Raw genomic sequence first — 450,284 nt, 5'->3', positions numbered from 1 at the left:
GCCCGTGGTCGGCGTGTTGTGGTCGGCCGTGGCCACCACCGAGCTGATGCGCCACAGCTTGCGGCCGGCCTCGCGCAGGCCTTCGAAGGCTTGCGGGCTGGTCACTTCGTGCACCAGGTGGCGATCGATGTAGAGGATCGCGGTGCCGTCTTCCTCGGTGTGGACGACGTGTTCGTCCCAGAGTTTGTCGTAGAGCGTGCGTGCCATGGGTCTCTTTCGTGGGGAGGTGATTGTCTTATGCGGCCAGCTGCGCGGGCGTCGCGGCAGCGGGCGTGTGCAGGTGCTTGACCAGCATGCGGGCGGCGACCGGCAAGGTCGAGAAGTCGCGGGCGATGAGCCTGATCTGGCGTGCCGCCCAGGCGTCCTGCAGCGCCACGGAGGTCAGGCCGCGGCCGATGCCGCCCTGCATCAGTTCGAAGGCGCGTCGCGGCATGACGCCGACGCCGAGCCCGTTCTCGATCATGCGGCACATCGCGTCGAGGCCGGTCACGTGGATGCGCAGCCGGATGCTGCGGTTCGCGGCCAGCGCGGCCTGGTGCATCGCGACGTAGATCGAGCTGTTGGTGTGCAGGCCGACGTGGTCGCAGTCGAGCGTGTCGACGAAATCGATGGCGCGCACGCCGGCCAGGGCATGGCCTGCCGGGACGATCAGCGCCAGCGCGTCGTCGCGGTAGGGAAGGCTCTGCAGCTCGGTGCTGCCCTCGGCCAGATGACAGACGCCGAGGTCGGCCGCCCCTTCATGGACGGCCCGCACCACCTCGCTGCTCAGGTGTTCCTCGAGGTCGATCTTGATTGCGTCGTGCTCGCGCGTGAAGGCGCCGAGATCCTCGGGCAGGAACTGGACGATGGCGGAAATGTTGGCGTGCACCCGAACATGGCCGCGCACGCCATCGGCGTATTCGCTGAGTTCGCCCTGCATCTTCTCGAGGCTGTAGAGCACCGAGCGGGCGTGGTGCAGCAGGCTTTCGCCGGCCGGCGTCAGGTCGACGCCGCGCGCATGGCGGTAGAGCAGGGGCGTGCCGAGCGTGGCCTCGAGGTCTGACAGGCGCTTGCTGATGGCCGACGCCGCGATGAACTCGCGCTCCGCCGCGCGGCCGATGCTGCCGAGTTCGCAGACGGCCACGAACAACTGCAGCGACGTCAGGTCGATGCGGCGGGCGAAACTGCGTTCAGAGGAGGTCATCGGGGCTTGGCATCTCGTTCAGAGATGGAAACCCGCATTTTCCCTCAGTTTCAGCCGGGAAGCCATCGCGATAGGAGATGGCTTCGGTGCCGCGGCGCGATGAGCGCCGCGGCCCTCGATCACTGCTTCTTCTGCGCGGCGTCTTCCATCTTCTGGCCGCCCTTCTGGATGTCCTGGCCGGCGCCCTTCATGGTGTTGCAGCCGGCCAGCGGCACGGACACGGCGAAGATCACGGTGAGCAATGCGGCAAGCTTCTTCATGGTGGAACTCCTTCGTTTGGATGAGGACTCCAAGCTATTCGGTCCACCGGCGTGCCCGTGTCAGCCAAAACGCAAAAAAGCTGCCCGTGGGCAGCTTTCCTGGTTGAGGGCCTGACGGCTATCAGCGTTGGGCGATCGGCTTGACGTCGCGCTTGGCCGAGCCTTCGAAGAGCTGGCGCGGGCGGCCGATCTTGTAGTCGGGGTCGCCGATCATCTCGTTCAGCTGGGCGATCCAGCCCACCGTGCGCGCCAGCGCGAAGATGGCGGTGAACAGCGGCACCGGGATGCCGATCGCGCGCTGCACGATGCCCGAGTAGAAGTCGACGTTCGGGTAGAGCTTGCGCGAGACGAAGTATTCGTCTTCCAGGGCGATCTTCTCGAGCGCCATCGCGAGCTTGAACAGCGGATCGTTCTCGAGGCCGAGCTCGCCCAGCACTTCCTTGCAGGTTTCCTGCATCAGCTTGGCGCGCGGGTCGTAGTTCTTGTAGACGCGGTGCCCGAAGCCCATCAGCTTGACGTTGGAATTCTTGTCCTTGACCTGCTTGATGAACTCGCCGATCTTCTCGACGCCGCCAGCCTTCTGGATGTCGTAGAGCATGTTGAGCGCCGCCTCGTTGGCGCCGCCGTGGGCCGGGCCCCAGAGGCAGGCCACGCCGGCCGCGATCGCCGCGAAGGGGTTGGTGCCCGACGAGCCGCACAGGCGCACGGTCGAGGTCGATGCGTTCTGCTCGTGGTCGGCGTGCAGGATGAAGATGCGGTCGAGCGCGCGCTCGAGCACCGGGCTCACCTTGTACTCCTCGCACGGCGTCGCGAACATCATGTGCAGGAAGTTGCCCGCATAGCTGAGTTCGTTCTTCGGGTACATGTAGGGCTGGCCCACGGTGTACTTGTAGGCCATGGCGACCAGCGTCGGCATCTTGGCGATCAGGCGGATCGCGGCGATCTCGCGGTGCTTCGGATTGTTGATGTCCGTGCTGTCGTGATAGAAGGCCGACAGCGCGCCGACCAGGCCGGTCATGATGGCCATCGGATGCGCGTCGCGGCGGAAGCCGCGCAGGAAGAACTGCATCTGCTCGTTGACCATCGTGTGGTTGGTCACGAGCTTGGTGAAGTTGGTCTTCTTGGCTTCGTCGGGCAGTTCACCGTACAGCAGCAGGTGGCAGGTCTCGAGGAAGTCGCAGTTGGTCGCGAGCTGCTCGATCGGGTAGCCGCGGTACAGCAGTTCGCCCTTGTCGCCATCGATGTAGGTGATGGCCGATTCGCACGAGGCCGTCGACATGAAGCCCGGGTCGTAGGTGAACATGCCCGTCTGGGCGTAGAGCTTGCGGATGTCGATCACGTCGGGGCCGAGGGTCCCCTTGTAGATCGGCAGCTCAACGTTCTGTCCGCCGTTGCTGAACGACAGAGTGGCCTTGTTCTCGGATGCTTTCATTTCGAGTGTCTTTCAAAGAATGGATCAGGAAGTTAGGGATTGCGCACCGTCGCTGCGCATCAGGCGCAGCAGTTCGACCACCTCGGCCCCGGCCCATCCGGGCTCAGGCTCCTTTCGCGCAAGCAGGAGGTCGAGCAGGTCGTTGTCCGACAGGTCCATCAATGTCTCCAGTGCCTGTGCCTGCCCGCGGGTCAGGCTTGCCTCGTGCCGTTCGAAAAAGCGGGCAATGAACAGGTCGTTCTCAAGCAAGCCGCGCCGGCAGCGCCACTTGAGCTTGCTCAGCGCGCGCTCGCTGATCGGCTCGGAGGGGTTGTCGGTGGCATGCATCGTGGGTCTCGCAAGGTCTAGATGGCGCGGCGCACCATCAGTTCCTTGATCTTGCCGATCGCCCGGGTCGGATTGAGGTTCTTCGGGCAGACGTCGACGCAGTTCATGATCGAGTGGCAGCGGAACAGGCGGTACGGGTCCTCGAGGTTGTCCAGGCGCTCGGCGGTCGCTTCGTCGCGGCTGTCGGCGATGAAGCGGTAGGCCTGCAGCAGGCCGGCCGGACCGACGAACTTGTCGGGGTTCCACCAGAAGCTGGGGCAGCTGGTCGAGCAGCTCGCGCACAGGATGCACTCGTACAGGCCGTTGAGCTCGTCGCGCTCCTCGGGCGACTGCAGGCGCTCCTTCTCGGGCGGCACGGTGTCGTTCTGCAGGTACGGCTTGATCGAGTTGTACTGCTTGAAGAACTGCGTCATGTCGACGATCAGGTCGCGGATCACCGGCAGGCCGGGCAGCGGCTTGAGCACGATCGTGCCCTTGAGCGTCAGCATGTTGGTCAGGCAGGCCAGGCCGTTCTTGCCGTTGATGTTCATCGCGTCGGAGCCGCAGACGCCTTCGCGGCAGGAGCGGCGGAACGACAAGGTCGGGTCCTGCGCCTTGAGCTTCATGAGGGCGTCGAGCAGCATGCGCTCGTGGCCGTCGAGTTCGATCTCGACGGTCTGCATGTAGGGCTTGGCGTCCTTGTCCGGGTCGTAGCGGTAGATTTGAAAAGTGCGCTTCATCGTGGGATACCTTTAGTCGGTTGGGGACAGGGCTTGCGGCGCTTCGCGCCACTGCGGTCTGTCCCGCAAGGTTTTCAGAACGTCCGGACCTTCGGCGGCACGGAGGCGACCGTCAGCGGCTGCAGCTTGACCGGCTTGTACGAGAGGCGGTTGTCCTGGCTGTACCAGAGCGTGTGCTTCATCCAGTTGGCGTCGTCGCGGCCCAGCGGCGCGACCGGATCGTCGGCCGGACGCTCGTAGTCTTCCACCGTGTGGGCGCCGCGGCATTCGCGGCGGGCGGCGGCAGACACCATCGTGGCCTGTGCGACTTCGATCAGGTTGTCGACTTCGAGGGCTTCGATGCGGGCGGTGTTGAAGACGCGCGACTTGTCCTTGAGCGTGACGGCGGAGACGCGCTTGCGCACCTCGGCGATCTTCTTGACGCCTTCGTCCATCGAGGCCTGCTTGCGGAACACGGCCGCGTGCTGCTGCATGACCGAGCGGATCTCGTTGGCCACGTCCTGCGCGTATTCGCCCGAGGTCGATGCCTCGAGCTGGTTCAGGCGCTCCAGCGTGCGGTCGGCGGCATCGGCCGGGAGGTCCTTGTGTTCCTTCAGCTTGTCGTTGAACTCGACGATGTGATTGCCGGCCGCGCGGCCGAACACCAGCAGGTCGAGCAGCGAGTTGGTGCCCAGGCGGTTGGCGCCGTGCACGCTGACGCAAGAGCATTCGCCGACTGCGTAGAGGCCGTTGACCACGGCGCTGTTCTCTTCGCCCTTCTGGATCACGACCTGGCCGTTGATGTTGGTCGGGATGCCGCCCATCTGGTAGTGGATGGTCGGCACCACCGGGATCGGCTCCTTGGTGATGTCGACGTTGGCGAAGTTGACGCCGATCTCGTACACCGAGGGCAGGCGCTTGTGGATGGTCTCGGCGCCCAGGTGGTCCAGCTTGAGCAGGACGTAGTCCTTGTTGGGACCGCAGCCGCGGCCTTCCTTGATTTCCTGGTCCATCGAGCGCGAGACGAAGTCGCGCGGCGCGAGGTCCTTCAGGGTCGGCGCGTAGCGTTCCATGAAGCGCTCGCCGTTGCTGTTGAGCAGGATCGCGCCTTCGCCGCGGCAGCCTTCGGTCAGCAGCACGCCGGCGCCGGCGACGCCGGTCGGGTGGAACTGCCAGAACTCCATGTCCTGCAGGGGAATGCCCGAGCGGGCCGCCATGCCGAGGCCGTCGCCGGTGTTGATGAAGGCATTGGTCGAGGCCGCGAAGATGCGGCCAGCGCCGCCGGTGGCCAGCAGCACGGTCTTGGCCTGCAGGATGTGCAGGTCGCCGGTTTCCATCTCGAGCGCGGTGACGCCGACCACGTCGCCTTCGGCGTCGCGGATCAGGTCGAGGGCCATCCACTCGACGAAGAACTGGGTGCGGGCCTCGACGTTCTTCTGGTAGAGCGTGTGCAGCATCGCGTGGCCGGTACGGTCGGCCGCGGCGCAGGCGCGCTGCACCGGCTTCTCGCCGTAGTTGGCGGTGTGGCCGCCGAAGGGACGCTGGTAGATCGTGCCGTCCGGATTGCGGTCGAAGGGCATGCCGAAGTGTTCGAGTTCGTACACGACCTTCGGCGCTTCGCGGCACATGAACTCGATCGCATCCTGGTCGCCGAGCCAGTCGGAGCCCTTGATGGTGTCGTAGAAGTGATAGTGCCAGTTGTCCTCGCTCATGTTGCCGAGCGAGGCGCCGACGCCGCCCTGGGCTGCGACGGTGTGCGAGCGGGTCGGGAACACCTTGGAGAGCACGGCCACGTTGAGGCCGGCACGTGCCAGTTGCAGCGAGGCGCGCATGCCGGAGCCGCCGGCGCCGACGATGACGACGTCGAACTTGCGCTTGGTGATTTGTTCTTTTGTGTATGACATGGGGTTACAGCCTCCAGAGCACTTGAATGGCCCAACCCGCGCAACCCACAAGCCAGACGATGGTGAAAACTTGACAGACCAGGCGGATGCCGACCGGCTGGACGTAGTCCATCCAGACGTCGCGCATGCCGACCCACACGTGATAGAGCAGCGAGGCGATGACGACGAAGGTGAGCACCTTCATCCACTGGGCGGAGAAGATCCCGGCCCACAGGTCGTAGCCGATCGGGCCGCGCGTGAAGATCAACTGCGCCAGCACGATCAGGGTGAACAGCGCCATCAAGGCGCCGGTGATGCGCTGGCTGAGCCAGTCGCGCAATCCGTAGTGCGCACCGACGACGATGCGCTTGGAGCCGTAATTCACAGACATTTCAGTTTCCTCGCGCAATCAGTAGAGACCGAACAGCTTGGCGCCAAGGACGACGGTCAGCAGGATGCTCAGGAAGAGGGTGGCGAGGGCGGTGCTGTTGCCCGTCTTCTTGTCGACGGCGTGATGGTTCACGTCCATGTAGAGGTGGCGCAGGCCGGCGATGAAGTGATGCAGGTAGGCCCAGATCAGTGCCAGCGCCACGAGCTTGATGAACCAGCCCGGAACGAAACCAAGGCCGCTGTTGAATGCGGCCTTGAAGCGGGCGAAGGAAATCTCGGAGGACACCGAGGTGTCGAACATCCAGATGATGAAGGGCAGCAGAAGGAACATCAGCGCACCGCTGATGCGGTGCAGGATCGACACGATGCCGGCCGGCGGCAACCGGTAGGTGGTCAGGTCGGAGAGGGGGTTGATATTGCGAAACTCCCGACGCGGTTGTCGGGGTGGGGTGGCCAGCTCTGTCATGGGGGCTTTCGGGTTTTACGAGGGGCTACTTGTTCTTTGGCGAAAAGCAAACAACTCAAAATTCTATTGCAATGCACCATCCCGCGGCTTTCGCTGCCCGCTCATCGCACCGCGATGGTCGGATGCTGCGCGGCCGCGGCGCACTCAGCCGAGGTCGTTTCGATAGTGGTGCGTGTCGGTGCGATAGAGCCCGCGGCGCAGTTCCATCGGCGTGTCGTGGTAGGTGTAGGCGACCCGCTCCACGCTCAGCAGCGGCGTCGAGGTGGCGACTGCCAGCAGCGCCGCCTGCGAGGCGTCGGGCAGCACGGCGCGGATCTTTTCTTCGGCGCGCACCATGCGCACGCCGAATTCGGTCTCGAAGAGCGCGTACATGGGCCCGTGCCAGGCGGTGAGGCGCTCGGCGGTCAGGCCCTTGAACGGGGCTCCGGGCAGCCAGAGCTCCTCGAGGATGGTCGGCGTGCCGCGGTAGGCCAGCACCCGCCGGACCTGCAGCACGGCGTCGCCGGTGCGCAGGGACAGCGCGCGGGCGACGTCGGCCGAGGCGCGCTGGCGCTTGCAGTCGACGATCTCGCGTTCGGCCGGGCCTTCGGCGTCGACGTCGCCGCTGTCGGGCACCAGTTTCAGGAAGCGGTACTGCACATGCTGTTCGGCATGGGTGGCGACGAAGGTGCCCTTGCCCTGGCGGCGCACCACGAGGTTTTCGGCCGACAGTTCGTCGATCGCCTTGCGCACCGTGCCCTGGCTGACGCGGAAACGGGCGGCCAGGTCGATTTCGCTCGGGATCGGTTCGCCGGGCTTCCATTCGCCGGCATGCAGGCTCTGCAGGATCAGCGATTTGATCTGCTGGTAGAGCGGACTGAACGACGGCGTGGAGGGCTCGGCGACAGTGAGGGGAGAGGTGGTCATGGGGTTTGGCGGACGCACCGCGAAGGTGCTTCGGGCCGACATCTTATATAAGACATAAGACAGGCGCCACCGAAAGCTCAAATCGGCATAAAATCGAAGACGGCCAAAAGGCCGGGCCTCGGGTCCCGGCCCGACCTCGTGGCCGCACTCCGCGGCCGTGCCCCGTTTTCATCTTTTCCTGGAGTTTTCCCATGAGCAAAAAGCCTGTTCGCGTTGCCGTCACCGGTGCCGCTGGCCAAATCGGTTACGCCCTGCTGTTCCGCATCGCCTCCGGCGAAATGCTGGGCAAGGACCAGCCGGTCATCCTGCAACTGCTCGAGATCCCCGACGAGAAGGCCCAGAAGGCGCTCAAGGGCGTGATGATGGAGCTCGACGACTGCGCCTTCCCGCTGCTGGCCGGCATGGAAGCCCACGGCGACCCGATGACCGCCTTCAAGGACGCCGACTACGCGCTGCTGGTCGGTTCGCGTCCGCGCGGCCCGGGCATGGAACGTGCCGAACTGCTGGCCGTCAACGGCGCCATCTTCACCGCCCAGGGCAAGGCCCTCAACGCCGTGGCGAGCCGCAACGTCAAGGTGCTGGTGGTCGGCAACCCGGCCAACACCAACGCCTACATCGCGATGAAGAGCGCACCGGACCTGCCGCGCAAGAACTTCACCGCCATGCTGCGCCTGGATCACAACCGCGCTGCCAGCCAACTGGCCGCCAAGACCGGCAAGGCCGTGGCCGACATCGAGAAGCTCACCGTCTGGGGCAACCACTCGCCCACGATGTACGCCGACTACCGCTTCGCCACCATCAACGGCGAAAGCGTCGCCAAGATGATCAACGACCAGGAATGGAACGCCAACACCTTCCTGCCGACCGTCGGCAAGCGCGGCGCCGCCATCATCGAGGCCCGCGGCCTGTCGTCGGCCGCTTCGGCCGCCAACGCCGCGATCGACCACATGCGTGACTGGGCCCTGGGCACCAACGGCAAGTGGGTCACGATGGGCATCCCGTCGGACGGCCAGTACGGCATTCCGAAGGACGTGATGTTCGGCTTCCCGGTCACCTGCGAAAACGGCGAGTACAAGGTCGTCGACGGCCTCGCCATCGACGCCTTCAGCCAGGAACGCATTGACAAGACGCTCAAGGAACTGACCGACGAGCAAGCCGGCGTCGCCCACCTGCTGTAAGCCACGGCCCGGCATGCTCGACTGGAACCCCGCGCTCTACAGCCGCTACGAGGACGAGCGCACCCGTCCCGCCCGGGATCTGCTGGCACGGGTGCCGCTGGCCCAAGCGGCGCGCGTGTTCGACCTCGGCTGCGGGCCGGGCAATTCCACCGAGCTGCTGGTGCAGCGCTTTCCCGGTGCCGCGGTGGTCGGCACCGACAACTCCGAGCCGATGCTCGCCAGCGCCAGGCAGCGCCTGCCGCAGGCCCGCTTCGAGCTCGGCGACATCGCCACCTGGGCGCCCGAGACGGCGCCCGACCTCATCTATGCCAATGCCGCCCTGCAATGGGTGCCCGACCACGAAGCCCTGATCCCCAGGCTCTTCGCGGTGCTGGCGCCCGGGGGCGTGCTGGCGATCCAGATGCCCGACAACCGCCAGGAACCCACGCATCGGCTGATGCGCGAGGTGGCGGCCGAGGCACCCTGGGCGCAGGCCATCGGGAACCCCGACCGGCTGCGCACCGAACTGCTGGGACTCGACGGCTACTACGACCTGCTGGCCGGCGAGGCTGCCGCGGTCGATGTCTGGCGCACCGCCTACCAGCACCCGATGGCTTCCGCGGCGGCCATCGTCGAGTGGGTCAGCGGCACCGGGCTGAAGCCCTTCGTAGATCCCTTGCCCAGCGAGCTGAAAAGCAGCTACTTGGCCGAATACGAGCGCCGCATCGCGCGCGCCTACCCGGCGCGCAGCGACGCAAAGCTGCTGCTGGCTTTCCCGCGCCTGTTCATCGTGGCGCAGAAAAAGGCATGACCGAACGCATCCCCACCCCTCACCCGCGCGAGGTGCTGCTCGGCGCCCAGGCCGGCGCCGTGGCGCTGCCGGTCTGCGACCACTACAGCGGCGTCGAGGCGCGCATGCGCAAGAGCCTGGCGCTGCAGGCCGAGATGGCCGAGGAGTTCGGCGCCTGCGTCTTCGACGTCACGCTCGACTGCGAGGACGGCGCGCCGGTCGGCGGCGAGTCCGAGCATGCGGCGCTGGTGACCGAACTCGCGCTGTCGGCGGCCCCGGGCATGCGCGTCGGCGCCCGGGTCCATCCGGTCGACCATGCGGCCTTCCCGGCCGACGTGATGACCATCGCCGGGCGCGCCGGCCATCGCCTGAGCCACCTGATGGTGCCCAAGGTGGAGTCGGTCGACGACGTCCGCGAAGCCGTGCTGGCGCTCGATGCCGTCGGCGCCGAGGCGCTGCCGCTGCACGTGCTGATCGAATCGCCGCTCGCGGTGCACCACGCCTTCGAGATTGCGGCCCATCCCCGGGTGCAGTCGCTGAGCTTCGGGCTGATGGATTTCGTCTCGTCGCACGGCGGCGCGATCCCGGCCGACGGCATGGGCGCCGCCGGGCAGTTCACGCACCCGCTGGTGGTGCGGGCCAAGCTCGAGATCGCCTCCGCCGCGCACGCGCACGGCAAGGTGCCGTCGCATTGCGTCGTCACCGAGTTCAAGGACATCGACGCGATGCGCGCCTCGGCCCGCCGCGCCGCGACCGAATTCGGCTACACGCGGATGTGGAGCATCCATCCGAACCAGATCCGCCCGATCCTCGAGGCCTTCGCGCCCGATGAACGGCAGATTCAAATCGCTACAAAAATCATTGCCGCCGCCGCCCTTGCCGCATGGGCGCCGGTCAGCATCGATGGCACATTGCATGATCGTGCCAGTTACCGCCATTTCTGGCAGGTGCTCGAACGGGCGCACGCCACCGGCCGCAGCCTGCCTTCCGAGGCGCAGGAGTGGTTTGCTCCCGCCAACTCCTGAAACTTACCCCCCGAAAGAAGCCACACCATGAAGACGCTTGCCCTGATCGCCGCCACCGCCCTCGCATTGCCGCTCGCGGCCATGGCCCAGACCAACGCTGCCAGCAGCACGCCGAAGCAGCCGGCAGCCAACACGACCGGCAAGAAGGTCGTGCAGAAGGTGGTGCCCAAGCGCGTCATCAAGAAGGTCGAAGAGGCCAAGCCCATCAGCGAAGAAACCGACATCACGCTGTCGGAGCAGGATCTGAAGGTGGCCGAGACCATCCTGACCGGCACCATCAAGTGCGAACTCGGCGCCAGCGTGAACATCGAGGCCGACCCCAAGAAGCCCGGCTTCTTCATCCTGACGCATGCCAACGTAAAGTACCGCCTGCACCCGGTCACCAGCCGCACCGGCGCGGTCCGGCTCGAGGACCCGGTGCGCGAGGCCATGTGGCTGCAGCTGGGCAACAAGTCGATGCTCATGAGCCAGAAGCAGGGCCTGCGGCTGGCCGACGAATGCCAGGCGGCCAAGCAGGTCGAGGTGGCCGAGGACATGAAGAAGAACCCGCCCAAGAGCCTGTTCGAGAGCGGCGACGCGGCACCGACCGCCAAGACGCAGTAATCCCCCAAGGCGCGGCTCTTGCTTCCGAGCGGGAGCCGCCCGCCCTTTTGTGTTTCCGGAGAAAAGAAGATGTTGCAAGCCTACGTTGACCATGTCGCCGAGCGCGCCGCGCTCGGCATTCCGCCGCTGCCGCTCACTGCCAAGCAGACCGCCGAGCTGATCGAGCTCATGAAGTCGCCGGCCGTCGCCGACGCCGAGTTCCTGCTCAACCTGCTGACGCACCGCGTGCCCGCGGGCGTGGACGATGCGGCCAAGGTCAAGGCGAGCTACCTCGCGGCCGTCGCGCATGGCACCGAAAAGAGCCTGCTGCTGACGCGCGCCCGGGCGACCGAGCTGCTCGGCACCATGCTCGGCGGCTACAACATCGGCCCGCTGGTCGACCTGCTCGACGATGCCGAAGTCGGCGGCGTCGCGGCCGAAGGCCTCAAGAAGACCCTGCTGATGTTCGACCAGTTCCACGACGTCAAGGAAAAGGCCGACAAGGGCAATGCCAACGCGAAGGCCGTGCTGCAGAGCTGGGCCGATGCCGAGTGGTTCACCAGCCGTCCCGAAGTGCCGCAAAGCATCACGGTCAGCATCTTCAAGGTGGCCGGCGAAATCAACACCGACGACCTGTCGCCCGCACCCGATGCGACCACCCGTCCGGACATCCCGATGCACGCGCTCGCGATGCACAAGAATGCGCGCCCCGGCATCGTGCCCGAGGAAGACGGCAAGCGCGGCCCGGTGAAATTCATCGAGGACCTGCGCGCCCGCGGCCACCTGGTGGCCTACGCCGGCGACGTGGTCGGCACGGGCTCGTCGCGCAAGAGCGCGACCAACTCGGTGCTGTGGTTCACCGGCGAAGACATCCCGTTCGTCCCGAACAAGCGCTTCGGCGGCGTCTGCCTGGGTGGCAAGATCGCGCCGATCTTCTATAACACGATGGAAGACTCCGGCGCGCTGCCGATCGAGCTCGACGTCAGCCAGATGAACATGGGCGACGTGGTCGAACTGCGTCCCTACGACGGCAAGGCGCTGAAGGACGGCCAGGTGATCGCCGAGTTCGCAGTCAAGAGCGACGTGCTGTTCGACGAAGTGCGCGCCGGCGGCCGCATTCCGCTGATCATCGGCCGCGGCCTCACGGCCAAGGCACGCGAAGCGCTGGGCCTGCCGGCCTCGACGCTGTTCCGCCTGCCGGTCAGCCCGGTCGACACCAAGAAGGGCTTCTCGCTGGCGCAGAAGATGGTTGGGCGCGCCTGCGGCCTGCCCGAAGGCCAGGGCGTGCGCCCTGGTACCTACTGCGAGCCGAAGATGACCTCGGTCGGCAGCCAGGACACCACCGGCCCGATGACCCGCGACGAACTCAAGGACCTGGCCTGCCTGGGCTTCAGTGCCGACCTGGTCATGCAGTCCTTCTGCCACACGGCGGCCTACCCCAAGAAGGTGGACGTCAAGATGCACCACGAGCTGCCCGACTTCATGGCCACGCGCGGCGGTGTCTCGCTGCGCCCGGGCGACGGCGTGATCCACAGCTGGCTCAACCGCCTGCTGACGCCCGACACGGTCGGCACCGGCGGCGACAGCCACACCCGCTTCCCGATCGGCATCAGCTTCCCGGCCGGCTCCGGCCTGGTGGCCTTCGCGGCCGCCACCGGCGTGATGCCGCTGGACATGCCCGAATCGGTGCTGGTGCGCTTCAAGGGCAAGATGCAGCCCGGCGTGACCCTGCGCGACCTGGTCAACGCGATTCCGCTCTACGCCATCAAGTCGGGCCTGCTGACGGTCGAGAAGAAGGGCAAGAAGAACATCTTCTCGGGCCGCATCCTCGAGATCGAAGGCCTGCCTGATCTGAAGGTCGAGCAAGCCTTCGAACTGAGCGATGCCTCGGCCGAGCGCTCGGCCGCCGGCTGCACGGTGCACCTGAACAAGGAACCGATCATCGAGTACATCAACAGCAACATCACGCTGATGCGCTGGATGATCGCCGAGCGCTATGCCGACGGCCGTACGCTGGCGCGCCGCATCGCGGCCCAGGAAGCCTGGCTCAAGGACCCGCAGCTGCTCAAGGGCGACGATGACGCCGACTACGCCGCCGTCATCGAGATCGACCTGGCCGACATCCATGAGCCGATCGTGGCCTGCCCGAACGACCCCGACGACGTGAAGACGCTGTCGGACGTGGCTGGCGCCACCATCGACGAAGTGTTCATCGGTTCGTGCATGACCAACATCGGCCACTTCCGTGCGGCGTCGAAGCTGCTCGAAGGCAAGCGCGACATCCCGGTCAAGCTGTGGATCGCGCCGCCGACCAAGATGGACGCGCAGCAGCTCACCGAGGAAGGCCACTACGGCGTCTTCGGCAACGCCGGGGCGCGGACCGAGATGCCGGGCTGTTCGCTGTGCATGGGCAACCAGGCACAGGTGCGCGAAGGCGCGACCGTGATGTCGACCAGCACGCGCAACTTCCCGAACCGCCTGGGCAAGAACACCAACGTGTACCTCGGCAGCGCCGAACTGGCCGCGATCTGCTCGCGCCTGGGCCGCATCCCGACCAAGGAGGAGTACATGACCAACGTCGGCGTGATCGACGCCTCCAGCGAACAGATCTACCAGTACCTCAACTTCGACAAGATCGAGGAATACAAGGAGATCGCCGACAAGGTCGCTGCCTGAGCCCCTTGTCGCGTCCGACCCCGAAGCCCCGCTCCCGCGGGGCTTTTTTCATGGGGCGGGCGCAGGCTCAGGCGACGTCGAGCTTCCGGTGCTCGCCGAGGTCGGCCGGCGGCTTGCCGGTGATCGCCGCCTTGGCCATCTTGAACAGCTGCACCATCTTGCTGTCGTCGACGTCCCAGTATTCGGCGTCGACGATGCGCACCGCCAGCAGGCCCAGGTTCGGATCGCCGGCGCCCTTGGGGAACCAGGACTTGGCCATGGTGTTGAAGAGCTCCTCCTTCTTCGCCGGGTCATCGAGCAGTGCCGCCTGGCCGGAGACCGAGACGTAGCTGTCGGCGTCGGTGTCGGCGTAGGCGACGTTGACGCTCGGGTCGCTGGCGACGTGGCGCGCGATCTCGCCATCCTTCGGAATGAAGAAGTACAGGGTCGCGCCCTCGTCGAGCTTCTTGTTCTGCGTGGTCAGCGGATGGCTGTGAAGCTGGCCGTCGCCGTGGCGGTGGGTCAGCATGCCGAAGCGGGTGTGCTTGATCAGCTCCCACAGCTTGGCTTGTTCGTCGGTGTGGCTCATTCGCGGGTCTCCGGTGGGTCGGTGGATGGAAGCCCCGACCCTAGGCCTCTCCGCACCCCCGGCATGCGCTGACCGGGCGCATTCGCTTGTCGTCCATGACCGACGCGCGACGATCGCGGCGCACCCTGTTCTTCAGCGACCGGAGAGCGCGCTCAGTGCGTTCGCGGTCTGCGCATCGGCCGGAAAGAACGACTCCACCGCGAGTTCCTGCAAGGTGACATCCACCGGCGTGCCGAAGATCGTCGTCGTGCTGATGAAGCTCAGCACGCCCTGCGGCGTCACGAGCTGGAACGGCACGACCACGTTGGACAGTTCGCCGGCGGCGGCCGGCGCGTCGTGGCTGACCTGGGGTTGCGGGTAGGCGGCCAGCTCGTCGTGCAGCGCCGCGAGTCCGGCGTCGCCGGTGGCGGCGATTTGCTGCTGCAGCCGCTCGAGCAGGTGGGCCCGCCATTGGCCCAGGTTGGCAATCCGCGGCGCCAGCCCTTCGGGATGCAGGCTGAGCCGGAGCACGTTGACCGGCCGCTCGAGCAGGTGCGGGGCCGCGCCGGCCATCAGCATCGGCACCATCGCGTTGTGCGCCACCAGGTTCCAGTGACGGTCGACCGCCAGCGCGGGGAAGGGCTCGTGGCCCTTGAGCACCAGGTCGACCGCGCGCCGCGCCGCGGCCATGGCCGGATCGTCGAGCGAGCGTTCGCGGTACATCGGCGCGTAGCCGGCCGCCACCAGCAGCGCGTTGCGCTCGCGCAGCGGCACTTCAAGCCGCTCGGCCAGGCGCAGCACCATCTCGCGGCTGGGTTCGGCGCGGCCGGTCTCCACGTAGCTCAGGTGGCGCGTGGACACCTGCGCCTCGTGGGCCAGGTCGAGCTGGCTCAGGCGCCGGTGCTGGCGCCAATGGCGGAGGTGGGCGCCGAAGGGATCGGCCGCGGTCGGGGGGGCGCTGCTCAAGGTGTTCATGGCGCCATCCTAGTGAAGCGGCGCAGGACGGCCATGACCTCCGAGGTCATCGACCCGATGCCGCGGCGCGGGAATCATCGACTCCAACGCAGCGGGAAGGGCCCGCCGCGCAACACCCAAGGAGTTCGCCATGTCCCTCTTCGCCTCCCCTCGCTTCCTGTCCCGCGTGATGGCGGCCGACGCCGTCTCCTGCGCCGCCACCGGGGCGCTGCAGCTGGTTTTCGGCTCGGTCCTGGCCCGCTGGACCGGCCTGCCGGCGCCGCTGCTGCTGGCGACCGGGGTCTTCCTGCTGGCCTACGCGGGCGCCGCGGCCTGGATGGCCAGCCGCGCGCTGCCGCCGCGCCGGCTGATCGGGCTGGTGGTGGCCGGCAACTTCGCCTGGGCGATCGCCTGCATCGGCCTGCTGGCGGTCGCGGGCAGCTCGATCGCCGCGCCGGGCTGGCCCTGGGTGCTGGCCCAGGCGCTGGTCGTGCTGGTGCTCGCCGAGCTGCAATGGATGGGCTTGCGGCATAGCCGGGCGACCGGACCGCGTCCGCTGGCCGCCTGAGCCCCCGGCCTGCAGCCGAGGTCATCGAACCCTGCTATCTTTGAGGCGCTTCCACGAATACACAGGAGTTTCTTCATGGCCAAAGCCCCGGCGCACGCCTTCGCCCCCACGCTCAAGACCTTCAAGACCGCATCGGGCAAGGCCGGCAAGTACTGGTCGCTCAAGGAACTCGCGAAGCAATATCCCAATGTCGACAAGCTGCCGGTCTCGATCCGCATCGTGCTCGAGTCGGTACTGCGCAACTGCGACGGCCAGAAGGTGACGGCCGAGCATGTCGAGCAGCTGGCCAACTGGGCGCCCAATGCCGAGCGCACCGACGAGGTGCCCTTCGTCGTCACCCGCGTGGTGCTGCAGGACTTCACCGGCGTGCCGCTGCTGGCCGACCTGGCCGCGATGCGCAGCGTCGCGCAGTCGCTCGGCAAGTCGCCCAAGACCATCGAGCCGCTGGTGCCGGTCGACCTGGTGGTCGACCATTCGGTGATGGTCGACTACTACGGCACGCCGAAGGCGCTCGACCTCAACATGAAGCTCGAGTTCCAGCGCAACAACGAGCGCTACCAGTTCATGAAGTGGGGCATGCAGGCCTTCGACACCTTCGGCGTCGTGCCGCCGGGCTTCGGCATCGTGCACCAGGTCAACCTCGAGTACTTCGCGCGCGGGGTCTACAAGAGCCCCAACGACAAGGGCGAGACGCCGGTGTACTACCCCGACTCGCTGGTCGGCACCGACAGCCACACGACCATGATCAACGGCATCGGCGTGGTCGGCTGGGGCGTGGGCGGCATCGAGGCCGAGGCCGCGATGCTGGGCCAGCCGGTCTACATGCTGACGCCCGACGTGGTCGGCTTCGAGCTCACCGGCAAGCTGCGCGAAGGCGTCACCGCCACCGACCTGGTGCTCTACGTCACGGCGATCCTGCGCGGCGAGAAGGTGGTCGGCAAGTTCGTCGAGTTCTTCGGCCCCGGCGCCGCCTCGATCGCGGTGCCCGACCGGGCCACCATCGGCAACATGGCGCCCGAGTACGGCGCCACGATGGGCTTCTTCCCGGTCGACGAGATGACCGTGGCCTACTTCAAGGGCACCGGCCGCACCGATGCCGAGGTCGAGCGCTTCGAGGCCTATTACAAGGCCCAGGGGCTGTTCGGCATGCCGGCGCCGGGCGAGCTGGAATACACCAAGGTCGTCAAGCTCGACCTCGGCACCGTGTCGCCGAGCCTGGCCGGCCCGAAGCGGCCGCAGGACCGCATCGACCTGGGCCACCTGGCGACGAAGTTCTCCGAGCTGTACAGCAAGCCGAACGAGGCCAACGGCTTCAACCAGCCGGCCGACACGCTGAAAGTGCGCTACCCGCTGCCCGCGCCCCAGCAACAAGTCACGATCGGCAACGGCGACGTGCTGATCGCCGCCATCACCTCCTGCACCAACACCTCGAATCCGAGCGTGATGCTGGCGGCCGGCTTGCTGGCCAAGAAGGCGGTGGAGGCGGGCCTCACGGTCAAGCCGCACGTGAAGACCTCGCTGGCGCCGGGCTCGCGCATCGTGACCGAGTACCTCGAGAAGGCGGGCCTCTTGCCCTACCTCGAGAAGCTGGGCTTCTACCTGGCCGGCTACGGCTGCACCACCTGCATCGGCAATGCCGGCGACCTGACGCCCGAGATCAACGAGGCCATCACCCAGAACAACCTGATCGGCGCCGCGGTGCTGTCGGGCAACCGCAATTTCGAAGCCCGCATCCATCCGAACCTGAAGGCCAACTTCCTGGCCTCGCCGCCGCTGGTGGTGGCCTTCGCGATCGCCGGCAACGTGATGGTCGACCTCATGACCCAGCCCGTGGGCAAGGGCAAGAAGGGCCAGGATGTCTACCTGGGCGACATCTGGCCGACGCCGAAGGAGATCGACGACAACCTGCGCTTCGCGATGAACGCCAAGACCTTCCGCCAGAACTACGAGCAGATCAAGGCCAACCCGGGCAAGCTCTGGAGCAGCATCAAGGGCACCCAGGGCCAGGTCTACGACTGGCCCAAGTCGACCTACATCGCCGAGCCGCCGTTCTTCGAGGGCTTCAAGATGAAGCCGCATGCGAGCGACGCCGGCTTCACGGGCGCGCGCATCATGGCGCTGTTCGGCGACTCGATCACCACCGACCACATCTCGCCGGCCGGTTCGATCAAGGAAAGCTCGCCGGCGGGCATCTGGCTCAAGGCGCACGGTGTCTCGAAGGCCGACTTCAACAGCTATGGCTCGCGCCGTGGCAACCACGACGTGATGATGCGCGGCACCTTCGCCAACGTGCGCATCAAGAACCTCATGATCCCGGCCGATGCCGAGGGTTCGCGCGAGGAGGGCGGCCTGACGCTGTTCCAGCCCGGCAACGAGAAGATGTTCATCTACGACGCCGCGATGAAGTACATCGAGCAGGGCGTGCCGACCGTGATCTTCGGCGGCGAGGAATACGGCACCGGCTCCTCGCGCGACTGGGCCGCCAAGGGCACCCAGCTGCTGGGCATCAAGGCCGTGGTGGCGCGCAGCTTCGAGCGCATCCACCGCGCCAACCTGGTCGGCATGGGCGTGCTGCCGCTGCAGTTCCGCGGCGCCGATTCCTGGGAGAGCCTGGGCCTGACCGGCGACGAGAAGATCGACGTCGTGATCGGCGGCGAGCTCAAGCCCCAGATGGACGTCAAGATCGTGGTCCACCGCCCCGACGGCACCCACCAGGAGGTCACGGTGCGGCTTCGCATCGACACGCCGATCGAGGTCGACTATTACAAGCACGGCGGCATCCTGCCGTTCGTGCTGCGGCAGTTGCTGGCCGCCTGACCGGCGGCTGACCCGGGGGCGTTGCCGCGTTTGCACCGCCCCTTCCTGGGGGATTCTTGCGCCAGATCGCCCCAATGCCCAGGTTTTCGAGAATAATTCTCATTTTGTATTCTCTGGATTCCGCGGGTGACAACAACGAACGGCGCGGCCTCGGCCGCCATCAGCCTCGATCAGCTTCCCAACCACCAATGGGCCACGGTGCTCGATGTGCTCCGGCCCGAAGAGGTCGAGGGCAGGGAGCTGGTGCTGCGCCTGACCGAGATCGGCTTCGTCCCGGGCGAGGCCGTGCGCATCGTCGCCACCGGCGTGCCGGGCCGGGAGCCGCTCGCGGTCCGGCTGGGCCACACCACCTTCGCGCTGCGCCGGCACGAGGCGTCGCTGATCCGCGTGACCCCAGGGGCGGTCGGCCGTGGTTGAAGCGACCCTGAACTTCCAGCCCGGCGCGGCCGTCTCGAACAGTCCGCCTGAACGCATCGCGCTGCTCGGCAATCCGAACTGCGGCAAGACCGCGCTGTTCAACCTGCTCACCGGCAGCCGCCAGAAGGTCGCCAACTACGCCGGCGTGACGGTCGAGCGCAAGGAAGGAACACTGCGCACCGCCGCCGGCCGGCGCGTCTTCGTGCTCGACCTGCCGGGCGCCTACAGCCTCAACGCGCTGTCGGCCGACGAAGCCGTGACGCGCGACGTGGTCACCGGCAAGAGCCGCGAGGCGCTGCCCGACCTGCTGGTGTGCGTGACCGATGCCACCAACCTGCGCCTCAACCTGCGGCTGGTGCTCGAGGCCAAGCGCCTGGGACTGCCGATGGTGGTGGCGCTCAACATGACCGACATGGCGAAGAAGCAGGGCATCGTGGTCGACACGGCCGTGCTGTCGCGCGAACTCGGCGTGCCGGTGATCGAGACCGTCGGCGTGCACAGCGGCGGCGCCGAAGGCCTGCTGCAAGCCCTCGACACGCCGGTCGCCGCCGCCGTGCCGCAGCCCTGGCAGCCGCCCGGCCTCGACGAAGTGCTCGACACCCAGCGCGAGGTGCGCCGCATCCTGGGCCTCGCGGTGCGCGAACCGACCGGCAGCCTGGCCACCAGCGATCGCATCGACCGCGTGGTGATGCATCCGGTGTGGGGCATGGTGGTGCTGGCGGTCACGATGTTCCTGATGTTCCAGGCCGTGTTCAGCTGGGCCGAGGTGCCGATGGACGCGATCAAGGACGCCACCGCCGCCCTCGGCGAACTGATCAAGAAGATCGTGCCCGAGGGCATGCTGCAGAGCCTGCTGGTCGACGGCATCATCGCCGGCGTGGGCGGCGTCATCGTGTTCCTGCCGCAGATCCTGATCCTGTTCCTGTTCATCCTGGCGCTGGAAGATTCCGGCTACCTGCCGCGCGCCGCCTTCCTGCTCGACCGGGTGATGGGCACCGTCGGGCTCTCGGGCCGCTCGTTCATCCCGCTGCTGTCGAGCTTCGCCTGCGCGATTCCGGGCGTGATGGCAACGCGCACCATCAGCAACTGGCGCGACCGCATCACGACCATCATGATCGCGCCGCTGATGACCTGTTCGGCGCGGCTGCCGGTCTATGCGCTGCTGATCGCGGCCTTCATCCCGGCCCGCACCGTGGGCGGCGTGTTCAACCTGCAGGGCGTGGTGCTGTTCGCGCTGTATGTCTTCGGCATCGTCTCGGCCATGGCCGTGGCCTGGGTCATGAAGCGCTTCCGCGACAGCCAGCTGCGGTCGCCGCTCCTGATGGAGCTGCCGGCCTACCGCTGGCCGAACCTGCGCAACCTGGCGCTGGGCCTCTACGAGCGGGCCTGGATCTTCATCCAGCGCGTCGGCACGATCATCCTCACGCTGACCATCCTGCTGTGGTTCCTGTCGACCTTCCCGTCGCCGCCCGAGGGCGCCACCGGCCCGGCGATCCAGTACAGCCTGGCCGGCATGATCGGGCGCGGCCTCGAGCACATCTTCGCGCCGATCGGCTTCAACTGGCAGATCTCGATCGCGCTGGTGCCCGGCATGGCGGCGCGCGAGGTGGCGGTGGGCGCGCTCGGCACGGTGTATGCGCTGTCGGCCACCGGCGACGACGTCGCCGGCCAGCTCGAACCGCTGATCGCCGGCAGCTGGTCGCTCGCCACGGCGCTGTCGCTGCTGGTCTGGTATGTTTTTGCGCCCCAATGCATCTCGACCCTGGCGGCCGTCAAGCGCGAAACCGGCGCCTGGCGTTATGTTTGGATCATGGCTGGCTATTTGTTCGCGCTCGCCTACATTGCGTGCTGGATCACCTACCGGGTGGCCCTGGCACTCACAGGAGGATGAGATGACCCAACAGATCTTGGTTGCACTGATCGTCGCCCTCGCGGCGGTCTACGCCGTCTGGCGCTGGATGCCCGGCAGCTGGCGCCGCGCGGCGGCCGGCCGGCTGGCCGCCGGCACGCAGCGCGCCGGCCTGGTCGATGCCGAAAGAGCGCAGCAGCTCGCGGCCTCGCTGGGCAAGGCGTCGGGCTGCGGTTCGTGCGACAGCTGCGGCAGCTGCGGCACCGGCGCCAAGGCCGCCGCCGACGACAAGAGCCCTGCAACGCGCGCACGCTGAGTCCGCTCGATGGCGGCTCATGTCCTGATCGCGGGCGGCGGAATCGCGGGCCTCGCGAGTGCGCTGGCGCTGGCCCGCAGACGCCACCGCGTCGACCTGCTCGAGCAGGCGGTGGCTTTCAGCGAAGTCGGCGCCGGCATCCAGCTGGGGCCCAATGTCACGCGCCGGCTGCAGTCGCTCGGCGTCTGGGAGGCGCTGGGCCGGATCGCCGCGCGGCCCGACGCGCTGGTGGTGCGCAGCGCCATCCATGATCGCGAGATCGCCCGCCTGCCGCTCGGCAACGCGATGCTGCACAGCTACGCGGCGCCTTACTTCTGCGTCCATCGCGCCGACCTGCACGGCGTGCTGCTGGCGGCGGTGCGCGGCACGGGTGCCGTCACGCTGACGACCGCCGCCCGTGTCACCGGCGTGGTCGCGCGCGACCATGCGGTCTGCGTGTCGAGCACCGAGAGCCGCGCCTGGGAGGGCGACGCGCTGGTCGGCGCCGACGGCCTCTGGAGCACGGTGCGGCCGTACCTGGTCCAGGATTCGCCGCCGCGTGCCACTGGCCACACCGCCTGGCGCGCTCTGGTCGAGCAGGCGGCGCTGCCGGCGTCGCTGCGCAGCACGCAGGTCACGGTCTGGCTCGGCCCGCGGCTGCATGCGGTGGCCTATCCGGTGCGCCGCGGCGAAGCGCTCAACGTGGTGGTGCTGGCCGAGTCGGCGCCGGCCGGCGATGCGCGCGACTGGGACCAGGGCTCCAGCCTGGCGGCCCTGCAGGCCGCCACCGGCCGCACCGGCACCGGCCTGCAGGCGCTGCTCGAGGCGGTGCCGGGCTGGCGCGCCTGGACCCTCAACGATCGGCCGCCGCTCACCGGTGCATCGCAGATGGCGGGCGAGCGCATCGCGCTGGCCGGCGACGCCGCGCATCCGATGCTGCCCTATCTGGCGCAAGGGGCGGGCATGGCGATCGAGGACGCAGTGGCGCTGGCGGAAGCCCTGGATGGCGGCGATGCGGCGTCAGTGCCGGCAGCCTTCGCGCGCTATGCCGAGGCACGCTGGCAGCGCAATGCCCTGGTCCAGCAACGTGCCCGGCGCAACGGCGAGATCTTCCATGCTACCGGACTGCTGCGTATGGGCCGGGATACGGCCCTGCGCCTGCTGGGCGCGCGGCTGCTCGACGTGCCCTGGCTCTACGCGGGTTAGATCGGCGCGGGCTAGAGCTCGAAGCTCTGCAGGTGATCGATGCGCTTGGTGAGCCCCGCCGGACCCAGGTAGTGCGTGAGGCGGCCGGCATGCACCTCGACCAGCGCGGCCTCGAGTTCGGCCAGCATGCCGTCCCGGGCCGCCGCATAGGCGCCGGGCAGGTCGTCGCGGGACTGTGCGTAGGCGCCGGCGATCAGCCTCGCGGCGGCCGGCGCACCGCAGGCCACGCATTCGGCGACGGCGGTGGCGCTGGGCTCGGCGCCGCGCTCCAGCAGCAGGCCGACCAGTTCGGGGGAGACCGCGCTGTCGATGTAGTCGAGCGCGTCGTGCGCCACCGGCGCGCCGGCCCGCACCAGGGCTTCGGCGGCGTGGTGGGCGCCATGGCTCAGGGCCAGGTCGGTGGCGATCGCGCTGCCCAGCAGCGGTCCGTCGAGCGCGATCCCGGCGGCCGCGAGCCGGGCGACCTGTTCGGCGTCGTCGGTCGCGATCGCGTGGCGCAGCGCGACCCGCGCAAGCGGAGCGTCCTGGCCCAGCGTGCCGGCGGCCAGCGGGGAGCGCCAGTCGACCATGGCGCCGCGGTAGAAGGCGATCAGCCGGTCCATCAGCTCGAGCGAGAGGCCGTGCTCCTGGTGCCGCTGGTCGAGGTATTCGAGCAGCGCCTGGCCGGTGAAGTAGTCGCCCGCCGGCGCCAGCGGGTCTTCGTCGAGTTGCAGCGCCTCGAAGGCCGCGCACAGGTCGTGGGCGACGGTGGTCATGCCGTCTTCGTGCATCTCGTGCGGCCACGGCGGCGGCAGGCCCTGCTTCCAGGCCAGCACATGGCCGTAGTCGGGGCCGGGCTCGACCACGGCGTAGATGCGGTCGCTGTCCTCGAAGCCGCCGAAGGGCAGCAGCGTGAGCTTGCCGTCCCAGGGCTCCCCGCTCTGCGCGGCCGCTTCCTGGGCGGCTTCGCGCTCGTGGTCGACCCAGCCCTGCAGGTCCTGGGGACCTTCGCTGCCGCTCCAGAAAAGGTCGCTCCAGACCACCGACTCCTCGTTGCCGTTCATGTGCAGGTGGAGGTCGTAGTCGATGCGGCCTCCGGCACTCTGGCGCCAGAGCGCCAGCAGCTCCGGCGGCAGCGGTCCGGCGCACAGCGCCTGCAGCGCCGCGATCTGCGACTCAGCCATCGGCGGCTGGGCCTCGAAGATCACGCGCCGTGCGAACAGCACGATGCCGTGCGAGCGCAGCTGCGCGAGTTCCTCATCGCCGAAGTAGTCGTTGTGCATCCTCGTCTCCTCATTGTTGTGACGCGAAGCGGATCGGTGCGGGCGGCCTAGAGATCGGTCCGAAGCTTCCAGATTTCAGGGAACAGCACCACGTCGAGCATCTTGCGCAGATAGCTTACGCCGCCGGTGCCTCCGGTGCCACGCTTGAAGCCGATCACGCGCTCGACCGTGGTCACGTGGCGGAAGCGCCAGAGGCGGAAGGCGTCCTCGAGGTCGGTGAGTTCCTCGCCGAGCTGGTAGAGCTCCCAGTATTTCTTCGGTTCGCGGTAGGCCACCAGCCAGGCCTGCTCGACGCCGTCACTCGCCTCGTAGGGCTTGGACCAGTCGCGCTCGAGGTGGTCGGCGGGAACCGCCAGGCCGCGTCGCGCCAGCAGCCGCAGCGCTTCGTCGTAGAGCGAGGGCGCCCGCCATGCCGCGTCGACCTCGGCCAGCAGGTCGGGGCGATGCGAATGGGGCTTGAGCATCGCGGCGTTCTTGTTGCCCAGCGCGAATTCGATGCAGCGGTACTGCCAGCTCTGGAAGCCGCTGGATGCGCCCAGGTAGGGCCGCATGGCGCTGTACTCGGGCGGCGTCATGGTGGCCAGCACGTCCCAGGCATGCACCAGCTGCTCCATGATGCGCGACACCCGCGCCAGCATCTTGAAGGCGATGGACAGGTCGTCGTCGGCGATGGCGCGGATCGCGGCGCGCAGCTCGTGCAGCATCAGCTTCATCCAGAGCTCGCTGGTCTGGTGCTGGACGATGAAGAGCAGCTCGTCGTGCGCCGGCGAGCGCGGATGCTGCGCGGTCAGGATCTGGTCGAGGCTCAGGTAGTCGGTGTAGCTCATCGAGGCGCTGAAATCGAGCTGCGCCTTTTCCTCGTGAACGATGTTTTCTGTACTCATGAAGGTCTTTCTCAGGTGACTGCGAGCTTCTGGTTGAACTCGGGCCGTTTCCATTCCTCGCGGTCGCGCACCTGCCCCAGGTGCTCGACCGCGTTCCATACATCCTCGAAGCCGAGGTAGAGCGGCGTGAAGCCGAAGCGCAGGATGTCCGGCACCTGCGCGTCGCCGGCGCGGAAGTCGCCGATCACGCCGCGGGCGATCAGCGCCTGCACGATCGCGTAGGCACCCGCACCGCCGTCGCGCAGCGCCAGGCACACCTGCGAGCCGCGCTGGGCGTGGGCGCGCGGCGTCACCAGCGTGAAGCGGCCGGCGCAGCGCTGCTCGACCAGCACGATGAAGGCATCGGTCAGGGCCAGCGACTTGCTGCGCAGGGCGGCCATCTGTCCTTGTCCGCCGTCGAAGGCTTCGGCGGCCAGCACGGTGTCGATCCCGCACTCGAGGCCGGCCAGCGCGATGATCGGCTGCGTGCCGCACAGATAGCGCGCCACCCCCGGCGCCGGGCGGTAGTGCGGCGTGAATTCGAACGGTGCCGCATGGCCCCACCAGCCCGAGAGCGGCTGTGCGAACTGGCCGGCGTGGCGCGTGTGGACCCACACGAAGGCCGGTGCGCCGGGGCCGCCGTTGAGGTACTTGTAGCCGCAGCCGATCGCGAAGTCGGCCTCGCTCTCGTTGAGGGCCACCGGCACCGCGCCGGCGCTGTGGGCGAGGTCCCAGACCGTGAGCGCGCCCACCGCATGGGCGGCGGCGGTGACGGCCTTCATGTCGTGCATCGCGCCGGTGCGGTAGTTGACGTGGGTCAGCATCAGCACGGCCACTTGCTCGTCGAGGGCCGCCGGCAGCTCGTCGGCGTCGATCAGCTTCAGCGTGAAGCCGCGCTCCCGGCAGATCGATTCGGCGATGTAGAGGTCGGTCGGGAAGTTGCTGCGCTCGCTGAGCACGACACGGCGCTTGGGGCCGGCGTCCGGCGTCGCCGGCAGCACCTGCAGCACCTGGCTCAGGGCCGCGAACAGCACCTTGTAGAGATTGATCGAGGTGCTGTCGGTGCAGACGACTTCGCCGGGCGCGGCGCCGATCAGGCGTGCGACCTTGTCGCCGAGCCGCTGCGGCAGGTCGAACCAGCCGGCGCTGTTCCAGGAGCGGATCAGGCCCTCGCCCCATTCCTTGGCGACCACCTCGGCGATGCGCGCCGGCGCGGTCTTGGGCAGCACGCCGAGCGAATTGCCGTCCAGGTAGATCACGCCCTCGGGCAGCAGGAACTGGTCGCGCAGGGCGGCCAGCGGATCTTGCGCGTCGAGGCGCTTGCAGTCGTCGAGGGTCATGGTGTTCCTGGGGGAAGCTCGCGCAGCACGGCGCGCACGGGGGAGGCATCGGCGCTCACCAGCTTGAGCGGCAGCGCGATGAGTTCGTAGTCGCCCTCGGGCACCTCGTCGAGCACGAGGTTCTCGAGCACGCGCAGGTCGAGCCGGCGGATCACCTGATGGCTGTCCAGCGTCTTGCTGTCGGCCGGGTCGATGCTGGCGGTGTCGATGCCGACCAGCTTGACGCCGAGGGCGGCGAGGCGCTCGATGGTGGCGGGCGCGTAAGCCGCGAGGGCGCCGTCCCAGCGCTCGACCGGCGCCCGCTGGTAGGTGCGCACCAGCACCCGCGGCGGCAGGTCGGCCACCGCGTGCGCAATGTGCTCCCATTCGACCAGCGGGCCGCGCGCGATCGCGTGGATGACGCGGCAACGGCCGAGGAAGGGCGTCAGATCGACGTCGCCGATGGTGGCGCCGGCAGGGTCGTAGTGCAGCGGCGCATCGGCATGCGCGCCGACGTGCGGCGACAGGCTGATCTCGCTGACGTTGACCGGGCAGCCCGGCGATATCGTCGCGGCCCAGCGCTGCCGGTAGGGCGTGTCGCCGGGGAAGACCGGCGCGCCCTCATGGATGGGGGGAGAGATGTCCCAGAGGCGTGAAGTCATGGCGCAAAGTTAGCGCCATGCGAGGACCCGTGGTGTCGGTTATTTCCAACAGGCCCGGAAACAAGGATCCGTGCCGCTCAGGCCGGGCGCCCCAGCAGCAGGAATTCCATCAGCGCCTTCTGCACGTGCATCCGGTTCTCGGCCTCGTCCCAGACCACCGATTGCGGGCCGTCGATGACCTCGGCCTCGACCTCCTCGCCGCGGTGCGCCGGCAGGCAGTGCATGAAGAGGGCGTCGGGGTGGGCCGCGCGCATCATCTCGGTGTCGACGCACCAGTCGGCGAAGGCGGCGCGGCGGGTTTCGTTCTCGGCCTCGTAGCCCATGCTGGTCCAGACGTCGGTGGTCACCAGGTCGGCGCCGCGGCAGGCTTCCATCGGATCCTTGAAGACCTGGTAGCTGGCATTGGAGCGCAGGCCGGCGACCGACTGGTCGACCTCGTAGCCGCTCGGCGTGCTGACATGCACCTTGAAGCCGAGGATCTCGCTGGCCTGCAGCCAGGTGTTGGCCATGTTGTTGCCGTCGCCGACCCAGGCCACGGTCTTGCCCGCGATCGAGCCGCGGTGCTCGATGAAGGTGAAGATGTCGGCCAGGATCTGGCAGGGGTGGAATTCGTTGGTGAGGCCGTTGATGACCGGCACCCGCGAATGGGCCGCGAAGGCCTCGATCTTGGTCTGCTCGTAGGTGCGGATCATGACCAGGTCGACCATCCGGCTGATCACCTTGGCGCTGTCCTCGATCGGCTCGGCGCGGCCCAGCTGGCTGTCGCCGGTGGTCAGGTGCACCACGCTGCCGCCGAGCTGGTACATGCCGGCCTCGAAGCTCACGCGGGTGCGCGTGGAGGCCTTCTCGAAGATCATCGCCAGCGTGCGGTCGACCAGCGGCTGGTGCCGCTCGTAGGCCTTGAACTTCTTCTTGATCAGCGCCGCGCGGGCGAACAGGTGCGCGTAGTCGTCGGCCGTGAAGTCGGAGAACTGAAGGTAGTGCCGGATGGCTGAGGTCATTTCCGAGGCTCCTCGAGGAAGGCCTTCACGATCGGCGCCAGGATGGCGACGATCTCGTCGGCTTCGGCGATGCTGAGGATCAGCGGCGGCACCAGGCGGATCACGCTGTCGGCCGTGACGCTGAGCAGCAGGCCGGCCTCGCAGGCGCGGTTCAGGATCACGCCGCAGGGACGATCGAGCTCGATGCCCAGCATCAGGCCTTGGCCGCGGATCTCCGTCACGCCGGCCAGGCCGCCGAGCTCGCGCTCCAGCGCCGCCTTGAGATGGGCGCCGACATTGGCGGCGTTCTCGAGCAGCTTGTGCTCCTCCATGATCCGGATGGTCTCGATGCCGGCGCGCATCGCCAGCGGGTTGCCGCCGAAGGTGGTGCCATGGTTGCCCGGGCCGAAGATGTTGGCGGCGCGCGGGCCGGCGACCACCGCGCCGATCGGCACGCCCGAACCCAGGCCCTTGGCCAGCGGCATCACGTCCGGCTTGATGCCCGCCCACTGGTGGGCGAACCACTTGCCGGTGCGGCCCATGCCGCATTGCACCTCGTCGATCATCATGAGCCAGTCGCGCTGGTCGCAGAGCTCGCGCACCTGGCGCAGGTATTCCCAGCGCATCGGATGGATGCCACCCTCGCCCTGGATGGTCTCGAAGAACACCGCGACCACGTTCGGATTGCCTTCGGTGGCCTTCTTGAGCGCGTCGATGTCGTTCAGCGGCACGCGGATGAAGCCCTCGACCAGCGGGCCGAAGCCCTGCTGCACCTTGGGATTGCCGGTGGCCGACAGCGTGGCGATGCTGCGGCCGTGGAAAGCGGCCTCGTAGACCACGATCTCGGGCCGCTCGATGCCCTTGTCGTGGCCGAACTTGCGCGCCAGCTTGAGCGCGGCCTCGTTGGCCTCCAGGCCGGTGCAGCAGAAGAAGGCGTTGGTCAGGCCCGACAGCTCGGTCAGCTTGGTCGCCAGCTGCTCCTGGCCCGGCACGTGGTAGTAGTTGGAGCTGTGGATCAGCTTGGCGATCTGGTCCTGCAGCGCCGGCACCAGTTCGGGATGGTTGTGGCCCAGCGTATTGACCGCGATGCCGCCAAGCCCGTCCAGGTAGGCGCGGCCCTCGGTGTCCCAGACTCGGCAACCCTGGCCGTGCGACAGCGCGATCGGCAGGCGACCGTAGGTGTTCATGACGTGGGGCGACGAGGGGGCTGCAGTGGCGCTCATGCGGATCTCCGGAAAAGGGAACGCGGATTCTAGGCGTCCGCTACGCGGCGATCGGTGAGGATTGCGCATCACACCAATGTCCCCAGGCCTGTCGCCCGAGGGACCGCCGGATAGAATCTTGTGCGGCGCAGCATCTGCTCGCGCTTTTCTCTCGCCAACCGATGGTCTCTCCAAACGCCAAAGAAATCTTCATCCAGGGAATCACCCAGGATGGCCGCACTTTTCGTCCCAGCGACTGGGCCGAGCGTCTGGCGGGCGTGATGTGCTCGTTCCGCCCCGGCGGCCCGCAGCCCGGCAGCCACCTGAACTATTCGCCCTGGTGCGTGCCGACCGTGATCAACGGCATCAAGTGCGTGGTGGTGAACCGCGAACTGCGCGACGCCGAGCCGATGGCCTGGGATTTCTGCGTCAATTTCGCCAGGGACAACGGCCTGCAGGTGGCCGAGGCCTGCCTGGTCCCTGACGCGCCGACCTTGCCCAAGACCTCCACCTGATTCGAACGCCCATGAAAAAACCGCCCGAAGGCGGTTTTTCACTTTGCTGCAGCGCACCCCGATCAAACGGCGGATCGGCGAACCGATCCGGGCTGTTTGCCTGAAAACGTCAGGCGGCGACGGCCTTTTCAGGGGCGAGGGCCAGGGCCTTGACCTTGGCCGACAGGCGGCTCTTGTCGCGGGCGGCCTTGTTCTTGTGGAAGATGCCCTTGTCGGCGACCGTGTCGACGATGCTCTGGGCCTTCGCGAAGGCTTCCGTCGCCTTGGTCTTGTCGCCGGCCAGCACGGCCTTCTCGACATTCTTGACGGCGGTGCGGTACTTGGAGCGCAGCGAGGTGTTCGCGGCGTTGAGCTTGACGTCCTGGCGGACGCGTTTACGGCCCGACGCGAGGCGCGGGTTCTTCTTCTTGGGCTTGGCGGATGCCATATTCAGTGTTCCTTGTGTGTCTGGGGATGATGCAGCAAAGCCCTCCATTATAGGCGAGAAGTGGCGGGCGCCCCAAACTGCCGGGGAGAGCACCCGCGGGCGCCTACACTTCTGCCCCGTGTCCCTGTTCAAATCCGCCTCCACCGTCTCGCTGCTGACGCTCGCCTCCAGGGTGACCGGCCTCGTCCGCGACGTCCTCATGACCTCGGTGTTCGGCGTCAGCGCGATGACCGACGCCTTCTACGTCGCCTTCCGCATCCCGAACCTGTTCCGGCGCGTGTTCGGCGAAGGCGCCTTCAGCCAGGCCTTCGTGCCGGTGCTGGCCGCCACCCGGACCGAGGACGGCGACGCCGGCGCCAAGGCGCTGGTCGACCACGTGGCGACGCTCCTGACCTGGACCCTGGTCGTGGTTTGCGCGCTCGGGGTGATCGGGGCGCCGCTGATGGTCTGGGCCATGGCCAGCGGCCTCCAGCAGAACCCCCACGGCTTCGACGCCGCGGTGGTGATGACGCGCTGGATGTTCCCCTATATCGGCTTCATGTCGCTGGTGGCGCTGGCTGGCGGCATCCTCAACACCTGGCGCAAGTTCGCGGTGCCGGCGGCCTCGCCGGTGCTGCTCAACCTGGCGCTGATCGCGGCGATCGTGTTCGGGGCGCCGCTCTTCAGGCGCTTGGGCATCGAGCCGATCTATGCCCAGTGCGTGGGCGTGATGCTGGGCGGCCTGCTGCAACTGGCGATCCAGGTCCCGGCGCTGCGCGGGCTGGGCATGATGCCGCGCATCGGCGCCAGTTTCGGTGCGCTGCGGGCCGCCTGGACCGATCCGGCCACGCGCCGCGTGATGCGCTTGATGCTGCCGGCGCTGATCGGGGTCAGCGTGGCGCAGATCTCTCTGCTCATCAACACCCAGATCGCCTCCCACCTGGCGACCGGCAGCGTCAGCTGGATCACCAATGCCGACCGCCTGATGGAGTTTCCGACCGCCATGCTGGGCGTTGCGCTCGGCGTGGTCCTGATGCCGCAGCTGGCCGGCGCCCGCGCCGCCAAGGACGACGCGCGCTATTCGGCGATGCTCGACTGGGGCCTGCGCCTGGTGGTGCTGCTGGCGGTGCCCTGCGCGCTGGCGCTGCTGGTCTTCGCGCGGCCGCTGGTCGCGGTGCTGTTCCACAACGGGGAGTTCAGCGCGCTGCACGTACAGCGCACCAGCCAGGCCTTGATGGGCTACGGCGTCGGCCTGGTCGGCCTGGTGGCGATCAAGGTGCTGGCGCCCGGCTACTACGCCAAGCAGGACACCCGCACGCCGATGCTGATCGCGGTCGGCGTGCTGGTGCTGACCCAGATCCTCAACGTCTTCCTGGTGCCGCTGCTGCAGCACGCGGCGCTGACGCTCACGATCAGCATCGGGGCCCTGGTCAACGCGCTGTGGCTGCTGGTCGGCCTGATCCGGCGCGGCAGCTACCAACCGCTGCCGGGCTGGGGCCGGTTCGTGCTCCAGGTGCTGCTGGCCACCGCGGTGCTCGGCGCGCTGCTGTACTGGGGCGATCGCCATTTCGACTGGATCGGCCTGCAGGCCCGGCGCCTGCAGCGCATCGGCTTGCTGGCCGCGCTGGTCGCCGGCGGCGCGATGCTCTATTTCGCGGTCTTGGCGATGACCGGCCTCAAGCTTCGCAGCTTCATGCGCCGCTGACCCTGCGCCCCGCCTTGACGGTCCCCGTCCGCTCCTCTACAAAGCCACATGACGTTCAGCTTCACGACGCCCACTGCTCTCGAATACTTCGAATCCCTCGTGAAGAGCGACGAGCAGTTTCCCTTGCTCGAGGCAGCCGCCAGCCTGGCCCAGGACGAATACCCCGAACTCGACGTCCAGCAGGTGCTGGGCGATGTCGACCAGCTGCTGGCGCGGCTCAAGCGGCGGCTGCCGGCCGACGCGGCGCCGCTGCACCGCCTGCGCTCCCTGAACCAGTTCTTCTTTCACGACCTGAGCTTCGGCGGCAACGTCAACGACTACTACGACCCCGACAACAGCTACCTCAACGCGGTGCTGCGCACCCGGCGCGGCATCCCGATCTCGCTGGCGGTCCTGTGGATGGAGCTGGCCCAGGGGCTGGGCCTGCAGGCGCGCGGCGTCGGCTTCCCGGGGCACTTCATGCTCAAGGTCACGCTGCCGAAGGGGCAGGTGGTGATCGACCCCTTCACCGGCAAGTCGCTCTCGCGCGAGGAGCTCAGCGAGCGGCTGGAGCCCTACAAGCGCAGCAACGGCCTGGTCGGCGACTTCGATGTGCCGCTGGGCCTCTATCTGCAGCCGGCGACGCCGCGCGAGATCATCGGCCGGATGCTGCGCAACCTGAAGGAGATCCACCAGGCCCAGGAAGACTGGCAGCGCGCCATCGCGGTGCAGGACCGGCTGATCGCGCTGCTGCCCGAGGCCTGGGGCGAGCACCGCGACCGCGGACTGGCGCATGCCGAACAGGGCAATGCGGTGCTCGCGGTGCGCGATCTCGAGACCTACCTCGCGCACGCCGAGGACGCGCTCGACATCGATGCGATCGCCGAGCGCGTCGCCGCGCTGCGCCGGGCGGAATTCTGATGGAGCCGGTCAAGGCGCCGCTGGCCGACCTCGGGACGCTGCACCAGTTCCACGGCGTCCAGCCGGTGCTGCCGGTGGCCGATGCGGCGCGGGCCGCGCGCTACTTCTGCGACGTGCTGGGCTTCGAGCTCGATTTCATCGCCGGCGAGCCGCCAAGCTACGCGCGGGTCAGGAAGGGCGACCGCAGCTACGGCGATCCGGTCTACCTGCGGCTTTGGCAGTGCGGGCAGCGCGAGGCCAATCCGTGGCGCGGCGAGATCGTGATCCATGTCGGCCGGGACATCGACGGCCTGCATGCGGCCTACGTGAAGCGCGGCGTCCACGTGGTCGAGCCGCCGGTTTCCCAGCCCTGGGGCCTGCGCGAATTCGCGATCAAGGAACCCGACGGCCACGTCCTGCGCTTCTGCGGGTATCTCTAGCCCGTCCTCGTCGTCGATGCCGACGGCGAACCGGGCAGGCCGAACTGGTGCCAGGCGCGGCGCAGCTGGGTGTCCGAACCGAAGCCCGACATTTCTGCCGCGCGCGTCACGTTGGCGCCCGACTGCAGCGCCACCTGCGCCGTGGCCAGGCGCAGCCGGCGCAGGTAGGCCAGCGGCGCGACGCCGGCGTGCTCGTCGAACAGGCGCGTCAGGTGGCGCGGCGAGGTGCGGGCGACCTCGGCCATGCGCGGCACGGTCCAGTCGGCCTGGGGCTTCTCGCTGACCGCGTCCTGCACCCGGTGCAGCGCCGCGTGCAGATGGTTGCGGTAGGCCAGGAAGGGCGACAGTTCGGGGTCCTGCGGGCCGCGCCGCATCGCCACCACCATCGTCTGTGCCACCCGCGCCGCCAGGGTTTCGCCGCAGGCCTCGCCGATGCGGTGCAGCATCAGGTCGATGCCGGTGGTCACGCCGGCGCTGCTGTAGAGCGGCGCGTCGAGCACGAAGACCCGGTTGGCGACCACGTCGCAGCCCGGTTCGATCTGCTGCAGTTCCTCCAGGTGCTCGTGGTGCGTGGTGGCGCGCCGGCCCGCGAGCAGGCCGGCGTGGGCCGCGAGCAGCGTGCCGGCGCACACCGTGACCAGTTCGAGCCGTCCGGCTTCGAGCTGCAGGCCGCGCAGCCAGTGCAGCAGGGCCCGCGCCGGCGCGTTGTCGACCGCGATCGTGGCGCCTGGCAGGCCGACCAGCACCACCCAGGCCGGGGCCGTCCAGTCCGACGGCAGGGGCGCCAGCCCCGCCAGCCGGACGCCGACCGAGCTGGTCGAGTCCGGCTCCGGGCTTGCGAACACCAGTTCGAAGCGCGGCGGCAGGCCGGCGGAAATCCGCAGCTGGTTGGCGATGCGAAGCGCCTCGGCCGGCCCGGCCCAGTCGAGCACCAGGCTGTGCGGCAGCAGCGCGAAGACGACCCGGATGGGATCGCCCGCGGCGGTCGCTAGACCCTCGTCCATGCGAAGTCCATTTGCCGCGCGGTGCGCAGCGCCAGCGGCTCGCCGGCCAGCCGTGCCACCAGGTGCAGGCTCATGTCGATGCCGGCCGTGATGCCGGCCGAGCTGACGATGCGCCCCTGGTCGACCCAGCGCACGCCTTCGCGGACCTGCAGGGCCGGAAAGCGGCTGCGCAGGTCGTCGATGTCTTCCCAATGGGTGGTCACGGAGGCCCCGGCCGGCAGCACGCCGCCGGCCGCCAGCAGGAAGGCGCCGGTGCAGACCGAGGCCGTGATGCGGGCCTCGCGGCTGGTGCGGGCGATCCAGTCCAGCGTGGCGCTGCAGGCCATCGCGGCGTCGACCACGCCGCCCGGAACGATCAGCAGGTCGACCGCGCAGGCGTCGTCGAAACTGCGCTCCGGCAGCACCTGGAGGCCGGCCCGCATGCGCACCGGTTCCCGGCTGCGGGCGACGCAATGCACCTCGAAAGGCGGCGGCGCGCCGGCGGCGTCGCGCTGGTGCATGCGCGACGCGGTCGTGAAGACCTCGTAGGGGCCTGCGAGGTCGAGCGCCTCGACCTCGTCGAAGGCGAGGATCGCGACCTGCAGCGTTCCGACCATGGCGCTCACCGGCGCGATTCCGCGAGCCGCTCGAGCGCCTGGCTGGCGCTGCACACCTTGGCGAAGCGGCCGTCGAGCACCGTCGCGGTGCGCGCCTGGATATCGGCCGCCGACAGCGGCCGGCCGTCGGGCTGCACCATGTCGAAGGTCAGCGTGGCCTCGGTCACGTAGTCGACCTGCCAGCCCAGGTCGGAGGCATGGCGGGTGGTGGTTTCGCAGCATTGCTCGGTGCGGATGCCGCTGACCACCAGGCGGTCGATGTGGTTCTCGGTCAGCCAGACGTCCAGGCCGGTGCCGACCAGCGCGCTGTGGCGGCGCTTGGTGAAGGTGGCGGCCGCTTCGAAGGGGGCCAGGCCTTCGAGCGGCCGCACATGGCCGGACTCCAGCGCGAAGGAATTGCTCGCGACGGCGGGCCCGTCGCTGTGGAAGACCCGGACGATCGGCGCGCCGGCGGCAGCGAAGCCCTCGATCAGCGCGTTCTGCGCCGCCAGGTAGGCCGGCAGGCCGCGTTCGTCGAAGTAGGGGCGGTGGCGGAACGACTCCTGCACGTCGATCACTATCAGACAGCTGGCCATGCGCGGCATCTCCGGGGTGGAAGTGGATGATGCGCCCTATTTTTCAGGATTCCTGCCTGCTCGTCCGCGCCGCAGCGGACTGGATTCGATCACTTTCGGACATCGACCAGGGTGAACGCGCCCTAGACCAGGGCCGCCGCCTTCAGTTCCTTCTTGAGGTAGGCATAGAACAGCGGCGCCGCCACCAGTCCGGCCGGCCCGAACACCGCCTCGGCGATGAACATCACGGCCAGCAGCTCCCACACCGCCATCTGCGTGCGGCTGCCGACCACCTTGGCGTTGATCAGGTACTCGGCCTTGTGGATCAGGATCAGGAAGGCCAGGCAGGCCAGCGCGGTGAGCGGCGACACCGACAGCCCGACCAGCGTGATGACCGTGTTGCAGATCAGGTTGCCGACGATCGGCACCAGCCCGGCGACGAAGGTGAGCGTGATGAGGGCCGGCGTGTAGGGCAGCTCCATCTGCCACATCGGCAGCAGGAACAACAGGAAGAGCGCGGTCAGGAAGGTGTTGAAGGCGGCGATCCAGAACTGCGCCGCCACGATCTGGCCGAAGGCCTCGCCGAACAGCACGATGCGGGCGCGCAGCTCGCGCGCCAGCGGCAGCCGCGAGGGCGTGTGGACCGCCACCGCCGCCAGCGAGCCGACGATCAGGCCCACATACGCGAACAGCAACCCGCCGAGCCAGGCGCGGCCGGTGAGCGCCAGCGAACCGGCCTGCCCGCGCAGGTAGTTGGCGATCATGCGCTGCACCTCGCCCGAGCCCTCCGGCAGGTAGGCGCCGATGTCCGGCGGCAGCTTGAGCCGCAGTTCGAGCACGGTGCGGGCGATGTAGTCGAGCAGTTCCTTGTACTGCTCGGGCGCATTGAGCACGAACTCGCGCGCCTCGGAGAAGCCCAGGATCAGCAGGCCGATCGGCGCCAGCATCACCAGCGTCGCCGCCGCCACCCGGGACAGCGCGGGCGCCGCGCTCCAGGCCGGATCGTTGGCGCTGATCTTGCGGCGCCGGCGCATGCCGACATCGAAGGCGCGCACCAGCCAGCGGGTGCCGAGGAAGCCGATGCAGACGCACAGCAGGCCCGGCAGCAGGCCCTGCCACATGATCAGCAGCAAGCCTGCGGCGATGAGCAGGTAGCTCGCCGTGACCACGGAACGCGAGGAGGCTGCGGTGGTGTCGCTCACTCGGCGGGGGCGCTTCAGGCGACGACCACTGCGGCGCCGGTGCCGCGCTCGGCGATCACGCCGATCCGGTGCACGGTCTCGCCGGCCGCCTGCAGCGTGGCCGCGCAGGCCGCGGCTTCGGCGGCCTCGATGACGACCACCATGCCGATGCCGTTGTTGAAGGTCCGGTTCATCTCGATGTCGTCGATGCCGGCCACCTTCTGCAGCCAGGCGAAGAGTTCGGTCTGCGGCCAGCTGCCCTTCTGGAGGTGGGCGGCCGTGCCTTCGGGCAGCACGCGCGGGATGTTCTCGAGCAGGCCGCCGCCGGTGATGTGGGCCAGCGCCTTGATCGGGTGCTTGCCCAGCGCCTCGAGCACCGGCTTCACGTAGAGGTGGGTGGGCTCCATCACGGCCTCGCGGAAGGACTTGCCGTCGAGCGTGGCGGGCAGGTCGGCGCCGGCGCGCTCGATCACCTTGCGCACCAGGCTGAAGCCGTTGGAATGCACCCCGGCCGAGGCCAGGCCGAGCACCACGTCGCCGGGCTTGACGTCCTTGCCGGTGAGGATCAGCGACTTCTCGACCGCGCCGACCGCGAAGCCGGCCAGGTCGTATTCGCCGGCCGGGTACATGCCGGGCATTTCGGCGGTCTCGCCGCCGATCAGGGCGCAGCCGCTGAGCTCGCAGCCGCGGGCGATGCCGCCGACCACCGCCGCGGCGGTGTCGACGTCGAGCTTGCCGCAGGCGAAATAGTCGAGGAAGAACAGCGGCTCGGCGCCCTGCACCAGCACGTCGTTGACGCTCATGGCCACCAGATCGATGCCGACCGTGTCGTGCATGTTCCATTCGAAGGCCAGCTTGAGCTTGGTGCCGACGCCGTCGGTGCCGCTCACCAGCACCGGCTCCTTGTAGCGCTTGGGCACCTCGAACAGGGCTCCGAAGCCGCCGATGCCGGCCAGCACGCCCTCGCGCATCGTCTTTTTCGCCAGCGGCTTGATGCGGTCGACCAGCGCGTCGCCGGCATCGATGTCGACGCCGGCGTCCTTGTAGCTGAGCGGGGTGGGGGTGTTGGAGTTCATGGGCGGGCCGGGCTGAAGAGGGGGAGGGCGGAAGGAGGAGGACAATGAGGCCGGCAACCAATCTGGGCGGGCCGATAGAATTCGCCACGATTTTAAGGGCGCTGATCGACCCTGCCCCCGCTTGCCACTTCGTGTCCTGCGCCATTTCTCCATGAATCCATCCTTCGCGTCGTCCGCGCCATTCCTGCCGCCCCCTGCGGCCAAGGCATGAAACAGCTCGCGCTCGACATCGGCATCGCCAGCGGCCCGACCCTGGCGGGCTTCTTCGCCGGGCCGAACGAGCCCGCGCTGCGCCACCTGCAGCTGTGGGTCGGCGACGCGCGCACGCCGACCTTGCATTCGCCCGTGCCGACCTACCTCTGGGGCGAGGGCGCCAGCGGCAAGACACACCTGCTGGAGGCGGTGCGCGGCGCGCTGCGCGAGCAGGGCGCCAGCGTCGGCTGGCTCGACCCGGCGGCCGTCAACCCGCCCGAGTTCGACGAGCGCTGGGGCGCGGTGCTGCTCGACGACGTCCATCTCTACAACGCGGTGCAGCAGCACGCGGCCTTCAACTGGTTCGTCAACGCCCAGAGCCTGCAGCGCGGCGTGGTCGCGGCCGGCGCCCTGCCGCCGGCCGACCTGCCGCTGCGCGAGGACCTGCGCACCCGGCTGGGCTGGGGCCATGTGTTCCACTTGCAGGTGTTGAGCGAGGCCGAACGGCGCGCGGTGCTGCGCCAGGCGGCCGACGACCGCGGCGTGATGCTGTCTGACGATGTCCTCGACTACATGCTGCACCGCTTCAGCCGCGACCTCGGCAGCCTGATGGAGTTGCTCGCCCAGCTCGACGGCTATGCCTTGCAGACCCAGCGCGCGATCACCATCCCGCTGATCCGGTCCATGCTCGAAAACGAATAGGGCTCAAGCCCACTTTCCAATGATCAAGAAATTCATCGACAAACTCCTCGGCAAGTCCGGCGCTGCCGGCCCCGGCGGCAAGGCCCGCTTCGGCAAGCGGCAGGAGGTCGACGCCTCCGTCCACGGCATCGACCCGGCGCTGGTCGACGAGCGCGCCCGCAACGTGGTGACCACCTTGCAGCAGGCCGGCTACGAGGCCTACGTGGTGGGCGGCGCGGTGCGCGACCTGCTGCTGGGGCTGCGCCCCAAGGATTTCGACGTCGCCACCAATGCGACGCCGGAGCAGGTCAAGGGCCTGTTCCGCCGCGCCTTCATCATCGGCCGGCGCTTTCGCATCGTGCACGTGGTGTACGGCCGCGGACGCGAGCACGAGGTGATCGAGGTCTCGACCTTCCGCGCCTACATGGACAACGCCGGCGCCGAGCAGGTGGCCGGCAACGAGCGCACCAGCAAGGGCGAGCTGGCCGGCATGAAGCACGCGGTGGATGCCAGCGGCCGGGTGCTGCGAGACAACGTCTGGGGCCCTCAGGAGGAAGACGCCGCGCGCCGCGACTTCACGGTCAACGCGATGTACTACGACCCGGCCAGCCAGATCGTGGTCGACTATCACAACGGCATCAAGGACGCCAAGAAGCTCACGCTGCGCATGATCGGCGACCCGATCACGCGCTACCGCGAGGACCCGGTGCGCATCATCCGCGCCATCCGCTTCTCGGCCAAGCTGGCGGCGCTCGGCTTCAAGCTCGAGCCCAAGACCGCGGCACCGCTGATCGAGTCGAGCCGCCTCTTGGCCGACGTGCCGCAGAGCCGGCTGTTCGACGAGATGCTCAAGCTGCTGCAGACCGGCCACGCGGTGGCGACTGTCGCGCAGCTGCGCAAGCTCGGGCTCGCGACCGGCATCTATCCGCTGCTCGACGTCGTGGTCGAGCGCGCCGACACGCCTTTCGTCCAGGCCGCGCTGCAGGACACCGACCGCCGCGTCGGCGAGGGCAAGCCGGTGGCGCCGAGCTTCCTGCTGGCCTGCGTGCTGTGGGCCGACGTGCGCGACGGCTGGGCCCAGCGGGTCGAGGGCCGGCACGGCCAGCGGCCGCAGCCGCCGTTCCCGGCGCTGCAGGATGCGATCGACGATGTCTTCAATGCCCGCATCGGCGATGTCTCGGGCCGCGGCAAGCTGGCGGCCGACATGCGCGAGATCTGGATGATGCAGCCGCGCTTCGACAAGCGCAGCGGCTCGACGCCCCACAGCCTGGTCGAGCAGGCGCGTTTCCGTGCCGCCTTCGATTTCATGCGCCTGCGCGCCGATGTCGGCGAGGTCGGCGAGGCGATCGCCGAGTGGTGGCAGGAGTTCAGCACCGCCGACGACCTGCGCCGCCAGGATCTGATGGACCAGGTGCGCGACGAGCAGCACAAGAAGACCCGCCAGCGCGTGCCGGCGCGGCCGCCGGCCCCGGCGTCCTCCGAGCGCCGCGCAGGCGGCCCGTCCGAGGAGGCCGAGGCCGCACTGCCGCCCGATGCCGAGGTCTCGGACGCGCCGCGCAAGCGCCGCCGCCGCCGCAAGCCGCGCAGCGGCGGTGCCGGCGATGCCGGCGGCGTTGCGGCGGAATGAATGCGCTCTAGAGCCTTCGTCGCGATCGGCGCCAATCTCGGCGACGCGCGCGAAACGGTGCGCCAGGCCATGGACGATCTGGATCGCGTGCCGCAGACCCGGGTCAGCGCCCGCTCGTCGCTCTACCGCAGCGCGCCGGTGGATGCGGGCGGCCCCGACTTCGTCAACGCGGTGGTGGAGCTTGAGACCGGGCTCGACCCGCAGGCCCTGCTGGCCGAGCTGCAGCGCCTCGAAGCCGGTGCCGGCCGCGAGCGCCCGTACCGCAACGCCCCGCGCACCCTCGATCTCGACCTGCTGCGCCACGGCGATGTGGTGCTCGACACCCCGCGCCTGCGCCTGCCGCATCCGCGGATGGCCGAGCGCGCCTTCGTCCTGCTGCCATTGGCGGAAATCGCACCGGAGCAGGTCACATCCCTTCAACTGGCGCAGGTGGCGGACCAGCGGATCGAGCGGCTCTGAGAGTCGTTCCGAGCCCGCCCATTACACTTGCGCGGTTTTTCACGATGGCGTCACGGGCATGTGCTTGGGGCGGCCAGGAACCCAGGAGAGCGCCATGTTCGGCAAGCTGCTGCCCCGCGAGGGGAATTTTTTCGAGATGTTCAATCAGCATGCCGACCGCATCGTCGAAGCGGCGCGCGCGTTCGAGCAGCTCGTGGCCAATTACAACGACCTGCACCTGCGTGAGCAGTACAACCGCGATGTCGACAACGCCGAGCGGGCGGCAGATCGCGTCACGCATGACGTCAACCGGCTGATCCACAAGACCTTCATCACGCCGATCGACCGCGAGCAGATCCACAAGCTGATCAACACCATGGACGACGTCGCCGACCTGATCCAGGATTCGGCCGAGACCATGGCGCTGTACGACGTGCGCCACATGACCGAGGAGATCACCCGCCTCACCACGCTCAGCGTGAAGTGCTGCGAGCGGGTCAAGGACGCGGTCAAGTTCCTCTCGAAGATCGCCGATCCGGCCACGGCCGAGGCGACGCTGAAGACCTGCGAGGAGATCGACCGGCTCGAGTCGGATGCCGACCGCGTGATGCGCAGCGCCATGAGCAAGCTGTTCCGCGAGGAGCCCGATGTGCGTGAGGTGATCAAGCTCAAGGCGATCTACGAGCTGCTCGAGACCATCACCGACAAGTGCGAGGACGTCGCCAACGTCATCGAGGGCATCGTCCTCGAGAACTCCTGACCTGACTCGGATTTTCGAATGGCAACGGTTCAGGTCGCCCTCTGGGTGGTGGTGGGATTGGTCGTACTGGCCATCGCCTTCGATTTCATGAATGGCTTCCACGACGCGGCGAACTCGATCGCCACGGTCGTGTCGACCGGCGTGCTGAAGCCCGGCCAGGCCGTGGTGTTCGCGGCCTTCTTCAACCTGATCGCGATCTTCGTCTTCCACCTGAGCGTGGCGGCGACCATCGGCAAGGGCATCGTGCAGCCGGGCATCGTCGACGTGCACGTGGTGTTCGGGGCGCTGATCGGTGCGATCAGCTGGAATCTCGTCACCTGGTACTACGGCATCCCGAGCAGTTCGTCGCATGCGCTGATCGGCGGCATCGTCGGCGCCGTGATCGCCAAGGCCGGCTCGGGCGCGCTGGTCGCCGCCGGCATCTGGAAGACGGTGGCCTTCATCTTCGTCTCGCCGCTGCTCGGCTTCCTGCTCGGCTCGTTCATGATGATCCTGGTGGCCTGGGTGTTCCGGCGCGCGACGCCGTCGCGCGTGGACCGGTGGTTCCGAACGCTGCAGCTGGTCTCGGCCGGCGCCTACAGCCTGGGCCATGGCGGCAACGACGCGCAGAAGACCATCGGCATCATCTGGATGCTGCTGATCGCGACCGGCTATGCGGCGGCCGATGCCTCGTCGCCGCCGACCTGGACCATCGTGAGCTGCTATGCGGCGATCGCGCTCGGCACCATGTTCGGCGGCTGGCGCATCGTCAAGACCATGGGCCAGAAGATCACCAAGCTGAAGCCCGTGGGCGGCTTCTGCGCCGAGACCGGCGGCGCGCTGACGCTGTTCCTGGCGACTGCGCTCGGCATCCCGGTGTCGACCACCCATACCATCACCGGCGCGATCGTGGGCGTCGGATCGGTGCAGCGCGCCAGCGCGGTGCGCTGGGGCGTGGCCGGCAACATCGTCTGGGCCTGGGTGCTGACGATCCCGGCCTCGGCCTTCGTGGCGGCGCTGGCCTATTGGATCGGGCTGCAGATCTTCTGAGCTACTGGGAGATCTTCCGGCCGGCTTCGATCTCGTGTTCGAAGAAGCGCTGGAAGCTGAAGGCGATGCTGGCCATCAGGATCGTGCTGCCGAAGAACAGCGCCAGCACCACCGCGCCGATCGTGAGCCAGCCGGTGTTGCCGGCCGCGCTGTCGCCCGGACGGCCGGCGTTGTAGCGCGCGTTCCACTTCTCCGGCGTCATCAGCCCGTAGACGATCGCGGTGAGGGCGCAGCCCGCGATGGTGAAGCCCAGCATCGGGATCAGCACCCAGCTCAGGCCGTCGTCGCCGCCGTACATCCGCACCCGTTCGATGCCGTAGAGGCCGAGCGCGGTCGGGATCGGCAGCAGCCAGCCGAGCAGGCTTCCGATGCCGCGCAGGTAGAAGCAATGCAGCCCCAGCGGGCCGCCCAGGAAGGCCAGCCACGCGGCCAGGGTCTTGTTCTTCATTCGGGACGGGTGGTGCTGCCTTCGCCGAGCACTTTCTCCATGAGCACGACGTCGCGCCATTCGCCGAACTTCCAGCCGCAGTCCTTCAGCACGCCGACATGGCTGAAGCCCTGGGTGCGATGCACGCCGATCGAGCCGGCGTTGGCCGAGTCGCCGATGACGGCGATCAGCTTGCGCACGCCCACCGCTTCGGCGGCCTGCGACAACGCCGCCAGCAGCTGGGCGCCCAGGCCCTGGCCGCGGGCGCTGTCGGCCAGGTAGATCGAATCCTCGGCCGAGAAGCGGTAGGCGGGGCGGGGCTTGAACCAGTTGCAATAGGCGAAGCCGAGCAGTTCGCCGTCGCGCTCGGCCACCAGGTAGGGCAGGTTCTTGGCGAGGACGTCGGCCCGTCGGGCGGCCATGTCGGCAGCGGTCGGCGCCTCGGTCTCGAAGGTGCCGGTGCCGTGCAGCACGTGGTGGGCGTAGATGGCGGTGATGGCGTCGATATCTTCGTCGCGGCTGGGGCGAATCTGGGTCATTCGGGGTGCTCGGCAAAGGCCGGAATTGGAGAAACGGGAGAGCGGGCTATAATCGTGGGCTTTTCAGCGTGCGCTGGCCGGGTGGCCATGTCGCGTGTCTCGACGCTGGAAGAACACTGTGGGCAGGCCTTCTGGGGTTTGCTGCACCACCCCAAGGATAAATCATGGTCGTCATTCGACTCTCCCGCGGCGGTTCCAAAGGCCGTCCGTTCTTCAACATCGTCGTGTCGGACAAGCGCGTTCGCCGCGATGGCCGTTTCATCGAGCGCCTGGGTTTCTACAACCCGACCGCCAAGGAAAACGAGGAAAGCATCCGCATCGCCCAGGACCGCCTGACCTACTGGAAGAGCGTCGGCGCCCAAGCCTCGCCCACGGTCACCCGCCTGATCAAGCAAGCGGCTGCCGCCGCTCCCAAGGCTGCGGCCTAAGCTGTAGCCGAGGCGATGCTGCCCTCACTCGAAGCCGCCGAATTGCCGGCGGATGCGATCGAAGTCGGGCGCATCGCCGATGCCTGGGGCATCAAGGGCTGGTTCAAGGTCCTGCCCCACAGCGCCGAGCCCGAGGCGCTTTTTTCTTCCAAGCGTTGGCTGCTCCAGCCCCCGGGCTCAGCGGGCGGCCGTGCGTTCCGGCTCGCGATCCGCGAGGCCAAGGAACATTCCGACTGCATCGTCGCCTCGTCCGAGGACGTGCCCGACCGCAACGCGGCCGAGGCGCTGCGCGGTGCGCGCGTGTTCGTGCCGCGCTCGAGCTTTCCGACCGCCGGCGATGACGAGTACTACTGGGTCGACCTGATCGGCCTCGCGGTGGTCAACCGCGAAGGCGTGGCGCTCGGCAATGTGCGCGAGCTGCTGGCCTCGGGCCCGCAGACCACGCTGGTGCTCGATGCGATCGAAGACGGCAAGCCGGTCGAGCGCATGGTGCCCTTCGTCGCGGTCTTCGTCGACAAGGTCGATCTGGCCGGCCGGCTGATCACGGTCGACTGGCAGCCCGACTACTGAGCGGACGGCTTCCGCCCGCAGCCCGATCGGCGCCCATGCGCTTCGACGTCATCACCCTGTTTCCCGAACTGTTCGCGCCCTTCCTCGCAAGCGGCGTGACGCGCCGCGCCTACGAGTCGAAGCAGGTCGAGGTGGTGCTGTGGAATCCGCGCGACTACGCCGAGGGCAACTACAGGCGCGTGGACGACCGGCCTTTCGGCGGCGGCCCCGGCATGGTCATGATGGCCGAGCCGCTGTCGGCCTGTCTCGATGCGGCGCTGGCGGCCCGGGGTGCGCCGGCGCCGGTGCTGCTGTTTTCGCCGATCGGGGAGCCGCTGCGCCACGAGGCGGTCGAGCAGTGGGCGGCCGGTGAGGGCGCCGTGCTGGTCTGCGGCCGCTACGAGGGCATCGACCAGCGCTTCATCGAGGCCCGCGTCACGCACCAGTTGAGCCTGGGCGACTTCGTGCTCTCGGGCGGCGAGATTCCGGCGATGGCGCTGCTGGACGCGGTGGCGCGCCTGCAGCCCGGCGTGCTCGGCGACGAAGCCAGCCATATCCAGGACAGCTTCAATCCGGCCCTCGACGGCCTGCTCGACTGCCCGCACTACACGCGGCCCGAGCAGTGGCGCGGCGAGGGCGTGCCGGCGCCTCTGATGTCCGGCCACCATCTGCAGATCGAACGCTGGCGCCGCGACCAGCGGCTCGCGATCACCCGCGACAGGCGGCCCGATCTGATCGACGCGGCCAGGCTTGCCGGCCGGCTCAGCGCGATCGACGAGAAGTCGCTCAAAAAAAAGCTATAATCTTTGGCTCCCCGATCCTCTGGCCGGCCGCGCCGGGTTGAACAAGCAGTGACCTAGGGGGTCACTAAGCAGTGACCCAAGGGTCACCAAGCTACGACCCAACGGCGCCTTTTGTGTAGCGCGGACAAGATCGAATCCAGGAAAAAATGAACCTCATCCAGACTCTCGAGCAGGAAGAAATCGCCCGGCTCAACAAGCAGATTCCCGATTTCATGCCCGGTGACACGGTCATCGTCAGCGTGAACGTCGTCGAAGGCACGCGCAAGCGTCTGCAAGCCTACGAAGGCGTCGTGATCGCCAAGCGCAACCGCGGCCTCAACAGCGGCTTCATCGTGCGCAAGATCTCCAGCGGCGAAGGCGTGGAACGTACCTTCCAGACCTACAGCCCGCTGATCGCCAAGATCGAAGTCAAGCGCCGCGGCGACGTCCGCCGCGCCAAGCTGTACTACCTGCGCGAGCGCAGCGGCCGTTCGGCACGCATCAAGGAAAAGCTGCCGGGCAAGGCCCCGTCCGCAGCGGCTGCACAATAAGCAGCGCGCCCTTGCCGTGCAGAAAGCCGCCACTTCAGGCGGCTTTTTGCATTGGTGCCGCACGACGGCGCCATGTTCGTGAATTTGTTGGATGTCCCGCGCCGCGCGCCCGGGCTTTTTGCGTTTTACTCGTCGAGTTACTTCATTGACCACTCCACCGCCGGCCATGCGCGCCTCTCCCGTCGAAGTCATCAATGCCGTGCTGCCGCCGGCCTTGCAGTCCTTCGACCCGCGGAAGGTGCCCGTGGTCGCCGTCGACAGCGGCCTGCCGCCGGTCGACCCGGCGCGCCTGCGCATCGACGCGCTGCGCGAGCGTTTCTCGGCGCCGCCGGCCTGGACGCCCGAACTGCGGCGTGAGCCGCGCATGACCGACCGGGCGCCGGCGCAGGCGGCGGTGCTGGTGCCGATCGTGATGCGCGACGAGCCGACGGTGCTGCTGACCGAGCGCAGTTCGCACCTCAAGAACCATTCGGGGCAGGTGGCCTTCCCAGGCGGGCGGGTCGACCCCGAGGACGCCAACATCGCCGCCGCCGCGCTGCGCGAGGCCTGGGAAGAAGTCGGCCTGTCGGCGGAGTACATCGAGATCCTCGGCAGCCTGCCGACCTACACCACGGTCACCTCCTTCATCGTGACGCCGGTGGTGGCGCTGGTGCGGCCGGGCTTCGCGCTGAGCCTCAATCCCTACGAGGTCGAAGAGGCCTTCGAGGTGCCTTTCTCCTTCCTCATGAACCCCGCCAACCACCGCCGCCATGCGCTGGTCGGCGACGACGAGCAGGCGCGCCAGTGGCTCTCGATGCCCTACCAGGATGGGCCGAACGAACGCTACGTGTGGGGCGCGACGGCGGGCATGCTCAGAAATCTCTATCGTTTCCTGAGTGCCTGAGATCGGGCCGGTCACGGCGCCGGCCGGCCGGATCGGCGTTCCGAGTCGACCCGGACCAGTCGCTATCATCGAGAAATGAGCTTCTTTGCGATCCTCTGCGCGCTGCTGATCGAGCAGGTGCGTCCGCTGGCGTACCACAACCCCGTCTACGGCGGCGTGCTGGCGTGGACGCGCTGGACCAGCCGCAACTTCGACGCCGGCAAGCCGCACCACGGCTGGGTCGCGTGGAGCCTCGCGGTGGGCGTGCCCACGCTGCTGGCCCTGGCGGTGCATTGGGCGCTGATCCTCACGCTGGGCCTGCCTTTCGCGGTGCTCTGGAGCATCGCGCTGCTCTACGTCACGCTGGGCTTTCGCCAGTTCAGCCACCACTTCACGGGCATCCGCGATGCGCTCGACGAAGGCGACGAGCCGCTCGCGCGCTCGCTGCTCGCGCACTGGCAGCAGGTCGACGCCGCCGACCTGCCGCGCAGCGAGATCGTGCGCCACGTGATCGAGCATTCGGTGATCGCGGCTCATCGGCACGTGTTCGGCGTGCTGGCCTGGTTCTCGATCCTCGCGGCCATCGGCCTCGGGCCGGCCGGGGCGGTGTTCTATCGCATGAGCGAGTTCGTGTCGCGCTACTGGGCCCACAAGAACGGCGCCTCGATGCAGCCGTCCAGCATCTGGGTGCAGCAGGCCGCGGCGAAGGCCTGGGGGCTGATCGACTGGCTGCCGGCGCGCATCACGGCGCTGGGCTTCGCGGTGGTCGGCAGCTTCGAGGAAGCGATCGATTGCTGGCGCAACGACGCCCGCCGCTTTCCCAACGTCAACGACGGCGTGATCCTCGCGGCCACTTCCGGCGCGGTCAACGTCAGCCTCGGCGGCGGCACCTTGAGTGCGGTGCCGGTCAACGATCCGCTGTCGCGGGCCCAGGCCGGCGATTCGTTCGCCGGCGGCCCCGCGCCCGACGGCGGCAGCACCCCGGGCCGCGAGCCCGAGCCCGGCCACCTGCGCAGCGTGGTCGGCCTGGTCTGGCGCTCGGTCGTGATGTGGATGGTGCTGCTGGCGCTGCTGACACTGGCCCGGCTGCTCGGATGACGCCGGCCTTCTGGAGCCCCCGCATCGCCGCGCTCGAGCCCTATGTGCCGGGCGAGCAGCCGCGCATCGCGAATCTGGTCAAGCTCAACACCAACGAGAACCCGTATCCACCATCGCCGCGGGCGATCGATGCGATCCAGGGCGCGGCCGAGGACGGGCTCGAGCGCTACCCGGACCCCGAGTCGACCGTGCTGCGCGCGGCGATCGCGGCGCGCCATGGGCTCGACAGCCGCCAGGTGTTCGCCGGCAATGGCTCCGACGAAGTGCTGGCCCATGCCTTCTTCGCTTTCTTCCAGCAGGACGCGCCGCTGCTGCTGCCCGACATCACCTACAGCTTCTACCGCGTCTATGCGCAGCTCTACGGCATCGCCTGCGAGCTGCAGCCGGTCGACGACGCGCTGCGCATCGATGCCGGTGCCCTCGCGCGGCGGGCCGCGGCCGGCTGCGGCGGCATCGTGATCGCCAATCCGAACGCGCCGACCGGCATCGGCCTCCCGCTGGCGCAGATCGAGCAACTGCTCGTGGCCTGCCCGGAGCGGGTCGTGCTGGTCGACGAGGCCTATGTCGACTTCGGCGGCCAGAGCGCCATGCCGCTGATTGCCCGCCATCCGAACCTGCTGGTGGTGCAGACGCTGTCGAAGTCGCGCTCGCTGGCCGGCTTGCGGGTCGGCTTCGCCTGCGGCCAGGCGCCGCTGATCGACGGCCTGCAGCGGGTCAAGAACAGCTTCAACTCCTATCCGCTCGATCGGCTCGCGAGTGCCGGCGCCGTCGCCGCGCTCGAGGACCAGGCCTGGTTCGAGAAGACCCGGGATGCGGTCGTCGACACCCGCGAAGGGCTTGCGCTGCAGCTCGAGGACCTGGGCTTCGAGGTGCTGCCTTCGCAGGCCAACTTCCTGTTCGTGCGCCATCCGGGCCACGATGCGGCCGCGCTGGCGGCGGCGCTGCGCTCGCGGGCCGTGCTGGTGCGCCACTTCGCGCAGCCGCGCATCGCGCAGTACCTGCGCATCAGCGTCGGCACGCGCGAGCAGTGCGGGGCGCTGGTCGAGGCGCTCGGAGAGATCCTGGACGCACACTGAGCCGGGCGCAGCAGTGAGGCCGGCGCCGGGCCGCCCCAAGGCGGCCTGCGGCCCCCTCGGGGGGCAGCGACCCACACGCAGTGGGGGAGCGTGGGGGTCAGTACCTGCTTTGGCTGAGCTCGGCGAACAGTTCGCCGTAGATGCGGTAGCGCGAGGCGCTGATCGCGCCTTCGTGCGTGGGCGACTCGACCTGCGCGATGACGCCGCAGCCCGGCTCGTGCAGGTGCGTGCAGTTGTAGAACTTGCAGTCGGTCGCCTGCGCTGCGACATCCGGCATCAGGTGCGCGAGCTGCATCGGCTCGATATGGTGCAGTCCGAATTCCTGGAAGCCCGGCGAGTCGATCAGCGCGGTCGTGCGTGCCGGGTCGACCCAGTACCAGGTGGTGCTGGTGGTGGTGTGCTTGCCCGAATTCAGGGCCTGCGAGATCTCGCCGGTGAGGGCGCGGGCGCCGGGCACCAGCAGGTTGATCAGCGTGCTCTTGCCGGCGCCTGAAGGGCCCAGCACCAGCGTGACCTTGCCGGCGAGCAGCTCGGTCAGTTCGGCCGGGCCGCTGCCGCCGTCGGCCTTGAGCGACATCGGCAGCACGCGATAGCCCATGCGGCGGTAGGGCGCGAGCCGCTTCCAGGCGCGCTCGAAGGGCACGGCCAGGTCGCTCTTGTTGAGCGCGATCACCGGCGTGATGCGCTCGGCCCCGGCGGCGATCAGCGCGCGCGTCAGCTGGGTCTCGGAGAACTCGGGCTCGGCCGCGATCAGGATCAGCACCTGGTCGAGATTGGCCGCGAAGGACTTGGTGCGGATCTCGTCCCGGCGATAGAACAGGTTCTTGCGCGGCAGCACGCGCTCGATCGTGCCCTCGTCCTCGCTGGCCTGCCATTGCACGCGGTCGCCGACCAGGGCCTGGCTCTTCTTGCCGCGCGGATGGCAGATCAGGCGTTCGCCTTCGGGTGTCTCGACCAGGCAGTGGCGGCCATGGCTGGCGACCACCAGCCCCTCGCGCAGGGCAGCGCCGGCACTGCCGCCGCGCTGTTGCTTAGCCAAGGCGGCAGTCCATCGGGCGGCTCAGGAGAGCAGCGCGTCGGCCTGCGCCGCGCACTCGAAATCGGTGGCCGAGATGCCGCCGACGTCGTGCGTGTTGAAACGCACCACGCAGCGGTTGTAGTGCACCGAGAGATCGGGATGGTGGTCCTGCCGATGCGCCACCAGCGCCAGCGCGTTGACGAAGGCGATGGTCTCGAAGTAGTTGGCGAAGCCGAAGCTCTTCTCGATCGCGACGTCCTTGCCGTCGCCCGTGAGCTTCCAGCCCTCGAGGCGGGCCAGCCCGGCCACGATCTCGGTGGCGCTGCACGCCCGGCGGGCCTCGTTCTTCCAGTCCTTGATTTTCAGCATGCTGCTCATGGTCGGCTTTCTTTCAGGTCAGGCCGCGGCCATGCGGGCGAGGCGCTCGGAGGCCGGCGGGTGCGAATAGTAGAACTTCACGAAGAGCGGATCGGGCGTCAAGGTCGAGGCATTGTCCTGGTAGAGCTTGAGCAAGGCGGCCGAGAGGTCGGCGCCGCTGGTCTGCGCGACCGCATAGGCATCGGCCTCGAACTCGTGCTTGCGCGAGACCCGCACCGGCAGCGGCGCGACGAAGAAGCCGAACACCGGCAGCGCCAGCATGAAGAGCAGGATCGCCAGCGCGTCGTTGGGTGCCGCGAGGTTGGGCTGCACGCCCAGGCCGGTGTAGAACCAGGTGCGCGCCGACAGCCAGCCCAGCAGCGCGAAGCCGGCCAGGCTCAGCGCGAACATCGCGACCATGCGCTTCATCACGTGCTTGTGGCGGAAGTGGCCCAGTTCGTGCGCGAGCACGGCCTCGACCTCGCCGGCGGTCAGCTGGCGCAGCAGCGTGTCGTAGAAGACCACGCGCTTGCTGGCGCCGAAACCCGTGAAGTAGGCGTTGGCATGCGCGCTGCGGGTGCTGCCGTCCATCACGAACAGGCCCTTGGCGGCGAAGCCGCAGCGCTGCATCAGCGCATTGACGCGCTCCTTGAGCGCGAGGTCGTCGAGCGGCTTGAACTTGTTGAAGATCGGCGCGATGAAGGTCGGATAGACCAGCATCAGCAGCAGGTTGAAGCCCATCCAGGCACCCCAGGCCCAGAGCCACCAGAGCTCGCCGGCGGCCCCCATGAGCCAGAGGATCAGCGCCGCGATCGGCAGGCCGATCAGGGCGCCGAGCAGCAGGCCCTTGACGGCGTCGGCCAGCCACAGCCGCCAGGTCATCTTGTTGAAACCGAAGCGCTCCTCGAGCCTGAAGGTCTGCCACAGCGTGAAGGGCAGCTCGGCCAGGCCGCCGATCAGGGCGAAGGCGGCCAGCAGCGCGAGCTGCTGCCACATGCCGCCGCCCAGGGCGTCGAGCAGCAGGCGGTTGAGCAGGTCGAGCCCGCCGAACAGGGTCCAGGCCAGCAGCACGGCGGTGCCCCAGGCCAGCTCGAGCAGGCCGAAACGGGTCTTGGCGACGGTGTAGTCGGCGGCTTTCTGGTGCGCGCTCAAGGTGATGGCGCCGCGGAACGGCGCCGGCACGGCCCCGCGGTGCCGCGCCACGTGGCGCACCTGGCGGCTGGCGAGCCAGAACTTGATGAGCAGGCCCGCGACCAGCGCCAGCGCGAAGGCCATCGTGAGGAGGAGGGAGGCGGTCAGGGGGCTGGACATGGCGGCAGAGTTTAGCCCCCGCCTTCGCGGAGCCTGGCGCCCGCCGTCCGGTCGGCCTGCTGTCATCAGGGGCGTCCGGCGCCGGAGCCGGGTGCGAGCCATCGACGACAATCGCCCGATGCCCGAAACCACAGCACCGACCGCGCCCGCCACGCTCAAGAAGAGCGATCAGAACCTCGTCTGGCTCGACTGCGAGATGAGCGGCCTGGACCCCGAGAAAGAGCGCCTGCTGGAAATCGCGGTGGTCGTCACCGGACCCGACCTGACGCCCCGCATCGAGGGGCCGGTGCTGGTCATCCACCAGAGCGACGAGGTGCTCGACGCCATGGATGCCTGGAACAAGGGCACCCACGGCCGCAGCGGGCTGATCGACAAGGTCAAGGCCTCGACCATCGACGAGGCGGCCGCCGAGAAGGAGCTGATGCACTTCATCTCGCGCTACATCCCCAAGAGCGGCTCGCCGATGTGCGGCAACACGATCGGCCAGGACCGCCGCTTCCTGGTCAAGTACATGCCCAAGCTGGAAGCCTATTTCCACTACCGGAACCTGGACGTGAGCACGCTCAAGGAGCTCGCCAAGCGCTGGAAGCCGGCCGCCTACAACGGCTTCAAGAAGCAGCAGGCCCATACGGCGCTGGCCGATGTCCACGAGTCGATCGAGGAACTCGCACACTACCGCGACACCTTCCTTAAACTTCAGGATTGAAGATTAGGTAAAAACCCGGATTCATGCGATAATTCGAGGCTTCGCTGAACAGCCTTCAGCGTTTTCTTGCATCTCCCTATCTTGCACATCGCGCCCGAGTCACGTTGAGTGACTGAATCACGGGCCGCAGCCCCGACGAGAGTCGACGGCTGAACGTCGTTGGATGGTTGATGTTTTTCACCACCCGACGGGGCGCCGCCTACGGCAGCGCTCGCGTTTGAGATTGAATAAATGACCGACGCTTTTGAAGCGCAGGGCGAGTTCGCGCCTGTGCAATCCGATGATTTCGCTGTTTCCCCCGTGGTCAGCGAGTCGCTTTCCGTTGCCGCCGAAGTGCCCGAGCTCGAGGCGCTCGACGCGGTCGAGACCGTTGCCGAGCCGAAGCTGCCGAACGGCTTCATCAAGCTGGGCCTGGCGCCCGAGCTGATCGCCGCGGTCGAGGACCTGGGCTTCACCCAGCCGACCACCGTGCAGGAGCAGGTGATCCCGCGCGCCATGACCGCCAGCGGCGGTGCCGACGGCGCGACCCGCTTCGTCGACCTGATGGTGTCCAGCCAGACCGGCAGCGGCAAGACCGCGGCCTTCCTGCTGCCCGTGCTGCACACCCTGCTGCAGCGCCAGGCCGAAGCCGAAGCCGCCAGCAAGGCCGAGTTCCAGCGCCTGGCCGCCGAAGCCGCTGCCCGCGGCGAAGCGCCGCCCAAGAAGCCCAAGCGCAAGGACCCGACCAACTCGCGCCATTTCAAGGCCGCCACGCCCGGCGCCCTGATCCTGTGCCCGACGCGCGAGCTCGCCCAGCAGGTGGCGCACGACGCCATCGACCTGGTCAAGCATTGCCGCGGCCTGCGCATCGCCAACGTGGTGGGCGGCATGCCCTACCAGCTGCAGATCGCCAAGCTGCAGAACGCCGACCTCGTGGTCGCCACGCCGGGCCGCCTGCTCGACCTGCAGCGCTCGATGCAGATCAAGCTCGACCAGGTCAAGTTCCTGGTGGTCGACGAAGCCGACCGCATGCTCGACCTCGGCTTCTCGGACGACCTGGCCGAAGTCAACCAGCTGACGATCGAACGCCAGCAGACCATGATGTTCAGCGCCACCTTCGCGCCGCGCATCCAGCAGCTGGCCCAGCGCGTGATGCGCGAGCCGCAGCGCGTCACCATCGACAGCCCGCAGGAGAAGCACGCCAACATCAAGCAGAGCCTGTTCTGGGCCGACAACATGCAGCACAAGCGCAAGCTGCTCGACCACTGGCTGCGCGACACGACCATCAACCAGGCGATCGTGTTTGCCAGCACGCAAGTCGAATGCGACGGCCTGGCCAACGACCTGCAGCAGGACGGCTTCAGCGCCGTGGCGCTGCACGGTGCCCTGAGCCAGGGTCTGCGCAACCGCCGCCTGATGGCGCTGCGTCAGGGCCAGGTGCAGATCCTGGTGGCGACCGACGTGGCCGCGCGCGGCATCGACGTGCCGACCATCACGCACGTCTTCAACTACGGCCTGCCGATGAAGGCCGAGGACTACACCCACCGCATCGGCCGCACCGGCCGTGCCGGCCGCGACGGTCTGGCGATCACCTTCGCCGAGCAGCGCGACCGCCGCCGGATCTTCGACATCGAGGGCTACACCCGCCAGCAGTTCAAGTCCGAGGTCATCCCCGGCCTCGAGCCGCAGCAGCGTGCGCCGCAATCGCGCCCGCAAGGCGACTTCGGCGGCCGTGGCCGCGACAGCCGTGACAACCATTCGCGCGATCGCAAGTTCGGTGGCGGCGGTGGCCATCGCGGCGGCAACGCCGGTGGTTTCGGCGGCGGCAGCAACTACGCTGGTGCCAGCGGTTTCAACGACCGCAATGCACGCGGCCCGGGCGCCGGTGCGCCGCGCGGCTTCCAGAACGCGGGCAACGCCGGCTTCGGCGGCGGCCGCGATGAAGGCGGCGGCGGCTATGGCCGCAAGCCGGGCTGGGGCGACAGCGCGCCGCGCGGCGGTTTCGACAATGCCCCGCGCGGCGGCGGCTTCGGCGGCGGTGCCGGTCGTGGCGACGGCTTCGCCCCGCGCGGCCATGCCGGCGGTGGCGGCGGCAAGGTCTTCGTGCCGCGCGACGCCCAGAAGCCGCGTGGCTTCAAGCCGACGCGCTGAGGACTGAGGAGCGGCTCCCGCAGCCGCTCGCTCTGCCGGACAAGGCCCGCATTCGTGCGGGCTTTGTCGTTTGTGCGGAGAGGCCCGGCGCGCGATTTGCAGCCGCCCTTGCTGGATCGTTGAAGATGTTTGCACGATCCTCCGGCGGCAAGGAGAGAGCCGAGACAAAGGGCGTCGGGATGCATAAGCTTCGGTCCATGCAGACATCCATCCCCCACGCACTGCGCAGCGAGCGTCCCGTCGACCAGTTGCAGACCACCGTGATGAGGGCCGAGCTCGCCGCGATCATCGACCGCGTCACCGGCAGCGACGGCGCTCACGAGACCGCGATACCGCGCCTCACGCTGGCCCGGGTGTCGCAGATGCAGCATCCGGTGCACGCGATGCACGAACCGGCCTTCTGCGTGCTGGCCCAGGGCAGCAAGCGGGTGCTGCTGGCCGAAGAGGTGTACATCTACGACAGCAGCCAGTACCTCGTGGTGGCGCAGAACCTTCCGGTGGCGGGCCAGGTGGTCGACGCATCGCCCGAGGCGCCGTACCTCGGGCTCAGGCTCGGCTTCGACGTCAAGGACATCGCTGCGCTGGCCCTGGATCTTCGGCTCGGCGAGAGCTTCCCGACGCGAGCTTCGCAACGCGGCATCTTCACCGGCGAGCTGTCCCCCACGCTGCTGGATCCGGTCCTGCGCATGCTCAAGCTGCTGGATTCGCCCGACGACGTGGCGGCGCTGGCGCCGCTGATCACCCGCGAGATCCTGTACCGCCTGCTGAGGTCGCCCGACGGCTGGCGGCTGGCGCAGATGGCGGTGGTCGACAGCCACAGCCAGCGCATCTCGCAGGCCATCAGCGTGCTCTCGCAGCGTTTCCAGCAGCCGCTCCGGGTCGAGGAACTGGCCGATGAAGTCCACATGAGCGTGTCGTCCCTGCACCAGCACTTCAAGGCCGTCACGGCCATGAGCCCGCTGCAGTTCCAGAAGCAGCTGCGCCTGCAGGAGTCGCGGCGAATCATGATCAGCGAACACGTGGATGCCGCGACCGCGGGGCACCGCGTGGGCTACGAGAGCCAGTCGCAGTTCAATCGCGAGTACAGCCGCTTCTTCGGCTTGCCGCCGGCACGCGACGTCAAGCGCCTGCGTGAACTTCAACTGGGCCGCAGGAGCGCCTGAGCCGGCGAGCGCAGCGCTGCCGCCGGCAGCGGCCCGAATTTCAATCAATCCCATCGCCCGATCGGCGATGCCGCCGGTCGGCATCGCGTGGAGGCGCTCGCCCTGTCGATCGGCCCGCGCGAAAGGTCAATCATGAAGATCCATCTGAAACTCGACGGCAAGGTCATTCCGGCCACTCTGGCCGACAACCCGACGGCACGGGAGTTCGCCGCCATGCTGCCGCTCGCGATCACGATGCACGATCTCTTCAACAGGGAGAAGTTCGGTCCGCTGCCGCGCGCCATCTCGCGTCGGCGCACGCGGACCCGGAGCCGGGCCTGCGAGGCCGGCGACATGATCTGCTGGGCGCCGGGGCCCGACCTCGCGATCTTTCATCGCCACGACGGGCAGAAGATCAGAGGGGGGTTTCATGTGCTTGGCAGGCTCGATGAGGGGGCGGAGGCGTTTGGGGTGGCTGGGGCGGTGGAGGTGAGGATCGAGGTGGCTGGGGGAGACTTCTGATCAGTTGAGGACAGAGCAAAAACTGCTGCGCAGTTTCTTGGTCTGTCCCGCAAGGTCTCAGGATTTGTCCCGCAAGGCCTCACGTGACCGGTGCCGGGTTGAACAACACCAGTGCGTTGTGCAGCTTCCACTGCTCGGCCCAGGTCTTGCGGCGGCCGCTGGCGACTTCGAGCATCAGTCGGAACATCTCCCAGCCGATGTCCTCGATGGTGGCGTCGCCGTCGGCGATGCGCCCGGCGTTGACGTCCATCAGGTCGTGCCAGCGGCGCGCCAGGTCGCTGCGGGTGGCGACCTTGATCACCGGCACCTCGGCCAGGCCGTAGGGCGTGCCGCGGCCGGTGGTGAAGACGTGCAGGTTCATGCCCGCGGCCAGTTGCAAGGTGCCGCAGATGAAGTCGCTCGCCGGCGTGGCGGCGTACAGCAGCCCCTTCTGGCGGGCCTTCTCGCCCGGCGCGACCACGCCCGAGATCGGCGCGCTGCCGCTCTTGACGATCGAGCCCATCGCCTTCTCCACGATGTTGGAGAGCCCGCCCTTCTTGTTGCCGGGCGTGGTGTTGGCGCTGCGGTCCACGCGCCCGCGGTCCAGGTAGGCGTCGTACCAGGCCATCTCGCGGATCATCGCCTCGGCCACCTCGGGCGTGCTGGCGCGCGAGGTCAGCTGGTCGATGCCGTCGCGCACCTCGGTCACCTCGGAGAACATCACGGTGGCACCGGCGCGCACCAGCAAGTCGGTGCAGAAACCCACCGCCGGGTTGGCCGTCACGCCCGAGAAGGCGTCGCTGCCGCCGCACTGCACGCCCACCACCAGCTCGCTGGCGGGCACGGTCTCGCGCCGGCGGGCGTTCAGTCGTTCGAGATGCTCCTCGGCCTGGCGCAGGATCGAGTCGACCATCGACATGAAGCCCACGTGGGCCTCGTCCTGCAGGCAGACGACGTCGAGCTTGGCGTCGGCGCTGTCGCCGACGTCGGCCACGTTGCGCTCGTCCACCAGCGCGATGCTGCCCGGGGGCAGCAGGCGCTCGGGCTGCAGCTTCTCGCAGCCCAGGCTGACCACCATCACCTCGCCGCCGAAGTTCGGATTGAGGCTGATGTTGCGCAGCGTGCGGATCGGGATGACGGCGTCGGGGGCGTCGATCGCCACGCCGCAGCCGTAGCCGTGGGCGAGGGCGACGACGTCGTCGACGTTGGGGAACCGGGGCAGCAGCTCGGCCTTGATGCGCTGGACCGCGAAATCGGTGACACCGGCCACGCACTGCACGGTCTGGGTGATGGCCAGGATGTTGCGGGTGCCGACGGAGCCGTCGGGATTGCGAAAGCCCTCGAAGGTGTAGCCCTCGAGCGCCGCCGCCGCGGGCGGCCTGACGGTGGCGATGGGCAGGCCCTGGAGCTCGCGCGCGGCGGGCATCTTCAGGAGCCGCTCGTGCACCCAGCTGCCGGCCGGGATGTCCTTGAGCGCGTAGCCGATCGGCACGTCGTAGCGGCGCACCACGCCGCCCTCGGGGATGTCGACCAGCGCCACCTTGTGCGCCTGGGGCACCTTCTCGCGCAGCACCAGGCCCGAGGGGAACACCGTGCCGCCCGCCAGGCCGCCGTCGTTGGCCACGATCGCGACGTTGTCGTTCGCGTGCATGCGGATGGTGAGCGGCGGCTTGTGTGTGAGGGATTCGCTCATGGGAGTTCTTCGATGTTCGATGTTCGGCGCCGCGCGTGCTCAGGCTCTGCGGCCCGTTTCGGCTTCCTCGCGCGTCCAGCCCTTGACCTGTTCGCTCAGGCTCAGGCCGAGGCCGGGGCGGGTCGGCACCAGCATGCGGCCGTTGCGGATCTCGAGGCGTTCGTTGAACAGGGGCTCGAGCCAGTCGAAATGCTCGACCCAGGGCTCGGTCGCGTAGACCGCGCCCAGATGAACGTGCAGTTCCATCGCAAAGTGCGGGCCCAGGCTGAGGCCGGCCTGCTCCGCCAGGCCGGCGACCTTCAGGAAGGGCGTGATCCCGCCCACGCGGGGCGCGTCGGGCATCAGGTAGTCGGCGGCGCGGTGACGGATCAGTTCTCCGTGCTCGGCCGCGCTGGTCAGCATCTCGCCGGTGGCGATCGGGGTGTCGAACTGGGCCGCCAGCGCCGCGTGGCCCTCGAAGTCGTAGGCATCGAGCGGCTCTTCGATCCACACCAGGTTGAACTGCTCGAAGATGCGGCACATGCGCTGAGCCGTCGGCCGGTCCCACTGCTGGTTGGCATCGACCATCAGCGGCATGTCGTCGCCCAGGTGCTTGCGCACCGCCTCCACACGGCGGATGTCCAGAGCCCGGTCGGGCTGGCCGACCTTGAGCTTGATGCCGCCGATGCCGCGCTCACGCGAGGCCGCCGCGTTCACCAGCAACTGGTCGAGCGGCGTATGGAGGAAGCCGCCCGAGGTGTTGTAGCACTGCACCGAATCGCGCTGCGAGCCGAGCAGCTTCGACAGCGAGAGGCCGGCGCGCCTGGCCTTCAGGTCGTAGAGCGCGACGTCGAAGGCGCCGATCGCCTGCACCGCCATGCCGCTGCGGCCGACCGAGGCCCCGGCCCAGCACAGCTTGGTCCAGAGCCTGGAGATGTCGCTCGGGTCTTCTCCAATCAGTGCCGGTGCGATCTCCTTCGCATGCGCGAACTGGCCCGGGCCGCCGGCGCGCTTCGAGTAGCTGAAGCCGAGGCCGCGATGGCCGTCCTTCGTCTCGATCTCGGCGAACAGCATCGCGATCTCGGTCATCGGCTTCTGGCGGCCGGTCAGGACCTTGGCGTCGCTGATCGGGTTGGCGAGCGGCAGGTAGCACGACGAGACGCGAACCCAGGTGATGCTGTCGCTGGAGGAGGAGGAAGGGGAGGTGGTCATGGCGGAATTGCTTTCAGGAGGTCCGGTTCTGCCGCTGCGCTTCGCGGCAGCGCTTGCTCAGTCGATCGTGATCTTTCCGGTCTCGATCACGTTCTTCCAGCGCGCGTATTCCTTCTGCTGGAACTCGGCGAACTGAGCCGGGGTGTTGGCGACCATCTCGAAGCCGATGGAGGTGAACTGCTCCTTGACCTTCGGGTCGTTGAGCGCCTCGACGAAGGCTGCGTGGGCCTTGTCGCGCACCGCCGGCGACAGCCCCTTCGGCGCGACGATGGCCTGCCACGAAGCCACCTCGACGTTCTTGACGCCGGCCTCGGCCAGGGTCGGCACGTCGGGCAGCACGGGGGAGCGCTTCGCGCTGGTGACGGCCAGCGCGCGCATCTTGCCGCCCTTGATGTACTGCGCGACCGAGTTGATGTTCTGGAACGAAGCATCGACCTGGCCGCCCATGAGGTCGGTGTGGGCCGGTGCGCCACCCTTGTAGGGGACATGGATGCCCGTGGTGCCGGTCTGCTGCCAGAACAGCTCGGCGGTCAGATGGTCGCTGGAGCCGTTGCCGGCCGATGCGAAGGTCATCTTGCCGGGATTCGCCTTCTCGAAGGCGATCACGTCCGCCACGTTCTTGTGCGGCGAATTCGCAGGCACCACCAGCACGTTCGGCGATGCGACCGCCACCGTGATGAGGTCGAAGTCCTTGAGGGCGTCGTACTGCAGACCCTTGACCAGGTGCGGCACGATGACCAGCGGACCGAGCGAGGTCACGAGGAAGGTGGTGCCATCGGGCGCCGCGCGCTTGACGAAGGTGGCGCCGATGGTGCCCGTGGCGCCGGCCTTGTTGTCGACCAGGAAAGATTGCTTGAACTTGTCGGTGAGCCGCGGAGCGATGGCGCGCGCCACCTGGTCGGTCGAGCCGCCCGGCGGGAAGGGCACGACCAGCGTGACGGTCTTTTCCGGCCAGACCTGCGCGCTGGCAGCCATGGCCGCCAGGCCCAGTGCGATCGCGACTAGATGCTTCTTCATGAATCGTCTCCTGAATGATAACGTTGTCATTCGAATGATATCGTTGTCATTTTGGCCGGTCAATGGCAGCCGGTCGGGGTTTTCCCGGGGCATCGCGGTTGGCGTTCCCCCTCACTGTTAACGATGTCAGCGGAAGGTCGGCCAGTTTTGGTAGGGTGCTGCCTTCAGCTCCAACCGTCCAGACGCAAACGCCGAATGAATGCCGTTTCTCCCTTCAAGCCGGCCACCCTGCATGACGTGGCCAGGGCCGCCGGCGTGTCGCTGATCACCGCCTCGCGCGCGCTCGGCAATCCGGGCGTGGTGTCGGCGAAGACGATCGAGAAGGTGCAGGCCGCGGTCGAGTCGACCGGCTACATACCGAACCTGCTCGCGGGCGGCCTCAAGTCCAAGCGCAGCCTCATGGTGGGCGGCATCGTGCCGGCCCTGTCGGTGTCGCAGTTCCTGCCGACGGTGCAGGCGCTCACGACCGAGCTGGCGGCGGCCGGCTATCAGCTGATCCTCGGCCAGACCGCCTACGACGCCGAGCGCGAAGAGTCCGTGCTCAACACCATGATCGGCCGCCAGCCCGACGGCATCGTGATCACCGGCCTCGTGCAGTCGCAGCGGGCGCGGGACCGGCTGCGCCGCTCCGGCATCCCGGTGGTCGAGACCTGGGACCTCAGCGACCGGCCGATCGACATGGTGGTGGGCTTCTCGCATCTGAAAGTCGGCAGCGCGGTCGGCGGCTATTTCCTCGGCAAGGGCTGGCAGCGGATCGGCATCGCCAGCGGCGACGACCATCGTGCGCGGATGCGGCGCGACGGCTTCCAGACCACGATCGGGCGCGAACTGCCGACCGCCTTCGTGCCGGCGCCCAGCAGCCTCGAACTGGGCCGCCGCGCCCTCGGGGAGTTGCTGGCGAAGGACCCGCGACTGGAGGCGATCTGCTGCAGCTCGGACCAACTGGCGCATGGCGTGATCGTGGAGGCGCTCGCACGGGGCTTGCGCGTGCCGCAGGACCTGGCGATCTGCGGCTTCGGCAACGCCGATTTCGGTGCCTACACGGTCCCCTCGATCTCCACCGTGCATGTGGACGGCGCCGAGATCGGCCGGCTGGCGGCGCGGCTGATCGTCGACCGCTGCCGCGGCGAGACGATCGCGAACCCCATCGTCGACCTGGGCTTCCGCATGATCGAGCGGCAGTCGACCTGAGAACAGGTTCTTGACGCCCTAGCGGGGCCGCGGCTGCCTTGGCAACTCGGAAGCGCGCCGCCGCTCGCGGCCGTTCACCAGGTGGGTTCGCATCGCGGCGCGTGCGGCGTCGACGTCCTGCTGCGCGATCGCGTCGACGATGCTGCGATGCTCCAGCAGCACCCGGTCGATCGAGGCGATGCTCGGTTCCTCGCCGCCCGCAGCCTCCAGGAACGCGGTCGGCACGCAGGTCGGGCCCAGCGCCTCGAGGACCGCGGCGAAATGCGGGCTGTGGGCGGCGCGCGAGATCTCGAGGTGCAGCTGGAAGTCTGGCACCGCCGTGTCCATGCCTTGCGCCATGGCCGTCCTGAAGGCGTTCAGCGCTGCCGCGATGGCCTCCAGATCCGCGCTGTCGCGACGCTGCGCCGCCAGGGCGGCAGCTTCGGATTCGAGGCCGATGCGCAGCTCGATCAGGGCCAGTGCCTGCACGAGGCTGTCGTCGGGGCTGCTCTCGACCTGGAAGGGCTTGGCGCTCGACGCCCCGACCACGAAGGTGCCGACGCCGCGCCGGGACTGCACCATGCCCGCGGCCTGCAGCCGTGACAGCGCTTCCCGGACCACGGTCCGGCTGACGCCGAACTCGTTCATGATTTCGGCCTCGGTGGGCAGCTTGTCGCCGGCGCGCAGGGGCCCGATCCGGATCCGGTGGCTCAAGGCGTCGACGACGCCCATGCTCAGGTTTCGCGACGATCGGTTGATGCTCTGCATGGGGTGGCTCCGCGGCCTTGTCGTGGCTCGGCCGTCATCATAGGTTACGGGCCGATGCCAATGAAAACGTTGTCATTCATGCGGCCCGAAGCTTCCGCGCAGGCTCTCCGGGCGGGGCCACGCGAGAGACCCGGGGAAACGCGAACCTGGCCCGTTTTTAGTTGACACATGAAACGTTGAAAAGTAATGTATTGACGCCCCATCCACTTCAACCTCGACTGCAACCCCATGAAAATCGCAATCCTCGGTGGCGGCCACGGCGCCTATGCGGCCGCTGCCGACCTGTCCGAAGCCGGCCATGAAGTGCGCCTCTGGCGCCGCGATGCAGCGGCGCTGGCGCCCGTGGTCCAGGCCGGCTCGATCACGCTGAAGGATGCCGACGGCAGCCGCGACGTCAAGCTCGCGCTGGCCACCGCCGACATCGGCGCCGCCTTGCGCGAGGCCGAGCTGATCGTGATCCCGACCCCCGCGATCGCCCAGGAGGACATCGCCCGCGCGATGGCACCCCACCTGGTCGACGGCCAGGTCGTGTTCCTGCCGCCCGGCACCTTCGGCAGCTACGTGATGGCGCGCCGGGTGGCCGAAGCCGGCAGCCGAGCCGATGTGGCCTGGGCCGAGACCGGCACGCTGCCCTACCTGGCGCGCAAGCACGGCGAGCGCGAGGTGAACGTCACGATCCGCGCGATCCGCCTGCCCACCGGCGTTTATCCGGCGCGCAAGGAGGCGCAGGCGATCGAGGTGATCCGCCGCGCCTATCCCGCGGTGCATGGCTGCGGCGATGCGCTCTCGGGTGCGCTGATGAACGCCGGCCCGGTGATCCATCCGCCGCTGATGGTGATGAACGCCGCGCCGCTGCAGCACTTCGAGCGCTGGGACATCCACAACGAGGGCACCCAGCGCGCGGTGCGCGACGTCACCGACCGGCTCGACCAGGAGCGCATCGCGGTGCGCGAGGCGCTCGGGCAGGGCGCGCCGCACTATCCGCTGGCCGACCACTACAACAACGACCAGTGGATGTACGGCGATGCTCACAAGCAACTCGTGAAGTCGGGCGACTGGCGCGAGAACATCGACCTGCACACGCACCGCTACATCACGGAGGACACCGAGCTCGGGCTCGCCTTCCTGGCCTCGACCGCGCGCTTCGTCGGCGTCGATGCGCCGATCGCGCATGGGCTGTTGGCGATCGTCGGCGGCTTCCTCGGGCGCGACCTGCGCCAGGGTCCGCGCACGCTGGAGACGCTCGGCCTCGCGGGCCTGAGCGCGGCGCAACTCAAGAAGAGACTGCACGATGGCGAATGACCGGCCTCGCTTCGCAGCAGTGGGTGCCGGCCGCATGGGCCGCGGCATCGCGATCGCCTTCGCCTATGCCGGCCATCGCATCTCGCTGGTCGACCTGCGCCAGCGCAGCGACGAGGCCTGGCAGAAGCTGCGCGGCGAAGCGCGGGCCGAGATCGAAGGCAGCCTGGCCGGCCTGGCCCGGCTCGGCGTGATCGATGCCGCGCAGGTGGCGGCGATCGCGGCGCGGGTCGAGTTCGTCGGCGCAGCGGACGCACCGTCGGCGCTGGCCGCTGCGGAGCTGCTGTTCGAAGGCGTGCCCGAGACGCTCGAGGCCAAGCGCGAGGCCTTCGATTGGCTCAACCGGCACTGCCGCGACGACGCGATCATCACCTCTACCACCAGCAGCATCCTCGTGACGCAGCTGGCGGCGCTGGTGCACAAGCCCGAGCGCTTCCTCAACATGCACTGGCTCAATCCGGCCTACGTGATCCCGGTGGTCGAGCTGAGCTGCCATGCGGGCACCGACCCGGCCGTGCTGGCGCGCACCAAGGCGATCATGGAGGGCATCGGCAAGCTGCCGGTGGTCTGCGGCGCGACGCCCGGCTACATCGTGCCGCGGCTACAGGCGCTGGTCATGAACGAGGCGGCCCGCATGATCGAGGAGGGCGCCGCCACCGCCGAGGAGATCGACAAGGCCACGCGCTACGGCCTGGGGCTGCGCTTCGCGGCGCTCGGCGTGGTCGAGTTCATCGACTTCGGCGGCTGCGACATCCTGCACCATGCGAGCCGCGAGATGTCGGCCTCGATCGACCGCGCCCGCTACACGGCGCCTGCGATCGTCGACCGCATGGTCGACGAAGGCCGGCTCGGCCTCAAGAGCGGCAGCGGCTTCTACGACTACGAAGGGCGCGACGTGGCCGCCTACCGCGGCGACGTGCTGTCGCGCACGCTGGGCATGCTCAAGCATGCCGGGCTGTGGCAGCCGCCGGCCTCCGACACGCTGCCATGAAGATCCGGCGCGCCTTCGCCGACCTGTCGGTGGGCCAGGTGCACTATGCCGAGTGCGGTGCCGCCGAGGCGCCGCCGGTGCTTCTGCTGCACCAGTCGCCGCGCAGCTGGACCGAGTACCGCGAGGTGCTGCCCCTGCTCGGCGCCCACTGCCGCGCGATCGCGATGGACACCGCGGGCTTCGGCGACTCGGCGGCGATCGACGGCCCGGCGAGCATCGAAGCCTGGGCCCGGGTCGCGCTCGAACTGCTCGATGCGCTGCAGATCGCGCGCGCGGACCTCGTCGGCCACCACACGGGCGGCGTCATCGCGGTCGAGCTCGCGGCCGCTTTCCCCGATCGGGTGCGCGGCCTGGTGCTGTCGTCCACGCCCCTCACCGACGAAGGCTTCCGGCGTGCACGCGCCGCGCGGCCGCCGATCGACGAGGTCGCGCCCAGCGAAGACGGCAGCCACCTCGCCGCGCTGTGGCAGCGCCGCCAGGGCTTCTATCCGGCCGGGCGCCCCGAACTGCTGGAGGCCTTCGTGCGCGATGCGCTCAAGGCCGGCGGCGGCCCCGAGGACGGGCATCGCGCGGTCGCCGCCTACCGCATGGAAGACAGCATCCATCGGGTGCGGCAGCCGGTGCTGATCCTGCGCGCGACCGACGACCCTTTCGCCTCGCCGCATGCGGCCGAACTGCAGCACGCGCTGCCGCAGGCGCGCATCGTCGACCTCCCGGGCGGCATGGTGCCGCTGCCCGACCAGATGCCCGAGGCCTTCGCGGCCGCGGTGCTGGACTTCCTGGAGACGCTTGCATGAAGGCCGTGCGCGTGCATGCCTTCGGCGCGCCGCCCCTGCTGGAGCAGGCGGCCGAGCCGCAGCGGCGCGCGGGCCGCACCATCGTGCGCATGGAGGCCGCCACCGTCGGCCACATCGACCGCACGGTCTGGCGCGGCAGCTTCCTGAAGCATCCGCCGTTCCCCTACACGCCGGGCGTCGAGGCGGCGGGCGTGGTCGTCGCCAGCGGCAGCCTTCCCGAAGGCCAGCGGGTGTGGCTGCGCGGCAGCGGACTGGGCACCCTGTTCGACGGCACCTGGTGCGAGCTGATCGATGCGCCCGACGAGGCGCTGGGCCTGTTGCCCGACGCCGTGCCCGCCACCCTCGGCTCGGCCTTCTTCTCGCCATGCACCTCGGCCTGGGTGGCGCTGCACGAGGTCGCCCGGCTGCGCGCCGGCGAGCGCGTGCTGGTGACCGGCGCGACCGGTGCGGTGGGCTCGCTGCTCGTGCAGCTGGCGCTCGATGCCGGTGCCGAGGTCGTGGCCCTGGTGAGCGATCCGGCGCAGGCGAAGTCCATCCCTTCCGCGGCGAAGGTGCGGGTGCTCGGGGACGACCCGGCGGCGGCGCTGGCATCGGTGGCGGCGGACCTGCTGGTCGACACGGTCGGCGGCGCCGTGCTGGCCGCCGCCCTGCCGCGGGTGGAGGCCGGTGGCCGCGCGGTGCTGGTCGGCTACACGGCGGGCAATGCGCTGGCGCTGGACCTTGCGCACTTCCTGCAGCGCGACGTCGCGCTGCTGCCGCTCAACATGTTTCGCCGCGAGGCGGCCGGGCGGGCGGCGGCGCCGCAATTGCTGGCCCGGCTGGCCGACGGCAGGCTGCGCCTGGACGTCCAGCCCTTCGCGCTCGAGGACGCCGCCGCGGCGCTGGACTGGATCGCCCAGCGCGGCCATCGGGGCCGGGCGGTGCTGGTGGCCCGGCCCTGAGGCCGGCCTTCACTCGTCTTCTTCGACCGCCTCGCCCGCTGCGTCCGCGTGCAGCGCAATGATGTGGCGCAGCGTGCGCTTGAGTTCCTCGGCGCGCTCCAGGCCGAAGGGCTCGAGCACCCGCAGCTCATGCTCGCGTGCCAGTTCCATCAGGTGCTCCACCGCCTGCGCGCCTTGGGGCGTGATGCGCACCAGGGTGACGCGCCGATCACTGTCATGGGGCAGGCGCTCGATCTGGCCGCGCGCTTCCATGCGGTCGAGCAGCCGCGTCACGGTCGGCTGCTTGGTCACCGTGACCTGCGCCAGCGCGCCGATGCTGATCGCCTGCCCGCCGGCCAGCGAGGCCATTACCCGCCACTCGGAGACCGAGAAGCCGTGCTGGCGCGCCACCCGGTGGAATTCCGACGAGATCAGCTGGCTCGCCTGCGCCAGCAGCGCGGGCAGGTAGTCGTCGACGAAACGGTGGCTCGGCGCCGCCGCCTCTTCCCTGAACGGCCCCGGACTCGTGGTGGGCACGCTACTTGCTCGTCTAGGGTTATCCATGATTTTGAATACATTCAGTTGTCAATATTATAAAGACCGCGGTGCCGCTAGAGACCCGCAGTCCCACGAATGAAGGAACAAGATGGCAGAGCGCTCGTTCGTCGAAGAGGTAAAGAAGCTGCGGCTTTCCGGTGGGGATGTATTCCGCGGTGAAGGCATTCTGGCAGTCACCAAGGCCTTGCTGGAGTCCGGCGTGTCCTACGTCGCCGGCTACCAGGGCGCACCGATCTCGCACCTGATGGATGTGCTGGCCGACGCGCAGGACATCCTGAGCGAGCACGGGATCCGTTTCGAGAACAGCGCCAGCGAGGCCACGGCCGCGGCGACGCTGGCGGCCTCGGTCAACTATCCGCTGCGCGGCGCCGTGACCTTCAAGGCGACGGTCGGCACCAACGTGGCCTCCGACGCGCTGGCCAACCTGGCCTCCGGCGGCGTCACCGGCGGCGCGCTGATCATCGTCGGCGAGGACTACGGCGAAGGCTCCTCGATCATGCAGGAGCGCAGCCACGCCTTCGCGATGAAGTCGCAGATCTGGCTGCTCGATCCCCGGCCCAACCTGCCGTCGATCGTCGAGGCCGTGAAGCAGGGCTTCGATCTGTCCGAGGCCAGCAGCACGCCGGTGATGCTGCAGCTGCGCATCCGCGCCTGCCACGTGCACGGGCATTTCATCGCGGGCGACAACAAGCGCGCCAAGTTCACGCTGCAGGATGCGCTCGAGAATCCGCAGCGCGACGTCGGCCGCATCGTGCTGCCGCCCGCGAGCTTCGTGCACGAGCAGGAGAAGGTGCGCGAGCGCTGGCCCGCGGCCGTGAAATTCATCGAGGAGCGCGGGCTCAACGAGTTCTTTTCCGAGGGCGCCGACGACATCGGCATCATCGTGCAGGGCGGCAGCTACAACACCCTGGTGCGCGCGCTCGAGCGGCTCGACCTGGCCGATGTCTACGGTGACTCGAAGGTGCCGCTGTACGTCATGAACGTGGCCTACCCGGTGATCGAGAGCGAGGTGCTGCGCTTTTGCGAAGGCAAGCGCGCGGTGCTGATCGTCGAGGAAGGGCAGCCCAACTTCGTCGAGCAGAACCTGGCGACCATCCTGCGCCAGGCCGGCTCCACCACCGCGCTGCACGGCAAGGACATGCTGCCGGTGGCCGGCGAATACACGGCCGCCGAACTGCTCAAGGGCGCGCGCAGCTTCTGCGAGCGCTACGGGCGGCTGCAGCCGCTGCCGGTTCCCGTGCCGGTGCGCAAGGTGATCCCGCTGACCGCGGTCGCGGCGATCGGGGTCGACGCGGCGCCAGAGCCTTCGCTGCCGCTCGGCGACAGCGTGCATGCGCGGCCGCCGGGCTTTTGCACCGGCTGCCCCGAGCGGCCGATCTTCAGCGCGATGAAGCTGGTCGAGCGCGAGCTGGGCGCGCACCACGTGAGCGCCGACATCGGCTGCCACCTGTTCTCGATCCTGCCGCCCTTCAATATCGGCAACACCACGATGGGCTACGGGCTCGGCGGCGCCGGCGCCTCGGCGCTCAACGCGCCGGCGGGCAAGCGCGCGATCTCGGTGATGGGCGACGGCGGCTTCTGGCACAACGGCCTCACCAGCGGCGTCGCCAACGCGGTCTTCAACCGCAGCGACAACCTGACCATCGTGGTCGACAACAACTACACCTCGGCCACCGGCGGGCAGGACATCCTGTCGTCGAGCGCGAACAATGCGACTCGCAGCACCGGCCACGCGATCGAGCGCGCGGTGCGCGGCGTCGGAGTCCAGTGGGTGAGGACCCTGCGCCGCACCTACGACGTCGCCGGCATGCGCGATGCGCTGAAGGACGCGCTGACGACCAAGGAGAAGGGGCCGAAGGTGCTGATCGCGCAGTCGGAGTGCATGCTGAACCGGCAGCGGCGCGAGAAGCCGCTGGTGCGAAAGGCGATCGCCGACGGCAAGCGCATGGTGCGCGAGAAGTTCGGCGTCGACTCCGACACCTGCACCGGCGACCACTCGTGCATCCGGCTGTCGGGCTGCCCCTCGCTGTCGATCAAGCCGAACCCCGATCCGCTGCGCACCGACCCGGTCGCGACCGTGCTCGACAGCTGCGTCGGCTGCGGCGTCTGCGGCGAGGTCTCGCATGCCGCGGTGCTCTGCCCCTCGTTCTACAAGGCGCAGATCGTGAGCAACCCGAGCCGCTGGGACCTGCTGCGCGAGAGCCTGCGCGCGAAGGTCATCGGCTGGCTGCAAAAGGGCGAGGCCAAGCGCCGCGCGGCCTATGCCTTCTGAAGTGAAAACGATGCGGACTCAACCTATAAAGATTGCGATTCTCGCCATGGGCGGCGAGGGCGGCGGCGTGCTGGCCGACTGGATCGTCGACATGGGCGAGGCCAACGGCTACCTGGCGCAGACCACCTCGGTGCCCGGCGTGGCCCAGCGTACCGGCGCCACCATCTACTACGTCGAGCTCTACCCCGAGGCGCAGGCCGAGGCCGATGGCGCGCGTCCGGTGCTGGCGCTGATGCCGCTGCCCGGCGACGTCGACGTGGTGCTGGCGTCCGAACTCATGGAGGCCGGCCGCGCGGTGCAGCGCGGGCTGGTCACGCGCGACCGCACCACGCTGGTCGCGTCGACCCACCGCGTCTACTCGATCGCCGAGAAGAGCGCGCTGGGGGACGGCCGGGTCGACAGCAGCGAACTCCAGAAGCACGCCGAGCGCGCCGCCAAGCGCTTCATCCGCTTCGACATGGCGCAGGCCGCCGAGGCCTCGGGCAGCGTGATCAGCGCGGTGCTGTTCGGCGCGCTCGCGGGCGCCGGCGTGCTGCCCTTCAGCCGGGCCCAGTTCGAGGCCACGATCGAGCGCGGCGGGGTCGGCGTCAAGCCCAGCCTCAAGGCCTTCGGCAGCGCCTACCTGCGCGCGCAGGGCGAGGGCGAGGGCGAGCCCGAGACCGCGGCGGCCGAAGCGCCGGCGCCCGCGCCCGCGCCGCGCCATCCGGCGGTGCGGGCGCTGGTCGACCGTGTGCAACAGAAATTCCCCTCGTCGGCGCAGCAGTTCCTGCTCGAGGGCGTGCGCCGACTCATCGACTACCAGGACCTGGACTACGCCGGCCTGTACCTCGATCGCATGGCCGCCATCGCCGCGCTGGCCGGCGACGACGATGGCCGCCTGCTGCGCGAGACCGCGCGCCACCTGGCGCTCTGGATGTCCTACGAGGACACGGCCCGCGTCGCCGACCTGAAGACCCGCTCCACGCGCTTCGACCGCGTGCGCGGCGAGGCCCGCGTGCAGGACGGCCAGGTGCTCGCGATCAACGAATACATGCACCCGCGGCTGCAGGAGATCTGCGAGACGCTGCCGGCCGGCATCGGCCGCTGGCTCATGGACTCGCCCCTGCCGCGCCGCCTGGTCGAGCATTTCACGCAGAAGGGCCGCGTGGTCCAGACCAGTTCGCTGCGCGGCTACCTGATGCTGCGCACGGTGGCGGCCTGCAAGCGCTGGCGCCGCTCGACCTTGCGCTATGCCGAGGAAAACCGGCGCATCGAGGAATGGCTGGCACGCATCGCGGGCATCGCGCCGCGCCATCCCGAACTCGCGATCGAGATCGCCCAGTGCCAGCGGCTGGTCAAGGGCTACAGCGACACCCACGAGCGCGGCCTGCGCAACTACGACACCGTGATGGCGGCCGTCCAGCGAGCCGGCGCCGCGATCGCGCCCGCCACCTTGCGCGAGCTGCGCGATGCCGCGCTGGCCGACGAGCACGGCAGCAAGCTGCAAGCCGCCTTGGCCCGCCACGCGCTCGCCTGAACCACGGAAGACCCGCCATGTCCGCCCAGCCCCTGACCCTGCAACTGCGCGTCGCCGAGGCGCGCGAACTGAATCCGCTGATCAAGACCTTCACGCTGCGTCGGGAAGACGGAGGCGTGCTGCCCGGCTTCGCCGCCGGCGCCCATATCCGCGTGCGCGTCGAACTGCCCGACGGTTCGGCCGACTGGCGCCACTACTCGCTGATCAATTTTTCCGCCGATGCGAAGGCGACCGACGCACCGATCGCGTACGCGATCGCGGTGCGCAAGGAGGCCGAGGGCCGCGGCGGCTCGCGCTTCATGCACGAGCGCCTGCGCGAGGGCGATGCGATCACCATCGAGGCGCCCAAGAACGACTTTCCGCTGCACACCGGGCCGGGCGGCACGGTGCTGCTGGCCGGCGGCATCGGCGTGACGCCGCTCGCCAGCATGGCGACGCGCCGCCGGGCCGAGGGCCTGCCGGTGCGCATGCACTATGCCGGCCGCAGCCGTGACCTGATGGCCTTCGTGCCGGAACTCGAAGCGCTGCTCGGCGACGACCTGCGCCTGCATGCCGATGCCGAGCAGGGCGGCCCCTTCGACATCGGCGCCATGCTGGACGCGATGCCGGCCGGCGACCGGCTCTATGTCTGCGGTCCCAAGCTGATGCTCGACGCCGTGCTGGCCCAGACCCAGGCCCGAGGCTGGACCCACGACCGCGTGCACTTCGAGCTCTTCACCACGCCGGTGGTCGAGGAGGGCGACCACGCCTTCGAGGTCGAGCTCGCGCAGTCGGGCCAGCGCTTCACTGTGCCGGCCGACCAGAGCATCCTCGACTGCCTGATCGAGCACGGCTGCGATCCGATGTTCGACTGCAAGCGCGGCGAATGCGGCGTCTGCGCCACGCCGGTCATGGAAGGCGAGATCGACCATCGCGACTACGTGCTGACCGCGCGGGAGAAAGCGGAAGGCAACGTCATGCAGATCTGCATCTCGCGCGCCAAGGGGCAGCGGCTGGTGCTGGATATCTGAGACCTTGCGGGACCGTTTGGAAACCTTGCGGGACAGATCAAGAAACTGCGCAGCAGTTTTTGCTCTGTCCTCAACTGATTAGATGGAGCCACACACATGACTTCCTACCGAGGCAACCCCGAAGCAGTGCGCGCACTGGTGCAGCCCGACCGCGTGCATCGCGACCTCTACACCAGCGCCGAGCTGTTCGAACTGGAGCAGGAGCACTTCTTCGCCAACACCTGGAACTACATCGGCCACGAGAGCCAGCTGCCCAAGGCCGGCGACTATCTCAACACCGAGATCGCCGGTCGCCCGCTGATCGTCGTGCGCCACAGCGACGGCACGGTGCGCGCGATGATGAACAGGTGTGCGCACAAGGGCTCGCGCCTGGTGAGCGCGCCCTGCGGCAACACCGGCAAGTTCTTCCGCTGCCCGTACCACGCATGGACCTTCAAGACCGACGGCTCGCTGCTGTCGATCCCGCTCAAGAACGGCTACGAAGGCACGCAGCTGCACGAATGCGAATCGGCCAAGGGCCTGACGACGGTGAAGAACGTGCGCAGCCATCGCGGCTTCATCTTCGTCAAGATCAACGACGTGGGCCCCGACTTCGAGGAGTTCTTCGGCGACTCGCTGAGCTCGATCGACAACATGGCCGACCGTTCGCCCGAGGGCGAGCTCGAGATCGCCGGCGGCTGCCTGCGCTTCATGCACCAGTGCAACTGGAAGATGTTCGTCGAGAACCTCAACGACACCATGCACCCGATGGTGGCGCACGAGTCGTCGGCCGGCACCGCCAAGAGCATGTGGGCCGGCAAGCCCGAGGACGAGCCGAAACCGATGGCGATCGAGCAGTTCGTGCCCTTCATGTCGGACTACAAGTTCTTCGAGGACATGGGCGTTCGCACCTACGACAACGGCCACAGCTTCACGGGGGTGAACTTCAGCATCCACAGCAAGTACAAGGCGATCCCCGCCTACGACGATGCGATGAAGGCGAAGTACGGCGAGGAGCGCACCGCGCAGATCCTTGGCATGGCGCGGCACAACACGGTGTACTACCCGAACCTCACGATCAAGGGCGCGATCCAGGCGATCCGGGTGGTGCGGCCGATCGCGGTCGACAAGACCCTGGTCGAGAGCTGGACCTTCCGCCTCAAGGGCGCGCCGCCCGAGCTGCTGCAGCGCACGACCATGTACAACCGCCTGATCAACTCGCCCTTCTCGGTGGTCGGCCACGACGACCTGCAGGCCTATCGCGGCATGCAGGCCGGCCTGCATGCGAGCGGCAACGAATGGGTCAGCCTGCATCGCAACTTCGATCCGTCGGAGACCGCGGGCGGCGAAATCACCACGGTCGGCACCAGCGAGCTGCCGATGCGGAACCAATACCGCACCTGGGCGAAATTCATGACGGAGACGATGTGATGCCGGCCGAACCGACCCGCCAGGACCTGATCGACTTCGTGGTCCACGAAGCGCGCCTGCTCGATGCCAGGCGCTACGAGGAGTGGAACGCGCTTTTCACCGACGACGCCTTCTACTGGGTCCCGCTGGTGCCCGACCAGGAGGACGGCCTCAACCACACCTCGCACCTCTACGAGGACAAGCTGCTGCGCGAGCTGCGCATCGAGCGACTCAAGAGCCCGCGCGCCTTCTCGCAGCAGCCGCGCAGCCGCTGCCATCACCTGCTGCAGACGCCGACGGTCGAGGTCTTCGATGCCGAGGCCAGGCACTTCGTGGTGCGCAGCGAGTTCCACTACACCGAGTCGCAGGGCGACGAGCTGCAGTTCTACGTCGGCACCTTCTTCCATCACCTGACGGTGGTCGATGGTGCGCTGCGCATGACGCTCAAGCGGGTCAACCTGCTCAACTGCGACGCCGCGCTGCCGGCGGTGCAACTGTTCATCTGAAGACGCCATGCACGCCACCGTCCACGCTGTCTTCGCCGCCACGGCCCGCCGCACCCCGGAGGCCGAGTTCCTGTTCACCGAGTCGGTGACCGCAGCGGCCTACGGCATCCCGGCCGGCGCGATCCGCTGGGGCGAGGCCTCGGCAGCGGTCGAGCGCTTGCGCATTGCCTACGCCGCCGCGGGCTACGGCCACGGCCACCGCGTCGGGCTGCTGCTCGAAAACCGGCCTGCCTTCCTGCTTCACTGGTTGGCCCTCAATGCGCTGGGGGCCAGCGTGGTGCCGATCAATGCCGAGATGCGTTCGGCCGAACTGATCTACCTGATCGGCCACAGCGAGATCAGCCTCGCGGTCACGCTGCCCGAGCGGGCCGCCGACCTGCGCGCGGCAGCGGCCGAGGCGGGCATTGCCTTCGACACCATGGACGCCGAAGCGGTCGATGCGATCCCGCCGGCGCGAAGCGCGGCCCCGCATGCCGGCCGGCCGATCGGCGCCGACACCGAATGCGCTCTGCTCTACACCTCGGGCACCACAGGCCGGCCCAAGGGCTGCATCCTGTCCAACGCCTACTTCCTGTGCGCGGGCGACTGGTATGCGGCGCTCGACGGCGTCTGCGGCATCCGCCGCGATGCCGAGCGCGTGATCACGCCGCTGCCGCTCAACCACATGAATGCGATGGCGTTCTCGACCATGGTGGTGCTGGTCGCGGGCGGCTGCCTGGTGCAGCTCGATCGCTTCCATCCGAAGAGCTGGCTGCAGAGCGCGCGCGAGTCGGGGGCAACCATTGCGCACTACCTGGGCGTGATGCCCGCGATGCTCCTCTCCGCGCCGCCGTCGCCGTCCGATCGCGACCACGCGATCCGCTGGGGCTTCGGCGCCGGCGTCGACCGCAAGAACCATGGGCCTTTCGAGCAGCGCTTCGGTTTTCCGCTGGTCGAGGCCTGGGCCATGACCGAGACCGGCGCCGCCGCCTGCGTGATGGCGAACCGCGAGCCGCGCCTGGTCGGCACCAGCTGCTTCGGGCGGCAGACGAACTTCATGGAAGTGCGGCTGGTCGACGACGAAGGCCGCGACGTCGCAGCCGATGCGCCGGGCGAACTGTTGGTGCGTTCGGCCGGCGCGGATCCGCGGGCCCGCTTCTTCTCGGGCTACCTGAAGGACGAGCAAGCCACCGCCGAGGCCTGGACCGATGGCTGGTTCCACACCGGCGACCTGGTGCGCCGCGACGTCGAGGGCAATTTCTTCTTCGTCGACCGCAAGAAGAACGTCATCCGGCGCAGCGGCGAGAACATCTCCGCCGTCGAAGTCGAGAGCGTGCTGAACCAGCACCCGGCCGTGAAGACCTCCGCCGTGGCCGCCACGCCCGATGCGGTGCGGGGCGACGAAGTGCTGGCCTGCATCGTGCTGCGCGAGGACGCCGCTTCCGGGTCCGAACAACTGGCCGCCAGCATCGTCGACCATGCACTGGCCCAGCTGGCCTACTACAAGGCGCCGGGCTACGTCGCCTTCGTCGATGCGCTGCCGCTCACGGCCTCGCAAAAGATCCAGCGCGGGCAGCTGCGTGTACTGGCGCAGGCCCTGCCGGGGCAAGCGCATTGCATCGACACCCGGGCGATGAAAAAGAGGCAGTCATGACAAGGCGGATGTCCTACGACGGCGTGGCGGTCGCGGTGCCCGTCACCGTGCCCTACCAGCGCTACTCGACCCTCGGCGCTCACTGGTTCCTCGGCCAGGCCATGGAAGCGCTGGTCAAGGCCAGCGGCCTGAAGAAAGAGCAGATCGACGGCCTCTGCGTCAGCAGCTTCTCTTTGGCGCCCGACACCGCGGTCGGCGTGACCCAGCACTTGGGCCTGTCGCCGCGCTGGCTCGACCACATGCCGACCGGCGGCGCCTCGGGCGTGATGTGCCTGCGGCGTGCGGCGCGCGCGGTGCAGGCCGGCGACGCCGACGTGGTGGCCTGCGTCGCAGCCGACACGAACCATGTCGATTCCTTCCGCCAGACGCTGGGCAGCTTCAGCAACTTCGCGCGCGATGCCACCTATCCGTATGGCTCGGGCGGCCCGAACTCGATCTTCGCGATGATCACGTCGCACTACATGCGCACCTTCGGCGCCACGCGCGAGGACTTCGGCCGCATCTGCGTCGACCAGCGCAGCAATGCGCTCAAGAATCCGGACGCGATGTTCAAGAAGCCGCTGACGCTCGACGAATACATCGCGGCGCGGCCGATCTCCGATCCGATCCATTTGTTCGATTGCGTGATGCCCTGCGCCGGCGCCGAGGCCTTCCTGGTGATGAGCGAGGAGCGGGCGCGCGACCTGGGCCTGGCGCATGCGGTGATCCGCGGGGCGATCGAGCGCCACAACGCCTACTCGGAAGATCCGGTGATGGTGCGCGGCGGCTGGCGCCGCGACCGCGACGACCTCTATGCCCAGGCCGGCGTGCAGCCGGCCGACATCGACTTCATCCAGACCTACGACGACTACCCGGTGATCGTGATGATGCAGTTCGAGGACCTCGGCTTCTGCGAGAAGGGCGAGGGCTCGGCCTTCGTGCAGTCGCACACGATGACGCATGACGGCAGCTTTCCGAACAACACCAGCGGCGGGCAGTTGTCGGCGGGGCAGGCCGGTGCGGCGGGTGGCTTCCTTGGCATGACCGAATCGATCCGCCAACTGACCGACACGGCGGGGCCGCGCAGCGTGGCCGACGCGCAGTTGGGCCTCGTCGCCGGCTTCGGCATGGTGACCTACGACCGCTGCCTGTGCACCGGCGCGGTGATTCTGGGGAGACCTGCATGACCATGCCCTTGATGCGTCCCAAGCGCAAGAATCCGGTGCTGCGCACCCGGCAGATGAACCTGCCGCCGTGGGCCCGTGGCCGCGTGGCGCTGGGCATCACCGCGGCCGCGGCCGAGGGTCGCTTCGAGCTCCAGACCTGCGAGGACTGCGGCACCGTGCAGTACCCGCCGCGCGAGGCCTGCCACAAGTGCCTGTCGCCGCGCCTGCACTGGCAGGCGCAGGACGGCGAGGGCGCCTTGCTCAGCAGCACCACGCTGCACCACAGCAACGACCTGTTCTTTCGCGAGCGGCTGCCCTGGCGGCTGGGCCTGGTGCAGCTCGACGCCGGGCCGACCTTGATGGTCCACCTGCATGGCGAGGTCGGCGAGGCGCCGGCGCGCGTGCGCGTGGGCGCCCGGCTCGACCGCGCCGGACAGGCGGTATTGATTGGATTTCCGAACGAAGGGAGCGCCCACATGGCCGACGACAAGATGCTGAGGGAAATGACCAGCGATCCGAAGTTCCGCAAGGTGCTGGTCACCGACGGCAAGACCGAGGTCGGCCAGGCGATCGTGCGCGCCCTGGTCAAGGCCGGTGCCGACATCGTCTGGGTCGGCCACGCCGAGCCCTGGAAGAAGATGGGCGGCCTCGAGGACATCACGGCGCTGCCGCAGGTGACGCTGGTGCCGCTCGACCTCACCAACGGCCGCTCGGTGACCGAACTCGCGGGCGAGATCGGCGGCAAGGTCGACATCGTGATCAACAACGCCGAGGTTCACCGCAGCTTCGGCATCGGGTCGCGGCGCGGCACCGATGTCGCCAAGGCCGAGATGGACATCAACTACTTCGGCCTGCTGCGCCTGGCGCAGGAGTTCGGCCCGGCGCTCAAGGGCCGCTCGGCCGACGGCGCCACCGGCGCCACCGCCTGGGTCAACCTGCTGTCGATCTATGCGCTCAGCAACTTTCCGCCGCACGGCACCTTCAGCGCCTCGAAGGCGGCGGCCCATTCGCTGGCCCAGTGCCTGCGCGCCGAGATGCGTCCGGCCGGCATCCGCGTGATCAACGTGTTCCCGGGACCGATCGACGACGAGTGGAACCAGCACACCCCGCCTCCCAAGCTGGCCGGCAGCGCGCTGGCGAACGCCATCGTGAAGGCGTTGCGCGACGGTGTCGAGGACGTGTACCCCGGCGACGTGGCGCAGGAGTGGCTGGAGCGCTGGCGCGACAACCCGAAGATCCTGGAACGCGAACTCGCGGCCGGTGGCTAGAAGCAGGAGCAACACACGATGACGACGACAACCCAACTGATGTCCGCCGCCGAGATCCTCGGCGGGCTGGTGAGCGCGATGGCCAGCGGCCGCATCCGCGTGGTCGACCTTACGCAGACCCTGACACCCGAGTTCCCGCAGATCGCGCTGCCGCCCGAGATGGGCCAGTGCTGGCCCTTCCGCATCGAGGAGGTCTCGAAGTACGACGAGCGCGGGCCGGGCTGGTACTGGAACAACTTCTCGTGCGGCGAGCACACGGGCACCCACTTCGATGCGCCGATCCACTGGATCTCGGGCCGCGACCTGCCGAACAATTCGGTCGACACCATTCCGGTGCAGCACTTCGTCGCGCCGGCCTGCGTGATCGACTGCTCCGAACAGGTCAAGGGCGACGACGACTACCTGCTGAGCATCGCCGACATCGAGCGCTACGAGAGCCTGCACGGCCGCATTCCGAAGGGGGCATGGGCGCTGATGCGCACCGACTGGTCGAAGCGCCAGGACCCCGAGGCCTACCAGAACTTCGACGAGACCGGCCAGCACACGCCAGGCCCGAGCACCGAGGCGGTGCGCTTCCTGGTCGAGGAGCGCGACGTGATCGGCTTCGGCTCCGAAGCGATCGGCACCGATGCCGGCCAGGGCTACCACCTGCGCCCGCCGTACCCGTGCCACTACTACATGCACGGGGCCGGTCGCTATGGCCTGCAGTGCTTGAGCAACCTCGACCTGCTGCCGCCCGCCGGCGCGGTGCTGATCTGCCCGCCGCTCAAGATCGAGAAGGGCAGCGGCAGCCCGCTGCGCGTGCTGGCGCTGGTCGGAGCCTCGGCATGACGGCCCGGGTCGCGGCCGTCACGGGCGGCAGTGCCGGCATCGGCAAGGCGATCTGCGAAGACCTGCTGGCGCAGGGCTACGAGGTCGTGTCGCTGGCACGCCGCCGCGCCGAGATCGATCACCCGAAGCTGCACAGCATCGAGGTCGACCTGGCCGATCGCGCGGCCACCGCGCAGGCGGCGGCCGAACTGGTGCGAGGCTTCGAGGTGACGACCGTGGTGCACAACGCCGGCGTGATCCGGCCGGCGCTGATCTCCGACGTCAAGCTCGAGGACCTCGACGCGCTGGTCGACCTGCACCTGGGCTGCGCGATCCAGCTGGTGCAGGCGGCGCTGCCGGCAATGCGGGCGCAGCGCTTCGGCCGCGTGGTGCTGCTGTCGTCGCGCGCGGCGCTGGGCCTGCAGACCCGCACCAGCTATTCGGCCACCAAGGCCGGCATGCTGGGCATGGCGCGCACCTGGGCGCTCGAGCTCGCGCCCGAGGGCATCACGGTCAACGTGGTCGCGCCGGGACCGATCCGCACCGACATGTTCTACGACGTGGTCGAGGCAGGCAGCGCGAAGGAGCAGGCGCTCGCAGCATCGGTTCCCGTGCGGCGCCTCGGCGAATCCGCAGACGTGGCACGCGCCGTGCGTTTCTTTGCCGATCCCGCGAGCAGCTTCGTCACGGGGCAGGTGCTGTACGTGTGCGGCGGCACCAGCGTCGGCAGCCTCGCGCTCTGACGCAGTACACCCGAAACGCATGGTTCCTTCTCTTGTCATCGCGCCATCGCTTCATTAGGATTCTTGACACTTCAATATTTCATAAATCATGTTCTTGTTTGAAGTCCCCGGTTCCACGTCCGTCTCCAACCTGAGGAGGTTTGCATGAAAGTCTTGACCCGAATCTGCGCACTGGCGGGCCTTGCCGCCAGCTTCGGCGCCTTCCACGCCACGGCGCTCGCCGCCGATCTCAAGGTGGGGTTCATCACCTCGCTGTCGGGGCCGGTGTCCTCGCTGGGCATTCCCTACGACAAGGGCATGAAGGCCGCGCTGGCCTACAAGTCAGAGCTCAACGGCCGCAAGATCCAGTTCGTGCAGCTCGACGATGCGTCCGACCCGTCGACCGCCGCACGCAATGCGCGCAAGATGATCGACGAGGACAAGGTCGACGTCATCATCGGCACCGCCGGCTCGCCCGGCGCGCTGGCGATCGCCGCCGTGGCGCGCGAGACCAAGACGCCGCTGATCTCGATCGCCAACGCCAACCTGCCGGGCGAAGACGGTGCCTGGATGGTCACGCTGCCGCAGCCGGCGCCGCTGATGGTCAGCGCAGTGGTCGAGCGCATGAAGAAGTCGGGCGTCAAGACGGTCGGCTACATCGGCTTCTCCGATGCCTGGGGCGACCTGGTCTACGACGCGCTCAAGAAGAGCGCCGAGCCGGCCGGCCTGCAGGTGGTGTCGAACGAGCGCTATGCGCGCGCCGATTCATCGGTCACCGGCCAGGTGCTGAAGATCGTCGCGCTGAAGCCCGACGCCGTCATCACCGGCACCTCGGGCACGCCCGGCGCGCTGCCCTACCTGGCACTGGCCGAGCGCGGCTACAAGGGCCAGATCTACGGCATGCACGCCTTGATCAATCCCGACTTCGTGCGCGTGGGCGGCCCGTCGGTCGAAGGCCTGCTGGCACCGACCGGCCCGGTCATCGTGGCCGAGCAGCTGCCCGATTCGAACCCGATCCGCAAGGCTTCGATGGACTTCCGCGCGGCTTACCAGAAGGCCAACGGCGCGCCGCCGACCGATGCCTTCTCGGCCTACTCCTTCGACGCCTGGCTGCTGTTCCTCGACGCCGCCGCGCGCACCAAGGGCGAGCCCGGCACGCCCGCCTACCGTGCGGCGCTGCGCAATTCGATCGTCAGCACCAAGGAGCTGGTGGGCACGCACAGCGTCTACAACTTCAAGCCCGACGACCGCTACGGTTCGGACGAGCGCTCCCGCGTGATCGTGAAACTGGAAAAAGGCCAATGGAAGCTGGTTCCTTAGCTCGCCCCCAGGTTGGCTCACTTCGTGTAGCCGCCCACCCCCGACCGGGGGCAATACCAGCGGCCCGGCATAGCCGGTTCCGCGGTATTCCTGGAATGTCCCTTGCATCGGCTGCGTACTTCTTGATCGCATCACCCTTTCGGAATCCATTGAATATGCGCACTTTCATTCGGACCCTCGCTCTTGGAGCCGTAACCCTGGCGGCTTTGCAAGCCACGGCCGCGGACCTCAAGGTCGGCTTCATCAGTTCGCTCTCGGGCCCGGTCTCGGCGCTCGGCATTCCCTACGAGAAGGGCATCCGCGCCGCGATCGCCGAACACCCGGTGCTGGCGGGCCACAAGGTCGAGCTGATCGTGCTCGACGACGCCTCCGACCCGACCACCGCCGGGCGCAATGCGCGCAAGCTGGTGGTCGAGGACAAGGTCGACGTGCTGATCGGCACCTCGGGCGTGCCCGGCGCAATGGCGATCGCGGCGGTGGCGCGCGAGCTCAACACGCCGTTGATCTCGCCCACGCCGGTCACCATCCCCGGCGCCGAAGGCGCCTGGACCGTGACGGTGTCGCAGCCCTTCCCGCTGATGGTCGCGGCGGTGGTCGATCGCATGAAGAAGTCGGGCGTCAAGACCGTGGCCTTCATCGGCTTCTCGGATGCGCTGGGCGATCTCGCCTACGACTCGCTCATGAAGAGCGCCGACGCCGCCGGCATCAAGGTGGTCGCCAACGAGCGCTATGCACGCAGCGACTCGTCGGTGGCGGGCCAGGTGCTCAAGATCCTCTCGGCCAAACCCGATGCAGTGTTCGCCGGCAACTCGGGCACGCCGGGTGCATTGCCGTACCTGGCGCTGGCCGATCGCGGCTACAAGGGCCAGATCTACGGCACGCACGGCCTGATCAACGCCGACTTCGTGCGCGTCGGCGGCGCCTCGATCGAAGGCCTGCAGGTGCCCAGCGGCCCGGTGCTGGTGGCCGACCAGCTGCCCGACACCAATCCGATCAAGAAGGTCTCGATGGCCTTCCGCAACGCCTACCAGAAGGCCAACGGCGCGGCGCCGAACGACGCTTTCTCGTCCTACACCTACGACGCCTACCTGCTGCTGGCCGACGCGGCGTCGCGCACCAAGGGCGAGCCCGGCACGCCGGCCTACCGCAGCGCGCTGCGCGACGCGATCGTCAGCACCAAGGAGCTGACCGGCACCCACGGCATCTACAACTTCAAACCCGACAACCGCTACGGCTCCGACCAGCGCGCGGTGGTGATCGTGCGCAGCGAAAAGGGCCAGTGGAAGCTGGTTCCGTAGATGACCTACCGCGACCGGCCCGAAGCGATCGCCGCGCTCGTCCAGGACGATCGCGTGCACCGCGACCTGTACCTGAGCGATGAGCTTTTCGCGCTCGAGCAAGAGCGGTTCTTTGCCCGCACCTGGCTCTACGCGGGCCATGCGAGCCAGGTGCCGAACAGCGGCGACTTCTGGTCGCTGGAGCTGGCCGGCCGGCCGGTGATGATGGTGCGGCAGGCCGACGGCGCGGTGCGCGTGTTCTACAACCGCTGCGCCCACAAGGGCAGCCGGCTGGTCACCGACGAATGCGGCAACACCGGCAAGTTCTTCCGCTGCCCCTACCACGCCTGGACCTACAAGCTCGATGGCGCACCGCTCGCGATTCCGCTCAAGGCCGGCTATGAAGGCACGCGGCTGAGGGAATGCGAGTCGGGCCAGGGCCTGACCGAGTTGAAGCACACGGCCGTGTACCGCGACTTCGTGTTCGTGCGGCTGTCCGACGAGGGGCCGGGCTTCGAGGAATTCTTCGGCGAGGTTCTGCAAGCCATCGACAACATGGTCGACCGCTCGCCCGAGGGCCGGCTCACCGTCGGCGGCGGCGTGCTGCGCAACATCATCCATTGCAACTGGAAGATGTACCTCGAGAACATCAACGACACGGTGCATCCGATGTCGACCCATGAATCAGCCACGCAGGCGGCCGATGCCCTGTGGCAGGGCCGCGCGGCCGATGCACCCAAGCCGATGGCGATGGAGCAGATCCTGCCATTCGGCTCCGGCTACGACTTCTTCGACCGGATGGGCGGCCGCGTGTTCGCCAACGGCCACAGCGTGCTGGGCGTCAATTTCAGCATCCACTCGAACTACGCGCAGCTGCCGGACTACGAGGAAGCGATGCGCCATGCGCACGGCGAGGAGCGGGCCATCGAGATCCTGCAGCGCTCGCCGCAGAACTCGGTGTTCTTCCCCAGCCTGTCGGTCAAGGGCTCGCCGCAGGCGATCCGCGTGATCCGGCCGCTGGCGGCCAACCTGACGATGATCGAAGCCTGGAGCTTCCGCGCCGCCGGCGCGCCCGACCTGCTGTTCGAGCGCGCGATGAGCTACAACCGGCTGGTCTTCTCGCCGATGTCGGTGGTGGCGCACGACGACGTCCACCTGTTCGAGAGCATGCAGCAGGGCCTGCGCGCCGAGGGCAACGAGTGGATCAGCCTGCACCGCAACTTCGATCCCGCCGAACTGCAGCAATCGACGATCACCACCAACGGCACCAACGAGCTGTTGATGCGCAACCAGTTCCGCGCCTGGGCGAAGTACATGGCGCCCGCCATGGAGGCGCAGGCGTGATGGCGCCCGAAGACTTCGTCGCCGCCGAAGCCGCCTTGCTCGATGCCGGCCGCTTCGACGACTGGCTGGCGCTGTTCGCCGAGGACGGCCACTACTGGGTGCCGCTGCAGGGCGCGGCCCAGGCCGACCCCGTCTCCCACAACTCGATCGCCTACGAAGACCGGCTGCTGCTGCAGCTGCGCATCGAGCGCCTCAAGAACCCGCGTGCGCACTCGCAGCATCCGGCGAGCCATTCGCAGCATGTGCTGCAGCGCTCGCGCATCGAGCGCGAGGACGACGGCAGCGGCGAGGTCCTGCTGCACACCCCTTTCCTCTATGTCGAGTCGCGCGGCGAACAGCAGCTGCTGCTGGCCGGCAGCTATCGCCATCGGCTGGTGCGCACGGAGGCCGGCTGGGCGATCCAGCAGAAGCGCGTCGATCTTCTCAATGCCGGGCGTGCGCTGCCGGCGATCCAGTTGTTCATCTGAGCGATCCGCTCGTCCATTTCACCCACCAGGAGCCCACGACATGAAGAGCTTGATGCAGACCTTGACCCGCAGCGCACTGGCAGCCGCGCTGGGCGTCGGCCTCACGGCAGCGGCGTTCGCGGCCGACCTCAAGGTCGGCCTCAGCGTTTCGCTCTCCGGCCCCAACTCCTCGCTCGGCGTTCCCTACGCCAAGGGCATGCAGGCCGCACTGGCCTACAAGCCAGAGGTCAACGGCCGCAAGATCCAGCTGATCGTGCTCGACGACGGCTCCGACCCGACCACCGCCGGGCGCAATGCGCGCAAGCTGGTCGAGGAAGACAAGGTCGACGTGCTGATGGGCACCTCGGGCGTGCCGGCCGCGATCGCGATGGCGCAGGTGGGGCGCGATGCGAAGGTGCCGATGATCGGCCTGACGCCGATCCAGCTCGATGCGGCCGAGAACCCCTGGGTCTTCACGGTCGCGCAGCCGACCCAGCTGATGATCGACGCGGTGGTCCAGCGCATGAAGAAGGACGGCGTCAAGTCGGTCGGCTACATCGGCTTCTCCGACGCCTGGGGCGACCTGGTCTACAACGCGCTCATGAAGTCGGCCCCCGAGGCCGGCATCAAGGTGCTGGGCAACGAGCGCTATGCGCGCGCCGACGCCTCGGTCACGGGGCAGGTGCTGAAGCTGGTCGCGATGAAGCCCGATGCGGTCATGACCGGCGGCGCCGGCACGCCGGGCGCGCTGCCCTTCCTGGCGCTGGCCGAGCGCGGCTTCAAGGGACCCGTGTACGGCCAGCACGGCCTGATCAACCCCGACTTCGTGCGGGTCGTCGGCGCCTCCGGACAGAACGCGCTGATGCCCACCGGCCCGGTGATCGTCGCCGAGCAGCTGCCCGAGGGCTACCCGACCAAGAAGATCGCCATGGACTTCCGCGCCGCCTTCCAGAAGGTCAACAACGCGCCGACCAGCGATGCCTTCTCGGCCTACTCCTTCGACGGCTGGCTGGTCTTCACCGATGCCGCGGCGCGCGCGAAGGGCGAGCCCGGCACGCCCGAGTTCCGCCTGTCGCTGCGCGACGCGATCGCCAGCACCAAGGAAGTGGTGGGCACGCATGGCGTCTACAACTTCAAGCCGGGGAACCTGTATGGCGTCGACGAGCGCGCGCGCGTGATCGTCAAGCTCGACAACGGACAGTGGAAATTGGCGCCATGAGAAAGGCTGAGAGTGGTGCGGACATAGGCCGGCGCCGGGCCGCCCCAAGGCGGCCTGCGGCCCCCTCGGGGGGCAGCGACCCACACGCAGTGGGGGAGCGTGGGGGCAACATTTTTCGAAGGGCATTTCAATGACATGGGACGTGGCGCTCATCCTGGGCATCGACGGGCTCGCCAATGGCGCGGTCTATCTGCTCGCCGGGCTTGGGCTGGTGCTGATCTTTTCGGTCACGCGGGTGGTCTTCGTGCCCTTCGGCGACATCGCGGCCTTTGCGGCGCTGACGCTGGCGGCCTTCGAGACCGGCCGCCTGCCGCCGACGATCGGACTGGTGATGGTGCTGGCCGCGCTGGCGACGCTGACCGAGGTCGGCAGCCTGCTGCGGCGCGGCGAGGGCCGCAAGATCCCCAAGGCGATCCTCGCCTGGGGCGTGCTGCCGCTCCTGCCCTGCCTGCTGGCCTGGGCGACCTCGCGGCCCGGCATTCCGTCGGCCGTGCAGATCGCGGTCACGGTGCTGCTGGTGGTGCCGATCGCACCGCTGCTGGCGCGCGTGGTGTTCCAGCCGATCGCCGACGCCTCGGTGCTGGTGCTGCTGATCGTCTCGCTGGCGCTGCACTTCCTGCTGTCGGGCCTGGGCCTGCTGTTCTTCGGACCTGAAGGCTCGCGCACGCAGCCGCTCGCCAGCGGCAGCATCGCGCTCGGCGACGGCTTCTCGGTCAGCGGCCAGGTGGTGCTGATGGTCGGCGCGGCGATCGTGCTGAGCGGCCTGTTCTTCCTGGTGTTCGAGCGCACCGTGGCGGGCAAGGCCTTGCGCGCCACCGCGGTCAACCGCGTCGGCGCGCGCCTGGTCGGTATCCGGCCGGCGCGCACCGCCTTGCTGGCCTACGGCAGCGCATCGCTGCTGGCCGGCCTGATCGGGGTGCTGATCGCACCCGTCACCACCATGTACTACGACTCCGGCTTCATCATCGGCCTCAAGGCCTTCGTGGCCGCGATCATCGGCGGCCTCGTGAGCTACCCGATGACCGCGATCGGTGCGCTCGCGGTCGGCGTGGTCGAGAGCTTCGCCTCGTTCTGGAGCGGTGCGCTCAAGGACGTGATCGTGTTCAGCCTGCTGATCCCGGTGCTCATGCTGAGGTCCTTCCTCAGCGTGCATTCGGAAGAGGAAGAAGACGAGGTGGACCAATGAGCCTCCTTCGCACCCGCAACTTCTGGATCGGCCTGGTGATCCTCGCATTGGCGATCGCGCCGATGCTGGCCGGCAACTTCACGGTCTCGCTGCTCAACGACATCGGCATCGGCGCGCTGGTCGCGCTGGGCCTGGTGCTGCTGACCGGCATCGGCGGCGCCACCTCCTTCGGGCAGGCGGCCTTCGTCGGCATCGCGGCCTACGCGACCGCCTGGCTCACCACCACGCAGGGCATGTCGCCGTGGATCGGCCTCTTGTTCGCGCTGCTTCTGACCGGTATTTCCGCGCTGGCCATCGGCATGCTGACCCTGCGCCTGGGCGGGCACTTCCTGCCGCTCAGCACGATCGCCTGGGGGCTGTCGATCGCGATGCTGTTCGGCAACGTCGATGCGCTCGGACGCCACACCGGTTTGTCGAACATTCCGCCGCTGCGCATCGGCGGCTGGTCGCTGGCCGATCCACGCGCGATCTACTACCTGATCTGGGCGCTGGTCGGGCTGGCCTTCCTGTTCAGCCACAACCTGCTGCAGTCGCGGCCGGGGCGAGCGATCCGCAGCCTGCGCGGCGGTGCCACGCTGCTGGCCAGCGTCGGCGCCGACGCCTACCGCGTGCGGCTCACGCTGTTCGTCACGGCGGCGCTGTTCGCGGGCCTGGCGGGCTGGCTCTATGCGCACATGAACCGCTTCGTGAGCCCTTCGCCTTTCGACGTCCGCGCCAGCATCGAGTACCTGCTGATGGCGGTGGCCGGCGGGCTCGGGCAGCTGGCCGGCGCGCTGGTCGGCGCGGCCCTGGTGCTGGTGCTCAAGAACGGCCTGCAGGACGTGCTGCCGATGCTGACGCAGCGCGCCGGCCAGCTCGAGGCGGTGGCCTTCGCGACCCTGTTCATCCTGCTGCTGCACTTCGCGCGCGGCGGCCTGATGGGCTTCGTGCGGCGCTGGACCGGCGGCCGCTTCGCCGCGGCGCCATCGCGCGAGCCCGCGGCGCCGGTCGAGCCGCTGGCGCATCGCAGCCTGCCCGACCGCGGCTCGCCGATCCTCTCGGTGACCGGCGCGGTCAAGCGCTTCGGCGGGCTGGTGGCGGTGAACGACGTCAGCTTCGATGTCAAGGCGGGCGAGATCGTCGGCCTGATCGGCCCCAACGGCGCCGGCAAGTCGACCATGTTCAACCTGCTGACCTGCACGTTGCCGATGACCGCGGGCCAGGTGCGCTTCCTGGGCCAGGACATCGCCGGACTGCCGCAGCGCAAGGTGGCACAGCTCGGGCTGGCGCGCACCTTCCAGCACGTGAAGCTGCGCCCGCACATGAGCCTGCTGGACAACGTCGCGCTCGGCGCCCATTCGCGCACCCGCTCGGGCGTGCTGAAGGCCGGCCTGCGGCTCGACCGCACCGAGGAGCGGCAGATCCTGCAGGAGGCGCAGCGCCAGCTCGAGCGCATCGGCCTCGGCGACCGGGCGCACGAGCTCGCCGGCAGCCTGCCGCTGGGCACCCAGCGCATCCTCGAGATCGCGCGAGCGCTGGCCGCCGACCCGGTGCTGCTGGTGCTCGACGAGCCCGCGGCCGGCCTGCGCCGCAAGGAGAAGATGGCGCTCGGTGAACTGCTGCGCAAGCTGCGCGACGATGGCGTGACGATCCTGATCGTCGAACATGACATGGACTTCGTGATGAAACTGGTGGACCGGCTGGTGGTGATGAACTTCGGCTCCAAGCTGGTCGAGGGCGTGCCCTCGGCGGTGCGCGCCGATGAGCGGGTGCAGGCTGCGTACCTCGGGAGCGTGGCATGAGCGGAACGGCGATGCTCGAAATCGGCGACCTGCACGTGTCCTACGGCCAGGTCGACGCGGTGCGCGGCGTCTCGCTGAGTCTGGAACACGGCCAGATCATCTCGGTGATCGGCCCCAACGGCGCCGGCAAGACCACGCTGCTGGCGGCGGCCATGGGCCTGCTGCCGAGCAAGGGCCTTCTGAAGTTCGAGGGCGAGGACCTGCACGGTCTCGACGTCGAGGCGCGCGTCGAACGCGGCCTGTGCCTGGTGCCCGAAAAGCGCGAGCTGTTCGGCGAGCTCACCGTGCTCGACAACCTGCAGCTCGGCGCCTTCTCCAAGCGGCTCGGGAGCGCCGCGCTCAAGCGCCAGCTGCAGCAGGTCTACGAGCGCTTTCCCCGGCTGGCCGAACGGCGAGCCCAGCGTGCCGACACGCTCTCGGGCGGCGAGCGCCAGATGCTCGCGGTCGGCCGGGCGCTGATGTCGGCGCCGCGCCTGCTGATGCTCGACGAGCCCAGCCTGGGCCTGGCGCCGCTGATCGTGCGCGACATCCTGCTGATCGTGCGCAAGCTGCGCGAGGACGGCGTCTCGATCCTGCTGGTGGAGCAGAACGCGCGCGCCGCGCTCGAGAGCTCCGACCACGGCTATGTGCTGGAGACCGGCGAGATCGCGCTGTCGGGTCCGTCGGAACAGCTCGAGAGCGACCCGCGCGTCCAGGCCACCTACCTCGGCGGAGGCACGCACGATGACGAATGAGCCGCGCCGGCTGCCCGCCGCGCAACGCACCCTGCCGGCGATGCTGCAGCGGCAGTCGGCGCAGTTCGCGCAGCGTCCGCTGCTGAAGGTCGCGGGCCGGAGCTGGTCGCATGCCGATGCCGCCGAAGCCGCGGCGCGGCAAGCCTCGGCGCTGGCGCAATCCGGCGTGGCGCGCGGCGACCGCGTCGCGCTCATGAGCGGCAACTGCATCGAGTTCCTCGAAGTGTTCCTCGGCGCCGGCTGGCTCGGCGCCGTCACGGTGCCGGTCAACACGGCCTCGATGGGCCCCCAGGTCGAGTACTTCCTTTCCAACAGCGAGGCGAAGCTGCTGGTGATCGAGGCCGAACTGCTGGAGCGCCTGCGGACCGCGGACCTGGCGCGCACCGCCTTGCGGGAGATCTGGGTCATCGGTGAAGCGAAGAGCCCGTGGCAGCCGCCCGCCGGCATCCGGCTTGTGCCGTACCGCCAAGGCACCGGGCCGATCGCGCCGGCCGCGGTGCAGCCCGGCGATCCGCTGGCGATCCTCTACACCTCGGGCACCACCGGCCCGGCCAAGGGCGTGGTCTGCCCGCATGCCCAGTATTTCTGGTGGGGCGTGAACAGCGCCGAGGTGCTCGGCGTCGGCGCCGACGACGTGCTGTGCACCACCTTGCCGCTGTTCCACATCAACGCCCTCAACACCTTCTCGCAGGCCGCGCTCACGGGCGCCGAGGTGGTGTTCGAGTCGCGCTTCTCGGCCTCGGGCTTCTGGCCTTCGATGCGGGCCAGCGGCGCCACCGTGGTCTACCTGCTCGGCGCCATGGTGCCGATCCTGCTGGCCCAGCCCGAAGGGCCGGGCGAGCGCGAGCACCGCGTGCGCACCGGGCTCGGGCCCGGCGTGCCGGCGGCGGCCGGGCAGGCCTTCCTCGCGCGCACTGGTGTGCGGCTGCTCGAAGGCTATGGCTCGACCGAGACCAATTTCGCGATCGCCACCGCCCCCGATTCACCGCGCGGAGGGGTCATGGGCTGGCTGCGGCCGGGCTTCCAGGCCCGGGTCGCCGATGCCGACGATGCCGAGCTGCCAGCGGGCGAGGCCGGCGAGCTGCTGCTGCGCGCCGAGGAGCCCTACGCCTTCGCGAGCGGCTACTTCAACATGCCGGAGAAGACGGTCGAGGCCTGGCGCAACCTGTGGTTCCATACCGGCGACCGCGTGCTGCGCGAGCCAGACGGCGCCTTCCGCTTCGTCGATCGCATCAAGGATGCGATCCGCCGCCGCGGCGAGAACATCTCCTCCTTCGAGGTCGAGCAGGTGCTGCTGAGCCATCCGGCGGTCGCCGCCTGCGCGGTCTATCCGGTGGGCTCCGAACTGGCCGAGGACGAGGTGATGGCCGCTCTGGTGGCGCGAGACGGCCGCGTGATCGAGCCGGCCGAGCTCATGCGCTTCTGCGAGTCGCGCCTGCCGTACTTCGCGGTGCCGCGCTATGTCGACCTGCTCGACGACCTGCCGCGCACCGAGAACGGCAAGGTGCAGAAGTACAAGCTGCGCGAGCGCGGCGTGTCGGCCGCCACCTGGGACCGCGGGCCGGGCGCCCCACGCGCCAAGGGCTGAAGCGATGCTCTCCCTCGATGGGCAAGCGGCGTTCGTCACGGGTGCGGGGCAGGGCCTGGGCGCCGCGATCGCGCAAGGGCTGGCGCAGGCGGGCGCCGGCGTGATGCTGACCGATGTCGACGCTGCGGCCGCCGAGGCGGTGGCGGCGGGCCTTCGCGACGCCGGCCACCGCTGCATCGCGATGGCGCTTGATGTCCGCGACGAGTCCGCGTTCGAACGCAGCTTCGAGGCCGCCGTGCAGCACTTCGGCGCCGTCGACCTGATGGTCAACAACGCCGCGCTGACGCCCTCGACCTCGCTCTGGGACATCACGGCCGGCGAATGGGACGAGGTGATGGCAGTGAACCTGCGCGGCAGCTTCTTCGGCTGCCGCATCGCCGGACGTCACATGCGCGAGCGCGGTGCGGGCCGCATCGTCAACCTGGCCTCGATCGCGGGCCAGCAGGCCAGCGCGGCGACCGGCGCCCACTACGCGGCCTCGAAGGCCGGGCTGATCGCACTGACCCGCTCGTTCGCGCAGGCCCTGGCGGCCGATGGCGTCACGGTCAATGCGCTGGCGCCGGCGGCGATCCGCAGCCCCCTGCTCGACGCCATGGCGCCGGAGCGGCAACAGGCGCTGCTGCGCGGCATCCCGCTCGGCCGCTTCGGCGAGGCGCAGGAAGTGGCGGCCGCCGTGGTCTACCTGGCCTCGGCGGCCGGGGCCTTCGTCACGGGCACGACGCTCGATCTCAATGGCGGCCGCTTGATGCGCTGAGCCCCCAGAAAAAGCACCCGTGGTTAAAATGTTTAGTTGTCAACGGTTTTGCTAGCCATGAAAAATTCACTGAATGGGCGCCACGCGGTCGTGACCGGCGCGGCCCGTGGAATCGGCGCCGAGATCGCGCGCACCCTGGCGGCCGAGGGCGCCCGGGTCACCTTGCTCGGCCGCGACAGCGCTGCGCTGGAGCGCGTGCGCAGCGAACTCGCAGGCAGCGGCCACGGCGTGGCCGCGGTCGATGTCGCCGACGCCGACTCGGTGCGCGCGGCCTTCGAAGCCTTGCGCGCGGCGTCGGGTCCGGTCGAGATCCTGGTCAACAACGCCGGCCAGGCCGAGAGCGCGCCTTTCCTGAAGACCTCGGTCGAGCTGTGGCAGCGCATGCTCGGCGTCAACCTCACGGGGAGCTTCCTCTGCGCGCAGGCGGCGCTGCCCGACATGCTCGATGCCGGCTGGGGCCGCATCGTCAACATCGCCAGCACCGCGGGCCAGAAGGGCTATGCCTACGTCGCGGCCTACACCGCGGCCAAGCATGGCGTGATCGGGCTCACGCGCTCGCTGGCGCTCGAGGTGGCGCGCAAGGGCATCACGGTCAACGCGGTCTGCCCGGGCTACACCGACACCGACATCCTGCGCAACAGCGTCGCCAACGTGGTCGGCAAGACCGGCCGCAGCGAAGCCGATGCGCTGGCCGAGTTCGCGGTCGTCAATCCGCAGCGCCGCATCGTGCAGCCGGCCGAGGTGGCCGATGCGGTGCGCTGGCTCTGCGGCGAGGCAGCGGCCTCGGTCACCGGCCAGTCGATCTCGGTGTCGGGGGGAGAAGTCACATGATCGACAGCACCAACGACCCGTCGCACGCGGCGCTCAGCGACGCCGAGGAACTGGGCCACGAGGCCCGCGCCGGCAACGACGACCACGCCGTGCTCAAACTCTGGCTGCGCATGCTGGCCAGCACGACGCAGATCGAGGCCGAGATCCGCAAGCGGCTGCGCGAGCGCTTCGACATCACGCTGGCGCGCTTCGACTACATGGCGCAGCTCTACCGCTACAAGGACGGGCTCAAGATGCGCGTGCTGTCGCGCTACCTGATGGTCACCGGCGGCAACGTGACCGGGCTCACCGACGAGCTCGAGCGCGAGGGCGTGGTCTCGCGCACCGCCAGCCCCGACGACCGCCGGGCCTGGATCGTGAGCCTCACGCCCAAGGGCCGGCGCAGCTTCGAGGCCATGGCCAGCGAGCACGAGCAATGGATCCTCGAGATGTTCTCGGGCCTCGACATGAAGACCGTGAAGCAGCTGCACAGCCAGCTGGGCCAGCTGCGCGTGCACGTGATGCGCAACGAGGCCGGCGGCGAGGAGCCGGCGTGAGCGATGCCGGCGCCGCCGCGTTCCGCCGTGAACGGCTGATCCGCTTCTCCGACTGCGACCCGGCGGGCATCGTCTTCTATCCGCAGTACTTCGTGATGTTCAACGGCCTGGTCGAAGACTGGGTCAACGCGATGGGCGTGGGCTACCAGCGGCTGATCGTCGAGCAGCGCATCGGCCTGCCGACCGTGCGGGTCGAGGCCGATTTCCGCGCCGTGAGCCGCTTCGGCGACAGCGTAACGCTGGAGCTCGTGGTCGAGCGCCTCGGCACGCGCTCGCTGACCCTGGCGCTGCAATGCGTGGGCGCCGACCGCGAACTGCGCATGCAGATGCGCCAGGTGCTGGTGACGACCTCGCTCGAGACGCATCGCGCGCTCGAGATCCCCGCGGCGCTGCGCGATGCGATCCTGCGCGGCGTGCCCGACCGGGGCTGATGGCTCTCGCTCAGGCCGCCAGGCCGTTCATGAGCCCGGTGCGCGGGTGGCAGTTGATGTACTCGTAGCTCTGCTCGTCCGCCTTCAGCACCGAGACCTCGTGGTACACGCGCAGCTGCAGCTCGAAGTTGAGCTCCTGCACATAGCGCATGAAGCTGCCGAAGATCGCCACGTGCGTGGGATGCGACTCGGCCCAGCGTTCCATGTCGGCCAGCGAGCGCCAGAAGCTCAGGCCGAAGGACTTCTGCAGCGGCGCGCCCCTGGCGTCGAGGTGGTGCATGTAGCGGTTGCTGTAGCAGCCGATCGCGAGGCCCTGGTCGCGCAGGAAGTCCATGCCCTCGCGCAAGGTCGGCTCCATGTCCTCGAGGTAGAGGGTGCGCTCCTTCCCGGTGGTGTCGGTCCATTCCTGGCCCGAGCGGATCATCGCCACGTTGGGGTGGCCGGCGATGCGCACGCGCTGGCCCGGCACGGGCGTGGCCGGGATGGCACTGCGGCTTCCCGATGCCACCATCGCATCGGTCTGCGACAACGGGATCCGGTCGCGCATCGAACCCCAGTAGCCATGCTCCCGGATCTCGCCGCTGACCCCGCCGCCCATCACGACACCCACCCCTTCGAAGCGGTCGGGCGTGCTGAACATGGTCTCGTAGTGCTCGGCCCGCGGCGAGGCGATTTCGCGGAAGTAGCCCAGCCCGTCGTCGAGCCGCGCCGGCGAGCGCCACCAGTCGTCGATCTCGGGCGTCGCGCACCAGCGTGCGAAGGCGGCCGGGTCGTTCCAGTAGGCGATCGCGATCATGTTGTCGCAGCCCTCGGCGTCGACGAAATGCGCCAGGTCGTGGTGACCCGGCCCGTCGGCGAGGCCGAAGCCGCGCGCGATCTTCATCAGGGCGGCGCAGGCGCGGCCCTGCAGTTCGGGCCCGCGCGACTGCACGCCGAAGTAGCCCATCACCACCTGGCCGACGCCGGCGGCTGCGCGGGCCGACCAGACGGGGTAGGGCGGCGTGTAGTCGTCCTCCACCCGGCGGTGCCGGGTGCGCGGACATTTCAGGTGTTCGGCAATGGCGGATTCCATGGCGCTTCCCCTGTGAGGCGGCGGCTCAGGCCACGACCGGCTGGCGGGCGGCGGCCGCAGCCGCTTCGACCGGCGTGGACACCGGCTCGGCGACCGCCTTCTCGGGCTCGGCCGGGCCCTGCAGTACCACCGGCTCGCGCCGCTTCCTGTTGAACAGCAGCTGCGTCACGTCGGGCCGCGAATAGTGGCCGGCCGGGTCGCCCGCGGCCTTGGCCAGCGAGATCATCCCGAGGTCGATGTCGGCCACCACCAGCCCTTCCTCGTCTTCGGCCAGGTTCTTGCCGAGCGGCGATCCGTCGGGACCGTAGATGCGCGCGAAGCCGCCGCCGACCAGCAGCATCTGCTGCTTACCGGGGTCGGTGCACAGCAGTTCGTGCATCGCCTTCGAGACCGTGGCGCAGGGCGCGACCACGAAGCACTGGCCCTCGGCTGCGTACACCTGGCTGGCGGCGTTGTTGACTTCGGCGCCGAGCGCGTAGGCGCCGCCGCGGTAGAGCGAGAAGCTGGGCCAGGCGCCGCAGTGGATCTGCTCGTTCTGCGAGTACATGGCGTACTTGCTGAGCGGCTGCAGGTGCTCCCAGCAGGACAGCGAGCCGATGTTGCCGATAGCCGTCTCGACCACGGCGAGGTCCGAGCCGTCGCCTTCGCCGAAGACGGTGCGCTCGACGTGCGTCGGCTTCAGCTTGCGGCGGGTCTGCAGCGTGTTGCCCTGGTCGTCGATCAGGGCCTGCGCGATGTAGAGGCTGCCGGCGGCCTTCTCGCTGTAGCCGAGCGAGACCCAGATGCGGTGCTTGCGCGCGGCCTCGCGGATGCGGTCGAACTCGGGCGAGCCGACGACCAGGGCGTTGTCGTGGTAGCGCTGCACGAACTGCATGCCCCAGGCCGGCGAATCGAGCCAGATCCACCACGGGTAGCCGGGCACCCAGGTCTCGGGAAAGGCGATCAGCTGCACGCCCTGGCTGGCTGCCTTCGCCATCAGGTCGATGGTCTTGTCGATGGTGCCGTCGAGGTCGAGGAAGACGGGCGCGGCCTGCACCGCGGCGACGCGCAGGCGGGGATGGGTGGTGCTGGACATGGCGTTTCTCCAAAGGGGTGGAAGGGGCCCGCGGCATCCGGGTTAGCGCGGTGGCACACGGGTTGCTTGAAGCGTAAGTTCGCCGCCTGGAAGCGCCTTGTCCGGAATTCGCGGCGTTCTTGATCCAGCGTTGCAAGCGGCCCGTTGGCGCACCTCCCCGGAAGGATCCCCATGACCCAACTGCTCAGCACTGCCGTCGTTCCGCGCGAGCAGCGGCTCGCCTACTGGACCGACATGATCTGCAACGTCTACGTGCAGCTCGGCTGCGATCCGGTGCCGGGCGATCGCCCCCGGGGCGAATTCGACGGCAGCATCCGCCAGCACACGCTGCCCAGCCTCGACGTCTCGGTGGTCACGTCGGGGCCGCAGAAGGTGATGCGCACGGCCGGCCACATCGCGCGCTCGTCGGACGACTATTTCCTGGTCAGCATCCAGGCCCGCGGCCGCGGCGTGGTTCGGCAGGACGGCCGCGACGCCGTGCTGTCGGTGGGCGATTTCGCGCTCTACGACAGCACGCGGCCCTACCAGCTGCAGTTCGACGACGCCTTCGAGCAGATCGTGCTCAAGCTGCCGGGCGAGCGCCTGCGCAGCGAACTGCGCCAGACCGAGGCCCTGACCGCCACCACGGTGTCGGGCCGCGAGGGCGCCGGCCATCTGCTCTTGGGCATGATCCGCACCCTGCACGAGGACATCGACGCGCTGCAGCCGGCGTCGGCGCTGGCGGTCGCCAATGGCGTGCTCAACATCCTGGTGGCCGGGCTGCAGACGCTGCCGGCGGCGCGCGCGCCGGCGCTGAGCAACCTGACCGCCTTCCACCTGGCGCGCATCAAGCGCCGCATCGACGAGCAGCTCGACGATCCGGCGCTGTCGGTCGGCACGCTGGCGGCCGCGCTCGGCCTGTCGGTGAGCCAGATCCACCGCGTCTTCAAGAGCGAGCCGGTGACGCCGGCGCAGTACATCTGGGAGCGCAGGCTCGAGGCCTGCAGCCGCGACCTGCTCGATCCGCGCGCGGGCGGCCGCACGGTCGGCGAGATCGCCTATGGCCGCGGCTTCAACGACGCCGCGCATTTCAGCCGGGCGTTTCGCGAGCGCTTCGGCTGCTCGCCGCGCGAGTGGCGCCAGCGCGTCGCGCATTGAACAGGCGGTGCGCCCGCAGGGCGTGGCTTCCGGCATGATGTGCTGAAAAATCACACCGGAGCAACGAATGGCGCGTGCCGAGCGAGACGAACCCGATCACGAGCAAAACAGCCGGGCGCAGGCGCTGGCCAGCGAATTCACCGCGCCGCGGCCAAGCGTCGAGGAGCGCATGGCGGCCGGCAAGGCCTTGCGCGAGCGCATTCCCCGGGCCAGCCACGCCGCCTTCGAGCGGCTGCCGCAGGTCGACCCGCTGGCCATCCTCGAGGCGCAGGCGGCCACCCGCCTGCCGCAGCTGGTGCCGGTGCGGCACGCCCGCATGCTGCAGTCGCCCTTCGCCTTCCTGCGCGGCTCGGCCGCGGTGATGGCGGCCGACCTGGCGCCCAGCCCGATCACCGGCATTCGCGTGCAGGCCTGCGGCGACATGCACGTGGCGAACTTCGGCGTCTTCGCATCGGCCGAGCGGCAGCTGGTCTTCGCGATCAACGACTTCGACGAAACCCAGCCCGGCCCCTGGGAGTGGGATGTCAAGCGGCTGGCGGCCAGTGCCTTCGTCGCTTCTCACCACCTGGGCGGCGACAGGTCCGAGCGCGAGGCGGCCGCACGGGCCGCGGTCCAGAGCTACCGCGAGCGCATCCGCCGCTACGCCGGCATGGGGCTGCTGGAGACCTGGTACGACACCATCCACAGCGACCGGCTGATCGAATCGCTGCCGCCGGGCTGGCGCACGAGTGCGCACGCGGTGCTCGAGAAGGCGCGCAAGCGCACCCACATGCAGGTGCTCGACAAGCTGACCGACCTGGTGGACGACCAGCACCGGATCATCGAGCAGCATCCCTTCATCGTGCGCTCGCCCCTGACCTCGATGGGGCGGCCGGTGGACGAGGCGATCGGCCACTGCATGGCGCACTACCTCGAATCGCTGGCGCCCGAACGCCGCCTGCTGCTGTCGCGCTACCGGATCGTCGATGCGGCGCAGAAGGTGGTCGGCGTGGGCAGCGTCGGCACCCGCTGCTGGATCGTGCTGATGCAGGGGCGCGACGAGGACGACCCCTTGTTCCTGCAGCTCAAGGAGGCGCAGCCTTCGGTGCTGGCCCCGTTCGCGGGCGACGTCGACCCGGCCCACGCCCCGGCCAACCAGGGCGAGCGAGTGGTGCGCGGGCAGCGCCTGATCCAGGGTTCGCCCGACATCTTTCTCGGCTGGGGCGTGATCGACGGCGTGCACTTCTACATCCGGCAGCTGCGCGACATGAAGGGCGGCATCGACCTGGCGCCGGACGTGACCAGCCCGGGCGGCCTGATCGAATACTGCAAGCTGTGCGGCTGGGCACTGGCCCTTGCGCATGCCAAGTCGGGCGATGCCGCGATGATCGGCGGCTACCTGGGCAAGTCGGACGCCTTCGACGACGCGCTGGTCGAGTTCGCCGCCGCCTATGCGGCGCAGACGCGGGCCGACCACGAGCGCTTCGCCGAGGCGGCGAAGGAGGGGCTGGTGGAGGTGGCGACGGGCGTGTAGCCCGGCCTCAGATCACCCCGCGCTCGCGCAGCCCCCGCAGCCGCTCCGGCCCGATCTCCAGCTCATCGGCCAGCACTTGCGCGCTGTGCTCGCCCAGCATCGGCGAGGCCCGGTGCGTCACCGGCGTAGCGGAAAAGCGCAGCGGGCTGCGCAGGCTCGGCACCTCCACACCGCGGGCGTGCGGCAGGCTCAATGCGAGTTCGCGATGCCGCGTCTGCGGGTCCTCGAACACGCCCTGCATGTCGTTGATCGGCCCGCACGGGACGCCCGCGGCCTCGAAGGACGCGAGCAGTTCGCCCCTCTGGCGATCGGCCAATGCCGGGGCCAGAAGCTCGCGCAGCGCCGCCCGGTTCGCGACCCGCAGCGCATTGCTCGCGAAGCGCGGATCATCGACCCAGGCGAGGCAGCCCAGCACCCGGCACAGCGCATTGAACTGCCCGTTGTTGCCGGCCGCCACGATCAGGTGGCCGTCGGCGCAGGCGAACACCTCCGAGGGCGAGGCGATCGGGTTGGTGTTGCCCACCCGCGGCGGCACCCGGCCGGTCATCAGGTAGCCGAGCGCGAGATGGCCGTTGAGCGCCACCGAGGCGTCCAGCATCGCCGCGTCGACATGCTGGCCTTCGCCGGTCTCGCGTCGATGGTGGAGCGCGCCCAGCACGCCGATCGCGGCATAGAGGCCGGTCACGACGTCGGCGATCGGTATGGCCGTGCGCATCGGCTCGCCGCCCGGCGCGCCGTCGGGATGGCCGCAGGTGCTCATCGCGCCGGCCAGCCCCTGCAGGATGAAGTCGTAGGCCGGCCGGGCTGCATAGGGCCCGCTCTGGCCGAAGCCGGTGACCGAGCAATAGACGATGTCGGGGCGGCGCTTGCGGATGCTGGCCTCGTCGAGCCCGTAGCGGGCCAGGGTGCCGACCTTGTAGTTCTCGACCACCACGTCGCAGCGCGCCGCCAGGTCCTGCGCCAGCGCCGCGCCCTCGGGCGTGGCGATGTCCAGCGTGATCGAGTGCTTGCCGCGGTTGTAGGCCAGGTACAGCGCCGAGTCGTTGCTGTCGGCGCCTTGGGCATCGGGCAGGAACGGCCCCATGCGCCGCGTGTCGTCGCCTTCGCCGGGTTTCTCGATCTTGTAGACCGTGGCGCCCATGTCGGCCAGGATCTGCGTGCACAGCGGCCCGGCGATGACGCGCGTCAGGTCGAGCACCTTGAGGCCTTCGAAGATGGCAGCCATGGCATTCACTCCAGTCGGATGTCGGCCTTCTTGACCACCGCCGCCCAGCGCCTGGCCTCGCTCTGGATGAAGGCGTCGAACTGCTCCGGCGTGCCACCCACGGGATCGATGCCGTAGTCGATCAGCTTGGCGTGCACCTCGGGCGTCTGCAGCACATTCTGCATCTCGGCCGACAGCTTGCTGACGATCTCGTCGGGCGTCTTCGAAGGCGCGAGCAGGCCGATCCAGCTGCCGCCGGTCATGCCCGGAAAGCCGGCTTCGGCCATGGTCGGAACCTCGGGCGCCGCCGGCCAGCGCTTGGCGCTGGTCATCGCGAGGCCGCGCAGCTTGCCGGACTTGATGTGCGGCATCATGGTCTGCACCGAGTCGAAGATGATCGAGACCTGCCCCGCGAACAGGTCCGGCAGCGCCGGCGCGATGCCCTTGTAGGGAACGTGGGTCATCGCGACGCCGGCGGTCTGCGCGAACTGCTCGGCCACCAGGTGGGCGCCCGAGCCGGTGCCGCTGGAGGCGAAGGTCGCGCTTTGCGGGTTGGCCCTGGCCCAGGCGACGAAGCTCTTGAGATCGACGGGCGGCAGCGCCGCGCTCGACACCATCAGCAGCGGAATCGCACCGATCTCGCTGACGCCGCGCAGGTCCTGCAGCGGCGAGTAGCTCATCCTCGGATAGAGGCTCGGGTTGATCGCGTGGGCGGCCACCACCACCAGCAGCGTGTAGCCGTCGGGCGCCGCACGCGCCACCGCGGCCGAACCGATCTGGCCGTTGGCGCCGGACTGGTTGTCGACCACGATCGGCGTCTTCAGGCGCTCGGCGAGCCTCTGCATCACCAGCCGCGTGACCGCATCCGAGACGCCGCCCGGCGTGTAGGGCACCACCACGCGGATCGGCTTGGCCGGGTACGCCTCCTGCGCCGCGGCCGGCGCGGCGGCACCGGCCAGCGCGAAAGCGGCGAGGCCGGCGGCGAGCAGCTTGCGGCGGAATGTCGATGTCTTCATGTCGTCTCCTGGTATTTGTGATGGGGTGCAAGTCAGGAACGGTCGGCCGCCACCAGGCCGTCCTCGATCCACTGGCGGGGAATGCGGATCGGGTGGTCCAGCAGCATCTGCGCGAAGGACTTGCCCAGCGGGTCGGAGCGCAGGCTGGCGACGCCGCCGCCATCGAGCGCGCGGTGCAGCACGAAGTTCATCGCCTGCAGGCCGGGCACATCGAAGCGCTCGACCTCGCCGGCCACCAGGTGCGCGAAGTACGCGCGCACCTGCGCGGCGTCGAGTTGCGCCCGCAGCAGCGGCAGGAACTCGCGGCGGCGGGCGATCACGCCGATGTTCTCGTCGTCGCCCTTGTCGCCGCTGCGGGCCCAGGCGAGCGCGACCAGCGGCACCTCGATCGCATCGCCGCCGGGCAGCGTCGCGCCGGCAGGCGTCGGCAGCGCTTCGGGCGCCGCCGCGGGCCCCGTGGCCGGCGCGGCGACCGTCTCGACCACGCCGCCGAACTCGATCTGCATGGCCACGCGCTCCTTGGCCACGAGGAACGAGAAGACCTTGATCACCGGCTGGACGTCGGCCCGGCCCGCGAACGACGAGCGCGTGCCCGGCCCCATCGAGGTGCCGGCCGAGGCGCACTCGCGCTGCAGGAAGGCCAGCGCCTTCGGATCGGGATGCCGCGCGGCGATCCGCAGCACCACTTCGCGCGGCGCAAGAGGGCGTGCGTTCGGGCCATAGAGCGATTCGCAGCCCAGCAGCTCGACGCAGGTCTGGGTGTAGTCGGCCATGCCGCGCTGGCGCAGCTGCGCGCGCGTTCGCGACAGCAGCGCATCCGCGGTCTTGCGCGCCTTCGCGGGTGCCTCGATGCCGCGGATCGCCATCATGATCTGCAGCTGGTAGCCGTCGCGCCAGGTGCCGTTGGCCTTGTAGCTGCCGGTGGGCGCGCGGCCGCGCGCGCCGCTCACGCGCACCACCTCGGGCCCCATGGCCTGCACCTGCACCTGGCGGAAATCGCAGCTCACGTCGGGCATCAGGTAGTGGGCCGGGTCGCCGACTTCGTAGAGGATCTGCTCGGCCACCGCGCCCGGATGGATCAGCCCGCCACTGCCTTCGGGCTTGGTCAGCTTGAAGGTTCCGTCGGCCTCGCAATCGATCACCGGATAGCCCATGTCGGCCCAGCCGGGCACCTGCTGCCAGTCGGTGAAGAGCCCGCCGGTGGCCTGCGCGCCGCACTCGATCACATGGCCGGCGAGCGTGCCGGCGGCGATGCGGTCCCAGTCGTCCCAGCGCCAGCCGAACTCGTGCGCCAGCACGCCGACGACCACCGCGCTGTCGACGCAGCGCCCGGTGATCACGATGTCGGCGCCGCGTTCGAGCGCCTGCGCGATGCCGCGCGCGCCGACGTAGGCATTGGCCGACCAGAGCTCGGCGGGCGGCGCTTCGCCCGTGTGCAGGTCGCGCACGCCCTGGGCGCGCAGCGCTTCGAACTGCGGCATCAGGTCGTCGCCGGTCACGACGGCGATGCGCGGCGAGAGCCCCTGCTTCAGCGCCACCTCGGCCAGCGCATCGCGACAGGCCTGCGGATTCAGGCCGCCCGCGTTGGCGATCACGCGCACCCCCTTGGCGCAGATCGCCGCGAGGTTCGGCGCCATCGCGGCATGCACGAAGTCGGTGGCATAGCCCAGCGCCGGATCCTTGGCGCGTGCGCGCGCGAGGATCGACATCGTGGTCTCGGCCAGGTAGTCGTAGACCAGGTATCGAAGGCCCGGCACGGTGAGCAACTGCGGCGTGGCGATCGCCGAGTCGCCCCAGAAGCCGCTCGCGCCGCCGATGCGGATGGTCTTGCTCATGCCTTGGCCTCTTCGATGCGAAGCAGCAGTGCGCCCTTGGAGGATTGGCCTTCGGCCTGCACGCAGACCTCCGCCACCACACCGGCGATCGGCGCGGTCAGCGTGTGTTCCATCTTCATGGCTTCGAGGACCACGAGACGCTGGCCGGCCTGCACCGTCTCGCCTTCGCGCACCGCGACATCGACGATGCGGCCGGTCAGCGGCGCGGTCACCGCACCGCCGCCGCCTGCGGCGACGCGGCTCTTGCGTTCGCTCACGCGTTCGAAGCTCCAGGCGCGGCCGGCGTGGAAGAGCTGCACCGCATCGGCCTGCAGCGCGAGCACGGCGCTTTCGACCATGCCATCGCATTCCGCGCTGAAGGCCGTGCGCTCGGCGTCGTTCCAGCGTGCGTCGCGCAGTGCGAGCGTGTGCGCGGCTGCATCAGCAGGCGCATCGATGCGGCGCACGGTCGCCTGCCATTGCGCGCCCTGCGCCTGCAGGCGGACTTCCCATCGGGCGCTGCCTTGTGCCAGCGTCACCCGTGCTGCCCGTTGCCCGAGTGCCGAAGCCACGATGGGTTGGCGCACATCCTGCGCGGGCATCTTGCTCGCCAGCGCGCCAAAGGCGGCCAGCGCAATGGTGCGGATGCCGGGCACTGCGCGCTCGCTCAACTGAGTGCCGAACCGCTCCTGCACGAAGCCCGTGTGCACCGCCGTGCCTTCGGCGAACACGGCGTCCGCGAGGCAATCGGCGAGAAAGCCCTGGTTGCTCGGCAGGCCCAGCAGCACGCAATGCTCGATCGCGCGCAGCAGCTTGCGGCGCGCCTCGTCGCGCGTAGCACCATGGGCGACGAGCTTGGCGATCATCGAGTCGTAGTGCGGCGAGACCTCACCGCCTTCGACGAGGCCGTGGTCGACGCGCACATCGTGGCCATCCACCGGCGGCCGCCAGCGCAGCACCGGCCCGGTCTGCGGCAGGAAGCCCGCGGGAACGTCTTCGGCCGTGAGCCGCACCTCGATCGCGTGGCCGTCGAGCCGCAGCTCGGACTGCTGGAGGGTCAGCGGCTCGCCGGCCGCGACACGCAACTGCCATTCGACGAGATCGAGTCCGGTGATCGCCTCGGTCACCGCATGCTCGACCTGCAGCCGCGTGTTCATCTCCATGAAGTAGAACTGTGGCCCCCGCGCTCCGCCGCTTCGCGGGTCGCTGCCCCCCGAGGTGGTTGTGCCGCCTTGGGGCGGCCCGGCGTCGGCACGGCCTTCGCCGTCGAGCAGGAACTCCATCGTGCCCGCGCCGATGTAGCCGATGGCCCTGGCGCTCTTCACGGCAGCGTCGCCCATGCGCGCGCGCAGTTCGGCGTCGACGGCGGGGGAGGGCGCTTCCTCGATCACCTTCTGGTGGCGCCGCTGCACCGAGCAGTCGCGTTCGCCCAGGTGGATCACATGCCCGTGGCTGTCGGCCAGCAGCTGGATCTCGACATGGCGCGGAGCGACCACGGCGCGTTCCAGGATCAGCTCGCCGGAGCCGAATGCCACTTCGGCCTCCGAGCGGGCCGAAGCCAGCGCCTGCGTCAGCGCGGCGGCTTCATGCACCAGCCGCATGCCGCGCCCGCCGCCGCCCGCCGCGGCCTTGACCATCACCGGAAAGCCGATGTCGGCCGCCGCATGCACGAAGGCTTCGTCGCTCTGGTCTTCGCCCTGGTAGCCGGGAATGCAGGGCATCCCGGCGGACATCACGAGCCGCTTGGCCTGGGCCTTGTTGCCCATCGCGCGGATCGCCTCGCCGGAGGGGCCGATGAACACCAGTCCGGCGGCATCGACCGCATCGGCGAAGTCCGCGTTCTCGGCCAGGAAGCCGTAGCCCGGATGCACCGCGTCGGCACCGGCGCGGCGCGCCGCCTCGATGAGGGCGGCGATGTCGAGGTATGAATCGCGCGGCGCCGCGCCGCCGATCAGCACGGCGCGGTCGGCCGCGCGCACATGCGGGCTGTCGCGGTCGGCTTCGGAGTACACGGCGACCGTGCCGTACCCCATGCGGCGGACGGTGCGAAGGATGCGGATCGCGATCTCGCCGCGGTTGGCGACGAGCACGGTGTGGAAGGGGCGGATCTGTTTGCGGGTGGTCATGAGAGTGTTCCTCGAGCCGCGGGGGCGGCGGGGACGGCCTGGGCTGCGCGCACCTCGTCGGCGCTGATTTCGCGGCGCCATGCGGAGGCACGCTTTTCGCGGAAGGCGGCGATGCCTTCGGCGCCTTCGTCGCGCATGCAGGCCGCGAACCGGCGCGCTGCGTCGTCGAGCAGCGCAGCGTCGTCTTCGTGGCCGCATCGGTGCAGCAAGGGCTTGAGCACGCGGTTGGCATGCGGCGCGCAGGCGCCGATGCGGCTGAGCCATTGCGCCAGCAGTTCGTCGAGCGCCGCGCTGTCGGCGGCCAGTTCGTCGACCATGCCCAGGCGCAGTGCGGTCTGGCCGTTGATGCGTTCGCCGCTGAGCCCCAGGCGGCGCGCGACCCGATGCCCGAGGCGGGCCACCACGAAGGGTGCGATCTGCGCCGGGATGATGCCGAGCGAGGTCTCGCTCAAGGCGAAGCGCGCGTCCGGGGTCGCGAGCACGATGTCGGCGCCGCACGCGAGTCCCATGCCGCCGCCCATCGCCGCGCCTTCGACCGCCGCGATGACCGGCAGCGGCAATGCCGCGAGGCGCTGCATGAAGCGGCCGAACTCGCGGTTGCGAGCCGCCACCGGGTCGTCGCCCTGCGTCGGGTCCGCGTCCAGCCGGGCCTTGAAGCTGCCGACGTTGCCGCCGGCGCAGAAGAAGCCCGAGCTGCCGCGCAGCACGAGGGCGCGGATCGCGTCGTCGGCTTCGGCGAGGTCGAGCACACGCGCGAGTTCCGCCACCACTTCGGGTGCCAGCGCGTTGCGCGTCTCGGGCCGGTTCAGCGTGGCGAACAGCACGTCCTGGCGGCGACGCAGCACGATGTGCCTGAAGTCGTTGGGGCAAGAGGGGCCTGACATGGCTCTGCTCCTCAGCCGTTCATGTTCATCAGCCCCATGTGGCGGGCGATGACCATGAGCATGACTTCGTCCGCGCCGCCGCCGATCGACCCCAGCCGATAGTCGCGATACGCGCGCGACACCGGGTTGTCCCAGGTGTAGCCCATCCCGCCCTGGAACTGCATGCACCAGTCGGCGATCTCACGCGAGAGCCGGCCGGCCTTGAGCTTCGCCATCGAGGCCAGCTCGACCACGTCGCCGCCCTCGATGTAGGTCTTGGTCGCCACATACACCAGCGCGCGCAGTGCCTCGAGTTCGGTCTTCAGCTCGGCCAGCTTGTACTGGATGAACTGGTTGTCCAGCAGCGGCCGGCCGAAAGCTTGGCGCTGGCGCAGGTAGTCGGCCGTCTCCTGGATCCAGGCGATGGCCGACAGCCGCCGCGCGGCGCCGTCGAGACGCTCTTCCTGGAACTGCTTCATCTGGTAGATGAAGCCCATGCCTTCCTCGCCGATGCGATGGCGCACCGGCACGCGCACCTCGTCGAAGAAGATCTGTGCAGTGTCGGAACTCCACATGCCGAACTTCTTGATCTTCTGCACCTCGATGCCGCGCGCGCGCTTGCCGTCTTCCTTGAGCGGCACGACGATCAGCGACTTGTTCTTGTGCGCCGAGCCGCCTTCGGAGGTGTTGCACAGGAGGCAGATCCAGTCGGCCTGGGTGCCGTTGGTGATCCACATCTTCGAGCCGCTGATCACGTAGTCGTCGCCGTCGCGGCGCGCCCGGGTCTTGAGCGATGCCACGTCGGAGCCGGCGCCCTGTTCCGAGACGCCGATGGAGGCAACCATCTCCCCGGCGATCGCGGGCGCCAGGAATTCACGCTTGAGCGCGTCGGAGCCGAAGGCCGCGAGCGCGGGCGTCGCCATGTTCGACTGCACGCCGACGCCCATCGCCACGCCCTGCGCGCGGGCATAGCCCATCGCTTCGGCCGCTGCCACGCCGTAGGAGAAATCGAGGCCCAGCCCGCCGTAGGCCTCGGGCTTGGTGATGCCGAGGAAGCCGAGCTTGCCCATCTTCCTGAAGAGCTCGTGCGCCGGGAAGATCTCGGCGGCTTCCCATTCGTCGACGAAGGGATCGATCTCGGCGCTGATGAAGCGGCGGATGCTGTCCATCATCTCGCGGTGTTCGGGGGTGTAGATCATGCTTGTCTCCTGATGTCCGGATGGCGGGCGCGCGTCAGAAACGCGCAACGCCGAATTGCAGGGGGTTCGTCTTGCGCTGCGCGGCTTCACGCGCGGTGGCGAGCACGAAGGCGAGCACCGCGCGCGTGTCGCGCGGGTCGATGACGCCATCGTCGAGCAGATGGCCGCTGGTGTGGAAGGCGCTGGCCTGGCGCTCGAAGTTGGCGACGATCTCCTGCTTCTGCGCCGCGAGCTTCGCGTCGTCGACGGCGGCGCCCTTTCGTGCGGCCTGCTGGCGCGCCACGATCTCCAGGGTGGTCGCGGCCTGCTCGCCGCCCATCACGGCGGTGCGCGCGTTGGGCCACGAAAAGCAGAAGCGCGGATGGAAGGCGCGCCCGCACATGCCGTAGTTGCCGGCGCCGAACGAGGCCCCGCAATGGATCGTGACCTGCGCCACCTGCGAGTTCGCGAGCGCCTGGATCATCTTGCTGCCGTGCTTGATCATCCCGGCCTCTTCGGAGTGCCGGCCGACGATGAAGCCGGTGGTGTTCTGCAGGAAGACGATCGGCGTGCCCGACTGGTTGCACAGCTGGATGAACTGCGCCGCCTTGGTCGCGCCGGCCGGATCGATCGGGCCGTTGTTGCTGACGAAGCCCACCGGATGGCCTTCGATGCGGCCATGGCCGCAGACGGTGGCCGCGCCGTAGTCGGGCTTGAAGTCCATCCAGCACGAATCGTCGACCACCCGCGCGATCACCTCGCGCATGTCGATCGGCTTGCGGTGTTCCAGCACCATCACGCCCGCGAGCTGCTCGGGGTCGAGGCGCGGCGGCTGGAAGGGCGCTGCATCGTCCGCGCGCTGCCAGCCCAGGTTGGCCATGATGTCGCGCGCGACCGCGATGGCGTGGGCGTCGTCTTCGGCGACGTATTCCGCGAGGCCGCTGACGCTCGCATGCATGTCGGTGCCGCCGAGCTCCTCGTCGGTGGCGATTTCGCCGGTCGCGGCCTTGAGCAGCGGCGGGCCCGCGAGAAAGGCCTTGGCACGGCCGCGCACCATCACGACGTAGTCCGACAGGCCCGGCATGTAGGCGCCGCCGGCGGTCGACGAGCCATGCACCACGGTCACCACCGGCAGGCCGGCCGCCGACAGGCGGGCGAGGTTGTAGAACATTCCGCCGCCGCGGATGAACTTCTCGACCCGGTACTTGCGCAGGTTGGAGCCGGCCGATTCGACCAGGTGGACGAAGGGCAGCTTGTTCTCGAGCGCGAGTTCCTGGCAGCGCATGAGCTTCTGGTTGCCCGATTCGGTCAGCGCGCCGGCATCGATGCCGGAATCTGTCACGACCACCATGCAGCGCACGCCGCTCACGAAGCCGATGCCGGCGATCTGCGAGCCGCCGGGAACGCAGGCGGCGGGGTCGGGATCGTCCATGCCGTAGCCGGCGAGGTTGGCGATCGGCAGGAAGGCTGCGCCCGGATCGAGCAGCCGGCCGAGGCGCTCGCGCGGCAGCAGCGCGCCACGGCGTTCGAAGCTCGCGGCGGCGCGGGCCGACGCATCGGCGGCGCGCTGCTCGAGCGTGCGCAGTTCGTCGATCAGCGAGAGCATGCCGGCGCGCTGCGCCTGGAAGGCTTCCGACGCGGGATGAAGACGGGATTGGAACGGAGTCATCGGTGGACTTTCGCAATGAGGATGCGTTGGCTGAAGCGCATTGCAGACGAGCCTCCCTCCGTCCGCAACGACAAAGTGCCAGCGTGTGCACAATGTGCACAACCGAACTCCGCGCTACGGGATTACCCTCGATGACCGCCTTGAAACCCGCCTCCCGCGCGACGCCCCCGGTGCGTGGCGCGCAGAGCATCGACCGGGCGATGCTGCTGCTGCAGACCATTGCCGCGCAGCATGCGCGGGGCGTCGCGCTGCCCGAGCTGGTGGAAGCCGCGCAGCTCGACCGGACCACCACCTACCGCATCGTGTCGTCGCTGGTGCGGGCCGGGCTGGTCAGCCGCGATGCCGACACAGGCGCGTACCGGCTGGGCATCGAAGCCATGGCGCTGGGCCTGACCGCGATGCAGCGCGCGCCGCTGATCGAACGCTGCCTGCCGGCCATGAAGGCGCTGGCGCGCAGGTCGCAGGAGCATGTGTTCCTGGTCGTTCGTTCGGGCGACTACAGCCATTGCCTGCACATGGAGCAGGGCGTGCATCCGATCCGCAGTTTCTTCGAGACGGTGGGCAGCATGCGGCTGCTGGGCCTGGGCATCCCGAGCTTCTCGCTGTTGGCGAGGATGTCCGACGACGAGATCGCCGCGCACCATGCGCGGCATCTGGCCGAGTACCAGACCCACAACCTGAGCGCGGCCAAGCTGCAGCGCTGGATCCGCCAGACGCGCGAACTGGGCCATGCGCAGATCGTGGCCAAGGGCATCGCGGGCGTCGGCATGCGTTTCGCGATGGGTTCATGCGGCGATGCGGCGCTCGGCATCGTGGTGCCGGCGTCGCGCATGCCGCGCTCGCGGGGGGCGGTGCTCGCCACGATGCTGCGCGGGGAGATCGGGCGGCTGGGTTGAGCTTCGGTGCCATCTCGACCCGCAGCGATCGTCGGAATCCTGTATCTACATGCAACGGCGCTTGGGACTGAAGATGCGGGTGAGCAAAATGATCTGCGTCCCGACGACCTAGGAGTCTTCCATGAAGACGATGAAAGCCGCGGTGGTCCATGAGTTCGGCAAGCCCCTCGAAATCGAGGATGTCCCGGTGCCCGAGGTCACGCCCGGCCAGGTACTGGTGAAGGTCGCCGCCTCCGGCGTGTGTCACACCGACCTTCACGCGGCCGAGGGCGACTGGCCGGTCAAGCCCACGCCCCCTTTCATCCCCGGTCATGAAGGCGTGGGGCACGTGGCGGCGGTGGGCGCTGGCGTCAAGCACGTGAAGGAAGGCGACCGTGTCGGCGTGCCCTGGCTGCACACCTCCTGCGGGCACTGCGAACACTGCATCACAGGCTGGGAGACGCTGTGCGACTCGCAGCAGATGACCGGCTACACAGTGAACGGCGGCTATGCGGAATACGTCCTGGCCGATCCTGGCTACGTAGGCCTCCTGCCCGCCAACATCGGCTTTTCCGCCATCGCGCCGGTCCTCTGTGCAGGCGTCACTGTCTACAAAGGACTGAAGGTCCTCGACTGCCGACCGGGCGATTGGGTGGCGATCTCCGGTGTGGGCGGTCTGGGACACCTGGCGGTTCAATATGCCAAGGCGATGGGCTTTCACGTGGCGGCGGTGGATGTGGATGACGCCAAGCTCAAGCTGGCGCGTGAAGTGGGCGCCGACATGGTGGTGAACGCCGCCACCGGCGATCCGGTGAAGACGCTGCAGAGCGAACTCAAGGGCGCGCATGGCGTGCTTGTCACCGCGGCTGCGCGCAGCGCATTCGCCCAGGGCCTGGGCATGCTCCACAAGCGCGGCACCATGTCGATGGTGGGCCTGCCGCCGGGCGACTTCGGGCTGCCGATCTTCGATGTTGTGCTCAACGCCAAGACCGTGCGCGGCTCCATCGTCGGCACCCGCAAGGACCTCCAGGAGGCACTTGCCTTTGCGGGCGAAGGCAAGGTGCACACCGTATACAGCGAAGACCGAATCGAGAACATTAATGCGATCTTCGACCGCATGCGCAAGGGCGAGATCGAAGGCCGTGTGGTGCTGCGCCTGACTGACGAAGCCTAGTTCCGAGCCGCCCGGCGAGGCGCGTACACCAGAGAAGCACGAGGCCTCGCGACACGTCGAAAGGAGAATGCAATGAACCGTCGAAAGATTCTCATCCTCAGTGCCGCACTGACTTCGGTGCTTGCCGGCGGCGCAATTGCGCAGGACAAGGCGGCTCAGCAGGCCGAGGTGAAGGCGAAGGCCCAGCAGGCCCTCCAGGACTTCTACAACGCCGATGCCAAGATCAAGGACGCCGTAGGCAAGGCACCTGGCTACGCTGTGTTTACCACCTACGGATTGAGCTTCGGCCTTGGCGGGGCTGGGGGGAAGGGCATTGCGCACGACAGCAAGTCCAGGAAGGATATCTACATGGACATCGCGCAGGCGAGCGCTGGCCTGCAGATCGGGGCCTCCGACACGCGCTATCTCTTCGTTTTCAAGGATGCCAAATCGCTGGCCGACTTCATCGACAAGGGCTGGGATGCCTCTGTAGGTGCTGGCGCAGGCGCAGGCACCGGAAAGGACGATGCGAATGTCAAGGCGGGTGCCATCGCCTTTACCGGCGGCACTGCGTATGTGCTGACAAAAACCGGTCTTCAGGCCGGAGTCTCCCTCGGAGGTTCGAAGGTCTGGAAGGACAAGGATCTGAACTAGGCCGGCGTGAATGCGCCGACGTTCGGTGGGCTTGCGCGCCGCTCGATGTTCCGCTGACTTCGCCGCCCGAGGTTCGTGTTCTGGCGAGTTGCATGCGAGGTGAAGAGAGGGTGCCTTGAGCTACATCAAGGCAGCATCCAGGATGCTTGCGTAGCATTCCACCTCACAACAGGAGACTTCCATGCACACGACTTCCGGGCCCTTGAAGTGCGATACGAACTCTGCCGACTCCTTGGCGCTTGAAGTGCCACTCGTCCAGCCTGACTTGATTCAGTTGCTGGCGCTCGCACCATGGCCCGCCGCCATGTGGGTGTTCTGGCAGGGCCAGCTTTCGCGCTATTCAACGTTTCTCGCTGGCGGAGCCCCTATTGGTGCCTGAGTTCACCTTGGCACGGATGTGACGAAACCCGTCGGTTGGCCGACGAGATCCGCACGGGAAACACCGCCCGCAGCCGGATCGACGTCGCAGCCCCAACGCGGCGTGGTTTCATCGACGATGAAGCGGGCCGAAGTTGCTGCGCCATCGTTCACCGATCGTTCGCAAGGCCGACGCTGTCGAGGATGTTCGAAGTAGGCCGGGATTCTCAATATTCAGGGGGATGACGCCGCGACGCTTCCACTGCCGCTTTGCCTGCCGATGCTGGCGGCGGCGGACTCTCCCGGACGATGCAGGGTCGAGATGCCGAAGGGGCTGTACATCTTCGGTGGAACCGGCTTTCAGCGGTCGCCTGGCAGCCCGCCTGGCACGCCCTGGGTGCCGAAGGCAATCATTTCGACGAGGCGTGATGAACAAGATCTTCGTCGACGCAACCCGTGGAGACAACGTCTGGATAATCCAGATCAATCCCAACAACGTGTTTTCGGGCAAGGCTGAGCGCATCGGACGCTAGGCGACCATCGCATGTTCGAGTCGCGCCCGGGGCTGATGCATCAGATCAGCCGCTTGGCGATCAGGTCCTTCATGACCTCCTCGGCGCCGCCGCCGATCATCATGACCTTGACCTCGCGGTAGAGCCGTTCGACGCGCGTGCCGCGCATGAAGCCCATGCCGCCGAGGATCTGCACCGCCTGGTCGGCGCAGAACTGGAAGGTCTGGGTCGCGAAGTTCTTGACCATTGCGATCTGCGCGACCGGCGACTCGCCATCGTCGAGCCGCGCGGCGAGGTCGTCGAGCAGCGAGCGCGTGGCCTCGATGCGCGTGGCCATGTCCACCAGCTTGTGGCGGATCACCGGATGCTCCGACAGCGCCTGGCCGAAGCTGCGTCGCTGCCGCGCCCATTCGAGCGCGTCGTGCAGGCACACGCGCGCATAGCCGCAGGCGGCTGCCGCGAGCGCCAGTCGCTCGTGGTTGAAGTTGCGCATCAGCACCGCGAAGCCGCGGCCTTCCTCGCCGATCAGGTGGGTTGCCGGTACCCGGCAGTCGGCAATGAAGAGCTCGGCCGTGTCCGATGCCCACCAGCCCATCTTCTTGAGCGGCGTGCGCGTGAGGCCCGGCGTGTCGCCTTCGATCAGCAGCAGCGAGACGCCGCTGGCACCGGGCCCGCCGGTGCGCACGGCGACCGTGAAGTAGTCCGCGCGCATGCCCGAGGTGATGTACAGCTTGCCGCCGTTGACCACATAGACGTCGCCGTCGCGCCGCGCCGTGGTGCCGAGCTGCGCCACGTCGGAACCGCCCGAAGGCTCGGTGATCGCGAGCGCGGCGATCTTGTCGCCGGAGAGGATGCCCGGCAGCACGCGGGCCTTGAGAGCCTCACTGCCGGCGGCCGCGATCGGTGGCGCACCGATGGTGTGCGAGAACAGTCCCGAAGCGACGCCGCCCGAGCCGCCCCAGGCGCGTTCCTCGCACAGGATCATGCGGAAGAACGCATCGCAGGGCACGCCGCCATAGGCTTCCGGAAAGCCCAGTTGCAGCAAGCCGGCGTCCGCCGCCTTGCGATAGAGCTCGCGCGGAAAGCTCTCGGCCTCGTCCCAGTCGTTCACGTGGGGTGCCACCTCGGTGTCGAAGAAGCGGCGCACCGTGGCGCGGAAGGCCTCGTGGTCGGCGCTGTAGTAGCGGGGGTTGGGCGCTTGCAGCATGGCTTCCTCAGGCTTCGGGCATGGGGTTGTCGACCTTCGCCTTCATTGCGCCGGCGCCGCGCCCATGCGTTCGACCTGCTTGCGCGAGATCTCGAAGCGTTCGCGCGCGAAGGCGGCGTAGGCCTCGCTGTCGAGGTAGGCGCTCTCCTGGTTCAGACGCTCCAGCAGCTTCTGCGTGCCGGGGTCTTCGAGCGCCTTGCGGAAGGCGTCGTGCAAGGTCTTCACGACCGCTGCCGGCATCCCCTTGGGCCCGGCGATGCCGAAAGGCGAGTTGGCGACCATGTCGAGACCCGCTTCGCGCAGCGTCGGCACATCGGGCCAGCGCGCTGCGCGCTTCTCGGTCCACAGCACGAGCACACGCGCCTTTCCGGTCTCGACCATCGGCGCGATCGAGCCGGCCGTGACGGCGAGGTCGATGTGGCCGCCCATCAGCGCCTGGATGATCTCGGATTCGCCCTTGTACGGCACGTGGTTGAGCTTGATGCCCGCGCGTTGCGCCATCTCCTCGACCGTCACGTGCATGGTGCCGTTGACACCCGTGGTGCCGTAGCTGATCTGGCCCGGTCGCTTCTTCGCGTCGGCCACCACCGAGGCCCAGTCGCGCCACGGCGCGCCCGAAAGCGTGGCGATGCCGAGCGCATAGCCCGAGAGATGGATCACGTAGCTGAAGTCGCGCAGCGGATCGAACTGCGTCTTCTGCAGGTGGGGCAGGCGGAACACCGATTCGGGCAGGATCGACAGCGTGTAGCCGTCGGGCGCGGAACGCACCAGCTGGTTGGCGCCGAGCACGCCCGCGGCGCCGGGCTTGTTGTCGACGATCACCGGCTGGCCCAGTTCGCGGCCGGCCAGGTCGGCCACCGCGCGCACGAAGGAATCCGTCGCGCCGCCGGCCGGGAAGGGGACGATCAGCGTCACGGGCCGGGTCGGGAAGTCGGCGGCAAAGGCGGCGCCCCATCCCGCGAGCGCGGCGGACGCGAAAGGCAGCGAAAGCAGGAGGCGGCGGCGAAGCAGGGAACGCATGGGGGTTGTCTCCGTTTGTCGGTCTGTCTGTGCACAGGCAGCTGCATTGCAGTCGAGCTCCTGCGCACTCGCAACGACAAAGTGCCCGGGTGTGCACAATGTGCACAGCTGGACTCCGCGCTACGGGATTACCCCTGGATGACCGGCGCGCGTCCGGGCGCTGGAATGGCGGCCAGGGCCGCATCTCGAAGTGTCCAAAGACCAGCGGGTCGGACATGGCGTCTTTTGTCGGGGTGCTCCACAATTTGACCGTGACTCCAAAAGGCGTCAGGAGACTTCAAATGATCGAGTGCTTCATCGCAGGCGCGACGCGCGACGAGTTCTGGCAGACGACGTGAGCGACGCCCCGGCTTCGGACCCGCCGCTGGACCTGCTGATCGTCGGGGCCGGCTTCAGTGGTCTGTACATGCTGCACAAGGCGCGGGCGATGGGCCTGTCGGCGCTGATCCTCGAGGCCGCGCCCAGCGTCGGCGGCACCTGGTATGCCAACCGCTACCCGGGCGCTCGCGTGGACATCCAGAGCCTGGAGTATTCGTTCTCGTTCTGCGATGCGTTGCAGCAGGAGTGGCAGTGGACCGAACGCTATGCCGGGCAGCCCGAACTGCTGCGCTATGCCAACCACGTGGCCGACCGCTTCGACCTGCGCCGCGAGATCCACCTGAACACGCGCATGACCTCGGCCCGTTTCGACGACCTCGCGCAGGGCTGGCGGGTCGGCAGCATCCGCGCCGACGGCGCTTCGCAGGCCTGGCAGGCGCGTTTGGTCGTGCTGGCCAGCGGACCGCTGTCGACCCCGTTCACGCCGGACTTTCCAGGCGTGCAGACCTTCGCGGGTCCGGTGCTGCACACGGCGGCGTGGCCGCATGTGCCGGTCGATTTCAGCGGCCGCCATGTCGGCGTCGTCGGCACCGGGTCTTCGGCGGTCCAGGTGATTCCGCGCGTGGCTCAGCAAGCGGCATCGGTGACGGTGTTCCAGCGTACCGCCGCCTACGTGGTACCGGCACACAACGGCCCGCTGGACCCGGCGCACGAGGCGCGTGTGAAGGCCGACTACCCGGGCTTTCGTGCCCGCAACCGGCAGATGCGCACCGGCTTCGGCTGCGAGCTGCCGCCCGACCCGGCCTCGGCGCTGGCCGCCAGCCCGGAGGCCCGGGCTGCCGCGTTCGAGGCCCGCTGGAGAGTCGGCGGCTTCGGCTTTCTCGGAACGTATGGCGACCTGATGACCGACCTGCAGGCCAATGCGCTGGCAGCCGAGTTCGTGCGCGGCAAGATCCGCGAAACGGTCCACGACCCGGCGACCGCGGCGCTGCTTTGCCCGCACCAGCCGATCGGCTGCAAGCGGCTGTGCGTGGCCGATGGCTACTACGAAACCTTCAACCGGTCGAACGTGCAGCTGGTGGACCTGAGCGATCGTCCGATCGAGGCCATCACGCCGGGCGGGCTGCGGGCCGGTGGTCGCGAACACGCCTTCGACACCCTGGTGCTGGCCACCGGCTTCGACGCCGTGACCGGCCCGCTGATGCGGCTGGACCTGCGTGGCCGGAGCGGCCTGCGCATCCAGGACAAATGGCGCGACGGGCCGCTGAACTACCTGGGCTTGACGGTGGCCGGCTTCCCGAACCTGTTCAATATCGCCGGCGCCGGCAGCACTTCGGCTTTCACCAGCGTGATCGTCTCGATCGAGCACCATGTGGACTGGATCGCCGAGTGCATCGCCTGGATGGACGCGCAGGGGCACGCGACGATCGAGGCCACCGACGACGCCGAGCGCGCCTGGGTCGCTCATGTCAACGCGATCGCCGCGCGCACCGTGTTCCTGAGCTGCAACTCCTGGTACCTGGGCGCCAACATCCCGGGCAAGGCGCGGATGTTCATGCCGCTGGCCGGCGGCTTTCCCGCCTATGCGGAACGCTGCGCGGCGGTGGCTGACCAAGGCTATGCGGGATTCGCACTCGGGTAGCAGCGGCGTCGCCCGGTGCTAGAGCAGGTAGGGGACGAAGCGTCGTGTTCGGCGCATGTAGTCGCGGTAGGCATCGCCGAAATGCGCGATGCACTCTTCCTCCTCGCGCTGGGCGGTGACGAAGATCAGCCCGGTCGAGGCCACAACCAGCAGCAGGCCCAGCCAGGTGAAGCGCTGCAGAAAGACCCCCCAGGCAAGGCAGATCAGCGCCGTGTACATCGGGTGGCGGATGTACTTGAAGGCGCCCGTGGTCACCAGCCGAGTGGTCTTCTCGAACCCGATCAGCGTCTGGTCCTTGCGGGCGCTGCTCGGCTGGCCCAGCCGTCTCAAGCGGCGTGCCGCATGCAGCGGCAGCCAGGCCGACGTGACGAGGAACAGCTGCGCCAGGAACTGGCTCGGTGACAGCAGGGGGTCGTCTCCCCATACCGGCAGGTTGATCCAGATCAGGCCGAAGATGCACTCCACCGCGAAGAAGCGATAGAAGCCGTGCGAGCGCGGCCGCATGATCGATCCCCGCGAGATGTACAGCACGACCGAACTGACGATGACGAAAGTCGCGGGGTAGGCCTGCAGGGGCAGAAGCATCGCGGCAATTTACATGCAGTGCGCCGTGCAGAAAAGGCCGGGCGACGGCGGCCGTCGAAGCGAAGCGTCAGAGATCGGCTGCGGCCTCGGGCGCGCCTTGCCGCGCCTTCCAGGAGCCGAGCAGCAGCACGCCGCCGGAATTCCCCACCGACAGTTGCGCATCCGGAGCAACCCATTCCCGGCGGGCTCCTTGGTCGACGGCGGGGCGTCCGTACTGCTGCGTGAGGGCGCTCTGGACATGCACCCAGTCACCGGGGTTCTTCATGTCGATCCAGACGCTCAGGAGCTTGCCGCTCTCGATCCGGAGAAAGGTCGCCTGGATCGGCCGGGAGGCCAGCTTGCCGCCATGCCGGATGCACGAGAAGCCGCCGTCGTTGCGGAACTTCTGCCATTGCACGGGGCAATCGACCATGGCCTGGCCGGGCGCGAACCCTGTCAGCGAGTACGGCCCTGCGGGCGCGGAGATATCCACCTGGGAGGAGGCGAAGGCGAGGGCCGCGCCCAGCAGGCCTGCGCCGAGCACGCCCCACCTGCAGCGAAGCAGTCCGGCGGACAACCAGGTGCGGAGACGGGATTTCATGGGCCGGATGGTAGGGTGGCAACAGGGCACCGGCAACAGGAAATCGGGGAATTGGTAATAGTACCGGCCGGCTCCTGGACGCACAGCAGCGACTAGACTTCGCTCTTGCCGAGGGGATGCCACCTCCCATGAATGAACCACTTGACACGACCCAGGCCGGCAGCTTGGCTGGCCTGGCCTATCTGCCGGTCAGCCTGTTCGGCTCGGTCATGGGCCTGTGCGGCCTGGCCACGGCGTGGGAGCTCGCGGCGATCGAATTCGGCCTGCCCGGATGGGTGGGCGACGCGATTGGCTGTGCGGCGGTTGTCGTCTTCGTCGTACTGGTCGTGGCCTACGGCATCAAGTGCTTCAGATCGCCCGCTGCAGTGCGCGCCGAATTCGCGCATCCCGTTGCGGCGAACTTCTTTGCAACGCCGATCATCTCGCTGTTGCTCCTGCCCGCAATCGTTGCGCCTCATGCCCCCGTGCTGGCGAATGTCCTCTGGATCGCCGGAACCGTGGCCATGATTGGCTTCGCCTGGTTGATCGTGAGCCGATGGATGAGCGTTCGGCAGCAAATCGCTCATGCCACGCCGGCCTGGATCGTTCCGGTCGTCGGCACGCTCAACATCTCGACCGCAGGCGTTCCCCTGGCTCTGCCCGGCGCTCAGCCTGTGTGTGTTTTCGCGCTGGCGGTGGGGCTTTTTTTCGCGGTGCCGCTCTTCACGCTGATCCTCTCCAGGCTGATCTTCGAAGTGCCGATGCCCCATTCGCTGCAGCCTTCCCTGATGATCCTGGTCGCCCCCTTCGCCGTCGGCTTCTCGGCCTATCTCGGCGTTGCGGGGCGGCTCGATCTTTTTGCCGAGCTGCTCTTCTACCTCGCAGTGTTCATGCTCGCGGTCCTGCTGCCCAAGCTCGTGCGTCTGCGCAATTGCTCGCCCTTCCACACCTCGTGGTGGGCCGTGAGTTTTCCGCTGTCGGCAATGACACTCGCTGCGCTGAAGTTCTGCATCGAAAAGCCGGGATGGCTGGCACAGGCATTCGCGCTTTCAATGCTCGCCTTCACGACCCTCGTGATCCTGTCGCTGGGCTTGCGGACGGGCAAGGGCATCGTCGAGGGCGAGCTGCGCGCGTTGACGCTCTGACGGCCTCTGCGCCGCGCCGAGCACTCGCCCATGCATGTCGTATTCCACGCGGAGGCAGCGCGCTTGGCGCCACAAGGCCTGCTCCGGGAGCGTCACCCCGGCAGCCGCGAACTGCGCGTCGGGCGGCAGCGGCGGAACCTCCCGTTCGCTGTCGGGCTGCTGCCGCAGGCGACGCCCCTGGTACAGGCCCGCCAGACCCAGCCAGGCCATGAGGCCCGCCGCCATCCAGAGATAGGGACGCAAGTCGACGGCCATCGGGACTTCGATCACCTGTTCGAGATAGGTCCCCGCGGTCGGGCTCAGCCATGCAATGCCGGCGATGACCGGTTCTCTCAGGAACCAGAGATAGATGATCCAGGCCAGCAAGGTCAGGGCCAGGTCGCGCAGGCGCATCCACCACTGCGTGCGCGCGCGCAGGATTCGCGGCGGCCAATCGGACGGCGGGGCCAGTTCCGGGGCGGTCGCGGCGTCTGCCGGTTCTGGCGCAGCAAGAGTCTTTTGCTTCATCGAATGCTCCCGCGTCAGCGCAGCCCGCGGTCGGGACTCACCCAGGTTCCGCGCATGCTGCCGATGTGAAGGATGGCACGCGGCAGGCCCACGATCGATGTCGCCGCCTGTGCGGCCCAGAACACCAGCGGATACCAGACGACCCAGAACAGCGAGCGGAACATGCCGCGTTCGAAGCGCTCGTCGATCCAGGCACTCGTCAAGGCCTGCGCCAGGTAGGTCAGCGCCAGCACCTGGCCCCAGCCGCGAGGCAAGGGGCCGAGGGCGGGCCAGAAATGCGGCAGGTCGACGTCCCAGAGGGTCAGCAGGGGTCCCAGGCCCCAGGCCAGCAAGCCCAGCGCGATGGCGTAGGCCCAGACGATCGCCACGATGTAGTTGAGCCACACCGGAAGCATGCGCGGCTGCGCCAGCAGCCGCGGGAGGACCTTCAGCATCACCGTTGCGCCCCCTTCGGCCCAGCGCAGGCGCTGGCGCCAGAGTCCGCGGAAGGTCTCCGGCATCAGGATCCAGCACAGTGCCTTGGGCTCGAAGGCCAGCCGCCAGCCCGCGAGCTGGAGACGCCAACTCACATCCACATCGTCGGTCAGGGCTTCGCGCGACCACCAGCCCGCGTCCTGCAAGGCCCGCTTCCGGAAGGCGCAGATGACCCCGGAAACCGTGAACAGCGTTCCGTACACGGTCTGAGCGCGCTTGATGAGTCCGACGATGGACGAAAACTCGCCGACCTGCAGCCGCCCGAGCAGCGTCGCATGGTTGCGCACGCGCGGATTGCCGGTCAGCCCGCCGATGCCTTCATCGGTCTGGAAGCGGCGCACCAGCCAGGTCAGCGCGTGCCGGTCGAGCAAGGCATCGGCGTCGATGCACACCAGCAACTCGTGCCGGGCGGCCAGCGCGCCGGCATTGAGCGCCGTGGACTTGCCCTGGTTGCTGGCCAGCTGCACGACGCGCAGCGCCGGCAACCGGGCGGTCAACGCCTCGAGCCAGGCCCCGGTCCGGTCGGTGGAACCGTCGTCGATCGCGATGATCTCGAAGTTCGGGTAGTCGACGCACGACAGGGCACCCAAGGTCTCGGCCAGTTGGCGCTCCTCGTTGTGGCAGGGCACCAGCACCGACACGCCGGGATAGGACGCGAGCGGCGGCGGATGCTCCGGCCGCGGCTCGTGGCGCCCGCGCAAGCCGACGTACAGCAGGCCGCCGCTGATCCAGAACAAGGCCATCACGAAGGGATAGCCGAAACAGAAGGCGGCGATGAGTTCGTTGAAGTTCATGGAGGTCTTCTTCGCTCTTCAACGCCGCAGCGGAAAGGTCGACGCCGAAACGCCCGGTGCAAGCGTTTCCGCCTGCGGGCGGTCCGCGACGGGGTCGTCGGGGCACCAGCCCAGCGAAACGCCGCCGCGGCGCTGGAAATCGACGGCGCTGCGCGCGAGCCGGCCTGCCTCGGGCGGCGCGGAGGCCGTGAACCATCTCAGGAGCCTCGGGTCGACCGCTGCCGTGCGGTCGTCGGCGACCGGGTCGTCCAGGGCGGTGGTCACCAGGCTGATCTCTGCCAGCGGGTGCGGCGCTGCGGCCGCGCGCGGCGGCGCGAGCCACAGCAGATCCAGTCCGGGTCGGGCCGCGTCCAGGGTCGCGAACGCTCTCCATCCCAGCGCTTCGGGTGTGTCGCCGCGTCCCAGCGTTTCGAGCATCGGCTGGCGCCGTTCGCGCACCACCCACGCAGACCAGCTCAACGGAATGTCCGCGCGGTGCGCGAAGAGCGGCGAGGGCGCGTCGAAGCGCATCGACGCCGCCGGTGCCTCGGTGTCCTCGAGCAGCCAGCCGTCCAGCGGCACCCGGGCACCCAGGTCCTGATAGAGACGCTGCACGCGCGCGTCGTCGCCCAGCGCGGCGAGCGCCCGCCGGTGAGGCAGGCGAGCGTAGACCTTGACGCCGGCACGCGTGTTCATCTGCCAGGCCACGCGCGAGAGCCAATCGCCCGCCAAGGGAAGTTCGGAGGTGGGAAACCAGGCGGCGGTGATCCGCCCCTGTGCATCCCGGCGTACCGCGTCGACCACCAGGCCGGTCACGCCCAGCGCCCGCACGCGCTCGATCGCTCGCCCCAGGCGTTCATTGCTGCTGGCCTCGTCGCCGGCCCAGAGGGCGGCCGGGTCGAGGCAGACCAGGCGATCCAATCGCCTCTCGTTCGGATCGGGCTCCAGGCCTTGCGCCAGGTCCGCAAGCGGCGGGTCGTAGGTCGGCAGGAAGCGGGCCAGTCTGAAAGGCCTGTCCGATCGAGAAGGTCCCTGGTCGAGCACCAATGCAAAGTCGAAGCCCAGGTCGCGGGCCGCCTGCGTGCCGATGGCGTTGTAGCGCCCGTAGGGCCACACCAGCGCGCGCGGTGGGCCGCCCAGTTCGCGTTGCAGCGTGGCGCGCCCGCGCGCGAGGTCGGCGCGAACGGCCGCCGCGAAGTCGGCTTCGCTCTGGTAGCCCGTGCCGGGCGTGTAGCGGCGCGTCACTGCCGCCGGCATGGTGTTGCCCTGCGGGTTGCCGACGACCTCGGCGTGCAGCGCCTGGCTGTGCAGCGCGAATTCGATCAGTCCCGAGCGCTGCATCTCGCGCGCCTGCTCCCAGGTGATGAAGCGCTCGCGCGGCACCGATTGCGCGCCATAGCGCACCATCGATCCTGCGGGGGGCTCCATCCAGCTGCCCACCAGTGCGGCGACGATCGGGTAGCCGTAGGCCAGGGCCAGCGGGTAGACGCGGGTGTACAGGCTGCGGTAGCCATCGTCGAAGGTGATCAGCACGGCCTTCGCGGGCAGCGCCTTCTCGCCGCGGCCCGCGCGTGCGATGTCGTCGAGGGAGACCGGGCTCCAGCCACTGCCGCGCAACCAGTCGAAGAAGCTCACCAGGCGATCCGCGGTGACCGCGTCATCGTCCAGATCGCCCGGGGCGTCCACCACGTCATGAAGACCGACCGTTGCGAAGGTCGTCGTCGCTGCGGACGCGGGCGGTGCGGCGATGCAGAGAATCGCCAACGACAACGCCAACGCAAGCGCTCGTGCCCGCGCGCGGATGGCTTGGCGTGAGGGATCGATCGCGTTCATCTTCCAAACCTGTGCTCGAGCTTCAGGTAGCCGTTCAGCGTGCGTTCGCGCTGGCCGTTGTACACGTTGCTGGCCCATTCGATGCCCCAGGTCAGCTCGGTCCAGGGGTCGTGGCGCCAGGTCTGTTCGTAGGCGGCGGCGCCCACCGCGTAGCCGCCGAAGGCGCGTTGGTCGAACATGCCCACGGTCAGTCGCAGCCGCTGCAGCAGCACGCGCTCGTAGACACGCCACATCACATGCTGCACCTGGGTCTCGATGGAAGGCAGCCATGACTCCTTCGGATTGAAATAAGGCGTGACCGGCAGGCTGTTGCGCTGCCATTCGACGCGCGGCTTCAGCAGGATGTCGAGGTGCGGGCGGTCGAGCAGCGAGAGGGCGCCGTCGATCGTCACCTGCTCGCGCCTGTTGCCGTCGCTGAAATCCATGAACTGCGCTTTCAGGCCCGCCTCGGTCGATCCGTTCCAGGCGTAGCGCAGCCCGCCGCGCACCGCGTCGGCGGTGATGCCATGGAAGTCCGCGCGCAAGGGGGCGTCCGGCGAGTGCTTCGCGGCATCCGCCAGGAAGGTCCAGTGATCGGTGGGCTGCCACTGGGCGGCGAGCGAGCCGCCCGAGGTGTTCAGGGAGCCCGTCTGGGACCATGCCAGGGCGTCGAGTCTCCAGTCGGGCCACAGTGCCTGTATGCCGCCGCCGAAACGATGGCGCTTGGCGCGGCCTTCCTCGAGGGAATCGGCGCTGCTGTCGGCCAGGCCGATCAGCCGCCAGGCGCCCGCGAAGGTCGAGGACTCGACCTGGAGGCTGGCCTCGCCGCCATTGCCCGGACCTTGGAGCGCCTGGTTGTCCGTATGCCTGCCGCCCAGTGCGAAGCGCACGCTGGGGCCGATGGCGGCATCGAGTTCCCGCCGCACCTGCTGCACGCGGGGCAGGTCCGCGCCTTGCTCCAGCAGCGGCGCCAGGCGCTCGTCGGCGCGCAGCAGACGATGCCGGCGCGTGTCCGAATCCACCTGCTGCACGCGAATGCCGAAATCCTCCGGCGCCAGGGCCGCGGCGCTGTCGATGCCATCTTCGGCCCGGCGCGGCCAACCCTGCTGGGCCGCAATGTCGGACGCTTGCGCGCGCAGCCAGGGGAGGGCGGGCGCCCCGCGCTCCAGCGGCTCGATGCGCGCCCATGCCGCGGCCGGCATGTCGGCATAGCTGTGCATCGCGGCGTCGAAGGCCTTGGCTTCCAGCCAGGCGTCGTTCTTGCGCGGCGTCTGCAGTTCGCCCGCGCTACGCCACGGCGGCCCCGCAGCGGCCAGCAGGGCGTCGACCGTGCCGAAGGCGGCGTCGAAATCCTCGCTCTCCGACTCCGCATAGGCGCGGCCCATCATGATCGACCGCCATGCCTCGTCGTCGTCCGTGCGCTGCGACGGCGGCAGGCGCCGCAGGGCTTCCTGGTAGACCTCGCGTGCCTGCGCAGGGCGGCGCAACGCGAGCAGCGCGTCCGCCTCGGCTTGCAGGACGTAAGCAGGGAGGGAATCTCCCGCCGCGCGCAGCGCGCTCGCCTGGTCCACGGCCTCCTGCCAGCGCTCGCGGTGACGCAGGGCCACAGCCCGGTCGCGCTGCAACCGGACGACGAGCCCCGGGTCCGGCGGAGGCGCTGCGCGGGCCTCCAACAGCAACTCGTCCAGGCGGGCGAGCGCCGGATCCACCTGGTCGAAGCGCTGCCGCGGATCCGGTGACCGCACCGGAAGGTCGATCGCCCAGCGCAGGCGCTGGCCGGCCACGCGGCTGCGCACGCCCGCATCGGCGCGGTCGCCCAGGGCGTGGGCTGCGGCGCTGGGGGCACCCAGTTCCATCAGCACGTCGGCCAGGGCCTGGGCGACCTCGGCGTTGCCGGGTTGCAGGCGCCGGGCCTGCGCGATGGCGCCGAGGGCCGCGTAGCGATCGCCGGCGCGCAGGAAGGCGCGGCCGCGTTCGAGCAGCACCATCGCTTCCACCGCTGCGTCGGGCGGCTTGGCAGCCGCCGACAAGGTCTGACCCGCTGCGATGCCGCACGCCACCATCCCGGCCAGGCCGATGGACCGCCAGCGCCGCCAGCCGGTGGTCAGACCGGTTGCGGGCGGACGGGGCCAAGGGCAAGGCATCGCTGCAAGCGCCAGGAACGTCTAGGGGCGCATCCAGGCGCTGCCGAACTGGACGTAGTACACCGGGCCGGTCGGACCGTAGGCCACGTCCAGGCCCATGTGAAGCCCGTACTTGCGGGCGATCTCGTAGCGCAGGCCGAAGCCGCCTGTCGTCACGTTCTGGGAGGCGCGGTTGCGGGAGCCTTCGTTTCGGGTGCCGCCGGCGCCGGCGAATCCGACGAGGCTGAATCGTTCCCACAGTTGCCAGCGAAGCTCGGTCTCGACCTGGGCCGCAAAGTCGCCCTGGTAGCGCATGACCGGGACCCCGCGCAGATTGATGAAGGGCCGCAGGTAGAACGGCACGTCGCCGAAGCTCAGCACCGAGCTGCCCATGACGCCGAGCGTCAGATCGCGAGCCAGGGGGCGGTAGTGGATGGCCGTCAGGTTCACGCGCTGGAAGTCGCTGTCGCTGCCCAGTGCCTGGCTGAAGAGACCGGCAGACAGTTCCAGATAGCTTCCTTTGGTCGGCGTGAACATGTTGTCGCGGGAATCGAAGCTCATGGTCGGCAACAGGCCGCCGACCTTGGACTCGCTCTGGAACGCCGGTCGGACCTGCGGTTCCTCCAGCCCGTTGAAGCTGACGGAGGTCGAGGCCAGCGCATAGCCGAGGCCGACCCAGGCCTGGGAGTCGCCGATGCGGTAGCGACCCTGAAGCACCAGGGCCGTGGTCTTGAGGTTGTAGGACTTGGGATGCTCCTGCAGCACCGGGTCGCGGCCGATGCCGTAGAAGTCCAGGTTCACCGATGCGCGCATCACGCCGGCCAGCGTCTTCACCCGGTCGTCGAGCCATTGGCGCATGTCGCCGGCGAACGCGCCCTTGGTGCCGTTGTCGGTCCCGAGTGCGCCGACCACCGTGACGTTGGGCCGGCCGAACCCGGCCGCGGCGTCATCCTTCTGCTTGTCGATGAACGCCATGGCGCCGACCGCTCCCAGGCCGATCGCCGGCTCCGTGATGGGGATGGCGACCGGCACGAAGCCGTAGGATTGATCGAGAAAAGCGCTGATGTCCAGCCAGCCGTCGTCCGCCGAGCGGATTCGCGACGGCTGCTCGGCTTCGACCGCGGCTCGGGGCGGCGCATCGCCGGCCACCGCCCGGGTGCCAAGCAGGACCAGGCACAGCAGGAGCCAACGCGCATGCGGCGTCCGTGCCGCCAGGCCTTCCGTTCGCGGCGACCTTGTTTCCAGCATGCAGGCAGCATAGGAAGTTGCGCGCGCTTCGGCCATCGCACCAAAGTTGGATGGCGCGGCACGCCGGAGGAACGCGATCCGATCTACCATCGGTGCCCGCTGCAGCAGCAGTCGTGCAAGGGCTGGAGGCTCTCATGAAGATCTGGACCGTTCCGCGGGCCGCGGTGCTCGCCGCCGCCCTGGCCTTGTACGGCTGCGTCTACTACCCGCCGCCCGGCTATCCCGTGATGGCCCCAGCGAGTTTCGATCGGTCCTTCGATGCCGCGGCGAGCGCGATGCGCGACCAGGGGCTCGCCGTCAATGTGGAGGACCGCGCCAGCGGCACGATCGTCGGCACGCAGGGCGCAGGCACCGTGTCGGCAAGCGTGCGCCGGCAGGCCGACGGCAGTGTGCGGGTGCAGTTCGATGCCACCGGCCCGCGCGACCCGGCGCTGATCGATCGGGTCTCGCGCAGCTACGACGCGCGGATGGGACGCTGAGCTCAGCCCATGATGTTGACGCCGCCATCCACGTAGAGCGTCTGGCCGGTCAGCCTGCGCGCGTAGGGCGTTGCGAGGTAGGCGCAGGCAAAGCCGACATCGTCGATGTCGACCAGTTCGCCCACCGGCGCCCGGTTCGCGGCCTCGGTAAGCAGCAGGTCGAAATCCTTCAGTCCCGAGGCGGCGCGCGTCTTGAGCGGGCCGGGCGATACCGGGTGCACGCGGATGCCCTTGGGCCCGAGCTCGTAGGCGAGATAGCGGCAGGTGGCTTCCAGCGCCGCCTTCACCGGCCCCATCACGTTGTAGTTGGGCACGACCTTCTGCGCGCCGAGGTAGCTCATGGCGATCAGGGTACCGCCCTCGGTCATCAGCGGCGTCGCGAGCCGCGCCATGCGGACGAAGGAATGGCATGACACGTCCATCGCGCGCCCGAAGCCCTCCGCCGAGCAGTCCAGCAGGCCGCCCTGCAGGTCGGCCTTGGGCGCGAACGCGATGGAGTGCACGAGGATGTCCAGCCGCCCCCACTGGTCTTCGATGGCCTTGAACACGGCCTCGAGCTGCCCCGGCTGCTCGACATCGAGCGGCAGCACGATGGGCGCCTCCAGGGCCTTCGCCAGCGGCTCGACATGCGGCCGCGCCTTCTCGTTGAGGTAGGTGATGGCCAGTTCGGCACCGAGGCTGCGGAAGGCGTTCGCGCAGCCATGGGCGATCGAATGCTCGTTGGCGATGCCCACCACCAGGGCCTTCTTGCCGGCGAGGACGGGGTTGTGCGGGGTCTGCATGGCGTTCATCCTCGTGCGAGCAGGTCCCGCGTATGGCGGGCGATCATCAGTTCTTCGTTGGTGGGGATGACCCAGGCAGCGACGCGGCTGCCGGGCGTGCTGATGCGGGGCCCCTGGCTCGCGTTGGCATCGGGGTCGAGCTCGACGCCCAGCCATGCGGCCCGCTGGCAGATCCGCTCGCGCACCACGGCCGCGCGCTCGCCGATGCCCGCAGTGAAGACGATGGCATCGAGACCGCCCAGCGCCGCCGCGAGCGATCCGAGTTCGCGGCCGATGCGGTAGACGAAGAGGTCGACCGCGACCTTGGCCTGCGGGTCGTCGGATTCGAGCAGTTCGCGCATGTCGCTCGAGACGCCGGAGACGCCCAGCAGCCCCGACTGTCTGTAAATCAGTTTCTCGACGGCGCGCGTGTCCATGCCGCGCTCGTCCATGAGGTAGAGGATCACGCCCGGGTCCAGCGCGCCGCAGCGCGTGCCCATCGGGAGGCCGTCGACCGCGGTGAAGCCCATGGTGCTGGCGATGCTGCGGCCGGCCTGCAGGGCGCACATGCTCGCGCCGTTGCCCAGATGCAGCGCCACGGTCCTGCCGTTCGCGGCACGGGCATCGAACTCCGGCAGCACCGAAGCGATGTATTCGTAGGAGAGGCCATGAAAGCCGTAGCGCCTGACGCCCGCGTCGGAGAGTTCCCTGGGCAGCGCGAACATCTGCGCCAGCGGAGGATTCGAGCGATGCGCGGCAGTGTCGAAGCAAGCGACCTGCGGCAGGTCCGGCGCCCGCTGCAGCAGGGCGCGGATCGGCTCCAGGTTGTGCGGCTGGTGCAGCGGCGCGAGGGGAATCAGCTTCTCGAGCCGGGTCACGACGTCGGTGTCGAGCCGCACCGGCGCCGCGAAGTCCATGCCCCCGTGAACCACCCGGTGACCGACGGCGGCCAGCCGGTGCTCGTGGCCGTGCGTGGTGCGAAGCCACTCGACGATGTGCACGATGGCGCCGTGGTGGTCCAGCTTCGCATCGGCATCCCAGCGCTTCTCGGCGACCTGCTCGCCGGCGGAATTCTTGCCCACGAAGCGCGGTGCCCCGGTGTACAGGCCCGAGACCTGCCCGCCGGCGACGAAGGGCAGGTCGTCCTGGCCCGCGAACAGGGAGAACTTGAGACTCGACGAGCCCGCATTCAGCACAACGATGGCATCGCTCATGCGATCACCTTGGCCGCGCTCTCGCGCCGCGCGTGCGCCACCATTACCGCGACCGCACACGAGGCCAGGCGGGCGGTCACCGAATCGGCGCGGCTGGTGAGAATGATCGGCACCTTCGCGCCCAGCACGATGCCGGCCGAGTCGGCATTCGCGAGGAAGCTCAGGCTCTTGGCCAGCATGTTGCCGGCTTCGAGATCGGGCACGATGAGCACGTTGGCCCGCCCGGCGACCGGCGAGACGATCTTCTTGATGCCTGCGGCTTCCAGGTTGATCGCGTTGTCTAGCGCCAGCGGACCGTCGAGGATGCCGCCGGTGATCTGGCCGCGATCGGCCATCTTGCAAAGCGCCGCGGCCTCGACCGTCGACGGCACCTTCGGGTTGACGGTCTCCATGGCCGACAGGATGGCCACGCGCACCTCGGGCTGGCGCAGCGCCCGCGCCAGGTCGATCGCGTTCTGGACGATGTCCACCTTTTCCTCGAGCGTGGGCGCGATGTTCACGGCCGCATCGGAAATGATCAGCGCGTCCGCGTGCGAAGGCACGTCCATCACGAAGCAGTGGCTGATGCGGCGCGCGGTGCGCAGCCCGGTGCCCTTGCGCACCACCGCGGCCATGAGCTCGTCGGTGTGCAGGCTGCCCTTCATGAGGGCCTCGGCCTTGCCGGCCTGCACCAGCGCGACCGCGGCCTCGGCAGCCGCATGGCTGTGCGGCGCGTCCACCAGCTCGAAGCCCGAGATGTCCAGCCCGTTCTCCCTCGCCACGGCCTCGATCTTCGCCTTCGGGCCGACCAGGATCGGCCGGATCAGGCCCAGCCGTGCGGCATCCAGCGCCGCGGACAGCGAACTGGCGTCGCAGGGGTGGGCGACCGCCGTGGCCACGGTCTCGAGGGACTTCGCGACCTCGATGAGGCGGTCGTATTTGTCGTGACTCATGGGCGTACCTCCGTGCCTTTCGTTGCAGTCAATGCTTGCCGTCGTGCGGCGTCGTTCATGCCGCCCTGCGCGGCCGTACCGGCGCATCGAGCGACAGGATGGCCGCCACGCGGCGGAACCGCTCCTCCTGGTGCGGCGTGGGCTTGCCGCGCGCACTCGCCACCTTGCGCGCCGCCTCGAAGCCCTTGCGGCGCTGATGCATCTCGGGCACCAGCCGCGGCAGTGCGGCGATAGCGCGCTCCTCGTCGAGCGCCACCACGAAGGCCTGCCGCTTCATGGCCGACTTGATCGCGGCCAGCGTGGGGCGGTGCTCGGGCTCGATCTCGTCGATCATTCGGCGCATCAGGTTGAAGGGGCGTTCGTCGACCACGTTTTCTTCCCGGCGCACGTAGAGCAACAGTCGTGCCCAGGCGTCCACCGGCGTGCCGGTCTCGAACTGCGATTCGATCTCCTGCCGCTTGAGCCGCTTGAGTTCGTCCTGTTCCCAGGTGGCCGATTTCGGCCCGCGCCGGCCCAGCGCGTCGGTGCCGAGGCCGACCGCGGCGGCCAGCCAGGGCGCCTCGTAGATGGCCTTGAACATGCGCTCGGACATCTCGTCGCGGGCGTCGCGCACGCGGTCCAGCGATTGCTCGATGCGGCCGGAGACTTGGCGCTCAGCTTGGGTGAAGGGATTGTCCGGCGCGGCAGGCCGGCGGTTGGCGCGCACGTTCTCGGCCAGCGCCTGGACCCAGAACATCCATGGATTGAGATTCGACAGACCCCAGCGCTCCATGCGCGCCGGGTTCGTGGCCCGTGTCGCCTCGGCGCTGGCCTCGCTCGTCATGGCCTTCACCAGCGGCGAGCCGAAGGTGTCGTAGAGACCCTGGTTGATCTGGGCCACGCGATCGACCACCTCGAAGGCCTGCTCATCCTTGCGTCCGTCATCGAAGGCGAGGATGTCATCGAGGGTCCGCGGCACGAACTGGATGAGGTAGCGGCCTTCGAGGTAGGCGAGACCGGGCATGTCGGGTTGGGTGTCCTGGATCACCGCTTCGTAGAGGCCGGGCGGCAGCGTCTCGATGAGGTCGAGCGCACTGGCCAGCTCGGAGGTTTCGCGCTTGGCGACGCCGGCGGAGACGAAGATGCCCAGGTGGCCGATCTTCTCGTGCAGGCAGTAGACGATGGTCTGCTCGTTGAGCCGGATCTCGTCGACGCTGGCATAGACGTCGGGAATCCAGTTCAGGGCCTGCTGCGGCGGCGTGATGTTGTCTCCCCATGACGCGAACACCACGATCGGTGTGCGGATGTTGCGGATGTCCACGCGGTGCTTGCCGTCGAAGGATTCGACCTCGCCGGCCGAGAGCTTGTTGCCGACGAAGAGGTTCTTCGTGATCCACTCCATCTCTTCCTTGTTCATGAGGAAGAGGCCGCCCCACCACTTCTCGAATTCGAGGAAGCGTTCCCGCTCGGTGTCGACCTGCGAATACAGGTTGTAAAGTTTGGACCAATAGGTGTTCGAGGGATTCAGGCCCTCGAAATTGCTGACCAGGTGGGCGCCGTCGAACTTGCCGTGTCCCAGGTCGCCGGCCAGCGAGGCCAGCCAGGTGCCGCCCATCAGCCCGCCCGAATATCGCATCGGATTCTTGCCCTCGACGCCGGCCCAGTACGAGACCGGCGAGCCGGCCAGCAGGATCGGGCCGACCTCCTGGGGTGCCAGCGCGGCGAGCATGATCAATGCCCAGCCGCCCTGGCAATTGCCGATCACGAAGGGCTTGCCGTCGGCCTCGGCATGGAGCTCGTTCACCTTTCGCATGAAGGCGATCTCGGCGGCGCAGACCGATTCGATGGTCTGCCCCGGCATCGGGATCGGGAAGAACATCACGAAGTAGCAGGGGTGGCCGTGCTGCAGGGCGATGCCGATCTCGCTGTCCATCTTGAAGCCGCCGATGCCGGGTCCATGGCCGGCGCGCGGATCGATCACCACGAAGGGTCGCTTGTTCGGATCGGTCCTGGCGTGGCTCGCATCGGGCCTGATGCGCACCAGCGCGTAGTTGGCCGGCTTCTGGAACTCGCGCGCGTCGAGCACCATGTCGTAGTCGAAGACCAGCACCGGCGGCTTGCCGGACTTGGTGTGTTCCAGGTACTGGTTGCCGCGTTCGCGCAGCACGTCCATGGTGAGGACGGTGCGCTGCCAGGCGTCGATGCCGTACTCGGCGGCGGACTGCGCGGCCTGCATCGGCCACAGGCCGGACAGGGCGGAGAGACCGGAGGGGGGAGGGGCCTTGTCTGCCATCAATGCGCTCCTGGAGTCGAAGGGCCAATCGTCCATGCCCGATGTTTCAGAACTGTGGCGGCCAGCCAGATGCTGCTGGCCTTGAATGTTGCCAGCATCGACGCGTTGTCGGCAAGCGGCCCGGCCTGCCGGGGTCTTCGGGATGCCGAGCTTGCGCCCGCGCCTGGCCGACTGGAATCCAACCAAAGTAGGAATTGCGCCCCCGCCGGTCCGGGACTAAGGTGGCGGCGTTCCCTTTCGCGGAACCAGGCGAAGTCCGGCGCGCCGGATGCCTGGTTGACGACCATTGAAGAGGAAGGCACATGCAACAGATTCACATCGTCATTGGCAACCTCCCGGACGACGTCACCGAGGAGGGCATCCGGGAGGCGCTCAGCAGCTTCGCGCAGGCCGACAAGATCCGCCTGGCCAACGAGAGCGGCACGCCCACGGCCCTCATCGACGTCGGGATGTCGCGCGCGCAGGCCGAATCGCTCGCGCAGCGCATCAACGGCCGGTCCTACCAGGGCCGCGTGCTGCGGGCATGGGTGCCCAAGATGGATTGGTAGCGAGAGCCACCGACCGACGCGAGCCCCCGGATGCCCCCTTCTGCACTGCTCGATCGAATCGTCTCGGCGTTGTTCGGGCGAGAGAGCGCGCAGGCCGGCGACGCCGAGGAGCGCAAGCTGGTGGCCGACATGACCGAGCTCGTGGTCGAGACGGTGGATTCACGGATCCGCCTGCAGACGCGCTATGCGGACAAGCTCGAGGGCGGCGTGAAGAAGACGATCGCCCACCTGCGCGCGATCGGCCGGGAGCCGCTGGAGCCCTTGCTGCTCGCGCGTGCGGCCTGGAGCGACGATCCGCGGCTGAATGCCTTCTTCGCCGCGGCCGACGACATACCCGCCTTCCTCGGCCGCAGCAAGGACCTGCGCGAGTTCTTCCGCCTGCCATCGAACCGCGAAGCCGGCGAGGCCTTCGCGCTGTTGGCCATGAAGCGCGAGGAGCGCACCGTGCTGGGGGTCCAGCAGCACGGGGACGGGGTGCAGCACGATGTGCCGCAGTCCACCGTGAGTTTCTCCGGCCATCGTCTGTTCGCGCCTTCGCCCACGGTCGAGGCGACCCGGCTGGAGGTGGGCCGGCGAATCATCCAGCGTCTGGCGCAACTCGCGCTCAAGCGCATCGTCGACCTGGACATGAAGGCGGCCGAACTGGGCGAGCGCAAGGCCTGGCTCGCTGCTCGGCTGCGGCTGGTGAAGCTCGCGGTGGATGGCGCGGCGGGATTGCTCGAGGACACGACCGAGACGCGGTCGCAGATCGCGGCGATCGAGCGCGAGCTGAAGGAGACGGTGCACGACTACATCGAGACCAAGGCCGGCATCGCAACGATGGATGCCTACATCAAGCACATCGATGCCGTGTTCTCGCACCCCGAGCGGCAGGTGAGCCTGCAGCGCACGCCGCTGCGCCTGAGCCGGATGGGGGTGCGGGTGAATGCCGACCATCCCGGACCGCTCAATGAATTCGTCATGACGGAACTGGCCATCGGGGAGGGCGTCAGCGTGGTGATCGCCGTCGTGCGCTGTCCGCTCGCCGAGCTGCCGCCCGAGGAAGATCCGCTCTCGCACGCCGAGCGCTACATCTAGAAGCGGCCACTGTGAGCAGGAGCGACGCGAAATGTCTAGCCCGGGCCCCTCGAGAATCGTCTACGTCATCGACGGCGATGCGGCGGTGCGCGAAGCCCTTGCGCGCCTGCTGGACGCCGCCGGCCTGGAACCGAGGCCCTGCGTGTCGGTGGAAGAGTTTCTGGCCGAGGTGAAAGCCGATCCGATGGGCTGCGTCCTGCTGGACGTGCCTGGCGCATGGGGCGGCGACGCCGCCACGCGCACGTCGTGGCAGGCGATCGCGGGGAAGCTCCCGGTGATTGCCCTGTCGTCGAGCGACGGTCCCGTGGTCCGCCGCCGGGCGCGTGAAATGGGCGCACGGCACTTCTTTCGCAAGCCGGTGGATGCGGCGGCATTGCTGGATTCGATCGATTGGGTCGCGCACGGCGACGCACGGGATGCTCCTCTCTGAAGGGGAGGAAACCGTGGCGCTTTCTCTTCGCTCCTTGACACCGGTCGCGGCCCGGACCCATGATTTGCGGGTTTGCCGGCCCCCGGCCGAGCAGCCGCGCGACGCGCCGCGCGGACTCAGCGAGGAGGACATGTCGAGTCGGAAATCGGTCGGAATCTCACCGGACGCCGAAGCCCTCCTGCTGGAGCGGCTCGACTTCGAACGTCTGCTCGCCGACCTGTCGGAATGCTTTGCCGACGCCTCGGGCGGCGACTTGCTCGGCAGGACCGAGCGAGCGCTGTCGCAGCTGGTCGTGTTCCTCGGCTATGACCGCTGCACCTTCGCCGAGCTGGTGGCCGGGGACTATCTCAACGTGCTTTGCTCGGCCGCCGCCGCGGGCGTCGATCCGCTGCCGCGAGGTCGCTTCCCGTACACGCTGCCCTGGTTTCTTGGCGAACTGCGGGCCGGCCGCGTCGTATCGATGGCCAGGCTGCCGGACGATCTGCCCCGCGAGGCGAGCGCCGAGGCCGACCACGCGCGGCAAACCGGCTTGCGCTCGCATCTGTCCATCCCGCTGCGCATCGGCGGGCGCGTGACCAGCGTGCTCTCGTTCGCGGCCATGCGCACCGCTCGCCGCTGGCCGCCCGACATGATCGCCAGACTCAAGATCGCCGGAGAGCTGATCGGCGGCGCGATCGTCCTGGCCCGCACGGAAGAGGAAGCCAGGCAGCTGCGCCGGCGCGTCTGGCATGCCGACCGCGTCGCGCGCGTCAGCGCGCTCACCGCGGCCATCGCGCACGACCTGAACCAGCCGCTGACCGCGATCCTGAGCAATGCGCAGGCGGGTCTCAAGTACCTCGCGCGCGACCATGTGGACCTGGGTCTGGTCCACGGTGTCCTCGAAGCCGTGGTGCGGGAGGACAAGCGCGCGGCGGACACGATCCGCGCCATGCGCGCCTTGCTGCGCCACGACGACAGCCCGCGCGAGCGCATCGACCTGGCGGTGGCGCTGCGCGAGGTCTTGCGGCTGATGGAAAGCGAGTTGCTGCGGCAGGATGTCCAGGTCGAAACGCAGTTCGACGAGGGATGCTGGGTCATGGCGGACAGGGCGCAGGTCGAGCAGGTCGCGCTCAACCTCGTGCTCAATGCAGTCTCGGCCCTGCAAGCGCTCGGGCCGGCCCGGCGCATCATCCGGCTGGCGGTCTGCAGGCGCGAGGGCAGGCGCATCGAGTTCGCGGTGCGCGACACGGGCAAGGGCATCGCGCCCGACGCGCTGGAATCGATCTTCGAGCCGTTCTGGACCTCGGGGCAGGAGGGGCTGGGCCTGGGCCTGGCGATCTGCCGCTCCATCGTCGAATCGCACAACGGGCGCATCTGGGCCGAGTCGAACATCGATGGGGGCGCCAGCTTCCGGGTCGAGTTGCTGGCGGCGCCCGAGGGGCGGGAAGCTGCCGCCGCGGCGCCCGAGGCGGTCGAACGGCCTGCGACGACCGGATCCTCCGAAGCCTTCGATCCGGTCCAGGGCGCAGCGCCGATCGTGTGCGTCATCGACGACGACCCGGCGGTCAGGGAGGGCATCGGTCGGCTGCTCGAGGAGGCAGGCTGGACGGTCGCGACCTACGGGTCGGCCGACGAGTTCATCGACCGGCCGCCGTCGGCGGAGGTGGTTTGCGTCCTGCTCGACATCCGCATGCCGGGCCTCTCCGGCCCGGCGCTTCAGGCGCGCCTGCTCGAGAAGGGAAGTGCGCCGCCCATCATCTTCATCACCGGGCATGGCGAGGTGGCGGCCGGCATCGGTGCCATGAAGCTGGGCGCCTCCGACTATCTCGAGAAGCCGGTGGATGCCGACGTGCTGGTGGCGGCGGTGCGCCGTGCGGCCGAGCGGCATGCGGCCGGGCGAAGCCAGGCACTGGCGCAGGTTGCGGCGAAGAACCTGATCGCTCGCCTGTCGCCGCGCGAACGCGAGATCATGCTGCACGTGGTCAGGGGGCGCCTGAACAAGCAGATCGCAGCGGACCTCCGGATCGCGGAGCAGACGGTCAAGCAGCACCGCGGCCGGGTCATGGAAAAGATCGGCGTGCGTTCGGTGGCCGAACTCGTGCAGGCCTGCGAAGCCGCCGGGCTTCTTTCGAACCAGCCGACGCCGCCGGTGGTGCCCGAAGAGGTCTTCCCGCCGGCGAAACGGGCTGCAGCGCCGCTTTGAGGCGTCCGGCGTTGGCGATGAAAGAAGTGGAAATCGCCGCCGAAGCCGACCGCGAGCCGCTGCTCAGCGCGGTCGATCGAATCTCGGAAATGCTCTTCGGCCTGCTCATGGCGCTCAGCTTCGTCGGTGCCGTATCGGTGACCGAGGCCGGGCGCGAGGAGATCCGCGTGATGTTCGTCGCCGCCCTGGGCTGCAACCTTGCCTGGGGCCTGGTCGACGCGGTCATGTACCTGGTTCGCACCGTCGCGAATCGCGGCCGATGGCTCACGCTCGTTCGCTCCGTGCGGGCCGCCCCGGACGAACAGGCAGGCCGCGCGGTTCTCGCACGCTCGTTGTCGCGCGACGTGGCCGGGCTCTTCTCCGCGGTGGAGGTCGAAGCCATCCGGGTCAGGATCCTTGCACAGCCCGCCCTGCCGGCGCGGCCCACGCTGGGCTGGGGCGACTTGCGTGCAGCGGCGGCGGTGTTCGGCTTCGTGGTGGTGGCCACCTTCCCCGTGGTCCTGCCCTTCGCCCTGATGCAGGACGTCGCGTCGGCAAAGAACGTGTCGCGCGCCATCGCCTTGGCCATGCTGTTCCTCGGCGGGCTCGGACTGGGGCGCTATGCAGGCTACGGCAGCTGGAAGCTCGGCTTCCTGATGGCGGGGCTGGGTACGCTCCTCGTGGGTGCCATCAAGGCGCTCGGCGGATGACGGCCGCATCGCGGGCAATCGGTGCGCTCGGGGCCTTCATGGCCGCGGCCGCGCTCGCGGGGGACCGCGAAGGCTGCTGCGACGCCGCACCGGCCGCGCCGGCAGCGCCGTCGTGGGAGTTCACCGCCACCGCCTACCCCACCGTCGTTCGCGGCGGCGGCGACTACACCTCGGCGGTGGTGGTGGCCCAGCGCGCGGCCCTGCATCTGGAGGCCAGGGTCAACTACGAATCGGTCGGGGCCCGTTCGGCCTTCGTCGGCTGGACCTTCGGCGGAGGTGAAGAAATCACCTGGGAACTGACGCCCCTGCTCGGCGGCGCCTGGGGCACGACCAAGGCCTTCGTTCCCGGTCTGGAAGCGAGCGTGGGCTGGCGGAAGTTCGACCTCTACGTCGAGGCCGAGTATGTGCGCCCACGCGAAGAAAGCAGCCGCTACCTCTATGCCTGGAGCGAACTCGGCTACCGGCCTGTCGAATGGCTTCGCTTCGGGCTTGCCGCCCAGCGGACCCACGCCTATGGCGCAGAGCGCGACATCCTGCGCGGACCCTTCGCACAGCTGAGTTGGCGCCGCATCACCCTCGGCGGCTTCTGGTTCAACCCGGGGTCCAAGGAGCAGGTCTTCGTGGCGTCGATCGGTGCGGCGTTCTGATCACAGGGGCCCTGCTGCCCGGCGGTCGCTTCATCAAGGCGCATCCACCCGGGTCCAGCTCGCATCCGGGTTGAAGCTCGTCATTCGGCGTGCGATCGCGGCGCCGTCCGGCCCGAGATCCTTCTGATAGAGCAGGCCTGCGTGGCTGATCATGAAGCTGGTGATGCCGGTCTCTCCGTACTGGATCGGCCAAGCGACCAGTGCGAAGCCGGCGCGCATGCGATTGCCGATGACGTAGTCGTAGGCGCCGCCCGGAGCGTCCTTTCCCTGCGCGCTCAGGATCTTGTAGTGGTAGCCGTGGTAGCCCTCGCCCGGCTTGACGCCACCGAAACGCGGCCCCAACGGGCTTTCCCCCTGGGCGTCCGTGGGCCAGTACAGGCCGTCGCGCTGGCCCGGGCTGCTGGCGAACCTGCGCGCGTACGACAGCACGCCATCACCGTCGCGGTCACGCTGGGCATATTCCTTCTGTGCGTCGAAATAGGCCAGCACCGCCTGCATGGCGGCCAGTTCATTGCGGCCGATCCGCCGGGTGCGCATCTCGTCGAACCCGGAGCGGGCATCGAAGCGCCAGCTGCTGCCCGCCGCCACCAGCGGGATCGGCAAGGTCCAGTCGGCGTCGCCAACGGCCAGCGCGGCCTTGCCCGGGCCGGTCGCGACGATCTTGTGCGCCTTGTCCCAGGCAGCGAGGAAGGCCTGCAGATCGGCCTGGCCGATGTCATTGGCCGGCACGAAGCGCTTCCAGTCGGCGCCAAGCACCTGATGCAGGGCCGCGGAATCATTGCGGGCGACCGCGTCGTGGAACGCCTGGGCGGCCGCTTCGGCGCTCGGATAGCGCTGTTGCGCCTGCGCGAGGCCCGGCGCGGCCAGGGTGGCGGCCAGCAGCAGCGCGCAGGGGATACGGAAGATCGCCAATCGCATGATGTGCTCCTCGTTCAGCGGCGCCCGCCGCCGCCACGGCCGCCGCCTCCGCGTCCACCCCCCCGTGCGCCACCGCCGTAGCTGCCGCCGCTGTAGCCGCCACCGCTGTAGCCGCCACGCCCGCCGCCGCTGTAGCCGCCGCCGCCGTGCTGCATCTGCCGGCTGGCATTGCCGCGGTCGACTTGCTGGCGTGCCTGGCCGGCATTGCCGGCGCCGCGGAAGGCGTTGTCACCGCCGGCGCCGCCCCGTGCGTCGACGCGCGACAGGCCGTCGCTGCCGCCGAATCCTCCCTGGCCTCGCGCGGCTGCGTCGGCGCGCTGGCGCGCGGCCGGATCATTGCGCAACTGGTCGCGGCCAGCGCCCGGGTCCATGCCGCGCTGCTGAAGCGTCGACTGCGCCTGTTGGCGCTGCGCGTCGCGGCCCCGGAAATCGGCGCGATTCTCCGCACCCGGAAGGCTGTTGCCGAACTGCTGCTGGCTGCGGCTGTCGCGGTACGGGACGCCACGCCGGTTCTGCGCGTTGTGCTGGAAGCGGTTCTGGTTGGCGTTGATCTGCCGGTTGGTGTTGATGCTGTTGTAGCGGTTGGTGTTGATGTTGATGTCGCCGCCGCCCCAGTTGCAATTGCCCCAGAGCGCGCCCACGGCCGCCACCCCGACCCCGAAGGCGATGCCGGTGGCCAATGCCGCACCGGGGTAGTAGCCGGGGTAGTACATCGCCGGCGGGTACCAGTAGTAGGGCGGGTAGGCCGGATAGGGCCAGGTCCCGTACACGACCATCGGGTCGTAGGCGGGCACGTAGACCGTCTGCGGATTGGCCGGCTCGATGGTGATCGCCTGTTGCTGAACGGTGACCGTCTGCTGCTCGGTGGTCTTGAGGCTGCCGCTGGCCTGGGCCCGGGAGCGCAGCCGCTGGGCCGAGTCCAGCACGTCCTTCGACGATGCAAGAAAGGCGTCGCCCAGGCTCTGGACCCAGTCCGGCTTGTCGCCCATGGTCTGCAGCACCTGCGGGAAGGCCACCAGCGATTTCACGCTCGGGTCCCAGGGCTGGTTCTCGACGGCGCGCACGGCGGCATCGCCGGACTGTTGTGGATTCGCCTTCGACCATTTCGCGGCGTCGGCCACGTCGGCCGGATAGGTCGACGCCATCAGGACCTGCGACAGCAGCGAGTCGGGATAGAGGGCGATGGGCGCCATCATCTGGTCGAGCTGCGCCTGGCTGAACGTGCCGTCGGCGGCCGGCGCCGTGAACGCCGGCGTTGCGCTGCCCGCCGGCCTCGGGGTGGTGGTCGTGGTGGTGGTCGTCGTGACGGTCGCCGGCTGCTGCACCGCGACCGGCACGGGATAGGCGCATCCAGTCAGGAGCGCCGCCAGCGCCAGAGCGGAGGGCAGCGCCGGCGCAGGAGCGCGCATCGTCACGACCGGAAGTCGTCGCGGGGTCGGCCGGCCTGGCTTCACTGCGACTCCTGCTTTCGACCCTTCATGTTGCCGGCGACGCCGCCGGCGATGCCCCCGATGGCCGCGCCGGTCCAGCCGCTGCCGCCCGCGATGGCTGCGATGCCCGCGCCTGCGGCTGCGCCGATGGCCGCGCCACTGGCCGTCCCCTGCTGTTGCGGTGTCATGTTGGTGCATCCGAGCAGGCCGGTTGCGGCCGCGAGCGCCAGCGTCGCCGTGAGTTGCTTCATGGTCTTCTCCTTACTTGGCGTTCTGCAGCCCTGGCAGGACGATCTGGTACCAGATCGTCTCGATGACCGGGCGCTTCAGTTGATCGGGGTGGGCCGCATACCAGCCATCGAGCGTTCCGCGCACGCTGTCGAGCGTCTGGCCCTTCAGTCCCTTGGCGAATCGGGGAACGACGGTCTGCGACTCGAAGGTGGGGGCTTCTCCCTGGTAGGCCGCCTCGACCTGGTACGCATTCGCGATGCCGACGAGGTAGACCCTCTTCAGCTGCTCCGTCGACTTGGTCCAGTGTTCGCCCGTCACCAGCGGGATTTCCTGGGCGCGCGCCATGCTGCCCGCCATCGCCAGAGCCAGCGCCAAGAAGGCGGTGCCGACAGGCCGGCGGATCTTCGGTTGAGTTGCCATCGCGTTCTCCTTGAAGAGAGTTCAACATGCGGCGTCGACCAGGCGAATGCGGACCTCCGCATCGAGCATGCTATTTCAGCGAGGCATCGCGACAATCCTACTTTGGTCGGATGAAGGCAATCGCCGCACGCCCCGTGGCAGGATCGGAGACCGTTTCAATTCCAGGGATCTCCATGAGCGACCTTTACACCCACGAACGAATTGCGAAGAGCTTTGCCGCCCAGGGGCTGATGGCGACCATCGGCGCACGCCTCGTGCGCGTCGAGGAGGGCGAGGTCCACATCGAGCTGCCTTTCTCGTTGACCTTGTCGCAGCAGCGCGGCTACCTCCATGCCGGCGCGACCACCAGCATCGTCGACACCGCATGCGGATACGCCGCCTTGACCCAGGCGCCGCCGGGCTTCGACGTGGTCACGGCGGAGTTCAAGCTGAACCTGTTGCGGCCCGCGCTCGGGCAGCGCTTTCTTGCCGTGGGGCGGGTGGTCAATGCGGGAAGGCTGCTGACTGTCTGCACCGGCGAAGTGCGGGCGTTTGCGGAGGCGGGCGAGGGCTACAAGGTGGTGGCGCTGATGCAGGCGACCATCGTCAATGTTGCGGAGTGAACGGCGCGCCGGTGCCGCCTCCGACCGACCGCAAGACCCCGGCGTCTTCCCCCTGGCGGCGGATCGCGGTCGGGGTCGTGCCGAACCAGCGCCGGCATGACCTCGCCAGCACCGACTGCTCGGAAAACCCCAGCAGGTCGGCGACCCTTCCGAGCGGGATCTCGGTCTGGCGGAGGTAGTGAAGCGCAGCTTCCTGGCGTGTTTCCTCCCGCAGGGTCTCGAAGTTCGCACCCTCGGCGGCCAGGTGCCGCTGCAGCGTCCGGGGATGGATCGCGAGCAGTTGGGCGACATCTGCCTTGCTGCCCAGCGTTCGTCGCAACGCCAGCCGGACGCGGGCGGAGACGCTTTGGTCGGGCGAACGGAAATGCCGTTCGAAATAGTCTTCGGCGATCTGCCGCAGGGCCGGGTTGGCGCCGCGCAGATCCGTTGCCAGGGTCTCCGGGCTCAGGTGCAGTGCAGCGCGCGGCTGGTCGCAGTGGACTGCCGCGTTGAAGAAACGCTTGTAGACAGCCAGGGGCGCGACGGGGGTGTGGGGCAGCGAAACCGCATGCAGCTCGTAGCTGCGGCCGGCCATCAGCTGGGTGATGTGGTGCAGGTCGCCCAGGCAGAGATCGATCGTCTGGCGCTGCTCCGGCAGGCGCGGCAGGCGCAGGTCGAGGGATATCTCGACGGCGCCCGCGATGAGCGAGCTTCGGTCGTGCACCGTCACCACCAGGCCTGGCGTCTGGACAAAAATGTGCCGGGCCACGTAGTCCCAGGCTTTTCGCACCGTCGTGGCGTTCTGCAGGACGATGGCCAGGGGACCGAGCACGCTGATGTCCTGGAGCTTCGACAGGCGGAGCCCGAAGTCCGGGCAGCCCGTCTCGATCGCGCTGGCTTCCATCAGTCGCATGCCGCTGCGCAGCGAGATCAGTGCGTCCTCGTCGGCCAAGGTAGCCGACGCGATGCGATGGCGGCTCAACAACCCGGCCGGCTTGCACCCGAGGCTTTGCATGAGCGCGAGATAGCCCTGCAGCGAACCCGCTCGAACCATGGCTGTCATGTCTCGAAATGTCAAAGATCTGTCTCGAATTGTCAAGGAATCAAGCAGAACTGCATGAATACTCGTGGCCGCAGTTCAATCAAAAAAACCGACGAGGTGGAAATAAATGAATAGCAGGTCTTGCAAGGTCTGGACGATGGCTGCCGCCGTCGTCGTCGTGACGGGTTCGATGTTTCTGGCGGGGTGCGCGAGCAAGAGCGATCCGATTTCGCAGGCCGCGAAGTCGGATGCGGCCAAGGGTCTGCCCGCGCCGGGTCTCGAGCAGACCCGGGCGATCGCCGAGGAAGGCTTCATCTACGGCTTGCCGCTGGTCATGAATTACGCCGTCATGAACGAGTTCGCGGTCGACACCAGGTCCACCCAGTTCAAGGCGCCCTTCAACCAGCTGCGCAACGAGCACCGGGTCGCGACGCCCGCCGACACGGCCGTCATCACGCCCAACAGCGACACGCCCTATTCGACGCTCTGGGCCGACCTGCGCGCCGAGCCGCTCGTGGTGACGGTGCCGGCGGTCTCCGCGAAGCGCTATTTCTCGGTTCAGCTGATCGACGGCAACACCTACAACTTCGGCTACATCGGGAGCCGGGCCACTGGAAACGCGCCCGGGAACTATCTGGTTGCGGGCCCCGGCTGGAAGGGCGAGACGCCGCCGGGCATCAAGAAGGTCTTCAACTCCACGACCCCCTTCGCGCTGGCCTTGATCCGCACCCAGCTGTTCGATCCGGCCGACATGCCGAACGTCGAGAAGGTGCAGGCAGGCTACAAGATCCAGCCGCTTTCCGCGTTCCTCCATCGCGCCCCGCCGCCGGCTGCGCCGAAGATCGATTTCGTGCCGGCCACGACGGCGGGCATCAAGGCCAACTTCTTCGAGTACCTGTCGGCCGCGCTGCAGTACGTGCCGCCTTCGGCGGCCGACCAGGAGATCCGGGCCAAGCTGGCCAGCATCGGGGTGGGCCCGGGCCGGACTTTCGAGTTCAAGGATCTTTCGATCGAGCACAAGGGCGCGGTCCTGCTCGGCATGAAGGCCGGCGACGAAAAGGTCGACAAATTCCTCTCGGGCGGGATGAAGAAGATCAACGGCTGGAGCGTCGGCGCCTTCTTCGGCGACCAGGCGTTCTACAACGGCGACTGGCTGATGCGTGCCGGCGCCGCGAAGGGCGGCCTCTACGGCAACGACGCCGTCGAGGCGATGTACCCCTACACGCGCACCGACGGCAGCGGCCAGACGCTGGACACGAGCAAGCACGGCTACACGCTCACCTTCCCGGCCGGCAAGCTGCCGCCGGTCAACGCCTTCTGGTCGGTGACCATGTACGACGGCAAGAGCCAGCTGCTGATCCAGAACCCGATCAACCGCTACCTGATCAATTCGCCGATGCTGTCGGCGATGAAGAAGAATGCGGATGGCTCGCTGACGCTCTACATCCAGAAGGACTCGCCGGGCAGGGCCAAGGAGGCCAACTGGTTGCCGGCGCCTGACGACACGGTCTATCTGGTGATGCGCCTCTACTGGCCGAAGTCCACGCCGCCTTCGATTCTTCCCGCCGGCGCCGGCAGCTGGCAGCCGCCGCCCCTGGTCGCGGCGAAATGAGTTTCACGGCGAGTCGACGTCCTCCAGCGACGAGAAGAGCACCTGGAAGATCTCCCTCGTCGTGACCGAGCCTTGCGCGTCCTTCCTGAGCTGGATGAGCTGCTGTGCATCGGGCAAGCCGGCCGGGATCACCATCGTGCCGCCAGGCTTCAGCTGATAGATGAGCGCCGGCGGGATCAGCTCGGGGGCGGCGGTCACCATGATCTTGTCGAAGGGCGCGTGCTCGGGCCAGCCCTGGCAGCCGTTTCCGATCCTGATCTGGACATTGGCATGCCCCTGGTCGGCCAGCCGGCGCGCCGCCTGCTCGGCCAGTTCCTCGATGATCTCGACGGTGAAGACCCGGTGCGCGAGCGCTGCCAGGATGGCCGACTGGTAGCCCAGACCGGTACCGATCTCGAGCACCGTGTCGGTGGGCCGGACCCCGAGCAGGTCGGTCATCACGGCGACGATGAAGGGCTGCGAGATCGTCTTCTGGTAGCCGATCGGCAAGGGCGAATCGACATAGGCGTAGGACCGCAGCTCGAAGGGCACGGACGCATGGCGCGGCACCGTGGCCATGGCGTCCATGACCCTCGGATCCAGTGCCGCCTTGTCCAGGTACGTGGTCGAGAAAACCGTCTTGGCGGCGATCTCGGCCAGCATGCGCTGGCGCAGCATCGTGAAGTCCGGCTCGCTCATGGTGCCTTCCGTCTGTTTCCGCATTTGAGCAAAGCGCCCCGGCAACTTCAACCGGGAGACCCTGATGGACGAGGAGGCAATCAGGAGCCCGCCACCAGCGCCCGCTTGAGGATCTTGCCGGTCGACGTGGTCGGCAGCGCAGCCAGCACCTCGATGCGCGACGGGCGCTTGTAGGGCGACAGATGCTCGCGCAGATGCGCCTGCAGCGCTTCGCGGTCGAGCACGGCGCCGGGTTCGAGTTCGATGAAGGCCGCGATGGTCTCGTTGCCATCGGCCTCGGGCAGGCCGAGCACCGCGCTCAGGTGCACGCCGGCGAAGCGGTTGAGCACGGCCTCGACCTCGGCCGGGTAGACGTTGAATCCCGATCGGATGATCATTTCCTTCAGCCGTCCGACGACCGACAGCGCGCCGTCGGGCGCGAGCCGGCCGAGGTCGCCCGAGGCGTACCAGCCGCCCGGCCGCTTGACCTGCGCCGTGGCCTCGGCATCGCGGAAGTAGCCCTGCATCAGGCCCGCGCCGCGCAGCCAGATCTCGCCGACATCGCCTGCTGCCGCGTCGCGGCCCCCTGGCGTGACGATGCGGGCTTCGGCACCGTCGACGAGATAGCCGGCCGCGGTGTCCTCGCGCGGCTCGCCGCGCCGCGTGAGGAACACGGAACCGGCGTATTCCGAGAGGCCGTAGCCGTAGTGCATCGGCTGGCCGAACAGTGCTTCGACGCGGCGCTTGAGCGTGAGGTCGAGCGGCGCGGAGCCGGTGTAGAGGTAGCGAAGATGCGGGAACGAAGGCCTGATCTGCTGCGCATCCACATGCGCCAGCAGCCGGGCATACATGGTGGGCGGGCCGAGCAGGTTCGAGACGCGCTGCTGCGCGAGTGCGGCGAGCAGGTCGTCGGGCGAGAAGCCCGCGCGCAGCACCAGGGATGCGCCGCTGCTCAGGCTCGCCATCAGCACGGTGCCGAGGCCGAAGATGTGGGTCATCGGCAGGAAGGCGTAGACGCGGTCGTCGGGCGTGAGCGCCCGGGACTGCGCCGAGACGCGGCCGAAGTGCAGCAGTCCGCGATGCGAGACCATCACGCCCTTGGGCGTGCCCGAGGTGCCTGAGGTGAAGATGATCGCGGCGGTGTCGGCCAGCGCCTCGGCGGCTTCGGTCGTTGCGCCGGCGCGCGGGGCGCAGCGCATGACGCCCGGCAGCGCCGATGCGACCGCCTGTGCGCGCCGCGCATGCTGGTGCGCGGCGTCGGAGGCCGCGCTGGTGTAGTAGCACAGGCGTGCATCCGCGCGTTCGACGATGGCGGCGATCTCGCCGGCCGACATGCGCGCGTTCACGCCGCAGGACCACGCGCCGACGCGGCTGCAGGCCATGATGAGCGCGATGTGCTCGGCGCAGTTCTCCGCCACCAGCAGCACGCGATCGGTGGGACGCACGCCCGCATCGAGCAGGTCCTGGGTGGCGGTGTCGGCCAGCGATTGCAGCGCGGCGAAGGTGGTGGCGCGCTGCGGCGCGTGCAGGAAGATGGCGTCGGGCGTCTGCGCCGCGCGCAGCGCCAGAAGCTCGTGGATGCGCGTGGCTGCCATGGCTATTCGGCCTCGATGCCCTTGGACGCCGTGGCCCACAGCTTGCGGTCGGCCACACCCTTGTGGGCCAGCACCTCGGGCGCACCCGGCCAGAGGTCGTAGCCCTGGTCGTTCAGGCGCGCCGCGAGTTCTTCGCGCGCCAGCATCCGGCGCGCGGCGGCGTTGATGCGTGCCACCAGCGCCGGGTCCATGCGCGCGGGGCCGTAGAGCCCGAACCAGCCGCCGACATCGAAGCCCGGCACGCCGGACTCGATCATCGTCGGCACCTCCGGCAGCATGCGGTTGCGCTGCGGCGAGGTCACCGCGAGCGCGTGCACCTTGCCGGAGCCGATGTAGGGCCGGGAGGTCGCGATGATGTCGAACATCATCGTGAGCGTGCCGCCCATCACGTCGGCGAGTGCGGGAGCGCTGCCCTTGTAGGCGACGTGCGACATCGGCGCACCGGTCATCTTCTCGAGCAGAGCGCCGCTCAGGTGGTTGGACGAGCCGACGCCGGCCGAACCGTAGAAGACCTTGCCGGGATGGGCCCTGGCGTAGGCAAGAAGCTCGCCGACGGTACGGACCGGCAGGTCCTTGTTGACGACCAGCACGTTGGTGTAGGCCACCAGCGGCGCGATCGGCGTGAGGTCCTTCATCGGGTCGAAGGGCATCTTGCGCTGGACGTTGGGATTGATCGTGATGGTCGGGCTCGCGCCGAGGAAGAGCGTGGCCCCGTCGGGGGCGGCCTTGGCCACCAGGTCGCCGCCCATCGAGCCGCCCGCGCCGGGCTTGTTCTCGACGATGACCTGGGTGCCCAGCTCCTGTGCCAGCGCGGGGGCCAGCAGGCGCGCCGCGCCGTCGACCGGACCGCCGGCGGTGTAGCCGACCACCAGCTTGATGAGCGGGGGCAGGGGTGCCTGCTGGGCCATGGCAGGCAGTGGCAGCAACAGCGGGCCGAGGGCCGCTGCGGCCATCAGGGCGAGCGCCTTGCGGCGTCGTGCGCCCGGGTGGGAATGGATCTTCGGCTGCACCATGTCGTCTCCTGGAGTGAATTCTTCTTGTGCGTGGCGTGGCCTCAGCCCGGCAGTTCGAGCACCTGCCGCGCAAGGATGTTCCGCTGGATCTCGTTGGTGCCGCCGTAGATCATCGCGGAGGTCGACCCGATCAGCGGCGACAGTGCGTTGAAGGGCTGGCCGTCGACGTCGACATCGCCCGCGGTCGCACCCTGCTCCTCGCTGGCCTCGACCAGCAGCGCGCCGATGCGGTGGTAGGTCTCGCTGGCCCAGATCTTGAGCAGCGACACCGACGGCGGCAGCGGCCTGCCGGCCTTCACGATGTTGGCGAAGCCCGTGTAGGCGGCCGAGAGGTCGGCGACGTCGAGCCGCAGGGCCGTGTAGCGCTGCGCGAAGACCGGGTCCGCGAACAGCCGCCGCGACCGGGCCAGCCGCTCCAGCTGGCCCAGCGCGTACTGCGACTGCTTGGGGCTGCCGAGGAAGATGCGCTCGAAGCCGAGCAGCGCCTTGGCGATGGTCCAGCCGCCGTGCAGCTTGCCCACCAGGTTCTCGGCCGGCACCCGTACGTTGTCGAAGAACACCTCGCAGAACTCGGGCTCGCCGGCCAGCGTGTGGATCGGCCGGATCGTGATGCCGGGCGTTTGCAGGTCGCACAGCAGGAAGCTGATGCCCTCCTGCTTCTTGGCGTCGCGGTCGGTGCGCACCAGCATGAAGATGTGGTTGGCATCCTGCGCCAGCGTGGTCCAGATCTTCTGGCCGTTGACGACGAAGTGGTCGCCGTCGGCATCGCGCGCCTGCAGCGCCTCGGTGCGCAGGCCCGCCAGGTCGGAACCGGCGTTCGGCTCGGAGTAGCCCTGGCACCAGACGTGGTCGCCCGCCAGGATGCGCGGCAGGAAGCGCTGCTGCTGCTCGGGCGTGCCATGCTGGATCAGCAGCGGCCCGATCATCACGATGCCCTGGTCGGGCGCGCGGGCCACGCCGTATTGCTCCAGTTCCTCGATCCAGGCGATCATCTTGTCGGCCGGCAGGCCCATGCCGCCGTGCGCCTGCGGCCAGGCCGGCGCGATCCAGCCCTGCGCCGACAGCGTCAGGTACCAGTCGCGCATCTCGCTCCAGCGCGCGCGGTGTGAGAGATAGCGCAGCCGGTCCGGATAGCGCTGCTGCAGGAAGGCGCGCACCATGCGGCGGAACTCGGACTCCGGCATCTCGCGCCAGTCGGCCGTGCGCGGGAATTCGCCCTGCCATGCTGCCGTTTCGCTGCCGCGCGCCGTGCCTTCCGACAGCGCGGCATGGCGCCGCTGGTGCGCCGTGACATTGCCGAGCCAGGCCGACAGCCGCAGCGTGCGCTTGTAGAAGAGGCTCAGGTCGCATTCCTGCGTGTAGCCGATCGCGCCGTGCAGCTGCACGGCCGAGCGCGAGGCCTGCAGCGCCGCGGCCGTGCAGCGCGCATTGACCCGGCTGGCCTCGGCTTCCAGCCGCTCGATCGCGAGGCCGGCCCGATCGCTCGCAAGCGCCAGGACCTCGTCGAGCGTCGCCCGCGCGACCTCGAGGTGGATGAACATGTCGACCGCGCGATGCTGCAGCGCCTGGAAGGAGCCGATCGGCTTGCCGAACTGGCTGCGCGTGCGCAGGTAGGCCAGCGTCTGCTGGAGCATCGCCTGGCCGGTGCCGAGCAGTTCGGCGGCCTGCAGGATCTGGCCTGCGGCGAGCGCATGCCGCAGGGCATGTCGAGCCGACGGGCCCTGCGCGAGCACGGCACTGGCGGGCAGGGCCACGCGGTCGAAGCGCAGCGTGGCAGCCTGCTCGCCATCCACCAGCGGCACCGGCGTCTCGGTCACGCCACCGGTGCCGCGCGGCACCCACAGCAGGACCGTGTCGTCGTCGCCGCGGGCCGACACCAGCCAGCCGCTGGCGGCGCTGCCGGGAATCACCATGAGCTTCTCGCCCTGCAGCAGCACGCCGCCCGCGGGTCCGGGCTCGCAGCCGCAGTCGAGCGGCACGTCGCTGAGGTCGCCGGCGCTCTCCTGCCAGGCCAGCGCCGGCAGGCTGCGGCCCGCCACCAGGTCTTCGAGCAGCGCCGCGGCCGGGGCGCTGTCGAGCCGCGTCAGCAGCAGGGCGGCCAGGCCCGCGACCGCCAGCAGCGGCTCGGGCGCCACGTGCTCGCCGGCGGCGCGCAGGATCTCGGCCGCGCCCGCCAGGTCGAGGGCCAGTCCGCCCGCGGACTCGGGGGCCAGCATGCCGGGCCAGCCCAGCGCGGCCAGTTCGGACCAGCCGGCGGCGCGCGCATCGTGGTCGGGTTGCTCGACGAGTGCGCGGCAGCGGCGGATGCTGCCGCTGCGCGTGAAATAGTCCAGCGCGGCTTCGCGGATCGCTGAGAGGGAATCGGAGTCCATGGGGTGTCTTCGGGGAGGCAGTGAGATCGGGGGCAAGCGTGCCAGAAGGGCCCCGCGAGCGGCATTCGCCATTGCTGAAGGCAGGTTTCGGCAATCACTGACTCAGGGTCGCCGACAAGGAATAGATTCGCAGCCATGACAAAGATCAAGAAATCCCTGCACACGGAACTCGGCCACAGCACGCCCGACAGGATCACCGTGCGCGGGCGCGACCTGCCGTCCGAGATCCTCGGCCATCTCAACCTCGGCGACATGGCCTTCCTCGAGCTCACCGGCCGCATGCCAACGCCGCAGGAGTCGGTGACCTTCAACGCCATCGTCGTGACCCTGGTCGAGCACGGCATCACGCCCAGCGCGCTGGTCGCCCGCCTGACCTATGCCGGCGCGCCCGAGGCGCTGCAGGCCGCCGTGGGCGCCGGCCTCTGCGGGCTCGGTTCGGTGTTCGTGGGCAGCACCGAGGGCGCGGCCCGCATGCTGTCCGAAGCCATTCCGGCCGGCACCGCACCGAGCCGGCCGCTGGCCGACATGGCGCGCGACATCGTGGCCGGCTACCGCGAGCGCAAGCAGATCGTCCCGGGCCTGGGCCACCCGCTGCACAAGCCCATCGATCCGCGCACGCCGCGCCTGTTCCAGATCGCGGCCGAGAACGGCTTTTGCGGGCACTACGTGGCGCTGATCCAGGCGGTTCAGCTCGAGGCCGAGCGGGTGTCGGGCAAGTCGCTGCCGGTCAACGCAACCGGCGCGATCGGTGCCATCGCCACCGAACTCGGCCTGCCATGGCGCATCGTGCGCGGGCTCGGCGTAATGGCGCGCGCCATCGGCCTGGTCGGCCACATCCTCGAGGAGACCGAGGACCCGATGGGCATCGAGATCTGGCAGCGGGTCGAGCACGAGGCCGGCGGCCCGCGCGTCGACTGAACCTGGAAAATCGCATGACCGACGCCCTCGACATCGACCACCTGCAGAGCTGGATCGGCCGCACCGAGACGCACGACGACCTGATGTCGCCGTGGACCGCGAGCGCGCTGGCCGCCACCCTTCGCAACGACGACCAGCCCTGGCAGGCCGGGCAGGCGCTGCCGCCGCTGTGGCACTGGTGCTACTTCCTGCCGACCGCGCCGCAGCTGCAGCTCGGCCCGGACGGCCATCCGGCGCGCGGCGGCTTCCTCCCGCCGGTGCCGCTGCCGCGCCGCATGTGGGCCGGCAGCCAGCTCGAGTTCTTCGCGCCGCTGCCGCTGGGCGCGCCGGCCCGCAAGACCTCGCGCGTGGCCGACGTCACGCTGAAGCAGGGCAAGGCCGGCGCGCTGGTCTTCGTCAAGGTCGCGCACGAAGTTCACACCGGCAGCACGCTGGTGCTGCGCGATCTGCATGACATCGTCTACCGCGAGGCCGCCAAGCCGGGCGAATCGGCGCCGCCGCAGGCACCGCCGGCCGATGCCGCCTGGTCGGTCGAGCACCGGCCCGACGCCACCCTGCTGTTCCGCTACTCGGCGCTGACCTTCAACAGCCACCGCATCCACTACGACCATCCCTACGTCACGCAGGTCGAGGGCTACGACGACCTGGTGGTGCACGGGCCGCTGATCGCCACGCTGCTGCTCGAGGCGGCGCAATTGCACAACCCGGGCCGACGCGTGGGCGCCTACCGCTTCAAGGCCGTACGCCCGCTGACCTGCGGGCGCCTGCTGCGGGTCTGCGGCCACGCGGCCGACGCCGAGGGCAAGGTCGCGCTCTGGGCCGAAGACGGGCAGGGCGCGCTGCTGATGCAGGCCAGCGCCGAATTCACTTCCTCCTGATCGCCATGACCGATTCCAATCCCCGCTTTCCCGACATCCGCGACGCCGTGCGCGACCTCTGCGCCCAGTTCCCCAACGAGTATTTCCGCAAGGTCGACGAGGCCCGCGCCTACCCGGCCGAATTCGTCGACGCCCTGACCAAGGCCGGCTGGATGGCCGCGCTGATACCGCAGGAATACGGCGGCTCGGGCCTGGGGCTCACCGAGGCCTCGGTGATCATGGAGGAGATCAACCGCGCGGGCGGCAACTCGGGCGCCTGCCATGGCCAGATGTACAACATGGGCACCTTGCTGCGCCACGGCTCCGAGGCGCAGAAGCGCCTGTACCTGCCGAAGATCGCCAGCGGCGACCTGCGGCTGCAGTCGATGGGCGTGACCGAGCCGTCGACCGGCACCGACACCACCAAGATCAAGACCACCGCGGTGAAGAAGGGCGACCGCTACGTCATCAACGGCCAGAAGGTCTGGATCTCGCGCATCCAGCACTCCGACCTGATGATCCTGCTGGCGCGCACCACGCCGCTGGCCGATGTCAAGAAGAAGTCCGAAGGCATGTCGATCTTCATCGTCGACCTGCGCGAGGCCATCGGCAACGGGCTCACGGTGCGGCCGATCCTCAACATGGTCAACCACGAGACCAACGAGCTGTTTTTCGAGAACCTCGAGATCCCGGCCGAGAACCTGATCGGCGAGGAAGGGCAGGGCTTCAAGTACATCCTCGACGGCCTCAACGCCGAGCGCACGCTGATCGCGGCCGAGTGCATCGGCGACGGCTACTGGTTCATCGACAAGGTCACGGCCTATACCAAGGAGCGCGTGGTCTTCGGCCGCCCGATCGGCCAGAACCAGGGCGTGCAGTTCCCGATCGCCGAGGCCTTCATCGAGGTCGAGGCGGCCGACCTGATGCGCTACGAGGCCTGCCGCCGCTTCGACGCCCGCGAGCCCTGCGGCGCCCAGGCCAACATGGCGAAGTACCTCGCGGCCAAGGCCTCGTGGGAGGCCGCCAACGCCTGCCTGCAGTTCCACGGCGGCTTCGGCTTCGCCTGCGAATACGACATCGAGCGCAAGTTCCGCGAGACCCGGCTCTATCAGGTGGCGCCGATCTCGACCAACCTGATCCTGAGCTACGTGGCCGAGCACATGCTGGGCCTGCCGAGGAGCTTCTGATGCGGCCGCTCGAAGGCATCACGGTGCTGACGCTCGAACACGCGATCGCGGCGCCGTTCTGCACCCGGCAACTGGCCGACCTGGGCGCCCGCGTCATCAAGGTCGAGCGGCCCGGCAGCGGCGACTTCGCGCGCGCCTACGACCAGCGCGTGCACGGGCTGGCCTCGCACTTCGTCTGGACCAACCGCTCCAAGGAGAGCCTGACGCTCGACGTCAAGCACCCGCAGGGGCAGGAGATCCTCCAGCGCCTGGTCGCCGAAGCCGACGTGCTGGTGCAGAACCTCGCGCCGGGCGCGGCCGCGCGGCTGGGCCTGTCGTTCGAGGCCTTGGCGCCGAAGCATCCGGGCCTGATCGTGTGCGACATCTCGGGCTACGGCGACGATGCGCAGAAGCCCGGGCCCTACCGCGACAGCAAGGCCTACGACCTCTTGATCCAGAGCGAGTCCGGTTTCCTGTCGGTCACCGGCACGCCGCAGGACATGGCCAAGGCCGGCTGCTCGATCGCCGACATCTCGGCGGGCATGTACGCCTACAGCAACATCCTCGCGGCGCTGCTGCAGCGCGGCAAGACGGGCAAGGGCTGCCGCATCGACGTCTCGATGCTCGAGAGCATGGTCGAGTGGATGAGCTTCCCGATGTACTACGCCTTCGACGGTGCCGAGCCGCCGCCGCGCGCGGGCGCCGCGCACGCGACGATCTATCCCTACGGTCCGTTCCAGGCCGGTGACGGCAAGCTGGTCATGCTGGGCCTGCAGAACGAGCGTGAATGGCAGGTGTTCTGCGCCCAGGTGCTGGAGCAGCCGGCCCTGGCAACCGATGCGCGCTTTGCCTCCAACACCCAGCGCACCGCGTCGCGCGATGCGCTGCGCGAGATCATCGTGCGGGCTTTCGCGCCCTTCACCGCGGCGCAGATCATGCAGCGCCTCGACGCCGCGCAGATCGCGACCGCGCAGGTCAACACGATGCACGACGTCTGGCGCCACCCGCAGCTCGAGGCGCGCGGACGCTGGACCGAAGTGGGCACCGGCGCCGGCCCGATTCCGGCGCTGCTGCCGCCGGGCGTGCCGCACGAATGGGATGCGCGCATGGATGCGGTGCCCACGCTGGGCCAGCATACCGATGCGATCCTGGCGCAGTGCGGCTACGACGCGGACGCCATCGCGGCACTGCGTTCGGACGGCGCCGTGTGAGCAACGAAACCTTTTCGACCGAGACCCTTGCCATGAGCACCAACGACCACCCGAGCCAGGCGCTCGCCACCTTCGCCGCCGAACTGTCGTTCGAGCGCATTCCCGATCACGTGCTGCGCCGCGCCGAAGACCTGATGCTCGACTGGCTGGGCTCGGTGCTCGCCGCCCGGTCGGCGCGTCCGGTGCAGGCCATCCAGCGCTTCGCCGAGCTGATGGGCCCGGCCGAGGGTCCGAGCGAGCTGCTGATCTCGCGCCGCACCACCTCGCCGGTCTTCGCGGCGCTGGTGAATGCCGCGGCCTCGCACTACGTCGAGCAGGACGATGTCCACAACGGCTCGGTGTTCCACCCGGCGGCCGTGGTGTTCGCGCCGGCGCTGGCGACCGCGCAGGCGCTCGGCGCGAGCGGCGCGCAGTTGCTTACGGCGGTGGTGGCCGGCTACGAAGTCGGCATCCGGGTCGGCGAGTTCCTCGGCCGCTCGCACTACCGCACCTTCCACACCACGGCCACGGCCGGCACGCTGGCGGCTGCGGCGGCCGTGGGCCGGCTGCTCGAACTCACGCCGGCCCAGATGCTGCACGCCTTCGGCTCGGCCGGCACGCAGTCGGCCGGCGTCTGGGAGTTCCTGCGCGATGCTGCCGATTCGAAGCAGCTTCACTGCGCGCATGCGGCCGCGAGCGGGTTGATGTCGGCCTACCTCGCGAAGGACGGCTTCACGGGCGCGCAGCATGTGCTCGAAGGCGCGCAGGGCCTGGGCGTGGGCATGTCGACCGATGCCGATCCCGCGCGCCTCGTCGATGGGCTGGGCACGCGCTGGACGCTGGCCGAGACTTCGTTCAAGTACCACGCCTCCTGCCGCCACACGCACCCGGCCGCCGATGCGCTGCTGCAGGTCATGAGGCGAGAGCAGCTGCAGCAGGGCGACATCGCGCGCGTCGTGACCCATGTGCATCAGGGCGCGATCGACGTGCTGGGCCGCGTGGTCGTGCCGACCACCGTGCACCAGGGCAAGTTCTCGATGGGCACGGTCCTCGGGCTGATCGCGGTCCATGGCCGAGCCGGCCTGACCGAATTCGACAGGGACTTCCTGGCGCCCGAGGTGGCTGCCTTCCGCGACAAGGTCATGATGGAGCTCGACCGCGAGGTCGACACTGCCTACCCGGCGCGCTGGATCGGCAAGGTCAGCGTCACGACCACCGACGGCCGCACCTTCTCGGGCCGGGTCGACGAGCCCAAGGGAGACCCCGGCAACACGCTGAGCCGGGCCGAGATCGAGGACAAGATGAAGCGGCTCGCCGCGTATGGCGATGCTGCCACGCCGCAGGAGGCGCAGACCCTGTGCGATGGCATCTGGTCGCTGGCGGCGGCGGCGCGCGTCGGACGCCTCTTGGCCTAGGTGGGGGCGGGCTCACGCCGACGGTGTGCTCTGCTCCGCGAATGTCCCCCGGCCTGCGGCCTCCTCCTTTATTTCGCTGCGCAGAGCACACCATCGGCGTGAGCCGTCAAGTCGGTGGCTGATCCTCGGCCAGCACGACACGACGCTACGCGTGACGAGGGCGCCGGGTGGCCCCCGCAGCGAAGTAAAGGAGGAGCCGAAGGCGGGGGACATGAGCGGAGGGGGCCACCCGGCGCCCTCGTCACACGCCCCGGACAACCTGGTGCCCTCGGCACGCATCACTGGAGACCCGACATGACGCAACCCGCCCGAAGCCTGCTCTTCGTACCAGGCCATCAACCCGCGCGCTTCGACAAGGCCTGCCAGAGCGGCGCCGACGCGGTCGTGCTCGATCTCGAGGACGCGGTGCCGCTCGACCGCAAGGACGAAGCGCGCATGCAGGTCGCCCACTGGCTCGCGGCGCGCGATGTCGATGGCGGCGGTCCGGTCGTCGGCGTGCGCATCAACGCCGCCGACACCCCGTGGCACGCCGCCGACATCGAGATGTGCGCGCAGGCCGCCGTCGCCGCCCTGATGCTGCCCAAGGCCGAAGACGCGGCCGTGCTGCGGGCCATCGCCGCGGCGCTGCCTTCGTCCGTTCTGTGGCCGCTGATCGAGACCGCGCGCGGCATCGACCAGATTGGCGCGATCGCGGCGTCGCCCCGGGTCCAGCGGCTCGTCTTCGGGTCGATCGACTTCCAGGCCGACCTGGGCATCGAAGGCGAGGGCGTCGAGCTGCTGCTGTTCCGCTCGCGGATCGTGCTGGCGTCGCGCCTGGCCGGACTGCAGCCGCCGATCGACGGCGTCAGCACCTCGATCGACGATCCGGCCAGTGTCGAGGCCGATGCGAGGCAGGCGCGGCGTCTGGGTTTCGGCGGCAAGCTCTGCATCCATCCGAAGCAGGTCGAGACCGTCAACCGCGGTTTCTCGCCGACGCCGGCACAGCTCGAATGGGCACGGCGCGTGATCGAAGCCGATGCGGCCAGCCGCGGCGCGCCGGTCGCGGTCGACGGCAAGATGGTCGACCGCCCCGTGGTGCTCAAGGCGCAGGCGCTGCTCGCCGCGGCCGACCGCGGCTGAGCCGCCTGCGCGTTCAGGCGAACAGGCGCCCGTGGCCCGGCGAGCGCGCGTCGAGCCCGGCGCTTCGCACCAGGTCCCAGAAGCCCGCGGGCGAACTCGACACCACCGGCACGCCGTAGCGGGCCTCGACCTCGCGCACCGCGTCGAGCGTCACCAGGCCGCCGCACGAGATCAGGATGCCGTCCGCGCCCGGACTCGCTTCGAAGACGGTCGCGCAGAGGTCGACCAGCACGGCGGTCGGCACTTCGCCGACCGCCTCCACGTCGGAGATCGACAGCCCCTGCAGCGCCAGCGGCTCGAAGTCGCTGTCCTCGAGATAGCGGCGCAGATGCACGTTGACTTCGTCGATGTAGGCGGTGGCCACCGCGACCCGCCGCACGCCGAGGCTGCGCAGGCCGCCGACGATGGCGTTGCTCATCGTGCTGCAGGGCAGCCCGGTGGCGCGGGCCATCTCCTGCTGCAGCTCGCGGTTGAACGCGGCGCCGCGAAAGAAGCTCAGCGAGGTGCCCATCAGCGAGACCGCGGCCACGCCTTCGGCCTTGAGTTCGAGCGCCTTCTCGACCACCGAGTCGATCACCTCGGTGTAGCCGCGGGTGGAGATCTCGCCGAGGCCGAGCCCGCGGGCGCTGAAGCGGATGCGCTCGCCGTACAGCAGCGGGCCATCGATCGGCACTGCGCCGGCGGCCGGGGGAACGATCAGGCCCAGGTGCGCTTGCGTCATCGTCAGCTCCCTTCGGCCACGATGCGCTGGTCGGTGATGATGCGTTTCCAGCGTGCCGTCTCGTCGGCCAGGTCCTTGCGCAGCTGCGCGGGCGGCGCGTAGGCGCGCAAGGTGCCTTGGGCGGCCGCCGCGGTGGCCGCCTCGGGGGTGTCGAGCACCGTCTTCACGGCCGCCGAGATCTTGTCGACGATGTCGTCGGGCGTGCCCGCCGGCGCCAGCAGGAAGAGCCGCGGCGCGACGTCGAAGCCCGGCAGCGCATCGGCCAGCGGCGCCACGCCGTCGGCGCCGTCGAGCTTCGCCTTGTTCATGAGGGCCACCGCGCGCAGCTTGCCGGCCTTGGCCTGCGCCATGCCCGCCGTGGCGCTGACGACGCCGATGGGAACCTGCCCGCCGACCACGTCGGGCACGATCTGCGCGGCTCCGCGGTAGGGCACGTGGACCACGAAGCTGCCGGTGGTCTGCTTGAGCATCTCGAAGCCCAGGTGCTGCACCGTGCCGACGCCCGAGGTGGCGAAGGAATAGCGGCCCGGATGGGTCTTGAGTTCGGTCACCAGTTCGGCCGGCGTGCGGGCCGGGAAGTCGTTGCCGGTGACGATCATCAGCGGCGAGACGAAGGCGCCGGCCACCGGCTTGAAGCTGGTCAGGGGGTCGATCGCGATCTTCGGCTGCAGCAGCTTGGTGATCAGCATGCCGCTGTCGCCCATCATCAGCGTGTAGCCGTCGGGCGCCGCCTTGGCGACCAGGTCGGCCGCGATCATGCCGGTGGCGCCGGCGCGGTTCTCGACCACCACCTGCTGGCCCAGCACCGCCGGCAGGCGGGCGCTCAGGATGCGTGCCGCGGCGTCGACGCCGCCGCCGGCGGAATAGCCCACCACCAGGCGGATCGGCCGGTCGGGGTACTTCTGGGCCCAGGCGCTGCCCGCCATGCCGAGGGCCATGCCCAGTGTTCCCAGCGTTGCCAGGGTCGCCAGGCGCAGGGCCCGCCGGCGTGGGGATCGAGTCGCTTGCTGTCTCTTGTTCATCGTGTCTCCGTTGTCCTTGTTCGTGGCCTGCCTCAGGCCTTGCCCTTGCCGTGGGAGGTCGGCAGTTTCGCCAACTCCCGCACCCGCTCCGCGTTGGGCGCGAAGCCGAGTCCCGGCGTCTCGGGCAGCGTGAGCCAGCCCTGGTCGGGCACCGGCAGGCCGTCGAAGATCTTCTTCAGCATCTCGACCGCGACGTAGTGGTATTCGACCATGCCGCCGTTGGCGACCCCCGCATGCAGGTGCATGTTGTGGAAGGGCCAGGCGCCGCCATTGTCGATCGGCACGTTGAAGGCCTGGGCCATGCCGGCGATCTTCAGGCACTGCGAGTAGCCGCCCGAGATCGTCACGTTGGGCTGCAGCACGTCGGCCGCCTGGTTGACCAGCAGGTCGCGGAAGCGGAAGGCCAGGCCTTCGTTCTGCCCGCAGGCCAGAGGGATCGTGGTGCGGCTGCGCAGCTGCGCCATCTGCCGCACGTCGTTCTGCGTCAGCGGCTCCTCGAAGAAGCTGATGCCGTAGGGCTCGATGCGGCGCGCCAGCTGGGTCGCGTGGAACAGGTCGAGGCCGCAGTTGGCGTCGACATAGAGCTTGACGTCGGGCCCGACGGCCTCGCGCACCGCGGCCACGCGGCGCACGTCCTCGTCGATCACCTCGTCGATCGGACGGGGCTCGTCGCGGCGCGCCAGCGCATGGCCGCCGACCGTCATCTTGAGCCGCTGGAAGCCCTGCGACACCCAGAGCTTGGCCGCTTCGGCGAGCTGGTCGCGCTCGAAGAAGCCGAAGCCGAAGGTGGCATAGACCGGGACCCGCGAGCGCGCGCCGCCCAGCAGGCGCCACAGCGGCTGGCCCAGTGCCTTGGCCTTGAGGTCCCACAGCGCGATGTCGAGCGCGGCGATCGCGTGGCTCGCGTAGCCGGTCTGGCCGCGCGGCGAGAGCAGCCAGTAGAGCTTTTCCCAGAGGCGCTCGGTGGCCATCGGGTCTTCGCCGATCAGCGCCGGGCCGGCCACCTCTCGCACCGCGGCGGCGATGATCTCTTCTTCGGTGATGGCGGTCATGCCGTGGCCCACCAGGCCGGTGTCGGTCTCGATCTCGGTCAGGCAGAGCGACAGCGAGGTCTGCTTGGCCAGGCCCAGCACGTCGATGGTGACCGGGATGTTCAGCGGCGTGGCGCTGACGCGGATGATCTTCAAGAATGTCTCCTTCGCTTGGGGTTGCGCGATTCTTGACGCGCACGAGCGGGAGAACAATTCGTTTGTGGCGGGCGCGAGGCTTCGCGGGACGCGAAGGCTCGGGCTGCTACGACCAGCGCTGGACCGCCTCGGCGGTGTCGCTCGGCCGGGTGTTGAAGCAGATGCGGGCGCCGGGGGCAGCCCGGTGCACCACGTTGATCAGCTGCTCGAAGAGAAGAAAGTAGGCCGGGAGGGTCCGGATGCCGGCACCGATGACCACGCAATCGAAGGCTTTTTCGGACAGCTTCCGGGCCACCACATCGGCAGCCGTCTCGCCGAGGTCGGTCAGGCACAGCTCGGCCTCGTACCCCAGAGCGGCGAGCTTCGCCTGGTCCGCCTCGAGGCCTGCACGGACCTTGGCGGCGTTCATGTCTGGCATCGCGCTGAAGTCGACCAGCGTGGGCTCCAATCCGATCACCAGCACTTGCGTCTTCGTCATGGGTCTCTCCTTCGAAAGGGGCCGGTCAGGCCGGATCGGGCATCCGCAGATGCTCCAGCACCGAACGCGCCGCCGCGGTCAGGTCCTGCTCGCGCCGCACGCACAGCAGGTGGCGGCGCATGGCCCAGGGCGCGTCGAGGCGCAGGCAGCGCAGCCGCAGGATCTGCAGTTGCGGCAGGATGGCGGCGAAGGGCAGCACGCCGATGCCGATGCCCTGCTCGACCATGCGGCAGACCATGTCGAAGCTGCCGACCTGCATGCGCACCTTGAGCGGCACCTGGGCCTCGAGCGCCGCGGCGAGCAGCACGCGGTGCAGTGCCGTGCCTTCGCGAACCACGATATGGTCGTGCCGCAGCACCTCCTCGACGCCGACCCGCTTGCGGCGTGCCAGCGGATGGTCGCGCGCCACCACGACGGCGAGCTCGTCGCTGCGGTAGGCCAGGCATTCGAGCCCGTCGGCCGGCGTGTGGCCCTCGATCACGCCGATGTCGGCCAGGCCGCCGACCACGGCCTTGACCACCTCGGTGCTGGCGCGCTCCTGGAGGTCGATCTTGAGCACCGGATGCAGCCGCAGGAAGGAGCCGATCTGCGCCGGCAGGAACTGGGCGATGGCCGATGCATTGGCCGTGATGCTGACCACGCCGGCCACGCCGTTCTGGAAGTCGTCGAGCTCGGCGCCGAGCCGGTCCATGGCCGACAGCACGGCGCGGGCATGCAGCAGCAGGCCGTGGCCGGCCGAAGTGAGCGTGACGCCGCGCGCATGGCGCACCAGCAACGGCAGCTTGGCCCGCGCCTCGAGGTCGGAGATGCGCTTGCTGGCGGCGGCCAGCGCGATGTGGCAGCGCTTGGCGCCCTCGCTGATGCTGCCGTGGTCGGCCACGGCCACGAACAGGCGCAGCGATTTCAGGTCGGCCGACATCGGGCTCAGTCCGGCTTCGAGGGCTGGGCCAGGTAGTCGAAGAGTTCGCGTGCGGACGCCGGCAGCTGCTCGCGGCTGCGCGCGATGATCTTGAGCTCGCGCTCGGCCCAGGCGTCGGTCAGCGGCACGGTCGTGATGCGCAGCGCGCGCGACAGGCGCCGCGCCGACGAGGCCGGCAGCACGCCGACGCCGACGCCGGCCTCGATCATCAGGCAGATGGCCTCGAAGCTGCCGACCTGGATGCGGGGTGCGTAGCCGCGGCCCGCGAGCTCGGCCTTGCGCAGCAGGAAACGGTGGATCGCGCTGGCATGGTGCAGGCCGACATGCTGCTCCTCGAGCGTGTCGACGAAGGCCATCGCGCTGGCATCGGCGAAGCGGTGGGCCGTGGGCACCACCAGCACCAGATGGTTGCGGCCGAAGGGGCGGGCGTCGAAGTCGCCGGTGTGGGCGTCGCCCGCGAGGATGCCGATGTCGGCGCCGCCGTCGGCCACCGAGCGCACGATCTCCTCGCTGAGGAATTCGCGCAGGTCGACCTGCACCGCCGGATGCTGGGTCAGGAAGCCGGCCAGCTTCTCGGGCAGGTACTCGGTGATCGACGTGGTGTTTGCGAACACCCGCACGTGGCCCTTGATGCCCTTGCCGAAATCCTGCATGTCGATGCGCAGGTGCTCCATCTGCTGCATCACGCGCTTGGCGTGATAGAGCAGGGCCTCGCCGGCAGCCGTGAGGTTCACGCCCTGGGCGGTGCGGTGCAGCAGCTTGCCGCCGATGGCCTCCTCCATCTGCTTGATGCGGGTCGAGGCCGCCGCGAGCGAGATGCAGGCCTTGTCGGCGCCGCGCGTCAGGCTGCGGGCCTCGGCGACGAAGGCGAAAAGCTTGAGATCGAAAAGGTCGAAGTGCAGGTTCACGGGCGGATTGTCCCGCAAGATTGTTGCTCGCCCCCAGGTTGCCCCGCACTTCGTGTCGGGGCGCCCACCCCCTGCCGGGGGCAACACCGGCGGCCCGGCGAAGCCGGTTCCGCGGTGTTCCACCGATGGGCCTGGCTGCGCCGGCCGGGGGATGCGGTCGTTGACGGTTCCAGTCCGGGAGGCTCTACACCGGGTCCCAGCTGAAGACGTCGGCGGAGCGGTCGAGCGGATAGAAGCTGGCCCGCATCGCCGGCATCGCATGCTCGGCGATGGTCTGCGGCGTCCAGCCTTCGGAGCGATGCACCGAGCGCACCGGCCGCGGCTGGCTGATCAGCGAAATCTCGTTGTTGCGCACCGAGAAGATCTGGCCGTTGACCTCGTGCGCGGCATCGCTCGCCAGGTAGACCGCCAGCGGGGCGATCTTCGACGGCGTCATCTGCTGGATCTTGGCCACGCGCGCCTTCTGCTCGTCGGTGTCGGTCGGGATGGCGCCGATCATGCGGCTCCAGGCGAAGGGCGCGATGCAGTTGGAACGCACGTTGAACTTCAGCATGTCGAGCGCGATCGACTTCGACAGCGCCGCGATGCCGAGCTTGGCGGCCGAGTAGTTGGCCTGGCCGAAGTTGCCGATCAGGCCCGAGGTCGAGGTCATGTGCACCATCGCGCCCGAGTTCTGCTCCTTGAAGAAGGTCGCGGCGGCGCGGCTCACGAAGTAGGTGCCGTACAGGTGGACCTTGATCACCGAATCCCACTCGTCGACCGACATCTTGTGGAAGAAGCGGTCGCGCAGGATGCCGGCGTTGTTGACCACCGCGTCGATGCGGCCGAAGTTGTCGACCGCGCATTGCACCATGCGCGCCGCGCTGGCGGCATCGGCCACGCTGTCGGTGTTGGGCACCGCCTCGCCGCCGATCGCGTGGATCTCGTCGACCACCTGCTGCGCCGGACCGGCGCTGTGGCCGGCGCCGTCGACCGCGGCGCCGATGTCGTTGACCACCACGCGGGCGCCGTGCCGCGCCATGGCCAGCGCGATGTCGCGGCCGATGCCGCCCCCTGCGCCGGTGACCAGAACCACTTTGCCTTCGACCATCGGATCTCTCCAGAAACTTGCCTGCGGAATCGCCTGCGCAGGATGCCACGGGCGGCGCCGCCCGTGCTTCGGGATTGCGAAAGAGGGGTTTCAGTCCGCCCTAGTTCCGTTCGCGCACCACCAGCGTCTGGACCGCCGTGCCGATCGGACCCCGCTCGTCATAGAGCCGCGACAGCGTCAGGCCGGCGCCGCTGGCGTCGACCTGGGTTTCCGACGACAGGCCGATCCATTCGCCCGCCGGCGGGCGGTGCAGGTGCAGGTTCAGGTCGGCATTGGAGAACAGGAAGCGGTCGGGCGGCAGCACCCAGCTGAGCCCGTTGCCGAAATCGGCCGCGGCGGCGGCGCGCATCGCGGGCGAATTGGGCACACCGTGCACCAGCGGCACCGCCAGCCGGAACCATGCGGCGCCCGGGCCGGGCCGGGAGACGTCGCCCTGGGCCGCCAGGGTGTCGACCGCGGTGGCGTAGAACGAGATGCCCTCGGGCAGCCCCGGGATGCGCAGCGGCTGGCTGCAATCCTGCGGCGCCGGCAGCAGGCGCGCAGGCGACGCAAGCGGCAGGCCGTCGGGCAGGGCCAGCGCCTGGCCGCGCAGCATCAGCGCATGGCCGCGCGCCACCAGCGTGTCGCCGGCCAGCAGCTCGATGGTGAGGCGCGTGGTCGAGCGCGCGGACTGCATGCTGAATCGGGTGGCGAGCGGTGCGACCGGCACCGGCTTGACCAGCTCGACGGTCAGGCGCGCCAGCTGCCAGCCGGGTTCGTCGATGGCGCTTTCGGCCACGTGCGCGAGCAGGGCGCTGGGAGCGCCGCCGTGCTGCGCGCGAGGGTCCCAGGGGCCGCGCGACAGCGCGCTGGGCAGCCAGGCCTCGCCCGCGCGGGTGAAGACGGCGGCAGGGCGTTCGGATTCGATCGGGGGATGGGTCATCGCCGTATTCTTACCGCAGCTGGTGCTTGAGCAGCTTGCCGGTCGCGGTGCGCGGCAGCGCCTCGCGCACTTCCCAGGCGCGCGGGATCTTGTAGCGCGCCAGCTGCGGTTCGAGGTACTTGCGCAGCGCGTCGCCGTCGAGCACCCGGGCCGGGCGTGCCACCATCACCGCGGTCACGGTCTCGCCCCATTCGGGGTGCGGCCGGCCGATGACGGCCACGTCCTGCACGTCGGGATGCATCGCCAGCACGTCTTCGACTTCCTTCGAGTAGACGTTCTCGCCGCCGGTGACGATCATGTCGCGCAGCCGGTCGACGATGAAGAGGAAGCCGTCCTCGTCGATCCGCGCCAGGTCGCCGCTGCGGTACCAGCCCTCGTCGTCGAAGGCGACGGCCGAGGCCTCGGGGTTGTCGAGGTAGCCCTTCATGATCGCCGGCGAGCGCAGGTGGATCTCGCCCACTTCGCCGGCCGAGCAGCGCTTGCCGTCGGCGCGGCGCAGTTCGACCGCGACCCCCGGCACGCCGGCGCGTCCGATCGAGCCGGCCTTGGCGATCGCCTCTTCGGGATAGAGCACCGTGCCCAGCGGGCCCGATTCGGTCATGCCGTAGACCTGGACGAAGCGGTCGCTGCGGTAGCTGTCGGCCAGCTTGCGTGCCATGTCGGCGCCCAGCGGCCCGCCGCCGTAGGCCCACATCCGCATCGCGCTGAAATCGTAGGACTGCAGGTCGGGCACCACCTGCAGCGGTGCCAGGAAGGCGATCGGCGCGCCGAAGGTGAAGCTGATGCGCTCCTGCGCCAGCGTGTCGAGGAAGGCCTTGGGCGCGTACTCGCGCAGCAGCACCACGCTGCCGCCCATCAGCAGGGTGCCGAGCAGCCAGTTGTTGAGCGGCGACGAATGCCAGGCCGGCATCGCGATCAGGGTGCGCTCGTGGCGCGTGATCGAGGTGCTGGCGGCCGCGCACACCGCCGCGAGGAACACGTTGGCATGGGTGTGCAGGCAGCCCTTGGGCTTGCCCGTGGTGCCCGAGGTGTAGAGGATCTCGGCCAGCGCGTCGGTGGCCGGCGGCGTGCCGCGCTCCAGGGGCGCGGCCTGCGCGAGCAGTTCGTCGAAGCTGGCCATGCCGGCGCCGGCGCTGTCGGTCGAGAGCCACGCCGGTGCATGCTCGACCTTCTGCGCGAGCGCTGCCAGCGCGCCGTCGACCACGCACAGCTTGCTGCCCGAATGGCGCAGCACGTAGTCGACCTCGGGCGCCTGCAGCTTGTGGTTGACCGGCACCACCGCGGCCCCGAGCCGCCAGGCGCCGAACAGCGCGAGCACGAAGCCCGGCGTGTTGAAGCACAGCAGCGCCACGCGGTCGCCGGCGACGATGCCCTGGCCGCGCAGCACGGTGGCGGCGCGGCGGCTCAGCTCGGCGAACTCGGCGTAGCTGTACGAGCGGCCCGCGGCCCGCAGGAACTCCTTGCCCGGCTGCACCCGGGCGTGCTGGTCGAGGATCGAAACGAAATCCGTCATCTTGCGTGTCGCCTCACTGCCAGGCGGCGCGCAGCAGCGCGGCCGGGTCGCTGGTGCCCGAGGTGATGCCGGTCACCGGCCCCCAGTCGGGGTCGAAGCGGCTGCCGATGAAGGCGGCCGAAGCCTCGGCGCTCGCGTGCTGCAGCATCAGGCAGGCCTGGGCCGTGAGCACCAGCCGCTGCGTGAAGCGGCGGGCCTGGCGCTCGAGTTCGGCCGGCGGCAGCGCGACCGCTTCGCGCAGCGCCTGGGCCTGGGCCCGCAGGCGGCTGTCCTGCGACGCCACTTGCTGCAGATGGTCGAGCACGAGGTGCGCATCGTCCGGATTGCGCGAGACCGCGCGCAGCACGTCCAGGCTCATCACGTTGCCCGAGCCTTCCCAGATCGAGTTGACCGGCGCTTCGCGGAACAGGCGGCCCATCGGGCCGTCTTCCACATAGCCGTTGCCGCCGAAGACCTCCATCGCCTCGCCGGTCAGCGCCACCGCGCGCTTGCAGTTCCAGAACTTGGCGGCCGGCGTCACGAGCCGGCGCCAGGCGACGTCGAAGGGATCGGTCGAGCCGAAGTGCGAGGCCAGGTCCATCGCCAGCAAGGTGGCGGCCTCGGACTCGAGCGCCATGTCGGCGAGCAGCTCGGTCATCACGGGCTGCTCGATCAGCGCCTTGCCGAAGGCGTGGCGGTTGCGCGTGTAGTGCAGCGCCTGCGCCAGCGCCTGGCGGATGAACCCGGCGCTGGCGAGCGCGCAGTCCAGGCGGGTGTAGGTCGCCATCTCGATGATGGTCGGGATGCCGCGGCCCTCGTCGCCGACCAGCACGCCCCAGGCCTCCTTGAACTCGACCTCGCTGCTCGAGTTGGAGCGGTTGCCCACCTTGTCCTTGAGGCGCTGGATCTGGATCGGGTTCTTGCTGCCGTCGGGCCGCCAGCGCGGCACGAAGAAGCAGGACGAGCCGCGCTCCTCGGTCTTGGCGAGCACCAGGTGGCCGTCGCACATCGGCGCCGAGAAGAACCACTTGTGGCCGGTGATGAGGAACTCCTCGCCCAAGGCGCCGCGGCCCGCCGGCACCGCGCGCGAGGTGTTGGTGCGCACGTCGCTGCCGCCCTGCTTCTCGGTCATGCCCATGCCGACAGTCATGGAGTCCTTCTGCGCGAAGGGCAGGTCGCGCGGATCGTGCACCGTCGCGTTCAGTTTGGGCTGTGCGCTTGCGAACAGCGCCGGATTGAGCCGCATCACCGGGATGCAGGCCTTGGTCATGGTGGTCGGGCAGGTCGAGCCCGACTCGATCTGGCTGTGCATGTAGAGCGAGGCGCCGTAGGCGGTCCAGGCCGAGGGGCGCTGGTCGACGAAGGGCAGGTTGGCGATGCCGTTGCGGCGCGCGATGCCCATCATCGTGTGCCAGGCAGGATGGAACTTGACGAGGTCGATGCGCTCGCCGGTGCGCGAGTGGGTGTGCAATTCGGGCTCGTGGCGGTTGGCATCCTCGGCGGCGCGGATCGTCGCTTCGCAGCCGTACTCCGCGCCCTGGCGCAGCAGATCGTCGTCGCGCCAGCCGGCGCCGCCACGCGCCACCGCGCGGCGCAGCGCCGGGTCACTGGCGTAGAGGTTGTAGTCCTTGAGTTCGGGGACCTGGTTGTCGGGATGGATGCCTGTCATGGTGTGTCTTTCGGGGGTGAAGGGGCGCGGGCTCAGCCGCCCGCCGGGCGCTTCATCTGGCAGCTGGTGGCCAGCTCGGCCGCCTTGGCGTCGACCATCGCCACGGGCTTCCAGCCCAGGCCGGTGTTCTCCTGGTCGTGCACCACGGTCTTGCCGTCGACTTTCTCCCAGCTCAGCACGTAGATTGGCTGCTGGGCCTGGTGGTCGGACTTGCGCATCTCGACCGGGCCGTTGAGGCCCTCGAAGCGCATGCCTTCCATCTTCGCGGCCACGGTGGCGGGGTCGGTCGACTTCGTCTCGCGGATCGCCTGCGCCAGCATCAGGATCGCGTTGTGGCCCAGGCCGTTGATGAAGTCCTCGCCGACCTGGCGCTTGAAGCCGCCGAGCAGCGGCCTGGACGCCAGCCGCGGGTCGTTCGGGCTGAAGGCCGAGACCAGCTTGACCCGGCCTTCGCCCGCCGCGCCCATGGCGCCCGGCACGCCGAAGTTGTTGGCGTTCAGCGTGTAGAAGTCGACGCCCAGGCCCGAGTCGCGCGCGGCCCGCACGATCAGCGACAGGTCGGCACCGAAGTCGGCCGTGATCACGGTGTCGGCGCCGGCGCGCTTGATCTTCGCCATGTAGGGCGAGTAGTCCTTGACCTGGCCCAGCGGGTGGAAGTCGTCGCCGACGATCTCGATGTCGGGCCGCTTCTTCGCGAGCAGTTCGCGCGCCGCCTTCGAGACCTCCTGGCCATAGGCGTAGTTCGGGTTCAGCAGGAAGACCTTCCTGATGCCGGGCTGCTTGGCGATGTGGGTGGTCATCGCCTCGATCTTCATGTCGGAGTTCGCATCGGTGCGGAAGTGCCAGAAGCTGCACTGCGCGTTGGTCATCGCCGGGGCCTGCGCGGCGTAGTTGAGGTAGACGATCTCCTTGCCCGGATTGCGGCTGTTGTGCTTCTCGATCGCGCCCAGCAGCGCCACGCCGACCGCCGAAGAACTCGCGCCCTGCACCACGTAGCGGATGTCCTGCGCCACGATCGAGTTGAGCAGGCTCAGCGCCTCCTGCGCCGACAGCTTGTTGTCGAAGGCCACGATCTCGAACTTCGTCGGGCCGGCCCAGCCTTCGTCGTTGGCCATCTTCACCGAGTACTGGAAGCTCTTGAGCACGTTGAGGCCGAGGCCGGCCATCGGGCCGGACATGGCGTCCAGCGAGGCGATCTTCAGGGTCGAGGCGGGTTGGGCCGAAGCCGTGGCGGCGGCCAGCGCGAGCGCGGCCGAGGCCGCCCGGAGGAAGGTTGTCATGCGTTGCGTGTCTCTCGTTCTTGTGGGTTCCGCGCCGGGTTTCGGCGCTGACTTGCAGCGCTGCAGAATGCAGGTTGTCAGCTCTAAAAATTCTAGGAACAACCGACGCTTCGGGTGTTCGGGTTCCGGTGCAAGGAGGCCAGGATCAAACGCTCACCGACTTCTCCCCCGAGGAGAAAGCCGCGACAGTCGCGCGCACTTCACACTTCTCAAGCCCTGCAGGACGCCTTTGTTCGGCTTTTGGTCGAGCGTGGCTACGCAGGCATCACGATTCGCGAGATCGTCCTGGTGGCCGGCACCGGACTCGGCAGCTTCTATGAATACTTCGCGAGCAAGGAAGACCTCGCGCGGGTCTGCCTGCATCTGCGTTCCAAGGCGCTGCTGATGGCGCTGCGCGAGGTGGCCGAACGCCACGCGGGCCGGCCGATGCGCGAGGTGGTTGACTCGGCGATCGAATCGCAGATCGAGGCGCACCGCGAGCACCCGCTCGAATGGGGCGCCCACTACCTGCTCGAACGGCAGCTCTCCGGACCCGACGCCTACCGCAAGATGTACGACCGCTTCGTCGACGAGTGGGGCCACGCGCTCGCGGCCGCGAGCGACGCCCTGCCGCCCGGCCCGAGGGCGGAGGCGGCACGGGTCTGCCTGACCTTGATCTACGGCCTGATGGCGCAAGCGCACATCGGCGTGCGCAGCGCGCCGGACATGCCGGCGATCTCGCGCCAAGCGCGCGGCGCGCTCCACGCTTACCTGGACAGCCTGCGGCCCGCCTGACTCAATGCCCCAGCGGCACGCTGGCTTCCTTCAGCACCCGCAGCACGAAGCTCGACTTGCTGTGGCGGATGCCGGGGATCTTGTAGAGCTTCTCGCGCAAGAGGCGCTCGTAGTCGCGCGTGTCGCGCACCGCGATGCGGATGTAGTAGTCGTAGTCGCCCGACACCAGGTAGGCCTCCTGGATCTCGGGAATGGTCGCCAGCACGCGGCCGAATTCGTAGAGCGTCTCGTCGGTGTGGCTCTCGAGCGTGAGCTGCACGATCACGAAGTCGTTGTAGCCGAGCTTGGCCGGGTCGAGGTCGACCGTGTAGCGCTTGATCACGCCCTGCGATTCGAGCTTCTTGATGCGGGTCCAGCAACTGGTGGCCGAGAGCCCGACCGCGGCGCCGATCTCCTGCAGGGTCTTGCGCGAGTCCTCCCGCAGCTCCCGCAGGATGGCAAGATCGATCTTCTCCGATGAATCTTCGATTGAATCGTCTTTTGTCCGATTGATCTTCATGGATTGGCGCCAAAGAGGCGGAAAAATGAAGCCTATTCTGCGCCAAGGCCGGAAGAATCATGGCATGCAATCCTCCCTGGCCTTTTCCCCTTCGCCCGCCACGCCGGCGCCCTTCGAAGCAGCGCGCCTGCGCAATGGCGCCGTCGCGCTGCTCGAGACGCTGATCGACTGCGGCGTCGACACCCTCTTCGGCTACCCGGGCGGCGCCGCGCTGCCGCTGTACGACGCCCTGCACGGCGAGCCGCGCCTGCGCCACGTGCTGGTGCGGCACGAACAGGCGGCGGTCCATGCCGCCGAGGGCTATGCCCGCAGCACCGGCCGCGTCGGCGTGGTGCTGGTCACCTCGGGGCCCGGCGTCGGCAACACCATCACCGGCCTGCTGGATGCCATGAGCGATTCGGTGCCGGTGCTGTGCATCAGCGGCCAGGTCGCCTGTTCGGTGATCGGCACCCAGGCCTTCCAGGAAAGCGATGCGCTCGGCATGTCGCGGCCGGTCACCAAGTGGAACCACCAGCCGCGCTGCGCGGACGACATTCCGTCGGTGATCCGCCGGGCACTGGAGATCGCGGCCTCGGGCCGGCCGGGGCCGGTGCTGGTCGATGTGCCGAAGGACGTGCAGCTGGCCTCGCTGCAGCGGCCCGCGCCAACGCAGCCGGCCGCGCCCATCGCGCGCAAGGCGCGTGCGGCGGTCCTGCCGCCGCCCGATGCCTTGCAGCGTGCGGCCGACCTGATCTCCACCGCGCGCCGGCCCGTGCTGTACGGCGGCGGCGGGCTCGTGAACTCGGGCCCGCTGGCCTGCGCCGCCTTCACGCGCCTGGTGCGCCGCCTCGACGCGCCCTGCACGCTGACGCTGATGGGCCTGGGCGCCTTCCCGGGTTCCGATCCGCGCTTCCTCGGCATGCTGGGCATGCATGGCGCGCTGGAGGCCAATCTCGCGATGCACGAGGCCGACCTCGTGGTCTGCGTGGGCGCGCGCTTCGACGACCGCGTGACCGGCAAGCTCGACGAGTTCTGTCCCCTGGCGCGAAAGATCCACATCGACATCGATCCGGGCAGCATCGACAAGGTGGTCAAGGTCGACGTGCCCCTGCCGGGCGATTGCGGCGCGGTGCTCGATGCCTTGCTGGCCCAGCCGGCACTCGACGGCCTCGCACCCGGGCGGCTCGCGCCCTGGTGGCAGCGCATCGCGCGCTGGCGGGCCGAGCGCTGCTTCGACTTCGTGCCGCGCGCCGGCGCGATCCTGCCGCAGCAGCTGATGGCGTCGCTGCAGGGCCAATTGGCCGGCCGCGACGCGATCGTCTCGACCGACGTCGGCCAGCACCAGATGTGGGCCGCGCAGTACCTGCGCTTCGAGCGGCCCGGCCGCTGGCTCACCTCGGGCGGCGCCGGCACCATGGGCTACGGCCTGCCGGCAGCCATCGGGGCGCAGATCGCGCATCCCGAGGCGCTGGTGGTGTGCGTGAGCGGCGATGCCTCGGTGCTCATGAACATCCAGGAACTGTCGACCGCGGCGCAGCATCGCACGCCGGTCAAGCTGGTGCTGTCGAACAACGGCTACATGGGCATGGTGCGGCAGTGGCAGGAGCTCAACCACGGCAACCGATTGAGCCACAGCTGGAACGAGGCGCTGCCCGACTTCGTGGCGCTGGCAAAGGCCTTCGGCTGGCGGGCCCGACGGGTGTCGGCGCCTGAAGAGCTGGAGGATGCGCTGGCCGAATGCCTCGCGAGCGATGGCCCGTTCTTTCTCGACGTGCAGGTGGCGGCCGAGGAGAACTGCTTTCCGATGATGCCGTCGGGCTGCGGGCACCACCGGGTGATGCTGGGCAAGGGGCGGTGGTACGAGGAGGGGTGACGCTCCGGGTCAGTCGGCCGGGTCGCCGCCGCCTTGGCGATCGTCCACCACCTGCATGTTGTCGAGGATCTTGAGCAGGTAGTGCAGGGTGTGGGTGATGTCGTTCACCGAGAAGCCCTCGAGCACCTGCCCGTAGTAGCCGTGAATCTTCGGCAAGGCCTCGTCCTGCCATACGTGCCGCCCCGCACTCGTCATGGACACCAGGCGCGAGCGGCGGTCGCGCTCGTCGGCCGCGGTCTGGATGCGCCCATCTCTTTCCATGCGGCTCAGCAGGCCCGAGAGATTCTGCCTGCTCACCTTCAGGTAGCGCGCCAGGTCGCCCACGCTCATGCCGGCGCTCGCGGCGGGCCTGGACAGCGCGCCGAGCACCGCCCACTGCTGCGTCGTCAGCCCTTCGGACTCCACGGCCTTGGTCCCTGTTTTATGCAACATATTGGCGCATTGGTACAAGCGGAAGAACACCCGGTTGGCCAGTTCGTTGCGTGCTGAATCTTCAATTTTCGTAGGGTAAACCATGGGAATTATCTCGCTTCGAATGTCTTGCGTCCGCGATTCAGTCTCCGCATAATACGACAACACATTGACGTATATGGGGCAGACATTCAAACCGCAACGCGTCGACGATAGCAAGCTTCAAACCTGATGGAGAACCCGATGCAAAGATTCGAAAGCAAGACAGTGGTGGTCACCGGCGGCGGCGGCGGTATCGGCGGAGCGACCTGCCGGCGCTTTGCACGCGAGGGCGCCAAGGTCGCCGTATATGACATGAACCTGGAGGCCGCCGAGAAGGTCGCCGCCGCGATCCGGGCAGACGGGGGGCAGGCGCAGGCGTTCCGCTGCGACATCACCGACCGCGCAAGCGTCGACCAGGCGGTGGAGGCCACGCAGCAAAACCTGGGTCCGATCGACGTGCTCGTCAACAACGCCGGCTGGGACGTGTTCAAGCCGTTCACCAAGACCGAGCCATCGCAGTGGGACAAGCTGGTCGCGATCAACCTGACCGGTGCGCTGCACATGCATCACGCGGTGCTGCCCGGCATGGCGGCGCGCAAGGCCGGGCGCATCGTCAACATCGCCTCCGACGCCGCCCGTGTCGGCTCCTCCGGCGAAGCGGTGTACGCGGCGTGCAAGGGCGGCCTGGTGGCGTTCTCGAAGACGATCGCCCGCGAACATGCGCGCCACGGCGTCACGGTCAACGTGGTGTGCCCCGGGCCGACCGACACCGCCCTGTTCGCCGACTACAAGGAAGGCGCGGGCAATCCCGAGAAGCTGATGGAGGCGTTCACGCGCTCCATTCCGCTGGGCCGCATCGGCCAGCCTGACGACCTGCCCGGCGCCATCCTCTTCTTCGCCAGCGACGACGCCAGCTTCGTCACCGGCCAGGTGCTGAGCGTCTCCGGCGGCCTGACGATGAACGGCTGACCGCGCGGCGGTCCTGCACACACCCCCAAGGAGAACACCATGGAATTCGAAGACATCCTTTACGAAGTACGCAACGGCGTGGCCTGGATCACGATCAACCGGCCCGACAAGATGAACTCGTTCCGCGGCCAGACCTGCGACGAGATCATCAAGGCCATGAACCGTGCCGGCTATGACCGCGGCGTCGGCGCCATCGTGCTGGCCGGCGCCGGAGACCGGGCCTTCTGCACCGGCGGCGACCAGTCCGCGCACAACGGCAACTACGACGGCCGCGGCACCATCGGCCTGCCGATGGAAGAGCTGCACGACACGATCCGCAACGTGCCCAAGCCGGTGATCGCCCGCGTGCAGGGCTTCGCGATCGGCGGCGGCAACGTGCTGTGCACCCTCTGCGACCTGACCATCGCCTCCGACAAGGCCATCTTCGGCCAGGTCGGCCCGAAGATGGGATCGGTCGATCCGGGCTATGGCACCGCCTTCCTGGCACGCGTCGTCGGCGAGAAGAAGGCGCGCGAGATCTGGTACCTGAACCGCCGCTACAGCGGCGCCGAGGCGGTGGCCATGGGCCTGGCCAACGCCGTGGTTCCGCACGACCAGCTCGACGCCGAGGTGCAGAAGTGGGCCGAGGAGATCTGCGAGCGCAGCCCCACGGCGCTGGCCATCGCCAAGCGCAGCTTCAACGCCGACACCGCGCACCAGGCCGGCATCGCGGGCCTCGGCATGTACGCGCTCAAGCTCTATTACGACACCGAGGAATCGCGCGAAGGCGTCAACGCCTTGAAGGAAAAGCGCAAGCCCGACTTCCGCCAGTACGCCCGGTAGAGACCCGGCCAAGCCCTCGAACCCCCGCATGCGCGGCGCAACGGATGTTGCGCCGGGGCGCAGCGCACCCTGGAGACATGTCATGAATCCGTACCTCGATGAAGACCTGACAGCGCTTGGCGAGCATGCGCGCCGCTTCGCGACCGAGCGCGTCGCCCCCGGTTTCCTCGAACGCGACCAGACCCGCGTGCTCGAGCGCAGGCTGATGCGCGAAATGGGCGAGATGGGTTTCATTGCGCCCGAACTGCCCGAGGCCCATGGCGGGCAGGGCATGGGCTGCCTGGCCGCCGGCGTGATCCACGAGGAGATCGCGCGCGCCGACCTGAGCATGTCCTACGTCAACCTGCTCGCTTCGCTCAACGGCCAGATCCTCTCGCAGCACGGCAGGCCCGAAGTCGTGCGGCCATGGCTGCTCAAGCTGACGCGGGGCGAGGCGCTGTTCGCCATCGCGCTGACCGAGCCGCGCGGCGGCTCCGACGCGGCCAACCTGCGGCTGCGCATGGAGCGCGTCGGCGACGAGTACGTGATCAACGGCGAGAAGACCTCGATCTCCGCCGCCGACCAGGCCGATGCGGCGGTCGTGTTCGGCCGCACCGGCCCGGTCGAATCGGCGGCCCACGGCGTGACCGCGCTGCTGGTTCCCATGGACCTGCCGGGCGTGACCCGCAACCGCTTCGATTGCCACGGCCAGCGCGCGATCGGTCGCGGCTCGCTGTTCTTCGAGAACGTGCGGGTGCCCGTGAGCCACCAGCTCGGGGCCGAGAACAAGGGCTTCGTCCAGGTGATGCAGGGCTTCGATTTCTCGCGGGCGCTGATCGGTCTGCAGGTGCTGGCAGTGGCCCGTGCCGCACTCGAGGAGACCTGGGAGTACGTGGCACAGCGCGAAGCCTTTGGCAAGCCGCTGTCGGCGTTCCAGGGCGTGTCGCATCCGCTGGCCGATTTCGATACCCAGGTGACTGCCGCGCGCCTGCTGTGCCTGCAGACCTTGTGGCTCAAGGACAAGGGCGCGCCCCACACCGCCGAAGCCGCGATGTGCAAATGGTGGGCGCCCAAGCTGGCCTACGACACCCTTCATCAATGCCTGCTGATGTTCGGCCACGGCGGCTACGACCGCGGCGTGATGGAGCAGCGCCTGCGCGACCTGCTCGGCTTCCAGATCGGCGACGGCACCGCCCAGATCATGAAAACCATCGTGGCCCGCACGCGCGCCGGGCGCGACGCCGTGCCGGCCTGAGCCCTTCGTCCGCAACCAAGAACAGGAGACAAGACATGGAATTCGATGCCGTATTGCTGCCGCCGCGCCGTGCCCGCATGGTGGCGGAGGGCCTGTGGCATGAGCGCACCATCAACGACGACCTGGACGCCTGCGTCGCGGCCTCCCCCGACAAGCTGGCGCTGACCGCCTTGCAGGTGGAGCAGGGCGTCACCACCCGGTTCACCTACCGCGAGCTGGCGCGCATGGCCGATCGCATTGCGGTGGGACTGTCGCGCCTGGGCGTGGGCCGCAACGACGTGGTGGCCTGCCAGCTGCCCAACTGGTGGCAGTTCACGCTGGTCTACCTGGCTTGTTCGCGCATCGGCGCCGTGATGAATCCGCTGATGCACATCTTTCGCGAGCGCGAGCTGTCGTTCATGCTCAAGCACGGCGAAGCCAGCATCGTGATCGTGCCGAAGACCTTTCGCGGCTTCGACTTCGAGTGCATGGTGGGCGAGCTGCAACCGGCCTTGCCCGACCTGAAGCACATCGTGGTGGTCGGCGGCGAGGGCGCCAACAGCTTCGAGGCCTTGCTCAGCGGCCCGGCCTGGGAGAACGAACCCGACGCGCAGCACATCCTCACGCGCAGCCGGCCCGGCCCCGATGACGTGACGCAGATGATCTACACCTCCGGCACCACCGGCGAGCCCAAGGGCGTGATGCACTCGGCCAACACCACGATGGCCAACATCATTCCCTATGCGCAGCGCCTGGGCCTGGGCGCCGACGACGTGGTGCTGATGGCCTCTCCCATGGCGCACCAGACCGGCTTCATGTACGGGCTCATGATGCCGATCATGCTCGGGGCCAGCGCGGTGCTGCAGGACATCTGGGAGCCGAGGCAGGCGATCGAACTGATCCGGGCCGAGGGCGCCAGCTTCACGATGGCCTCGACTCCCTTCCTGACCGACCTCGCGGCTGCCGTCGCCGAAACCGGCCGCGAAGTGCCGAGCCTGCGGACCTTCCTCTGCGCGGGCGCGCCGATCCCGGGCCCGCTGGTGGAGCAGGCGCGCCAGGTGCTGGGCACCAAGATCGTCTCGGCCTGGGGCATGACCGAGAACGGCGCCGTCACGCTGATCCGGCTCGACGACGACGACGCGCGCGCCGTCACGACCGACGGCCTGGCGCTGCCCGGCGTCGAACTCAAGGTGGTCGACGAACTCGACCAGGCTGTGCCGGCCGATCGGCCGGGTCGGCTGCTGGTGCGCTCGTGCTCGAACTTCGGCGGCTACCTGCGGCGTTCGCATCTGAACGGCACCGACGCCGACGACTGGTTCGATACCGGCGATCTGGCGCGCATCGACGCCCAGGGCTATATCCGCATCACCGGCCGCAGCAAGGACGTGATCATTCGCGGCGGCGAGAACATCCCGGTGGTCGAGATCGAGTCGCTGCTGTACCGCCACCCGGACATCGCGATGGCCGCCATCGTGGCCTACCCCGACGAGCGCCTGGGCGAGCGGGCCTGCGCGGTGGTGGTGCCCAGGCCGGGCCGCGGCATCGACCTGCCCTCGATCGTCACCTTCCTGAAGGCGCAGAAGGTGGCGATCCAGTACATCCCGGAACGGCTGATCGTGTGCGACGCGATGCCCACCACGCCCTCCGGAAAGATCCAGAAGTTCAAGTTGCGCGACCTGCTGCGCGAGAGCGCGGCCTGAACGGCAACGCCCCGCGTCTTCCCTCACCTCCAAGGAAAAAATCATGCTCGTTCGTACCGCAACGGCCGCGCGCCGGGGCCTGGCACTGGCCGCTTTCGCAATGCTCGCTCTCGCCAGTTCCGTCGAGGCACAGACGGCCGCCAACTGGCCCACCAAGCCCATCCGGGTGGTCGTCGGCTTCGCGCCGGGCGGCAGCACCGACGTGATGGCACGCATCCTGTCGCAGTCCCTTTCGGAATCATTGGGCCAAGCGGTCGTGATCGACAACAAGCCCGGTGCGAGCGGCAATATCGCGGCCGCCGAAGTGGTGCGCGCCGCGCCGGACGGCCACACCTTCCTGATCGCACCCACCTCCGTCGAAACGGCCAATCCCTCGCTGTTCAAGTCGAGCGTCCTGCCTTCGCGCGACCTGACGCCGGTGGCCAGCGTGGGGCGCACCCAGATGTACCTGGTCGCGAAGCCGCAGATGGCGGCCAAGGACGTCAAGGACCTCGTGGCCCTGGCCAGGGCCAAGCCGGGAAGCTTGTCCTACGCTTCGGCCGGCGCGGGCACGCCGCCGCACCTGGCCTGCGAACTGTTCAAGCAGGCCACCGGAACCTCGATCACCCACATCCCGTACCGCGGGGCGGCGCCTGCGCTGCAGGACGTGCTGTCGGGCCAGGCGGACTTCGTCTGCGACCCGGGCATCGCCTTCCCGCACATTCGCACCGGCAAGGTCAAGCTGCTGGGCATCGTGAGCACCGCTCGCTCCCCGTTCTTTCCCGAGGTCCCGACGGTGGGCGAGCAGGGCTTTCCGGGGGCCAACCTTGACATCTGGTTCGGCATGTGGGCACCCAACGGGACCTCGCCCGACATCGTGGCCCGCATGAGCCGCGAACTCGGCAAGGCGCTGGCGCAGGCGGCCGTGAAGTCACGCTACGGCGATCTCGGTGCCGAAGCGATCGCGCTGGACACGGCGGATTTCCGCAAGCTGCTGGCCAACGAGGCGGCGCAGCTGTCGGCCCTGATCAGGGACCAGAAGATCACTGTGGATTGAATGGCGCCTGTCATGCAGGAACAACCGATCCTGGTGGCGACGCACGGCCGTGTCGCCGTCATCACCTTGAACAGGCCCGCGCAGTTGAACGCGCTCGACGATGCGCTGATGGATGCCCTGGGCGCCGCGCTGCTCGCCTTCGATGCCGATCCGGACATCGGCGCCATCGTCGTCACGGGCAACGACAAGGCCTTCGCGGCCGGCGCCGACATCGCGGCGATGGCGGACTGGAGCTACATGGACGTCTACCAGGGCGACTTCATCACGCGCAACTGGGAGACCATCCGGCGCGTGCGCAAGCCGGTGATCGCGGCGGTGGCGGGCTTCGCGATGGGCGGAGGCTGCGAACTGGCGATGGCCTGCGACATGATCGTGGCTGCCGAATCCGCGCGCTTCGCCTTGCCCGAGATCAAGCTCGCCATGCTGCCCGGCGCCGGCGGCACCCAACGTCTGCCGCGCGCCATCGGCAAGGCCAAGGCCATGGACATGTGCCTGTCGGGCCGCATGCTGGACGCCGCGGAAGCCGACCGCTACGGACTGGTTTCGCGGGTGGTGGCGGACGGGCGGCTGCTGGCCGAGACCCTCGCGCTGGCGGCCCGCATCGCGGCCTTCTCGCTGCCGGCCTTGATGACGATCAAGGAGTCCGTGAACCGCGCCTGGGAAACCCCGCTCTCGGAGGGCATCGGCTTCGAGCGGCGCCAGCTTCATGCGCGCTTCGCCAGCGAGGATGCCCACGAAGGCATGCAGGCCTTTCTGGCGAAGCGCAAGCCCCTGTTCAGGCATCGGTAGCGGGCTCGCCGGCCCGCCGACCCGCCTCGGCGAGGGCCGTTGTTTCAGCAGGTAATTGAACGTGAATTCGCCCCGTCGCAGGCGAAGAATGCCGGGCAGCGGCGGAGCACCGCATCCGCCGCCGTCGGGGATGGCCAACCCGTCCCCATGACACGAAAGCCCACAAGGAGACAAACCATGGCGACGTTCAACGGCAACGCTGAGGCTGACTTTTTCTTTGGCACGGAAGACCCCGACATCATGATCGGATTGGGAGGCAACGACTTCCTGATCGGCGCGGGTGGCGACGACCTGCTCGAAGGCGGCGACGACGACGACACGCTGCAAGGCGATTGGTTCGGGTTCTTCGTCGGCAAGGGCGCGGATGCGCTGGCCGGCGGCGCGGGCGCCGACGCCTTCGAGTTCGCGGCCTTCGATGGCGACTCGACCGCGCTGGCGCTGGACGTGGTGAGCGATTTCGAAGGAGCCGGAGTCGCCGGCGGCGACGCCCTGGTGCTGAGGTCGTCGATCTTCGTGCCCGGCGTCCGCCTGAGCTTCGGCGGCTCGAGCACCGCGCCGGCAATCGGCAGCACGCTCGGCGTGGCCGCCGACGGCATGGCGGCGATCGTGTTCGCGGTCGACGGCGGCAACACCCTCGTCTTTGGCGACACCAACGACGACGGCGTCTACGACGGGTCCGACTTCACGGTCCGGCTCAGCGGCACGCACAGCCTGGTCGCCTCCGATTTCGGCGCCACCGACTTCGTGATCGTCGGCACCGAGGGCGACGACACGATCGACGGCACCGAGGGCGACGACAACATCTTCGCCGGCGGCGGCAACGACACGGTCAACGCCCTTGCCGGCGCCGACCGTGTGGACGGCGGCAGCGGCGACGACACGATCCATGGCGGCGATGGCGACGACCAGGGCGACTTTTCGGGCGACATCGCGCTGCTCGGCGGCGACGGCAATGACCAGGTCAATGGCAATGGCGGCAACGACGCCGCCGACGGCGGCAACGGCAACGATGGGGTCGACGGCGGCGACGGCGACGACACGCTCTTCGGCGGCGCCGGCGAGGATCAGGTGACGGGAGGCCTGGGGGACGATTTCCTCCATGGCGGGGATGGGAACGACACCCTCGCCGGCGGCGACGGGGGCGACACCCTGAACGGCGCCGGCGGCAACGACGTGCTGGCCGGTGGCGCCGGCGACGACTTCCTGCTGGGCGACGACAGCTTCAACGGCCCGATCGGGGCCGACACCCTCAGCGGCGGCAGCGGCAACGACCAGTTCAGCTATTCGGTCGGCACCAACCAGGAGTCGACGACCCAGGTCCAGGACCGGATCCTCGATTTCGAGGGGGCGGGCGTGGCGGGCGGCGATGTCCTGTTCCTGGCCTCGCCCGACAGCCGCAGGCTGGTGTTCGACGGCCAGCTCGCGGCGCTGCCGGCGCCGAACGGCGTGGTGGCGGGCGGCGGCAACGGCCTGACCGACGTGTTCTTCGCGTTCGCGGGCACCGACACGGTCGTGTTCGCCGATTCCGACGATGACGGCCGCTTCGATGCCGACGATTTCGCGCTGCGCCTGACCGGCAACCGCAATCTGGTTCGCTCGGATTTCGGCAGCACCGACTTCGTGATCGCCGGCACCCAGCGGGATGACACGATCAACGGCACCGACGGCGCCGACACCATCTTCGCGCTGGGCGGCAGCGACCTGGTCAACGGCAGGGGTGGCAACGACCGCATCGAGGGCGGCGATGGCAGCGACATCCTCAACGGCGGCGCCGGCGACGACACGCTCACGGGCGGCCGGGGCGCCGACCAGCTGAGCGGAGGTGCCGGCAACGATGTGCTCAACGGCAACGAGGGCGCGGACGAGCTCAACGGCGGCGATGGCACCGACCGCATCACGGGCGGCGACGGCGACGATGTCATCGATGGCGGCGCCGGACGCGACACGGTGCTGGCCGGCGGCCGCGGCGACGACATCGTGCGCGGCGGTGATGGCAACGACACGCTCGACGGCGACGAAGGCAACGACACGCTGCGCGGCGGCAACGACAACGACGTGCTTTTCGGCCTGGACGGCAACGACCTGATGTTCGGCGATGCCGGAAGCGACGAACTCTTCGGCGGCCTCGGGGCCGACCAGCTCAACGGTGGGGCGGGCGCCGACGAGATCGAGGGCGAGGAAGGCGCCGACCGGCTGACCGGCGGCGGCGCCAGCGACCAGTTCAACTTCAATGCCGGTTCCTTCCAGCCGGATTCGGTGTTCTCGAACCGCGACCTGGTGACCGATTTCGAGGGCGCCGGCGTGGCAGGCGGCGACGTCATTCGCCTGAGCGGCGGCGTGGGCTTCGCCTTCGTCGGCAATCTCGCGATCAATCCCCGCAACGGCGCGATCCTGCCCGGGGCGGGCGACGGCATCACGCAGCTCGGCTATGCGCACTCGAACCAGGGCACGGTGCTGATCGCCGACAGCGACGACGACGGCGTGCTCGACGGCAGCGACTTCGCCGTCACGTTCGCGGGGCGCCACAACTTCACGGTCGACGACTTCGACAACACCGACTTCGTCATCGCCGGCACCAACGGGAACGACGTCATCGTCGGCACCGAGGACGGCGACCGGATCTTCGCGGCCGGCGGCGACGACCAGGTGAGCGCGCGAGGCGGCGACGATGAAGTCTTCGGCGGCGCGGGCAACGACAGCATCGACGGCGGACCCGGCGGCTTCGACAATCTCTCGGGCGAGGAGGGCGACGACCTGCTCACCTTGGCCACCAGCGATGGCGGCAATGCCTCGGGCGGTGACGGCAACGACACGCTGATCGGCAGCGACCTTTCATCCTTCACTTTCCTGCAAGGCGATGCAGGCAACGACATCCTGCTCGCCGGGACGGCGGGCGCTGCGCTGGCCGACGACGGCGGCGGGGAAGACCGGCTGGTCGGCAACGTCGGCTTCGACCAGTACTCCGGGGGCGCCGGCGCCGACCTGTTCGTGTGGGGGGCGCAGTGGAACGACGGCGGCTTCGGGGAGTTCGTGCAGGACTTCGAGGATGGCGTCGACCTGATCGACCTGCGCGGGACGAACCTCGTCTTCTCGGACCTGTCGATCGACGACCAGGGCTCCACTGCCATCGTCACCTCGGCCGCGGGGCGTGTGGAGGTGGGCTTCGCAGACGTCGACCCGGCGACGGGCCGGTTGACCGAAGCGGACTTCATCTTTGCCTGAAGCGATCCGGCGCTGCGGGACCACGCGACCCGCGGCGCCGAAGCTCTACTCGAAGCGCAACGCTCCCAGATCGATCGGCTTGGCATTCCAGCTGGTACTGCAGCCCGAGGTGGCGTATTCGAAGTCGAAGACGACTCGCCGGCTCTCGTCCAGAGCGACCAGACGCGCATGGGTGCGCTGGTCAGCCACTGCGTACGACACCAGTATGGAGGTATCCGCGCCGGCCTCGTAGGCGCTGGAGCAGATGTCCGACAGGATGGTTTGGCCGTAGTCGAAACGCCAGACTTCGCTCGCGCTCTGGCTGGCAGCATCGATGGTGTACGCCAACACCGCGCTGTAGCTGCGGTTGTCCCCGACCGGCACGCCCACCGGCTGGTTGAGCGAGGCCAGCCCGTTGTTGAACAGAAGCAGATCCCCCCCGTGGGTGATCGACACCGCATGCTGGCCAATCGGGTAAAGGGCCCCGGCGGCCAGCGTCAGGCTGCTGGCCGCCAGCGAAGGAAAGCCATGCCAGTACTTGCTCGGATCGCCGAGGATCCAGCGCAGGTCGCCGCTGGCGTAGTCGATCTTGACGACGAAGTTCTCGCGGCTGGAAACGATCAGCGAGTCGTCGCGCGGATCATAGGTGGCGGCATTCATGTGGAACCAATCGGTGCCCGGCCGCACGAAGGCAGTCGAGTCCTCTCCCGCGTTCTGCATATGGCGCGAGAAGGTGTCGGCCAGGTCCCACTGCTTGAAGACCGTGCCCGAATCCGGATCGACGTCGGCCAGGATGCTTTCAATGATCGCCACCCCATTGATATTGGCATCCAGTTCGACCAGCACGCCTTGCTTTCCGGTATCGATCGTGTGGTGGAAATTGGTGGTGTCGGGCAGCGGCAGCGCGAATTCGCGCACCGTTCCGTCGAACTCCAACCGACGCATCGTCGGCGCGGCCGAGTCGCCGATGACGAAGCCGTTGCCGTGGAAGAACGAACTGCTTGAGCTCTTCGTCCCCGGCACGGCCCAGCGCATCTGGCCATCGCTGTCGACCACCACCGGATAGCCCAGCGCGGAGCGCATGTAGAAAAAGTCGAAGCCCAACGCTTCCCCGGCCGCGCGCGGCTTCAGGATCCGCGGGCGGTCGTATATGCCGCTCGGGTCGACGTAAGCGGCGGTGACGACCTGGGTGCGCAGGGCACGCACAGTGTGATCGTTGCGCTCCACTTCCACGGCGACGTCGTTGGCGTGATTGGCATACAGGCCGAAGACCGGAATCGTCAGCCGCCCGTCAACGCTGGCGCTGTAACCGCGGCGTTCCAGATAGGCCTTCGTGTAGCGCACGTCCACGGGCTTGGTGGCACTTCCCGGCTTGGGCTCGATGCGCCATCGCACCGCTGCAAGCGCCTCGATGTTGGACAGCTTCAAGTCGACAAAAGCGATGAAGGGCGACACGCCGGCTCGCACCGCTGCAACGTCGATCGCGTCGACCTCGACGGGGGCAGGGGCAGGGGCGGTGGGCGCTGGCGCGGCCACGCTGGCTTCGGGCGCCGCGGTGGCAAAAAAAGCGCTGCTGCCGCCGCCGCCACCTCCGCCGCAACCGGCAAGGAGCAGTGCCACGGTCACTGCCATCAACGCGCCTCTCAGGGAACACAGACAGAAGGACATGACACACCACCCTTCTTCTTGCTTATGGTCGGTGAACCGCGATGATGTTCCCACTCGGGCGGCATCCAAAGTCCTCTGTCCCGACATGGGCACCGACCGAGCGTACGAGGACGCCCCTGGAGATGAGACCGGTCGCATATCCAGTCTCATTCGAGGCCAGAAACAAAAAAGCCTGCTATCGATGAGATAGCAGGCTTTCGTACGCCGAGGCGTGTGTTGGTGGTGGGCCCTGAGTGACTCGAACACTCGACCTACGGATTAAGAGTCCGCTGCTCTACCAACTGAGCTAAGAGCCCCTGAGGAACAACTGGTTAGTCGTTTCAGGCAATCCCACGATTATAGCCACAACTTTCGGGTCCTTCGGAAGTTTCCTCAGATCCGCTCAAAAATGCAGGCGATGCCCTGGCCGCCGCCGATGCACATGGTGACCAGCGCGTAGCGGCCCTGGATGCGTTCCAGCTCGTACAGGGCCTTGACCGTGATCAGTGCCCCGGTGGCGCCGACCGGGTGGCCGAGCGAGATGCCCGAGCCGTTCGGGTTGACCTTGGCCGGGTCCAGGCCCAGGTCCTGGGTCACGGCGCAGGCCTGGGCGGCGAAGGCCTCGTTGGCCTCGACCACGTCCATGTCGGAGGCCTTCAGGCCCGCCTTCTCGAGCGCCTTGCGAGAGGCCGGCACCGGGCCGATGCCCATGTACGCCGGGTCCACGCCCGCGAAGGCATAGGCCACGACGCGCGCCATCGGCTTCAGGCCGCGGCGCGCGGCTTCTTCCTTCTCCATCAGGACCACGGCGGCGGCGGCGTCGTTGACGCCCGAGGCATTGCCCGCGGTCACGGTGCCGTTCTCCTTGAGGAAGGCCGGCTTGAGCTTGGCCATGTCTTCGATCCTGGCGTCGTTGCGCACGTGCTCGTCGGTGTCGAACCAGGTGGTGCCCTTGCGGCTCTCGAGCGGCACCGGAACGATCTGCGTCTTGAAGTAGCCGCTTTCGATCGCCTTCTGGGCCCGCTGGTGGCTGGCGAGGGCGGTCTGGTCCTGCTGCTCGCGGCTGATGTCCCACTTCTTGGCGATGTTCTCGGCCGTGATGCCCATGTGGATGGTCTGGAACGGGTCGTGCAGCGCGCCGAGCATCATGTCGACCATCTTGCTGTCGCCCATGCGCGCGCCCCAGCGGGCGGTGAGCGAGGCGAAGGGCGCCCGGCTCATGCTCTCGGCGCCGCCGCCGACCGCCACCTTGGCGTCGCCCAGCTGGATGCTCTGGGCGGCGCTCACGATCGCCTGCAGGCCCGAGCCGCAGAGACGGTTGACTGTGAGCGCCGGCGTCTCCTGGGCGCAGCCGCCCTCGATCGCGGCCACGCGGGCCATGTACATGTCGCGCGGCTCGGTGTTGATGACGTGGCCGAAGACCACGTTCTCGACGTCCTTGCCGTCGACCTTGGCGCGGGCCAGCGCCTCCTTGGTGACCAGCGCCGCAAGCTTGGTGGGCGGCACGTCCTTGAGGCTTCCGCCGAAGGTCCCGATGGCGGTGCGAACGCCGCTGACGACAACCACTTCCTTCATGACTTTCTCCTTGGCAAACGAAGCGCCGATGATGCCAGCCCGGCCACCGCCCCGCCCGGGTGGCGCCGGCGTTACCATGCGTTCCCCCCTACCAGGAGCCTTCCATGGCCGACGCCAGCCTTCCCCGTCATGTGGTGATCACCGGCGCCGCCGGCGCGCTGGGGCGTGCGGTGGTGCAGCAGTTCCTCGAACAGGGCGCCCGGGTGGCGCTGATCGATCATCGGCTGGACCACCTGGCCGGCGCCTTCCCGGGGCTGGACCACTCGCAGCACCTGCTGCTCGAGGCCGACGTCACCTCGACCGAGTCGATGGCGGCGGCCGGCCAGCGGGCGCTGGACGCCTTCGGCGGACGGGTCGACGCCGTGGTGCACATCGCCGGCGGCTTCGAGATGGGCGATGCGGTGCATGCGCTCGGCCGCGCGGCCTGGGACCGCATGATGAACCTCAACGCCTGGTCCTTCGTGGCGGTGACGCAGGCGCTGGTACCCTCGATGATCGAGCGCAAGGCCGGCCGGGTGGTCGCCGTGAGCGCGAAGACCGCCGCCCGCGGCGCCGCCGGCATGGCCGCCTACATCGCGTCCAAGAGCGCATTGCAGCGCTTGGTCGAGGCGTCGGCCGCGGAGCTCGCGCCGCACGGCATCACGGTCAACAGCATCGCGCCCAGCGTGCTCGACACTCCCGCCAACCGGCAGGCGATGCCGCAGGCCGATCCCGGCCAGTGGGTGTCGACCTCGGTCGCGGCCCGCACCGTGGCCTTCCTGGCCTCGCCGGCAGCCGCCGCGCTGCACGGCCAGCACCTGACGCTCGACGCCTGAGCGTCTGCACGCTCCGCCCGTGGGCGGACTTGCACCAAGGGGCAACCGGCCCTTCACCTTAGGACAAGTGCGCTTTGCCTCCGGCATGCGCATGCTGTCGGCACGTCCCGGCGCCGCGGCTTGGCCAGCCGCGCCTGCGTCCCACGAGCCACCACAGGAGTCCGCCATGGCATCCAAGAAGCCCGCTGCAAGCCCATCCGCAGCCACCAAGCAGCCCAACATCCTCGTGATCTGGGGCGACGACATCGGCATCGCCAATCTCAGCTGCTACACGCACGGCCTGATGGGCTACCAGACGCCGAACATCGACCGCCTGGCGAAGGAGGGGATGAAGTTCACCGACTCGTACGGCGAGCAGTCGTGCACCGCCGGCCGCTCGTCGTTCATCACGGGCCAAAGCGTCTACCGCACCGGGCTGTCGAAGGTCGGCATCCCGGCGGCGCCTGTCGGCATGAGCACCAAGCTCGTGACGATCGCGGCGCTGCTCAAGAACAGGGGCTACGCCACCGGCCAGTTCGGCAAGAACCACCTGGGCGACCGCAACGAGCACCTGCCGACCAACCACGGCTTCGACGAATTCTTCGGCAACCTGTATCACCTGAATGCCGAAGAAGAGCCGGAAATGTACGACTACTACCCGGAGAAGGACTTCCCCAACTTTAGGAAGAACAATGGCCCGCGCGGCGTGATCCGCTCATGGGCCACCGACAAGGACGACGCGACCGAAGAGCCGCGCTGGGGCCGCGTCGGCAAGCAGAAGATCGAGGACACCGGGCCGCTGACCACCAAGCGGATGGAGACCTGCGACGACGAGTTCGCGGCCGCGGCCAAGGACTTCATCGGGCGCCAGCACGAGGCCGGCCAGCCCTTCTTCGTCTGGCTCAACTTCACGCACATGCACTTCATCACGCACACCAAGCCGGAGAGCAAGGGCCAGGCCGGGCGCTGGCAATCGCCCTACCACGACACGATGATCGACCACGACAAGAATGTGGGCGAGGTGCTCGACTACCTCGACGAACTCGGCATCAGCGAAGACACCTTCGTCATGTACTCGACCGACAACGGCCCGCACATGAATTCCTGGCCCGACGGCGCGATGACGCCGTTCCGCAGCGAGAAGAACACCAACTGGGAAGGCGCCTTCCGCATTCCGATGGTGGTGCGCTGGCCCGGCCATGTTCCGGCCGGCACCGTGTCCAACGGTATCGTGCAGCACCACGACTGGCTGCCGACCTTCCTCGAGATGGCGGGCGAGCCCGACATCGTCGAGAAGTGCAAGAAGGGGGTGCAGGCGATCGGGCGAACGTACAAGAACCATATCGACGGCATCAGCCTGCTCGGGCACATCACGGGCAAGGAGAAAGAGAGCCCGCGCAAGCTCTTCGTCTACATCAGTGACGATGGCGACGTGCTCGGCATCCGCTACGACAACTGGAAGGTGGTGTTCATGGAGCAGCGCCTGGCCGGCACCATGGGGGTGTGGGGAGAGCCTTTCGTACGGCTGCGGCTGCCGAAGCTCTTCAACCTGCGGACCGACCCGTTCGAGCGCGCCGACTTCACTTCGAACTCCTACTACGAGTGGTTCATCTACCACGCCTACATCCTCTACGGTGCCTACGCGATCGCCGACAAGTTCGCCGCCACCTTCAAGGACTTCCCGCCGGTGCAGAAGCCGAACTCTTTCACCATCGACGATGCGCTGTCGAAGATGGCGGAAGCGACGGCGGGCGGATCGACCTGAACCGGCGCGCTCGCATCGGGGCCACCGCGATGAGCCGGGCCAACCCGCGTCGGCACCTCGGGAGCCGGGCCATCCCCCGCTTCCAGCGCGGCCGGATCGAGTGCTTTCCGCTGCAGGAGATGAGCATGGCGCAGGCAGTTCCAGGGCCCGACAGCGCAAGCCGGCTCAGCGACGACTACGTGCGCCTGGTGGCGCGCGACGCCTTCTTCTGGGCCTGGCCGATCGTCAACGTGTACAACCGCCGCGTCGCCTTCGGCCGCCTGCCGCATCCGATGCTGTTGGGGGGCGTGCTGCCGGTCGGGCCGAACAACAGCTTGTCGATGCTGACCGACTACATCGATCCCGCCGAGCGTGCGGTGGCCTGCCCCAACCAGGACGTGGTGTACGGCAACGCCATCGTCGCGCTGGACCGCTCGCCAGTGGTGCTGCAGGTGCCGGACTTCGGCCAGCGCTTCTGGGTCTTGCAGGTGGTGGATTCGCGCACCGACAGCATCGCCGAGCTGGGCAGCATGTATGGCACGGCACCGGGCTTCTACCTGCTGGTCGGGCCGAACTGGGTCGGCACGGTGCCGCCGGGGATCCGCCGGGTGTTCGTCTCGCAGACCGGCACCGGCGTGGTCATTCCGCGGGTGTTCCGCGACGACACGGAGCAGGACCTGATCGCGGTCCAGCCGGTCATCAACCGGATCGGCGTGTACCCGGTGGCGGAGTTCGATGGCCGGATGAAGATCACCGACTGGCGCCGGCTGCCGGTGGTGCCGGATGCGGCCGATGGCGGCGACGGGGAAACCCGCTGGGTGCGGCCGGAGAGCTTCCTGCAGGACCTGCCCGCCGCGCTGGCCGATGCCAAGCCCCTGCCCGGCGAGTCGGCACGCTATGCGCAGGTGCTGGCGGTGACCGAGGCGGCTTCGAAGGATGCGCGCCTGCAGCAGGTCTTCGAGCAGGCGGTGGTGCAGGCCGAGCGCGAACTGGTCGAGCCGCTGTTCGAGTTTCGCCACTACGGCCGGGCGCTGCCGCACCATTGGTCGACGATCTCCAACGGGGCCTGCTTCGGCGCCGACTACTTCACGCGCACCGCGGTCGCGAAGTCGAACATCTTCGTCAACAAGCCCAACGAGACGCAGTACTACTACCAGGACCTGGACCAGGAGGGCCGGCGCCTGAGTGGCGCCGGGCGATACACGGTGACTTTTGCGCCAGGGGCGCTGCCGCCGGTCAAGGGTTTCTGGTCGCTGACGCTCTACAACCGCCGCCATTTCTTCGCGCCCAACGCGCTGGGCCGCTATTCGCTGGGGACCAAGAACCGGTCGCTGCAATTCGCCGCCGACGGCTCGCTGACGATCCATGTGCAGGCGGAATCGCCGGGCGCCGCGAACGAAAGCAACTGGCTGCCGGCACCGGGCGGGGAGGGCAGCGATTTCTCGCTCTACATCCGCGCCTACTGGCCCGAGCCGGCGGCGATCGAGGGACGCTGGACGCCACCGCCGGTGCTTCGCTGCAGAGGATGAAATCGCAAGGAGAACGAATGAGGGGATTCACAGGCAGCTGCGGCTTCGTGCTGGCCGCCCTGCTGGGAGCGCAGCCGCTGGCCGCCACGGCACAGCCGGCGGGCACCGGCACGGCGAGCTCCGCGAGCGCGGCCAGCGCGGCCAGCGCGGCCAGCGCGGGCGAACTGCCCTGGCCCCGAACGGTCGAGGCCGGCGATGCGAAGCTGCTCGTGTACGAGCCGCAGCTCGACCGCTGGGACGGCGCCAGCCTGTCCGGGCGCTCGGCGGTGCAGGTCGAGATCGGCAGCAATCCGCCGCAGACGCGCTATGGCGTCGTGAGCTTCGACGCCCGCACCTTGACCGACAAGAGCCGGCGCCTGGTGACCATCGACAGCCTGCGTTTCGCCAAGGTCGATTTCCCTTCGTCCACGCCGGCACAGAGCCAGGCCTGGAGCGCCGCGATCGCGAGCGAGCTCGCCGGCCGCTCGCGCACCATCGCGCTCGACCGCCTCGAGGCCGCGCTGGCGATCGTCCAGACGCGGCAGACCGAGCAGCGAGCCCCCCTGCGCAACGAGCCCCCGCGCATCGTGTTCTCGAGCGTGCCGTCGATCCTGGTCACGGTCGACGGCGAGCCGCGCTACGGCCGGCTGCCGGGAACGCCGTTCGAGCGCGTCCTCAACACCCGGCCGCTGCTGATGCGCGACGGGTCGGGCACCTACTACCTGAAGGTGTTCGACGGCTGGATGACCTCGACGGCCCTGAACGGGCCGTGGCGGGTGCTGAACGCGCCGTCGAACGAACTGGCGCGGGCCTTCAAGGTCGCGATGGATGCGCACCAGGTGGACCCGCTCACCGGCCAGAGCACGGCCGACCGCCCCGCGCCCAGCCTGCAGGGCCATGCGCCGATGGTCTTCGTCGCCACCGCGCCGACCGAGCTGATCGTGACCGACGGCAGTTCGCGGCCGGTGCCGGTCGACGGGGCGCCGCTGCTCTACGTCGAGAACACCACCGGCAACGTCTTCATGGACATGCAGGACAACCTGACCTACGTCCTGATCGCCGGCCGCTGGTTCCGCTCGACCTCGACCGCCGGACCCTGGCAGTTCGTGCCGGCCAATGCCCTGCCGCCCGAATTCGCGCGGATCCCCGACGACAGTCCGAAGGAGAACGTCAAGGCCTCGGTCGCCGGCACCTTGCAGGCACGCGAGGCCGCGATCGCGGCCACCGTGCCGCAGACCGCCGCGGTCAAGGTCTCGGGCACCCAGCTGACGCCGCCGCGCTTCGACGGCGAGCCGGTGTTCAAGCCGATCGCGGGCACCTCGCTGTCCTACGTGGAGAACTCGCCGACAGCGATCATCCGGGTTGGCGAGGCTGCCTACTACGCGGTCGAGAACGGGGTCTGGTTCAGCGCCGCGTCGGTGCGCGGGCCCTGGACGGTCGCGCGTTCGGTGCCGGCGGCGATCTACGCGATCCCGCCCAGTTCGCCGCTGCACTACGTGACCTTCGTGCGCATCTACGACACCACGCCCGACACGGTCCTTGTCGGCTACTCGCCCGGCTACATGGGCTCGATCGTCGATCCGGCGACCGGGGTGGTGGTGTACGGCACGGGCTATGCCTACAGTCCATGGATCGGCACCGTCTGGTACGGCCCGCCGGTCACCTACGGCTACGGCGCCGCGGTCGCGTACACGCCGTGGACCGGCTGGGCGGTGGCCTTCGGGCTCGGCTGGGCCTGGGGCGCGGCGACCGTGGCCACCGGCTGGGGCTGGGGTCCGTATCCGTACTGGGGGCCCTGGGCCGGCCCGGTGTGGGGCGGGGCGGCTTTAGGTCCGCGCGGCGGCGCGGTGGCCTGGGGGCCGGGCGGATGGGCCGGCTATACCGGCAACGTCTACAGCCAGTGGGGCAATCGCGCGACCGTGTCGCGGGCCGCCGGCGGCTACAACGCCTGGACCGGCAACGCCTGGGCCGGCCAGGTCGGCTCCTCGTACAACTCGCGCACCGGCGTCGCCTCGGCCGGACAGCGCGGTGCGATCGGCAACGCCTACACCGGCAACTATGCGGCGGGCTCGCGCGGCGCCGCGGTCGGGCCGGGCGGCAGCGCCGCGGTCGGCGCCCGCGGCAGCGTGGGCAATGCCTACACCGGCAACGAGGTGTCGGGCGGGCGGGGTGCGGTCTACAACGACCGCACGGGCCAGGTGACCACCTACGGCCGGGCCACGGGGGAGGGCGGCGGCACGGTGGCGCATGTGGGCAACGACGTCTACGCGGGCAAGGACGGCAACGTCTACCGCAACACCGGCGACGGCTGGCAGAAGGCCACGCCAGATGGCTGGGAGGGCCGGGCCGCCGGCAGCGACGCGCACGCGCAGCAACTCGACAGCGAACGCGGCGCGCGCGACTTCGGCGCCCAGCGCAGCACCGAGCTGCGCGAATCGTCGATGAACATGGACCGCTCTTTCGGTGGCGGCGAATTCCGCGGCGGTGGGTTCGGCGGCGGCGGCGCCTTCCGCGGCGGCGGTGGCGGCTTCCGCCGCCGGTGAGCCGGAGACCCGAGATCCATTGGAGCCCCAGATGATGTCATCGACCCCTTGCCTTCTTCAGCGCGCGCTGCGCCGCCTGCTGTGCGCGGCCTGTCTGCTCGCCGCGGCCGCTCTGGCGCAGGCACAGGGGCTGCCGTCGTGGAACGACGGCGCCGCCAAGCAGGCGATCCTGCGCTTCGTGGCCGATGTCACGACGCCCGGTTCGGCGACCTTCGTGCCGCCGGCCGAACGCATCGCGGTGTTCGACAACGACGGCACCCTGTGGGTCGAGCAGCCGATCTACGCGCAGTTCGCCTTCGCGCTCGATCGCGTCAAGGCGCTGGCCCCGCGGCACCCGGAGTGGAAGACCACGCCGCCCTTCGATGCCATTCTGAAGGGGGACACGAAGGCCTTCGCGGCCGCGGGCGAGAAGGGCCTGATGCAGGTGCTGGCCGCGACCCATGCCGGCATGACGACCGAGCAGTTCTCGGCCAGCGTGGCCGAATGGCTCGCCAAGGCCCGGCATCCGCGCTTCGGGCAGCCCTATGAGAAGCTGGTCTACCAGCCGATGCTGGAACTGCTCGCCTACCTGCGCGAGAACGGTTTCAAGACCTTCATCGTCTCGGGCGGCGGCGTCGAGTTCATGCGCGTCTTCACCGAGAAGGTCTACGGCATTCCGCCCGAGCAGGTGGTGGGCTCGACCGGGCAGCTGGCCTTCAAGATGGGTGCCGACGGCAAGCCCGTGCTGCTGAAGCTCCCCAAGATCGACCTGGTCGACGACAACGTGGGCAAGCCGGTCGGCATTCAGCGCTTCATCGGCCGGCGCCCGATCCTCGCCTTCGGCAATTCGGACGGCGACCAGCAGATGCTCGAATGGACCGCAGCGGGCGCGGGCCCGCGTTTCATGGGCCTGGTGCACCACACCGACGCCGAGCGCGAGTACGCCTACGACCGCAGCTCCCGCGTCGGCAAGCTCGACAAGGCGCTGGACGAGGCCCGGGCCCGGGGCTGGACCGTGGTCGACATGAAGCAGGACTGGAACCGGGTGTTCCCCGCCGACAGATAGACACCGGAGTCGATGGCCATGCTCGAGACCAATTCGCTGCTGGGACTGTCGGGCATCTTCACGCTGATGTTCGTCATGCTCGGGCCGCTCAAGATCGTCGGGCCCTTCGCCAGGCTCACCCACGAGGTCGACGAGAAGACGCTGCGCGGGATCGCGCTGCGCACCTTCTGCATCGCCACCATCGCGGCGATCCTGGGCACCCTCATCGGGCATCTCCTGCTGCGCAACTGGGAGATCCCGGTCCCCGCGCTGCTGCTGACCGGCGGGCTGATCTTCTTCGTGGTCGGCATGCGCATGGTGCTGGAGCAGTACCAGCCGAGCCACGCACCGCCGGCGGAGCTGCCGCAGTCGCCGATGGCGGCGGCCATGCGCGTCACCTTCCCGACCGTGGTCACGCCCTACGGCATCGCGGCGCTGATCGTGCTGGTGGCCAACAGCCACGACACCCGGCGCACCCTGGTCATCCTCGCGATGCTGCTGGGCGTGATGCTGCTGAATCTGCTCGCCATGCTCTATGCGCGCCGCCTGCTCGGCGGGGCCATGGCCATGGTGCTGGAAGTCCTGGGAGCGGTGCTGGGGGTGCTGCAGGTAGCCCTGGCGGTGAGCATCATCTTTGTCGCCTTGCGCGAAATGGGAGCCTTGCATGCCAGATGAAAAATTGTGGGTCGACCCCGGGGCGGAACTCGACCGCGCCTCTGTCGAATTGTCTTCGCGCCGCACCGGCATGTCCTTCCAGCGCACGCGCATGAGCGCGGAGCGCACGCTGATGTCGGTCATCCGGACCTCGTTGTCGCTGATCGGCTTCGGCTTCACCATCTTCCAGGTGTTCCAGAAGCTGCACGACGCGCAGGTCCTCAAGAGCGGGATGGCGCCGCGCCGCTTCGGCGAGGCGCTGGTCGTGATCGGGATCGCCATGCTGATCTCGGGCATCGCCTACCACTGCAGCTTCATGATCGGATTGCGTGCCGAACGCAAGAGCCTGAAGAGCCAGGGGCTGATCCATGCGGAGAGCCAGTTCCCGCCCTCGCTGACGCTGGCGGTGGCGCTGCTGCTGCTGCTGGTCGGCTTTCTCGCGATCACCAGCATGGTGTTCGACATCGGCCCCTTCTGACGGACATCCCATGATCGATCCCCGCGCCCGCACCATGCTCACCCTGGCCGTTCCGGCGGTCGTCGTCGGCATGGCGGCGGCCCTGATCCTGCTGGTGGTGGTGCTCGCCGCCAACCTGCTGCAGCGCTTCCTGTGGCAGACGCTGCCGCCGCTGGTCGGTGCCTCCGGCACGGCCTGGTGGTGGATCCTCGGCGTGCTGACCCTCACCGGGCTGGCGGTCGGGCTGGTGGTGCGCTACGTGCCCGGCCACGCCGGCCCCGACCCGGCCACGGTCTCGCTGTTCGGTCCGCCGACGCCGGTCGGCGTGCTGCCGGGGCTCGCGCTGGCGCTGATCCTGGCGCTGGCCGGCGGCGTCAGCCTGGGGCCCGAGAACCCGATCATCGCGATCATCGTCGGCCTGACCGTGGCCGCCGGTGCACGGCTGATGCCGAAGGTGCCGGCCAAGGGCTGGGTCATGCTCGCGGCGGCCGGCACCATCGGCGCCATGTTCGGCACGCCGGTGGCGGCCGCGCTGCTCTTCTCCGAGATGGTCGGAGGCGACAAGGACAAGCCGATCTGGGACCAGCTCTTCGCTCCGCTGGTGGCGGCCGGCGCCGGGGCGCTGACGATGTCGCAGTTCGAGGAGCTGGACTTCTCGCTGCCGATCGAGCCCTACCTGCACCCGACGATCCCCGACATCGGGCTCGGCATGGCGGTCGCGCTGGCCGCGGTCGGCATCGGCATGCTGGGCGTCTGGCTGTTCCCGCTGTTCCACCGGGCCTTCCGTTCGCTCGGCGAGCATCCGGTGCTGGCGCTGACGCTGGGCGGCTTCCTGCTGGGCCTGCTCGGCATCCTCGGCGGTCCGATCACGATGTTCAAGGGCCTGGCCGAAATGAAGACGCTCGCGGGCTCGGCGGCCGGCTACAGCGCCTCGGCACTGGCGCTGATCGTCGTCATCAAGCTGGTGGCGGTGCTGGTCTCCGCCTCCTGCGGCTTTCGCGGCGGGCGCATCTTCCCGCTGGTCTTCGTCGGCGTGGCCTTCGGCCTGCTGGTGCACCAGCTGTTCCCGGTCGTGCCGATGGCGCTGGCGATCGCCTGCTCGGTGCTGGGCTTCACGCTGGTGGCGACGCGCGACGGCTGGCTGAGCCTCTTCATGGGCGCGGTGATGATTCCCGGCATCGAGTTGCTGCCGCTGCTGTGTGTGGTTATCCTGCCCGCGTGGCTGGTTCTCGCCGGGCGCGCGGAGATGCTGATCAAGGCCCCTGCGAGGACGGCTGAAAAGACCTGAGGAGGTTCCATGCACCGAACACTGGCCGGTTCGCGGTTCGGGCCCGCAGCGCTCCTCGCCATCGCGCTGCTGGGCTGTTCGAGCAAGGAAGCCGAGAAGCCGCCGGCGCAGCCCGGCGAGGTCGATGTGCAGGTCGTCAAGACCCAGACGGTGCCCGTGACCTTCGAGTTCGTCGGCCAGACCGAGAGTTCCCAGCAGGTCGAGATCCGGGCCCGCGTCGACGGCTTCCTCGAGCGGCGGGTCTATACCGAAGGCGCCTTCGTCAAGGCCGGCGAGGTGATGTTCCTCATGGAGGCCAAGCCCTTCGAGGCTCGGCTGAAGGCGGCCCGGGCCGAACTGGCCCAGCAGCAGGCCCGCCTGAGCACCGCACGCGCCAACCTGGCGCGCGTGAAGCCGCTGGTGGCCGACGACGCGCTGGCCGCCAAAGACCTCGACGATGCCACCGGCCAGGAGCAGGCTGCCGCCGCGGCGGTCGAGGCCGCCATGGCCAAGGTCACCGACGCGCAGCTCAACCTCGGCTACGTCACGATCACCGCGCCGGTCGCCGGCATTTCCTCCTTCGCCAAGGTGCAGGACGGCGCGTACGTGAACTCGCAGAACAGCCTGTTGACCTATGTCGCGAAGCTCGACCCGATGCGGGTCAATTTCAGCCTGTCGGAGAACGAATCCCTGCGCGTGCAGGAAGAGATCGCCCAGGGCAAGCTGCTGCGGGCGCCGGGCGACGACTACGCGGTCGAGTTGCTGCTGGCCGACGGCTCGACCTTCCCGGCTCCCGGCCGCATCACCTTCGCCGACGCCGCCTTCAGCCAGGAGACCGGCACCTTCCTGCTGCGCGCCGAGCTGCCCAATCCCAAGGGCCAGCTGCGTCCCGGGCAGTTCGTGCGGGTCAAGGTGGAGGGCTTCACGCGGCCGAACTCCATCGTGGTGCCGCAGCGCGCGGTGCAGCAGGGTCCGCGTGGCGCCTTCGTCTGGGCGGTCGACGGCGAGGGCAAGGCGGTGCCGCGGCCGGTGCAGGCCGGCGACTGGCTGGGAGACCAATGGCTGGTCACCAGCGGCCTCAAGGACGGCGAGCGCGTGGTGGTCGATGGCTTCATTCGGCTGGCTCCCGGCGTCATGGTGCGCGCGAAGGAAGTGCCCGCGGCGCCGCTGCCCCAGTACAAGCCGCAGGTGGCGGTCTCGGGGCCGCTGCCGTCGGTGCGTCCGCCTTCAGCCGGCGCCGCATCCCAGCCGGCCGCGGCCTCCCAGCCGGCCGCCGCAGCGGCGTCCTCCGACAAGGACAGGGATGCCGTCTACTTCGAGCGCGGCCGCTCGGTGCTCGACGCCACCGGCCGCGCGCGGCTGATCGGCGTCGCCGCGACGCTGAAGTCCCGTCCCGATCTGCGCGCGGTGCTGCAGGGCCATGTCGATGCCAGCGGTGACGCCGCGCTCAACAAGGCGCTGGCCAGGGACCGCGCCCAGACGGTGCGCGACGCGCTGATCGCCGCCGGCGTGCCGCCGGAGCGCATCGCGCTGCATGCGCCCGCGGACCTGGTGGGTTCGGATTCGCCTGCGCTGGCACGCCGGGTCGACGTCGTGCTGGCGGAGGCGCGGTGAAGTTCGCGCATTTCTTCATCGACCGCCCGATCTTCGCCTCGGTCATCTCGATCATCATCGTGCTGGCCGGCGCGGTGGCGATGCTGAACCTGCCGATCGCGCAGTTTCCCGACATCACGCCGCCACAGGTGTCGGTCAGCGCCACCTACCCGGGCGCCAGCTCGGAGGTGGTGTCGCAGAACGTGGCGGCGCCGATCGAGCAGCAGGTCAACGGCGCCGACCGCATGATGTACATGAACTCGACCTCGAGCTCGACCGGCAACATGACGCTGTCGGTGTTCTTCGAGATCGGCACCGACCCCTCGCTGGCGCAGGTGGACGTGCAGAACCGGGTCAATCTCGCGCTGCCCACGCTGCCTTCGGCGGTCAGCAGCCAGGGGGTGTCGGTGGCCAAGAAGTCGCAGGCCTTCATGATGATCGTGGCGATCTACTCGCCCGACGACAGCCTCGATGCCACCACCATCGCGAACTACGCCAGCATCAACGTGCTGGACGCGATCAAGCGCGTGCCGGGCGCCAACCAGAGCTCGATCTTCGGCTCGCCCGACTACGCGATGCGCCTGTGGCTCAAGCCCGACCGCATGGCCGGGCTCGGCATCACGGCCAGCGACGTGCAGCAGGCGGTGGCGGCCCAGAACCAGCAGTACGCGGCCGGCCGGCTCGGCGCCTCGCCCACCGCGACGCCGGTGCAGCAGACCATCCCGGTCACCACCTCGGGCCGCATGACCGAGCCCTCGCAGTTCGACAACATCATCCTGCGGGCCCAGCAGGGCACCGGCGCCATCGTCCGGGTCAAGGACATCGGCCGCGCCGAACTGGGCGCCAAGGACTATTCGATCCGCTCCAAGTACAACGGCAAGACCGCCACGCTGATCGCGATCTACCAGCAGCCGGGCGCCAACGCGCTGCAGGTCGCGACCGACGTCAAGAAGCTGCTTGGCGAACTCAAGCCCGCCTTTCCCGACGGCCTGGACTACCAGGTCGCGCTCGACACCACCGACTTCGTGCGCGAATCGATCAACGAGGTGGTCCACACCTTCATCGAGGCGGTGGTGCTGGTGGTGCTGGTGGTCTTCCTGTTCCTCCAGAGCCTGCGGGCGACGCTGGTCCCGATCCTGGCGGTGCCGGTATCGATTCTCGGCGCCTTCATCGGCATGACCGCGATGGGCTTCTCGATCAACATGCTGACCCTGTTCGGCATGGTGCTGGCGATCGGCATCGTGGTCGACGACGCGATCGTGGTGGTCGAGAACGTCGAGCGCAACATGGCCGAGTTCGGGCTCGGTCCGAAGGAGGCCGCGAAGAAGGCGATGGACGAGGTCAGCGGCCCCGTGGTCGCCATCGTGCTGGTGCTGTGCGCGGTGTTCATCCCGGTGGCCTTCCTGTCGGGCATCACGGGACAGCTCTACAAGCAGTTCGCGATCACGATCGCGGTGTCGGTCGTGTTCTCGGGCCTGGTGGCCCTGACCTTGTCGCCGGCGCTGGCCGCCATCCTGCTGAAGCCGCCCAAGCCCGGCGGGCACGAGAAGAAGGGCTTCTTCGGCTGGTTCAACCGGCGCTTCGAGCGCCTCACCGAGGGCTACACCTCGACCACCCGGCTGGCGATCCGGCGCGCGGGCTTCTCGCTGCTGCTGATCGCCGGCATGGTCGCGATCATGCTGGGGCTGTTCAAGCGGGTGCCGTCGACCTTCCTGCCGGTCGAGGACCAGGGCTACATCTTCACCGCGGCGATCATGCCCGATGCCGCCAGCCTGGACCGCACCGAGGCCGCCACCGACCGCGCCCAGCAGTGGTTCAGCAAGCAGCCCTCGGTGCGGGGGGTGGCCTCGGTGCCGGGCTTCAGCCTGATCGACTCGCAGCTCAAGTCGAACGCGGGCGTGCTTTTCGTCTCGCTCAAGGGCTTCGCCGAGCGGCAGGCGCCGGGCGACCGCGCCGATGCGCTGATCCGCGACGCCACGGCCGAGTTCGCGACCTTCAAGGACAGTGTGATGGTGCCGGTCAACCCGCCGTCGATCCCGGGCCTGGGCACCACCGGCGGCTTCGAGTTCTGGGTCCAGAGCGAGGGCGATGCGAGCCTGCAGCAGGTCGAGGAGGTCACGCGCGAGTTCATCGCCAAGGCGCGCCAGAGGCCCGAACTGCGCGGCGTCAACAGCACCATCAATACGCGTTCGCGGCAGTTGATGGTCGACGTCGACCGCGATCGGGCCGAGAGCCTGGGCGTGCCGGTGCAGGAGGTGTATGCGACCCTGCAGACGCTGTTCGGATCGCTCTACGTGAGCCAGTTCCCGAAGAACAGCCGGCTCTTCCAGGTGATCCTGCAGGCCGAGCCCGACTACCGCACCAAGCCCGAAGACCTGCAGAACATGTTCGTGCGCAATCAGGTCGGCAAGATGGTTCCGCTGAAGGCGGTGGCCTCCACGCGCTACGTGACCGGCGCCGACATCGTGACCCGCTTCAACAACTTCACGGCCGCCAAGATCACCGGCGATGCCGCCCACGGCTACAGCTCCGGCCAGGCGCTCGACGCCATGGAGGCGGTGGCCAGGGAGGTGCTGCCCCAGGGCTTCTCCTTTGCCTGGTCGGGCCAGGCGTACGAGGAGCGCAAGGCCGGCTCGACCGCCGGCCTGGTGTTCGCGTTCGCGCTGGTGATGGTGTTCCTGATCCTGGCGGCGCAGTACGAGAAGTGGACGCTGCCGATCGGCGTGCTGCTGGCGGTCCCGTTCGCGCTGTTCGGCGCCATCGCCGCGATCTGGGTGCGCGGCATCCAGAACGACGTCTACTTCCAGATCGGGCTCACGGTGCTGATCGCGCTGGCGGCCAAGAACGCGATCCTGATCTTCGAGTTCGCGGTCGAGCTGCGCCACAAGGAGGGCCTGTCGGCCTATGATGCCGCGGTCGGCGCGGCCAGGCTGAGGCTGCGGCCGATCATCATGACCTCGCTGGCCTTCATCCTCGGCTGCATCCCGCTCGCCATCGCCAGCGGCGCCTCGGCCGCCAGCCGGCAGTCGCTGGGCACCGGTGTCATCGGCGGCATGCTCGGCGCGACCGTGATCGCGATCTTCTTCATTCCGATGTTCTTCTGGGGCTTCGAGAGGTTGAGCGAGCGCTCGGCGGCCGGCAAGAACCCAGCTTCGCAACCGGCCCCCGGGGGCGAGCCGGGAGGAGCGGTCGATGCGCCGCGTTGAGGCGGCCGGCATCCGCGGCGCCGCTGCCGGCGGGCTCGCGCTGCTGCTGGCCGGCTGCATGCTGGGGCCCGACTACAAGCGCCCGGAGATGCAGATCCCGGCGCAGTTCCGCGGCGCGGCCCCACCCACGGCGGCCGAGCTCGCGTTGCCCGACACCGCCTGGTGGCGCCAGTTCGGCGATGCGGAACTCGATGCGCTGATCGTCGAGGGCCTGCGCAACAACCTCGACCTGGTCGTGGCCGCGGCCCGCGTCGAGCAGTTCTACGGGGCGCTGGGCACCACGCGCGCGCAGCTCTTCCCGCAGGTCGGTGCCGAGGCCGCCGGCAGCCGCACGCGGGCCAGCGAGCAGACCATCAGCCCGGCGCCGTCGATCAATCCCTACAACGCGGCCCAGGCCACCCTGCTGGCAAGCTGGGAGATCGACCTCTTCGGACGCACGCGCCGGCTCACCGAGGCCGCGACCGCCGAGCTGCAGGCGAGCGAGTCGTTTCGCCGCGGCATCGTGCTGTCGGTGGTGGCGGCGGTCACCACCGGCTACGTGCGGCTGCGCGAGCTGGATCGCGAACTCGAGGTGGCCCGCAGCACCCTGGCCCTGCGCCAGGATTCGCTCAACCTCTTCGAGCGGCGCTTCAAGGGCGGGGTGGTGTCGCAGGTCGAGGTCAGCCAGGCCCGTTCGGAATATGCCACCGCGCTGCGCGCCATCCCGTTGCTGGTGCAGTCCATCGCCCAGCAGGAGAACGCGCTGTCGGTCCTGATCGGTCGCGATCCGGGGCCGATCGCGCGCGGCCGCAGCATCGATGCGCTGGCGATGCCGACGGTGCCCGCGGGCCTGCCCTCCGAGCTGCTCGACCGGCGCCCCGACATCCTGCAGGCGGAGCAGACGCTGGTGGCGGCCAATGCGCGCATCGGCGCCGCCAAGGCCGCCTATTTCCCGACCATTTCGCTCACCGGGGCCTTCGGCCAGGCGAGCCGGTCGCTGTCCGACCTGTGGAGCGGCCCGGCGCGGATCTGGAGCTACGGCGCCGACGTCAGCCTGCCGATCTTCACTGCGGGCGCGATCGCCGGACAGGTGGAGCGGGCCGAGGCCGAGCAGCGCGCGGCCGTGGCCCAGTACCGCAAGACCGTGCAGGCGGCTTTCGGCGAGACCGCCGACGCGCTGGCCGGCATCGTGAACTCGCGCGAAGGGCTGGACGCGCAGCAGATGCAGGTCGGCGCGCTGGTCAACTACGCGCGGCTGTCGCGCAAGCGATTCGAAGGCGGCTACACCAGTTACCTCGAGGTGATGGACGCCGACCGCAGCCTGTTCAACGCCCAGGTGCAGCTGGCGCGGTCGCAGGGCGACGTGCTGCTGCAGGCGGCGGCGCTCTACAAGTCTTTGGGGGGTGGCTGGGTGGAGCTGGCGAACCAGGATGCGCCGCAGCCTGCGGTGCGGCTGGGCCAGCGGCCGCCGCTGTGGCCGTAGCGGAAGGAAAAAGAGTTGGTGGAGAGGATGTCCGCCTGCATCGAACTCCGGGGGCATTCGTTGGGGTTCTACAACGTTCAGCGATTCAATGAATCTCCCAATGAAAGCAGCGTTTTGAAAGTTCGAGAGCGTTCGTTGACATCCGACACAATCGGTTAGACGATGTGGGGTAAGACGTTGGAGAAGACGAGATGCCCCGGAAAGCGAAAGAACTATCAGCATTGGAGGTCGGTCGGATCAAGCGGCCCGGCCTGAACGCCGTCGGCGGCGTGGCCGGCCTGCACCTGCAAGTTGCTCCGTCGGGGGGGCGCACTTGGGTGCTGCGTGTCGTCGTTGCTGGAAAACGCCGCGACATGGGCTTGGGCGGATTCCCGGACGTGTCGCTCGCCGGGGCAAGGGAAAAGGCGCGAGCCGCGCGCCTACAAGTCGAGCAGGGTGTCGATCCGATTGAGCAACGACGTGAAGCCCGGAATGTGTTGATGGCTACTCGCGCGAGCGCCAAGACGTTCGAAGAATGCGTGACTGGATTGCTCGCTGCCCGCGAGGGTGAATGGCGCAATGCCAAGCACCGTTGGCAATGGGAAAACACATTGACCACGCATGCCGGGCCGGTAATGGGGAAACTGAAGGTGGCAGACATCAAGCTCGCTCACGTCCTCGATGTACTCCAGCCGATCTGGTCTTCCAAGACCGAAACCGCATCTCGTCTGCGCGGCCGCATCGAAGCCGTTCTCGATTGGGCGACGGCGCGCAGCTATCGCTCTGGTGAGAATCCGGCGCGCTGGAAAGGCCACCTCGACCAGTTGCTTGCCCGCCCATCGAAGATCGCCAGGGCGAAGCACTACGCCGCCCTTCCGATTGATGAAATGCCAGCATTTCTCGTTCGCCTGCGGGCAGCAGAGGGTACTGGCGCTCGTGCGCTGGAATTCTCAGTTTTGACTGCGGCCCGATCTGGCGAGGTTCGTGGCGCGTTGTGGGGCGAAATCGATCTGGAAGCGGCCGTGTGGACTGTGCCCGCCGAGCGGATGAAGATGCACAGAGAGCATCGGGTGCCGTTGTCGCCGCAGGCCGTGAAGTTGTTGCGCGCTTTGCCTCGTGCCAAGGATCAGCAATTGGTCTTCCCAGCGCCGCGTGGTGGCGTCCTGTCTGACATGGCCTTGGTGGCCGTGGTGCGCCGTATGGGCGTCGATGCCGTTCCGCACGGCTTTCGCTCCACGTTTCGGGACTGGGCGGCGGAGCGCACTCACTTCCCGCACGAACTGGCTGAAATGGCCCTTGCTCACGCGATCGACAGCAAGACCGAGGCGGCATACCGACGCGGTGACATGCTGGCAAAGCGTGCCGCAATGATGGGCGCGTGGGCCACGTTTTGTGCGACCCCAACGCCGAAAAAGTCGGCGACGGTCATGCCCATCGGAAAGAAAGTTGCCTGACTTTTCAGGCCGGCGATGTTCCCGGGCCGCGATCGGGGCGAAATCAAACTGGAGTTTCTGTGGATATCGAAAATCTTGCCGCCGCAACCGTTGAAGACTTCGGCGACCGCCGCGTGATCTTTCATCTCGATGACTCGGGCATGCTCGACACTTTCTTCGGCGGCCTCTACTACGGCCAAAGCCCAAGCGGGCCGACGACGGCAAGTATCACTCGGAATGTGAGTGACGCTGCACTCGCCACGTTCGCTGGCCGTCATCGTTTCGCGCTCGATGCACTCCGAAACTTTCGCGATCAATCACGGGTCGGAGCTTCCATGCTCGTCTCGCCGGCCGTAGCGCTTTCGGCGTGATCTACGAATCCGATGCCCGCTTTTTGCGGGCGATGATCGTCGGGCGTATCGACTCGCTCGCCGATGGCGCTATGGCCCGACTGGCGGTACTGCGTGCGAAATACTCGGCAGCGCTCGATGGCGGGATGCTCGACCTGATTGCGCGCGCCAGGGAAACGCACGCCGAAGCGGTCGCGCGCGCCGAGGTTGCCGCCGATCGCGCATTCCTCGAAGGCCTGATCGACGGCACGGAAGACCTTCTGAGCGAAGACACGTTCCCGAAGCTCGAACCGATGTTCACGCGCTATGCCGAGGGCAGCGAAATGTTCGCGCTGCTCGAAAAGGCCGCGACCATCTTCGGCGACGCGGCGCAGGAACTCGCGTCCTGGGTGATCGCGGGCGAGGTGATTCATGCTGCCCGGTGCGGCTGGGGCGACGATGAGTAGTTCCAAGAGTCGATCGGTTCCGATCATAAGAATGGAAGTCGATGAACTGCTGCATCACGCTGAGAGGACGGACGGCGCGAACGACAACCCTTTGATCAGGGCGCTATGTGAACAGTTGGAAGAGTATCGTCAGCGCGAAGCAGATGGAGAGCTTGACCAGTCTGCTTGGAGGACGCGCGAGAAAGCCTTGAAGGATGACCTCGCGGTTGCGCGCGAAGAGCGCGATCGGATGTGCCTATGGGCGTTTGGTGCGGCCATCGACCGCCTGAACGAAGGCCTGGAGGTCTTGGCGTCGCCAACAGGTCCTAAAAATGCGAGGGAGTTCGACCACAACTGGTGCTGGCTCGACTTTGCAACTCAAGAGATGACAGCTCTGCGCACGAAGTTTCTTGAGAATTTTGGGCGTCTTGAGTCGGAAGCCAAACACGCGATCGCGACCACCATGCCGAATCAAGCTTCGCTCTTCGAGCGCGAAGAAGGCGGAGAGCATCGTCGGCAGGCCTTCGCCGCGTTTGAAGAAGCCCAGGCTTCCGAATGGCAGCAGTCTGAACCAGAACAAAGTTCCTCCCCGAAAGACCGCCGCTTGAGCAAGTCGATGCGCATCGCTCTCAGGCTCTTGCTACACGCGCAAGACAACGGCCGTCCGATGCGCGCGGACGAGCTAAGACTTGCGCTGGAAAGCACGGTACATCGCACGACCGCCAAGACTACGCCCGGCAAGCTTATCGATGATGGCTACGTCACTAAAGACCCGGACGGTACGCTCCGCGTGAAACGCACTTGGCAGCACTTGGCTAAATAAGCGCCTCGCTATTTCGACGCGCCGAATGCCCGGCCGTTGCTGGTGATGACGCTATCAAGTTCATAGCATAAGCCAATTTTGGAAAACGGCGCCTCGTCGCTCGGCCTTCTGTTTTGAGAATCCTTTTACGTCCTGCGGGATGCGAAAGGAATCTCAAATGAAAGTGGCAATCAAGATGCTCGATGCCAGGACGGCACGGGCGAAATTTGCAGATAAGAGCAACACGTCGTGGTATGCGGACATCGCTAACGGCGTGGTTCCGGCCGGCGTGCCCGTGGGCCTGCGCGGCAAAGGCTGGAACGAGTCCGAGTTGGACGCGGTGCTCGCCGCCCGTGCGGCCGGCTGGAACGATGATCAGGTGCGCCAACTGGTGCGTGGCCTCATCGAAGAGCGCCATGTCCGTGCCGCCGAACTGAGCCGTTTCCTCCAACCCGCCAACCCGGCGATGGCGTAAGGGGCAATCGTGCGCCACATGTCCATCAGCCGTAACGTTCAATGCACTTCCGCTGGCGTGCCCGCCAGTCCCGATTCGCGCGCCACCATGTATGCGCTTGCCTTTGCCAATGCCATGGAGAAGGGCGACATGAAACTCGCGCAGGCCTGGGCACGTGGGCTGCGTCGCGTGGGCAATAACCCCGCGCGATTCTCCACTGCGCTCCCGGCGGACCAGCTCTAATGGCCCGAATCCGCACTGTGAAACCCGAGTTCTACACGAGCGAGCAGGTCATGAACATGCGCATCGAGGCCCGCTTCGGCTTCCTGGGCATGCTGAATTTCTGTGACGACGGCGGCAACCATCCGGCCAGTTCCCGCACCCTCAAGGCAGAGGTCTTTCCTAGCGATGATCTTTCCACCGCAGATGTGCAAATGCTGGTGGACGAGATGCTCGCGCAGGGCCTTGTGGTCGAGTACGCGGCGAGCGGGAAGACGTACTGGCACGTCACTGGCTGGCACCACCAGCGCATCGACCGTCCGACGTTCAAGCACCCGCCGTTCCCCGGCAATTCGACTGGTGCTCGCAACCTGCTCGACGAGGCCTCGCCGACGATTCGGCGGGCGCTCGTCGAGTCCTCGTCGAGCGAGGGACGAGTCCTCGACCCCGTAAGGGAAGGGAAGGGAGAGGAAGGGAGGGGAGTCGAAGAAGTAGAAGGCGCGAACTCTGCTGCCGCAGAGCCGTCGGCACCGGCAGATTCGTGCCCGCACCAGCAGATCATCGAACTGTTCCACGAGGTGCTGCCGGCGGCGCGTCGTGTTCGCGAATGGACGCCGGCACGTCAGCAAGCCCTGCGTGCACGCTGGCGCGAGAAGGCCGAGCGCCAGAATCTCGACTGGTGGCGCAAGTTCTTCGGCTACGTGTCGGCGTCGGACTTCCTTTGCGGCCGCACCAAGCCGACGCCGGGCCGCAAACCGTTCGATCTGAGCCTGGATTGGCTTTGCAAGTCCGAGAACCTCGTGAAGGTCGTCGAGGGCGCGTATGAAAATTGAACGCGCCTCGACCCTCGGCACGATGCCGTACAGCCTCGAAGCCGAGGCTGCCGTGATCGGCGCAGTCCTTCTCGACAACGAAGCACTGGCGCGCGTGAGCGATCTTGCCCCGACGATGTTCTACGCGGCGTTCCACGCCGACGCGTTCGGCACGATCTTGTCGATGGCCGCCGTCGGCCAGCCCTTCGACGTGATCGCCGTCTTCGACGCGATGCGCGCCGCCGGCAAGGCTGAGCAAGATGGTCTTTCACGCCTCAACGAGATGGCCCAGTTCGTGCCGTCGGCGTCCACCATCCGCCGCCACGCCGCCCTTGTTGTCGAGCGTCACCGCCAACGTGAACTCGTGCGCGCCGGCCTGGAGATCGCCGAACTCGGCGCGTCCGCAGAATCGGCCGCAGAGCAGATCGACAAGGCGCAGATGATGCTCGCCAAGCTGGCGACCGCAAAGTCGAAGCGCGAGCCGCAGCACATCAACGAATCGTTGGTTGACTACCTCGCTCTGCTCAACGACTTGAGCGAAGGAAAAAACCCGGCCATTCCGACCGGCATCGACGGGCTCGATCGCCTGCTCAACGGCGGACTGCGTCGCGGCGAGATGATGGTGATCGGCGCGCGCCCGAAGAACGGGAAGACCGCGCTGGCCCTGGCTCTGGCCCGCAACATGGCGCGCACCTACAGCACGCTGTTCATGTCGCAGGAGATGCCTGTGAATCAATTGATGCACCGGCATACCGCCGCCGCCGGCTCGCATGATCTCGGCCGCATCATGCGCGCTGATCCTCAGGATCACGACATGTGGACCGCCGTCTCGGAAGCGGCCCGGCGCCTCGGTGAACTGCGCCTTGTCCATGACGACCAATCGAGCCTCAGCCTGCTCGACATCCGCCGCAAGGCATTGAGCGTCAAGCGCAAGCATGGCCTCGACGTGCTGTTCGTCGATTTTCTTCAACTCATGGCCGGTGCAGGCGAAGAAAACCGTAACCGCGAACTCGACGTGATCGTGAACGGCATCAAGGCGCTGGCGCTTGATCTGCAAATCGGCGTTGTGGTGTTGTCGCAAATGTCCCGCAAAGCCGACGAGCACTATGGGCGGCCCACGATGAGCCACCTCCGCGACTCCGGTGCGATCGAGGCGGCGGCGGATCAAATCGCCCTGTTGTTCACCGACTGGGCGCACCCTCTGAGCAAGCGAGAGGCCGCCTTCGAGGGCTACTCCGAACTGGAGATCGTCGCCCATCGCAACGGCCCGCAGGGGCTCGTGCCGCTGCACTTCAACGGGAAGTACCAGCAGATCACGGACTGGGAAGGCGCGCCGCCAAGCCGGCCGGCAAGCGTCAAGTCTGCCAGCCGAGGGATGCCGGCATGACCGACATCGAAAAGCACTCTCGGCACGCCGCGCACGCCCGCCGTCTCATCGCTGCCGTGCAGGCCGCATCCGCTACGAAACGCACCGATGCGGACGCGATGTCGATCATCGACGGTCTGCGCGCCCTGTTGTGGCTCGACGGCGGCATTCGCCGCGCTGCCTCGACGACGTTGATCGACGCCCTCATTGCGGAGCACGGCGTTGCCGTAGTCCTGCATGCCGCGATCGAGGCTTGCGCCTCACGTCCTGCTGGTCTCGCTGCCTGGATGCGACATGCCTGCCGGCAGCACTCTTCCCAAATCAACCAACCCATCATTAACGGAGAAATGCAATGACCACCAATATTGGACTGGCCGCCCGCCTGCGCCAGCGTGCCGATGAGCTGGATTCTGCCGAGCGCCAGGAACGCGCGAAGGCCGCCGCTCTGAGCAGCGTCATGTCGATGGCCTACGCCAACTTCCTCGCTGGCCGCCACCGCGCGAGCTGCGAGCTTGGCTTTCGCGCTGCCGTGCAACACCACAAGGACTCGATCGGCTTCAAAGGCCGCTTCGCGAAGGGCAGCGACGAGTGGAACGCGATGCTGGCCGCGACCGATCCGGTGTACCGCCGCCTGGAAATCGCGCGCCACCTGGAGAAGCACACCAAGGGCCTGTTGACGAAGGCGTGGCGCGATGCCGACTTGAATGCCGACGAGTCGGACTTCTGGGGCATGTCTGCTCGCATGCAGGTCGATGCCTCGGAGTTCCTGCGCGCCTACCGCGAAAAGAACGACCTCATCGCCGCTGATGCTCGCGACGTGGGCCTCGCAGACGAAGAAGTGCTGAGCATGCGCCGCGCCGAGGCCAATGCGCAGGCCGCATCCGAACTGATGGCCGACATCGGGATCACCTCGTGAGCACCTCCAATCTCCGCCGCGCGGCAAATGTCCCGCCGCACCGCCCCAATCAAGTGAGGATCGCCATGACCATCGCCGCCATCACGAATACCGCACGTCCTGCACACGACCAAGGGGTCAATTCGATCAACACCAGTGTGTCGGCAGCGAACGATGGCGGCGCTGGCGCTCGCGTCCGGAGCGACGCGGAATCGACTCGCGACAAAGAAAACGATCGTCTGCGCCGCATCATCGGTCCGCGCCTTGTCCTGGCGCGGGAGCAATCCGGGCTGCATCAAGGGGAGGCCGCGCGTCTGCTCGGCCTCGGCAACCCCACGCAGCTTGCCTTGTGGGAGAACTCGCGCCGCCTCGTGCCGATGGTCGAACTGATCCGCGTCGCCGACCTCTACAGCGTCTCGGTGGGGTATCTGCTCGGCACCACCAATGAGGTCGAGCGTGATCCGGCCCGTGCGCTGCGTGCCGCGACCGTACGCGGGCTGCGCGGAATGCTGGATGGCCTCGCGGTCGGGTTGGTCGATGCGATTGGTGCACACGCCGCTGCCGTCGGGCCGGATGTTGTGTCTGCACGCGCGATCGTCGCGGCCGGCCAAGCGCTGATCGACGCGCTCGGCGTGGCGATGCGCGCACCCGAGTTCGACGACATCCGTGGTGGCGCATCCGTGATTCGTGCCGTGTTGGAGTTCGAGTCCCGTCTGGACGAAGTGCGAAGCGCGATCAAGAAGTTCGATCTTCTGGACCTCGATCTGCGCGAGCGCATCGCTGATGCCGTCGCGGCCAATGACGGGGGATGAATCGGGAAAAACGGCCGTTCTCGCGCAGCCTTCCGCAGTGACCATCGATCACATATTCACTTCCGCAGCCTAAAAATGGACCAATCCATCGAACCCCTGCTTGACGACGAACAAGTCGCCAGCACGTTGAAGGTCTCTGTCGAGACGCTGGCGGCATGGCGCCACACCGGCCGCGTCCAACTGCCCTACGTCCGCATCGGCGGGCGCATCGTCCGCTACAAAAAGTCGGATGTGCTGGCCCTCATTGATGCCGGGCACCAGTCCGCAGCAGAGGGCGTTTGAAATGCAGCTTGCCGTCACCGCCCTGATCGACGCCGCGCGCAGCCGCTTCGCCCCGGAGGCACCCGCCGGCCCCGTGGCGCCCGCCGCCGGTCCCGTCCAACCCCAACCATTCGCATCCCTGGAGAGCCCCTTGACGACGTACGCACTCTTTGTCCGCAGCCCGCTGTCGGTCGCAACGAACCCGGTCCTCGCCGATCTGATCGATGTGATCTTCCGTGATGCGTCGGTGCAGCGCGCGGCCGGTGCCTGCGCCGCCAAGCGTCTGCGCCTGATCGAACTCGCCGGCTTTAAGTCGGAAATCTCGGCGGCTATCCGTTGTGTTGTCGCGAATGCCGAAGACCTCAACATGGGCAGCATCTCGCCGGCCGCTGTTGTCGAAGTGCTGCGCCAGCGCGCGGAAGATATCGACGACGCCATTGAAGACTGTCGCGAAGATCACGCGGCGCACCAGGCCGCGAGCCGCGCGCTCATGGCCCGTCACGGACCGCTGCGGGCGGCCGTCGGCAAGCATCTCACGCAGTTGACCGCCGAGCGTGATCACCTTTCGCGCGAGAACGATGCGGCCGCTATCGCGGCGTCGATCGGAGTGCCCGGCGCGTCGCGCTACGCCGTCCTGCGCAGCGCGGGTCTCTCCGATGAGCAGATTGCGGCGACGGAACCTACCGCCGTGAATCCCGAGATCATGGCGGACCGCCGCCGCGCCCGCATCGCCGCGATCGCTCCGCAGATCGAGAAGCTCAAGGCTTTCGGGGAGGCACCGAACTTCGATGCCGCTCCGATCATCGGCATCGATCCCGCCCTGGACGACCTGATCGCCGCACGCGCCAGCCAGAAGGCCGCAGCGTGAAGAAGTCTGCCGCGAAAACGTCGGCCGAGATCGGCCAGGGTGAGCCTGCAAAAGCCGATCAATCCGCTGCTTCCACGTGTGAGGACCGGGCCGCGCGTTTCCGAGATCACTGGGGCGATGAATTCTTCCGCGCCTACTTCGGGCGGGGCGCCAAGGTCTACGACCGAAAGACCCGCCGACTGGTGCCGCTCGACACCTACATCCCCACCGACGAGCCTAGCGAGGTTCGCATCGACGGGTTGATCACGGAAAAAAAGTGCCGTTGCTGCGGCAGCAGGTTGTCGCTGGATTGCTTTTCTCCGAGCCGCACCGGACGCGGTGGCGTGAAGGCGCGCTGCCGCGAATGCTGCGCCGAGGCCGCACAGGAATATGCGAGGACTCCGAAGGGCAAGGCTGCGCGTGCCGCCGCCGTGCAAAAGTACGAAGCGCAGGAACGCGCCCGTCAAGAAACCATCGCGGCGCGTGCGCGCCTCGACCAAATCCTGTTCGGCCGCAAGCTGGCCGAAATGTTCGCCGCCGGCCCGGCGGAGGATGTTAAGAATGACTAAGTTTCTGTCGATTCCTCGCGCCACCGGCTATCAGGCACGCGCGCAGTGCAAGTTCCTCAACGACTTCGGGGTGACGAAGTGAAGGCCCCGCGTATCGGAAACGCGCAGTCGGCACTGAATCGCATTCGGCAGGTTGAACTCGACAGTCGGCGGCAGGCAAGCACGATCCTGCAACCCGGCGAGGTTGCGGGCGGATTGAGCCCGGCGCGCATGCTGACGACCACGCTCGGCGGTGCGGGCGTGCGGGCCATCACGCCCGCTGACCTTGCCCAGTTCAAGAAGGCCGTCGCCGCCCTGGGAGACAAGGCGCAGCAGGGCCTGACTGCGAAGGAAGCCCTGGGCCTGTCGCGGACCATCGACATCGAGCGCGCGAAGACTGAAATTCGCTACTCGATGCCTGCCCGCCTCCAAGCCGGTAAGGTGCATCTCGTCACCGACAGCGGCCCGCGCTCGAAGGTGACTCGTCACCACGTGAATATCGAGTTCTCGGCGTATTCGGCGGCGCTCGCGCGGCCCGGGACGCCGGCTGATTCGGCGAAGTGGCTGTGCAAGGAAAGCACCCTGCGGTTCGAGTGCGATTGCCAGCACTTCCGATACTTCCTGCGCTTCGTCGCGACGGCGGGGGGCTGGGTGACTGGCCGGTCTGAGCACGGCATGCCGAAATTGACGAATCCCACGTTGGACGGCGCCTGCTGCAAGCACTTGGCGCGCGTCATGACGGACGTTCAATCGAGTGTCGGCTTCCGGCAGCACGTCGCCAAGATGATCGAAGCGGATCGCGCCCGCATCGATCGTCCGGGCAGGGCCAAGCCTCGGGCCTTCATCGTGCGGCAGTCGGACGCGGAGGCCATGCTGCCGAAGAACGCACGTCGCATCGTGGTGCCGGCGACGGCGCGCGGCGCATCGTTGCCTAAGCCTGCGTCCGCCTCTGACATCCGGCGTGCCGTGGCCGCATATGCCGGTCGAAGCGATCCCAACTCGGTGGCGATCGCTCGCGCTCTTCAGGCTCTTCTCGCCGCGCAGCAAGGGGGTGCCCGTGCTTGACCTTCTTCTGCAGGCCGCCCGGCTGCGCACGCTGGTCGCCATCGGCCGCGCTCGGTCCAAGGCGCGTGTCGCCATCACTTCCAACCTTCACTTCAATCTGGAGACTCCTTCCATGTCCTATGTCGAACCCGAACCCGACGGCCAAGCTCGCACCCTTGCCGCCGAACTGCTGGAGCGCGTCGCGCTCGATGCCCACGGCGCTTTGTTCAACGACGACGATCCGGCAACGTGGGCAGATGCGGATGCTGCCGTTCCCGAAATCGTCTCGCTCGGCCCGGTGCGCTTCCGCATCGTCGATTCGGACGCTGTTGACCTGGCCGTTGCTGCCGGCGCGATCGAGCCCGGCGACAAGACGCTGTGCCTGCGCGTCCAGTTCGACGCGTCCAACGACGCGCCTGCACCCGCTCTTGGTCAAGTCGTCACTGTGACGACCGACGAGCCCGGCGTCACGCTCGCGTTCGGCATCTGGCTGACGCATGCCGATCTGCATGCCGCCGAAGCACCGGATTTTGGCTCCGATGCCATGCGCGACTCCACGTTCGATGTGCTGGAACCCAACCAAGCGCTGCTCGTGCATGTCCTCGATAACACGGAGGTGCAATGACCATCGCCAACCGCATTGCCGCCGCGCAGGCGCTGCTCGCGCGCTCGCGCAAATCCCTTGAACACCACCATGCCGGTCGCCGCACGGTCCAGCTTGACTCGCCCGGCATCGCGCCTTTGAAGCCCGCGCCCGCTCGCATCGGCTCGGCGTCCGCCCAAACCGCACGGAGGTCTTAAATGGCACTGAAACACGACATGAGCGGCTTTCTGGTCGGCGAGATCATCAAGACGAACGATCAGCTCCTGACCGTCCAGCAAGATGGCGTGCGGCTGCTGTCGAACATCCGCACGGAGGTGTCCTCCATCGCGCGGGCGATCAGTGTGCAGATGAAGATGCAGGAGCGCTCCACGGTCAGCGGACAGGGCGGCCATCGCGTGCATCGCATCACGCCCGCCGTGTCGCCGGCCGGCCGCGCCGGATCGCGCATGGTCGGCAGCAATCAGACTGTCGGCCCGGCGTCGCGCGGGGGAGCGCCGGGCGCGCGGCGCGTATCGGCATCGGTTGCCGTACCGACCGGGCGCGACGATCGCGGGCGCTTCGTTGCCGGCCAGAGCAAGGGCGCGGCTGGCGGCGCTGCTCTCGGGTCGGTGGGCGGCGGACTCGCGCGCCTGTCCGAAGGTATCGGCAAACTGTCGGCGTCGCTCGCCGCGACCAACAACCTCGACCCGACCACCAACGCTTTGAAGGAGGTGACCGACGTGGTGACGCCGCTCGGTCGCGGAATGTCCTCGATGTTCGGCCGCAGCGCCGAGCGCAAGAAAGAGCGCTGGAACATGCGCTTCTGGACGGCGCTCAAGGCAAAGCCGAGGGTTGAAGTCGTCGGCGGCGGCCGTACCGGCGTCGGGATCGTTGGCGGGATCGGCCAGGGTCTCGGTGCTGGCCTCGGCGGCATGCTCGGCGCTGGTGCTGGCGCGGCTGCCGGCGGGGTTGCTGGCCTGCTCGGCAAGGGAGGGCGGCTGCTCATGCGTGTTCCTATGCTGGGCGCACTGCTGGCCGGCGGCAGCGCGCTCGCATCGGTCTTTGGCGACGGCGATCGTGCGTCGAAGTTTCGCGGCGTCGGCGAGGCCGGCGGCATGCTGGCCGGTGGGTTGGCTGGCGCCAAGGGCGGTGCTCTGGTCGGTTCGCTGCTCGGCCCGATCGGCACGGCCGTCGGCATCGTCATTGGCGGCGTCGGCGGTGCGATCTTCGGCGAGAAGTTCGGCGCTAAGGTCGGCGAGTGGACCCAATCGCTGATCGACTCCGACATCGGCGGCAAGGCGGTCGCGGCATGGGATGTCACTACGGCCGGCATCGGCGCCGCATGGGACTCGCTTGTCGCAGACGCGAAGACGACGTGGGGCGAACTTTCGACGACGGTGGGCGAGTGGTGGGGGGCCGCCAAGTCTGCCGCGCAGACGGTCGGCGACAAGTTGGGGTCGATCGTTGACGGCGCTGACGAGTGGCTCAAGTCCAAGGGCATCAACGTCGGTGAGATCGCCGGCAACGCATGGAAAGATGCGAAGGCGATGGCGGGCGAGGCGGCAAGTCGCGCCTACGACGTGCTGGTCCCGAACACGGTCAAGCGCGCGATCAACGCGGGAAGCGCAGCGGCGACGCAGGCGAAGGCGGGCTACGACGAAGCGCGCGGCTCCGAAACGATGGCGCCGGCCCCGTCGAACTCGCTAGAGCATGGTGCGCGCGCGGCGGGCGGCGGCCTGGGCAATATGATCGCCAAACACGAAGGCGGCTACGGCTCGTTCAATCGTGGCAATGCGGGCGACTCGGGTGGCGCGACCATGGATTTCTCGTCGATGACCGTCTCGCAGATCATGGCCGCGCAGTCGCTGAAAAAGGGCGACGCGAATCGCCTGTTCGCCGTCGGCAAATACCAAGTCATTCCCTCGACGATGCAGGGCGCCGCAAAGGCGATGGGCCTGACAGGCGATGAGAAGTTCACGCCCGAGTTGCAGGAGCGCATCTTCGCCGAGTACCTCACGGCTAAGAAGCGCCCGCAAATTGCGGGTTATATCAAGGGCGAGCACGACAATCTTGCAAGCGCGCAGTTGGCTGGCGCGCAGGAATGGGCATCCATCGCGGACCCGAAGTCGGGGAAGAGCTACTACGCCGGAAGTGGCAACAACCGCGCAGGCATGTCGGCAGATACGTTCGGGTCGGGCCTGACCGATGCGAGGGGCCGCTATAAGACCCTGATTGCGCAGGGCGTGGCGCCGGACACGGCGTATGCGAGCGCACTGCGCGGTGGCGTGGCCGTCGCGGGCCTGCCGACGATGAAGTCCATTGATATTCCGCCGTCGGTTCCGGCTCAACTGCCCGAGCAGGCCAAGAACGAAGTGCCTGAGAAGCTCAACTCGGGGGCGGCGGCCAGCGGCAAGGTTCAAGTCTCGCTGAAAGACAGGACTTCGCAGAACATTGGCGATCGGGGAATCGCGCACATCGTCAGCGGCGGAATCGGCGGCGCTTGACAGGGGGCGCGCGGCGTCAGACCACTCTCGCGCGCAACGTGATGCCCATGCTCGCCGGACCGAGTCAAGGCCCATCAGCGCAGCGGCGGTCGCGACGAAAAAGGGCCCCGGAGGCCCCTTTTCTTCATCCGCGTTGTTCGCGTCCAGGCTCGTCTGTCGAGCACCGCCATCGCCAGTAGCGATCTGGCTTCACCCACACAACCTTTTCGTTATCCATCTTCCGGAACGCTGCCAGCACACCCGTGGCAAGCACGATGTTGCCGTCGTCATTGACCCGATAGAGATGCTCATTGCTTGTCGGGTACAGCGCTTTGCCAACCGACTCGTCTTGGTACACACACCCCTGATCTTGGAGGCGCGAGTACATCCACTGAGCGAGGTCTTCAGGTGTCACGGCTTATTTTTGACCAGCACCAATTGATCCTCGTAGAACTCGCCCTGTTCGAGTTTCTTTCCGGCAAACCACTGCGCGTAGTAGCGGCGGCCGGCTTCGCTCGGCTGGGCCTTGATCGTCATTTCTGGACCATCAGATGCGAGCTTGACCACATCGCCCACTTCGAATTTGAATGCCATCTCTCTTCCTTCCTCGTTCCTAGAATTGTGAAGCGCCAAGTATGGGGCCTAGTACCCACCATTCAAGAGCGGGATCAAACTGCGCCAAGCTCACAGGTGCCGCGGCCTCGAAGATCAGGCCCGACGGCGGTCTACAAATGAGGGCCAAAATGGGCGCGAGGCGCGACTGCTGGCGCCGGAGACACGCCGATGTGGCGCAAGGCCAGTTTGCGGCCGGCGATGGTCGTCGCTGCATCCATGATCGCCCGCCTCGTCCTAGGCGACGAACAACACCTTGAGATTGATGCTGTTGCTCGCGCGCCGTGCCTCTTCCGGCCACGCCTTGGTTTCGTCCTAGAGTGACGGACGTAAAGTTTGGCTAAGTCTCAGGCGTATCGCGCCTTGAACATTGGGCCAATTTTTGACGATGGCGGTCGTTGGTGAAGTGCTGCCGGCGAGCTGGTCGCTGGCCTAAGAGCATCGGGCAGCGCCAGCCGATGATTTGCTGTGAAATCAGTCGCTGCCTCGCAGCACCGCCGATGCGCCCGACAGTCGTCAATTCGGCGGGCCGGCATCGGGTAGGCGACGAAGTTCCCCTGTTCAAACGCCGAAGAGCTTCGACAAGATGAAAAACACCGCCGCGCCGGCACCGGCCGCCGCGCCGATCGCGACTGGCGGATACCACCAACGCTCAGCGGGCGTCTCGCGGATCTCTGCGTTGCGCTTCGCTTGGTCGTGAGCCAGTTTGACCGTCTCGGCCATCAGCTTGCCGATCTCCTCGCGGATTTGGTTGTCAGGGAAGGCCTCGATCGTGGTGCTCATGGCTGCATTCTGATGTTTTTTGGGGTCTGGTTGGCAACGGCTACATTTGCCGAAGGAGAAGAATCCAGAATGCCTTGGCCGAGAAGAAATCCGCAAGCTGTAACGCCACCCAGCCCGACCGTCGCACGAACCGCTCGGCAGGTTGAGTCAGAACCTTTCGCGCCGCGCGCGACCTCATGGACGCCTGAAGTTTTCGATCACATCGAGTGGCGGCGCTTTGAGGCCCTCTGCGAAGCCTTGTATGGGCAGGCGGGGGTACGCACTGAATCACAGTCGCATGGCGCGGATGGAGGCGTGGACATCTGGCTGTACCTGCGGAACGCGGGCAAGCCGATGATCGTTCAATGCAAGCACTGGTCGCGGAAAGTCGCAGTGGACGACGTTCGGGCATTCTTCGGCGTGCTGAAGTCGCATGACTTGGAGCGCGGCATCTTTGCCACAAGCGCCACATTCACCGCCGATGCGGCCGCCTTCGCCAGCGCTCACGGGATTAGCGCGCAGAACCGCGCAGGGCTGTTGGGCCTTATCGAGGGCCGAACGCCGAAGCAACAGGCGCTGTTGCTGGATACGGCCTACGAGGGTGAGTACTGGCGGCCGACTTGCGCAAGCTGCGGCGTGAAAATGGTTGTGCGTGAGCCAAAAGACGGCGGGGCCATGTTCTGGGGGTGCGTCAACTTCGGCAAGCTGCGTTGTAGGTCGAGGATTCAGTTGCGCGCCGCAGAAAAATAGAGGGATCATTTCAGTCGCCGCACTCGTGGTGACTTCGCGGGTATCGAGCGCGGCCGACTGTTCGGCTACGCTGGACTGCCGCATCTGTCCGTGGCCCCGAACGCGAGCGCCCCGCCGGTTGACGCTCGCCCGATCGCTAATTCCAGCGCTCTGCGAGGCGGCTCGAACGACGATGAAAGTGGGTTGTTCCAGATCGTGGTAACACGCAATTAACTCTCGTGCGCAGAGGTCTCTTCTGGAGCGCGTGGGAGATTTTTAACTAGTCCGCGCACCTGTTGCAATAGTTCGGCATGCTTTCCGCTATCCGGCAATCTCTTTAGGATAAATTCGATTATATTTGACGCCAGCTTCGGGGTGTTTTCGCCGGAAAATCGCTTTTCAATGATCTGGATGAGATTTTTTGCACCGGATTCAATAATGTAGTCACTCCCAGCTCGTGCCCCGGCCTCAATCGATTGCGCCTGGGCCATGAGCATGACAATTGCGTTGTCCTTGATTTCCCATATTTTTACTTCGTTGTCTCTAACGGTGGCCTCTAGCGAGTGCAACATCGTGACGCTATTTTTGACCTGCGCTTGCGTCGCCTTCACGTTTTCGTTCAGTTGCTTGATTTCAGACGCTGATTTTTCGGAAAGAGACGTTACTACGGCTCGGTCGGCCGATAGTTCTTGGCGTAGCCCCAAGAAGTCTTGGCTTACCCGGTCAAGAAGCGCATCCGTGCGATTGTTAAAGGTCTCAGTCGCCGCTACTTGCGTTTCGGCCAACTTCTGATTTAGATCGAGTGCAAGCCGATTGGCTTTCGCGTCGAATTCAAAGGTGAGCAGGGCACGATCGCTGGCGCGAGTCCTCCAGGCTGAAAAAAAGTTAACCGTCAGAAGAAGGCCGCCGGTTGTCACAATGGCCGCTAAGGTTGCATACACTGTGTCCAAAAGTGAGGAGTGGTATTCTCGGATAACTTTTAATTGCTCTTTAAGAATTAGGTTCTACTCTCGCAGCAGCGATAATTCGCTTGATAGGTTTTGCGGCGTGGATGCGGCGGCGGGCGCCGGTTGCGCAGATGACATCGATGGTTGTGCAGAAAGCAACTGTGTTGCAAACAACAAAGCACAGATAAAAATCATCTTCATTTATTGATTTTCCGATTCTTAGATTTGTGGAACGGTCGACGGATCAGATCGCTCGCCAGCCGGGGCGAAGGCTGGGATGAGCGGGCCGAGCTTGGTACCCGCGCGCATGCGATCGACCAAGGCGGCCAGCGCGGCCGACTAGCCTTACCAGAACTTCCACCACGGCCGTCGCTGCTCGCGCATCGCCAACGGCCTTGTGTCGAGGTTGTCGAGGAGCACGGCCGCTGCGCCAAAGCGGCTCGGGCGCGCGTCATTGAAAGCCCTGGCAGTGCTGGGTGGTCCGAATGTCGTTTGCGAGTCCGCGCGACGCTGCTGGTCGGCATCGTATGGGTCAGAGGGGTGTAGGCCGGCGAAGTCAGTCATGCTCTCCATTCTGGCGTTGTTCGGTCTTTCCCCCGCTGGGGGAGCGAACCTCCGAGACATCCTCAAATCGGAGGAGGTGTCGCGGCCGGCGGCGGCGCAAGAAAGCCCGCTCGGGCGGGCTGGGGGGGAATCGGTCCCATGACTGTCACTCTTCAGCAGCCCTCCGCCGCGCATCGTCAATCGCACATTAGGCCAGCACGCGAGCGGCGACTTCCTGCACGGCCTCGCCGAAGACCTCGGCGGCCCTCTCCAGAAGCGAGAACATCGGCGTGACCTCGGCATAGCGCGTGAACATCTGCGCACATGGCGTGCCTCATATTCAGCGTCGGCCTTAATGCCCGCTCGAACGTCGTATGCCTCGATTCGGTCGAGCGGCCGTCGGTAGTTCAGGGATCATGTCAGGTCGCCGGCCGCTTCCTCATCGCGTGCCGTTTTGCATCTCACTCAGGACTCGTACAGTCTGGACGCTTACCGTCGTGACCTTCGCCAGCAACTCGATCACTTGCTCCTTGTGATCCTCGAATCGGTAGGTGTTGAACTTCTCCCGAATCGTTGGGTCCTTGACCTTCTTTTCTTTGTACTGGTCGAGCACCCAGTCGATCGCGGAGCGGGCGCCGAGCATGTAGGTCCAAGCTTCGGCCGGCACGCCCGTGAGTGCAGTCTCGCTGTCGATGACGATGCGTCCGGTGCCTTTGTCCGCCTTCAGGATGCATTTGGGCGATTGGCCGGAAGCGCGCACCTTTTTATCAGGCACATCGCTGCGCACGAGGGCGAACGGCTCCGCCTGTTCGTACCCGATATGCAGCGTCATTAACGCGTTGCCCCACGCAGACCATTGCCAGAAGTCGGCTTCGCTGCCGCCGTATAGCGGGATTCGCGGAAACTCGCGCTTGAGGTTCTGCGCATATTTTGCGCGGTACACCGAATCGTGCAACACCGCGTAGACGTAGTGGAAGATCGCCTCTTTGGTGATTGGCTGAAGCTTTTTGCCTCGGCCGGGCTGGTAGTGCTTCTTGAACGCCGCCAGAGACCAGTCGGTAATGTTGTCAACTGTGCCACCGTCGAAGCCGTGCAAACTTCTTGGAATGGTGATCGCATCGCCCGTGACGTGGTAGTCGGCTACCCCACTGATCGCAAGCACATGTGGCTCTTTTGCTAGCGGTGGTCCCGGAAGGTAGAGCGCTGCGACATCATCCGTGAGATTTGGCCCAAAGAACTCGAAGTGATTGCGGGTCAATCTATCGCTGAGCGGTTTGTCGCTGTAGTACCACTGTTTTACGAATGGCCGCCAAGTCGACCGGACCAGTTTCTCTCGACGAACCTCCAATCGCTCGGACTGCTTTTTGAGAGAACTGCTCCATTTAATCGAATAGTCGAGCGCCGCGCTGTCTTTGAGCCCTCTTTTGCGCTGAGCGTTGAAGCGGTCGACGAGGAACTCTGCGCGCTCGATGACTGTATCGTCATTGAAGCCGTAGACCCATTCGTCGCGGTTCGTCTTCACTGCACTGGCGAATCGCGAGAAGATTGCCTTGCCGCGATCTGACACCACCGGCATATGTTCATCGAAGTCATTGCTTGTAAGGTTCAGCCAGTTCTGTTTCGCGTCCGGCCGCACCTCCTCCATCGCCAGCCGACTCAACGCCGCGCTGCCCAGCCATGACAGTTTTTCTTCCGCCGTCTCAAGCTCCGGCCGCCGCGTGTAGAACACGCGCCCGCCCTTGCTGCCTTTGCGTTTGACCAGAAAGCTGATGGCCACGCCGGTCTGGATGCCGAACACGTTGTGTTTTGTGCCGCTCAACTTCGGGTTTGCGCGCACGTCGCCGCCGAGATCGACCACGTACAACTCAGCGAACTCCTGCGCCACCACCTTGCGAAAGCCGTCGAAGGTGCGGCTCTCGATGAAGCTGCGATTCGTCACGAACGCCAGGACTCCGTTCGCATCGAGTCGGTCGCTGGCCCAGCGAAAAAATCGCGCGTACATGTCGTACAGCTTGGTCTTCTGCGCCGTGCTCTCGTGAATATAGGTTTGCTTGATGCGTGCATCGACCTCGGGGTATTCGCGGTTCTTGTTGTTGTCGTTCTCGTTCGCCTGATTCGCGTTGTACGGCGGGTTGCCGATGATCACGCTGATCTTGCGACTGTTCTGGCGCTTGATGCGGGCCACGTTTTCTTCGCTCACGCTGCCGAACAGGTCGGCCGTGACGCCGTGCGCTTGGGTATGCAGGCCCACGTTGTCGAGCGTGTCAACAAAACACAGGTTTTGAAACTCGGCGTACTCGCCAGTGATGGCGGCGTACGTAGCCTCGATGTTCAGGTTGGCCACGTAGTACGGCAGTATTGCAACCTCATTGGCGTGCAATTCGTCCTTGTACTTGTGCGCCAGCTTCTTGGGCTGGCCGCTAAAGTATTCGAGAAGCTCGCTGATGAAGGTGCCCGTGCCCGTCGCCGGATCTAGGATCTCCACGTCTTTGTCGATCAAGTTGCGGCCGAAGTGCTTTTCGCATAGCCAGTCGGCGCCCTCGATCATGAAGCGCACGATCTCGTTGGGCGTGTAGACCACGCCCAACCGATCGGCGGCCTTGGCGTTGTAGACCTTGTAGAAGTTCTCGTAGATGACCTTCAGAAAGGTCTGCTTCTCGTGGTGGTTGCCGATTTGCGCGGCGGCTGCTCGAATCGCGGCGTAGTAAGCCTCTAGTCCCTTCAGGGTGTTCTTCTTCAAGCTCCCCGTGAAGAAGGTCCCTTCGAGCTTGTAGAGTTCCTTGGCGACGTTGTTGTCACGGTGAAACTCGCTGTCGAACACCTTCGAGAAAATCTCTTCAGTCAGGATGTGCTGGATGAGCATTTCCCGAACATCAGCGGCGGACAGGCTTGGGTTGATCGCCTCCTGTGCATGTTTGAGAAACACTTTCGATGCCTTCGCGAAGGCAGTATTGGCCCTGTGCTCCCGCTCGATCATCGTGCGCAGCGCTTCTAACACCGCCGGCAGGTCGGCTTTGAACTGCGCGACGGCATGCCGAAAGTTCGCGATCTCAGAGCGCTCGTAGCTGAAGAAGAGTTTCAGCAGCTTTTCAAGTTCCTCCGGATCGGCTACGCCGCAGCGCATCACCTGCTTGCGGTTCTGGATCAGCACCGCCTGAGTGCTGTCCTCAAAGATGATGTTGTCTTGCGGGTAGCCTCGCTTGAACTTCTTGACTATCTCTTCGTCGATGTCGTCGGCATCGTCTTTCGCTTCCCAGTAGCCAAACGGCACGCGAAGCTCATGCAGCAGCGCGCCGTCCACGTAACGCTTGTCTTTGGTCAGCGATTCGAGTTTGTACTGGGGGATGAACACAAGGTCGTGCTGGCGGCCCCAACCTTTAAGTAAGTCTTTGAACGCCTCGCTCACGATCCCTTCGCGTTTTTCGCCTGATACCTTTTTGAGCCGGGTCAGGTCGGCGAGGTACTGATTGATCAGAACTTGGCTCATGCGGCGGGGTGCTCTTTCAGCATTTTTGTTTCAGAGGTTTGGGCACGATCATGCCATCCCGCAGGGCGTAAAAAAGGCCCGCTCATGGCTCTGTAGGGAAGTCAGGCGTCGTAGGCCTCATCGACGGCCACCGACGAGTCGTCTTTCGTGCCGGGCGCGTTGTAGTGACGTTCTTCGATCGGTAGCTGGACCCTCGCCGTTTCCTTTGCGGTGCCGCGATCGGGAACGTGCGCGCCCTCGATACCGCGCCGAAGCAGGCGGGGGCGGTCAACACCGCCTCCCTACGAAGTGCGGGGTGCGCCGCGTGACGGGCGCGAGGTTTCCTACACATCGGCGAGTACCGCGTAGGTCATGGGCTCGGCGGGGCCCGGGCCGTCGCCGCTATTGCGCGCCAGACCCAGTAGTCGGGAGGTCGCCACGCCGCCGACGACGGACAGGACAGCGTACTGATCTGCGAATGGAGTTCGCAGGTCGTGAACGGCGGAAAAGCATACGTTCAGACGGCGAATGCGGCCCGTTCAAACGCCGAAAAGCCTCGTCAGGATGACGCACACAGCCGCACCCGTACCGGTCGCAACTCCGATCGCGACGGGCGGATACCGCCATCGCTCAAGCAAGGCCGCCGACCGCGAGAGCACGGGCTGCATCTGCGATGCCGATCGTCAGGAAGGCCAGCAGCAGCGGCTGCCTAGAGAGGTAGCGCACGACGGCGCCGAAGAAATGGTTCACTGCGATGCTCCGGTTACGTTGAAACTCGTCGGAGCGCAGTCCAAAAGAGAAAGCCTTCAAGGGTGGGCCGGTCGCAGTACTACGTCGATTGACGCAGCAGGCCCGAAGACCCCGACCCACTCTTGAAGGCACTCCCCGCCGGACTGCGATCCGACTTGCCGCGAGTCTCGATCCATGCGCAGCGAGGGGGACGGCCCGTTTTCCAGAGGAAAGCCGGGTTGGACGGGCTGGAGGGCGATGCCGGCATCGGTCGACAATTTGGTTGTCCATTTGGCGTTGACCGCTTGGTCTACCGCGTCAGGACCGCAGAGAATCGGCATGCTTCTGAGCGACTGGACCCGCGCGGATTGCCGTTGTACCCGGGCTGAACTGGAGCCGTCGGAGGAGCTCGTCCACGCCCGGATACGATGTCCGTCCTGGCGATCCAAGCGGCGCCCGGCGGCATTTGCGAATGTTCTCTTTCAGCAGGAACCTAATGGACTTTGTTTTTGAACCCACGAGATCGTTCTGCTACAAGTTTGGTCGCTACACGGTTATCCCGGAAGTAGAGGCGATGCCGGAGGTCAGCAACGGCGTCGAATTCAGGCTGAAAGATTTGGCGCAGCTTGTTATCGATAAATACCTCACCGAAGACCAACAGCAACTCAGGATCAAGAAGGCTCACTCCGATCGGACTGACCCCATCCACTCGATAGTTAAATTCTTCGTGGCGTTTTTGGTCATGGAGCAGGAGCTATTCGTTCCGTTCGGAAAAGGCATTTTTCGAGCAAAGACCGCCGCCGATATCACGGACGACGAGATTGAGGAAGCTGCCTTGGAAGAAGGCGATGATGAGGCAGCCGAGTTTGAAGGCTGGATATACGCGTTCAGCTTCCCGGTCTTGGTGCGACAGGACGAGCCGTTTCCCATCAAGGTGGGGAAGACATTAAATGACGTGGCCGGTCGCGTTGCGCAGCAGTGCAAAGGGGCCGCGTCATTCGACAATCCGGTCATTCTCGGGCGCTGGCAGGTCAACAGAGTGGGTCACACGGAGCTTGCCGTGCACAACGTCCTGAAGGCGCGCGGGAAGTGGCGCGAAAACGTCCCAGGGATAGAGTGGTTCGATACAACGCCAGCCGAAGTCGAGGCGATCTTGGGCTTCGTCACTTCAGGCTGAATTGGGGGCTGTCCAGGGTACGGCTGCCGCGCTCACGGATTTTTATTAGTGTCGGCCGCGCTGCTGCGCGATAAGAAAAACCAATCGGCTGTTTGAGTGACCGCCGGGAATTAGACGGCTGGAAATTGCAAATGTTTCAATTGCAGCAAGCCTCGTTTTGCCCGTAAGAACGCGTCTGCAATTCTTTGAAACTGTTCGGCGGTCTCCGGCAATGGGCCAAGCTGCTCATCTTCAAAGTGCTCGCCTGTAATGGCTCTGCGTAACGCCGAAATTTCAGCGCGACAACGGGCCAAAATGGCATCATCCTTGCAGATATCGCTTAACCCAGCCGCATGCATGGCCGCATCTTGTAGCGACATTTTTAGGCGGACTTCAATTGTGGCATTGCGATCGGTTAGATGGTATGCACGAGCGTCAGAGTGGATATCGTTCAATTGGTAGGCGATGTGGTCTGCCGAGTCAGCAACCATTTCACGTCGGGCCTTGTCGCGATCTCTCGCGGCCGAAAGTCGATGAATAACCCACCAGCCAAATCCAACTACTGCAGCTTGTCCTAGCCAAGCGAAGAACTCGCCGCCTGCGCTCATCCCAGCTTGCGCCCAGCTTCTTCAATGTATTCGACTACCTCTTCACAAATAGAGGGATCGGCCGACTTAAACTTCAGATGTTCTTTGACAAACGAAGAAGGAACTTTCAGTGCGCGCACCACGCCGCCGAATGCTTCCTCCAAAAACGATGAGCCGTAGCCGACAGTGCCGTCAAAATCAACCAAAACTGACTCTCCGTTCCGAAGCGGCCCTTCTAGAAAACGCTCGCGGAACGCTTCACCGCTCGTTTCGCCGTTTTGCTTATATCTGCCGGCGGGGTAGCGAGTGAAATCCTTCGCGACGCTAACCGTAATCATTTTCTAATCCCCTTTCAGTGGCAACTTCCACCACACAATGGTGCCGCGAATGTCGATTCCAAGATCGCCTTGAAATTCGTCCACCTGCTCGCCGCCGCGAAACACATACCGCATCCATCCGGTATTGCTGAAAATTATCAGCTCGCCTGCGCCATGTTTCTGGACGACAGAAAGAGCATCGCGTGAACCCTTGCCGCGCTCTGTCTTCTTTGTTCCCGTGCGCCCGTACTCCATCGCCGCACGGATCGCGATGGCATCTCGGTTTCCGCCCGCAAACCTTGCAACGACTTCAGCGAGGAACTGCTCTGGCACCGTCTGTGCGATCGTAGCGCGATACCCGCAGCCGAGGTCGCATACCGCCATCGTAAATGTGCCTTGCCTAAGTTGTGTGAACATCCACCAGCGCGTATCTGGAAGCCCAGTGAAGCCGTCGGCTCTCGGGAGCTTGTAAGCGTGTTCCACGGAGTTGGCGACCGCTTCGCTCACGCCTCTCCAAGCACCGCTGAGTTCGAGCTGCTGCGCGTGTGCAGCGTTAACCCGTTCCGCCACGACCTCAAGCATCGCAAGCTTCTCGCCCGACTGGTCAACCCCCTTGGTTGCCTTCCAATAGACTACGTCTTCGCGTTCTGGCACTACGTCGCACTTGTCGCCTGTGATTTCGTGGAGGCCAATCTGCTTGAGAACCTCACGAGGTCTACGCGCACGCGGGTCGATGATGGTCACCGGCTTGGGCAACTCGGACATGGTGGCAATTCGATCAATTTCCGCATAGAGCATGATCGTGCCTGCGGGGTAGAACGTTTCTGTCAGTCGAAAGTCGAGCCTCACGGGCATTTTGTTGACCAGGACAGTCGTTGCCAGGGCTCGGAGGAACTTCACGACTTCGCGGCCCGACCCCTTAGTAACGTCAACGCGAGTTGGCGCTTTGATCAGCTCGCCGGGTGCGACGTATCGGTTCGCTTGAGGTACGCGTCGCCTACCCGCCCGGAGAAAGCGCTCCCGCGCCCGATATGCCGCGAGGCGAATTTGTCGCTCTTTCAGAGCGATCGTTGGCTTCTTCAAACGCTTCTCCCCCGCAGCACTTGTTTGCCGGCCCCTTGATGACGCCAGCGCTTTTGTAGGAGTCGATGGTAACGGGGCGGTACGCGAAGCGGACGACAAGGGTGACCGTTCGGGATTGCATGTGCGCGCCCGTGGACAGTAGATCGGGCGAGATCGATCCTGCGGTTGGCCGATCTAACGGCCAAGCATTTTTCGAAAGTGGGGTTCTATGTGGGGTGATTGGGCCAAATCGCTCGGCAGCCCGCATGAATGCTGGAAAGTTGGTGGAGAGGATGAGGATCGAACTCACGACCTCCGCATTGCGAACGCGGCGCTCTCCCAGCTGAGCTACCCCCCCAACACAAGGCGAATTCTAACCAGAACCGCCTGCCGTTTGCACGCCCCCGCGGCCGTCATGCCAAGATGCGCGCCTTGCCAAACCTGGAGCATGAAAAGATGGCCTCGTACGATCCCGCCTGGCTGGACCGCATGTACAACAACCGCGCGCTGGTGCCGGACCATCCGGCCTACCTCGAGCGCTGGGCGGTGGATTCCGCCGCGACCCGCGACGCGCTGCCCTGCCAGCTCGACCTGCGCTACGGCGACGGGCCGGCCGAGACGCTCGACGTGTTCCCGGCGCCGGTGCCGGATGCGCCCGTGCTGGTGTTCATCCACGGCGGCTACTGGCGCTCGCTCGACAAGAGCCAGCACTCCTTCATCGCCCGCGCCTTCAACGACCGCGGCGTCTGCGTCGTGATGCCGAACTACGCGCTGTGCCCGGGCACGCCCGAGCAGCCGGTCGGCATCGAGGACATCGCGCTGCAGATGGTGCGCGCGCTGGCATGGACCTGGCGCCACGTGGCGGCGCATGGCGGCGACCCCGCCCGGATCATGGTCTCGGGGCATTCGGCCGGTGGTCACCTGGCGGCGATGCTGCTGGGCTGCGACTGGCCGGCCGTGGCGCCGGACCTCCCGGCGCAGCTGGTGCGCAATGCGCTGTCGATCTCGGGCGTGCACGACCTGCGGCCCTTGCAGCACGCGCCCTTCATCGCCGATGCGATTCGCCTGAGCGGCGAATCGGCGCGACGCCTGAGCCCGGCGCTGTGGCCGGCGCCGGCGCGCGGCCGGCTCTGGGCGGTCGCCGGCGCCGACGAAAGCGAGGAGTTCAGGCGCCAGAACGCGCTGATCCGGGATGCCTGGGGTGCGCGCACCGTGCCGGTGTGCGAACTGATGCCGGGGCGCCACCATTTCAGCATCGTCGACGCGCTGGCCGATCCGGCGCATCGGCTGCACCGGCTGGCGGCGCAGCTGCTGGAGGCTTGAGCCGCCCTACATCAGGAGGTGCTCGCCTGCGTTGTCGCCGCCCAGCGTGACGTAGTTGACCTTGCGGATGTCCATCAGCTTGCGGCCGCCGGCGTAGCTGATCGAGCTCTGGATGTCCTGCTCCATCTCGACCAGCGTATCGGCGAGCTTGCCCTTGATCGGCTCGAGGATGCGCTTGCCCTCGACGTGCTTGTACTCGCCCTTGTTGAAGTCGCTGGCCGAGCCGTAGTATTCCTTGAAGAGGGCGCCGTCGACCTCCACCGTCTGGCCGGGAGATTCCTCGTGGCCCGCGAACAGCGAGCCGATCATCACCATCGAGGCGCCGAAGCGGATGCTCTTGGCGATGTCGCCGTGGTCGCGGATGCCGCCGTCGGCAATGATCGGCTTGGTCGCCACGCGCGCACACCACTTGAGCGCCGACAGCTGCCAGCCGCCGGTGCCGAAGCCGGTCTTGAGCTTGGTGATGCAGACCTTGCCCGGGCCGATGCCGACCTTGGTCGCATCCGCGCCCCAGTTCTCGAGGTCGATCACGGCCTCCGGCGTGCCGACGTTGCCGGCGATCACGAAGGCCTTCGGCAGCTTCTTCTTGAGATAGGCGATCATGTTCTTCACGCTGTCGGCATGGCCGTGCGCGATGTCGATCGTGATGTATTCGGGCGCGAGGCCGGCGGCGACCATCTGGTCGACGGTGTCGTAGTCGGGCTTCTTGACGCCCAGCGAGATCGAGGCGAAGACGCCCTTGGCGTGCATGTCCCTGACGAACTTGAGGTTGTCCAGGTCGAAGCGGTGCATCACGTAGAAGTAGCCGTTCTCGGCCAGCCAGGTGCAGATGGTCTCGTCGACCACCGTCTTCATGTTCGCGGGCACCGTCGGGATGCGGAAGCTGCGCCCGCCCAGCGTGACGCTGGCGTCGCATTCCGAGCGGCTTTCCACCACGCATTTGCGGGGCAGCAAGAGGATGTTGTCGTAGTCGAAAATCTGCATACCAAGCTCCTTTGTGTCAGGGGAATGAGCGCTTGGTCCGGCCGGCCTTCGAGCTGTTCGCGCTGCGCGAGGCAGCGAAAAAACGGGCACAAAAAACCGGGCGCAAGAAACTTGGGCCCGGTGACTGATTTTACACGCCCGGCCGGAAGAAGGGGTTCGCGCACTTCGTATAACCCCCATACGCAGTGCTTTCTACAATCGACGGATGTTCACCGACCTCGCGGCCGCCGCAGATTCGCCGCTGCTTCACAACCTCAACCCGGAGCAGCGTGCCGCCGTCACGCTCCCGGCCGGCAATGCCCTGATCCTGGCCGGCGCCGGTTCCGGCAAGACGCGGGTGCTGACCACCCGCATCGCCTGGCTGCTGCAGACCGGCCAGGTGTCGCCGGGCGGCATCCTGGCCGTCACCTTCACCAACAAGGCCGCAAAGGAAATGATGACCCGGCTGGGCGCGATGCTGCCGGTCAATGTGCGCGGCATGTGGATCGGCACCTTCCACGGCCTGTGCAACCGTTTCCTGCGCGCCCACTGGAAGCTCGCCAACCTGCCGTCGACCTTCCAGATCCTCGACACCCAGGACCAGCTCTCGGCCATCAAGCGGCTGATGAAGCAGTTCAACGTCGACGACGAACGCTTTCCGGCCAAGCAGACCCAGTGGTTCATCGCCGGCGCCAAGGAAGACGGCCTGCGCCCGCGCGACGTCGAGGCCCGCAGCGACGACGACCGCAAGAAGGTCGAGCTCTACCAGCTCTACGAAGAACAGTGCCAGCGCGAGGGCGTGGTCGATTTCGGCGAGCTGATGCTGCGCAGCTACGAACTGCTGCGCGACAACGACCCGGTGCGCGAGCACTACCAGCGGCGCTTCCGCCACATCCTGATCGACGAGTTCCAGGACACCAACCGGCTGCAGTACGCCTGGATCAAGATGCTCTCGGGCACGACGGCCGAGGGCCGCTTCACGCCGAACGACAACAGCGTGATCGCGGTCGGCGACGACGACCAGAGCATCTATGCCTTCCGCGGCGCCCGCGTGGGCAACATGGCCGACTTCGTGCGCGAGTTCGACGTCTCGCACCAGATCAAGCTCGAGCAGAACTACCGCAGCTACAGCAACATCCTCGATTCGGCCAATGCGCTGATCAGCCACAACACCAAGCGGCTGGGCAAGAACCTGCGCACCGACCAGGGCCCCGGCGAGCCGGTGCGGGTCTATGAGGCGACCAGCGATTTCGCCGAGGCGCAATGGATGGTCGAGGAGATGCGCCAGCTGGTGCGCGACGGCATCGACCGCAAGGAAATGGCCGTGCTCTACCGCAGCAATGCGCAGAGCCGGGTGATCGAGACGGCGCTCTTCAATGCCGCTGTGCCGTACCGCGTGTATGGCGGGCTGCGCTTCTTCGAGCGGGCCGAAATCAAGCACGCGCTGGCCTACCTGCGGCTGCTGGAGAACAAGGACGACGACACCAGCTTCCTGCGGATCGTCAATTTCCCGCCGCGCGGCATCGGCGCCCGCAGCATCGAGCAGCTGCAGGACGCGGCCCGCGCCGCCGGCCGCTCGATGCACGACGCGGTGAGCGCCGTGGGGGGCAAGGCCGGCAGCAACCTGACCGCCTTCGTGGCAAAGATCGACGTGCTGCGCGAGCAGACGCAGGGCCTGTCCCTGCGCGAGATCATCGAGCTGGTGCTCGACCACAGCGGCCTGATCGAGCATTACAAGGCCGACCGCGAAGGCGCCGACCGGATCGAGAATCTGGAAGAACTGGTGAATGCGGCCGAGAGCTTCGTCACCCAGGAGGGCTTCGGCCGCGACGCGGTGGCGCTGCCGGTCGACGAGCTGCGCCAGTCGCCGGCCAGCCAGGGGCTGGACCCGAACCGGCCGGTGCTCGACGAGCCGCTGGCGCCCGACGCCGAGACCGGCGAGACCCTGAGCCCGCTGGCCGCCTTCCTGACCCATGCGGCGCTGGAATCGGGCGACAACCAGGCCCAGGCCGGCCAGGATGCGGTGCAGCTCATGACCGTGCACGCGGCCAAGGGCCTCGAGTTCGACTGCGTTTTCATCACCGGCATGGAAGAGGGCCTGTTCCCGCACGAGAACTCGATGAGCGACAACGAGAGCCTCGAGGAAGAGCGGCGGCTCATGTATGTGGCCATCACGCGCGCACGCCAGCGCCTCTACATGAGCCATTCGCAGACCCGGATGCTGCACGGCCAGACCCGCTACAACCTCAAGAGCCGCTTCTTCGACGAACTGCCCGAAGGCGCGCTCAAGTGGCTGACGCCCAAGAACCAGGGCTTCACGCCTTCGGCCTTCGGCTATGGCGGCGGCTATGCCACGACGCGCGGCGGCGCCGGCGGCTTCAGCAAGGATTCGTTCGCCAGCCCGCCGGTCCCGCCGCAGAAGGCCGCGCCTTCGCACGGGCTGCGCTCCGGCATGCAGGTGTTCCACAACAAGTTCGGCGAAGGCACGGTGACGGCGCTCGAAGGCAGCGGCGACGATGCCCGCGCCCAGGTCAATTTCCCGCGCCACGGCGTCAAGTGGCTGGCGCTCTCGGTCGCCAAACTCACCCCGGTCTGACCCCGCCGTCCCCGCCACGGCCGGCGCAGCCCGGCCCGGGCGCGAGCCCGGCTACTCCTGGAACGAGTCGCGGAACGTGAACCAGGTGCTGGTGAAGAACATCGCGGCCATGATCAGCGCGCCGCCGATCATGAGGGCACCGCCGATCGCAGCGGCGCCGTCGCCGGCGCCCATCGCGCCGACCGCCACCAGCAGGCTGGCGAGCAGGCTCAGGACGATGCCGGCGCCGATGAAGACGCCGACCCAGGCCAGGCCGAAGACCGTGAGTGCGCCGAAGTTCTTGAAGCAGGCCACGAAACTGAAGAACAGGCTCTTGGCCGGCGGCACGCGGTGCCAGTGGACCAGCGCCGGCGCATGCCAGAAGGCCAGCGACAGCGGCAGGTAGAGGCCCATTGCGATCCACAGCGCGACCTGGAACTCGGTCGATTCGGCCAGTTCCCGCGTGAGCGGGCCGCCGAGCAGGTAGACGCGGGCGAACTGGCCGCCATCGGCCAGCGCCGAGATCGCCATCACGCCCAGGAACAAGGCCGCGTAGAGCGCGCCCAGCACCGCCATCGGCCGGATGTCGGCGCGAACCGCGTTCAGCGCCGCCAGGAACACGGTGCCCGCGGGTGGTTTCTCGGGGCCGGAGGCCTGCTGCGCGGCCGCCATGAGGCCCAGCGTCATGGTCGGCAGCAGCATCAGCGCGATGGCGGCACCGACCAGCGGCAGTTGCGAGGCGATGGACACCATCGCCATGAAGAAGAAGAACAGCGAAATGAAGGCCAGCGGCTGCTTCGCGAAGGCCTTGAGTCCGGCGCGGACCCAGAGCACGCCGGTACGGGCCGGCACGAGGTTGAGTTTCATCGGGTCCGGTCAGGCGGCCAGCGCGTCGGCACCGGGCGCAATGTCGAAAGTGGCGTGCGCGCGTTGCCGCAGCACGCGCTCGAAATGGGTCGGGTCGTGGGGTTTCAGCATGCTGGCCTCGCGCGGCAGATGGAAGTCCCAGAGACGCGAGATCCAGAAGCGCAGCGCGGCAGCCCGCAGCATGGCGGGCAGCAGCGCCCGCTCGGGGCCGGTGAGCGGCCGCACGGTGCCGTAGGCGGCCAGCAGGGCGTCGGCGCGGGCGCCATCGTGGCGGCCGCTGGCCAGGTCGATCGCCCAGTCGTTCAGGCACACGGCGAGGTCGAACAGCCAGCTGTCGGCGCCGGCGAAATAGAAGTCGAACACCCCGGTGAGGCGGGGCGCATCGGCGCTCGCGTGGGTGTCGAACATGGCGTTGTCGCGGAACAGGTCGGCATGCACCGGCCCGCGCGGCAGGGCCGCATAGGCCGAGGATTCGGCGACGTGGTTCTGGTAGGCCAGCTCGCTGCGCAGCAGCGAGGCCTGGGGGGCGTCCAGGTAGGGCAGCACCACCGGGGCGGTGTCGTTCCACCAGCCGAGGCCGCGCAGGTTGGGCTGGCTGCGCGGGTAGTCGCGGCCTGCCAGATGCATGCGCGCCAAGAGCCGCCCGAGTTCGGCGCAATGGGCCGCCGTGGGTGCCAGTTCGCTCTTGCCGCTGAGGCGCTGGACCACCGCCGCCGGCTTGCCGGCCACCGTGTGCAGCAGTTCGCAGGGGGCGTTGGCCGGGATCGACAGCGGATGGCCCCGGGGGGGCGAGACGTCCGGGTCGGCCAGCGGTTCGGGCACCGGGATGCCGTGGGCCGCCAGGTGCTTCATCAGGCAGAGGTAATAGGGGAGTTGCTCGGCGCCCAGGCGCTCGAACAAGGTCAGGACGAACTCGCCGGCCTCGGTGCTGGCGAAATAGTTCGTGTTCTCGATGCCGCCCTCGATGCCCTTGAGGGAGGTCAGCGGGCCCAGGCCCAGGCGCTGGACGAGCGCGTCCGCCTCGTCGAATCCGACTTCCGTGAAAACCGCCACTGCGCGCTCAGAACTTGAAGACGTTCCACCAGACGCGCGAGCCGCCTTCGCCCGCGCTGGAGTCGGACTGGCCCTGGTTGCGCACGCGCTCCTCGGCGTTGGGCATGACCTGGTAGGCGGGGGCGTTGTTCTTGGGCTTGACCGTGATGTCCTGGGTCTGGCCGCCGACGCGCAGCTCGTCGATGGTGGCGCCGCTGTCTTCGGTGTGGATGCGCTGGATGCGCTGGTTCTGGCGGCCGGACGCCTTGTCCGGGTCTTGCTGTTCCTGGGCGGGCGCCGGGGCCGGAGGCGCCGGATTTTGCGCAAAAACGACGGCGGAGGGCGCGGCGCAGGCCAGCGCCAGCGTGGCGAGCCGGGCGCGGCGCACGAGGAGCAAGGAGGAAGACATGGTCGGATTGTAGGTCCGCGCCCGGTCGGGGGATAGATCGCAATCGCCGAAGTTTCGGGCTCGCCGGGCGCGCGGGCGCGGCACGGCAAAATGCTCCGATGACCGACAAGAAAACGCTGCTGCTCGTCGACGGATCGAGCTACCTCTATCGCGCCTTCCACGCGATGCCCGACCTGCGCGCCGTGCCGGGCGACAACAGCAGCCCGCCCACCGGAGCCATCCGCGGGATGATCAACATGATGCAGGCGCTGCGCCGCGAGGTGCGGGCCGACTACGCCGCCTGCGTCTTCGACGCCCCCGGAAAGACCTTTCGCGACGACTGGTATCCCGACTACAAGGCCACGCGCTCGCCGATGCCGGACGACCTGCGCAGCCAGGTCGAGCCGATCCACCGGGTGGTGCGCATGCTCGGCTGGCCGGTGCTGTGCGTGCCCGATGTCGAGGCCGACGACGTCATCGGCACGCTGGCCCGCACGGCGGCGAGCCAGGGCATCGAGGTGATCGTCTCCAGCGGCGACAAGGACCTGAGCCAGCTGGTGGACGAGCACATCACGATCATCGACACGATGAACGGCAAGAAGCGCGACGTCGCCGGCGTGACGGCCGAGTTCGGCGTGCCGCCGAACCTGATGATCGACTACCAGACGCTGGTCGGCGACAGCGTCGACAACGTGCCCGGCGTGCCCAAGGTCGGGCCCAAGACCGCGGCCAAGTGGCTGCTCGAATACGGCTCGCTCGACGCCCTGATCGCCCGCGCCGCCGAGGTCAAGGGCCAGGCCGGCGAGAACCTGCGTCAGGCGCTCGACTGGCTGCCCCAGGGGCGGCGGCTGGTCACGATCCGTACCGATTGCGAGCTCGGCGAGCATGTCGGCGGCCTGCCGGCCCTGGACGCGATCGCGATCGGCCCGCAGCAGACCGATGCGCTCAAGGATTTCTACGAGCAGTACGGATTCAAGAGCCTCGTGAAGACCCTCGAGGCGCATGCGGTGCCGCCCGAGCTGATCGAGGAGGACAAGAAGCGCAAGGGCGCCGACGCCAACGCCAATCCCAATGGCGACCTGTTCAGCGATCCGGCGCAGGAGGCGGCCGAGAAAGTCAGCAACCTCGTCTACGACACGGTCATGACCTGGGAGGCCTTCGACGCCTGGCTGGCGAAGATCGAGGCCGCGGAACTGGTCGCGCTCGACACCGAGACCACTTCGCTCGACGAGATGCGCGCCGAGATCGTCGGCCTGAGCTTCAGCGTCAAGCCCGGCGAGGCGGCCTATGTCCCGGTGGGCCACAACTACCCCGACGCCCCGGTGCAGCTGCCGCGCGACGAGGTGCTCGCGAAGCTCAAGCCCTGGCTCGAGAACGGCGCGAAGAAGAAGCTGGGCCAGCACGTCAAGTACGACCGCCACGCGTTCGCCAACCATGGCATCGAGGTGCAGGGCTACGCCCACGACACCATGCTGCAGAGCTACGTGCTCGAGGTCCACAAGCCGCACGGCCTGGCCAGTCTGGCCGAGCGCCACCTGGGCCGCAGCGGCATCGACTACGAGGACCTGTGCGGCAAGGGCGCGCACCAGATCTCCTTCAGCCAGGTGGCGATCGACAAGGCGGCGGAGTATTCCTGCGAGGACTCCGACCAGACGCTCGACGTGCACCGGGTGCTCTGGCCGAAGCTCGAGGCCGACGAGAAGCTGCGCTTCGTCTACGAGCTCGAGATGGCCTCCAGCGAGACGCTCTACCGCATCGAGCGCAATGGCGTGCTGATCGATGCGCCGACCCTGGCGGCGCAGAGCAACGAGCTCGGCAAGCGCATCATGGCGCTCGAGGAGGAGGCCTACGCGCTCGCGGGCCAGCCCTTCAACCTGGGTTCTCCCAAGCAGATCGGCGAAGTGTTCTTCACCAAGCTCGGCCTGCCGGTGATCAAGAAGACGCCGAGCGGCGCGCCGAGCACCGACGAGGAGGTGCTCGAGAAGCTGGCCGAGGATTTCCCGCTGCCGGCGAAGATCCTCGAGCACCGCGGGCTGTCCAAGCTCAAGGGCACCTACACCGACAAGCTGGGCCTGCTGGCCAATCCACGCAGCGGCCGCGTCCACACGCACTACGCGCAGGCGGTGGCGGTGACCGGGCGGCTGTCGAGCAACGACCCGAACCTGCAGAACATCCCGATCCGCACCCCCGAAGGGCGGCGCGTGCGCGAGGCCTTCGTGGCGCCCGCGGGCCGTGTCATCGCGAGCTCCGACTACTCGCAGATCGAGCTGCGCATCATGGCCCACATCAGCGGCGACGAGTCGCTGCTGCGCGCCTTCACCGAAGGCATCGACGTGCACCGCGCGACCGCCGGCGAGGTCTTCGGCGTGCCGGTCGACCAGGTGTCGAGCGAGCAGCGCCGCTATGCGAAGGTGATCAACTTCGGCCTGATCTACGGCATGAGCAGCTTCGGCCTCGCGCGCAACCTGGGCATCGAGACCAAGGCCGCGGCCTCCTACATCGAGCGCTACTTCGCGCGCTATCCGGGCGTGAAGGTCTACATGGACGAGACCAAGGCGCTGGCCAAGGAGAAGGGCTATGTCGAGACCGTGTTCGGCCGCCGGCTCTACCTGCCGGAGATCAATTCGCCCAACGGCCCGCGCCGCGGCGGCGCCGAGCGCGCCGCGATCAACGCGCCGATGCAGGGTACGGCGGCCGATCTGATCAAGCTCAGCATGGTCAAGGTGCAGCAAGTGCTCGACGCCGAGCAGCGCGGCACGAAGATGATCATGCAGGTGCACGACGAACTGGTCTTCGAGGTGCCCGACGAGGAGGTCGAATGGGTGCGCACCGAGATCCCGCGCCTCATGGCGGGCGTGGCCGACCTGAAGGTTCCGCTGCTGGCCGAGATCGGCGTTGGCCCGAACTGGGACAAGGCCCACTAGATTTTTTGGAGACTTGAGCTTGATGAAGAATGCAATCGCTTTCGTGCGCGGGGGCTTCGCCCTGGCTGCACTCGCCGCCGCATGCACCTGGGCTTCGGCCGCCCCCGACGAACGCATTGCCGCGCTCGCCGCCAAGGAGAAGCCCGCGCTGCTCGAGACGCTGAACCAGCTGGTCTCGATCGAGTCGGGCAGCCGCGACCTCGAGGGACTCGACCGGATCGCCAACCTGATCGCCGGCAAGTTCAGGGCGCTCGGCGGCCAGGTCGAGCTGATCGATCCCTCGGCCGACGCCTACCGCATGGAGGACACGCCCGAGAAGATCGGCAAGGTCATGCGGGCGACCTTCAAGGGCACCGGGACCAAGAAGATCATGCTGATCGCCCACATGGACACGGTCTACCAGATCGGCATGCTCGGCAAGCAGCCCTTCCGCGTCGAGGGCGACAAGGCCTATGGGCTGGGCATCGCCGATGACAAGCAGGGCATCGCGGTCATCGCCCACACGCTGGCGCTGCTGAAGGCGATGGACTTCAAGGAGTACGGCACGCTCACCGTGCTGATCAACGGCGACGAGGAGATCAGTTCCCCCGGTGGCCGCCACCTGATCACGCGACTGGGCGGCGAGCACGACGTCGTGCTGTCGTACGAAGGCGCCCCGATCCAGGGCGACAAGCTGTCGCTGGCGACCGCGGGCATCGCCTCGGTCACGCTGCATGTCACGGGCAAGGCTTCGCACGCCGGCTCGGCGCCGGAGCAGGGCGTGAATGCGCTCTACGAGCTGTCGCACCAGATCCTGCAGATGCGCGACCTCTCGGACCCGGCGACCGGCCTCAAGATGAACTGGACCATCTCGCGCTCGGGCAGCAACCGCAACGTGATCCCGGCCAGCGCCACGGCCGGTGCCGACGTGCGGGTGCTGAAGGTCAGCGACTACGACCGCATCGAGCAGCAGGTGCAGGAGCGCGTGAAGAATCAGCTGATCCCGCAGGCCAAGGTGGAGATGAAGTTCGAGCGTCGGCGCCCGCCGCTGGAAGCCAACGATGCCTCGCGCGCGCTGGCGCTGCATGCGCAGCAGATCTACAAGTCGCTGGGCCGCGAACTCGGCGCCGACGACAAGGTCGCCGGTGGCGGCACCGATGCGGCCTTCGCGGCGCTCAAGACCAAGGCGGCGGTGGTCGAGCGCTTCGGCCTGCAGGGCTTCGGCGCCCATTCGGCCGACGCCGAGTACGTGCTGCTCGATTCGATCGAGCCGCGGCTGTACCTGTCGGCGCAGCTGATCATGGACATCTCGCGCGGCAAGGTCGCGACGACCGCACCGTAGCCGTCGCTTCATGCGCCTGCGCCACATCGAGGTCTTCAACGCCATCATGCTCACGGGCAGCGTGAGCGCGGCGGCGCGCCTGATCAACATCACGCAGCCGGCGGTCAGCCGCACGCTGCAGCATGCCGAGATACAGCTGGGCTTCCCGTTGTTCCAGCGGGCCAAGGGACGGCTCACGCCGACCACCGAGGCGCTGGCGCTCTATCCGCACATCGAGCGGCTGTTCGCGCAGCTCGACGAGGTGCAGCGGCTGGCGGCCAACCTGCGCATCGCCAGCGATGCGGGCGAGCTGCGCATCCTCAGCGTGCTGGCGCTGAGCTACGAGGTGCTGCCGCGGGCGTTGAAGCGCTTCCGCGAGCAGCATCCGTCGATCGCGGTCACGCTCGAATCGCTGCACTCGCCGCAGATCATGTCGGCGCTGCTGCGGCAGGAGGCCGATGTCGGTTTCGCCTTCAGCCCGGCAGTGCATCCGTCGCTGACGCAGGAGACGCTGGCCGACAGCCGCATGGTCTGCGTCGCGCCCAAGGGCATGCTGCCGCGGGCGCTGCTGCGCAACGGCTCGGTGGCGCTGCACGACCTGGTCAAGCTGCCGGTGGTCGGCCTCGACAGCCGCGACCCGGTGGGCACCAGCCTGAGCCAGGCCTGCCGCCAGGCCGGTGTCGGCTTCCAGCAGGCAGTGGTCACGGTCCAGACCTACCATGCGGCGCTGGCGATGGCGCACCATGGCCTGGGCGTGGCGCTGGTCGACGGCTGCACCGCGAACTCGGCGGATCGCGGCAAGGTCGACCTGCTGACCCTGGAGCCGCACATCCCGGTGCCGATCCGCGCCCTGCGCTTCGCGGGGCGGCCGGATTCGGTGGCGGTGCGCAGCATCACGCGCTGCATGCGGGAGGCGATCGCGGAGATGGGCTAGGGGAAGTCGTCTTAAAGCTCTCCGGCCACCGGATGCTGCGCCATCGCTTCCAGCGCGCGCACCAGGGCCGAGTGGTCTTCCTGACCATGGCCCAGCGCCGCGCAGGCGTTCATCAGTTGCGCCGCGCTCGCCGTCTGCGGCAGGGCCACCCCCAGCGCACGCGCGCCCTGCAGCGCCAGGTTCAGGTCCTTCTGGTGCAGCGCGATCCGGAAGCCCGGCGCAAAGGTGCGCTTGATCATGCGTTCGCCATGCACCTCGAGGATGCGCGAGGACGCAAAGCCGCCCATCAGGGCCTGCCGCACCTTGGCCGGATCGGCGCCGGCCTTCGAGGCGAACACCAGCGCCTCGCCGACCGCGGCGATGTTGAGCGCGACGATGATCTGGTTGGCCACCTTGCACACCTGGCCGTCGCCGACGCCGCCCACCAGCGTGATGTTCTTGCCCATCTTCTCGAGCAGCGGCCGCGCGCGGCCGAAGTCGCCCTCGTCGCCGCCGCACATGATGGTCAGGCTGGCCGCCTTGGCGCCGACCTCGCCGCCCGACACCGGGGCGTCGACCCAGCCGCATCCCAGGTCGATGATCCTCCGGGCGAACGCCTTGGTGGCGATCGGATCGATCGAGCTGCAATCGACCACCAGCTTGCCCCTGGACAAGCCCGCAGCCACGCCGCCGTCGCCGAACAGCACGGTCTCGACGTCCGGCGTGTCCGGCACCATGATGAAGACGATGTCCGACTGCCGCGCCACCTCCGTGGCCGAGGCGCAGACCGTCGCCCGCGAGGCGAACGGCTCCGGCATCTCGCCGCGCGTGTTCACGTAGAGCGTGTGGCCGGCCTCGAGCAGGTGGCCTGCCATCGGCGCCCCCATGATGCCGAGTCCGATGAATCCGATCTTCTGTGCGTTGGTTTGCGTCATGTCGCGGGATTTCCTTGTCCTGAGATAGTTATTGCGTCAGCGCGGTGCGCCATCCGAGGCCTTCGTCCGTCGTGCCGCGCGGCTTGTATTCGCAGCCGATCCAGCCGGCATAGCCCAGCGAATCGATGTGCCTGAAGAGCCAGGGGTAGTTGATCTCGCCCGTGCCCGGCTCGCCGCGCCCGGGGTTGTCGGCCAGCTGGATGTGGCCGATCCGGGCGATGTTCTTCGCGAGCGTGTTGCCCAGCTCGCCCTCCATGCGCTGGGCGTGGTAGATGTCGTACTGCACCCGAAGGTTGGGCGAGCCGACCTCGTCGATCAGCGACAGCGCCTGATCGGTACGGTTCAGGTAGAAGCCCGGGATGTCGAAGGTGTTGATCGGCTCGATCAGCAGCCGGATGCCGGCGCCCAGCAACTCCTTTGATGCGAAGCGCAGGTTGTCGACCACCACCTTGCGCGCATCCGCATGCGTCACGCCTTCGGGCAGCTTGCCGAGCAGGCAGTTGACTTGCGGACAGCCCAGTGCCGTGGCGTAGTCGATCGCGCGCGCCACCCCCTCGCGGAATTCGCCGACGCGCTCCGGGTGGCAGCCGATGCCGCGCTCGCCCGCCTCCCAGTTGCCGGCGGGCAGGTTGTGCAGCACTTGCGCGAGGCCGTTGTCGCGCAGGGCGGCGGCCAGTTCCTTCTTTTCGTAGGCGTAGGGGAACAGGTATTCGACCGCCTTGAAGCCGGCCTTGGCGGCGGCCTCGAAGCGCTGCATGAAGGGCAGCTCGGTGAAGAGCATGGTCAGGTTGGCTGCGAATTTGGGCATGTTTGTCTCTAGTCAGTTGGGGACAGAGCAAAAACTGCTGCGCAGTTTCTTGGTCTGTCCCGCAAGGTCTCAGGAAGGTTTCAGTCGAGCATCGCCGCGCTTACGGACGTCGGAGCGTCCTCGGGGCTTTCGGCCAGGGCTTCGAACTCGTTGATGGCGTCGATCTCGGTGCCCATCGCGATGTTGGTCACGCGCTCGAGCATCACCTCGATCACCACCGGCACGCCGAACTCGGCCATCAATTCCTCGGCGCGCTGGATCGCCGGCGTCATTTCTTCCTGCTTGTAGACGCGGATCGCCTTGCAGCCGAGGCCCTCGACCACCTTCATGTGGTCGACGCCGTAGCTGCGCTCGACACCGGCGTCCTCGGCCGCGTTGATGTTGTCGAAGCCCAGCTGCACGCAGTAGTCCATCTCGAAGCCGCGCTGCGCCTGGCGGATCAGCCCGAGGTAGGAGTTGTTGACCACGATGTGGATGTAGGGCAGCTTGAACTGCGCACCCACGGCCAGTTCCTCGATCATGAACTGGAAGTCGTAGTCGCCCGAGAGCGCGACGATCTTGCGGCTCGGGTCGGCCGCGCGAACGCCCAGCGCCGCGGGAATGGTCCAGCCCAGCGGGCCGGCCTGGCCGCAGTTGATCCAATGGCGCGGGTTGTAGACGTGAAGGAACTGCGCCGCCGCGATCTGCGACAGGCCGATGGTGCTCACATAGCAGGTGTCGTGGCTGAAGTTGTTGTTCATGCACTGGTACACGCGCTGCGGCTTCATCGGCACGTCGGCGAAGTTGGTCTTGCGCAGCATCGTCTTCTTGCGGCCGCGGCATTCGCCGGCCCAGGCCTTGCGGTCGGGCAGCTGGCCCTTGGCCTTCATCTCCTCGGCCACCTGCACGAAGAGTTCGAGCGCGGCCTTGGCATCGGACACGATGCCGAAGTCGGGCGTGAAGACGCGGCCGATCTGGGTCGGCTCGATGTCGACGTGGACGAAGGTGCGGCCCTTGGTGTAGACCTCGACCGAGCCGGTATGGCGGTTGGCCCAGCGGTTGCCGATGCCGAGCACGAAGTCCGACGCCAGCATCGTCGCGTTGCCGTAGCGATGGCTGGTCTGCAGGCCGCACATGCCGGCCATCAGCGGATGGTCGTCGGGGATCGCGCCCCAGGCCATCAGGGTCGGGATCACGGGCACGCCGGTGGCTTCGGCGAAGCGCACCAGCAAGTCGCTCGCGTCGGCGTTGATGACGCCGCCGCCGGCCACGATCAGGGGCCGCTCGGCGCCGTTCAGCATCGTGATCGCCTTCTCGATCTGGGCCCGCGTGGCGGCCGGCTTGTAGGGCGTGAGCGGCTCGTAGCTGTCGATGTCGAACTCGATCTGCGCCATCTGGACATCGAAGGGCAGGTCGATCAGCACCGGGCCCGGACGGCCCGAGCGCATCAGGTGGAAGGCCTGCTGGAACACCTGCGGCACCTGGCCCGGCTCGCGCACCGTGACCGACCACTTGGTGACCGGCTTGGAGATCGACTCGATGTCGACCGCCTGGAAGTCTTCCTTGTAGAGCCGGGCGCGCGGCGCCTGGCCGGTGATGCACAGGATCGGGATCGAATCGGCCCAGGCCGAGTAGAGGCCGGTGATCATGTCGGTGCCGGCCGGCCCCGAGGTGCCGATGCACACGCCGATGTTGCCGGCCACCGCGCGGGTGTAGCCCTCGGCCATGTGCGAGGCGCCCTCGACGTGGCGCGCCAGGATGTGGGCGATGCTGCCTTGCTTGCGCAGGGCCGAATACAACGGGTTGATGGCGGCGCCGGGAACGCCGAAGGCCTGGGTCACGCCTTCCTTTTCCATCACGAGCACGGCGGCCTGGGCCGCGGTCATCTTTGCCATGCGAGTCTCCTTGGGTTGGGCTCGATTCTGGGAATTCGGGCCTGTTCGCAGAAGACGGCGCGCAGCCATAAAGCCTATTCCTGTGTGGAATAAGTGAGTAGCATGCGCGGATGGACCGACTGTTGGCGATGGAGATGTTCGTGCGCGTGGTGGAGACCGGCAGCTTCTCCAAGGCGGCGCGCGAGTTCAACACCACCCAGCCCACCGTGACCAAGCAGGTTGCGGCCACCGAGGCGCGGCTGAAGGCGCGGCTGCTCAACCGCAACACGCGCGGCGTCAGCCTCACGGAAGCGGGCGCGCTCTACTACGAGAAGTGCAAGTCCATCGTGCGCGACGCCGAGGAGGCCGAGAGCATCGTCAAGCTCAGGCAGTCGCAGGCGCAGGGACTGCTGCGCATCGGCACCTCGACCGCCTTCGGCCGGCGGGTGGTGGTGCCGCTGGCGTTGGAATTCATGGCGCGGCATCCGCAGGTGCAGGTCGACCTCAGTTTCGAAGACCGCTATGTCGACCTGGTGGCACAGGGCATCGACGTCGCCATCCGCATGGGCAAGCTGGCCGACTCGTCCCTGGGCGCGCGCTTCCTCGGCATGAACCCGTGGGTGATGGTGGCGGCGCCGGCCTACCTGCGCACGCACGGCACGCCGAAGAAGGCGCAGGACCTGAGTGCCCACGTGGCGCTGATCTACAGCAGCGTGGTCGGCGATGACGTCTGGCACCTGCACACCCCGAAGGGCGAACCGGTCACGGTGCCGGTGTCGGGGCGGCTGCGCTCGAACAACGTCTCGGCCGTGCTGGCCGCCGCGCGGGCCGGGCTGGGCGTGGCGCTGATGCCGCGCTACGTGGCCAGCGACTCGCTGGCCACCGGCCAGGTGGTCGAGGTGCTGCCCGACCACGCCCTGGCCGAGCAGGAGATCCACGCGGTGTTCCCGTCGCCCAAGCTGGTGCCCGGCAAGGTGTCGAGCTTCGTGGCCTTCCTGCAGGGCCGCTTCGGCGAGGCCTGGTGGAGCGCCCGCTCAGGGTAGCGGCGGCGCCTTTTCGTCGTCGGCGCTCGAGGACGCGAAAAGATCCCAGGCCGCCATGAACAGCGCCGCGATCACGGGCCCGATCACGAAGCCGTTGATGCCGAACAGCGCGATGCCGCCGATGGTGGACATCAGCACGATGTAGTCGGGCATCTGCGTGTCCTTGCCGACCAGCAGCGGCCGCAGGATGTTGTCGACCAGTCCGATCACGAAGACGCCGACGAAGATCAGGATGAAGCCCTTGCCGAAGGCGCCGACGGCCAGGAAGTAGATCGCCACCGGGCCCCAGATCAGCGCCGCGCCCACCGCCGGCAGCAGCGACAGGAAGGCCATCAGCGCGCCCCACAGCAGCGAACCCTGCAGGCCGAGCAGGGAAAAGGTGACGCCGCCGATCAGGCCCTGTGCCGCCGCCACGGCGATATTGCCCTTGATGGTGGCCCGGATCACGGTGGTAAACTTGTTCAGCAGGTGGTGCGTGTGCGGCGTGGCCAGCGGCAGCGAGGCGCGCACCTTCTTCGACAGCATCGCGCCGTCGCGCAGCAGGAAGAACAGCAGGTACAGCATCAGGCCGAAGCTGACGACGAATTCGAAGGCGTTCTGGCCGATCGCGACCGCGTGGGTCGCGATCACCTGGCTGCCCCGCGCTGCGGCCTGCGACAGTTGTTTGATCAGGCCTTCGACGTTGCCCAGGCCGAAGCGGTCGAGCAGGTTGATCGCCCATTGCGGGATCACGTTGACGACCTGCTGGAAGTAGCTCGCGAAGCTGATGTCGCCGGCGCGGATCTTGTGGGAGAGCACCGACACCTCCTCGACCAGCGATCCGGCGATGGCGACCAGCGGGATGATGACCACCACCATCGCCATCAGCAGCGTGGCGAGGGCGGCCAGGTTGCGCCGTCCGCGCATCTTCAGCAGCAGCCGCCGGTAGATCGGGGTGAACAGGATCGCGAGCGCGACGCCCCACATCACGGCCCCGAAGAAAGGGAGGAGGACCCAGCCGAAGGCAATCGTGACGACCGCCAGCAGGAAGAGGAAGGAGCCGCGCTGCAGGCCTGGTGAATTCATAAGCGCTTCGACTTTAGCCGAAGCAGCCTCCGCCGGCGGGTCGATCCGTGTCAGCGAAGGCCGCGAGGCAGGGTCAACGGTGCCAGCGTGGCGCGCAGCCGTTCGTCGGCATCGGGTGCCGCCTGGACCTCGACCTGCAGCGCCTGCTCGACGTTGCCGATGTGATCGAGCATCAGCTGCCGGGCGTGCGCCGTGTCGCCGGCTTCCAGCGCGGCCACGATGGCGGCGTGCTCGGCGCAGGACTGGACGGCCTCGTGCCGGGACTGGAACAGGGTGGCGGCCAGCGTGGTGCGCGCGGTCAGGTCGCGCAGCACGTCGCACAGCAGCCGGTGGCCCATCTGGTCGGCCAGGCAGACATGGAAGTCGGCCAGCAGGAAGGCGCGGGTGGCGGCGTCGGCGCCGGCGATGGCCCGCTTCTCGTCCGCGATGTGCTCGCGCAGCTTGCGGATCACCTTCGAAAGCGGCCGGCCGGCTTCGGCCAGGATGCCGGCTTCGACGATTCGGCGGGCGGCGAAGGCGTCGCGCGCCTCGTCGGCCGAGGGCTCGACCACGTACCAGCCGCGGCGCGACTGCACTTCGACGAAGCCGCGCGCCTGCAGCTGCATCAGGGCCTCGCGCACCATGGTGCGGCTGACGCCGAAGTTCTCGGCCATCGCCTGCTCGCCCAGCCTCTCGCCGGGCGCCAGCTTCTGCGCCAGGATCGCTTCCACCACGCGTTCCGCGATGTGGGTGGGCGTGACGTCGGTCATCGGTGTCTTCAATGGGCGGTCGAGACGGTCGAGACGGCGGCCGGCGAGCCGGGCTCGGCGAGCGGCTCGTCTTCGGGCGAGTGGGTGCCGTTCAGCACCGCATGTGCCCGCTCGCGGTCGATGTCGCCCTCCCAGGCGGCGATGGCGACCGTGGCGACGCAGTTGCCGATCAGGTTGCCCAGCGCGCGGGCGATGCCCATGAACCAGTCGACCGAGAGCACGAGCACCAGACCGATGGCCGGGATCGCCGGAATCGCGTGCAAGGTGGCGGCCAGCACCACGATCGCCGAACCCGGCACGCCGTGCGCGCCCTTGGAGGTGACCAAGGCGATCGCCAGGATGGTCAACAGGTCGGCCATCGAGATCGGCGTGTTGGTGGCCTGGGCGATGAACACCGCGGCCAGCGTGATGTAGATCGAGAAGGCGTCGAGGTTGAACGAGTAGCCGGTCGGGATCACGAGGCCGACGGTCGAGTCGCGGATGCCCATGTTCCGGAGCTTGGCCATGATCTGCGGCAGCACGCTGTCGGACGAGGTGGTTGCGAAGACGATGGTGAGCTCTTCGCGCAGGTAGCGCAGCAGCTTGACCAGGCTGAAGCCCGAGAAGCGCATCACGAGCCCGAGCACCACGAAGACGAAGAACAGCACCGCCGCGTAGAACAGTGCCACCAGCATGCCCAGCTGCTTGAGCGAGCCGACGCCGTACTGTCCGACCGTGAAGGCGATCGCGCCGAGCACGCCGAGCGGCGCCAGCTTGATGATGATGCCCATGATCTTGAACATCACCAGCGCGGTCGCGTCGACCACCGCCGCGACCGGCCGGCCCCGTTCGCCAAGCAGCGTGAGCGCGCAGCCGAAGAGAACCGCGAACAGCAGCACCTGCAGCACGTCGCCGGTCGCGAAGGCGTTGATCACGGTGGTCGGGATCAGCTTCATGAGGAAGTCGACCGTGCCGCCGCTGGTGAGCTTGTCGGCGTTCGACGCATAGGCGCTCATCGCCTTGGCGTCGAGTTTCGATGGGTCGACGTTCATGCCGACCCCGGGCTCGAACACGAAGGCCAGCACCAGGCCCAGCGCCAGCGCGACGGTGGTGAGCACTTCGAAATAGATCAGCGCCTTGACGCCGACGCGGCCGACCCGCTTGAGGTCGCCGGCGCCCGAGATGCCGTGCACCACGACGCAGAAGACCAGCACCGGAATGATCATCTTGATCAGCTTGATGAAGCCGTCGCCGAGCGGTTTGAGCTTGACGGCGAATTCCGGGAAGAAGAGGCCTGCCACGACGCCGAGCACAAGCGCGATGACGACCTGACCGAAGAGCGATTTGAAGAAACGTGGCATGGCGGATCCCTCTGAAGGTTTGCATGCAAGCTGCACGTTGTCTTGCATGCAAGCAATGTAGGCAAGATTCAGAAGAATGCGCTGAGGGTATTCCCGGAAATGGCGATTCGGCTCAGGCCGGACAACCGCTTTCGCCACAGGCGTCGCGTGTTCCGACCATTCCGGCGTCGCCGGACGGGCGCGCGATCAAGGTCGTGGTCTCCACTTCGGCCGCCAGTTGGCCGATGGCTGCGCCGAGCACCATGTCGTCGATGACGCCGAAATGACTGAGCCGGATGCGGCCTTGCCTGTCGATCAGGACGATGCTCGGCGTCCCCTGCAGCTGATACTCCCGCATCGTGGCGGGAATGCCGCCACGGGAAGGTTGATCGATGCCGATCGGAAAGCTCAACCGGTATTCGTGGACGAAGGCCTTCAGCGCCTCGGGCGTCATGACGGCGTGATGCTCGAACACGCTGTGCAGGCCGATCACGGCCACATCCTTGGCGTCAAAGAGCTGTTGCATCTTCTTCGCCTGCGGAAGGCCATGCGACACGCACGCCGGACACAGCATCTGGAACGCGTGCAGCACCACCACGCGGCCGCGCAGTGACGCGAGCGTCAGGTCCGCCTCCGCGTTGAGCCATTGAGAGATCTGCAGGGCGGGGGCTTCAGGATGGTTCTTCGACATGTTGCTTGCTCCGTGACGAGGATGGATGTTCAGGCCGCAGCGCGCGGCTGGTGAACGAAGTGTCTCGCGCGCGCTCGTATGATTGGGTGCAAATCGTCTTCAAAAGAAACCCATTCGTCCAGATCGGACCGTTCCCATGTCGTCCGTTGACAGGCTCTCATCCCTGCTCGAGCGCTTCCACGTCCGGGCCCATCTGTTCCACGCCGGGCCGCTGTGCGGCACCACCCGCTTCGCCGCCAGGGAGGGGCGCGGATTTCTGCATGTGCTGCGTCGTGGCGAGATGGTCGTCACGCATGCCTCAGGCGCCGGCGTGCCGCGCAGGATCGTCGTCAAGGAGCCGAGTCTGCTGTTCTACCCGCGGCCGCTCGCGCACAACTTCCGCAACGCTCCGGTCGAGGGTTCGGATTTCGTCTGTGCGACGCTCGACTTCGACGGCGGCGACGCCCATCCGCTGGCGCGGGCGCTACCGCCCTTGATCTGCATTGCGCTGCGCGAGGTGGACGGTCTGGAGCAGGCGATCGCGCTGCTCTTCGCCGAGACCACGCAGCTGCAGTGCGGCCACCGGCTGCTGGCCGATCGGCTGTTCGAGGTCGTGCTGATCCAGCTGCTGCGATGGCTCCTCGACCATCCGCAGCAAGGCGACGCGCCGGTCGGCCTGCTCGCCGGGCTCGGCGACCCCCGCCTGGCGCGGGCACTGACCGCCGTGCACGACAGGCCGGGCGAGGCCTGGACGCTGGAGCGGATGGCCCGCGAAGCGGGGATGTCCAGGAGTTCGTTTGCATATCGTTTCAAGTCCGTGGTCGGCGACACGCCGGCGGACTACCTCGCGACCTGGCGCCTCACGATTGCACAGGCCGAACTGCGCAACGGCGCATCGGTGAAGACCATCGCGCACTTGCTGGGCTATGCGAATGCCTCTGCGCTGTCGCGCCTTTTCACGCAGCGGCTGGGCCTTTCGCCGCGCGACTGGCTGGCCGCCCGGGCCTGAGACCCGGCAAGCTGTAGTACAAACGGCGGCTTCGTCCCGTCTGGGGTCCATTCAACCCTGAGCGGGAGAGAAAAATTGTCAGTTGAAGCCGGAAGCGAGCAACTTGTGAGGGTCGTCGTCCTGCTCGGTGCGGGCGTCGTGGCCGTGCCGCTGTTCAAGCGGCTGGGCCTCGGCTCGGTCCTGGGCTACCTGGCCGCCGGACTGGCCATAGGACCCTTCGGTCTGGGCCTCTTCTCGGATCCGCAGGCGATCCTGCATGTCGCCGAACTCGGCGTCGTCATGTTCCTGTTCGTGATCGGCCTGGAGATGCAGCCGACCCGGCTGTGGAGCCTCCGGCGCCAGATCTTCGGGCTCGGGCTGGCCCAGGTGGTCGCCTGCGGCGCCCTGCTGACCGGCGTCGGTGTCCTTGCCGGCCTGAACACCCCGGTGGCCTTCGTGGCGGCCATGGGCTTCGTCATGACCTCCACCGCGACGGTGATGCTGATCCTCGACGAACGCGGGGAGACCGCCTCGCCGCGCGGCCAGAAGGTGGTGTCGATCCTGCTGCTCGAGGACCTGGCCATCGTGCCCTTGCTGGCGATCGTCGCCATGCTGTCGCCGAACGAAGCCGCCGCCGGCGTTTCGACCTGGAAGACCGTCGCGCTGGCGTTGTCCGCGGTGGCGATCGTGACCGTGGCGGGGCGGTGGCTCCTGAACCCGCTGTTCCGCCTGCTCGCCGCATCGCATGCACGCGAGGTCATGACCGCGGCCGCCTTGCTGGTGGTGCTTGGCGCGGCGCTGCTGATGCAGTTCGGCGGCCTGTCGATGGCCATGGGCGCTTTCCTGGCCGGCGTCATGCTGTCCGAATCCACCTTCCGCCACCAACTCGAAGCCGACATCGAGCCGTTCCGGGGCATTCTTCTGGGGCTCTTCTTCCTTGGCGTCGGCATGGCCCTCGACCTCGGCATCTTCGTCACGCACTGGCCGCAGGTGCTGGGCGGCGTCGCCGTGTTCATGGTCGTCAAGGCGGTGGGCATCTACGGGGTGGGGCGCCTGTTCGGCGCCAGCCACTCCGACTCCCTGCACCGCATGGTGCTCATGGCGCAGGGCGGCGAGTTCGCCTTCGTCCTCTATTCCACGGCCGTGGCTGCCGGCCTGCTGGATGGCCCGGCCAACGCGGCCCTCACCGCCATCGTGATCCTCTCCATGGCACTCACGCCGCTGGCCGTCGGCGGCCTGCGCTGGATGCTGCCGCGCGGCGCAGCGAAGGTCGAGGGCATCGACGCGGCGGCCGGCCTGTCGGGCAACGTGCTGATGATCGGCTTCGGCCGCTTCGGACAGGTTGCCAGCCAGGCCCTGCTTGCGCGCGGCGTGAAGGTCTCCATCATCGACATGGACACGGAGATGATCCAGAGCGCCGAGAGCTTCGGCTTCAAGGTCTACTACGGCGACGGCAGCCGACTCGACGTGCTGCACGCTTCGGGCGCGGCGACCGCGCTGGCGATCGCCATCTGCGTGGACAACAAGGAGGCGGCGCTGAAGATCGTCGAGCTCGCCAGGCATTCCTTTCCGCAGGCCAAGCTGCTGGTGCGCGCCTTCGACCGCGGACATGCACTCGAACTGATGTCGAAGAACGTCGACTTCCTGGTGCGCGAGACCTTTGCCGGTGCCAGCGAATTCGGGGAGGCGGCCCTGCGCGCCATCGGCGTTCCGCCGCACGAGGCAGCGGGCATCGCGGCCGAGGTGCTGCGTCGCGACGAGGAGCGGCTCGCGCTCCAGATGACCGGTGGCATCAAGGCCGGCCTGGAACTGATGCACAGCAACCGGGTGAAGCCCACGCCGCTGACCAAGCCGGCCCGACCGGCTGGCCCGGACGCCGGCTGACCGGGGTCCGGCGCAACGGCGCAGCGCTCAGGCGGACGGGGTGGGTGCCTCGGCGATCGAGAGGACGTCGTTCTCGGCGCGCTCGAGAATCCGCTGCGCGACGCTGCCGATCAGGAGGTTCAGCAAACGGTGCCGCGGATGCGTTCCCAGCACGATCAGGTCGTCGCAGCGGGCCTGCCCGTGGGCTTCCAGCAGGCGACCCGCATCACCCTCCCTGAAGATGAAGCGCACCTGCTCCCGCAGGGCCGCAGGCAGGGCGGTTGCGGCCAGCTGCGCATCGCCCCGTTGGCGGGCCTGCACCAGGCGGGCGTCGTCGTCCTTCGTGGCGCCCGCCGCCGTGGCGAGCGAAGGGCCGGGCTCGAGTGCATGGAACACGCTGAGGGCGGTCGTCGGGAACAGGCGCGCCGCCTGCTCCAGCGCATGTCCGGAGGCCGAAGAAAAATCGCTGGCGACGATGAGCTCCTCGTAGGGGCGGCGGGCGCGTTGCCGCACTGCCAGCACGGGCACGGTCGAGCGGCCGAGCAGCGCGTCGATGGTGGAGCCGACGACCGCGCGTCCCATGCCTTCGTGCTTCGAGACGCCGACCACGATGAGGCCGCAGTTTTCCTCGTCGGCGATGGCCAGCAAGGTGGCAACCCGATCGCCGCGCTCCACGCGCACCGAGATGTCGATGTCGTCCCGCGCCGCGTCGGCTCTGATGCGCCGTTCGGCTTCGCGCTGCTCGGCGCCCCGCTCGCGCAAGCCGCCCGGCGTCGCGGTGGGCTCGAGAACGGTGGCGACGACCAGGCGGGCGCGCCAGCGATGCGCCAGCAGGAGGGCACGGTCCAGCGCTCGATCGGACCGGCAGCTCAGGTCGGTGGCCAGCAAGATGCTGCCGACCGGATGCTTCGAGTGGGAAGGTGACATCGTCATGGGCGAAGATTGTGACGCGGGAACTGCTGCTGGTACGGCGTCGCTCGCCGGAGCCTTCGAGCCCGCGCATATGTTCAAACCGCGCGCGCATGGTGCAAGACTTGCTTGGAGCATCCGTGCAGAATGCCGCGTGACCCGCGTCTGGCGCGTCACTCGAACCCAACCGAATTTCAGAAAGGCCATCACGACATGAGCACGATCAAGACCAAGGACGGCGTAGAGATCTTCTACAAGGATTGGGGACCCAAGGACGGCCAGCCGATCATGTTCCATCATGGTTGGCCGCTTTCCAGCGATGACTGGGATACGCAGATGCTGTTCTTCGTACAGCGGGGCTACCGGGTGATCGCGCACGACCGGCGCGGCCACGGGCGCTCGGCGCAGGTCAGCGATGGCCATGACATGGACCACTACGCCGCCGATGCCTTCGCGGTGGTCGAGGCGCTCGACCTGAGCAAGGTTTTCCACGTCGGCCACTCGACCGGCGGCGGCGAGGTCGCCCGCTACGTCGCGAAGCATGGCCAGCCCAGTGGCCGTGCCGCCAAGGCGGTGCTCGTGAGTGCGGTGCCGCCGTTGATGCTCAAGACCGCGGGCAACCCGGAAGGCCTGCCGATCGAGGTCTTCGACGGCTTCCGCAAGGGGGTGGCAGACAACCGGGCACAAATGTTCCTCGACGTGGCGGCCGGTCCGTTCTATGGCTTCAACCGCGAAGGCGCCAAGGTCTACCAGGGCGTGATCCAGAATTGGTGGCGTCAGGGAATGATGGGCAGCGCCAAGGCGCACTACGAGGGCATCAAGGCCTTTTCCGAGACCGACCAGACGGCCGACCTGGAGGCGATCACGGTGCCCACGCTCGTCCTGCACGGCGACGACGATCAGATCGTGCCGATCGCCGATGCGGCACTGAAGTCGATCAAGCTGCTGAAGAATGGCACGCTCAAGGTGTACAAGGGCCTCCCGCACGGCATGCTCACCACCCACGCGGACATCATCAACCCGGACTTGCTGGCGTTCTTCACGAGCTGATCCGCGACTTTCGGTTCGACTTCTTCATGCCCCGCACCGGGTACGGTGCGGCGGCCGTCACCCCCACGACGGCAGCTGCCGCAGCGAGTCGGTCGGCCGTCCGACGATGTCGACGCCGGTGATTCCGCGCCCGCCGGGCAGGAGCTCGACATCGCAACTGACATTCCATCCGTGGCTGTCGGTTCGTTGCACCAGGCAAACCTCTTCGCCCGCCGCCAGGAGCTCCACGCAGTCCCGGACGCTGATCCGCCGGGCTGGGCCGAGGGCCAGCCCTGTCGTGCCGAACTCCTTCTCGACGACCGAATGAACGGCGACCAGATCGATCTCGTCGCCTGCGTAGTGAACCGCTGAAATTGCATGCTGGGCCATTTGCGACCTCCATTCGTGGCAGGGCCAGTATGGCTTCGGAGCCGGCTTGCGTGAGTCTGCCTACTGCGGACGCGGGTAAGGCGTTCCGCCGAACCGGCGCTGCGCCGAACGATTGAACTCGCTGCGAACCCCTGATGGTCGAGCCCGATTCGCAGACTCTCCCCGCGGACGCACGGTTCCGGCGTGATCAGCCGGCCTTGCGATCGACATGCAGGATCGAGTTCACGATCTGCTCGGGCGCCGCCAGCGCCGGCGCCATGCCCCAGCGATCGATGACGTCATTGCCGATGCGCAGCATGCCGGTGTGCCGGGTGGACTCCTTGTCGACCTTGGGATCGGGATCGAAGAAGCCGAGCGCGAGACGCACGGCCTCGACGTTCGCCCGCGTCCCGGTCAGGAACAGCCAGCCCGGATGCACGCCGTGCATCTCCGCGTACTCCGCGAGATCCCGCGGCGTGTCCTGCTCGGGCCGCAACGTGATCGAGTACATGAAGATGTCCTTGCCGATGCGGTCGCCCAGGAGCTCCTGCACGCGCACCAGGTTGTTGGTCATGAGCGGACAGATGCCTTCGCAATCCGCGTACATCATGTTGATCGCGACCACCTTGCCGCGGACCAGGTCGCGATAGAAGTTGACCGTGGACCCCGTGTGGGTCTTGAGTTCGACGTCCGGAATCCGCCGCCCGCCACGGGTCGCGGGCGTCGCCTCGGCTGCGATGGCGCCGGTGTCGAGTGCGGCCAGCGCGGCGGCACCGAGCCCGGCGAGCAGGTATCTGCGGTTGTTCATGGGGAACCTCCTTCGATTCGATGTGCTTGCGTCATGTCGCCGATGGTCTTCACACGATGTCCCACCGGAGCATCATGGCGTGGTCCTCGTGCGTGAGGTTGTGGCAATGCATCATGTATTTGCCGTAGAAGTCGCGAAAGCGCAGGAACACCCTGATCGTCTGGGCCGGACCGAGGATGTAGACGTCCTTGCGCCCCCGCTCGTTGGGCGGGATGGCGACGTTCACGCCATTCACGGTCTTGCTCAGGATGCGGCCCTCTTCGAAGTGGATGTGGATCGGGTGCTGCCAGCCGTTGTCCGGATTGACGAGTTCCCAGATCTCGGCATTTCCCTTGGGCACCGAGACCCTGGGCAGCAGGGAGTTGAAGAACTGGCCGTTGACGGCCCAGTTGCCGTTGGTGCGCGAGAACACGAAGCGCCGGACCGGCAGCGCCGCGAGTTCCGCGGCCGAGGGCAGGTCGCGCAGCGGCCGCAGCAATGCGGGCACCAGGCTAGTGTCGGGCGCTTCGCGGTCGACGATGAACTTCAGCAGCTGGGTGCCGGGTGCCTGCGCATCCCTGGGCTGGCGCGTTTCGGTCTGCACCAGCTGGTTGACGAGGAAGAGCTCCGTGCCCAGCGGGAAGTTGGCGAAGTTGATGACGATGTCGGCGCGCTCGGCCGGGCCGATCCTGACCCTGAACTGATTCGCCAGCGGGGCCGGCAGCAGGTTGCCGTCGTTGGCGATGATGGTGTAGCCGTACGACGTGGTGCGGTTCTTGTGTTGCAGGTAGAACTCGTAGAAGCGCGTGGGCCCGCCATTGAGCAGCCGGAAGCGGTACTTGCGGCGCGCCACCCGCAGCACCGGCTCGATCTTGCCGTTGACCGTGATCTTGTCGCCCAGCACGCCTTCCGGATTCAGCTCATCGAAGAACAGCCGGCCGTTGGCATCGAAGCGCTTGTCCGAGAAGCTCAGCGGATAGTCGTAGGCTCCGCTCGGCAGCTTGAGGCCGCTGTCTTCGCTGCCGCTGTCGAGATCGTCGAAGATCATGTAGCGGCCCATCAGCCCCTTCAGCACGTTCGGGGCCGTCACGCCTTCGGAGTGGTCGTGATAGAAGAGCGTTCCCAGGGCTTCGCGCGAATCGCCGATCGCGCTGGTCGCGCTGAATTCGTCCAGTCCGGCATAGAGGTTGGGATAGAAATGGTCGTTGAAGCTCCCGGCTCGGGTCAAGGTCGGGCCCTTCAGCGTCGCACTGTAGAAGTCGCCTGCAAAGCCGTCGCTTTCCGAAGGCGTGTGCATGTTGTGCAGGTGCGTGGAGATTTCCGGCGAGCCGAATCCGGTGTGGTTCGCCGGCAGTTCGTTGCGTATGCGAACGATCACCGATTGGCCGTAACGCGCATGGAACGTCGGGCCCGGGGTGGTCGCGACCGTGTCCATGTTGCCTGCGTAGCCCCAGATGGCCTGCGGCGGATACGCAGGGTTGAACACCCAGTTCGGGTTCTCCTTGGCGGTCAGCTGGTACAGCAGGGGCCGCCCGGCCTTGCCGGCAACGCAGAGTTCATCGTAGCGCTGGTGATCGGCGCGCCCGCACTCGCCACCGCCGGTGTTCGCGCTGGTCATCGGCATGGGGTCGAGCGCATCGAGCGCCGATAGCGGCGTGATCGCCGTGGGCAGTTCCTCGGCCCATGGCGTGGTCGCCGGGCTGGGCAGCAGCGGCGCGACCTGCGCCTCGCTCTTCCTTGGCGTCAGCACCAGGGGCGCTGCCGCCGTTGCGGCCACCGAAGCCTTCAGGAAGCTGCGTCGCTTGCCGTCGATGTCCGAAGTCGCGGGCAAGCGTCGTGTGGATTCTTTGCGCATGATGTACACCTCTCTTTGAAAAAGAACGACCGCTACATCTGTCTCCCGGCCCGGCGCAGGGTCGACATGATGGGTTCGGCCAGGTACTGGAGCGCCGTCTGCGTGGCGCCCTGGATGTAGACCTCGGCGGGCATGCCCGCCTGGAGCTTGAATTCCTCGATCGACTTGAGCGAATCGGGGTCGGCGATGATCGTGACGCTGTAGTAGGGCAGGCCGGTCTGCTTCTCGATCAGGCGGTCGCCGGCGACGTAGGTGACCTTGCCGGTCACCATCGACGTGTTGCGGTACTTGAAGGCGGTGAACTTCACCCGTGCGCGCTGGTTGACGTGCACGTTGCTGATGTCTTCGGGACGGATGCGCGCCTCGATCATCAGCTGCGTGTCGCTCGGCACGATGTCCGCGATCGCCTCGCCCGGGCCCACCACCGCGCCTGGCGAGTTGAACTTCATGTCGATGATCTCGCCGCTGGCCGGCGCGACCACGACCTGCCGGTGGGCGGCGTCGTCCGACTTGCGCTGCTCCTGCTCGATCTCGCCCAGGCGCTGGGTGGTGGCCTTGAGCTGGTCGCTCGCCGCCTTGACGTATTCGTTGCGGATCGACTGGATGCGCAGGTCGATCTCCACCAGCCGCTGGGCGGCACGCGCGAGCTCCGTGCGCCGCTCCTCGAGCTTGGCCGCGTACTCCATCACCACCGATTCGAGCTGCGAGATGCGGCTGGCAGAAATGAAGCCTTCCTTGATCAGCCCGCGGTTGGCCTCCAGGTCGCTGCGCTGCAGCGCCAGCGAGTTTTCCGCCTGGGCGATCTGCGCGTTGACCCCGACGATTTCCTGATGCACGCGGTCGCGCTGCGTCTTCATCAGCGTCGTCGCGCTTTCAAGGGAATGGCGCTGGGCCTGGAACAGCGCGCTCTCCTTGGCGAGGGCCTGGCGGATGCGCTCGTCCTGATCGGCCGCCTGCGCCAGCTCGCCCGGGAAGGCGAGCATCTTGGCAAGAGCCTGTTCGGCCTCCAGGCGCACCAGCATGACGCGTTCGATCTGAACCCGGTAGTTCAGCCGGTTGCGATCGGCATCCACCCGCACGTCGCCCAGCACCAGCACCGGATCGCCGGCGTTCACGCGCTGGCCGTCGCGCACCAGGACCTCGCGCACGGTGCCGCCTTCCAGGTGCTGCACCGGTCGCCGGTTGAGATCGACCTTCACATAGGCTGGCGCCACCACCGCCATCGACAGCGGCGCGAAGCTCATCCACAGGGCCATCGGCAGGATCGCTCCGACGATGATCCAGCAGCCGCCGCGCACCAGGCGCCTGGCGTGAACCGCGCTGCTGCTGGGCGTGTCGTTCGCAGCGGGTCGGAGTGTGGCGGTGTTCATGGCCTGCAAGTCCTCGTTTCGCTCGTCAGGCGGCCTTCTGGCCGACCATCACCTGGGCCTGGCGCTGCATGTCCTTCATTACTTCGCCTGCCGGCCCGAACTGCTGGACGCGGCCGGCCGCGAGCACCAGGATCTTGTCGACATGGGCGATCAGCGAGGGCCGATGGGTCACCACGACCGATGTCACGCCCTCGTCGCGCAACGCGCTCATCGCCTGGGCGAGCGCGATCTCCCCGGCGCCGTCCAGGTTGGAATTCGGCTCGTCGAGGATGACCAGCTGCGGGTTGCCGTAGAGGGCGCGCGCGAGCGCCACGCGCTGGCGCTGCCCGGGCGAAAGCCGCGCGCCGTGCTCTCCCACCGGCGTGTCGTAGCCCTTCGGCAGGGTCAGGATCATCTCGTGCGCATTGGCCCGGAGCGCGGCGGCGACGACCGCTTCCGAATCGACCTTGTCCAGGCGCGCGATGTTGTCGGCCACGGTGCCGTCGAACAGCTCGACGTCCTGGGGCACGTAGCCGATGTAGGGGCCCAGCTGCTCGCGCGGCCAGTAGGAGACATCGGCGCCGTCCAGGCGCACGTGGCCGCTGCTGGGCGTCCATACGCCCGTCAGCAGGCGGGCCAGCGTGGACTTGCCGGCAGCGCTCGGGCCCACGATGGCGAGCGCCTCGCCCGGTGCCAGGCCGAAGCCGACGCTCGCGAGGACCAGCGTCTCCGAGCCCGGCGCCCGGTACGTGATGTTCTCCACCGCGAGTCGGCCTTCGGGCCGCGGCATCACGACGCGCAGGACGCCGCTGTCGAAATCCTTCGCCAGTTCGCTGAGCCGCCGATAGGCCGCGCGGCCCTCGATCAGCAGGCGCCAGCTTCCCACCAGTTGCTCCACGGGCTGCACCGCGCGGCCGAGCAGGATGCTGGTCGCGATCATGATGCCGCCGGAGGCCTGCTGGCTCAGCACCAGGTAGGCGCCCAGCGACAGCATGAGGATCTGGATCGCCTGGCGCACCGCCTTGGTCCCGGTGGTGAAGGCGGCCCCGCTGCGGCTGGCGCGGGTCTGCATCGCCGCCACCTGGTCCTGCAGCGTGCGCCAGCGCACCAGCAGGCGCTGCGTCATGCCCAGGGCCTGCAGCACCTCGGCATTGCGCAGCGAGCTCTCCACGTAGTGCGATGCTCGCCGCCCTTCGTTCTGCAGCTTCTCGAGCGCCTGGCGATTCACCCGGTCGTTGAGCCAGGCCAGGGCCAGCATCAGGAGGGCGGAGAACGCGGCGCCGATGCCCAGCGCGGGATGGAACATCCAGATCACCGCCACGTAGACCACCACCCAGGGCGCATCGAACACCGCGATCAGGCCGTTGGCGGAGAACACCGAGCGCAGCGCCGCCACATCGCGGATGCCCTCGGTCTTCGTTGCGCCCGGGGTCCGTGCCGCGCGCTCCACGATCGCGTTCACGACCGGCGGCGAGAGCCGCTCGTCCAGCAGGATGCCGACGACGTTCTGCAGCCGCGTGCGAACGTAGTCCAGCAGCATCAGGATCAGCAGCGCAGCGCCGGTTCCCGCGAGCAGGACGATCAGCGTCTCGTGGCTGCTGGTCGAGATGACGCGATCGAACACCTGCAGGGTGAAGAACGCAGGGGCGAGATACAGCAGGTTGATGACGAACGAGAACGCCGCGATGTAGCCCAGCAGCGGACGCAGGTCGCTCCACAGGTTTCTCATTCGAATCTCCTCCAATGGCCTTCCCAGGCCGTTCGCCGTTCGCTCCGACGGCTTCTACTGCGGCCGCTGGTCGTGCGCGGCCGTTGCGCCCGTCTTGGCGCCTGCCGTCGCTTCCAGCGCCTTCACGCGCCTGGCAAGCTGCTCCATGGCCAGCATCTGCTGCGCATAGGCGCGTGCCAGCTGCTGGGTCACATCGCTCAGCCCCTTGATCGCGATCGTCAACTCGTCCTTCTTGGTGTTGACCATGTTCATGCGCGCCATGACCAGGGTCGCGACCTCGCGCGGATCGGAGATCGACCGGGCGTTCTGCTGCTGTGCGGACGGCCCCCTGTCCGGAGTCGGCTTGCCCTGCGTGCCGTTCACGGCAGCGGGCTTCTGCGGGCCCGCTGCCTTGGTGGTTTCATCGTCCATGGCATGTTCCTCCTTGTCACGGAGTGAGGATGAAGTCGGCCTGCGTGATGACGTTGGTTCCGTCGCCCGTCACGCCCAGCAGCGTGATGGTGTTCACGTCGTCGATCGTGACCAGCGTGTTGGCGCCCTGGTCCAGAATGTCCACGCGATCGACGAAGTCGAGCGCGGTGATGCCGAGCGCCTGCAGGTCCATGCGGTCCTGCGCATTGGCAGCGAAGCCGGTGATCGTGTCCAGGCCGAAGCCGGTACCGAACAGGAAGACGTCGTTGCCGGCACCGCCGTTCATCGAGTCGTTGCCCAGGCCGCCGGTCAGGCGGTCGGCGCCGGCGCCGGTGTTGATGATGTCGTCGCCGTCCTGCCCGTCCACCACGTTCGCGCCCACGTCGACGTTGATCACGTCGTTGCCCTGGCTGCCGATGAAGTTCTCGACAGCGACCAGCGTGTCGCTGCCGGTGGCGGCGCTCGTGGCGGTGCCGTTGCCTGCGGCATTGGTCGTGATCGTCGCCCCGCTCGAAGTGCCGGCCAGGGTGTAGGTGTCGTTGCCTGCGCCGCCGGTGTAGCTGTCGTTGCCGTCGCCCTGCGTGGCAACGAAGGTGTCGGCGGCGGCGCCGCCGTTCACGGTGTCGTTGCCCAGGCCACCGGTGATGATGTCCTGGCCGGCCTCGCCGTTGAGGGCGTCGTTGCCCGCGCCGCCATCGATCAGGTCCGCGCCGCCGCCGCCGTTGATCGTGTCGCCGCCGCCGCCGCCCTCGAGGGTGTTGGCGCCGTTGCTGCCGGTCAGGACGTCGCCGGCCGAGCCGCCGACGACATGCTCGATGGTCGCCAGCGTGTCGGTGCCGGTCTGCGCACTCGACGAGGTGCCGGCCGCGAGGTTGACATTCACTGCGACCGTGATGGCCGAGACGTCGTAGGTGTCGTCGTTGCCGCCGCCCCCTGCGTACGAGTCGTTGCCGTCGTTCAGTGTCGCCCGGAAGGTGTCGTTGCCGGCACCACCGGCGAGCGTGTCGCCGCCCGCTCCGCCGGTGAGCGTGTCGTCGCCCGCCCCGCCGGTCAGCACGTTGGCGCCGGCGCCGGCGAACAGCGTGTCGTTGCCGCTGCCGCCGGTCACGTCCTCGATGTTCGAGATCGAGGTGAAGCCGGTGGCCGTGCCGGCGACCAGGTCTACGGCAACCGCGGTCGTGGTCGCGCCGTAGTTCAGCAGGTCGTTGCCCGCTCCGAGGTTGGCCGTGAACGATTCGACATTGCTGGCGCTCGCCCCCGCGAAGGTCGAGATCGCCGTGCCGGCCAGCAGCACCGCCAGCGTCTGGGCACCGGCTGCACCGAGGATGTTCACGCGGTCGCTGCCGTCGCCGCCGTCGATGGTGTCGTTGCCGTCGCCGATGTTGTAGGTGAAGGTGTCGTCGCCCTCGTTGCCGTTGAGCGTGTCGGCGCCGGCGCCGCCATTGATGGTGTCGTTGCCGGCACCACCGTTCACGATGTCGGCGGCTGCGCCGGTGCTGATGGTGTCGTTGCCGGCCTGGCCGTCGACCACGTTGACGCCTGCATCGAGCGTGATGCTGTCGTTGCCCTGGCTGCCGATCACGTTCTCGATGTTGTTCAGCGTATCGGTTCCGGTCCCGCCGCCGTTCGCGCTCGTCGCCGTGACCGTGACGCCGCCGGCCACCAGGATCCCGGAAAGGTCGTAGGTGTCGGTGCCGGCATTGCCGTTGTAGCTGTCGTTGCCGTCGCCCGCGGTGGCGATGAAGCGGTCGTCCCCGGCGCCGCCTGAGACCGTGTCGCCGCCGTCGCCGCCGGTGATGGCGTCGTTGCCGGCGTCGCCGTTCAGGGTGTCGCCACCCGCGCCGCCCAGCAGGGTGTCGTCGCCCGTGCCGCCATTGAGGGTGTCGGCGCCGGCCCCGCCGTCGAGCAGGTCGTCTTCGGCATTGCCGCTGATGATGTCGTTGCCGCCGTTGCCGATGATGACGTCCTGCCCGGCATTGCCGTTGAAGATCTCGGCCGCGTTGGTGCCGATGATGGAATCACCGGTCACCACGGTCGGCGCCGAGGTGACGATCTCCGGGTGGCCCTGCAGGTCGGTGTAGGTCACGACCACGCGCAGCTGCCGATTCACCTGGTCCTGGCCCGGCGTGAAACTGGCGGCGGTCGCGCCCGCGATGTTGGCGAACACCGCCCCGCCGCCCGGCGTGGTGCTCTGCTGCCACTGGAAGTGGAACGCGGCAGGATCGGTCGGCAGGCCGTCGGCGTCCGTGAACTCGATGATCGCCTGCACCGCGAAAGTCTCCGTCGGCGTGATGTCGGAAATGCGCAGCACACCCACCGGCAGGGCGTTGTTGCTCTCCACCGGGGCCGTGGGTTCGGAGAACACGTTCTCGAGCACGCCGAGGTCGTCCTTGTAGACGGCGCGCACGCGCAGCGCGGAACCGACTTCGAAGCCGCGCGGCGTGAAGGTCGGCCCGCTGGCTCGCGCCACTTCACCGCCGACGTTCTCGATGAGGATGTCCTCGAAGATGCCCGGGCTCACTTCGACCTGCCAGAAGTAGGCGATCGCATTGGGGCTGATGGCGCCGGTCGGATTGGTCGCGCTGATGTTGTCCGCATCCGTCACCAGCAGCGCCGACGCTGTGAGCACCTGGTCCTCGGTCGGCGTCGTGTCGCTGATCGTCAGGAAGCCGGTGGGCGGGTCGTCCGAGCCGTTGAGGATGAAGGCCTGGTCCGCGAACTGCAGGCGTTCGATGTTGCGCAGCACATCGGTTCCGTCGCCGCCGGCGACCAGGTGCCTGACGATCACGTCGCCTGCTGCGTTCGTCTCGGTGAAGTCATAGTTGGCGGCGATGTCGGTGAACACCGCGGTGTCGAAGTCGGTGCTGCTCCCGGCATGGATCTCGCGCACGATGCTGATGTCGCCCGGATTCAGGTCGCCTGCGAACACGCGTCCCATGAGTTCGGTCATGTTGTCGGCGCGCACGAAGCCGCCCAGGCCATCGGGCGCCTTCATCCACACGTCCAGCCAGGCGTCGCCGTCGATGATGTCGTCGCCGCCGCGGCCTTCGATGATGTCGCTGCCGCCGCCGCCGAGGATGATGTTGCCGGCGCCGAACGAGGTCACGTTCGTGTCGAGCGCGCGATTGAGCAGATCCTGCAGGCCGTCGATGAGGCCGATGTTGGTCAGCACGCTGCCCCGCGCGCCCGACAGGGCGATGGCGTCGGCTTCGAATGCGTCGCCGCGCAGCACGTCCGCGAACTGCGATCCGGACAGGCCTTCCATGGACACGAACCGTGCCAGCACCGTCGCGTTCGACAGCGGCACCGGCGTTTCGTCGAAGGCCCGCAGCTCGAAGTCGGCGGTCACGCCGAACTGGTCGTCCTTGAAGACCGCCCAGTCGAAGCCGGAGAAGCCTTCGTAGCGATCGAGGTTGCCGCCGTTGCCGACCATGATGTCGTCGCCGCCTTCGCCGTCCATGCGGTCGGAGATGGTGTTGCCGATGAAGACGTCGTTGCCGGTCGCCAGGTCGCGGTTGAAGGCATCGAAGTTTTCGCCGGCGCTGCCGTCGGCCATGCCCCATTCGATCCAGTCGTCGCCTTCGTTGCCGAACACGAACTCGTTGGCGCGCGCACCGAGGATGAAGTCGTTGCCCGGTCCGCCGAAGGCCTCCGAGGCGTCTTCGCCGGTGACGATGAAGTCGCTGCCGAAGCCGCCGAGGATCAGGTTGAGCCCGTTGCCGCCGTGGATCGCGTCGTTGCCGTCGCCGCCCTGCATGTTGTCGTCGCCGCCGACGTCCGTCATGATGTCGTCGCCGTCGCCGCCGATCACGAAGTCGTTGCCGTCGCCGCCTTCGAGCCGGTCGTTGCCGGCGTCACCATAGACCGTGTCGTCTCCGACGCTGGCGATGAGGGTGTCGTTCGTCAGGTTCGAGCCTCCGAGCACCACGTGGTCTTCGCCGGTGTAGTGGAGGTAGTTCGGGTCGCTCGGGTCGTCGGGGTTGCTGCGGAGCACGACGCCGGCCGGGTCGTCGCGTCCGTCCGGGCCCAGGCCGGTGAGCTGCTTGGTCGGGTCGACCTCGAGCGTGAAGGCCGGCGTCGAGAACACGTCCATCGGCAGGTGCGTGGCGTCGGTGTTGGCCATCACCAGGCGGGCGAAGGAGTTGTTCTCCAGTTCCGTCAGGAAGTTCAGGCCCTGCGTGCGCTCCAGGTAGTAGAAGCGGTCGCCGTCCTGCAGCTTTTCCATCTGCTCTTCGAAGACGAAGTTGAAGGTGGTGCCGAGCATGCCGCCGAAGGGCATGTTCTTCTCGGCCAGGCCGCCGATCCAGAAGTCGATGTCATCGACGCCGGTGGTGGTCACGCCGGTCGACGAGTTGGCGTAGGCGCCGGTGCTGTTCAGGAAGGCGAGCCGGTCGGCATTGAAGGCGGCCACCTCTTCCGGCGTCAGGCTGGGGTCCGAAACCCCGAGCACGAGGTTGGTCGCTGCCAGGCGCTTGTCTGCCACCGAGTTGGCCGCCAGGATGGACGCATGCGTGCCGTAGGCGGCAATGAAGTTGATCAGCGAGGCCTGGTGCTTCAGGTGCGGCAGAAGATCCACCCAGCTCGAATAGGGCTTGAGCTGGCTGTCGCCCGTGACGTCGTAGAAGTCGCGGCGCGCCGCATTCAGCGAGGGCACGCCGGTGTCGCGGCCGCGCAGCAGGTTGATGGTCGCGAGGTCGAGCGGCAGGCCCAGCAGGTTGTTGCGCAGTGCCTCGGTCACGAACTCGTCGATCTGGTTGCCGGGCTGCCGGGTCAGGCCGCGCGTGATGGCGCCGGCAGCCTCTTCAGGCGTCGGGCCGCTGGCCGCGAACTCGAGCGGATTCAGGAAGGCCGCGATCAGGCCGAGCTGCTGGTCCGGGTCCGCCGAATTGGGATCGCCCACGACGTTGAAGTTGGCGTCGAAGCGGTCCACCGTCTCGGTCAGCATCGAGTGGCCGAAGCGGTACACGGTGTGCGCGAATTCGGCAACGATCGACGGATCGATTTCAGTGTCGTAGACCTGCGTCGCGGCAAAGAAGATGTCGACCTGAGGCTGCACCTTGCGGGCGAACTCCTCGAACACCAGGTGCTGGTATTGCATCTCGGTGCCGAAGCGGGCGGCCTGGAACAGCCGTTCGCCGTTCCAGTTCAGTGCATTGATCCCGGCCTGGTCGGTCGGCAGGGCAGCGACGGGCGAAAGCAGCCACTGGTTCAGGAAATCGACATCGTTCGATGCCAGGGCGACTTCCCTGGTGAGCTCCACCAGCCGGTTGTGCTCCGAGTGGAACACGTGGTGGACTGTCGTCAGCCCGATGTTCTCGTTGGCGCGGCCGTCGCCGGCGATGTAGTGCGCGTCCAGCAGTTCGTTGTCGTAGTGGGTCGCGTCGGCGCCGCCCACGGTGCCGCCCACGGTGGAGTTGGTGTCGGCGGTCAGCACCTGTCCGCGGTCGTTGACCGGGCTGGCGGCATGCGCGATGTCGTTCAGGAAGGCGTGCCCGGTGCGTACCGCGCCGATCGCGAGAGTGTCGATCGGTGCCGCCGGATTCCCCGCCACCACGACGTCGTCGGCCGTGTTGAAGATGCCGTCGGCGCCGGCGCCGGTGATGACCTGCGCGAAGCCGTTGGCCGCCGGGATGAACTTGCCGTAGGCGTCGGTGCGCAGCAGCGGCAGGTTGAGCACGTCCAGGTCGGTCAGCGCGATGCCGAGCAGGTCGCGCGCCTGCGCCTTGACCACGCCCCAGGTCGCCATGCCGCCGATCTCGGTATCGTCCGCGGTGCCGAACTTGCCATCGAGGCCCAGGTCGCGATTGGTGATCAGCTTGCCGGTCGAGACCGGATGCCCTTGGCCGTCCAGTTCGTAGGCGCGCAGGAAGACCTGGTGCGAGGGATGCGAGGTGTAGGTCTGGTTCTGGTCGACGAAGGGCGTCGTGGTGTTCTGGGCTTCGATCGTGTTGTCGGCGGCCTCGTTGACCGCGGTGGCGGGGTTGTCCACCAGGATGCCGTCCGCACCCGGGCCCGCGAACTGCGTGGCCCGCGTCAGCACCAGGAAGTTGGCATTGCCGCCCGGGACGTAGAGCGGGTCGTCCGGCTGCAGCGGTACGAAGATGGTGCCGTTGCCCCCTTTGGTCACGAGGTCCAGGCCGTGGTCGAAGAACTGGCCGAAGAAGGTCATGAAGGCGTTGAACGGCGCCGAGAGGCCTTCGTCCGCTGCCGTGTTCGGAATGAAGTTGACCTGCGTGTCGTCGGCGGTGCCGAAGCGGCCGTCCAGGCCCGGGCTCGTGATGCTCGTGCCGAGGCCAGCGGTCGCCGGGTTGTGGTCGGTCTGGTCGACGATCAGGTTGGAGATCGTGCGCGGATCGGCGTCGACCACATTGCCGCTGCCGGCGTAGTTGGTGTTGGTCAGCGGGTCGCCCGGGCCGAGGGCGATGGAGTCGCCGTCCAGGTCATTGCGGTAGGCTGGATCGAGCAGGCGCGGGAACAGATTGTCGGCGGCGCCGAACTCGGTCTGGCCCTGCACCAGGTTGTTGAAGGAGCCGTCGACCGTGCGCAGGCCGAAGGCCACGCGAGAGTTCGGCAGGATGTCGTGCAGGTCTTCGCCCGCCGCGTGCCGCTCGGAGATCTGGATCTGTTCGAGGATGAACTGGAGGTCCGAACGGATGAAGCGCACGCCCGGGCTGCTGACCAGCGTCTCTTCCGGCGGATCGACCGGCGGCGTGAGGGGAGCGCCGGCAGCGACCGGGGCGGTGGCGGCCGAGAACACGTTCTCCATCACGCCGTTGGCGTCTTCGTAGACCGCCCTGACCCGCAGCGAGAAGCCTTCGAGATCCGGCCTGATCCTGAAGCTGGTGCCTTCCTGGGTCGCGGGCAGGTCGCCGACCTCGCCGTCGACGTCCTCGAAGATGCCCGAGCCGGGGACCGGCTCCCATTGCCAGATGTAGGCGACGGCCCGGCCTGCCAGGTTGCCCGATGGGTTGCTTGCAGAGACGTTGTCCGCATCGATGACGTCGTCCGCGGTGCTGTTGGGCGTGAAGCCGAAGGCCGACACGCTGATCAGCTGGTTCACTTGCGGCGTGGTGTCGCTGAGCGCCAGGGTGCCGGTCGGCGCATTGTTGGTACCGCTCAGGACCACGGCCACGTCGCCGAACTGCAGTCGCTCGATGTTGCGCAGCGTGTCGGTGCCGTCGGTGCCGACGTTGTCGGTGACCGTGGTGACGCCGTCCGTCCCGGTGGTGACGGTGTAGTTGCCGCGCGGGCCCGAGAACACGGCGGTGTCGAAGTCGGCGCTGTCCGAGTGCAGGATCTCGCGCACGATGCTCAGTTGGCTCGGATTGATCTCGCCGGAGAGCATGTACGGCACGAGCTCCTTCATGCTGTCGACGCTGGTGATGGGCGTCGCGCCCGCCACCCTTGGCACGTGGTTCGACACGGCGATGCGGACATTGAGCCAGGCGTCGCCATCGATGATGTCGTTGCCGCCACGGCCTTCGATCAGATCGGCGCCGTCGCCGCCGAGGATGATGTTGCCGGCGCCGAAGGAGGTCGTGCCCTCGGGCAGGATGTCTCGCAGCCCGGTGATGAGGTCGATGTTGGTCAGCACGCTGCCGTGGAAGCCGGCTTGCGCGATCAGGGTGGCGTCTTCGTTGTCGCCGCGCAGGAAGTCGGAGAAGGCCGATCCGGACAGGCCCTCGGTGAAGGCAAAGCGGTCGAGGATGCCGGCGGTCGACGGCGTGATGCCCAGTTCGATGAAGTCGTTGACCACCATGTTGGCGGTGACGCCGTACTTGTCGAACTTGTAGCTGGCCCAGTCGAAGCCGGAGCCGCCGTCGAAATGGTCCTCGCCGTCGGAGCCGGTGAAGATGTCGTCGCCGCCTTCGCCGATCAGTTCGTCGAAGCCGCCGCCCGAGATCAGCACGTCATTGCCGATGACGTTGTCCTGGTTGAGGGGGTCGAAGCTGTCGCCTGTGGTGCCGTCCTGCGTGCCCAGTTCGATCCAGTCGTGGCCTTCGTTGCCGAAGGTCGGAAGGTTCGACTTGGCGCCGAGCACGAAGTCGTTGCCCTGGCCCGCGAAGACCGTCGAGACGTCTTCGCCCGTGATGATGAAGTCGCTGCCGTTGCCGCCGACGATGGTGTTGAAGCCGTTGCCGCCGTGAATGACGTCGTTGCCGTCATTGCCCTTGAGCACGTCGTCGCCGCCGCGGTCCGTGATGATGTCGTCGCCGTCGCCGCCTTCGATCTGGTCGTTGCCGTCGCCGCCTTCGATCCGATCGTTGCCGCCGTCGCCGTAGATCGTGTCGTCGCCGATGTTGGCGACCATGACGTCATTGCCCGCGGTGCCGCCCAGCACGACGTGGTCATCGCCGGTATAGCGCAGGTAGTTGGTGTCGGGCCCCGCGGTGTCGGGGTTGTCGCGGATCACCAGCGGGACCAGCGCGCTGCCGCCCTCGGTCGGATCGGCGCGGTTGTCGGCGCCGAGGCCGGTGAATTGCCTGGTCGGGTCGACCTCCAGGATGAAGCCCGGCGCCGAGAAGATGTCGGCCGGCAGATGCGTCGCATCGGTGTTGGCCATCACCAGCTTGGCGAAGGTGTTGTTCTCCATCTCGGTGAGGAAGTTGAGGCCGGCCAGGCGCGAGAGGTAGTAGAGGCGGTCGCCGTTCTGCAGGTTCTCGAGCTGGGTCTCGAAGACGAAGTTGAAGGTCGAGCCGAGCAGGCCGCCGAAGGGCATCTGCTCCTCGGCCAGGCCGCCGATCCAGAGGTCGATGGCATCGACGCCGGTCGTCGTGACGCCGGCCGCGGTGTTCACGTAGGCGCCCGTGCTGTTCAGGAAGTCGTGACGGTCGTTGTTGTCGGCGACGAAGATGCGCTCGGTGCCGCCCACGCCGCCCGCGTTGATCACCGCGCTGCCGCCCAGCACCAGGGCCGCGGCCACCGCGCGCTTCTCGTCGACGGTGTCGACGTCGGTCGCGGTCAGCGCCGAATGCGTGCCGTAGGCGGCGATGAAATTGACCACCGATTCCTCGTGCTTCAGGTGCTGCGTGAGGTCGACCCAGCTCGAGTAGGGCTTGAGCTGCTGGTCGGCCGTCATCTCGAAGAACTCGCGCCGGGCCGCGTTCAGCGTGGGAATGCCCGTGTCGCGTCCGCGGGCGATGTTGATCGCCGCGAGGTCGAGCGGCAGGCCCAGCAGGCTGTTGCGCACCGCGTCGGTGACGAACTCGTCGATCTCGTTGCCCTCCTGCCGCGTCATGCCGCGCACGATGGCGCCGGCCGCCACCTTGGGCGCGAGCGTGCCGTTCTCGTTGAACTCGAGCGGATTGAGGAAGGCGTTCAGCAGGGAGACGTCGTTGGCGACGAAGTTCGGATCGAGCCGGTCCACCGACTCGGTCAGCATCGTGTGGCCGACGCGGAACACCGCATGCGCGAACTCGGCGACGATCGCTGGATTGATGTCGGTCGCGTAGTTGGTGTCAGCCAGGAACTCGTCGATGTTCGGCGACATCTTGCGCGCGAACTCTTCGAACACCAGATGCTGGTATTGCATTTCGGTGGCGAAGCGGGCCGATTGAAAGAGCCGCTCGCCGTTCCATTCCAGCGCCTGCACGCCGTCGGCCTGGTTCGAGCCGGGCAGCAGCCATTGCGAGATGAAGGCGCTGTCGTTGGTGGCCAGGATCGTGGCCTTGATCTCGTCGACCTGCCGGTTGTGTTCGGAATGGAAGACGTGATGGACGGCCGTCAGGGCGATGTTCTCGTTGCCGCGGCCGTCGCCGGTGATGAAGTGCCGCGCGAGCAGCTCGTCGTCATAGGTGCCCGGCGCCGAGAGCCCGAGCGCGGAGTCGCCGTCGGCAGCCATCAGGTGGCCGTCCTGGCTGTTCACCGGGTTGGCGTCGTGCGCGATGTCGTTGAGGAAGGCGTGGCCGGTGCGCAGCGCGTTGACCAGCAGCGTGTCGATCGGGCTGCTGGCAGTGCCGGACGCCACCAGATCGTCGGCGGTGTTGACGATGCCGTCCGCGCCCGCGCCGACGATGACCTGGGCGAAGCCGTTCGCGTCGGGAATGAACTTGCCGTAGGCGTCGGTGCGCAGCTCCGGCACGTTCAAGACGTCGTAGTCGTTGAGCCGGATGCCCAGCATCAGGGCCTGCGCCTTGACGTCGGCCCAGGTGGTGAGCCCGCCGTCCGCGCCATCGAGCAGCTTGCCGGTCGCGATCGGGTGGCCGTTCGGCCCGGGCGTCATCACGTACTCGCGCAGGAACACCTGATGCGATGCATGCGAGGTGTAGGTCTGGTTCTGGTCGACGAAGGGCGTGGTCTGGTTGGTCTGGTCGCCGTTGGCATCCGTCACCGTGCGGGACAGCGCCATGAAGTTGGTGCCGGGGCTGCTCGGGTTGAACAGCGGATCGTCCGGCTGCAGCGGGATGAAGATGGTTTCGGTGCTGCTCTTGTTGACCAGGTCCAGGCCGTGGTCGAAGAACTGGCCGAAGAAGGTGAACCACGAGTTGAACGGCGCCGAGAGGCCGGCATCGGGCGCGGTATTGGGAATCTGCAGCAGCGTGCTGGGAGGAACCACCGCGCCGACCACGTCGCCGTCCAGATAGTGCAGCACGCCGTCGACGAATGTGCCCAGGCCGGCGTTCACGAAGGCAGCCACTGCGGCCGGGTTGTCGGTGGTCATGTCGGCGATCAGGTTGCTGATCACGCGCGGGTCGGCATCCGCCACGTTGCCTGTGGCGCCGTAGTCCGTGTTGGTCACGCCCGGGAAGGTGTCGCCATCGGCGTCGTTCCGGTAGACCGCCTCGACCAGGCGCAGGAAGGGATTGTCCGAGGCACCGAATTCGGTCTGTCCGGGCAGCAGGTTGTTGTAGGTGCCGTCTACCGTGCGCAGGCCGAAGGGTACGAAGGTGTTCGGGACCAGCGTCGAAAGGTCCGCCCCCGCTGCATGCGCTTCCGCAATGAGGATTTGCTGAAGGACGAACTCGAGGTCTGACCGGATCATCGATGCCATTTGGATTCTCCTCAAGAAAAAACCGAACGAGCTTCCCTGGCCTGAAGCGCCAGAAAAAGCGGCCCAAGATCAAGCACGCGGCCGACCGCGGTCAGCTACGAATTCGTATGGAAAGATGCCCGGCGCGCGACCACGCGGCCTTCCCGGAGGAAGGCGCAGCTCACGTCAGGGGGGCGCGTTCAGCTGGATGCTCGTCGTCGCCCGTGGGCGCGCCAGAAACCGGCGGCCATGCAATCGGAACGACGAGCGGCAGGTCCGTGGGTGGGGTCCACAGCCTGCGTATCCTCCTCGAAGCAAGTTCGAGCACTGACTTGCGGCCTATTCATGTTATTTCCTTAGCCACTTATCGATGACGCGGAATCATGTCGGCACGCCGGAGGTCGGAGGCTTTTGCGAGCACGGCTAGCGGTGGTCGAGCTGGTACTTTACGAAACCAGCCGTATCAACTGTACGAGTCGCATTTGAAAAATGCAAACCTTTTTTCTTACTACATCTCGCCTGACTTGCTGCTGAACTGGTGTTCAAGTCCCACTGTGCAGAGGGCGGGTGGGGTCTTCAGGGGATGCCGTCGGCCTCGAGAGCGGATGTTACAACCGCGGTGCGCAGCGCGGCCGGATCTCCATTCAGCCATCGATAGAAATAGGTAGTCGCGCACAGCCCGCCCTGCGGCAGCAGCGCGTAGCCGGGAATCACGCCGACGCGCTGCCAGCCGAGCCGGGCATAGAGGCGCTCGGCGCTGTCGCTGGAGGTGTCGAGCACCAGCAGCGACTTTCCGCAGTCGCTCGCCAGCTGCTCGGCCGCGCGCATCAGGGCCTCGCCCCAACCCTGGCAGCGCGCGCGGCGGTGTACCAGCATCTTCGACAGGTCCGCGCGATGCGGCTGGTTGTCGGGCTGGGCGAGCACCAGCTGCACGGTCCCGACGATGCCTTGCGTGTCCTCGGCGATCAACAACGCGCGGTCGCCGCGCTCGACGCCTTCGGCCACCTGGCGCCAGAAGGCCAGCGCCTTCGACAGCGGCAAGGGCTGCATGAAGCTCACCGACGCGCCGCCCTCCACGCAGTCGATCAGCAGTTCGGCGAGCCCGCGCGCCTGCGCGTCGGAGACCGTCTCGAGACGGCGGATGCTGCGCACGGCAGCGGGGGCATCGGCGTTCATTTCATCTCCAGGCAGAGGGCAGGGTGGCGATCACGACCGCATAGCGGGTGAGGCTGCGCGTCGGGTTGTGATAGCTCACGGGGCGATCCAGCGCGTGGGCCAGGCAGTCTCCGGCGCCGAGCCGATGGCAGACCTCGCCGACCGTGACCTCGATGCTGTTCTCGAGCACCCACACCTGCTGGTGGATGCGCGGCTCGCGGGCTCCGCTCTCGTAGGCGACGCGGGCCTTGGGCGGAAAAGCCACCTCGACGATCTGGATCGGCGACGACCCTGCCGGCGACACGTTGCGCCGCACATAGCCCGAATGCGGATCGCGCCACAGGGGCTGGTCGGCGAGCCGCGCGACCGGATCGTTTCCGGCGCGCGCCGGCTCGAACAGCGAGGCCAGCGCGACGCCCAGGCCGGTGGCGAGCTTTTCCAGCAGCACCGCGGTCGGACTGCTCTCCCCGCGCTCGATCAGCGAGATCATCGATCGGCTGACGCCGCAGTGCGTGGCCAGTGCGTCGAGCGAGAGGCCTCGCGCGGCGCGCAGCTCGCGCACCCGTTCGGCGATGCGGTCGTTCAGGCTGGATGCTTGTTCCGTCATGTTGGAGCAAGTGTCCGATATATTGGATGCCTCGTCCAGTGGCGGTTTTTCATCCGGACGCACGCCGCTTGGTTAGCATCGTGGCGACGCGGGGTCGGCGATCCCGCCCTGACCGAGAAGGAAGCCTGATGCGATACCTCGAACTGGCCGGTGGCGGGCGGATGCCCGTGCTCGGACTCGGCACCTGGAAGATGGGCGAATCGGCGTCGCGGCGGGCCGCGGAAGTCTCGGCGATCAGGAGCGCCATCGACATCGGCTACCGCCTGATCGACACGGCCGAGATGTACGGCGAGGGCGGCGCCGAAGAGGTCGTCGGCCAGGCCCTGGCCGAGGCATTGCGCGCCGGCGACGTGAAGCGCGAGGACTTGTTCATCGTCAGCAAGGTCTATCCGCACAACGCCAGCCGCAGCGGCGTTCCGAAGGCCTGTGCGCGCAGTCTTGCGCGGCTCGGCCTCGACCGGCTCGACCTCTATCTGCTGCATTGGCGCGGCGAACATCCGCTCGCCGACACGCGCGACGCCATGCGGGCGCTGGTCGCCGAGGGCCGCATCGGTCGCTGGGGTGTCAGCAATCTCGACACCGACGACATGGAGGAACTCGCCGCGCTGGGCGACGACTGCGCCGCCAACCAGGTCTACTACTCGGCGGCCGAGCGCGGCCCCGAGTTCAGCCTGCTGCCCTGGCAGCGCGCGCGCGGGATGCCGATGATGGCCTACAGCCCGATCGACCAGGGCGCGCTGGCCGCCGATGCCGGCCTGCAGAAGATCGCGCAGCAGCTGGGCGCCACGGCGGCGCAGCTCGCGCTGGCGTGGGTGCTGGCGCAGCCCGGGGTCGCCGCGATTCCGAAGGCGGTGCGCGAGTCCCATCTGCGCGACAACTTCGCGGCCGCCGGGCTGGCCCTGGGCCCCGAGCTGCTGGCCGAGATCGACCGCCTGCATCCAGCCCCGCGGCGCAAGAGGCCGCTGGCGATGATCTGAAGGCATGACGCCTCAACTCGGCATGGTCCTCGCGCTGCTGGGCGGCGCCGTGGCGATGTTCGCACTCGGGCGTCCGCGCACCGACGTGGTGGCGCTGCTCATGATCGCGGCGCTGCCCTTGACCGGCGTGATCAGCGTGCCGGAGTCTTTGGCAGGCTTCGCCGACCCGAACATCGTGCTGATCGCGATGCTGTTCGTGATCGGCGAAGGTCTGCTGAGGACCGGTGTGGCGCAGCGCCTGGGCGACCTGCTGGTGGCGCGGGCCGGCGGCAACGAGGCGCGCCTGATCGTGCTGCTGATGGTCATCGTGGCCGGCGTCGGTTCGGTGATGAGTTCGACCGGCGTGGTCGCCATCTTCGTGCCGATCGTGCTGCGCATCGCGCGCAACACCGGGGTGGCGGCGGGCCGCCTGATGATGCCGCTGTCGGTCGCCGCGCTGATCAGCGGCATGCTGACCCTGGTGGCGACGGCGCCCAATCTCGTGATCCATGCCGAGCTGGTGCGCGAGGGCTTCGAGGGATTCCGCTTCTTCAGCTTCACGCCCTTCGGCGTGCCGCTGCTGGCCATCGCCATCGTCTACATGCTGGTCGTTCGGCGCTGGCTCGGCGGCGCCCGGTCGCAGCCCAGGCCCTCGGGCCAGCGGGCCGGACTGGGCCAGTGGATCGACGAGTACACGCTGGCCGGACGCGGCTACAGGTTCCGCGTGCGGCCCGGGTCCGCGGCGGTGGGAAAGGTCTTCGACACGCTGGCCGCGGCCGCGATCCCGGGCCTCAACCTGCTGGCCATCGAGCGCCAACGCCGTTTCGCGAAAGACCTGCTGCCGCCGGGCACGCTGATCGAAGCGGGCGACGTGCTCTTCTTCGACCTCTGGAAACCCGGCGCCGACCTCGAGGGCCTCAGCCATCGTCTCGCGCTCGAGCGATTGCCGCTGGCCGGGGCTTATTTCTCGGAGCATGCGCAGCACATCGGCATGGCCGAGGTGCTGCTGCCGCCGGGCTCCAGCCTGATCGGCAAGACCGTGGTCGAGGCCCGGCTGCGTGCCCACCACGACGTCTCCGTCATCGGGCTGAAGCACGGCCGCACGGCCGAGCAGGGCGACATCCTCGACGAGCCCTTGAAGGCCGGCGACACGCTGCTCGTGGTCGGCCTCTGGCAGGCGATCCGAAGGCTGCGGTCGGACATGGACCTGATCATCTTCAACCTGCCGGCGGAGCTCGACGAGGTCTCGCCGGCGGCGTCGCGTGCGCCCTTCGCGCTGCTGTCGCTGGCGCTGGTCGTGGTGCTGATGGTCAGCGGCCTGCTGCCCAACGTGCAGGCGGCGCTGATCGGCTGCCTGCTCATGGGTCTCAGCGGCTGCGTCGACCTGCGCAGCGCCTACCGCGCGATCCACTGGCCGAGCCTGGTGCTGATCGTGGGCATGCTGCCGTTCTCGCTCGCGCTGCAGCGCACCGGCGGGGTGGATCTCGCGGCCCAGGCGCTGATGGACATCGTCGGCAGCGCCGGTCCGCGCACGGTTCTGGCGGTGATCTTCGCGGTCACGGCCGCGCTCGGCATGTTCATCTCGAACACCGCCACGGCGGTGCTGATGGCACCCGTGGCGCTGGCCATCGCGCAGCAGCTGCAGGCCTCGCCGTACCCGTTCGCCATGACCGTGGCACTGGCGGCATCGGCGGCCTTCGTCACGCCGGTGTCGTCGCCGGTCAACACGCTGGTGGTCGGGCCGGGCGACTACGGCTTCATGGACTTCGTGCGCATCGGCCTGCCGCTGGTGCTGCTGGTCGGGCTCGCCAGCATCGCGCTGGTGCCACTGATCATGCCGTTCTGAGGGACATCGGACCGCCATGCAGCCGGCCGGCGCAGCCAGGCCCATTCGTGAAACACCGCGGAACCGGCTTCGCCGGGCCGCTGGTGTTGCCCCCGGCAGGGGGTGGGAGGGTTACACGAAGTGAACCCGACCTGGGGGCGAGCCGTTCTAGTGTGCTTCGGCCTGCTTCGCGGCGGCGACGATCGCCGCTTCGTCGTGCTTGGCCCCGTTCAGGAACAGGTTCAGCAGCACCGCGCATACCGACGCCAGCAGGATGCCCGACTCGACCAGCGAATGGATCGCGTGCGGCATCCACTGCTTGAAGTTGGGCGCCAGCAGCGGGATCATGCCGACCCCGATCGACACCGCGACGATCATTGCGTTGTGCCGGTTGGTCTTGAAGTCAACGCCCGAAAGAATGCGGATGCCGGTCGCTGCGACCATGCCGAACATCACGAGGCCGGCACCGCCCAGCACCACGGTGGGCAGCGACTCGACCAGTGCCGCCATCTTCGGCAGCAGGCCCAGCACGACGAGGATCACGCCGCCGGCCACGCAGACGTAGCGGCTCTTGATGCCGGTCACCGCCACCAGCCCGACGTTCTGCGAGAAGCTGGTGTACGGAAAGGTGTTGAAGATGCCGCCGATCAAGGTGCCCAGGCCGTCGGTGCGCAGGCCGCGCGCCAGGTCCTGCTGGCTGATCTTGCGGTCGGTCATCTCGCCGAGCGCGAGGAACATGCCGGTCGACTCGATCATCACCACGACCATGATCAGCGACATCGTGAGGATCAGCACCGGGTCGAACTTCGGCATGCCGAAGTGGAAGGGCAGCACGATGTCGAACCAGGCCGCGCTGCCGACCTTCTCGAAGGTCATGAAGCCGAAGATGGTGGCCACCACGGCGCCGATCACGATGCCCAGCAGCACCGAGATGTTGGCGATGAAGCCGCGGGCGTACTTCACGATCAGCAGGATCGACACCAGCACCAGCGCCGCGATGGCCAGCCCGCCGAGGTCGGCGTACTTGGGGTTCGGCACCGAAGGCACGATCGAAAGGCCCTTGGGCAACGGCGGCACGGCCGAGCCGGGCGAGGTGACGTCGGCCAGCCACTTGGCGTACACCGGGTCGACCAGCGCCGGCGCGGTCGGGCCGACCGGGTTGCCGAAGATCCAGTTGATGCCCACGCGCATCAGGCTGATGCCGATCACCGCGATGATGGTGCCGGTGACCACCGGCGGAAAGAAGCGCAGCATGCGCGAGACCATCGGCGCGATCAGTATCGAGATGATGCCGGCGCCGATGATCGCGCCGAACAGCAGCTGCGCGCCGGCCTGGCCCGGGTTGGCGTTGGCGATCGCGACCATCGGTGCGACCGACGCGAAGGTCACGCCCATCATCACCGGCAGCTTGATGCCGAACCACTGGGTGGCGCCGAGCGCCTGGATCAGGGTCGCGATGCCGCAGCAGAACAGGTCGGCCGAGATCAGCAGCGCGACCTCCTGCGGCGTGAGCTTGAGCGCGCGGCCGACGATCAGCGGCACCGCCACGGCGCCGGCATACATCACGAGCACGTGCTGCAGGCCGAGGGCGGTGAGCTTGCCGGCCGGCAGGCGCTGGTCGACCGGGTGGATGGAAGGCGAGGCAGCCGTCATTTGCGTGTTTCTCCTGGGCAATGTGGAGGAAAAGGGACGAGCGAACGGCGTGGTGCCATGGATCGTCCACCGATCTGTACGCGAAACTGTATACAAATCAGGCGACGGGCTGTATGGCGGAAAACCCGCGCTCCGAGCGCCCAAGCAAGTCGCGGGCCCGCGCTTTTCAGGCCAGCAGGGCCTTGACCAGGTCGAGCTGGCGATCCGGCACGCCGGCCGAAAGCTGAAGGTTGGCCTCGATGCGCAGCAGGTGGTCGGTCATGCACGCCACGGCAGCCTCGGCATCGCCGCTGCGGCAGACGCGCAGGAATTCGGCGTGCTCGTCGGACGAACAATGCGGATCGTTCGACGAGTGGTACAGCATGGCGATCAGTGAGCTGCGCGCCACCAGCTCGCGGATCAGTTCGGCCAGGGTCTGGTTGCCGGCGGCCTCCGCCAGCGCGACGTGGAAGTCGCCGAGCAGCTTCTCGCGCACCGTGCCGGTGGTCGTGGTGGCGCGCAAGGTGGTGCGCTCGAACTGGATGTGCTGCTCGAGCGCCTGGTAGTCGGCGGGACGCGCCTTGGCGACGAACAGCCGCACCACCTCGCTTTCGAGCAGGCGCCGGACCCCGAAGACTTCGCGCGCCTCCTGCACGCTGGGCTTGCTGACGAAAGCACCCTTGTCCGGGATCATCTCGATCAGCTTTTCCTTCGACAGCGTCAGCAGCGCCGCCCGGATCTTGGTGCGGCTGACCGAATAGAGCCGCCCCAGTGCTTCCTCGCGCAGCCAGGTGCCGGGCGGCAGCCGCTTCTCGACGATCGCGGTGGCGATGTCCTGCGCGATGCCTTCGATGGTGGCGGTCTTGTCGACCGCAGCCTCGGTCCCGGAGCTTGCGGGCGACGGCTGGGGGGGAGCGGAAGCTTTGGAGGCGCGTGGCATGGCGCCATTGTGAATGAGGCCGAATCAGGCCGCGCGCTTCAGCGCCGGCGGCACCGCCGGCAACGCGAAGTCGCCGAGCAGGCCGCTGATCGGCTTGGGCAGCGGGCGTGCCAGTTCGCCGCGCTTGCTGGTGGCCAGGCGCAGGCTCACCAGCGATTCGATCAGCTGCGTCCCGGCCGCCACGCCGTCGATCACCGGCACGCCGAGCACCTGTCCGATGTGCTCGCAGAGGTCGGCCATGCCGGCGCAGCCGAGCACGATCGTGTCGGAGCCGTCCTCGTCGAGCGCGCGGCGGCATTCGTCGACGATGCGCTCGCGCGCGCGCGAACCGGGCGCCTCGAGTTCGAGCACTGCGATCTCGCAGGCCCGCACGTTGGCGCAGAAGCGCTTCATGCCGTAGACCTCGGCGAGGTGCCAGGCCTGTCCCATCGTGCGGCCCAGGGTGGTCACGACGCTGAAGCTGCTGCCCACCAGGCTCGCCAGATGCATCGCCGCCTCCGCGATGCCGACCACCGGGCCGCGCGCCAGTTCCCTGGCGGCCTTGAGGCCGGGGTCGCCGAAGCAGGCGATCACGTAGCCGTCGATGCCGTCGCGCTCGCCGGCGGCGATCTCCTGCAGCAGGCCGGGCACCGCCAGCGCCTCGTCGTAGTGGCTCTCGATCGAGGCCGGCCCCATGGCGGGGCTGACCGCCACGATCTCGGTGCCGGGCCGCGCGACCGAGCGTGCGCAGGCACCGATCTTCTCGGTCATGCTCCAGGTGGTGTTGGGATTGATGATCTTGATTCGCATGATGGGTCGGGAAAGGGAAATGAGCGCGCTTCAGCGCTTGCGGTTCTGCAGCATGTAGAAAGCGAAGCCCAGGCCGGTGCCGATGAACCAGGCGTAGTTGGCGGCGCCGCGCAGGGTCGGCACCAGCACGCACAGCACCGGCACCAGCGCGGCCGGGATCAGCGCCCGGATGGCGCGCCGGTTGTAGCCGTTGTCGTACCAGTAGGCGCCCGCCGGGCTCAGGGTGTAGAGCGCATCGACGTCGACGCGCTGCTTCTGCACCAGGTAGTAGTCGGCGATCAGGATGCCGAACAGCGGGCCGATGAAGGAGCCCAGGATGTCCAGCGTGTAGTGGATGACCTCCGGGTTGTTGTAGAGGTTCCAGGGCGTGATGAAGACCGAGCCCACCGCGGCGATCATGCCGCCGGTGCGCCAGCTGATCTTCTGCGGTGCGACGTTCGAGAAGTCGAAGGCCGGCGAGACGAAGTTGGCGACGATGTTGATGCCGATGGTGGCGATCATGAAGGTCAGGGCGCCGATCACCACCGCGGTGGTGCTGTCGATCTTCGCCACCGTGTGGACCGGATCGGTGATGAGTTCGCCGAACACCGGCAAGGTCGCGGCGGAGGTGATCACGGCCAGCAGCGAGAAGAAGAGGAAGTTGACCGGCAGGCCCCAGAAGTTGCCCTTCTTGACGGCGTCGAAGCTCTTGCCGTAGCGCGAGAAGTCGCCGAAGTTGAGCATCGGTCCGCTGAAGTAGCTGACCACCAGCGCGGTCGCGCTGAGCATCACCGGCAGGGCGTCCCAGCCCGAGAACTTCACGCCGCCCAGGCGCATGTCGATGTTGCTCCAGCCGGCCTTCCAGACCAGCCAGCCGCACAGCGCCGCCATCACCACGTACACCGCCGGACCGGCCCAGTCGATGAAGCGCCGGATCGCTTCCATGCCGTGCCAGAACACCAAGGCCTGCAGCACCCACATGACCATGAAGGCGACCCAGCCGAGAGTCGAGAGGCCGACGAAGCCGTGCTGCGCCACATCCGCGTAGGGCGCGAGGCCGGGATAGAAGTGCAGCGCCAGCAGCATGAAGGCGCCCGACGCCAGGTAGGTCTGGATGCCGTACCAGGCGACCGCGATCAGGCCGCGGATCACGGCCGGGATGTTGGCGCCCAGCACCCCGAACGAGGCGCGGCAGATCACCGGATAGGGCGTGCCTGTCACCTGGCTGGGCTTGGCCACCAGGTTGCAGAAGAACTGCACGATGCAGATGCCCACCAGCAGCGACACCAGCACCTGCCAGCTCGACAGGCCGAGCGCGAACAGGCTGCCGGCCGTGATGTAGCCGCCGACGCTGTGAACGTCGGACATCCAGAAGGCAAAGATGTTGTATTGGCCCCAGGTCTGCCGTTTCAGCGGCGCCAGGTCTTCGTTGGTCAGGCGCGGGTCGTAGCCCGGCTTGATCCGTGCATTCGATTCGCTCGGGTGCATGGCGCCTGGGATCGGCAGCTCGATGCTGGCTTGGCTGGCGGTTGCGTTCACGGGTGTCTCCTCGTGGCGGATGGTCGAAGGTCCGAACGGAAAGTTCGGTCTGTGGATTGCACCCTATATTTGTATACAAAAAATGGGTGCAATCAAGACCGAAAGGTGGCCAGAAACTCCGTGATTACCCTGATCTGCGGGCTGCGAGGCATCGGCAGGTGACTGGCGATGCGACGTAAAAAGTACACAAAAACTAATGAATCATCTTGTTACTTAAGAAGTAACTAGGCACAATGTATTACATTGATTCAGCGCCAAGGCAGGTGCTGACAACGCTCAACCATCTCTTGCGAGGTCCCGATGAAGACTCAGAAACAGGCAATCAGTGAAGGCTACGACGTCGATCTGTCGGGCCCCGGACGACCGATGGGCGCCAAGGGCAAGTACCCGCACTTCGAGGTGATCCCGCTCCTGACCGAGATGGAGGCCGAACTGATCAACACGCTCGGACTGGTTCGCAACATGCTGCAGGAGGGCACGCCCTCGAAGGATGCCCGCGAGGGCGTGGTGCTGGCCATCGAAGGCCTGCTGGCGGCGGCGCGCTCCTGAGCGGCGGCCGCCCGGCGTTCACTTCATTCCAAGGAGACACGACATGAACACCTATCCGACCGCCAGCCAGGCCACCGGTGTCGCCCGCACGCTGAGCCGCAGTGCGGCATGCACCATCGTCGTCTACCAGGCCGCTGGCAACAGCTTCGTCACCGCCCGCCCTTCCGACAAGGTCAGCGGGCTGGTGATCGGCATCTTCCAGAACGGCTACCAGCTCCAGGGCGGCCAGCGCGCCGCCTGAGTTCTCCCCCTGGCCGGGCCGCAGCCAAGGCTGCGCGCCCCGCTTGCCTGCATGCCCGCGCGGTCGAACTCGCCGCCGGGCTCCTCGTTGCCCCTCGGAAGCCGCGCCATGCTGCCGTGGCTTCAGTGCGACGCGCGCGTCCGCCGATCGCTCAAATCCCAAAATATTGCAATTGGCAACAAGTGATATAAATCCCTTCTAGTTAATTGCTATGAAAAGCAATTGACTGTTTGGAGAAAAGTCTCTAAAAACAATAAGAATTGTCTGAAAATGAATTGAAATTCAGGGTTCCGATTCCGTGGATTTATTCTCGATCCGGTCGAATGTGTAATTCGAGGAATCCGACTTCTCCTCTATTGAGTTCGGAAGCGACTTAAAATCGATTCGAAATTGAGAGTCGATGGCATTTGGGCTACAAGTGTCGCATCTCATGCAGGGCCTGCAGATGGCTCAACTCAACCTAGGGGAATTTCAATGCACACCGTCATCGTCGTCGATGATCATCCCGCCATTCGCCTTGCGGTCCGCTCCGCTCCGCACTCGAGGCGGCGGGCCAATTCAAGGTCATCGCAGAGGCTGGAGATGGCCCGACTGCGCTTGCCGCCTTTCGGGAATTGACGCCGGACCTGATCATTCTGGATCTCGACCTGCCCCGGCTCAGCGGCCTCGATCTGATCGAGCGCGTACGCAAATCCCAGCCTGGGGCCAAATTGCTCGTGCTGTCGGCTCAGCAAGAGTCGATTTTCGCGGCGCGCACGGTTCAGGCCGGTGCCAATGGCTTCATGAGCAAAAACGAAAACATGGCGGCGGTGGTCCAGGCGGCTCAAACCGTGCTGGCGGGCTACAGCATGTTCCCATCTTCGGCGCTCGCCTCTCAGCATCCCAATTCGGCGACGCCGGCGGACGCGCTCATCAAGAGCCTGTCGGACCGCGAGCTGACCGTGCTGCAATACCTTGCGCGCGGCTTGAGCAACAAGGAGATCGCCGAGACCCTGCTGATCAGCAACAAGACGATCAGCAGCTACAAGACGCGCATCTTCGAAAAGCTCGGCATCTCCACGCTGGTTGAACTGGTCGACTTCACGCGCGCCCACAAGCTCGTCGCCTGAGGGGACCGCGATGCTCTTCGGATTCCCGAGCCACGAGGCCATGCACGGCGCCCTGGACTATGGCGTCATCGCCGCGTTGATCGCATCGCTGGCGCTGGTCGTGCATTGGAACCGGCGGCTGGCCAGGGAACTGCAACGCCGGCGGGCGGTCAAGGCCGAACTGCGCGACCAGCTGGCGTTCCAGAGCGCGATGATCGACGGCATTCCGCACGCCATCTGCGTGCGCGACGCCCAGGGCCGCCTGACCTTCTGCAACGTCGCATTCGAGAAGCTCTTCGGCACCACCCGCGACGCCGTGACCGGCACCACCGTGGTCGAGAGCGGCCTCGGCTACGTCGACCCCCTGCTCATGGGGCGGCTTCACCGGCGCTACCTGGACCTGCTGGCCAACCGCGGCACGATCAGCGAGGAAGCCGACATCTCCCTGCACGGCGAACGCCGCCGCGTTCTGCACTGGGCGACCCCGATCGCGCTGAAAGAGGGCGAAGCCCCGCGAGGGATGGTGGCCGGTGCGATCGACATCACCGAGCGGCACCAGCTGACCGGGCAGATCGAGGCTGCGCTTGGCAAGGCCGAGGAGGCGAACCGCGCCAAGTCGAACTTCCTCGCCACCATGAGCCATGAAATCCGGACGCCCATGAACGCCGTGATGGGCATGCTCGAGTTGCTGATGCGCGAAGGCAGGCTGAGTGCGCGAGACCGCGAATCGGTCGATCTGGCCCGCAACTCGGCCGCGTCCCTGCTGGGTCTGATCGACGACATCCTCGACATCTCCAAGATCGAGGCCGGCGGTCTCGAAATCGTGCTGGCGCCGGCGCGGCTGCGGCCGATCCTGGACGAGACCGCGCGGATGTTCGCGGGCATGGCCCGCCAGCGCGGCCTCGCGCTGACGCTGCAGATCGACCCGGATGTCGGCGAATGGCATGTCGTCGATGCCACGCGCTTCAAGCAGATCGCCGGCAACCTGGTCAGCAACGCGATCAAGTACACCGATGCCGGCAGCGTCACCCTGCGCTTGCGCCATCTGCACCGCGCCGGCGACATCGAGTCGATCGCGCTCGAGATCGAGGACACCGGCATCGGGATCGCGCCGGCGGATGTTGCCAACCTGTTCCGCCCTTTCTTCCAGGCCGAAGCGGCCGGGCCGCGCGCGGTGGGCGGCACCGGGCTGGGGCTGCCGATCGTGCAGCGCCTGTGCCTCAAGATGGGCGGCAAGATCGAGGTCGCGAGCCAGCCCGGGCAGGGGACCTGCGTGCGCGTGGTGTTCGAGTTGGGCGCATCGCCGCCGCCGGCGGGCGCGGCGAATCACGACACCGGGGCCGACCTGCCGCCGAAGCGGCACTGGCAGGGGCGCGGCACCGTGCTGGCGGTCGACGACCATCCCGCCAACCGCCTGCTGCTGCAGCGGCAGCTCCAATACCTGGGGCTCGAATGCGAACTGGCGGAAGACGGAGAGACGGCGCTCGAACTGTGGCGAGAGGGCAGCTTCGATCTGGTGATCACCGACTGCTCGATGCCGGGCATGGACGGCTACGCGCTGGTCGCGGCCATCCGCAAACTGGAGCGCGAGCGGAGCCTGCCGCGTCGCCCGGTGCTCGGCTGCACGGCGCATGTGCAGGACGAGGAGCGGCGCCTTGCGATCGAAGCCGGCATGGACGAGTGCCTCATGAAGCCATTCAGTCTCGATGCCCTGTCGGAGGCCCTCCACCGGCATCTGGGCGAGGCGTCGGCGCTGCCACTGCAGCAGCCACCGGCGCCGACGCCGGCGCCGGTGCAGCCGTCCTTCGAGAACGTGTTCGACCCGCTTGCGTTGCGCGCCCTGTCCGACGGCGACGCCGTGATCGAGACACGCTTCCTCGAGGCGCTGCTGCGGACCAACCTGAGCGATGCGCAGGAGATCGCCCAGCACATCGGCACGGGCGCCGGCGCCGAAGCGGCGTCGATCGCGCACAAGATCAAGGGCGCGGCCCGGATGGTCAACGCGAGGCGCGTGATCCAGGCTTGCGAGGCGATCGAATTCGCGTTCAGCGGCGAAGGCCGCGAGGCGCCGGCTGCCGACTTCGTGGCGCTGGCCGATGCGTTGGACGAATTCAACGCGGCCATCCGGGCCGAACTGGTCGAACTGGCTGCGTCAGGGACACGCTGAGCGTGTCCTCCGGTGGCCGGTGAAGGCTGCAGGGCCGCTCTGCTCAAGCACCGTCGGCGATGGCTTGCCCGGCGGCTTCGCCCGCGAGCTCGGCGCAGCGTCGCACGCCGATGATGCGGGTGCTGCGGCTGCCGCCCGTGGCGAGCGGGATCCGGGTCGTGCTGCCTACGGATCGGCCAAGCAGGTTCAGCCCGAGCGGTGTCAGCACCGAGACTCGGCGCCGAGAGATGTCGGCGTCGCGCGGGCTCACGAGCGTGAGCTCGCGCACCTCCTTGCCGTCGGCCAGTTCGAGCACCACGGTCCAGTTGAGGCTGGCGATGTCGTCGCGCCGGCACCCATCGGGGCGCATGTCCGCCTGGGTCAGCAGCGCCAGCGCCTGTTCGCCCGGATTGAACTCGACCTCGCCGAGCCGCAGCCAGTGTTCGGTGGCCCACGACAGGAGTTTCGTTTCGTCGCTGGTGAGCAGCGGGGCGCTGCTCACGAGACTCTCCCAGCCGCCGAGACGAAGCCGCGCTGGCCATCGGAGCGCTCGGCTTCGATGCGCTGGCGGGCCGCAACGCGCGTCGCGGTTTGGGCGTCGTCCGGCACGATGAGCACGTCGCTGCTCGCCCAGCCCAGCACCCGCTGCGCCACGCTGCCGAAGATGAAGTCGGCGAAGGGCGAGTTGCTGCGCTTGCCGACCATCAGCAAGTCGGCGCCTGCGTGTTCCTGCTGGACCACCGCCTGCAGGGCCGGGTCCCCGTGCCCGATGGCGGTCATCACGCGATTGCGGCGGGCATCGAAGGAGTCGGTCAGCCAGAAGATGCGGTCGCGGGCGTGGCGCATGCATTCGTGCCGGTAGGCCTTGATCGCCTGCTGGGACGCCTCGGCCGAACGCAGCTTGGCCTCGTTCAGCGTGCTGATGGCGTGGAACAGCTCGACTTCTGCGTCGCCGTCCAGCACCCATGCCAGCTTGACCAGCCTCTTCGATGCCGGCGTGAAATCCACGGCCACCAGGATCCGCCGGTAGCGGTGGCGCGGCACGGTCTTGGTCACCAGGACGGGGCAGCGGCACAAGCGCGCGAGCCGCTCGGCGGGCTGGCCTCGCAGCAGCGCGGCGAGCGTTCGTTCTCGCCTGTAGCCCAGCACCAGCAGGTCGGCGCAAGTGGCTTCCTCGGCCACGTCGGCCAGGGTGTTCGCGGTTTGCTCGACCGTCCGCACCGTGATGCCGAGGCGGCTTGCCAGATCCTTGGCGGCATGGGTGAGCCTGCTGGCGCCATTGGCCGGCGGCGCATCCACGCGTGCGGGCAGCACCATGAGCTTGAGGATGGCGCGATGCTCCACGGCGAGCTGGGCCGCGCGTTCGATGGCCAGGTTGGCCTGCAACGAGAGATCGGTGACTGCCAGGATGGATCGGATCTGCATGTCGGGTACTCCTTTGCGCGTGACGAGCGCTGACGCCGCGGTCGAGGGTCGACCGCGCGATGATGGGCAGGGAAGGACAGCGCGCTAGAGCGCGAAGTCGCCGCTGGCTTCGGGCTGGAACAGAATGGCGGCGACCTCGGCCGCGCCTTCTTCGCCGCCGGGTGTCTGCCAGCGTGCGACCGCGCCGAGCCTCAGGCCGATCACGCCGCTGCCGACCGGCGACAGCACGGAGATGAAGCCGGCGCTGGGCTCGGAGTCGCCGGGATAGCAGATCGTCAGCGTCTGCCGGCGTCGGGTGTGGACATCGATCAGCTCCACTTGCGAGTACATCGTGACGATGTCCGCAGGCACCTCGCGCGAGCGAAGCACTTCGGCTGCGCCGAGGACGTCGGCCAGCGCGGGCGGCAGCTGGCCGGCCATCAGCTTGCTGAGCCGCGTGAAGTCATGTTCGGTGAGCGTGCGCTCGCCGAGGATGGTTGCATGCATGGAAACGCACTCCAGTCGAATGCGGCCGCCCGAACCGACGAGCAAGGACCGCTACCGCGCGAGGCTGGTGCCCGGCGGTCGATGGTTGCGCTACAAGGGAGAGAAGCGGATCGCCGGGCTTAGGAATGTGCGGGCGTCGGCTGCAGGCCTGCCGTGCTTGCCGAGAACGACGCCCGTGCGAGGTCCGCCGCGGTCGGCAGGACTGCGAGGGCAGCGTGGTTCTGGAAGAGGCGGGGGGCGTGCATGGGTCGAGTGTATCGGCCGAGGGGGTGGGGCTCAACCAATGGCCTCATGGTTCTTGCCGATATCTGGTCAGGTGCCTTTCTGATCAGTTGGGGACAGAGCAAAAACTGCTGCGCAGTTTGTTGGTCTGTCCCGCAAGGTCTCACGAGAGCAAATCGCTCAGCGTGCGTGCAATCACCTTGGTGGCGCGCCGCAGGTCTTCGAGCAGCACGCGCTCGTCGTTGCGCTTGGCATGGGACTCCAGCACGGTGCGCGGGCCGGCGCCGTAGATCACGCCGGGGATGCCGGCCTCGCCGTACAGCCGCACGTCGGTGTAGAGCGGCGTGCCCATGGCCTTGATCGGCTCGCCGAACAGTTCCTGGCCATGCTTCTGGATCGCATCGACCAGCGGCTTGTTGCCGGCCAGCGGCTTCATCGAGTTGGCCAGCAGCATGCGCTTGATGTCGACCGTGATGCCGGCCATCCCGGCCGCGGCATCGGCGATCACCTTGCGGATGTCGGCCTCGACCTCGACCGGGTTCTCTTCGGGAATCATGCGGCGGTCGAGCTTGAAGACCACCTTGCCGGGCACCACGTTGGTGTTGGTGCCGCCCTCGATGCGGCCGACGTTGAGGTACGGATGCGTGATGCCTTCGACCTTCGAGCTCACTTGCTGGTAGCGCAGGTTCTGCGCATAGAGCGCGTTCAGGATGCGCACCGCGCCCTGCAGCGCATCGACGCCGGTGGTCGGAATCGCCGCGTGCGCCATCTTGCCGTGCACCGTGACTTCCATCTGCAGGCAGCCGTTGTGCGCCGTGACGACCTCGTAGCTGAAGCCGGCCGCGATCATCAGGTCGGGTTTGGTGAGGCCCTTGTCGAGCAGCCAGCCCGGGCCCAGGATGCCGCCGAACTCCTCGTCGTAGGTGAAGTGCAGCTCGACGCTGCCCTTGGCTGGTTTGGCGACCGCTTCGAGCGCACGCACCGCGAAGGTGAAGCTCGCGAAGTCGCTCTTGCTGACTGCCGCGGCGCGGCCGTAGAGGCTGCCGCCGTCGATCTCGCCGCCGTAGGGGTCGTGGCTCCAGCCTTCTCCGGGCGGAACGACGTCGCCGTGCGCGTTGAGAGCGACGGTTCGGCCGCCGCTGCCGTACTGGCGGCGAACGATCAGGTTGGTGATCGATTCGAGGCCGTAGTCCTTCACTTGCTGTTCGGGCACCGCGTGCTTCTCGGCTTCGAAGCCGAAGGCCTGGATCAGCTCGGCCGTGCGTTCGGCATGCGGCGCGTTGTTGCCGGGCGGGGTGTCGGTGGGTACGCGCACCAGTTCCTGCAGGAAGCGCACTTCCTCGTCGAAGTGGGCGTCGATCCAGGCGTCGAGTTTGGTGTAGTCGGTCATGTCAGTGGGCCGCTTCTGCGGCCAGGTTGTCGAGCAGCAGCCGGAAGGCCTGCACGGCCAGCTGCATGTCGTCGTTGGTGCTCGATTCGAGCGGGTTGTGGCTGATGCCGGAGTTGATTCCGCGTACGAAGAGCATGGCCTGCGGCATCACCTCGTGCAGTTTCATCGCGTCGTGGCCGGCGCCGCTGGGCATGCGGAACAGCGGCACGCCGAGCGCGTCGACCGCCTTCTCCCAGCGCTGCTGCCATTCGGGTGCGCTCGGCGCAGCCGCGGCGCGCATGGCTTCCTCGATCGTGTAGCGCACGCCGCGGCGATCGGTGATCTCCTTCAGCGCAGCCAGCACGTCGCGCACCACGGCGTCGCGCTGCGGGTCGTTGGGCGCACGGATGTCGAGGCTGAACTTGCAATGCCCCGGCACCACGTTGATCGAGCCGGCGGGTACTTCGAGCATGCCGACGGTGGCGACCGAATCGCCGTCCTTGGCGGCGCGCTGCTCGGCGAACAGGATCAGCTCGGCCACCGCGGCCGCAGCGTCGCGGCGCCGGTTCATGGGCGTCGTGCCGGCGTGGCTGGCCATGCCGGTCACTTCGCCCACGTAGCGAACGCCGCCGTTGATGGAGGTGACGATGCCCAGGGGCAGGTCCAGCTCGTTGAGCACCGGCCCCTGCTCGATGTGGACTTCGACGAAGCCGAGATAGCGTGCCGGATCGCGCTGGATCGCGGCAATCTCCTCTTCCTTCAGGCCGGCGTTCGCCCGCGCCTCGCGCATGGAGATGCCGTCGGCGTCCTTCTGGTCGAGCCAGTTGCGGTCGAAGTGGCCGATGAGGGCCCCCGAACCGAGAAAAGTCGCCTTGTAGCGCTGGCCTTCCTCCTCGGCGAAGCCGACGACTTCGAAGGCGAAAGGCAGGCGGCGGTTCTGCCGCTTGAGTTCGCGCACGCAGGCCATCGGAACGAAGATGCCGAGCCGGCCGTCGTACTTGCCGCCGTTGCGCACGGTGTCGTAGTGCGAGCCCGTGAGCAGGGTCCGGGCGCCGGGCGTGACGCCTTCGTAGCGTCCGACCACGTTGCCGACGGCATCGATCTGCACGCTGTCGAAGCCGGCCTCGCGCATGTCGTCGGCGATCTGCGCCGCGCAGGCGCGGTGCGCATCGGTGAGGTAGGTGACCGTGAGCTGGCCCTTCTCGGCATAGCCCGGGTCGGTATGGACCGCCAGCTTCTCCTGCCAGTCCCAGACCACGTTGCCGAGCTCCGGCGTGGCCTCGAACTTGTCGTTCAGGCGGATCTCGGCGATGCGATGGATGTTGCGCAGCGCCTCGCCGAGCTCGAAGTCGGGATGGTGATGCAGCCGGCGCTCGAAGGTGTCGATGATCTCGCGCTTGGAGAGACCGGTGCCGCGCGGACCGCGCACCGCGAGGATGAACGGGAAGCCGAACTTGGCGTTGTAGTCGGCGTTGAGCTGCTGGATCTTCGCGAACTCTTCCGGCGTGCAGTCGGTCAGGCCGGCCTTGTTCTGCTCGTTGGTCGACTCGGCCGTGAGGCTCTTGCTGACCATCGCCTTGCCCGCGAGTTCCGGGTGGGCGCGGATCAGGCCGAGCTGCTCTTCGCGCGAGGCATGGGCCACGGCCTGCACCAGCGCGTGCTTCAGGTGCGCCAGCGAGCGGAACGGACGCGACACCAGTGCGCGCGCGGCGATCCACGGCGAATGCTCGTAGACGCCGTCGAGCAGGGCGACGGCTTCATCGGCCGTGGCCGCGTTGAGTTGATCGATGGTGAGGGGCATGTCAGTCTCCTTGCGGGGCGGCGTAGGGATGCGTCGCCTTCCAGTGCCGGGCGATGTCGAGCCGGGTGCAGACCCAGACCCGGTCGTGGGTGGCGATGTGATCGAGGAATCGCTGCAGCGCAACGATGCGGCCGGGGCGGCCGAGCAAGCGGCAGTGCATGCCGATGCTCATCATCTTCGGCGCCTCGTCGCCTTCGGCGTAGAGGGCGTCGAAGCTGTCCTTCATGTACTGGAAGAAGGGGTCGGCATGCGAGTAGCCCTGCGGCAGGGCGAAGCGCATGTCGTTGCAGTCGAGGGTGTAGGGCACGATGAGCTGCGGCACGACCTGGCCGTCGGTCTTCTGCACCTTCATCCAGAAAGGCAGGTCGTCGCCGTAGTAGTCGCTGTCGTATTCGAAGCCGCCGTAGTCGGCCACCAGGCGCCGGGTGCGCGGGCTGTCGCGGCCGGTGTACCAGCCGAGCGCGCGCTCGCCGGTGAGCTTCTCGATGGCCGCCATGCCCAGGCGCATGTGCTCGCGCTCGGTGGCCTCGTCGATGCCCTGGTAGTGGATCCAGCGCCAGCCGTGGCAGGCGATCTCGTGGCCCAGTTCCTTGAAGGCCGCGGTCAGTTCGGGATAGCGCTCGAGCGCCATGCCGACGCCGAACACGGTCAGCGGCAGGCCGCGCTTCTCGAACTCGCGCAGGATGCGCCAGACGCCGGCGCGCGAGCCGTATTCGTAGATCCCTTCCATGCTGATGTGGCGCTCGGGAAAGCTCGCGGGATTGAACATCTCCGACAGGAACTGCTCGCTGCCGGCATCGCCGTGCAGCACGCAGTTCTCTCCGCCTTCCTCGTAGTTGAGGACGAACTGGACCGCGATGCGGGCGCGGCCCGGCCATTGCGCATGCGGCGGATTGCGGCCGTAGCCGGCGAGGTCGCGCGGATAGGGCAGGGTCGTGTCGTAGGTCATGGATCGTCAGGCCAGTGCCAGTGTGATGTCGTGTGTGGGAACCTTGCGGTCGAAGGTGAGATTGGCCTCGACGTGCTCGAGGTGCTCGGTCATGAGGCGTACGGCGCGCTCCTCGTCCTTGGCGGCCAGGGCCTTGACGATGTCGGCGTGCTCGTCGTTCGAGTGCTCGGCCGCGGTGGCGCTCTGGTACATCAGCGTGATCAGCGCGCAGCGCGAGATCAGCTCGCCGAGGATCTGCGCCAGCACCGTGTTGCCCATGAGCTCGGCCATGCGCACGTGGAAGTCGCCGAGCAGCTCGGTGCGGCCCGAGACGTCCTCGCCCGACACCGCGGCCTTCTCGAGGGCCACGTGCTCCTTGAGCGCCTTGATCTTGGCCGGCGTGACGCTGCGCACGAAGGCCCGCGTCATCTCGGCCTCGAGCATGCGGCGCACCGCGAACACCTGCCGGGCCTCGTCGACCGCGGGCGCCGCCACGAAGGCCCCGCGCGCGGGTTCGAGCCGGATCAGCTTGTTCTGCGACAGCTGGAACAGCGCCTGCCGCACCAGCGTGCGCGAGACGCCGAAGTGGTCGGCCAGCTTCTGCTCGGCCAGCTTGCTGCCGGGCTGCAGCCGGTGCTCCACAATGGCCTTGGTGAGTGCGTCGACGATCGCGCGGGTGGTGGTCGAGTCCATGTTTTTCATGATAGACCCAAAGCCGATAACTGTATACACTTTTGTCGACCGTAATTTCCCGAATGCACTTCAAGGAGAAGATCGATGGGCCTGAGCACTCACGTACTGGACACGATGCATGGCTGCCCGGCCGCCGGCATGGAGGTCGCGCTGTTCACCACCGACGGCACCGCCGAGGACGCCCCCGCCACGCTGGTGCGGCGCTTCGCGCTGAACGCCGACGGCCGCAGCGACGGGCCGCTCTACGACAACAGCACGCTCAAGACCGGCACCTACCGGCTGGTGTTCGATGTCGCCGGCTACTTCAAGGCCCGCGGCGTGACCCTGCCCGAGCCGAATTTCCTCAATCGCGTGGCGCTGGACTTCGGTGTCGCCCACACCGACCAGCATTACCACGTGCCGCTGCTGGTGAGTCCGTGGTCCTATTCGACCTACCGGGGCTCATGACCTACAGCTGGCCTTCGCTCAAGGTGTCGAGCTGGAAATGACCGCCTTCATCCCACAACCAGGTGTCGGTCCAGGTGACCTTGCCGAGCCGCGTGGCGGCCGGGTAGGGCGCGGCCACCAGCACGGTGCGCTCGATTTCGGCGATCACCTCGGGCGCGTGGGTCGGTGCCCGCATCCAGTGCATCGACAGCACCTTGCCGTCGGCATCGAGGTTGACCTGCAGCGTGCCGACCGCATACAGCAGCGGCGGCAGCTTGCCGCCGTAGATGCGGGCCTTGTTGATCTCGTAGACATGGCGGGCGGCGTCCTTGCGGTAGTCGCGCGCGGTGGCGGCGCTCGACGCGCGCGGCTTGCCGCGGCTGTTGTCGCCCGGCTCGGGCTTGGCGCTGCTGAGCTGGCCGGGAACCGCTCCGGTCGGCGCGGTGCTGCAGCCGGCGAGCCACAGGCTGGCGAGAAGGGCGGCCGCCAGGGCGAGGCGGCGCGAGGTGGTCTGAAAATGCATCGGCGGGTTTATACCGTGCCCGGCGCGGCGCGGCGCAACCGGAGGTTTCCGGCATGAGCGGCGCAGTCGACGAACTGCTGGCGCGGCTGCGGCGCGAAAGCGCCGTGCTGGTGCGCGTCGAATCGACCCAGGGCTCGGCGCCGCGCGAGGCCGGCACCTGGATGGCGGTCTGGGCCGACGGCCTCACGGCCACCATCGGCGGCGGCCAGCTCGAGTTCCAGGCCACCGACGAAGCCCGCGGCTGGCTCGCGGGCGGCCCGCCGATCGAGGGCGTGCGGCGCTATCCGCTCGGCCCGAGCCTGGGCCAGTGCTGCGGCGGCGTGGTGTTCCTCTCCTACCGGCGGATCGATGCCGGGGATGCGAAGGCGCTGCAGGCCGAACTGCTCGCGCACCTGGAGCCGGTGGGCCTGTTCGGCGGTGGCCACGTCGGTGCGGCCCTGGCGCGACTGCTGTCGACGCTGCCGTTCGCCGTGCGCTGGATCGACAGCCGCGACGGCGTCTTCCCGCCCGACCTGCCGGCCCAGATCGAGACCGAGCATTCCGATCCGGTGCAGCAGGCGGTGGCGCAGCTCGCGCCGGGTTCGCGCGTGCTGATCATGAGCTTCAGCCACGCCGAAGACCTGGACATCGTGATCGCCTGCCTCAAGCGCCTGCGCGAGCGCGACGACCTGCCCTACATCGGGCTGATCGGCAGCAAGACCAAATGGGCGACCTTCCGGCACCGGCTCGAGGCGCGCGGCTTCACGGCCGCCGAAATGGACCGCGTGACCTGCCCGATCGGCGTTCCGGGCATCACCGGCAAGGAGCCCGAGGTGATCGCCGTGGCGGTGGCGGCACAGTTGTTGCAATCGCTCCCGCAGGCATGAGGGCCACCGGCCGTGCCGAGCGCTGCCGCGCGAACCTGATCCTGTGACAGGCGCTCAGGGTTTTCGAGTACGCCAGGCGATGCAAAAACCCACGAGTCAGCCCTTAAAAGTGTATACACTTCAGTCCACAACAAGCCGCAGCGGAGCGAGACCCCAGCCAGGGTCTGCGTTCGCGGCACTTTCTCTGCTTACAGCGCCCGCAGTGGTGAGCAGGCCGGTACACCGCGGCGCCCCCATGCGCCGACAAGGTTGAGAGCAAATGGAAAGCTACTACCTCGACTGGGCCAACCTGCTCCTGCGCTGGGTCCATGTCATCACCGCCGTCGCCTGGATCGGCGCCTCCTTCTACTTCGTGATGCTGGACAACAGCCTCGAGAAACCGGAGGACCAGGAATCCCTGGACAAGGGCGTGGGCGGCGAGCAGTGGGCGGTGCACGGCGGCGGCTTCTACAACATGCAGAAGTACGCACTGGCGCCCAAGCGCCTGCCGGATCACCTGCATTGGTCGTACTGGGAGAGCTACTCGACCTGGATCACGGGCTTCGCGCTGTTCACGATGTCCTATCTGTGGAACGCCAGCACCTACCTGATCGACAAGTCCAAGATGGACTGGCAGCCCGGCGCCGCGATCGGCGTCGCGCTGGCCTTCTTCGTGGTCTTCTGGATGGTCTACGACGGCATCTGCCAGATCTTCGGCCGGCGCAAGCACGGCGACACCATCGTCGGCGTGCTGATCGCCGTCTTCATCGCCTTCGCTACCTGGCTGGCCTGCCAGTGGTTTGCCGGCCGTGCGGCCTTCCTGCTGGTCGGCGCGATGATGGCCACGACCATGAGCGGCAACGTGTTCTTCTGGATCATCCCGGGCCAGCGCAAGAACGTGCAGGCGCTGCGCGAGGGCAAGCCGGTCGATCCGGTGCATGGCCAGCGCGGCAAGCAGCGCAGCGTGCACAACACCTACTTCACGCTGCCGGTGCTGTTCGCGATGCTGAGCAACCACTACAGCTTCACCTACACCCACAAGTACAACTGGATCGTGCTGCTGCTGATCATGCTCGGCGGCGCGGCGATCCGGCAGTTCTTCGTGGTTCGCCATCGCTTCAAGCTCGGCAACGCGGGCAATCCGATTCCCTACGCGCTGTTCGGCATCGCGGTGCTGGGCCTCACCATCGTCTGGATGAAGCCCGAGCCGGCGGCGGCGCCGGCGCCCGGCGCGGCGGTGCAGAAGGTGAGCTTCGGCGACGTGCAGAAAGTGCTGGAGCAGCGCTGCTACATGTGCCACGGCGCCCAGGTGCAGATGAAGAACGTGCGCCTCGATACGCCCGACCAGGTCGCGGCGCATGCGCAGGCCGTGTACCAGCAGGTGGTGGTGACCAAGATCATGCCGATGAACAACTCGACCGGCATCACGGACGCGGAACGCGCCCTGGTCGGCAAGTGGTTCCAGGCCGGCGCACCCACGAAGTAGGATCTTGCGCTGGAGACAAGCAAGACCATGACCTCATCGATCCAGCAGCCCATCCCCGACGCGCATTCGGCGCCGCGCGAATTTCTCGAGCACCTGTACCGCGTGGCGGTCGAGCGAGCGCTGCCGCTCGCGAGCATGGGTGCCTTCCTGCCCGCGCCGCCGAAGGGCCGCACGCTGGTGCTGGGCGCCGGCAAGGCCGGAGGCTCGATGGCGCAGGCGCTCGAGGCGCTGTGGCCGGCGGATGCCGCGCTCTCGGGGCTGGTGGTCACGCGCTATGGCCACATTCCGCCGCGCCCCGAGGGCCTGGCCTCGCGGATCGAACTGGTCGAGGCGGCGCACCCGGTGCCCGACCAGGCCGGCCTTGACGCCGCGCAACGCATCCTCGCACTGACCCAAGGCCTGACGGCCGACGACCTGGTGCTGTGCCTGATCTCGGGTGGCGGCTCCTCGCTGCTGACCTTGCCGGCCGAGGGGCTCACGCTGGCCGACAAGCAGCGCATCAACACCCAGCTGCTCGAATCGGGCGCCCACATCGGCGAGATGAACTGCGTGCGCAAGCACCTGTCGCGCATCAAGGGCGGGCGGCTGGCCGCCGCCTGCGCGCCGGCGCAGGTCGTGACGCTGACCATCAGCGACGTGCCGGGCGACGACCCGGCCGTGATCGCGAGCGGCCCCACCGTGCCCGATGCCAGCAGCTGCGCCGATGCGCTGGCGATTCTCGACCGCTACCGGATCGAAGTGCCGGCGCCGGTGCGGGCGCGGCTCGAAAGCGGGGCGCTCGAGACCCCGAAGCCGGGCGACCCCGTGTTCGAGGGCCATGTGACGCAGGTCATCGCGGCGCCCCAGCAATCGCTGGAGGCGGCCGCCGCCGCCGCCCGCGCCGCCGGCATCCCGGCCCACATCCTGAGCGACGAGATCGAAGGCGAATCGCGTGAAGTCGGCAAGGTGCACGGTGCGCTGGCGCGCGCCGTGGCGCTGCGCGGCGCACCTTTCGCCAGGCCCTGCGTGATCCTGTCGGGCGGCGAGACCACGGTCACGATCCGTCCGCGGCAGCCCGGCCAGGCCAAGGGCCGCGGCGGCCGGGCCGGCGAGTTCTGCCTGGGGCTGGCCGGCGCGCTCGCCGGCCGCGAAGGCGTCTGGGCCCTGGCTGCCGACACCGACGGCATCGACGGCGTCGAGGACAACGCCGGCGCCATCGTCACGCCCGACACGCTGCGCCGCGCCGAGGCAGCCGGTGCCAAGCTGGCCGACCATCTCGACCGCAACGATGCCTACGGCTACTTCGATGCCATCGGCGACCTGCTGGTGACCGGTCCGACGCACACCAACGTCAATGATTTCCGGGCTCTGCTGATCCTGTAGCGCCCGGCTGACACGCTCGGCGCGTTGGCTGATGAGAGAATCAACGACAACGCCGAGCCCCATGAATCCACCTCAAGACCTGCGCCCGGCGCCCCGCCCCCCCGAGAGCTGGAAGGTCGAGATCTGGTTGCGGATCCGCAGGCACTTCGCCTTGAAGGTGGTCGGCACCACCGCCTTCACCTGGCTGTTCTTCATCGGCTACTTTCATCTGTTGCGCCAGCCCGCGGGCCCGGTCGCCGTGATGCCGCTGACCGCGCTCGACCGCCTGATCCCGTTCCAGCCGCAGGCGCTGGTCGCCTATTTCTCGCTCTGGCTCTACGTGGGCTTCGCGCCGGGGCTCCAGCTCACCTTCAGGGAACTGCTGGTGTACGGCCTGTGGGTCGGCGGCCTGTGCCTCACGGGCCTGGCCTTCTTCTTCCTCTGGCCGACGCAGATCCCGCCGATGGCGGTGCCGCCGACGGACTTCCCCGGCTTCGCGATCCTGCAGGGCGTCGACGCCGCCGGCAATGCCTGCCCGTCGATGCACGTGGCGATCGCGATCTTCACCGCCCTCTGGATCGAGCACATCCTGCGTCACGCCGGTGCGCCGATCCTGCTGCGGCTGGCCAACGCGCTGTGGTTCGCGGCGATCGCCTGGTCGACCCTGGCGATCAAGCAGCACGTGGTGCTGGACGTGGTCGCCGGCGCGCTGCTGGGCGTCGCCTTCGCGCTTCCTTCGCTGCGCTGGCGGCCGCGCCCGGCCGCGAATCCGGCGGGCTGGAGCGGATATCATGAGGCGTCACTGCCCGCGGGCCGGTTCGGCGGCCGCGCCAGGAGGAGCTGATTCTCGCGGGCCGACATCCACAACATTGCCGTCCGCAGGGAAACGGCCAGAAATGACGACGGACACCTTTCGATGAGTTCGCTGAAGGAATTGCAGGACCTGATTCACGAGAAGTACGGCATCGAGGCGTCGGCGCTCGACCCGCATGCCTCGATGCGCGAGAAGGGCTTCGATTCGCTGGCGCTGGTCGAATTCGTGTTCGCCATCGAAGATCGTTTCTCGATCACGATGCCCGACGACGACCCGAACATCGACACCCTGGCCGCGCTCGCAGCCGTGGTCGACAGGGTCAGGGCGGCGCAGACCACCACGTGAATCCGGTTGCGGTCACCGGCCTGGGCCTCGTGGCCCCCCACGGCCAAGATCACGCCGCCGTGTTCGAGGCCTTGCTGCGCGGCCGTTCGGCCCTCGAGCCGGTCTTTCCGGAGTTGCCCAAGGCGGCCGTGGCGGCCCGCGTCGCCTTCGATGAATCCCGCTGGTTCACCAAGCTGCAGCTCGCCGGCGTCGACCGCGTGAGCCAGCTCGCCGTGGCCGCGGCCGACCTCGCGATGCAGGATGCCGGCGCGCTCGGTGAACTCGACCCCGAGCGCATCGGCGTCTACGCCGGCTGCGGCATGGGCGGTGCGGCGGCACTCGAAGCCGCCTACCGCGGCGGCGGACGCGTGCCGCCGTTGACCATCCCCGCCTTCATGCCGAACGCACCGGCCTCGCAGGTCGCGATGCGCCAGGGCGTGCAGGGCCCGGTGCTGACCTATTCGGTGGCCTGCGCCTCCTCGTCGGTGGCCATCGCCGAAGCGGCCAAGGCGGTGCAGCGCGGTGATGTCGACCTGGCGATCGCCGGCGGCAGCGAAGCGCTGATCGTGCCGGGCGTGGTGCTCGCCTGGCAGGCGATGCAGACCCTGGCGAGCGTCAAGCCCGGCGAAGAAGCGACCGCGATCCGCCCTTTCGCGAGCGATCGCAGCGGCTTCGCGCTCGGCGAGGGGGCTGCCTTCCTGGTGCTCGAATCGGCCGAGCGCGCGCGCCGCCGCGGCGCCCGTTCCTATGCCGAGCTGGCCGGTTGGGGCCTCAGCTGCGACGCCACCCACCTGACCAAGCCGGACGCTCCGGGCCAGGCGCGCGCGCTGCGCCAGGCGCTGCGCCAGGCCGGCCTGCAGCCGCGCGACGTCGGCTACTGCAATGCGCACGGCACGGCCACGCGCATCGGCGACGTGGTCGAGCACGATGCGCTGGCCCAGGTCTGGGGCGCGGACCTGGACCGCCTGCGCGTGAGCTCGACCAAGGCGCTGCACGGACATCTGCTCGGGGCCGCGGGCGCGCTCGAGGCCGTGGTCACGGTGCTGGCACTGCACCTTCGCGCATTGCCGCCGAACATGCATTGCGCTGAGGCCGACCCGGCCTGCGGACTGAACCTGGTGGCGCCCGGCGACACCGAAGCGCCCGGGCTGCAGGCCGCGATCAGCAACTCCTTCGCTTTCGGGGGGACGAATTCAGTGCTGCTCTTCCGCCGGCCCCGAGGCTAGACTTCCTTTTCACACCGCATGGGACTCCACATGAACAGACGCTTCGCTGCCTTCGCCGCATTGGCCATTCCGCTGCTGTTTTCGGCCTGCGCGAGCGTCGGCGGACCGACGGTCAAGATCGATGTCGATCCGGGCGCCGACTTCTCGCGCGTGCGCACCTACAGCTGGGTGGCCCGGCCCGACGGCGGCACGCCGCTGATGCAGCAGCGCATCGTCGATGGCATCGATGCGCGGCTGCAGGCCAGGGGCTGGAAGCTGGCGCCCAACGGCGACATCCATGTGTCGGCGCACGTGTCGTCGACCGAGAAGGAAAGCCAGAGCGCCTACTACTCCCGCGTCGGCTACCTGGGCTGGGGCGGCTTCGGTCCGCCGGCGCCCAACACGGCAGCGCCCACCGACACTTACGAGATCGGCACCCTGGTGGTCGACATGGTCAATGCGCAGAGCAAGCGCTCGGCTTGGCGCGGCACCGCGAGCGGCACCTTGCACGACGACCCGGCGCAGATGAATGCGCTGCTGCAGTCTGCCCTGGACAAGATGTTCGCCGGCTTCCCCCCGAAATAAGCCCACCCCCGAATGCGGCTCACTGCGTGTAGCCGCCTCCCCCTCGAGGGGGCGCGTCCAGCGGCCCGGCAAAGCCGGTTCCGCGGGCGCTCTCGACCTGAGTCCCGACCGCCGGATGGCTAGTGGTTATCTCTCGGGATGCCGAAGGTCGCGTGGATCTTCTGGTACTTCACGGCCGGCTTGAGCACCATGCCCGCCGACAGCTCGTCGACGATGCCGCGCTGGATCTCCTGCCAGGGCGTCTGGCTCGGCGGGTAGGGGTAGCCGCCGGCAGCCGCCAGGTCGGCGCGCCGCTTCTCGAGTTCCTCGTCGGGCACCAGGATGTTGGCGGTGCGCTTCTTGAGGTCGATGCGCACGCGGTCGCCGGTGCGCACCAGCGCCAGGCCGCCGCCGGTCGCAGCCTCGGGCGAGGCGTTGAGGATCGAAGGCGAACCCGAGGTGCCCGACTGCCGGCCGTCGCCGATGCAGGGCAGGGCCGTGATGCCCTTCTTGAGCAGGTAGGACGGCGCGCGCATGTTGACCACTTCGGCCGCGCCCGGATAGCCGACAGGGCCCACGCCGCGCATGAAGAGCACGCTGTGCGGGCCGATCTTCATCTTCGGGTCGTCGATGCGATGGTGGTAGTCCTCGGGGCCGTCGAAGACGACGGCCGTGCCCTCGAAGGCCATCGGGTCCTTCGGGTCCTGGAGGTAGCGGCTGTGGAACTCGGGCGTGATCACGCTGGTCTTCATGATCGCGGAGTCGAACAGGTTGCCCTTGAGGTTCAGGAAGCCGGCGTCTTTCTTCATCGGCTTGGCGTAGGGCCAGATCACCTTGCGGTCGCTCGTGAACTTGCCTTCGCAGTTCTCGATCAGGGTCTTGCCGTTGGCCGTGAGGGCCGGCTTGATCTTGCCCTTGGCGATCAGCTCGGCCACCACCGCGGGCACGCCCCCGGCGCGGTAGTAGTCCTCGCCCAGATACTCGCCGGCCGGCTGCAGGTTGACGATCAGCGGGATCTTGTAGCCGTGCTTCTCCCAGTCGTCGGGCGTGAGTTCGACGCCGATGTGGCGGGCGATCGCGATCAGGTGCACCGGCGCGTTGGTCGAGCCGCCGAGCGCGGAGTTGACCACGATCGCGTTCTCGAAGGCCTCGCGGGTCATGATGTCGGAGGGCTTCAGGTTCTCGCGTACCATCTCGACGATGCGCTTGCCGGTCAGGTAGGCCATCTCCTGGCGGTCGCGGTAGGGCGCCGGAATCGCGGCGCTGCCGGGCAGCGTCATGCCGAGCGCCTCGGCCAGCGAGTTCATGGTCGACGCCGTGCCCATCGTGTTGCAGTGCCCGGTGGAGGGCGCCGATGACGCGACCAGCTTCAGGAACTCCTGGTAGCCGATCTCGCCTGCGGCCATCATCTCGCGCGCGCGCCAGACGATGGTGCCCGAGCCGGTGCGCTCGCCCTGGTACCAGCCGTTGAGCATCGGCCCCGAGTTGAGCGCGATCGCCGGGATGTCGACCGTGGCGGCCGCCATCAGCTGCGCCGGCGTGGTCTTGTCGCAGCCGGTGGTCAGCACCACGCCGTCGATCGGGTAGCCGTAGAGCACCTCGACCAGCGACAGGTACTGCAGGTTGCGGTCGAGCGCCGCGGTCGGCCGCTTGCAGGTTTCCTGGATCGGGTGGATCGGGAACTCGAAGGCGATGCCGCCGGCGTCGCGGATGCCTTCGCGCGTGCGTTCGGCCAGCACCAGGTGGTGGCGGTTGCAGGGCGCGATGTCGGAGCCGGTCTGGGCGATGCCGATGATCGGCCGGCCCGACTGCAGCTCGTCGAAGCCGAGGCCGAAGTTCATGGTGCGCTCGAGATAGAGCGCGGTCATGTCGGCATTGGCCGGGTTGTCGAACCAGGCCTGCGAGCGCAGCGCGAGGGGCTTCGGCTTGGCGGCCGGGGTCTTCTTCTTCGTGGGGTTCTTCATCAGGACATTCCCTTCAAGGTCTGGTCTGCGCTCGGCAGCGCCGCGCAGTCGTCGATGTACTGCCGGACGATATCGGCAAAGTTCTCGTGCGGCAGCAGGCCGAGGCGTGCCGCCCGCGCGGCGCTCGCGCCGCCCGGCCAGTTGGCCACGATGCCGGCGATGCGTTCGTCGCGCTCGAAGCGCACGCGGGCGCGCACCTTCGGGCCGGCCACCGCCTCGAGGGCGTCGAGCATGTCGGCCACGCGCACGTTGAGCGCCGGCAGGTTGAGCGCCGTGCGGCCGCAGAAGGCCTCGCGCGTGGCCTCGTAGACCGCGATCAGGCCGTCGACGGTGCGAGACGGCGACGACACCGGGTGCGACACCTCGGGCGAGACCGGGCAGACCGATTCGACGCCGGCCAGCGGCTCGCGGATGATGCCGCTGAAGAAGGAGGAGGCGGCGCCGTTGGGCCGGCCCGGCCGCACGGTGACGGTCATGAGGCGCGCGGCGCGGCCGTCGACGTAGCCCTTGCGCGTGTAGTCGGCCACCAGATGCTCGCAGATCAGCTTCTGCGTGCCGTAGGAGGTCTGCGGCGCGGGCAGCGTGTCGTCGGCCACGAGCTTTGGCAGCGGCACCGCCGGGTCGGGCCCGAACACCGCCACCGAGCTCGAGAACACCAGCCGGGCGACCTTGCCGCCGCCGTTGACATGGGCCCGCAGCGCATCGAGCAGCGCCCGCGTGCTGTCGAGGTTGGAGCGCAGGCCGAGGTCGAAGTCGAGCTCGCATTCGCCCGACACGGCCGAGGCGAGGTGGAAGATGCCGTCGAAGGGCTCGTCGCGCAGCGCGTCGGTCTGCGCCAGCAGCGGGCCGGTCCGGGCCTCGACCCGCGCATCGGCCAGCAGGTCGGCCGGCGGCGGCGCGATGTCGGTCAGCACCATGCGCTCGATGCGCTGGCCGGCCAGCGTGCCGCGCTGGAGCAGGGTGCGTGCGAGGCGGGCGCCGACGAAGCCGCCGCCGCCGGTGATCATGAGTTTCATTGCAGTCTCCTTCAGTGCTTTGTCTTGCGGACGGCCGCGGAGCGCGCGACCTTGGCGGCCGCCTTGCGGCGCCGGCCGTCGATGATGCCGCCTTCGACCAGCCGCTGTTCGCCGCGGATCAGGTGCTCGTTGGCATGCAGGCGCGCGGCCACCGGATCGTGCGCCGCGATGGCCTCGAAGATGGCACGGTGCTCTTGCTGCACCGCGGCCATGAAGTCGGTCCGCCGGGCTTCGTTGCCGCGCGTGATGCGCATGCCTTCGCGCAGGTACTGCTCGAGGAAGCCGAGCAGCAGTCGGAACTGCGGGTTGCCGGTCGACTCGCCGATCACGCGGTGGAAGGCCAGGTCCTCGGCGACGCCGTCGCGGCCCTCGGCCACCGCGATGTCGATGGCCTTGAGGGCGCGCCGCAGCGCGGCGATCTGGCTGCGGGTTGCGCGCTCGGCGGCCAGCGCGGCGATCTCGCCTTCGAGCACCCGGCGCACCTCGACCACGTGGACCACGGCCTGCACCGAGGTCAGGACCGCCGGGTCGAACGCCAGCGGCTGGTTCTGCGGCGGCGGCGCGACGAAGACGCCGGAACCCTGGCGCGACTGCACCAGGGCCTTCGATTTGAGCTGGTGCACGGCCTCGCGGACCACGGTGCGCGAGACGCCGTGGGAGGAGGCCAGTTGCTGCTCGGTCGGCAGCCGGTCGCCGGCCTGCAGCGTGCCGCCCTCGATCTGGGCGCACAGCAGCGCTGCCAGCCGGTCCGACAGCCGGTCGACGACCAGCGCTTGGGGTTGGGAAGGGGCGGGATCCCGCACGGCGGAAGGGTGGGAGTGAGCGGTTATCAGGTCATCATACAAATTTTGCGCGGGTTAATGCCTAACGGTTTGCCCTGATGCGCCGAGCGGTTCCGATGCCAATACTGCGCGCTTGCGGCATGGAGCCTCCATGGCCCGACGTCGATTCGCGACCTTTCAGGACTCCAGTGCATGGCCAGCGTCACGATCCAGTCAGTCAAGAAGAACTTCGGCGAAGTCGCCATCCTGCATGGGGTGGACATCGACATCCGCGACGGCTCGTTCACGGTGCTGGTGGGGCCCTCGGGCTGCGGCAAATCGACCCTGCTGCGCATGATCGCCGGCCTCGAGGAGATCAACGGCGGCGAGATCCGCATCGGCGACAAGCGGGTCAACGACCTGCCGCCCAAAGAACGCGACATCGCGATGGTGTTCCAGAACTACGCGCTCTATCCGCACATGACGGTGCGCGAGAACATGGCGTTCGCGCTGGCGCTGGCGAAGATGGACAAGGCGACGATCGAATCCAAGGTCGGGCGCGCGGCCGAGATCCTGGCGCTGGCGCCGCTGCTCGACCGCTATCCGCGCCAGTTGTCGGGCGGCCAGCGGCAGCGGGTCGCGATGGGGCGGGCGATCGTGCGCGATCCGCAGGTGTTCCTGTTCGACGAGCCCTTGTCCAACCTCGACGCCAAGCTGCGGGTGGCGATGCGCAGCGAGATCAAGGAATTGCACCAGCGCCTGAAGACCACCTCGATCTACGTCACGCACGACCAGATCGAGGCCATGACCATGGGCGACAAGATCGTCGTCATGCGTGACGGCCGGATCGAGCAGACCGGCAGCCCGCTCGAGCTCTACGACCATCCGGCCAACCAGTTCGTGGCCGGCTTCATCGGCTCGCCGGCGATGAACTTCCTGCCCGGCACCCTGCGCCGCAGCGGCGGCGCGGCCCGGGTCGAACTGGCCGACGGCACCCAGCTCGATGCGCCGATCGCGGCCGGCGGCACCGATGGCCAGCGGGTCGTCTACGGCACCCGGCCCGAACACCTGAGCCTGGCGGACCACGGCGGCATCGCCGCCCAAGTGGCGGTGATGGAGCCGACCGGCATGGACACCTTCGTCGCCTGCCGCCACGAGGGGGCAGAACTCTCGGCGGTGTTCCGCGAGCGCCACGACTTCGCGCCCGGCACCACGATCCACCTGCAACCCGATCTTCAGCGCGCGCATCTCTTCGACGCCGGCAGCGGCCAGAGGCTGGTGAAGTGAGACCTCGCGCGGCAGATCAATAGGATTTTTTCGGCCGTTCAACAACAGGAGACATGAATGAGTGATTTCAATCGCCGCAAGATTCTGAAAAGTTCGGCCGGCCTCGCGGCTGCCGCCTCGCTCGGCGTCGGCACCGCGATCTTCTCGCCGCTCGCGAATGCGCAGACGCTGGCCTTCAAGCCGGAGAAGGGCGCCAAGCTGCGGGTGCTGCGCTGGAGCCGCTTCGTGCAGGGCGACATCGACGCCTACATGGCCAACGTCAAGCGCTTCAGCGAAGCCACCGGCATCGAGGTGCGGGTCGACAACGAGGGCTGGGAGGACGTGCGGCCCAAGGCGGCGGTGGCGGCCAACACCGGCGCCGGCCCCGACATCATCCTGTCGACCAACGACGACGCCAACCTCTACCCCGACAAGCTGCTCGACGTCACCGACCTGGCGGAATACCTGGGCAAGAAGTACGGCGGCTGGTATCCGGCCGCCGAGATGTTCATGCGGCCGGACGGCAAGAAATGGATCGGCCTGCCGCTGGGCGCTTCGGGCTCGCTGATCGTGTATCGCGAGAGCATGGTCAAAGCCGCGGGCTTCGACACCTTCCCGAAGAACAACGAGGACTTCCTCAAGCTCTACAAGGCGCTCAAGGACAAGGGCACGCCCGGCGGCATGGCGCTGGGCAACGCCACGGGCGACAGCGTCTGGACCAACTGGCTGATCTGGTCCTTCGGCGGCAAGCTGGTCGACAAGAGCAACAAGGTGGTGATCGACAGTCCCGAGACCCTGAAAGCGCTCGAGTACGCCAAGGAGCTCTACGCCAACTTCATTCCGGGCACCTTGTCGTGGCTCGATCCGAACAACAACAAGGCCTTCCTCGACGGCCAGATCAGCGTCACGAACAACGGCATCTCGATCTACTACGCGGCCAAGAACTCGCCCGATCCGAAGGTCAAGGAGATGGCGTCGGACATCAACCATGCGGTGTTCCCGGTCGGGCCGGTGGGCGTGCCGACCGAGTCGCACCTGTTCTTCAACCAGATGATCATGAAGTACACGAAGTACCCGCAGGCCTCCAAGGAGTTCCTGCGCTTCATGATGGAGCGGCCGCAGTTCGACGACTGGCTCAAGGGCGGCGGCGGCTACGTGGCGCAGCCGCTGCGGGCCTACGAGGCCAATGCGATCTGGACCTCCGACCCGAAGAACACGCCCTACCGCGACTCGGTCAAGAACCTGCGGCCGGCCGGCTACGAGGGCAAGCTCGGCTATGCATCGGCCGGCGCGGCGGCGGACTTCATCATCCCGAACATGGTGGCCGAGGCAGCCAGCGGGTCGAAGACGCCGAAGGAAGCAGCCGAGCGGGCGCAGAAGCGCGCCGAGCGCTACTACAAGGTCTAGGATGAAAGCTCTCCCCCAGGTTGGCTCACTTCGTGTAGCCGCCCACCCCCTCGCCGGGGGCAACACCAGCGGCCCGGCAAAGCCGGTTCCGCGGTGTTCCTGGAAGGGAGCCATCCGGAAACCGGCAGGGCGGCGCTCGCCATGACTCTTCTCGCGAAGCTGCAGAACAGCCGCAACGCCCTCGGCTTCATGTTCATGTTGCCGGCGGCGGTGCTGCTGCTGCTGTTCCTGACCTATCCGCTCGGGCTGGGCACCTGGCTCGGCTTCACCGATGCCAAGGTGGGCCGGCCGGGGGAGTGGATCGGCCTGGAGAACTACATCTTCCTCTGGGGTGACTCGGTCACACGCCTGGCGCTCTTCAACACGCTCTTCTACACGGTGGTGGCGAGCGTCTTCAAGTTCCTGCTGGGCCTCTGGCTCGCGGTGCTGCTCAACAAGAACATCCGCTTCAAGACCTTCTTCCGGGCCGTGATCCTGCTGCCCTACATCGTGCCGACCGCGCTGTCGGCGATCGCCTTCTGGTGGATCTACGACTCGCAGTTCTCGATCATCAGCTGGGCGCTGGTCAAGATGGGGCTGATCGACCACTACATCGATTTCCTCGGCGACCCGTGGAATGCGCGCTTCTCGGTGATCGCGGCCAATGTGTGGCGCGGCGTGCCCTTCGTGGCGATCACGCTGCTGGCCGGGCTGCAGACCATCTCTCCCTCCTACTACGAGGCCTCGGCGATCGACGGCGCGACGCCGTGGCAGCAGTTCCGCCACGTCACGCTGCCGCTGCTGACGCCGATCATCGCGGTGGTGATGACCTTCTCGGTGCTGTTCACCTTCACCGACTTCCAGCTGATCTACGTGATCACGCGCGGCGGGCCGCTCAATGCGACCCACCTGATGGCGACGCTGTCGTTCCAGCGCGCGATCTCGGGCGGTGCGCTCGGCGAGGGTGCGGCGATCGCGATCGCGATGGTGCCCTTCCTGCTGGGCTGCATCATGTTCAGCTACTTCGGACTTCAAAGACGGGCCTGGCAAAAATGAGCAACTCCGGCCAGATCGATGTCGTCGGCATGAGCTACCTGGACACCGTGCCGCGCAAGGCGGTCACGGTGTACCTGCCGCTGGTGGTGTTCCTGATCGTGCTGCTGTTCCCGTTCTACTGGATGGCGATCACGGCCGTGAAGCCCGAGCCCGAGCTGCTGTCGCGCGAGGGCAATCCGTTCTGGGTCATCGCGCCGACGCTTGCGCATTTCCACAAGCTGCTGTTCGAGACCGCCTACCCGCAATGGCTGTGGAACACCGTGCTGGTGTCGGTGGTGTCCACCTTCGGCTCGCTCGCGGTGTCGGTGCTGGCGGCCTATGCGATCGAGCGGCTGCGCTTCAAGGGCTCGCGGCAGACCGGGCTGGCGATCTTCCTGGCCTACCTGGTGCCGCCGTCGATCCTGTTCATTCCGCTGGCCAACGTGGTCTTCAACCTCGGGCTGTTCGACACCCGCTGGGCGCTGGTGCTGACCTACCCGACCTTCCTGATCCCCTTCTGCACCTGGCTCCTGATGGGCTACTTCCGCTCGATCCCGGCCGAACTCGAGGAATGCGCGCTGATCGACGGCGCCAGCCGCTGGCAGATCCTGGTCAAGATCGTGCTGCCGCTCGCGGTGCCGGGGCTGATCTCGGCCGGCATCTTCGCCTTCACGCTGTCGTGGAACGAGTTCATCTATGCGCTGACCTTCGTCTCGTCGTCGGAGATCAAGACCCTGCCGGTCGGTGTCGTCACGGAACTGGTGCAGGGCGACGTCTACCAATGGGGGCCGCTGATGGCGGGGGCGTTGCTGGGCTCGCTGCCGGTGGCCTTCATCTACTCGTTCTTCGTCGAGTACTACGTGTCGGGGTTGACCGGGTCGGTCAAGGAGTGAGGACGCCCTCGCGGCTCAGCGGAAGAACTCGCTCGGCGACAGTCCGAACTGGCGCTTGAACATGGTCGCGAACGCGCTCGGGCTGTCGTAGCCCAGCGCCAGCGCGACCTCGAGCACCTTGTCGCCGGTGGCGAGCCGTTCCAGCCCGTGCAGCAGCCGCGCCTGCTGGCGCCATTTGCCGAAGGTCATGCCGGTTTCGCGCGCGAACAGGCGCTGCAGGGTCTTGGCGTCCACCGCCAGCCGGCGGGCCCAGTCGCCGAGCGTCGCGCCATCGTGCGGTGCGGCCAGCAGGCGCGAGCAGATCCGCTTCAGGCGGGGATCGGCCGGCTGCGGCAGGTGCAGCGGCAGCTCCGGCAGCGCGTGCAATTCGTCCAGCAGCAGGCGCATCAGGCGGCCGTCGCGCGAGTGCCGCGCGTAGTCCGGCGGGATCTCGGCGGCGGCCTGGATCAGTTCGCGCAGCAGCGCGGAGATGCCGACCGCGCGCGATTGGTCGGGCAGGTGCGGCGCCGCGTCCGGCCGAACGTAGATGCTGCGCATGCGCACTTCGCCGATGCAGCGGATGGCGTGCGGCCAGCCGGCCGGCATCCAGATGCCGCGGGTCGGCGGCACGATCCAGCGGCCTTCGCCGGCGCTCACCATCATGACGCCGTGCACCGCGTAGATCAGCTGGCTCTTGGCATGGGCATGCGGCGCGATCACGTGGCCGGCCGGGTAGTCGGTGGCCTTGCAGCTGACGGGCGCCGGGTTGCGGTCGACCTGGGACAGGAACTCGGGATTCGGCGACTCGGGAAGGGCAGGCATGGCGATGTCTTTTTCGCGAAGATTGAAGCCCGAATGGCGTGCGACAGGCTTGCATCCTATCGTTACGATCCGTTTCCCTGTTTTTTCTTTCCCCCGTGTCCTGCGCGCAAGTTCTTGCCATGTCTTCGACCACCGCCACCCGCGCTTCCGCCGCCTCCGGCCCATCGCCATCGAACGGGGTCGCCTACGGCGTCCTGGGCGCGATCAGCGCCTCGCACCTGATCAACGACATGATGCAGTCGCTGATCCTCGCGATGTACCCGGTGCTGAAGGGCGATTTCCAACTGAGCTTTGGCCAGATCGGCCTGATCACGCTGACCTACCAGCTGACCGCGTCGCTGTTCCAGCCGCTGGTCGGGCTCTACACGGACCGCAAGCCGATGCCTTACTCGCTGCCGGTCGGCATGGGCTTCACGCTGGCCGGGCTGGTGCTGCTGGCCTTCGCGCCGAGCTTCGCAGTGCTGCTGCTGGCGGCCGCGCTGGTCGGCACCGGTTCGTCGGTCTTCCATCCGGAGTCCTCGCGCGTGGCGCGCATGGCCTCGGGCGGGCGGCATGGCCTGGCGCAGTCGCTGTTCCAGGTCGGCGGCAACACCGGCAGCGCGCTCGGGCCGCTGGTGGCGGCGGCGGTGATCGTGCCCTTCGGCCAGCGCAGCGTGGCCTGGTTCGGGCTGGCGGCGCTGCTGGGCATCGTGCTGCTGATGCAGGTGAGCCGCTGGTACGGCATGCACCACGCAGCCGCCAGCGCGCGCGCCGCACGCCGGCCGGCGGCCCCGCCGCTGCCGCGCGGCAAGGTGCTGGGTGCGATCGGCGTGCTGCTGCTGCTGATCTTCTCGAAGTATTTCTACATCGCCGGGCTCAGCAGCTTCTACACTTTCTACCTGATCGAGCGCTTCGGGCTCTCGGTGCAAAGTTCGCAGTACCACCTGTTCGTCTTCCTTTTCGCCTCGGCCCTGGGCACGCTGGCCGGTGGCCCGATCGGCGACCGCTTCGGGCGCAAGCCGGTGATCTGGGCTTCGATCCTCGGCGTGGCGCCGTTCGCGCTGCTGCTGCCGCATGCCGACCTGTTCTGGACCACGACGCTGACGATCCTGATCGGACTGATCCTCTCGTCGGCGTTCTCGGCGATCCTGGTCTATGCGCAGGAACTGATCCCGGGCAAGGTCGGCATGGTGTCGGGCCTGTTCTTCGGCTTCGCCTTCGGCATGGGCGGGTTGGGGGCGGCGCTGCTCGGGCTGCTGGCGGACCACACCAGCATCGACTACGTGTACCGGGTGATTGCCTACCTGCCGCTGCTGGGGGTGGTGGCGGTGCTGTTGCCGAGCGTCGAGCGGGGTGGGAAACGCCTTGCTTGAAACTGGCTCGTCTTTGTGATGCCGGGGCGGCGAAGGCGGGCGGCATGCCCCGGGCCGGCCGACGTCACCGGCCGCTTCGCGGCTGCCCTGCGCTGCTCGCGGTACGCGGGGTCTCGCTCAAACTCGCTCCGCTTCGCTCCACTCAAACAGTCGCGAGCCCTGATCCGCGCACCGCTGCGCTGCTCGGCGGTGCCTCGACGGCCAGCCCGGGGCATGCCGCCCACCACCGCTGAGACGTCGGGGTTGCATGATGGTGGCGACGTCGGCCGGAACTCGGCGGCGCGCCGTGGTGTCGAACGGGGCTCGAACGTGAAGGAGACACCATGTCCCGACGCATCGCCTGCATGCTCGTCGCTGCCGCCGCCGCCGCATCGGCGGCCGCCTCCGCGGCCGACCTGACGGTCGTTTTCGTCAATCCCGAAAATTTCACCGATGCCGCCTACTCGCATCCGAACGGCACCCCGGAGGAGCGCGCGGTCGTCATGCGCGATGTCGAGCGGCATCTGGCAAAGCTCGCCGAGCGGGGGCTGCCGGCCGGCGATGCGCTGCGCATCGAGGTGCTGGACATCGACCTGGCCGGCTGGTTCGGGCCGTTCACCTTCCGCACCGGCATCGACCTGCGCGTCCTGCGCGACATCACCTGGCCGCGCATCAAGCTGCGCTACACGCTGAGCCGCGGCGACCGGGTCCTGGCCAGCGGCGAGCAGCATTTGTCCGACCTGAACTACCTCATGACGGTGAACCGCTACTCGGGCAGCGACCGCCTGCGCTACGAGAAGGCGATGCTGGACGACTGGTTCGCCCGCCGCATCGTCACGGCTGCGGGGGCGCCAGCCTGACTCAGGCCGGGGCCGGGGCCGGGGCCGGCGCCTCGGGCCGGTCGGGGCGTGTTTCCCGTCCGGGCCGCAGTTGGCCGACCAGCGCCAGCAGGCCATCGGCCATGCGCTTGTAGCCTTCGCCGTCGCCCATCAGGAAACGGGCGTCGAACAGGGTCGCCAGCATCTCGAGGTGCTCGACGGTGCGGTCGACGTGCCGCACCTTGGGGCCCAGGTGCTCGAGCGCAGCGCGGTAGGCCTGCAGCACTTCGCCGAGGGCCGATTCGCCCGCCGAGCCGGCCGCCGCCAGGCCGCCATCGCGCAGCCGCTCGACCAGCAGGGCTTCCGGGCTCATCACGACGTCCCACGGATCGCCATCGAGCGCATGGAGGCGCGAGACCGCCATACCGCACTGGCGCGCCATCGCGACGCCGTCCGACACCTCGTCGGCAGCGTCCCAGCCGTCGAGCACCACGCGCAGCGCCAGTCCATGCAGGGCCGGATAGGGCCTGAAGCTGTCGTCGCCCGGCAGACCCTGGGCCCGGGTGTAGGCCTGGACGCCGGCGGCGGCCGCTTCGGCCAGGGCCTCCCGCCAGCGGGCCCGCTGGGCCGCGCTGCCGTCGCGCTGCAGCAGCTGCAGGGCGAACACCACCGCGGTGCGCTTGTGGGCGCCGGCCAGCAGGGCGTGGCGGTCGGAGTTGACGGCCGCGACCGGGTCGTCGGGGCCGAGGCCGGACTGCGAGACCAATTTGTCGAGCGACAGCAGGCGCTCGATGCCGTTGGCGATCAGGGCCAGGCCCTCGCCACCCTGGCGCGCGCCACGCGCCTTGCCGCCCGGGTCGGTGGACGACTGGCGCAGGCGCTGCGCCGCCCGCACGGCGCCGAGCTCGATCTCGACCGCCGCAAGCTGCTCGATGTCGCGGATCGGCACCCGGCCCTGGAGGTCCACCGACTGGATCGCGGACTGCAGCGCCTGCTGCGCCTGCTCGAGGCAGCCGAGCTCGCGCCAGGTGGCGCCCAGCGCGGACTGCAGCGCCGGCAGCCGCAGCCAGCCCGGCGGGCAGCGTTTGTCGCGCGCGTCCTCGATCGCCTTGATGCGCGCCTGCCGCTCGCTCTCGAGCTGGCGGTCGGGCCGGCGCGAGGCCTCGACCCGCGCCCGGGCCAGTTCGTCGAGCATCTCGTCGAGCGAGACGAAGCTGCTGCGGCCCCGCGCCGCGCCGACGGCGCCGTCGGCATCGGTCTCGGCCAGCCACAGCGGGTCGCCGTAGGCCTGGAAGGCACCCCAGGTCACGTTGTCGGAGCGGGCGGCCCAGAGCGCCTGCCGGGCCTCGAAAACCGCGTTGCCGAAGGGCCGGCGGTCCTGCAGCAGCGACTGGTAGAAGACCTCGCCGAACTGCTGGGCCAGCTTGTCGTCGACCGCCCACCCGGCCACCACCACGCAGCGCACGCCGATGTCCATCAGCTCGCGCGCCACGCTGGCGGCCAGCTTGTTGCCGTCGCGCAAGGTCGGGCCGGGCGGCGCGCCGGCGGCGATCTGGCCGAGATGGCAGCAGTTGAGGAACACCAGCTCGGGCACCGACTCCATCGCCGCGATCTCGGCCGCCGTGATCAGCAGGCCGCCCGAGAGCACCACGCCGCTGCGCCGCAGGCCGTCGGCGTGCAGCTGCTCGAAGACGCCGTGCGCCGACACATGCACGATCCGGTAGGGCTTGCGGTAGAGCTTGGCGAGCACGTCGGAGGCCAGGTTGTGGTCGCCGATCGCGCGGCTGACCTCGTAGCCCATGTTGGCGAACAGGCCGGCGATCGCGGTGGCCTCGACTTCGGCGCCGGCCAGCGCGTCCGGGTCCTTGCGTTCGGGGTTGGCCGGATCGGGAAAGGCGGCGGCGAAGCCCTGCACCGAGGGGTTCCCGATCACGTAGGCGCTGCGCGCCAGGCTCTGGCGCACGTCGCGCCGGAAGGCGGTCGACGAGAGCTGGCGCACCACCGGCGTGCACAGCGACAGCGGCAGCAGCGGGCCGTCGCCCTGCGCCTCGGTCGTGAACAGCGGGTCGGTCAGCATCAGCTCCCACGGCAGGTTCGCGGTGGCGGCGTCGACCACCAGCACGATGCGCTGCAGCTGCCGCGCGGCGTCCTTGAAGTCCGGCGGCACGATCAGCTGGAACAGCATGCGGCCGAAGTCGGAGTTCCAGTGGGTCTGGCTGATCTGCTGGCGCACCAGGGTCTCGATCAGGCTCGGCTGGCGCTGCTGCACCACGGTCTCGGCCCGCGCCCGCTGGCCGACATAGAGGAAGCGCAGCCGGTTGGCGAGCCGGATCCCGCCTTCGGGGCGGGCGGCGCCGGGCTGGTCGTCGGCATCGGTCACGATCAGGCGCGGCCAGTAGCTGGCGCCGCGGGTGTCGAACAGGCGCTGGCGCAGGCCGATGCCCTGCACCAGCTCGCCGCTGCAGGCCAGTTGCGTGTCCTTGGCGGTCGCCATGTCGGCCAGCCGCGGTGTCAGTTGCCGCAGCTCGTAGACCGCAGTGATCGCGGTGTCGAGGTAGAGCTCGACGATGTCGAGCTGCGCCACGCGCACCGACAGGCCCGTGGTGCGCTTGAAGCGCTCGTTGGCGTCGATCACGCCGCGCACCAGCGCCTCGACCGAGGCCGCGATGGTCAGGTTGGCCGAGGAGTTGTAGCCCAGCAGCAGTGTCGCCAGCGGCACCTCGCGGTCTTCGCGCCCCATCACGTCGACCACCTGCAGCAGGTAGCGCAGCACGCCCGCGCGCACCGCGAGCATCAGCGACTCCTGGCTCAGGCTGCCCTCGTAGCGGCCGAGTCCCGTGACCACCGCGCCGGTCAGCACGCCGCGCCGGCGGTCCAGCGCGCTTGGTGCACGCAGCACCACGGCCGCGGTGCCCAGCGGGCCGGCGTAGAGGTCGAGCGCCTTGCGCTGGGCCAGCTGCCCGTCCATCAGCTCGCTGTCGATCAGCGCCTCGGTGCCGGCCATCGAGTCGTTCTCGTAGTGGCCGACCAGGATCGGACAGGCCAGGAAGCGCAGGTCCATGGCCTTCATGCGGACCTCGAGGCGCAGCTTGGCGCGCGGCGTCATGTGGCTGCCGGGCGTGCCGCCCATGACGGCGGCCGCCAGGTTGATGTCGTCGATCGCGTTCGGCGGCCCCGGGTCGTAGCTGCGAGGCCGCTCGGGCGTTGCCGCGCGCGTGGTCGGCGGATGGCGGTCGAGCCGGGCGGTGCTGCCGCTCATCAGCAGGTCGCCGAGGGCGGCGAAGCTGCCCGCGGACGAGAGCAGGTCGCCATGCACCGCCGGCAGGTAGTAGAAGCTGCCGATGTTGCCAATGCGCCCCGAGTCCCAGGTCACGGTGCCGTCGCCGCGCGTGGTCGACACCATGCGCAGCCGCCGCTTGCCGCCGCGGTCCTCGACCCGCAGGCCGCAGGGCGTGCCGGGCGCGACGCCGAAGACGTAGATCGACTTCGACTGGTAGTCGAGGGGCAGGCCGGGTGCGGCGCCGGCCTTGGCGTCTTCGGTCCACAGCCAGCCGGCCGAGGCCAGCGTCTGGGCATCGGGCTGGCCGCAGCGCTGGTCGCCGAACCAGAGGTCGGTGTTGAGCGCCTTGAGCTTCTTCCAGCTCTCGGCCTCCCAGTACTGCTGCGGCTCCCCGCCTTCGGGCTGGCCCTGGAAGGTATCGACGAAGCCCGGCGCCGGCAGCAGCTGCAGCGCGCCGCGGAAACCGGAGACGATGTCCAGCACGTCCTGCATGTCGTGGCGGAAGTCCAGCCGCGCCAGCGCGCGCAGCGCATTGCCTTTGCCGAGCAGGTTCTCGACCATCGAATGCGAGCCCTGGTGCGGCGTACCGGCCATGATCAGCCGCGCACCGTCGCGCTGCATCAGCGCGTCCATGACGTCGCGGCGGCGATGGATGCAGGCGCGCACCACCAGCCCGCCCATGCTGTGGGCGAGCAGGCGCACCGGCTGCGCGGTCTGCTTCAGCAGCAGGTCGAGGAAGGTGCCGAGCCGCTCGCCGAGCACGTCGAGCGGCTGGCGCCAGTCGTAGGGGAAGGGCAGCACCCGGTGGCTGTCCGCGAGGTGCTCGCAGATGTCGCCGTAGGTCTTGCCGAACAGTTCGCCGGCCGTGACCCGCTCGGCGCCGAAGGCGATGCGCTGCAGCGCGCCGCCGGCCAGCGACAGCGGGTCGAGCCAGACCCGCTTGCCGTCGGCGTCGAGGTAGGTGCCCATGACACCCGGCAGCACCACGACCACCGGCCGGTCCGCGGCGGCCGTGCCGCGCGACTTGCCGATGCCCGCCGCATCGAGGCTGGTGAAGCCGTCGGGGATGGCCCGGAAGGCGTCGAGCGCATCGGTCTCGTCGGCGACCAGCCAGTCGCGCAGCGCGTTGCGGGTCTCGAGGTTGCCGAAGTAGTTGAAGTGCGAGACGTCGGCGGCGCGGTCGAACATCACGCGTGCCCGGCTCTTCGCGGCCACGCCGGCCAGCATCGCGGCGGTGTCGACCACCAGGTCGTTGTCGGTGTTCTCGAACAGCAGGAAGTCGGTCAGCAGCACGCCCATGCGCATCAGCAGGTTGCCGCCCTGGATGTCGCCGGCGATCAGCGCCATCCGGATGCCGGGCTGCACCGCGGCGTCGCGCAGCAGCGCCGCCATCGGCGAATCGGGCAGCATGGCCTCGAGGCCCGGCACCAGGTGCGGATTGGTGCGGTTCTTCGCGACCTCGATCACTACCCGCTTGAAGGCCGAGTACAGCGGATTGCCGAAGAAGTAGGGCACCCGGCCGATCAGCGTCAGCAGGCCCGACAGGAAGACGTCGAAGTTGCCGCTCGCCAGCCTGGTGCCCTGCGCCGGCGCCGCCACGCGCACGTAGCGATCGATCACCGGCGCCTTGTCGCGCAGCATCGTGAACAGCGCGCGCAGCTGCTCGCGATGCTCGGCGTGCGCGCGGTCCAGTTCCTTGCGCACCTCGGTCTCGCGGCCCTGGGCATCGCCCACCCCTTGGAAGGCGAAGCTGTAGCTGTCGACGTGCTGGTCGATGTCCTGCAGGCACAGCAGGTCGCCGACCAGGCCGCCGCGCGAATGCGTCACCAGGCTGATGCGGGCGCCGCGCGGCAGGGCGGTGGCGAGCTGCAGCGCATTCTCGATCGGGCTCTGCGACAGCGTGCGGTGCTCGAAGCCGTAGATGCCGCCCGGGAAGCGGCTTTCGAGTCGGGCCCAGAGCCCGCGGTCGCTGCGCTGCAGGTCGCCGAAACTGCCCAGCGTGCTGGAGCCGGTGCCGTGGATGAACACCAGCGCCGGCCGCGGCTTGCCGTCGCTGCCGATCATGCGGGCAGTGTCGTCGGCGACGCCGCTTTCGAGCTGGCCGCCGCCGTCGTCCCAGCGGTAGAGATGGCCGGCCGGGCGGGCCAGCCGCTCCTCGACGGCCCACATCAAGGCCTTGGTGGCGAGCCAGCTGGCGCCGGCATCGGCGATGTCCGCGGGCTTGCCCTTGCGCTGCATCAGCTCGGCCAGCCGGGCCTGCGCGGCGTCGATGAGCGGGTCGCGGCCCACCGCCAGCGAGATGACCTGGCTGACCAGGCTGCCGGTGGCGCTGGCGAACAGCCCGCGCTGCATGACCGCGCCCTCGGCGTTCATGCGGTCGAACAGGATCCGTCCGTCGGCCGCCACCAGGTCGGGGCGGTTGCGCAGCAGCGCCGCCTTCAGTCCCTCGGGGCTGGTGATGAGGGTGCCGCCGTCGGCCAGCTCGAGCACAAGCACCTGGCCGGACCCGGCTTCGAGGTCGGTCGAGGCGCTGTCGGGCAAGCCGCGCGCGCTGGTCGTGAGATCGATGCTGGCCTTGGCTTCCAGCAGCCCCGGCGGCAGGAATTCATCGCTCGTGCGTTCGGCGCCGACGGCCCGGCTGGCGGTCGACCGCAGCAGCGAAGGAACCTCGGGCTTGTCGCTCCGGCGTCCGGTGATCTGCAGCACGATCGCGTCGGCCATGGTGTTCCTTCAGCTGAAGATCGCGCGCCCCCTGGCTTCGCTGCTGCCCTGGATCTGCGGCTTCTGCGGATAGCGCCCGGAGGGCAGGTCGTCCGCCAGAGCCTGGTGCCACTGGGCATAGCTGGCGTCCGCGGGCAGCGTGCGCAGCGCCCTCAGGGCATAGAAGGTGAAGGCGCCGTTCGATCGGTTCTGGAAGCTGGCGTCGTAGCTGAAATGGCCTTCGCCCTCTTCGCAGCCCGCCATCAGCACGTCGCCGGCGTCGTCCTCGGGCTCCGGGGTGAAGGCGGTCGCGGCCCCGTGCTTGCCTTTCTTGGGCACTGCGGCGCCTTGCGGGCCGCCGGTGACCAGGCGCGGCTCCGGCATCCAGACGCGCATCGGCATGAAGCGCGGCAGCCGGCCGGCCTCCTGGTCGCTGCTGTCCGCCGGCGCCCGGTTCACGGTGCCCGAGTGGCAGCTGTCGGAGATCAGCGTCAGGTGCACGCCCTCGCGGCGGCTCTTGAAGATGGCGTGGATCTCGTCGTCGATCAGGGCGGCGCCGAGGGCCCGGATGTCGTACGGGCACAGCGCCTCGTCGAGGCCGTCGGCCTCTTCGCCGTCGGTGTCGTACTGGTAGGTGCCATGGCCCGAATAGGTGATCACCACCACGTCGCCGGGGGCGGCCTGGTCGATCACGCGGCGCATGCCCTCGACCATGCCGGCCTTGGTGGCCTGCTCGTCGAGCAGCTTGCTGACGCTGAAGCCGCGCTTGGCAAGCTCGGCGGCCCAGTCGTTGGCGTCGTTGACGCAGCCGGCCAGGTCCATGTCGGTGCCGGGGTAGTTGTTGATCCCGATGCAAAGGGCGAGCTTCTTCATGCGCTGTCTCCGGTGGCCTTCCGGCATTGGACACGGCGCGACGGCGCAAGTCGTCCGCCAAAGGAGGTATGGCGCATGACAGGGGCCGGGCCCGGCCGGCCCGGGGCCGGCCTACTCGCAGAGCCGCCGGATCTCGGGCGGGATCGGCACCGCGCGGATGCCGCCGCCTTCGCGCTTCGCCGCGAAGATTCGGACCTCCTCGCATTCGAGGATCAGGTCTTCGCCGCGCGTCACGCGGTAGGTCTGGACGAAGCTCTTCTCGCGCCACTCGGGGATGGCGACCGCGATCTGCAGCGTGTCGCCGTAGCTCGCGCTCTTGACGAAGCGCGTGTGCGTGTCGACCAGCGGCGTGCCGATCACGCCCAGCGTCGCGGCGGTTTCTTCCCAGCGCGGCACGCCGCGCTCGGCGAAGAAGTGACGCGACGCGGCGTCGATCCAGCGGAAGAAGTTCGGGAACCAGACGATGCCGGCGGGGTCGCAGTCGCCGAATTCGACGCGCAGGGTGTAGGTGACTTGGATGCTCATCAGCCCATTTTCGTTGGGAGCCACAAGGCGATCATCGGGAACGCGATCAGGATGATCAGGCGCAGGATGTCCGTCAGGATGAACGGCAGCACGCCCTTGAATATGGTCGTGAAGCTCACGTCCTTCACGACGCTCTTGATGACGAAGACGTTCATGCCCACCGGTGGATGGATCAGGCCCAGTTCCACCGTCATCACGATGATCACGCCGAACCAGATCGGGTCGAAGCCCAGGTGGACGATCACCGGGAAGATGATCGGCACCGTGAGGATGATCATCGCCATCGCATCCATCAGGCAGCCGAGCACCAGGTACATCAGCATGATCAGCGCCAGCACGCCGTAGCGGCCGATGCCCAGGCCGGTGAGGAACTCGGTGAGCTTCTGCGGGCTCTGCGTGATGGTCAGGAAGTAGCCGAAGAGCAGTGCGCCGATCAGCACCGTGAACACGGCCGCCGCGGTGCGCGTGGCCGACAGCAGCGCCTCACGGATCTTCGGGCCGTCGAGCTTGCGCCGCAGCACGCCGAGGATGAAGGCGCCGCTGGCGCCGACGCCGCCGGCTTCGGTGGGCGTGAAGAAGCCGCCGTAGAGGCCGCCGATCACGAAGACGAACAGCACCAGCGGCGCCCAGACGTTCTTGAGGTCGGCCACGCGTTCGGGCCAGGGCTTGAGCTCGCCGCCGGGCAGCCAGTCGGGGCGCAGCCGGACGATGACCACGATGGTCAGCACGTACATCGTCATCGCCAGGATGCCCGGCACGATGCCGGCCATGAACAGCTTGCCGATGTCCTGCTGCGTGAGGATGGCGTAGACCGCAAGCACGGTCGAGGGCGGCAGGATTGCGCCCAGCGTGCCGCCGGCCGCGATCACGCCGGTCGAGAACGACTGCGGGTAGTTGAAGCGCCGCATCTCCGGATAGGCCACGGCCGAGAAGGTGGCCGCCGTGGCGACCGACGAGCCGCAGATCGCCGCGAAGCCGCCGCAGGCCAGCACGGTGGCGACGCCGAGCCCGCCGCGCAGGTGGCCGATCATCGAGTTCGCGGCCTTGAACAGCTCGCGGCTGACGCCCGACACCGACACCAGCGCGCCCATCAGCATGAACATCGGGATGACGCCGAAGGTGTAGTCGGTCACGGTGCGCATCGAGGTCTGGCCGACCAGCTTGAGCGCCGGCCCGGGGCCGACGATCCAGGCGTAGCCGGTGACGCCGACCAGCCCCATCGCCATGCCGACCGGCACGCGCAGCAGCATCAATGCGAAGAGAACGACGAACCCGAGAACAGCAATCGCATCGGTGCTCATGGTGCCCCCACGCTTGCCACTTCGTGTGCTGCGCTGCCCCCCGAGGGGGCGGGATCTTGCTTGGGGCGGCCCGGCGCGGCGCTCATTCGTCAGCTTTCATTTCCGGCTTCTCGTCATGCAGCAACTCGGGATGGAAGATCAATCGATAGGTGCGGATCGCGATCAGCACCACGGCCGAGACGTCGCCCAGCCAGGCCACCGCATAGAAGGGCCAGGTCGGGATGTTCATGTCGTAGGTCAGCACGTTGTCGACATAGGTGCCGCGCACCTTGTCGAACAGCATGGCGGTCTGCACCGCGACCACGAACAGCAGCACCAGCGTCGCGAAGACGTCGATCCAGCGCTTCATGCGCGGGCTGGCGGCGGTCCAGACCAGGTCGACCGTGATGTGGCCGCCGCGGTAGCTGGTGGCCGCGATGCCCCAGAAGATCAGGATGCCCAGCAGCATCCGGCCGAAGTCATACGAATCGGGGATCGAGGTGTTGAAGAACTTGCGCAGCACCACCGCCAGGAAGATGTTGAGCGCGACGATCCCCACGAACATGGCGGCCAGCCACTCGATCGAGTTGATCATCCGATCCATGATCCCGACGCGCGGCTTGGTCATCTCGGCCCCGTTCGTCATCCGGTCCCCGCGTGGCTCAGAGCGCCGACTTGTTCTTCGCCAGGCTGGCCTTCAGCGAATCCATCACCGCCTTCGGATCCTGGCCGACCTTCTTGACGCCTTCGGCCCACAGCGCCTCGCCGGGCGCGGTCGCCTTGCGCCAGGCGTCGAGCTGCTCGGGCGTGAGCTTGTAGATCTCGTGGCCCGACTGGCCGCCGATCTTGGCGCGGCCCGCGAACTCGAAGTCGGCCCACGGCGTGGCGACCTTCTCGGCCCATTCGCTGGTGCAGTGGTCGTCGATCACCTTCTTCTGCGCGGCCGACATGCTGTCGTACTTGCTCTGGTTCATGGCCCAGACGAAGGGCGTGACGTAGAGCGGCACGTCCATGTGGAAGCTCACCACCTTGTCGATGCCGAAGAGGCCGATCGAGCCCCAGGGGAAGGTGATCGCGTCGGCCACGCCGCGCTCCAGCATGTCGCGCGACTCGGGCGCCGAGGCCTGCACGTTGGTGCCGCCCAGCGAGGTGACCATCTGGCCGATGGTGCTGGTCGCCGGACGGATCTTCATGCCCTTGATGTCGGTCGGCAAGGTGATCTTCTTGCGCGCGTGGAAGGTGCCCGGGTCGTGCACGAAGGCGAAGCAGAACTTCACGTCCTTCATCTCCTTGGCCGCGTACTGGCGATACCACTGGTCGATCGCGGCCGAGCCCCCCTTGCCGTTGGCGAACAGGAAGGGCAGCGAGGCACCGGCCATGATCGGGAAGCGGCCGGGCTGGTAGCCCGGGTTGACGTAGGCGAAATCGGCGATGCCGTCGCGCGCCATGTCGTAGTGGTCGAAGGCCTTGCCCAGCTGCTCGGAAGGAAACAGCGTTGCCGTGATCGTGCCGTTGGACGCCTTCTTGATGTCGTCGGCCCAGGCCTGCAGCGACGGATTCAGCGGGTGCTGCGCCGGCACCCAGCTCGACATCTTGAGGTTGACCGGCTTGTCCTGCGCCATGGCGGGCAGGCACGAGAGGGACAGCACGGCGGCAAGCGCCGCGGCGGTCTGGATGCGCGAAGGCTTCATGAATTTGTCTCCTGGCGTGATCGATGGGCAGGGCGCCGAACCGGTTATGTTCTATAAGAATCGTCCGGGGCCGGCTATTCGCGTTTACCTTGGGGGCGGCTCAGTCCGCCTGGATGTTGCGGTCCTTGATGAGCTGGCTGAACACCGCCGCCTCCTTGCGTGCCACGGCCTTGAAGGCCTCGGGCGTCATCGGTGTCGCCTCGCCGCCGACGTCGCGGAAGCGGTTGCGCACGGCTTCGTTGGCCAGTGCCTTGTTGACCGCCGCGTTGAGCCGAAGCCGCACTTCGGGCGGCGTCGCCGCCGGCGCAAACAGGCCGAACCAGGTGTCGTAGTCCATGTTCTTGTAGCCGCGCTCGGCCAGGGTGGGCACATCGGGAAAGAGCGGCGAGCGCTGCGCGCTGGCCACCGCCAGCATCTTGAGCTTGCCGGCGCGCACGTTCGCGAACGAGATGCCCGGATCGAAGAAGAAGTCGATCTGGCTGGCCAGCAGGTCCTGCAGCGCCGGCGCCGCGCCGCGGTAGGGCACGTGCACGGCGTAGATGCCGGCGCTCTGCTTGAACAGCTCGCCCACCAGGTGCGGCGTGCTGCCCGAGCCCGCGGAGCCGAAGGACAGCTTGCCCGGATTGGCCTTGGCATGGCGTACGAAGGCATCGACGTCGTTGGCGGGCAGCCCCGGCCGGGTCGTGAGGAAGAGCAGGATGCGGCCGGTGGCGGCGACCGGCGCCAGGTCCTTGTCGGGATCGAAGGCCGACTTGCCGAACAGGAAGGGATTGACCGACTCGATGCCGGTGCTGGTCAGCGCAAGGGTGTAGCCGTCGGCCGGCGACTTGGCCACCGCATCGGCGGCCACGTTGCCGTTGGCACCGGCGCGGCTTTCGACCACCACCGGCTGGCCGAGCGTCTCGGACATCAGCGGCGCGATCGTGCGCGCCATGATGTCGGCCACGCCGCCAGGCGGAAAGCCGACCAGGATCTTGATCGGCTTGCTCGGCCAGGCCTGGGCCAGCGCGGCGGCGGGTGCGGCGAGCAGGAGCGCGGCGAGCGCGCAGGCCGACAGGGTGCGTCGTCGGAAGCGGGGTTCTTGGTGGTTCATCGAAGGTCTCCTCTTTTTTGGATCGGGATCGGGCGCCGGCGCGGCCGGCGTGCCGGGCATTCAGGTGCGATGGCCGGCCGCGGACTGGGGCGGCCGCTTCATCCAGCGGATCGGCTGCGCCTTCACGGGCCGCGGCGGCGCGCCGTGGCGCACCAGTGCCGCATCGAGCGCATTGCCGGCCTCGTCGGCCAGCGCGGCCTCGCGGGCGGCGGCGATCGCGGTGGCGCGCGCGGCCGGCGAGCCGTCGGACAGGGGCGCCGTCGCCAGGTGGTCGATCACGTGCAGCAGGTTGCTCTTGCCGCGCTCGTTGGTGCTGCCGTAGCCCTTGATGAGGCGGCCGCAGAGCGCCACCTCGTGGCCCAGGCGCCAGTCGGCGCGCGTGCCGGCGACGACGGCGTCGAGCCAGCGGTCGATCAGCGCCTGTTCCTCGGCGAAGCGGCTGCCGCGCCTGCGCAGCCAGCGCAGCGAGGCCAGCAGGCGCAGCGCCGTCATGCCGGCGACCGAATGGCTGCCGATCTTGAGCGGCATGGCCCAGGGAGTGGCGCGGCGCCGGTCCCAGGCCGTCACGCGATGCGCGAGCGCGGCCGGCAGCAGCGCGGCGAACTCGGGCGCGCCGGGCTTGAAGTGGTCGTAGACCCTGACGATGTCGTGCTCGCCGGCCCGGACCTCGCCGCGCACGCGCTGCGCCCGGCTGGCCCGGCTCTTGAGCTCGGCCACCCGCACGATGTCGTCGAAGGCCATCCACAGCGCGAGCCAGCGCGCCATCTCGCGCGTGGTCGCGAAGCCTTCGGCCGCGGCCGGGTCGGCGGCGCGCTCGGCGGCCAGCACGCGTGCCAGGCGCTCCACGTAGAGAGCGGCGTAGTCCGCGTCCTGGTAGTCGAGCACACGGGCATGGCCGAGCGCGAGCAGGTCGTGCACCGGCGCCGGAAACTGTGCGGCGACGGCCGGCGGCAGCGGCCGCGGCCGCGCGCTTTCGTCGGCGCTGGTGTCCAGCAGGCGGCTGACCATCGCGGCCTGCTCGCGCGGCGTGTTCACCGCGTCGAAGGCCGCCGCGAAGCCGCGCAGGCTGGCCGCGGCCATCTTGCCGATCTTCTCCGGAGCGCCGGCGTCGCCGCCGCGCACCACCCGTTCGTAGGCCTCGCGCGGAAAGGGGAAAAGCCCGCTGCCGGCGATCGCGCCGAGCATCACGGCGCTGACCACGGTCCCGGCCTCGCGCGCCGCCGCGCCCATGTCGAACACATGGTGCGCGCGGCTGAAGGCCTTGACCACCTCGAGCAGGCGCTGCGCGTCGGCGCGGCCGTCGCCGGGCTGCATGCGCTCGGCGGTGGTCAGCGTGCGGGCCGACGAGCTGATGACGAGGGTGCGTTGCGCCGCGCTCATGCCGTTGCCGATCTGGCGCGTGGTCTCGAGCAGTTCGGACGAGACGATGGCGTCGAGCGCGCCCGGCACCGGGCTCAGGCTGAACACCGGCCGGCGGCCGTCGAGCTCGGCCAGCGGCATCGGGAAGACCTCGACGTAGTAGGTGGTGGCACCGGTGCGCTGCGCCACGCCGGGGATCGAGGTGCTCTGCGCCGCGTAGCCCGCATGGCGTGCGGTATCGACCAGCCATTCGGTCAGCACGCCGCCGCCTTCGCCGCCGAGGGCGCAGATCAGCAGCGTGATCGGTTGGGTTCGGTTCATCGTCGTCATGCCGGTTGGAGGGCGCGCACGACCGCGCCGCGCAGGCCGTGCAGCAGTCTTTCGTGCCACTTGGGGTTCTGCACCACTTCGGCGCGATAGAAGCTCGGGCACAGCGTGGCGGCGTGGGCGTTGGCGCCGCACAGGCCGCAGCCGACGCAGCCGTCGATCACCACCGCCACCGGGTCGACCTTGAGCGGGTCGGGGTTGTCCTTGATCGTCAGCGTCGGGCAGCCCGACAGCCGGATGCAGGCGTGGTCGCCGTTGCAGACATCCTCGTCGACGCCGTACTTCACGCGCACCACGCGTTCGCCGCGCTTCAGCAGGCTGGCGATCCAGGGCTTGATGCGGCGCTGCCGCTCGAGCTGGCATTCGCCCTCGGCGACGATCACCTTGAGGCCGTTGAAGTCGCTGGTGAAGGCGTCGTTGAGCGTCTTGCGCATCTTGTCGACGTCGTAGGTGTGGACCGTGCGCAGCCATTGCACGCCCAGGCCCTTGAGCGTGGCCTCGATGGTCTGGTTCTTGTCGACGAGGCTCTGCTGCTTGTCGACCGCGCGCTCCTTCAGCTCGTCGTCGGGCGTCGAGATGATGTCCTGCGTGCCGGTGGCCGAGGTGTAGCCGTTCTTGAAGATCAGCAGCACCGCGTCGTCGCCGTTGAAGAGCGCGCTCTGCACGCCCGTGAGCAGGCCGTTGTGCCAGAAGCCGCCGTCGCCCATGATCGACAGCGCCCGGCGCTGCATCATCGGCGACACGCCGGCGCGGCTCGCCAGGCTCATGCCGTAGCCGAGGATCGAATGGCCCATCGAGAAGGGTTCGAAAGTGCCGAAGGCATGGCAGCCGATGTCGGCCGCGATGTGCACCGGGCCACTGTCCTGCTGGGCCAGCTTGAGCGCCGCGAACACCGGCCGCTCGGGGCAGCCGATGCAGAAGCTCGGCGGCCGGTTCGGCAGCGGCGCGTCGAGCCGGGTCGCGACCGCGGCCCGGCGATCGATGTTGCCCGCCAGCCAGGCCCGCGCCGAGTCGTGCGCATGGCCGGGCAGGTAGCGCTCGGCGAAGCGGCCGGCGCCGGTGGCCAGCACCTCGACGCCGTACTCGCCCGCGGCCGGCAGCATGTCGCAGCCGTGCAGCGGCGTCTGGATGTCGCGCCGGCGCAGCAAGGTCGCGATCTCCTGCTCGATGTATTCGGGCTGGCCCTCCTCGACCACCAGCACCGCGCGCTTGCCGACGCAGAAGTCCGCCACTTCCTCGGGCACCAGCGGGTAGGCGACGTTGAGCACCAGCAGCGGGATGTCGGTGGCGCCGAAGGCATCCGCCAGCCCCAGCTGCTGCAGGCTGCGGATGAGCGCGTTGTAGAGACCGCCCTGCACCACGATGCCGAGGTCGGCATGCGTGCCCGGGATCAGTTCGTTGAGCTTGTGCTCGGCGATGTAGCGGCGCGCGGCCGGCAGCCGCTCCTCGCCCTTGAGCTTCTCGTGGCGGAAGGTGACCGGCGGGTGCGCGAGCCGCATGTAATCGAAGCCGGCCGGCTCCTCGATCAGGGCCCGGGTGGAGATCGCCGGCGGCAGGTTGTCCTTGCATTCGAAACTGCCGCGCACGTGGCAGGTGCGGATGCGCAGCTCCATCATGCAGGGCATGTTGGAAGCCTCCGACAGCCGGAAGCCGTGCTCGACCATGTCCACCATCACGGCCAGGTCGGGCCGCGGGTCGAGCAGGCACATGCTGGACTTCAGCGCGTAGGCATGGGTGCGCTCCTGGATCACCGAGGCGCCTTCGCCGTAGTCCTCGCCGACCACGATCAGCACGCCGCCCTTGACGCCGGGCGACGACAGGTTGGACAGCGCATCGGCCGCCACGTTGGTGCCGACTATCGACTTCCAGGTGACGGCGCCGCGCAGCGGATAGTGGATCGAGGCGCCGAGCATGGCTGCCGCCGAGGCTTCGTTGGAGCAGGCCTCGACGTGCACGCCGAGTTCGTCCATGTAGGGCTTGGCCTGCACCATGACGTCGAGCAGGTGCGACACCGGCGCGCCCTGGTAGCCGCCGACGTAGGCCACGCCGGACTGCAGCAGGCCCTTGGTGATCGCGAGGATGCCCTCGCCGTGAAAGGTGTCGCCGGCGCCGAGGCGCAGCGCCTCGATTTCCTTGCTGAATGAGACTTCCAAGAGAGGGCTTCCTATTTGCCGGATGGCTTGGGTGGCGTGGACGGGGCGGCGCCGGGAAAGCGCGCGATGTAGTAGGCGAGGGTGTCGAGGTCGGCGACCGGAATGCCGCTCAGCGCCGCACCCATGGCCTGGGTGTAGCCCGGGCGCTTGCCCGAGCTGAATTCGCGCAGCGTCAGCTGCAGGTAGTCTTCGCGCTGCTGCGCGATGCGCGGCACCTGCTGGCCGCCGCTGAGATCGGCGCCGTGGCAGTTGAGGCAGCGGTGCTCCTGTGCCAGCGCCTGGCCGCGCAGCATGCGCGCGGCGTCGGGCGGCGTGGCCGGCGGCGGCGCCGGCACCGGCGGCAGCGTGGCGATGAAATCGGAGAAGCCGCGCAGGTCGGTGTCGTTCATGGTCTTGGCCACCGCCGACATCGCCTCGTTGGCGCGCCGGCCCTCGCGGAACAGGAAGAGCTGCGTGATCGCGTAGAAGGAATGCTGGCCGGCCAGTGCGGGCGTGCCCGGCATGTCGCTGCGGCCGTTGGCGCCGTGGCAGGCCGCGCACAGCGCCGCGTAGCGCTGTCCATAGCCGCCCGGGCCGGCCGGGGCACCCGGCTTGCCCTGGGCCACGGCGGGCTGCGCCGCGAGCCCGAGCAGGGCGGCCGCGATCGCGATGGCGTGTGCTGCGGCCGCTCTCCTCATTTGCCGCCGTAGCTGATGCGGTAGATGGCGCCCGCGTGGTCGTCGCTGACCAGCATCGAGCCGTCCTTGAGCACCAGGAAGTCGACCGGCCGGCCGAGGTAGCTGTTGTTCTCGACGAAGCCGGTCATGAAGGGCTCGACCCGGGCGCCGCCCTTGCCGTCGGGCCAGGCCACCGCCACGTCGGCGTACTTGATGGTGCGGTTCCACGGGCCGTGGCGGGCGATGAACATCGCGCCCTGGTACTTGGCCGGGAACATCTTGCCGCGGTAGAAGGAGAGTCCCAGCGCCCCGGCGTGCGGGCCGAGCAGGGCGGCAGGCTTGGCATAGTCGTCGCAGCTCTTGCCCCAGCCGAACTCGCCGTCGAGGATGTTGCCCTGGTGGCAGTACGGGTAGCCGAAGTGCTGGTCCTTGGCCGTGATCTGGTTGAGTTCGTCGTTCGGCAGCGATTCGCTGAACCAGTCGCGGCCGTTGTCGGTGAACCAGAGATTGCCGGTCTTCGGGTCGAAGTCGAAGCCGACCGTGTTGCGCACGCCGCGGGCCACGGTCTCGATGTTGCTGCCGTCCAGGTTCATGCGGAAGATGCGCGCGTGCCGCTCGTCCGGATCGCAGAGATTGCAGGGCGCGCCGACCGCGTAGTAGAGCTTGTCGTCGTGAATGCGCAGGTAGCGCCAGCTGTGGTCCTGGCCGCCCGGCAGCTTGTCGTTGAGCACCACCGGGGCACCCAGGTTGCCGAGCTTGTCCTCGGCGTTGTCGTAGCGCAGGATCTGCTTGCTGGTCGCGACGTAGAGGGCGCCCTTGTAGTACTCGATGCCGGTGGCGAGTTCCATCTTGTCGATGATCGTCTTGGGTTCGTGCGGACCCTTCTCCGGGATCGCATAGACCTTGCTGCCGACGAACAGCGTGCTCACGAACACATTGCCCTTGGCGCCCTGGCGCAGTGCGCGCGCATCGAGCACGCCCGAGGCCCAGGTCTCGACCTTGAAGCCCGGTGGCAGCTTGAACTTCTTTGTCGGCAATTGGTCGGCCGCGGTCGGGATCGGGAAGGCCGGGACCGGCGCCATCCGCGTGGCGGCCTCGGTCTTGGGCCGGCCCTTGGCCCAGCCGGGTTCCTCGGCCGGGGGCTGCTGGGCCCAGGCGGCGGTGGCGGCGCAGAACAGAACGGCAAATGCCGTGCGCTGACGGATCGTGCTCATCTCTTGTCTCCTTCTTGTGGGGGGTCGGCTTCGAGGCCGCCGCAAGTGTCGCGGGGCCTCGACCTGCGATCAATAAAATAATCGAACTAAGCAACATGAACGCCATGCATATCGATTCGATCGACCTGAACCTGCTGCGCCTGTTCGATGCCGTCTACCGGGCGCGCAGCGTGAGCCGGGCGGCGGAGGCGCTGGGCCTGACCCAGCCGGCCGCCAGCCACGGGCTGGGCCGGCTTCGGCTGCTGCTCAAGGACGCCCTCTTCGTTCGGGCGCCCGGCGGCGTCGCGCCGACGCCGCGCGCCGATCGGCTGGCGGTGGCGGTGCAGGCGGCGCTGGGCACGCTGGAGGAGGCGCTGAACGAGCCCGACCGCTTCGAGCCCGCGGACTCGCGCAAGACCTTCCGCATCCACATGAGCGACATCGGCGAGGGCCGCTTCCTGCCGCTGCTGATGGCCAGGCTGGGCGAGCTGGCGCCGGGCGTCCGGCTGGAGACCCTGCCGCTGCAGCCGGCGGAGATCGCGCCGGCCCTGGACGGCGGCCGGATCGACTTCGCTTTCGGCTTTCTTCCCAAGGTCCGCGACACCCAGCGCGCCCACCTGCTGAAGGACCGCTACATCGTGCTGCTGCGCGAGGGCCACCCGTTCGCGCGCGGGCGGCGGAGCAGCCGGGCGCTGCTCGACGCGCTGCAGACGCTCGAATACGTCGCCGTGCGCACCCATGCCGAAACGCTGCGCATCCTGCAGCTGCTCAACCTGGAGGACCGGGTGCGCCTGACCACCGAGCACTTCATGGTGCTGCCGGCCATCGTGCGGGCCACCGACCTGGCGGTGGTGATGCCGCGCAACATCGCCCGCGGCTTTGCCGAGGAGGGCGGCTACGCGATCGTGGAGCCGGCCTTTCCGCTGCGCGACTTCAGCGTCTCGCTGCACTGGAGCAAGCGCTTCGAGGCCGATGCGGCGAACCGGTGGCTGAGGGAAGTGATCGAGGGCTTGTTCAGGGAACGCTGAGTCTTCGCCCGCAGCGGGTTCGATCGTGAGATTTTCCGGCGAGTTTTTCGGATGTTTCCTTGGGGATGGGGAATGGACTGAGTTGCTACGCTTTCCGGCCGCCGGGAAGTCTGTCAACGGTCGACTTCAGCACCATCAGCCAAGAGACAACCCATGGATGAGATCTTCCAATCCGTCAACGCATTCTTTGCGTTCATCGCGCCCATCTCCGACCTGTTCTGGGACTTCCCGACCCGCTACCCCTGGTACTCGCGGATCCCGATCCTGGGCAACTTCTCCTTCGCCATCATCCTGCTGGTCGGTGCCGGCATTCATTTCACGATCCGCACGCGCTTCGTGCAGATGACCAACATGCGCAAGATCGTCCGCATCATGCTGCGCCGGCGATCGTCCGGCACCGGCGTCAGCGCATTGGCCTCCTTCATGCTGGGGCTGGCCATGCGGGCCGGACCGGGGAACATCGTGGGCATCACCGGCGCCATTTCCGTCGGCGGTCCCGGGGCCTTGTTCTGGATGTGGGTGGCCGCCTTCTTCGGCATGGCGACCGCCTTCATGGAGTCGGTGCTGGCGCAGTTGTTCAAGGAGAGGAAGGGCGATGAATTCGTCGGAGGGCTTCCCTTCTATGGCCGCCGCATCCTGGGCGACCGGCGCGCGGTGGGCACCTTCCTGTCGCTGGTGTTCATCGCCTATGCGCTGTTCAACGTGCCGCCGCAGACCTTCAATGTCTTCACCGCCATCGGCACCATCGCCGACACGGTGGCGGGCGCACCGATCGGTCGGCGCTCCACGCTGTACTACCTGATCGCCGCCGGCCTCGTGTTCGCCTGCTCCTTCATCATCCTGGGCGGAATCCGGCGGGTGGTCGCCTACACCGACGTGCTGGTGCCGATCAAGGCCGTGCTGTTCTGCGTCATGTCGCTGATCATCATCCTGATCAACCTGCCGCTGGTTCCGTACTTCTTCCGCGAGGTGTTCGTCGGCGCCTTCGCGCCGCATGCCTTGTTCGGCGGCGCGATCGGCACCGCGCTGGCGCAGGGCGTCAAGCGGGGCCTGATGTCCAATGAAGCCGGCCAGGGCACCATCACCATGGCCGCGGCCGTCGCCGACAACAGCCATCCTTGCGAGCAAGGCTTCGTGCAGAGCCTGGGCGTGTTCTTCGACACCATGGTGATCTGCACCATGACCGGCTTCATCGTGGTGATGGCCCATGTGTGGACCGGCACGGTCGATGGCCAGGCCTGGGAGTCGGTCAAGGCGTCCAAGATCACGGTCTATCTGGGGTCGGTGCAGGCACTGGTGCCGGCGTCGGTCGGCGGCGCCGTCAAGATCGTGATGTGTGTCTGCTATGGGCTGTTTGCCTTCACGACCCTGCTCGGAATGATCTCCTTCGCGGAGATATCGGCCAACTTCATCTCCAGGAGTCCGCGCTTCATCACGGGCATCCGGGTGTTGGGTTCGCTGGTGTTCGTGCCCTTCGGTGCGCTGACCGTGCTGGCCGGCCTGGAACTGCCGAATCTCTGGGCCCTCTCGGACCTGATGAACATCATCATGGTCTACCTGAACGTGCCGATCCTGCTGCTGGGCAGCGGGCTGGTCTACAAGGCGCTGGCCCACTACCGCGCCACGCAGGGCGACCAGTTCGTGTCGGCGCACATCGGCGTGCAGACGGACTGCTGGGTGGAGGCGCGGCTGCTGCAGGCGCGCGACGCGCGGCAGGCGGCACCGGGCGCTGCGCCGCCGCATCGCCCCGCTTCGGCTCAGCCCGGAAGGAAGCGCTCCGCGAGCAGCGCCCAGTAGGCCGATCCGATCGCCACGTTGTCGTCGTTGAAGTCGTAGCCCGGGTTGTGCACCATGCAGGCGCCGGCACTGTCGCCGTCGCCGTTGCCGATGAACAGGTAGCTGCCCGGCAGCTTCTCGAGCATGAAGGCGAAGTCCTCGCTGCCCGGCACGGCCGGCCCCTGCAGCGTGACCTTGTCGGGGCCGACCAGCTCGAGCGCCACCTCGCGGGCGAAGGCGGTCTCCTCGGGCGTGTTGACCAGCACCGCATAGCCCGGCCGCCAGTCGATCCGCGCCGTGACGCCGAAGCTCTCGGCCTGGGTCGCGATGAGCGCCTTGACCCGCCGCTCGAGCAGGGCGCGCACCTCGCGGTCGAGCGCACGGATGCTGATCTCCAGCGTCGCCTGCTGCGGGATGACGTTGTTGGCCTTGCCGGCATGCAGCGCGCCGACCGTGATCACCGCCATCTGCAGCGGGTCGACGTTGCGCGACACCACCGACTGCAGCGCCATCACGATGCTGGCCGCGGCGACCACCGGATCGGCGGCCCGGTGCGGCATGGCGCCGTGGCCGCCGACGCCGGTGAGCGTGACCGTGGCGTAGTCCGAGGAGGCCATGGCCGCGCCCTCGCGCAGCACCAGGCGGCCTTGCGGAATGCCGGGCATGTTGTGCATCGCGAAGATCGCGTCGCAGGGGTACTTGTCGAACAGCCCGTCTTCCATCATGCGCAGCGCGCCGCCGCCGCCTTCTTCCGCCGGCTGGAAGATCAGGTTGAGCGTGCCCGAGAAGCGGCCGCGCTCGGCCAGGTGCCGGGCTGCCGCCAGCAGCATCGCGGTGTGGCCGTCGTGGCCGCATGCATGCATCACGCCGGCATTGCAGCTGGCGTAGCCGAGGCCGGTGGCCTCGTCGATCGGCAGCGCGTCCATGTCGGCGCGCAGGCCCAGCCGGCGCCGGCCGCTGCCGCGCACCAGCCGGCCCACCACGCCGGTGCCGCCCAGGCCGCGCTCGACCTCGTAGCCCCAGGCCTCGAGCTTCTCGGCCACCAGGGCCGCGGTGCGGTGCTCGTCGAAGGCGAGTTCGGGGTGGTGATGGATGTCGCGCCGCAGGCCGATGAATTCTTCGGCCTGGCCGTGCAGCTGATCGAGGAGTGCGCTCATGGGGGTCCTATTGCGGTTGCAGGTTGATCGACTTGGCGATCGCACGATAGCGCGCAATCTCGCCTTCATAGAACTTCGCCGATTCGGCCAGCGACATCGGCGGCGATGCGAGCTGCGTCTGCGCCGCCAGCTGCGAGCGCACGGTCGGGTCCTTCAAGGTGGCGCCGATCGCCTTGTGCAGGCGCTGGACCACGTCTTCGGGCGTGTTCTTCGGCACCATGAAGCCGCTCCAGATCTGGAACGAGAAGTCCTTCAGTTCCTTGCCCTCGCTCACGGTGGGCACGTTCTTCAGCAGTTCCGAGCGCTGGGCGCCGAGCTGGCCGATCACCTTGAGGCGGCCCTGCTCGGCCATCGCGCCCATGCCGGCGCTGTAGACCAGCACCGCGAAATCGACCTGGCCGCCGCCGATGTCCTGCAGCAGCGGCGCATTGCCCTTGTACGGCGCGTGGATCAGCCGGGTGCCGGTGCGCCGCTGCACGTCCTCGAGGATCAGGTGGTAGAGCGAGCCGATGCCCACGCTGCCGTAGGTCAGCGGCTTGTCGCCCGACTTGCGCGCCAGCGCGATCAGCTCGTCGATGTTGTTGGCGGGGAGGTCCTTGCGCGCGACCACCACCATCACGGCGTCGGTCACCGGATGCACCAGCCGGAAGTCCTCGGCCTTGAGCTTCACGGCGGCATTGGCCAGCGGCGCGAGGATGACCTCGTTGGGCGAACCCTGGAACAGGTAGTAGCCGTCGGCCGGCGCCGCCAGCACCTTCTGGGCGGCCAGCGCGCCGGCGACGCCGCCGAGGTTCTCGACGATCACCTGCTGCCCCAGTTCCTTGCCGAGCGGCACGGTGAAGATGCGCGCGGCGGCATCCGAAGGTCCGCCCGCGGGGTACGGCACCATCAGGTTGACCGGCTTGCTCGGGTAGGTCTGGGCGAACGCGGTGCTGGCGGCCAGCAGCAGCAGGCCGGCGATCGAACGGTGGAAGAAGTTCTTCATGGGGTTCCTGACGATGGAGTGGGAGTCCTCGGACGGGGGACGCGCTTGCATCGTAGGAGCGCCGCATGAGAACATCCAATGCATTGTTGTCAGCAAGATGATTACTTCAATGCATGGAATTCACGGGGCCGCCCGATGACGCTGGTGCAACTCCGGCACCTGCTCGCACTGGCCGAGAGCGGCTCCTTCAGCAAGTCCGCGCAGGCGATGTGCATCACGCAGCCGGCCTTCAGCCGCAGCATCCGGGCGCTCGAGGACGAGCTCGGCATGCCGCTGTTCGACCGCATCGGCCGGCGCAGCGAACTCACGCCTTTCGGGCGCGACGTGGTGGCCCGCGCGCGGCAGCTGGTGTTCGAGGCCGGCGAGCTGCGCGACAGCGGCCGCCAGATGCGCGAGGGGCAGGGCGGCGCCATGCGCATCGGCATGGGCTCGGGGCCGGGCGCCATGCTGATGACGCCCTTGCTCATGCACATGGCGATCCATCATCCGAAGGTGCGCCTGGTGGTGGCGCGCGGCGGCACCGAGCTGCTGGCGCAGGCGCTGCGCGAACGCACGCTCGATGCGCTGGTGCTCGACGCCCGCTCGCTGGCGCCCGGCGCCGACCTCGAAGTGAGCATGCTGCGCGAGATGCGCGGCGTCTTCATGTGCCGGCGCGGCCATCCGCTCGCGCGCAAGCGCAACGGCGTGCGCTTCGCGGACGTGCAGCGCTTCCCGATCGCCTCGACGCCGCTGAGCGACGAGGTGGCCCGCAGCCTGACCGAGGCCTACGGGCCCGAGGCCCATCCGTCGCAGTGCGTGACGCTGCAGTGCGAGGAGGTCTCGAGCCTGGTCGAGGTGGCGCGCCAGACCGATGCGGTGCTGCTGGCGATCCGCGCCGCGGCGCCCGACCTGGTCGAACTGCGGATGCAGCCGCCGCTGGAGCGCACTGCGCGCTTCGGGATGGTCACGCTGCGCCGGCGCACCGAGGCGCCGGGCTTGCAGATCGTGCGGCAGCTGATGCAGCAGCTGCTGCACGACTGAGCGACGCGGCGCCCCCGGCGTCGCGTCGATGCCCGGTCGCTCAGGACGGGCAGGCGCCGCCGCTGCTGTTGATGAGGGTGCGCAGCCTGGCGGTGCTCGACGTCGGGCCGCCGTCGTCGGCGGTGATGGTGTTGTCGGTGAAGGCGCAGCCATAGCTGGGCGCCGCCACGGCGGCCGGCGTCACGACGTCGTCGCCGGCGGGCGTCGGGCCGCCTTGCTCCCACTTGACCATGGCGTCGAAGGCCGCCACCTGCTCGGCCACCGTGAAGTCGCAATGGGTGGCGCCGCGGATCGCGCGCTGCACCAGCCACTTGCCGTTGCCCTTGGCGGCCACGCGCTTCTGGTAGATCTGCTCCATGCTGAAGGGCACGTAGAGGTCGCCCAGCGTGTGCAGCGTCACGACCGGGATCTTGAACTCGCCGTTGGTCTTCGGGATCCAGCGCAGGCCGTCGGTGCGCAGCCGGTTGGCATCGGCCACGGCGCTGAGCTTGAGCACTTCCGCGTTGAGCGTGGTCGAGCGGGCGGGGTCGCTGTCGATGGCGTAGACGAAGCGGTTGGTGTCGATCACGCTCTTGTTGAGGATGCCGGTGATCGTGCCGTCGCCGCCGAACACGCCCCACACCGCCGAGAACGAGCCGCCGATCGCGAGCCCGAGATCGAACATCGGGCGCGGACCGCCGGTGAGGTTCTGGATCACCGAGGCGTACTTCACGCCGGTGGCCGTCAGTCCGATGCTCGGACTCAGGCTCGTGAACAGCGTTCCTGTCACCTGCGTCGAGATGTCCGCCCAGTTGGTGAACGGGTATTTCGGCAGCCCCGCCAGCGCCTGCGCCGTGACCTGGGCGGCAGCGAAGTAGTCGAACAGCTCGGTGTCGCCGAGCACGCCGCACATCGGCACCGCGCCGTTGTACCTGACCTTGTGGTTGGCGGTGGCGTAGGCCTCGTCCTCGATCGCGGCGGCCGTGATGTGGCCGCCCATCGAATGGCCGGTGATGAAGATCTTGCTCGGCGCCGCCAGCGGACGGCCGGCGGCGGCGGCGATCTTGTTGAACTCGAGGGCCAGGGCGTTGGTGTCCTCGACACCGACCCGCACGTCGTAGTAGTTCTTGCTGTAGCTGGAGGCGGCCCAGGCGTAGCCCTTCTCGATCAGGTAGCGGCGGATCGACGGATTGCCGACGCCCAGCCCGTTGCCGGTGCCCGCGTAGCCGTGCGCGTACATGACCAGCTCGCCGTTCCAGTTGGCCGGCACCTCGACGCGGTAGGCCGCACCGCCCAGCACCCCGGCCCAGCGGCTGGTGGTGGCGGGATCGAACGCCGGATTGGCCGGGTTGCCTCCCATTGCCGCGAAGGTGGTCGCAGTCGGGTCGGCCGGCGCGAAGGCGTTGCGGTTGTCCTGTTCGCGCTTCTCTTCCGCCACGGGCGCGGGCGCCGGTGCCGGAGCCGGTGCAGCGGCGGGCGGCACCGTGGTCGCAGCCGGTGCCGGTGCCGGCGCGGCAGCGAAGAACGGGGTCGAACTGCCGCCACCGCCGCAGGCGGCGAGGCTCAGGGTGGTGGCCAAGGCCAGGAACTGGACACGACTGGGTTGCATGGGTTTTGTCTCCGGGGATTCTTGATTGAAGTTGTTTGCAGACTCGGCGGACTCGAACCGGCGTGTCCTCGGCCTCGACCGTGCGACATCACCGGCGGTCGGAGCGTATGGGCGGGCGTGCGCGGGGCCGTGCGGAGTTACCCGGGCCCGCTATCACCTTGGCGACAGTGCCTGCCGGTTGCCGGCAGGAGCCGCACTCAGGTCAGAATCCGGGGGCGCCGAGGTCGGCGCGGGGAGGCTACGGGTGGCGATATTCATTGACCAGTGCAAGCGGCTGGAGGTGGCGGCGGACCTGGGCGCGGGCGGGCGCTTCACGCTGTCCGAGCTGATGGGGTGGCTGGAGTTCGTCTACTTCCTGCCGTCCAAGCTGGCGCTGCTGCTGCCCGACGGCAACAGCGCGTTGTCGCGCTACTTCGAACTCGACTGCAGCAGCGGCACCCATTGGGGCGGCGCACTGTTCTCGGGCGTGGTCTGGGTGGCGCTGCTGGTCGGGGTCTCGTTCGCCTGGGACGGCCGCGCCGCGCGGGCGGAAGCAAAGAAGCGCTAGAGGCCGCCCGGCGAAATCAGTTCGAGGCCGAGAGCGGGTCGTTGACCAGGGCCTGGGCCCGCGCCGCGAGTTGGGTGCGGTTCTCGACCCGCAGCTTGCGGAAGGCATTGGCGAGGTGGAAGCGCACCGTCGGCAGGCCCACGGCCATGCGCTTGGCGATCAGCTTGTCGGGGCACCCGGAGAGCACCAGCGCCGCCGCTTCGGCCTCGCGCTGGCTCAGCGCCGAGCGCCGCTGGAGCAGCTCGGTCACGCTCTCGCGCGCGGGCGCGGCGAGCAGCGGGTCGGCCTCCCACTGGAAGCGCGCCAGCGCCGCCGCGAAGGCCGGCTCGACCAGGCGCAGCGCCTCGATCTCGTTGCTGTCGAAGTTGCCGCGCTCGCGGCGGCGCCAGATGCGCATGTCGCCGGTGCACTCGCCATGAGCGAAGACATAGACATTGACGCCCCAGTGCATGTGGTCGCGGGCCAGGAAATCATTGAAGAACTCGGTGCGCGCGAGGTCGCTCTGGCACAGGATCTGGGTCGCCAGCGTGGGATGGCGGCGCTCCATCATCGGGAAGGTGAGGGGGTCGACGAAGCGGTAGTACTCGTCCCAGCTGCGCAGGTTCTCGATCGACATGTTGAGCGCCTTCACGCGGTCGAAGCGCTGCGCGACCTTGTCCCAGGTGAAGGAGACATAGGTGTCGGCCCGCAGCAGGTCGAGCATCGGCAAGGCGAGGTCGGCGCGCAGCGAGTCGGCGTCGGAGGCCTCGGCCAGCAGACGCATGACGTCTCCGAGTGCGCGGGTCTGTGCCGTGGCGAGATACATGGCGTGGCTTAAGCAAAGACCGTGCAAAGCACGGCCGGAGGGCGATGCTAGCCCGCGCGGCGCCGATGGGTATATCGGTGCCGACCCGTAGGCGGTCCGCCGACCCCTATCAATCGTGATAGGTGTGCGGCCGCTCGTCGATTCCTAGCATTCGCTGATTCGACAAGGAGAAGTCCATGAACCTCACGGAACGCGGCGTCGCCGAACTGCGGCGCCAACTCAAGGACCGCGCCGTCAGCAGCGCGGCGGTGGCCGATGCGCTGATCGCCCGCACCGAGGCCCAGGCCGGGCTCAACGGCTATGTCGCCTTCGACGCCGAGGCCCTGCGGGCCCAGGCGCGGGCCGCCGATGCCCGCATCGCCGCCGGCGAAGACCTGCCGCTGCTCGGCGTGCCGGTGGCGCTCAAGGACAACATCGACGCGGTCGGGCTGCCCAGCGGCGCCGGCACCGGCGCGCTGCACGGCCTGCATCCGGCCCGGGACGCCGAAGTGGTGCGCCGGCTGCGTGCTGCCGGTGCGCTGATCGCCGGCAAGACCGGCATGCATGAACTGGCCTTCGGCATCACCACCAACAACAGCGTGACCGGGGCCGCGCGCAATCCCTGGGACCCGTCGCGGATCCCCGGCGGCAGCAGTGGCGGCTCGGGCGTGGTGGTGGCGGCCGGCCTGGTGCCGGCGGCGATCGGCACCGACACCGGCGGCTCGGTGCGCGTGCCGGCGGCGCTGTGCGGCGTGGTCGGCCTCAGGCCGACGGTCGGGCGCGTGTCCGGCCGGGGCATCGCGCCGATCTCCAGCACCCGGGACACGGCGGGACCGATCGCCCGCAGCGTGGAGGATTGCGCGCTGCTCGACCGCGTGCTGGCCGATGGCGACCCCGCGCAGCCGGCCGCGCCGTCGCTCGCGGGCCTGCGACTCGGCATCGCGCGCGACCCGTTCTGGGAGGAGCTCGAGGGCGGCGTGCGGGAGGTGGCGCAGGCTGCGCTCGAACGGCTTCGCGCCGCGGGCGTGGAGATCGTCGAGGTCGCGCTGCCGGGCCTGGCCGAGCTCAACGGCGCGACCGGCTTCCCGATCGCGCTGTACGAATTCGTGCGCGACATGGGCGCCTACCTGCGCGATGCCGAACGCGGCATCGACCTGCAGCGCCTGGTCGACGGCATCGGCAGCCCCGATGTGGCGGCGATCGCGCGTCCGCTGCTGGCCGGCGGCGCGGTGCCCGAGGCCGCCTACCAGGAGGCGCTGCGGGCGCGGCTGAAGCTGCAGGCGCTCTATGCCGACGCCTTCGCGTCGTCGGGCGTGCAGGCGCTGCTGATGCCGACCACGCCGCTGACCGCGGCGCCGATCGGCGACGACGAGACGGTGCTGTTCAACGGCCGGCGCTGCCCGACCTTCCCCACCTTCATCCGCAACACCGATCCGGGCAGCAACGCCGGCATCCCGGGCATCACGCTGCCGGCCGGGCTGGCGGCGGGCCTGCCGGTCGGCCTCGGCCTCGACGGTCCGGCCGGCAGCGACCGGCGCCTGCTGGCGCTTGCCGCGGCGATCGAGGCCATCCTGCCGGCCGAAGCTTCCGCCCCCTGGCTGCGCTGAAGGCGCACCAGCTCCCACCATCGATCAACAAAGAGGAGTTCCCATGGACCGTCGTAGCTTTCTTCAAGGCGCTGCCGCTGCCGCCGCGCTGGGCACCACCGGCGTGCGCGCCCAGTCGCCGCTCAACGTGGCCGTGATGCTGCCGCTGAGCGGGCCCGCGGGCCTGTTCGGTCCTTCGGCCAAGGCTTGCGCGGAGCTTGCCGTCGAGACGCTCAATGGCCGCGGCGGCGTGCTGGGCCGCAGCATCAAGCTGCTGGTCGGCGATGCCGGACTGCCGCCCGCCGAAGCTTCGCAGACCGCGCTCAAGCTCTGGAAGGGGTCCGGCGCCCAGGTGGTGATCGGCATGCACGACAGCGCGGTGCGCGGTGCCCTGGTGGGGCTCTTCAAGGGCCAGGTGCCGTACTTCTACACGCCGGTCTACGAAGGCGGGGAGTGCGCCAAGGGCACCTACGTCAACGGCGAGACGCCGGCCCAGCAGCTGGCCCCCGTGATCCCGTGGCTGGCGGCCGAACGCAAGCCGAAGAAGTGGTACATGATCGGCAACGACTACATCTGGGGCCGCAACACCAATGCCGCCGCCAAGGGCTACATCACCCAGACCGGCGCCCAGGTGGTCGGCGACGAGTACCTGCCCTTCACGGTCGACAACTTCGACTCCAGCCTGGCCCGCATCCGCGACAGCGGCGCCGACGCGGTGCTGGTGTCGCTGGTGGGCGGCGCCTCGGTCGGCTTCAACAAGGCTTTCGCGAGCTTCGGCCTGGCCGACAAGGCGATCCGCCTCGGCACCCTGATCGAGGAGAACACGCTGGCCGGCATCGGCGTAGCGAACGCGCGCAACCTCTATTCGAGTGCGGGCTACTTCGCCAACATCCAGACGCCCGCGGCCAAGGCCTTCTCGGACGCCTACTTCAAGAAGTTCGGCGCCCAGGCGCCGGCGCTCAACGGCCTGGCCGAGTCGGTCTACGAAGGCTTCCTGATGCTCGACGCGATCGCCGCCAAGGCGAAGTCGCTCGAGGTCGCGAAGATGGACCCGGCCAGCGAGGGCGCGAGCTACAACGGCCCGCGCGGCGCGGTCACGATGCACGCGCGGCATGTGGAGCAGGACATCTACCTGGCGGATGTCGACGAAAAGGGCTTCAAGGTGGTCAAGACCTTCCCTCGGGTCGCTTCGGGCCAGACCTGCAAGGTGTGACGCTGCGATGGACACCAGCTGGCTGCTGCACGCGCTGAACCTGGCCTACGAGCTGTCGACGCTGGGCCTCACCACGCTCGGCCTGGCGGTGGTCTTCGGCCTGCTCGGCGTCATGAACATGGCGCACGGCGAGTTCGTGATGCTGGGCGCCTACGCGGTCGTCACGGTGCAGGCCTGGGGCTGGCCGATCGCCACCGCGATGCCGCTGGCGATCCTGGTCTGCGGCGCGCTCGGCTGGGTGGTCGAGCGCTGGCTGATCCGGCCGCTCTACGCGCGGCCTTTCGACACGCTGCTGGCCACCTGGGGCCTGGCGATGGTGCTGCGCAAGCTGGTCGAGGCAGTCTATGGCCGCGGCTATCGCAATGTCGAAAGCAGCCTGGCGGCGCCCCTGTCCTTCGCCGGCGTGCAGTACCCGGGCTACAGGCTGGCGCTGATCGCCTTCGCGCTGCTGCTGATGGTCGCGCTGGCCTTCTGGTACCGGCGCAGCGTGATGGGCCTGCGCGTCCGCGCGATGACCGGCAACCCGATGCTGGCCCAGGCGCTCGGCATCGACACCCGCCGGCTGGCCTCGCAGACCTTCGTGATCGGCGTGGTGCTGGCCGGCGCGGCCGGCGTGCTGCTGGCGCCGCTTGTGCGCATCGAGCCCGGCATCGGCGTCGACTACCTGCTCGATGCCTTCTTCGTGCTGGTGGTCGGCGGGCTCGGCACGCTGGGCGGTTTCGCGGGCGGCGTCGGCGTGATCGGCGGCAGCCAGTCGGTGGTCAGCAGCATCGCCGGCCAGACCAGCGGCTACGCGGTGGTGCTGATCCTCTCGATCCTCTTTCTCTGGCTGAAGCCGAATGGACTCCTTGGACGCCGCTGACACGCTTTCCACCTCGGCCGTGCGCGCCCCGGCGCGCCGCTGGCGCCTGCCGGCGGCCGAGCCGCTGCTGCTTGCCGTGGCGCTGGTCGCGCTGCCTTTCGCCAGCAACGACTTCGTGGCCTACCAGATCGCGCTGTTCCTGATCTACGGCATCGCGACCCAGGGCGTGGCCTTGTGCTGGGGCCGACTGGGCTTCCTGCCGCTCGGCCATGCGCTGTTCTTCGGCCTCGGCGCCTACCTGGCGGGCGGCACGCTGAAGGCGGCCCAGCAGCAGCCGGCCTGGTACCTCGCGCTGCCGCTGGCCTTGCTGCTGCCCGCCGCCGTGGCCTATGTGGCGGCGCGGCTGGTGTTCGCGCGCAGCCATCGCAGCGGGCCCTTCTTCTCGCTGATCACGCTGGCGATGACGATGCTCGGCTTTCTCGCGGCGCAGCAGTGGAGCGCGGTCACCGGCGGCTTCAACGGCATGGCCGACATTCCCGAACTGCCGGGCACGGAGCGCTACAGCAGCTTCTACTGGGTGGTCGCGGCCTGCGCGGTGGGCAGCACGGCATTGCTGGGCCTGGTGCTGCGGCGGCCGCTCGGGACGCTGTGGAGCGCGGTGGCCCAGAACGAGGACCGGCTGCAGCTCTTCGGCTACGCCACCGACCGCATCAAGGCCTTCGCCTATGGCCTCTCGGCCCTGCTGGCGGCCGGCGCGGGGGCACTGTTCGCCTGGCACCAGGGCATCGTCACGCCGCTCACGATGGGCTTCGTGCTGTCGACCGAGTTCGTGATCTGGGCCGCGGTCGGGGGCAAGGCCAGCCCTCTTGGTGCGCTGCTCGGCGCGGTGTTCATCGGCTATGCCTCGTCGGAGCTGCGCGAGCACTTCGCCTACTGGGAGGTGGCGGTGGGCCTGATCTTCATCGGCGTGGTGCGCTTCCTGCCCGAGGGCCTGGCCGGCGTGGCGGGCGCGCGGTCGCGCCGCCAGGCCGCGGCCGCGCCGAGCGTGCCGGCGAGCCCGGCGCCGGCGCTGCGCGGGCGGGCCGAGGGCATCGGGCTCGCCTTCGAGCAGGTCCATGCCGCCCAGGGGGGCGTCCGCATCCTCGACGGCCTGAGCTTCGGCCTGCAGGGCTCCGGGCTGCGCTGCGTGATCGGCCCCAACGGTGCCGGCAAGACGTCGGCCTTCAACGTGATGACCGGCCGCCTGCCGCTGCGCCGCGGGCGCATCCTGCTCGACGGCGTCGACATCTCGGGCGCGACCGCCTGGCGCGTTGCACGGCGCGGCGTCGGACGCAAGCTGCAGATTCCCTCGGTGTTTCCGGACCTCAGCGTGAGCCGGAATCTCGACGTCGCGCTCTGGGCCGGGCGGCTCGGACCCGCGGCCTCGCTGGCGCGGGCGCCGCTGGGCTGGCGCAGCGACCTGCGCGACGAGCTGCTCGATCTCTTTCCGGCGCTGCGGGAACAGTTGGCGGAGCGCGCCGGCAGCCTGTCGCAGGGCCATCGCCAGGCGCTGGAGTTCGCCATGACCGTGCTGCCGCAGCCGCGCCTGGTGCTGCTGGACGAGCCCTGCGCCGGACTCTCGCCGGCCGAGACCCACCACATGATCGATGCCATCAAGACCGTCATCGGCCGCCTGGGTGCGGCGGCCCTGGTGATCGAGCACGACATCAGCGCCGTGGCCGCGATCGGCGGCGACGTCTACGTGCTGCACCAGGGCAAGCTGCTGGCGCAAGGCGCGCTGGCCGAGATCCAGGCCGATCCGGCGGTGCGGGCGGTGTATGCGGGGGCGCGGAAATGAGCACGGAAGCGAACGCGGAACGCTTGAGTTTCGACGGCCTGGTCTGCGGCTACGGCGACACGATGGTGCTGCGCGGTCTGAGCGGCGCCGTGGGACCGGGCCGCGTGCTCGGCGTGCTGGGCCGCAACGGCGTCGGCAAGACCACGCTGATGCGCGCGCTGGCGGGCTTCCTGCCGCTGCGACAGGGCAGCGTGACGCTCGGCGGGCGCGACCTCGCGCGGGTGGCGCCGCACCAGCGGCTCGGTCTCGGCCTTGCCTACGCGCCGCAGGAGGACGTGGTCTTCGGCGACCTCAGCGTGCAGGAGAACCTGTGGCTGCATCTCGACGACCGCGACCCGGCGCGCTATGCGGACTGCCTGGCGCTGTTCCCGCGCCTGAACGAGCGGCTGGCGCAGCGCGCCGGCTCGCTGAGCGGCGGCGAGCGCAAGCTGCTGTCCTTCACGCGCACGATCGGGCTGCGCGCGGCGCTCAGCATCCTCGACGAACCGACCGAGGGCGTGCAGCCCGAGAACATCGACCGCATGGCGGCAGTGGTGCGCAGGCGCAAGGCCGAAGGCGCCTCGTTCGTGATCGTCGAGCAGAATCTCGAGTTCCTGCTCGCCGTGGCCGACGACCTGATGGCCATCGACCATGGCGAATGCCTGTTGAAAGGGGAGGCGGCGCAATTCGGACGCGAGGCGCTGGAGTCGCATCTGATGGTGTGAGCTCTCCCGCATCGCCGCGCCGACCGCCGGCGAAGAACGAAGAGACATGACTCACCTGGACCTCAACCTCATCCGCGTCTTCGTTGCGATCTACGAGACCCGCAGCGTCACGCAGGCGGCCGAACGGCTCGACGTCACGCAGCCGACCATCAGCTACGGGCTGGCCAAGCTGCGCGAGGTGTATGCCGACCGCCTCTTCGCGCGCAGCGGCGCCGGGCTGGTTCCGACCGGACTGGCCGAGCAGCTGTTCGAGCGCTTTCGCGATGCGCTGGCCACGGTCGAGAGCACGCTGGAGCAGCAGAACCGGTTCGATCCCGCGCAGTCGACCCGGCGCTTTCGCCTCGCCATGTCCGACATCGGCGTGCTGTATTTCGTGCCGCCGCTGCTGCGCCGCTTCCAGGAATCGGCGCCGCACATCGAGATCGACATCGGCCAGATCTCCGAGGCGGTGGGCGAGGACCTGGCCGCCGGGCGGATCGATCTCGCGATCGGCCACATTCCCATGCTGGCGCCGCAGACGCGCAGCGCGCTGCTGTTCCGCGAGCACTACGTGTGCCTGATGTCGGCCGCCCACCCGACCCTGGGCGACACCATGAGCCTGAAGGAATTCGCCTCGGCGCGGCATGTGATGGTGTCGTCGCCGCGCACCGGCCATTTCCTGGTCGAGGAGGCGCTCGCGCAGCGCGGGGTCAATCGCAACATCGTGGCCCGCGTGCCGCAGTTCACGGTGCTGCCGCAGCTGCTCTCGCAGAGCGACCTGCTGGTGCTGCTGCCGTCGCGCGTGGCCAAGCTCTATGTGGCGCAGGGCGGCCTGAAGGCGATCGGCCTGCCGGTGGAACTGCCCGAATTCCAGGTGCAGGCGCACTGGCATGCGCGCCACGAGTACGGTGCCGCCAACCGCTGGCTGATCGACGAGGTGGTCCAGACCCTCAGCAAGCTCTGACTTCGAAGCGGCGCACCGCGTCCTCGTTCCAGGCGATGCCGGTGCCCGGCTGCGGCGGCGCGATCGCCGTGCCGTTCTCGAAGGCCAGCGGCTCGGCCAGCACCGGCCCGGCGAGGTCCATGCGCTCGAGCAGATGGCAGGTCGGCGTCACGGCCAGCAGGTGCACGCTGACCTCCTGGAAGATGTGGCTGGACATCGGCAGGCCGCGCGCCTGCGCCAGCGCCGCCGCCCGCAGCCAGCCGGTCACACCGCCGATCTTCATCGCATCGGGCATCACGAGGTCGCAGGCGCCGGCCTCGAGCGCCTTGGCCATCTCGCCGGGCCCGCACCAGTTCTCGCCGATCTGAATCGGCAGGCGCACCTGTTCGCGGATGCGCGCGTGGCCCGCGTAGTCTTCCTGCAGCGTGGGCTCCTCGACCCAGGCGATGCCCTCGCCCTCGAACGCGTGGATGCGGCGCACCGCCTCCGGCACGCTCAGGCCCTGGTTGAAGTCGACCAGCAGCTGCGTGTCGTCGCCGATCGCCTGGCGCAGCGCCCGCACCACCCGCAGGTCCTCGGCCAGCGTCGCATAGCCGACCTTGGTCTTGATGGCGCCGAAGCCCTGCGCCACCGCGCGCCTGGCGCGCTCGACGCCGAGTTCGACGCCGTCCATGCTGTGGCTGTCGTAGGCCGGTACAGCGCGCCGCCGGCCCCCCAGCAGCTCCACCAGCGGCAGGCCGCGCGCGACCGCGAGCGCGTCCCAGGCCGCCATGTCGATGCCGGCGCAGGCCATCAGCGCGATGCCGGTGCGGCCGAGCAGCCGCAGGCGCTGGGCCAGCAGGCGGTCGAGGTCGAGGGGGGCGAGCGGCTGGCCCTTCAGGGCTTCGCCGAGCGCCAGCACCATCTGCCGCGTGGCCTCCAGCGCCATCGGCGTGTAGGTGAAGAGGTAGGCGCGGCCGACGCTGCCATCGCTCGCGTGCAGGTCGATCAGCACCAGGGGCGAGGTGGCGACGACGCCGACGCTGGTGCGCACGGGGTACTCGAGCGGCACGTTGACTGCGCGTGCGTGGATGCTGGTGATGACGATGTCGGAGGCGTTGGTGGCGTTGGTGGCGTTGGCGGTGTTCATGGCGTTCTTTCTGATCGGTTGGGGACAGAGCAAAAACTGCTGCGCAGTTTCTTGGTCTGTCCCGCAAGGTCTTCACAAGCCCAAGTAGGCAGCCTTGATCCGCTCGTCCCGCAGCAGCTCGCCGGCCGGGCCGCCGAACGCGATGCGGCCGGTTTCCAGAACATAGCCCACATCGGCCACCGACAGTGCGGCGTGGGCGTTCTGCTCGACCAGCAGGATCGGGATGCCCTCGGCCTTGAGCCGCGCGATGACCGCGAAGATCTCGCGCACCAGCAGCGGCGCCAGGCCCATCGAGGGCTCGTCGAGCAGCAGCAGCTTCGGCTGGCTCATGAGCGCCCGTGCCATTGCGAGCATCTGCTGCTGGCCGCCCGACAGGGTGCCGGCGGCCAGCAGGCGCTTGTCCTTCAGCACCGGGAACAGCGCGTACATGGCCTCCAGCCGCCCCTCGCGACCCTCGGGGCGGGTGTAGCTGCCCATCAGCAGGTTGTCCTGCACCGACATCGGGCCGAAGACCTGGCGGCCTTCGAGCACCTGCGACAGCCCGGCGCGCACGCGCGCATCGGCGCTGTCGCCGGCGATGTCGCGACCGAACAGGCGCACGCCGCCCTGGCTGCCCTTGATCAGGCCCGAGACCGCGCGCAGCAGCGTGGTCTTGCCGGCGCCATTGGCGCCGACCAGCGCCACCAGCTGGCCCGCTCCGACCTCGAGGTCGATGCCGTGCAGGGCCTCGATGCGGCCGTAGCCGGCGACCAGTCCGCGCACTTCGAGCGCATTGCTACCGTTGCTGCTCATGCCAGAGCCTCCTCGGGCACGGTCTCGGTCTCGGTGCCCAGGTAGGCCGCGATCACCTGCGGGTTGGCCCGCACTTCGGCGGCGGTGCCCTCGGCCAGCTTGCGGCCGTAGTCGAGCACCAGGATGTGGTCGGAGATGTTCATCACCAGCTTCATGTCGTGTTCCACCAGCAGCACCGTGACGCCCGAGGCCGCGATGCTGCGGATCAGCTCGGTGATCTCGTGGGTCTCGGTGTCGTTGAGTCCGGCCGCCGGTTCGTCCAGCAGCAGGATGCGCGGCCTGCTCGCCAGCGCCCGTGCGATCTCGAGCCGCTTGAGCAGGCCGAAGGACAGCTGCGTCGCATGCGCATGGGCGTGGTGGCCGACGCCGACGTAGTCGATCAGCCGCAGTGCCTCGTCGCGCAGTGCGGCGTCGGCCCGGCGGGTGGCGCCGGTCATGCCGCCGAGCAGCGAGCTGCGCGTGTGCAGGTGGGCGCCGAGCATGACGTTCTCGCAGGCCGTCATGTTCATGCACACCTGCAGGTTCTGGAAGGTGCGGCTCATGCCGCGGCGCGCCAGCTGGTCGGGCGAATGGCCGGCGACGTTCTCGCCGTCGAGCAGGATCTCGCCGCGCGTGGGCTCGTAGACGCCGCTGATGAGGTTAAACAGCGTGGTCTTGCCGGCGCCGTTGGGGCCGATCACCGAATGCACCGAGCCGCCGCGCACCGCGAAGCTCACGTCCTGCATCGCGTGCACGCCGCCGAAGGACTTGGAGAGGTTCTTGATTTCGAGCATGTCAGTGAGGCTCCGGGATGGGTGTTGACGCGGCGTTCGGCACGGGTAACGGGCGGTGGTGCGAGCCGATCAACAACCGCCGTGACGGATCACGCCGATGGCGTGCTCTGCGCAGCGAAGTAAAGGAGGAGGCCGAAGGCCGGGGGACATGAGCGGAGCAGAGTACGCCGTCGGCGTGAGCCCGCCCCGGCGCGGTCCAGATGCGAATGTTCATCCTAGGCTTTCTTTCGGAACTTGAGCGCCACAGAAGGCACCAGCCCCTTCGGCAGGAAGATCATCGTCAACATCAGCACAAGGCCGAAGAACACCATCTCGTAGCCGTGCAGCCCGCCCAGCAGTTGCGGCAGCGCGGTCATCAGCGCCGCGCCCAGCAGCGCGCCGAAGGTCGAGGCCATGCCCCCCAGCACCACCATCGTCGCCAGTTCCACAGAATGCGTGAAGGCCGCGATCGACGGGCTGATGAAGCCCAGGTAGTGCGCCGTGAGGCTGCCCGAGACCGCAGCGAAGACCGCCGAGGCGACGAAGGCGCGCACCTTGAAGCGCGCCACGTCGACGCCCATCACGCGGGCCGCGACCTCGGAGCCGTTGAGCCCGCGCAGCGCGCGGCCCGCGGGCGACTCGTAGAGGTTCAGCGACAGCAGCACCGAAAGCCACAGCAGCACCGCCGCCAGCGCGTACCAGTGCCGCACCTTGGCGAAGGCGAAGCCGGCCACCTCGAGCGGCGGCACCGGCATGCCGTCGGGCCCGCCGGTCCAGGCCACCTCGTTGATCAGCACGATGTTCACGATCACGCCCAGGCCCAGCGTGGCCATGGTGAGCGAGTGGCCCTTGAGCCGAAGGATCGGCTTGGCGATCACCCAGGCCACCCCCGCGGCGCCGACCGCGGCACCGCCGATGGCGGCCAGCGGCGGCCAGCCGAAACGCGCGGTGACGATGCCGCTGCAGTAGGCGCCGATGGCGACGAAGGCTGCGTGGCCGATGCTGATCTGGCCCGCGAAGCCCATCAGCAGGTTGAGCCCGATGGCCGCGATCGCGGCCAGCGCGATGCGCACCGCGACGTCGACCACGTAGTTGTTCGGCAGCGCGAAGGGCAGCAGCGCGAGCGCCAGTGCCAGCACCAGCAGGGAGGGGCGAAGCAGGGCCTTCATACGCGGTCCGAAGCCTTGGCGCCGAACAGGCCGTGCGGCATGACCAGCAGGATCACGATGATCATCACGAAGGGCACCGCGTCCTTGTATGCCGAGGAGATGTAGCCGGCCACCAGCGCTTCGAGCAGGCCGACGATGAGTCCGCCGACCACCGCGCCCAGCCCGCTGCCGAGGCCGCCCAGCGTGGCCGCGACGAAGCCCTTCATGCCCAGCATCAGGCCGATGTCGTAGACCGTGGTCGTGACCGGCGCCGCCACCACGCCGGCCACCGCGCCGAGCAGCGCCGACAGGCCGAACGACAGCTGCAGCACGCGCGCCGTCGGGATGCCGACCGCGCGTGCCGCCAGCGCATTGGCCGCCACCGCGAGCATCGCCTTGCCGACCATCGTGAAGCGGAAAAAGCCGAAGCACAGCGCCACCAGCACGGCGGCCGTGCCGAGCACCCAGAGACTCTGCGGCAGCACGTAGGCGCCCATGATCTGCAGCGCGCGGTCGCCGCTGAAGGGCGGCAGGGTGTGCTGGTTCTTGCCGAGCACGATCTGCACCACGCCCTGGATGAAGATCGAGGCGCCGATCGTGATGATGATCAGCGACACCACGCTGGCCTCGCCGGCCGGCTGGATCGCCAGCCGGTAGAGCAGCAGGCCGACGATCACGGTCGCGACCACGCCGCCGGCCATCGCCAGGCCGTAGGGCATCTGCGTGGCCAGCAGGGCGGCCGTGACCATGCCGCCCAGCATCAGGAAGTCGCCCTGGGCGAAGTTGATGACGCCGCTGGCGTTGTAGATCAGCGAGAAGCCCAGGGCGGCCAGCGCGTAGATCGCGCCGGTGGTCAGCCCCGAGAAGACGAATTGCATGAAGTCAGACAAGGCTGCCTCCTGGTGAGGTGGAATGCGGCTGCAGGTGCGCCGCGCAGACGTCGGCGCTGGTGTCGGCGCCGATCAGGATCATGGTGCGCGCGACCTCGTCGCGCAGGGTCGCGAGCACGCTGCGGCAGCCGGCCTCGGCGCCGCTGGCCATGCCCCAGACCGCGGCCCGTCCGACGAAGGCCGCGGTGGCGCCGCAGGCCAGCGCCTTCACGACATCGCTGCCGCGCCGGAAGCCGCTGTCGACGAAGACCGGCAGGCGGCCGGCCACGGCATCGATGATTCGCGGCAGCACCGAGATGGTCGAGGGCGCCGCGTCGAGCTGGCGGCCGCCATGGTTCGACACCACGATGCCGTCGATGCCGCTGCGCGCGGCGCGCTCGGCGTCGCCCGGATGCAGCACGCCCTTGAGAAGCAGCGGACCGTCCCACAGGCGACGCAGCCAGTCGAGCTGTTCCCAGACCAGGCTGCGGTCCATCGAGCGTGCCAGCAGGGCGGCCTGCAGCTGCGCCGAGTCGCCGCCGCCTTCGGCTTCGCTCAGGTTGACGAACGAGGGCGAGCGGCCCTGCATCGCCATCGACAGCGACCAGGCCGGATGGGTCGCGAGGTCGAGCAGCGTCGAGGGCGTGAAGCGGAACGGCAGCTTGAAGCCGTTGCGCACGTCGCGCTCGCGCAGGCCGCTGACCGCCACGTCGACCGTCAGCACCAGCGCGCCGAAACCGGCGCGGCGGGCGCGACGCACCAGCTGCTCGGCGATCGCGCGGTCGGACATCACGTAGAGCTGCAGCCACTGCTGGGCCTGCGGGTTGCGCTCCAGTCCGGCAGCGCGCACCGCCTCGAGCCGGTCGTTGGAGGCGGTCGACAGCACGAAGGGCACGCCTTCGGCCGCGGCCGCGCGTGCCAGCAGCAGGTCGCCGTGCGGCCGCACCAGGCCCGAGAAGCCGATCGGCGCGATGCCCGCGGGCATCGCCCAGCGCTGGCCGAAGACAGTGATCGCGGTGTCCGCCTTGCGGGTGTCGCGCAGCACCTGCGGCAGCAGGTGGCGCGCTGCGAGATCCTCGCAGTTGCGGCGCAGGCAGCGCTCGTCCTCCGCGCCGCCGTCGACGTAGTCGAAGACGAAGCGCGGCAGACGCCGGCCCGCATGGCGCCGGTGGTCGTTGGCGTTGAGCTTCATGCCTTGCTCCGCAGCCGGGCCGGCCGCCGGCTCAACGCACTTCCTTGAATGCGCCTCCCTGGACTTCGACCATCCGGAAGGCCGACACGTCCAGGCCCATGTGGTCGGTCGGCGACATCGTGTAGATGCCGCTGACGCCGACGAAGCCCTTGGTGGCCTCGATGGCGTCGCGCAGCTTCTGCTTGTCGGTGCCGCCGGCGCGCTTGACCGCATCGACCACCATGAAGAGCGCGTCGTGCGCATAGCCGCCGAAGGTGGAGACGTCCAGCTTGGCCTGCGTCTCGAACTCCTTGGCGTAGTCGACGCTGACCTTCTTCTGCGGATCGGCAGCCGGCAGCGCCGAGGCGATCAGCAGTGCGGGCGAAGGCATGCGGATGCCTTCGGACGACTTGCCCGCGATCCGGATGAACTCGGTCGAGGCCTGGCCGTGCGTGGTGTAGAGCGGCTGTTTCATCGCCAGCTGCTGGTAGTTGCGCGCGACGATGGCCGGCGCCTGGCCGGTGCCGAAGACCAGGATCGCCTGCGCCGGCGAGGACTTGATCTTGGTCAGCTGCGGCGTGATGTCGGTGTCCTTCTCGCCGTAGGTCTGGTCCTCGACCATCTTCATCCCCATGCTCTCGGCCAGCTTGAGCGTCTCGGTTCGGCCCGACTTGCCGAAGCCGCCGGTGTCCGACAGCAGCGCGACCTGCGAGAAGCCGCGCGCCTTCATCTCGGCGAGCACCTTCTGCGCCGCCATGCGGTCGGAGTGCGGCATCTTGAACACGTAGGGCTTGACCGGCTCGACGATCACCGAGGCGGCGGCCAGCGACACCAGCGGCACCTTGGCGGCCTCGGCCTGCGGCGCCATCGCCATCGTCGAGCCGGTGGTCGATGCGCCGAGGATCACGTCGACCTCGTCCTGCATGATCAGGCGGCGCGTGAAGGCGTTGGCCTTGTTGGCATCGCTGGCGTCGTCATACAGCACCAGCTCGATCTTGCGGCCGAGCACGCCGCCGGCGGCATTGATCTGCTTGACGTACATCTCGAGCGTCTTCTGCTGCGGGTCGCCCAGGAAGGAGGCCGGCCCGGTGGCCGAGACCACGGCGCCGATCTTGATCGGATCGGCCGCCAGTGCGGTGCTCGCCAGGGGCAGCAGCGCGGCGCCGGCCAGCCAGGCGGTGGCGGCGCGGCGGCCGATGCGAAAGCGGGAAGTGGGTTGCGGGTCGAGTTTCATCTTGTCTCCTGTGGTTTTCTTGGGCCGGGTGAAGGAACTTGCTAGCCCGCGGGCTTGCGGCGGACGATGCGGATCGGGTGCGACCTCGGCTCCGGCGGCGCGAGGCCCAGCGTGCGTGCGAGAGTGCGGCCCTCGGGGTCGTCCAGGGCCGCCGCGCGGGCCGAGCGCACACGCGCCGCCGCTTCGTCGAGCAATGGAGCGCCCGGCTTCAGGGCCAGCGCGGGCTGGACGTCGTCGAGCACCGAGGCCAGGTTGCGGTGCCCGCGTTCGCTGGTCTCGCCATAGCCCTTCACGAGGTTGCCGCACAAGGCCAGCTCGTAGCCCAGGCGCGGGCTGATCGCGAGTGCACGGCGCACCGCGTCGAGCCAGCGCTCGATCATGGCCTGCTCGGCGGCGTAGCGCGAGGTGCGCCGGCGCAGCGGCCGCAGCGCGCGCAGCCCGCACAGCATCGCGAAGCCGAGCACGGTGTCGGTGCGCATGTGCAGGCCGACATTGAGCTTGTGCGCCTTGTGGCCCAGGCGGCGGCGCAGCCAGTGCGCGGCCGGCGTCGGCAGCACCGAGCAGATCTCGTCGAGGCCGGGCTTGAGGTATTCGGTCAGCCGCAGCGGCTCGCCCGCCGTGGCGCCGACTTCCTGGCGCACCCGCTGCAGGCGGTCGCTGCGGGTCTTGAGATCGGCGACGCGGATCACGTCCTCGTAGCTCATCCAGAGCGCGAGGTAGCGCGCGGTCTCGCGCGTCACCGGGAAGTCGCCCCCGGTGGCGCGCTCGATGTCGCGCAGCGCCTCGACGCGCGAAAGGTAGAGGTCGGCGTAGCGGGCGTCCTGGTAGTCGGCCACCTGCCGCAGTCCGCTGCCGACGATCGCGCGCAGCGGCTCGGGCAGCGCCCGCACGCGGGCATCGGCCGAGGCCCTGGCTTCGGCGTCCTGCGCAGGGGCTGTGGTCGCAGCTCGGCCCGCCACATGCTCGAAGCCGGCCGCGAAGCCCTTCAGGCTGGCCTCGACCGCCTTGCCCGATGCGCGGATCGCCTGCTCGCAGGCTTCGCGCGAGAAGGGCAGCGCGCCGCTCGCGGCCATGGCGCCGAACATCACGGTGTTGATCACCGTGCCGTGCTTCCAGGCCAGCGAGCGCATGTCGAACAGGAAGGCACGCCGGGCGAGTTGCTGCGCCGCCTCGACCACCCGCTGGCCTTCGTAGCGGCCGTCGCCCATCGCGGTCTTCTCGGACACCGCGTACTCGCGGTGCAGCGAGGCCACTAGCGTGGTGCGGCGCGGATGCACGAAGCCGCCTTGCAGCACGCGCCCCGCTTCCACCAGTTCGGAGGCGGCGACGATGTCGACGTCGCCCGGGTTCGGCGTCAGCGAGAACACCGGCTGCGCGCCGGCCAGCTGCGTGCGCGCCACCGGATAGATCTCGATGTAGTAGTTGGTCGCGCCGGTGCGCTGCGCCACACCCGGCACCGAGGTGCTCTGCACCGGGAAGTCCTGCGCGGCCGCGGCCGAGATCAGCCAGTCGGCCAGCACACCGCCGCCTTCGCCGCCCATCGCGGCCACCAGCACGGTGACGATGCGCGGGCCCTGGCCGGCGCTGGAGAAAGTCGAATCGCTCATGCCGCCACCGCCTCGAAGTCGTTGCGCGCCTTGCCGGCCATCATCCCGATCACGCCGTTGCGCAGCCGGTGCAGCAGCCGCTCCCAGGTGCCGGCGTTCTGCACGATCTCGGCCTTGTAGAACGAGGGGCAGAGGATCGCGGCATGGGCGTTCTCGCCGCACAGGCCGCAACCCACGCAGCCCTGGTTGACCGTCGCCACCGGGTCGGTGCGCAGCGGGCTCGGGTTCGGCTTGACTGTCAGCGACGGGCAGCCCGACAAGCGGATGCAGGAGTGGTCGCCGGTGCAGACATCGTCGTCGATGCCGAAGCGGGTGCGCACCACGCGCTCGCCGCGCTTGAGCTTCGCGGCATTGAGCGGCTTGATGCGGCGCTGGCGCTCGAGCTGGCATTCGCCGTCGGCGATGATGACCTTGAGCCCGCCCTCGGCGGTCGTCATGGCCTCGTTGATCGTCTCGCGCATGCGGCCGACGTTGTAGCTCGGCACCTTGCGCACCCAGCCCACGCCGACGCCCTTGAGCGCGGCCTCGATGTCCAGCGTCAGCGGCTTGGCCGCCGGCTGGGTCGGCGACGACGGGATCGCCTGCGTGCCGGTGGCCGAGGTGTAGCCGTTCTTGAGGATCACCAGCACCGAGTCCTGCGCGTTGTAGACCGCGTTCACGATGCCGCTGGTGAAGCCGTTGTGCCAGAAGCCGCCGTCGCCCATGATGCTGACGACGCGGTTGCCCATCAGCGGCCCGACCCCCGACGAGCTCGCGAGCCCGAGGCCGTAGCCCAGCACCGTGCTGCCCACGTTGAAGGGCGGCAAGGTGCCGAAGGTGTGGCAGCCGATGTCGGCGCTGACGTGGATCGCGCCCAGGTCCTTCTGGATCAGCTTGATGGCCGCGAACACCGGCCGCTCGGGGCAGCCGATGCAGAAGCCCGGCGGCCGGTTCGGGACCGGCATGCCGAGGGCTTCGATCGCCTGCGGCTTGAGTGCCGCGAGCGGCGCCGCGGCCGCCCCGACCTGGGCCACGCCCTCGGCCGCGAGCGCCTCGGGCGCCGCGCGACGCACGAACTCGGCCAGCGCGCGCACCAGCACTTCACCGGTGTACTCGCCGGCCATCGGGAAGATGTCCTTGCCGTGCAGCGTGGTGTCGCTGCCGGCGCGCCGCAGGATCGCGTGCAGCGCATCCTCGATGTAGTTGGGCTGGCCTTCTTCGATCAGCAGCACCGCGCGCTTGCCGGCGCAGAAATCCACCAGCTCGTCGGGCACCAGCGGGTACACCACGTTGAGCACCTGCAGCGGGATGCGGCTGTTGCCGAAGGCATCGGCCAGCCCCAGCTGTTGCAGCGCCCGCAAGGTGCCGTTGTAGAGGCCGCCGGGCAGCACCAGGCCGATGTCGCTGCAGTCGCCGCCGAAGCGTTCGTTGAGGCCCTCGCGGCGGATGAAGTCCAGCGCCGCCGGCCAGCGCGATTCGATCTTCATGCGCTCCTGGGCGTAGATCGAGGGCGGCAGGTTGATGGTGCCGAAGTCGAACACCGGCCGCTCGATGAGGTCGCGGGTCGACACCGCAGGCGCGCGGTTGTCCTTGCACACGAAGCTGCCGTGCACGTGGCAGGCGCGGATGCGCAGCTGCAGCATCACGGGCGTCTGGCTGGCCTCCGACAGCTCGAAGCTGCGCTCCACCGCGTCGACGATCGAGGTCAGGTTGGGCCGCGGGTCCATCAGCCACATCTGGGACTTCATCGCGAAGGCGTGGGTGCGCTCCTGGATGATGCTGGAGCCTTCGCCGTAGTCTTCGCCGAGGATCACCAGCGCGCCGCCCTTGACGCCGGCCGAGGCCAGGTTCGACAGCGCGTCGGAGGCGACGTTGGTGCCGACGGTGGACTTCCAGGTCACGGCCCCGCGCACCGGGTAGTTGATCGAGGCGCCGAGCATCGCGGCCGCGCCGGCCTCGGAGGCGCTGTTCTCGAAGTAGATGCCGAGCTCGTCGAGCAGGCCGCGGGCATCGCCCAGCACGTCGATCAGGTGCGAGACCGGGGCGCCCTGGTAGCCGCCGATGTAGCTGACGCCCGACTGCAGCAGCGCCTTGGTGACGGCGAGGATGCCCTCACCGTGGAATACCTCGTCGGCGCCCAGCGAAAGGCGTTTGACTTCTTCGGCGAATGATCGCTCCATCTCTTCGTGTCTCCGTGGCTGGCTTGTTGGCTGGCGGACGAAGAATAGGAGCGGAGTCTTAGTTATCCAATCGATGCAGCCTGCGTTACATATAGACGGATTCGATGGAACCAGACTTGCTGCGGACCGCCCGGGGAATCCGGCGCACGACCGTTGCCAGCAGCGAGGCGGCGACGATCAGCCCGCCGCCGGCCCAGGAAGCCGCGGAGATCCGCTCGCCCAGCCACAGGCAGGCGAACAGGGCGCCGAAAGCCGGCTCGCTGCCCATCAGCAGCGCGACCCGCGTCGGGCTGCTGCGCCGGACCGCATGGTTCTGGGCGAAGAAGGCGAACAGGGTGCAGGCCAGCACCAGGTACAGCACAGAGGCCCAGAACGCATCGTGGCCCGCCAGCGATGGCAGCGGCGGCCAGTCCGGCGGCGCGGCCGTCCAGGCCAGGGCCGCGCATCCCGCGGCGACCACGCCCGACTGCGCGGCGGTCAGGGCCAGCGGCGACAGGCCCGGCCGCTGCATGAGGCGCCGGGTCGCGCAGACGTTGACCGCACGCAGCAGCGCGGCGAGCAGGATCAGGCCATCGCCGGCATTGAAGGCCATCTCGCCTCCGCCGGCCAGCAGCCACGCGCCGGCCAGCGAGAGCAGCACGGCGGCGCCCTCGACGCCGGTGGGCCGGCGCCCCAGCCAGAGCCATTCGACCCAGGGCGTGAGCATCACGCAGAGGCTGATGAGGAAGGCCGCATTCGCGGCGCTGGTCAAGAGCACGCCGAAGGTCTCGCACACGAAGATGCCCAGCAGCAGCAAGCCGGTGCCGAACACCCCGCCCAGCGTGCGCGCGCCGGCGCCGCGCAGCGAGCGCAAGGCCGGCGCGAGCAGCACGAAGGTGAGGCCGAAGCGCAGCGTCAGCAGGCCCAGCACCGGATAGAAGGCCAGGGCGCTCTTGACCACGCCGTAGCTGCTGCCCCAGACCGCCGCCACGGCGAGCAGCATCAGGTCGGACAGCAGGAGCAGGCGGGCGGGGCGGGACATGGCAGCGATCTTCGGGCTTTGCGTTCACATCGATAATGCGGTCAACTTGCAAAGCATTCATGTCGCAAACGCACTAATAAGGCCATGAATCCCATCGACCTCTTCGCGTTGCTGCCGGACATGGCCGTGTTCGCCCGGGTGGTCGACACCGGCAATTTCTCGCTCGCCGCGCGCCAGCTCGGCAGCACGCCGTCGACGGTCAGCCGCCAGATCAAGCGCCTCGAGGAGGCCCTGGGCACCCGGCTGCTCGAACGCTCGACGCGCAAGGTCCGCGTGACCGACTCGGGCGCGCAGCTGCTGCGCCACTGCCGCGACGCGGTCGCCGCGGCGTCGGGTGCGGTGGATGCGGCGGGCCGCTCGATCGGCAAGCCGCAGGGCAAGGTCAGGCTCAGCGCGCCGACGGACTTCGCCATGGCCGAGATCCATCCGCTGGTGCCGGGCTTCCTGCGGGCCTATCCGGAGGTCGACCTGCAGCTGCTTTTCACCGACGACGAGGTCGACCCGCTCGCGCAGGACCTCGACCTCGTGATCCGGCTGACCGACGCGCCGCCGCCGGGGCTGGCGGGGCGGCGTATCGGCGCGGCGCGCTGGGTGCTGGCGGCGTCGCCCGCCTACCTGCAGCAGCGCGGCGTGCCCGAGAGCCCGGCCGACCTGGCGCAGCACGACTGCCTCTACCTCGGCGAGACCGTCGACGACAACCGCTGGCGCTTCCACGACGGCGCCCGGACCCAGACCGTCGCGGTGCGCGGCCGCTACATCGCCAATCACGCGGGCGCGCGCCTGGAGGCTGCGCTGCAAGGCCTGGGCATCGCCACGCTGCCCGACTTCGCGGCCGTCGATGCGCTGCGCAACGGGGCGCTGGTGCAGGTGCTCGCCGGCTGGGAGCTGGAGGCCCGGGCCTACCGGGGCGGCGTCTGGCTGCTGTATCCGCCGAACCGCTTCCTGCCGCCCAAGGTGCGGGCCTTGATCGACTACCTGGTCGAGAACGGCCGTCAGGGTCCGGAGAAGAAGTCGGCCACCACCTGATTGAAGAGGCCGGCGCGCTCGAGGTGCGCGGCATGGGCGCAGTCCGGCAGCACGCAGAGGGAGGATCCCGGCAGGGCGCGGGCCAGCCGCAGCGTGGTCTCGGGCGGCGCGGTTCGATCGCGCTCGCCGGCGATCACCAGGGTCGGCGAGCGCACCGTGTCGAGCCGCCCGCTGTAGTCCACATCCCGGCAGGCCGCCATGGCCGCCTGGGCCGCGCGCCCGGACATCCGGCTGCCCGTGGCGGCGCTCGGCGCGAAGGCCGGATGCCCGGCGCCGTCGACGAACCAGGTGGCGACGACGTGCCTGGCCGTCGCCTCGACGCCATCGTGCTCGATCCGTGCCAGGGTGTCTGCGGCCGATTCGAAGCGGCCACCGCCATGCATCGCGAGGCAGGCGCCGTAGAGCACGGCCTTGCCGATGCGCTGCGGATGCCGGAGCAGCAGTTCGAGCACGACGAAGCCGCTCATCGAATGGCCGAGCACGTGGAAGCGATCGAGCGCCATGGCGTCGGCGAGCGCGATCACCCGGGCGGCCATCGCCTCGATCGTCGCGCAGGGCGCGAGCGCGTGGCTGTCGCCGTAGCCCGGCCAGTCCGGGACGATGACTTCATGGCGGCGCGACAGGTGCGCGGCGGTCGGCTGCCAGCTGTCGGCACCGCCGCAGAAGCCGTGCAGCAGCATCACCGGCGTGCCGCGGCCGAAGCGAAGGGTCGACGGCGCCAGGGCCAGCGGATCGTCCATCGCTCAGCTGATGCGGATGTCGAGGCGGCGGATCAGGTCGCCCGCCAGCTCGTATTCGGACTTGATCATGGCCGACAGCGCGTCGGCGCCGCCGGTGATGCGGTCGTTGCCCATCTCGGCGAGCTGGGCCAGCACCTCGCGCGGCGCCAGGGCGCGCTCCATGGCGTCCGCGATCTGGCGGCAGACCGGGGCGGGCGTGCCGCGGGGCGCGACCAGCGCGCACCAGGCGCCCATCGTCACGCCCGGCACGATCTCGGCGACCGCCGGCACCTGCGGCAGCGCGGCCAGGCGCTGCGTGCCGCAGACCGCGAGCGGCCTCAGCTTGCCGGCCTTGATCAGGCCCGCGACCGGCGTGTAGGCCACGATGCCGATCGACACCGTGCCGGCCGCGGCGTCGGTCGCCGCCTGCGTGCCGCCCTTGTAGGGCACGTGCATCCACGGCGCCTTGCCACGCTCGCGCAGCATCTCGCCGACCAGGTGCATCGGCGTGCCGACGCCGGGCGTGCCGTAGGTGACGCTGCCCGGCTGGCGCGCCGCCGCGTCCAGCACGCCTGCCAGGGTCGATGCCGGCGACGCCGGGCCGGCGACGATGACCATGCCGATGGTCGTGGCCGGCGCGATCGGCGCGAAGGCGGCCGCGGGATCGATGCGTTCCGCGGGGAACAGGTGCGGGTTGGCGCAGAGCATCGAGTTGGTGGCCATCAGCACCGTGTAGCCGTCGGGCGGCGACTTGGCGACCACGCCCGAGGCGATGTTGCCGGCCGCGCCGACCACGCTGTCGGCCAGCACGGGCTGGCCGAGGATGCGCTGCATCTCGGGCGACGCCAGCCGCGTCACCACGTCCGACGAGGTGCCGGCGCCGAAGCCGCCGACGATGCGGATCGGCCGGCGAGGGAAGTCCTGCGCCCGGGCCAGGGCCGGCGAGGCGCCGGCGGCCGCGGCGGCGATGCCGGCGATGAGTTGTCTTCTGTCCATGCTGACTCCTTGGGATGGGTGGGGGCCGATTGCGGGTTCAGGTCATCCGGTACTTGTCGTCCACGGGCGTCGGTCCGAGGTTGCCGCGCGTCAAGGCGCTGTCGCGGCCGCCGAAGCGGATCACGAGGTCGTTCTGGTCGTCCTTCGCCTGGCGGTCGACCGCCTCGGGGTCGAGCATGGCGCGCAGCATCGACTCGAAGCCGGCACAGGTCGCCGCGTGCCGCGGGTCGGCGGCGAGGTCGTGCAGTTCCTCGGGGTCGGCTTCGAGGTCGAACAGCTCCGGTCGATGGCCGACGTAGTGGTGGTACTTGTAGCGGCCTTGGGCCAGCATGAAGGCCGCGCTCTCGGCGCCGACCGCGTGGTATTCGCTGAAGCCGATGCGCAGGGGGTCGTCGGCCTCCTGTGCCATCCGCTGCAGCGAGCGCCCCGGCAGCGCCGATTCTTCCGGCAGGGCGGGAATGCCGCAGGCGTCGAGCGCGGTCGGATAGAGGTCGACCAGGCTGGCCTGCGTGCTGCGCACCTGGCCCGCGGGGATGCCGGGTCCGGCGACGATCATCGGCACGCCGACCGATTCGCGGTAGAGCGTGGACTTGTTCCAGAGGCCGCGCGCGCCGAGGTTGTCGCCGTGGTCCGAGGTGTAGACCACGGTCGTGTCCTGCGCTTGGCCCGAGGCCTCGAGCGCCGCCAGCACGCGGCCGACCTGGCCGTCGAGATAGGACACCAGCCCGAAGTAGCAGCGCTGCGCGAGCTGCCGCCGTTCGTCGCTGCCGAGCGCCGCATCATGGTCCCAGTGGCGCGCCATGCGCTCGACCCAGGGATGGCGCCGGTGGCCGTGCTGCGGCTGCAGCTTGAACGCGGGCAAGGCATCGCAGGGATACAGGTCGAGCCATGGCTGCGGCACGACCAGCGGCATGTGCGGCGCCACGAAGCCGACGAAGAGCGCCCAGGGCTGGCCCGCCGCTTCGCTCGCGCGCGCGTTCACCCAGTCCGCCGCGGTGTCGGCGATGCGGGCGTCGTAGCGGTTGTAGCTGGACTCGCCGGCGCCGAGGTCGTCGAAGATCGGCGAGGCGCCGCGCGTGGCCGGCATCGGATCGCGCACCGAGCCCCAGACCAGCCCGATGCCGTCCTTGATGTGCAGCGCTTCGTGCTGCTGCTGAAAGCCGGCCGGATCGGCGCTGCCGCGGTAGTGCAGCTTGCCGATCGACTCGACCCGCACGCCGGCCTCGGCGAGCCGATGGTGCCAGCTCGACCAGCGGCCCTCGTAGGCGATCGCGTTGTCCCAGTAGCGGGTCTGGTGGGTCCAGCGCCCGGTCGCCAGGGCCGCGCGCGCGGGCACGCAGATCGGGCTCGGTGTCCAGGCATTCTCGAACCGTGTGCCGCGCCGCGCCAGCGCGTCGAGGTGCGGCGTCTGGATGAAGCCGGCACCCGAGCAGCCCATGTAGCGCGGATCGTGTTCGTCCGACAGGATGACCAGCAAGTTCCGGGGGCGGTCGTTTTGTTGCGTTGACAACTTCATGGTGTTCGGCATCCGCAGGGGATCGGGTTGGGGGTGTCAGAGCAGGTCGTCGGCGGCCTGTTGCAGGCGGCCCAGCAGCTTGTAGAGCGCGGCCAGTTCGGTGGCGTTGAATTGCGACTCGAGCTTCTGCTGGCGCGCCATCGACACGCCCGAGCCCTTGAGATGGAGCGCGCGGCCGGCCGGCGTCAACGACAGCAGGAACTGGCGGCCGTCCCGTGGGTCGGGCGTTCGCCGCACCAGCTCGGCCTTCTCGAGTTGCATCACCGTGCGGCTGATCCATCCCTTGTCGACGTCCAGCGTCTGCACCAGGGTGTTGAACGATGCCTGGTCGTGGCTGCCGATCACCGAGATGACGCGCCACTCGGGCACCGAGATGCCGGCGCCGTCGGTGAAGTCGCGCGAGGCCGAGCGGCTCAGCGTGCTGGCCAGCATGATCACGCGGTAGGTGAGGTTGCGGGTGACGTCGACCGGCGTCCGCGTGGCATCGGCGGCCAGCGTGGTGCGGCGGTTCATGGGCGTTCCTTTGTGCCGTGGGCCCAGGCCAGCCCGACCACGTCAAGGCGGGCCGAATGGCCGGCGATGTCGTGGGCGGCCTTCGCGCCGGCGATGCGGGCCGGGTCGATGGTCGCCAGCAGCAGGCCTTCGGCGTCGGGCGCCAGGGGCGTGCACAAGGGGTCGCCGTTCGGCGCGAAGACCTGGGCATGGCCACCGCCCAGGCCCAGCTGCGCGGCCTTCTCGTCGGTGTCGCACACCAGGTCGCGCGTGGCTGCGTCCACCGGCGCGCAGGGGGCGAGCACGTAGCAGCCGCCTTCGGCGGCATAGCTGCGGCTGAGGGCCAGGTAGGTGTCGGCGCTCAGGCCGGCGGCGAAGGCGCGCACCGAGAAGCTGGGCCAGGCGGCGACGTGGACCTCCTCGTTCTGCTGGTGCAGTGCGTACTTGAACAGCGGGTTGCGGTGCTCGGCGCAGCACAGGGCACCGACCCGGCCGACCGCGGTCGGGTAGACCTGCAGGTCGCCTGCGCCGCTGCCTTCGGCGAACACCCGGCGCTCCAGCGGACCGGGCTTGAGCTTGCGGCGCCGGCCCACGGTCCGGCCGCTGTCGTCGATGAGCCATTGCCCGATGTAGAGCGCGTCGCCGTCACGCTCGGCCAGGCCCATCACGACCATGATGCGGTGCGCGCGCGCCGCCGCGGCCAGCCGGTCTGCCGCGGGCGTGCCGTACTGCATGGCCTGCGCCGCATAGCGCCGGTCGAATCCGTGATCCGCCGCCCAGGCCGCAGGCGCCAGCCAGACCCACCAGGGGTAGCCGGGGAGCCAGAGTTCCGGAAAGGCGACCAGCCGCGCGCCCGAACGCGCCGCATGGGCGATCAGGTCGATCGCCTTGTCGACCGAAGCCTCGAGGTCGAGATAGCAGGGGGCCGCCTGCACCACGGCCGCGACCCACGGCGCTGCCGGTTCGGTCGACGATGTTGCTGGAGCGGCATGCATGAGGAATCGGCCGTCTGAAGTTTGTTGTGATGACAACATTCTAGGCGGCCTTTGCAGGATGTCAAGCCGGCACGCCGGCCGGCCTGGCCCGGGCTCAACCGGCCGCGCGCGCCGCCTCCGCCACGCGCCGCGGCACCTGCACCGTCGCATCCAGCAGCATCTGCGCCATGCCCTTGCCCAGCGGGTCCATGCGCATCGACGACGGGCCGCCGCCATCGAGCGCATCGTGCAGCAGCAGGTTCATCGATGCGATGCCGGGCAGGTGGAAGCGTTCGACCTTGCCGTGCGCCAGGTGGGCGAAGTAGTCCCCGACGAACTGCGGCGTGACGCGCGACCACAGCAGCGGCAGCCACTCCGGCCGGCGCGCGATCAGGCCGATGTTCGACAGGTTGCCCTTGTCGCCGCTGCGGGCCCAGGCGAGCTCGATGAGGCGGACCTCGACCTGCTCGCCGCCGTCCTCCTCGAAGGGCGGCGCCTCGGTGGCCGGCGAGGCCGCCGCGCCGTCGACATCGGCAGGGATCTCCACCACATGCCGTTCGCCCCCGAGCACAAAGGCCACCGGCAGCACGGCCTTGGCCAGCGTGAACGCGAAGGGCTTGATCAGCGGCGACACCGCCGGCCGTCCGCCGCCGGGACTGGTCGTGCCGGGCGCCCACGAGGTGCCCGACGGCGCGATCTCGCGCGCGAACATCGCCAGCGCCGCCTTCTGCGGATGGTTGGCGACCACCCGCATCGTGACCTCGCGAACTTGCCGCGTGCGCGAGTGCGGGCCGTACAGCCATTCGGAGCCGATCACTTCGATGTAGGTCGAGGTGAAGGGCGCGAGGCCCATCTGCTGCAGGATCTCGCCGGTGCGCTCGATGATCGCCTCGGCGGTGCGCACCGCCTTCTTCTCGGCGTCGATGCCGACGAAGACCATGCTGCCGGCGCAGCGGAAGCCGTCGAGCTGCGTGGCCGAAACCTTGTAGCTGGGGGAGGGTGCGCGCCCGCGTGCCGGGCCCACCCGCACGCGGTCGGCGCCGAGCTGCTCGATCGCGACCTCGCGGAAATCGCAGCTGACGTCGGGCAGCAGGTAGGCCCCGGGGTCGCCGATCTCGTAGAGCAGCTGCTCGGCCACGTTGGCGCGGATCACCTTGCCGCCGGTGCCCTCGGGCTTGGTGACGACGAAGCTGCCGTCGGCATGGCATTCGACGATCGGGTAGCCCATGTGGGCCCAGTCGGGGATGTCTTCCCAGTCGGTGTGCAGGCCGCCGGTGGCTTGGCAGCCGCATTCGATGATGTGGCCCGCGAGGCTGCCCGAGGCCAGCAGGTCGTAGTCGCCGGGCTGCCAGCCGAACTCGTGCATCAGCGGCCCGAGCGTGACCGCGCTGTCGACGCAGCGCCCGGTGATGACGACGTCGGCGCCGGCCGCCAGCGCGGCGGCGATCGGCAGCGCGCCCAGGTAGGCGTTGGCGCTCAGCACCTTCTCGGGCAGGGCCTCGCCGGTGAACATGTCGCGGGTTCCGGCCTCGCGCAGCTGCGGCATCTGGGCGCTGACGTCGTCGCCCTCGACCACCGCGATGCGCAGCGCCACGCCCTCGGCCTCGGCCAGTGCCTGCAGCGCGGCGGCGCAGCCGTGCGGATTGATGCCGCCGGCATTGCTCACCACCTTGATGCCCTGGCGCTTGAGCTCGGCCAGCACCGGCTTCATCGCGATGTCGACGAAGTCGGTGGCATAGCCGAGCTCGGGTTTCTTGGCCCGAGCCGAGGCCAGGATCGACATCGTGGTCTCGGCCAGGAAGTCGAACACCAGGTAGTCGAGCCGGCCGAGCTTCACGAGCTGCGGCGCCGCCACCATGCTGTCGCCCCAGAAGCCGGAGGCGCCTCCGATGCGGACGGTTTTCTGCGGGGTCGGGGGGGTCGTCATGGCGGTCTCGCTCCTCGGTGTCGACGGGGTGTCGCTGGAGCAGGGAGCTTAGCCAGCGGCTCGGTCCGAGGCTTGCGCCAACTCGCTGACGCGCGGTGCAGCCATTGCACGCAAGACGCCACGGCGCGCGGGTGGCATCATCGACGCTCCCGCCATGCCACTGCCGCCTTCTTCCGCCGAACGCACCGAGGTGCACGCCCGCACCATCACCATCCGCGGCCATCGCCGTGCCGATGGCCTCTGGGATGTCGAAGGACACCTCGAGGATGTGCGCGCCCACGACTTCCGCTTTCCGGGCGGCGAGCGCCGCGGCGGGTCGCCGATCCATTCGATGTGGTTGCGACTCACGGTCGACGCCACCGCGTTGATCGTCGATGCCGTGGCCGCCACCGATGCCTCGCCCTTCGATGGCATCTGCGGCGCGATTGCTCCCGACTACGCGGCGCTGATCGGACTGCGCGTCGGGCCGGGATTCAGCCGGGCCACGGCGCGACTGTTCGGCGGCGTGCGCGGCTGCACCCATATGTCGGAACTGCTGCGCACCATGGGCACCGGCGTGTTGCAGACGCTGGCCGGACCCGAGCTCGCGGTGTCAGAGACGCAGCAGCCCTCACAGCTCGATGGCTGCCATGCGCTGGCCACCGACGGGCCGCAGGTGGCGGCGTTCTATCCGCGCTGGTATCGGCGCAAGGGCGACGCACGAGAAGACGCGGAACCCGGCACCGGCGAGTGACTGCGGCGGCCCCTCGGCGCATGTCGCGGGAACGACACCCCGCGACCCGATGGGGCGAGACTTTCCTCACACGGATGCCGAGTTTTTACGACCCGGCATGTTTCTTTACGCGCTTTTCAGCGACGCTTAAGAATCGGCGAAGAGACTGATTCCAAGGCAAGGGAACAGTCCCGAGCCCCAACCCAAAGGATCAGACGCCATGAAGCGTTCCGCAGCGCCCAAGCCCCTCACACCCTCGCAGATCAAGCTCGTGCTCGAACTGCTCGAACTGCGGCAGCTGGCGCCGAAGGAGACCGCCGCGAAGTTCAATCAGCTGACGCAGGTCAGCACCTTCTCCGAAGCGCAGCAGGAGGCCATCGAGATCCTCTTCGCGCTCGAGGAGAGGGAGATTCCCGACGCGCTTTTCGAGTTCGCGGACGACGATGCCCGGGGCCTGGTGCGGGACACGCTGCCGCACGAGGCCCGGCTGACCTTCGTCGCCGCCTGACGAGAGCGCCGGCGGCCGTTCCGGCCGATCTTGCGCAGTGCCCGGGCCGAAGCCTGGGCCGCGCGCCAAATGCGCGCGAGAATCCCGTCTGGACGAAGCCGTGCCCCAGCGGCAGCCAAGCCGAGCGAGGAGAAGAGTCCGATGCCGACCGCCGCGCCGCCAGCCCACCGAAGCTGGAGACCCGCCCTTGTTGCGTCAGTGCTTTGCGCGGCGCTCGGCGGCTGTGCCGCGCCTCCGCCGCCGGCCTCGCCGCGCGCGGTGTCGGGACAGTTCGGCTCCTATGTCTGGCCCGCCTACGGACCCACCTTGGGCCGCTTCGATGGCCGCGCCAACAAGGGCATCGACATCGGCGGCAACCCGGGTGACCCGGTGCTGGCCGCCGCCGCCGGACGGGTCGTCTACGCCGGAGCCGGCGTGCGCGGCTACGGCAACCTCGTGATCGTCAAGCACGACGACACCTTCCTCACGGCCTACGGCCACAACAGCCGCGTTCTGGTTCGCGAGCACGACGTCGTTCGCGCGGGGCAGCAGATCGCCGAGATGGGCAGCACCGACACGACCACCACCAAGCTGCATTTCGAGGTCCGACGCGCCGGGGTCGCAGTCGATCCCGAGCCCTACCTGCAGGCCCAGCGGGCCCGGCCGCCGGCAGCGGCAGGTGCGCCGCCAGGGGCGCCGCCAGGAGCGCAGGCAGGTGCGCCGGCGGGCGCGCAAGCGGGTGCGCAAGCGGGCGGTGCCGCCCGGCCGCGGGCCGGCAGGGTCACGGGCTCGGGTTTCGCGGTGGCGCCCGGGCATGTGGTGACGAATGCGCACGTGGTCGAGGGCTGCGGAAAGATCGTCGTCGTCGAGCGCGGGACGGCCCGCGTCAAGGCCGCCGACGCCAGGAGCGATCTCGCGCTGCTCGAGGTCGATGCCGTCATGGCGCCGACCGCCAGGTTGAGCCAGACCCGCCTGCGCCAGGGCGATCCGGTGACGGTGGTCGGCTATCCGCTGCGTGGCCTGCTGGCGGCAGGGCCCCAGGTGACGGCGGGCCACGCGACCGCCCTTGCCGGACTGGCGAACAACACCTCGCTGATCCAGATCTCCGCGCCGGTGCAGCCCGGCAACAGCGGCGGCCCGGTGCTCGACGCGAGCGGCAACGTGGTCGCGGTCGTCACGGGCAAGCTCAACGTGCTGCGCGCCGCGGCTGTCACCGGCGACATCGCGCAGAACATCAACTTCGCGGTGGCGCCGTCGGCGCTCAGGGGCTTTCTGGACGCCCACAACGTGTCTTACGAGGCCGCACCCTCCAGCAAGAGCCTGGGCACGGCGGACGTGGCCGATATCGGCAGGAGATTCACGGTGCTCGTCGAATGCACCCGGGAATGAGATCGCCGCAATTTGGTGCCAGGCCGGCCCACGCTTCGCGGCATACTCCTGGAGGTCACAACTTGCCTGAATCCCCTCCGAATGGACAAAGAAGTCGACCCCGCGGTGCTGGCGGTCATCAATGAAAAGCGCCTGATGGGCGAAAAGCGGACGCCCGTCGAGATCATCGCCAAGATGGGCGTGTTCGAAGCGCGCGAGAAGGCGTCCGAGCACGCCTGGCTGGCCACCGGCGACAACGTCATCGCGACGCTCTGGGCTGAATTCGTGAGCATCGGGACCGGCGGCCGGTGGTTCTATCTCGAGTCCCTGGACACCCAGCGCCGCCTGAGCGGCGGCGAGCGCAGCGCGCTCCAGATCCAGCGCGCCAAGGACCGGCTCGGCCTGCTCAAGCGCACGCTGGACGCCGGCCAGGGCCTGCGGGCCGTGCTGCAGACGAACCGGATCGCCATCGCCGACCTGGAGACCGACAAGGCCGCCAAGGTTTCGACCCGGGTGCCGGACGACCAGGAATGGCACATCGCCCGCTGGGATGCCGATGAAAGGATCGCGGTGCTGGTCCGCGGCGCCCGCGGATGGCTGCCGACCGATGCGGACATGCAGGCCGCGCGGGCGCGCGGCGGTGTCCCGGCTGCGGTGCCGGAGGCCCCGGCTGGCCAGTTCTCTCGAGAAGAGGTGCAGGCGGCGGCACTGGACTACCTGACGCGGCACTTCGCGGGCTACGGCTACAAGGCCGAGAACGTGAGCGCCCAGAAGCTCGGCTACGACATCGAGGTGACCGACAAGAAGGGCAACACCTTGCTCAAGCTCGCGGTCAAAGGCACCGCGACCGGAATGAACGGATTCCAGCTCACGGGCGAAGAGCGCGCCTGCGCCAAGCGGGGCGATCCCTGGCGCCTGGCGGTGGTCACCGACGCCATCGGCCCGGCGGCGCAGCACAAGCTCTACAAGCCTTCAGAGATCGACAGCGCCCCCGGTCTCGAACCGCTGCTCGATTAGGCGGCGCAAGCGGCGGCGGGGACGCCGGCATCGACCGGCGCCTTGAAGGTGATCCGACGACCTCAGCCACTCCGCACAAGACCCGGCGTGCTCCCGCGGCTAGCCTCGCTGCAGTCAGGAGACACCATGGAATTCCTCGAGGCCCCGCCGCTGCCTTTCTATTTCACGCCCGAGCACGAGCAGTTCCGTGCCGGCCTGCGCGAGTTCGTCTCTCGCGAGATCACGCCCTTCGTCGCCGAGTGGGACGAGGCCGAGACCTTCCCGCGCGAGCTCTATGCGCGGGCCGCGTCGCTGGGCGTGCAGGGCCTGGGCTATCCCGAGGCCTATGGCGGCACGCCGGCCGACGTGTTCTTCCAGCTGATCGTCGCCGAGGAATTCGCGCGCTGCGGCGGCGGCGGCCTGCAGGCCTCCCTGAACTCGCACAGCATCGCGCTGCCCCCGATCCTGCACGCGGGCAGCGAGGCACTCAAGCAGCGCGTGATCCCGCCGGTGCTGGCTGGCGAGAAGATCGCCGCGCTGGCGGTCACCGAGCCCTCGGGCGGCTCCGACGTGGCGGCGCTCCGGACCACCGCGGTGCGCGACGGCGACCACTATGTGGTCAACGGTGAGAAGACCTTCATCACCTCGGGCATGCGGGCCGACTTCATCACCACCGCGGTGCGCACCGATCCCGCTATCAAGGGCGCCGGCGGCATCTCGGTGCTGCTGATCGACGGCGACACGCCGGGCCTCACGCGCACCGCGCTCAAGAAGATGGGCTGGTGGAGCTCCGACACCGCGCACCTGCGCTTCGACGGCTGCCGGGTGCCTGCCGCGAATCTGGTCGGGGTCGAGAACAAGGGCTTCAAGACCTTCATGAACAACTTCAACACCGAGCGCCTGTTCATGTCGGCCCTGGCCTGCGGCTTCGCCGAGGTCTGCCTGAAGGAAGCGGTCGACTGGACGCGCCAGCGCATCTCCTTCGGCATGCCGCTGTCGGAGCGCCAGGTGGTGCGGCACAAGCTCATGGACATGACGCTGCGCATCGACGCCGCGCGCACGCTGGTCTACGACCTGGCCTACCGCATCGAGCACAAGCTGGCCGATCCGGCGCGGCTGGTGGCGCGGGTCTGCCTGGCGAAGGTGCAGGCCACCCAGGCGATGCAGTTCTGCGCCGACCAGGCGGTGCAGCTGCTGGGCGGCATGGGCTACATGCGCGGCACGCAGAGCGAGCGCATCTACCGCGAGGTCAAGGTGATGATGATCGGCGGCGGCTCGGAGGAGGTCATGAAAGACCTGGCCGCGCGGCAGCTCGGTCTTTGAAGGCAACAGAAGAAGTCACGATGAAAGACACAGCCGATGACCTGCGCGCCGAGTACGGCGCGCTCGCCGACCTCTGCCGCACGCTGGCACCTGCGCAGTGGCGCCTCGCGAGCCACTTCCATGGCTGGACGCCCTGGGACGAGATCGCCCACCTTTGCTATTTCGACGAGACCGCGACGCTCTCGGCAACTGACGCCGAGGCCTTCGCGCGCGACACCGCGGCGCTGACCGAAGTGCTCGCCGCCGGCCGCGAGATCAGCGCCATCGCGCGCGACAAGTACGGCCACCTCGACGGCGCCGCGCTGCTGGCGCACTGGGAGCCGATCGCGAAGCGGCTCACCGACCTGCTGGCCGGGCTCGACCCCAAGGCGCGCCTGCCCTGGTACGGGCCGAGCATGAGCGCGCGCTCCTTCGCGTCGGCGCGGCTGATGGAGACCTGGGCCCATGGTCAGGACGTGTGGGACGTGGTCGGGCGCGAGCGCGCCGGCACCGCGCGGCTCAGGCACATCGCCCACATCGGCGTCACCACCTTCGGCTGGAGCTTCGTCAATCGCAAGCAGCCGGTGCCGGCGGTGGTCCCGATCGTCGAACTCGATGCACCCGACGGTGAAGCCTGGCGCTGGGGCGATGCGGATTCGCCCGAGTTCGTGCGCGGCAGTGCGCTCGACTTCTGCCTGCTGGTGACGCAGCGGCGCAACCTGGCCGACACCGGGCTGCGCTGCAGCGATGGCTCGGCACGCGCATGGCTCTCGATTGCGCAGTGCTTTGCCGGGCCGCCGGCCGATGCGCCTGCGCCTGGGGTTCGCAAGGTGGTCCGCGCCACCGCATGAGCGGATTGCCGCTCACGCTGGCCTTGCGGGAGCCGATCGAGCCTGCGCTGGCGCGGCTGCGCGAGGGAAGCGGGGCACAGTGCCTGTCGGACCATGCCTTCTCGAACCTCTATCTGTTCCGGGCGGCGCACGACTACCGCTTCCATCCCGGCGACTGGCCGTGCGTCTCCGGCCGCGCCTACGACGGCACCCGGCACCTGATGCCGCTGTTCGCGCTGCAAGCGGCGCCGCCGGACGTGCTGCGCGGCTTGCTCGCAGGACACGACTGCCTGTATCCGATCCCGCAGTCTCAGGCTGCCGGGCTCTGCGCCTCGCAGTTTCGTCACTGGAGTTCCCCGGACGATGCCGACTACCTCTTCGATGCCCGGCAGTTCGCCGACTTTCCGGGGCGGGCGCTGGCGAAGAAGCGCAACCAGGTGCGGCAACTGCTGGCGCGCTGCACGCCGCGCTGCGTTCCCTTCGATGCGGACACGGCCGGCGCTGCGCGCCAGGTGCTGCAGGGCTGGATGGCACAGAAGGGCAGGTCTCGCGGCGATGCCGACGAATCGGCCTGCCTCGAGGCCATTGCCGACGCTGCGGCCTTCGGCCTGGAGGGTTTCGTGCACTTCGACGGCAGCCAGCCGCTGGGCTTCGTGCTGGCCCAGGAGCTGCAGCCGGGGGTGTTCGCGATGCGCTTCGCCAAGGGGCTGGACAGTCATGTCGGCATCTATCCCTACATGTTCCAGCACTTCTGCCGCAGCTTCGCGCGCCCGGTGGACTGGCTCAATTTCGAGCAGGACATGGGGCTCGCGGGCTTCCGGCGCAGCAAGCGCTCGTACGGGCCGGCGGCGCTGATCTCGAAGCTGCGGGTCGCGCTTCGCGACTGAGCGGCGGCACGCCTATCGCGATCGGCGCCCTTCGCTCAGTTCGGGGAAGTCCTCCAGCGAGCGGGCGTAGTGGCGCGAGGCCGCCTCGCGGCGCTGGCTGCGACGCCGCGCGCGGCGCAGCACATCGGCGGTCGAGCCGCCCGCGAGCGAGGCACAGAGCACTTCGAGGGTGACGAGCAGAAACTGCGACTGGGTATTGAAAAGCCGGAACAGCAGGGGAAGAAGCATGGCGAAGCAGGAATGGAGATGAGGCGGATCCGGCATGCGCCGGACTTCGCGCGCGGGGAGTTCGGTCCTCTCGCGTGTCGGGGTATTGGACCGGCGCGCAGGCCCGGCAGCCATCAGAGAAGTCTGAAACCCGGCCGGGCCGGCGCCTGCCGCCGCGCCCGCCGGGCGAGGCCCGCTACCCTGTGCGCTTGTTGCGGATCGGCAGCTTGATCTCCGACGCCGGGATCTCGCGCACCAGTTCGAGGATGTCCCACTCGTCGCTCTGCTGCGCGCGCTTCTTCATCTTGAAGTGGTACATCGGCATCATGGCCTGGTGATCTTCCGGGCGGAAAGTCATGGTGCCCTTGGGCGTCTCGAAGTCCATGCCTTCCATGGCCGCGATCAGCTTCTCGGTGTCGGTCGAGCGCGCCTTGCGGATCGCGGTCACGACCGCGCTGGCGGCCGAGAAGCCGCCGCAGACGAAGAAGTCCGGCGGCATCCTGTAGCGCTTCATGTGCTCGGTCACCAGCCAGTCGTTGGCCTTGTTGCGCGGGAACTTGTAGTGGTAGTAGGTGCCGCCTTCCAGACCCTCGAACTCGCGCCAGGTCTGCATCACGCTCAGCAGCGAGCCACCGGGGGACAGCTCGATGCCGAAGCGCTCGGGGTTCATGCCGGCCAGCTTGCGGATCGGGTGCTCGCCGCCCCATGGGATCACCAGCACCTTGCGCCCGGTCGTGCCCTTGAGCGAATCGGCGATGCGCTGGAAGGGCGCGGTGAAATCGGTCGTGCCCTGCGGCACGAACTCCTCGTGTCCCATCTTCGCCTTCGGATTCTGGCGCCCGAAGGCTTCCTTGTAGGCCGTGACGTTGTCGCGCCCGAACACGTTGTCCTGCGCCAGGAAGGCCACGGTCACCGGCCCGCCGAAGGCCGACACCGAAGCCGTGGCGTCGAGGCTGGTGGTGCGTGCGACGCGGAACACGTAGCGGTTCCACTTGTCGCCGGTGATCGAGTCGGCCGCGGACGGCTCGACGATCAGGATCTTCTTGTACTCCTCGGCGATCGGCAGCGCTGCCACCGTGCCCGACGAGCCGCCGGCGCCGACCGCGATGTCGACCTTGTCGTCGGCATAGGCCTCGGCCAGCAGCGCCTTCGACAGGTCGGGCCGCAGCTGGTCGTCCTTGACGATGATCTGCACCTTGCGCCCGTCGATCGCCATGCTGCCGCCGGTCAGGTATTCCAGCCCCATGCGAAAGCCCAGCTCGTCCTGCTTGGCATAGGCCTCGAAGGGGCCGGTCTTGGCGACGATCAGCGCCACCTTGATGTCGCCGGTCTGCGCCAGCACCGCGCCGGTGGTGGGCAGCAGCAGGCCGGCGGCGGTCGCCTGGCTGAATCTTCTTCTCGAAATCATGTGTGGGGTCTCCTGGTGATGGAAGTGTTCAGCCGGCCGCGACGGTGCTCTGCACCTGCAGGGCGAGCCCGGCGCTGAGTTCGGCCACGCGCCCACGCGCGGCCTCGTCGGCCACCGCGACCACGGCGACCAGGCCGTGGGTGCGGTCGTCGCGGACCTCGATGCCGGCGTGCTGCAGTCCGCCCGCGGCGAACAGCTCGCGCAGGGTGCGCGCGATCGCCTGCTTGCGCAGCGTGGGCTTGAAGATCTTGCCGACCGCGGTGACCGGCATGGTGTCGATGCATTCGACCCAGTTCGGTGCGGCAGCGCGTTCGGTGACATGGGAGCGGGCGAAGGCCTTGAGTTCCTCCGCATCGGCGCGTGCGCCGTGGCGCAGCTTGACGTAGGCCACGGGCAGCTCGCCGGCATAGGCATCGGGCCGGCCGACCGCGGCCACCAGCTCGACTTCGGGGTGCTTCGCGAGCGCTTCCTCGATCATCGAGGGGTCGATGTTGTGGCCGCCGCGGATGATCAGGTCCTTGGCGCGGCCGACCAGCCAGAAGTAGCCGTCGGCGTCGCGCCGCCCGAGGTCGCCCGAGTTCAGCCAGCCGCCCGGCAGCCAGAGGCCGGCATCGTGCCGCGGGTCGCGGTAGCCCGGCGTCAGGTGCGGTCCCCGGATCGCGACCACGCCGATCTCGTCGGTGGCGGCATCGCGCACATGGGCGCCGCGCTCGTCGAGGATCACGGTCTTCATGCGGCCATAGGGCACCGGCAGGCCGATCGAGCCGACCCGGCGTTCGCCGTCGCGCGGGTTCACCGAGGCGCAGGCGGTGGTCTCGGTCATGCCGAAACCTTCGAGCAGCCGGATGCCGGTGGCCTGTTCGAAGCGCCTGAACATCTCGACCGGCATCGGCGCCGCGCCGCAGATGCCGAAGCGCAGCGATGACAGGTCGGCGCCCGCGATCGGCACGTTGAGCAGCGCCGCGTACACCGTCGGCACACCCGAGAAGGTGGTGACGCGGTAGCGCTCGACCAGTTGCCAGAAGCCGGCCACCAGCTTCGGATTGCGAAAGCCGTCGCGGCCCGCCAGCAGCACGCGCGCGCCGTGCATGAAGGGGGCGAGGCCGGTGACCACCACGCCGTTGACATGGAACAGCGGCAGGCCGCAGACGATCACGTCGCTGGTCCGGATGTCGAACATCTCGCCCAGCATCCAGCTGTTGACCACCAGGGCCCGGTGCGAGAGCTGCGCGATCTTCGGCGTGCCGGTGGTGCCGCCGGTGTGGAAGCAGGCGGCCAGGGCCTGCGGGTCGCGCAGCGGCGTGAAAGCCGGCTCGGCGGGCTGGGCGGCCAGGGCGTCGTCGAAGCGGCGAACGCCGGGCGGCAATGCGGCCGCATCGGCGGCGCCGACCAGCAGGGTCTGGCGCAGGCCGGGCAGGGCGGCCAGTACCGGCGCGATCTTGGCCCACAGCTCCGGCGCCTCGGCGGCCGAGGCGGTGATCACCACCTTGGCATCCATCGCCCTCAGCAGCTCGGCGATCTGGGCCGGCTCCAGGAAGTGGTTGACGGCCGCCACCCTGCAGATCGCCTGCGCGCCCCAGATGCAGTAGTGGGCCTCGGGCAGGTTCGGCAGCAGGTAGGCGACGCAGTCGTCGCGCTGCAGGCCCAGCGAGGCCAGGTGGTTGGCGGTGCGCACGATGCGCTGGTGCAGCTGCGCGTAGCTGATGTCGACGGGCTCGCTCTGTGCGCTGCCGTCGGGCACGGAAGTCAGCGCCGGCCGATCGGGCCAGGCGGCCGCGGCGAGCCGGAACACGTCCAGGGTCGAATCGATGCCGGCGAAGCGCTGGTCGAGCGGGACGGCCTCGCGTGCCAGCAGATCGGCGCCGTCGCGCACCGGGAGGCGGGCGGCGCCCTGGTCGGAAGGGTGGGGGAGGATGGACATGGGATGCAGTGCCGGGCCGGCGGTGGATGCGGGCCAAGGCTAGCGGGCGGGGGCGGGAAACGCTTGCGTCCAGGCGCTGAAGTCCTGCTTCGCATTGGCGCAGGACTCAGTCCCGGCCGGCGCCCGCAGGGTTGACGATTCGCTTCATCAGCAGCCCTTGCAGATCCCGTCTCGTGTCACAGACGATGTGGATGAAGGCCGTGTCGTCCCTCAGCTCGTAGATCACCCTGTTCATCCCCGAGAGGACTTGCCGGTACTGGGCGATGTGAAGCTTCTCCAGCTCCGGGGGAACCCGGCCCGCCTTGGGATGATCCTGGTTCATCGCCACGGATTCCTTGATCTTGTCGTAGCTCGCGAGCCAGGCAGACTTGCCAAAGTTCTTGACGACGTAGCTCCGCAAGTCCTTCAAGTCGGCTTCCGCCGACTGGAGGAAGACGACCCTCACGGCGGATCGTCCTTGTCCATCTCTGCGAAGACGTCGTCCGCCGGCCTGAACCTGCCTTGCTCGATCTCGCGGTGGCCGAGTGCCAGCAGCTTCAGGAGCGCAAGAGTCTCTTCATGCTCCTCATAGGACCGGACATCCATCACCACCAGCTTGGCTTCACCGTTCTGCGTGATCAGCATGGGTTCTCGGCTCTCCGAGATGTCTCTGACGATCTCCGCGGCGTGGCTCTTGAGGTAGCTGATGGGCTTGACCTGTGTCGAGAATTTCATGGGCTGGTCCTGGCACGAAGACTGATTATGGACTGAATTCAGTCCCGAATGGGCGGCTCTGCTCCTCCGCACGAGGGCAGCGAGTTCGCGCAAGACCGCCCCCGATCCGATGCCTAAGCTTGCCGCACACACACACCAGAGCCCCGCTCCAGCGCAGCGGGCACAGCGCACATGGCAACCATCGAATCGACCATTTCCCCCGGCAGCGAGGCCTTCCGGGCCAACCGCGACGGCATGCTCGCGCTGATCGAGCGCGTCCATGGCTACGAGCGGCGCAGCGTCGCCACCTCGGCCAAGTCGCGCGAGCGCTTCGAGAAGCGCGGCCAGCTGCTGCCGCGCGAGCGCCTGTCGCTGCTGCTCGACCCGGGCACGCCGTTTCTGGAGATCTCTTCACTGGCGGGGCTGGGCCTCGACAACCCCGACCTCGAGAAGAGCGTGCCGGGCGGCGGCGTGATCGGCGGCATCGGCTGGGTCTCGGGCGTGCGCGTGATGATCAACGCCTCCGATTCGGGCATCGACGCCGGGGCGCTGCAGCCCATGGGCATCCCGAAGCAGCTGCGCATGCAGGAACTGGCGCTGGAGAACAAGCTGCCCTACATCCAGCTGGTCGAGAGCGCGGGCGCCAACCTCATGACCTACAAGGTCGAGGAATTCGTGACCGGCGGCAACCTGTTCCGCAACATCGCGCGCATCTCGGCGGCCGGCCTGCCGGTGCTTACCGTGACACACGGATCGTCCACGGCGGGCGGCGCCTACCAGACTGGCCTCTCCGACTACATCGTGATGGTGCGGGGCCGCTCGCGGGCCTTCCTGGCCGGCCCGCCGCTGCTCAAGGCCGCCACCGGCGAGATCGCGACCGAGGAAGAACTGGGCGGCGCCGTGATGCACACTTCGATCTCGGGCCTGGGCGACTACCTGGCCGAGGACGACCGCGACGCGATCCGCATCGCCCGCGAGATCATGGCCAGCATCGACTGGAACCGCGATGTGCCGGCCGAGCCGCCGCGCCGCTTCAAGCCGCCGCGCTACGACGCCGAGGAGCTGCTGGGCATCATGCCGATGGACCACAAGCGCCCGGTCGACATGAAGCAGGTGATCGCGCGCATCGCCGACGACTCCGAGTTCCTCGAGTTCGGCGAGAACTACGGCGGCGCCACCGTGGTCGGCCACATCAAGATCGAGGGACTGCCGCTGGGCATCGTGACCAACAACGGTCCGATCGACCCGGCCGGCGCCACCAAGGCGACGCATTTCATCCAGGCCTGTTGCCAGTCGAAGACGCCGATCCTCTATCTCAACAACACGACCGGCTTCATGGTCGGGCGCGACTACGAGGAGGCCGGCATCATCAAGCACGGTTCCAAGATGATCCAGGCCGTGACCAACGCCACGGTGCCGCAGATCACCATCTATTGCGGCGCCTCCTTCGGCGCCGGCAACTACGGCATGTGCGGCCGCGGCTTCCATCCGCGCTTCTGCTTCTCGTGGCCGAATGCCAAGACCGCCGTGATGGGCGGCGAGCAGGCCGCCAAGACCATGGTCATCGTGACCGAGGCCGCAATGAAGCGAAAGGGCGAGGTCGACCAGGCCAAGCTCGACGATCTGGAGCGCCGCATCATCGATCGCTTCGACAGCCAGATGAGCGTGTTCACGACCAGCGCGCGCCTGCTCGACGATGGCGTGATCGACCCGCGCGACACCCGCGCCGTGCTGTCCAAGGTGCTGTCGATCTGCCGCGAATCCGAGCTGCGCGAGCCGCAGAAGATGCAGTTCTCGGTCGCACGCCCCTGAGGTCCACGGCATGCAGCTCACCCCCGAACACGAGGCCCTGCGCGACACGCTGAGCCGCTTCATCGACAAGGAGATCAATCCCCATGTCGACGAATGGGAGCGCGAAGAGATCTTCCCGGCCCACCAGGTCTTCCGGCAGCTCGGCGCGCTCGGCCTGCTGGGCCTCACCAAGCCGGTCGAGAACGGCGGCTCGGGGCTCGACTACTCCTTCGGCGCGGTGCTGGCCGAAGGCCTCGCGCGCATGAACTGCGGCGGCATCCCGATGGCCATCGGCGTGCAGACCGACATGGCGACACCGGCCCTGGCGCACCGCGGCAGCCAGGCGCTGCGCGACGAGTTCCTGGCACCGGCGATCAGCGGCGAGTACGTGGCCTGCCTCGGCGTCTCCGAGGTCGGCAGCGGCTCCGACGTGGCCTCGATCAAGACCACCGCGCGCAAGGACGGCGGCGACTACGTCATCAACGGCGGCAAGATGTGGACCACCAACGGCACGCAGGCCGACTTCTGCTGCGTGCTGGCCAACACCTCCGACGGCGCGGCGCACCGCAACAAGTCGCTGATCATCGTGCCGATGAAGACCAGGGGCGTCTCGGTCGCGCGCAAGCTGCGCAAGATGGGCATGCATGCGTCCGACACCGCCCAGCTGCACTTCGACGACGTGCGGGTGCCGCAGCGCCACCGCATCGGCGAGGAGGGCATGGGCTTCATCTACCAGATGGAGCAGTTCCAGGTCGAGCGGCTGTGGGGCGCGCTCAACAACGCCGGCATGGCGCAGCGCGCGATCGACACCACCATCGGCTACACCCGCGACCGCCAGGCCTTCGGGCGTTCGGTGCTCGACAACCAGTGGGTGCACTACCGGCTGGCCGAGCTGCAGACCGAGGTCGCCTGCCTGCGCGCGATCTGCTGGCAGGGTGTGGCCGAAGTCACGGCCGGCCAGGACGCCACCCGCACCGCCACCATGGCCAAGCTCAAGGCTGGCCGCGTGATCCGCGAAGTGGCCGACAGCTGCCTGCAGTTCTGGGGTGGCATGGGCTTCATGGACGAGAGCCCGATCTCGCGCATCTTCCGCGACGGCCGGCTGACCTCGATCGGCGGCGGCGCCGACGAGGTGATGCTGCAGATCCTCAGCAAGTTCATGGGCATCTTTCCCCAGCCGGCCTGAGCGCAGGCCCGCCCGACGGCAAACCTTTCCGGATTCATTCTCATGACTGCCAAGACCGACCCGACTTCCCTCGCCACGCCCTTCCACAAGATCCTGATCGCGAACCGCGGCGAGATCGCGCTGCGCGTGATCCGCAGCGCGCGCGCCATGGGCTACCGCACGGTGGCCGTGTACTCGACCGCCGACGCCGGCGCGCGCCATGTGCAGGAGGCCGACCAGGCGGTCTGCATCGGCGAGCCGCTGCCGGCGCAGTCCTATCTGCGCATCCCGGCGATCGTCGAAGCTGCAAGACTCAGCGGCGCCGACGCGGTGCATCCGGGCTACGGCTTCCTGGCCGAGAACGAGGACTTCGCCCAGGCTTGCAAGGACGCGGGGCTGGTCTTCATCGGCCCTTCGGCCGAAGCCATCGTCTCGATGGGCAACAAGGCCGGCGCCAAGACCTTGATGCAGGCGGCCGGCGTGCCCTGCATCCCGGGCTATCAGGGCGAAGACCAGGGCGAGGGGCGGCTGGCCGAGGAGGCCGCCCGCATCGGCTTCCCGGTGATGATCAAGGCCACGGCCGGCGGCGGTGGCCGCGGCATGCGGCTGGTGCCTTCGGCGAAGGAGTTTCCCGAGCTGCTGCGCAGCGCGCGCTCGGAGGCGCAGAGTGCCTTCGGCGACCCGGAGGTGATCCTCGAACGCGCCATCGTGGAGCCGCGCCACATCGAGATCCAGATTTTCGCCGACCGCCATGGCAACGCGATCCATCTCGGCGAGCGCGATTGCTCGGTCCAGCGCCGGCACCAGAAGCTGATCGAGGAGGCGCCGTCGCCAGCGGTCGATGCGGCGCTGCGCGAGCGCATGGGCGCGACCGCGGTGGCGGCGGTGAAGGCGATCCGCTACGAAGGCGCGGGCACGCTCGAGTTCCTGCTCGACCGCGAAGGCAACTTCTATTTCATGGAGATGAACACGCGGCTGCAGGTCGAACACCCGGTGACCGAGGCCGTGACCGGCCTCGACCTGGTCGAACTGCAGCTGCGCGTGGCGGCCGGCGAGCGCCTGCCGCTGACCCAGGAGCAGGTGCGCTACGAGGGCCATGCGATCGAGGTGCGCCTGTGCGCCGAGGACGCCGACCACGGCTTCATGCCGCAGAGCGGCACGGTGGCGCTGTGGAAGATGCCGTCCCAGCTGCGGGTCGAGGATGCGCTGCGTTCGGGCGCCGAGATCCCGCCCTACTACGACTCGATGATCGCCAAGATCATCAGCCACGGCCGCACGCGCGACGAGGCGCGGCGCAAGCTCGCGGCCGGGCTGGAGGACGCGGTGGCGCTGGGCGTGACGACCAACCAGGCTTTCCTGCGCAGTTGTCTCTCGCATCCGGTGTTCGCCGCGGGCGGCGCCACGACGGCCTTCATCGGTCAGCACCAGGATGCGCTGCTGGCGCCCGACGACGAAGCCCGCGAGCGTGCCGCGGCGCTGGCCGCGGTGCTGCTCTACGAAACCACCGGCGAGCGCAAGCAGCGTGCCGCGGGCCGTCGGCTGTCGCACCGGCTGCCGATTTCGCTGCGTTTCGAGATCGCGGGCCAGGCGCGCAACGCCAGCCTGATCCTGCCTCGGCAGCACCACTTCGAAGTCTCCCTCGGCGAGCGCAGCTTCGCGATCGATCTCGTGGCCTTGGCTGACGACACGGTTCGCTTCGTCTGCGATGGCCTGCAGGAGCACGCCACGTGGTACCGCGATGGCGCGTCGCTGCTGCTGCAGTACCGCGGGCTGGCCCTGCGCGTCGAGGACAAGACCCGCGCGGCCTCTGCAAGGCAGGGCGAATCGGGAGGCGACGGCAAGCTGCGCGCGTCGATGAACGGCCGCGTGGTGGCAGTGCTCGCCGCTGTCGGCGACATGGTGCAGGCGGGGCAGCCGATCGTCACCCTGGAGGCGATGAAGATGGAGCACGTGCATACGGCGCCCGTCGCGGGTCGGTTGACGGCCGTGCATGTTTCGAATGGGGAGCAGGTGGGGGCGAGCCGGGTGGTCGCGGAGATCGAGGTGGTCGTGGTTGCGCCGGCTTGAGCGATGGTGAGATTCCTTTCTCTTGGGCGGGCGCCCGGCACGCGGTACGGGCCGAACGACCCCACTGCGCCGGCCCTTCGGGCTCCCTTCCGGTGCTCGCTTCAGGCGGGGTCCGCGCAAACTCGCTTCGCTCAAACACGCGCGGCCCTTTTTCCGCCTGAAGCTCCGCTCCTCAGCGGCGCAGAGGGGATCGCCCGTCCCGCACCGCGTGCCGGGCTCAGGGGTATGCGAACAACCCCAACTTCTCCAACGCCGATGCAACCCCGACGTCTCAGCGGTGGTGGGCGGTATGCCCTGGGCCGGCCGTTGAGGCACCGCCGAGCAGCGCAGCGGTGCGCGGATCAGGGCTCGCGACTGTTTGAGCGAAGCGAGTTTGAGCGAGACCCCGCGTACCGTGAGCAGCGCAGGGCAGCCGCGAAGCGGCCGGTGACGTCGGCCGGCCCAGGGCATACCGCCCGCCATCGCCGCCAACAACCGCAACAAGAATCAAGGAGACCTCAATGACCGAACCCAACCCCGCCGTAATGCACGAGAAGCGCGACAGAGCCTTCTGGATCACCATCAACCGCCCCGACAAGCGCAACGCGATCAACAAGGACGTGATCGCTGGCATCCGCGAGGGCTACGCCCGGGCCCATGCCGACCCCGAGGTGCGCGTGATCGTGCTCACGGCCGCCGGCGACAAGGCCTTCTGCGCCGGTGGCGACCTGCAGCCCGGTGCGGGCTTCGCCTTCGACCTGTCGCGTCCCAACATCGACTATGCCGACATGCTGCGCGAGGCGCAGGACTCGACCTTGCCGAGCATCGCGCGCATCAATGGCGTGTGCATGGCCGGTGGCCTGGGCCTGCTCTGCATGACCGACATGGCGATCGCTGCCGATCATGTGCAGTTCGGCCTGCCCGAGGTCAAGATCGGGCTGTTCCCGATGCAGGTGCTGAGCCTGCTCCAGCGTATCGCGCCGCGCCGCACGGTGCGCGAATGGTGCCTGACGGGCGAGCCCTTCGACGCCGCCGAGGCGAAGGAGGGCGGACTGCTCAACTACGTGGTACCGGCCGCCGAGCTCGACGCCAAGACCCAGTGGCTGATCGACCGGCTTGCCGGCAAGTCGCCTACCGCGATCCGCCGCGGCAAGTATGCGATGCGGGCGCTCGAGGCCATGTCCTTCGACGAAGGCATCGCCTACACCGAGAGCCAGATCGCTCTGCTCGCGATGACCGAGGATGCGAAAGAGGGGCTGGCCTCGTTCAACGAGAAGCGGAGGCCGACATGGACCGGGCGCTGACTGGTGCGCCGACCGACCGCAGCGCCCACGCGGTCGGCCTGCACGAATGGCTGGCCCGCCGCGCCGGGCGCGTGCCGAAGCAGCCGGCCCTGAGCTGCGACGGACTGCACTGGACCTACGGCGAGCTGCAGCAGCGCATCGAGGCGATGTCGGCGGTACTGGCTGCCGGCGGCGTCGCAGCCGGCGACCGCGTCGGCTACCTGGGGCTCAACGATCCGATGTTCGTGGTCGTGATGTTCGCGACCTCCCGCATCGGCGGCATCTTCGTGCCGCTCAACTTCAGGCTCAGCGGCCCCGAACTGGCGTACGTCATCGGCGACGCCGGCATCCACACGCTGATCGTGGGCGAGGAACATCTTGCGGTGATCGACGGCGTGCGCGGCACGCTGACCTGCAAGCGCTTCATCCACCGGGCCGGCGGTGCACCGGGCTGGGAGCCCGCCGACGCGCTGATGGCCGAGGCCGCGACGCCGCCCGATCCGGTGCCGGCCAGCGCCGATGCGGTCGCCGTCATCATGTACACCTCGGGCACCACCGGCCACCCGAAGGGCGCGATGCTCACGCACGGCAACTTCTGGGCCAACAACCTCAACGAGATGCTGTTGTGGGACATGGTGTCGACCGATGTCACGCTCAATTTCGCGCCGATGTTCCATGTCGGCGGCCTGCTGTGCGGCAGCCTCTCGACGCTGCTGGCGGGCGGGCACCTGGTGCTGCAGCGCGGCTTCGATGTCGCGGCGGTGCTGCAGGCGGTGCGCGAGCACCGCGTCACTGTCAGTTTCGGGGTGCCGGCGATGCTGCTCTTCATCAGCCAGCACCCGGACTTCGCTGCGGCCGACCTGAGCTCGCTGCGGCTGGTGGCCGTGGGCGGCGCGCCGATGCCCGAGCCGCTGCTGCGCCTCTATGCCGCGCGCGGCGTGCCGGTGCACCAGGGCTACGGCATGACCGAGACCGCCTCGATGATCACCTTCCTGAGCCCCGACCGCGCGACCGACAAGCTGGGCTCCAGCGGCACGCCGCCGCTGCTCACCGAGATCCGGCTGATCGACGCGGTGGGCGAGCCGATCACCGAACCCGGCGCCGCGGGCGAGGTCTGCGTGCGCGGCGCCAACGTGATGGCCGGCTACTGGAAGCAGCCCGAGGCCACGGCCGCGGTGTTCACGCGCGATGGCTGGTTCCGCAGCGGCGACGTCGGCTATCGCGACGCCGAGGGCTTTCTCTTCATCTGCGACCGGCTCAAGGACATGGTGATCAGCGGCGGTGAGAACATCTACCCGGCCGAGGTCGAGAGCGTGCTCTACGACCACCCCGACATCGCCGAGGTGGCCGTGATTGGTGCGCCCGACGAGCGCTGGGGCGAACGCGTGGTGGCGGTGGTCGCGGTCAAGCCGGGCAGGGCGATCACGCTCGAAGCCTTGCAGGCCTTCGCCGAGACGCGGCTCGCGCGCTACAAGCTGCCGCGGGAACTGAGGCTCGTGGATGCGCTGCCGCGCAATCCGACCGGCAAGGTGCTCAAGGCCAAGCTGCGCACGCCCGCGAAGGAGGGCACCTGACATGAATCACCCCCACGCTCATCACTTCGTGTATCGCTGCCCCCCGAGGGGGCGCTCAGTGCCCTTCGGGCGGCCGGGCGGGCACTGACATGGCCGGCCCCGACGCCGCCTTCTGGCAAGCCCGCTTCGAGACCGGCACCACGCCGTGGGACCGCGGCGCCGCCAGCCCGCAGCTGCTGCGCTGGCGTGATGCCGGCGCCTTCCCGGCCGGCAGCAGCGTGCTGGTGCCCGGCTGCGGCAGCGGCTGGGAGCTGGCCGAACTGGCGGCGGCCGGCGCGGCCGTGACTGGGCTCGACTACGCGCCCGCGGCGGTCGAGCGCAGCGCGCAGCGGCTGGCCGAGCGCGGCCTGCAGGCCGGCGTGCTGCAGGCCGACGTCCTGCAGTGGTCCCCGCCGCAGCCGGTCGACACGGTCTACGAGCAGACCTGCCTGTGCGCCCTGCATCCCGACCACTGGACCGCCTACGCGGCGCAGCTGCATGCCTGGCTGAGGCCCGGCGGCCGCCTGCTGGCGCTCTTCATGCAGGCCCCGGCAGCCGGTGCCGCGGATGGCTACATCACCGGGCCGCCCTACCACTGCGACATCCATGCCATGCGCGCGCTGTTTGCCGCTGTGCGCTGGTCATGGCCCAAGCCACCCTACGAACGCGTGATCCATCCGCTGGGCGCGCACGAACTGGCGGTCGTGCTCACCCGCCTCTGAGACGCAAGGACCATCGATGGACTTCAACCACTCCGGGCGTTCGCTCGCCCTGCAGCAGCGCGTCGAGGACTTCATGCAGGCGCATGTCTACCCGGTCGAGAACGCCTACTACGACGAGGTTCGCGAGAGCAGCCATCCGTACCGCACGCCGCAGGTGCTGCAGTCGCTCAAGGCCCGGGCGCGCGAGGCCGGGCTGTGGAACCTGTTCCTTTCGGGCGCGCACGGCAGCGGCCTCAGCAACCTGGAATACGCGCCGGTCAAGGAGATCATGGGCCGGGTGCTGTGGGCGCCCGAGATCTTCAACTGCTCGGCGCCCGACACCGGCAACATGGAGGTGCTGGCCAATTACGGCAGCGAGGCCCAGCAGGCGCAGTGGCTGGCGCCGCTGATGGCCGGCACGATCCGCTCCGCCTTCTCGATGACCGAGCCGGCGGTGGCGTCGAGCGACGCGACCAACATCCAGTGCGAGATCCGGCGCGACGGCGACGACTACGTGATCAACGGCCGCAAGTGGTTCACCTCGGGCGCGCTCAACGAGGACTGCAGCTTGCTGATCGTGATGGGCAAGTCCGCGCCCGACCATCCCGAGCGGCACAAGCAGCAGTCGATGATCCTAGTGCCCAAGGCCACGCCGGGCGTGCGCATCGTGCGCGACATCACGGCCTTCGGCTACGACGACGCACCGGTCGGCCACCCCGAGATCGTCTACGACAACGTGCGGGTGCCGGCCTCGAACATCCTGCTCGGCGAAGGCCGCGGCTTCGAGATCGCGCAGGGCCGGCTCGGGCCCGGCCGCATCCACCACTGCATGCGCCTGATCGGCTGCGCGCAGCGGGCGCTCGAGCTGATGTGCCAGCGCGCCGCCACGCGCGTGGCCTTCGGCAGGACGCTGGGCGAGCAAGGCTCGGTGCGCGAGGACATCGCGCATTCCTACTGCGAGATCGAACAGGCCCGGCTGCTGACGCTGAAGGCGGCCGACAAGATGGACCGCGAGGGCAACAAGGCGGCGCGCGACCTGATCGCCGCGGCCAAGATCGTGGTGCCGAGCATGGCGGCACGCGTGATCGACCGCGCGATCCAGGTCTTCGGCGGCGCCGGCGTGTCGCAGGATACTTTCTTGCCGCGGGCCTATGTCTACGCGCGCTTCATCCGCATCGGCGACGGTCCGGACCAGGTGCATCTGTCGGCGGTCGGCAAGCAGCTGCTGCAGCGCCACGGCGCGGCGGCCAGCGCGCAGCGATGACCGCTTCGGTCGTCAGTGCGCCGCCGCTGGACCTGGACCGGCTCGGTGCCTGGCTGCAGGCCGAGGTTCGCGGATTCCGCGGCCTGCGGGAAGCGCAGCGCCTGATCGGCGGCAACTCGAATCCGATCTGGCAGCTGCGCGCGGACAGCGGCTGCTACATCCTGCGCACCCAGCCGGCCGGCCAGCTGCTGAAGTCGGCCCATGCGCTCGATCGCGAGTTCCGGCTGGTCACCACGCTGCATGGCACGGCGGTGCCGGTGCCGAAGATCCACGTGCTGTGCAACGACCTCGACATCGTCGGCGTCCAGTTCTACCTGATGGATTTCATCGAGGGCCGGGTGCATCGCCACGTGGGCCTGCCGGAACTGCCGGCCGGCCGCCGGCGTGCGGTCTATGCGTCGGCGATCGATTCGCTGGCCGCGATCCACCGTACCGACATCGACGCGCTGGGCCTCGCCGACTTCGGCCGGCCGGGCAACTACTTCGAGCGCCAGTTCCACCGCTGGTGCCAGCAGTACCGCACCGCGATGCCCGAGGGCGATCCCGAGATGGAGCGCCTGATCGCCGCGCTCGAACACACGATGCCGCATGGCGCGCATCGGGTGGTGCTGCTGCACGGCGACTCGCGGCTCGACAACCTGATGTTCGCTGCCGACGAGGAGGCCGCGCCGCGCGTGATCGCCGTGCTCGACTGGGAGCTGTCGACCCTGGGCCATCCGCTGGCCGACCTGGGCCAGTTCCTCGCGGTGCAGTCGCTGCCCGCCGACTACCTGCTGCCCGGACTGGCCGGCGTCGACCGCGCGGCGCAGGGCCTGCCGAGCGAAGCCGAACTGCGCGAGCGCTACTTCCGCGCCATGGGCGAAAGCCCGGTGGCCGATCTGCGCTTCTTCAAGGCCTTCGCGATGTTTCGCCAGGCCGCGATGTCGGCCGGCCTGCGCCGTCGCGCCGCGCTCGGCACCGCGGTGGCCGAGAGTGCGCTGCACTTCGGCAACACGATGGCGGTGTTCGCGCGCGTCGGGCTCGACATCCTCGACCGCCCGGACTGAATCAAAAGCAAGGAAACGCAAATGCCCGCACCCGCCACCCCTTTCGACCTGCATGGCAAGGTCGCGCTGGTCACCGGCTCCACGCACGGCATCGGCGCCGCCACGGCCCGCGTGCTGGCCCAGGCCGGCGCCCACGTGCTGGTCAGCAGCCGCAAGCCCGACGAATGCGAGCAGGTGGCCCAGGCTTTGCGTTCCGAGGGCCTGAGCGCCGAGGCGCGGGCCTGCCACATCGGCCGCATGGAGGACATCGGCGCGATGTCGGCCCATCTGGCGGCCGCGCACGGCGGCCTCGACATCCTGGTCAACAACGCGGTGCTGAGCCCGTGGCGCAGCATCGACGACACCGATCCCGCGCTCTTCATGAAGACCGTGGAGGTCAACCTGCGCGGCTACTGGTACCTCTCGGTCGAGGCGACCCGGCTCATGAAGCCGCGCGGCGGCGGCAGCATCGTCAACATCTCGTCGCTGTCGGCCTGGCATCCGGAAAAGATGCTGGGCCTCTACGGCACGCTCAAGACCGCGCTGCTCGGCATGAGCCGGGTCTTCGCGCTCGAATACGGCGAGTTCGGCATCCGTGCCAACACCGTGCTGCCGGGCGTGATCGACACGCGGCTGGCACAGGCCTTCGACGGCGAGGCGCGCGAGCGCATCCTCAGGAAAACGCCGGTGCAGCGCCTCGGCCTGCCCGAGGAGATCGGCTATGCCGTGCTGTACCTGAGTTCGCCGGCCGGCGCTTTCGTCACGGGCGCCAGCCTGGCGGTCGATGGCGGCATGTCGATCTCGATGATCTGAAACCCCCTCTCTCCTGGAAGGAGTCATTCCCATGAAAGCAGTGCTCGCCAAGCGCCACGGCCCGCCCGAATCGCTGGTGTTCGAAGAGGTCGCGTCGCCGGTGCCCGCCAGCGGCGAAGTGCTGGTGTCGGTGCATGCCAGCGCGGTCAATTTCCCGGACACGCTGATCATCGAGAACAAGTACCAGTTCAAGCCGGCGCTGCCTTTCTCGCCGGGCGGCGAGGTGGCGGGCACGGTCAAGGCGGTGGGCCCGGGCGTCGAGGGCTTCGCGCCCGGCGACCGCGTGATCGCCGTCTGCGGCTGGGGCGGCTACGCCGAGGAGGTTCTGACCGACGCCCGCAAGCTGGTGCGGCTGCCGGCCGGCATCGCGATGGAAGCGGCCGCGGCGCTGGTCATCACCTACGGCACCTCGCACTATGCGCTCAAGGAGCGCGCCGACATCCGGCCTGGCGAGACGCTGCTGGTGCTCGGCGCGGCCGGCGGCACCGGCATCTCGGCGATCGAACTGGGCAAGCTGATGGGTGCGCGCGTGATCGCGGCGGCGTCTTCCGACGAGAAGCTGGCCCTGTGTCGGCAGGCCGGCGCCGACGAGACCATCAACTACGCCAGCGAAGACCTGCGCGAGCGGCTCAAGGCGCTCACGGGCGGACGCGGCGTCGACGTGGTCTACGACCCCGTGGGCGGCCAGTACACGGAGCCGGCGCTGCGCAGCATGGCCTGGAAGGGCCGCTACCTGGTGATCGGGTTCACCACCGGCGAGATCCCGCGGCCGCCGCTCAACCTGGCGCTGCTCAAGGGCTGCGCCATCGTCGGCGTGTTCTACGGCGGCTTCGCTCAGGCCGAGCCGAAGCGCTACGACGAGTTGATGCAGGAACTGCTGGGCTGGCTGGCCAAAGGCCGCATCCGCCCGGTGATCACCGGGCGCTATCCGCTGGAGCGTGCGGCCGAGGCGCTGCGGCTGGTGGCCGACCGGCGGGCGACCGGGAAGATCATGCTGACGACGGCGCTGGGGCGCGGCGACGCCTGACTGACCTACGCAGTCTGGGCGGGTTCCGGCGTCGCGCTCACCGCCATCGTCGGGATCATCTGCTTCGATGAATTGATCACCCCTCTTCGCGTGCTCGGCCTTGTTCTGATCGTCGGCGGCGTGATTTCTCTGCACATCGGCGCGCGTTGATCAGGGCATGGACGGCACCCAGGCATTGGCTGAGGCGCCCGGCCCATTCAGTCCAATCCCGCCTGCCAGCGCCGCATCCCCCGCAGCCAGCGCTCGGGATCGGCCGCCTTGCGCTGCATCTGCTCGCGGATGAAGTCCTGCGGCAGGATCAGGAAGCGCTCCTCGCGCAGGCCATCGACCACCGCCTGGGCGACCGCGTCGGCGCTCACGATGCCCTCGGCCATCAGCGCCCGGCGTTCCGGCGTCTCGGCGTCGAGCAGCGGCGTGTCGACGCCGCCCGGGCACAGGCAGCTGACGCCGATGCCGCGCCCGCCGTAGCTGATCGACAGCCATTCGGCAAAGGCCACCGCCGCGTGCTTGCTGACCGCATAAGGCGCATCGAACTGCGACAGCAACCCGGCTGCCGAAGCGGTCTGCAGCAGGTAGCCGCCGCCGCGCGCCAGCATGCGCGGCAGCAGCGCGCGGGCGGCGTGCACATGGGCCATCAGGTTGACCGCCATCACGCGCTGCCAGTCGGAGTCGGGGAGCTCGGGTCCGCCGCGTGCCGTGATGCCGGCGTTGGAGCAGAACAGGTCGATGGCGCCGTGGCGGGCCTCGGTGTCGTCGATCAGGCGCAGCAAGTCGGCTTCGACCGTGACATCGACCCCGGCCGCCTCGGCGCCGATCGCGGCGGCCAGTTCGGCGGCCTGGCCGGCGTGGCGGTCCGCCACCACGACGGCGCGTGCGCCCTCCCGGGCGAAGCGCCGCGCCATCGCCGCGCCGATGCCGCTGGCGCCACCGGTGACCACCACCACCTTGTCCTTGAGATCCATGGCTTGCTCCGTCGTCGTCCAGAGGGTTTGCCCTGAGGCTAGGCGCGCAGCGCGCCGGCGTCTTGCGCCCAGCGGCTGCACGTCAGCGGCTGGACGCAAGAACTTTGCGGCCTGCGCCACCAGACTGCGGCCATGCCCGCCCGCCCCATAACCTCCGCCCCATGAAAGCCGCCGTCTTCCGCGGCAGCGACCGTCTGCTGGCCATCGAGGAACTGCCGCTGCCCCAGGCCGGCCCCGGCGAACTGGTGCTGCGGGTGCACTACTGCGGCGTCTGCGGCTCCGACCTGCATGCCACCCATCCGGGCCTGTTCACGGTCAAGGAGGGCACGGTGCTGGGCCACGAGTTCGCCGGCGAGATCGTCGAAAGCGGCGCCGCCGGCTGGAAGGTCGGCGAACGCGTCACGGCCCTGCCCAACAACGCCTGCCGCAGCTGCACCGACGAGGGCTTTCGCGAATGCCGCGAAGGCCTCGGCATGATCTGCCCGAACAACCGCCTGACCGGCTTCAGCCCGAACCGGCCCGGCGCGCTGGCCGAGTACGTCAAGGTGCCGGCCGGCCAGGCGATCCGGCTGCCGGGCGCGGTGAGCGCCCGCGAGGGCGCCATGATCGAGCCGCTGGCGGTCGGGCTGCACGCGGTGCAGTCGGGACGGGTCGGCCTGGCCAGCAAGGTGCTGGTGATCGGCGCCGGGCCCATCGGCCTGGCCGTGGCCGCCTTCGCGCGCCAGGCCGGCGCCACCCGGGTGGCGGTCAGCGAACGGGCACCCGGCCGGCGCGAGGTCGCGGCGCGCTTCGGCGCCACGGTGCTGATCGATCCGGCGGCGGAGGAGGTCGGCCCGGCCTTCGCGCGCCACGCCGGCGGGCCGCCGGACGTCATCTTCGAATGCGTGGGCGTGGCCGGCCTGATCCAGCAGTGCGTCGAACTCGCGCCGCCGCGCGGGCGCATCGTGGTGGTGGGCGTCTGCGCCACCGAGGACCGGCTCGTGCCGCAGCGCGCCATGGCCAAGGAACTGAGCCTGCAGTTCGTCATGGGCTACGCCAAGGCCGACTGGCGGCGGGTGCTGGACCTGCTCGACGCCGGGCGGTTCGATCCGCAGGCGATGCTGACCGACGTCGTCGGGCTCGACGAACTGCCCGCCGCCTTCGAGGCGCTGCGGCGTCCCACCACGCAGATCAAGCTGCTGGTGGCGCCGGGCAGCGACCTCCCGGTCAGCCTGTAGACGCAAGAGATTTGAATGTCCCTTTGCTACCTTCGACTGACTCCTCGACCCTCTCGAACGCACCACCAGACGCCATGAACTCCCCCGTGACTTTGAACCGCCATGGCGACATCGCGCTGCTGCGCATCGACAACCCGCCGGTCAATGCGCTGTCGCCGGCGGTCGTGGCCGGCCTGGTGGCCGCCATCGACGCCTTCGAGGCCGACGCCAGCTACATGGCCCTGCTGCTGCATGGCGAGGGCCGCACCTTCGTCGCCGGCGGCGACATCTCCTCCTTCGACCTGCCGGACTTCACGACCCAGCCCTTCAACGGCACGCTGGCACGGATCGAGGCGCTGGGCCGCCCGGTGGTGGCGGCGCTGCACGGCACGGTGCTCGGCGGCGGCCTGGAACTGGCGCTCGCCTGCCACTGGCGCGTCGCCCATCCCAAGACCCAGCTGGGCCTGCCCGAGGTCAAGCTCGGCATCCTGCCGGGTTCGCTGGGCACCCAGCGCCTGCCGCGCGTGGTCGGCGCCGAACTGGCACTCGACATGATCGCCAGCGGCCGCAGCATCGGCGCCGCCGAGGCGCGGGAACTCGGACTGGTCGACGAACTGAGCGATGCCGCGCCGCTGCAAGCCGGCATCGCCTTCACCGAGGCCTTGCTCGCCCGCGGCGCCGGCCCGCGCCGCATCAGCGAGCGCACGGTGTCAACCGAGACACTGGCGCCGGACTTCTTCGACCGCGCGCTGGCCGACGCGGCACGCCGCAAGCCCTTCCATCCGTCGGCGCGCAACATCGTGCGCGCGGTGCAAGCCTCGTTGCTGCCCTTCGCCGAGGGCGAGGCGGCCGAGGCACGCCTCTTCGAGGAACTGCGCGTCTCGCCCGAATCGAAGGCGATGCGCCACCTGTTCTTCGCCGAGCGGCTGGCCTCCAAGATCCCCGGCCTGCCGCGCGACACCACGCTCAGGCCGGTGCGCTCGGTCGGTGTGCTGGGTGCCGGCACCATGGGCGGCGGCATCGCGATGAACTTCGCCAACGCCGGCATTCCGACCGTGCTGGTCGAGACTTCGCAGGCAGCGCTCGATCGCGGCCTGGGCATCATCCGCGCCAACTACGAGGCCAGCGCCGCCAAGGGCCGGCTCACGGCCGAGCAGGTCGAGGCGCGCATGGCGCTGCTGCGCGGCTCGCTGGACGACGCGGCATTGGCCGATTGCGACCTCGTGATCGAGGCGGTGTTCGAGAACATGGAGCTCAAGAAGCAGGTCTGCGCCCGGCTCGGCGCGGTCTGCAAGCCCGGCGCCATCATCGCGACCAACACCTCGACACTGGATGTCGACGTGCTGGCCGAGGCCACGGGCCGCCCGGCCGACGTGGTCGGCATGCATTTCTTCAGCCCCGCCAACGTGATGCGCCTGCTCGAAGTGGTGCGCGGCGCGAAGACCGCGCCCGAGGTGCTGGCCACCGTGATGCAGCTGGCCCGCACGATCGGCAAGGTGGCGGTGGTCTCGGGCGTCTGCTATGGCTTCATCGGCAACCGCATGGCCGAGGTCTACATGCGCGAGGCCGAGTTCCTGATGATGGAAGGCGCCAGCCCGGCGCAGATCGACGGCGCGGTCGAGGCCCTCGGCATGGCGATGGGCCCCTGCCGCATGCTCGACATGGCCGGCATCGACGTCGGCGCCAAGACCGTCATCGAGTACGGCAAGGCCGGCGGCCTGCCGCCCGACGACAGCTACCGCGCGGTGGTGCGAAAGATGTTCGAACTCGGCCGCTTCGGCCAGAAGACCGGCGCCGGCTACTACCGCTACGACGGCCGCAAGCCGGTCGACGATCCCGAGACCGCGCGCATCGCCGCCGAACTCGCGGCGCAGCACGGCATCGCGCGGCGCGACGACATCCCGCCGCAGGAGATCGTCGAGCGCCTGCTGTATCCGCTGATCAACGAGGGCGCGCGCATCCTCGAGGAGGGCATCGCCTACCGGCCCGGCGACATCGACATGGTGTGGGTCGCGGGCTACGGCTTTCCCGACCACCGCGGCGGCCCGATCCACATGGCCGATGCGATCGGCCTGCCGCAGATCGCCGCGCGCCTGGCGCACTACGCGAAGACGCGCGGCAATCCGCACGGCTACTGGAGCATCTCGCCGCTGCTGGCCTCGCTGGCCGGGCAGGGCAAGCGCCTGTCCGACTGGCAAGCCGCCTGAACCCTCTCACTGGAAAGCCCATGAAAGAAGCCGTCATCGTCTCCACCGCCCGCACGGGCATCGGCCGCGCCTACAAGGGCGCGCTCAACCACACGAAATCGCCAACCATGCTGGCGCACGCGATCGCCCATGCGGTGCAGCGCGCCGGCGTCGACGGCGCCGAGATCGAGGACGCGGTGATCGGCTGCGTGCTCTCGGCCGGCACCGCCGGCATGAACCTGGCGCGCAACGCGGTGCTGGCCGCGGGCCTGCCCGACACCGTCTCGGGCCAGACGATGGACCGCCAGTGCGCCTCGGGCCTGATGGCGATCGCCACCGCGGCCAAGCAGGTGATGGTCGACGGCATGGACGTCGTGATCGCCGGCGGGCACGACAACATCACGGCGGTGCAGGAGGCCTACATGGGCTGGGTCGCGAAGGAGAAAGACCCGAACGTGATCGCGCGCGCCGCCCACGCCTACATGCCGATGCTGCAGACCGCCGAGTTCGTGGCGAAGAAGTACGGCATCAGCCGCGAGGCGCAGGACCGCTATTCGCTGGCCTCGCAGCAGCGTACCGCCGACGCCCAGCAGGCCGGCCGCTTCGACGCCGAGATCGTGGCCTTCGAGACCACCATGGCGGTGGTCGACAAGAACACCAAGGAGGTCTCGTTCAAGGACGTGACGCTCACGCGCGACGAAGGCAACCGCCCCGAGACCACGCTCGAAGGGCTGGCTTCGCTCAAGCCCGTGATCGAAGGCGGCGTGGTCACCGCTGGCAACGCGAGCCAGTTGTCGGACGGCGCCTCGGCCTGCGTGATCATGGAACGGGGCCTGGCCGAGCGCCGCGGCCTGGCGCCGCTGGGCATCTACCGCGGCATGGCGGTGGCCGGCTGCGCGCCCGAGGAGATGGGCATCGGCCCGGTGTACGCGATTCCCAAGCTGCTCAAGCAGCATGGCCTGAAGGTCTCGGACATCGGCCTGTGGGAACTCAACGAGGCCTTCGCCTGCCAGGCGATCTACTGCCGCGACCACCTGGGCATCGATCCGGCGATCTACAACGTCGACGGCGGCGGCATCTCGATCGGCCATCCCTACGGCATGACCGGCGCCCGCGTGGTCGGCCATGCGCTCATCGAAGGCAAGCGCCGCGGCGTGAAATACGTGGTGGCGACGATGTGCGTCGGCGGCGGCATGGGGGCCGCGGCACTGTTCGAAGTGGCATGAACATGGACGACCGCACCCTGATCGACAGCCTGAGGCGCCAGCTGCGCGAGCGCCCCGACGCGCTGGCCTACCGCCGCGGCGAGCGCAAGCTCAGCTTCGCCGAAGTGGAACGCGCCACCAACCGCATCGCCAACGCGCTGGCCGCGATGGGCGTGGGCCGCGAGAGCCGCGTCGCGGTGCTCACCAAGCACCACATCGAGACCTTGCTGCTGACCCTGGCCGCCTGCAAGCTCGGCGCGGTCTGCATGCCGGTCAACTGGCGGCTGGCGGCACCCGAGATCGCCTACATCCTCAAGAATGGCGAAGCGCCTTTCCTGATGACCGACCAGGCCTTCATCGCCACCGTGCGGGCCGCCGGACTCGACAGTGTCCGCACGCTGGTCTGCACCGAGCAGGGGCACGATGGCCTGCAGTCCTTCGAAGACTGGTACACGGGCCACGACGACAGCTTCGAGCCGGTCGATGCCGACACGCACGACGCCGCGCTGCAGCTCTATTCGTCCGGCACCACCGGCCTGCCCAAGGGCATCGTGCTGAGCCATGCCGGCCTGCTGTCGACCTCGCGCGTGGTCGCGAAGGAGTGGGAGTTCGACCAGCGCCACGTGCTGGGCAACCCGCTGCCAGTGTTCCACGTCGCCGGCATGACCATGCTGCTGCTGACGCTCTACACCGGCGGCCAGACCAGTGCCTATTCGGAGTTCGACCCGGCCGGCTACATCCGGGCCATCGGCGAGCACGGCATCACCCACAGCTTCATCGTGCCGGCCATGATCCTCTTCATGCTGCAGTCGCCCGAGGTGAAGCAGGGCGACTACAGCCGCCTGCAGCTGATCGCCTACGGCGGCTCGCCGGTCAGCGAGACCACCTTGCAGCAGGCCTTCGAGGCCTTCGGCTGCCAATTCCTGCAGGTCTACGGCCTGACCGAAGTCTCGGGCCCGGCCACCTTCCTGATGCCCGCGGACCATCGCGCGGGCGATGCCGAGCTGTTGCGCTCGGCCGGGCGTCCGATCGGCGGCGGCCGCCTGCGCATCGTCGACCCGGTGACGCTGCAGGACTTGCCCGACGGCGAGGTCGGCGAGATCTGGATCGAATCGGACCGCAACCTGAAAGAGTACTGGCGCAATCCCGAAGCCACGGCCGCGGCCTACCCCGAGGGCCGCAACGCCAACGGCGGCTGGTTCCGCTCGGGCGATGGCGGCTACCTCAAGGGCGGCTACCTCTACATCAACGACCGCATCAAGGACATGATCCTGTCGGGAGGCGAGAACATCTACCCGGCCGAGGTCGAGAACGTCCTGATGAAGCACCCGGCCGTGGCCGACGGCGCCATCATCGGCGTGCCCGATGCGACCTGGGGCGAGGCCGTGAAGGCCTGCGTCGTGCCGCGCCCCGGCATGGCCGTGACCGAGCGAGAGATCATCGATTTCATGCGCGCCAACCTGGCCCACTACAAGTGCCCGAAGTCGATCGACATCGTCGCCGAGCTGCCGCGCAACCCGAGCGGCAAGGTGCTCAAGCGCCTGCTGCGCGAACCCTATTGGCGCGGCCAGTCGCGCGCCATCGGCTGAATTTTCGAAACCGTGAAACGGCCCGGCGAGGCCGTCCGCCCATCCACCTGGAGACATGACATGCCTTTGAAGAAACTGATCGCCGCTGCCTTCGGCGCCCTCGCATTGCTGGGAGTGGTGTCCGCCGTGCAGGCGCAGGACAAGCCCATCAAGATCGCGCTGATCGCGAGCAAGACCGGGCCGTCCGAAGCCTATGCGCGCGACACCGAGCGCGGCCTGCGCCTGGGCCTCGAATACCTCACGCAGGGCTCGATGACCGTGCTCGGCCGCAAGATCGAGGTGATCGTCAAGGACGACCAGATGAAGCCCGAGCTGTCGAAGGCGATGCTCACCGAGGCCCTGTCCGACGACAAGGCCGACATCGCGGTCGGCACCTCGTGGTCGGGCGGCGCGCTGTCGATGGCGCCGGTGGCCGAAGAGTACAAGAAGGTGCTGATGGTCGAACCGGCCATCGCCGACTCGCTGACCGGCTCGGCCTGGAACCGCTACCTGTTCCGCGCCAGCCGCAATTCCTTCCAGGACGCGCTGGCCAGCGCCGCCGGCCTGAAGGAGGGCGACAACCTGGCCTTCCTGGCACCCGACTACGTCTACGGGCGCGACGGCGTCAAGGCCTTCAAGGACGCGATGGCCGCGACCCAGAGCAAGGCCAAGATCCTGCACGAGGAGTTCATCCCGTTGTCGACCACCGACTTCACGGCGCCGATGCAGCGCATCTTCGACGGCATGAAGAACGCCACCGGCCGCAAGTACCTGGTCGTGATCTGGGGCGCGCCGAACCCGATCCGCAAGATCTCCGAGCTGAACCCGGGCCGCTACGGCATCGAGTTCCTGTCGATCGGCGGTGCCAACCTCGAGAACACCAAGCCCTGGAAGGGCCTGGACGTGACCGGCGGCACCTTCTACTACTACGGCTTCCCGAAGAACCCGATGAACGACTGGCTGGTCACCGAGCACCAGAAGCGCTTCAAGATGCCGCCGGACCTGTTCACCGCGGGCGGCTTCGTGACCGCCAGCGCGATCATCGCGGGCCTCAAGAAGGCCGGCTCGGCCGACTCCGAGAAGCTGATCGCCGCGATGGAGGGCATGGAGTTCGACACCCCCAAGGGCAAGATGACCTTCCGCAAGGAAGACCACCAGGCGATGCAGGCGCAATACCAGTTCAAGATGAAGAAGGCGCCCGCCAGCGAGTGGGACCTGCTCGAACTGGTGCGCGAGATCCCGGCGTCGGAGATGCCGGTGCCGGTCACCGTGAAGCGCTGAGCATGGCCGCTCCCAGCGTGCCGGTGCTGTCGAGCACCGGGCTCAGCATCCAGTTCGGCGGCCACGTGGCGGTCAACGAGGTGACGACCCAGTTCGCTGCCGGCACCCTGACGGCCATCGTCGGCCCCAACGGGGCCGGCAAGACGACCTACTTCAACCTGCTGTCGGGCCAGCTGCGCGCCAGCGCGGGCAGCGTGCACTTCAAGGGCGAGGACATCACGCGCCTGAACGCGCCGCAGCGCACCTCGCGCGGCATTGGCCGCGCCTTCCAGCTGACCAACCTGTTCCCCAAGCTCAGCGTGCTCGAGAACGTGCGGCTGGCGGTGCAGAGCCGCCACAGCGCCGGCTTCAACATGCTGGCCGTGTGGCGCAGCCGCCGCGACCTGATCGACCAGGCCGCGCACTACGTGGCGCAGGTCGGGCTGGCGGCGCGCGCCGGCGACCTCGCGGCCAAGCTGCCGCACGGCGACAAGCGCAAGCTCGAGGTCGCGATCCTGATGGCGCTGGAGCCCGAGATCCTGATGTTCGACGAGCCCACCGCGGGCATGAGCGTGGACGAGGTGCCGGTCATCCTCGAACTGATCGGCCGACTCAAGACGCAGGGCGACAAGACGATCCTGCTGGTGGAGCACAAGATGGACGTGATTCATTCCCTGGCCGACCGCATCATCGTGCTGCACAACGGCCGGCTGGTGGCCGACGGCCTGCCGGCCGAGGTGATGGCCTCGCCGATCGTGCAGGAGGCCTACCTGGGCAAGCGCAGCACGCCGCGGGCGGCGAAGGCGGTGGCCCATGCCTGAGCCAGCACGCAACGATGCCGGCGGCATGCTCTTGACGCTGGCCGGCGTCCACACCCACATCGGCGAGTACCACATCCTGCAGGGCGTCGACCTGCAGGTCCCGCGCTCGGGCCTCACGGTGCTGCTGGGCCGCAACGGCGCCGGCAAGAGCACCACGCTGCGCACCATCATGGGCCTGTGGCATGCGAGCGCCGGGCGCATCGTGTTCGACGGCCAGGACATCACGGCGGCCGAGACGCCCGCGATCTCGCGCAGCGGCATCGCCTTCGTGCCCGAGGACATGGGCATCTTCTCGGGCCTCACGGTGCAGGAGAACCTGCGCCTGGCGGCCATCGGCGGCGCCTTCGACGAAGAGCGGCTCGAATGGATCTTCGGCCTGTTTCCCGCGCTCAAGCGTTTCTGGCTGCGCCCCGGCGGCACGCTCTCGGGCGGCCAGAAGCAGATGGTCGCGATCGCCCGCGCGATCATCGAGCCGCGCAAGCTGCTCTTGATCGACGAGCCGACCAAGGGCCTTGCGCCCGCGATCGTCGACAACCTGGCCGAGGCCTTCGAGCAGCTCAAGGCGCGCGACACCACGATCCTGCTGGTCGAGCAGAACTTCAACTTCGTGCGCTCGCTGGGCGACCATGTGGCGGTGATGGACGACGGCCGCATGGTGCACAGCGGGTCGATGGAGCAATTGTCCGAGGACGAAGGCCTGCAGGCACGCCTGCTCGGCCTGCATGCAGGAGCCGTGCATTGAACGCCGCCACCCACCCTTCCGCCCCCGCCGTGCCGGCCGCCGATGCGTCGCAGGCGCTCGAGGCACTGCCCGGCCGCCGCCGCGACCTGGTTCCAGGCCTGCTGATCCTGGCCTTCATCGGCCTGGCGCTGCCGGTCATCGGCAGCTTCCCGACCTGGGTCACGCTGACCGTGGCCGCGCTGGCCATGGGCATGATGCTGTTCATCATGGCCAGCGGCCTCACGCTGGTCTTCGGCCTGATGGACGTCATGAACCTCGGCCACGCGGCCTTCGTCGCGGTCGGGGCCTACACCGCCACCTTGCTGGTCGGGCCGCTCAAGGGCCTGCTCGAGTCCGAATCGGTGTGGGCCAGCCTGGCGGCCATCACGGCGGTCATCGCGCTGTCGATGGTCGTCACGGCCGCGCTCGGCTGGGTCTACGAGCGCCTGTTCGTGCGGCCGGTCTACGGCGACCACCTGAAGCAGATCCTGATCACCATCGGCGCGATGATCATCATCGAGCAGATCGTGCTGGTGCTGTTCGGCGCCAACCAGATGATGCTGCCGATGCCCGAGGCGCTGCGCGGCTCGCTGCTGCTCGGCGACGTCGCCATCGAGCGCTACCGGCTGGTGGCGGTGGCGGTGGGGCTCGTCGTGTATGCCGGGCTCACGCTGCTGCTGACGCGCACGCGGGTCGGCCTCCTGATCCGCGCCGGCGTCGAGAACCGCTCGATGGTCGAGGCCCTGGGCTACCGCATCCGCAACGTCTTCATCGCGGTCTTCGTCGGCGGCTCGGCGCTGGCCGGCCTGGGCGGCGTGATGTGGGGCTTCTACCGCGAGCAGTTCACTGTCGCGATCGGCGCCGAGGTGCTGGTGCAGATGCTGATCATCGTGATCATCGGCGGGCTGGGCTCGGTCACTGGCTGCTTCGCCGGCGCGATGCTGATCGCGCTCAGCACCAACTACGTGAGCTTCCTCTTGCCCGACATGGCGCTGGTCTCCAACATCCTCGTGATGATGGCGGTGCTGCTGTGGCGGCCGCAGGGCCTCTATCCGGTCAACAAGCACTAGGCGGGCGCGATGTTCAATTCGATTCTCTCGGGCGACCTGCCGCGCAGCCGATGGCTCACGGCGCTGCTGGTGCTGGTGGTGGCCTATCTCGCCACCGCGCCCTTCCTGTTCTCGGGCGCGCGCTCGCTCAACGTGGCGGCGACCATCTGCGTCTTCGTGGTGCTGGTGGCTTCCTTCGACCTGCTGCTGGGCTACTGCGGCGTGGTGTCGTTCGCGCACGCGATGTTCTACGGCATCGGGGCCTACGGCGTCGCGATCGCGATGTACAAGCTCGGCCCGACCTGGTCGGCGATGCTGGTCGGCGCGCTGTCTGGGTTGGGCGTGTCGCTGCTGCTGTCCTTCCTGATCGCGCTGGTTTCGCTGCGGGTCAAGGCCATCTTCTACACGATGATGACGCTGGCGGTGGCGGCCGCCTTCGGTGCCCTGGTGACGCGCATGAGCGGCCTCACCGGCGGCGACGACGGCCGCACCTTCAAGCTGCCCGAGTCGCTGTCGCCGGGCTTCCGCCTGTTCGAGAACGACATCCTCGGCACCACGGTGAACGGCAAGGTGCTGACCTACTACCTGGTGTTCGCAAGCGCGGTGCTGCTGTTCCTGCTGATGCTCCGGGTCGTCAACTCGCGCTTCGGCCGCGTGCTGGAGGCCATCCGCGAGAACGAGTTCCGGGCCGAGGCGATCGGCTACCGGACCCTCTACTACCGCGTGGCGGTCAACTGCCTGGCGGCCGCGCTCGCGACCTGCGCCGGCATCCTCATGGCGCTGTGGCTGCGCTACGTCGGGCCGCAGACCACGGTCGGCTTCAACGTGATGCTCAACATCCTGCTGATGGCGGTGATCGGCGGGCTCGGCACGGTCTACGGCGCGGTGGTCGGCGTGGCGCTGTTCGTGGTGGCCGAGAACTACCTGCAGAGCCTGATGGGCGGCATGAGCGGCTCGCTCGGCGGGGTGCCGCTCTTGGCGGCGCTGTTCCACCCCGACCGCTGGCTGCTGTGGTTCGGCACCGTCTTCGTGCTGTCGGTCTACTTCTTCCCGAGCGGCATCGTCGGCAAGCTGCGGGCGTCCACCAAGGAGGTGCTGTGAATCCACCCGTCGTGCTCGTTGAAGTCAGGGGCAGCGTACAGATCATCACGATCAACCGTCCGGCGGTGCGCAATGCGATCAACAAGGAAGTGGCGGTCGCGCTCGCGGCGGCGTTGTCGGAACTCGATGCGCGGCCCGAACTGCACGTGGGCATCCTCACCGGCGCCGGCGGCTCCTTCTGCGCCGGCATGGACCTGAAGGCCTTCGCGGCCGGCGGCGACGAGCCGATCGTCGCGGGCCGGGGCTTCGCCGGCATGTGCGAAGCGCCGCCGGCGAAGCCGCTGATCGCGGCGGTCGAGGGCCATGCGGTGGCCGGCGGTTTCGAGATCGCGCTGGCCTGCGACCTGATCGTGGCGGCGCGCGGCGCCAGCTTCGGCCTGCCCGAGGTCAAGCGCGGGCTGGTCGCATCGTCGGGTGGCCTGATGCGGCTGCCGCACCGGGTCTCGCGCAACCTGGCGATGGAGCTGGCAATCGTCGGCGATCCGGTCACGGCCGAGCAGGCGGCCGCCTGCGGGCTGGTCAACCGGCTGGTGGAGAACGGCGGCGCGCTCGATGCCGCGCTCGAACTGGCTCGGCGCATCGATGCCAACGCGCCGCTCGCGGTCGCGGCCAGCAAGCAGATCGTGGATGCTTCGCGCACCTGGACCGACGATGAGATGTTCGAGCGCCAGCGGCCGCTGGCGCGCAAGGTCAACGGCTCCTCGGATGCGCGCGAGGGCGCGACCGCCTTCGCCGAGAAGCGCGCCGCGGTCTGGCAAGGCCGCTGAGGCTGGCGCTCAGGCCAGCGCGAACGCGCTCATCCGCGGCAGCGTGCGCTCGCCGGTCTTCTGCAGGTGCCGCCGCATGCGGCTCTCGGCCTTGGCCTCGTCGCCCTCGAGGATGGCTTCGGTGATGGCGCGGTATTCGGCCACCATCGCCTTCAGGTCGGCGGTGGTCAGCGAGTGATAGAACTGGGCGCGGAACAGGTGGGCCCGCGCCTGCGGCAGCACGCGGTCGAGTTCGCCGCTATCGGCGATCTCGAACATCACCTTGTAGTAGTTGGCGCGCTCGTCGAGCACGCGGTCGAGCGCCTCGGGCGTGCGGGCGCTGACCAGCTTCTGCGCCGCGGCCTCGAAGCGCCTTGCGTTGTCTGCGCGGTGGATGTTGGCGGCGGCCAGCCGCGCGGCCAGGCCCGACAGCACCTCCAGCACGCCGAGCAGGCTGGCGGCGTCTTCGCGCGTGAGCGAGCGGATCACGGCGCCGCGGTGCGGCGTGAGGTCGACCACGCCGCTCGACGCCAGGATGCGCAGGGCTTCGCGCACGGTGCTGCGGCTCACGCCCAGATCGCGTGTGAGATCGGCCTCGACCAGCCGCTGGCCGACCGTGAAGCGCCGCATCAGGATGCCCTTGCTGATCGCGTCGGCCACGCGGTCGGGCGTGCTGCGCGGATGCGGCGTCTCGGGCGCCGGCCGGGCGCGGGCGGGCATTCTGGGTGCGACGGTCTTGAGGGCGATGGTCATGCAGCTTCGCGCGCTTGGGGCGGGATTGTTGACGTAATTGTCAGGCAATACGCATCGGCCACAAGGGCTTTGCCCTCGGATGAACCCTCGAAAAGCCAAAGTCGCAGCGAGTTGGCACAAGACGCAGGGCAGGGCCTTGCCTACGCTCGGCCATCGTCGCGGCGCCGCTGCGTTCAAAGAGGTCCTGGATTGTCCGACTCCGTACTGCTGGAGCGTGAGGGCGCGGTCGCACTGCTCACGCTCAACCGCCCCGAACGGGCCAATGTGCTCGACCTCGAGACCGGTCGCGCGCTGGTCGACTGCATCGAGCGGCTGGCGGCCGACAAGGGCGTGCGCGCGGTGTTGCTGCGGGCCCGTGGCCGGCAGTTCTGCGCCGGCGGCGACATCGCCGACTTCGTCGATGCGGGCGGCGACCTGTCCGGCCTGCTCGACCGCGCGATCCCGCCGCTGCACCGCGCGATCCACACGCTGGCGACGCTGCCGGTGCCGGTGGTCAGCGCGCTCAACGGTCCGGTCGGCGGCGGCGGCATCGGCCTCGCGCTTTGTGCCGACATCGTGCTCGCGGCCGAGTCGATGAAGCTGCGCGGCGGCTATACGGCGATCGGCCTCACACCCGACGCCGGATCGTCCTGGCTGCTGGCGCGCCGCGTGGGTGCCGCGCGTGCCAAGGAGATCTTCCTGACCAACCAATCATTGACGGCGCGCGAATGCCTGGCGATCGGCGCCGTGTCGCAGGTCCATCCGGACGCCGAACTCGAAGCCCGTGCGCGCGAACGGGTCGAGGCGCTCGCCGCCGGCGCCACCGCGGCGCTGGCGCGGACCAAGGCCCTGCTCGACGGCGCGGCCGGCCGCGCGCTCGAAGCCCAACTCGAGATCGAGCACCGCGGCATGGTCGCCTCGGGCGCCACGGCCGATGCCCAGGAGGGCGTCAAGGCCTTCTCGGCCAAGAGAAACCCTCTGTTTATCGGGCGATAGTGTCGGACAAACCCTGATGTATTGTCAGACAATGTGGCCTACGATGGGCCGCATGCAAGGACCTTCCTCGTGAGCGCGAACTCTCCGGAAACCGCCCCGCGGCCGCTGGACACGGTCCGCCTGGCAGCCTGGCTCGAAGGCCGGCTGCCCGGCCTGCGCGGCCCGCTGAGCGCCACCCGCTTCAAAGGCGGCCAGTCCAACCCAACCTATCTCCTGAGCGATTCCGCCGGTGCCCGCTACGTGCTGCGCAAGCAACCCGACGGCGTGCTGCTGCCCTCCGCGCATGCGGTCGACCGCGAGTACCGGGTGCTGCATGCCCTGGGCGGCACCGACGTGCCGGTGGCGCGCGTGCATTGCTTCTGCGACGACCCGCAGGTGGTCGGCACGCCGTTCTACGTGATGGCATTCGTCGACGGCCGCGTGCTCTGGGACCCGGCGCTGCCCGGCATGCCGGTGGCCGGGCGCAGCGCCATCTACGACGAGATGAACCGCGTGGTCGCCGCGCTGCATCGGGTCGACGTGGATGCGGCCGGACTGGCCCACTACGGCCGGCCCGGGGCCTTCTTCGAGCGCCAGATCGCGCGCTGGACCCGCCAGTACCAGGCGACGGTCGAAGGCCCCGGCGGCGTCGACGCGATTCCCGCGATGGAGCGGTTGATCGAGTGGCTGCCGGCGAATGTCCCGGTCACGCCGACGGGCCGGGACGAAAGCTGCATCTTCCATGGCGACCTGCGCATCGACAACATGATCTTCCACCCGAGCGAGCCGCGCGTGCTGGCGCTGCTCGACTGGGAACTGTCCACGCTCGGCCACCCGCTGGCCGACTTCGCCTACCACGCGCTGCCCTGGCGCCTGGGCGCGCAGCAGTTCCGCGGCATGGCCGGCGCCGACTTCGCGGCCCTCGGCATTCCGGGCGAGCGCGCCTACCTCGATGCCTATTGCCGCCGGGTCGGCCGCGAGCCGGTCGATCCGTCGCATTGGGAGTTCTACCTGGCCTACGCCATGTTCCGGCTCGCCGCCATCCTGCAAGGCATTCTCAAGCGCTCGCACGACGGCACGGCGTCGAGCGCCGAGGCGCGCGAGACCGGTGCCCGCGCCCGGCCGATCGCCGAGGCCGCCTGGCGCCAGGTCGAGGCCCACTTCCCCAGGACCGCGCGCTAGTTGCGGCTCTCATCCATTCCATCCGAAAGTCACCCGTGTTCGAGTTCTCCCCCAAGGTCCAGGATCTGCAGCAACGCCTCGTCGCCTTCATGGACGAGCACATCTATCCGAACGAGAAGCGCTACTACCGCGAGGCCGAAGAACTGGGCCCGTGGAAGGTCGCCCCGGTGCTCGAGGAGCTCAAGCCCAAGGCCCGTGCCGCCGGCCTGTGGAACCTGTTCCTGCCGGAGTCCGAGCACGGCGCCGGCCTGAGCAACTTCGAATACGCGCCGCTGTGCGAGATCATGGGCCGCTCCCACCTGGCGCCCGAGGTCTTCAACTGCTCCGCGCCCGACACCGGCAACATGGAGGTGCTGGCCCGCTACGGCACGCCCGAGCAGCAGGCGAAGTGGCTGGTGCCGCTGCTGGCCGGCGAGATCCGCTCCTGTTTCGCGATGACCGAGCCCGACGTGGCCTCCAGCGACGCCACCAACATCGAGTCGAGCATCGTGCGCGACGGCGACCACTACGTGATCAACGGCCGCAAGTGGTACACCACCAATGCCACCGACCCGCGCTGCAAGATCTGCATCTTCATGGGCAAGTCCGACCCCGACAATGCCGACCGCCACAAGCAGCAGTCGATGATCCTGGTGCCGCTGGACACGCCCGGCGTCACGGTGGTGCGGCCGATCGCGGTGTTCGGCTTCTATGGCGTGCCCGACCGGGCATCCGAAGTCACTTTCGAGAACGTGCGCGTGCCGGCCTCGAACATGCTGCTCGGCGAGGGCCGCGGCTTCGAGATCGCCCAGGGCCGGCTCGGCCCGGGACGCATCCACCACTGCATGCGGCTGGTCGGCCTGGCCGAGAAGATGCTCGAGCTGATGTGCCAGCGCAGCCTGTCGCGCGTGGCCTTCGGCAAGCCCGTGGCGCAGCAGGGCGTGACGGTCGAGCGCATCGCCGAGTCGCGCATCCTGATCGAGCAGGCCCGGCTGCTGACCTTGAACGCGGCGCATCGCATGGACACCGTGGGCAACAAGGTCGCCAAGGCCGAGATCGCGATGATCAAGGTGGCGGCGCCCAAGATGGCTTGCCAGGTGATCGACTGGACCATCCAGGCCTTCGGCGGCGGCGGCACCAACAACGACGTCGGCATCGCGTCGGCCTATGCCACCGCGCGCCTGCTGCGGCTGGCCGACGGGCCCGACGAAGTGCACCGCAACCAGATCGGGCAGCTGGAGCTCAGGAAGTATCGCTAGCCCCAGGCATCCGGCCCGCGGCAACCCGAACGGCAGAACAGAAGCAAGGAGACAAGCATGCACATCGAACTCGAATCTTCCGCATCCTCGATCGCCGTGCGCGGCAGCGCCCCCGCGCGGCAGGAGCCGCTCATGTGGCTGAACGCGGATCGCGTGCTCTACGTGGGCCTGCTCGGCGAGCCCTCGGTGCGCACCTTCGGCGCCTATTCGATCTACGTCTCGCTCAGCAAGCCGCACCGCATCAGCGTCGCGGGCGGCGCCTGGGAGGAGGCCGAGGTGTCGGTGATTCCGCCCTACGTGCCGCACCGCATCGCCTCGGGCGAACGCATGATCTGCAACATCCTCATCGAGGCCGACAGCGTGGAGAGCAAGCGCCTGCCGGCCTTCATCGCGCAGGGGCGCGGCCTCGTGTGCGAAGACGAGGTGCTGCGTGCCTTGCGTGCCGCGCTCGAACGCTTCCGTTGCAGCAGCACGCGGCAGTTCCCGCAGACGGCCGACTTCGACCGCAGCTTCTTCGGCGACGCGCTGGCGCCGCGTGCCATCGACCGGCGCATCCGCGCCACGCTCGCGCGCATCAAGGACGACCCCAACAGCCACACCTCGGCGCAAGACTGCGCCGACGCTTCGCACCTGTCGGTGTCGCGTTTCCTGCACCTGTTCAAGGCCGAGGTGGGCACGCCGTTCCGCAGCTTCCGCACCTGGCAGCGGGCCCGCAGCGTTCTCTACTACGTGACGCAGAACGCCAACCTCGCGAACATCGCGCTCGATGTCGGCTACCCCGACTCGACCCATTTCAGCCACTCGATCCGGCAGGTCTACGGCCTGACACCCAAATCGATCTTCGCCGGCAGCCGCAGGCTCGAGCTCTACGGCCGGGCCGCCGCGGGCTCGCCGCGCTACCAGTTCGCCTGATTCTTTTTCGAGGACCCATGCAAGTAGATTTCGATTTCACAGGCCGGCACGTCGTCGTGTTCGGCGGCACCACGGGCATCAACTTCGGCATCGCGCACGCGTTCGCGCGCCAGGGCGCCAGGCTCACGGTGGCCAGCCGCAAGCCCGAGAACGTCGAGGCCGCGGTCGCCGAACTGCGCGGTCACGGCGGCGAGGTGCATGGCGTGTGCGCCGACGTGCGCGACTTCGATGCGGTGGGCCGGGCCCTGCAGGAATCGGTCGACCGCTTCGGCCCCATCGACGTGCTGGTGTCCGGCGCGGCCGGCAACTTTCTCTGCGAGGCCAAGGACATGTCGTCCAACGGCTTCAAGGTGGTGGTCGACATCGACCTGGTCGGCAGCTTCCACGTGCTGCGCCAGGCGCATGCGCACCTGCGCAAGCCCGGCGCATCGGTGATCAGCATCACGGCGCCGCAGTCCTTCGTGCCGATGCGCTACCAGGCGCACGCCTGTGCCGCCAAGGCCGGTGTCGACCAGCTCACGCGCGTGCTGGCGCTCGAATGGGGCGGCGAGGGCCTTCGCATCAACTCGATCTCGCCGGGCCCGATCGACGGCACCGAGGGCTTCCGCAAGCTGATGGCGCCGTCGGCGGCCGAACGGCAGTCGGCGCAGGACGCGGTGCCGCTCAAGCGCTTCGGCAGTCTCGACGACATCGCCAACCTGGCGCTGTTCCTGGCTTCGCCCTATGCGGGCTACATCTCGGGCGCCGTGATTCCGTGCGACGGGGGCGGCGCGGTCGAAAGCGTTAAGCCGGCGCTCGAGTCGGCGGGGGCGTCGATCTAGCTGCGGGCCGCTGGCTGCATTCCGGCGCCACGCGGTCCAGCGCCGCGACCAGCCTGTCGGTGAGCCGCAGGCTGTATTCGGAGGTCGGATGCACGTCGTCCGCCAGCGCGACCGGGCCGGCCTCGCCGATGTCCGCGAACTCGACCTTCATGTCCTCGGCCAGTTCGTCCACCTCGTCGTCGACGAGGTCGCGCCCGGCCATCTTGTCGGGTGTCATGAAGGCATTGGGCAACTGCCGCGCATAGCCTGTCAGCACCGGGATGCGGCCTTCGTAGCGGACGGTGTGAACCATCCAGGGCAGGTTGTGCAGGACGGTCTCCCCGGCCCAGCCTTCGGCGATGCCGCTGCCGATCACGACCACGCGGGCCGCGCGCGGATCGGTCCTGAATCCCTTGGCCAGCTTCGCCAGCGACTGGCCGGGCTGCGTTCGGTCGTCGATGCGCCATGCAGGCCGCCGCGCCTTGAGTTCGGCCGCCGGGTTGCGCGGATGGCGCATGAAGCGCTCATGGTCGACGTAGGCGCCGTTGAGGATCGAGTCGCCATACAGCACCACCGAGCAATCCGGTGCCTGGGTCGATGGCAGGGCCGTGAAGGCGGGGGGCGCCACGCCGGCGAGGGTGGCGAGTTCCTGCGGATCGTCCAGATGCAGATCGCATCCGGCAAGGGCGAGGCACAGGGCAGGCAAGGCAAGGGAGGCGAGATTCATGCGCAAGCGTGAAATCCTATCCGGGCCGTGTTGCCGGCGTGTGTAGGCCGACGCCCACGATCGTCGACCGCGCTAGGCCCTTCCGGGCACCAGCGCCCGGGTGCGCGCCTCGCCGTCGAGCGGCTGGAATTGCGGTGGAGGCGGACCGCCGGGCCGGCCTCGGCCTGCCGGCCCTCGCTCGCCCGGCGGCGGCGGCGCCCGCTCGGCGACCGGCCTGGCCGCGGGGTCCGCCACCAGCGTCAGGCTGGCGACATAGGCGCGTGCCTCTTCGCGCACGGCGCCCAGCACGGTGGCCCCGGCCTGCAGCGCGATGCCGTCGCTGCTGTTGAGCGTGTCGCGCAGGCTGGCGCGGCGATAGTCCGGCAGCCGGGTGTAGAGGAACTCGCTGAGCGCGTCGGGCAGGAAGAACTGCGAGGTGAGGACCTCATGCGCGCCGTCGAAGACCTTGAAGTGCACATGCGTCGTGCGGCCGCGATACCAGCCGGGGTAGATGGTCGAGAACGCGGCCGTGCCGCTGGCATCGGTCAGCAGCGAGCCGCGCAGGAAGCTCTGGCCCTGGGTGGACAGTCGCTGGTCTTCGCCCTGGCCGGCATAGCCGGAGTAGACCCCTTGCGCATCGCAATGCCAGATGTCGACCCGCGCGCCCGGCCACGGCCTTCGCTCCAGGCCCAGCACCGTGAAGCGGACCTCCAGCGGCACGCCGGGCCGTCCTTCGGTGATGTCGGACCGGAACTTGCGCGCATCGAAGTAGTACGGGCCTTCGGTGGCGGCCGCGGTCAGGGGCAGGCGGCCTGGATCGGAGGGCGCGAGGCTTTCTGCGCGCGAGGCGTTGCCCGCGACCGTGGCGGCCAGTCCGGAGATCAGCACGCCGCGGCGCGATGCGCGAAAGGAGGGCGGGGCGTTCGTGGGCATGGAAGGTGTCATGGCTGTCGGCGCCGGGTTCAGGCCGGCTCGGCCATCGATGCTGCGCCGGGATCGGAGAGAAATCTGGGAGGCAGGCAGGCAGGCAGCCAGCCGAGCCGCGCCATTTGCCCTTTCGGATTTCCGGCCCATCGGGTGCTTTGATAGACTCGCGCCCCTCATGCGCCGCCTCGTGTTCATCTTCCTGATGGTCGTGCTGCCGATCCAGTGGACCTGGGCGGCGGCAGCGAGCGTCTGCGCGCACGAGCCACAGGGCGCCAGCCACTTCGGTCACCATCAGCACGAGCACGCCGACGCTGCGCAGGCGGTGCAGCCGGCCGACGAAGGCCCGGCCGGCTCGCTCTCGAACCATCCGGATTGCGGCGTCTGCCACGCGGCAGCCACCGCGGTGGTGCCGGCCTCGGAAAGCGTGCCGACCCTCTGGGGTGGCCACGCCTATTCCGTTCGCTACGCATGGGCGGTGCCAGACCGCTTCGTCGACACGCTCCTGCGGCCGCCCTCGGCCCTCGTCGCCTGACAGGCTGACGAGGCGGTTGATCCGTTGGCGCCCATCCGGCGCGCCACCCTCGTCGGGTTCTTGAATCGGCGGGCCGCCGCGCCTGCCATCGCGACGAGACCATCACATGAATTCAACCCACTGGGGAACCCCCGGTGCGCTGGTGCTTGCACTGGCTTGCGGCCTGCCGGTGCAAGCGCAGCCGGCCGCCTCGGGCGGCGGCTCGATCAAGCAGGGCTTCGAAGCCGCATGGGCGCGGCAGCCCGAGTACCGTGGCGCCGGCTTGCGTCGGGACGCCGCAACCGCTTCGGAGGCGGCGGCGCAGCGCTGGACCCCCGAGCCGCCGGCGCTCGAACTGACAGCCAAGGGCGACCGCCTGACCAGCAACACCGGCGCGCGGGAGTACGAGGCCAAGGTCGCCGTCCCGATCTGGCTGCCGGGCGAAAAGTCCCGTTCGCTGGCCGCTGCCCATGCCGACAGCGGCGCCGTCGAGGCGCGCCTGTTCGCCGCGCAATGGCGCTTGGCCGCGGAGGTTCGGGAGGCCTACTGGACCTATGCGAAGGCCAGTCTGGATCGCTCCCTGGCACAGCAACGCCTGAGCGGTTCGCAGCAGCTCGCGGCCGATGTCGCACGGCGCGTCGGCGCGGGCGACCTGGCCCGGTCCGACAGCCATCAGGCCGAGGCGGCGGTGGCGGCGGCCGAAGGCGCCGTGGCCGAGTCGGATGCGGCGCTGGCGCAGGCCGCGCAGCGCTGGACCGCGCTGACCGGCGCGGCGCCGCTCGCCGTCGAGCAGCTGGCGTCCGAAGCGAGGCCGGTCGAACCGCCGGCCGATGCCTCGCATCCCGTGCTTCAGGACCTGGTGGCGCGCGCCGATGTGGCGCGGCGCCAGGCCGAACTGGCCGCGGCGCAGACCCGCGCCAATCCCGAACTGATGCTGGGCGTGACGCGCGAGCGTTCCGACGCCAACGAACGCTACGCCCAGGTACTCAGCGTGGCGGTCCGCATCCCGCTCGGAAGACTCAGCCGCAGCGATGCGCGGATCGCGGTCGCCGGCGCCGAGCAGACGGAGGCCGAAGCCCAGTTGCTCGTCGAGCAGGCGCGCATCGGCGCCGAGGCCCGGGCCGCCAGCGAGCGCGTGAAGGCGCTCGCGCTGGCGGTCGAGGCGGCAGAGCGCCGCAGCCGGCTGGCCGGTGAATCGCGCGGCTTCTTCGAGAAGTCGTTCCGGCTCGGCGAAACCGACCTGCCGACCCGCCTGCGGATCGAGCAGGAGGCGGCCGACGCGCAGCGCCAGGCGGCCCGCAGCCGCATCGATCTCGCTGCTGCGGTCTCGCAGTGGCGCCAGGCACTCGGCTTGTTGCCGCAATAGCCAAGGAAAGAACAACGCAATGATCTCCAGACACACATTGAATGCCCTGGCCCTGGTGGCCGCCCTGGGCGCCGTGCCTGCCACGGCCGCGGATGAGCACGGCCATGACCATGGCCCGGCCGCCGCACCGAGCGGCCCGGCGCTGCCGCGCTTCGCGGCCGTTTCCGACGCCTTCGAACTGGTGGGCGTGATCGACGGCAAGAAGCTCACGCTCTACCTCGACAGCTTCGAGGACAACGCGCCGGTCAGGAACGCCAAGGTCGAACTCGAGATCGGCGGCGCGAAGCTCGCGCTCGCCGAGCGCGCGGACGGCGAGTACGAAGGCACGCTGGCCGAAGCGCTCGAGCCGGGCGTCGTCGCGGTGACTGCGTCCGTCGTCGCCGGCGGTCTGTCCGACCTGCTGGCGGCGGACCTGGACTTGCATGCGGCGGCGCCCGTCGCGGACGTGCACGGGCGCGATTGGCGCACGGTCGCCGCCTGGACCGCCGGCGCGCTCGTCGTGCTCGGCGCGGGCGCCGCGCTGCGGCGCCGCGCACGCATGGGAGCTCCAGCATGATCGCCAGGTCGATACTCGCGCTCATCGTCGCCTGCGCGCTGCCGGCCTGGGCCGCGGACGGGCATGGCCACAGCCATGGCGAATCGGCGCCGGCCGCGCCGTCGAACGGACCGAGCCGCCTGCCGGATGGCAGCGTGTTCCTTCCCAAGGCGGCACAGCGGCAACTGTCGATCCGGACCGCCGTCGCCAGCACCGAGGAACTGGCGCGCACCGTCGAGCTGGCGGGCAAGGTCACGATGGACCCGAACGCGGGCGGCAAGGTGCAGCCCACGACTGCGGGCCGCGTGGAGCCCGGTCCGCGAGGCCTGCCTGCGGTCGGTCAAGCGGTTCGCAAGGGCGAGCTGCTGGCCTACGTGATTCCGTCCAGCGCGCCGCTGGAGCGCTCGGTCCAGGCGGCCCAGCTCGCGGAACTGCGGGCGTCGCGGGCTCTGGCCGAAAAACGCCTGGCCCGGCTCAAGGCGCTGTCGGACACCGTGCCGCAAAAGGAGATCGAGGCCGCCGAGGCCGACCTGGCCAGCCTGGGCGCGCGCGCCGGCGCCGTCCATGCCGGGCTGAACGAGCGCGAGGCATTGGTGGCCCCGGTGGCCGGCGTCATCGCTTCCTCCAATGTGGTCGCGGGGCAGGTGGTCGATGCGCGGGAACTGGTCTACGAAGTGGTCGACCCCCATCGACTGGCCATCGAAGCGCTGTCCTTCGATCCCGAGCTCGGGGCGAACGTCGGCGGCGCGACGCTTGCCGTCGGCGGCGATCGCGTGCCGCTGCGTTTTCTGGGCGCGGCGCGCGCGCTGCGCGAACAAGCGCTGCCATTGAGCTTCGCGGCCAGCGGCGCGGCCTTGTCGAAGCTGGCGGTGGGCCAGCCGGTCAAGGTCCATGTCCGGACTCTTTCGAAGGTCCAGGGCATCGCGGTCCCGGCGGCTTCGCTCATGAGGAGTCCGTCGAACCAGACCATCGTGTGGGTCAAGACGGCGCCCGAGAAGTTCGAGCCTCGCGTCGTCAGCGTCGAACCGCTGGACGGCGTGACGGTCGCGGTGACTTCGGGCCTGAAGGCCGGCGACCGCATCGCCACGCAAGGTGCCAGCCTCATCAACCAGGTCCGCTGAAGGAGCCACGAATGTTCAAGTGGCTACTGACGAGCAGCCTGTCGAACCGGTTGCTGGTGCTCATCGCCAGCGTGGTTCTGATGGCCTATGGCGCATGGACCCTGTCGCGCACGCCGGTCGACGTCTTTCCCGACCTCGACAAGCCCACCGTCACGGTCATGACCGAGGCCGGCGGCATGGCCGCCGAGGAGGTGGAGCAACTCATCACCTTCCCGCTGGAGACGACGATGAACGGCCTGCCCGGCGTCGAGACGGTTCGCTCGGTCTCCTCGGCCGGGCTGTCCTTCCTCTACGTGACCTTCGGCTGGGACACCGACATCTTCCGCGCCCGGCAGATGGTGTCCGAGCGCCTGGCTTCGATGGAGGAGGGCCTGGCCGAGGGCATCGTGCCGCGCATGGGGCCGATCAGTTCGATCATGGGCGAGATCATGCAGATCGCGATCCCGGTCGACACCGCGAAGATCTCGCCGATGGCGGTGCGCGAGTACGCGGACTGGGTGCTTCGCCCCCGCCTGATGGCGATCCCGGGTGTGGCCCAGGTGATTCCGATCGGCGGCGAGGTGCGGCAGTTCCAGGTCCAGCCGAACACGACACGCATGTCGGAACTGGGCATCACGCACGAGCAGCTGGAGGCCGCGCTCAAGGGCTTCTCGTCCAACACCTCGGGTGGCTTCCTCGAACTCAACGGACGCGAATACCTGATCCGCCACCTCGGCCGCACTTCGCTGCTCGACGACCTGAAGAACCTGGCGCTGGCGTCGCGCAACGGCCAGGCGATCCTGCTGCGCCAGATCGCGGACGTGAGCTTCGCGGCCGCACCGAAGCGCGGCGACGCCGGCTTCGAGGGCAAGCCGGCGGTCATCCTCGGCATCCAGAAGCAGCCCACGGCCGACACCGTCTCGCTCACCCGGGCGATCGAGGCGGCGCTCGACGGCATGAAGGCCTCGCTGCCGGCCGGCATGGAGACGCCGCGCGTGACCTTCAGGCAGGCGAGCTTCATCGAGTCCTCGATCGACAACCTGAAGTGGAAGCTGGCCGGAGCGTCGGTCTTCGTCGCGGCGATCCTCTTCCTGTTCCTGGGCACCTTGCGGCCGACCGTCATCGCGCTCACCGCGATCCCGGTCTCCATCCTGATGGCGGCGCTGGTGTTCAAGTACTTCGGCCTGTCGATCAACACCATGACACTGGGCGGGCTGGCGGTCGCGGTGGGCGGCCTGGTGGACGATGCGGTGGTCGGGCTCGAGAACGCCATTCGCCGCCTCAGGGAAGACCGGGCCAAGCATCCGACGCACCGTCTCGATCCGGTCGAGGTGGTGGCGCGGGCGACGATGGAGATCCGCTCCTCGATCCTCTATGCGACCATCATCATCGTGCTGGTGTTCGTGCCGCTGTTCGCCTTGCCCGGCATGGAAGGCAAGCTCTTCGTGCCGCTGGGTGTCGCCTTCATCGTCTCGACGCTCGCGAGCCTGATCGTCTCGGTGACCCTGACGCCGGTGCTCTCGTCCTACCTGCTGCCGCGCATGAAGTCGCTCGACCACGGCGACACCCGGCTGCTGGCCTGGCTGAAGGCCAGGTACGCCAGCGGGCTGCAGAAGGTGCTGAACCGGCCGAAGCGCGCCCTCGCGGCCGCCGGCCTTGCGGTGCTGGCGTCGCTCGCGGCGGTGCCTTTTTTTCCGACCACCTTCCTGCCGCCCTTCAACGAGGGGACGCTGCTGGTCGGGATGCGATTGAATCCCGGCGTCACGCTGGCCGAGACTGCGGCGCTGGCACGCCAGGCGGAGGTGTTGATCACGCAGGTGCCGGAGGTCACGCACGTCGGACGCCGCAGCGGGCGCGCCGAGCTCGACGAGCACGCGGAGGGTGTCCACGTCAGCGAACTCGATGTCGGACTCAGGCCGACCGCCGAGCTGACGCGATCGATGGGCGAGATCTCGGCCGACATCCGGGCGCGGCTGGTGAACCTGCCGGCCGCGGTCTCGATCGGGCAGCCGATCTCGCATCGCATCGATCACATGCTCTCGGGCGTCCGTTCGCAGATCGCCCTCAAGCTGTTCGGCGACGACCTCGACACGCTGCGCGGCCAGGCGGACCTGCTGCGCGGCCGGCTGGCAGCGATCCCGGGGCTGGCCGATCTCGAGATCGAGAAGCAGGTGCTGGCGCCGCAGATCAAGGTCAGGGTGGACTACGCGGCCGCGGCCCGCCACGGGGTTGCGGCGCCGCAGATACTGAACGCGCTGCAAAGCCTGGTGGAGGGCGAGAAGCTCACGCAGATCGTCGAAGGCAGCCGCCGCTTCGCGCTGGTCGTGAAGCTGCCCGAATCCGCGCGCTCCGCCGAGGGGCTGCGGGACATCCTCATCGAGACGCCGTCCGGCCGTGTGCCGCTGTCGCAGCTGGCCTCCATCGAAGAGGGCGACGGCCCGAACCAGATCAGCCGCGACGATGGCAAGCGGCGCATCGTGCTGTCGGCCAATGCGCAAGGACGCGCGCTCTCCGACATCGTCGCGGACATGCGCAAGGTCGTTGCCGGCACGCCGCTGCCCGAGGGCTACTTCGTGACGCTCGGGGGCCAGTTCCAGGCGCAGGAAGAAGCGTCCCGGCTGGTCGGCCTGTTGTCGCTGGTGTCGCTGACCCTGATGTTCGTGGTGCTCTACAGCCGCTACCAGTCGGCCGGGCTCTCGCTGCTGATCATGGCGAACATCCCGCTGGCGCTGGTGGGCGCCGTCGTCGGCCTGTGGCTCGCGGGCCAGCCGCTGTCGGTGGCGGCGCTGGTCGGCTTCATCACCCTGGCCGGCATCTCGGTGCGCAACGGGATCCTGAAGGTCAGCCACTACATCAACCTGATGCGCTTCGAAGGCGAGGGCTTCGACCAGAAGATGATCGTCCGCGGCTCGCTCGAACGGCTGGCACCGGTGCTGATGACGGCGCTCGTGACCGCATTCGCGCTGGCGCCGCTGCTGTTCGAGGCCGAGCGGCCGGGCACCGAGATCCTGCATCCGGTCGCAGTCGTCATCTTCTGCGGGCTGATCAGCTCGACGCTGCTCGACACCTTCCTGACGCCGGCCATGTTCTGGCTCTTCGGCCGCAAGGCCGCGGAGCGACTCGCGCAGGCCAAGGGGCAAGAGGCCCTTTGACCCGCCTTCATTCAATCAATCAATCGAACCTCTGGAGGACTTCCATGAAAAAGCAGGCACTGATGGCCATCCTGGCCCTGAGCATGGCGGGCGGCGCCCTGGCCGCGGGCGACCACAAGCACGATGACCATGCGCCGCGGCATGGCGGCGTCGTCGCACCGGGCAAGGAGGCCGACTTCGAACTGGTGGCCAGGCCCGATGCGCTGCACCTCTACCTGAGCGACCACGGCAAGCCGATGGACCCGTCCAAGGCGGCCGCGAAGCTCACCTTGCTCGCAGGCGCGGAGAAGACCGAGGTCGAACTCAAGCCGGCCGGCGACAAGCTGGAAGCCAAAGGCAGCTTCAAGGTGGCTGCGGGCACGAAGGCGGTGGCCGTGGTGACGAACGCGGGCAAGACCCTGGGGACGGCGCGCTTCACGCTCAAGTGAGAGCCGGTGGCCGCCTGCCGCGGCCGAGGCTCTTCAGGCCGACTTGCCGCGAGCGGCTTTCCGCGTGCCTTCGGCGCGTGGGCTCTCCGCCCCCGCCGCGCTGCCTGCGCTGGTCGCCTGCTCGATCCACAGCAAGGTGTCGACATAGGACATGAAGCGGTCCAGGTAGTCCGGCGACAGGTCGCGCATCAGGGTCAGCGAGCGGTGCACCAGATGGTGCGAGTTGAGCGGGCCGGCGTTCTCCGGCATCTTCGCCAGCGACTGGGTCAGCCGTCGATCGGCGCTGAGCCGCGACCAGGTGCTCTTGAAGTAGCCGAGCGACTTCAGTTCGGGCAGCGAGGGCGGCAGGCCGGTCGCGGCATCGCCGGTCTCTGCGCCGCTGGCGGCAGCCGGTGCCTGCCTCGCCGCATGCGCGACGAGCTGCGCGAGCGGGCCGCGCGCCGGCGGCGTCTTGCCGGGCTTCTTTTCGGTGGCGTCCGCCGCGGGCCGACGGCCTTCGAGCGCCTCGCCGTACGCCATGACCAGCTGCGCCAGCCTGTGGTCCAGGATGCGTCGCGCGTCGCCGCCGTGGCCGGCGGCCCGCCTGGCGAGCGCTTCGATGAAGCGAAAGCGGATCGGATCGACGCGATGGTCGCCACGCTCGCGCCAGGCATCGAGCATCGCGCCGATGTCGATGGCCTGCTCGCTATTCACGGCGCTTCGCGATCGCGTTGGATGGCCTCGGCGTGGGCGACATCTCCACGCGCCGGTTCTTCGACCGGCCTTCGGCATCGGCGTTGGACGCCACCGCCTGCTCGGCCCCGAAGGCCGCGGCGAACACCGACGACGACGGCACGCCGTCCTCGATCAAGGCCCGGGTCACGGTCAGGGCGCGTTGCGCCGACAGCTCCCAGTTGTCGGCGAAGCGGCGGGCGCCATCGCGCATCTGGCGGTCGTCGGTGAAGCCGCTGACCATCAGGATCTCGTCGCGCGACTGGAGGTAGGCGGCCAGCGGCGCGGTCAGGCTCTTCAGCAGCTGCCGGCCTTCGGGCTGCAGCTCGGCCGAGTTGAAGGCGAACAGCACGCTGCCACTGATGCCGATGCGCCCGTTGTTGAGCGTCACTCGGCCCGCGGCCAGGGGGCCGGCCAGGGCCTGTTCGAGCGTCTGCAGGCGCTTGGCCGCCTCTTGGCGCTGCTTGACCTCGGCCTCGAGCTGGCTGGTGAGCTCGATCTGCATGCCGAGCACGCACACCAGGATCAGCACGAAGGCCCCCAGCAGCCCCGCCATGAGGTCGCCGAAGACGGCCCATACCGGCACCGTCGGCTCGAGGCCGGCGTCGAGCTCGTCGGACATCACGCTTCGCTCGCCACCGCGGCGCGGCTGCTGCCGGCGATCTGCTGCAGATCCTCGACGATCTGCTTTTGCGACATGATGCTCAGGTCGATCACTTCCCGGGCCTGGGTCACGTAGTAGTCGAGCTGCTCGTCGCTGCGTGCGATGGCCTTGCCGAGCGCGCCTTCGATGCGCTGGAGCTGGGCCACCAGCTTCTCGTTCGACTCGCTGAACAGCTGCACGCCGAAGCCGAAGGCCTCGCCCAGGCTCGCGACCTCGACCGCGCTGCCGGTGATCTGCGCCGCGGCCTCGCCCATCTTCCCGGACTCGGCATCGACCTTTTCGGTGAAGCGGGTGCCGACGCGGTCGAGCAGGTCCGCCGATGCCGCGACCAGCGCGTCGATCGCGCCGCGCTGCTCGGTGGAGGCATGGTTGACGGCGCCAAGCAGGGTGTCGAGCGTCTGCAGGATGCGGCTGCGCTCATCGAGCATGGCGTTGTCGCGCGCCATGCTGTCGGACAGCTTCTGGCGCAGTTCGGCGATGACTTCGGCTGCCGCCCGCGGCGCCTCGGAAGCGGCCTGCATGAGCTGCGCGATCTCGGCGATCGTGCCTTGGGCGTGCGCCTCGGTCTGGGCCGAGATCTCGCGCGCGGTCTCGGCCAGCGTCTTGCAGATCTGCTGCTGCTGAGCCTCGGAGCGCTCGCCGGCCTGCTGCCATTCCTGCTGCAGCGACCGCGCCATCGCTTCGAGCGACCCGGTCCAGGCGGCCAGGCGCTGCGCGTCTCGCGAAGCGATCTCGGTCTGCAGGCCGGCATGGGCCTGGTCGACCGTGCGCAGCAGCGAGGCCGCATGCTGCTCGAAGCTGGCCGCCGCCGTCGACAGCGCGCCCTGCGTGTCGTTGGCCAGCTTCTCGCTCACGCGCTCCTGCTGCGCCAGCGCGCCGCGCCAGCTGTCCGACAGGCCGCCGACCGTGCCTTCGAGTTGGGTCGACACGCTCTCCACGAGCGCGGCCGAGCGCTGCTCGAAGGTGCGGGCGAACTGGTCGAGCGCATCGCGCAGGTCGCGCGTCTGCGCATCGCTGGTGCGCTGCTGCCCGGCGAGCGCGGCATGCCAGAGCTCGGACTGGGACGCGGTGCTGGTCTCGAAGCGGCTCGACAGACCTTCGAGCTGGCGCTGCACGCCGTGCTCGACCGTCTGGTGCAGTGCCGCCGTCTCGCGCGCGATCGCCGCCATCGTGGCTTCGACCACGGGCTGGATCGTCGCGCCGGCCGCGCGGGCGCTTTCGGTCAGGCTTTGTTCCAGCGATCGGCCGACGGTGGTGGCGAGGCTGGCATACACGGTCTCGGCCTTGCTGTGGAATGTGTCCTGGCTCGAGATCAGGCGTTCGTTCAGCGCCTGGTTCTGCCGTTCCATCGTCGTCATCAGGGCCTGCAGGCGATCGACCAGCACGGGCATCGCCTGGCCCTGCTGCTGCAGCAGCTTGAAGGACTCCTCGCGCTGGTGCGCCTGCGAGAAGCCCCGCAAGGTGGTTGCGATCCGCGTGTCGAGCCGCTGCGCGGCCTGCAGCCGGTCGCGCCGACACAAGGCCGAGACCAGGCCCAGCGTCGCGGACGCGGCCACGCCCGCGAGCGAGGTGCCGAAGGCCAGTCCCAGGCCCTTGACCGGGGCCGCCAGCGAGGCGCGGATGGCCTGCAGGTCGGATGCGGTCTCGAGCGCCGTGCCGGTGCCGCTCAGCGTGACCACCATGCCGACGAAGGTGCCCAGCATGCCCAGCAGCACCAGCAGGCCTGTCAGGTAGGGCGTCAGGGCCGGGCCCGGCAGGCCGATGCGCTCGCCCTCGATGCGCAGGCGCACCGCGTTCTGCAGCGAAGGATGGAGCCGGTCGAGCCACTGGCCCAGGCTGGCCGGCGGCACCGAGAGGTCCTCCACTGCGCTTGAGAGGGTCGAGGTGGCCTGGTGGAAGCGATGCAGTTCGAGCGCGCCCATCAGGTAGAAGGCGGCGACGAGCAGCGTGATGGCCAGCGCCAGCGGATTCGAGCCGATGTAGCCGGCACCGACCCAGCACACGGCGGCGAGGCCGACGAAGAAGGCGGCGAATTGAAGAGATCGGGTCATGAAGGCCTGTGTAGCTGTCAGCTCTTGCGAAGGGCTTCGAGCAGCCCTTCGATCGGTTGCAATCGGATATCCAGTTCGGCGAGCAGCACGCTGCGCATGTCAGCGCAGAACGCCTCCAGCCATGCGCCGGAGTCGCCCCCGCCATCGCTCGCGTCGCGCGCGGCTTCGGCCTTGCGCAGGCGCTCGAAGTGCTTCTCGAGCAGCCCGGGCACGGTCGACAGCAGGCGCTGCTCCTGCGCACCCAGCACCTGCGCCATCACCGCATCGACGGCCGCCAGCCGTGCCATGGAGGGCGAGCCGGCCGCCAGCCTGGCGCGCAGGCGACCGCGCAACGGCCCGATCGCCGTCTCCATCGCCTGCTGCCGGGCCAGATAGCGGCGGCGGTGGGACGCGAAGTCGGACGCGAAGGCGCCGCGTTCGTTGATCGCTTTCGCCAATGCGGCGCGCACGCCGGCGCATTCGCGCTCTTCGGCGCTCGCCGGCACGCGGGCGCGCGACGGCGCAGCCGCCCAGCTGCCATCGAGCGCTGCGGAAAGGGAGATGGCGTCGGTCCAGCCGAACCATTGACTCAATCGATCCGCGAAGCCATGCCTGGATTCGGGGACGTTGATGTCGGTCAGTCGAGCGAGCAAGCGAACCAGCGCCGAGTCGGTGAAACCTGTGCGCCTTGACACTTGCACCTACTGGAAAAACCGTCAATTTTACATCGGGCAGGGTGCCGGCCCGCCGGGGGTTCCGCGATCGCCGGCTGCCAGAGCACTTCAACCGGCCATCAGCCCGATCACCAGCGCATTCACCAGGTCGATGAAGAAGCCGCAGACCAGCGGCACCACGATGAAGGCGCGCGGCGCGGCGCCGTGCTCGCGCGTCACCGCGCTCATGTTGGCGATCGCGGTGGCGGTCGAGCCGAGCGCGATGCCGCCGAAGCCGGCGGAGATCACGGCGGCCTCGTAGTCGCGCCCCATGAACACGTACACCACGAAGAGGGCGAACAGGATCGCCATCACGATCTGCAGCGACACGGCGGTGAGCACGAACACCGCGACGCCGTGCATCTGCCAGAGCTGCAGGCCCATCAGCGCCATCGTGAGGAAGACGCCGAGGCAGATGTCCGAGATCAGCGCCACGCCGGCGCGCATGCGGTCCCAGTGCCAGAGCTGGCCCTTCTGCTTCGTGAACTGCGCGCTCACGTTGCGCAGCACGATGCCGGCGATGAGTGCGCCGACGAAGTCGGGCAGCCGCAGGCCGGTCAGTGCGATCGCGCCGCTGATGCCGCGGCCGAGGATCAGCGCCACGTTGAGCCAGAGCATCGCCAGCAGCACGCTGTTGTAGTCGAGGCGGGTGTGTTCCACATCCTCGTAGCGCACGCCGACCTCGAGCTCGGCCTCTTCCGACGATTTGAGGCGGTGCCGCCGCATCAGGTAGGCGGCGATCGGCCCGCCGATCGCGCATGCGGAAATCAGGCCCGCCATGTTGCTGGCCAGGCCGATGGTCTCGGCATTGGCGATGCCCAGCTGCACGAAGTGCGGCGCCCAGGCCAGCGTGGTGCCCACGCCGCCGGTGAGCGACACCGAGCCGGTCAGCAGGCCGGCCCGGCGGTCGAGCCCGAAGCCGCTCGCCACCGCCATGCCGGCGAGGTTCTGCAACACCATGAAGCCGGTGGCGAGCACCACCAGGATCAGCAGCGGCCGCCCGCCCTGGCGCAGCGTGCGCACGTCGGAGCCGAGGCCGATCGCGGCGAAGAAATAGAGCAGCAGCACGTCGCGCACGCCGAGCTGGAAATCGATCTTGAGCCCGAAGGCGAGGTACAGCGCGCTGACGATCGCGATGCAGACCAGCCCGCCGATCACCGGCTCGGGAATGCTGTAGCGGCGCAGCAGTTCGAAGCGGCGCGTGCATGCCTTGCCGACGAACAGCAGCAGGACCGCGAGCGTGAAGCTGACGTAGGCGTCGAAGTGGAGATCGTGTGCCAAGGCGATGGACCCGTTGGTGAGCAGAGTGCGGCGAGCATAACGATATGGCGTCCGCAGCCCGTCGGAGGGCCGGATTTCTGCTATGCATCCGGGTCTGGAAGCGCTGGCCGGGGCCGGGTGCTGCTTTCGCAGGCACCGTGTTGCAGGCCACGCCAGGCAACGATTCCGCTCCAATTCCGTGCGGTTTTCCCCAAAGTTGTCCCCAGTGAAGAGGGAAAACTACGAGGCCTAGTCGAGGGTGAAATTCCGATATTCGGCGAGCGTGGTGGGACGGAAGTCGTTCACCGGCACCAGCCGCTCGCCCAGGTCGGGGAACTGGGCGCGAATGAAGGCCTGCTCGCGCACCCAGCATCCGCGCGAGGTGCCGCCATCCCAGAGCGTGAGGTAGACGACACGGCGAGGCGCGGGGCAGCCGTCTTCTGCATCGGTCAACTGCATGACCTGGAACAGGGTGCCGCTGGTCACGAACAGGACTCGAGGCTGCAAGTCGCAGCCGAGAAGGATCGTGCAACCAGCGACGACTGCGATGACGGAAGACCTCTTCATGCCTGAGCTTTCGGGGCGCTGGGGAACCTCGATTGAGCGCTTGAGCGCCCATCGCGTCAACTCCAAAAAGGGGGATGGAGGGGCTCTGGCAGAGGCTCGCGGGCACAGTTGGTTATGGGTGGAAATTGAACAGCACCGACACATAGGAGGCGCGACGGGGCCGGGGCCACGGTGGCGCTTCAGCCTCGCTCGCTACCAGCTTGCCGCTAGCGTCGGAGCGAGGGATAGTGGGAGTTTGAAGGGCCTGGCGGTGGCATTGGCGGACGCGCTTCGCGTCAAGCCATCGGTCCTGATTCACGAGATGGAGAGGCTGGCGGAATCGAATCCCGCTCGAAGCCAGGCGCCAGCTGACCACTACAAAGCAAAAAAGCCCGCCGTCTTTCGACAGCGGGCTTTTTCACGTTTGGTGCCGGAGAGATGAATCGAACACCCGACCTTCTCATTACGAATGAGCTGCTCTACCGACTGAGCTACACCGGCTAAGCCTTCGATTATAGCGGATCGTGATAGCCGGTCAGCCGCTCGACCTCGTTTTTCGACCCCAACACAACAGCCACCCGCTCATGCAGCTTGCTCGGCTGCAGGTCCATGATGCGCTGGCGCCCGTTGGTCGCGGCGCCGCCGGCCTGCTCGACCAGCCAGCTCATCGGGTTGGCCTCGTACATCAGGCGCAGCTTGCCGGCCTTCTCGGGCTCGCGCTTGTCCCAGGGGTACATGAAGACGCCGCCGCGCATCAGGATGCGGTGCACGTCGGCCACCATGCTGGCGATCCAGCGCATGTTGAAGTCCTTGCCGCGCGGGCCTTCCTTGCCGGCCAGGCATTCGTCGATGTAGCGCTTCACCGGGGCATCCCAGTGGCGCATGTTGCTCATGTTGACCGCGAATTCCTTGGTGTCGGCCGGGATCTGGATGTCCTCCTGCGTCAGCATGAAGGAACCCTGCTCGCGGTCGAGCGTGAACATCGCGACGCCGGCGCCGACGGTCAGCACCAGCGTGGTCTGCGGGCCGTAGATGCAGTAGCCGGCCGCCACCTGCTTGCTGCCGGCCTGCAGGAAGTCGCCTTCCTGAACGCCGGGCGTGTCGTCGGGCTTCTTGAGCACGCTGAAGATGGTGCCGATGCTGACGTTGACGTCGATGTTGCTCGAGCCGTCGAGGGGATCGAACAGCAGCAGGTATTCGCCCTGCGGGTAGCGGTTGGGCACCACGTAGATGCTGTCCATCTCCTCGCTGGCCATGGCGGCCAGGTGGCCGCCCCATTCGTTGGCCTCGATCAGCACCTCGTTGGCGATGATGTCGAGCTTCTTCTGGATCTCGCCCTGCACGTTCTCGCTCTCGGCCGTGCCGAGCACGCCACCGAGCGCGCCCTTGTTGACCGCCTGGCTGATGCTCTTGCAGGCGCGCGCGACCACTTCGAGCAACAAGCGCAGCTGGCCGGGGATCAGGCCGTCGGCGCGTTGCTGCTCGACCAGGTAGCGGGTGAGGGATATCTTCGATTGGGCCATGTACTTGGGGTCCTTGAGGTTCAGATCGACAACGCGCGCGTCACGACTTCGAGCGTGTCCTTGCTCAGGTCGGGGCGCGCGGCGACGCGGGCGATGGCTTCGCGCGCGGCGCTGCGGTAGGGTTCGGCGAGCTTGCTCCAGCGGTCGAGCGCGCGGGCCAGCCGTGCCGCCACCTGCGGGTTGATGGCGTCGAGCTCGATCACGCGGTCGCTCCAGAACACGTAGCCGGCCGCGTCGGGGCGGTGCAGGGCGGCTGGATTGCCGCTGCAGTAGCTGAAGATCACGCTGCGGGCGCGGTTCGGGTTCTTGATCGAGAAGTCCGGATGCTTCATGAGCTGCTTGACCAGCGGCAGGATGTCGCCACCGCGGTCGGGCGCGCCGGCCTGCAGCGAGAACCACTTGTCAATCACCAGCGCCTCGTCCTTGAAGATCTGGTGGAAGCGCGCCAGCGCCGGCGCCGCCAGCGCATGGCCCGAGGCCACCAGCGCGTTGAGGGCGTTGAAGCGGTCGGTCATGTTGCCGGCATCCTTGAAGCGCTGCAGCGTCTTGCCGGGCCACACCACATCGCCCGAGGCCCGCGCCGCGAGGCACAGGTGGAGCAGGGCGATGCCCGCCAGCGCACGGCGGCCCGAGGAGACCGGATCGGGCGTGTAGGCGCCGGTGTCGTGGTTCTGCTCGTAGGCCTGCTCCCAGTCGGCGAACAGCGCGCTCGCGAGCTGGGCGCGCATGGCCTCGCGCACCGCATGCACGCGCTGCGGGTCGACCACGTCGAGCTGCTCGGCGATGTAGGTCTCGGAGGGCAGCGTGAGCACCAGCTCCTTGAAGGCGGCGTCGAGCTGCGGATGGCGCAGCACGCTGCGCATGGCGTCGATGAAGGCCTCGCCGAGCGGTTGCTCGCCGGCCACGCCCGGTTCGGCGATGGCGCGCAGAGCGGCCCGCAGCGCCAGGCGCTGGCCGGCTTCCCAGCGGTTGAACGGGTCGGGGTCGTTGGCCAGCAGCGTCAGCAGCTGCGCATCGCCGTAGTCGTAGTCCAGGATCACCGGGGCGCTGAAGCCGCGCAGGATCGAGGGCACCGGCTCGGCATCGAGGCCGACGAAGGTGTATTGCTCGCCGGCGCGCGTCAGCACCAGGGTGCGCGTGCCTTGGGTGGCCTCGGCCTCGCCCTCCAGCTGCACCGGCAGCTCGCGGCCGTCGGCGCCGAGCAGGCCGAGGTTGACCGGGATCACGAACGGTTCCTTGGTCGCCTGGCCCGGCGTCGGGGCACAGCTCTGCACGAAGCTCAGCGTGTAGCTGCGCGAGGCCGCGTCGTACACGCCGTGGGCCGCCAGGCGCGGCGTGCCGGCTTGGCTGTACCAGCGCTTGAACTGCGGCAGCAGGCGCGCCAGCTCGGTGTCGGGGTTGGCATCGGCGATGGCCTGCGCGAAGTCGTCGCAGGTCACGGCCTGGCCGTCATGGCGCTCGAAGTACAGCGTGATGCCGCGCTCGAAGCCCTTGCGGCCGACCAGCGTCTGCATCATGCGCACCACCTCGGCACCCTTCTCGTAGATGGTGACGGTGTAGAAGTTGCTGATCTCGATGTAGCTGTCGGGCCGCACCGGGTGCGCCATCGGGCCGGCATCTTCCGGGAACTGGGCGGTGCGCAGCACGCGCACGTCCTCGATGCGCTTGACCGCGCGCGCCGAAGGCTCGGCGCACAGGTCCTGGCTGAACTCCTGGTCGCGGAAGACGGTGAGGCCCTCCTTGAGCGAGAGCTGGAACCAGTCGCGGCAGGTGACGCGGTCGCCGCTCCAGTTGTGGAAGTACTCGTGGCCGACCACGCTCTCGATGTTGCCGTAGTCGGCATCGGTGGCGGTGGCCTGATTGGCCAGGACGTACTTCGTGTTGAAGATGTTCAGGCCCTTGTTCTCCATCGCGCCCATGTTGAAGTCGCTGGTGGCGACGATCATGAAGCGGTCGAGGTCGAGCGGCAGGCCGAAGCGGGCCTCGTCCCACAGCACCGAGTTGATCAGCGAGTTCATCGCGTGCTCGGTCTTGTCGAGGTCGCCGGCGCGCACGTACACCTGCAGCAGGTGCTCGCGGCCGTTGCGGGCCTTGATCTGCTGCTCGCGCGCCACCAGCTTGCCCGCGACCAGCGCGAACAGGTAGCTGGGCTTGCGGAAGGGGTCGACCCACTTCGCGAAGTGGCGGCCCTCGGGCAGGTCGCCCTGCTCGACCAGGTTGCCGTTCGACAGCAGCACCGGGTAGGCGGCCTTGGTGGCGCGCAGCGTCACCGTGTAGCTGGCCATCACGTCGGGGCGGTCGAGGAAGTAGGTGATGCGGCGGAAGCCTTCGGCCTCGCACTGCGTGAAGAAGGTGTCCTCGCTCACAAACAGGCCCATGAGCTTGGTGTTCTTGATCGGGCAGCAGGTGGTGAAGATCTCCAGCTCGAAGGCGTCGGGCAGGTTGTCGATCACCAGCTGGTCGGCTTCCATGCGGAACGAGGCGCCCTGGCCGTCGACCAGCACGCGCGCCAGGTTGAGTTCGTCGCCGTCCAGGCGCAGCGGCTCGGGCGCCACCTCGGGATTGCGGCGCAGGCGCATGCGGTTGAGCACCCGCGTCTTGGCCGGGTCCAGGTCGAAGGTCAGCTCGACCGTGTCGATCCAGTAGGCCGGCGCGCTGTAGTCCTCGCGACGGATCGCGATCGGTTGGCCTTGGGCATCACGCAGCAGCATCGAGTGTCTCCAGGAAGTTTGAGTTGTTCAGTTCGTCATAGTCGCGCACGGCCGCGATCACGTGCGGCCCCGCGAGCTCGGAGGCGCTGTGGGTGGTGCACACCGCCACGGCCAGCATGCCGCCGCGGCGGGCGGCCTCGATGCCGAAGGGCGCGTCCTCGAAGACGATGCAGCGCGATGGCGCCACGCCGATGCGGCGCGCGGCCTCGAGGAAGATCGCCGGCTCGGGCTTGCCGGGCAGGCCCTCGTCGCCGCCGACGATCGCCAGCGGCGCCGGGTCGGGCCGCAGGTGGGACATCGTGAAGGCGATGTTGTGCCGGTCGCCCGCGGTGCCGACCGCGACCTTCAGCCCGCGCGCCACCGCCGCCCGGTTGAAGGCGTTGAAGCCCGGCACCTCGCGGAACCGGGCGCCGAAGAGCTCGCGGTAGATCGACTCCTTGCGGTGCGTGATCTCGGCGCTCTCGGCCTCGCTCACCTCGCGGCCCATGAGTTCGCAGGCGCACTCGAAGGCCGTGCGGCCGGTGGTCTGGCGCATGAACTTCGGCACGTCGATATCGATCCCGTGGCGGATGCCGTACTCGATCCATGCCTTGGCGTGCCAGGGCATGGAGTCGACCATGGTGCCGTCCATGTCGAAGATCAGGGCTTCCACCTTGCGGGCCTGCATCAGACGCCCTGCTTCAGCGACGCTTCGATGAAGGCATCGAGATCGCCGTCCAGCACCTTCTGCGTCGCCGAGATCTCGACGTTGGTGCGCAGGTCCTTGATACGGCTGTTGTCCAGCACGTAGCTGCGGATCTGGTGGCCCCAGCCGACGTCGGTCTTGCTGTCTTCGAGCTTCTGCTGCTCTTCCTGGCGCTTGCGCATCTCGTGGTCGTACAGGCGCGAGCGCAGCCGCTTCCAGGCGACGTCGCGGTTGCTGTGCTGGCTGCGGCCGTCCTGGCACTGCACCACGATACCGGTCGGGATGTGCGTGAGCCGCACCGCCGAATCGGTCTTGTTGATGTGCTGGCCACCGGCGCCGCTGGCGCGGAAGGTGTCGGTGCGCACGTCCGACGGATTGATGTCGATCTCGATCGAATCGTCGATTTCCGGGTAGACGAAGATGCTCGCGAAGCTGGTGTGGCGGCCGCCCGAGGAGTCGAAGGGCGACTTGCGCACCAGCCGGTGCACGCCGGTCTCGGTGCGCAGCAGGCCGAAGGCGTAGTCGCCCTCGACCTTGATGGTCGCGCCCTTGATGCCCGCGGTATCGCCCGGGGTCTCGTCCTCGATCTGGGTCTTGAAGCCCTTGCGCTCGGCGTACTTCAGGTACTGGCGCAGCAGCATGCTGGCCCAGTCGCAGGCCTCGGTGCCGCCGGCGCCGGCCTGGATGTCGACGAAGGCGTTCAGCGGATCGGCCGGGTTGTTGAACATCCGGCGGAACTCGAGCTGCTTGATGTCGGCTTCGAGCTTGGCGGCGTCATCGGCGATGGCCTGCAGGCCGTCCATGTCGCCGTCTTCCTTCGACATCTCGAACAGCTCGGTGTTGTCCGCGAGGCCGCTGGTGAGCCGGTCGAGCGTGACCACGACGTCGTCGAGCGCCTTCTTTTCCTTGCCCAGCTCCTGGGCTTTCTTGGGGTCGTTCCAGACGTTCGGGTCTTCGAGCGACGCGTTGACTGTCCTCAGTCGTTCAGCTTTGGCATCGTAGTCAAAGATACCTCCGTAAATCGACCGTGCGGGCGCTCAGGTCCGCGAGAGTTGCGCCGATTTGGTTGATTTGCTCTGCATCCATGGGGTGTCCTGACGGTGTTCGGGGGAAACCGCGTATTTTCTCATGCCCGGCATGGCCGGGTCCGGGGCAGGGGGGAGCGCGCTCAGGCGGCGGTGAATTCTTCGATCAGGCGGGCCACGGCGGCCGGCTGGTCGTGGTGCAGCATGTGGCCGGCGTCCTCGACCCGGGCGATGCGGGCGTCGGGCACGCTTTTCAGGCGCTGGTGGTATTCGTCCAGCGTGTAGCGGCCCTTCCACCATTGGCCCAGGCTGTCGTCCGAGGCCTCCACCGCCAGCAGCGGCGCCCGGATGGCGGCATACAGCGCCAGCATCTCGTCGACCCGGAACAGGTTGGCATTGATGATCTTGTGGGCCGGGTCGCCGAGGATCTCCCAGCGCTCGCCGCCCTCGGCGTCGGGCCGGGCGGCCGACCAGTGGGCGGCCAGCCAGTCGGCCTTGTCGGGCGTCAGGCGCGGGTTGGTCTTCATGAGCCGGCGCGCCACGCCGTCGAGGGCCGGGTAGCCGGCCAGGGCCATCTTTCCGTCGTGCAGGCGCTTGATCTCGTCGATCCACTTGCCGAAGCGCTCGGGCGCCTGCTCGGGCTTCAAGGCCGGCATGCCGAAGCCTTCGAGGTTGACCAGTCGGCGCACGCGCTGCGGCCGCACGCCGGCGTACTGCATGACCACGTTGCCGCCCATGCTGTGGCCGACCAGGTCGACCGCCGTGTCGCCGGCATAGTGGTCGAGCAGCCAGTCGAGGTCGGCCAGGTAGTCGGGCATCCAGTAGTTGTCGACCTGCCCGCCGTCGGTGAGGCCGAAGCCGCGCCAGTCGGCCGCCACCACGAAGCGATCTTCCGCGAGCGCGTCCACCACGAACTGCCAGGACGCCGCCACATCCATCCATCCGTGCATCATGACCAGCGGCGGCCGGGCGGCCGACGGCTCTCCCCACAGGCGCACGTGGTAGTTGAGGTGGCGGACGGGAACGAATTCGCTGCGCGAGGGGCGGAGGGCTTGGTACATCGAATCCGATGATAAGGACCCCGGCCGGTGCGCGCAGTCGGCTGCAAGACAGCTGTCGACGGCAGCGGGTAGCATTTCGGCCATGCAAAAAATCCAACTCGGTCAAAGCGACCTTCAGGTGACGCCGATCTGCCTCGGCACCATGACCTTCGGCGAGCAGGTCGACGAGCCCACCGCCCACGCCATCCTCGATCGCTCCCTGGAGCGCGGGGTCGACTTCATCGATACCGCCGAGATGTACGCGGTGCCGGCGCGCAAGGAGACCTTCGGCGCCACCGAGACGATCATCGGCAACTGGTTCGACAAGAACCCGGGCGCGCGCCAGAAGCTCGTGCTGGCGACCAAGGTCGCCGGCCCGTCGCGCGGCATGCCCTGGGTGCGCGAAGGCAGCGGCATGACGCCGGCCGACATCGCCGCCTCCTGCGAGGCCAGCCTCAGGCGGCTGAAGACCGACGTCATCGATCTCTACCAGATCCACTGGCCCGAGCGCCACGTGCCGGCCTTCGGCCAGCTCTACTACGACCCGAAGCGCGAGACCTCGACCACGCCGATCCACGACCAGCTCGAAGCGCTGGGCAAGCTGGTCAAGGCCGGCAAGGTGCGGGCGATCGGTCTGTCGAACGAGACACCCTACGGCGTGCACGAATTCGTGCGGCTGGCCGAGCAGCACGGCCTGCCGCGGGTGGCGACGGTGCAGAACGTCTACTGCCTGATCAGCCGCGCCGCCGAGAACGGGCTCGACGAGACCATGCACCGCCTGGGCGTCTCGCTGCTGGCCTATTCGCCGCTGGCCTTCGGCCTCCTGACCGGCAAGTACGACCAGAGCGGCACCGAGGGCCCGGACGCGCCCAAGGGCGCCCGCATCTCGAGCTACGAGTCGGTTCGCAAGCAGCGCTGGGGCCGCCCCGATGCGCTCAAGGCGGCCCGCCGCTACAACGCGCTGGCCCGCGAACACGGGCTCACGCCGGCGCGGATGGCCCTGGCCTTCTGCTACACCAAGTGGCAGGTGGCGAGCACCATCATCGGCGTGACCTCGGTGGCCCAGCTGAACGAAGACCTCGACGCCTGGGGCACCACGCTGTCTCCGGAGCTGCTGGCCGAGATTGACAAGATCCGGTGGGAAATGCGGGATCCGGCTTCCTGAGACCTTGCGGGACAGACCAAGAAACTGCGCAGCAGTTTTTGCTCTGTCCTCAACTGACTAGAAACCGTGGCCAAGAAGACGCACGTTTCCGAAACCCCCGCCACCCAGCTGCTGCGGGCGAACGGCATCGCCTTCACCGAGCACCCCTACGAGTACCTCGAGCACGGCGGCGCCCAGCACAGCGCCGAGGTGCTGGGCCTCGACCCCTTCACGGTGGTCAAGACGCTGGTGATGCAGGACCAGGACGCCAAGCCGCTGATCGTGCTCATGCACGGCAACCGCACGGTATCGACCAAGAACCTGGCGCGGCAGATCGGCGCCAAGTCGGTCGAGCCCTGCAAGCCCGAGGTCGCGAACCGGCACAGCGGCTACCTGGTCGGCGGCACCTCGCCCTTCGGCACGCGGCGCGCGATGCCGGTCTACATCGAGTCGACCATCCTCGACCTGCCGCGCATCGCGATCAACGGCGGGCGGCGCGGCTACCTGGTGGGCATCGACCCGCAGGTCTGCCTCGGCCTGCTCGGCGCCCGGCCGGTGCATTGCGCGCTGGCAGAATAGCCGGTTGCCTCGAACGGAGGCGCCCGGAGAAACCGTGAGTTCCTACTTTCCCTCGTTGATCGCGATCGTCCTGTCCTACCTGCTGGGATCCCTGTCCTTCGCCGTGATCGTCAGCAAGACCCTCGGCATGGCCGATCCGCGCAGCTACGGCAGCAAGAACCCGGGTGCCACCAACGTGCTGCGCTCGGGCAACAAGGGTGCCGCGCTCGCGACCCTGCTGCTCGACGCGCTCAAGGGCTGGCTGCCGGTGTTCCTGATCCACCGCTTCGGCGCCGACTGGGACCTGGGCGCCGGCACAGCGGCCGTGGCCGGGCTGGCTGCCTTCCTGGGGCACCTGTATCCGGTGTTCTTCGGTTTCCAGGGCGGCAAGGGCGTGGCGACCGCCGCCGGCGCGCTGGTCGGCATCGAGCCGCTGCTGGGCCTGGCGACCGGCGCCACCTGGCTGATCATCGCGGTGTTCTTCCGCTACTCTTCGCTGGCCTCGATCGTGGCGGCCTTCTTCGCGCCGGCCTACTATCTGATCGGTGGCCGGATCGCCTGGCCGCTCGACCTCGCGGTGCTGCTCGTGCTGGTGTCGATCAGCCTGCTGCTGATCTGGCGCCACCGCGAGAACATCCGGCGGCTGCTGGCCGGCACCGAATCCAGGCTCGGCTCCAAGAAATAGCAAACAGGGAAACAAGACATGTCATCCATCCAGCGCTTTCACGTCGGGCCGCGCCTCAGCGAGACCGCGGTCCACAACGGCACGATCTACCTCGCGGGCCAGGTGCCCGACGACCTGTCGCAGGACATCCGCGGCCAGACTGCGCAGGTGCTGGCGATGGTCGACCGCCTGCTGGCCGAGGCCGGCAGCGACAAGTCGCGCATCCTCATGACGCAGATCTTCCTGTCCGACATCACGGACATCGCCGCCATGAACGAGGTCTGGGACGCCTGGATCCCGGCCGGAAACACCCCGCCGCGCGCGACCGTGCAGGCCGCGATGGCCAAGCAGGGCTACAAGATCGAGATCGTGGTGACGGCGGCGGTGGCCTGAGCTCGCCCCCAAGAACAAACCATCGCGCCAGTATTCCCGGCCGGCGCAGCCAGGCCCGTTGGTGAAACACCGCGGAACCGGCTTTGCCGGGCCGCTGGTGTTGCCCCCGGCAGGGGGTGGGAGCCCGGACACGAAGTGCCGGGCAACCTGGGGGCGAGCCTAAAACCGCTTTTCGAGCACCATCTGGTCGGCGTCGCGGCGCATCGAGAAACGGTTGATGAAGCTGTTGCCCAGCAGCACGTAGGGCATCGGCTGCTGCGAGACGATGGCCTCGACGTCGTAGATCTCGACGTCGCCGACCCGCACCGAGGCGAGCCGGACGCGATAGCCCTGGGCGACGCCGTTGGCGGTGTTCATGCGCACCGGCTGGCCCTTGCTGAAATCGAGCCCGATGCGCTGTGCGTCGGCGGCCGACATCGCGATGGTGGTGGCGCCGGTGTCGAGCATGAAATTGACCGTGCGGCCGTTGATGGCCCCCTGCGCCATGAAGTGCCCGCCGCTGCCCACCGGCAGCACGATGCGGGTCCCGCCGCCCGACCCTCCGCCGCCGCCGCCGATGCTCACGGGAGTGTCCATGCGCAGCGCCACCCGCTTGCCGTCGGCCTCGACCGTCGCCTGTTCGCCCTGCAGCGAGACCAGCTTCACGCCCTGGAAGGTCTCGCCGACCGCCAGCGTCTTGGGCGCCCCGCCGTTCACGATCAGGATCGCGCGGCTGCCGATGGTGCCGGTCAGGGTGACCGACTGGGCCTGCGCCAGCGTGCAGGCCGCGGCCAGCAGCAGCGGGATGAGGATCTTCATGGGGCGGTCAGTCCCGGAAGTTGTTGAAGGTGAGCGGCATGTCGGGCACGTCTTTCTTGATCAGTGCCATCGCCGCCTGCAGGTCGTCGCGCTTGGCGCCCGTGATGCGCACCGCGTCGCCCTGGATCGCGGCCTGCACCTTGAGCTTGCTGTCCTTGATCAGGCGCTGGATCTTCTTCGAAGTCTCGGTCTCGATGCCGCTCTTGACCTTGATGACCTGCTTGACCTTGTCGCCGCCGATCTTCTGCACGTCGCCCTTGTCGAGAAAGCGGACGTCGACGCTGCGCTTGGTCAGCTTGGCGCGCAGGATGTCCTCGACCTGGACGAGCTGGAATTCGGCGTCACCGATCATGGTGATCTCCTTGTCCTTGAGCTCGACCGCGGCCGCGGTGCCCTTGAAGTCGAAACGCGTGCCGATTTCCTTGGCGGTGTTCTCGACCGCATTCTTGACCTCGGGCAAGTTGGGTTCACAAACGGTGTCGAAGGACGGCATGGAATAAAGGCTCCGGCAGCAACAAAAAGGAATGAACCGCGCACGGTGTCGCGCGGCGTGCGAATGCGACAATTCTCCCATGATCGTGGAGCACAACGTACCGCTGCAGCAGCACAACAGCTTCGGCATCGTCGCGCGCGCCCAGCACCTGGCGCGCATCACCGGCGAAGCCGACGTCGCGGCGCTGCTGGCCGACGCGCAATGGCGCGACGCGCCCAAGTTCGTGCTGGGCGGCGGCAGCAACATCGTGCTCACCGGCGACGTCAAGCCGCTGGTGCTCAAGGTCGAGATCAAGGGATTGCGGCTGGTCGAGGAAAGCGCCCGGGCCTGGATCGTCGAGGCCGGTGCCGGCGAGATCTGGCACGACACGGTGCAGTGGACGCTGCAGCAGGGCTTTCCGGGCCTCGAGAACCTGGCGCTGATCCCCGGCACCGTGGGCGGCTCGCCGGTGCAGAACATCGGTGCCTACGGGGTCGAGCTGCAGGACCGCTTCGAATCGCTCGATGCCATCGACCTGCAGACCGGCCGCGCCTTCTCGCTCGACGCCGCCCAATGCGCCTTCGGCTACCGCGACTCGGTGTTCAAGCACGCGGCCAGCGGCGACAACGATTTCGGGCTGGCGGGCAGGGCGCTCATCACGCGGGTGCGCTTCCGGCTGCCCAAGCCCTGGAAGCCGGTGCTGGGCTACCTCGACCTCGAGCGCAAGATGGACGAGACCGGCAATTTCCAGCCCGAGGCGATCGAGATCTTCGACTGGATCTGCGCCATCCGCCGCGCCAAGCTGCCCGACTGGCGGGTGCTCGGCAATGCCGGCAGCTTCTTCAAGAACCCGACCGTGACGCCCGAGCAGTGCGCCGACATCATCGCCCGCGACCCGAAGATCGTTCACTACCCGATGGCCGACGGCAGCATCAAGCTGGCGGCCGGCTGGCTGATCGATGCCTGCGGCTGGAAGGGCAAGTCGGTCGGCAACGCCGGCGTCTACGAGCGCCAGGCGCTGGTGCTGGTCAACCGCGGCGGCGCGGCCAACCCGGTGACCGGCGGCGAGGTCATGACGCTGGCCAAGGCGATCCAGACCAGCGTCTACGAGCGCTTCGGAATTCGCCTCGAACCAGAACCCGTCGTGGTCTGACCCCGGCGCCTATTCCTTGTCGTTCGCCAGCTTCGGCAGCGACGCGCCCTTGGCCGCCGACAGCAGCCCGCTCTGGGTGTAGATCGCCAGCTTCTCGCGCGTGTCGACGATGTCGAGGTTGCGCATGGTCAGCTGGCCGATGCGGTCCAGCGGCGTGAACGCGCCTTCGACCTTTTCCATGCTCAGGCGCTCGGGCTTGTAGGTCAGGTTGGGCGACTCGGTGTTGAGCAGCGAGTAGTCGTTGCCGCGGCGCAGCTCGACCGTGACCTCGCCGGTGACGGCACGCGCCACCCAGCGCTGGGCGGTCTCGCGCAGCATGATCGCCTGCGGATCGAACCAGCGGCCCTGGTAGAGCAGGCGGCCGAGCTTCATGCCGTTCATGCGGTACTGCTCGATCGTGTCCTCGTTGTGGATGCCGGTGACCAGGCGCTCGTAGGCCAGGAACAGCAGGGCCAGGCCCGGGGCTTCGTAGATGCCGCGGCTCTTGGCCTCGATGATGCGGTTCTCGATCTGGTCGCTCATGCCCAGGCCGTGGCGCCCGCCGATGCGGTTGGCTTCCAGGATCAGCGCCACCGGGTCGTTGTAGCTCACGCCGTTGAGGGCCACCGGCATGCCTTCCTCGAAGCGCACGCTGACCTCTTCGGCCTTGACCGCCACATCGTCCTTCCAGAAGGCCACGCCCATGATCGGGTTGACGATCTTGATGCCGCTGTTGAGGTGCTCCAGGTCCTTGGCCTCGTGCGTGGCGCCGAGCATGTTGGAGTCGGTGGAGTAGGCCTTCTCGGCCGACATCTTGTAGCCGAAGCCGGCCTGGGTCATGAAGGCCGACATCTCGGCCCGGCCGCCGAGTTCGTCGATGAACAGCTGGTCGAGCCAGGGCTTGTAGATCTTCAGGCTCGGGTTGGTGAGCAGGCCGTAGCGGTAGAAGCGCTCGATGTCGTTGCCCTTGTAGGTGCTGCCGTCGCCCCAGATGTGGACGTCGTCTTCCTTCATGGCCGACACCAGCATCGTGCCGGTCACCGCGCGGCCCAGCGGCGTGGTGTTGAAGTAGGTGATGCCGCCGGTCGAGATGTGGAAGGCGCCGGCCTGCAGCGCGGCGATGCCTTCGTTGGCGAGCTGCGAGCGGCAGTCGATCAGCCGCGCCTTCTCGGCGCCGTACTGCATCGCCTTGCGCGGGATCTCGTCGTAGTCAGGCTCGTCGGGCTGGCCCAGGTTGGCGGTGTAGGCGTAGGGGATCGCGCCCTTGTTGCGCATCCAGTGCAGCGCGGCGCTGGTGTCGAGGCCGCCCGAAAAGGCGATGCCGACCTTCTGGCCGGCGGGAACGTTCTGGAGGATGGTGGAGGACATGCGCGGATTTCCGGTTCAGCCGAAGTGGCAGATGTAGCTGTAGGGCTCGCCGCTGACGCGGATCTGGAAGCTGGAGTTGCCCGGCACGCTGAACTTCTCGCCCGGGCCCGAGGCCAGCCATTCGCTGCTGCCCGCGAGCAGGTACTCGCAGCGGCCGCCGGCGCCTTCCATGATTTCCGGCGCGCCGGTGTTGAAGGTCAGGGTCGACGGCAGGATCACGCCGACCGACTTCTTGCTGCCGTCGGCCAGCGTGAGGTTGTGGCTCACGCATTTGCCGTCGAAATAGACGTTGGCCTTGGTCGAGACCGTGACGCTCTGGAGGTTTTCGGTAGTGCTCATGGATAGAAAGGCCTGGCAATGCCTGCCGCTCGGCAGGCACAGGGCGCGTCCGGAGGAAGCGCGCCCCTGGGGGTTGGCAAAGCCGTGGATTTTAGGCTTGCCGGCCGGCCTTTCGGTCCGAAGCGGGGATCAGCGCCAGCGGCCGTAGCCGCCGCCGCCCCAGCCGCGCGAGTAGCCGAAGCCCAGCGAGATGCCGATCGGCGGGTAGGCGTAGGCGGGCGCCGGGTAGTAGGCCGGCGCCGGGTAGTACACCGGGCCGGGCTGCACGTAGACCGGCGCCGGCGCGTAGACCTGCGCCGGCTGCTGGACATAGACCGGCGGCGCCTGGGCCGGCATGCCGCGGCCCGACACGACCACGCCCGGCTCGGGCACCACGTTGCTCCAGTCCTGCTGCTGCTGCTGCGGGGCGTCGAGCGGGCCGGCGGCCATCTGCGGCTGCGGCGCGACCGGGGAGGGCGTGGCCAGCCCGTAGTCGGTGGAATTCACCCAGATGCTGGCGCCAGGCGGATTGCTGACGCGCGTGTTGTACTGGCGGCCCGCGTACTCGTAGGTCACGTTGTAGCGGATGCTGCCGTTCGATTCGGTCACGGGCGAGCTGCTGATCACCCGTGCCTGCACCTGCTCGGCCTGGGCCAGCGTGCCGAAACCGGCCAGTGCGGCCAGCAGCGACAGGGCGGCTGCGCTGCGAACGGTTTTCTTGTTCATGTCGGATCTCCTGAATTCCCGGGGCGGGGCGCCCTCGCAACCCGGTTGGAGGCAGTTGGGCCTCCGGGGTTCCAAATGTTTACAAAGCGTGGCTTTTCCACCCCGTGGCGTCGAATCCGGTTGTAACGTCCCGGCCGGCGCCCCAGTTGACCACCGGCCGCTTGATCAGGCTGGGGTTGGCCAGCAGCACGGCGCGGGCCGAGGCCGCATCGACCACCGATGCGCGGGTGGCGTCGTCGAGCCGGCGCCAGGTGGTGCCGCGGCGGTTGACCAGCGCCTCCCAGCCCGGAGCGACGAGCCAGCGGTCGAGTTCGGCCTCGGGTACGCCGCTTTTCTTGAAGTCGTGGAAGCTGTAGGCGACGCCTTGTTCATCGAGCCAGGCGCGGGCGCGCTTGACGGTGTCGCAATTCGTAATCCCGTAGAGATTTACTGACATGTCTCTTTCAATGAAAAGGTAGGAACTCACTAGGAATTGAGCGTCGTCACGGCTCGCTCACGATTCTGTCTGCTAGACGAAGTGGACGCACGGCTGGACGACATCGACCCGCCGATTGGTCGCATAGTTTCCGCATGACTCCCGACTACATCACAACCGCTGAGGCGGCGGCGATCCTGCGGACGACACCTGCGGCCCTCTACGTGGCCCATTGCAAACGTCGCCCACATCTGCCCCCACGCTATGTCTTCGGCCGGCGCGTGCTGTACCGACGCGATGAGGTTCTTGCGTCATTGGTACGTGCCGCCTCGTAGCGTCCCAGTCGAGGGGGAACCCGGTAGTTCTGGTTTGGGGTCGAGGGCTACGGTAGAGCTACGGGCTTCGGCGTTCGGGGCCGGCTACTAGGAGTGAAGATGGTGTTCCAAATCCCACAGTCCGAGCTTGTAGGGGGCTGCTACGCGAAGTCGTCCCATTTCGCCCAGGCCGTAGGGCTACCCGGCGCGAGCTTGAACGCTCGCATACATGATGGCTCCCTTCCGCCGTTGCCACCGCCTCTCGACCTTTTCATGGGCGGTCAGCGCGTTTGGGCAGAGGATGACCTCTACCGGTGGATCAAGTTGGTTGACCAGTGGAAGTCAGAACTACCCGCACGCCGTGCAGCGGAACGTGCCGCGGCCAAGGCGCGCCAAGAGCAGATGTACGCCGAACTGCGCGCCAAGGAGGACGCCGAGCGGGAGTGGTCCCGCGAGCAACTGGAGACGAGCCGGCATACCCAAGCGGCGGTGGCGGCCAGCGCCGAGGAAAGCCACCAGCAGGCTCTCGCGTCCGCCGCCAGGACGGAACAACTGGCGGAAATGGGGAGGTTTGGATGATCGTCCCTAACGCTACCGCGCTGTCGTTGGTCGAGGCGTACCTGATCAACGCGGGGCTGAAGACGGAGAACGTCAAGGAGACGCGCTACCCCATCGTTGCTTGGGACGTCATGGACGGTCGCGCCGTCCCAATATCTTTGATCGCACGTCGAGCCGATGCGATCTACGTGGTGTTCGATCCGGCCGCTAAGTGCTGGACGACCGAGGAAGGCGAGGTCATCGACCAATGGACCCAGGTGATTCAACCTCTCTGGAGTACCGACTATGGACGACGACAAAGCACCGAAACCGGCCCCTCACTGGAAGGACCGGATGGCCAAGCTCACGAAGCAGACCCAACTAGCAACCCCGTCGGTCAGCGACCGGTGGGAGGCCTGGCCGGCGGATACGTGCTTCCGGGCCTTGATGAAGCGCCTCGGAGTTGGAAGCCGACCCGATGAAAAGAGACGCCCGCAGGGTCTAGCTGCGGGCGTTCCAAGAGGTCAGATGGAGTAACAAATGCCGAGACCAAGGAGGATTCAAATGAATTAATTCCCCGCCAACCCTAAACCAACCCCTAAGTCTTAATTTCACCTCGGAATTGCGCTGATCGGCTATTCGATTTTAGCCGATTTCCAGAGCCGAGGAAAGCAAAACTTTGACTTGGAGTCTTGGAAATGAGCAGTATTGCGAATTTGTTCGACGGGGACATTGCCGTCAAATTTCTCGAAATACTTCAACCCGAGGATGTATTTAATCATCAATTTTGCTTCTTCACGCAAAACCACCCGAAGCAACAAAATGAATACGGCAAATTCGGTGATGTTTACGAGCGGTTGATCCGCTGGAACGAAAAAGGCTACAACGTTTATGTCTGTGTAAACGCCATCGACGTGCCGTGCTACGACGATGGCTACCCCCGCCGCCGAGCCAAGGACGTGAACCGAATTCGGGCCTGCTTCGCCGACTTCGACGACCCGACCAAGCCGCTGCCCGTTTTCCCGCTGGAGCCATCCATGTTGGTCTCCACGTCGCCGGGGAAGCACCACGCCTACTGGGCGACGGATGACCTGACGCTCGATCAGTTCGACCGCGTGCAGCGCGGCATCATCGCGGCGTACGGCTCCGACCCGACCATCAAGGATCGCTGCCGCGCTATGCGCGTTGCAGGCTTCGCGCACGTGAAGGACATAGCGAACCCCAACGCGGTCCGTTTGATCGCCTCTGCGGGCCGCAGATACACCGCCGATCAACTGCTCGAAGCGTTCCCTGCGCCGCAGCCTGCTGCGCCTGGCTACCGGACGGCGAACACGACCGCCGCGATGGGCGACGACCGCCGTGTGTTCCAGATCGTTTCGGACACCTACCCCGAGCGATCCCCCGGCATGTTCGACGTGGCCTGCCCTTGGGGCGTTCACGACACAGACGGCAAGACCTCTACCACCTACTTCGCGCCGAGCGACGGCAACAACTGGCGCGGTGGCTTCAAGTGCTGGCACGCCAAGTGCGCTGGCCGGCGCATCGGTGACTACGTGGAGAAGATCATGCAGATCGTTCGGGAGGGACGGTCATGAGCGAGCAGGACAAAAACATCAAGCTGGTCGTCAACAACGAGATCCAAGACGAGCTGAGCGCTGAGCAGCAGATCAAGGTCGGCAATATTGTCGATCCGCGTTTCCGCCTCGACGGCGCACCGGTCTACAAGTACGGCCAGTTGCCGAAGAAGGTCGAAAACTACATCAAGAACTGCATCGCTAGTTGGGGCGGCGACTCGGGCGCGTACGTCTGCGCTGTCCCCGCCGTGTTCTCGTCGCTCTTGAGTAACACGGTCTTGACGCAGACCAATCCGCTCGCCCCGAACAAGTGGCGGATCGTCAACGACTTCACCTGCTCGGTCGGCGACACCGGCGTGAAGAAGTCGGGTGTCTTCAAGGACATGACTTTGTTCCAGCGCGAGTGGGACGAGATCATCTCCAGAAACAAGACTGAGGAAACCAAGGACCACCCCACGGTCGCGTTCTTACAAACGGCCAGCCTGGAGGCGATGCTAGACCAGCTAGAGGACAACAAGGGCGAGCCTTTGATGATCGGCTGCGATGAAGCGTTCATGTTCTACGACGGCGCGGGCGCCCACCACCAGGACAAGGGCAACGACATGATGTCGCACATGGTTTGCAGCCTTCATGACGGCGTGAGGTTCCGCAAGCGGCTGCGCACCAAGATGTACGACATAGCCAACCTGCGCGGCTCGCTCGTAATGGCTACAACCCTCGACAACTTCCGAGGCTGGAAGGCGCTGCCGAAGATGATCACGAGCGGGATGATGGGGCGACACACGTTCGGCCTCATCACCCGAAACAATTTCAAGAACCGCGACACGTCAGGGCTCCTACCCAGCGCCGAGCGCGAACTCAGGGAATTGTTTAACACGATCCGATCGCTCAAGAATTACCGTTTTGTCTTGGCCGAGGACGCCCACAAGGCATGGTTTCGATATGAAGAGATGCGGGAGGCAGCGACGGCTGAATTGGCGATTGACGGCAAGAAAGGGCTCGCTGCGTGGTGCGGGAAATACGAAACGCGAGTGCTCACGATAGCGCAATTGTTTCAGGTCTGCGAGTACATCGAGGCCGGCAAGAAGGATCACGTGAGTGAGCCTATTGAGGCAGGCAAGGGCGCGATGATCGAAATTCGCACGGTTCAAATCAGCCGCGCCAATCTAAAACGTGCGATTGACCTTCACGAAGGGTTCCTCTACGACACCCAGGAATTCTTCTACAACGCCGTTTCGGCTGAGTCGGAATTCGGTGAGGAAATCATCAATTTGTACTCCAGGCTTGTCGCGAACAAGATGACCTCGATCTCACGTGACGACCTCGCGGGCAGTAAAGGCCCGAATTGCCTACGTGGAGCAATTACCCAGGACTTGATCGAAAAGCGGAAGCGGTACGTGCGCATCGTAATGGCCCACGGCGCGGTCGAGCCGGATCACGAGGGAGGCCGGTCATTTAAGAACCCGAGGGCAGATGACGAGTGCGCGAATTACGTGATCCCCCCGGAATTTCATTTGAAGTTTTCAAGCGAAGCGGACCAGCGGTGGTTCGGGGAGCATTACGCGAAGCTCAGTGCGAGGCTGGATAAGAATTTCAAGCGTCGAGTGCTTACGTTGGATGACGACGATGACGTTTGAATCGAAAACCTCGAAATCCTCTGGGTTTCGATTCGTCAGGGGAATTCGAGGAATCGAGGTCAGAAATCTGGGCTTTTTGGTTCGAAATCCCCGAAAACCCCTGGATTTTTGGGGGGGGGTTACCTTCGAAAAGAATGGGTTATGTAGACCTCTCTACGCGAGAGGATTCCGAGGAATTCGATTCAAGTTAAGTGTGGCTCTACGCTTGGGAAAAAACAGGGCATGCCGCCATCAACGCAAGGAAATCTATGTTGTATTTCTGGACCCCGCAGGATTACCTAGACAAGCTCTGCACAGCCGATCAGGTTGGGCTCGCACGCGACCCAGCGGTCCTGCCCACGGTGAACGCGGACGGCTCAGCGCTGACCGCCCGTGAGTACGCCCGGTCGGTTTCCCACCACGCGGTACAGGCTCTGCTCGATGTACTTCGTACAGGCTCGCCTGACGCCCGCATCAAGGCTGCACAAGCCCTGCTTGACCGTGGTTGGGGGAGGGTGCCCGAGGAAGAGCAACGCGAGAGCCGCAGGCCACCTAGCGGTGAGCGCGCCACCTTCACCGCCGCCCAGGTCGAGCAGATCGCTACGGTGATGGCTATCGGGATGGTCGAGAAGGCGGCTGAGGAAGGGACTACTTTCGATAACTCGTTCTTATCGAAAGTAAAAACAGAACCAGAATTGGCCCCGATTCCGACCCCGCCGCCTGCGCCCGAACCGCTCCCGAATTGGTTTGAGCGCAACCTCGGCAAGAGGCCTGTGAAGGCACCTGCGCCGCCAGTTGTGGCCGCTGAACCGAAGTCCCAGGCGGTGTTCTGGGACGGCATTGATCGCCCCGCTGAGGGCGATATCGGCAAGGTCAACCCGAAGAATTGGCACTAGCTAGCCCCGACCTATTGACGCACTGCTAAGCCCCAGTCTGACCAAGATTCTTTCATTCCCCAGGAGAATACCGTCAGCCGCCGCTAGGAATGCGCCGATGGGCCGGATGGTTGGTTCAGGTGGTAGTGGATAAGCCCTGGCCCCACTGGTCGCCTATTGGGCGGTGGTTTGGACTTGGCTCGGTGCTAGCAATTGTGAGGGGGAGGGGTCGAGCGGCGGGTGGGGGGGCTATTTGGCTTGACTGAACAGTGATCGGGTGCGCACATAAAAACTGGGCTTCAAAAAGCCCGGATGACGACACATAAAAACTTGGGTTCAAAAGCCCTGCATTCGGTAATTCTCGCTCAATATTCAGAATTAAAAGGGTGGAACTAAAACCCCTTTGTCGCGCTCGCTTTCTAGGGTAGCCCGCCGTAAAATCGGCTATAGCCTCGCCGTCTTTAATTCCCACCCAATACAACCGGAATTAAACATGTCCTCTCCCCTCGTTCGCTCCCTCTCATTGCGAGAAAGCCTCATAGCCTCGGGACATATCCGCCCCGCAACCCCTGTGCCCCCCGTCACGCCGCCCGAGCACCAGCGGCAGCACGCCCTCCGGACCTCCCGCACCGTCGGCGGCCTCCTGGCCGGGCCGCCTCCCACGCCCAAGGAGCCCTCTCAATGACCTCCCGACTCCCGCCCAACGCGAACCCCCTCAGTCGGCCCCCGGGGGATATGAACGCCCTGGACCCCACAGTAGCCCGCGAATTAACCACCCCGGGCTTCACCAATCGGCTGCGTCGAGCGATCCTGCAAGGTCGCATCTCCTCCGAGCGCGCAGCGGAGTTGGTCGTGGACCTGCGGCAGTTCGCAAGGGCGGAGAACAACGAGCGTTCCCGCCCGGGTGAGTACATGGGCGACGACGCCATGCCCTACCTCCCCATGCCCTTCGCCAATCGGGAGCAGCACCGCCCTGACCGCGCCCCGGGCACTCCTACCCATGCGATCTTGAAACAAGCGACCGACAACATCGACGCCGACACGGTCACCGAGGGGCTCCAAAGCCGTCTCGGCGTTGACCGCGTTGACATTACGGCCCCGCCGACGCTCCACGAGACCATCGAGGCCGCGTACCGACTTCATACCGGCGAGTAGAAAAGTGCCCAGCGTCCCGTTCAACCCGACGACGAACGAGAACCCGTTCAGCCCCGTCCTCTCGCCGCTGGAGATGGCCGCTGTCGACTACACGTCCACGCCGCCGAACTGGGGCGAGCCCGCCACGCCGGCCCAGATGACTTGGATCATCAACTGGTGCCTCGTCAACGTACCCGGCTATGTGCCCCCCGTAGACCCCAACGCCCCGCCTCTCATCTAGGAGATCAACCATGCCCGCCGTCTATGGTTCCGCAACGATCAACAACATCGCCTCCCTCGGCAACGCCCTGCCGGTGCAGGACATGATCGGCACCACCCCTGAACTGCGCGCCAACGCGGGCGGCAACATGCAGAACGGCCACGTTGGGGCCGCAGAGGACGTGGTCGTGACGCCACCGTCCGCCGCCGCCCTCATAGCCGCGCAGGACACGCCGGCTATCGACAGCAACTCCGACCCGCTCACGTGGGACATCCCGACCGGCACGTGGGGGCCGAACCCGTAATCCGATCTCGCTCTCGCTCTCGCTCTCGCTCTCGCTCATAGGAGACAGCGCCATGCCTCTTGATCCCGTTGACCTCTACGCCGAGGGCGACACCTCGACCAGCTTCCTGAACCCGACGCTCATGCAGCAGCAAGACGCGCTCGCCCGCCGCAAGGCGCTCCTGCTTCTCCAGGCCAAGGACGCCGCCAACCGCACCGGCCTCTACGCCGCCCCCCAGGCCCCCGAGGCGCAGCCCGGGTTCGTCTCCGCCGTCCGCGAGGCCAACGGCGCGCGGATCATCGGCAAGCTGCCCCGTGTTTCTCCGTTGGCCGCCGCTGTGCCGTTCGCCGCCGAGCTTGGCGATGCAATCAAGGAGCGGCTGTACGAGAAGGACGAGAGCGGCTATCAACGGATGGAGCAGGACGCCGCCCGCCGTCACATGGCCGAACAGCCCCCGGACACGGCCGACCCGCGAGTCAAGCTGCAGTGGGCTCAGCGAGGCACACAAATCCCATCTCTCGCGCCTGTGATGCAGGCGTACGCCCAGGACGGGCTCATCAAGGCACCGGAGCGGGCCGAGGCGCGTGCCTTGGCACGGGACAAGCTTGTCGCCGAGGACGCCCGAGCCGAGGCGGCCAACGCGGCCCGCGTCCGTGCGGCCGAGATTGCTGCGGGCAAGCCGGAGACGCTGACCCCCATCATCAACGACCAAGGCATCGTCACCGGCACGTTCGGGACGAAAACGGGCAGGGTCACGCCAACCGGTGGCGGCGCGGCGGCTACGGGCACGGGCGTCCTCCCCGTTCGGGGGAAGTCCAGTGAGGCGAACCAGAAGCGGGTGGCCGAGTCGGAGAAGTCGATCAAGAACGCCCGGGAGGCGCTTGCGACGCTCGACAAGATGGCGCCTCACTTCGGCACCGCGACGACCACGATGGGGCGCAACATACTCAACGAGGGCAAGGCGCTGTACTCGGACGCTGCGCCGTCCGATGCTGTTGCGCTCGATCAATTGAAGCTCTACTCGGCCCAACTTGCCAAGTTCGCCGACCGCTCGATGTTCGGCCCCGGCTTCACCAACGCTGACGTGGAGGCCATCCGGGAGTCGGTTGGCGCGCTTCAACGTCCGATCTCAGCGACCCGCCGCGCCGCCATCGGGGCGACCTTGCGTGAGATTTTCGAGCGCCAAGCTCGCGGCGGATCGACCAGCGACGAGACAGGTGTAGACAACCCACGCGCCGACGTGGAGAACGCGATCCGCCAGCACTCGACCCCCGAGCCTCGCAACCCGAGGAACTACAAGCCGCCGCCAGCCGGTAGTGTGGATACCTCCGCGCTGATTCAGCAGTGGAAGGATGAAACGCCTGCGCGCCGCCCGCTGGTCGAGCAACGGATGCTAGGCATGACCTACAAGGGTCGGACGTACCTGGGCGGCGATCCGTCGAAGCCGTCCAGCTGGAGCAAGTGATGGCCGAGCCGTGGGAAGACTTCCAACCCGCCGCCAAGGGCGAGCCTTGGAACGACTTCAAGGCCCCTCCGCGTGTCGAGGTTCGCGGCACGTCCGTCGATGAGCCGTCCTTGCGCGAGCGGTTGGAGACGGCGCTCAAGCCCGAGCCGGGGGGCTTCATGGACGTGCTCGGGACCGGTGTAGCTGACCTCGGTGTTGGGATCGCCCGCGGCGCGAAGAACATCGTGACCGGGAGCGACAAGGTGATCACGGATATTGCGGGGCTCAAACACGCCCGACCGCAGCCGACCGAGGCGCTTGACGCCGCGTACGACCGGACCGGAATGATGGGCGGTGTCGGGAACGTGGTCCCCGAGTTGGCCCTGACCGCGGTCCCCATCGCTCGCGCCGCCAAGGTCGCCAGTGCGTTCCCCCGTGCGCTCGGCCTTTCACGCGCCGCGCCGCTTGTCGGCGACGTTGCGGCCAACGCGGGCTACGAGGCGGCCAAAGCGGGCTTGAGTGGGGGCGACCCTGGTGACGCGGCCTGGAAGGGCGCAGGCGGTGCTGCTGGTGGGCGCATGGCTGGGAATCTGATCGGGCGGATGACGGGCGGGATCACCGCCGAGGCTCAACAGCTTCTCAAGCGTGGCATCACACCGAGCCCAGGACAAGCCTTCGGCGGTGAGGGCATCGTCGCCGGTGCGGAGCGCACGTTGTCGAGCTTCCCATTGGCGGGAGCCGCTGTTGACCGGGCAAAGAAGCGTGCCCTGAAGCAGTACAGCGAGGCCGAGATTGACCAAGCCCTCAAGGAGACGGGCATCCCCCATGACGGCTCGGGCTTCAAGGCGGTGCGCCAGATCAACGCCCAGATTGACCAAGCGTACGAGCGCGTTAAGCCCCAGACGTTCCTGACTCCGCAGGACGTAAAGCGCGCCGCAGGGCAGACGCAGCAAGCCGTTCGATCCATCCCGCTTCTGACCGACGCCCAAGAGGGAGTTGTCGCCCGCTACTACGCCCAGAAGATCGCGCCGTTGGTCCAGAAGGGCAATGCGATCGACGGCGTGACCGCCAAGAAGATCGACCGTGAAATTGGTGAGTTCGCCCGCTCGCACGCCCATAGCGACAACCCGGCCGACCATCCGCTCGGGATGGCGTTCTACGCGCTCCAGTCGAACATGCGGGATGCGCTCAAGAGCAACGATCCCCAGGTGCTGCAAATGCTGACGCAGCTCAACGGGGCGTACAAGCGAATGCTCCCCGTCAACATCGCCACCGAGCGGGCCACCGGCACGCGGGGGCAGTTCACGCCGGATCAGTTCCGTGCCGCCTCGACGCGCTCCAAGGTATCAGCCCGTGATCCCCGCCTCGCGCTCAACGACGCAGCACGGGAGACGTTGAACGAGCCGGGGACCGGCCTCAGCCGTTCCTTGTCTCGCAATCTCGGAGTGCCTGGTCTCGGCGCGGCGGCTGCGGCAGGGGCTCACATGGCGGGCGTACCGGCCCCTGTCGTCGCTGGTGGTGCGGCTGCTCTCGGCCTCGGCGGCACCGCTCTCTCCCATGCGCTCTACAGCGAGACGGGCATCCGCATGATGATCGGCGCGATGAGTCTCCCCGCGCAGACCCGCCAATGGGTGGAGAAGCTGTCGCCTGAGATGCAGGCCGAGTTCGTTCAGCGCATGGTTCATCAGGTGCCCGAGCTAAAGCAACTCGCCGCTCAGGTTGGTAGCCACATCGCCGCCCAACAGGGAGTCCAACCGTGAGCTACTACGAACGCGACGATGCACGGATCGCTCGGCTGCTCTCCGAGGCTGAGCGGCTGATCGAGGCCCGCCGCAAGACCAAGCGGCCTGCGAACCCGGTCAGCTTCGGCGATGAGGACGACGAGAACAAGCCGGTGTCGGAGACGGAGAGCGTTGTCCGCACGCTCCTGCGACGGTTGAAGCGCCGGGACGAAACGGGCGCGGGCTCGGGAGAGGATGATGACTAACGTCGAGTTCATCGCCGAGCTTGGCCCGATCTGCTCCGAGGGTGGTTATTGGAACGCGGCCCTCTTTGTCGACCAAGCCGGGGACTATTGGGCGGTTCATACGTTCGTGCCCCCGGACGGTGACTGGACTTGCTGGAGCCAACCGCTCGTGTCTCTCGACCGGGAGGGGGCTGCGGCCGAGGCGACCCACAACGCATTCGTCCCCGCCTACCTCAACTGACAATGCCTTGGGACGCTCCCCTCTCAGACGGTCCCGAGGTTCCACCCCTCGCGCCCGGTCTGCCCCATACGCCCCTGTCCGCGCTCCAAGAGTTGATGCTCGCCGCCGTGACGCAGGGGCTCGCCGACGATGACGATAGGTTCGTGTGCTCCCCATGGTTCATCCATATGTGCTGCTACATCGGGCTCGACCCAGATACGGCGCTGCGCATCAAGATCGCCTACCTCAAGGGCGAGGTTGATCCCAAGCGGCTCACGATGACGAACCTGCACGCCGAGCGGTACAGGGGGAAAGACCCCCGGTCAGGGCAGGAGGCTCACTGGAGAAGCTGGTCGGCGGTGTCGTAGTGCTGCTATAACCTGCGGCGATCTGCTGGGCGGTCGACTGCCGGAGGGACTATGAGAACGACTCGATATTTGCTTGTGATACTTGCGCTTTGCATGCCAACATTTGCTGCGCATTCACAAGCGGGCTCAGCGCCCGGATTGCAGCCATACACGCCTACGCGGATTGAATGGCTGGAAGTCGTGTGCAACGGACAGCTTCGCGCCGAGCGCACCAGTGAGCGTCCGTACAGCCTGTCGATCGTTCAATCCGATCATGAGACGCTTCTGATCTTCGTCCGATATGTGCCATCTATGTCCGGGACAGATCGGACTAACATGAACAGGGACATCGACACGGCCCGCGAAGTAATCAAGATCACCGCTAAAAGTTTCGGTTGGGACAAGTGGCTGAAAGTGAAAGAGGACGTGCTGGCGAGGTGAGTTCGGCTCGTTCGCCGGATCGAAGGCCTCAGCGGCCTCGGCTACGACAAATTTTTCGGGGACCTCTGTACCTCTGGGCTAGCTCGGCCCGAAAGCGTCTCTGCGCTCGATCGCCGTCCAGCGCTGGCGATTCCTAGCCCCGGTCGGCCCCCGGGTTCCCGGTCGGCGGGCTACGTCAGATGAGCGAGCTTCAAGATCGCCGCCGCGACCACAGCGAAGAACACGTACCACATGCCCTTCTTGATCTCGGGCCGGTGTTCCTGCCAGAAGCGGCGAGCCGGTGGGGTCGAGATGCCGATGAAAACCACGGGGCTGTTGGGCGGGTTCTTGTAGACCTCGCCGTCCCAATGTTTTGTCTTGAACTGCTTGAACCAGGTTGCCATTGCGATTTCCGCGTTGTTGTCCTGGTAGAAGATGATATGCACCGTTTGGCCGTTGTCACGTGGACAAGGCTGTGAATAACCAGTGATCTTCCGGTGCAGTACGCGGGACAAAAGGCCTTGTAGCCCGCGTCCTTGAGCGAAGCTGACGCTGGAATTACAAAAATTGCCTGGAAAATAAGCACTCCGTGTGTCGCGTCCTTGTTGTCAGAGACACATTTACTTACGAATTCACCTTGGCGGCACTACTCGATTGACGGCCCGCTGGGCTCTTTCGGAATCACGTCAAGCAAGGCATTGCGCAAGTTGGGCCTCGCCGCCATCGCGGCCCGAGCGTCGATGGCTACCTCCTTGGGTTTCGGCATGAGTTCGTCTTGGAGTTTTAGTACCTGCTTACGCCGGTCGGCGCGAAGTGCGGGCACCACGTAGATCTCATGCAGTACTTCGCGGATCGAAGCGAGCATTACCCGGAGATGTTTCGCAGCCCAGTTATCCAGAGCGTTCTCGTGAACCTTTGTACTGGTCATCGACTGGATCGAGAGCAGGGTGTCGAAGAACGTGCCGTCAACGGCCGGATAGACCTCCTTCAAGGCCTTCACTCGATCTTCGTAGTTGGCCCCCTCGACCTTGGCGAGCTTGGCGAGTTCGTAAATGAGCTTGCGAGCGCACGCGGACGCCCCGGTCAGGAAGTTGCTCTTGAGGCATCCGTCGGCTTCGGTGATGAGATCGCGAAGAACCGAGGGGATTCGGTCGTCCAACACGAAGAACGACGTAGGCACCGAGAAGAAGAAGCGCGAATCAAGGTCCTTCAAGTCGTCGTCGAACCGACTAAAGGAGTTCGTGAAATACGTTGTTTTCAAGTCCTGGAAGGACAGGTGCATGGAAGTGTTGTTGCACGAACGACAGTAGGCGAAGTAGGCCCAGCATTGCTTGTCCTTCGTCCAGTCAAACGCAGTCTTGCTTGTGATCGCATAGGTCACGTGTCGCCGATTGCAGTAGGGACAGTTGTAGATCGTGTTGTCAATGAAGTAGAGGCTGTCGAGGTGCGACTGGTCGGTCATGCGATGGCTCCAGGATATTTGCGCGCCATTGTGCCGGGTGACCGCTGCGACTCGTGCTTAGCCCACCTTCGCCAGCGCCTCGCGGATCGCCTCATCGCTCACCACGGCGTAGTGGCGCATCGTCGTCGCCGCGTTCTTGTGGCCTAGCATCTTCGCCACCACCGTGATCGGCACGCCGCCATTGACGAGCACGCTGCCGAACGAGCGGCGCAGGTCATGGATCGTCGTATGGGCGGTGATGCCCGCCTTGGCGAGTACCTTGGCGAAGGCGAACGAGGGCTCCACGATATGCCCAGCCGACGAGTTCTTGGGCGAGGGGAAGACCCACTGCTTATGGTTCCCCACCTGGGCTTGGAAGAGGGCGACAGCCTCGGCGTTCAGCAGCACCCGCATCTCGTGCCCCATCTTGCTGTCCTCGGGCGTGATCGTCCAAACCGCTGCGTCGAGGTCAATGTCGGACCACTTCGCTGCAGCAAGGTTTCCCCAGCGAACACCAGTGGCGAGCAGGATGCGGAAGAACGGCCGGACGTAGGGCATGAACGAGGTGTCATCGAGAGCGACCAAGAACGCAGCCCGTTCTTCGGCGGAGAGCCACCGCTGGCGCGGCGGGCTTGCCTTGAGCGCGAGCGACTTGCCGACGTTGTCCCCCTTGTAGATTTTCTTCTTGAGCGCGTAGGCGTAGACGGCCCGGAGTGCCTTGAGCCCTCTCGCCGCCGCCTGCGGCCCGCGAGCCTGCACCCTCCATTTCTCCCCATCCTTCAGCGGGAGAGGGCGCGTGGTCGGTTTCTTCCCCAACAGATTTTGGCGGTCCTCCACGTCACCGGGCGTGATGTCGCCGAGCGCCTTGCCGTACCAGTCTTGGTAGCAAAGGTCGAACATGCGCTCGGCCCAGAACCATTGCTTCTTGCCCTCGGCCTTGAGCTTGAGCGTGTAGGTATCGACCACGCTCCGCAGCGTGACCGGCCCTGCCGGCCGCGTCAGGTCTTCCTCGTTGTGGATCCGTAGGTTGTATTCCTTCGCCTTCGCCAGCGCCTTGTCGTAGGTCAGCGCAGAGGACAACTCCCCGATAGACCGGCGCACGGGTTTCTTGCTAACGGGGTCCCATCTGTACCACTCGAAGATGCGGCTGGAGGCGGTCACGACGAGGCGCAGGCCCTTCTCGTGGCTGTCCTTGTGGACTCCGATGGGGCGCGTGTAGACGTTTGCAGCTGTGAGGTTGTTAATCATGGCGGGGCTAGGCGCAGGCTAGGAATGAAGGAAAGCTAGGGCAATTACGGAATAACGTTCGGCCCCTAGCTTACCCTCATTTCCCCTCTATAGAAGGGTGCGATCGAAACCTAGCGCAATGTCTGGAAATCCCAAGACGGCGTAGCAATTCGGTATGCCGTAGAGGGTTGTCATGCGGCGATGATGCCCGCGCTGCCGGTCGGCGACAATTCCGGGCTCCATGAAAACCCTAGAAGACTGGTTGGCGCACGCCGAGCGCCTGCATCCCAAGAACATCGAACTCGGCCTCGACCGGGTCCGCGCGGTCGCGCAGCGCCTCGGCCTGGCCTTCGACTGCCCGGTCATCACGGTGGCCGGGACCAACGGCAAGGGCTCGACCTGCGCGATGCTCGAGTCGATCATGACGCACGCGGGCTACCGCACCGCGGTGTTCACCTCGCCGCACCTGGTGCGTTTCGAGGAACGGCTGCGCCTGTCCGGCGAGGCGGTCGAAGGCGCCGTGCTGGCGCCCTTCTTCGAGCAGGTGGAGCAGGGCCGCGGCGAGGTCGCGCTGACCTACTTCGAATTCACGACGCTGGCGATCCTGCTGTGCATCGCTGCGGCCAGGCCGGACGTGGCGATCCTCGAGGTCGGGCTGGGCGGCCGGCTGGACGCGGTCAACATCGTCGATGCCGACTGCGCGGTCATCACCAGCATCGACCTCGACCACATGGAATTCCTCGGCAACGACCGCGAGAGCATCGGCTTCGAGAAGGCCGGCGTGATGCGCGCCGGACGGCCGGCGATCGTCAGCGATCCGGTGCCGCCGCAAAGCGTGGTCGACCATGCAGAGGCCATCGGCGCCGATCTCTGGCGCGTCGGCCGCGATTTCAACGTGATGGGCGATCAGCAGCAGTGGGGCTGGAGCGGCCGCGGCCGCCGCTACAGCGGGCTGGCCTATCCGGCGCTGCGCGGCGCCAACCAGCTGGTCAATGCGGCCGGCGTGCTGGCGGCGATCGAATCGCTGCGCCAGCGGCTGCCGATCACCGCCCAGGCGGTGCGCAACGGCCTCGCGATGGTCGAACTGCCGGGCCGCTTCCAGATCGTGCCGGGCGAGCCGGCGCTGGTGCTCGACGTCGCGCACAACCCGCACGCGGTGGCGGCCCTGGCCGAGAACCTCGACGCCATGGGCTTCTATCCGACCACCCACGCGGTCTTCGGCGTCATGGCCGACAAGGATCTGGCGCCGATGTTCGCCCGCATCGGGCCGATTATCGACCGCTGGTACTTCACCGACCTTCCGACGGCGCGCGCCGCCCGGGCCGACGACCTGATCGCGCGCTGGCAGGCCCAGAACACGCGCAAGGATGTCTCGGCCAGCGTCCACGGCGCGCCCATGGAAGCGCTCCAGGCCGCCATCGAGCGCGCGGACCCCGCTGATAGAATCGTGGTCTTCGGATCGTTCTTCACCGTGGGTGGTGTGCTCGAGCACGGAACACCCCGTCTGGGCGCCAGGCACCTGTCACCCGGCTCCTGAAACAGCCTGATTTCCGGCGCCCTCTCCTCCAGTTTCAACCGCAAGCTGCATCCCCAGGAAAACGAACTTCATGGCGTTCTTCAAGTTCCGCGCTCGCGGGCCTCAAGGCAACGAAGGGCGAAGCACCGTCGCCGCCGCGCCGGCGGAGAGCATCGAGGCGATGCGCCGCCGCGCACGCCACCGTCTGCTGGGCGCAGCCGTCCTGGTGCTGATCGGCGTGATCGGTTTCCCGCTGCTCTTCGATACCCAGCCGCGCCCGATCTCGGTCGACATCCCGATCGAGATTCCCGACCGCAACAAGGCCAAGCCGCTGGCCCTGCCTGCCACCCCGGCACCGGCTGCGCCGGCCGCCGACAAGCCCGTGTCCGCGGCCCCCGCGAGTCCGGATGGCGGCATGATCACCGAGTCGGCCGACGGCACCGAGATCCCGGCGAGCAGGCCGGTCGCGGAAGCCGCACCCGAAAGCCGGCCGGCAGCCGCGAAGCCGGAAGCCAAGCCCGAGCCCAAGCCCGAACCGAAGCCCAGGCCCGAAGCCAGGGCCGAGGCCAAGCCCGAACCCAAGCCGGAGCCCAAGCCCGCCGCGCCGAAGCCGGCCACCCCGGATGAAGCCGCCCGCGCCCGCGCGCTGCTCGAGGGCAAGCCGACGGCGGCTGTCGCAGCCGCTGCCGCCAAGCCGGCCGACGAGAACGGCCGCTTCGTGGTCCAGGTCGGCGCCTTCGCCGACGCCGACAAGGCCAAGGAAGTACGCCAGAAGCTTGAAAAGGCCGGGCTCAAGACCTATACCAGCGTCGCCAAGACGGCCGATGGCGAGCGCACGCGGGTGCGTGTCGGCCCCTTCGGCAATCGCGCCGAGGCTGACCGCGCTGCGGCCAAGGTCAAGGGCTTGTCTTTGTCGGCCGCCGTCCTCAGCTTGTAGGCTCGCGGACGACGTGGCCACGCTCGACTGGATTGCCGTCGCGCTGATCGTGGTGTCGATGCTGCTGGGCCTGGTGCGAGGTCTGGTGTTCGAGGTGATATCGCTGACCGGCTGGGTCGTGGCCTTCGTGGCCGCCCAGTGGCTGGCCGAGGACGTGGGGCGCTGGCTGCCGATCGGCGACCCGGCCGCGAGCTGGCGCTATGCCGCCGGTTTCGTGCTGGTGTTCGTCGGCGTGGCCTTCGGTGTCGGGCTGCTGGCGGCGCTGACGCGCAAGCTGGTCGCCGCGGTCGGGCTGCGGCCGGTGGACCGGATCCTCGGCGGCGTGTTCGGCGCGGCGCGCGGCGCGGTGGCGATGCTCGCCGTCGCGGTGTGTGTGCATTTGCTGGCGTTGAGCGACAGTGCCTGGTGGCACGGATCGCGCAGCGCCATTGTTCTTGATGCGGCATTGCAGGGCCTGAAACCCGCGCTGCCTGATAAGTTGGCAAGCTACCTGCCCTGAGAGGATCGCTTCATGTGTGGAATCGTCGGCGTTGTCAGCAACGCTCCCGTCAATCAACTGCTCTACGACGCCTTGCTGCTGCTGCAGCACCGCGGCCAGGATGCCGCCGGCATCGTGACGCTGCTGGAGCGCAAGTTCTTCATGCACAAGGCCAAGGGCATGGTGCGCGATGTCTTCCGCACCCGCAACATGCGCGGCCTGCCGGGCGACGTCGGCCTCGGCCAGGTGCGCTACCCGACCGCCGGCAATGCCTACAGCGAGGAAGAGGCGCAGCCCTTCTACGTCAACGCGCCCTTCGGCATCGTGCTGGTGCACAACGGCAACCTCACCAACGCGCACGCGCTGCGGGCCGAGCTGTTCTCCACCGACCACCGCCACACCAACACCGAGAGCGATTCCGAGGTGCTGCTGAACGTGCTGGCCCATGAGCTCGACCGCGCCACCCGCGGCCGCCTGCTCGATTCGGCCACCCTGTTCGAGGCGGTGCGCAACACCCAGCGCCGCCTGCGGGGCTCCTATGCGGTGGTGGCGCTGATCGCCGGCCACGGCCTGCTGGCCTTCCGCGACCCCTACGGCATCCGGCCGCTGGCCATGGGCCGCAATGCCGACGGCACCGTGATGGTGGCCAGCGAATCGGTCGCGCTCGAAGGCTCGGGCCATGTGTTCGAGCGCAACATCGCACCGGGCGAGGCGGTCTTCATCGACCTGCAGGGCCAGGTGCATGCCGAGCAATGCGCCGACGCGCCCACGCTCAACCCCTGCATCTTCGAGTTCGTCTATTTGGCGCGTCCGGATTCGGTGCTCGACGGCATCTCGGTCTACCAGGCTCGCCTGAACCTCGGCGAAACACTGGCCAAGCGCGTGGTCTCGACCGTGCCGCCGAGCGAGATCGACGTCATCATCCCGATCCCCGAATCGAGCCGGCCGAGCGCGACGCAGCTGGCACACCTGCTGGGCGTGCCGTACCGCGAAGGCTTCGTCAAGAACCGCTACGTCGGCCGCACCTTCATCATGCCGGGGCAGGGCGTGCGCAAGAAGTCGGTGCGCCAGAAGCTCAACGTGATCGCGAGCGAATTCAAGGGCCGCAACGTGCTGCTGGTCGACGACTCGATCGTGCGCGGCACCACCAGCCGCGAGATCGTGCAGATGGCGCGCGACGCCGGTGCGCGCAAGGTGTACCTCGCGAGCGCGGCGCCGCCGGTGCGCTATCCCAACGTCTACGGCATCGACATGCCGACCAAGGACGAGCTGGTGGCGCACGACCGCACGGTCGAGGAGATCCGCGAGCTGATCGGCTGCGATGCGCTGATCTACCAGGACGTCGACGCCATGAAGCGCGCCATCGGCTCGCTGAACCCGAAGCTCGACGGCTTCGATGCCTCCTGCTTCGACGGCGTGTACGTCACGGGCGACATCGACACCGAGGCCATCTCGCGCATGAACGGCAACCGGCCGCGCATCGAGGAGACCGGAGAAGACTCGTCGCGCCTCGCGCTGCCCAACCTTGCCGAGTGAGCCCGTGACGACCGATCGATCCCTGCCCCCCGGCCTGCACCGCGACACGCTCGCGGTGCGCACCGCGCTCGAGCGCAGCCAGTACGGCGAGAACTCCGAGGCCCTGTTCCTCACCAGCAGCTTCGTGCAGCCCGACGCCGAGACCTCGGCGCGCCGCTTCGCCGGCACCGAGGAAGGCTTCACCTACACCCGCACCTCGAACCCGACCGTCGCCAGCTTCGAGCAGCGCCTGGCCGCGCTCGAAGGCACCGAGGCCGCGATCGGCGCCTCGAGTGGAATGGGCGCCATCCTCATGATGTGCATGGGCCTGCTGCGCGCCGGCGACCACGTCGTGTGCTCGCGCTCGGTGTTCGGCTCCACCTTGAACCTGATCGGCCGCGAGTTCGGCAAGTTCGGCGTCGAGACCACCTTTGTCTCGCAGACCGATGTCGCCGAATGGAAGGCGGCGATCCGCCCGACCACCAAGCTGCTGTTCGCCGAGACGCCGACCAATCCGCTGACCGACGTCTGCGACATCCGCGCGCTGGCCGATCTCGCGCATGGTGCCGGCGCGCTGCTGGCGGTCGACAACTGCTTCTGTTCGCCGGCGCTGCAGCGGCCGACCGAACTCGGCGCCGACCTCGTGATCCATTCGGGCACCAAGTACCTCGAAGGGCAGGGCCGCGTGCTGGCCGGCGCGATCTGCGGCTCGGCCAAGCTGGTCAACGAAGTGTTCGGGCCGGTGGTGCGCACCGCCGGCATGGCGCTGTCGCCGTTCAACGCCTGGGTCGTGCTCAAGGGCCTGGAGACGCTGGGCATCCGCATGCAGGCGCACTGCGCCGGCGCACTGGCGCTGGCGCAATGGCTGGAGACGCAGCCCGGTGTGGCACGCGTGTACTACCCCGGCCTGGCCTCGCATCCGCAGCACGAACTGGCGATGCGCCAGCAGTCGGGGCTGGGCGGCGCGGTGGTGTCCTTCGACGTCGAAGGCAGCGGCCCGGAGGCTTCGCGCACCAACGCATTCCATGTGATCGACAGCACGCGCGTGCTGAGCATCACGGCCAACCTCGGCGACACCAAGACCACCATCACCCATCCGGCCACCACCTCGCACGGGCGCCTCACTGAAGCGCAGCGGCAGGCGGCCGGCATCGGCCAGGGCCTGATCCGCGTCGCGGTGGGCCTGGACCATATCGACGACATCAAGGCCGACCTCCTGCGCGGCCTGAGCACCCTCGCATGACACAGAAGACCCGCACCCGTTTCGCACCGTCCCCGACCGGATTCATCCACCTCGGAAACATCCGCTCGGCCCTCTATCCGTGGGCCTTCGCGCGCTCGACCGGCGGCGACTTCATCCTGCGCATCGAGGACACCGACGTCGAGCGTTCGACGCAGGCCGCGGTCGACGTGATCCTCGAAGGCATGCAGTGGCTGGGCCTCGACCACGACGAGGGCCCGTTCTATCAGATGCAGCGCATGGACCGCTACAAGGCGGTGCTGGCCGAGATGCAGGCAGCGAACCTGGTCTACCCCTGCTACATGAGCATGGCCGAACTCGATGCGCTGCGCGAGAAGCAGATGGCCGCAAAGGAGAAGCCGCGCTACGACGGCACCTGGCGGCCCGAGCCGGGCAAGACCTTGCCGCCGGTGCCCGAGGGCGTGCAGCCGGTGCTGCGCTTCCGCAATCCGCAGGGCGGCGCGGTGGCCTGGGACGACAAGGTCAAGGGCCGCATCGAGATCGGCAACGACGAACTCGACGACCTCGTGATCGCGCGGCCCGACGGCACGCCGACCTACAACTTCTGCGTCGTGGTCGACGACATCGACATGGCGATCACGCACGTGATCCGCGGCGACGACCACGTCAACAACACGCCGCGCCAGATCAACATCTTCCGTGCGCTCGGCAAGGAGCCGCCGGTGTATGCGCACCTGCCCACCGTGCTCAACGAGCAGGGCGAGAAGATGAGCAAGCGCAATGGCGCCAAGCCCGTGACGCAGTTCCGCGACGAGGGCTTCCTGCCCGAGGCGATGGTGAACTACCTCGCGCGCCTGGGCTGGAGCCACGGCGATGACGAGATCTTCTCGCGCGCCCAGTTCGTCGAGTGGTTCAACCTCGATCACCTGGGCCGCAGCGCGGCGCAGTTCGACGAGACCAAGCTGCGTTGGGTCAATGCGCAGCACCTGAAGGCGATGGCCGACGATGCGTTGGCGCCGCTGGTGGCCGCGCAGCTGCACAAGCGCGGCATCACTGCCGATGAGCGCCTGCCTGCGATCTGCGGCCTCTTCAAGGACCGCTGCGACACGACCGTGGCACTGGCCGGTTGGGCTGCTGCGTTCTATGCCGACGTGACCGTGAGCGATGCCGATCGCGAACAGCATATTTCTGCTGCGGTGCGCCCGGCAATCGCCGAACTTGCGGATAAACTATCGGGCGTCGCTTGGGACAAGGCAGCGATCGCATCAGCCATCAAGGAAGTGCTGGTTGCGCAAGGTCTCAAGATGCCGGCATTAGCCATGCCGGTGCGAGTGCTCGTGATGGGCACGCCGCAGACGCCTTCTCTCGATTCGGTACTCGCGCTTTTTTCTCGCGAAACTATTTTGAAGAGATTGAAGGAGGCCTGATTTTCAGGCTATAATTTGAGGCTCGACACCCAGGGGGGTATAGCTCAGCTGGGAGAGCGCTTGCATGGCATGCAAGAGGTCAGCGGTTCGATCCCGCTTACCTCCACCAACATGGTGTCGAGTTGAAGGTTTGAAGTAACAAGCGCTGATCGCAGCGCGGTTCCTAAGGTTTTGACCCTATCGTCTAGAGGCCTAGGACACCACCCTTTCACGGTGGCTACCGGGGTTCGAATCCCCGTAGGGTCGCCAGTTTCACTGCAAGGTGAAGCAGGCACAAGTCGCAGCACTTGGCTCCATTTTGGAGTGAACGTTGTCTACCAGGAGTGGTAGTTCAGTTGGTTAGAATACCGGCCTGTCACGCCGGGGGTCGCGGGTTCGAGTCCCGTCCACTCCGCCAGAAAGCAGAAAAGCCGTTGCCAGTCACTGACTTGCAACGGCTTTTTTCATTCTTGCCATGAAGTCAAGGTCCAAGGACAGGGTACGAGCGAGGCATGCGAGCGCCTTAATCTGCCGTTAATCCGAAAGCCCGAGCATCCACTCGCTGATCTGTCCGCCGATTGCCGCGGACGTTCCGAGGAAGTGCATGTTCATGTCCTTGTCGTCACGCGCTCACGCGGACCCTTCGCCGGGTGGAATCGCCACCCCGACCGTTGTCGAACTCACGGCTCATGGTCCGTCGGACCCGCGCCGGAACGCGGTCGAGGATTTCATTCGCGAGATTTACGAGCGCCGTTATGACGCCCAGGTCCCGCACTTCGCGCCGGTATTGGTCGGTCTGCGCGAGAACGGCGAATTGCTCGCGGCTGCCGGCTATCGGAATGCCGGCAGCGATCGACTGTTTCTCGAGCGCTATCTTCCCGCACCGGTCGACGCGCTGCTCGCCGCGCATGCCGGCGCGCGGCCTGCGCGCGAGCGCATCGCCGAAGTGGGTCATCTTGCAGCCAGTCGCAGCGGCGAAGGCCGGCGTCTGATCCAGTTGCTGGCGCCCTATCTCGCCGGCGAAGGCTTCGAATGGGTGGTGGGCACGGTCACGCAGGAGTTGCGCAAGATGCTGCTGCGGCTCGGGATCGTGCCGCTGACGCTGGGAGCTGCCGACCCGGCCGCACTGGGCGACGAGGCCGGCCACTGGGGAAGCTACTACGAGCACCAGCCCGTGGTGCTGGCGGGGCACTTGAGACGGGCCCTGCGGCGCCATGGCGGGCGCAGGCCGAGCGGCTCGGGAGCGGGCGAATGACGACGGCCGCCGAAGCCGGCGTCGTAGCGATCGACGATGGACAGCGCCGCTGGACCTACGCCGAACTCGATGATGAAGTGGCCCTGCTTGCGGGCCGCCTGCAGGCGCAGGGCACGCGTGTGTTCGCCACCCTGCTGGACAACTCGCCGGCCTGGCTGGTGGCCGACCTGGCCGCCTCGCAGGCCGGCGTGGTGCATGTTCCGCTGCCGGTGTTTTTTTCGCCTGAGCAGATCGGCCACGCGCTCGGCGCCGCCGGCGCCGACACCGTGCTGACACTGCCCGCCGTCTCCGCCCGCTGGCCGCAGGCACCGGCCTCGGAATGCACGGTCGCCGGGCAGGCGCTGTCGACG

General features: G+C 68.3%; 410 protein-coding genes, 6 tRNA genes and 2 pseudogenes (2 of these 418 only partly in view). 230 read left to right on the top strand and 188 right to left on the bottom strand.

The window, feature by feature from the left end:
• The 10 genes from leuC to QTI45_RS13235 all read right to left on the bottom strand — a co-directional run.
• Positions 1-207 carry the 5' portion of a 3-isopropylmalate dehydratase large subunit gene (gene leuC, locus QTI45_RS13280; protein WP_286654693.1) on the bottom strand. The gene continues 1,215 nt to the left of window position 1, outside the view, so 207 of the gene's 1,422 nt are visible here — the first part of the coding sequence; it begins with the start codon at positions 205-207; its stop codon lies off the left edge, out of view.
• A gap of 28 nt (positions 208-235) precedes the next feature.
• Positions 236-1,183 (bottom strand): LysR family transcriptional regulator, encoded by a 948-nt coding sequence (locus QTI45_RS13275; protein WP_286654692.1) that lies wholly within the window; start codon positions 1,181-1,183, stop codon positions 236-238.
• 119 nt (positions 1,184-1,302) lie between these two features.
• The gene (locus QTI45_RS13270) at positions 1,303-1,443 is read right to left on the bottom strand and encodes an entericidin A/B family lipoprotein (protein ID WP_286368405.1); all 141 of its coding nucleotides are present in this window, start codon (positions 1,441-1,443) and stop codon (positions 1,303-1,305) included.
• A 121-nt stretch (positions 1,444-1,564) separates the two neighbouring features.
• A complete protein-coding gene (gene gltA, locus QTI45_RS13265; RefSeq protein ID WP_286368406.1) occupies positions 1,565-2,875 on the bottom strand; it encodes a citrate synthase in 1,311 nt (436 codons plus the stop codon).
• Between the two features lie 24 nt (positions 2,876-2,899).
• Positions 2,900-3,202 (bottom strand): FAD assembly factor SdhE, encoded by a 303-nt coding sequence (locus QTI45_RS13260; RefSeq protein WP_286368407.1) that lies wholly within the window; start codon positions 3,200-3,202, stop codon positions 2,900-2,902.
• A gap of 17 nt (positions 3,203-3,219) precedes the next feature.
• The gene (locus tag QTI45_RS13255; protein WP_286526827.1) at positions 3,220-3,921 is read right to left on the bottom strand and encodes a succinate dehydrogenase iron-sulfur subunit; all 702 of its coding nucleotides are present in this window, start codon (positions 3,919-3,921) and stop codon (positions 3,220-3,222) included.
• Positions 3,922-3,995: 74 nt separating this feature from the next.
• The gene (gene sdhA, locus QTI45_RS13250; RefSeq protein ID WP_286654691.1) at positions 3,996-5,804 is read right to left on the bottom strand and encodes a succinate dehydrogenase flavoprotein subunit; all 1,809 of its coding nucleotides are present in this window, start codon (positions 5,802-5,804) and stop codon (positions 3,996-3,998) included.
• Between the two features lie 4 nt (positions 5,805-5,808).
• Positions 5,809-6,174 (bottom strand): succinate dehydrogenase, hydrophobic membrane anchor protein, encoded by a 366-nt coding sequence (gene sdhD / locus QTI45_RS13245; protein ID WP_286368410.1) that lies wholly within the window; start codon positions 6,172-6,174, stop codon positions 5,809-5,811.
• A gap of 18 nt (positions 6,175-6,192) precedes the next feature.
• Positions 6,193-6,639, bottom strand: coding sequence for a succinate dehydrogenase, cytochrome b556 subunit (gene sdhC, locus QTI45_RS13240; RefSeq protein ID WP_286368411.1), 447 nt, complete (start codon positions 6,637-6,639; stop codon positions 6,193-6,195).
• Between the two features lie 144 nt (positions 6,640-6,783).
• A complete protein-coding gene (locus QTI45_RS13235) occupies positions 6,784-7,545 on the bottom strand; it encodes a GntR family transcriptional regulator (protein ID WP_286654690.1) in 762 nt (253 codons plus the stop codon).
• Between the two features lie 191 nt (positions 7,546-7,736).
• Between QTI45_RS13235 and QTI45_RS13230 the strand changes: the two genes are divergently transcribed.
• The 5 genes from QTI45_RS13230 to QTI45_RS13210 all read left to right on the top strand — a co-directional run bounded on the left by QTI45_RS13230 (position 7,737) and on the right by QTI45_RS13210 (position 13,775).
• A complete protein-coding gene (locus QTI45_RS13230; protein WP_286368413.1) occupies positions 7,737-8,723 on the top strand; it encodes a malate dehydrogenase in 987 nt (328 codons plus the stop codon).
• 13 nt (positions 8,724-8,736) lie between these two features.
• Positions 8,737-9,513 (top strand): trans-aconitate 2-methyltransferase, encoded by a 777-nt coding sequence (gene tam, locus QTI45_RS13225; protein ID WP_286654689.1) that lies wholly within the window; start codon positions 8,737-8,739, stop codon positions 9,511-9,513.
• A complete protein-coding gene (locus QTI45_RS13220) occupies positions 9,510-10,517 on the top strand; it encodes an HpcH/HpaI aldolase/citrate lyase family protein (RefSeq protein WP_286654688.1) in 1,008 nt (335 codons plus the stop codon). Before tam ends, QTI45_RS13220 begins: the two co-directional genes overlap by 4 nt.
• Before the next feature lie 27 nt (positions 10,518-10,544).
• A complete protein-coding gene (locus QTI45_RS13215; protein WP_286368416.1) occupies positions 10,545-11,120 on the top strand; it encodes a hypothetical protein in 576 nt (191 codons plus the stop codon).
• Positions 11,121-11,189: 69 nt separating this feature from the next.
• Entirely contained in the window at positions 11,190-13,775 is a 2,586-nt protein-coding gene (locus QTI45_RS13210; RefSeq protein ID WP_286654687.1) for a bifunctional aconitate hydratase 2/2-methylisocitrate dehydratase, read from the top strand.
• A 67-nt stretch (positions 13,776-13,842) separates the two neighbouring features.
• Here QTI45_RS13210 and QTI45_RS13205 read toward each other — a convergent pair whose 3' ends face one another.
• On the bottom strand, positions 13,843-14,343 hold the full coding sequence (locus tag QTI45_RS13205; RefSeq protein WP_286654686.1) for a pyridoxamine 5'-phosphate oxidase family protein: 501 nt from the start codon (positions 14,341-14,343) through the stop codon (positions 13,843-13,845).
• Positions 14,344-14,475: 132 nt separating this feature from the next.
• Positions 14,476-15,297: a helix-turn-helix domain-containing protein gene (locus QTI45_RS13200; protein ID WP_286654685.1), complete on the bottom strand. Its 822-nt coding sequence runs from the start codon at positions 15,295-15,297 to the stop codon at positions 14,476-14,478.
• Positions 15,298-15,427: 130 nt separating this feature from the next.
• Here QTI45_RS13200 and QTI45_RS13195 point away from each other — a divergent pair, with 130 nt between their 5' ends.
• From QTI45_RS13195 to QTI45_RS13170, 6 genes are all read left to right on the top strand, one after another.
• Entirely contained in the window at positions 15,428-15,844 is a 417-nt protein-coding gene (locus QTI45_RS13195) for a hypothetical protein (RefSeq protein ID WP_286654684.1), read from the top strand.
• A 75-nt stretch (positions 15,845-15,919) separates the two neighbouring features.
• A complete protein-coding gene (gene acnA, locus QTI45_RS13190; protein ID WP_286368421.1) occupies positions 15,920-18,661 on the top strand; it encodes an aconitate hydratase AcnA in 2,742 nt (913 codons plus the stop codon).
• Positions 18,662-18,787: 126 nt separating this feature from the next.
• The gene (locus tag QTI45_RS13185; RefSeq protein ID WP_286654683.1) at positions 18,788-19,078 is read left to right on the top strand and encodes a FeoA family protein; all 291 of its coding nucleotides are present in this window, start codon (positions 18,788-18,790) and stop codon (positions 19,076-19,078) included.
• Positions 19,071-20,969 (top strand): ferrous iron transporter B, encoded by a 1,899-nt coding sequence (feoB, locus tag QTI45_RS13180; RefSeq protein WP_444813275.1) that lies wholly within the window; start codon positions 19,071-19,073, stop codon positions 20,967-20,969. Before QTI45_RS13185 ends, feoB begins: the two co-directional genes overlap by 8 nt.
• A 1-nt stretch (position 20,970) precedes the next feature.
• Positions 20,971-21,243, top strand: coding sequence for a DUF6587 family protein (locus tag QTI45_RS13175; RefSeq protein ID WP_286654682.1), 273 nt, complete (start codon positions 20,971-20,973; stop codon positions 21,241-21,243).
• Positions 21,244-21,252: 9 nt separating this feature from the next.
• On the top strand, positions 21,253-22,428 hold the full coding sequence (locus QTI45_RS13170; RefSeq protein WP_286654681.1) for an FAD-dependent monooxygenase: 1,176 nt from the start codon (positions 21,253-21,255) through the stop codon (positions 22,426-22,428).
• An 11-nt stretch (positions 22,429-22,439) separates the two neighbouring features.
• Here QTI45_RS13170 and QTI45_RS13165 read toward each other — a convergent pair whose 3' ends face one another.
• The 6 genes from QTI45_RS13165 to QTI45_RS13140 all read right to left on the bottom strand — a co-directional run bounded on the left by QTI45_RS13165 (position 22,440) and on the right by QTI45_RS13140 (position 28,737).
• Entirely contained in the window at positions 22,440-23,690 is a 1,251-nt protein-coding gene (locus QTI45_RS13165; protein WP_286654680.1) for an SMI1/KNR4 family protein, read from the bottom strand.
• Between the two features lie 47 nt (positions 23,691-23,737).
• A complete protein-coding gene (kynA, locus tag QTI45_RS13160) occupies positions 23,738-24,574 on the bottom strand; it encodes a tryptophan 2,3-dioxygenase (protein WP_286368426.1) in 837 nt (278 codons plus the stop codon).
• Positions 24,575-24,585: 11 nt separating this feature from the next.
• Entirely contained in the window at positions 24,586-25,893 is a 1,308-nt protein-coding gene (gene kynU, locus QTI45_RS13155; RefSeq protein ID WP_286654679.1) for a kynureninase, read from the bottom strand.
• Positions 25,890-26,534, bottom strand: coding sequence for an arylformamidase (gene kynB / locus QTI45_RS13150; RefSeq protein ID WP_286654678.1), 645 nt, complete (start codon positions 26,532-26,534; stop codon positions 25,890-25,892). The genes kynU and kynB overlap by 4 nt, the downstream gene beginning before the upstream one ends.
• Positions 26,535-26,611: 77 nt before the next feature.
• Positions 26,612-27,535 carry an ornithine carbamoyltransferase gene (gene argF / locus QTI45_RS13145; RefSeq protein WP_286368429.1) on the bottom strand — a complete coding sequence of 308 codons (924 nt, stop codon included), beginning with the start codon at positions 27,533-27,535 and terminating at the stop codon, positions 26,612-26,614.
• On the bottom strand, positions 27,532-28,737 hold the full coding sequence (locus tag QTI45_RS13140) for an aspartate aminotransferase family protein (protein WP_286654677.1): 1,206 nt from the start codon (positions 28,735-28,737) through the stop codon (positions 27,532-27,534). The genes argF and QTI45_RS13140 overlap by 4 nt, the downstream gene beginning before the upstream one ends.
• 161 nt (positions 28,738-28,898) lie before the next feature.
• Here QTI45_RS13140 and QTI45_RS13135 point away from each other — a divergent pair, with 161 nt between their 5' ends.
• A complete protein-coding gene (locus QTI45_RS13135) occupies positions 28,899-29,231 on the top strand; it encodes a DUF3579 domain-containing protein (protein WP_286654676.1) in 333 nt (110 codons plus the stop codon).
• A gap of 109 nt (positions 29,232-29,340) precedes the next feature.
• Here the strand turns inward: QTI45_RS13135 and rpsT are convergent, their stop codons facing one another.
• Entirely contained in the window at positions 29,341-29,658 is a 318-nt protein-coding gene (gene rpsT / locus QTI45_RS13130) for a 30S ribosomal protein S20 (RefSeq protein ID WP_286368432.1), read from the bottom strand.
• A gap of 118 nt (positions 29,659-29,776) precedes the next feature.
• Between rpsT and murJ the strand changes: the two genes are divergently transcribed.
• The 3 genes from murJ to QTI45_RS13115 are packed head-to-tail and all read left to right on the top strand — an operon-like array spanning position 29,777 to position 32,661.
• Positions 29,777-31,342 carry a murein biosynthesis integral membrane protein MurJ gene (murJ, locus tag QTI45_RS13125; protein ID WP_286654675.1) on the top strand — a complete coding sequence of 522 codons (1,566 nt, stop codon included), beginning with the start codon at positions 29,777-29,779 and terminating at the stop codon, positions 31,340-31,342.
• 48 nt (positions 31,343-31,390) lie between these two features.
• Positions 31,391-32,242, top strand: coding sequence for a SirB1 family protein (locus tag QTI45_RS13120; protein WP_286368434.1), 852 nt, complete (start codon positions 31,391-31,393; stop codon positions 32,240-32,242).
• Positions 32,242-32,661 (top strand): bleomycin resistance protein, encoded by a 420-nt coding sequence (locus QTI45_RS13115; protein WP_286654674.1) that lies wholly within the window; start codon positions 32,242-32,244, stop codon positions 32,659-32,661. Before QTI45_RS13120 ends, QTI45_RS13115 begins: the two co-directional genes overlap by 1 nt.
• Here QTI45_RS13115 and QTI45_RS13110 read toward each other — a convergent pair.
• The 5 genes from QTI45_RS13110 to purM all read right to left on the bottom strand — a co-directional run bounded on the left by QTI45_RS13110 (position 32,658) and on the right by purM (position 37,072).
• Positions 32,658-33,665, bottom strand: coding sequence for a GlxA family transcriptional regulator (locus tag QTI45_RS13110; RefSeq protein WP_286654673.1), 1,008 nt, complete (start codon positions 33,663-33,665; stop codon positions 32,658-32,660). The genes QTI45_RS13115 and QTI45_RS13110 overlap by 4 nt on opposite strands.
• A complete protein-coding gene (locus QTI45_RS13105) occupies positions 33,650-34,261 on the bottom strand; it encodes a DJ-1/PfpI family protein (RefSeq protein ID WP_286654729.1) in 612 nt (203 codons plus the stop codon). The genes QTI45_RS13110 and QTI45_RS13105 overlap by 16 nt, the downstream gene beginning before the upstream one ends.
• Positions 34,262-34,266: 5 nt before the next feature.
• On the bottom strand, positions 34,267-34,836 hold the full coding sequence (locus tag QTI45_RS13100; protein WP_286368437.1) for an isochorismatase family protein: 570 nt from the start codon (positions 34,834-34,836) through the stop codon (positions 34,267-34,269).
• Between the two features lie 122 nt (positions 34,837-34,958).
• Positions 34,959-36,017, bottom strand: a complete 1,059-nt coding sequence (locus tag QTI45_RS13095) for an AI-2E family transporter (RefSeq protein WP_286654672.1) — start codon at positions 36,015-36,017, stop codon at positions 34,959-34,961.
• 14 nt (positions 36,018-36,031) lie between these two features.
• Positions 36,032-37,072 carry a phosphoribosylformylglycinamidine cyclo-ligase gene (gene purM / locus QTI45_RS13090; protein WP_286654671.1) on the bottom strand — a complete coding sequence of 347 codons (1,041 nt, stop codon included), beginning with the start codon at positions 37,070-37,072 and terminating at the stop codon, positions 36,032-36,034.
• Positions 37,073-37,279: 207 nt separating this feature from the next.
• Between purM and hda the strand changes: the two genes are divergently transcribed.
• From hda to QTI45_RS13065, 5 genes are all read left to right on the top strand, one after another.
• On the top strand, positions 37,280-37,966 hold the full coding sequence (gene hda / locus QTI45_RS13085; protein WP_286368440.1) for a DnaA regulatory inactivator Hda: 687 nt from the start codon (positions 37,280-37,282) through the stop codon (positions 37,964-37,966).
• Between the two features lie 19 nt (positions 37,967-37,985).
• Entirely contained in the window at positions 37,986-39,572 is a 1,587-nt protein-coding gene (pcnB, locus tag QTI45_RS13080) for a polynucleotide adenylyltransferase PcnB (RefSeq protein ID WP_286368441.1), read from the top strand.
• Positions 39,573-40,031: a 2-amino-4-hydroxy-6-hydroxymethyldihydropteridine diphosphokinase gene (folK, locus tag QTI45_RS13075; RefSeq protein WP_286654670.1), complete on the top strand. Its 459-nt coding sequence runs from the start codon at positions 39,573-39,575 to the stop codon at positions 40,029-40,031.
• 94 nt (positions 40,032-40,125) lie between these two features.
• Positions 40,126-40,770, top strand: coding sequence for a DUF47 domain-containing protein (locus QTI45_RS13070; protein WP_286368443.1), 645 nt, complete (start codon positions 40,126-40,128; stop codon positions 40,768-40,770).
• Between the two features lie 18 nt (positions 40,771-40,788).
• Positions 40,789-41,799 (top strand): inorganic phosphate transporter, encoded by a 1,011-nt coding sequence (locus tag QTI45_RS13065; RefSeq protein WP_286368444.1) that lies wholly within the window; start codon positions 40,789-40,791, stop codon positions 41,797-41,799.
• Between the two features lies 1 nt (position 41,800).
• Here the strand turns inward: QTI45_RS13065 and QTI45_RS13060 are convergent, their stop codons facing one another.
• The gene (locus tag QTI45_RS13060) at positions 41,801-42,247 is read right to left on the bottom strand and encodes a TM2 domain-containing protein (protein WP_286368445.1); all 447 of its coding nucleotides are present in this window, start codon (positions 42,245-42,247) and stop codon (positions 41,801-41,803) included.
• Positions 42,244-42,765, bottom strand: a complete 522-nt coding sequence (locus QTI45_RS13055; protein WP_286368446.1) for a GNAT family N-acetyltransferase — start codon at positions 42,763-42,765, stop codon at positions 42,244-42,246. The genes QTI45_RS13060 and QTI45_RS13055 overlap by 4 nt, the downstream gene beginning before the upstream one ends.
• A 164-nt stretch (positions 42,766-42,929) precedes the next feature.
• Here QTI45_RS13055 and rpsP point away from each other — a divergent pair, with 164 nt between their 5' ends.
• The 7 genes from rpsP (at position 42,930) to hisC (ending at position 48,111) form a co-directional block, all read left to right on the top strand.
• A complete protein-coding gene (gene rpsP, locus QTI45_RS13050; protein WP_028248676.1) occupies positions 42,930-43,193 on the top strand; it encodes a 30S ribosomal protein S16 in 264 nt (87 codons plus the stop codon).
• A 15-nt stretch (positions 43,194-43,208) separates the two neighbouring features.
• On the top strand, positions 43,209-43,763 hold the full coding sequence (rimM, locus tag QTI45_RS13045; protein WP_286368447.1) for a ribosome maturation factor RimM: 555 nt from the start codon (positions 43,209-43,211) through the stop codon (positions 43,761-43,763).
• A gap of 35 nt (positions 43,764-43,798) precedes the next feature.
• On the top strand, positions 43,799-44,545 hold the full coding sequence (gene trmD, locus QTI45_RS13040) for a tRNA (guanosine(37)-N1)-methyltransferase TrmD (protein ID WP_286654669.1): 747 nt from the start codon (positions 43,799-43,801) through the stop codon (positions 44,543-44,545).
• A 146-nt stretch (positions 44,546-44,691) separates the two neighbouring features.
• Positions 44,692-45,075 (top strand): 50S ribosomal protein L19, encoded by a 384-nt coding sequence (gene rplS, locus QTI45_RS13035; protein WP_286368449.1) that lies wholly within the window; start codon positions 44,692-44,694, stop codon positions 45,073-45,075.
• Between the two features lie 166 nt (positions 45,076-45,241).
• On the top strand, positions 45,242-45,958 hold the full coding sequence (locus QTI45_RS13030; protein WP_286654728.1) for a CoA pyrophosphatase: 717 nt from the start codon (positions 45,242-45,244) through the stop codon (positions 45,956-45,958).
• Positions 45,959-46,033: 75 nt separating this feature from the next.
• Positions 46,034-47,035 (top strand): CobD/CbiB family protein, encoded by a 1,002-nt coding sequence (locus tag QTI45_RS13025; RefSeq protein ID WP_286368450.1) that lies wholly within the window; start codon positions 46,034-46,036, stop codon positions 47,033-47,035.
• Positions 47,032-48,111, top strand: coding sequence for a histidinol-phosphate transaminase (hisC, locus tag QTI45_RS13020; RefSeq protein ID WP_286654668.1), 1,080 nt, complete (start codon positions 47,032-47,034; stop codon positions 48,109-48,111). The genes QTI45_RS13025 and hisC overlap by 4 nt, the downstream gene beginning before the upstream one ends.
• A 97-nt stretch (positions 48,112-48,208) precedes the next feature.
• Here hisC and rsgA read toward each other — a convergent pair whose 3' ends face one another.
• Genes rsgA through QTI45_RS13005 form a run of 3 tightly spaced genes read right to left on the bottom strand, consistent with a single transcriptional unit; the run spans position 48,209 to position 50,797 of the window.
• A complete protein-coding gene (gene rsgA, locus QTI45_RS13015; RefSeq protein ID WP_286654667.1) occupies positions 48,209-49,150 on the bottom strand; it encodes a ribosome small subunit-dependent GTPase A in 942 nt (313 codons plus the stop codon).
• Between the two features lie 21 nt (positions 49,151-49,171).
• Positions 49,172-49,507, bottom strand: coding sequence for a 4a-hydroxytetrahydrobiopterin dehydratase (locus tag QTI45_RS13010; RefSeq protein ID WP_286368453.1), 336 nt, complete (start codon positions 49,505-49,507; stop codon positions 49,172-49,174).
• An 18-nt stretch (positions 49,508-49,525) separates the two neighbouring features.
• A complete protein-coding gene (locus tag QTI45_RS13005) occupies positions 49,526-50,797 on the bottom strand; it encodes a M48 family metallopeptidase (protein WP_286654666.1) in 1,272 nt (423 codons plus the stop codon).
• A gap of 118 nt (positions 50,798-50,915) precedes the next feature.
• Between QTI45_RS13005 and orn the strand changes: the two genes are divergently transcribed.
• The 4 genes from orn to QTI45_RS12985 all read left to right on the top strand — a co-directional run bounded on the left by orn (position 50,916) and on the right by QTI45_RS12985 (position 55,297).
• Positions 50,916-51,503, top strand: a complete 588-nt coding sequence (orn, locus tag QTI45_RS13000) for an oligoribonuclease (protein WP_286368455.1) — start codon at positions 50,916-50,918, stop codon at positions 51,501-51,503.
• A gap of 231 nt (positions 51,504-51,734) precedes the next feature.
• The gene (locus QTI45_RS12995) at positions 51,735-53,633 is read left to right on the top strand and encodes a DEAD/DEAH box helicase (RefSeq protein WP_286654665.1); all 1,899 of its coding nucleotides are present in this window, start codon (positions 51,735-51,737) and stop codon (positions 53,631-53,633) included.
• Between the two features lie 197 nt (positions 53,634-53,830).
• On the top strand, positions 53,831-54,796 hold the full coding sequence (locus QTI45_RS12990; protein ID WP_286654664.1) for an AraC family transcriptional regulator: 966 nt from the start codon (positions 53,831-53,833) through the stop codon (positions 54,794-54,796).
• A gap of 132 nt (positions 54,797-54,928) precedes the next feature.
• Positions 54,929-55,297 (top strand): cyclophilin-like fold protein, encoded by a 369-nt coding sequence (locus QTI45_RS12985; RefSeq protein WP_286654663.1) that lies wholly within the window; start codon positions 54,929-54,931, stop codon positions 55,295-55,297.
• Positions 55,298-55,376: 79 nt separating this feature from the next.
• On the opposite strand, the gene garD is transcribed toward QTI45_RS12985, so the two are convergent.
• The 3 genes from garD to QTI45_RS12970 are packed head-to-tail and all read right to left on the bottom strand — an operon-like array spanning position 55,377 to position 59,177.
• Positions 55,377-56,969 (bottom strand): galactarate dehydratase, encoded by a 1,593-nt coding sequence (gene garD, locus QTI45_RS12980; protein WP_286654662.1) that lies wholly within the window; start codon positions 56,967-56,969, stop codon positions 55,377-55,379.
• A 39-nt stretch (positions 56,970-57,008) separates the two neighbouring features.
• Positions 57,009-58,160 (bottom strand): L-talarate/galactarate dehydratase, encoded by a 1,152-nt coding sequence (locus tag QTI45_RS12975; RefSeq protein WP_286654661.1) that lies wholly within the window; start codon positions 58,158-58,160, stop codon positions 57,009-57,011.
• A gap of 57 nt (positions 58,161-58,217) precedes the next feature.
• Positions 58,218-59,177: a Bug family tripartite tricarboxylate transporter substrate binding protein gene (locus tag QTI45_RS12970; RefSeq protein WP_286654660.1), complete on the bottom strand. Its 960-nt coding sequence runs from the start codon at positions 59,175-59,177 to the stop codon at positions 58,218-58,220.
• 195 nt (positions 59,178-59,372) lie between these two features.
• Between QTI45_RS12970 and QTI45_RS12965 the strand changes: the two genes are divergently transcribed.
• Complete coding sequence (locus tag QTI45_RS12965; RefSeq protein WP_286654659.1) at positions 59,373-60,368, top strand: LacI family DNA-binding transcriptional regulator; 996 nt, start codon at positions 59,373-59,375, stop codon at positions 60,366-60,368.
• Positions 60,369-60,386: 18 nt separating this feature from the next.
• Here the strand turns inward: QTI45_RS12965 and QTI45_RS12960 are convergent, their stop codons facing one another.
• Positions 60,387-61,115, bottom strand: a complete 729-nt coding sequence (locus tag QTI45_RS12960; RefSeq protein WP_286654658.1) for a FadR/GntR family transcriptional regulator — start codon at positions 61,113-61,115, stop codon at positions 60,387-60,389.
• Positions 61,116-61,343: 228 nt separating this feature from the next.
• On the opposite strand from QTI45_RS12960, the gene QTI45_RS12955 reads away from it, so the two are divergent.
• Genes QTI45_RS12955 through QTI45_RS12940 form a run of 4 tightly spaced genes read left to right on the top strand, consistent with a single transcriptional unit; the run spans position 61,344 to position 65,143 of the window.
• On the top strand, positions 61,344-62,417 hold the full coding sequence (locus tag QTI45_RS12955) for an NAD/NADP-dependent octopine/nopaline dehydrogenase family protein (RefSeq protein WP_286654657.1): 1,074 nt from the start codon (positions 61,344-61,346) through the stop codon (positions 62,415-62,417).
• Entirely contained in the window at positions 62,407-63,405 is a 999-nt protein-coding gene (locus QTI45_RS12950) for a 3-hydroxybutyryl-CoA dehydrogenase (protein ID WP_286654656.1), read from the top strand. The genes QTI45_RS12955 and QTI45_RS12950 overlap by 11 nt, the downstream gene beginning before the upstream one ends.
• Entirely contained in the window at positions 63,402-64,202 is an 801-nt protein-coding gene (locus QTI45_RS12945; protein ID WP_286654655.1) for an alpha/beta fold hydrolase, read from the top strand. Before QTI45_RS12950 ends, QTI45_RS12945 begins: the two co-directional genes overlap by 4 nt.
• A complete protein-coding gene (locus tag QTI45_RS12940; RefSeq protein WP_286654654.1) occupies positions 64,199-65,143 on the top strand; it encodes a quinone oxidoreductase family protein in 945 nt (314 codons plus the stop codon). The genes QTI45_RS12945 and QTI45_RS12940 overlap by 4 nt, the downstream gene beginning before the upstream one ends.
• Positions 65,144-65,152: 9 nt before the next feature.
• Here QTI45_RS12940 and QTI45_RS12935 read toward each other — a convergent pair whose 3' ends face one another.
• On the bottom strand, positions 65,153-65,686 hold the full coding sequence (locus tag QTI45_RS12935; protein ID WP_444813274.1) for a MarR family winged helix-turn-helix transcriptional regulator: 534 nt from the start codon (positions 65,684-65,686) through the stop codon (positions 65,153-65,155).
• An 82-nt stretch (positions 65,687-65,768) separates the two neighbouring features.
• Between QTI45_RS12935 and QTI45_RS12930 the strand changes: the two genes are divergently transcribed.
• The 23 genes from QTI45_RS12930 (at position 65,769) to QTI45_RS12820 (ending at position 91,398) form a co-directional block, all read left to right on the top strand.
• Positions 65,769-67,952, top strand: coding sequence for a thiamine pyrophosphate-dependent enzyme (locus QTI45_RS12930; protein WP_286654653.1), 2,184 nt, complete (start codon positions 65,769-65,771; stop codon positions 67,950-67,952).
• A gap of 10 nt (positions 67,953-67,962) precedes the next feature.
• On the top strand, positions 67,963-69,468 hold the full coding sequence (locus tag QTI45_RS12925) for an indolepyruvate oxidoreductase subunit beta family protein (RefSeq protein WP_286654652.1): 1,506 nt from the start codon (positions 67,963-67,965) through the stop codon (positions 69,466-69,468).
• Positions 69,469-69,485: 17 nt separating this feature from the next.
• Positions 69,486-70,478, top strand: a complete 993-nt coding sequence (locus QTI45_RS12920; protein WP_286654651.1) for a PDR/VanB family oxidoreductase — start codon at positions 69,486-69,488, stop codon at positions 70,476-70,478.
• Positions 70,479-70,574: 96 nt separating this feature from the next.
• Positions 70,575-71,888 (top strand): aromatic ring-hydroxylating dioxygenase subunit alpha, encoded by a 1,314-nt coding sequence (locus QTI45_RS12915; RefSeq protein ID WP_286654650.1) that lies wholly within the window; start codon positions 70,575-70,577, stop codon positions 71,886-71,888.
• Positions 71,888-72,373 (top strand): aromatic-ring-hydroxylating dioxygenase subunit beta, encoded by a 486-nt coding sequence (locus QTI45_RS12910; protein WP_286654649.1) that lies wholly within the window; start codon positions 71,888-71,890, stop codon positions 72,371-72,373. The genes QTI45_RS12915 and QTI45_RS12910 overlap by 1 nt, the downstream gene beginning before the upstream one ends.
• A 7-nt stretch (positions 72,374-72,380) precedes the next feature.
• Positions 72,381-74,006 carry an AMP-binding protein gene (locus QTI45_RS12905; protein WP_286654648.1) on the top strand — a complete coding sequence of 542 codons (1,626 nt, stop codon included), beginning with the start codon at positions 72,381-72,383 and terminating at the stop codon, positions 74,004-74,006.
• Positions 74,003-75,172 (top strand): thiolase family protein, encoded by a 1,170-nt coding sequence (locus QTI45_RS12900; RefSeq protein WP_286654647.1) that lies wholly within the window; start codon positions 74,003-74,005, stop codon positions 75,170-75,172. Before QTI45_RS12905 ends, QTI45_RS12900 begins: the two co-directional genes overlap by 4 nt.
• Entirely contained in the window at positions 75,169-76,419 is a 1,251-nt protein-coding gene (locus QTI45_RS12895) for an SDR family NAD(P)-dependent oxidoreductase (RefSeq protein WP_286654646.1), read from the top strand. Before QTI45_RS12900 ends, QTI45_RS12895 begins: the two co-directional genes overlap by 4 nt.
• Before the next feature lie 18 nt (positions 76,420-76,437).
• On the top strand, positions 76,438-77,250 hold the full coding sequence (locus tag QTI45_RS12890; RefSeq protein ID WP_286368477.1) for a cyclase family protein: 813 nt from the start codon (positions 76,438-76,440) through the stop codon (positions 77,248-77,250).
• Positions 77,247-77,972: an SDR family NAD(P)-dependent oxidoreductase gene (locus QTI45_RS12885; RefSeq protein ID WP_286368478.1), complete on the top strand. Its 726-nt coding sequence runs from the start codon at positions 77,247-77,249 to the stop codon at positions 77,970-77,972. Before QTI45_RS12890 ends, QTI45_RS12885 begins: the two co-directional genes overlap by 4 nt.
• Before the next feature lie 144 nt (positions 77,973-78,116).
• The gene (locus QTI45_RS12880) at positions 78,117-79,271 is read left to right on the top strand and encodes an ABC transporter substrate-binding protein (RefSeq protein ID WP_286654645.1); all 1,155 of its coding nucleotides are present in this window, start codon (positions 78,117-78,119) and stop codon (positions 79,269-79,271) included.
• A 155-nt stretch (positions 79,272-79,426) separates the two neighbouring features.
• Complete coding sequence (locus QTI45_RS12875; protein WP_286654644.1) at positions 79,427-80,569, top strand: ABC transporter substrate-binding protein; 1,143 nt, start codon at positions 79,427-79,429, stop codon at positions 80,567-80,569.
• The gene (locus tag QTI45_RS12870) at positions 80,570-81,892 is read left to right on the top strand and encodes an aromatic ring-hydroxylating dioxygenase subunit alpha (RefSeq protein WP_286654643.1); all 1,323 of its coding nucleotides are present in this window, start codon (positions 80,570-80,572) and stop codon (positions 81,890-81,892) included. It begins immediately after the preceding gene.
• Positions 81,889-82,359: an aromatic-ring-hydroxylating dioxygenase subunit beta gene (locus QTI45_RS12865; RefSeq protein WP_286654642.1), complete on the top strand. Its 471-nt coding sequence runs from the start codon at positions 81,889-81,891 to the stop codon at positions 82,357-82,359. The genes QTI45_RS12870 and QTI45_RS12865 overlap by 4 nt, the downstream gene beginning before the upstream one ends.
• 40 nt (positions 82,360-82,399) lie before the next feature.
• Entirely contained in the window at positions 82,400-83,557 is a 1,158-nt protein-coding gene (locus QTI45_RS12860; RefSeq protein ID WP_286368483.1) for an ABC transporter substrate-binding protein, read from the top strand.
• Between the two features lie 130 nt (positions 83,558-83,687).
• Positions 83,688-84,743, top strand: coding sequence for a branched-chain amino acid ABC transporter permease (locus QTI45_RS12855; RefSeq protein ID WP_286368484.1), 1,056 nt, complete (start codon positions 83,688-83,690; stop codon positions 84,741-84,743).
• Complete coding sequence (locus QTI45_RS12850; protein ID WP_286654641.1) at positions 84,740-86,524, top strand: branched-chain amino acid ABC transporter ATP-binding protein/permease; 1,785 nt, start codon at positions 84,740-84,742, stop codon at positions 86,522-86,524. The genes QTI45_RS12855 and QTI45_RS12850 overlap by 4 nt, the downstream gene beginning before the upstream one ends.
• Positions 86,521-87,258, top strand: coding sequence for an ABC transporter ATP-binding protein (locus tag QTI45_RS12845; RefSeq protein WP_286368486.1), 738 nt, complete (start codon positions 86,521-86,523; stop codon positions 87,256-87,258). The genes QTI45_RS12850 and QTI45_RS12845 overlap by 4 nt, the downstream gene beginning before the upstream one ends.
• Positions 87,248-88,846 carry an ATP-dependent acyl-CoA ligase gene (locus tag QTI45_RS12840; RefSeq protein ID WP_286654640.1) on the top strand — a complete coding sequence of 533 codons (1,599 nt, stop codon included), beginning with the start codon at positions 87,248-87,250 and terminating at the stop codon, positions 88,844-88,846. The genes QTI45_RS12845 and QTI45_RS12840 overlap by 11 nt, the downstream gene beginning before the upstream one ends.
• A gap of 4 nt (positions 88,847-88,850) precedes the next feature.
• On the top strand, positions 88,851-89,600 hold the full coding sequence (locus tag QTI45_RS12835) for an SDR family NAD(P)-dependent oxidoreductase (protein ID WP_286654639.1): 750 nt from the start codon (positions 88,851-88,853) through the stop codon (positions 89,598-89,600).
• A gap of 57 nt (positions 89,601-89,657) precedes the next feature.
• Positions 89,658-90,431 carry an SDR family NAD(P)-dependent oxidoreductase gene (locus QTI45_RS12830; protein ID WP_286654638.1) on the top strand — a complete coding sequence of 258 codons (774 nt, stop codon included), beginning with the start codon at positions 89,658-89,660 and terminating at the stop codon, positions 90,429-90,431.
• Positions 90,428-90,967 (top strand): MarR family winged helix-turn-helix transcriptional regulator, encoded by a 540-nt coding sequence (locus QTI45_RS12825; RefSeq protein WP_286368490.1) that lies wholly within the window; start codon positions 90,428-90,430, stop codon positions 90,965-90,967. The genes QTI45_RS12830 and QTI45_RS12825 overlap by 4 nt, the downstream gene beginning before the upstream one ends.
• Positions 90,964-91,398 (top strand): acyl-CoA thioesterase, encoded by a 435-nt coding sequence (locus tag QTI45_RS12820; RefSeq protein ID WP_286654637.1) that lies wholly within the window; start codon positions 90,964-90,966, stop codon positions 91,396-91,398. Before QTI45_RS12825 ends, QTI45_RS12820 begins: the two co-directional genes overlap by 4 nt.
• Positions 91,399-91,408: 10 nt before the next feature.
• Here the strand turns inward: QTI45_RS12820 and QTI45_RS12815 are convergent, their stop codons facing one another.
• Positions 91,409-92,470 (bottom strand): phenylacetaldoxime dehydratase family protein, encoded by a 1,062-nt coding sequence (locus tag QTI45_RS12815; RefSeq protein WP_286654636.1) that lies wholly within the window; start codon positions 92,468-92,470, stop codon positions 91,409-91,411.
• Positions 92,471-92,495: 25 nt separating this feature from the next.
• Positions 92,496-93,545 carry a carbon-nitrogen hydrolase family protein gene (locus tag QTI45_RS12810; protein ID WP_286654635.1) on the bottom strand — a complete coding sequence of 350 codons (1,050 nt, stop codon included), beginning with the start codon at positions 93,543-93,545 and terminating at the stop codon, positions 92,496-92,498.
• Between the two features lie 171 nt (positions 93,546-93,716).
• Here QTI45_RS12810 and QTI45_RS12805 point away from each other — a divergent pair, with 171 nt between their 5' ends.
• Both QTI45_RS12805 and QTI45_RS12800 read left to right on the top strand, forming a co-directional pair.
• Positions 93,717-94,682, top strand: a complete 966-nt coding sequence (locus QTI45_RS12805; protein ID WP_286654634.1) for an AraC-like ligand-binding domain-containing protein — start codon at positions 93,717-93,719, stop codon at positions 94,680-94,682.
• Positions 94,683-94,749: 67 nt separating this feature from the next.
• Entirely contained in the window at positions 94,750-96,195 is a 1,446-nt protein-coding gene (locus QTI45_RS12800; RefSeq protein ID WP_286654633.1) for a DUF2252 domain-containing protein, read from the top strand.
• Positions 96,196-96,202: 7 nt separating this feature from the next.
• On the opposite strand, the gene QTI45_RS12795 is transcribed toward QTI45_RS12800, so the two are convergent.
• From QTI45_RS12795 to QTI45_RS12765, 7 genes are read right to left on the bottom strand one after another with little or no spacing between them, the layout of a single operon-like run.
• Positions 96,203-97,420, bottom strand: a complete 1,218-nt coding sequence (locus QTI45_RS12795; protein ID WP_286654632.1) for a CaiB/BaiF CoA transferase family protein — start codon at positions 97,418-97,420, stop codon at positions 96,203-96,205.
• A 5-nt stretch (positions 97,421-97,425) separates the two neighbouring features.
• The gene (locus tag QTI45_RS12790; RefSeq protein WP_286654631.1) at positions 97,426-98,415 is read right to left on the bottom strand and encodes a tripartite tricarboxylate transporter substrate binding protein; all 990 of its coding nucleotides are present in this window, start codon (positions 98,413-98,415) and stop codon (positions 97,426-97,428) included.
• 32 nt (positions 98,416-98,447) lie between these two features.
• Positions 98,448-100,250: an acyclic terpene utilization AtuA family protein gene (locus QTI45_RS12785; protein ID WP_286654630.1), complete on the bottom strand. Its 1,803-nt coding sequence runs from the start codon at positions 100,248-100,250 to the stop codon at positions 98,448-98,450.
• Positions 100,247-102,355, bottom strand: a complete 2,109-nt coding sequence (locus QTI45_RS12780; RefSeq protein ID WP_286654629.1) for an acetyl/propionyl/methylcrotonyl-CoA carboxylase subunit alpha — start codon at positions 102,353-102,355, stop codon at positions 100,247-100,249. Before QTI45_RS12780 ends, QTI45_RS12785 begins: the two co-directional genes overlap by 4 nt.
• A complete protein-coding gene (locus tag QTI45_RS12775) occupies positions 102,352-103,239 on the bottom strand; it encodes an enoyl-CoA hydratase/isomerase family protein (protein WP_286654628.1) in 888 nt (295 codons plus the stop codon). Before QTI45_RS12775 ends, QTI45_RS12780 begins: the two co-directional genes overlap by 4 nt.
• A gap of 11 nt (positions 103,240-103,250) precedes the next feature.
• Positions 103,251-104,417: an acyl-CoA dehydrogenase family protein gene (locus QTI45_RS12770; RefSeq protein ID WP_286654627.1), complete on the bottom strand. Its 1,167-nt coding sequence runs from the start codon at positions 104,415-104,417 to the stop codon at positions 103,251-103,253.
• Positions 104,418-104,451: 34 nt separating this feature from the next.
• Positions 104,452-106,065 (bottom strand): acyl-CoA carboxylase subunit beta, encoded by a 1,614-nt coding sequence (locus QTI45_RS12765; RefSeq protein WP_286654626.1) that lies wholly within the window; start codon positions 106,063-106,065, stop codon positions 104,452-104,454.
• Between the two features lie 131 nt (positions 106,066-106,196).
• On the opposite strand from QTI45_RS12765, the gene QTI45_RS12760 reads away from it, so the two are divergent.
• The 4 genes from QTI45_RS12760 to QTI45_RS12745 all read left to right on the top strand — a co-directional run bounded on the left by QTI45_RS12760 (position 106,197) and on the right by QTI45_RS12745 (position 109,126).
• Positions 106,197-106,961, top strand: coding sequence for an IclR family transcriptional regulator (locus tag QTI45_RS12760; protein ID WP_286368503.1), 765 nt, complete (start codon positions 106,197-106,199; stop codon positions 106,959-106,961).
• A gap of 121 nt (positions 106,962-107,082) precedes the next feature.
• A complete protein-coding gene (gene adhP, locus QTI45_RS12755; protein ID WP_286654625.1) occupies positions 107,083-108,114 on the top strand; it encodes an alcohol dehydrogenase AdhP in 1,032 nt (343 codons plus the stop codon).
• 72 nt (positions 108,115-108,186) lie between these two features.
• On the top strand, positions 108,187-108,747 hold the full coding sequence (locus QTI45_RS12750) for a lipid-binding SYLF domain-containing protein (RefSeq protein ID WP_286654624.1): 561 nt from the start codon (positions 108,187-108,189) through the stop codon (positions 108,745-108,747).
• A 181-nt stretch (positions 108,748-108,928) separates the two neighbouring features.
• Positions 108,929-109,126 (top strand): hypothetical protein, encoded by a 198-nt coding sequence (locus tag QTI45_RS12745; RefSeq protein ID WP_286654623.1) that lies wholly within the window; start codon positions 108,929-108,931, stop codon positions 109,124-109,126.
• A 551-nt stretch (positions 109,127-109,677) separates the two neighbouring features.
• Here QTI45_RS12745 and QTI45_RS12740 read toward each other — a convergent pair.
• Positions 109,678-110,823, bottom strand: coding sequence for an acyl-CoA dehydrogenase family protein (locus QTI45_RS12740; protein ID WP_286654622.1), 1,146 nt, complete (start codon positions 110,821-110,823; stop codon positions 109,678-109,680).
• Positions 110,824-110,865: 42 nt separating this feature from the next.
• A complete protein-coding gene (locus tag QTI45_RS12735) occupies positions 110,866-111,843 on the bottom strand; it encodes a tripartite tricarboxylate transporter substrate binding protein (RefSeq protein ID WP_286654621.1) in 978 nt (325 codons plus the stop codon).
• 334 nt (positions 111,844-112,177) lie between these two features.
• Between QTI45_RS12735 and QTI45_RS12730 the strand changes: the two genes are divergently transcribed.
• On the top strand, positions 112,178-113,803 hold the full coding sequence (locus tag QTI45_RS12730) for a flavin-containing monooxygenase (RefSeq protein ID WP_286654620.1): 1,626 nt from the start codon (positions 112,178-112,180) through the stop codon (positions 113,801-113,803).
• 18 nt (positions 113,804-113,821) lie between these two features.
• Here QTI45_RS12730 and QTI45_RS12725 read toward each other — a convergent pair whose 3' ends face one another.
• Positions 113,822-114,388: a methyltransferase family protein gene (locus QTI45_RS12725; protein ID WP_286654619.1), complete on the bottom strand. Its 567-nt coding sequence runs from the start codon at positions 114,386-114,388 to the stop codon at positions 113,822-113,824.
• Positions 114,389-114,455: 67 nt separating this feature from the next.
• Positions 114,456-114,968 carry a hypothetical protein gene (locus QTI45_RS12720; protein ID WP_286654618.1) on the bottom strand — a complete coding sequence of 171 codons (513 nt, stop codon included), beginning with the start codon at positions 114,966-114,968 and terminating at the stop codon, positions 114,456-114,458.
• Between the two features lie 128 nt (positions 114,969-115,096).
• Between QTI45_RS12720 and QTI45_RS12715 the strand changes: the two genes are divergently transcribed.
• Positions 115,097-116,092: an SLAC1 anion channel family protein gene (locus QTI45_RS12715; protein WP_286654617.1), complete on the top strand. Its 996-nt coding sequence runs from the start codon at positions 115,097-115,099 to the stop codon at positions 116,090-116,092.
• Here the strand turns inward: QTI45_RS12715 and pgaD are convergent.
• From pgaD to QTI45_RS12690, 5 genes are all read right to left on the bottom strand, one after another.
• A complete protein-coding gene (pgaD, locus tag QTI45_RS12710) occupies positions 115,997-116,599 on the bottom strand; it encodes a poly-beta-1,6-N-acetyl-D-glucosamine biosynthesis protein PgaD (protein WP_286654616.1) in 603 nt (200 codons plus the stop codon). The genes QTI45_RS12715 and pgaD overlap by 96 nt on opposite strands.
• Before the next feature lie 14 nt (positions 116,600-116,613).
• Positions 116,614-117,867 (bottom strand): poly-beta-1,6-N-acetyl-D-glucosamine synthase, encoded by a 1,254-nt coding sequence (gene pgaC, locus QTI45_RS12705; protein ID WP_286654615.1) that lies wholly within the window; start codon positions 117,865-117,867, stop codon positions 116,614-116,616.
• Between the two features lie 18 nt (positions 117,868-117,885).
• Positions 117,886-119,610: a poly-beta-1,6-N-acetyl-D-glucosamine N-deacetylase PgaB gene (gene pgaB, locus QTI45_RS12700; protein ID WP_286654614.1), complete on the bottom strand. Its 1,725-nt coding sequence runs from the start codon at positions 119,608-119,610 to the stop codon at positions 117,886-117,888.
• Between the two features lie 65 nt (positions 119,611-119,675).
• Positions 119,676-121,802 carry a poly-beta-1,6 N-acetyl-D-glucosamine export porin PgaA gene (gene pgaA, locus QTI45_RS12695; protein ID WP_286654613.1) on the bottom strand — a complete coding sequence of 709 codons (2,127 nt, stop codon included), beginning with the start codon at positions 121,800-121,802 and terminating at the stop codon, positions 119,676-119,678.
• 21 nt (positions 121,803-121,823) lie between these two features.
• Positions 121,824-123,029, bottom strand: coding sequence for a BamA/TamA family outer membrane protein (locus QTI45_RS12690; RefSeq protein ID WP_286654612.1), 1,206 nt, complete (start codon positions 123,027-123,029; stop codon positions 121,824-121,826).
• A gap of 134 nt (positions 123,030-123,163) precedes the next feature.
• On the opposite strand from QTI45_RS12690, the gene QTI45_RS12685 reads away from it, so the two are divergent.
• The gene (locus QTI45_RS12685; RefSeq protein ID WP_353621301.1) at positions 123,164-123,508 is read left to right on the top strand and encodes a hypothetical protein; all 345 of its coding nucleotides are present in this window, start codon (positions 123,164-123,166) and stop codon (positions 123,506-123,508) included.
• Positions 123,509-123,510: 2 nt separating this feature from the next.
• Here the strand turns inward: QTI45_RS12685 and fabI are convergent, their stop codons facing one another.
• From fabI to QTI45_RS12665, 4 genes are read right to left on the bottom strand one after another with little or no spacing between them, the layout of a single operon-like run.
• Complete coding sequence (gene fabI, locus QTI45_RS12680; RefSeq protein WP_286368539.1) at positions 123,511-124,290, bottom strand: enoyl-ACP reductase FabI; 780 nt, start codon at positions 124,288-124,290, stop codon at positions 123,511-123,513.
• Positions 124,291-124,295: 5 nt separating this feature from the next.
• On the bottom strand, positions 124,296-125,483 hold the full coding sequence (locus QTI45_RS12675) for an acetate/propionate family kinase (RefSeq protein WP_286654611.1): 1,188 nt from the start codon (positions 125,481-125,483) through the stop codon (positions 124,296-124,298).
• Complete coding sequence (locus QTI45_RS12670; RefSeq protein WP_286368541.1) at positions 125,480-126,415, bottom strand: phosphate acetyltransferase; 936 nt, start codon at positions 126,413-126,415, stop codon at positions 125,480-125,482. Before QTI45_RS12670 ends, QTI45_RS12675 begins: the two co-directional genes overlap by 4 nt.
• Positions 126,416-126,470: 55 nt before the next feature.
• A complete protein-coding gene (locus QTI45_RS12665; protein ID WP_286654610.1) occupies positions 126,471-128,687 on the bottom strand; it encodes a TerB family tellurite resistance protein in 2,217 nt (738 codons plus the stop codon).
• 302 nt (positions 128,688-128,989) lie between these two features.
• Here QTI45_RS12665 and QTI45_RS12660 point away from each other — a divergent pair, with 302 nt between their 5' ends.
• The 6 genes from QTI45_RS12660 to QTI45_RS12635 all read left to right on the top strand — a co-directional run bounded on the left by QTI45_RS12660 (position 128,990) and on the right by QTI45_RS12635 (position 134,260).
• Positions 128,990-129,235: an RNA recognition motif domain-containing protein gene (locus QTI45_RS12660; RefSeq protein WP_286368543.1), complete on the top strand. Its 246-nt coding sequence runs from the start codon at positions 128,990-128,992 to the stop codon at positions 129,233-129,235.
• 30 nt (positions 129,236-129,265) lie between these two features.
• The gene (locus QTI45_RS12655) at positions 129,266-130,312 is read left to right on the top strand and encodes a hypothetical protein (RefSeq protein ID WP_286654609.1); all 1,047 of its coding nucleotides are present in this window, start codon (positions 129,266-129,268) and stop codon (positions 130,310-130,312) included.
• A gap of 31 nt (positions 130,313-130,343) precedes the next feature.
• Complete coding sequence (locus QTI45_RS12650; RefSeq protein WP_286654608.1) at positions 130,344-130,742, top strand: response regulator; 399 nt, start codon at positions 130,344-130,346, stop codon at positions 130,740-130,742.
• Positions 130,743-130,872: 130 nt separating this feature from the next.
• Positions 130,873-132,924, top strand: a complete 2,052-nt coding sequence (locus QTI45_RS12645; RefSeq protein WP_286654607.1) for a response regulator — start codon at positions 130,873-130,875, stop codon at positions 132,922-132,924.
• Positions 132,925-132,941: 17 nt separating this feature from the next.
• Positions 132,942-133,613, top strand: coding sequence for a hypothetical protein (locus tag QTI45_RS12640; protein WP_444813273.1), 672 nt, complete (start codon positions 132,942-132,944; stop codon positions 133,611-133,613).
• Positions 133,610-134,260, top strand: coding sequence for a hypothetical protein (locus tag QTI45_RS12635; RefSeq protein WP_286654605.1), 651 nt, complete (start codon positions 133,610-133,612; stop codon positions 134,258-134,260). Before QTI45_RS12640 ends, QTI45_RS12635 begins: the two co-directional genes overlap by 4 nt.
• A gap of 33 nt (positions 134,261-134,293) precedes the next feature.
• On the opposite strand, the gene QTI45_RS12630 is transcribed toward QTI45_RS12635, so the two are convergent.
• From QTI45_RS12630 to QTI45_RS12615, 4 genes are read right to left on the bottom strand one after another with little or no spacing between them, the layout of a single operon-like run.
• On the bottom strand, positions 134,294-135,178 hold the full coding sequence (locus QTI45_RS12630; protein WP_286654604.1) for a DUF2950 domain-containing protein: 885 nt from the start codon (positions 135,176-135,178) through the stop codon (positions 134,294-134,296).
• A gap of 14 nt (positions 135,179-135,192) precedes the next feature.
• Positions 135,193-136,587: a DUF3300 domain-containing protein gene (locus QTI45_RS12625; RefSeq protein WP_286654726.1), complete on the bottom strand. Its 1,395-nt coding sequence runs from the start codon at positions 136,585-136,587 to the stop codon at positions 135,193-135,195.
• A gap of 41 nt (positions 136,588-136,628) precedes the next feature.
• Complete coding sequence (locus tag QTI45_RS12620) at positions 136,629-136,859, bottom strand: YMGG-like glycine zipper-containing protein (protein WP_286368550.1); 231 nt, start codon at positions 136,857-136,859, stop codon at positions 136,629-136,631.
• 10 nt (positions 136,860-136,869) lie between these two features.
• Positions 136,870-137,259 (bottom strand): hypothetical protein, encoded by a 390-nt coding sequence (locus QTI45_RS12615; RefSeq protein ID WP_286368551.1) that lies wholly within the window; start codon positions 137,257-137,259, stop codon positions 136,870-136,872.
• Between the two features lie 173 nt (positions 137,260-137,432).
• On the opposite strand from QTI45_RS12615, the gene QTI45_RS12610 reads away from it, so the two are divergent.
• Positions 137,433-137,861 (top strand): PaaI family thioesterase, encoded by a 429-nt coding sequence (locus QTI45_RS12610; RefSeq protein WP_286654603.1) that lies wholly within the window; start codon positions 137,433-137,435, stop codon positions 137,859-137,861.
• Here the strand turns inward: QTI45_RS12610 and QTI45_RS12605 are convergent.
• Positions 137,845-138,939 carry an AraC family transcriptional regulator gene (locus QTI45_RS12605; RefSeq protein WP_353621300.1) on the bottom strand — a complete coding sequence of 365 codons (1,095 nt, stop codon included), beginning with the start codon at positions 138,937-138,939 and terminating at the stop codon, positions 137,845-137,847. The genes QTI45_RS12610 and QTI45_RS12605 overlap by 17 nt on opposite strands.
• Before the next feature lie 70 nt (positions 138,940-139,009).
• Here QTI45_RS12605 and QTI45_RS12600 point away from each other — a divergent pair, with 70 nt between their 5' ends.
• Entirely contained in the window at positions 139,010-140,494 is a 1,485-nt protein-coding gene (locus QTI45_RS12600) for a DUF1254 domain-containing protein (protein ID WP_286654602.1), read from the top strand.
• Positions 140,495-140,497: 3 nt separating this feature from the next.
• Here QTI45_RS12600 and QTI45_RS12595 read toward each other — a convergent pair whose 3' ends face one another.
• From QTI45_RS12595 to QTI45_RS12580, 4 genes are all read right to left on the bottom strand, one after another.
• Positions 140,498-141,172: a protein-L-isoaspartate(D-aspartate) O-methyltransferase gene (locus tag QTI45_RS12595; RefSeq protein WP_286654601.1), complete on the bottom strand. Its 675-nt coding sequence runs from the start codon at positions 141,170-141,172 to the stop codon at positions 140,498-140,500.
• A gap of 80 nt (positions 141,173-141,252) precedes the next feature.
• Positions 141,253-142,746 (bottom strand): class I adenylate-forming enzyme family protein, encoded by a 1,494-nt coding sequence (locus QTI45_RS12590; RefSeq protein WP_286654600.1) that lies wholly within the window; start codon positions 142,744-142,746, stop codon positions 141,253-141,255.
• A 2-nt stretch (positions 142,747-142,748) separates the two neighbouring features.
• Complete coding sequence (locus QTI45_RS12585; RefSeq protein WP_286654599.1) at positions 142,749-143,759, bottom strand: Bug family tripartite tricarboxylate transporter substrate binding protein; 1,011 nt, start codon at positions 143,757-143,759, stop codon at positions 142,749-142,751.
• A gap of 41 nt (positions 143,760-143,800) precedes the next feature.
• Positions 143,801-146,131 carry an acyl-CoA dehydrogenase family protein gene (locus QTI45_RS12580; RefSeq protein ID WP_286654598.1) on the bottom strand — a complete coding sequence of 777 codons (2,331 nt, stop codon included), beginning with the start codon at positions 146,129-146,131 and terminating at the stop codon, positions 143,801-143,803.
• A gap of 135 nt (positions 146,132-146,266) precedes the next feature.
• Between QTI45_RS12580 and QTI45_RS12575 the strand changes: the two genes are divergently transcribed.
• The 6 genes from QTI45_RS12575 (at position 146,267) to QTI45_RS12550 (ending at position 152,796) form a co-directional block, all read left to right on the top strand.
• On the top strand, positions 146,267-147,049 hold the full coding sequence (locus tag QTI45_RS12575; protein WP_286368558.1) for a citryl-CoA lyase: 783 nt from the start codon (positions 146,267-146,269) through the stop codon (positions 147,047-147,049).
• A 14-nt stretch (positions 147,050-147,063) separates the two neighbouring features.
• Positions 147,064-147,927 carry an HTD2 family dehydratase gene (locus QTI45_RS12570; RefSeq protein WP_286654597.1) on the top strand — a complete coding sequence of 288 codons (864 nt, stop codon included), beginning with the start codon at positions 147,064-147,066 and terminating at the stop codon, positions 147,925-147,927.
• A 5-nt stretch (positions 147,928-147,932) separates the two neighbouring features.
• On the top strand, positions 147,933-149,093 hold the full coding sequence (locus QTI45_RS12565) for an acyl-CoA dehydrogenase family protein (protein ID WP_286654596.1): 1,161 nt from the start codon (positions 147,933-147,935) through the stop codon (positions 149,091-149,093).
• Positions 149,093-150,283 (top strand): CaiB/BaiF CoA transferase family protein, encoded by a 1,191-nt coding sequence (locus QTI45_RS12560; protein ID WP_286654595.1) that lies wholly within the window; start codon positions 149,093-149,095, stop codon positions 150,281-150,283. The genes QTI45_RS12565 and QTI45_RS12560 overlap by 1 nt, the downstream gene beginning before the upstream one ends.
• A 32-nt stretch (positions 150,284-150,315) precedes the next feature.
• Positions 150,316-151,677, top strand: a complete 1,362-nt coding sequence (locus tag QTI45_RS12555) for an MmgE/PrpD family protein (protein ID WP_286654594.1) — start codon at positions 150,316-150,318, stop codon at positions 151,675-151,677.
• Between the two features lie 294 nt (positions 151,678-151,971).
• Positions 151,972-152,796: an HpcH/HpaI aldolase/citrate lyase family protein gene (locus tag QTI45_RS12550; protein ID WP_286654593.1), complete on the top strand. Its 825-nt coding sequence runs from the start codon at positions 151,972-151,974 to the stop codon at positions 152,794-152,796.
• Positions 152,797-152,809: 13 nt separating this feature from the next.
• Here the strand turns inward: QTI45_RS12550 and QTI45_RS12545 are convergent, their stop codons facing one another.
• The 11 genes from QTI45_RS12545 to QTI45_RS12495 all read right to left on the bottom strand — a co-directional run bounded on the left by QTI45_RS12545 (position 152,810) and on the right by QTI45_RS12495 (position 164,484).
• Complete coding sequence (locus QTI45_RS12545; RefSeq protein WP_286654592.1) at positions 152,810-153,517, bottom strand: arylmalonate decarboxylase; 708 nt, start codon at positions 153,515-153,517, stop codon at positions 152,810-152,812.
• 2 nt (positions 153,518-153,519) lie between these two features.
• Positions 153,520-154,539: a Bug family tripartite tricarboxylate transporter substrate binding protein gene (locus QTI45_RS12540; protein ID WP_286654591.1), complete on the bottom strand. Its 1,020-nt coding sequence runs from the start codon at positions 154,537-154,539 to the stop codon at positions 153,520-153,522.
• A 32-nt stretch (positions 154,540-154,571) separates the two neighbouring features.
• A complete protein-coding gene (locus QTI45_RS12535; protein ID WP_286535450.1) occupies positions 154,572-155,726 on the bottom strand; it encodes a mandelate racemase/muconate lactonizing enzyme family protein in 1,155 nt (384 codons plus the stop codon).
• Between the two features lie 106 nt (positions 155,727-155,832).
• Positions 155,833-156,204: a hypothetical protein gene (locus tag QTI45_RS12530; RefSeq protein WP_286654590.1), complete on the bottom strand. Its 372-nt coding sequence runs from the start codon at positions 156,202-156,204 to the stop codon at positions 155,833-155,835.
• 25 nt (positions 156,205-156,229) lie between these two features.
• Positions 156,230-157,123 (bottom strand): LysR family transcriptional regulator, encoded by an 894-nt coding sequence (locus tag QTI45_RS12525; RefSeq protein WP_286526433.1) that lies wholly within the window; start codon positions 157,121-157,123, stop codon positions 156,230-156,232.
• Positions 157,124-157,128: 5 nt separating this feature from the next.
• Positions 157,129-158,031, bottom strand: a complete 903-nt coding sequence (locus QTI45_RS12520) for a LysR family transcriptional regulator (RefSeq protein ID WP_286526432.1) — start codon at positions 158,029-158,031, stop codon at positions 157,129-157,131.
• A 184-nt stretch (positions 158,032-158,215) separates the two neighbouring features.
• Positions 158,216-159,121, bottom strand: coding sequence for an SDR family NAD(P)-dependent oxidoreductase (locus QTI45_RS12515; RefSeq protein ID WP_286368570.1), 906 nt, complete (start codon positions 159,119-159,121; stop codon positions 158,216-158,218).
• Between the two features lie 100 nt (positions 159,122-159,221).
• Complete coding sequence (locus QTI45_RS12510; RefSeq protein ID WP_286526430.1) at positions 159,222-160,043, bottom strand: thioesterase family protein; 822 nt, start codon at positions 160,041-160,043, stop codon at positions 159,222-159,224.
• A gap of 10 nt (positions 160,044-160,053) precedes the next feature.
• Complete coding sequence (locus QTI45_RS12505; RefSeq protein WP_286654589.1) at positions 160,054-161,556, bottom strand: class I adenylate-forming enzyme family protein; 1,503 nt, start codon at positions 161,554-161,556, stop codon at positions 160,054-160,056.
• 13 nt (positions 161,557-161,569) lie between these two features.
• Complete coding sequence (locus tag QTI45_RS12500; RefSeq protein ID WP_286654588.1) at positions 161,570-163,204, bottom strand: acyl-CoA dehydrogenase family protein; 1,635 nt, start codon at positions 163,202-163,204, stop codon at positions 161,570-161,572.
• A 32-nt stretch (positions 163,205-163,236) separates the two neighbouring features.
• Positions 163,237-164,484, bottom strand: a complete 1,248-nt coding sequence (locus QTI45_RS12495; RefSeq protein WP_286654587.1) for a branched-chain amino acid ABC transporter substrate-binding protein — start codon at positions 164,482-164,484, stop codon at positions 163,237-163,239.
• A 114-nt stretch (positions 164,485-164,598) separates the two neighbouring features.
• On the opposite strand from QTI45_RS12495, the gene QTI45_RS12490 reads away from it, so the two are divergent.
• Positions 164,599-165,258, top strand: coding sequence for a TetR/AcrR family transcriptional regulator (locus tag QTI45_RS12490; RefSeq protein ID WP_353621299.1), 660 nt, complete (start codon positions 164,599-164,601; stop codon positions 165,256-165,258).
• Position 165,259: 1 nt separating this feature from the next.
• Here the strand turns inward: QTI45_RS12490 and QTI45_RS12485 are convergent, their stop codons facing one another.
• Positions 165,260-165,757 carry an Lrp/AsnC family transcriptional regulator gene (locus tag QTI45_RS12485; RefSeq protein ID WP_286654586.1) on the bottom strand — a complete coding sequence of 166 codons (498 nt, stop codon included), beginning with the start codon at positions 165,755-165,757 and terminating at the stop codon, positions 165,260-165,262.
• A 64-nt stretch (positions 165,758-165,821) separates the two neighbouring features.
• Between QTI45_RS12485 and ilvB the strand changes: the two genes are divergently transcribed.
• Positions 165,822-167,609: a biosynthetic-type acetolactate synthase large subunit gene (gene ilvB / locus QTI45_RS12480; protein WP_286654585.1), complete on the top strand. Its 1,788-nt coding sequence runs from the start codon at positions 165,822-165,824 to the stop codon at positions 167,607-167,609.
• A 9-nt stretch (positions 167,610-167,618) separates the two neighbouring features.
• Here the strand turns inward: ilvB and QTI45_RS12475 are convergent, their stop codons facing one another.
• Complete coding sequence (locus QTI45_RS12475) at positions 167,619-168,125, bottom strand: MarR family winged helix-turn-helix transcriptional regulator (protein ID WP_286654584.1); 507 nt, start codon at positions 168,123-168,125, stop codon at positions 167,619-167,621.
• Positions 168,126-168,263: 138 nt separating this feature from the next.
• Between QTI45_RS12475 and badH the strand changes: the two genes are divergently transcribed.
• The 7 genes from badH to QTI45_RS12440 all read left to right on the top strand — a co-directional run bounded on the left by badH (position 168,264) and on the right by QTI45_RS12440 (position 177,813).
• Complete coding sequence (badH, locus tag QTI45_RS12470; RefSeq protein ID WP_286654583.1) at positions 168,264-169,031, top strand: 2-hydroxycyclohexanecarboxyl-CoA dehydrogenase; 768 nt, start codon at positions 168,264-168,266, stop codon at positions 169,029-169,031.
• 39 nt (positions 169,032-169,070) lie between these two features.
• The gene (gene badI / locus QTI45_RS12465; protein ID WP_286654582.1) at positions 169,071-169,853 is read left to right on the top strand and encodes a 2-ketocyclohexanecarboxyl-CoA hydrolase; all 783 of its coding nucleotides are present in this window, start codon (positions 169,071-169,073) and stop codon (positions 169,851-169,853) included.
• Between the two features lie 82 nt (positions 169,854-169,935).
• A complete protein-coding gene (gene aliB, locus QTI45_RS12460) occupies positions 169,936-171,087 on the top strand; it encodes a cyclohexanecarboxyl-CoA dehydrogenase (RefSeq protein ID WP_286654581.1) in 1,152 nt (383 codons plus the stop codon).
• Between the two features lie 35 nt (positions 171,088-171,122).
• Entirely contained in the window at positions 171,123-172,766 is a 1,644-nt protein-coding gene (gene aliA / locus QTI45_RS12455) for a cyclohexanecarboxylate-CoA ligase (protein WP_286654580.1), read from the top strand.
• 43 nt (positions 172,767-172,809) lie between these two features.
• Positions 172,810-173,802: a Bug family tripartite tricarboxylate transporter substrate binding protein gene (locus tag QTI45_RS12450; protein WP_286654579.1), complete on the top strand. Its 993-nt coding sequence runs from the start codon at positions 172,810-172,812 to the stop codon at positions 173,800-173,802.
• Between the two features lie 12 nt (positions 173,803-173,814).
• The gene (locus tag QTI45_RS12445; protein ID WP_286654578.1) at positions 173,815-174,591 is read left to right on the top strand and encodes an enoyl-CoA hydratase; all 777 of its coding nucleotides are present in this window, start codon (positions 173,815-173,817) and stop codon (positions 174,589-174,591) included.
• Positions 174,592-174,768: 177 nt separating this feature from the next.
• The gene (locus QTI45_RS12440) at positions 174,769-177,813 is read left to right on the top strand and encodes a calcium-binding protein (protein WP_286654577.1); all 3,045 of its coding nucleotides are present in this window, start codon (positions 174,769-174,771) and stop codon (positions 177,811-177,813) included.
• Positions 177,814-177,858: 45 nt separating this feature from the next.
• Here the strand turns inward: QTI45_RS12440 and QTI45_RS12435 are convergent, their stop codons facing one another.
• The 3 genes from QTI45_RS12435 to bktB all read right to left on the bottom strand — a co-directional run bounded on the left by QTI45_RS12435 (position 177,859) and on the right by bktB (position 181,014).
• Positions 177,859-179,424 carry an aryl-sulfate sulfotransferase gene (locus QTI45_RS12435; RefSeq protein ID WP_286654576.1) on the bottom strand — a complete coding sequence of 522 codons (1,566 nt, stop codon included), beginning with the start codon at positions 179,422-179,424 and terminating at the stop codon, positions 177,859-177,861.
• A 256-nt stretch (positions 179,425-179,680) separates the two neighbouring features.
• Positions 179,681-179,756, bottom strand: a tRNA-Lys gene (locus QTI45_RS12430).
• Positions 179,757-179,832: 76 nt separating this feature from the next.
• The gene (gene bktB / locus QTI45_RS12425; protein WP_286368587.1) at positions 179,833-181,014 is read right to left on the bottom strand and encodes a beta-ketothiolase BktB; all 1,182 of its coding nucleotides are present in this window, start codon (positions 181,012-181,014) and stop codon (positions 179,833-179,835) included.
• A gap of 104 nt (positions 181,015-181,118) precedes the next feature.
• On the opposite strand from bktB, the gene QTI45_RS12420 reads away from it, so the two are divergent.
• The 29 genes from QTI45_RS12420 to QTI45_RS12280 all read left to right on the top strand — a co-directional run bounded on the left by QTI45_RS12420 (position 181,119) and on the right by QTI45_RS12280 (position 210,600).
• Positions 181,119-181,829: an SDR family NAD(P)-dependent oxidoreductase gene (locus tag QTI45_RS12420; protein ID WP_286654575.1), complete on the top strand. Its 711-nt coding sequence runs from the start codon at positions 181,119-181,121 to the stop codon at positions 181,827-181,829.
• Between the two features lie 166 nt (positions 181,830-181,995).
• Entirely contained in the window at positions 181,996-183,573 is a 1,578-nt protein-coding gene (locus QTI45_RS12415) for an arylsulfatase (RefSeq protein WP_286654574.1), read from the top strand.
• A 125-nt stretch (positions 183,574-183,698) separates the two neighbouring features.
• Positions 183,699-185,081: a DUF1214 domain-containing protein gene (locus QTI45_RS12410; protein ID WP_286654573.1), complete on the top strand. Its 1,383-nt coding sequence runs from the start codon at positions 183,699-183,701 to the stop codon at positions 185,079-185,081.
• 17 nt (positions 185,082-185,098) lie between these two features.
• On the top strand, positions 185,099-187,603 hold the full coding sequence (locus QTI45_RS12405; protein ID WP_286654572.1) for an autotransporter: 2,505 nt from the start codon (positions 185,099-185,101) through the stop codon (positions 187,601-187,603).
• A gap of 34 nt (positions 187,604-187,637) precedes the next feature.
• The gene (locus QTI45_RS12400) at positions 187,638-188,648 is read left to right on the top strand and encodes an HAD family hydrolase (RefSeq protein ID WP_286654571.1); all 1,011 of its coding nucleotides are present in this window, start codon (positions 187,638-187,640) and stop codon (positions 188,646-188,648) included.
• Positions 188,649-188,666: 18 nt separating this feature from the next.
• On the top strand, positions 188,667-189,302 hold the full coding sequence (locus tag QTI45_RS12395) for a MarC family protein (RefSeq protein WP_286654570.1): 636 nt from the start codon (positions 188,667-188,669) through the stop codon (positions 189,300-189,302).
• Positions 189,292-189,759 carry a YidH family protein gene (locus QTI45_RS12390; protein WP_286654569.1) on the top strand — a complete coding sequence of 156 codons (468 nt, stop codon included), beginning with the start codon at positions 189,292-189,294 and terminating at the stop codon, positions 189,757-189,759. The genes QTI45_RS12395 and QTI45_RS12390 overlap by 11 nt, the downstream gene beginning before the upstream one ends.
• 10 nt (positions 189,760-189,769) lie before the next feature.
• Positions 189,770-191,026 (top strand): ion channel protein, encoded by a 1,257-nt coding sequence (locus QTI45_RS12385; RefSeq protein WP_286654568.1) that lies wholly within the window; start codon positions 189,770-189,772, stop codon positions 191,024-191,026.
• Positions 191,027-191,035: 9 nt separating this feature from the next.
• Positions 191,036-192,619: an efflux RND transporter periplasmic adaptor subunit gene (locus QTI45_RS12380; RefSeq protein WP_286654567.1), complete on the top strand. Its 1,584-nt coding sequence runs from the start codon at positions 191,036-191,038 to the stop codon at positions 192,617-192,619.
• On the top strand, positions 192,616-195,804 hold the full coding sequence (locus QTI45_RS12375) for an efflux RND transporter permease subunit (RefSeq protein WP_286654566.1): 3,189 nt from the start codon (positions 192,616-192,618) through the stop codon (positions 195,802-195,804). The genes QTI45_RS12380 and QTI45_RS12375 overlap by 4 nt, the downstream gene beginning before the upstream one ends.
• On the top strand, positions 195,791-197,266 hold the full coding sequence (locus QTI45_RS12370) for an efflux transporter outer membrane subunit (RefSeq protein WP_286654565.1): 1,476 nt from the start codon (positions 195,791-195,793) through the stop codon (positions 197,264-197,266). Before QTI45_RS12375 ends, QTI45_RS12370 begins: the two co-directional genes overlap by 14 nt.
• 191 nt (positions 197,267-197,457) lie before the next feature.
• The gene (locus QTI45_RS12365; protein WP_286654564.1) at positions 197,458-198,699 is read left to right on the top strand and encodes a tyrosine-type recombinase/integrase; all 1,242 of its coding nucleotides are present in this window, start codon (positions 197,458-197,460) and stop codon (positions 198,697-198,699) included.
• A 59-nt stretch (positions 198,700-198,758) separates the two neighbouring features.
• Positions 198,759-199,049: a hypothetical protein gene (locus tag QTI45_RS12360; protein WP_286654563.1), complete on the top strand. Its 291-nt coding sequence runs from the start codon at positions 198,759-198,761 to the stop codon at positions 199,047-199,049.
• Positions 199,046-199,474 (top strand): hypothetical protein, encoded by a 429-nt coding sequence (locus tag QTI45_RS12355; protein ID WP_286654562.1) that lies wholly within the window; start codon positions 199,046-199,048, stop codon positions 199,472-199,474. The genes QTI45_RS12360 and QTI45_RS12355 overlap by 4 nt, the downstream gene beginning before the upstream one ends.
• A gap of 31 nt (positions 199,475-199,505) precedes the next feature.
• Positions 199,506-200,276: a hypothetical protein gene (locus QTI45_RS12350; protein ID WP_286654561.1), complete on the top strand. Its 771-nt coding sequence runs from the start codon at positions 199,506-199,508 to the stop codon at positions 200,274-200,276.
• Positions 200,277-200,433: 157 nt separating this feature from the next.
• The gene (locus QTI45_RS12345) at positions 200,434-200,730 is read left to right on the top strand and encodes a helix-turn-helix transcriptional regulator (RefSeq protein ID WP_286654560.1); all 297 of its coding nucleotides are present in this window, start codon (positions 200,434-200,436) and stop codon (positions 200,728-200,730) included.
• An 18-nt stretch (positions 200,731-200,748) separates the two neighbouring features.
• A complete protein-coding gene (locus QTI45_RS12340; protein ID WP_286654559.1) occupies positions 200,749-200,952 on the top strand; it encodes a hypothetical protein in 204 nt (67 codons plus the stop codon).
• 50 nt (positions 200,953-201,002) lie between these two features.
• On the top strand, positions 201,003-201,761 hold the full coding sequence (locus QTI45_RS12335) for a hypothetical protein (RefSeq protein ID WP_286654558.1): 759 nt from the start codon (positions 201,003-201,005) through the stop codon (positions 201,759-201,761).
• The gene (locus QTI45_RS12330; protein ID WP_286654557.1) at positions 201,751-203,127 is read left to right on the top strand and encodes a replicative DNA helicase; all 1,377 of its coding nucleotides are present in this window, start codon (positions 201,751-201,753) and stop codon (positions 203,125-203,127) included. Before QTI45_RS12335 ends, QTI45_RS12330 begins: the two co-directional genes overlap by 11 nt.
• A complete protein-coding gene (locus QTI45_RS12325; RefSeq protein WP_286654556.1) occupies positions 203,124-203,462 on the top strand; it encodes a hypothetical protein in 339 nt (112 codons plus the stop codon). Before QTI45_RS12330 ends, QTI45_RS12325 begins: the two co-directional genes overlap by 4 nt.
• Before the next feature lie 107 nt (positions 203,463-203,569).
• On the top strand, positions 203,570-204,022 hold the full coding sequence (locus QTI45_RS12320) for a hypothetical protein (RefSeq protein ID WP_286654555.1): 453 nt from the start codon (positions 203,570-203,572) through the stop codon (positions 204,020-204,022).
• Positions 204,023-204,087: 65 nt separating this feature from the next.
• On the top strand, positions 204,088-204,813 hold the full coding sequence (locus QTI45_RS12315; RefSeq protein WP_286654554.1) for a helix-turn-helix domain-containing protein: 726 nt from the start codon (positions 204,088-204,090) through the stop codon (positions 204,811-204,813).
• Positions 204,814-204,888: 75 nt separating this feature from the next.
• Positions 204,889-205,095 (top strand): helix-turn-helix transcriptional regulator, encoded by a 207-nt coding sequence (locus tag QTI45_RS12310; protein ID WP_286654553.1) that lies wholly within the window; start codon positions 204,889-204,891, stop codon positions 205,093-205,095.
• Between the two features lies 1 nt (position 205,096).
• Positions 205,097-205,942: a hypothetical protein gene (locus tag QTI45_RS12305; RefSeq protein WP_286654552.1), complete on the top strand. Its 846-nt coding sequence runs from the start codon at positions 205,097-205,099 to the stop codon at positions 205,940-205,942.
• Positions 205,939-206,490: a hypothetical protein gene (locus tag QTI45_RS12300; protein WP_286654551.1), complete on the top strand. Its 552-nt coding sequence runs from the start codon at positions 205,939-205,941 to the stop codon at positions 206,488-206,490. The genes QTI45_RS12305 and QTI45_RS12300 overlap by 4 nt, the downstream gene beginning before the upstream one ends.
• 78 nt (positions 206,491-206,568) lie before the next feature.
• Complete coding sequence (locus tag QTI45_RS12295) at positions 206,569-207,534, top strand: hypothetical protein (RefSeq protein WP_286654550.1); 966 nt, start codon at positions 206,569-206,571, stop codon at positions 207,532-207,534.
• A complete protein-coding gene (locus QTI45_RS12290; RefSeq protein WP_286654549.1) occupies positions 207,527-208,138 on the top strand; it encodes a hypothetical protein in 612 nt (203 codons plus the stop codon). The genes QTI45_RS12295 and QTI45_RS12290 overlap by 8 nt, the downstream gene beginning before the upstream one ends.
• Positions 208,135-208,314, top strand: a complete 180-nt coding sequence (locus QTI45_RS12285; protein WP_286654548.1) for a hypothetical protein — start codon at positions 208,135-208,137, stop codon at positions 208,312-208,314. Before QTI45_RS12290 ends, QTI45_RS12285 begins: the two co-directional genes overlap by 4 nt.
• The gene (locus tag QTI45_RS12280) at positions 208,315-210,600 is read left to right on the top strand and encodes a hypothetical protein (protein ID WP_286654547.1); all 2,286 of its coding nucleotides are present in this window, start codon (positions 208,315-208,317) and stop codon (positions 210,598-210,600) included.
• A gap of 124 nt (positions 210,601-210,724) precedes the next feature.
• Here QTI45_RS12280 and QTI45_RS35535 read toward each other — a convergent pair whose 3' ends face one another.
• The 3 genes from QTI45_RS35535 to QTI45_RS12270 all read right to left on the bottom strand — a co-directional run bounded on the left by QTI45_RS35535 (position 210,725) and on the right by QTI45_RS12270 (position 211,974).
• Positions 210,725-210,994 (bottom strand): DUF6953 family protein, encoded by a 270-nt coding sequence (locus QTI45_RS35535; RefSeq protein ID WP_444813272.1) that lies wholly within the window; start codon positions 210,992-210,994, stop codon positions 210,725-210,727.
• On the bottom strand, positions 210,991-211,173 hold the full coding sequence (locus QTI45_RS12275; protein ID WP_286654546.1) for a YodC family protein: 183 nt from the start codon (positions 211,171-211,173) through the stop codon (positions 210,991-210,993). The genes QTI45_RS35535 and QTI45_RS12275 overlap by 4 nt, the downstream gene beginning before the upstream one ends.
• A gap of 579 nt (positions 211,174-211,752) precedes the next feature.
• The gene (locus tag QTI45_RS12270; protein ID WP_286654545.1) at positions 211,753-211,974 is read right to left on the bottom strand and encodes a hypothetical protein; all 222 of its coding nucleotides are present in this window, start codon (positions 211,972-211,974) and stop codon (positions 211,753-211,755) included.
• A gap of 12 nt (positions 211,975-211,986) precedes the next feature.
• Between QTI45_RS12270 and QTI45_RS12265 the strand changes: the two genes are divergently transcribed.
• The gene (locus QTI45_RS12265) at positions 211,987-212,703 is read left to right on the top strand and encodes a restriction endonuclease (RefSeq protein ID WP_353621298.1); all 717 of its coding nucleotides are present in this window, start codon (positions 211,987-211,989) and stop codon (positions 212,701-212,703) included.
• A 209-nt stretch (positions 212,704-212,912) separates the two neighbouring features.
• On the opposite strand, the gene QTI45_RS12260 is transcribed toward QTI45_RS12265, so the two are convergent.
• The gene (locus QTI45_RS12260; RefSeq protein ID WP_286654543.1) at positions 212,913-213,632 is read right to left on the bottom strand and encodes a hypothetical protein; all 720 of its coding nucleotides are present in this window, start codon (positions 213,630-213,632) and stop codon (positions 212,913-212,915) included.
• 979 nt (positions 213,633-214,611) lie between these two features.
• Positions 214,612-217,659, bottom strand: a complete 3,048-nt coding sequence (locus tag QTI45_RS12255) for a type ISP restriction/modification enzyme (RefSeq protein WP_286654542.1) — start codon at positions 217,657-217,659, stop codon at positions 214,612-214,614.
• A gap of 1,204 nt (positions 217,660-218,863) precedes the next feature.
• Here QTI45_RS12255 and QTI45_RS12250 point away from each other — a divergent pair.
• Positions 218,864-219,544, top strand: a complete 681-nt coding sequence (locus QTI45_RS12250) for a GIY-YIG nuclease family protein (protein WP_286654541.1) — start codon at positions 218,864-218,866, stop codon at positions 219,542-219,544.
• Positions 219,545-219,654: 110 nt separating this feature from the next.
• On the opposite strand, the gene QTI45_RS12245 is transcribed toward QTI45_RS12250, so the two are convergent.
• From QTI45_RS12245 to QTI45_RS12230, 4 genes are all read right to left on the bottom strand, one after another.
• Positions 219,655-220,131, bottom strand: coding sequence for a hypothetical protein (locus tag QTI45_RS12245; protein ID WP_286654540.1), 477 nt, complete (start codon positions 220,129-220,131; stop codon positions 219,655-219,657).
• Positions 220,128-220,448 (bottom strand): STAS-like domain-containing protein, encoded by a 321-nt coding sequence (locus QTI45_RS12240; RefSeq protein WP_286654539.1) that lies wholly within the window; start codon positions 220,446-220,448, stop codon positions 220,128-220,130. The genes QTI45_RS12245 and QTI45_RS12240 overlap by 4 nt, the downstream gene beginning before the upstream one ends.
• Before the next feature lie 3 nt (positions 220,449-220,451).
• Positions 220,452-221,510: a hypothetical protein gene (locus QTI45_RS12235; RefSeq protein WP_286654538.1), complete on the bottom strand. Its 1,059-nt coding sequence runs from the start codon at positions 221,508-221,510 to the stop codon at positions 220,452-220,454.
• Positions 221,511-221,771: 261 nt separating this feature from the next.
• A tRNA-Ala gene (locus QTI45_RS12230) sits at positions 221,772-221,847 on the bottom strand.
• A gap of 98 nt (positions 221,848-221,945) precedes the next feature.
• Between QTI45_RS12230 and QTI45_RS12225 the strand changes: the two genes are divergently transcribed.
• On the top strand, positions 221,946-222,812 hold the full coding sequence (locus QTI45_RS12225; RefSeq protein ID WP_286654537.1) for an alpha/beta hydrolase: 867 nt from the start codon (positions 221,946-221,948) through the stop codon (positions 222,810-222,812).
• A gap of 6 nt (positions 222,813-222,818) precedes the next feature.
• Here the strand turns inward: QTI45_RS12225 and QTI45_RS12220 are convergent, their stop codons facing one another.
• Entirely contained in the window at positions 222,819-223,796 is a 978-nt protein-coding gene (locus tag QTI45_RS12220) for a GMP reductase (RefSeq protein ID WP_286368602.1), read from the bottom strand.
• A 205-nt stretch (positions 223,797-224,001) separates the two neighbouring features.
• On the opposite strand from QTI45_RS12220, the gene QTI45_RS12215 reads away from it, so the two are divergent.
• On the top strand, positions 224,002-226,371 hold the full coding sequence (locus QTI45_RS12215; protein ID WP_286654536.1) for a UvrD-helicase domain-containing protein: 2,370 nt from the start codon (positions 224,002-224,004) through the stop codon (positions 226,369-226,371).
• A 51-nt stretch (positions 226,372-226,422) separates the two neighbouring features.
• On the opposite strand, the gene QTI45_RS12210 is transcribed toward QTI45_RS12215, so the two are convergent.
• Genes QTI45_RS12210 through QTI45_RS12200 form a run of 3 tightly spaced genes read right to left on the bottom strand, consistent with a single transcriptional unit; the run spans position 226,423 to position 228,658 of the window.
• Complete coding sequence (locus QTI45_RS12210) at positions 226,423-227,217, bottom strand: BPSS1780 family membrane protein (RefSeq protein ID WP_286654535.1); 795 nt, start codon at positions 227,215-227,217, stop codon at positions 226,423-226,425.
• Positions 227,218-227,226: 9 nt separating this feature from the next.
• The gene (locus QTI45_RS12205) at positions 227,227-228,270 is read right to left on the bottom strand and encodes a homoserine kinase (RefSeq protein WP_286654534.1); all 1,044 of its coding nucleotides are present in this window, start codon (positions 228,268-228,270) and stop codon (positions 227,227-227,229) included.
• A 7-nt stretch (positions 228,271-228,277) separates the two neighbouring features.
• A complete protein-coding gene (locus QTI45_RS12200; protein WP_286368606.1) occupies positions 228,278-228,658 on the bottom strand; it encodes a hypothetical protein in 381 nt (126 codons plus the stop codon).
• A gap of 98 nt (positions 228,659-228,756) precedes the next feature.
• Here QTI45_RS12200 and polA point away from each other — a divergent pair, with 98 nt between their 5' ends.
• The 3 genes from polA to QTI45_RS12185 are packed head-to-tail and all read left to right on the top strand — an operon-like array spanning position 228,757 to position 233,795.
• Positions 228,757-231,561: a DNA polymerase I gene (gene polA / locus QTI45_RS12195; protein WP_286654533.1), complete on the top strand. Its 2,805-nt coding sequence runs from the start codon at positions 228,757-228,759 to the stop codon at positions 231,559-231,561.
• 22 nt (positions 231,562-231,583) lie between these two features.
• On the top strand, positions 231,584-232,882 hold the full coding sequence (locus QTI45_RS12190; RefSeq protein ID WP_286368608.1) for a M20/M25/M40 family metallo-hydrolase: 1,299 nt from the start codon (positions 231,584-231,586) through the stop codon (positions 232,880-232,882).
• A gap of 10 nt (positions 232,883-232,892) precedes the next feature.
• Positions 232,893-233,795 (top strand): LysR family transcriptional regulator, encoded by a 903-nt coding sequence (locus QTI45_RS12185; protein ID WP_286654532.1) that lies wholly within the window; start codon positions 232,893-232,895, stop codon positions 233,793-233,795.
• Positions 233,796-233,806: 11 nt separating this feature from the next.
• On the opposite strand, the pseudogene QTI45_RS12180 reads toward QTI45_RS12185, so the two are convergent.
• The 3 genes and pseudogenes from QTI45_RS12180 to gcl all read right to left on the bottom strand — a co-directional run.
• A pseudogene (locus tag QTI45_RS12180) lies at positions 233,807-234,718 on the bottom strand (2-hydroxy-3-oxopropionate reductase); the annotation flags it as partial.
• Positions 234,719-234,737: 19 nt separating this feature from the next.
• Positions 234,738-235,517, bottom strand: coding sequence for a hydroxypyruvate isomerase (hyi, locus tag QTI45_RS12175; protein ID WP_286654531.1), 780 nt, complete (start codon positions 235,515-235,517; stop codon positions 234,738-234,740).
• A gap of 80 nt (positions 235,518-235,597) precedes the next feature.
• Positions 235,598-237,391 carry a glyoxylate carboligase gene (gene gcl, locus QTI45_RS12170; protein ID WP_286654530.1) on the bottom strand — a complete coding sequence of 598 codons (1,794 nt, stop codon included), beginning with the start codon at positions 237,389-237,391 and terminating at the stop codon, positions 235,598-235,600.
• 110 nt (positions 237,392-237,501) lie between these two features.
• Here gcl and QTI45_RS12165 point away from each other — a divergent pair, with 110 nt between their 5' ends.
• On the top strand, positions 237,502-238,413 hold the full coding sequence (locus tag QTI45_RS12165; protein ID WP_286368612.1) for a LysR family transcriptional regulator: 912 nt from the start codon (positions 237,502-237,504) through the stop codon (positions 238,411-238,413).
• Here QTI45_RS12165 and QTI45_RS12160 read toward each other — a convergent pair.
• The 4 genes from QTI45_RS12160 to QTI45_RS12145 all read right to left on the bottom strand — a co-directional run bounded on the left by QTI45_RS12160 (position 238,405) and on the right by QTI45_RS12145 (position 242,237).
• A complete protein-coding gene (locus QTI45_RS12160; RefSeq protein WP_286654529.1) occupies positions 238,405-239,478 on the bottom strand; it encodes an AI-2E family transporter in 1,074 nt (357 codons plus the stop codon). The two genes, QTI45_RS12165 and QTI45_RS12160, sit on opposite strands and share 9 nt — an antisense overlap.
• A 50-nt stretch (positions 239,479-239,528) precedes the next feature.
• Positions 239,529-240,227, bottom strand: coding sequence for a GntR family transcriptional regulator (locus tag QTI45_RS12155; RefSeq protein WP_286654528.1), 699 nt, complete (start codon positions 240,225-240,227; stop codon positions 239,529-239,531).
• Positions 240,228-240,235: 8 nt separating this feature from the next.
• A complete protein-coding gene (locus QTI45_RS12150) occupies positions 240,236-241,567 on the bottom strand; it encodes a C4-dicarboxylate transporter DctA (RefSeq protein WP_286368615.1) in 1,332 nt (443 codons plus the stop codon).
• 112 nt (positions 241,568-241,679) lie between these two features.
• Entirely contained in the window at positions 241,680-242,237 is a 558-nt protein-coding gene (locus QTI45_RS12145) for a redoxin family protein (RefSeq protein WP_286654527.1), read from the bottom strand.
• 136 nt (positions 242,238-242,373) lie between these two features.
• Here QTI45_RS12145 and QTI45_RS12140 point away from each other — a divergent pair, with 136 nt between their 5' ends.
• Both QTI45_RS12140 and QTI45_RS12135 read left to right on the top strand, forming a co-directional pair.
• A complete protein-coding gene (locus QTI45_RS12140; RefSeq protein ID WP_286654526.1) occupies positions 242,374-243,225 on the top strand; it encodes an AraC family transcriptional regulator in 852 nt (283 codons plus the stop codon).
• Positions 243,226-243,300: 75 nt separating this feature from the next.
• Positions 243,301-245,088 carry a monovalent cation:proton antiporter-2 (CPA2) family protein gene (locus tag QTI45_RS12135; protein WP_286654525.1) on the top strand — a complete coding sequence of 596 codons (1,788 nt, stop codon included), beginning with the start codon at positions 243,301-243,303 and terminating at the stop codon, positions 245,086-245,088.
• 27 nt (positions 245,089-245,115) lie between these two features.
• Here the strand turns inward: QTI45_RS12135 and QTI45_RS12130 are convergent, their stop codons facing one another.
• Complete coding sequence (locus QTI45_RS12130; RefSeq protein ID WP_286654524.1) at positions 245,116-246,000, bottom strand: universal stress protein; 885 nt, start codon at positions 245,998-246,000, stop codon at positions 245,116-245,118.
• A gap of 189 nt (positions 246,001-246,189) precedes the next feature.
• Here QTI45_RS12130 and QTI45_RS12125 point away from each other — a divergent pair, with 189 nt between their 5' ends.
• Complete coding sequence (locus QTI45_RS12125; RefSeq protein ID WP_286654523.1) at positions 246,190-247,026, top strand: alpha/beta fold hydrolase; 837 nt, start codon at positions 246,190-246,192, stop codon at positions 247,024-247,026.
• A gap of 57 nt (positions 247,027-247,083) precedes the next feature.
• Here QTI45_RS12125 and QTI45_RS12120 read toward each other — a convergent pair whose 3' ends face one another.
• The 9 genes from QTI45_RS12120 to QTI45_RS12080 all read right to left on the bottom strand — a co-directional run bounded on the left by QTI45_RS12120 (position 247,084) and on the right by QTI45_RS12080 (position 266,236).
• The gene (locus QTI45_RS12120) at positions 247,084-247,395 is read right to left on the bottom strand and encodes a hypothetical protein (RefSeq protein WP_286368621.1); all 312 of its coding nucleotides are present in this window, start codon (positions 247,393-247,395) and stop codon (positions 247,084-247,086) included.
• A gap of 187 nt (positions 247,396-247,582) precedes the next feature.
• A complete protein-coding gene (locus tag QTI45_RS12115) occupies positions 247,583-248,182 on the bottom strand; it encodes an SCO family protein (RefSeq protein ID WP_286654522.1) in 600 nt (199 codons plus the stop codon).
• A gap of 49 nt (positions 248,183-248,231) precedes the next feature.
• A complete protein-coding gene (locus QTI45_RS12110) occupies positions 248,232-250,016 on the bottom strand; it encodes a multicopper oxidase family protein (RefSeq protein ID WP_286654521.1) in 1,785 nt (594 codons plus the stop codon).
• A gap of 32 nt (positions 250,017-250,048) precedes the next feature.
• Positions 250,049-251,386, bottom strand: coding sequence for an HlyD family type I secretion periplasmic adaptor subunit (locus tag QTI45_RS12105; protein WP_286654520.1), 1,338 nt, complete (start codon positions 251,384-251,386; stop codon positions 250,049-250,051).
• Positions 251,387-251,411: 25 nt separating this feature from the next.
• On the bottom strand, positions 251,412-253,094 hold the full coding sequence (locus QTI45_RS12100) for a type I secretion system permease/ATPase (protein WP_286654519.1): 1,683 nt from the start codon (positions 253,092-253,094) through the stop codon (positions 251,412-251,414).
• A 54-nt stretch (positions 253,095-253,148) separates the two neighbouring features.
• A complete protein-coding gene (locus QTI45_RS12095; RefSeq protein WP_286654518.1) occupies positions 253,149-253,505 on the bottom strand; it encodes a hypothetical protein in 357 nt (118 codons plus the stop codon).
• Between the two features lie 16 nt (positions 253,506-253,521).
• Positions 253,522-264,495, bottom strand: coding sequence for a peroxidase family protein (locus QTI45_RS12090; protein ID WP_286654517.1), 10,974 nt, complete (start codon positions 264,493-264,495; stop codon positions 253,522-253,524).
• 555 nt (positions 264,496-265,050) lie between these two features.
• A complete protein-coding gene (locus QTI45_RS12085) occupies positions 265,051-265,650 on the bottom strand; it encodes a GNAT family N-acetyltransferase (protein WP_286654516.1) in 600 nt (199 codons plus the stop codon).
• Between the two features lies 1 nt (position 265,651).
• On the bottom strand, positions 265,652-266,236 hold the full coding sequence (locus tag QTI45_RS12080) for a helix-turn-helix domain-containing protein (RefSeq protein ID WP_286654515.1): 585 nt from the start codon (positions 266,234-266,236) through the stop codon (positions 265,652-265,654).
• Between the two features lie 128 nt (positions 266,237-266,364).
• Here QTI45_RS12080 and QTI45_RS12075 point away from each other — a divergent pair, with 128 nt between their 5' ends.
• The gene (locus QTI45_RS12075) at positions 266,365-267,213 is read left to right on the top strand and encodes an aldo/keto reductase (RefSeq protein WP_286654514.1); all 849 of its coding nucleotides are present in this window, start codon (positions 266,365-266,367) and stop codon (positions 267,211-267,213) included.
• 4 nt (positions 267,214-267,217) lie between these two features.
• A complete protein-coding gene (locus QTI45_RS12070) occupies positions 267,218-269,038 on the top strand; it encodes an SLC13 family permease (RefSeq protein ID WP_286654513.1) in 1,821 nt (606 codons plus the stop codon).
• A gap of 147 nt (positions 269,039-269,185) precedes the next feature.
• Here the strand turns inward: QTI45_RS12070 and QTI45_RS12065 are convergent, their stop codons facing one another.
• The 4 genes from QTI45_RS12065 to QTI45_RS12050 all read right to left on the bottom strand — a co-directional run bounded on the left by QTI45_RS12065 (position 269,186) and on the right by QTI45_RS12050 (position 273,845).
• Positions 269,186-270,670 carry a nucleobase:cation symporter-2 family protein gene (locus tag QTI45_RS12065; protein WP_286654512.1) on the bottom strand — a complete coding sequence of 495 codons (1,485 nt, stop codon included), beginning with the start codon at positions 270,668-270,670 and terminating at the stop codon, positions 269,186-269,188.
• A 166-nt stretch (positions 270,671-270,836) separates the two neighbouring features.
• A complete protein-coding gene (locus tag QTI45_RS12060) occupies positions 270,837-271,589 on the bottom strand; it encodes a GntR family transcriptional regulator (protein ID WP_286654511.1) in 753 nt (250 codons plus the stop codon).
• 24 nt (positions 271,590-271,613) lie between these two features.
• A complete protein-coding gene (locus QTI45_RS12055; protein WP_286654510.1) occupies positions 271,614-272,378 on the bottom strand; it encodes an aspartate/glutamate racemase family protein in 765 nt (254 codons plus the stop codon).
• A gap of 30 nt (positions 272,379-272,408) precedes the next feature.
• A complete protein-coding gene (locus QTI45_RS12050) occupies positions 272,409-273,845 on the bottom strand; it encodes an NCS1 family nucleobase:cation symporter-1 (RefSeq protein WP_286654723.1) in 1,437 nt (478 codons plus the stop codon).
• Positions 273,846-274,196: 351 nt separating this feature from the next.
• Between QTI45_RS12050 and QTI45_RS12045 the strand changes: the two genes are divergently transcribed.
• The 4 genes from QTI45_RS12045 (at position 274,197) to QTI45_RS12030 (ending at position 277,941) form a co-directional block, all read left to right on the top strand.
• Positions 274,197-274,445, top strand: coding sequence for a hypothetical protein (locus tag QTI45_RS12045; RefSeq protein ID WP_286368637.1), 249 nt, complete (start codon positions 274,197-274,199; stop codon positions 274,443-274,445).
• Between the two features lie 43 nt (positions 274,446-274,488).
• On the top strand, positions 274,489-274,686 hold the full coding sequence (locus QTI45_RS12040) for a hypothetical protein (RefSeq protein WP_286368638.1): 198 nt from the start codon (positions 274,489-274,491) through the stop codon (positions 274,684-274,686).
• Positions 274,687-275,252: 566 nt separating this feature from the next.
• Positions 275,253-275,795 (top strand): LuxR C-terminal-related transcriptional regulator, encoded by a 543-nt coding sequence (locus QTI45_RS12035; RefSeq protein WP_286654722.1) that lies wholly within the window; start codon positions 275,253-275,255, stop codon positions 275,793-275,795.
• A gap of 10 nt (positions 275,796-275,805) precedes the next feature.
• The gene (locus tag QTI45_RS12030) at positions 275,806-277,941 is read left to right on the top strand and encodes an ATP-binding protein (RefSeq protein WP_286654509.1); all 2,136 of its coding nucleotides are present in this window, start codon (positions 275,806-275,808) and stop codon (positions 277,939-277,941) included.
• 43 nt (positions 277,942-277,984) lie between these two features.
• Here QTI45_RS12030 and QTI45_RS12025 read toward each other — a convergent pair whose 3' ends face one another.
• From QTI45_RS12025 to QTI45_RS11995, 7 genes are all read right to left on the bottom strand, one after another.
• Entirely contained in the window at positions 277,985-278,422 is a 438-nt protein-coding gene (locus QTI45_RS12025) for a GreA/GreB family elongation factor (RefSeq protein ID WP_286368641.1), read from the bottom strand.
• On the bottom strand, positions 278,419-279,345 hold the full coding sequence (locus QTI45_RS12020; RefSeq protein WP_286654508.1) for a universal stress protein: 927 nt from the start codon (positions 279,343-279,345) through the stop codon (positions 278,419-278,421). Before QTI45_RS12020 ends, QTI45_RS12025 begins: the two co-directional genes overlap by 4 nt.
• 84 nt (positions 279,346-279,429) lie before the next feature.
• Entirely contained in the window at positions 279,430-279,831 is a 402-nt protein-coding gene (locus QTI45_RS12015) for a GreA/GreB family elongation factor (RefSeq protein ID WP_286368643.1), read from the bottom strand.
• Positions 279,832-280,216: 385 nt separating this feature from the next.
• Positions 280,217-281,443, bottom strand: a complete 1,227-nt coding sequence (locus QTI45_RS12010; protein WP_286368644.1) for a M20 family metallopeptidase — start codon at positions 281,441-281,443, stop codon at positions 280,217-280,219.
• A 1-nt stretch (position 281,444) separates the two neighbouring features.
• On the bottom strand, positions 281,445-283,223 hold the full coding sequence (gene uraD / locus QTI45_RS12005) for a 2-oxo-4-hydroxy-4-carboxy-5-ureidoimidazoline decarboxylase (RefSeq protein ID WP_286654507.1): 1,779 nt from the start codon (positions 283,221-283,223) through the stop codon (positions 281,445-281,447).
• 1 nt (position 283,224) lies between these two features.
• Complete coding sequence (gene puuE / locus QTI45_RS12000) at positions 283,225-284,172, bottom strand: allantoinase PuuE (protein WP_286368646.1); 948 nt, start codon at positions 284,170-284,172, stop codon at positions 283,225-283,227.
• 6 nt (positions 284,173-284,178) lie between these two features.
• Complete coding sequence (locus QTI45_RS11995; protein WP_286368647.1) at positions 284,179-284,853, bottom strand: GntR family transcriptional regulator; 675 nt, start codon at positions 284,851-284,853, stop codon at positions 284,179-284,181.
• Between the two features lie 75 nt (positions 284,854-284,928).
• Here QTI45_RS11995 and uraH point away from each other — a divergent pair, with 75 nt between their 5' ends.
• The gene (uraH, locus tag QTI45_RS11990) at positions 284,929-285,291 is read left to right on the top strand and encodes a hydroxyisourate hydrolase (RefSeq protein ID WP_286654506.1); all 363 of its coding nucleotides are present in this window, start codon (positions 284,929-284,931) and stop codon (positions 285,289-285,291) included.
• A 1-nt stretch (position 285,292) separates the two neighbouring features.
• On the opposite strand, the gene QTI45_RS11985 is transcribed toward uraH, so the two are convergent.
• Complete coding sequence (locus QTI45_RS11985) at positions 285,293-285,793, bottom strand: hypothetical protein (protein ID WP_286368649.1); 501 nt, start codon at positions 285,791-285,793, stop codon at positions 285,293-285,295.
• Between the two features lie 53 nt (positions 285,794-285,846).
• On the opposite strand from QTI45_RS11985, the gene xdhC reads away from it, so the two are divergent.
• From xdhC to QTI45_RS11950, 7 genes are all read left to right on the top strand, one after another.
• Positions 285,847-286,659 (top strand): xanthine dehydrogenase accessory protein XdhC, encoded by an 813-nt coding sequence (gene xdhC, locus QTI45_RS11980; RefSeq protein ID WP_286654505.1) that lies wholly within the window; start codon positions 285,847-285,849, stop codon positions 286,657-286,659.
• A 259-nt stretch (positions 286,660-286,918) separates the two neighbouring features.
• Positions 286,919-288,124: a urate hydroxylase PuuD gene (locus tag QTI45_RS11975; protein ID WP_286368651.1), complete on the top strand. Its 1,206-nt coding sequence runs from the start codon at positions 286,919-286,921 to the stop codon at positions 288,122-288,124.
• Between the two features lie 27 nt (positions 288,125-288,151).
• Positions 288,152-289,486: a glycerate kinase type-2 family protein gene (locus tag QTI45_RS11970; protein ID WP_286654504.1), complete on the top strand. Its 1,335-nt coding sequence runs from the start codon at positions 288,152-288,154 to the stop codon at positions 289,484-289,486.
• Positions 289,487-289,547: 61 nt separating this feature from the next.
• Positions 289,548-290,309: a phosphatase PAP2 family protein gene (locus QTI45_RS11965; protein WP_286654503.1), complete on the top strand. Its 762-nt coding sequence runs from the start codon at positions 289,548-289,550 to the stop codon at positions 290,307-290,309.
• 72 nt (positions 290,310-290,381) lie between these two features.
• Complete coding sequence (locus QTI45_RS11960; protein WP_286368654.1) at positions 290,382-290,624, top strand: acyl carrier protein; 243 nt, start codon at positions 290,382-290,384, stop codon at positions 290,622-290,624.
• A complete protein-coding gene (locus tag QTI45_RS11955; protein WP_286654502.1) occupies positions 290,621-291,829 on the top strand; it encodes a beta-ketoacyl-[acyl-carrier-protein] synthase family protein in 1,209 nt (402 codons plus the stop codon). The genes QTI45_RS11960 and QTI45_RS11955 overlap by 4 nt, the downstream gene beginning before the upstream one ends.
• Positions 291,830-291,859: 30 nt before the next feature.
• The gene (locus tag QTI45_RS11950) at positions 291,860-292,393 is read left to right on the top strand and encodes a DUF4136 domain-containing protein (protein ID WP_286654501.1); all 534 of its coding nucleotides are present in this window, start codon (positions 291,860-291,862) and stop codon (positions 292,391-292,393) included.
• Positions 292,394-292,512: 119 nt separating this feature from the next.
• On the opposite strand, the gene QTI45_RS11945 is transcribed toward QTI45_RS11950, so the two are convergent.
• The 3 genes from QTI45_RS11945 to QTI45_RS11935 are packed head-to-tail and all read right to left on the bottom strand — an operon-like array spanning position 292,513 to position 296,155.
• Positions 292,513-294,336 (bottom strand): IlvD/Edd family dehydratase, encoded by a 1,824-nt coding sequence (locus QTI45_RS11945; protein ID WP_286654500.1) that lies wholly within the window; start codon positions 294,334-294,336, stop codon positions 292,513-292,515.
• On the bottom strand, positions 294,336-295,352 hold the full coding sequence (denD, locus tag QTI45_RS11940; protein WP_286654499.1) for a D-erythronate dehydrogenase: 1,017 nt from the start codon (positions 295,350-295,352) through the stop codon (positions 294,336-294,338). Before denD ends, QTI45_RS11945 begins: the two co-directional genes overlap by 1 nt.
• A gap of 11 nt (positions 295,353-295,363) precedes the next feature.
• Complete coding sequence (locus tag QTI45_RS11935; RefSeq protein WP_286654498.1) at positions 295,364-296,155, bottom strand: FadR/GntR family transcriptional regulator; 792 nt, start codon at positions 296,153-296,155, stop codon at positions 295,364-295,366.
• A 171-nt stretch (positions 296,156-296,326) separates the two neighbouring features.
• Here QTI45_RS11935 and QTI45_RS11930 point away from each other — a divergent pair, with 171 nt between their 5' ends.
• From QTI45_RS11930 to QTI45_RS11915, 4 genes are all read left to right on the top strand, one after another.
• Entirely contained in the window at positions 296,327-297,400 is a 1,074-nt protein-coding gene (locus tag QTI45_RS11930) for an ABC transporter ATP-binding protein (protein ID WP_286654497.1), read from the top strand.
• Between the two features lie 57 nt (positions 297,401-297,457).
• On the top strand, positions 297,458-298,786 hold the full coding sequence (locus QTI45_RS11925; protein ID WP_286654496.1) for an ABC transporter substrate-binding protein: 1,329 nt from the start codon (positions 297,458-297,460) through the stop codon (positions 298,784-298,786).
• 141 nt (positions 298,787-298,927) lie between these two features.
• On the top strand, positions 298,928-299,821 hold the full coding sequence (locus QTI45_RS11920) for a carbohydrate ABC transporter permease (protein WP_286368662.1): 894 nt from the start codon (positions 298,928-298,930) through the stop codon (positions 299,819-299,821).
• Positions 299,818-300,693: a carbohydrate ABC transporter permease gene (locus tag QTI45_RS11915; RefSeq protein ID WP_353621297.1), complete on the top strand. Its 876-nt coding sequence runs from the start codon at positions 299,818-299,820 to the stop codon at positions 300,691-300,693. The genes QTI45_RS11920 and QTI45_RS11915 overlap by 4 nt, the downstream gene beginning before the upstream one ends.
• A gap of 15 nt (positions 300,694-300,708) precedes the next feature.
• Here QTI45_RS11915 and QTI45_RS11910 read toward each other — a convergent pair whose 3' ends face one another.
• The gene (locus QTI45_RS11910; RefSeq protein ID WP_286654495.1) at positions 300,709-301,494 is read right to left on the bottom strand and encodes an AraC family transcriptional regulator; all 786 of its coding nucleotides are present in this window, start codon (positions 301,492-301,494) and stop codon (positions 300,709-300,711) included.
• A gap of 119 nt (positions 301,495-301,613) precedes the next feature.
• Between QTI45_RS11910 and QTI45_RS11905 the strand changes: the two genes are divergently transcribed.
• Together QTI45_RS11905 and QTI45_RS11900 are read left to right on the top strand one after the other, a co-directional pair.
• Positions 301,614-302,846, top strand: coding sequence for an MFS transporter (locus tag QTI45_RS11905; RefSeq protein WP_286654494.1), 1,233 nt, complete (start codon positions 301,614-301,616; stop codon positions 302,844-302,846).
• Between the two features lie 323 nt (positions 302,847-303,169).
• Positions 303,170-303,685 (top strand): DUF3016 domain-containing protein, encoded by a 516-nt coding sequence (locus QTI45_RS11900; RefSeq protein ID WP_286368665.1) that lies wholly within the window; start codon positions 303,170-303,172, stop codon positions 303,683-303,685.
• A gap of 1 nt (position 303,686) precedes the next feature.
• On the opposite strand, the gene QTI45_RS11895 is transcribed toward QTI45_RS11900, so the two are convergent.
• The 11 genes from QTI45_RS11895 to QTI45_RS11845 all read right to left on the bottom strand — a co-directional run bounded on the left by QTI45_RS11895 (position 303,687) and on the right by QTI45_RS11845 (position 320,794).
• Positions 303,687-309,644, bottom strand: coding sequence for a DUF7379 domain-containing protein (locus tag QTI45_RS11895; RefSeq protein WP_286654493.1), 5,958 nt, complete (start codon positions 309,642-309,644; stop codon positions 303,687-303,689).
• A 9-nt stretch (positions 309,645-309,653) separates the two neighbouring features.
• A complete protein-coding gene (locus QTI45_RS11890; RefSeq protein WP_286654492.1) occupies positions 309,654-310,496 on the bottom strand; it encodes a caspase family protein in 843 nt (280 codons plus the stop codon).
• Positions 310,497-310,607: 111 nt separating this feature from the next.
• Positions 310,608-311,021, bottom strand: a complete 414-nt coding sequence (locus QTI45_RS11885) for an acyl-CoA thioesterase (RefSeq protein ID WP_286368668.1) — start codon at positions 311,019-311,021, stop codon at positions 310,608-310,610.
• A complete protein-coding gene (locus tag QTI45_RS11880) occupies positions 311,021-312,322 on the bottom strand; it encodes a TRAP transporter large permease (protein ID WP_286654491.1) in 1,302 nt (433 codons plus the stop codon). Before QTI45_RS11880 ends, QTI45_RS11885 begins: the two co-directional genes overlap by 1 nt.
• Before the next feature lie 82 nt (positions 312,323-312,404).
• On the bottom strand, positions 312,405-312,929 hold the full coding sequence (locus tag QTI45_RS11875) for a TRAP transporter small permease (protein WP_286368670.1): 525 nt from the start codon (positions 312,927-312,929) through the stop codon (positions 312,405-312,407).
• A 34-nt stretch (positions 312,930-312,963) separates the two neighbouring features.
• Positions 312,964-313,992 carry a TRAP transporter substrate-binding protein gene (locus QTI45_RS11870; RefSeq protein WP_286654490.1) on the bottom strand — a complete coding sequence of 343 codons (1,029 nt, stop codon included), beginning with the start codon at positions 313,990-313,992 and terminating at the stop codon, positions 312,964-312,966.
• 100 nt (positions 313,993-314,092) lie between these two features.
• Entirely contained in the window at positions 314,093-315,085 is a 993-nt protein-coding gene (locus QTI45_RS11865; protein ID WP_286654489.1) for a Bug family tripartite tricarboxylate transporter substrate binding protein, read from the bottom strand.
• Between the two features lie 60 nt (positions 315,086-315,145).
• Positions 315,146-316,765: an indolepyruvate oxidoreductase subunit beta family protein gene (locus QTI45_RS11860; protein ID WP_286654488.1), complete on the bottom strand. Its 1,620-nt coding sequence runs from the start codon at positions 316,763-316,765 to the stop codon at positions 315,146-315,148.
• Between the two features lie 5 nt (positions 316,766-316,770).
• Positions 316,771-318,924 (bottom strand): thiamine pyrophosphate-dependent enzyme, encoded by a 2,154-nt coding sequence (locus QTI45_RS11855; RefSeq protein ID WP_286368673.1) that lies wholly within the window; start codon positions 318,922-318,924, stop codon positions 316,771-316,773.
• 11 nt (positions 318,925-318,935) lie between these two features.
• Entirely contained in the window at positions 318,936-319,601 is a 666-nt protein-coding gene (locus tag QTI45_RS11850) for a c-type cytochrome (protein ID WP_286654487.1), read from the bottom strand.
• The gene (locus QTI45_RS11845; RefSeq protein ID WP_286368675.1) at positions 319,598-320,794 is read right to left on the bottom strand and encodes a PQQ-dependent sugar dehydrogenase; all 1,197 of its coding nucleotides are present in this window, start codon (positions 320,792-320,794) and stop codon (positions 319,598-319,600) included. The genes QTI45_RS11850 and QTI45_RS11845 overlap by 4 nt, the downstream gene beginning before the upstream one ends.
• Positions 320,795-320,889: 95 nt before the next feature.
• Here QTI45_RS11845 and QTI45_RS11840 point away from each other — a divergent pair, with 95 nt between their 5' ends.
• Positions 320,890-321,801, top strand: a complete 912-nt coding sequence (locus QTI45_RS11840) for a LysR family transcriptional regulator (RefSeq protein WP_286654486.1) — start codon at positions 320,890-320,892, stop codon at positions 321,799-321,801.
• A gap of 153 nt (positions 321,802-321,954) precedes the next feature.
• Entirely contained in the window at positions 321,955-323,598 is a 1,644-nt protein-coding gene (locus QTI45_RS11835; protein WP_286654485.1) for an alanine/glycine:cation symporter family protein, read from the top strand.
• Here QTI45_RS11835 and QTI45_RS11830 read toward each other — a convergent pair.
• Together QTI45_RS11830 and QTI45_RS11825 are read right to left on the bottom strand one after the other, a co-directional pair.
• The gene (locus tag QTI45_RS11830) at positions 323,559-324,734 is read right to left on the bottom strand and encodes a M20 aminoacylase family protein (protein ID WP_286654484.1); all 1,176 of its coding nucleotides are present in this window, start codon (positions 324,732-324,734) and stop codon (positions 323,559-323,561) included. The two genes, QTI45_RS11835 and QTI45_RS11830, sit on opposite strands and share 40 nt — an antisense overlap.
• A gap of 7 nt (positions 324,735-324,741) precedes the next feature.
• A complete protein-coding gene (locus tag QTI45_RS11825) occupies positions 324,742-325,719 on the bottom strand; it encodes a tripartite tricarboxylate transporter substrate binding protein (protein WP_286654483.1) in 978 nt (325 codons plus the stop codon).
• 135 nt (positions 325,720-325,854) lie between these two features.
• Here QTI45_RS11825 and QTI45_RS11820 point away from each other — a divergent pair, with 135 nt between their 5' ends.
• Positions 325,855-326,739, top strand: a complete 885-nt coding sequence (locus QTI45_RS11820; protein WP_286654482.1) for a LysR family transcriptional regulator — start codon at positions 325,855-325,857, stop codon at positions 326,737-326,739.
• Positions 326,740-326,779: 40 nt separating this feature from the next.
• On the opposite strand, the gene QTI45_RS11815 is transcribed toward QTI45_RS11820, so the two are convergent.
• Complete coding sequence (locus tag QTI45_RS11815; RefSeq protein WP_286654481.1) at positions 326,780-328,327, bottom strand: alpha/beta hydrolase family protein; 1,548 nt, start codon at positions 328,325-328,327, stop codon at positions 326,780-326,782.
• Positions 328,328-328,571: 244 nt separating this feature from the next.
• Here QTI45_RS11815 and QTI45_RS11810 point away from each other — a divergent pair, with 244 nt between their 5' ends.
• Positions 328,572-328,874: a hypothetical protein gene (locus QTI45_RS11810; RefSeq protein ID WP_286654480.1), complete on the top strand. Its 303-nt coding sequence runs from the start codon at positions 328,572-328,574 to the stop codon at positions 328,872-328,874.
• A 16-nt stretch (positions 328,875-328,890) separates the two neighbouring features.
• On the opposite strand, the gene QTI45_RS11805 is transcribed toward QTI45_RS11810, so the two are convergent.
• The gene (locus tag QTI45_RS11805) at positions 328,891-329,637 is read right to left on the bottom strand and encodes a helix-turn-helix transcriptional regulator (RefSeq protein WP_286368682.1); all 747 of its coding nucleotides are present in this window, start codon (positions 329,635-329,637) and stop codon (positions 328,891-328,893) included.
• A 218-nt stretch (positions 329,638-329,855) separates the two neighbouring features.
• Here QTI45_RS11805 and iaaH point away from each other — a divergent pair, with 218 nt between their 5' ends.
• The 6 genes from iaaH to QTI45_RS11775 are packed head-to-tail and all read left to right on the top strand — an operon-like array spanning position 329,856 to position 336,743.
• Complete coding sequence (gene iaaH / locus QTI45_RS11800) at positions 329,856-331,265, top strand: indoleacetamide hydrolase (RefSeq protein WP_286654479.1); 1,410 nt, start codon at positions 329,856-329,858, stop codon at positions 331,263-331,265.
• Positions 331,266-331,308: 43 nt separating this feature from the next.
• Entirely contained in the window at positions 331,309-332,457 is a 1,149-nt protein-coding gene (locus tag QTI45_RS11795) for a substrate-binding domain-containing protein (RefSeq protein WP_286654478.1), read from the top strand.
• A 7-nt stretch (positions 332,458-332,464) separates the two neighbouring features.
• Positions 332,465-333,319: a branched-chain amino acid ABC transporter permease gene (locus tag QTI45_RS11790; RefSeq protein ID WP_286368685.1), complete on the top strand. Its 855-nt coding sequence runs from the start codon at positions 332,465-332,467 to the stop codon at positions 333,317-333,319.
• Positions 333,297-335,096 (top strand): branched-chain amino acid ABC transporter ATP-binding protein/permease, encoded by a 1,800-nt coding sequence (locus QTI45_RS11785; RefSeq protein WP_286654477.1) that lies wholly within the window; start codon positions 333,297-333,299, stop codon positions 335,094-335,096. Before QTI45_RS11790 ends, QTI45_RS11785 begins: the two co-directional genes overlap by 23 nt.
• Complete coding sequence (locus QTI45_RS11780) at positions 335,093-335,800, top strand: ABC transporter ATP-binding protein (RefSeq protein WP_286654476.1); 708 nt, start codon at positions 335,093-335,095, stop codon at positions 335,798-335,800. The genes QTI45_RS11785 and QTI45_RS11780 overlap by 4 nt, the downstream gene beginning before the upstream one ends.
• A 46-nt stretch (positions 335,801-335,846) precedes the next feature.
• A complete protein-coding gene (locus QTI45_RS11775; RefSeq protein ID WP_286368688.1) occupies positions 335,847-336,743 on the top strand; it encodes a LysR family transcriptional regulator in 897 nt (298 codons plus the stop codon).
• On the opposite strand, the gene QTI45_RS11770 is transcribed toward QTI45_RS11775, so the two are convergent.
• The 10 genes from QTI45_RS11770 to QTI45_RS11725 all read right to left on the bottom strand — a co-directional run bounded on the left by QTI45_RS11770 (position 336,730) and on the right by QTI45_RS11725 (position 348,604).
• The gene (locus tag QTI45_RS11770) at positions 336,730-337,851 is read right to left on the bottom strand and encodes an enolase C-terminal domain-like protein (protein WP_286654475.1); all 1,122 of its coding nucleotides are present in this window, start codon (positions 337,849-337,851) and stop codon (positions 336,730-336,732) included. The two genes, QTI45_RS11775 and QTI45_RS11770, sit on opposite strands and share 14 nt — an antisense overlap.
• 72 nt (positions 337,852-337,923) lie before the next feature.
• Complete coding sequence (locus QTI45_RS11765) at positions 337,924-338,643, bottom strand: ABC transporter ATP-binding protein (protein WP_286654474.1); 720 nt, start codon at positions 338,641-338,643, stop codon at positions 337,924-337,926.
• The gene (locus QTI45_RS11760) at positions 338,640-339,416 is read right to left on the bottom strand and encodes an ABC transporter ATP-binding protein (protein ID WP_286654473.1); all 777 of its coding nucleotides are present in this window, start codon (positions 339,414-339,416) and stop codon (positions 338,640-338,642) included. Before QTI45_RS11760 ends, QTI45_RS11765 begins: the two co-directional genes overlap by 4 nt.
• Before the next feature lie 215 nt (positions 339,417-339,631).
• Complete coding sequence (locus QTI45_RS11755) at positions 339,632-340,564, bottom strand: branched-chain amino acid ABC transporter permease (protein WP_286368692.1); 933 nt, start codon at positions 340,562-340,564, stop codon at positions 339,632-339,634.
• Positions 340,561-341,433, bottom strand: coding sequence for a branched-chain amino acid ABC transporter permease (locus tag QTI45_RS11750; RefSeq protein WP_286654472.1), 873 nt, complete (start codon positions 341,431-341,433; stop codon positions 340,561-340,563). Before QTI45_RS11750 ends, QTI45_RS11755 begins: the two co-directional genes overlap by 4 nt.
• Positions 341,426-342,604, bottom strand: a complete 1,179-nt coding sequence (locus tag QTI45_RS11745; RefSeq protein ID WP_286368694.1) for an alpha-hydroxy acid oxidase — start codon at positions 342,602-342,604, stop codon at positions 341,426-341,428. The genes QTI45_RS11750 and QTI45_RS11745 overlap by 8 nt, the downstream gene beginning before the upstream one ends.
• A gap of 31 nt (positions 342,605-342,635) precedes the next feature.
• Positions 342,636-343,817 (bottom strand): ABC transporter substrate-binding protein, encoded by a 1,182-nt coding sequence (locus QTI45_RS11740; protein ID WP_286654471.1) that lies wholly within the window; start codon positions 343,815-343,817, stop codon positions 342,636-342,638.
• A gap of 41 nt (positions 343,818-343,858) precedes the next feature.
• A complete protein-coding gene (locus QTI45_RS11735) occupies positions 343,859-345,424 on the bottom strand; it encodes an indolepyruvate oxidoreductase subunit beta family protein (protein ID WP_286654470.1) in 1,566 nt (521 codons plus the stop codon).
• Positions 345,421-347,583: a thiamine pyrophosphate-dependent enzyme gene (locus tag QTI45_RS11730; RefSeq protein ID WP_286654469.1), complete on the bottom strand. Its 2,163-nt coding sequence runs from the start codon at positions 347,581-347,583 to the stop codon at positions 345,421-345,423. Before QTI45_RS11730 ends, QTI45_RS11735 begins: the two co-directional genes overlap by 4 nt.
• An 85-nt stretch (positions 347,584-347,668) precedes the next feature.
• Positions 347,669-348,604: a DMT family transporter gene (locus tag QTI45_RS11725; protein WP_286654468.1), complete on the bottom strand. Its 936-nt coding sequence runs from the start codon at positions 348,602-348,604 to the stop codon at positions 347,669-347,671.
• Positions 348,605-348,688: 84 nt separating this feature from the next.
• Here QTI45_RS11725 and QTI45_RS11720 point away from each other — a divergent pair, with 84 nt between their 5' ends.
• Entirely contained in the window at positions 348,689-349,630 is a 942-nt protein-coding gene (locus QTI45_RS11720) for a LysR family transcriptional regulator (protein WP_286654467.1), read from the top strand.
• Here QTI45_RS11720 and QTI45_RS11715 read toward each other — a convergent pair.
• The 6 genes from QTI45_RS11715 to QTI45_RS11690 all read right to left on the bottom strand — a co-directional run bounded on the left by QTI45_RS11715 (position 349,597) and on the right by QTI45_RS11690 (position 356,254).
• Positions 349,597-350,370, bottom strand: coding sequence for an alpha/beta fold hydrolase (locus QTI45_RS11715; protein ID WP_286654466.1), 774 nt, complete (start codon positions 350,368-350,370; stop codon positions 349,597-349,599). The two genes, QTI45_RS11720 and QTI45_RS11715, sit on opposite strands and share 34 nt — an antisense overlap.
• 3 nt (positions 350,371-350,373) lie before the next feature.
• Positions 350,374-351,345 (bottom strand): Bug family tripartite tricarboxylate transporter substrate binding protein, encoded by a 972-nt coding sequence (locus QTI45_RS11710; RefSeq protein ID WP_286654465.1) that lies wholly within the window; start codon positions 351,343-351,345, stop codon positions 350,374-350,376.
• Between the two features lie 37 nt (positions 351,346-351,382).
• On the bottom strand, positions 351,383-352,861 hold the full coding sequence (locus QTI45_RS11705; RefSeq protein WP_286654464.1) for a sulfatase family protein: 1,479 nt from the start codon (positions 352,859-352,861) through the stop codon (positions 351,383-351,385).
• A gap of 36 nt (positions 352,862-352,897) precedes the next feature.
• Complete coding sequence (locus QTI45_RS11700; RefSeq protein WP_286654463.1) at positions 352,898-353,374, bottom strand: MarR family winged helix-turn-helix transcriptional regulator; 477 nt, start codon at positions 353,372-353,374, stop codon at positions 352,898-352,900.
• Positions 353,371-354,348 (bottom strand): carbon-nitrogen hydrolase family protein, encoded by a 978-nt coding sequence (locus QTI45_RS11695; protein ID WP_286654462.1) that lies wholly within the window; start codon positions 354,346-354,348, stop codon positions 353,371-353,373. The genes QTI45_RS11700 and QTI45_RS11695 overlap by 4 nt, the downstream gene beginning before the upstream one ends.
• A 94-nt stretch (positions 354,349-354,442) precedes the next feature.
• Positions 354,443-356,254 (bottom strand): acyclic terpene utilization AtuA family protein, encoded by a 1,812-nt coding sequence (locus QTI45_RS11690; RefSeq protein ID WP_286654461.1) that lies wholly within the window; start codon positions 356,252-356,254, stop codon positions 354,443-354,445.
• A 154-nt stretch (positions 356,255-356,408) separates the two neighbouring features.
• Here QTI45_RS11690 and QTI45_RS11685 point away from each other — a divergent pair, with 154 nt between their 5' ends.
• The 7 genes from QTI45_RS11685 to QTI45_RS11650 all read left to right on the top strand — a co-directional run bounded on the left by QTI45_RS11685 (position 356,409) and on the right by QTI45_RS11650 (position 362,836).
• Complete coding sequence (locus QTI45_RS11685; protein WP_286368701.1) at positions 356,409-356,987, top strand: DUF2889 domain-containing protein; 579 nt, start codon at positions 356,409-356,411, stop codon at positions 356,985-356,987.
• A 199-nt stretch (positions 356,988-357,186) separates the two neighbouring features.
• Positions 357,187-357,474: a hypothetical protein gene (locus tag QTI45_RS11680; RefSeq protein WP_286368702.1), complete on the top strand. Its 288-nt coding sequence runs from the start codon at positions 357,187-357,189 to the stop codon at positions 357,472-357,474.
• 141 nt (positions 357,475-357,615) lie between these two features.
• Complete coding sequence (locus QTI45_RS35350) at positions 357,616-358,842, top strand: peptidoglycan DD-metalloendopeptidase family protein (protein ID WP_353621296.1); 1,227 nt, start codon at positions 357,616-357,618, stop codon at positions 358,840-358,842.
• A gap of 81 nt (positions 358,843-358,923) precedes the next feature.
• Positions 358,924-359,838 (top strand): protein NO VEIN domain-containing protein, encoded by a 915-nt coding sequence (locus QTI45_RS11665; RefSeq protein WP_286654460.1) that lies wholly within the window; start codon positions 358,924-358,926, stop codon positions 359,836-359,838.
• Positions 359,839-359,964: 126 nt separating this feature from the next.
• A complete protein-coding gene (locus tag QTI45_RS11660; RefSeq protein ID WP_286654459.1) occupies positions 359,965-361,140 on the top strand; it encodes an acyl-CoA dehydrogenase family protein in 1,176 nt (391 codons plus the stop codon).
• Between the two features lie 20 nt (positions 361,141-361,160).
• Positions 361,161-361,970: a TIGR03084 family metal-binding protein gene (locus QTI45_RS11655; RefSeq protein WP_286654458.1), complete on the top strand. Its 810-nt coding sequence runs from the start codon at positions 361,161-361,163 to the stop codon at positions 361,968-361,970.
• Entirely contained in the window at positions 361,967-362,836 is an 870-nt protein-coding gene (locus QTI45_RS11650; protein WP_286654457.1) for a phosphatidylglycerol lysyltransferase domain-containing protein, read from the top strand. Before QTI45_RS11655 ends, QTI45_RS11650 begins: the two co-directional genes overlap by 4 nt.
• A 12-nt stretch (positions 362,837-362,848) precedes the next feature.
• Here the strand turns inward: QTI45_RS11650 and QTI45_RS11645 are convergent, their stop codons facing one another.
• The 5 genes from QTI45_RS11645 to QTI45_RS11625 all read right to left on the bottom strand — a co-directional run bounded on the left by QTI45_RS11645 (position 362,849) and on the right by QTI45_RS11625 (position 367,086).
• Positions 362,849-363,100, bottom strand: coding sequence for a hypothetical protein (locus QTI45_RS11645; protein ID WP_286368711.1), 252 nt, complete (start codon positions 363,098-363,100; stop codon positions 362,849-362,851).
• A gap of 139 nt (positions 363,101-363,239) precedes the next feature.
• Positions 363,240-364,451, bottom strand: coding sequence for a substrate-binding domain-containing protein (locus QTI45_RS11640; RefSeq protein WP_286654456.1), 1,212 nt, complete (start codon positions 364,449-364,451; stop codon positions 363,240-363,242).
• 28 nt (positions 364,452-364,479) lie between these two features.
• On the bottom strand, positions 364,480-366,372 hold the full coding sequence (locus QTI45_RS11635) for an acyl-CoA synthetase (protein ID WP_286654455.1): 1,893 nt from the start codon (positions 366,370-366,372) through the stop codon (positions 364,480-364,482).
• A 106-nt stretch (positions 366,373-366,478) separates the two neighbouring features.
• Complete coding sequence (locus QTI45_RS11630) at positions 366,479-366,817, bottom strand: type II toxin-antitoxin system RelE/ParE family toxin (RefSeq protein WP_286654454.1); 339 nt, start codon at positions 366,815-366,817, stop codon at positions 366,479-366,481.
• Complete coding sequence (locus QTI45_RS11625) at positions 366,814-367,086, bottom strand: type II toxin-antitoxin system Phd/YefM family antitoxin (RefSeq protein ID WP_286654453.1); 273 nt, start codon at positions 367,084-367,086, stop codon at positions 366,814-366,816. The genes QTI45_RS11630 and QTI45_RS11625 overlap by 4 nt, the downstream gene beginning before the upstream one ends.
• A gap of 171 nt (positions 367,087-367,257) precedes the next feature.
• On the opposite strand from QTI45_RS11625, the gene QTI45_RS11620 reads away from it, so the two are divergent.
• The 11 genes from QTI45_RS11620 (at position 367,258) to QTI45_RS35345 (ending at position 379,883) form a co-directional block, all read left to right on the top strand.
• Positions 367,258-368,877, top strand: coding sequence for an acyl-CoA carboxylase subunit beta (locus QTI45_RS11620; protein WP_286654452.1), 1,620 nt, complete (start codon positions 367,258-367,260; stop codon positions 368,875-368,877).
• 10 nt (positions 368,878-368,887) lie between these two features.
• Positions 368,888-370,042, top strand: coding sequence for an acyl-CoA dehydrogenase family protein (locus tag QTI45_RS11615; RefSeq protein WP_286654451.1), 1,155 nt, complete (start codon positions 368,888-368,890; stop codon positions 370,040-370,042).
• A 42-nt stretch (positions 370,043-370,084) separates the two neighbouring features.
• On the top strand, positions 370,085-372,088 hold the full coding sequence (locus QTI45_RS11610) for an acetyl/propionyl/methylcrotonyl-CoA carboxylase subunit alpha (protein WP_286654450.1): 2,004 nt from the start codon (positions 370,085-370,087) through the stop codon (positions 372,086-372,088).
• 500 nt (positions 372,089-372,588) lie between these two features.
• Positions 372,589-373,371 carry an enoyl-CoA hydratase/isomerase family protein gene (locus tag QTI45_RS11605; RefSeq protein WP_286654449.1) on the top strand — a complete coding sequence of 261 codons (783 nt, stop codon included), beginning with the start codon at positions 372,589-372,591 and terminating at the stop codon, positions 373,369-373,371.
• Positions 373,356-374,924, top strand: a complete 1,569-nt coding sequence (locus QTI45_RS11600) for an acyl-CoA synthetase (protein WP_286654448.1) — start codon at positions 373,356-373,358, stop codon at positions 374,922-374,924. The genes QTI45_RS11605 and QTI45_RS11600 overlap by 16 nt, the downstream gene beginning before the upstream one ends.
• Positions 374,925-375,013: 89 nt before the next feature.
• Positions 375,014-375,625, top strand: a complete 612-nt coding sequence (locus QTI45_RS11595; protein ID WP_286654447.1) for a methyltransferase domain-containing protein — start codon at positions 375,014-375,016, stop codon at positions 375,623-375,625.
• A 16-nt stretch (positions 375,626-375,641) separates the two neighbouring features.
• Positions 375,642-376,868 carry an acyl-CoA dehydrogenase family protein gene (locus tag QTI45_RS11590; RefSeq protein WP_286654446.1) on the top strand — a complete coding sequence of 409 codons (1,227 nt, stop codon included), beginning with the start codon at positions 375,642-375,644 and terminating at the stop codon, positions 376,866-376,868.
• The gene (locus QTI45_RS11585; protein WP_286654445.1) at positions 376,865-377,914 is read left to right on the top strand and encodes a phosphotransferase family protein; all 1,050 of its coding nucleotides are present in this window, start codon (positions 376,865-376,867) and stop codon (positions 377,912-377,914) included. The genes QTI45_RS11590 and QTI45_RS11585 overlap by 4 nt, the downstream gene beginning before the upstream one ends.
• Positions 377,915-377,935: 21 nt before the next feature.
• Entirely contained in the window at positions 377,936-378,706 is a 771-nt protein-coding gene (locus tag QTI45_RS11580) for a glucose 1-dehydrogenase (RefSeq protein WP_286654444.1), read from the top strand.
• Positions 378,707-378,737: 31 nt separating this feature from the next.
• Entirely contained in the window at positions 378,738-379,733 is a 996-nt protein-coding gene (locus QTI45_RS11575) for an NADPH:quinone oxidoreductase family protein (RefSeq protein WP_286654443.1), read from the top strand.
• A complete protein-coding gene (locus QTI45_RS35345) occupies positions 379,734-379,883 on the top strand; it encodes an SMR family transporter (RefSeq protein ID WP_353621304.1) in 150 nt (49 codons plus the stop codon).
• Positions 379,884-379,930: 47 nt separating this feature from the next.
• Here QTI45_RS35345 and QTI45_RS11570 read toward each other — a convergent pair whose 3' ends face one another.
• A complete protein-coding gene (locus tag QTI45_RS11570; RefSeq protein ID WP_286654442.1) occupies positions 379,931-380,695 on the bottom strand; it encodes an SDR family NAD(P)-dependent oxidoreductase in 765 nt (254 codons plus the stop codon).
• 161 nt (positions 380,696-380,856) lie between these two features.
• Here QTI45_RS11570 and QTI45_RS11565 point away from each other — a divergent pair, with 161 nt between their 5' ends.
• The 10 genes from QTI45_RS11565 (at position 380,857) to QTI45_RS11520 (ending at position 392,569) form a co-directional block, all read left to right on the top strand.
• Positions 380,857-381,912 carry a zinc-binding dehydrogenase gene (locus tag QTI45_RS11565; protein WP_286654441.1) on the top strand — a complete coding sequence of 352 codons (1,056 nt, stop codon included), beginning with the start codon at positions 380,857-380,859 and terminating at the stop codon, positions 381,910-381,912.
• Positions 381,913-381,986: 74 nt separating this feature from the next.
• A complete protein-coding gene (locus QTI45_RS11560; protein WP_286654440.1) occupies positions 381,987-384,098 on the top strand; it encodes a 3-hydroxyacyl-CoA dehydrogenase NAD-binding domain-containing protein in 2,112 nt (703 codons plus the stop codon).
• Positions 384,099-384,118: 20 nt separating this feature from the next.
• Entirely contained in the window at positions 384,119-385,303 is a 1,185-nt protein-coding gene (locus QTI45_RS11555) for an acetyl-CoA C-acyltransferase (RefSeq protein ID WP_286654439.1), read from the top strand.
• 2 nt (positions 385,304-385,305) lie between these two features.
• Positions 385,306-386,871 carry a long-chain-fatty-acid--CoA ligase gene (locus QTI45_RS11550; RefSeq protein WP_286654438.1) on the top strand — a complete coding sequence of 522 codons (1,566 nt, stop codon included), beginning with the start codon at positions 385,306-385,308 and terminating at the stop codon, positions 386,869-386,871.
• A 60-nt stretch (positions 386,872-386,931) separates the two neighbouring features.
• Positions 386,932-388,131, top strand: a complete 1,200-nt coding sequence (locus QTI45_RS11545) for a substrate-binding domain-containing protein (protein WP_286368733.1) — start codon at positions 386,932-386,934, stop codon at positions 388,129-388,131.
• A 2-nt stretch (positions 388,132-388,133) separates the two neighbouring features.
• Positions 388,134-388,931 (top strand): ABC transporter ATP-binding protein, encoded by a 798-nt coding sequence (locus QTI45_RS11540; protein WP_286654437.1) that lies wholly within the window; start codon positions 388,134-388,136, stop codon positions 388,929-388,931.
• Positions 388,924-389,673: an ABC transporter ATP-binding protein gene (locus QTI45_RS11535; RefSeq protein WP_286368735.1), complete on the top strand. Its 750-nt coding sequence runs from the start codon at positions 388,924-388,926 to the stop codon at positions 389,671-389,673. The genes QTI45_RS11540 and QTI45_RS11535 overlap by 8 nt, the downstream gene beginning before the upstream one ends.
• Before the next feature lie 29 nt (positions 389,674-389,702).
• A complete protein-coding gene (locus QTI45_RS11530) occupies positions 389,703-390,722 on the top strand; it encodes a branched-chain amino acid ABC transporter permease (protein WP_286654720.1) in 1,020 nt (339 codons plus the stop codon).
• Positions 390,723-390,731: 9 nt separating this feature from the next.
• A complete protein-coding gene (locus tag QTI45_RS11525) occupies positions 390,732-391,802 on the top strand; it encodes a branched-chain amino acid ABC transporter permease (RefSeq protein WP_286654436.1) in 1,071 nt (356 codons plus the stop codon).
• Positions 391,799-392,569 (top strand): crotonase/enoyl-CoA hydratase family protein, encoded by a 771-nt coding sequence (locus tag QTI45_RS11520; RefSeq protein WP_286654435.1) that lies wholly within the window; start codon positions 391,799-391,801, stop codon positions 392,567-392,569. The genes QTI45_RS11525 and QTI45_RS11520 overlap by 4 nt, the downstream gene beginning before the upstream one ends.
• A gap of 9 nt (positions 392,570-392,578) precedes the next feature.
• Here QTI45_RS11520 and QTI45_RS11515 read toward each other — a convergent pair whose 3' ends face one another.
• Entirely contained in the window at positions 392,579-393,301 is a 723-nt protein-coding gene (locus tag QTI45_RS11515; RefSeq protein ID WP_286654434.1) for a GntR family transcriptional regulator, read from the bottom strand.
• Between the two features lie 189 nt (positions 393,302-393,490).
• On the opposite strand from QTI45_RS11515, the gene QTI45_RS11510 reads away from it, so the two are divergent.
• The 5 genes from QTI45_RS11510 to QTI45_RS11490 all read left to right on the top strand — a co-directional run bounded on the left by QTI45_RS11510 (position 393,491) and on the right by QTI45_RS11490 (position 398,408).
• Positions 393,491-394,276: an enoyl-CoA hydratase-related protein gene (locus tag QTI45_RS11510; RefSeq protein ID WP_286654433.1), complete on the top strand. Its 786-nt coding sequence runs from the start codon at positions 393,491-393,493 to the stop codon at positions 394,274-394,276.
• A 69-nt stretch (positions 394,277-394,345) separates the two neighbouring features.
• Entirely contained in the window at positions 394,346-395,437 is a 1,092-nt protein-coding gene (locus QTI45_RS11505; RefSeq protein ID WP_286654432.1) for a phosphotransferase, read from the top strand.
• Between the two features lie 35 nt (positions 395,438-395,472).
• Positions 395,473-396,675, top strand: coding sequence for an acyl-CoA dehydrogenase family protein (locus QTI45_RS11500; RefSeq protein WP_286654431.1), 1,203 nt, complete (start codon positions 395,473-395,475; stop codon positions 396,673-396,675).
• A 57-nt stretch (positions 396,676-396,732) separates the two neighbouring features.
• Complete coding sequence (locus QTI45_RS11495; protein ID WP_286654430.1) at positions 396,733-397,587, top strand: helix-turn-helix transcriptional regulator; 855 nt, start codon at positions 396,733-396,735, stop codon at positions 397,585-397,587.
• A gap of 17 nt (positions 397,588-397,604) precedes the next feature.
• Positions 397,605-398,408 (top strand): SDR family oxidoreductase, encoded by an 804-nt coding sequence (locus QTI45_RS11490; protein WP_286654429.1) that lies wholly within the window; start codon positions 397,605-397,607, stop codon positions 398,406-398,408.
• Here the strand turns inward: QTI45_RS11490 and QTI45_RS11485 are convergent.
• On the bottom strand, positions 398,371-399,114 hold the full coding sequence (locus QTI45_RS11485) for an SGNH/GDSL hydrolase family protein (RefSeq protein ID WP_286654428.1): 744 nt from the start codon (positions 399,112-399,114) through the stop codon (positions 398,371-398,373). The two genes, QTI45_RS11490 and QTI45_RS11485, sit on opposite strands and share 38 nt — an antisense overlap.
• 72 nt (positions 399,115-399,186) lie before the next feature.
• Positions 399,187-400,026: an intradiol ring-cleavage dioxygenase gene (locus tag QTI45_RS11480; protein ID WP_286654427.1), complete on the bottom strand. Its 840-nt coding sequence runs from the start codon at positions 400,024-400,026 to the stop codon at positions 399,187-399,189.
• A gap of 169 nt (positions 400,027-400,195) precedes the next feature.
• On the opposite strand from QTI45_RS11480, the gene QTI45_RS11475 reads away from it, so the two are divergent.
• From QTI45_RS11475 to QTI45_RS11450, 6 genes are all read left to right on the top strand, one after another.
• Positions 400,196-400,552, top strand: a complete 357-nt coding sequence (locus tag QTI45_RS11475; RefSeq protein WP_286368746.1) for a hypothetical protein — start codon at positions 400,196-400,198, stop codon at positions 400,550-400,552.
• 106 nt (positions 400,553-400,658) lie between these two features.
• Positions 400,659-401,897: a TolC family protein gene (locus QTI45_RS11470; RefSeq protein WP_286654426.1), complete on the top strand. Its 1,239-nt coding sequence runs from the start codon at positions 400,659-400,661 to the stop codon at positions 401,895-401,897.
• Positions 401,898-401,916: 19 nt separating this feature from the next.
• Positions 401,917-402,453, top strand: a complete 537-nt coding sequence (locus tag QTI45_RS11465; protein WP_286654425.1) for a hypothetical protein — start codon at positions 401,917-401,919, stop codon at positions 402,451-402,453.
• On the top strand, positions 402,450-403,553 hold the full coding sequence (locus tag QTI45_RS11460) for an efflux RND transporter periplasmic adaptor subunit (protein ID WP_286654424.1): 1,104 nt from the start codon (positions 402,450-402,452) through the stop codon (positions 403,551-403,553). Before QTI45_RS11465 ends, QTI45_RS11460 begins: the two co-directional genes overlap by 4 nt.
• A gap of 11 nt (positions 403,554-403,564) precedes the next feature.
• The gene (locus QTI45_RS11455; RefSeq protein ID WP_286654423.1) at positions 403,565-406,684 is read left to right on the top strand and encodes an efflux RND transporter permease subunit; all 3,120 of its coding nucleotides are present in this window, start codon (positions 403,565-403,567) and stop codon (positions 406,682-406,684) included.
• A 44-nt stretch (positions 406,685-406,728) separates the two neighbouring features.
• Positions 406,729-407,112, top strand: a complete 384-nt coding sequence (locus QTI45_RS11450) for a hypothetical protein (RefSeq protein ID WP_286654422.1) — start codon at positions 406,729-406,731, stop codon at positions 407,110-407,112.
• A gap of 33 nt (positions 407,113-407,145) precedes the next feature.
• Here QTI45_RS11450 and QTI45_RS11445 read toward each other — a convergent pair whose 3' ends face one another.
• The 12 genes from QTI45_RS11445 to QTI45_RS11390 all read right to left on the bottom strand — a co-directional run bounded on the left by QTI45_RS11445 (position 407,146) and on the right by QTI45_RS11390 (position 420,041).
• Positions 407,146-407,805 (bottom strand): DUF2894 domain-containing protein, encoded by a 660-nt coding sequence (locus QTI45_RS11445; protein WP_353621294.1) that lies wholly within the window; start codon positions 407,803-407,805, stop codon positions 407,146-407,148.
• Positions 407,798-408,445, bottom strand: coding sequence for an OmpA family protein (locus QTI45_RS11440; protein ID WP_286368752.1), 648 nt, complete (start codon positions 408,443-408,445; stop codon positions 407,798-407,800). The genes QTI45_RS11445 and QTI45_RS11440 overlap by 8 nt, the downstream gene beginning before the upstream one ends.
• Positions 408,445-410,538, bottom strand: coding sequence for a DUF802 domain-containing protein (locus QTI45_RS11435; protein WP_286654421.1), 2,094 nt, complete (start codon positions 410,536-410,538; stop codon positions 408,445-408,447). The genes QTI45_RS11440 and QTI45_RS11435 overlap by 1 nt, the downstream gene beginning before the upstream one ends.
• 17 nt (positions 410,539-410,555) lie before the next feature.
• Positions 410,556-411,170 carry a DUF3348 domain-containing protein gene (locus tag QTI45_RS11430; protein ID WP_286654420.1) on the bottom strand — a complete coding sequence of 205 codons (615 nt, stop codon included), beginning with the start codon at positions 411,168-411,170 and terminating at the stop codon, positions 410,556-410,558.
• Between the two features lie 129 nt (positions 411,171-411,299).
• Positions 411,300-412,511, bottom strand: coding sequence for a sodium/glutamate symporter (gene gltS / locus QTI45_RS11425; protein ID WP_286368755.1), 1,212 nt, complete (start codon positions 412,509-412,511; stop codon positions 411,300-411,302).
• 228 nt (positions 412,512-412,739) lie between these two features.
• On the bottom strand, positions 412,740-412,976 hold the full coding sequence (locus QTI45_RS11420; protein ID WP_286654419.1) for a hypothetical protein: 237 nt from the start codon (positions 412,974-412,976) through the stop codon (positions 412,740-412,742).
• A 485-nt stretch (positions 412,977-413,461) separates the two neighbouring features.
• A tRNA-Thr gene (locus QTI45_RS11415) sits at positions 413,462-413,537 on the bottom strand.
• Positions 413,538-413,548: 11 nt separating this feature from the next.
• Entirely contained in the window at positions 413,549-414,559 is a 1,011-nt protein-coding gene (locus QTI45_RS11410) for a class 1 fructose-bisphosphatase (protein ID WP_286368757.1), read from the bottom strand.
• A 20-nt stretch (positions 414,560-414,579) separates the two neighbouring features.
• Entirely contained in the window at positions 414,580-417,270 is a 2,691-nt protein-coding gene (gene pepN, locus QTI45_RS11405; RefSeq protein ID WP_286368758.1) for an aminopeptidase N, read from the bottom strand.
• On the bottom strand, positions 417,257-417,937 hold the full coding sequence (locus QTI45_RS11400) for an HAD family hydrolase (protein ID WP_286654418.1): 681 nt from the start codon (positions 417,935-417,937) through the stop codon (positions 417,257-417,259). Before QTI45_RS11400 ends, pepN begins: the two co-directional genes overlap by 14 nt.
• Positions 417,937-419,041 (bottom strand): peptide chain release factor 2 gene (prfB, locus tag QTI45_RS11395; RefSeq protein WP_286368760.1). Its coding sequence is split into 2 segments (ribosomal slippage): positions 417,937-418,959 and positions 418,961-419,041, totalling 1,104 coding nucleotides; the frame shifts between segments, so codons are not numbered across the junction. Before prfB ends, QTI45_RS11400 begins: the two co-directional genes overlap by 1 nt.
• 82 nt (positions 419,042-419,123) lie before the next feature.
• Positions 419,124-420,041 (bottom strand): alpha/beta fold hydrolase, encoded by a 918-nt coding sequence (locus tag QTI45_RS11390; protein ID WP_286368761.1) that lies wholly within the window; start codon positions 420,039-420,041, stop codon positions 419,124-419,126.
• An 82-nt stretch (positions 420,042-420,123) separates the two neighbouring features.
• Between QTI45_RS11390 and QTI45_RS11385 the strand changes: the two genes are divergently transcribed.
• From QTI45_RS11385 to QTI45_RS11370, 4 genes are all read left to right on the top strand, one after another.
• The gene (locus QTI45_RS11385) at positions 420,124-421,185 is read left to right on the top strand and encodes an aldo/keto reductase (protein ID WP_286654417.1); all 1,062 of its coding nucleotides are present in this window, start codon (positions 420,124-420,126) and stop codon (positions 421,183-421,185) included.
• 66 nt (positions 421,186-421,251) lie between these two features.
• The gene (locus tag QTI45_RS11380) at positions 421,252-421,743 is read left to right on the top strand and encodes an aminoacyl-tRNA deacylase (RefSeq protein WP_286654416.1); all 492 of its coding nucleotides are present in this window, start codon (positions 421,252-421,254) and stop codon (positions 421,741-421,743) included.
• Between the two features lie 34 nt (positions 421,744-421,777).
• Positions 421,778-422,407 (top strand): glycerol-3-phosphate 1-O-acyltransferase PlsY, encoded by a 630-nt coding sequence (plsY, locus tag QTI45_RS11375; RefSeq protein ID WP_286368764.1) that lies wholly within the window; start codon positions 421,778-421,780, stop codon positions 422,405-422,407.
• Positions 422,408-422,425: 18 nt separating this feature from the next.
• Entirely contained in the window at positions 422,426-422,779 is a 354-nt protein-coding gene (locus tag QTI45_RS11370) for a RidA family protein (RefSeq protein ID WP_286368765.1), read from the top strand.
• A gap of 159 nt (positions 422,780-422,938) precedes the next feature.
• Here QTI45_RS11370 and QTI45_RS11365 read toward each other — a convergent pair whose 3' ends face one another.
• Both QTI45_RS11365 and QTI45_RS11360 read right to left on the bottom strand, forming a co-directional pair.
• On the bottom strand, positions 422,939-423,577 hold the full coding sequence (locus QTI45_RS11365; RefSeq protein ID WP_286654415.1) for a retropepsin-like aspartic protease family protein: 639 nt from the start codon (positions 423,575-423,577) through the stop codon (positions 422,939-422,941).
• Positions 423,578-423,584: 7 nt separating this feature from the next.
• The gene (locus tag QTI45_RS11360) at positions 423,585-424,070 is read right to left on the bottom strand and encodes a YajQ family cyclic di-GMP-binding protein (protein WP_286368767.1); all 486 of its coding nucleotides are present in this window, start codon (positions 424,068-424,070) and stop codon (positions 423,585-423,587) included.
• A gap of 79 nt (positions 424,071-424,149) precedes the next feature.
• Between QTI45_RS11360 and murB the strand changes: the two genes are divergently transcribed.
• On the top strand, positions 424,150-425,202 hold the full coding sequence (gene murB / locus QTI45_RS11355) for a UDP-N-acetylmuramate dehydrogenase (RefSeq protein ID WP_286654414.1): 1,053 nt from the start codon (positions 424,150-424,152) through the stop codon (positions 425,200-425,202).
• 9 nt (positions 425,203-425,211) lie between these two features.
• On the opposite strand, the gene argG is transcribed toward murB, so the two are convergent.
• The 4 genes from argG to QTI45_RS11335 all read right to left on the bottom strand — a co-directional run bounded on the left by argG (position 425,212) and on the right by QTI45_RS11335 (position 428,029).
• Positions 425,212-426,549 (bottom strand): argininosuccinate synthase, encoded by a 1,338-nt coding sequence (gene argG / locus QTI45_RS11350; protein WP_286368769.1) that lies wholly within the window; start codon positions 426,547-426,549, stop codon positions 425,212-425,214.
• Positions 426,550-426,564: 15 nt separating this feature from the next.
• Complete coding sequence (gene ppnP / locus QTI45_RS11345; protein ID WP_286368770.1) at positions 426,565-426,888, bottom strand: pyrimidine/purine nucleoside phosphorylase; 324 nt, start codon at positions 426,886-426,888, stop codon at positions 426,565-426,567.
• A gap of 129 nt (positions 426,889-427,017) precedes the next feature.
• On the bottom strand, positions 427,018-427,593 hold the full coding sequence (locus tag QTI45_RS11340) for a hypothetical protein (protein WP_286654413.1): 576 nt from the start codon (positions 427,591-427,593) through the stop codon (positions 427,018-427,020).
• 79 nt (positions 427,594-427,672) lie between these two features.
• The gene (locus QTI45_RS11335) at positions 427,673-428,029 is read right to left on the bottom strand and encodes an ArsC family reductase (RefSeq protein ID WP_286654412.1); all 357 of its coding nucleotides are present in this window, start codon (positions 428,027-428,029) and stop codon (positions 427,673-427,675) included.
• A 413-nt stretch (positions 428,030-428,442) separates the two neighbouring features.
• Between QTI45_RS11335 and QTI45_RS11330 the strand changes: the two genes are divergently transcribed.
• The 13 genes from QTI45_RS11330 to QTI45_RS11270 all read left to right on the top strand — a co-directional run bounded on the left by QTI45_RS11330 (position 428,443) and on the right by QTI45_RS11270 (position 438,979).
• A complete protein-coding gene (locus QTI45_RS11330) occupies positions 428,443-428,901 on the top strand; it encodes a hypothetical protein (RefSeq protein WP_286654411.1) in 459 nt (152 codons plus the stop codon).
• A complete protein-coding gene (locus QTI45_RS11325) occupies positions 428,898-429,341 on the top strand; it encodes a hypothetical protein (RefSeq protein ID WP_286654410.1) in 444 nt (147 codons plus the stop codon). Before QTI45_RS11330 ends, QTI45_RS11325 begins: the two co-directional genes overlap by 4 nt.
• A gap of 216 nt (positions 429,342-429,557) precedes the next feature.
• Positions 429,558-430,454 (top strand): DNA-primase RepB domain-containing protein, encoded by an 897-nt coding sequence (locus QTI45_RS11320; RefSeq protein WP_286654409.1) that lies wholly within the window; start codon positions 429,558-429,560, stop codon positions 430,452-430,454.
• Positions 430,451-432,070 (top strand): DUF3987 domain-containing protein, encoded by a 1,620-nt coding sequence (locus QTI45_RS11315; protein ID WP_286654408.1) that lies wholly within the window; start codon positions 430,451-430,453, stop codon positions 432,068-432,070. The genes QTI45_RS11320 and QTI45_RS11315 overlap by 4 nt, the downstream gene beginning before the upstream one ends.
• Positions 432,071-432,261: 191 nt before the next feature.
• The gene (locus QTI45_RS11310; RefSeq protein WP_286654407.1) at positions 432,262-432,945 is read left to right on the top strand and encodes a hypothetical protein; all 684 of its coding nucleotides are present in this window, start codon (positions 432,262-432,264) and stop codon (positions 432,943-432,945) included.
• Positions 432,946-433,659: 714 nt separating this feature from the next.
• A complete protein-coding gene (locus QTI45_RS11305) occupies positions 433,660-434,079 on the top strand; it encodes a hypothetical protein (RefSeq protein WP_286654406.1) in 420 nt (139 codons plus the stop codon).
• A 230-nt stretch (positions 434,080-434,309) separates the two neighbouring features.
• Positions 434,310-434,582: a hypothetical protein gene (locus tag QTI45_RS11300; RefSeq protein WP_286654405.1), complete on the top strand. Its 273-nt coding sequence runs from the start codon at positions 434,310-434,312 to the stop codon at positions 434,580-434,582.
• A 52-nt stretch (positions 434,583-434,634) separates the two neighbouring features.
• Complete coding sequence (locus QTI45_RS11295) at positions 434,635-436,026, top strand: hypothetical protein (protein WP_286654404.1); 1,392 nt, start codon at positions 434,635-434,637, stop codon at positions 436,024-436,026.
• On the top strand, positions 436,026-437,765 hold the full coding sequence (locus tag QTI45_RS11290; RefSeq protein WP_286654403.1) for a hypothetical protein: 1,740 nt from the start codon (positions 436,026-436,028) through the stop codon (positions 437,763-437,765). The genes QTI45_RS11295 and QTI45_RS11290 overlap by 1 nt, the downstream gene beginning before the upstream one ends.
• Entirely contained in the window at positions 437,762-437,992 is a 231-nt protein-coding gene (locus QTI45_RS11285; protein WP_286654402.1) for a hypothetical protein, read from the top strand. The genes QTI45_RS11290 and QTI45_RS11285 overlap by 4 nt, the downstream gene beginning before the upstream one ends.
• A complete protein-coding gene (locus tag QTI45_RS11280; protein ID WP_286654401.1) occupies positions 437,985-438,212 on the top strand; it encodes a hypothetical protein in 228 nt (75 codons plus the stop codon). The genes QTI45_RS11285 and QTI45_RS11280 overlap by 8 nt, the downstream gene beginning before the upstream one ends.
• 95 nt (positions 438,213-438,307) lie before the next feature.
• Positions 438,308-438,559: a hypothetical protein gene (locus tag QTI45_RS11275; protein WP_286654400.1), complete on the top strand. Its 252-nt coding sequence runs from the start codon at positions 438,308-438,310 to the stop codon at positions 438,557-438,559.
• A gap of 93 nt (positions 438,560-438,652) precedes the next feature.
• Entirely contained in the window at positions 438,653-438,979 is a 327-nt protein-coding gene (locus QTI45_RS11270) for a hypothetical protein (RefSeq protein WP_286654399.1), read from the top strand.
• 170 nt (positions 438,980-439,149) lie between these two features.
• Here QTI45_RS11270 and QTI45_RS11265 read toward each other — a convergent pair whose 3' ends face one another.
• The 3 genes from QTI45_RS11265 to QTI45_RS11255 all read right to left on the bottom strand — a co-directional run bounded on the left by QTI45_RS11265 (position 439,150) and on the right by QTI45_RS11255 (position 441,647).
• Positions 439,150-439,362 carry a hypothetical protein gene (locus QTI45_RS11265; protein ID WP_286654398.1) on the bottom strand — a complete coding sequence of 71 codons (213 nt, stop codon included), beginning with the start codon at positions 439,360-439,362 and terminating at the stop codon, positions 439,150-439,152.
• Between the two features lie 242 nt (positions 439,363-439,604).
• On the bottom strand, positions 439,605-440,420 hold the full coding sequence (locus QTI45_RS11260; RefSeq protein WP_286654397.1) for a hypothetical protein: 816 nt from the start codon (positions 440,418-440,420) through the stop codon (positions 439,605-439,607).
• A 57-nt stretch (positions 440,421-440,477) separates the two neighbouring features.
• Positions 440,478-441,647 carry a tyrosine-type recombinase/integrase gene (locus tag QTI45_RS11255; RefSeq protein WP_286654396.1) on the bottom strand — a complete coding sequence of 390 codons (1,170 nt, stop codon included), beginning with the start codon at positions 441,645-441,647 and terminating at the stop codon, positions 440,478-440,480.
• 208 nt (positions 441,648-441,855) lie between these two features.
• Here QTI45_RS11255 and folC point away from each other — a divergent pair, with 208 nt between their 5' ends.
• From folC to QTI45_RS11200, 11 genes and pseudogenes are all read left to right on the top strand, one after another.
• Positions 441,856-443,163: a bifunctional tetrahydrofolate synthase/dihydrofolate synthase gene (folC, locus tag QTI45_RS11250; protein ID WP_286654718.1), complete on the top strand. Its 1,308-nt coding sequence runs from the start codon at positions 441,856-441,858 to the stop codon at positions 443,161-443,163.
• 70 nt (positions 443,164-443,233) lie between these two features.
• Positions 443,234-444,079 (top strand): SPOR domain-containing protein, encoded by an 846-nt coding sequence (locus tag QTI45_RS11245; RefSeq protein WP_286654395.1) that lies wholly within the window; start codon positions 443,234-443,236, stop codon positions 444,077-444,079.
• Positions 444,080-444,092: 13 nt separating this feature from the next.
• Positions 444,093-444,578, top strand: a complete 486-nt coding sequence (locus QTI45_RS11240; RefSeq protein ID WP_286368774.1) for a CvpA family protein — start codon at positions 444,093-444,095, stop codon at positions 444,576-444,578.
• 12 nt (positions 444,579-444,590) lie between these two features.
• Positions 444,591-446,093 carry an amidophosphoribosyltransferase gene (purF, locus tag QTI45_RS11235; RefSeq protein ID WP_286654394.1) on the top strand — a complete coding sequence of 501 codons (1,503 nt, stop codon included), beginning with the start codon at positions 444,591-444,593 and terminating at the stop codon, positions 446,091-446,093.
• Positions 446,094-446,097: 4 nt separating this feature from the next.
• Positions 446,098-447,315, top strand: a complete 1,218-nt coding sequence (locus QTI45_RS11230) for an O-succinylhomoserine sulfhydrylase (protein ID WP_286654393.1) — start codon at positions 446,098-446,100, stop codon at positions 447,313-447,315.
• Positions 447,312-448,700 carry a glutamate--tRNA ligase gene (gltX, locus tag QTI45_RS11225; RefSeq protein ID WP_286654392.1) on the top strand — a complete coding sequence of 463 codons (1,389 nt, stop codon included), beginning with the start codon at positions 447,312-447,314 and terminating at the stop codon, positions 448,698-448,700. The genes QTI45_RS11230 and gltX overlap by 4 nt, the downstream gene beginning before the upstream one ends.
• Positions 448,701-448,733: 33 nt before the next feature.
• Positions 448,734-448,809: transfer RNA gene (locus QTI45_RS11220), tRNA-Ala, on the top strand.
• A 64-nt stretch (positions 448,810-448,873) separates the two neighbouring features.
• A tRNA-Glu gene (locus tag QTI45_RS11215) sits at positions 448,874-448,949 on the top strand.
• A gap of 71 nt (positions 448,950-449,020) precedes the next feature.
• Positions 449,021-449,097, top strand: a tRNA-Asp gene (locus tag QTI45_RS11210).
• A gap of 186 nt (positions 449,098-449,283) precedes the next feature.
• Positions 449,284-449,934 (top strand): thermostable hemolysin, encoded by a 651-nt coding sequence (locus QTI45_RS11205; RefSeq protein ID WP_286654391.1) that lies wholly within the window; start codon positions 449,284-449,286, stop codon positions 449,932-449,934.
• Positions 449,931-450,284, top strand: a pseudogene (locus QTI45_RS11200) (AMP-binding protein) (its annotated part continues 537 nt past the right edge of the window); the annotation flags it as partial. The gene QTI45_RS11205 and the pseudogene QTI45_RS11200, both read left to right, overlap by 4 nt.

It is taken from the genome of Variovorax saccharolyticus (genome assembly GCF_030316765.1).
Taxonomy (GTDB): Bacteria; Pseudomonadota; Gammaproteobacteria; order Burkholderiales; family Burkholderiaceae_C; genus Variovorax; species Variovorax saccharolyticus.
Note: the sequence above shows the minus strand (reverse complement) of the source record. Positions and strands in the feature narration are given on the sequence as shown.

Excerpts from the sequence above, each read along its gene's own strand:
- tam (WP_286654689.1), top strand. The coding sequence starts at position 8,737 with ATGCTCGACTGGAACCCCGCGCTCTACAGCCGCTACGAGGACGAGCGC.
- QTI45_RS11845 (WP_286368675.1), bottom strand. The coding sequence starts at position 320,794 with ATGAGCACGATCCGTCAGCGCACGGCATTTGCCGTTCTGTTCTGCGCC.
- adhP (WP_286654625.1), top strand. The coding sequence starts at position 107,083 with ATGAAGACGATGAAAGCCGCGGTGGTCCATGAGTTCGGCAAGCCCCTC.
- QTI45_RS11410 (WP_286368757.1), bottom strand. The coding sequence starts at position 414,559 with ATGGCCCAATCGAAGATATCCCTCACCCGCTACCTGGTCGAGCAGCAA.
- QTI45_RS12080 (WP_286654515.1), bottom strand. The coding sequence starts at position 266,236 with ATGACGGAACAAGCATCCAGCCTGAACGACCGCATCGCCGAACGGGTG.
- QTI45_RS12600 (WP_286654602.1), top strand. The coding sequence starts at position 139,010 with ATGAATAGCAGGTCTTGCAAGGTCTGGACGATGGCTGCCGCCGTCGTC.
- QTI45_RS11600 (WP_286654448.1), top strand. The coding sequence starts at position 373,356 with ATGGACCGGGCGCTGACTGGTGCGCCGACCGACCGCAGCGCCCACGCG.
- QTI45_RS12050 (WP_286654723.1), bottom strand. The coding sequence starts at position 273,845 with ATGCACCCGAGCGAATCGAATGCACGGATCAAGCCGGGCTACGACCCG.
- QTI45_RS11385 (WP_286654417.1), top strand. The coding sequence starts at position 420,124 with ATGCAAAAAATCCAACTCGGTCAAAGCGACCTTCAGGTGACGCCGATC.
- QTI45_RS13170 (WP_286654681.1), top strand. The coding sequence starts at position 21,253 with ATGGCGGCTCATGTCCTGATCGCGGGCGGCGGAATCGCGGGCCTCGCG.
- QTI45_RS12795 (WP_286654632.1), bottom strand. The coding sequence starts at position 97,420 with ATGGCTGCCATCTTCGAAGGCCTCAAGGTGCTCGACCTGACGCGCGTC.
- QTI45_RS11615 (WP_286654451.1), top strand. The coding sequence starts at position 368,888 with ATGCAGCTCACCCCCGAACACGAGGCCCTGCGCGACACGCTGAGCCGC.
- QTI45_RS12165 (WP_286368612.1), top strand. The coding sequence starts at position 237,502 with ATGGACCGACTGTTGGCGATGGAGATGTTCGTGCGCGTGGTGGAGACC.
- QTI45_RS12615 (WP_286368551.1), bottom strand. The coding sequence starts at position 137,259 with ATGGCAACTCAACCGAAGATCCGCCGGCCTGTCGGCACCGCCTTCTTG.
- QTI45_RS12625 (WP_286654726.1), bottom strand. The coding sequence starts at position 136,587 with ATGCGCGCTCCTGCGCCGGCGCTGCCCTCCGCTCTGGCGCTGGCGGCG.
- QTI45_RS12505 (WP_286654589.1), bottom strand. The coding sequence starts at position 161,556 with ATGACGGATTTCGTTTCGATCCTCGACCAGCACGCCCGGGTGCAGCCG.
- QTI45_RS12075 (WP_286654514.1), top strand. The coding sequence starts at position 266,365 with ATGCGATACCTCGAACTGGCCGGTGGCGGGCGGATGCCCGTGCTCGGA.
- QTI45_RS12970 (WP_286654660.1), bottom strand. The coding sequence starts at position 59,177 with ATGAAGAAGCATCTAGTCGCGATCGCACTGGGCCTGGCGGCCATGGCT.
- QTI45_RS12040 (WP_286368638.1), top strand. The coding sequence starts at position 274,489 with ATGAACACCTATCCGACCGCCAGCCAGGCCACCGGTGTCGCCCGCACG.
- QTI45_RS12440 (WP_286654577.1), top strand. The coding sequence starts at position 174,769 with ATGGCGACGTTCAACGGCAACGCTGAGGCTGACTTTTTCTTTGGCACG.
- QTI45_RS12525 (WP_286526433.1), bottom strand. The coding sequence starts at position 157,123 with ATGTCGGCCGACCTGAAATCGCTGCGCCTGTTCGTGGCCGTGGCCGAC.
- QTI45_RS12685 (WP_353621301.1), top strand. The coding sequence starts at position 123,164 with ATGAAGATCTGGACCGTTCCGCGGGCCGCGGTGCTCGCCGCCGCCCTG.
- QTI45_RS12935 (WP_444813274.1), bottom strand. The coding sequence starts at position 65,686 with ATGGATAACCCTAGACGAGCAAGTAGCGTGCCCACCACGAGTCCGGGG.
- QTI45_RS11715 (WP_286654466.1), bottom strand. The coding sequence starts at position 350,370 with ATGGACGATCCGCTGGCCCTGGCGCCGTCGACCCTTCGCTTCGGCCGC.
- QTI45_RS13275 (WP_286654692.1), bottom strand. The coding sequence starts at position 1,183 with ATGACCTCCTCTGAACGCAGTTTCGCCCGCCGCATCGACCTGACGTCG.
- QTI45_RS12255 (WP_286654542.1), bottom strand. The coding sequence starts at position 217,659 with ATGAGCCAAGTTCTGATCAATCAGTACCTCGCCGACCTGACCCGGCTC.
- gltA (WP_286368406.1), bottom strand. The coding sequence starts at position 2,875 with ATGAAAGCATCCGAGAACAAGGCCACTCTGTCGTTCAGCAACGGCGGA.
- QTI45_RS12855 (WP_286368484.1), top strand. The coding sequence starts at position 83,688 with ATGACATGGGACGTGGCGCTCATCCTGGGCATCGACGGGCTCGCCAAT.
- QTI45_RS12305 (WP_286654552.1), top strand. The coding sequence starts at position 205,097 with ATGCAGCTTGCCGTCACCGCCCTGATCGACGCCGCGCGCAGCCGCTTC.
- QTI45_RS12345 (WP_286654560.1), top strand. The coding sequence starts at position 200,434 with ATGAAAGTGGCAATCAAGATGCTCGATGCCAGGACGGCACGGGCGAAA.
- QTI45_RS12975 (WP_286654661.1), bottom strand. The coding sequence starts at position 58,160 with ATGACCACCTCCCCTTCCTCCTCCTCCAGCGACAGCATCACCTGGGTT.
- QTI45_RS13055 (WP_286368446.1), bottom strand. The coding sequence starts at position 42,765 with ATGACCCAGATTCGCCCCAGCCGCGACGAAGATATCGACGCCATCACC.
- QTI45_RS12010 (WP_286368644.1), bottom strand. The coding sequence starts at position 281,443 with ATGACCGACTACACCAAACTCGACGCCTGGATCGACGCCCACTTCGAC.
- ppnP (WP_286368770.1), bottom strand. The coding sequence starts at position 426,888 with ATGAGCACTACCGAAAACCTCCAGAGCGTCACGGTCTCGACCAAGGCC.
- sdhC (WP_286368411.1), bottom strand. The coding sequence starts at position 6,639 with ATGACAGAGCTGGCCACCCCACCCCGACAACCGCGTCGGGAGTTTCGC.
- QTI45_RS12780 (WP_286654629.1), bottom strand. The coding sequence starts at position 102,355 with ATGACCACCCGCAAACAGATCCGCCCCTTCCACACCGTGCTCGTCGCC.
- QTI45_RS11610 (WP_286654450.1), top strand. The coding sequence starts at position 370,085 with ATGACTGCCAAGACCGACCCGACTTCCCTCGCCACGCCCTTCCACAAG.
- bktB (WP_286368587.1), bottom strand. The coding sequence starts at position 181,014 with ATGAAGGAAGTGGTTGTCGTCAGCGGCGTTCGCACCGCCATCGGGACC.
- QTI45_RS11455 (WP_286654423.1), top strand. The coding sequence starts at position 403,565 with ATGTTCAAGTGGCTACTGACGAGCAGCCTGTCGAACCGGTTGCTGGTG.
- QTI45_RS13195 (WP_286654684.1), top strand. The coding sequence starts at position 15,428 with ATGTCCCTCTTCGCCTCCCCTCGCTTCCTGTCCCGCGTGATGGCGGCC.
- puuE (WP_286368646.1), bottom strand. The coding sequence starts at position 284,172 with ATGACCTACGACACGACCCTGCCCTATCCGCGCGACCTCGCCGGCTAC.
- QTI45_RS12415 (WP_286654574.1), top strand. The coding sequence starts at position 181,996 with ATGGCATCCAAGAAGCCCGCTGCAAGCCCATCCGCAGCCACCAAGCAG.
- QTI45_RS11840 (WP_286654486.1), top strand. The coding sequence starts at position 320,890 with ATGAACGCCATGCATATCGATTCGATCGACCTGAACCTGCTGCGCCTG.
- QTI45_RS13120 (WP_286368434.1), top strand. The coding sequence starts at position 31,391 with ATGACGTTCAGCTTCACGACGCCCACTGCTCTCGAATACTTCGAATCC.
- QTI45_RS12800 (WP_286654633.1), top strand. The coding sequence starts at position 94,750 with ATGGCGCGTGCCGAGCGAGACGAACCCGATCACGAGCAAAACAGCCGG.
- purF (WP_286654394.1), top strand. The coding sequence starts at position 444,591 with ATGTGTGGAATCGTCGGCGTTGTCAGCAACGCTCCCGTCAATCAACTG.
- QTI45_RS11280 (WP_286654401.1), top strand. The coding sequence starts at position 437,985 with ATGACTAACGTCGAGTTCATCGCCGAGCTTGGCCCGATCTGCTCCGAG.
- QTI45_RS12240 (WP_286654539.1), bottom strand. The coding sequence starts at position 220,448 with ATGATTACGGTTAGCGTCGCGAAGGATTTCACTCGCTACCCCGCCGGC.
- QTI45_RS12635 (WP_286654605.1), top strand. The coding sequence starts at position 133,610 with ATGACGGCCGCATCGCGGGCAATCGGTGCGCTCGGGGCCTTCATGGCC.
- acnA (WP_286368421.1), top strand. The coding sequence starts at position 15,920 with ATGGCCAAAGCCCCGGCGCACGCCTTCGCCCCCACGCTCAAGACCTTC.
- QTI45_RS11655 (WP_286654458.1), top strand. The coding sequence starts at position 361,161 with ATGAAAGACACAGCCGATGACCTGCGCGCCGAGTACGGCGCGCTCGCC.
- QTI45_RS11485 (WP_286654428.1), bottom strand. The coding sequence starts at position 399,114 with ATGAATCTCGCCTCCCTTGCCTTGCCTGCCCTGTGCCTCGCCCTTGCC.
- QTI45_RS11745 (WP_286368694.1), bottom strand. The coding sequence starts at position 342,604 with ATGAAGCTCAACGCCAACGACCACCGGCGCCATGCGGGCCGGCGTCTG.
- QTI45_RS12670 (WP_286368541.1), bottom strand. The coding sequence starts at position 126,415 with ATGAGTCACGACAAATACGACCGCCTCATCGAGGTCGCGAAGTCCCTC.
- QTI45_RS12245 (WP_286654540.1), bottom strand. The coding sequence starts at position 220,131 with ATGAGCGCAGGCGGCGAGTTCTTCGCTTGGCTAGGACAAGCTGCAGTA.
- QTI45_RS12105 (WP_286654520.1), bottom strand. The coding sequence starts at position 251,386 with ATGAACACCGCCACACTCCGACCCGCTGCGAACGACACGCCCAGCAGC.
- QTI45_RS11340 (WP_286654413.1), bottom strand. The coding sequence starts at position 427,593 with ATGAACAAGAAAACCGTTCGCAGCGCAGCCGCCCTGTCGCTGCTGGCC.
- denD (WP_286654499.1), bottom strand. The coding sequence starts at position 295,352 with ATGAAACTCATGATCACCGGCGGCGGCGGCTTCGTCGGCGCCCGCCTC.
- pcnB (WP_286368441.1), top strand. The coding sequence starts at position 37,986 with ATGATCAAGAAATTCATCGACAAACTCCTCGGCAAGTCCGGCGCTGCC.
- QTI45_RS11970 (WP_286654504.1), top strand. The coding sequence starts at position 288,152 with ATGACCTCATCGATCCAGCAGCCCATCCCCGACGCGCATTCGGCGCCG.
- QTI45_RS12070 (WP_286654513.1), top strand. The coding sequence starts at position 267,218 with ATGACGCCTCAACTCGGCATGGTCCTCGCGCTGCTGGGCGGCGCCGTG.
- QTI45_RS11975 (WP_286368651.1), top strand. The coding sequence starts at position 286,919 with ATGGAAAGCTACTACCTCGACTGGGCCAACCTGCTCCTGCGCTGGGTC.
- purM (WP_286654671.1), bottom strand. The coding sequence starts at position 37,072 with ATGAACTCCAACACCCCCACCCCGCTCAGCTACAAGGACGCCGGCGTC.
- QTI45_RS13110 (WP_286654673.1), bottom strand. The coding sequence starts at position 33,665 with ATGGACGAGGGTCTAGCGACCGCCGCGGGCGATCCCATCCGGGTCGTC.
- QTI45_RS12675 (WP_286654611.1), bottom strand. The coding sequence starts at position 125,483 with ATGAGCGATGCCATCGTTGTGCTGAATGCGGGCTCGTCGAGTCTCAAG.
- QTI45_RS12910 (WP_286654649.1), top strand. The coding sequence starts at position 71,888 with ATGCCGGCCGAACCGACCCGCCAGGACCTGATCGACTTCGTGGTCCAC.
- rpsP (WP_028248676.1), top strand. The coding sequence starts at position 42,930 with ATGGTCGTCATTCGACTCTCCCGCGGCGGTTCCAAAGGCCGTCCGTTC.
- QTI45_RS11890 (WP_286654492.1), bottom strand. The coding sequence starts at position 310,496 with ATGAAGAAGCTCGCCCTTTGCATCGGGATCAACAACTACCCCGGCACC.
- QTI45_RS12095 (WP_286654518.1), bottom strand. The coding sequence starts at position 253,505 with ATGGACGATGAAACCACCAAGGCAGCGGGCCCGCAGAAGCCCGCTGCC.
- QTI45_RS12155 (WP_286654528.1), bottom strand. The coding sequence starts at position 240,227 with ATGACCGACGTCACGCCCACCCACATCGCGGAACGCGTGGTGGAAGCG.
- QTI45_RS12825 (WP_286368490.1), top strand. The coding sequence starts at position 90,428 with ATGATCGACAGCACCAACGACCCGTCGCACGCGGCGCTCAGCGACGCC.
- QTI45_RS12860 (WP_286368483.1), top strand. The coding sequence starts at position 82,400 with ATGAAGAGCTTGATGCAGACCTTGACCCGCAGCGCACTGGCAGCCGCG.
- QTI45_RS12740 (WP_286654622.1), bottom strand. The coding sequence starts at position 110,823 with ATGCTGCAAGCGCCCAACCCCCGCTACTACAGCGCCGACCACGAGGCC.
- QTI45_RS11950 (WP_286654501.1), top strand. The coding sequence starts at position 291,860 with ATGAACAGACGCTTCGCTGCCTTCGCCGCATTGGCCATTCCGCTGCTG.
- QTI45_RS13210 (WP_286654687.1), top strand. The coding sequence starts at position 11,190 with ATGTTGCAAGCCTACGTTGACCATGTCGCCGAGCGCGCCGCGCTCGGC.
- QTI45_RS11860 (WP_286654488.1), bottom strand. The coding sequence starts at position 316,765 with ATGAACCGAACCCAACCGATCACGCTGCTGATCTGCGCCCTCGGCGGC.
- QTI45_RS12335 (WP_286654558.1), top strand. The coding sequence starts at position 201,003 with ATGAACATGCGCATCGAGGCCCGCTTCGGCTTCCTGGGCATGCTGAAT.
- QTI45_RS12085 (WP_286654516.1), bottom strand. The coding sequence starts at position 265,650 with ATGAACGCCGATGCCCCCGCTGCCGTGCGCAGCATCCGCCGTCTCGAG.
- QTI45_RS11315 (WP_286654408.1), top strand. The coding sequence starts at position 430,451 with ATGAGCGAGCAGGACAAAAACATCAAGCTGGTCGTCAACAACGAGATC.
- QTI45_RS12610 (WP_286654603.1), top strand. The coding sequence starts at position 137,433 with ATGAGCGACCTTTACACCCACGAACGAATTGCGAAGAGCTTTGCCGCC.
- QTI45_RS12395 (WP_286654570.1), top strand. The coding sequence starts at position 188,667 with ATGCTCGAGACCAATTCGCTGCTGGGACTGTCGGGCATCTTCACGCTG.
- QTI45_RS11875 (WP_286368670.1), bottom strand. The coding sequence starts at position 312,929 with ATGACCAAGCCGCGCGTCGGGATCATGGATCGGATGATCAACTCGATC.
- QTI45_RS12815 (WP_286654636.1), bottom strand. The coding sequence starts at position 92,470 with ATGGAATCCGCCATTGCCGAACACCTGAAATGTCCGCGCACCCGGCAC.
- sdhD (WP_286368410.1), bottom strand. The coding sequence starts at position 6,174 with ATGTCTGTGAATTACGGCTCCAAGCGCATCGTCGTCGGTGCGCACTAC.
- QTI45_RS11830 (WP_286654484.1), bottom strand. The coding sequence starts at position 324,734 with ATGAGCGCACTCCTCGATCAGCTGCACGGCCAGGCCGAAGAATTCATC.
- QTI45_RS12925 (WP_286654652.1), top strand. The coding sequence starts at position 67,963 with ATGCGGACTCAACCTATAAAGATTGCGATTCTCGCCATGGGCGGCGAG.
- QTI45_RS11360 (WP_286368767.1), bottom strand. The coding sequence starts at position 424,070 with ATGCCGTCCTTCGACACCGTTTGTGAACCCAACTTGCCCGAGGTCAAG.
- QTI45_RS12420 (WP_286654575.1), top strand. The coding sequence starts at position 181,119 with ATGGCCGACGCCAGCCTTCCCCGTCATGTGGTGATCACCGGCGCCGCC.
- badH (WP_286654583.1), top strand. The coding sequence starts at position 168,264 with ATGCAAAGATTCGAAAGCAAGACAGTGGTGGTCACCGGCGGCGGCGGC.
- QTI45_RS13135 (WP_286654676.1), top strand. The coding sequence starts at position 28,899 with ATGGTCTCTCCAAACGCCAAAGAAATCTTCATCCAGGGAATCACCCAG.
- QTI45_RS12890 (WP_286368477.1), top strand. The coding sequence starts at position 76,438 with ATGACGACGACAACCCAACTGATGTCCGCCGCCGAGATCCTCGGCGGG.
- QTI45_RS11535 (WP_286368735.1), top strand. The coding sequence starts at position 388,924 with ATGCCTGAGCCAGCACGCAACGATGCCGGCGGCATGCTCTTGACGCTG.
- polA (WP_286654533.1), top strand. The coding sequence starts at position 228,757 with ATGACCGACAAGAAAACGCTGCTGCTCGTCGACGGATCGAGCTACCTC.
- QTI45_RS13010 (WP_286368453.1), bottom strand. The coding sequence starts at position 49,507 with ATGAGCAGCATGCTGAAAATCAAGGACTGGAAGAACGAGGCCCGCCGG.
- gltX (WP_286654392.1), top strand. The coding sequence starts at position 447,312 with ATGACACAGAAGACCCGCACCCGTTTCGCACCGTCCCCGACCGGATTC.
- QTI45_RS12775 (WP_286654628.1), bottom strand. The coding sequence starts at position 103,239 with ATGTCAGGCCCCTCTTGCCCCAACGACTTCAGGCACATCGTGCTGCGT.
- QTI45_RS12410 (WP_286654573.1), top strand. The coding sequence starts at position 183,699 with ATGGCGCAGGCAGTTCCAGGGCCCGACAGCGCAAGCCGGCTCAGCGAC.
- argG (WP_286368769.1), bottom strand. The coding sequence starts at position 426,549 with ATGTCCTCCACCATCCTCCAGAACGTTCCCGCCGGCCAGAAGGTCGGC.
- QTI45_RS11330 (WP_286654411.1), top strand. The coding sequence starts at position 428,443 with ATGGTGTTCCAAATCCCACAGTCCGAGCTTGTAGGGGGCTGCTACGCG.
- QTI45_RS12270 (WP_286654545.1), bottom strand. The coding sequence starts at position 211,974 with ATGAGCACCACGATCGAGGCCTTCCCTGACAACCAAATCCGCGAGGAG.
- QTI45_RS12585 (WP_286654599.1), bottom strand. The coding sequence starts at position 143,759 with ATGGTGCAGCCGAAGATCCATTCCCACCCGGGCGCACGACGCCGCAAG.
- QTI45_RS11925 (WP_286654496.1), top strand. The coding sequence starts at position 297,458 with ATGAGTGATTTCAATCGCCGCAAGATTCTGAAAAGTTCGGCCGGCCTC.
- QTI45_RS11495 (WP_286654430.1), top strand. The coding sequence starts at position 396,733 with ATGCACATCGAACTCGAATCTTCCGCATCCTCGATCGCCGTGCGCGGC.
- QTI45_RS12130 (WP_286654524.1), bottom strand. The coding sequence starts at position 246,000 with ATGACGATGTCACCTTCCCACTCGAAGCATCCGGTCGGCAGCATCTTG.
- QTI45_RS12285 (WP_286654548.1), top strand. The coding sequence starts at position 208,135 with ATGACCATCGCCAACCGCATTGCCGCCGCGCAGGCGCTGCTCGCGCGC.
- QTI45_RS11775 (WP_286368688.1), top strand. The coding sequence starts at position 335,847 with ATGACTCACCTGGACCTCAACCTCATCCGCGTCTTCGTTGCGATCTAC.
- QTI45_RS12310 (WP_286654553.1), top strand. The coding sequence starts at position 204,889 with ATGGACCAATCCATCGAACCCCTGCTTGACGACGAACAAGTCGCCAGC.
- QTI45_RS12990 (WP_286654664.1), top strand. The coding sequence starts at position 53,831 with ATGCAGACATCCATCCCCCACGCACTGCGCAGCGAGCGTCCCGTCGAC.
- QTI45_RS11735 (WP_286654470.1), bottom strand. The coding sequence starts at position 345,424 with ATGAGCGATTCGACTTTCTCCAGCGCCGGCCAGGGCCCGCGCATCGTC.
- kynB (WP_286654678.1), bottom strand. The coding sequence starts at position 26,534 with ATGACTTCACGCCTCTGGGACATCTCTCCCCCCATCCATGAGGGCGCG.
- QTI45_RS11695 (WP_286654462.1), bottom strand. The coding sequence starts at position 354,348 with ATGCATGCCGCTCCAGCAACATCGTCGACCGAACCGGCAGCGCCGTGG.
- QTI45_RS11795 (WP_286654478.1), top strand. The coding sequence starts at position 331,309 with ATGGACCGTCGTAGCTTTCTTCAAGGCGCTGCCGCTGCCGCCGCGCTG.
- QTI45_RS13030 (WP_286654728.1), top strand. The coding sequence starts at position 45,242 with ATGCGCGCCTCTCCCGTCGAAGTCATCAATGCCGTGCTGCCGCCGGCC.
- QTI45_RS12280 (WP_286654547.1), top strand. The coding sequence starts at position 208,315 with ATGGCACTGAAACACGACATGAGCGGCTTTCTGGTCGGCGAGATCATC.
- QTI45_RS11480 (WP_286654427.1), bottom strand. The coding sequence starts at position 400,026 with ATGCCCACGAACGCCCCGCCCTCCTTTCGCGCATCGCGCCGCGGCGTG.
- murB (WP_286654414.1), top strand. The coding sequence starts at position 424,150 with ATGATCGTGGAGCACAACGTACCGCTGCAGCAGCACAACAGCTTCGGC.
- QTI45_RS11720 (WP_286654467.1), top strand. The coding sequence starts at position 348,689 with ATGAATCCCATCGACCTCTTCGCGTTGCTGCCGGACATGGCCGTGTTC.
- QTI45_RS12110 (WP_286654521.1), bottom strand. The coding sequence starts at position 250,016 with ATGCGCAAAGAATCCACACGACGCTTGCCCGCGACTTCGGACATCGAC.
- QTI45_RS11640 (WP_286654456.1), bottom strand. The coding sequence starts at position 364,451 with ATGATTTCGAGAAGAAGATTCAGCCAGGCGACCGCCGCCGGCCTGCTG.
- QTI45_RS11780 (WP_286654476.1), top strand. The coding sequence starts at position 335,093 with ATGAGCACGGAAGCGAACGCGGAACGCTTGAGTTTCGACGGCCTGGTC.
- QTI45_RS11895 (WP_286654493.1), bottom strand. The coding sequence starts at position 309,644 with ATGGCCGACGCGATCGTGCTGCAGATCACCGGACGCCGGAGCGACAAG.
- QTI45_RS11590 (WP_286654446.1), top strand. The coding sequence starts at position 375,642 with ATGGACTTCAACCACTCCGGGCGTTCGCTCGCCCTGCAGCAGCGCGTC.
- QTI45_RS12530 (WP_286654590.1), bottom strand. The coding sequence starts at position 156,204 with ATGACGAAGACGCAAGTGCTGGTGATCGGATTGGAGCCCACGCTGGTC.
- QTI45_RS12150 (WP_286368615.1), bottom strand. The coding sequence starts at position 241,567 with ATGCCACGTTTCTTCAAATCGCTCTTCGGTCAGGTCGTCATCGCGCTT.
- QTI45_RS12875 (WP_286654644.1), top strand. The coding sequence starts at position 79,427 with ATGCGCACTTTCATTCGGACCCTCGCTCTTGGAGCCGTAACCCTGGCG.
- QTI45_RS12265 (WP_353621298.1), top strand. The coding sequence starts at position 211,987 with ATGTTTTTTGGGGTCTGGTTGGCAACGGCTACATTTGCCGAAGGAGAA.
- QTI45_RS11725 (WP_286654468.1), bottom strand. The coding sequence starts at position 348,604 with ATGTCCCGCCCCGCCCGCCTGCTCCTGCTGTCCGACCTGATGCTGCTC.
- hisC (WP_286654668.1), top strand. The coding sequence starts at position 47,032 with ATGACGCCGGCCTTCTGGAGCCCCCGCATCGCCGCGCTCGAGCCCTAT.
- QTI45_RS12810 (WP_286654635.1), bottom strand. The coding sequence starts at position 93,545 with ATGTCCAGCACCACCCATCCCCGCCTGCGCGTCGCCGCGGTGCAGGCC.
- QTI45_RS11790 (WP_286368685.1), top strand. The coding sequence starts at position 332,465 with ATGGACACCAGCTGGCTGCTGCACGCGCTGAACCTGGCCTACGAGCTG.
- hda (WP_286368440.1), top strand. The coding sequence starts at position 37,280 with ATGAAACAGCTCGCGCTCGACATCGGCATCGCCAGCGGCCCGACCCTG.
- QTI45_RS12540 (WP_286654591.1), bottom strand. The coding sequence starts at position 154,539 with ATGAACAAGAGACAGCAAGCGACTCGATCCCCACGCCGGCGGGCCCTG.
- QTI45_RS12495 (WP_286654587.1), bottom strand. The coding sequence starts at position 164,484 with ATGACAACCTTCCTCCGGGCGGCCTCGGCCGCGCTCGCGCTGGCCGCC.
- QTI45_RS11255 (WP_286654396.1), bottom strand. The coding sequence starts at position 441,647 with ATGATTAACAACCTCACAGCTGCAAACGTCTACACGCGCCCCATCGGA.
- QTI45_RS11585 (WP_286654445.1), top strand. The coding sequence starts at position 376,865 with ATGACCGCTTCGGTCGTCAGTGCGCCGCCGCTGGACCTGGACCGGCTC.
- rplS (WP_286368449.1), top strand. The coding sequence starts at position 44,692 with ATGAACCTCATCCAGACTCTCGAGCAGGAAGAAATCGCCCGGCTCAAC.
- QTI45_RS12570 (WP_286654597.1), top strand. The coding sequence starts at position 147,064 with ATGACCGACGCCCTCGACATCGACCACCTGCAGAGCTGGATCGGCCGC.
- QTI45_RS11465 (WP_286654425.1), top strand. The coding sequence starts at position 401,917 with ATGATCTCCAGACACACATTGAATGCCCTGGCCCTGGTGGCCGCCCTG.
- QTI45_RS11335 (WP_286654412.1), bottom strand. The coding sequence starts at position 428,029 with ATGTCAGTAAATCTCTACGGGATTACGAATTGCGACACCGTCAAGCGC.
- QTI45_RS12725 (WP_286654619.1), bottom strand. The coding sequence starts at position 114,388 with ATGCTTCTGCCCCTGCAGGCCTACCCCGCGACTTTCGTCATCGTCAGT.
- QTI45_RS12770 (WP_286654627.1), bottom strand. The coding sequence starts at position 104,417 with ATGATCTACACCCCCGAACACCGCGAGATGATGGACAGCATCCGCCGC.
- QTI45_RS12940 (WP_286654654.1), top strand. The coding sequence starts at position 64,199 with ATGAAGGCCGTGCGCGTGCATGCCTTCGGCGCGCCGCCCCTGCTGGAG.
- QTI45_RS12450 (WP_286654579.1), top strand. The coding sequence starts at position 172,810 with ATGCTCGTTCGTACCGCAACGGCCGCGCGCCGGGGCCTGGCACTGGCC.
- QTI45_RS11710 (WP_286654465.1), bottom strand. The coding sequence starts at position 351,345 with ATGGACAGAAGACAACTCATCGCCGGCATCGCCGCCGCGGCCGCCGGC.
- QTI45_RS11985 (WP_286368649.1), bottom strand. The coding sequence starts at position 285,793 with ATGCATTTTCAGACCACCTCGCGCCGCCTCGCCCTGGCGGCCGCCCTT.
- QTI45_RS12200 (WP_286368606.1), bottom strand. The coding sequence starts at position 228,658 with ATGTCTTCCTCCTTGCTCCTCGTGCGCCGCGCCCGGCTCGCCACGCTG.
- garD (WP_286654662.1), bottom strand. The coding sequence starts at position 56,969 with ATGAGCGAATCCCTCACACACAAGCCGCCGCTCACCATCCGCATGCAC.
- rimM (WP_286368447.1), top strand. The coding sequence starts at position 43,209 with ATGCTGCCCTCACTCGAAGCCGCCGAATTGCCGGCGGATGCGATCGAA.
- QTI45_RS11320 (WP_286654409.1), top strand. The coding sequence starts at position 429,558 with ATGAGCAGTATTGCGAATTTGTTCGACGGGGACATTGCCGTCAAATTT.
- QTI45_RS11270 (WP_286654399.1), top strand. The coding sequence starts at position 438,653 with ATGCCAACATTTGCTGCGCATTCACAAGCGGGCTCAGCGCCCGGATTG.
- QTI45_RS13070 (WP_286368443.1), top strand. The coding sequence starts at position 40,126 with ATGTTCGGCAAGCTGCTGCCCCGCGAGGGGAATTTTTTCGAGATGTTC.
- QTI45_RS12785 (WP_286654630.1), bottom strand. The coding sequence starts at position 100,250 with ATGAGCAAGACCATCCGCATCGGCGGCGCGAGCGGCTTCTGGGGCGAC.
- QTI45_RS12995 (WP_286654665.1), top strand. The coding sequence starts at position 51,735 with ATGACCGACGCTTTTGAAGCGCAGGGCGAGTTCGCGCCTGTGCAATCC.
- QTI45_RS11690 (WP_286654461.1), bottom strand. The coding sequence starts at position 356,254 with ATGACGACCCCCCCGACCCCGCAGAAAACCGTCCGCATCGGAGGCGCC.
- QTI45_RS11525 (WP_286654436.1), top strand. The coding sequence starts at position 390,732 with ATGTTCAATTCGATTCTCTCGGGCGACCTGCCGCGCAGCCGATGGCTC.
- QTI45_RS11905 (WP_286654494.1), top strand. The coding sequence starts at position 301,614 with ATGTCTTCGACCACCGCCACCCGCGCTTCCGCCGCCTCCGGCCCATCG.
- rpsT (WP_286368432.1), bottom strand. The coding sequence starts at position 29,658 with ATGGCATCCGCCAAGCCCAAGAAGAAGAACCCGCGCCTCGCGTCGGGC.
- QTI45_RS12655 (WP_286654609.1), top strand. The coding sequence starts at position 129,266 with ATGCCCCCTTCTGCACTGCTCGATCGAATCGTCTCGGCGTTGTTCGGG.
- QTI45_RS12250 (WP_286654541.1), top strand. The coding sequence starts at position 218,864 with ATGGACTTTGTTTTTGAACCCACGAGATCGTTCTGCTACAAGTTTGGT.
- QTI45_RS11995 (WP_286368647.1), bottom strand. The coding sequence starts at position 284,853 with ATGAAAAACATGGACTCGACCACCACCCGCGCGATCGTCGACGCACTC.
- kynA (WP_286368426.1), bottom strand. The coding sequence starts at position 24,574 with ATGAGTACAGAAAACATCGTTCACGAGGAAAAGGCGCAGCTCGATTTC.
- QTI45_RS12365 (WP_286654564.1), top strand. The coding sequence starts at position 197,458 with ATGCCCCGGAAAGCGAAAGAACTATCAGCATTGGAGGTCGGTCGGATC.
- QTI45_RS12190 (WP_286368608.1), top strand. The coding sequence starts at position 231,584 with ATGAAGAATGCAATCGCTTTCGTGCGCGGGGGCTTCGCCCTGGCTGCA.
- QTI45_RS11295 (WP_286654404.1), top strand. The coding sequence starts at position 434,635 with ATGCCTCTTGATCCCGTTGACCTCTACGCCGAGGGCGACACCTCGACC.
- QTI45_RS12215 (WP_286654536.1), top strand. The coding sequence starts at position 224,002 with ATGTTCACCGACCTCGCGGCCGCCGCAGATTCGCCGCTGCTTCACAAC.
- QTI45_RS13230 (WP_286368413.1), top strand. The coding sequence starts at position 7,737 with ATGAGCAAAAAGCCTGTTCGCGTTGCCGTCACCGGTGCCGCTGGCCAA.
- QTI45_RS11960 (WP_286368654.1), top strand. The coding sequence starts at position 290,382 with ATGAGTTCGCTGAAGGAATTGCAGGACCTGATTCACGAGAAGTACGGC.
- QTI45_RS12445 (WP_286654578.1), top strand. The coding sequence starts at position 173,815 with ATGCAGGAACAACCGATCCTGGTGGCGACGCACGGCCGTGTCGCCGTC.
- QTI45_RS13025 (WP_286368450.1), top strand. The coding sequence starts at position 46,034 with ATGAGCTTCTTTGCGATCCTCTGCGCGCTGCTGATCGAGCAGGTGCGT.
- QTI45_RS12340 (WP_286654559.1), top strand. The coding sequence starts at position 200,749 with ATGTCCATCAGCCGTAACGTTCAATGCACTTCCGCTGGCGTGCCCGCC.
- xdhC (WP_286654505.1), top strand. The coding sequence starts at position 285,847 with ATGAGCGGCGCAGTCGACGAACTGCTGGCGCGGCTGCGGCGCGAAAGC.
- QTI45_RS12055 (WP_286654510.1), bottom strand. The coding sequence starts at position 272,378 with ATGCGAATCAAGATCATCAATCCCAACACCACCTGGAGCATGACCGAG.
- QTI45_RS12125 (WP_286654523.1), top strand. The coding sequence starts at position 246,190 with ATGAGCACGATCAAGACCAAGGACGGCGTAGAGATCTTCTACAAGGAT.
- QTI45_RS12350 (WP_286654561.1), top strand. The coding sequence starts at position 199,506 with ATGGAAGTCGATGAACTGCTGCATCACGCTGAGAGGACGGACGGCGCG.
- QTI45_RS11915 (WP_353621297.1), top strand. The coding sequence starts at position 299,818 with ATGAGCAACTCCGGCCAGATCGATGTCGTCGGCATGAGCTACCTGGAC.
- QTI45_RS11700 (WP_286654463.1), bottom strand. The coding sequence starts at position 353,374 with ATGAACCGCCGCACCACGCTGGCCGCCGATGCCACGCGGACGCCGGTC.
- QTI45_RS11835 (WP_286654485.1), top strand. The coding sequence starts at position 321,955 with ATGGATGAGATCTTCCAATCCGTCAACGCATTCTTTGCGTTCATCGCG.
- QTI45_RS12745 (WP_286654623.1), top strand. The coding sequence starts at position 108,929 with ATGCACACGACTTCCGGGCCCTTGAAGTGCGATACGAACTCTGCCGAC.
- QTI45_RS12595 (WP_286654601.1), bottom strand. The coding sequence starts at position 141,172 with ATGAGCGAGCCGGACTTCACGATGCTGCGCCAGCGCATGCTGGCCGAG.
- QTI45_RS12545 (WP_286654592.1), bottom strand. The coding sequence starts at position 153,517 with ATGACGCAAGCGCACCTGGGCCTGATCGTTCCCCCGGCCGCCGGCGCA.
- QTI45_RS12590 (WP_286654600.1), bottom strand. The coding sequence starts at position 142,746 with ATGGCAGCCACGCGCATCCACGAGCTTCTGGCGCTGCGCGCGGCGCAG.
- QTI45_RS12030 (WP_286654509.1), top strand. The coding sequence starts at position 275,806 with ATGCTCTTCGGATTCCCGAGCCACGAGGCCATGCACGGCGCCCTGGAC.
- QTI45_RS11730 (WP_286654469.1), bottom strand. The coding sequence starts at position 347,583 with ATGGAGCGATCATTCGCCGAAGAAGTCAAACGCCTTTCGCTGGGCGCC.
- QTI45_RS11245 (WP_286654395.1), top strand. The coding sequence starts at position 443,234 with ATGGCGTTCTTCAAGTTCCGCGCTCGCGGGCCTCAAGGCAACGAAGGG.
- QTI45_RS11865 (WP_286654489.1), bottom strand. The coding sequence starts at position 315,085 with ATGAACCACCAAGAACCCCGCTTCCGACGACGCACCCTGTCGGCCTGC.
- QTI45_RS11930 (WP_286654497.1), top strand. The coding sequence starts at position 296,327 with ATGGCCAGCGTCACGATCCAGTCAGTCAAGAAGAACTTCGGCGAAGTC.
- QTI45_RS13255 (WP_286526827.1), bottom strand. The coding sequence starts at position 3,921 with ATGAAGCGCACTTTTCAAATCTACCGCTACGACCCGGACAAGGACGCC.
- sdhA (WP_286654691.1), bottom strand. The coding sequence starts at position 5,804 with ATGTCATACACAAAAGAACAAATCACCAAGCGCAAGTTCGACGTCGTC.
- QTI45_RS12575 (WP_286368558.1), top strand. The coding sequence starts at position 146,267 with ATGACAAAGATCAAGAAATCCCTGCACACGGAACTCGGCCACAGCACG.
- QTI45_RS12090 (WP_286654517.1), bottom strand. The coding sequence starts at position 264,495 with ATGGCATCGATGATCCGGTCAGACCTCGAGTTCGTCCTTCAGCAAATC.
- QTI45_RS12920 (WP_286654651.1), top strand. The coding sequence starts at position 69,486 with ATGTCCGCCCAGCCCCTGACCCTGCAACTGCGCGTCGCCGAGGCGCGC.
- QTI45_RS13165 (WP_286654680.1), bottom strand. The coding sequence starts at position 23,690 with ATGCACAACGACTACTTCGGCGATGAGGAACTCGCGCAGCTGCGCTCG.
- QTI45_RS13270 (WP_286368405.1), bottom strand. The coding sequence starts at position 1,443 with ATGAAGAAGCTTGCCGCATTGCTCACCGTGATCTTCGCCGTGTCCGTG.
- QTI45_RS12475 (WP_286654584.1), bottom strand. The coding sequence starts at position 168,125 with ATGGTTTACCCTACGAAAATTGAAGATTCAGCACGCAACGAACTGGCC.
- QTI45_RS12950 (WP_286654656.1), top strand. The coding sequence starts at position 62,407 with ATGGCGAATGACCGGCCTCGCTTCGCAGCAGTGGGTGCCGGCCGCATG.
- QTI45_RS11555 (WP_286654439.1), top strand. The coding sequence starts at position 384,119 with ATGAAAGAAGCCGTCATCGTCTCCACCGCCCGCACGGGCATCGGCCGC.
- QTI45_RS11265 (WP_286654398.1), bottom strand. The coding sequence starts at position 439,362 with ATGGCAACCTGGTTCAAGCAGTTCAAGACAAAACATTGGGACGGCGAG.
- pgaC (WP_286654615.1), bottom strand. The coding sequence starts at position 117,867 with ATGAACTTCAACGAACTCATCGCCGCCTTCTGTTTCGGCTATCCCTTC.
- QTI45_RS11635 (WP_286654455.1), bottom strand. The coding sequence starts at position 366,372 with ATGTCCATCCTCCCCCACCCTTCCGACCAGGGCGCCGCCCGCCTCCCG.
- QTI45_RS12400 (WP_286654571.1), top strand. The coding sequence starts at position 187,638 with ATGTCATCGACCCCTTGCCTTCTTCAGCGCGCGCTGCGCCGCCTGCTG.
- QTI45_RS12790 (WP_286654631.1), bottom strand. The coding sequence starts at position 98,415 with ATGAAGACATCGACATTCCGCCGCAAGCTGCTCGCCGCCGGCCTCGCC.
- QTI45_RS11880 (WP_286654491.1), bottom strand. The coding sequence starts at position 312,322 with ATGAGCACCGATGCGATTGCTGTTCTCGGGTTCGTCGTTCTCTTCGCA.
- QTI45_RS12185 (WP_286654532.1), top strand. The coding sequence starts at position 232,893 with ATGCGCCTGCGCCACATCGAGGTCTTCAACGCCATCATGCTCACGGGC.
- QTI45_RS11545 (WP_286368733.1), top strand. The coding sequence starts at position 386,932 with ATGCCTTTGAAGAAACTGATCGCCGCTGCCTTCGGCGCCCTCGCATTG.
- QTI45_RS12385 (WP_286654568.1), top strand. The coding sequence starts at position 189,770 with ATGATCGATCCCCGCGCCCGCACCATGCTCACCCTGGCCGTTCCGGCG.
- QTI45_RS11560 (WP_286654440.1), top strand. The coding sequence starts at position 381,987 with ATGAACTCCCCCGTGACTTTGAACCGCCATGGCGACATCGCGCTGCTG.
- QTI45_RS12210 (WP_286654535.1), bottom strand. The coding sequence starts at position 227,217 with ATGAAACTCAACCTCGTGCCGGCCCGTACCGGCGTGCTCTGGGTCCGC.
- QTI45_RS13065 (WP_286368444.1), top strand. The coding sequence starts at position 40,789 with ATGGCAACGGTTCAGGTCGCCCTCTGGGTGGTGGTGGGATTGGTCGTA.
- QTI45_RS11595 (WP_286654447.1), top strand. The coding sequence starts at position 375,014 with ATGGCCGGCCCCGACGCCGCCTTCTGGCAAGCCCGCTTCGAGACCGGC.
- QTI45_RS12895 (WP_286654646.1), top strand. The coding sequence starts at position 75,169 with ATGACCATGCCCTTGATGCGTCCCAAGCGCAAGAATCCGGTGCTGCGC.
- QTI45_RS11625 (WP_286654453.1), bottom strand. The coding sequence starts at position 367,086 with ATGAAATTCTCGACACAGGTCAAGCCCATCAGCTACCTCAAGAGCCAC.
- QTI45_RS11740 (WP_286654471.1), bottom strand. The coding sequence starts at position 343,817 with ATGAAACTCGACCCGCAACCCACTTCCCGCTTTCGCATCGGCCGCCGC.
- aliB (WP_286654581.1), top strand. The coding sequence starts at position 169,936 with ATGAATCCGTACCTCGATGAAGACCTGACAGCGCTTGGCGAGCATGCG.
- QTI45_RS12390 (WP_286654569.1), top strand. The coding sequence starts at position 189,292 with ATGCCAGATGAAAAATTGTGGGTCGACCCCGGGGCGGAACTCGACCGC.
- QTI45_RS12900 (WP_286654647.1), top strand. The coding sequence starts at position 74,003 with ATGACAAGGCGGATGTCCTACGACGGCGTGGCGGTCGCGGTGCCCGTC.
- QTI45_RS11300 (WP_286654405.1), top strand. The coding sequence starts at position 434,310 with ATGCCCGCCGTCTATGGTTCCGCAACGATCAACAACATCGCCTCCCTC.
- QTI45_RS12115 (WP_286654522.1), bottom strand. The coding sequence starts at position 248,182 with ATGAACAACCGCAGATACCTGCTCGCCGGGCTCGGTGCCGCCGCGCTG.
- QTI45_RS13200 (WP_286654685.1), bottom strand. The coding sequence starts at position 15,297 with ATGAACACCTTGAGCAGCGCCCCCCCGACCGCGGCCGATCCCTTCGGC.
- QTI45_RS12485 (WP_286654586.1), bottom strand. The coding sequence starts at position 165,757 with ATGAAGATCAATCGGACAAAAGACGATTCAATCGAAGATTCATCGGAG.
- QTI45_RS12140 (WP_286654526.1), top strand. The coding sequence starts at position 242,374 with ATGTCGTCCGTTGACAGGCTCTCATCCCTGCTCGAGCGCTTCCACGTC.
- iaaH (WP_286654479.1), top strand. The coding sequence starts at position 329,856 with ATGAACCTCACGGAACGCGGCGTCGCCGAACTGCGGCGCCAACTCAAG.
- QTI45_RS12835 (WP_286654639.1), top strand. The coding sequence starts at position 88,851 with ATGCTCTCCCTCGATGGGCAAGCGGCGTTCGTCACGGGTGCGGGGCAG.
- QTI45_RS11470 (WP_286654426.1), top strand. The coding sequence starts at position 400,659 with ATGAATTCAACCCACTGGGGAACCCCCGGTGCGCTGGTGCTTGCACTG.
- QTI45_RS13175 (WP_286654682.1), top strand. The coding sequence starts at position 20,971 with ATGACCCAACAGATCTTGGTTGCACTGATCGTCGCCCTCGCGGCGGTC.
- kynU (WP_286654679.1), bottom strand. The coding sequence starts at position 25,893 with ATGACCCTCGACGACTGCAAGCGCCTCGACGCGCAAGATCCGCTGGCC.
- QTI45_RS11765 (WP_286654474.1), bottom strand. The coding sequence starts at position 338,643 with ATGAGCAGCAACGGTAGCAATGCGCTCGAAGTGCGCGGACTGGTCGCC.
- QTI45_RS12945 (WP_286654655.1), top strand. The coding sequence starts at position 63,402 with ATGAAGATCCGGCGCGCCTTCGCCGACCTGTCGGTGGGCCAGGTGCAC.
- QTI45_RS12060 (WP_286654511.1), bottom strand. The coding sequence starts at position 271,589 with ATGCCACGCGCCTCCAAAGCTTCCGCTCCCCCCCAGCCGTCGCCCGCA.
- QTI45_RS13060 (WP_286368445.1), bottom strand. The coding sequence starts at position 42,247 with ATGAAGAACAAGACCCTGGCCGCGTGGCTGGCCTTCCTGGGCGGCCCG.
- gcl (WP_286654530.1), bottom strand. The coding sequence starts at position 237,391 with ATGGCAAAGATGACCGCGGCCCAGGCCGCCGTGCTCGTGATGGAAAAG.
- QTI45_RS12660 (WP_286368543.1), top strand. The coding sequence starts at position 128,990 with ATGCAACAGATTCACATCGTCATTGGCAACCTCCCGGACGACGTCACC.
- QTI45_RS12645 (WP_286654607.1), top strand. The coding sequence starts at position 130,873 with ATGTCGAGTCGGAAATCGGTCGGAATCTCACCGGACGCCGAAGCCCTC.
- QTI45_RS12840 (WP_286654640.1), top strand. The coding sequence starts at position 87,248 with ATGACGAATGAGCCGCGCCGGCTGCCCGCCGCGCAACGCACCCTGCCG.
- QTI45_RS12985 (WP_286654663.1), top strand. The coding sequence starts at position 54,929 with ATGAAGATCCATCTGAAACTCGACGGCAAGGTCATTCCGGCCACTCTG.
- QTI45_RS11665 (WP_286654460.1), top strand. The coding sequence starts at position 358,924 with ATGGACAAAGAAGTCGACCCCGCGGTGCTGGCGGTCATCAATGAAAAG.
- QTI45_RS11460 (WP_286654424.1), top strand. The coding sequence starts at position 402,450 with ATGATCGCCAGGTCGATACTCGCGCTCATCGTCGCCTGCGCGCTGCCG.
- fabI (WP_286368539.1), bottom strand. The coding sequence starts at position 124,290 with ATGCAGACCCCGCACAACCCCGTCCTCGCCGGCAAGAAGGCCCTGGTG.
- trmD (WP_286654669.1), top strand. The coding sequence starts at position 43,799 with ATGCGCTTCGACGTCATCACCCTGTTTCCCGAACTGTTCGCGCCCTTC.
- QTI45_RS13005 (WP_286654666.1), bottom strand. The coding sequence starts at position 50,797 with ATGTCCAGCCCCCTGACCGCCTCCCTCCTCCTCACGATGGCCTTCGCG.
- uraD (WP_286654507.1), bottom strand. The coding sequence starts at position 283,223 with ATGCCCCTCACCATCGATCAACTCAACGCGGCCACGGCCGATGAAGCC.
- QTI45_RS12330 (WP_286654557.1), top strand. The coding sequence starts at position 201,751 with ATGAAAATTGAACGCGCCTCGACCCTCGGCACGATGCCGTACAGCCTC.
- QTI45_RS13100 (WP_286368437.1), bottom strand. The coding sequence starts at position 34,836 with ATGGCCAGCTGTCTGATAGTGATCGACGTGCAGGAGTCGTTCCGCCAC.
- QTI45_RS11305 (WP_286654406.1), top strand. The coding sequence starts at position 433,660 with ATGAACGCCCTGGACCCCACAGTAGCCCGCGAATTAACCACCCCGGGC.
- QTI45_RS12845 (WP_286368486.1), top strand. The coding sequence starts at position 86,521 with ATGAGCGGAACGGCGATGCTCGAAATCGGCGACCTGCACGTGTCCTAC.
- QTI45_RS11885 (WP_286368668.1), bottom strand. The coding sequence starts at position 311,021 with ATGAGCATCCAAGTCACCTACACCCTGCGCGTCGAATTCGGCGACTGC.
- QTI45_RS12315 (WP_286654554.1), top strand. The coding sequence starts at position 204,088 with ATGACCATCGCCGCCATCACGAATACCGCACGTCCTGCACACGACCAA.
- QTI45_RS11900 (WP_286368665.1), top strand. The coding sequence starts at position 303,170 with ATGTCCCGACGCATCGCCTGCATGCTCGTCGCTGCCGCCGCCGCCGCA.
- QTI45_RS13215 (WP_286368416.1), top strand. The coding sequence starts at position 10,545 with ATGAAGACGCTTGCCCTGATCGCCGCCACCGCCCTCGCATTGCCGCTC.
- QTI45_RS11770 (WP_286654475.1), bottom strand. The coding sequence starts at position 337,851 with ATGAACACCGCCAACGCCACCAACGCCACCAACGCCTCCGACATCGTC.
- QTI45_RS13235 (WP_286654690.1), bottom strand. The coding sequence starts at position 7,545 with ATGACCACCTCTCCCCTCACTGTCGCCGAGCCCTCCACGCCGTCGTTC.
- QTI45_RS12515 (WP_286368570.1), bottom strand. The coding sequence starts at position 159,121 with ATGGTCGAAGGCAAAGTGGTTCTGGTCACCGGCGCAGGGGGCGGCATC.
- QTI45_RS11365 (WP_286654415.1), bottom strand. The coding sequence starts at position 423,577 with ATGAAGATCCTCATCCCGCTGCTGCTGGCCGCGGCCTGCACGCTGGCG.
- uraH (WP_286654506.1), top strand. The coding sequence starts at position 284,929 with ATGGGCCTGAGCACTCACGTACTGGACACGATGCATGGCTGCCCGGCC.
- QTI45_RS12650 (WP_286654608.1), top strand. The coding sequence starts at position 130,344 with ATGTCTAGCCCGGGCCCCTCGAGAATCGTCTACGTCATCGACGGCGAT.
- QTI45_RS11475 (WP_286368746.1), top strand. The coding sequence starts at position 400,196 with ATGCGCCGCCTCGTGTTCATCTTCCTGATGGTCGTGCTGCCGATCCAG.
- pgaD (WP_286654616.1), bottom strand. The coding sequence starts at position 116,599 with ATGAAGCAAAAGACTCTTGCTGCGCCAGAACCGGCAGACGCCGCGACC.
- pgaA (WP_286654613.1), bottom strand. The coding sequence starts at position 121,802 with ATGCCTTGCCCTTGGCCCCGTCCGCCCGCAACCGGTCTGACCACCGGC.
- QTI45_RS35350 (WP_353621296.1), top strand. The coding sequence starts at position 357,616 with ATGCCGACCGCCGCGCCGCCAGCCCACCGAAGCTGGAGACCCGCCCTT.
- QTI45_RS11580 (WP_286654444.1), top strand. The coding sequence starts at position 377,936 with ATGCCCGCACCCGCCACCCCTTTCGACCTGCATGGCAAGGTCGCGCTG.
- QTI45_RS12885 (WP_286368478.1), top strand. The coding sequence starts at position 77,247 with ATGACGGCCCGGGTCGCGGCCGTCACGGGCGGCAGTGCCGGCATCGGC.
- QTI45_RS12850 (WP_286654641.1), top strand. The coding sequence starts at position 84,740 with ATGAGCCTCCTTCGCACCCGCAACTTCTGGATCGGCCTGGTGATCCTC.
- badI (WP_286654582.1), top strand. The coding sequence starts at position 169,071 with ATGGAATTCGAAGACATCCTTTACGAAGTACGCAACGGCGTGGCCTGG.
- argF (WP_286368429.1), bottom strand. The coding sequence starts at position 27,535 with ATGACCTCAGCCATCCGGCACTACCTTCAGTTCTCCGACTTCACGGCC.
- QTI45_RS12665 (WP_286654610.1), bottom strand. The coding sequence starts at position 128,687 with ATGGCAGACAAGGCCCCTCCCCCCTCCGGTCTCTCCGCCCTGTCCGGC.
- folK (WP_286654670.1), top strand. The coding sequence starts at position 39,573 with ATGCGCTCTAGAGCCTTCGTCGCGATCGGCGCCAATCTCGGCGACGCG.
- QTI45_RS12930 (WP_286654653.1), top strand. The coding sequence starts at position 65,769 with ATGGCAGAGCGCTCGTTCGTCGAAGAGGTAAAGAAGCTGCGGCTTTCC.
- QTI45_RS12880 (WP_286654645.1), top strand. The coding sequence starts at position 78,117 with ATGAAAGTCTTGACCCGAATCTGCGCACTGGCGGGCCTTGCCGCCAGC.
- QTI45_RS13205 (WP_286654686.1), bottom strand. The coding sequence starts at position 14,343 with ATGAGCCACACCGACGAACAAGCCAAGCTGTGGGAGCTGATCAAGCAC.
- QTI45_RS12225 (WP_286654537.1), top strand. The coding sequence starts at position 221,946 with ATGGCCTCGTACGATCCCGCCTGGCTGGACCGCATGTACAACAACCGC.
- QTI45_RS12550 (WP_286654593.1), top strand. The coding sequence starts at position 151,972 with ATGACGCAACCCGCCCGAAGCCTGCTCTTCGTACCAGGCCATCAACCC.
- aliA (WP_286654580.1), top strand. The coding sequence starts at position 171,123 with ATGGAATTCGATGCCGTATTGCTGCCGCCGCGCCGTGCCCGCATGGTG.
- QTI45_RS11440 (WP_286368752.1), bottom strand. The coding sequence starts at position 408,445 with ATGTCCGACGAGCTCGACGCCGGCCTCGAGCCGACGGTGCCGGTATGG.
- QTI45_RS11660 (WP_286654459.1), top strand. The coding sequence starts at position 359,965 with ATGGAATTCCTCGAGGCCCCGCCGCTGCCTTTCTATTTCACGCCCGAG.
- QTI45_RS11435 (WP_286654421.1), bottom strand. The coding sequence starts at position 410,538 with ATGACCCGATCTCTTCAATTCGCCGCCTTCTTCGTCGGCCTCGCCGCC.
- QTI45_RS12045 (WP_286368637.1), top strand. The coding sequence starts at position 274,197 with ATGAAGACTCAGAAACAGGCAATCAGTGAAGGCTACGACGTCGATCTG.
- QTI45_RS12830 (WP_286654638.1), top strand. The coding sequence starts at position 89,658 with ATGAAAAATTCACTGAATGGGCGCCACGCGGTCGTGACCGGCGCGGCC.
- QTI45_RS11490 (WP_286654429.1), top strand. The coding sequence starts at position 397,605 with ATGCAAGTAGATTTCGATTTCACAGGCCGGCACGTCGTCGTGTTCGGC.
- QTI45_RS12145 (WP_286654527.1), bottom strand. The coding sequence starts at position 242,237 with ATGTCGAAGAACCATCCTGAAGCCCCCGCCCTGCAGATCTCTCAATGG.
- QTI45_RS12690 (WP_286654612.1), bottom strand. The coding sequence starts at position 123,029 with ATGCTGGAAACAAGGTCGCCGCGAACGGAAGGCCTGGCGGCACGGACG.
- QTI45_RS12435 (WP_286654576.1), bottom strand. The coding sequence starts at position 179,424 with ATGGCAGTGACCGTGGCACTGCTCCTTGCCGGTTGCGGCGGAGGTGGC.
- QTI45_RS12765 (WP_286654626.1), bottom strand. The coding sequence starts at position 106,065 with ATGACTCCGTTCCAATCCCGTCTTCATCCCGCGTCGGAAGCCTTCCAG.
- QTI45_RS12325 (WP_286654556.1), top strand. The coding sequence starts at position 203,124 with ATGACCGACATCGAAAAGCACTCTCGGCACGCCGCGCACGCCCGCCGT.
- QTI45_RS12630 (WP_286654604.1), bottom strand. The coding sequence starts at position 135,178 with ATGCGATTGGCGATCTTCCGTATCCCCTGCGCGCTGCTGCTGGCCGCC.
- QTI45_RS12720 (WP_286654618.1), bottom strand. The coding sequence starts at position 114,968 with ATGAAATCCCGTCTCCGCACCTGGTTGTCCGCCGGACTGCTTCGCTGC.
- QTI45_RS12905 (WP_286654648.1), top strand. The coding sequence starts at position 72,381 with ATGCACGCCACCGTCCACGCTGTCTTCGCCGCCACGGCCCGCCGCACC.
- QTI45_RS12955 (WP_286654657.1), top strand. The coding sequence starts at position 61,344 with ATGAAAATCGCAATCCTCGGTGGCGGCCACGGCGCCTATGCGGCCGCT.
- QTI45_RS12320 (WP_286654555.1), top strand. The coding sequence starts at position 203,570 with ATGGCCTACGCCAACTTCCTCGCTGGCCGCCACCGCGCGAGCTGCGAG.
- QTI45_RS11620 (WP_286654452.1), top strand. The coding sequence starts at position 367,258 with ATGGCAACCATCGAATCGACCATTTCCCCCGGCAGCGAGGCCTTCCGG.
- QTI45_RS12120 (WP_286368621.1), bottom strand. The coding sequence starts at position 247,395 with ATGGCCCAGCATGCAATTTCAGCGGTTCACTACGCAGGCGACGAGATC.
- QTI45_RS12805 (WP_286654634.1), top strand. The coding sequence starts at position 93,717 with ATGACCCAACTGCTCAGCACTGCCGTCGTTCCGCGCGAGCAGCGGCTC.
- QTI45_RS11645 (WP_286368711.1), bottom strand. The coding sequence starts at position 363,100 with ATGCCGGATCCGCCTCATCTCCATTCCTGCTTCGCCATGCTTCTTCCC.
- QTI45_RS13260 (WP_286368407.1), bottom strand. The coding sequence starts at position 3,202 with ATGCATGCCACCGACAACCCCTCCGAGCCGATCAGCGAGCGCGCGCTG.
- QTI45_RS12760 (WP_286368503.1), top strand. The coding sequence starts at position 106,197 with ATGACCGCCTTGAAACCCGCCTCCCGCGCGACGCCCCCGGTGCGTGGC.
- QTI45_RS11390 (WP_286368761.1), bottom strand. The coding sequence starts at position 420,041 with ATGTACCAAGCCCTCCGCCCCTCGCGCAGCGAATTCGTTCCCGTCCGC.
- QTI45_RS11290 (WP_286654403.1), top strand. The coding sequence starts at position 436,026 with ATGGCCGAGCCGTGGGAAGACTTCCAACCCGCCGCCAAGGGCGAGCCT.
- QTI45_RS11910 (WP_286654495.1), bottom strand. The coding sequence starts at position 301,494 with ATGCCTGCCCTTCCCGAGTCGCCGAATCCCGAGTTCCTGTCCCAGGTC.
- QTI45_RS12870 (WP_286654643.1), top strand. The coding sequence starts at position 80,570 with ATGACCTACCGCGACCGGCCCGAAGCGATCGCCGCGCTCGTCCAGGAC.
- QTI45_RS11370 (WP_286368765.1), top strand. The coding sequence starts at position 422,426 with ATGTCATCCATCCAGCGCTTTCACGTCGGGCCGCGCCTCAGCGAGACC.
- QTI45_RS13105 (WP_286654729.1), bottom strand. The coding sequence starts at position 34,261 with ATGGTCGGAACGCTGCAGGTCGCGATCCTCGCCTTCGACGAGGTCGAG.
- QTI45_RS11450 (WP_286654422.1), top strand. The coding sequence starts at position 406,729 with ATGAAAAAGCAGGCACTGATGGCCATCCTGGCCCTGAGCATGGCGGGC.
- QTI45_RS12715 (WP_286654617.1), top strand. The coding sequence starts at position 115,097 with ATGAATGAACCACTTGACACGACCCAGGCCGGCAGCTTGGCTGGCCTG.
- QTI45_RS12380 (WP_286654567.1), top strand. The coding sequence starts at position 191,036 with ATGCACCGAACACTGGCCGGTTCGCGGTTCGGGCCCGCAGCGCTCCTC.
- QTI45_RS11815 (WP_286654481.1), bottom strand. The coding sequence starts at position 328,327 with ATGCAACCCAGTCGTGTCCAGTTCCTGGCCTTGGCCACCACCCTGAGC.
- QTI45_RS12220 (WP_286368602.1), bottom strand. The coding sequence starts at position 223,796 with ATGCAGATTTTCGACTACGACAACATCCTCTTGCTGCCCCGCAAATGC.
- QTI45_RS12960 (WP_286654658.1), bottom strand. The coding sequence starts at position 61,115 with ATGCAGAGCATCAACCGATCGTCGCGAAACCTGAGCATGGGCGTCGTC.
- hyi (WP_286654531.1), bottom strand. The coding sequence starts at position 235,517 with ATGCCCAAATTCGCAGCCAACCTGACCATGCTCTTCACCGAGCTGCCC.
- QTI45_RS11685 (WP_286368701.1), top strand. The coding sequence starts at position 356,409 with ATGCCACTGCCGCCTTCTTCCGCCGAACGCACCGAGGTGCACGCCCGC.
- QTI45_RS12015 (WP_286368643.1), bottom strand. The coding sequence starts at position 279,831 with ATGCATGCAACCATCCTCGGCGAGCGCACGCTCACCGAACATGACTTC.
- QTI45_RS12580 (WP_286654598.1), bottom strand. The coding sequence starts at position 146,131 with ATGGACTCCGATTCCCTCTCAGCGATCCGCGAAGCCGCGCTGGACTAT.
- QTI45_RS13220 (WP_286654688.1), top strand. The coding sequence starts at position 9,510 with ATGACCGAACGCATCCCCACCCCTCACCCGCGCGAGGTGCTGCTCGGC.
- QTI45_RS11325 (WP_286654410.1), top strand. The coding sequence starts at position 428,898 with ATGATCGTCCCTAACGCTACCGCGCTGTCGTTGGTCGAGGCGTACCTG.
- QTI45_RS11540 (WP_286654437.1), top strand. The coding sequence starts at position 388,134 with ATGGCCGCTCCCAGCGTGCCGGTGCTGTCGAGCACCGGGCTCAGCATC.
- QTI45_RS11760 (WP_286654473.1), bottom strand. The coding sequence starts at position 339,416 with ATGCTCGAAATCAAGAACCTCTCCAAGTCCTTCGGCGGCGTGCACGCG.
- QTI45_RS11825 (WP_286654483.1), bottom strand. The coding sequence starts at position 325,719 with ATGAAGAACTTCTTCCACCGTTCGATCGCCGGCCTGCTGCTGCTGGCC.
- QTI45_RS12370 (WP_286654565.1), top strand. The coding sequence starts at position 195,791 with ATGCGCCGCGTTGAGGCGGCCGGCATCCGCGGCGCCGCTGCCGGCGGG.
- QTI45_RS11965 (WP_286654503.1), top strand. The coding sequence starts at position 289,548 with ATGAATCCACCTCAAGACCTGCGCCCGGCGCCCCGCCCCCCCGAGAGC.
- pepN (WP_286368758.1), bottom strand. The coding sequence starts at position 417,270 with ATGCTGCTGCGTGATGCCCAAGGCCAACCGATCGCGATCCGTCGCGAG.
- QTI45_RS13115 (WP_286654674.1), top strand. The coding sequence starts at position 32,242 with ATGGAGCCGGTCAAGGCGCCGCTGGCCGACCTCGGGACGCTGCACCAG.
- QTI45_RS11400 (WP_286654418.1), bottom strand. The coding sequence starts at position 417,937 with ATGCAGGCCCGCAAGGTGGAAGCCCTGATCTTCGACATGGACGGCACC.
- QTI45_RS11920 (WP_286368662.1), top strand. The coding sequence starts at position 298,928 with ATGACTCTTCTCGCGAAGCTGCAGAACAGCCGCAACGCCCTCGGCTTC.
- QTI45_RS11850 (WP_286654487.1), bottom strand. The coding sequence starts at position 319,601 with ATGAGGAGAGCGGCCGCAGCACACGCCATCGCGATCGCGGCCGCCCTG.
- QTI45_RS11205 (WP_286654391.1), top strand. The coding sequence starts at position 449,284 with ATGTTCATGTCCTTGTCGTCACGCGCTCACGCGGACCCTTCGCCGGGT.
- QTI45_RS12555 (WP_286654594.1), top strand. The coding sequence starts at position 150,316 with ATGAGCACCAACGACCACCCGAGCCAGGCGCTCGCCACCTTCGCCGCC.
- QTI45_RS12100 (WP_286654519.1), bottom strand. The coding sequence starts at position 253,094 with ATGAGAAACCTGTGGAGCGACCTGCGTCCGCTGCTGGGCTACATCGCG.
- QTI45_RS12275 (WP_286654546.1), bottom strand. The coding sequence starts at position 211,173 with ATGGCATTCAAATTCGAAGTGGGCGATGTGGTCAAGCTCGCATCTGAT.
- QTI45_RS12405 (WP_286654572.1), top strand. The coding sequence starts at position 185,099 with ATGAGGGGATTCACAGGCAGCTGCGGCTTCGTGCTGGCCGCCCTGCTG.
- QTI45_RS11870 (WP_286654490.1), bottom strand. The coding sequence starts at position 313,992 with ATGAAGCCTTCGCGCATCCAGACCGCCGCGGCGCTTGCCGCCGTGCTG.
- QTI45_RS12160 (WP_286654529.1), bottom strand. The coding sequence starts at position 239,478 with ATGAATTCACCAGGCCTGCAGCGCGGCTCCTTCCTCTTCCTGCTGGCG.
- QTI45_RS13140 (WP_286654677.1), bottom strand. The coding sequence starts at position 28,737 with ATGAGCGCCACTGCAGCCCCCTCGTCGCCCCACGTCATGAACACCTAC.
- QTI45_RS11705 (WP_286654464.1), bottom strand. The coding sequence starts at position 352,861 with ATGAAGTTGTCAACGCAACAAAACGACCGCCCCCGGAACTTGCTGGTC.
- QTI45_RS12020 (WP_286654508.1), bottom strand. The coding sequence starts at position 279,345 with ATGCAGATCCGATCCATCCTGGCAGTCACCGATCTCTCGTTGCAGGCC.
- QTI45_RS12640 (WP_444813273.1), top strand. The coding sequence starts at position 132,942 with ATGAAAGAAGTGGAAATCGCCGCCGAAGCCGACCGCGAGCCGCTGCTC.
- QTI45_RS12500 (WP_286654588.1), bottom strand. The coding sequence starts at position 163,204 with ATGACAGGCATCCATCCCGACAACCAGGTCCCCGAACTCAAGGACTAC.
- QTI45_RS12915 (WP_286654650.1), top strand. The coding sequence starts at position 70,575 with ATGACTTCCTACCGAGGCAACCCCGAAGCAGTGCGCGCACTGGTGCAG.
- QTI45_RS12750 (WP_286654624.1), top strand. The coding sequence starts at position 108,187 with ATGAACCGTCGAAAGATTCTCATCCTCAGTGCCGCACTGACTTCGGTG.
- QTI45_RS12510 (WP_286526430.1), bottom strand. The coding sequence starts at position 160,043 with ATGACCCATCCCCCGATCGAATCCGAACGCCCTGCCGCCGTCTTCACC.
- QTI45_RS11945 (WP_286654500.1), bottom strand. The coding sequence starts at position 294,336 with ATGAAGAACCCCACGAAGAAGAAGACCCCGGCCGCCAAGCCGAAGCCC.
- QTI45_RS11755 (WP_286368692.1), bottom strand. The coding sequence starts at position 340,564 with ATGAAGGCCCTGCTTCGCCCCTCCCTGCTGGTGCTGGCACTGGCGCTC.
- QTI45_RS11605 (WP_286654449.1), top strand. The coding sequence starts at position 372,589 with ATGACCGAACCCAACCCCGCCGTAATGCACGAGAAGCGCGACAGAGCC.
- QTI45_RS11680 (WP_286368702.1), top strand. The coding sequence starts at position 357,187 with ATGAAGCGTTCCGCAGCGCCCAAGCCCCTCACACCCTCGCAGATCAAG.
- QTI45_RS12560 (WP_286654595.1), top strand. The coding sequence starts at position 149,093 with ATGCGGCCGCTCGAAGGCATCACGGTGCTGACGCTCGAACACGCGATC.
- ilvB (WP_286654585.1), top strand. The coding sequence starts at position 165,822 with ATGCAATCCTCCCTGGCCTTTTCCCCTTCGCCCGCCACGCCGGCGCCC.
- QTI45_RS11275 (WP_286654400.1), top strand. The coding sequence starts at position 438,308 with ATGCTCGCCGCCGTGACGCAGGGGCTCGCCGACGATGACGATAGGTTC.
- QTI45_RS11785 (WP_286654477.1), top strand. The coding sequence starts at position 333,297 with ATGGACTCCTTGGACGCCGCTGACACGCTTTCCACCTCGGCCGTGCGC.
- orn (WP_286368455.1), top strand. The coding sequence starts at position 50,916 with ATGCCCGAAACCACAGCACCGACCGCGCCCGCCACGCTCAAGAAGAGC.
- QTI45_RS12965 (WP_286654659.1), top strand. The coding sequence starts at position 59,373 with ATGAATGCCGTTTCTCCCTTCAAGCCGGCCACCCTGCATGACGTGGCC.
- QTI45_RS12620 (WP_286368550.1), bottom strand. The coding sequence starts at position 136,859 with ATGAAGCAACTCACGGCGACGCTGGCGCTCGCGGCCGCAACCGGCCTG.
- QTI45_RS11650 (WP_286654457.1), top strand. The coding sequence starts at position 361,967 with ATGAGCGGATTGCCGCTCACGCTGGCCTTGCGGGAGCCGATCGAGCCT.
- QTI45_RS11575 (WP_286654443.1), top strand. The coding sequence starts at position 378,738 with ATGAAAGCAGTGCTCGCCAAGCGCCACGGCCCGCCCGAATCGCTGGTG.
- QTI45_RS12565 (WP_286654596.1), top strand. The coding sequence starts at position 147,933 with ATGACCGATTCCAATCCCCGCTTTCCCGACATCCGCGACGCCGTGCGC.
- QTI45_RS11570 (WP_286654442.1), bottom strand. The coding sequence starts at position 380,695 with ATGGATCTCAAGGACAAGGTGGTGGTGGTCACCGGTGGCGCCAGCGGC.
- QTI45_RS11805 (WP_286368682.1), bottom strand. The coding sequence starts at position 329,637 with ATGCGTCTGCTGGCCGAGGCCTCCGACGCCGACTCGCTGCGCGCCGAC.
- QTI45_RS11820 (WP_286654482.1), top strand. The coding sequence starts at position 325,855 with ATGACGCTGGTGCAACTCCGGCACCTGCTCGCACTGGCCGAGAGCGGC.
- QTI45_RS11565 (WP_286654441.1), top strand. The coding sequence starts at position 380,857 with ATGAAAGCCGCCGTCTTCCGCGGCAGCGACCGTCTGCTGGCCATCGAG.
- QTI45_RS12065 (WP_286654512.1), bottom strand. The coding sequence starts at position 270,670 with ATGACGGCTGCCTCGCCTTCCATCCACCCGGTCGACCAGCGCCTGCCG.
- QTI45_RS11515 (WP_286654434.1), bottom strand. The coding sequence starts at position 393,301 with ATGACCATCGCCCTCAAGACCGTCGCACCCAGAATGCCCGCCCGCGCC.
- QTI45_RS12735 (WP_286654621.1), bottom strand. The coding sequence starts at position 111,843 with ATGCGTTCCCTGCTTCGCCGCCGCCTCCTGCTTTCGCTGCCTTTCGCG.
- QTI45_RS11260 (WP_286654397.1), bottom strand. The coding sequence starts at position 440,420 with ATGACCGACCAGTCGCACCTCGACAGCCTCTACTTCATTGACAACACG.
- QTI45_RS11550 (WP_286654438.1), top strand. The coding sequence starts at position 385,306 with ATGGACGACCGCACCCTGATCGACAGCCTGAGGCGCCAGCTGCGCGAG.